This is a genomic window from Massilia terrae, assembly GCF_024753145.1.
Lineage (GTDB): Bacteria > Pseudomonadota > Gammaproteobacteria > Burkholderiales > Burkholderiaceae_D > Telluria > Telluria terrae.
The window spans coordinates 111,725-569,608 of the sequence record NZ_JANUGU010000001.1; the positions used below are offsets into that span (position 1 = coordinate 111,725).

Genomic DNA, 457,884 nt, shown 5'->3' on the forward strand with positions numbered 1-457,884 from the left:
GGCCTCGGGCTGGGGCTGGGCGGCGCGCGCCGCCTGGTCGACGAATTCGACATCGACAGCAGGCAAGGAGAAGGCACTGCGGTGTCGGTGGTGAAATGGAAGCGTTGATCAGTTCCTTGTCGCGCCAGCAGAGCGTGGCCATCGATCATGCCAGCGACGTCGCGGCCGCGCGTCGCGCCGGCATCAAGTTGGCGGGCGTGCTGGGTTTCGATGAAACCCGCACCGGCCAGCTGGCGATCATCATCACCGAGGCCGCCACCAATATCATCAAGCACGCCGGCCACGGCATGCTCTACATCGGTCCCGCGCAATCCGGCGCGGCGCCGGGCATCGACGTGGTCGCGCTCGACAGCGGACCCGGCATCGCCGACTTCGCATCCAGCCTGGTGGACGGCGTGTCCACCGCCGGCACCGCTGGCACCGGCCTGGGCGCGCTGCACCGGCTGTCGGACGAGATCGACGTTTATTCGCAGCGCGGCAAAGGCGCGGCCTTCTTCATGCGGCTGTGGCGCGATACGCCGGCTCCCGCCCCACGGCCGGTGGTGGTGGGCGCGCTGGCGCTGCCGATCCCTGGCGAGGAAGAGTGCGGCGACGGCTGGGCCTTCGGCTGCCACGAACACGGCGCCACGCTGCTCGCGGCCGATGGCCTGGGGCACGGCCCGGAGGCGGCGCGGGCGGCCGATGCCGCGATCGAGACCTTCGGCCGCGAGCGCGGGCTGCAACCGGCCGCGCTGATGCAGCGGGTGCACGAGGCGCTGCGCATCACGCGCGGCGCCGCGGTGGCGCTGGCCTACGTCGACTGCGGGCGCGACGAGGTGCGCTTCGCCGGCCTTGGCAACATCAGCGCCTGGGTGGTGCACGACGGCCGGCGCGCGCTGGTCTCGCACAACGGCATCGTCGGCCACAATATGCGCAAGGTGCAGGAGTTCAGCGCCGCCTTCCCGCCGGGGGCGCTGTGCATCATGCATTCCGACGGCCTGCAGACCCAGTGGGACCTGGACGCCTATCCCGGCCTGGCCGCGCGCCATCCGAGCCTGGTGGCGGCGATCCTGATGCGCGATTTCAGCCGCCGCCGCGACGACGCGATGGTGCTGGCGGTGCGGCGGCGGGAGCGCGCATGACACTGCAGCGGATCGTCGGCGTGGCGCTGGAAAGCGAGCAGGATGTCGTGCTGGTGCGCCAGCGCGCGCGCCAGGTGTCGGCGCTGCTCGGCTTTTCGCAACAGGACCAGGTGCGCATCGCCACCGCCGTGTCGGAGGTGGCGCGCGCCTGCCAGCAGCGCAGCAAGGGCCGCGCCGCCTTCAGCCTGGCGGACGAGGATGGCCGCCAGCAGCTGGAGGTGGCGATCAGCCTGGAGCCGCGTCCTGGCCGCGCACAGTCGCCACTGGGGGCCGCGGACGCGCCCGAGATGGCGCTGGTCAGCGCGCACCGCCTGATGGACACCTGCGTGGTCGCCGAGAGCACGGCCGCCACCACGGTCACCATGCGCAAGGTGCTGCCGCCGCAGTCGCGGCTCGGCGCCGCCGACCTGGCCGAACGCTCGCACAAGCTGGCCGCCGCGCCGGTCGCCAACTCCTACCACGAGGTGCAGGTGCAGAACCAGGAGCTGCTGGGCACCCTGGCCGAGCTGCGCGAACGGCAGGAGGACCTGCTGTCGCTGACCCGCGAGCTGGAGGACACCAACCGCGGCATCGTCGCGCTGTACGCCGAGATCGAGGACAAGGCCGAGCGCCTGCGCCGCGCCGACGAGATGAAGTCGCGCTTCCTGTCCAACACCAGCCACGAGCTGAGGACGCCCTTGTCGTCGATCCGCGCGCTGGCCAAGCTGCTGCTGGACCGCATGGACGGCGAGCTGACCGTCGAGCAGGAGCGCCAGGTGCAGTACATCGCCACCGCCGCCAACGACTTGTCGGAACTGGTCAACGACCTGCTCGACCTGGCCAAGATCGAGGCCGGCAAGGTCGAGGTGCAGGTGGCGCCGGTGGTGGTCGATAACATGTTCCGTGCGCTGAAGGGCATGCTGCGGCCGCTGGTCGATGCCGCCAATGTCGACCTGGTGTTCGACACCGGCGGCGTCAGCGAGCCCTTCGATTCGGACGAAAGCAAGATTTCCCAGATCTTGCGCAATTTCATCTCGAACGCCCTCAAGTTCACCGAGCATGGCGAAGTGCTCGTGCGCGCCGGTGTGGACGAGGAAACGGATACCATCGCATTTGCGGTGGCCGACACCGGAATCGGCATCAGTCCGGAGAACCTGCAGCTGATCTTCGAGGAGTTCAGCCAGATCGAGCATCCGCTGCAGCGCAAGAGCAAGGGCACGGGCCTGGGCCTGCCGCTCTGCCGCAAGCTGGCCGACCTGCTGGGCGGCCGCGTGGACGTCCGGAGCACACCCGGCCAGGGCTCGACCTTCACCCTGACGCTGCCGCGCCAGTACCCGCTGGGCGCCGCGCCAAGCACCGATGGAACGGAATCATGACAGCCAAGATTTTGATCGTAAATGTCGACGACAACGACGGCGCGCGCTACGCCAAGACCCGCATCCTGCAAAGCGCGGGCTTCCAGGTGATCGAGGCGGGCAACGGCACTGACGCGCTGGCGATGGTCAAGAGCGAGGAGCCGGCGCTGGTGCTGCTCGACGTGAAGCTCCCCGACATCAACGGCATCGAGGTCTGCCGCCGCATCAAGTCCGATCCGGCCACCGCCAGCGTGCTGGTGCTGCAGACTTCGGCCGCGCTGACCAGCCGCGACGACAAGATCCGCGGCCTCGAAGGCGGCGCCGACAACTACCTGGCGGCGCCGATCGAGGCCGACGAGCTGATCGCGAACGTCAACGCGCTGCTGCGCATGCGCCAGACCGAGTCGGCGCTGCGTGAGAGCGAGGAGCGGTTTCGCCAGCTGACCGATTCGATCGAGGACGTGTTCTGGATGTTCTGCGTGCCCGGGATCGCGCTGGCCTACGTCAGCCCGGCCTACGACACGCTGTGGGGCCGCAGCCGGGCCGCGCTGAACGAGCGCCACGACGACTGGCTGGAGGGCGTGCACCCCGATGACCGCGCCCACATCGCGGCGCGCTGGCAGGCGCTGGCCGCCGATCCCTCCTACGACGAGGAATACCGGCTGCTGCTCCCGGACGGAAAGGTGCGCTGGGTGCGCGACCGCCTGCGCCCGGTGCGCAACGCGAGCGACCAGGTCTACCGCGTGGCCCGCATCACCAGCGATATCTCGCGCCGCCGCGAAATGGAAGGGCTGCTGCGTGCGGCCGACAACAACAAGAACGAATTCCTGGCCACGCTGGCGCATGAGCTGCGCAACCCGCTGTCGCCGATCCGCAGCGCCGCCGCGCTGCTGGGCATGAGCGGTCCCGGCGCGGCCGACCTGCAGGCCAAGGCCAAGGACGTGATCACGCGCCAGGTCGACCACCTGGCGCACCTGGTCGACGACCTGCTCGACGTCGCCCGCATCTCGGAGGGCAAGATCGCGCTGCGCACGGAGGAGGTCAACCTCGGCGCCGTGATCGCGCAGGCCACCGAGACCGCCGGCCCGCTGATCGCCGCGCGCGGCCACCGGCTCGAGGTGACGCTGCCGGACGAACAGGTGTGGGTCAGCGGCGACCCGGTGCGGCTGGCGCAATCGATGGGCAACCTGTTGCACAACGCGGCCAAGTTCACGCCGCGCGACGGCCGGATCGCGATCAGCGCGAGCCTGGCCGACAACGGCATGGTGCGCATCGCGGTGCAGGACAACGGCATCGGCATCGACGAGGACAGCCTGCCGCGCATCTTCGGCATGTTCACGCAGGCCGCGGTGCCGCCGGACCGGGCGCCGGAAGGGCTGGGGATCGGGCTGTCGCTGGTGTCGCGTTTGCTGGAGATGCACGGCGGGCGGCTGTCCGCGTGCAGTCCCGGTATCGGCATGGGCAGCACCTTCACGGTCGAACTGCCGGTGCTGCGGGTCGAGTGCGCCGGCAGCAAGCCGGACCAGTCACGCAACGCGGCCCAGGGCAAGTCGGGCGGCCTGAAAGTGCTGCTGGTGGACGACAATGCGGACGCGATCGAGATGATGGGCTTCCTGCTGGCCGAGATGGGACACCAGGCCACCACCACCCAGGACGCACGGCGCATCGTGGCGCTGGCGCGCGAGCAGCATCCGGACGTGATCGTGCTCGACATCGGGCTGCCCGGGGTGGACGGCTACGAGCTGGCGCGCATGCTCAAGCGCGAGCCGGAGCTGGCGTCGATCCGGCTGGTGGCGCATACGGGCTATGGTTCGCCGGAGGATCGCAAGAAGGCGCTGGATGCGGGCTTCGATGCGCATCTGGTGAAGCCGGCGGAGATCGCGGATCTGGAAGCGGCGCTGCGCGGTTAGAGTTCGCCGCTGTGCATGCAAAATGGGGTTCCCGCTTCCGCGGGAACGACGGACTGTATATGGCACGGGGCGCCTTATACAATGTACCGTCGTTCCCGCGCAGGCGGGAACCCCATTTTGCGTGCAGCACCGCGCAATAAAAAACGCCCGCTGCGCAAGCGGGCGTTTACGCATCAAGCATCAGATCATTTGTCGCTCACCACAAACTCTCCAAACGGCTTGAGCTGCTCGCTCACCGCCGTCTTGTCGCCCACCACCACGATGGTCTGGCGCTCCGGTGCGAAGTACTTCCTGGCGACGGTACGCACCTGCTCCGGCGTGACCTTCTCGATCGCCGGCACGAACTGCCCGAGGAACTCGGCCGGCAGCCCGACCAGCCAGTTGTTGGCCAGCGTGCCCGCCACCGCGCGCTGCATCTGGTTGCTGATCAGGTAGCCGCCCGCGACGTAGCGCTTGTGCATCTTCAGCTCGTCCTCGGGCACGAGGTCGGCGCCGATGCGCTTGTACTCGTTCATGAATTCGGTCACCGACGGGCCGGTCACCGCATTGCGCACGTCGGCGCCGCCGACGATGCTGCCGCCTTCACGCGCCAGGCGCGCGCCGGCGTAGGCGCCGTAGGTATAGCCCTTTTCCTCGCGCAGGTTGATGTTCACCCGGCTCGAAAAGCCGCCGCCCAGCACCGTACTGGCAAGGCGCAGCGGGATCTGGTCGGCGGCGGTGGCGGCAATCCCCGGGCTGCCCAGGCGGACCGTCGACTGCACGCTGCCGCCGCGTTCGAGCAGCACGAAGGTCGGCTTGGCATCGGTCGGCGCTTCCGGCGGCAGCGGCTGCGCCTGGCCCTGCGCCTTCCAGTCGCCGAAGGCCTGCTGCGCCAGCTTGAGCGCGTCGGCTTCCTTGATGCGGCCGGTGATCACCAGCAGCGCGCGGTCCGGACGGAAGCGCTTCTCGTGCTCGGCGCGCAGCATCTGGTCGGTGACGCTGTTGATGGCGTCGGCGGTCGGGTCGGTGTGGCCGTATGGATGGTCGCCGTAGATCGCCGCGTTCAGCGCGCGGTCGGCGCGGAAGCCGGGACGGGTCTCGGCCACGCGCAGCGCCTGCAGCGCGTTGGCCTTGGCCAGCTGGACTTCCTTGGCCGGGAACGAGGGCTGGCGCACCACCTCGGCCAGCAGCGCCGCCATGTCGGCGGCGTGCGAGGCGAGGGCGTTGGCCGAGACCGACACGCCGTCGAGCGAGGCGCTGGCGCCCACTTCGCCGCCCATGCCCTGGGCCGCTTCGGCGATCGCACGCGAGTCGCGCTTGGCGGTGCCTTCGTTGAGCAGGCCGGCCATCAGGCTGGCGAAGCCCGGATGGGCCTTGTCGTCGGCCGAGTAGCCGGCGCCGCGCACGGCCAGCACGAAGTCGACGCGCGGCAGTCCTTCGCGTGGCACCACCCACACGGTCAGGCCGTTGGCCAGGGTCTTCTTGGCGATGTGCGGGACCGGCAGCGGCTTGTCCTTGGCGTAGGCCGGCATCGCGGCGGATTTGTCGGCTGGGGTGTCAGCCGCGAACGCGGCCGGGGCGAACAGGGTGGAGATCGCCAGTGTCAGCATCAGTTTTTTCATCGCGATGGCTCCTTATTTCTTGTCGGCGGCAGAGACGCTGGCCTGGGCCGGCGCGGCGGCGGCCGGTGCGGCCTTCGGCGCCGGCTTGCGGTCGATGACGGTGCGGTTCGAAGCGACCAGGTAGGTGCTCGCCGCGCGCTTGATGTCGTCCGAAGTCACGGCTTCGATCCAGCCCGGGATCTTGTTGGCGACATTGGCGTCGCCCCACAGGGTCTGCAGCTTGGCCAGGGTGTCGGCGCGGTTGATGAAGCTTTCCATCTTGTTGTTCCAGTCCGCCAGCATGCGGGTCTTCACGCGCTTGAGCGTGGCCGCATCGGCGCCGTTCCTGGCGACCTTGGCGATCTCTTCGTCCATCGCGCTGACCATGGCGTCGGCGCTGCTGTTCGGCTTGTACAGCGCGAAGATGGTCATCACGGTCGGGCCGCCGTATTCCCACGGGCCGGTGAGGCCGAACAGGGCGTTCATGTTGAGCGCGATCTCGCGGCCCTTCACCAGCCCCTGGTAGAACAGCGAGGCGTCGTCGCCCGCCAGCAGGTCGGCCAGCACCGCGATCGCGGCCTGGTCCTTGTGGCCGCGTGGCGGGATCTTCCACGCTACCGCCACCGCCGGCACCTGGGCCAGCGCGTCGGTCTGCTCGACCCGCTTCTCCTCGGTGTTCAGGCCTTCGGAGAAATCGGTGGCGGCCGGCGTCGGGCGCTTGGCGATGCCGCCGAAGTACTTCTGCGCCAGCGCGAAGCCCTGGGCCGGGGTCACGTCGCCGGCGATCGCCAGCACCGCGTTGTTCGGGCCGTAATAGTCGCGGTGGAAGGTGCGCACATCGTCCAGCGAGGCGTGTTCGAGGTCCTCGAAACTGCCGTAGCCGTCGTGGTTGTTCTCCCACTTCTTGAATGCGGCCTGGTTGATGTCGAGCCAGTAGAAGCCGCCGTAGGGCTGGTTCTTGACGTTGACGCGGATCTCTTCCTTGACCACGTCCTGCTGGTTCTTCAGCGTCTTGTCGTTGAAGTCGAGCGTCTTCATGCGGTCCGCTTCCAGCCACAGGATGGGTTCCAGCGCCGACACCGGCGCGGTCTCGATGTAGTTGGTGAAGTCGGGCCGGGTCGAGCCGTTGTTGCGGCCGCCGCCGCCGGTGATGGTCTTGTCGAACACGCCCTTGGGCGCATTCGGCGTGCCCTGGAACATCAGGTGCTCGAACAGGTGCGCGAAGCCGGTGCGGTTCTTCGGCTCCAGGCGCATGCCGACGTGGTAGACCACCGACACGCCGACGGTGGGCGAGGTGTGGTCTTCGGAGACGATGACGGTCAGGCCGTTGTCGAGTTTCTTGGTGTGGACCGGCAGGTTCCACTGGTCGCTGGTGGCCGCGAACGCGGACAGCGAGACAGTCAGGCCAGCCAGCAGCACTGGAAGGTGGCGCTTGCGCATAGGGATGCCCTCGCAAAGGTGGACGGTGGTTTCGGGAACGTGGCTCTGCGGCCGCGCGAGGGGCATCTTAACGCAATGACAAGCATTGATGTAAAGATATTTTTTACAACATCCCCGCCATTCCCGCGATCGTGTCGCCCAGTCCGGTTTTTATGCAGTTCGTCGCATTCACGGCGCATGGCGCAGGCCGCCGGGATAGAGTGCGGTCATCGCCGCTGGCTTTGAAATTACATTTGGTTAATAATTTTGTGGCAAGTCGCATTGCTTTGCTGCTACTGTATGCGCCGCTGTTGGCAGCGCACTTGAACAAGTATTGGAGATTCACGTGAACAAGTTCCTCAAGTTCGGTTTGATGGCCGCCGCTTTCTGTTGCTTCGTCGAGCCTGCCTCGGCGGCTTCGGACGTGGTCAGCGAAACCCGGCCGCTCGATCCGCACATCGTGCGCGTCAAGGTCGACGGCATCGTCGAGGTGGTGGTGCGGCAGGGCAGCCCGGCGGCGATGACGGTGCGCGGCGACCGCAACTGGATCGCGCGCACCAGCACCAGCCAGCGCGGCGACACCCTGAACATCGGCACCGAAGCGCGGGCCGGCGCCCTGCACGAACGCTTCATGATGCGCGAATCGTCCCAACTGCGGGTGGAACTGACGCTGCCGGCCCTGCGCGAGGTGTCGGCCGACAGCATCGGCACCACCACCGTGGTCGGCTTCGAGGGCGACGAGCTGGACCTGAGCCACGAGGGCGCCGGCCAGATGGTCGTGCAGTGCAACTACAAGCGGGTCTCGGCCAAGCTGGGCGGCATCGGCAGCATGGTGATCAAGGGCCTGAGCAGCGAAGGCGTCGATTTGGACGTGAGCGGCGCCGGCTCGGTCAGCCTGGTCGGCCGCAGCAAGTGGCTGCGCGCGGACCTTGGCGGCATCGGCGGCCTGAATGCCCAGCAGTTCGCAGTAGACAACGTCGACCTGGAGCTGTCGGGCCTGGGCAATGCGATCGTGACGGCGCACCAGAACGCCAACCTGAACCTGTCGGGCATGGGTTCGGTGACGGTGTACGGCAAGCCGGCCAACCGCAAGCTGGTGATCGAGGGTCTGGGCAAGGTCAACTGGAAATAAAAAGGGAACGCCGGACGCCGGCGTAGGGCAAGCGAAGAACCCGCATCCACACGAGACAATGAGAAAACTATTCGTTGCGATTGCATTCGCACTTGGACTGCATGCCAGCGCGCATGCGGGCCTGACAGAAGGGGCAGCGGCGTACAACGCGAAGAATTACGCGCTGGCGCTGAAAGAGATCGTCCCGCTGGCCAAGGCCGGCAACCCCGACGCCGAGCAGCTGCTCGGCTTGATGTATTACATGGGCCGCGGCGTCGCGCGCGACTACAAGCTGGCCTTCGAGTGGAGCCACAAGGCGGCGCAGCAGGGCAGGGCCGATGCGCAGTATGTGACCGGCGCCATGTACTACAAGGGAAACGCGGTCCCGGCCGACGAGAAGCAGGCCGTGTACTGGTTCCGCAAGGCGGCCGAGCAGGGGCACGCGGACGCGCAGTATGCGCTCGGGCTGCTGTACCGCTACCACGTGGCCGGCATGCCGCAGGATGTGGTGATCGCCTACATGCTGTGGAACCTGTCGGCCGCCAACGGCCACGCCAACGCCGCCAACCAGCGCGCGGCGGTGGCCAAGCAGATGAGCCAGGAGCAGATCGAGGAAGCGCAAGCCTTGTCGCGCAACTGGAAGGTGGGCACGCCGCTGCCGGGGCAGTCGAAGACCGGGGCGCAGTAACTCCACCCCAACATGGGGTCAGGTCGTCCAAACAATCAAAAGTGCGCGCAAGAACTCTTGTATCTTGCACGTTTTGACCCTGGAAGTGGCTGGACTGGAATTTTGATTCATTGGACGACCTGACCCCAGACGTTTTCTTAGTGTTTGGCGCCCGAAGCCGCCCCAAACAACTCCAGCGGCACCGCATTCCCCATCGTCTCGTATCCGTGGTCGTTCGGATGCAGGTGATCCCCGCTGTCGTATGCCGCCGCCATCCGCCCGGGATGCGCCGGGTCGCGCGTAACGAGGTCGAAGTCGATCACGCCATCGAACTCGCGGCCATTGCGGATCCATTCGTTGACCGCCGTGCGCACCGCTTCCTTCGCCGGTGAATAGTACTTGGCGCCCTCGAACGGCGTCAGCGTCGCGCCGTAGATGGCGATGCCTCTCTCGTGCGCGCGGCCGATCAGCTGGCGGTAGCCGGTGATCAGCTCCTGCGCGCTGATCGGCTCTTCGTTCGGACTGTTGCCGATATCGTTGATCCCCACCATCAGCGTCATGTAGCGCACGCCCGCCGTGGCCAGCACGTCGCGGTCGAAGCGTTCCAGCGCACTGCGGCCGGCGAGCGAACCTTCCGGCGGATTGCTGACCAGGCGGTTGCCGCTGATGCCGCGGTTGACCACACCCAGGTTCGCGCCTTGCAGGCGTTTGGCCAGCCAGTCCGGCCAGCGGTTGACGGTGTCGGGCGTGCTGCGGGTGCCGTCGGTGATCGAATCGCCGAGGGTGACGATGGCCGCGCCGCCGCTGTCGACATCGACCTCGGTCAGGAAGGGCCACGAGCCGATCTTGTGCTGCACCGGCAGCGTTTCCGCGGCGGCGAAATCGCCGGTCTCCGACACGTAGTTGGTCTGGCTGGCCGTGCTGTGGATAGTGGTCGCGCCGGCAACCTCCGGCAGGTACACGCTCACCGCGAGATCGGCGCGGGCCGCAAGGTCCAGGTCCACCGGATCGGACAGCGCTGGCGCGCCGGGCGGGATGACGATCGACGCCGCGCCGCCGAAGGTCAGCGCGCGGTCGCTGCCGGGCACGATGTCGGCGCCGGCCTTGCGCAGCGCGACGTGGGCGCCGCCGATGCGCAGCGGCGTGCCGCCCATCTCGTTCGAGAGCCGCACCCGCACGCGCTTGCCGCCGAGGCTGGTGTGCACGATCATGCGCAGCGTCTGGTTGCTGAAGGTCTTGGCGCCGGCCGGCAGGGGCGGGCCGCCCGCTCCCGCGCCCCAGGTCCCGGTCCAGTGTTCGGCGGTCCAGGACTGGGCCAGGGCGGGCTGCGGCGGGAAGGCCAGCGTGGCGGCCAGGGCTGCGCCGGCAAGCATGCCGGTGAACGGCAATTTCATGTTGTCTCCTCGGTCTGGTTGGTGGCAGCGTTGCGGGAAGTATGCATCAGTTGCCACAAGTGGTGCCCCTGCCGACCACGAATGCGCAAGCGATTGAGCGGCGGCCCGCTCCGGGCCCGCGGCGTATAATTGTGTTTTTCTCAACAGGAGCTTTCCCATGCGTGCCATCGAAATTACGCGCCCGGGACAGCCCGAGGTGCTGCAGCTGTGCGAGCGCCCGGTCCCGGAGCTCAAGAGCGGCGAAGTCCTGATCAAGGTGCATGCCGCCGGCATCAACCGGCCTGACGTGCTGCAGCGGCTCGGCCACTACCCGGTGCCGCCGGGCGCCTCCGACCTGCCGGGCCTGGAGGTGGCGGGCGAAATCGTCGGTGGCGACCTGTCCGGCAGCCCGTTCAAGCAGGGCGACATGGTGTGCGCGCTGGTACAGGGCGGGGGGTATGCCGAGTTTTGTGCGGCCCCGCTGGCGCAGTGCCTGCCGATGCCGGCCGGGCTGAGCGCGGTACAAGCAGCCTCGCTGCCGGAAACCTTCTTCACGGTGTGGAGCAATGTGTTCGACCGTTCCAACCTGTCCGAGGGCGAGACGCTGCTGGTGCAGGGCGGCACCTCGGGCATCGGCGTGACCGCGATCCAGATGGCGTCGGCGCTCGGCCACACGGTCTACGCGACCGCCGGCACCGACGACAAGTGCCGCGCCTGCGAATCGCTGGGCGCGGCGCGCGGCATCAATTACAAGACCGAGGACTTCGTGGCCGTGGTCAAGGAGCTGACCGGCGGGAAGGGCGTCGACGTGGTGCTGGACATGGTGGCCGGCCCCTACGTGGCGCGCGAGATTTCCTGCCTGGCCGACGACGGCCGCATCGCGCTGATCGCCTTGCTGGGCGGCGCCAAGGCCGAGGTCGACCTGGGCCAGGTGCTGCGCCGCCGCCTGTCGATCAGCGGCTCGACCCTGCGCCCGCGCCCGGTGGCCTTCAAGGGCCGCATCGCCCAGAGCCTGCGCGAGCGGGTGTGGCCGCTGATCGAGCAGGGCAGGATCAAGCCCGTGATCTACAAGACCTTCAGGCTGGACGAGGCCGCGCAGGCGCACGCGCTGATGGAGACCAGCACCCACGTCGGCAAGATCGTGCTCGAAGTCGTGTAATCGATACCTTCGTTTACAAGTTACCGTCGTTCTCGGCAGTGCCGGGAACGACGATGACGATATAGCGAACCCGAGCGAACAATCACCATCTTGCCCGCCCCTTGTTTGACCGTAACATCAACGACCGCTAAAATAGCGGGTTATTTGACTGTGGGGTTCTATGCGTCCCAAACTGGTCGTAGGCAACTGGAAAATGAACGGCAGCCTTGCCGCCAACGCTGATCTGCTCGCGGGCATCGTCGCGGGACTGGGCAATGCGAAGGCCGCTTGCGCCGTGTGCGCGCCCGCGCCATACCTGTTCCAGTGCCAACAGCTCCTGGCCGGCACGCCGGTCGCCTGGGGTGCCCAGGATGTGTCGGAACATGCGTCCGGCGCCTACACAGGCGAGGCCTCGGCCGCCATGCTGGCCGATTTCGCCTGCCGCTACGTCATCGTCGGCCACTCCGAGCGCCGCGCCTACCATGGCGAGAGCAACGAGCTGGTGGCCCGCAAGACCGTGGCCGCGCTCAAGGCCGGCCTGACCCCGATCGTCTGCGTCGGCGAAACCCTGGGGCAGCGCGAAGCGGGGCAGACCGCCGCCGTCGTCGGCGCCCAGCTGGCCGCCGTGCTGGAGCTGCTGGATGCCGCGCAGGCGAAGGGCATCGTGGTCGCCTACGAACCCGTGTGGGCGATCGGCACCGGCAAGACCGCGACCCCGGACATGGCCCAGGAAGTGCACGCCCAGCTGCGCGCCCAGCTCAAGGAGCGCATCGGCGGCGCGGCCGAGGAAATCAATATCCTGTACGGCGGCAGCATGAAGCCGGATAATGCCGCAGACCTCATGTCCCGCCAGGACATCGATGGCGGGCTGATCGGCGGCGCCTCCCTCAAGGCAGCCGATTTCCTCGCCATCATCAAGGCCGCCTGAATCGGCGGTCTGAAAAGAATTCGAAACCCCGTTAAACTTGGAATGGAATTGTAATGAGCACCTTGTTCAATCTGATTATCGTCGTACAGGTTCTCTCCGCCCTGGCCATCGTCGGCCTCGTGCTGATGCAGCATGGTAAGGGCGCGGACATGGGCGCGGCCTTCGGCTCGGGCGCGTCGGGCAGCCTGTTCGGCGCCACCGGTTCGTCGAACTTCCTGTCGAAGTCGACCGCGGTCGCGGCCGCCATTTTCTTTGCATGCACCCTGGCGCTGGCCCACTACGGCACCAGCGCACCGGCCGCCAGCGTCGACAATGGCGTGATGGGCCGTATCGCCGCCCCGGCGCCGGCCCCGGCCGCCCCGGCGGCTCCGGCCACCAACGCGGCAGCACCGGCCACCAACCCAGCTCCGGCAGCCTCCGCCGAAGCCCCGGCGGCCAGCGCGCCGGCGCCCGCGAACCCGGCGCCGAAGAAGTAAGCAGGCTTCTGTAAAGACTTAAAAATATTGAGAATTTGCGTATTTTTCCTCTCGCCAAGACAAATTGTGCATTGAAAAAAGGTGCTAAGGCAGGGTAAAATAGCAGTCTCACAGCCGACGTGGTGAAATTGGTAGACACGCTATCTTGAGGGGGTAGTGGCGCAAGCTGTGCGAGTTCGAGTCTCGCCGTCGGCACCAAGAATTCAGAAGCCAGCAAGGGCGCAAGAGCTTCGGCTCTGCCTAAGCTGGCTTTTTTGCGAGGATCAGTCGTTCGATCCTGGTGGCAGGGCACAAAGCCAGGATTGCGCGATACGGCGCTGCAGCTATGCAGCAGTTTCATCAACCGATCGTTCAAACAGGCTTCACAGTGAACCTCGAAAATTACTTCCCCGTTCTGCTCTTCATCCTCGTCGGTGCCGGTGTCGGCATCGCGCCGCAGGTGCTTGGCCGCCTGCTCGCGCCGCATCGTCCCGATGCCGCCAAACTGTCCCCGTATGAGTGCGGTTTCGAAGCCTTCGAAGACGCGCGCATGAAGTTCGACGTGCGCTACTACCTGGTGGCGATCCTGTTTATTTTGTTTGACCTGGAAACGGCATTCTTCTTCCCGTGGGGCGTCGCCATGCGCGACCTGGGTTGGCCGGCGTTCGTGACGATGCTGGTCTTCATCGCCGAATTCGTGGTCGGTTTTTGGTACATCTGGAAGAAAGGTGCCCTTGATTGGGAATGAGCCATGTCTATTGAAGGCGTATTAAACGAAGGGTTTGTCACCACCACCGCTGACAAGCTGATCAACTGGGCCCGTACCGGCTCGATGTGGCCGATGACCTTCGGCCTGGCCTGCTGCGCAGTCGAGATGATGCACGCGGGCGCCGCCCGTTACGACCTCGACCGCTTCGGCGTCGTGTTCCGCCCGTCCCCGCGCCAGTCCGACGTGATGATCGTGGCCGGCACCCTGTGCAACAAGATGGCCCCGGCCCTGCGCAAGGTGTACGACCAGATGGCCGAGCCGCGCTGGGTCATCTCGATGGGTTCCTGCGCCAACGGCGGCGGCTACTATCACTATTCCTACTCGGTGGTGCGCGGCTGCGACCGCATCGTCCCGGTCGACGTCTACGTCCCGGGCTGCCCGCCGACTGCGGAAGCCCTGCTGTACGGCATCATCCAGCTGCAGAACAAGATCAAGCGCACCAACACCATCGCGCGCTAACCAGCGATTTTCATCATGACGACAAAACTCGAAGTCCTTGAACTCGCCCTGAAGAAAGCGCTGGGCGAGGGCGCCGCCGTTTCCACGGCGCTGGGCGAAGTGACGGTGGTGGTCAAGGCCGCCGACTACCTGCAGGCGATGCAGACCCTGCGCGACGATCCACAGCTAGCTTTCGACGAACTGGTCGACCTGTGCGGCGTGGATTACTCGCAGTACGGCGAAGGCAGCTGGGATGGCCTGCGTTTCGCGGCCGTCTCGCACCTGCTCTCGATCGAGCACAACTGGCGCGTGCGCGTGCGCGTGTTCGCGCCAGACGACGACATGCCGGTGCTGCCGACCGTGACCGGCATCTGGCGCTCCGCCAACTGGTTCGAGCGCGAAGCGTTCGACCTGTTCGGCATCATGTTCGAGGGCCACGGCGACCTGCGCCGCATCCTGACCGACTACGGCTTCATCGGCCACCCGTTCCGCAAGGACTTCCCGATCTCGGGCTACGTCGAAATGCGCTACGACCCCGAGCAGAAGCGCGTGATCTACCAACCCGTGACGATCGAACCGCGTGAAAACATCCCGCGCGTGATCCGCGAAGAAAACTACGGGATCAAATAATGGCTGAGCTTAAGAATTACACCCTGAACTTTGGTCCGCAGCACCCGGCAGCGCACGGCGTGCTGCGCCTGGTGCTGGAACTGGACGGCGAGGTGATCCAGCGCGCCGACCCGCACATCGGCCTGCTGCACCGCGGCACCGAGAAGCTGGCCGAAACCCGCACCTACCTGCAGTCGGTGCCCTACATGGACCGCCTCGACTACGTGTCGATGATGTGCAACGAGCACGGCTATGTGCTGGCGATCGAGAAGCTGCTGGGCATCCAGGCGCCGGTGCGCGCCCAGTACATCCGCGTGATGTTCGACGAGATCACCCGCATCCTGAACCACCTGATGTGGCTGGGCGCGCACGCGCTCGACATCGGCGCCATGGGCCCCTTCCTGTATGCCTTCCGCGACCGTGAAGACCTGTTCGACGTCTACGAGGCGGTGTCGGGCGCGCGCATGCACGCGGCCTACTACCGCCCGGGCGGCGTGTACCGCGACCTGCCGGACGCGATGCCCAAGCACAAGGCCTCGATCCTGCGCAGCCAGAAGGCCATCGACGAACTGAACGAAACCCGCCAGGGCTCGGTGCTCGACTTCATCGAGCAGTTCACCAAGCGCTTCGACGGCTATGTCGACGAGTACGAGACCCTGCTGACCGACAACCGCATCTGGAAACAGCGTACCGTCGGCATCGGCGTGGTGTCGCCGGAGGACGCGAAGGCGATGGGCTTCTCGGGCGCCATGCTGCGCGGTTCGGGCGTGGCCTGGGACCTGCGCAAGAAGCAGCCCTATGCCGTGTACGACCAGCTCGACTTCGACATCCCGATCGGCACCAACGGCGACTCCTACGACCGCTACCTGGTCCGCATCGAAGAGCTGCGCCAGTCGAACCGCATCATCAAGCAGTGCATCGCCTGGCTGCGCGCGAACCCGGGTCCGGTCATGGTCGACAACCACAAGATCGCGCCGCCGTCGCGGGTCGACATGAAGACCAATATGGAATCGCTGATCCACCACTTCAAGCTGTTCTCCGAGGGCTTCCACGTCCCGGCCGGCGAGGCTTACGCGGCGGTGGAACACCCGAAGGGCGAATTCGGCATCTACATCGTGTCCGATGGCGCCAACAAGCCGTACCGCCTGAAGATCCGCACGCCGGACTATGTCCACCTGCAGAGCCTGGACGAAATGGCGCGCGGCCACATGATCGCGGACGCCGTGACCATCATCGGCACCCAGGACATCGTGTTCGGCAGTATCGACCGCTGAGAAGGTAAAAGATTATGTTATCCGAGCAGTGCTACAAGAAGATTGACCGCGAACTGGCCAAGTACCCGGCCGACCAGCGCCAGTCGGCCGTGATGGCCGCGCTGGCCCACGCGCAGGTCGAACTGGGCTGGCTGTCGCCCGCAACCTTGCAGGAAGTCGCCGACTACATCGGCATGCCGGCCATCGCCGTGCAGGAAGTGGCGACCTTCTACAACATGTACAACCTGAAGCCGGTCGGCAAGCACAAGATCACCGTGTGCACCAACCTGCCGTGCGCGCTGACCCGCGGCGAGCAGGCCGGCCAGTACCTGAAAGAGAAGCTGGGCATCGACTACCGCGAAACCACCGCCGACGGCATGTTCACGCTGCTGGAAGGCGAGTGCATGGGCGCCTGCGGCGATTCGCCGGTCATGCTGGTCAACAACCACCGCATGTGCTCGCACATGAGCAACGAGAAGATCGACGCCCTGCTGGAGGAGCTGAAGAAATGACCAGCCTGCACGACCGTCACATCAACCCGCTGATCCTGAAGGACCTGGACGGCGCCAACTGGCACCTGGCCGACTACGTCAAGCGCGGCGGCTACAGCGCCCTGCGCAAGATCCTGGAAGAGAAGATCCCGCAGGAACAGATCATCGCCGACCTGAAGGCCTCGGGCCTGCGCGGCCGCGGCGGCGCCGGTTTCCCGACCGGCCTCAAGTGGTCGTTCATGCCGCGCTCCTTCCCGGGCCAGAAATACCTCGTCTGCAACACCGACGAAGGCGAGCCGGGCACGTTCAAGGACCGCGACATCATCCGCTACAACCCGCACGCGCTGATCGAAGGCATGGCCATCGGCGCCTACGCGATGGGCATCACCGTGGGCTACAACTACATCCACGGCGAGATCTTCGCGGATTACCTGCTGTTCGAAGAAGCGCTGGAAGAAGCGCGCGCGGCCGGTTTCCTGGGCAATAACATCATGGGCAGCGAGTTCAGCTTCCAGCTGCACGCCCACCACGGCTACGGCGCCTACATCTGCGGCGAAGAAACCGCGCTGCTCGAATCGTTGGAAGGCAAGAAGGGCCAGCCGCGCTTCAAGCCGCCGTTCCCGGCCTCGTTCGGCCTGTACGGCAAGCCGACCACAATCAACAACACCGAGACCTTCGCGGCCGTCCCCTTCATCCTGAACATGGGCGCCGAGAACTACATGGCGCTGGGCAAGCCGAACAACGGCGGCACCAAGATCTTCTCGATCTCGGGCGACGTCGAGCGTCCGGGCAACTACGAAGTCCCGCTGGGCACCCCGTTCGCCAAGCTGCTCGAGCTGGCCGGCGGCATGCGCGGCGGTAAGAAGATCAAGGCCGTGATCCCGGGCGGTTCGTCGGCGCCGGTGGTGCGCGGCGACGTCATGATGGATACCGACCTCGACTACGATGCGATCGCCAAGGCCGGCTCGATGCTGGGCTCGGGCGCCGTGATCGTCATGGACGAGACCCGCTGCATGGTCAAGTCGCTGCTGCGCCTGTCCTACTTCTACTACGAGGAATCGTGCGGCCAGTGCACCCCGTGCCGCGAAGGCACCGGCTGGCTGTACCGCATGGTCCATCGCATCGAGCACGGCCAGGGCCGTCCGGAAGACATGGAAATGCTGCTGTCGGTCGCCGGCAATATCGCCGGCCGCACCATCTGCGCGCTGGGCGACGCCGCCGCGATGCCGGTGCAGGGCATGATGCGCAATTTCCGCGACGAATTCGAATACCACATCGAGCACAAGCATTGCCTCGTGCCCGCATACATCTAAACCAGGTCAGGTAACGATCAAATGGTTGAAATTGAAATAGACGGCAAGAAAGTCGAAGTCCCGCCAGGTTCCATGGTGATGGACGCCGCAAACAAAATCGGGACCTATATCCCGCACTTCTGCTATCACAAGAAATTGTCGATCGCAGCGAACTGCCGCATGTGCCTGGTCGAAGTGGAGAAGGCGCCCAAGCCGCTGCCGGCTTGCGCCACCCCGGTGACCCCGAACATGATCGTGCGCACCCACAGCGACAAGGCGGTGCAGGCGCAGAAGTCGGTGATGGAGTTCCTGCTGATTAACCACCCGCTGGATTGCCCGATCTGCGACCAGGGCGGCGAGTGCCAGCTGCAGGACCTGGCGGTCGGCTACGGCAAGAGCGAATCGCGCTACAAGGAAGAAAAGCGCGTGGTGGCGCCGAAGGAAGCCGGCCCGCTGATCTCGATGGAAGAGATGAGCCGCTGCATCCAGTGCACCCGCTGCGTGCGCTTCGGCCAGGAAGTGGCCGGCGTGATGGAATTCGGCATGATCGGCCGCGGCGAGCACTCGGAAATCTCGACCTTCGTCGGCAAGACCGTCGACTCGGAAGTGTCGGGCAATATGATCGACCTGTGCCCGGTCGGCGCGCTGACCTCCAAGCCTTTCCGCTACAGCGCCCGTCCGTGGGAACTGCAGCGCCGCCGCTCGGTGTCGCCGCACGACTCGCTGGGCTCGAACCTGATCGTCCAGGTCAAGGGCGGCAAGGTGATGCGTGTGCTGCCGCTGGAAAACGAAGCGATCAACGAATGCTGGCTGTCGGACCGCGACCGCTTCTCGTATGAGGCGCTGGACAATGCGGACCGCCTGGTCAACCCGATGATCAAGCAGGACGGCAAGTGGATCGACACCGACTGGCAGACCGCCCTCGAGTACGTCGCCCACGGCCTGCGCAACATCCGCCACGAGCACGGCGCCGACGCCATCGCGGCGGTGGGCACGGCCGGCGCGACGCTGGAAGAGCTGCACCTGCTGGCCAAGGTCGCGCGCGGCCTCGGCAGCGCCAACATCGACTACCGCCTGCGCCAGAGCGACTTCGCGCTGGACGAGGAAATCGTGCCGTGGCTGGGCATGCCGGTCAATGACATCTCCACGCTCAAGCGCGTGCTGGTGATCGGCTCCTTCCTGCGCAAGGACCATCCGCTGGTGGCGACCCGCCTGCGCGCCGCCGCCAAGTCGGGCGCCAAGCTGGCTATCATCAACGGCACCTCGGAAGAGAACCTGATCCCGACCGCCAAGAACATCACCGTGCTGCCGTCCGAGTGGCTGGCCGCGCTGTCGGAAATCGTCGCCGCCGTCGCCGCCGCCAAGGGTGTGGCCGCGCCGGCCGGCTTCGAGCACATCCAGGCCGGCGACGTCGCCAAAGCCATCGCGGCAACGCTGGTGGACATCGGCGCCGAGCTGCCGGGCGCCGTCCTGATGGGCATCGGCGCCGCGCAGCACCCGCAGGCCTCCAAGCTGCACGTGGCCGCCCAATGGATCGCCGAACAGACCGGCGCCAGGTTCGGCTACCTGCTGGACGGCGCCAACAGCGTCGGCGGCTACCTGGCCGGCGCGGTCGCCAAGCCGGCCTCGGCCTTCGCGTCGCCGAAGAAAGCGTTCCTCGTGCTGCACGCCGAGCCGGAACTGGACGCCGCCAACCCGCAGCAAGCCGTCGCCGCCCTGAACGCGGCCGAGATGGTGGTGCTGATGTCGCCGTTCAAGCACGGCCTCGACTACGCCGACGTGCTGCTGCCGGTGTCGCCGTGGACCGAGACCTCGGGCACCTTCGTCAACGCCGAAGGCCGCGCCCAGAGCTTCAACGGCAACGTGCGTCCGCTGGGCGAGACCCGTCCGGCCTGGAAAGTGCTGCGTGTGCTGGGCAACCTGCTCTCGCTGCAGGGCTTCGACTACGAGACCTCGGAAGCCGTGCGCGACGATGTGCTGGGCCAGGGCGTCACCGACGTCACCGCCAAGCTGAACAACATCGCCAGGGTGCCGGCCGTGGCCGCCACCTACGCCAATGCGGGCCAGCTGGAGCGCGTCACCAATGTGCCGGTGTACTTCACCGACGCCGTGGTGCGCCGCGCCGAGCCGCTGCAGCGCACCGCCGACGCCAACGCGCCGCTGGTCAGCCTGTCGAAGGCGCTGGCCGGGCAGCTGGGCGTGAAAGCGGGCGATGCCGTGAAGGTGAGCCAGGGCGCGGGCAGCGCCGTGCTGGTCGCCGACGTCGACCCGACGCTGCCGGCCAGCGCCGTGCGGGTGACCGCCGGCCATCCGGCCGTCGCCAGCCTGGGCGCCATGTTCGGCCCGATCAATGTTGAAAAAGCAGGGGAGGGCAAGTAATGGCAACGCCCGGTCTGATTGATAATATTTACGCCGGTGGCGCCGACCACCTCGGCGCGGCGTGGCCGCTGGTCTGGAACCTGATCAAGATCATCATCATCGTCGCCCCGCTGATGGGCGCGGTGGCCTACCTGACCCTGTGGGAGCGCAAGCTGATCGGCTGGATCCAGATCCGTATCGGCCCGAACCGCGTCGGTCCCACCGGCCTGCTCCAGCCGATCGCCGACGGCGTCAAGCTGCTGCTGAAAGAGATCGTGATCCCGTCCAAGGCCACCACCAGCCTGTTCGTGATCGGCCCGATCATGACCATCATGCCGGCGCTGGCCGCCTGGGTGGTGGTGCCGTTCGGCCCGGAAGCGGCGCTGGCCAACGTCAACGCCGGCCTGCTCCTGCTGCTGGCGATCACCTCGATGGAGGTGTACGGCATCATCATCGCCGGCTGGTCGTCGAACTCGAAGTACTCGTTCATGGGCGCGATGCGCGCCTCGGCCCAGATGATCTCCTACGAAATCCCGATGGGCTTCGTGATGGTCGTGGTGCTGATGGTGTCCGGTTCGCTGAACTTCTCCGACATCGTCGGCGGCCAGGCGCGCGGCTACTTCGTCGGCCACGGCATCAACCTCCTGTCGTGGAACTGGCTGCCGCTGCTGCCGCTGTTCGTGATCTACCTGACCTCGGCCCTGGCCGAGTGCAACCGCCATCCGTTCGACGTGGTGGAAGGCGAATCGGAAATCGTCGCCGGCCACATGGTCGAGTACTCGGGCATGTCGTACGCGATGTTCATGCTGGCCGAGTACGCCAACATGATCCTGGTCGCCTTCATCGGCTCGATCATGTTCCTGGGCGGCTGGGCCGCGCCGTTCTCCTTCCTGGAATTCGGCGGCGCCTTCGGCGGCTTCTTCTGGCTCGCGGTGAAAGCGTTCATGATCCTGTCGCTGTTCATCTGGGTGCGCGGCACCTTCCCGCGCTACCGCTACGACCAGATCATGCGCCTGGGCTGGAAAGTGTTCATTCCGCTGACCCTGGTCTGGCTGGTGCTGGTCGCCGGCGTGATGCAGTCGCCGTGGAACATCTGGAAGTAAGGAAGCACCACAAATGACTCGAATTAAAGACTTCGTCGGCAGCCTGATGCTGACCGAACTGATCAAGGGCCTGGCACTGACCGGTAAATATGCGCTGTCGCGCAAGATCACCGTCCAGTACCCGGAAGAGAAGACCCCGATGTCGCCGCGCTTCCGCGGCCTGCACGCGCTGCGCCGTTATCCCAACGGCGAAGAGCGCTGCATCGCCTGCAAGCTGTGCGAGGCGGTGTGCCCGGCGCTGGCGATCACGATCGAATCGGCGCAGCGCGAGGACGGCACCCGCCGCACCACGCGCTACGACATCGACCTGACCAAGTGCATCTTCTGCGGCTTCTGCGAGGAATCCTGCCCGGTGGACTCGATCGTCGAGACCCACGTGCTCGAATACCACGGCGAAAAGCGTGGCGATCTCTACTACACCAAAGAGATGCTGCTGGCCGTGGGCGACCGCTACGAGGCCGACATCGCCGCCGCGCGCGAAGCCGATGCGCCTTACCGCTAATAACAACAGGTCCCTGGGTTAGACATGGAATTCAAAACTTTTCTGTTCTACGCGTTCGCGGCCATCATGTCGCTGGCTGCGCTGCGCGTCATCACCGCCAGGAACCCGGTGCACGCCGCGCTGTTCCTGGTGCTCGCGTTCTTCAACGCGGCCGGCATCTGGATGCTGCTCAAGGCCGAGTTCCTCTCCATCGTGCTGGTGCTGGTCTACGTCGGCGCCGTGATGGTGCTGTTCCTGTTCGTCGTGATGATGCTCGACATTAATATCGACCGGATGCGCGAAGGCTTCTGGGGCTACCTGCCGGTAGCGTCCGGCATCGGCGCCCTGATCGTGCTGGAGATGGGCGCCGTCCTGTGGCGCGGCTTCCTGGGCGTGAACGACAACGCGGTGGCCAACGCCGGCAATATCGGCGGCACCAAGGAACTGGGCATGCTGATCTACACCCAGTACATCTACGGCTTCGAGATCGCCGCCGCGATCCTGCTGGTGGCGATCATCGCCGCCGTGGCCCTGACCCTGCGCAAGCGCAAGGACACCAAGGCCATCGACCCGGCGCTGGCCGTGCGCGTCAAGCGCAACGACCGCCTGAAGATCGTCAAGATGGACGCCGTGAAAGAGGCGCCCGCCGCCGCAGACAACAAGGAGACCGCACAATGACGCTCTCGCTCGCACACTACCTGGTCCTGGGCGCGATCCTGTTCGCGATCGCGGTGGTCGGCATCTTCCTGAACCGGAAGAACATCATCATCCTGCTGATGGCCATCGAACTGATGCTGCTGGCGGTGAACCTGAACTTCGTCGCCTTCTCGCACTACCTGGGCGACGCGGCCGGGCAGGTCTTCGTGTTCTTCATCCTGACCGTCGCGGCCGCCGAATCGGCGATCGGCCTGGCGATCCTGGTGGTCCTGTTCCGCAACCTGGACACGATCAACGTGGAAGACCTCGACAGCCTGAAGGGCTAAGCGGTAATCACTCATCCTCGACAAATAAACGACTAAGGTTCAACAATGGTGAGTAATTCTCTCGACGCTAACCTCCTTCTGGCGGTGCCGCTGGCGCCGCTCGCAGGCTCCGCGATCGCGGGCCTGCTCGGCACCAAATTCCTGGGCAATGTGGTCGGCCGCAAGGTCTCGCACAGCGCGACCATCCTCGGCGTGTTCATTGCGCTGGTGATCTCGCTGATGACGCTGAACGACGTGCTGCACGGCGCCACCTTCAACCAGGACATCTACACCTGGATGACCGTGGCCGGCCTGAAGCTGACCGTCGGCTTCCAGATCGATTCGCTGACCGCGATGATGATGTGCGTGGTGACCTTCGTGTCGCTGTGCGTGCACGTGTACACCATCGGCTACATGGCCGAGGACGAAGGCTACAACCGCTTCTTCTCGTACATCTCGCTGTTCACCTTCTCGATGCTGATGCTGGTGATGGCCAACAACTTCCTGCAGCTGTTCTTCGGCTGGGAAGCGGTGGGCCTGGTCTCCTACCTGCTGATCGGCTTCTGGTACACCCGCCCGACCGCGATCTTCGCCAACATGAAGGCCTTCCTGGTCAACCGCGTCGGCGACTTCGGCTTCATCCTCGGCATCGGCCTGCTGCTGGCCGCGTCGGGCTCGATGCACTACCAGGACGTGTTCGCCCAGCGCGAGGCGCTGGCCCAGATGACCGTGCCGTACACCGGCTGGCCGCTGATGACCGCCGCCTGCATCTGCCTGTTCATCGGCGCGATGGGTAAATCGGCCCAGTTCCCGCTGCACGTCTGGCTGCCGGACTCGATGGAAGGCCCGACCCCGATCTCGGCCCTGATCCACGCCGCGACCATGGTTACCGCCGGCATCTTCATGGTGTCGCGCATGTCGCCGCTGTTCGAGCTGTCCGACACCGCGCTGTCCTTCGTGCTGGTGATCGGCGCGATCACCGCGCTGTTCATGGGCTTCCTGGGCATCATCCAGAACGACATCAAGCGCGTGGTCGCCTACTCGACCCTGTCGCAGCTGGGCTACATGACCGTGGCGCTGGGCGCCTCGGCCTACAACATCGCCGTGTTCCACCTGATGACCCACGCCTTCTTCAAGGCCCTGCTGTTCCTCGGCGCCGGTTCGGTCATCATCGGCATGCACCACGACCAGGACATGCGCAATATGGGCGGCCTGCGCAAGTACATGCCGATCACCTGGATCACCTCGCTGATCGGTTCGCTGGCCCTGATCGCGACCCCGTTCTTCTCGGGCTTCTACTCGAAGGACTCGATCATCGAAGCCGTCGCGGCCTCGTCGATCCCGGGTTCCGGCTTCGCCTACTTCGCCGTGATGGCGGGCGTGTTCGTCACCGCCTTCTATTCCTTCCGCATGTACTTCCTGGTGTTCCACGGGGAAGAGCAGTGGAACCATCCGCACGCCGTGAGCCATGGCCACGACTCGGATGCCCACAATGAAGAGGAAGAGGAAGCGCATGACGGCGACCACCATCACCACGGCCTGCAGCCGGGCGACCAGCCGCACGAGTCGCCGTGGGTGGTGACCCTGCCGCTGGTCCTGCTGGCGATCCCGTCGGTCATCATCGGCTACTTCACGATCGAGCCGATGCTGTTCGGCGACTTCTTCAAGAACGTCATCGTCGTCGGCGAAAACCACAAGGCGATGGAAGAACTGGCGCACGAATTCCACGGCGCCGCCGCGATGGGCATGCACGCCTTCACCACGGTGCCGTTCTGGATCGCGCTGGCCGGCGTGGCGTCGGCCTGGTACTGCTACATGGTCAACCGCAAGGTGCCGCAGGCGGTGTACAACGCGCTGCGCCCGATCCACACCCTGCTGGACAACAAGTACTACATGGACAAGTTCAACGACATCGTGTTCGCCGGCGGCGCGCGCGCGGTCGGCGGCGGCCTGTGGAAAGTGGGCGACCGCGGCATCATCGACGGCCTGATCGTCAATGGCAGCGCCAAGCTGGTGGGCTGGTTCGCGTCGGTCGTGCGCACCTTCCAGACCGGCTACATCTACCACTACGCGTTCGTGATGATCGTCGGCGTGCTGGCAACGCTGCTGTATTTCTTCCCGTTCTGGCACGCTTAATCCAGGCATAGACAAAGACAATGAATCAGACACTTCCATACCTGAGCCTGTCGATCTGGCTTCCGATCCTGTTCGGCGTGCTGGTCCTGGCCGTTGGCCGCGACAAGAACGCCGGCTTCACCCGCGTGCTGTCGCTCGTGGGCGCGATCGTCAGCTTCCTGCCGACGGTCCCGCTGATCACCCAATTCAGCAATACCGCGCACGGTCCCCAGTTCGTCGAGAAGGCGGCCTGGATCGAGCGCTTCAACATCCAGTACTACCTCGGCATCGACGGCCTGTCGCTGTGGTTCGTGCCGCTGACCGCCTTCATCACCATCATCGTCGTGATCTCGGCCTGGGAAGTGATCCAGGAGCGCGTGGCGCAGTACATGGGTTCCTTCCTGCTGCTGTCGGGCCTGATGGTGGGCGTGTTCTGCGCGCTCGACGGCCTGCTGTTCTACTTCTTCTTTGAAGCGACCCTGATCCCGATGTTCATCATCATCGGCGTGTTCGGCGGCCCGAACCGCGTGTACGCGGCATTCAAGTTCTTCCTGTACACCTTCTTCGGCTCGCTGCTGACCCTGATCGCGATCATCTACCTGTACAACAAGGCCAACGGCTCCTTCGACATCCTGGCATGGCACCAGCTGCCGCTGAGCATGAAGGAACAGGTCCTGATCTTCCTGGCCTTCCTGATGGCCTTCGCGGTCAAGGTCCCGATGTGGCCGGTGCACACCTGGCTGCCCGACGCCCACGTCGAAGCGCCGACCGGCGGCTCGGTGGTGCTGGCCGCGATCATGCTGAAGCTGGGCGCCTACGGTTTCCTGCGCTTCTCGCTGCCGATCACCCCGGACGCCTCGCACTACATGGCCCCGTTCATCATCACCATCTCGCTGATCGCCGTGATCTACATCGGCCTGGTCGCACTGGTGCAGGCCGACATGAAGAAGCTGGTGGCTTACTCGTCGATCGCCCACATGGGCTTCGTCACCCTCGGCTTCTTCATCTTCAACGACATGGGCGTGCAGGGCGGCATCGTGCAGATGATCTCGCACGGCTTCGTGTCGGGCGCCATGTTCCTGTGCATCGGCGTGCTGTACGACCGCATGCACTCGCGCCAGATCGCCGACTACGGCGGCGTCGTCAACGTGATGCCGAAGTTCGCCATGTTCTCGGTGCTTTTCGCGATGGCAAACTGCGGCCTGCCGGCGACCTCCGGTTTCGTCGGCGAATTCATGGTGATCCTGGCCTCGGTCAAATACCACTTCTGGATCGGCTTCCTGGCCGCCACCGCCCTGATCCTGGGCGCGGCCTACTCGCTGTGGATGGTCAAGCGCGTGATCTTCGGCGGCATCGGCAACAAGCACGTGGCCGAGCTGACCGACCTGAACGGGCGCGAGTTCCTCATGTTCATCGTGCTGGCCGTGCTGACCATCTACATGGGCCTGTACCCGGCGCCGTTCACCGACACCATGCAGACTTCGGTGGCCGACCTGCTGTCGCACGTCGCCCAGTCCAAGCTGCCGCTGGCTCACTAATTGGCTATGACTCAAATGACAACCAACCTGATCCCGGTTTACGCCGAAATCTTCGTGCTGGTCGCGGCCTCCGCGATCCTGCTGATCGACATGTTCCTGTCGGAGTCGAAGCGGTCGGTCACCTATGTGCTGACGCTGCTGACGCTGGTTGGCGCGGCGGTGTTCTCGTTCGCCGACCTGAACACCGGCGCCACGGTCTTCACGTTCAACAATATGTTCGTGGCCGACCCGATGGCCAACCTGCTCAAGCTGTTCACCTACCTGACCGTCGGCGTCACCCTGGTCTATTCGCGCCAGTACGCGACCGAGCGCGGCATGATGTCCGGTAACCTGGGCGGCGAGTTCTACGTGCTGGCGCTGTTCGCGCTGCTGGGCCAGATGATCATGATCTCGGGTAACAGCATGCTGTCGCTGTACCTGGGCCTGGAACTGCAGTCGCTGGCGACCTACGCGCTGGTGGCGCTGCGCCGCGACCACGCGGCCTCGACCGAAGCGGCGATGAAGTATTTCGTGCTGGGTTCGCTGGCATCGGGCTTCCTGCTGTACGGTATCTCGATGGTCTACGGCGCCACCGGTTCGCTGCTGCTGACCGACATCACCGCGCACATCGCCACCCAGGGCGCCAACCACACCATCCTGGTGTTCGGCCTGGTGTTCATCGTGGCCGGCCTGGCCTTCAAGCTGGGCGTGGTGCCGTTCCACATGTGGGTGCCGGACGTCTACCAGGGCTCGCCGACCGCCGTGACCCTGCTGCTGGGTGGCGCGCCGAAACTGGCGGCCTTCGCCATGATGCTGCGCATCCTGGTCGAGGCGTTGCCGCAGATGGCGATCGACTGGCAGCAGATGCTGCTGGTGCTGGCCGTGCTGTCGCTGGCCGTGGGCAACCTGACCGCGATCGCGCAGACCAATATCAAGCGCATGCTGGCCTACTCGACCATCGCCCAGATGGGCTTCGTGATGCTCGGCATGCTGGCCGGTGTGGTCGTCGTCGGCGGCGAGCCGAACGCCGCCAACTCGGCGCCGGCCTACAGCTCGGCGATGTACTACGCGATCACCTATGTGCTGACCACGGTCGGCACCTTCGGCCTGATCATGATGCTGGCGCGCGCCGGGTTCGAGGCGGACGAACTGGTCGACTTCAAGGGCCTGTCCAAGCGCAGCCCGTGGTTCGCGGTGGTCATGACCGTGCTGATGTTCTCGCTGGCCGGCGTGCCGCCGATGATGGGCTTCATGGCCAAGTGGGCGGTGCTGCAGGCCGTGACCGCGACCGGCCAGATCTGGCTGGCCGTGCTGGCCGTGCTGTTCTCGCTGATCGGCGCCTTCTACTACCTGCGCGTGGTCAAGGTGATGTGGTTCGACGAGCCGGCCGACGCCACCGCGATCTCGACCCCGTTCGACATGCGCGTGGTGATGTCGATCAACGGCATCGCCGTGGTCCTGCTGGGCGTGATGCCGGGCGCGCTGCTGGGCGCCTGCCTGACCGCCATCAAGCAGACCCTGGCGACTTAAGCCTTGGACGCCGCGCTCGCAAGCTGGCTGGTCATCGCCGTCGCCCTGGCGGCGGCCAACCTGCCTTTCTTCAACGAGCGGGTGTTCGGCCTGGTCGCACTGCAGCCGGCGCCACGCACGAAACCCTTCGCCGTGCGCCTGCTTGAGTTGATTGTTTTATACTTCCTCGTCGGCCTGCTTGCACGCGGGCTGGAATCCCGGATCGGCACGCTGTTCCCGCAGGCCTGGGAGTTCTATGCGATCACAGCGTGCATGTTCGTCGTGCTGGCGTTTCCCGGGTTTGTACTGCGTTACCTGCGCAAACGCCGCTAGAACGTCGTTCCCGCGCAGGCGGGAATCCATGCTGAGATTGCGGCAACGCGGCTCGTGCATCTCCTGGATGCGGTCTATGGGTCCCCGCCTGCGCGGGGACGACGGTTTTCAGGACAACGCAGCCAACCAACCTACGCCCGCATGGACCACCTCAAAGAAACCCGCATCGACGGCGAGACCGCCTACAACGGCCGCTTCCTCAAGGTCGAGCGCGACCGCATCCGCCTGCCTGACGGCGCCGTCACCACCCGCGAATTCATCCGCCACCCCGGCGCCGTGGTGATCCTGCCGCTGCTCGACGACGGCCGCGTGCTGCTGGAACGCCAGTTCCGCTATCCGAACGACCGCGTCTTCATCGAATTCCCCGCCGGGAAGATCGACCCGGGCGAAGACCACCTGGCCTGCGCCAAGCGCGAGCTGGCAGAGGAAACCGGCTACACCGCCCGCGACTGGCAATTCGTCTGCACTATCCACAACGCGATCGCGTATTCCGACGAGCACCTCGAGCTCTTCCTGGCGCGCGGCCTGGTCGCCGGCCAAGCCAGGCTCGACGAGGGCGAGTTCCTCGAAACCTTCACCGTCACCGTGCCCGAGCTGCTCGACCTGGTGCGGCGCGGCGAGATCACCGACGTCAAGACCATCATCGGCAGCTTCTGGCTGGAGAAGATCCTCGCCGGCAGCTGGGCTCCCGCGGCCGTATGACGCGCGGGGCCGGCCTTAGCAAACTTCGCGCGGGTGATGTACAGTGAATCATTCGATTGACAAAGCTGCACCGCGCGACATGAACCAGCCAGCTCCACGTTATATTGCCCTCGTGCCCGCCGCCGGCGTCGGCGCGCGCATGGGAGCAAGCACGCCCAAGCAATACCTCACCATCGGCGGCAAGCCGATGCTGCGCCACACCCTCGACGCCTTCGTCAACTGCCCGCTGATCGCCCACACCTATGTCGTGGTCAGCGTGGACGATCCGATCATCGATACGGTGCTGCCGGCCAGCGGCGTCACCGTGCTGCGCTGCGGCGGCGCGTCCCGGCTTGAGTCGGTGCGCAATGGCTTGTGGGCACTGGAAAACCAGTTGCACGCGGGCGACTGGGTGCTGGTGCACGACGCCGCGCGCCCGGGACTGAACGGCGAACTGATCGAAAAACTGATCCGCGACACCGGCGAGCATCCGGTCGGCGGCCTGCTGGCCTTGCCGGTGGTGGATACCGTCAAGCGCGCCGTCAACGACGAGGTCGCGACGGTCTCGCGCGACGGCTTGTGGCTGGCCCAGACCCCGCAAATGTTCCGCTTCCGCCTGCTGGCCGACGCGCTCGAAGCGGCCACCGACCCGGCACAGATTACCGATGATGCCAGTGCGGTTGAAGCCTTGGGCCTCGCCCCCAAACTGGTGGTTGGACACCCCAGGAATTTGAAAGTGACGCTGCCGTCCGACATCAAGATCGTCGAGATGTACCTGGCAGCGCCTTAACCGACGACACGCACACGCATATGGCACTTGAATCCTATAATCCGACCCCTCCGTTTCGCATCGGCACTGGCTATGACTGCCACGCGCTGGTCGAGGGCCGCAAGCTGGTGGTCGGCGGCGTCACCATCCCGCACCGGATGGGCCTGATGGGCCATTCCGATGCCGACGTGCTGTTGCACGCCATCATCGATGCGCTGCTGGGCGCTGCGGCGCTGGGTGATATCGGCAAACATTTCCCCGACACCGACCCGATGTTTGCCGGCGCCGACTCGCGCACCCTGCTGCGCGAAGTGGCCAGCCGCGTCATCAACACCGGCTACACCATCGGCAACATCGACGCGACCATCATCGCCCAGGCGCCGAAGATGGCGCCGCACATTCCGCAGATGGTGTCGCGCATCGCCGAGGACGTGGGCGTATCGCCGCAGCAAGTCAACATCAAGGCCAAGACCAACGAGAAGCTGGGCTACCTCGGCCGCGAGGAAGGCATGGCGGCCGAAGCGGTCGCGCTGCTGATCAAGGCCGCCTGAGGCTCAGGGCACCACCGTCAGGAACAGGTAGACGGCGAAGATCACGAGGTGGATCGCGCCCTGCATCATCGTCGTGCGGCCGGTGCCGAGCGACAGCGTAGCCACGATGATCGACAGCATCAGCAGCACGGTCGACTTGCCGTCGATGCCGAGCAGCAGGGGCTGGCCGCCCGCCACCGCGACGATCGCGACGGCCGGAATGGTCAGGCCGATGCTGGCCAGCGCGGAACCCAGCGCGAGGTTCAGGCTGGTCTGCAGGCGGTTGGCGCGCGCCGCCTGGAAGGCCGCGATCGATTCCGGCAATAGCACCACGGCGGCAATGATCACGCCGACCAGGGCTTGCGGCGCGCCCATCGCCCGCACGCCCTGTTCCAGCGCCGGCGCCAGCGACTTGGCCAGCAGCACCACGCTGGCCAGGCACAGCATCAGCAGGCCGAGGCTGGTCCAGGCCATCGCCTTGCTCGGCGGCGCCGCATGTTCCTCCTCGCCACCGGCCGGCAGGAAATACGAGCGGTGGCGCACGGTCTGCATGAAAACGAATGCGCCGTAGAGCACGATCGACACCACCGCGATGAAGCCCAGCTGGCTCGCGCTGTAGGCCGGCCCCGGCGTGGTCGTGGTGTAGTTGGGCAGCACCATGGTCAGCACCGAGATCGCCACCAGCGTCGCCAGCGCGGCCGAGGTGCCGTGGCGGCCGAAGGATTGCTCGTGGTGGCGCTGGCCGCCGGCCAGCAGGCAGATGCCGACCATGCCGTTCAGGATGATCATCACCGCCGCGTAGACCGTGTCGCGCGCGAGGCCGGCCGCGGCCTCGCCGCCCGAGATCATCAGCGACACGATCAGCGCCACCTCGATCGCCGTCACCGCCACGGCCAGCACCAGGGTCCCGAACGGTTCGCCGACGCGGTGCGCGACCACTTCCGCATGGTGCACGGCGGCGAGCACGCCGGCGAACAGGGCCAGGGCAAGCAGGGCGGTGAAGAGGCCGCCGAGGTGAGGGCCCGCGCCCATGCCGGACGCGGCCAGCAGCAGCCAGGCCGCCACCGGCGCGGCGATGGTCCAGAGGGGAACCGACTTGTTTATTGTCACTGGGATCTCTTGAAAGTTAACAAACAGCTCGATTGTCGCTGGCGGGGTGTCGGTACGCAAGCGTAAGCTACGGAGGAAAGCGTGCCAGCATGTGGTCACAACAGGACTACAATGATGATTCTGGTGACTGATTTTAAGGATGAACCCCATGAGCTCTGCCGATACTTACGTCCGCGCTCGCATCGACACCGACACCAAGCAACGCGCGGCTGATGCGCTCGAAGCGATGGGGCTGACCATCTCCGATGCAATTCGCTTGCTGATGCTGCGCGTCGCCGAAGAACGCCGTTTGCCCTTCGACGTGAAGGTGCCAAACGCCACAACACGCGAGGCCATCGCCGAGCTCGAGGCCGGGAAAGGCAAGCGCTTTGACAGCGTTGACGATCTGATGGCTGACCTGCATGCGGACGATTGATCGCGCCGCTTCCCGTTGAACGAAGCTAAGGCACAACACGCATTGTTGTCGGTACAAATACGTGTATATGCACTATAATCCGCTGCAAGACATGTAATGAATGCTGCCATGACCGACCTTCCTGTCTCGCCCCTCGGCTGTTCCTGCTTCCGCATGCGGCGGCTGGCGCGGGCGATGTCACGGCTGTATGACCAGCACCTGGCCGCCGTCGATCTCAAGACCACGCAATATTCCGTGCTGGCCCACGCCGGCCGCGCCGCGCTGCCGGTGGCGGAGCTGGCCGATCGCCTCGGCACCGAACGCACCACGCTGACGCGCAACCTCAAGCCGCTGTGCGAGGCCGGCTGGATCGTGCTGGTGCCGGGCGCCGACAGCCGCCAGCGCATCGTCACCATCACCGATGCCGGCCGCGCCAAGCTCAAGCAAGCGTGGCCGTACTGGCGCGCCGCCCAGGACGCGTTCGAAAGCCGGCTCGGCGCCGGCGCCGTCCGCACACTGCACGACCAGCTCGACCACACCCTGGACCAACTCGCCCCATTGCTGGAGGAGACAAGCGATGAATGAACACCATGAACTGAGCCCGCGCGCCTCCTGGCTGCTGATCCTGGCCGCGTCCGCGACCCTGATGATCACCATGGGCGCGCGCCTGACCACCGGCCTGTTCCTCTCGCCGATCAACACCTCGACCGGCCTGGGCATCGCAACCATCAGCTTCGCGATGGCGATCGGCCAGTTCATGTGGGGCGCCTCGCAGCCGCTGTTCGGCGCCGTGGCGGACAAGTACGGCGCCGGCCGCGTGCTGTTGCTCGGCGCCCTGATGCTGGCGGCGGGTCTCGCGGCCACGCCCTTCGTCAGCTCGGAATGGGGACTGGTGTTCACGCTCGGCGTGCTGTCGGCGGCCGGGGCGGGCGCGGGCAGCTTCTCGATCCTGATCGGCGCCACGGCCCAACGCCTGCCCGCCGCGCGCCGTCCGTTCGCGTCCGGCTTCATCAACGCCGGCGGTTCCTTCGGCCAGTTCGTGTTCTCGCCGCTGATGGTGGCCATCATCGGCGCGGCGGGCTGGGTGCAGGCGATGCTGGTGATGGCGGCGGCGACGCTGGCCACCATCCCGCTGGCCTGGCCGCTGCGTGGCCGGCCGGCCACGTCGAACGTGGGCTCGGGCCCGCTCACGGCCGGCATCACGCTCACCGAACAACTGCGCCAGGCCCTGCGCGACCGCAGCTACCTGTACCTGCACGCGGGCTTCTTCACCTGCGGCTTCCACATCGCCTTCCTGGTCACCCACCTGCCGGGCGAAGTGGCGCTGTGCGGGCTGCCGGCCGGCGTGTCGGGCCGCGCGCTGGGACTAATCGGGCTGTTCAACATCGCCGGCAGCCTGGCCGCCGGCGCGCTCGCCACCCGCTACCGCATGAAGTCGCTGCTGGCCCTGATCTATGCGCTGCGCGCCGTGCTGATCGTGGCCTACCTGCTGGTGCCGAAGACCGCGCTGACCTTCTACCTGTTCGCGGGCGCGCTCGGCTTCACCTGGCTGGCCACGGTGCCGCCCACCGCCGGCCTGGTCGGCAAGCTGTTCGGCATGCGCTACCTCGCCACCTTGTTCGGCCTGACCTTGCTGTCGCACCAGATCGGCGGCTTCTTCGGCGCCTGGCTGGGCGGGCTGTCCTACGTCCACTTCGGCAACTACCAATGGATGTGGTACGCCGACATCGTGCTGGCGCTCGGCGCGGCCCTGATCAACCTGCCGATCCGCGAGGCGCGTGTCATCCCGGCGGCGCTGCCCGCGGCAAAGGCCTGAACATGGCGCGCGATACCTGGGCTTACCGCGACGTGGCGGTGGAATCGGTGGCGGACCCGGTCACGGGCCGCCTCGCGCTGCGGCCGATGGCGGGGCAGGCGTATGCGTCGACCCTGCGCGTGCAGTGTTCGCGCAAGCTGCTGGACCCGGCGCTGTATCCGGCCGGTAGCTGCTTCCTGTTGTCCGCCAAGCTCACCGACCGCCTCGGCGGCGAGCCTTTCCTGTACGCCTGGCACGGCGACCCGGTCACGGTCCTGAGCCGCGCGCAAGCCAAGAAATTCCTCGCCGAATATCGCCGCATCCGCATCTGAGCCCGGCCGTTTTGGCTTGCTGCGCACGCGATGCCGGGAAAATGGTTACCATTTGCTATCCCTATGCCTGAACGAAAGGAAGCAAATGGCAACAAGAAAAATCGCGGTGCTGGTTGGCAGCCTGCGCAAGGATTCCTACACCCGCAAGGTCGCCAAAACCCTGATGCTGCTGGCGCCGCCGGCGCTGGAACTGGACATCGTCGAGATCGGCCGTCTGCCGCTGTACAACCAGGATGACGAGACCGAGCACCCGCCCGCCTCCTTCACCGAATTCCGCGGCCGCATCAAAGACGTTGACGGCGTCCTGTTCTGCACCCCCGAATACAACCGCTCGATTCCCGCCGTGCTCAAGAACGCGATCGACGTCGGCTCGCGCCCCTATGGCCAGGCCGTGTGGAACGGCAAGCCGGCCGGCATCGTCAGCGTGTCGCCGGGCGCGATCGGCGGCTTCGGCGCCAACCACCACCTGCGCCAATGCCTGGTGTTCCTCGACATGCCGATCCTGCAGCAGCCGGAAGCCTATATCAACGGCATCGCCAACAAGGTCGACGCCGAGCATGTGACCGACGAGGCCACGCGCAAGTTCCTGCAGACCTATATCGACGCTTTCGCCGCCTGGGTCGAGCGCAATGCCGACTGATCAGGCCCATCCCATCGGCATCCGCCATCTCGACCACCTCGTGCTGCGGGTGCGCGACCTGGACGCGATGGTGGCCTGGTACGGCAAGGTGCTGGGCTGTCCGGTGGAAAGGCGGCAGGATGAGATCGGCCTGGTGCAATTGCGCGCCGGCAGCGCGATGGTCGACCTGGTGCCGGTCGACGGCAAGCTGGGCCGCGCCGGCGGCGCCGCGCCCGGGGTGGAAGGGCGCAACCTCGACCATTTCTGCTTCCGCGTCGAACCCTTCGACGAGGCCCGCATCCGCGCCCATCTGGCGGCCTGCGGCGTGACGGCCGGCCCGGTCGAGTCGCGCTTCGGCGCCGAGGGCGAGGGCCCGTCGATCTACGTGCAGGACCCCGAAGGCAACACGATCGAGCTGAAGGGGCCGCCGGCGTGAGCGAGGAAGCCGCGCCCTACGTGCCGCAAGCCGCCGCGTACGGCCGTCCCGCGGGCGGCGTGCGGGCCCGGCTGTACGACGTGATCTTCGAGTCGGACACGCCGGCCGGGCGCCGCTTTGATATCGCGCTGGTGTTCGCGATCTTGCTCAGCATCCTGGTGGTGGTGCTGGACAGCGTGCCCCACCTGCACCAGGCGTACGAGGGCACGCTCAATGCGCTGGAGTGGGCCTTCACGGGATTGTTCACCGCCGAATACCTCGCGCGGCTGTGGTGTGTGCGCCGCCCATGGCGCTACGCGAGCGGCTTCTTCGGCATCGTCGACTTGCTGTCGGTGCTGCCAACCTATTTTTCCCTGCTGGTGCCGGGCAGCGCCTTGCTGCTCGACATACGCATCCTGCGCCTGCTGCGCGTGTTCCGTATCTTCAAGCTCACTTTGTATGTCGCGGAATATATGCGCCTCGGCGAAGCCCTGTACGCGAGCCGCCGCAAGATCATGGTGTTCCTGTCGGCGGTCGTCATGGCCATCCTCGTGCTTGGCACGGTCATGTACGTGGTCGAGGGGCCGCGCAACGGTTTCACCAGCATTCCAGTGTCGATGTACTGGGCGACCGTGACCATGACCACCGTGGGCTATGGCGACATCACGCCGCACACCAATATCGGCAAGTTCATTGCTTCGTTCATGATGTTGCTGGGTTGGGGCACCTTGGCCGTGCCGACTGGCATCGTCACTGCGGAAATGACCTTGCGCGGGCGGGCCGCTTGGCCGCCCGCGCCTGACGGACGCGCTTGCCCAGGCTGTGGTTCCGGAGGCCACGCGGCGGATGCGCGTTTCTGCCAGGATTGCGGCGCGCGGCTCGGGGAGTAGCCAGCCACGGCTGGCCGCCGATTGCAATACCCGACCTTTAGCGCACATCAAGCGCGGCCTGCGTGCATGGCCTAGCCTTCTAGCTCGTGCTGGCGAGACGCCCTCAGGCTTTTCCTGAATGCCCGCCACCACCGACTATCCAAAGGAGGCGACCCCATGTACCCTTTTTCGCAGGCAGTTCCCCCGGCGGTGAAGACCCATCTCGATGCCCAGACCGCCTACATGAGCGACATGTCCAGGTCCATGTTCCGCTCCTTCCAGCGCATGTGCGAGCTGAACATCCAGCTGATGCAGGCGATGCTGGAAGAATCCACGCTGGCCGGCAAGCAAATGTTCAGTCCGCCGCATGATGCCGACACCATGTCCGCCACCGCGGCGCGCGCCCAGCCCGCCAGCGACAGGCTGCGCGCCTACCAGCACCACGTGTCGCGGCTGGCGGCCGATACCCAGGTCGAGCTGGCGCGGGTGACCGAGCAGCATGCGCAGAACACCACCCGTACCGCGCGCGCCATGGCCGATGAAGTCGCGCGCGGCGCGTCCGAGGCCGCGGAGCGTGGCATGCACGGCCAGCAGGAATCGGTGCGCCGCTTTGCCGATTCGGTCACGCGTGCGGGCGAGGCCGGCGCGGCGCAGTCGCCGCCACGGACCGAGCGCGGCCAGCCGGCCATGCAGGCCGCCATGCCGGCCAGCGCGGTCCAGGGCGAAGCCTGAACGGCCCTGTTTAGGCGGCCTCGGCCGTCGGCACGGAGGCCGGCGCGGCTGCGCGCTGCCGTGGCGTGCGGGCCAGTCCGAACAGCGGACGCAGCAAGGGAAGCCGGCGCACCACGTCGAAGATGCCGAAGCTGGCGGTGGCCGTCATTACAATCAGCAGCACAGCCTCCGTGCCCGGTGCGAGCTTGAGCGGCTTGAGGCTGTGCGCCAGCACGACGATCAGCGTCTGGTGCGCGATGTAGACGGGGAACACAGCCTCGGTCAGGTAGCGGCGTGCGGCGTTGTCGTGGTGCAGGTGGCGATGGGCGAATCCGCAGGCGGCGCCCATTGCGCACCATGCGAACAAGGCGATGTTGGCGCCCATCAGGGTACGCCACGCGGCCAACTGGCTGGCCGGGACCACAGCGTCGGGAAGCGCCCACCAGACCACGAACACGGCCCAGCCGGCGGCGGCGATGCCCAGGCACTCCCAGCGCAGCGCGTCCAGCCGCGGCCAGAAGGCGGGCGTGCGGGCCAGCAGCGCGCCAAGCACGAACAAGGAGAAGTAATTCGCGTGGTTGAACCAGTCGCCGATCACGGCATGGTTTTCGGGAAAGCGGACGGCAAGCAGGATCCGGATCGTGGCCAGCGCCGCGGCGGGGACCACGATGATCTTCCAGCCGGTCAGCAAGCCCGCCAGTTTCTGGGCAAGGAGGTCGAAGCGCTGGCCGAGGACGGTCACCAGGGCGGCCAGTCCCAGCGTGTAGATCCAGAGGTAGGCGACGAACCACAGGTGGTTCCAGGTCGGTATGGCGAGGCAGCCCGCGGGCCGGCAGAAGCCGCCGTATCCGATCAGGTACAGCCGCATGAAGTCGAGGTAGCTGCCAGGGTAGTTGACCCATTCAACGACTTCCAGGTAGGACTGGGGCGGCACCACGACCAACACGCCGAAGACCAGGGGCACCAGCAGCCGCACCGAGCGCCGTCCCAGGAAGGACACCATCTTGGTGCGCGCGAGCATCATGCTCGATGCGACGCCCGAGACGAGGAACAGCAGTCCCAGCCTCCACGGGGAGGACAGCAGCATGAAGGGTTCGGGACCATGGCTGGCCGCCGGGCTCTTGACGTGCCAGTACCAGCTCACATAGTACATGCCGACGTGGTAGAAGATCAGGATGAAGAAAGCGATGATGCGCACCCAGTCGAGAAAATACAGGCGCGCGGGCGGAGCGGTCTTGGGCAGATGCATGGTCGGCGATCCGTTCAGTGAATGACGGATCCCAGCTTACGAAGCGGCGCCGCTGCGCGCGAGTGGAATGTGGCGAACCGGGCGCTGGCCGGGGCCAAGCGGACGGCTACAGGCGTTCGAGCACGCTCGCGCGGAACTGCCGGCTGCACGGCACACGCGCACCGCCGCGCAGCACCAGCTCGCAGTCACCTTTGTCGAGCGGCACGACACGTTCGATCAGCGCAAGCTGCACCGCGGCGCGCCGGTGGCAGCGCACGAAGCGTTCGCCCAGCTGGCCGAGCAAATGGGCCAGCGTCTGCCGCAGCAGCGGTTGCCCCTTGCTGGTGTGCAGCACGACATAGTTATCGGCGGTCTCGATCCATTCGATCTCCACGACCGGCAGCACGCGTGTGCCGGACCGTTCCGGCACCAGCAGCTTGTCCAGTTGGTTCGATGCGCCCAGCGCGGGCAGCGCCGGCGCCGGTGCTCCCATCCGCAGGCGGTCGCGCAGCCGCTGCAGCGCGCGCTGCAGGCGCGCCGCATCGAAGGGCTTGAGCAGGTAATCGATGGCATTGCTGTCGAAGGCCTTGATCGCATACGCGTCGAAGGCGGTCACGAACACCACCAGCGGCGCCGGCTGCGGCAGCGAGGCGGCCAGCTCCAGCCCGCTCAGCTCCGGCATCTGGACGTCGAGGAACAGCGCGTCCGGCCGGAATGCCGGCAGGCGCTCCAGCGCTTCGATGCCATCGGCCGCCTCGTCGATGGCGCCGATGCCGGGCTCTTGCGACAGCATGCGGCGCAAGCGCTCGCGCGCCGGCTGCTCGTCGTCCACGATCAGCAGGCGCATGGCAGCAGCAGTTCGGCCCGCACGCCGGCCGGCGCGCGCTGGGTCAGCGTCAGACCCGCGCGTTCCCCGTGCAGGGAAGCGAGGCGTTCGCGCAGGTTGGACACGCCGATGCCGGGCGTGTCATGCGTATCGAGCGTACCGGAGTCGTCCTCGACCACGATGCGCAGGATGCCGTCGCTGGCCTCGGCCGACACCGCGATCGCGGTGGCCTGCCGGCGCCGCTCGACCGTGTGCTTGAACACGTTCTCCAGCAGCGGCTGCAGGCTCATGACCGGCACCGGACAGGGCAGGGCGGCATCGTCGATATGCCATTCGACGTGGACGCGGCCGGTGAAGCGTTCGGCCATGACGGCGGCGTAGCCGCGCGCGAGCCGCAGTTCCGCATCCAGCGTCGCCTCGTGGCTGGCGCCCATGTCCAGCGAGGTGCGCAGCAGCGTGGCGAGCTGGGTCAGGGTCGCCTCGGCCTTCTGCACGTCGGTGTGCATCAGCGAGGAGATGGTGTTGAGGGCGTTGAACAGGAAATGCGGCTGCATTTGCTGCGCCAGCCGCTGGAGCTGCGCCTGCTGCAGCAGGCCATTGGCGCGCTCGGCGCGCAGGCGCGCCTCCAGCATTTCGCGCCACGACAGGACCCCGAAGCGCGCCACCGCGAACAGGCCGATGAAGATCGAAATCTTCAGTGACTCATAGAAGAACACGTGCGGCCACGCGCCGTGGCCATAGGTTTCGCCGGCGAGTGAATAAATGCCGGTGCGGATGCCGAAGGCCAGTGGCACGAAGCAGATCCAGTACATCGGCAGCCACAAGGCCTGCAGCCCGAACCACTTCCACGGCTGCGAGACCAGGCCGTCGAAGCGCCGCGAACCGTAGCGCTGGACCAGCAGCAGGACGCTCACCGCCACCATCGACGAAGTCTCCCACAGCACCGGCTTCCACAGCGCCCCGTCGCTGTGGCTGCCCTGGTAGTCCTGGACGGCGACGGACGCCATCAGGCTCCAGAACAGGAGCCAGGACAGGACGATCACAAGCTTGCCGCGGTTCGAGTCCATCGTCGTCAGGTAGTGGGTAGGCGCGACGATGATCCCCCATTTTGCCCGGCCTTGTCAAAATGACCCCGTCCGGCTAGATTGACAGGCCAGGGGGAGGATCGCATGCCGGACCAGCACGACGACGAACAGCCGCTACGTTTTGCGCACCAGGCGCAATGGGCGCAGTGGCTGGCGCAGCACCATGCCAGCGCCAACGGGGCGTGGCTGATGCACGCCAAAAAGGGCAACCCGGATCCGACGGTGAGCTATGCGGAGGCGCTCGAAGTGGCCTTGTGCTTTGGCTGGATCGACAGCCGCAAGAAAGCCCACGACGAACAGCACTTCCTGCAGCGCTGGACGCCGCGTTCGCCGAAAAGCATCTGGTCCAAGGTGAATCGCGACCATGCGCTGCGCTACATCGAGCAGGGCAAGATGCAGCCGGCCGGCCTCGCGGAGGTCGAACGCGCAAGGAAGGATGGGCGCTGGGATGCCGCTTACGATCCGGTCAGCGCGGCGCCGGTGCCGCCGGACCTGCAGGCCGCGCTGGATGCGAATCCGGCAGCGGCGGCCATGTTTGGCAAGCTCAGTTCACAGAACCGGTTCGCGATCCTGTTCCGCTTGCAGGGCGCGAAAAAGCCCGAAACGCGGGCAGCTCGCCTGGAAAAATTCGTGGATATGCTCGCGCGCGGCGAAACCATTCATCCGCAGCGTGAGCGCCGAGCAGAGGGAAGGACCCACTGAAGTATGAACGTCATTCCCGCGAAGGCGGGAACCCATGCTGAGTATGCGGGCCTGCGGCGCTCAGCGATTCGACAAAACAGGTGGCCTATGGGTCCCCGCCTGCGCGGGGACGACGACTTCAAGGTGTTTCGCTTGTTTTAGCGGTAGTCGCTTTTTGGCTCAGAGCTGCCCGTCTTCCACCGGCTCCGTCACCGGCGTCATCATGTGCCCCAGCTTGGCGGCCTTGGTGTTGAGGTAGTTGTTGTTGAAGGCGTTGCGGTTGACCAGCAGCGGCACGCGCTCGCTGACTTCGATGCCCAGCTTGGTCAGGGCATCGATCTTGCGCGGGTTGTTGGTCATCAGGCGCAGCGAGCGCACACCGAACTGCTCCAGCATCGGCTTGCACAGCTCGTAGTTGCGGGCGTCCGCATGGAAGCCCAGTTGCAGGTTGGCCTCCACCGTGTCGGCGCCGGCTTCCTGCAGGCGGTAGGCGCGGATCTTGTTGACCAGGCCGATGCCGCGGCCTTCCTGGCGCAGGTACAGCAGCACGCCGCGGCCTTCCGTGGCGATTTTCTTCAGCGCGCCTTCGAGCTGCGCGCCGCAGTCGCAGCGCTGCGAGAACAACACGTCGCCGGTCAGGCACTCCGAATGCACGCGCGCCAGCACCGGCTCGCCGTCGCCGATATCGCCCAGCACCATCGCCAGGTGTTCCTTGCTGCCCGGGCCTTGGCCCGGGATGCTGTGCTCGACGAACGCGTGCAGCGTGAATTGCGCCCACGGGGTCGGCAGCGTGCACGACGTGACGTAATCTAGCGATGGCGCGGTGGCGTTGTCTTGCATGGCAGGTCCTGGATCGATTGCATTTATTGCTGTAAGCAGCAAGTTTACAGGAAATCGGCCATGGCCGTGTCGGGAGCCACGGAATAGCCAAGCTGTGCTAGGCTGGCGCACGTATTTCCGCCGCGAATCTTTCATGCCGAATCAGCCAATAAAACTGCGCAGCTTGCTGCCACACGCGCTCGGCGCCTGGCTGGCGCTGGCCTTCACTGTCTTGTCGATCGTGCTGACGCTGTTGCTGGTCACGGCGCTGGAGCACAAGGCGACCGAGCAGGTGCGTGAGCAGATCGGCCAGGCGCTGGCCGAACTGGCCAAGCAATCGTCGAACCGGCTGGAGCGCGGCATGTTCGAACGCTACCGCGAAGTCCGCCTGCTGGCCCAGCGCCGCGACCTGCGGCCGGACATGCCACTGGCGGAGCGCCGCCGGGCGCTCGACCAGGTGCAGGCCAGCTACGGCTACTACGGCTGGGTCGGCATGGCCGGGATGGACGGCAAAGTGCAGGTGGCGGCCAAGGGGCTGCTGGAGGGCATGGACGTGTCCGCGCGGCCTTGGTTCCACAATGCCCTGAACGGCATTTATGCGGACAACGTCCACGACGCGGTGCTGCTCGCGAAAATCCTGCCCAAACAGGCCGAGCCCTGGCGCTTCGTCGACGTCGCCTTTCCCTTCCTGGACGCGAACGGCAAGCCGCTGGGCGTGATGGGTGCGCACCTGTCGTGGCAATGGGCGCGCGACGTGCAGCGCTCGGTGATGGCCGGCGTCACCGCGCACCGCAAGGCCGACGCGCTGGTGGTCGATGACAGCCGCTACGTGCTGCTGGGGCCCGCGGACCTGCTCGGCAAGCAGATTGCACAGCGTTCCTTGCAGAAGGCGCGCGACAGCAAGGACGGCGGCTTCGCCGTGGAGCAGTGGCCGGACGGCCGCTCTTACCTGGTCGGCTACGCGCGCGGCCAAGGCTACGGCGAATATCCGGGACTGGGCTGGACCGTGCTGGTGCGGCAGGACCTGGACACGGCCTACGCGCCCGTGCGCCGGCTGCGCGAATACGGGCTCGCTGCCGGCGTGGTGCTGGCGGCGCTGTTCTCGATCGGCGGCATCGCGATCGCGCGCCGCATCACGCGGCCGCTGGGCGAACTGGCGGCCTCCGCGCGCCGCATCCGCCGCGGCGAGACCGTCCCGATCGCGGTCGGCAGCGGCAGCTACGAGGAAGTGCAGTCGCTGGCGGCGACCCTGAACGGCCTGGTGGCCGACCTCGTGAACCGGCGCCGCGACCTCGAGCAGCTCAACGCCACGCTGGAGGAGCGCGTCGAGCAGCGCACCCGCGAGCTGGAAGATGCGCTGGTGACGGTGCGCGCCAGCGAGCAGCGCATCGCCGCGATCATCGAGGCGGCGCAGGACGCTTTCGTCGGCGTCGACCTGCGCGGGAATATCTGCGACTGGAATTCGCGCGCCGGCCAGATGTTCGGCTGGAGCCGCGACGAGGCGATCGGGCACCCGGTGGCCGGCCTGCTGGTGCCGCCGCGCTTCGCCTCCAGCGTCGACAAGGCGATCGACATGTTCAAGCTCACCGGCCGCAGCGACTTTTTGGAGCGCCATTTCGAGCGCATGGTGGTGAACCGCCGCGGCGTCGAATTCCCGGTCGAGGTGACCGCCGGCCTGGCCGGGCGCGGCGACTCGGCCTTCTTCAGCGTGTTCATCCGCGATATCTCCGAGCGCAAGAAGGTCGAGCGCATGAAGAGCGAGTTCGTGTCGACCGTGTCGCACGAGCTGCGCACGCCCCTGACCTCGATCCGCGCCTCGCTGGCGATGCTGGCCGACGGCACCGCGGGCGAGCTGCCGGACGATGTGCGCGGCCTGGTCGACATCTCGTGCGAGAGCTGCGAGCGGCTGGTGCGGCTGGTGAACGACGTGCTCGACATCCAGAAGATCGAGTCGGGGCGAATGGAGTTCCACCTGCGCGAGCAGGCGCTGCTGCCGCTGGCCGAACACGCGCTGGAGGCCATGCAGGGCTATGCGCGCCAGCAGGGCGTCGCGCTGCGCGCCGATTTCGCGACCGATGCCGCCACGCTGCTCGCCAACGTCGACGGCGACCGCATCACGCAGGTGCTGACCAACCTGCTGTCGAACGCGGCCAAGTTCTCGCCGCGCGGCGAGCAGGTGGTGCTGCGCCTTGACGCATACGGCGACCGTGCCCGCATCGCGGTCGAGGATCACGGCTGCGGCATGCCGGCCGATTTCATGGACCGCGTGTTCCAGCCCTTTGCGCAGGCGGATGGCGCGGATTCGCGGCAGAAGGGCGGGACCGGCCTTGGACTGTCGATCTGCAAGAGCATCGTCGAGCAGCACGGCGGCACGATCCGCTTCACGACGGCCGAAGGCGCCGGCACGACCTTCATGGTGGAACTGCCGCTGGCGCAGGCTTGAGATGGCGCTTTAGCCGGCGGTGATCTGGCACACCAGCTGCTGCGCGGCGACCAGCCGCGGCGGCGGCGAGCAGTGGCAGATGCACAGGTCGTCGTGCAGGGCGACCTGCCTGCCCTTGACCCGTTCGCTCAGGCGCGGGCCGTCCGGCTTGATGACGCCAACCGAGTGGCATTTCGGGCATTTGACGTGGTCGTCTTCGAGCGCGACCGGCACGCCGTTGACCCGCCGGAAGTGGCTGGCCGAGATGACCTCGCCGCCATTGGTGGTGGCTGCACCCAAGGTAACGAGGTATCGCTTCAGCATGACGGCCCCCGCCGGGAATCCCGCCAATCCAATCTAGCGAGGGAAGGGGGCGGTATCTTTGCGACAGCGCAAATCAGCGCAGTCCGTGCACCGCCATGCCGCCAAACGAGGGCCAGGCCGAGAAGTCACGCTCCAGCGCCGGCAGCATCTCGCGCAGGCCCGGCATGTCGGCGCTGAAGGTGGTGGCGCTGCCGTCCAGTTCACGGCTGCCGCTCAAGCGGTAAGGCTGCGCGCCCACGCCGGGTTTGCGCAAAGTCACCAGCACCTGCTGCGGCCCCAGGCCGACCACCAGCAAATCGCCGGCGCCGCTGGTGCGCACATAGCGGCGCTGCGTCTGGGGCTCGATCGGGCCGGCTTCGAGCGCGATGCGCACCTGCTTGCCAGCGGCTTGCGCCCAGTCGAGGAAGGGCGCGGCGAAACGGTGGACCTGGCCGGGATCGGTGCGGTAGTCCATCACCGTCAGGCCATCCGCCGCGCGCGCCAGCCCGGCCAGCAGATCGTCGCGTCCGGCCCACCAGAACGGAACGACGAAATCGAGATGCAGCGGGCCGGCCGCCGCGCGCAGCGCCTGCGCCAGCGCCAGGTAGCGCTGGTTCCACGCGTCGGGCGCAAGATGGTATTGCCCGAGCAAATAGGGTTCGATGTCGAACTGGATGCCGTCGAGCCGCGCTGCCGCATCGGCCTTGCTGTTGTAGCTGGCGTAGGCCTGCGCCAGCCGCACGGCGGCGGCCTGCTCGGACGGCAGCACCATGTGCGGGTCGCCGTCCACGCTCCACACCGCGATGTGCTGGCGATGCGCACCTTGCACGAAGCTCGCCAGTTGCTCCGGCTCGCGCACGCCATCGGCGCTCGTCGGCACCGTGATGAACAGCAGGCCGATGCCCTGTTCGCGCGCCCACGAGAGCAGCGCGTCGCCGTCGTCCTGCCACTGCGCGGCGCGCCAGATCCAGGTCGCGCGCGGACCGGGCGCGCGTGCCTGCGGCTCGAGGGTGAGCGAGGCCACGGTCAGGCTGGCGTCTGCGTTGGGGCAGTTGATCACGAAGTGGCGCCATTGCGCGCCATCGAGGCCGGATGGCAGCGGGAGCGCGGTCGCACCGATCGTCCCCATCGGCACGGCGCTTTCGGCGCGTGCATGCGCGGTATCGGCCACTTGCAACTCGAAGCTGCCATGCGCGTTCGCCTGCGCGCGCAGCGCGGCGGGAGCGCGCGGCAGGTACCACGGTCCGGACAGCAGTACGCCAGCCGGGCGCTGGCCCGCACGGCAGCTCAGTTCCAGCGCCGTGCCGTTCAGGCGCGCCTGCACGCGTTCCTCCGCGCCGAAGGTACGCAGCGTCGATTGCGGCAGCAGGTTCGCGTGGAAGGGCATCGGTGCCGGCGGTTCCGGCAACGGCTTCGCGGGCGGCAGCGTGGGTTCGCTCACGTCGAAGCGGCCATCCTTGACGGAACCCAGCAGCAGGATCGTGTCTTCGGGCCGCGCGCCGGCCGGCAAGGGGTAGACCGTGTCGACCCGGGCGCTATCCACGCCGATTTGAGTGCTGACGCAAGCGGGCATCGACGGCTGGCCCGACACCACGATGCGCGCGGCGCGGCCGTCCGGCATCGTGGCCGCGCCATGCTCGTCCGGGCACAGGTGCAGCCAGGCGGCGCGCGCTGGACCGGTCACGGCAAGCAGCAGGATGAAGAGAAGACGCACCACAGCTTATTTCGCCTGGCCGCTCTGCCAGCTGCCCTTGCGCTTCATCGCGCCCCAGCTGGATTCCTTCTGCACCGCCCAGCGGTACAGGCCGATCAGGCGCCACGCCGTGTTGAGCTGGCGGTAGCCGAAGTTCTCCGCCAGCACCAGCAAGCCGAGCATGAGCAGCTGCCTGCCTTTCGGGTACATGTGGAAGGACATCTCCTCCAGCAGCAAGCCGGACGCCGACAGCAGCACGCCCAAGCCGATGGCGACGAACAGGAAGGAGCCGAATGCGCTCCACGAGATCGCGCCGGCCATGAAGGCGGCAATCATGAAGATGTAGCCGCCCAGTTCCAGCACGGGGCCGAGCCATTCGAAGGCCACCATGAAGGGGAAGGCCAGCCAGCCGGGCGGGCCGCCGTTCCGCGAGAACATCAGGCCCCAGTTGGCGTTCAGGCTCTCCGACAGGCCACGCTGCCAGCGGATGCGCTGGTTCTTGAGCGTCTTGAAGTCTTCCGGCGCCTCGGTCCAGCACACCGGGTTCGGCACGAACTCGACGCGGTAGGGCTGGCGCCGCGCGCGCAGCATGCGGTGCATGCGCGCGACCAGCTCCATGTCCTCGCCGATGGTGCCGACGCGGTAGCCGCCGGCCTCGATCACCACGTCCTTGCGGAATACGCCGAATGCGCCGGAGATGATCAGCATCGCGTCCATCGCGGACCAGCCGAGCCGCCCGAACAGGAAGGCGCGCAGGTACTCCACCACCTGGAACATCGCCCAGATATTCTTCGGCAGGCCGATCCGGGTCAGGAAGCCGCCCTCGACGACGCAGCCGTTCGCCACGCGCACCGTGCCGCCGGTGGCGACCACGGTGGGATCGCGCAGGAAGGGCTCGGTCACCTTGACCAGGCTGTCGCGCTGCAGGATCGAATCGGCGTCCACGCCGCAGTACAGCGGATAGCGCGAGGCGTTGATGCCGGCGTTGAGGGAGTCGGCCTTGCCGCCGTTGACCTTGTCGATCACGCGCAGGTTCGGGTGCGTGGTGGAGCGGTAGATGCCGCGCGTGTCCTTGGTCGGCAGCTTGCGGCGGTAGGCTTCGGGGAAGGGCAGCAGGGCGAATTCGCGCTTGAGCACGTCCAGCGTGCCGTCCCTCGAGCCGTCGTTGATGACGATGACCTCGAACTCCGAATACGTCAGCTGCAGCATCGAGCGCACCGAGGCCGCGATGGTCGCCTCCTCGTTATAGGCCGGGACCAGGATGCTGACCGGCGGTTCGAGGCCCGAGTAGGCGCGCGGCAGGTCGTCGAAGAAGGCTTCCTGCGCGCTGCGCCGCAACGCCTTCAGCGACATCAGGTTGAGCAGCAGGTAGCCGCCGTTCAGCGCGATGAAATAGCACAGCACGAACCAGGTGACGAATTCGATGACGGTGTGGTTCATGCCTGTCCTTTTTCGGCCATCACCTGGGCCAGCATGTCGGTGGCGAAGCGGTCGGACAGGCGCGCGCGCACGGCGCCGACCGGCTCGCCGTACAAGTTGGCCAGCTCCACCAGCGACTGGGCCGCGCGGTAGCGCACCCACCATTCCGGATCGGCCAGCAGCTGCGCGAGCGCTTCGATGTCGCCCGGTGCGCCGATGCGGCCGAGCGCGCGTGCGGCCTGCACCCGCACCTGCCAGTGCGCGTGGCCCAGCAGGCGGCGCACCGATTCCAGCGCATCCGGCAAGGCCACGCCGCGCAGGGCGGCCACCACCACGGCGATGTCTTCGCTGGCCAGCGCGCGCTCCAGCACCGCAGGCGGCAGCTGCATGCGCAGCGCTTCGGCCATGCGCAGGGCGCGCGGCAGCCGGGCATCGGGCAGGGCGGGCAGCAGGCGCGCCAGCACTTGCGCGGCCGGCGCGCTGGCTTCCTGCAGCATCCCCGCCACGTGCGGCAGCGCCCAATCTTCGTTATCCACGAACTGCGGCATGATGCGTTCGGCCGCCGCCTGCGGATCGATATGGATCAGTGCCCAGGCCGCGGTGAGCGCCAGCGCGCGGTCGGGCAGCTCGGACAGCGCCTGCAGCTGGGACCAGGCCTGCTGGTCGCGCAGGTAGCCGAGCGTGAGGGCGGCCAGCATCTGCTCCGTGCGCGGGCCACCGAGCATGGCTCGTGCCGAGCTGTCCATGCCCAGCTGGCGCGCGATGGCATTGAGGGCGTCGCGCGCTTCGCCGCGCAGTGAGCGCTGGAGGTGGACCCACAGCTTGAGGAAGGGCAGGCGTTCGCGCCTCGCCATGGCGGGCAGCGGCGGCTGTTCGCCGACGATGGCCGCATGCAGCACCGGGCGCCACTTGTCGATCGCGCCCTGTTCGATGCGCTCGCCGCGGCGCAGCGCCACGCGCAGGCGCACGATCTGCAGGCTCAGGACGAGCGTCAGCAGCAGGGCGGCGACGCCGGTCCAGAATGCGGCGGCGACGATCGGGTCGGGCAGGGTCGGCAAGACGCGGGGGCGGTCAGGCCGGCACGCGCAGGGCGCGGCGCACGCGCGCCAGCAGTTCGTTGGGCTGGAACGGCTTGGCGATAAAGTCGTCGGCGCCGGCGTCGAGCGCGCGCACCGTGTCCTGCTCCGCGTTCTTCGCGGTCAGCATCAGGATCGGCACGCCGGCCCAGGCGGCGCGGGCGCGGATCCGGCGCACGATCTCGAAACCATCCACGTAGGGCAGCATCACGTCCAGCAGCACGAGATCCGGTGCATCATGCGCGGCCACGTGCTCGGACGCGGCACGGCCGTCGGCCACGAGCGTCACGCGATAGCCCTGGCGCTCGAACATGAAGCTCAGGACTTTGGCGATGTGCTCGTCATCTTCCACAACGAGAATGGATTGGGCGGGCTGATCGTTCGGCATGATTGGGCTCGGCAATTAGATGGCGTCATTATAGCCAAGCCCAAGCTTCTTAAAATCAATAACTTGCGGTCGTTTTCCCGCCAAATCGGCCGTTTGTCGGCGCCTTGAAAGACAAGTGGATAACGCTTGTTGTGCTCCCATTATCGTTGCGTGACGATAAGACAAGCCCTGCGGTTAAGCTCAGCCTGGCAGATCAAACACCAGCACTTCGGCATCCACCGCATCGTTCAGCTTGACCGAGGTCTCCCGCGTGAGCTTGAGCGCATCGCCCGCATGCAGCTCCGCGCCGTTCACCCGCACCGTGCCGCGGATCACGTGCACATAGGCGCGGCGGCCGAAATCAAGCATGTGCTCGACATCTTCCTTGGCTTCCAGGATCGTGGCGTAGACGGCGGCATCCTGGTGGATCGTCACCGAGCCGTCGCGGCCGTCGCTGGACGCGATCAGGCGCAGGTGGCCGCGCTTGGATTCGGGCGAGAAGTGCTTTTCCTCGTAGCTGGGCGGGATGCCGAGTTCGTTCGGCTGGATCCAGATTTGCAGGAAGTGCACGGATTCCGTGCGCGAGCCATTGAATTCGCTGTGGCGCACGCCGGTGCCGGCGCTCATGCGCTGGACGTCGCCGTAATGCAGGACCGAGCCGGTGCCCATGCTGTCCTGGTGCTCCAGCGCGCCGGACAACACGTAGGAAATGATATCCATGTCGCGGTGGGCGTGGGCGCCGAAGCCCATGCCGGGCGCGACGCGGTCTTCGTTGATGACCAGCAGCGGACCGAAGCCGGTGTGGCGCGGATCATGGTAGGACGCGAAGGAAAAGCTGTGGTGCGAATCGAGCCAGCCGTGGTCGGCGTGGCCGCGTTCCTCGCTTCTGCGGACTTCAAGCATGATGTCTCCTCCTTTGTTGGGTTTTCTTGTTTCTGCTAGGATCGGCTACCCGATACCAGACACTCAATCATGATCCGATTCCTCGTCGCTTGCATCGCATCGCTGGCCGTTTCCGCGTCCGCGCTCGCGGCCGATGCGCACGGTTTCCACATCGAAGACCCGCAAGGCGCCTTGTCCGCCGACACCCAGGCTGCCCTGGACGCCCAGCTGCAGATCGTCGAATCCGTCGGCTTGCCGCAAATGGTGCTCGACAAGATGCGCCAGACGCCCATCGTCATCGACCCCAGCCTGCGCGGCCAGCCGGGCGTCTTCATGCCCCGCAACGGCGGCGTGGTGGTAGTGCGCCCGTTTGCCTTCCCGGCCAACAAACCCATCCTGCTGCACGAACTGCTGCATGCCTACGATTTCAAGGTGCTCGGCATGGCCGACCCGAAAGTCGCCGCCGCCTACCGCAACGCCAGGGCGAATCCCGCTTTCCCGGCGCAGTTCCAATCCTCCCACTTCCTGGCCAATGCCAAGGAATTCTTTGCCGTCACCGGCACGCTCTACCTGTTCGGCGACATCCAACAGCCGCCGTTCGGTTGCGCCAGCCTGTCCAAGCTGGGGCAGGACTACCTCGACTTCCTCGCCGCGCAGTTCGGCCCGCATTCCTGCAAGGGCTGAGCTAGCGTCCGCGCAGGGGATCGAGCAGGCCGCGCAGGGCGTTGTGGTCGATCTCGTACATCAGCTCCAGCAACTGGCCCAGCTCGCCGCGCGGGAAGCCCTCGCGCGCGAACCAGCCGAGGTAGTGGCCGGGCAGGTCGGCGAGCTTCCTGCCCTGGTATTTCCCGAAGGGCATCTCTCGCGTCAGCAGCAATTGCAGGTGTTCCGGTTTCATTACCTGACACTTTAGCAAACATCGGGGCCGGTGATGTAGCATGGACCGCCAGGAGGCTGGCATGGACACCGACTTCGATCTTGAACGTTTCGTCGCGGCGCAGGCCGACATCTACCCGCAGGTGGTGGCCGAACTGCGCGCCGGACGCAAGCAGAGCCACTGGATGTGGTTCATCTTCCCCCAGGTGGCCGGCCTGGGCCACAGCGCGATGGCGCAAAAGTATGCGATCCGCTCCGGCGACGAGGCCGCGGCCTACCTCGCGCATCCGGTGCTGGGGCCGCGGCTGCGCGAATGCGCGACCCTGGTCGCGGCCATCGAGGATAGGTCGGTCGAGGACATTTTCGGCAGTCCGGACGACCGCAAGTTCCAGTCCTCGATGACCCTGTTTGCCGATGTGGCGCCGCATGAGGCCGTCTTCCAGGCCTGCCTCGACCAGTTCTTCGACGGCCAGGCCGACAGCGCCACGCTCGACTTCCTGAGCCGCGAACACGGTTGACGCACGGGAGGAATGACGGTCTTGTAATGTTGTTGCGTATAATCGCCGGGTGGCAGCGTTTGCCCCTCACGAGAAAACAATATACATGGCTTCATCTTCAGACAATATCAGCATGGCGGTGTTCTGCGACTTTGAAAACGTCGCACTCGGCGTGCGCGACGCCAATTACGAGAAATTCGACATCCGGCCGGTGCTGGAACGGCTGCTGCTCAAGGGCAGCATCGTCGTCAAGAAGTCGTATTGCGACTGGGAGCGTTACAAGGGCTTCAAGGCCGGCATGCACGAAGCTAACTTCGAGCTGATCGAAATCCCGCACGTGCGCCAGAGCGGCAAGAATTCGGCCGACATCCGGCTGGTGGTCGACGCGCTCGACCTGTGCTACACCAAGTCGCACGTCAACACCTTCGTCATCATCTCGGGCGATTCGGACTTTTCGCCGCTGGTGTCCAAGCTGCGCGAGAACGCCAAGAAAGTGATCGGCGTGGGCGTCAAGCAGTCGACTTCCGACCTGCTGGTGGCCAACTGCGACGAATTCATTTTCTACGACGACCTGGTGCGCGAGAAGCAGCGCGCCGCCGCCAAGCGCGACGAGCGCAAGGCGCAGCCGCAGGCCAAGCGTCCGAGCGACGACCGCCGCAAGGAAGAACTGGAAGCGCGCCGCCTGCAGGCGCTGGAAATGGTGGTCGAGACCTTCGATGCACTGACCTCCGAACGGGGCGACACCGGCAAGATCTGGGCCTCGCTGCTGAAGGACACGCTCAAGCGCCGCCGTCCGGATTTTTCCGAGACCTACTACGGCTTCCGCACCTTCGGCAATCTGCTGGAAGAGGCGCAGGCGCGCGGCCTGTTCGAGTTTGGCCGCGACGAGAAATCGGGCACCTATGTCTACCGCAGCAGCACCGCCCAGGCCCCAAGCGAGCAGATTCCCGCGGAGCAGGCCCCGGCGCTGGCCGAGCAGGCGGAGCCAGCCGTAGAGGCGGGCGAGCAGGCCGAGGCGCAGCCGGAGGCGAAGGAATCGCGCCGCCGTGGCCGTGGCGGCCGCAAGCAGCGCGAGCAGGCGCTGCCGGTGGTGCAGGAAGAAGTGATGGCGGAGCCGGTGGTCGAGGCCCAGCCGGAGCCGGTGGCCGAGGAGCCGCTGGCCGAAGCCGAAGGCCTGTCCGAGCGTATTGAGGCGAGCGCGGCAGCATCGGAAGAAGCCGCCGCCGCGCCGAAGGGAGGCCGCCGCGCGCCCCGCAAGACGGCAGCGCGCAAGGCACCGGCAGTCGAGGTCCCTGCCGAAATCCAGGCAGTGCAAGCAGAGGCGGCCTTGATGATGGCGCCGGGGGACCTGGACGAGTCCGCGGACGGAACGGCGGAAGCAGGCGATGGCGCCACGCCGGCGCGCAAGAAGTCCGCGCGCGCCGCGCACAAGGCGCCGGTCCGCAAGAGCGCACCGCGCAGCCGCCGCCCGGCCAAGCCGAAGACGCCGCCCGAGAGCGCGTAAGCGCACGGCGGAACGGGGCGACGTGCGTCCCGTTCGCTCTGCTATAGTGATCCGCATGGCGCCCGTCCGCGGCGCTGCGCGTCGCTTGTGCGAGGGAAACGTCATGCGTAAGCTTACCGGACTGTTCTTGTTGGCCCTTGCCGGCCAGGTCGCACATGCCGCGGGGCCGCTGCCGGCGGCCAATCATCCACTGCTCGGCGTCTGGCGGCTGGAACTGCCGCAGATCGGCTGTTACGAGACCTACCATTTCCGCGCCGACGGCACCTCGCTCGTCACCAGCGCGGACGAGGTGTCCGAGAGCGAGTTCCATGTCATGGACAAGCCGAGCGCGGCGGGGTTCTACAAGCTTGAAGACCACATCGTCAAGGACAACGGCAAGAAGGACTGCGCCGGCGAGATCACCAAGCCCGGCGCCAAGGCCGTCAACTACCTGCGCTTTCACCCGTCCAACTCCTTGTTCCTGATGTGCGCGGATGAATCGATGAAGACCTGCATCGGCCCGTTCGAGCGGGTCGAAAGTCCGTCGATCTGAGCGGCCAGGCGCCATCGAAAGCAGAGCGAACGTCATTCCCTCGAACGAGGGAATCCCATTTTTTTACCTACCGCTTTGGCAAGCGATACTGGCTACGCCCGCAAGATGGGGGGCCCCGCTTTCGCGAGGACGACGATGTGGTGTATGCATGCGTAGCCATACACCCCCGTTGGAACTCCCCATTGCTTCCGTGTATATTGCTGGGCGATCCATATTCGCAACGGAATCCTATGTCCCCGGCACTTCTTTTCTGCATCCTGATCGGCTATTTCGCCCTGCTGATGGCCGTGGCCTGGGTGACTTCGCGGAACGCCAACAACGAAAGCTTCTTCATCGGTAACAAGAGCAGCAACTGGGTGCTGGTCGCGTTCGGCATGGTCGGCACCACCTTGTCCGGCGCCACCTTCATCAGCGTGCCCGGCGCCGTCGGCAACGACGGCTTCGGCTACGGCCAGGTCGTGATCGGCTACGTGTTCGGCTACATCGCCGTCGCCTATTTGCTGCTGCCCCTGTACTACCGCCTCAAGCTGACCTCGATCTACCACTACCTCGACGTGCGCCTCGGCCGCCGCGCCTACCAGAGCGGGGCAGGGTTCTTCATCCTGTCGCGCCTGCTCGGCGCCACCGCGCGCCTCTATCTGGTGGTGAATATCCTGCAGGCCATCATCCTCGACAGCCTGGGGGTGCCGTTCTGGCTGACCACATTCGTGGTGCTGGGCATGATCCTGCTGTACACCTACCAGGGCGGCGTGAAGACCATCGTCTGGACCGACACCCTGCAGACCAGCTGCATGCTGTTCGGCCTGTTCGCCTGCGTGGGCTTCATGCTGTCGCAGCTGCACCTGTCGATTCCCGACAGCCTGGCGCAGATGCACGCACACGGCCTGTCACGCGTGTTCAACATGGACGCCGACCATCCGCACTACTGGTTGAAGGACATCGTGGCCGGCGTCTTCATCGTCCTGACCATGACCGGCATGGACCAGGAGATGATGCAGAAAACCATCTCCGTGAAGACCGTGGGCGACTCGCAAAAGAACCTCTTGAGCCTGACCGTGGTGCTGGTGATCGTGCTCTCCGCCTTCCTGTTCCTCGGCGGCCTGCTGTACCTGTACGCCCCGGTGGCCGGCGTCGCCGCCACGGGCGACAAGATTTTCCCGGCGGTGGTGATGGGCCACCTGCCGGCCGCGGTGCAGATCATCTTCCTGATCGCGCTGATCTCGGCCCTGTTCCCCAGCGCCGACGGCGCCATCACCGCGCTCACCTCGACCTTCTGCATCGACATCCTCGGCATCAAGCGCCGCGTCGACCTCTCCGACGATGCCAAGGTGCGCCTGCGCCGCCACGTGCACCTCGGCTTCGCCTTCCTGTTCCTGGCAATGGTGCTGGTGTTCAAATGGGTGGACAATCCCAGCATGATCGGCGTGATCCTGCGCGTGGCCGGCTACACCTACGGTCCGCTGCTCGGCCTGTTCGCCTTCGGCATGATGACCCGCCGCACCCTGAACGACCGCCTCGTTCCGTTGGTAACCGTGGGTGCGCCGGTCCTTTGCGCTATCCTTGAGTTTAATCAGGACAAACTGTTCGGAAGTTACCGCTTCGGGCTTGAATTGCTTATCGTTAATGGCATATTTGTTTTCGCCGGCTTGTTTGCCATCTCGCGCCGCGAGAAGGCCGGCCCCGCAGTCGTGACCGCATAATCCACCCCTTTTTTGCCGGAGTCCCGATGTCCGATAAGCCGAAATCCTCCCTGCGCCGCGGTGTCGGCGCACTCTGGCGCGCCCTCGATGCGACCCGTCGCGGGGTGATGAACCTGCTGTTCCTGGTCGTGCTGATCGCGCTGCTGTGGGCGATCTTCGGCGGTGGCGGCGGCCCCCGCGCGCTCGGGCCCAAGACCGCGCTGGTGCTGGAATTGAAGGGCCAGCTGGTCGAGCAGACCAGCGGCAGCGTGGCCGAGACCCTGGCCGCGGGCCTGGGCGCCGGCGAAGTGCGCCGCACCATCCAGCTGCGCGACGTGCTGACGGTAATGGACGCGGCCGCCAAGGACCCGAACATCGGCAGCGTGCTGCTGTCGCTGGACGAGCTCGAAATCGGCGGCCTCGCGTCGATGCACGAGTTCGGCGCTGCGATCGACCGCGTCAAGGCCGCCGGCAAGCAGGTGGTGGCCTGGGGCGGCAGCTACGACCAGAAGCGCTACCTGGTGGCTTCGCACGCGAGCGAGGTCTACGTGCACCCGATGGGCATGGTGCTGATCCAGGGCTTCGGCCGCTACCGCAACTACTACCGCGACGCGCTCGACAAGCTGGGCGTGACCGTGAACCTGATGAAGGTCGGCACCTATAAGAGCTTCGCGGAACCGTATATCGGCAACGGCCCCTCGCAGGCTGCGGTCGAGGCCGATACCTACCTGTACAACGGGCTGTGGAACAGCTACACCGGCGAGGTCGAGAAGGACCGCAAGCTGGCCGCCGGCACGCTCAAGGCGAATATCGACCAGCTTCCGCAGCGCATGGAAGCGGCCGGCGGCGATGCCGCCAAGGTCGCGCTCGATGCGCACCTGGTGGATGGCATCAAGACCAAGGACGAAGTGCGCGCGCTGCTGATCAAGCGCGGCGTCTACGACGAGCACATCAAGTCCTTCCGCCAGATTTCCTTCGCCGACTACCTTTCGCGCCATCCGGACAAGATGCTGGGCGACGCGGTCGGCGTGATCGTGGCCGAGGGCGACATCACCGAAGGCAACGGCGGCCCGGGCTCGGTCGGCGGCATCTCCACCGCCAACCTGATCCGGCAGGCGCGCAACGACGACAGCATCAAGTCGGTGGTCCTGCGCGTCAATTCGCCGGGCGGCAGCGCCTACGGTTCCGAACTGATCCGGCGCGAGCTGGAACTGACCCGCCTCGCCGGCAAGCCGGTGGTGGTGTCGATGGGCGACGTGGCGGCCTCGGGCGGCTACTGGATCTCGATGGCGTCCGACGAAGTGATCGCCGATCCGGGCACCGTGACCGGATCGATCGGCGTGTTCGCGATCCTGCCGACCGCCGACAAGGTGGTCGACAAGCTCGGCATCCACACGGCCGGCGTGACCACCACCTGGCTGGCCGACGCCTACAACCCGCTGCGTCCGCTCGACCCGCGCTTCGGCCAGCTGGTCCAGCAAAGCATCAACCACATCTACCGCGAGTTCACCGGCAAGGCGGCCGCAGCGCGCAAGACCACGCCCGAGAAGATCGACGAAGTGGGGCAGGGCCGGGTCTGGACCGGCGGCCAGGCCAAGGAACGCGGGCTGGTCGACACCCTCGGCAGCTACCAGGATGCGCTCAATTCCGCGGCCCGCCGCGGCAAGCTCGGCAGCGACTACCGGGTCGCCTACATCGAGCGCCCGACTTCGGCCTTCGAACGCTTCATCGGCAAGTTCGGCGTGTCGGCCGACCAGCTGATCCACGTCCAGGTGAAGCTGGGCCTGCTGCCGGCGGGGATCGAGAACGCGCTGCCGCCGCAAGCGGTGTCCGGCGTGGCCCGGGAACTGGGCTGGCTGGGCGGGGTCGCGGACGGCAAGAAGCCGTTCGAGGCCGTGACCCATTGCATGTGTGCATTCCCCGCTATGTAAATATTTGTAACGCCAAGTATCAGCCAGAAGGGCGCGGTGTATGCCGCGCCCTTTTTATTTGCGAGAATCGCCCGTGGTCGCAGGGGAAACCGGCCGCTTTTGCCCGGCTGGGCTATGTACTATACGAAACATAATCCATCGTCTCTCCGTGCTAGAGTCGTTCATTCGAAAAATAGTTCGCGCGCAGTGGCCGAGCAAACAAGGAAGAGCATGGATTCGACCGTCACACCAGAAAAGCCAGTCACCCACCAACCCCGCAGCCGGCGCTCGCGCGTCATCGGGACCATCATCGCCATCCTGGCCATGGTCGGCCTCGGCGCGCTCGCCTGGCACCTGACGCACCAGGCGCCCGCACCGGGCGCGGGACAAGGCGGCGGCGGACGCGGGCGCGGCGCCGGCGGGCCGGGTGGCGGCGGCTTTGGTGGACGCGGCGGCATGCCGGCGACCACGGTGGGCGTGGCGACGGCGGAACGCGCCGACATCCCGGTCTACCTCGACTCGCTCGGCACCGTGACCGCGACCGCGACGACTACCGTGCGGGCCCAGGTCTCGGGCGTGCTCCAGAAGGTCAACTACAGCGAAGGCCAGCTGGTGCACGCCGGCCAGGTGCTCGCCACCATCGATCCGCGCTCGTTCCAGATCGCGCTGATGCAGGCCAGCGGCCAGCGCCAGCGCGACGAGGCCCAGCTCGACAGCGCCCGCGTCACCCTCGGCCGCTACCAGACCCTGCTCAAGGAAGATTCGATCGCGCGCCAGGATGTGGATACCCAGGCCGCGCTGGTCAAGCAGCTGGAAGGCACGGTGATGACCGACCGCGCCAACGAGAACATGGCCAAGCTCAATCTCAACTACTCCCAGGTGAAGGCGCCGATCAGCGGCCGCGTCGGCCTGCGCACGGTCGACGTCGGCAACCTGGTCGGCAGCAATGACGCCAACGGCGTGGCCGTGATCACCCAGCTGTCGCCGATCGACGTGCAGTTCACCGTGCCGCAAGACCAGCTGCCGCTGCTGCAGGCGCGCATCCGCCAGGCGGAGGCGCTGCCTGCCACCGCGCTCGACCGCACCCGCACCGACACCCTGGCCGCCGGCCGCTTCGTCGCGCTGGACAACCAGGTCGACGTCCAGACCGGCACCGTGAAGGCCAAGGCGCGCTTCGATAACAACGACAACAAGATGTTCCCCAGCCAGTTCGTCAACCTGCGCCTGAAGGTCGACACCATCAAGAACGCGGTGGTGGTGCCGGTGACCGCCGTGCGCCACGGCGCCGACGGCGACTACGTGTACGTGCTCAATGGCGCGCAGCGCACCGTCTCGCTGCGCCCGGTCACGCGCGGCCAGCAGACTGTCGACAAGATCGAGCTGCGTAGCGGCGTGCAGGCGGGCGAGCAGGTGATCACCGAGGGCGCCGACCGCCTCAAGGAAGGCGCCAAGGTGGTGCTGCCGGGTGACCGTCCGCAGATGGGCGGGCCGGGCGGCGGGCAGGGCGGCCGGCACGGGCGCGGCGGCCAGGGTGGCCAGGGTGGCCAAGGTGCACAAGGTGCGCAGGCGCCGCAGGCAGGCCAGGCAGCGCCGGGTGGCGCCGATGCCGCCGGCGGCCACCGCCGCTGGCAGAACGGCGCCGACGCCGGCCAGCCGGGCGCCCCGGACGGCCAGCGCCGCCACCGCCGCGACGGCCAGCAGCAAGGCCAGTCGCCCTCGCAATCGCAATAACGGAAGCGCAGCATGAGTCCATCCGGTCCATTCATTCGCCGGCCGGTCGCCACGGCATTGTTAATGCTGGCGATCGTGCTCGCCGGCCTGGTCGGCTATAAATTCCTGCCGCTGTCGGCCCTGCCGCAGGTCGATTTCCCGACCATCCAGGTGCAGACCCTGTATCCGGGCGGCAGCCCGGAGGTGATGGCGCGCACCGTCACCGCGCCGCTCGAGCGCAACTTCGGCCAGATGACCGGCCTGCAGCGCATGAGCTCCACCAGCGCCGCCGGCGTCTCCGTCATCACGCTGCAGTTCAGTCTGGGCGAGACGCTCGACGTCGCCGAGCAGGAAGTGCAGGCCGCGATCAACGCCAGCACCACGCTGCTGCCGACCGACCTGCCGGCGCCGCCGGTGTACGCCAAGGTCAACCCGGCCGACGCGCCGGTGCTGACGCTTGCGATCACCTCCAACACCATGCCGCTGACCGACGTGCAGAACCTGGTCAACACGCGCCTGGCGCTGAAGATCTCGCAGGTATCGGGCGTGGGCCTGGTCACGCTGCAGGGCGGCCAGCGGCCGGCGGTGCGGATCCAGGCCGACACCGGCCTGCTGGCATCGTACGGCCTGGGACTGGACACCCTGCGCAGCGCGATCACCGCCGCCAACGCCAACAGCGCCAAGGGCAGCTTCGATGGTCCGGCGCGCGCCTACACCATCAACGCCAACGACCAACTGCTCACTGTCCCCGACTACCAGAACCTGATCGTCGCCTACCGCAACGGCGCGCCGGTGCGCCTGTCGGACGTGGCCAAGGTAGTCAACAGCGCCGAGAACGTGAAGCTGGGCGCCTGGGCCAATATGCAGCCGGCGATCATCCTCAACGTGCAGCGCCAGCCGGGCGCCAACGTGATCCAGACCGTGGACGCGATCAAGCAGCGCCTGCCGGAACTGCAATCGAGCCTACCGCCGGGCCTGCAGGTGAGCGTGCTGTCCGATCGCACTGCCGGCATCCGCTCCTCGGTCGAGCACGTGCAGTTCGAGCTGGTGCTGGCCGTGGTGCTGGTGGTGCTGGTGATCTTCGCTTTCCTGCACAGCCTGCGCGCGACCGTGATCGCCAGCCTGGCCGTGCCGATCTCGCTGGTCGGCACCTTCGGCGTGATGTACCTGCTCGGCTACAGCCTGAACAACCTGTCGCTGATGGCGCTCACCATCGCCACCGGCTTCGTGGTCGACGACGCCATCGTCATGATCGAGAACATCTCGCGCTACCTGGAGGAAGGCGAGAAGCCGATGGCCGCCGCGATCAAGGGCGCCACCCAGATCGGCTTCACCATCATTTCGCTGACGGTGTCGCTGATCGCGGTGCTGATCCCGCTGCTGTTCATGGGTGACGTGGTGGGTCGCCTGTTCCGCGAGTTCGCCGTGACGCTGGCGATCACCATCCTGATCTCGGCGGTGGTGTCGCTGACCCTGGTGCCGATGATGTCGGCGCGCTGGCTGCGCAGCGGTTCGGAGGAGCACTCCAGCCGCTTCGCGAAGCGCTTCCAGGCCATGTTCGACCGCGTGATCCACCACTACGACTACATGCTCAACTGGGTGCTGGACCGCCAGGCGCTGACGCTGCTGGTGGCGCTGGGCACCCTGGTGCTGACCGCGCTCCTGTACATTTACATCCCGAAGGGCCTGTTCCCGACCCAGGACACCGGCCAGCTGCAAGCGCGCGTCCAGGCCCGCGACGGCATCTCGTACGAGAACATGGCGGCCCTGCAGCAGCAGGCGGCACAGGCGATCCTGGCCGACCCGGACGTGCAATCGCTCAGCTCCACAGTGGGCGTGGACGCCGCCAACAACACCATGCTCAACACCGGCAGCATGCTGATCAACCTGAAGGACGGCCACCGCGACCAGAAGGCCCTGATGGACGACCTGCGGCGCCGCGTCGGCCAGGTGGCAGGCCTGACGCTGTACGTGCAGCCGACCCAGGACCTGACCATCGACGCCGAGACCGGGCCGACCCAGTACCGCCTGTCGATCGAGGGCGCCGACACCGCCACCGTGACCAAGTGGGCCAATGCGCTGGCCCAGCGCATGCGCCAGCAGAAGCAGCTGCGCAACGTGGTCACCGACGCCGGCGCCACCGGGGCCGCGGCCTTCGTCAACATCGACCGCGACAGCGCCTCGCGCATGTCGGTCACCGCGTCCAGCATCGACGACGCGCTGTACAGCGCCTTCGGCCAGCGCATCGTGTCCACCATCTTCACCGAGACCAACCAGTACCGCGTGATCCTGGAGGCGACCCAGAGCGACCAGATGTCGGTCGACGCGCTCAAGCGCCTGCAGCTGCGCACCGGTTCGGGCCAGCCGACGCCGCTCGACGCGATCGCCAGCGTGCAGGAGCAACCGGCGCCGCTGCAGATCACCCACGTGGCCCAGTACCCGGCCACCACGGTCGGCTTCGACACCGCGACCGGCTACAAGCTGGGGCAGGCAGTGGAGGCGATCCACGAGGCCGCGGCCGACATCAAGCTGCCGCCGTCCGTGACCCTGACCTTCCTCGGCGCGTCTGGCGCCTACCAGGCCTCGCTCACCAACCAGCTGTGGCTGATCCTGGCGGCGGTGGTCTGCGTGTACATCGTGCTCGGCGTGCTGTACGAAAGCTACATCCACCCGCTGACCATCCTGTCGACGCTGCCGTCGGCCGGCGTGGGCGCGCTGCTGGCGCTGATGGTCACCGGGAAGGGCCTGGACGTGATCGGCATCATCGGCATCATCCTCCTGATCGGCATCGTCAAGAAGAACGCGATCATGATGATCGACTTCGCGATCGAGGCCGAGCGCGACGAAGGCAAGAGCCCACGCGTGGCGATCCACCAGGCCGCGATGCTGCGCTTCCGCCCGATCCTGATGACCACCCTGGCGGCGCTGTTCGCGGCGGTCCCGCTGATGCTCGGCTTCGGCCAGGGCGCCGAGCTGCGCCGGCCGCTGGGCCTGTCGATCTTCGGCGGCCTGATCGTCAGCCAGCTGCTCACGCTGTTCACCACCCCGGTGATCTACCTGGCCTTCGACCGCATGGCGCGCCGCTGGTCCGGCCGTGAACCGGCCAAGTCGCGCGAGGTCGGCGCATGAATTTGTCGCACTGGTTCGTCCGCCGGCCGATCGGCACGGTGCTGCTGACGCTCGGCCTGGCGCTGGCGGGCGTGGCGGCATTCTTCGTGCTGCCGGTGGCGCCCCTGCCCCAGGTCGACTACCCGGTGATCTCGGTCAGCGCGAACCTGCCGGGCGCCAGCCCCGACACCATGGCCACCTCGGTCGCGACACCGCTGGAGCGCCGCCTGGGCGTGATCGCCGGCGTCAACGAAATGACCTCGAACAGCGGCAACGGCTCGACCCGGGTGACGCTGCAGTTCGACCTGAACCGCAAGATCGATTCGGCCGCGCGCGAAGTGCAGGCCGCAATCAACGCCTCGCGCGCCGACTTGCCGTCCACGCTGCGCAGCAACCCGACCTATCGCAAGGCCAACCCGTCCGACGCGCCGGTGCTGATCCTGGCGCTGACCTCGCGCACCCGTACCCCGGGCCAGATCTACGACGAGGTGTCGAACCTGGTGCAGCAGCAGGTGGCGCAGGTGCAGGGCGTGGGCGACGTCGAGATCGGCGGCGGCTCGCTGCCGGCGGTGCGGGTCGACCTGAATCCCTACCTGCTCAACAAATACGGCGTGGCGGCCGAGGACGTGCGTTCCGCGCTCCAGGCCAGCAACCCGAACCGGCCCAAGGGCGCGGTCGAGGCGCATGGCACCCGGCTGCAGATCTACACCCAGGCCAACACGCCCACCGGCGGGCGCTACGCCGCCGACTATTCCGGCCTGATCGTCGCCTGGCGCAACGGCGCGCCGATCCGGCTGCAGGACATCGCCACCGTGTACGACGGCGTCGAGAACGTCAACACGCTGGGCCTCTTCAACGGCAAGCCCGCGATCATCGTGCTGATCACGCTGCAGCCGGGGGCCAACGTGATCCAGACCGTCGACGGCGTGCGCGCCTTGCTGCCGACGCTGCAGGCGCAGCTGCCCGGCGACGTGACCTTGCAGGTGGCGTCCGACCGCACCAGCTCGATCCGCGCCTCGCTGCATGAAGTCGAGCTGACGCTGATCATCTCGGTGCTGCTGGTGGTGCTGGTGGTGAGCGTGTTCCTGCGCTCGATCCGCGCGACCGTGGTGCCGGCCGTAGCCACCATCGTGTCGCTGCTGGGCACCTTTGGCGTGATGTACGCGCTCGGCTTCAGCCTGAATAACCTGTCGCTGATGGCGCTGACGGTGGCCACCGGCTTCGTGGTCGACGACGCCATCGTGGTGCTGGAGAACACCAGCCGCCACATCGAGCACGGCATGGACCGCATGAAGGCGGCCCTGCTGGGCGCGCGCGAAGTCGGCTTCACGGTGCTGTCGATCAGCCTGTCGCTGGTGGCGGTGTTCATCCCCTTGCTGTTCATGGGCGGGCAGGTGGGCCGGCTGTTCCGCGAATTCGCGGTCACGCTGTCGGCCGCGGTGCTGATCTCGCTGGTGATCTCGCTGACCACCACGCCGATGCTGTGCGCCTGGCTGCTCAAGCGGAACGTGACGCACAAGAAGCCGAACCGCTTTTCCGCCGCGGCCGAACGCGGCTTCGCGCGCGTGCTGCGCACCTACGAACACGCGCTCGACTGGGCGCTCGACAGCAAGCTGCTGGTGATGATCATCCTGCTGTTCGTGGTGTGCCTGAATGTGTTCCTGTTCGCCGCCGCGCCCAAGGGCTTTTTCCCGCAGCAGGACAGCGGCCAGATCAACGGCGGCATGCGCGCCGACCAGAGCATCTCCTTCCAGGCCATGCAGGGCAAGCTGCGCCAGCTGGTCAACATCATCAAGAGCGATCCGGCGGTCGACACCGTGGTCGGCTTCACCGGCGGTTCGCGCGCCGGCGGCGGCTTCATGTTCATGAACCTCAAGCCGGTCGGCGAGCGCAAGGACAGCGGCCAGGCCGTGATCGCGCGCCTGCGGCCCAAGCTGGCGCGGGTCACCGGCGTGCAGCTGTTCCTCAATCCCGTGCAGGACCTGCGCATGGGTGGCCGCTCCAGCAACTCGACCTACCAGTACACGCTCAAGGCCGACAACCGGGCCGACCTCAAGCTGTGGGCGACCAAGCTGGCCGATGCCATGAAGAGCCAGCCTGCGCTGACCGACGTCGACACCGACCAGGCCGACAACGGCGTGGAGACCTATGTCAGCATCGACAAGGAGAGCGCGGCGCGCCTGGGCATCAACACGCGCGACGTCGACAACGCCATGTACGACGCCTTCGGCCAGCGCCAGGTCGCCAACATCTATTCGGAGCTGAACCAGTACCACGTGATCATGGGCGTGGCGCAGCAGTACGCGCAGTCGCCGGTGGCGCTGACCGACGTGTACGTGCCCTCGTCCGGCAGCGCCAAACCCGCGGCCACCAGCACCACGCGCACTGCGACGACGTCGACGGCCAGCACCAACGGCGCGCCGGCCGCGCCCACCAACCTGACTGCGGCGCGCGACCCGGCCTCAGGCTCGGCGATCTCCAGCAAGCTCACCACCATGGTGCCGCTGTCGGCGATTTCGAAGTTCGCCGAACGCGCCACGCCGAGCTCCGTCAACCACCAGGACGGCGAGCTGGCCACCACGGTGTCGTTCAACCTCGCGGAAGGCTACAGCCTGTCGGACGGCCAGGCCGCCGTGCGCCAGGCCGAAGCCGACATCGGCATGCCGACCAATGTGCGCGGCAGCTTCGCCGGCACGGCGCAGGCGGCGCAGCAATCGAACCAGCAGCAGCCGCTCCTGATCGCGGCCGCGCTGGTGGTGATCTACATCGTGCTCGGCATTTTGTACGAGAGCCTGGTGCACCCGGTGACGGTGCTCAGCACCTTGCCATCGGCCGGCGTGGGCGCGGTGCTGGCGCTGCTGATGTTCAAGATGGAGTTCTCGATCATCGCGCTGATCGGCGTGTTCCTCCTGATCGGCATCGTGAAGAAGAACGCGATCCTGATCATCGACTTCGCGCTGGAAGCGGAACGCGCGCGCGGCCTGTCCGCCACCGAAGCGGTGCGCGAGGCCTGCCTGCTGCGCTTCCGCCCGATCCTGATGACCACCCTGGCCGCGGCGCTGGGCGCCTTGCCGCTCGCGATCGGCTTCGGCGAAGGCTATGAACTGCGCCAGCCGCTCGGCATCGCCATCATCGGCGGCCTGATCGCCAGCCAGCTGCTCACGCTCCTGACCACCCCGGTGGTGTACGTCCTGCTCGACAAGCTGCGCCGCCGCAGCGCGTCGGAGCACGAGCTCGTGCGCCACCCGCTCGAAGAAGCACAGTCCACCTGACCATGAGTACCCGTATGCGAACCAAACCGACCCACCGCCTGCATCTGCTGGCCTTGTCCGCCTCCCTGCTGGCCGGCTGCTCGGTGACGCCGGCCTACCACACGCCGTCCACGCCGCAGCCGCTCGCGTTCAAGGAAGCGCAAGGCTGGGTGCCGGCGGCGCCCGCCGACACGCTCGAACGCGGCCAGTGGTGGATGCTGTTCAACGACCCGGTGCTGACCGGGCTGGTGGAGAACGTGGACGTCTCGAACCAGACCGTGGCGGCGGCCGTCGCGGCCTACGACCAGGCGCGCGCGCTGGTGCAGCAGCAGCGTGCGTCGCTGTTCCCGAGCGTGTCGCTGAACACCAGCGCCAATCGCACGGGCGGCGGCGAGGCCGGGGCCGGCAACCGCTACAACCTCGACATCGGCGGCAGCTGGGAGCCGGACGTGTGGGGCCGCCTGCGCGCCAACGTCTCGGCCGCGCAGGCCAGCGCCCAGGCCAGCCAGGCCGACCTGGCCTCCGCGCGCCTGTCGGCGCAGGGCGAGCTGGCCGCCGACTACTTCTCGCTGCGCGCCAGCGACGCCACGCTGGCGCTGCTGAACACTACCATCGAAGGCTACCAGCGCGCGCTGCAGATCACCACCAACCGCTACAAGGCCGGCATCGCCGCGCATTCGGACGTGCTGCAGGCCCAGACCCAGCTCGCCAATGCGCAGGCCGACCAGCAGGCCGTGGTGCGCCAGCGCGCCCAGCTCGAACATGCGATCGCGGTCCTGGCCGGCAAGGCGCCGGCCGAATTTGCAATCGCGCCGACGGCCACCTGGCAGGTGGTGGTGCCGGAAGTGCCGGTGGGCGTGCCGTCGACGCTGCTGCAGCGCCGCCCGGACATCGCCGCTTCCGAGCGCCGTGTGGCCGCCGCCAACGCGCAGATCGGCGTGGCACGTTCCGCCTACTTCCCTAATATCGGCCTGACGGCCAGCTACGGCACCGGTTCGACGCATTCGTTTGCGGACCTGTTCAAGGTGTCGAACGCCGTGTGGTCCTTCGGGTTCTCGGCGGCGGAGACCTTGTTCAATGCGGGTGCCACCGGTGCTGCGGTGTCAGGTGCGGAAGCGGGCCAGCGCCAGGCTGCGGCGCGCTATCGGCAGACGGTGCTGGCGGCGTTCCAGAACGTCGAGGACCAGCTGTCCGCATCGCGCGTGCTGGCCAGCCAGCAGGACCTGCGGCGCCAGGCCTCCGAGGCCGCCGACCAGGTCGAGCAGCAGATGGTGAACCGCTACAAGGCGGGGCAGGTGAGCTACACCGACGTGATCAACGCCCAGGTGACCGCGCTGAACGCGCGCCGCAACCTGGTGCAGGTGCAGTCGGACCGGCAGTCGGCGGCGGTGTCGCTGATCCAGGCGCTGGGTGGCGGGTGGCACGAGCCGCAGTAATTGACGCCGTCGTCCCCGCGAAGGCGGGGACCCATAGGCAGTTTGCGACAATGGCTGAAGCAGCGTAACCGCACACTCAGCATGGGTCCCCGCCTTCGCGGGGACGACGGTTTTACGTTAGTTGGAGAGGAGTTCTTCCAGATACCGCTCCCACAACTTCGCCACCGTGTGGCTCCCATGCCCGCGCGTCTCCGGCGTCAGCGGCAGCACCACCGCCTTGCCGCGCTTGACGCGCATGATCTCTTTTTCGAGGATGCCCAGCTCCGGCGGATTGATCAGGTCATCCGCGGTGTTGACCGCGATGAGAGGCGCCTCGATCTTCTCCAGTCCCGGCTTCGGATCGTAATCCCACGATGCCTCGATCGCGTATAGCAGGTCGTTCGCATCCATCGATTTCATCGCGCCGTCGACGTAGTGGTCGAGCTCCTTGTCGGACGCCGCCAGCGTCGGCATCTGCTGCTGGCGCAGCACCGGGTTACTGCTCATGAAGAACAGCATCTCGGCTGCGGTGCGCAGGCTTTGCGGCTGCGTGCTGTAATCGCCGCCTTGCCAGGTCGGGTCGTGGCGGATGGCGTCGATCACCACCCGCCGCCAGGCGCGGTTGCGGCCCGAGATCTGGTCCGGCAGGCTCGCCAGCGGCATCAGCGCGTCCATGAAGCCGGGATAGCGCTCGCCCCACACCCAGGTTTGCATGCCGCCCATCGAGGTACCCATCACCAGCTTCAGGTGGTTCACGCCCAACCCTTCGGTCAGCAGCTTGTACTGGGCGTCGACCATGTCGCGGTAGCCGTAGTGCGGGAAGCGCGCACGCAGGCCGTCGCTCGGTTTGCTGGAGCCGCCGATGCCGATGCCGTCGGTGAGGATCACGTAGTAGCGCGCCACGTCCAGCGCGCCGCCCGGCCGGAACAACTCGCCCGCGAATTCGGGCCGCATGAACTGGGCGCCGGTGCCGCCGGTGCCGTGCGTGATCAGCACCGCGTTGGTCACCTTGCCGTGCGCGTCGCGTTGCGGCGCGCCGAGCGTGCGGTAGTGGATCTTCAGCTCGGGCAGCGATTCGCCGGACTGGAAGCGGAAGTCCTTGATGAAGAAATCGCGTTCCGCCGGCGCCGGATAGTCGGCGCCCTGCGCGGTAAAGGCGAGGGTGGACAGGAGCGTGGCGGCGAGAAGTCTCTTGGTCATGTGCGGCGTGCGGATGGACTGTCGGAGCGGCCACTATAAGTCGAGTTGGTCGACCATGCACGTTTGACAGTGGAAATTTTTCAATCGATACTTTGATGCGCATTTTGCCGAGTTCCGTCACTCGTATTGACGCCACCGAAGCCCAGCCAACGAGACATTTGCGTGAAACAGAAAACCATTGTCCTGGCCATGTTCGCCGCCGCCGCGGCGCAGGCCGCCACTCCGCCAAAGATCGACGCGCAGCGCATGCTGCAAGACGTGAAGGCGCTGTCTTCCGACGCATTCGAAGGGCGCGGCCCCAACACCGCGGGTGAAACGAAGACGGTCGATTATCTCGTCAGGCAGTTCAAGGCCGCGGGCCTGCAGCCGGGCGGCGACCTGGTGGGCGGCGAGCGCAGCTGGACGCAGGACGTGCCGCTCGGCCGCTTCGAGATCACGGGACCCGTCGCAGCCAGCATCAGCGACGGCAAGCAGACCGTCACGCTCACGCAGGGCCAGGAGATCGCGATCCGTCCGGCCGAAAACGGCCAGTCGCAGGTCGACATCGCGAACGCGCCGCTGGTCTTCGTCGGCTACGGCGTCACCGCGCCGGAACGCAACTGGGACGACTTCAAGGACCTGGACCTGAAGGGCAAGCTGGCGGTCGTGCTGATCAACGATCCGGATTTCGAGACCGGCGAGGGCGACTTCGGCGGAAAGGCGATGACCTTCTACGGCCGCTGGACCTACAAGTACGAAGAGATGGCGCGCCGGGGCGCGCTCGGCACGCTGATCGTGCACGAGAGCGCGCCGGCCTCGTATGGCTGGCCGACCGTGAAGAACTCGAACACCATCGTCCAGTACGACATCGTGCGCAAGGACGCCGCTAGCGAGCATGCGCCCATCGAATCGTGGATCCAGCGTGACCTGGCGGTGGACCTGTTCAAGCGCGCCGGGCTCGATTTCGAGCAGGCCAAGCTGGCCGCGCGAAGCCGCGACTTCAAGCCCATCGAACTCAAGGGCGTGACCATGAGCGCGCGCTTCGCGGTCGACGCCAAGGTGATCAAGTCGAAGAACGTGGTCGCGCTCAAGCGCGGCAGCAAGCGGCCGGAGGAATACGTGATGTACACGGCGCACTGGGACCACCTGGGCATCGGCCCGGCCAACGCCAAGGGCGACCGGATCTACAACGGCGCGCTGGACAACGCCAGCGGCAGCGCCGCGCTGATGGAGCTGGGCCGCGCCTACGGCAAGCAGCCGGCGCCGGCGCGCAGCGTGGTGTTCCTGGCGGTGACCGCGGAAGAGAAGGGCTTGCTCGGTTCCGAATACTACGCGGCCAATCCGCTGTACCCGTTGGCGAAAACGGCGGGCGTATTCAATATGGACGGCGTGGCGCCCAACGGTCCGGCGCGCGATTTCTCGATTTCGGGCGTGGCCAAGCTCGACCTGCTCGATCGCCTCAGCGCGCAGGCGGCGAAGCAGAACCGCAGGTATTCGCCAGATCCGAATCCGGAAGCCGGCTACTTCTACCGTTCCGACCACTTCTCGTTCGCCAAGCGCGGCGTGCCGGCGATCTCGTTCCGGGGCGGGCAGGATTGGGAGCAGGGTGGTCTCGCGGCGGGCAAGGCGAATGCGGAGGCGTACCGGGTCAACGACTACCACCAGCCGTCCGACGAATTCCGGCCGGAGTGGACCTTCGCGGGCGGGAAGCGCGACCTGGAGCTGTTGTATGCGACGGGTCGGCAGCTGGCCGATTCGGGCGACTGGCCGAACTGGTCGCAGGATAGCGAGTTCCGCGCCGCTCGTGATGCCAGCGTCGCGGAACGAAAGTAAGTTCAAGCGCCGTCGTCCCGGCGAAGGCCGGGACCCATAGACAGTGCGCTACATCGCACACTCAGCATGGGCCCCGGCCTCCGCCGGGGCGACGGTTTCAGGTTGCCGATTTTCGCCGCGCAAACCGCTGCGCCAGCACCGCACACACCATCAGCTGCAGCTGGTGAAACAGCATCAGCGGCAAAATGATCATGCCCAACGAGGTGGGCGCGAACAGCACCTTCGCCATCGGCACCCCGCTGGCCAGGCTCTTCTTCGAGCCGCAGAACACGATGGTGATCTCGTCTTCCTTCGAAAAGCCCAGCCTGCGGCTCACCAGCGTCGCGATGCCCAGCGCGAGCGCCAGCAGCAGCGCGCTGATCACCAGGATGCCCGCCAGCGTGCCCAGCGACACCTTGTGCCATAGCCCCTCGTTGACCGCATCGCTGAACGCCGTGTAGACCACCAGCAGGATCGAGCCCTGGTCGACGATCTTCAGCATCGGTTTGTGGCGGTCGACCCAGCGCCCGATCCACGGCCGCAGCAGCTGGCCCGCGATGAAGGGCAGCAGCAGCTGTTCGACGATGGACAGCACCGAGTCGAGCGACGATCCGCCCGCCGAGCTGGTGCGCGCCACCAGCAGGCCGACCAGCAGCGGCGTGATGAAGATGCCCACGAAGTTGGACGCCGAGGCGCTGCACACGGCGGCGGCCACGTTCCCGCGCGCCATCGAGGTGAACGCGATCGAGGACTGCACGGTCGACGGCAGCGCGCACAGGAACAGCACGCCCAGGTAGAGGTCCGGCGTGAGCATGGCCAGCGCCAGCGGCTTGATGAGCAGCCCCAGGATCGGGAACAGGACGAAGGTGCTGCACAGGACCAGCACGTGCAGGCGCCAGTGGGTGAGCCCTTCGACCAGCGCCTCGCGCGACAACTTGGCGCCGTGCAGGAAGAACAGCAGCCCGATGGCGATGGTGGTGACATGGCCGAACGCCACCGCCGTGGCGCCGCTGGCGGGGGCGATGCTCGCCAGCGTCACCACGATGAGCAGCATGATCGTGAACGAATCCACCGAGAAGCGCTGCATCTGGCGGGTGAAGGCGGCGTAAATACTTGGCATGCGGATGGCAGGGAAAGAACATGGGCCGGGCGGCCGTTCATTTTACCGGCGTCGCCTGCAGCCTGCTGGCGCCTCTCCGGAATTAACGGTGAAAACCGTTTCCACCGTTTCGCAACACGGCTATACTCGTTCATTGATTGTTAACATTCATCGACGCCGGTTGGCCACGAGCGGACCAGCGTCGGCGAATATATTTTTATCAGGGGTCCATTTTGTTCAAATCTTTTGTCCTCCCAGTCGCCTTGCTGGGCGCAGCGGCGGCCGCCCATGCCGACGAAGGCCAATGGCAGCCGCACCAGCTGCCGCAGCTGAAGTCCGAGCTGAAACGCATCGGCATCACCATTCCGGCGCAGCAGCTGGCCGACCTGTCGAAGCACCCGATGAGCGCCATCGTCTCGCTCGGCGGCTGCTCGGCTTCGTTCGTGTCGCCCGACGGCCTGGTGGTCACCAACCACCACTGCGGCTACTCGGCGATCCAGCGCAACTCGACCCCTGAACATAATTACATCGCCAACGGCTTCCTGGCCAAGACCCGCGCCGAAGAACTGCCGGGCGGCCCGAACACCCTGGTGTACGTGACCGAGAAGGTGGAGAACGTCACCGACCGCGTGCTCAAGGGCCTCGCGCCCAACCTGTCGGGCAAGGAGCGCCACGAGCAGGTCGAGAACCGCATCAAGCAGCTGATCGCCGAGTGCGAGACCGACAAGGCTTACCGCTGCTCGGTGCCGGCCTTCCACCGCGGCCTGGAGTACTACCGTATCAAGCAGCTGATGATCCGCGACGTGCGCCTGGTCTACGCGCCGTCCAACCACATCGGCGACTTCGGCGGCGACATCGACAACTACGAGTTCCCGCGCCACGTGGGCGACTTCTCCTTCCTGCGCGCCTACGTCAGCAAGGACGGCCGCCCGGCCGACCCGTCGCCCGACAACGTGCCGTACAAGTCGAAGGACTTCCTGGTGGTGTCGGCCGAAGGCCTGAAGAACGGCGACCCGATCCTGCTGGCCGGTTACCCGGGCCGCACCAGCCGCTACAAGCTGCCGTCGGAAATCCGCTTCGCGCGCGACGTCGACTATCCGGCCAAGGTCGACTCGATCACGGCCGACCTGTCGGTGATCGCCGCCGCGACCATGGGCAATGCCAATTACGACGTCCGCTACGCCAGCGTGGTCAAGAGCGCCAACAACGTGCTCAAGAAAACCAAGGGCCTGCTGGACGGCTTTGCGCGCAAGGACATCGCGGCGATCAAGGACACCCAGGACGCCGAGTTCCGCCGCTGGTACAAGCAGCACGGCAGCGGTTCGAAGACGCTGCTGGCGGACCTGGACGGCGTGATCGGCGCCGACATGGCCGCGTCGCGCGAGGAGTTCGCGCTGGGCGAAGCCACTCACAGCGACATGCTCAAGAGCGCGCGCACCCTGTACAAGCTGGCGCTGGAACGCCAGAAGCCGGACGCCCAGCGCGAGGCCGGCTACCAGGAGCGCGACCTCTCCTTCATCAAGGCGCGCCTGTCGCGCCTGGAGCAGTCCTTCGTGCCAAGCGTGGACCGTGCGCGCTATTCGGCCGCGCTGGCGCGCTATGCCAAGCTCGATCCGAAGACGCGCCCGCAGGGACTGGACGCGCTGCTGCCGGCGTCCTCCCAGCTGGAGGCGATGTACAAGTCGACCGAGCTGTCCGACACCGCCAAGCGCCTCGCGTGGATCGGCAAGGATCCCGAAGCATTCCGCAAATCGGATGACCCGTTCATCCAGCTCGCAGTGCGCATGTACGACGCCGCCAATGCGGTCGAAGAGCAGCGCAAGGAAGTGGACGGCAACCTGGAGCGCGTGATCCCGCAGTACATGGCCGCGGTCATCGAGTGGAAGAAGTCGCTCGGCAAGCCGGTCTACCCGGACGCCAACTCGACCCTGCGCGTGACCTACGGCACCGTGGCGCCGTATGTGCCGAAAGATGGCATCACCAAGGGGCCGTTCACGACGGTGGAAGGCATCATGGAGAAGGCGACCGGCCGTGAGCCCTTCGTGGCGCCGGCCAACCTGCAGGATGCGATCAAGGGCAAGCGCTACGACGTGTTCAAGGATCCGGTGCTGGGCACGGTGCCGGTGAACTTCCTGTCGACGGCTGATACGACCGGCGGCAATTCCGGTTCGGCGGTGATGAACAAGCGCGGCGAACTGATCGGGTTGAATTTCGATTCGACCTACGAATCGATCACCAAGGACTGGTACTTCGACAGCGCGATCACGCGTGCGATCCACGTCGATATCCGCTACATGCTGTGGGTGATGAAGCAGGTCGATCACGCGGATAACGTGATCAGGGAGATGACGGTCAAGTATCCGAAGAAGTAAGCGCCACAGGCTTTAGCAGTACTACGAACGTCGTTCCCGCGAAAGCGGGGAACCCCATTTTCTACGGTACGAGCTAGCGTTAAGCGATAGTGGCACGCGACTGAATGGGATTCCCGCTTTCGCGGGAATGACGGCTCGAATGGGAAGCCGCGCGGGTCGAGCACCGCGCGGCTTTTTTTGCGCCTATTTGCCGATGTTCCTGGCCAGGAAAGCTTCCAGCTTCTCGTAGAAAGCGGTACGGTTCGCGGTGTCGTAGAACCCGTGCCCCTCGTTCGGCGCCAGCAGCCACTCGGGCGCGTTGCCGGCCTTGGTCAGCGCCTCGCGCATCTCTTCGGCGTGCTGCACCGGCGCGCGCTTGTCCTTGCCGCCGTGGACCAGCAGCACCGGCGCCTTGATCTGCGCCGCCAGCGACACCGGCGAGTTGCGGTCCAGTTCCTGCTTGTCGGTGCCGATGTAGCGGGCGATGACGCTCTGCGCCGTCTTGTTGGCGCGGTATTCGTCGGAGGCGGCCAGCAGGTTCAGGTCGTACACGCCGGCATAGCCGATCGCGCATTTGAACATCGACGGCTCGCGCGCTGCCAGCATGAGCGCCGAGTAGCCGCCGAAGCTGACGCCGTACGAGCACACGCGGTTGCCGTCCACCTCGCCCTGGGCGATGGTCCACTTCAGGCCATCGACGATGTCGTCCTGGACTTTGCTGCCCCACTGGCGGTAACCGGATTCCATGAAGTTGACGCCACGTCCGCCTGAGCCGCGGTAGTTCACCTGCAGCACCGCGTAGCCGCGGCTGGCGAGGAATTGCGAATCGAGGTCGAAGTACCACTCGTCCGAGATGCCGTGCGGACCGCCATGTGGCATCACGACCAGCGGTACCTTGGTGCCAGCCGCATGCGCCGGCATCGTCAGGTAGCCGAACATATTGTGGCCGTCGCGCGTCTTGAAGCTGATCGGCCGGCGCTCGGCCATCTCGTCCGGATTGATTGCTTCCAGCCCCGAGAACAGCAGATCAGCCTTGCCGGAGCGGCGGTCGAACAGGTAGAACTCGCCGGGATCGCGGTCGCTCGCTACGCCGAACAGCAGCACGTTGCCGTCCTGCGTGAAGTCGATGAAGTGCACCACGCTGCCGGGGAACTGCGAAGAGAGCAGTTTGTGCAGCTTGACGTCGGCGTTGTTCTCGTCGAAGTAGCGCATGGCCGGCATGCCGACCGAAGACGAGGCCGCGATGGGAATGGCATGCGAGTCGAACTGGATGTTGGTGGGATCGGCGTTCGGATTCTCGTACAGCGTCGTGCGGCTGCCGTCGGCCAGGCTCTCGCGCACGATCAGGTCAGGGGCGCCTTTCGGCGAATAGCGCGCGTAGAAGGCCTTGTCGCCGGGTTCGAACACGAATGGCGCGTAGACGCGGCCGCGGTTGTCGGCCAGCTTGTCCCACGCGCCATTTGCATCGTTATGCCGGAACATGACAACCCAGCCGTCATCGCCACGGCCGTAGGCGAATCGCGGCGTGCCGTCGTTCTGGATGACGAAGTCGAGGTCCTGCATCGACAGGCTGGCCAGCAGCTTGCGCGTGGCGCCGGCGCTGTCGATGTCATACAACTGGCTGCTGCCGCCTTGCCAAAGATGCGAGCTTACGAACAGGTGATTGTTCGGTGTTGAAGGGATGGCCTGGATGGAGCCGAAGCCGTAGTCGTCGCCGTAACGGTCGCCGCGCCGCGACAGCTTGAACATCTGGTAGCCGTACAGGTACTCCTGCCTGGTGCCGTCCAGGTTCGCCGCCAGAAGTTCGCCGGTCGACACCGGACGCTCGCGCGATCCGAGCTCCTTGCCAGTGGCGATGACGATGCGTTCGTTGCTGACCCAGCGCACGTCGAGCGGCACGTCGAACGCAGGCATGCGGATCGCGCCGGTGATCTTCAGGTCAGGCAGCGAATATACGGTCACCACCGGCACCGTGCGGTCGCCCGACGGCATGCGCACGGTCACGGCGATGTGTTTGCCGTCCGGGGCCAGGCGCGGATGCGAGTAGGTGTCCTCGTGGACGAACGCGGCAAGCGGTACCTTGGATGCGCCGAACGACGGGATGTGCAGCGCGAGCAGCGTGGCGCAGACGGCGAGGGAACGCAAACGCATCGAGACTCCTCTGTAATAGTTATTGGAACGATCGTCGAGTATACGAGGCGGCGCCATGCTCCGGGAGCGTTTTCGGTGCTATTGTCGAGCCGGCGCAACGTTATTCAATATATTGCATAATCCCTGATGCCAAGCGCATAATGCACACCTGACCATGATTGCCGATACCCCCGAAGAAACCGCGATCCGCGACGCCCTCACGCAGGCGCTCGAGGCCTGGCTGCACGCCAGCGGCAAGACCCAGACCGAAGCTGCCGCCGTGCTGGGCACGACCCAGGCGCGCGTCTCCGAAATCAAGCATGGCAAGACGCACCAGTTCAGCCTCGACCTGCTGGTGCGCCTCGCCGCGCGCGCCGGCCTGCAGCCCGCCATCACCATCACCCCGCATCAATGAACGATACCTTGTCTTTTGCCGGTTTCAGCACGACGCCGCTGGAACTGATCTCCTTCGCGCTGGCGGTAGCGATGGTGCTGATGAATATCCGCCAGAACCACTGGGGCTGGCTGCTCGGGATCGTGTCCTCGGCCACCTACGGCATTGTGTTCTTCAACGCGCGCCTGTACGGGGACGCCTCGCTGCAGCTGGTGTTCATCGCCAGCGGGATCTGGGGGTGGTACCAGTGGCTGCGCGGCGCGGGTGAGAGCAAGCTGGCGGTCACGCGCCTCAATAACGCCGGCTGGCTGTGGTCGGGCGCTGGATGGGGCATCGGCTTCGTACTGCTGGCGTTGTTCCTGCGCGCGTACACCAACACCGACGTACCCAATGCGGACGGCTTCCTCACCGCCGGCAGCCTGCTCGGCACCGTGCTCCTGGCGCGCAAAAAGGTCGAGAACTGGCATGTCTGGATCGCGGTGGACGTGCTGTACGTTGGCCTGTACGTGTACAAGGGCCTGATGCTGACCGCGATCCTGTACGCGATCTTCGTCGCACTGGCCATCGGCGGCCTGCGCGCATGGTCGAACGTGGCAGCCGTGGGGGCGCGATGAGCGCTGTCGCTCGGGTTGCGATCCTGGGCGCCGAGTCGACCGGCAAGTCGACCCTGTCCGAGGCGCTGGCCATGTACTACGACACCGTGTGGGTGCCGGAATACCTGCGCGAATTCGTCGACACGCAAGGCCGCGTGCCGCGCGAGGAGGACCAGTACGTCATCGCGCTGGAGCAGCGTGTGCGCGAGGAGGCCGCCGTGTCGCAAGCCACGCGCTTCCTGTTCTGTGATACCACGCCGCTGATGACGGCGGTCTACAGCCTGCAATACTGGGGCCGCATCGACGCGCAGCTGGCGGCGCTGGCCGCCTCGCACGACTATGCTTTCACGCTGGTGTCGGCGCCGGACCTGCCATGGGAGCCGGATGGCCTGATGCGCGATTCGGACGCGGTGCGCCAGTCGGTGCACCGGATGCTGGTCGACACGCTGGAGAAACGGGATATACCGTTTATCCTGGTGCGGGGAGGGCTGGAGAGCCGGCTGCGGCAGGCCGAGGACGTGCTCGGCCCGCGCGCGATCTAGCCGGTCAGAAGTCGAACTGGGCCGACACGCGGAAGGTGCGCGGCGCGCCCGGGAACAGGTAGCCGCCCAGTTCCGGCGTCACGTCGCGCCAGTAGAAGCGGTCGAACACATTGTCCACGCGTGCACGCAGCGTTACCTTGGCCAGGCCGGTGCGCAGCGCGTACGAGGTGCCCAGGCCGAACACGTGGTAGCCCGGCACGAACACGCGGTTCTCGACGTCGAAGGCCTTCTTGCCGGTGTACGACCAGCTGCCGTCCACCTTCAGGCCCGCCACTTGCGGCACGCTGTACTCCATCCATGCCACCGACTTGAACGCCGGGACGTCGGCCACGCGCTTGCCGTCGATGGTGGCGTCGCCGCTGCCTTGCTGGCGGGTGTTCAGCGCCTGCAGCGACAGGCTGTAGGCCAGGTTGGCATCGAGCTTGCCGGACGCATCGAGTTCGATGCCGCGGTGGGTCTCTTCGCCATTGCGCACGAAGGTGTTGGCGGCGTTGGTGTATTCCAGGCCTTTGCGGATCTGGAACAGCGCGGCCGTCAGCGTCAGCGCCTCGCTCGACACGCCTTTCACGCCCAGCTCGGCCTGGTGCGAGCGGCTCGGGCCGAGCACCTGGTTCTGGTTGGTGGTCTGCATCGGCGCCACGCCGCCGTGTTCCATGCCCTGGCTGACGGAGCCATAGACGTTCCAGTTCGGCGTGAGCGCGTACACCAGCGCCACGTTCGGCAGCACGAAGGAGTCGTCGCTCTTCGCGAACGGCAGGCTGGCGTCGATGAACTGGTTGCGCTTGATGTTCACCCAGCGCGCGCCGGCGTGCAGGGTGGTTTTCGGCGCGACGTTGACGATGTCCTGCGCGTACAGCGCGCGTTCCTGGTCATGCAGGCGCTCGGACACCGGGCCGGTGACGCGGTCCGCGGCCACCGGCGGCACCGGCGCGTTGGTCCGGAAGTTGCTGGTGCCGACGAAGTCGTACACGTAGTCGCCGTAGGCGTTATGGCGCTCGTAGTACGAGGTGCCGAAGGTGACCGCGTGCGCGATTTGGCCGGTGGCGAACTTGCCCTGCACCTGGGCCTGCGCGCCCCACGGCGTCTTGCGCTCGCCGGTGCTGATGTAGTCGTAGATGTCCATGTCGCCATTGCTGCAGTAGCCGGGGTAGAAACCCTCGCCTTCGGTCGAGCAGCCGTACGGGAACGCGGTGAAGTCATCGCGCTTGAACCAGTGCTTGTTGGCGTCCACGCTGGCCAGCCAGCCCGCGCCCAGCTTGTATTCGAAGTGCAGGCCCAGGTTGGTGCTCTTGGTGTCCACCGGGCGCGCCCATGCCTGGTCACCCAGGAACATCTTCGGCGACACGCCGGTCGGCAGCACCTCGTTGCGGATCAGCTGGAATCCGGGCGCCGATTTCTGCGACTTGTGCTGGTAATCGAAGTCCAGCTGCAGCAGGGCGTCGGGGCTGATCTGCCAGTCGAAGGCGCCGGAGACGAATTGGCGCGAACCGTTGGCGCCGCGCACGTAGGGGTGGATGTCTTCGGCGGCGGCGTTGATGCGGTAGCCGAAGCGGCGGTCCTGGAAGCGGCCGCCCAGGTCGACGGCGCCGTACAGCGTGCCGCGCTCGCTCACCTCGACGGTGGCGCTGCGCAGGTCCTTGTTGGTCGGGCGCTTGGTCACGAAGTTGATGATGCCGCCCGGCGCGGTGACGCCGGCCTGCAGGCCCGACAGGCCCTTGAGCACTTCGATGCGTTCCTTGTTCTCGAGCGGGATCTGGGTATCGTTCGGGATCGCGATGCCGTTCTTGCGGTAGCTGGCGTCGTTATCGAGCGCGAAGCCGCGGATCGCGAATTGCTCCGCGTAGCCGACCGCGTTGTACGAGTCGCTGACGGAAGCGTCGTACTTCATCGCCTCGGTGGCCGAGCGGATCGACAGGTCCTGCATCTTCTGCGCGTCGATGGTGCTGATCGAGGCCGGGGTGTCGATCACCGCGCTGTTGCCGAAGCCCCCAACGCTGGCGATGCCGCCCGACTGCTTGGCGCCGGTGATGACCACTTCAGTGATCGGCTCGTTGCCGGTCTGGGTCTGGGCGTGCACGGCGAAGGCTTGCAGGATCGCGCAGGCGAGGAGGGACTGCTTGAAATTTTTATTCATTGGTTTGCTCGTTTTCGCGCGCCGCGGCGGCGCGCTGCTTTTTTTAAAAGCCGGAGCCAACGTGGGGGAAGGGCAAACTCGGTATGGAAAACTGCGTTGCGCTTTCCTTCGCTGGCATTATCCAGATCAGGTACGGAGGGTATCTCTCACCCGGAACCAATACCCTGGCCCAGGACCCCTAGCGAAGCCGGGAGTGTACCACGATCCCTTGCGGGCCGTGGTGCACACGACAATTGACAGTCAGCTCAGAGGCAAAGTTCCAACACCTTGCGGCTGACTTCGGGCGTGACGTCGCGCCGTTCGCCCAGTTTGACCATGCGGTGCGCTTCGAGCGCTTTCACCACCGGCCCGATGACTTCCGCGCCGAGCTGGTAGTCGGGCAGGCGGGTGCCCACGCCGACGCTGCGGAAGAAGGCTTCAGTGCGGTCGATGGCCTGGCTGATGCGCTCGTCCTCGCCGCCATCGACGATGTTCCACACGCGCTCGGCGTACTGCAGCAGCTTGGCGCGCTTGTCCTCGCGACGCACGCGCAGCATCGCCGGCAGCACCACGGCCAGCGTCTGCGCGTGGTCCAGGCCATACAGCGCGGTGAGCTCGTGGCCGACCATATGGGTGGCCCAGTCATGCGGCACGCCGGCGCCGATCAGGCCATTCAGGGCGAGGGTCGCGGTCCACATCAGGTTGGCGCGTACTTCGTAGTTGTGCGGTTCGGCCAGCGCCTTCGGGCCGTCCTCGACCAGCGTGGACAGCAGGCCCTCGGCGAAACGGTCCTGCACCTTGGCGCCGGCGGGGTAGGTCAGGTACTGTTCCATCACGTGCACGAAGGCGTCGACGATGCCGTTGCCGACCTGGCGCGCGGGCAAGGTGTAGGTCTTGGTAGGGTCGAGCACCGAGAACTGCGGGTAGACATGTCGCGAGCCGAAGGCGAACTTCTCCAGCGTGGCCTTGCGCGTGATGACGGCTCCGGCGTTCATTTCGGAGCCGGTGGCGGGCAGGGTGAGCACGGCGCCGAAGGGCAGCGCGGCCTTCACGTTCTTGGCGTGCTGTTCGAGGATGCTCCACGGGTCGCCGTCGACCAGCGCGCCGGCGGCGACGAACTTGCTGCCGTCGATGACCGAGCCGCCGCCGACCGCGAGCAGGAAGTCGATGCGCTCGGCCTTGACCAGGGCGATGGCTTCCATCAGGGTTTCGTAGGTGGGGTTGGGCTCGATGCCGCCGAATTCGAAGACGGTGTGCTGGGCCAGCGCGGCCTTCACTTCATCGTAGACGCCATTGGCGCGGATGCTGCCGCCGCCGAACAGCATGAGGACGCGCGCGCCCTGGGGCACGAGTTCGCGCAGCTTGGCGATCTGGCCTTCGCCGAAGACGATGCGGGTGGGGTTGTAGAAATCAAAGTTGAGCATGCGAGCCTCTTTTTGTGGTGCGGGCAAAAGAGGGATTATCGCGCAATGGTTGCAATCGCGTGCATGACCCAAATCGGTTTTAGTTGAGGGACCGTCATTCCCGCGAAGGCGGGAATCCCATTTTGCGTGGGCGGCCAAAAGGGCGGCCGTAGTGGCGCGCATACGAAATGGGGTTCCCGCCTGCGCGGGAACGACGGTAGCTGCTTCGGATAAGGAAAGGCTACTCAGGCCTCAGCCGGTTCGCGCACCGGCGCCGCATGCTCATGGTGCGCGCGCGCGTGCAGCAAGTGGCGCTGCAAGGTCGAACGCGCCGCGTCGCCGATGGCGCGCCAGAATTCGCGGCGCAGGGCTGCGCGCTTGCGGTGCTTTGACGGCATGTCGGCCAGCGGCTTGAGATAGAAGGGCAGCGCGATCCGCCAGACCGGGCCCGGCGTCTCCACCCCGCCCAGCACCTTCCAGAAATTGTCATAGGCGTTGGCGAACTGCTTGTCCTCGCTCGCCTCGTAGCTCACGTTGGCAGTGCACTTGACCGCGATGACCGTGTCCATGCCCACCGACTGCGCCACACCCTGCATCGCAGCGAAGCAGAAAAAGCTGGGCGAGTTGTTGGGAAAGGCGCGCTCGAAAGCTTCGAACGCCGCGCCGGAATCCGCCCAGCGGCCCTGGTTGCGGGCGACAAAAGGCACCATCGGCGCGCCAACGCCGGCCAGTGCGCCTTCCATCCAGCTGAAAGAAAGCTGGTGCAGGCAGCTGCCGTTGGCGATCAGTGAGATGGCCAGGTCGCCCTCGGCGTGGGCGCGCGGCGCCATATCGAGCCGGAGACTGAAGTGGTCGTCGCCGCTGGCGTGCTGCCACAGCAGCAGGCCGCCGTCGCGGTACACCGCCTGCTTGTAGGCGGCGTTGAAAGTGGTTTCCTCGAAATGGTAGTGCCCGAGCACGCACTGCACGCGCTGGCTCGGAGTCAGCCCCTTGAGCAGGTAGCCGCGGTGGCTGAGGTGGTGGAACAGGTCGCCCTGGGACAGATGGGCGACGTAGTTGCGGTAGACGTCGAGCTGGCACAGCGCCTGGTGGTCGCGATAAAACCACAGGACGCGCAGGCTGCGCCAGATGGACAGGAGCCGGGAACCCAGGCTGTCGTGGCCGCCGGCCAGCCACTGCTGTTTCAGGTAGGCGAATATCATCTCGCGCTCCGTGGTCACATTCGGGATCGGTCAGGTCTATCTTGTCTTAGCCACTGCCGGTCAAAAATGAGATTGCTCAAGGGTAATAAATTCTACACCTCAACTTTGTTTTCGTGTCGCATTCCACGCTCAGCCTTGCGCGGCAAGCCTAGCACGATTGCCGCGCCGTCCTGATGCGGCCCTGCCCGATAATTGCGCCATACCCAACGAGAGCGGAGGTTGCCCGTGGCATACGAACTTTTTTACTGGCCGACGATCCAAGGCCGCGGCGAGTTTGTCCGGCTCGCGTTGGAGGAGGCCGGCGCCGGTTACGTGGACGTGGCGCGCGAGCGCGGCGGCATGGACCGCCTGATGAAGCTGCTGAAGGAGGGCGCCCATCCTTCATTCGCGCCGCCGTTCCTGAAGGCGGGTGCGCTGACGATCGGGCAGACCGCCAACATCCTGCTGTTCCTCGGCCAGCACCACGGGCTGGCGCCGCTGGACGAGGCCAACGGCCTGTGGACCCACCAGCTGCAGCTGACCATCGCCGACCTGGTGGCGGAAGTGCACGACAGCCACCATCCGGTGTCGACCTCCCGGTACTACGAGGACCAGAAGCCCGAGGCCAAGCGGCGCGCGGCGAGTTTCGTCAAGGAACGCATCCCCAAGTACCTGGGCTATTTCGAGCGGGTGCTGGGCAAGCGCGAATGGCTGGTCGGCGAGCGGCTGACGTATGCCGACCTGTCGCTGTTCCAGGTGGTCGAGGGGCTGCGCTATGCCTTCCCGCGCGCGATGGGGACGATGGCGAAGGACTATCCGGGGCTGGCAAACCTGCGCGACCGCGTCGCCGCGCGGCCACGCATCGCGGCCTACCTGGAGTCGCCCAGAAGGCTGCCGTTCAGCGAGGAGGGCATCTTCCGTCATTACCCGGAGCTGGACCGGAGCTGAGCGGTATTGTTTTGGCAAGCGTGGTCGGGTAGCATCGCTGGAGTTCGTTCATATCATGTAGAGGACTCATGACCCAGCGCCGCCAGTTCCTGATCAACGCTCCCCTTGGCCTGTTGGCCGCCACCACCATCCGTCCCGATGCGCTGGCGCAGGACCAGCCGCCGCCTGGCGCGCCGCCCACCTTTGGCGCCACGCCCGCGGTGGGGCCTGACGTCGGCCCGGCCACTTTCGCCGAGGCCGAAAAGCTGATGCAGGTGCGGATGACGCCTGGGCAGCGCGACATGGCGGCCGCCAACTGGCGCATCTCGCTGGCGTCGACCATGGAGCGGCGCACCGGCCCGCGCAAGGTGGCGCTGGCGCCGGAACTCGCGCCGGCCACGGTCTGGCATCCGGCCACGGTCGGCCGCGCCGTCGCCGGGCATGGCCGCTTCGTGCGCAGCCGCGCCGACGGCGCGCCGCTGCCGGCCCGCGACGAGGACATCGCCTATGCGCCCGTGACCCAGCTGTCGCGCTGGATCGAGTCGCGCAAGCTGAGTTCCGAGCGGCTGACCCGTATCTACCTGGACCGCATCAAGCGCTACGACGGCAAGCTGCGCGCCGTGATCACGCTGGCCGAAGACCACGCGCTGGCGCAGGCGCGCCAGGCCGACCGCGAGATCGCCGCCGGCAAATACCGCGGACCGCTGCATGGCATCCCGTATGGCGTGAAGGACCTGCTCGACACCGCCGGCATCCGCACCACCTGGGGCGCCGAGTTTTACCGCGATCGCGTGCCGGCCAAGGATTCGGCGGTGGTCGCGCAGCTGAATGCGGCGGGCGCGGTGCTGCTCGCGAAACTGAGCCTGGGCGCGCTGGCGCTGAACGATATCTGGTTCGGCGGCCAGACCGTGAATCCCTGGCTGCTGGAGGAGGGCGCGTCCGGCTCGAGCGCGGGGCCGGGCGCGGCCACGGCGGCGGGGCTGGTCGCGTTCTCGGTCGGCAGCGAGACCGGCGGCAGCATCGTCAGTCCCTCGATGCGCTGCGGCGTGGCCGGGCTGCGGCCGACCTATGGCCGGGTCGGGCGCAGCGGCGCCATGACGCTGTGCTGGTCGCTCGACAAGCTGGGCCCGATGACGCGCAGCGTGGAGGATGCGATGCTGGTGCTGCATGCGATCTCCGGGCCGGACGCGGGCGACGTGGCGCAAGTGCCGTCGCGGCTGGACTTCGATGCCGGCGCCGGCGTGCGCGGGCTGAAGGTCGGCTACTTCGCCGGCTGGATGAACGAGGCGCCCGCCACCGATGTGGACCGCGCGGCGCTGGAGACGATCAGGAAGCTGGGCATGCAGGCGGTGCCGGTGGCGCTGCCGGACTGGCCCTATCAGTCGCTGAACACGGTGCTGTTCGCGGAAGCGGCGGCTGCGTTCGAAGAAATCACGCTGGACGGCCGCGTGGACCAGCTGCGCGAGCAGGTGCCGGACGCGTGGCCGAACCTGTTCCGCGAGTCGCGCTTCCTGTCGGCGGTGGACTTCGTGCAGGCCGACCGCCTGCGGCGCAAGGTGGCGCAGGAGATGGCGCGCATCATGGGCGAGGTGGACCTGCTGCTGGTGCCTTCGCTGCGCGACGAGATGCTGACGATCTCGAACTTCACGGGGCACCCGTCTCTGACGGTGCGGACCGGTTTCGTGCAGGTGTCGCAGGCGCGCAGCGACTGGGCGCCGAACCCGAAGCAGCCGCTGCCGACCTTTGAGCCGCCGCGGCGCGTGCCGCATGGGGTCACGCTGATCGGGCGCCTGTTCGACGAGGGGACGATCGGGCGCGTGGGGCTGGCGCTGGAGAAGGCGGCGGGTGTCGCGAAGGAGCGCCCGCCCGGGTTCTGAAACAAGCCCGTCGCCGGCGGGAGCTCATTCTTCCTCCAGCTCCGTGAACCGCATCGCAAGGTAGTCGATCAGCGCCCGCACGGAGGGAAGCAGTCCGCGCCGCGACGGGTACACGGCGTGCACGATGCCGCCCTTGGGCGCCCAATCGGGAACCAGCCGGGTCAGCAGCCCGTCGCGCAAGGCGTCGCTGACGATCATGGTGGGCAGGCAGACGACGCCGGCGCCCGCCACCGCCGCATTGAGAAGCACCGTCATATCGTCGGTCACCATGCGCGGCACGTGCCGGAATTCGACCTGCGCTCCTTTCGGGCCAGCCAGCTGCCACAGGTGTTGCGCCTGGGCCGGGCCGAGATCGAGCGTGGGCAGGCGTTCCAGCTCGGCCGGTGTCGTGATGGCGCCGTAAGAGGCGAGCAGCGCCGGGCTGGCGACCACGCACCACACGCGCTCGGTCAGCACGCGCATCGCCAGGTCGCTGTCCTGCAAAGGCGGCGGGCGCACCCGGATGGCGATGTCCACGCCCTCGCCAATGACGTCGACGCTGCGATTGCTTGCTTCCAGGTGCAAGATCACTTTCGGATGCTTGACCATGAAGTCCGCGACCATCTGGCCGATACGCGCGTGCAGCAGCGCGACCGGGCAGGTCATCCTGACCAGGCCACTGGGCTCCGCGCGCATCTCGTCGATTGCCGATTGCGCAGCCTCCGCTTCGGCCAGCATCGCCGCACAGTGGGCGTAGTAGTTCTGGCCCAAGGGCGTCACCGAGAAGCGCCGCGTCGAACGCTGGATCAGGCGCACACCCAGTTGTGCTTCCAGCAGTGCCACCCGCCGGCTCAGCTTTGACTTTGGAACGGCAAGCGCCCTTCCGGCAGGGGCGAAGCCCTGGTGTTCAACCACTTTCGCGAAATAGTAGAGGTCGTTGAGGTCGACGGGCATTCGGGCTCCTTCGTTCTACCGATAGAACGCTGAAGGCATATTTTGCCGTCTACCGGGCCACAGCGCCATCTCCTAATCTGGTGGACACCGGCGCATCGGCGACGGCTAAATTCCTGAAGGAGATAGATTATGAGCACCCCAGCCAACTTCAACGGCAAGCGACCGATTATCGACCCGAACGACAGCGCCATGCTGCTGATCGACCACCAGAGCGGTTTGTTCCAGACGGTCGGCGACATGCCCATGCCGGAACTGCGCTTGCGCGTGGCGGCCTTGGCCAAAATGGCGACGCTGGCCAATTTGCCGGTGATTACCACAGCCTCCGTGCCGCAGGGGCCGAACGGTCCCCTGATTCCCGAAATCCACGAAAACGCGCCGCATGCAAAGTACGTCGCGCGCAAAGGCGAAATCAATGCCTGGGACAACCCCGATTTCGTCGCCGCGGTCAAGGAAACCGGCCGCAAGACCCTGATCATCGCGGGCACCATCACCAGCGTGTGCATGGCGTTCCCGTCCATCGCCGCGGTTGCCGACGGCTACAGAGTGTTTGCCGTGGTCGACGCGTCCGGGACCTATTCGAAGATGGCCCAGGAAACGACCCTGGCGCGCATCGTGCAGGCAGGCGTTGTCCCGATGGATACCGCCGCGGTCGCGTCCGAACTGCAGCAGACCTGGAACCGCGCGGATGCGCAGCAGTGGGCCGATGTCTACACCAGGATTTTCCCCGCATACCAATTATTGATGGAAAGCTATGCGAAGGCGCGGGAAGTCCAGCAGAACAATGAAATGCTGGACTCGCAACGCAGCTGATTCGCCTCAAAAGCATTCGCTGCGCGGCCGTAACGCCCGATGATTTAGCCTACATTGGGCGTGCGCCGCTGGCGGTTCGCGCTACCGAATAATCCTGTCGTGGCTCGTGCTATGTCCATTACCGCAGAAAAAAATGGCACCGCGGCCGCGCTGGCCGGGATACTGTTGTGCGTCCTCGCAGCCGGCCCACCTGAGGCGACGGGAAGCGAAGTCGCGACAAGTACCGGAACCGCGCCGGCCCCCGCCTACAAACTGTTCCGTTACGATGAGGACTATCGCTACCTGAAGGACACCGCAAGCCGCGCGGATTCCTGGGATCCGATCAAGTACATCCCCATCGACGGCACGGAGAGTTTCGTCAGCCTTGGCGGAGAGGTCCGCGAACGTTTTGAAGACTATACAGCTGCGGATTTCGGCGTTCCGGGCCGGAGCGCCGACAGCTATTTGCTGCATCGCGTGCTCGTGCATGCAGACCTGCACCTGGACGAACATGCGCGGGCGTTTGTTCAGCTCGCAAGCCATCGGGCGTTCGGCAAGAACTCCGCTGCGCCGCCGTACAGCGATCGACTGGATGTGCAGCAGGCATTCTTCGACTGGCAATTTGACGGCGCCGGGGACAGCAAGGTCCCCTTCGTGCGGATCGGGCGGCAGGAAATGGCATTCGGCGCGCAGCGGCTGGTCGCGGTGCGGGACGCGCCCAACGTCCGCCGCGCGTTCGACGGCATTCGCTTCAGCGGGGCGGTCGATCAAACCCGTTACGATGTCTTCGCGACGCGCCCCGTTCTCTTGCAGGAGGGGAATTTCGACGACAAATCGAATAGCGCGCAAGAATTTTGGGGCGTCTACACGACCAGCCCCATCAGTCTCATACCCGATTCCGCGGTGGATATCTATTACCTTGGTTTCGACAACCGCCGCGCCGTGTACGCCATCGGAACAGGCAGTGAAAAACGACACTCGATCGGCGCACGCGTCTTCGGCCACGCCGGGAAATGGGATTGGGACTGGGAGGCGCTGGGCCAGGTTGGCACCTTCGCGCAGAAAGACATCCGGGCCTGGGGTTTTGCCTTGGATACCGGCTACACATTCCCGCACGCCCCCTGGACGACGCGGGGCGGTTTCAAAATTACCGTCGGCAGCGGAAACAGTGATCCGAACGGCGCCACGTTGCGCAGCTACGGCCCGCTATTTCCGAAGATTGCTTATTTCAACCAGGCTGGCCTGATCGGCGCCTCGAACGTGATCGACCTGCAGCCATCGCTGGTATTCAAGCCGGCCCCGGCCTTGACTGTCACGGCCGCGTGCGACTTCATCTGGCGGCAGACAATACGTGACGCGGTCTTCACATCCCCAGGGCCTCCCATACCCGGCACCGCAGGCCGCCATGGCCGGCACAGTGGTAACGAACCGTCGCTCGACGTCACCTGGCGCGCCAATCGCCACGTGTTGATCAATGGGGGTTTCGTGCACGTGACTGTCGCGCGGGTGCTGGCGGACCTCGGCGGACACGACACCGACTTCCTCTATCTTTCAGCCGCGTACAGTTATTAACGGGCGACGGCGACAAGCGCTCGATCAGGCTTCCAGCCCTCCGCTGCGCTCGAGGCGCTTGTAATACAGCAGCGAATACACCGCCGGCACCAGCGGCCCGGCCATCAGCAGCACTACCGCCACCAGCCTCAGGTTGGCCAGCGCCGCCACGATCGCCAGCGCACTGCAGCCCACCATCAGTTTGGCCGCCAGCCGGTGCGTCGCGTACCAGACCCGGTCATTGGCCAGCGTCCAAGGCGTGCGTACGCCGATCCAGAAATTGCGCCGCACCTTGCCCATCACATTGCCCAGCAGCGCCAGGAACAGGGCCGTCGTCGCCAGCAGCCAGCGTCCGGTGTCGAAGTCGTGATCGAGCGTGCCTGCCATGATCAAGCCGTGCAGGCAGCCCAGCAGGCCCTCGATCAGCAGCGCGCAGTACCAATAGGTGTCGCTGAACGCGTCCACCGAAAAGCGCTGCGGCGATACCTTGGGCAGCACCGCCAGCAGGGCCAGCATGAAGGCCATCATCCCCGGCATCATGAAGATGCTTCCGCGGCCGCCGTAGCGATCGATTTCGCCATGGGCGTTCCAGTGCAGCGGCACCTGTTCCGGCAGCTGGCCGTACAGGGCCAGGGTGGCGCCGAAGGAGGCCACGATCAGCAGCAGGGACAGGATCAGGTATCGGTTCTTCATTGTTGTTCTCCTTTGGCGCCGCGCGCCAGGTCCATGGTCCAGCTCAGGATGTCTTCCAGCACGGTCGTGTTGAGCGCGTACCAGATGGTCTGGCCCTCGCGCCGGCTGGTGACCAGCCCGGCGTCCCTGAGCACCGCAAAATGATGCGATAGGGTAGGCTTGCTCATGTCGAAGCGCGCGGCCAGCTCGCCCGCCGTCATTTCTTCCTTGCGCAGCAGGTGCAGGATCGCGCGCCGGGTCGGGTCGGCGAGCGCCTTGAAGGCGGAATTGCTGTCGTCCACGTTAGTTCAGTCTGCGTCTAATTAGATGATATTCGAAATACTAGGCCGGGCGCGCGGTAGTGTCAAGCGCCGCCGCCCCCGTTTTTCTGTCCGAAAGGAGATCGCCATGACGAGCAGTAGCGAAAAAACCGTCCCGGCAGGGATGCATACGATCACCCCGCATCTGGTGTGCGCCGGCGCCAGCGAGGCCATCGAGTTCTACAAAAATGCCTTCGGGGCCGAGGAAGTGATGCGGATACCCGGCCCGGACGGCAAGCTGGGCCACGCCATGCTGCGCATCGGCGACTCGGCGCTGATGCTGGCCGACGAGTTTCCGCAGTGGCATTCCTATGGCCCGCTGAAATTGAACGGTTCGCCGGTGACCCTGCATCTGGCGGTGGCCGACGTCGACCAGGCTTTCGCACGCGCTGTTGCCGCCGGCGCCACGGTGCGCATGCCGCTGGCCGACATGTTCTGGGGCGACCGCTACGGCATCGTCGAGGATCCGTTCGGGCACCGTTGGTCGATGGCGACCCATGTGCGCGACGTGTCGCCGGAGGAGATGGCCGCCGAGATGGCCAAGGCCATCTCCTGAGCGCCGCCCACGGTCCGCGTATCATGGCGGCTTCGCTCTTGTACAGGAAGGACAGACGTGGACCATGACGATATCCTGCGCATCGCCGCCTTTGCCGACGGCGGCGTGGGCGGCAATCCGGCCGGCGTGTGGCTGGGCGAGGCGCTGCCGCCGGCGGCGCTGATGCAGCGGCTGGCGGCCGAGGTCGGGTTCTCCGAGACCGTGTTCGCCGCGCCACAGGGGGAGGGCTGGCGCGCGCGCTATTTTTCGCCGGAGGCCGAGGTGCCGTTCTGCGGCCACGCGACCATCGCGCTGGGTGCGGCGCTGGCCCGGCGCTTCGGCGACGGCATCTATCCGCTCACCCTCAACCAGGCCAGCATCACGGTCGAAGGGCGGCGCGAGGGCGAGGGCGTGCAGGCCGCGCTGCAGTCGCCGCCGACCCGCAGCGCGCCCGCGCCGGAAGCGCTGGTGGACGCCGCGCTGTCGCTGTTCGGCTACACCCGCGCCGGCCTCGACCCGCGCATCCCGCCCGCGCTGGCGCACGCCGGCGCCGACCACATGGTGCTGGCGCTGGCCAGCCGCGAACTGCTCGCCGCCATGCGCTACGAGCTCGACGCCGGCCGCCGCCTGATGCATGCGCACGGCGTGGTGACGGTGGTGCTGGCGTGGGCCGAATCGCCGCATCGCTTCCACACCCGCAATCCCTTTGCCGCCGGCGGCGTCTACGAAGACCCGGCCACCGGCGCCGGGACCGCCGCGCTGGCAGGCTACCTGCGCGACCTCGGCTGGCCCCATGGCGGCCGCATCGAAGTGGTGCAGGGCGAGGACATGGGCATGCGCTCGCGCCTGTTCGCCGGGATTCCAGCCGCGCCGGGAAGCTCGATCCGGGTGTCCGGCGCCGCCCGCTTCATGGCCTGAAAGTATGCAAATAGGGGGGGAAAGGCTGCCTGCTCCTTAGATTGACGGAATTTTAAAGCTCGATAATGAATCGCCAAGTGTGTTTATTTTCGAACAGGAGTACCGTCTCATGCCGCCGCTTCCTTTCCGTTCCGCCGCCGCCCCAGCTTCCGACAATGCCTTGCCGACCGAGCGCCTGCCATTTACCGTCCGCCGCGCCGGCGATGGCGAAGCGCTGCGCAAGGCGGTGCAGATCCGCCACGCCGCCTACGCCCGCCACGTGCCCGAATTCGCGCGCAGCCTGGCGCTGCCCGAGGAGTCCGATTTCGACGACGACAGCGTGGTGCTGCTGGCCGAATCGCGGCTGGACGGCGAGCCGCTCGGCTCGGTGCGGATCCAGACCAATGCCCACCGCCCGCTCAACCTGGAAGACTCGATCGTGCTGCCGTCGTGGCTGCGCGGCCGGCGCCTGGCCGAAGTCACCCGCCTGGGCGTCGGCGAGGGCCGTGTCGGGCATCTGGTCAAGGTGGCGCTGATGAAGGCCATGTTCGAATACTGGCTGGAGCAGGACATCGACTGGGCGCTGGCCACCGGCCGGGTGCCGGTCGACCGCCAGTACGAGCAGTTGCTGTTCACCGACGTGTTCGAGGACAAGAGCATGGTGCCGCTGCGCCACGTGGGTGGCATTCCGCACCGGGTGATGGCCTTCGAAGTGGCCACCGCCGAGGAGCGCTGGACCGCCGCCGGCCACCCGCTGCTGAACTTCGTGCGCCGCACCCGCCACCCCGACATCGACATCAGCCGCCGCACCCCGGCCGCCCGTCCGCAGCCGGTGCGCGCCCCGGTGCAGCGCAGCATGCGCGGACTGGCTGTGGTCTAGATGATCTGTCTACAAAATATTGCATGACGGCATCATAACTAAGCTGTATGCTTGTGGAATCATTTACCGGCCGACCGGCCGGGATGACCCAAGTGATACAGTGTTATGTTCCAGCCGTCCCCCCCTAAAACCAGCGTGAATGCGATCCACCGGATGGTGGATGGCGCGCTGCGCCTGCTGTCGGTGTACGCGGTGCCCCTCGTGGTGGCGCTGCTGTCGGTGGTGGCGCTGGGCTGGTGGACCGACCGTTACGTCGACGGCAGCGGCCAGCAGCAGGTGCCGCTGCGCGTCGTGGCCGATCCCGGCGCGCGGCTCGATCCGCAGTCCGCGCTGCGCATGCTCGAAGGCGAGCAGCCGGTCGACTACTACGAAACCCATCTGTCCGAAGCGCCGGTGTGGTTCCTCGCCGCCACCCGCGGCGTGCCCGGCGACGCCGACTACGTTGAATTCCCGTCGCGCCATGCGCTGCATATCCAGTGCTGGGACCCGGCCAGCCTGCAGCCGCTGGGCGAAGCCACGCGCGCCAACGCCAGCGGTGCGCTCAGCGCGGTCAAGGCCGGCTTCGCGATCCGGCTGTGGAACACCCCGACCGCGGTGCTGTGCCGCGCCAGCTTCGCCGGACCCGCGCACCTGACCGCGGTCCAGTGGCCGGCCGAACAGCTGCTGCTGTCGACCCAGCACTTCCACCGCAATTCCGGCCTGCTCGATGGCGGCATGATCGTGCTGACCGTGTTCATCCTGGTCACCGCGCTGATCAACCGCCAGGTGCTGTACCTGCAGTTCGCTGCCTGGCTGGTGCTGAACCTGCGGGTCGGCTCGCTGTCGGCGGGCTGGGACGTGCAGTGGCTGGGCCAGACCGTGCCCGAAAGCTGGCTGCTGCCGGGCCGCGCGATCAGCATGGCCCTGTATGCGATCGCCACCGTCACCCTGTACATGACCCTGTTCGGCCCGGAGCTGCTGCGCACCCGCTTCAGCCCCGCGCTGCGCGTCACGCAGTGGCTGGCGCTGGCGCTGCTGCCGCTGGCGATCTTCCTGCCCTACGGGTCCTTCCTGCCGGTGATGTGGGTGTTCGTCGCGGTCGGCCTGGTGCTGCTGGGGATTGGCCTGGGCAGCGTGATCATGAGCGTGCAGTCGCGCGTGGCGCTGTGGTTCGGCGCCTCGTTCGGCGTCACGCTGGTGTCCAACTTCGCCGAGGTGGTGGCGGCGGCGCTCGGCGTGCACGACCTGGTCGGCATCGCCAACAGCGTCACCGCGGCGCTGGCCTCGAACCTGCTGGCCGCGCTCGCGATCGCCGAGCAGATGCGGCTGGAGACGGTCAAGCGGATCGCGGCCCAGGCCGAGCTGGAACACGCCTACGAGGCCATGCCGCTGGGCCTGTTCACGCTCGACCTGTACGGCCACTTCCAGTCGGCCAATCCGGCGCTGTGCGCGATGCTGGGTGCGGACGCCATCATCCCGGGCCGCACGCGCTGGCAGCAGTTCTTCGAGGACGCCACCCTCGGCCGCCTGCAGGACGGGGTGCACAGCCGCCACGACACCGAGCTGGAACTGCAGTCGCGCGACGGCGACCGCACCTTCCTGGCGCGCGCCACGCTGGCGCATGGCCGCATCGAAGGCGTGCTGGAAGATATCACCGAAAAGACCAAGGCCACCGAGCAGCTGCGCTTCATGGCCAACCACGATCCGCTGACCAAGGTGCACAACCGGCGCGGCATCGAGCAGATGTTCGAGGCGGCCGCGCTGTCTTTCGCCTCCGGCAAGCCGCTGGCGCTGGCCTACGTGGACCTCGACCGCTTCAAACTGATCAACGATTTATACGGCCACGCGGCCGGCGACGAAGTGCTCAAGCAGGTGTGCGCGCGGATGGCGATGATGCTGGGCGGCGAACAGCAGATCGGGCGCGTGGGCGGCGACGAATTCGTGATCGTGATGCCGGATACGCCGGTGCCGCTGGCATCGATGATCTGCCGCAGCATGGTCGAACGCCTCGGCCAGCAACCCTACCGGGTCGGCGACAAGGCCTTCCAGGTGCGCGGCTCGATCGGCCTGATCGAAGTGTCGCGCGGGATGGCGCTGAAGGACGCGGTATCTGCCGCCGACCGCGCCTGCCGCGAAGCCAAGCACGGCGCCGCCGATGGCCTGGTGGTGTACGAGCGCGGCTCGGCCGCCTTCCACGAGCGTGAGGCCGAACTCAAGCTGGTGGCGCGCCTGTCCGGGCCGAAGCCGACCGAGGACATGTTCATCGAGATGCAGCCGATCATGTCGCTCAAGCGGCCCAAGGAATCGCTCAATTTCGAAGTGCTGCTGCGCATGCGCGAGCCGGACGGCACGGTGGTCACCGCGGCGCCGGTGATCAGCGCCGCCGAGAAGAGCGGACGCGCCGGCGTGATCGACCGCTGGGTGCTGGCGTCCACGCTGGACTGGATCTCGGCCAACGCCGTGCGCCTGCCCAACACGCGCTTCGTGTGCATGAACCTGTCCGGCGCCTCGCTCAACGACGAGCGCTTCGTGCAGGACACGCTGGAGATCCTGGCCAGCCGCAGCGCCGTCACCGACCGCCTGTGCATCGAGATCACGGAAAGCGTGGCGCTGCATGACCTGGACAACACGCGGCGCTTCATCGAGCAGGTGCGGGCCCACGGGGTCAAGGTGGCGCTGGACGACTTCGGCGCCGGCTACACCTCGTTCTCCTACCTGAAGGAGCTGCCGGCGGACGTGCTCAAGATCGACGGCAACTTCATCGTCAACATCAACGCGCATCCGGCCAACGTCGCAATCGTGGAGGCGATCGTCAACCTGGCGGTCAACCTGGGCATGAAGACGATCGCGGAATGGGCCGAGGATGCGGCCACGGTGCGCACGCTGGCGGAGATCGGCGTGGACTATGTGCAGGGCTGGGCGGTGGCGCGCGCGCAGGCGCCGGAGCGGCTGCTGCAGATGAAATCGTCGGCCGACTTCATCGAGGACCCCGAGGTCAGCGACATCGTGCGCTGCCTGGCCAGCGAGCCGGGTCAGGTGCCGTATGAGCTGGTGGCGCGGGTGCACTGAGCTAATCGACAACCGTCGTCCCGGCGGAGGCCGGGACCCATAGACCGCTTGAGTAATCGAACCGTTGCGCCGTAGGCCCGCCAGCTCAGCATGGGTCCCGGCCTTCGCCGGGACGACGGCGTGGGCTAACAAGAGAGTTAGCTACTGCGCCGCCTGCCTCCCCATCTCATCATCGTTGATCAGCATGCGCATATGCGCCGCCCTGAGCGTGGCTTCGTCGCGCGACAGCGGCACGCGCTTGCCGGCCGGTGTCTTGTACTTGGAACGCGGCGGTGGCGGCATGCGCTCGACGCCCGGCGCCGGCACCGTCGTGGCGGGCGCGGTCACCTGCGGTTCATCGCCGCCCAAGCCGGTCGCCCCCGCGCTACCCGAACTGCCCACCTGCGCCGCGCCGCGCGCCGCCGGCAGCCGCTCCGGCGCCGCATCCGGGATCACCAGGGTCACGCGCGAGCCGGCGGGACAGGGCTGGTCGGTCAGCGTCACATGGCCCGCGCTGTCGACGCATTTGAGGATGTCCGGTCCGGCCAGCGCGCCGGGCGCCGCACTCGCGGCTAGCAATATCAGGCTCATCTGGCAGGCGGTGGTTCTCATGACGGCTCCTCGGCAAGGCATGCTGCTTATTGTGCGCCCCTGCTCGTGTGTTATCTGTACGCTAACGTACCGACGTCACCTTTGCTGCATCGGCATTGCCCCGCCTGCCAGCGAACCGCCGCGCATCCAGCCGCTCTAATGCTCCACTGGACGCAGCCATTTGACGTCCCGTTCCATCCGAAAAAAAACGCAGCGGAGAGAGGACGCAAATGGAAAAGCTGTCGCGAAGATCGTTCTTCAAGGCCGCCGGCGCAAGCGCCGCGGTCATCGCCGGGAAGGCCCACGCGCTCACGCACGACGACCCGGCCCATGCCCATGATTCTCCTCAGCAAATGGGGAGCGGCGCGGCGCCTGCCACGGCCTACACCTTCTTCCGGCCCGACGAGGCGCGCTTCATCGAGGCCGCGGTGGCGCGACTGATCCCGTCCGACGCCAACGGCCCTGGCGCCATCGAAGCCGGGGTGCCCAACTATATGGACAAGCAGCTCGGCGGCGCCTGGGGCGCGGGCGAGCGCCTGTACCGCAGCGGGCCGTGGCAGCAGGGTGTGCCGGGGCAGGGCTACCAGCTGCCGTTCACGCCGGCCGAGCTGTTTCACAATGCGCTGCGCGCCATCAACGATGACATCCAGCGGCGCCGCAATACCAGCTTCGACCGCCTGCCCGGCGAGGAACAGGATGCCTACCTGCAATCGCTGCAGACCGGCAAGCAAAGCCTGAACGGGGTGCCGGCCAATACCTTCTTCGAGTCGCTGCTGGGGCTGACCATCGAAGGCTTTTTCAGCGACCCCATCTACGGCGGCAACAAGGACATGGTGGCCTGGAAAATGATCGGCTTCCCCGGCGCCTACGCCAACTACTACGACCTGGTCGACCAGCACGGCATGCTGTTCACGCGCCCGCCGATGTCGATCGGCGAAAACGTGCGCGGCATGGTCATGGTCGACCCGGTCAGCCCGCCTGCCACCGCACCATCCGCCGAAGCCCCGCATGCGGGCCCGGCGAAGAAGAAGGGAGGGCACTGATGGCTACCCGGCTGAAAGAATGTGATGCCGTGCTGATCGGCGTCGGGCTGGTCGGCACCATGCTCGGGCGCGAGCTGACCAGGGCCGGACTCAGGGTGGTGGGCCTGGAGCGCGGCAATCCGCAATTCACGGTTCCCGATTTCCAGGGCCCGCAGATTCATGATGAGCTGCGCTATTCGGTGCGCAAGGCCTTCATGCAGGACAACACCAAGGAAGCGATGACCTTCCGGAACAACGGCAAGCAGGTCGCCTTGCCGATCCGCCGCTGGGAAAGCTTCCTGCCGGGCACCGGGCTCGGTGGCGCGGCCGTGCACTGGAACGGCCAGACCTACCGCTTCCAGGACAGCGAGCTGCAACTGCGTTCGCACCACGAGCAGCGCTACGGCAAGGACTTCATCGATCCCGAGCTGACGATCCAGGACTGGGGCGTCACCGCCGCCGAGCTGGAGCCGTATTACGACCGCTTCGAATACCTGCTGGGAACCAGCGGGCAGGCCGGCAATGTGCGCGGCCAGAAGTTCGATGGCGGCAACCCGTTCGAGGATCCCCGTTCGCGCGCCTACCCGACGCCGCCGATGAAGGAACCCTACGGCTCGGCCATCTTCCGCAAGGCCGCAACCAGCCTCGGCTACCATCCTTTCCCGCAGCCCTCGTCCAACCTGTCGCAGCCGTACACCAATCCGGAAGGCATGTCGATGGGCACCTGCATGTTCTGCGGCTATTGCGAGCGCTACGCCTGCGAGCACTTCGCCAAGTCCTCGCCGCAGACCATCTTGCTGCCGGTGCTGCTCAAGGACAAGAACTTCACGGTCAAGACGCAGTCGCAGGTCCTGCGCATCAACCTGTCCAAGGACAAGAAGCGCGCCACCGGCGTCACCTACATCGATGCCGCCGGGCGCGAGTTCGAGCAGCCGGCCAAGATGGTGATCCTGTGCTCGTTCGCGCTTAACAATGTGCGCATGCTGCTGCTGTCAGGCATCGGCGAGCCCTACGATTCCGCCACCGGGCGCGGCCAGGTCGGGCGCAACTATGCCTACCAGACCACCAGCGCGGTGCAGGTGTTCTTCGACGAGTCGGTTAACATCAATCCCTTCATGCGCTCCGGCGCGAACGGCATGGTGATGGCCGATTTCGTCGCCGACAACTTCGACCACGGCCCGCACAAGTTCGTCGGCGGCGCCTACCTGGGCGAGGTCATGACCAATGGCCGGCCGATCGAATTCCATCCCACGCCGCCGGGGACGCCGGCCTGGGGCGCGGCCTGGAAGGCGGCCGTGGTCAAGCACTACAACCACACCTCGGTGGTCAGTACCCACGGCACGTCGATGTCGAGCCGGAACAACTACCTGTCGCTGGACCCGACCTACAAGGATGCCTGGGGCCAGCCGCTGCTGCGCATCACTTTCGACTTCCCGGCCAATGACCTGCGCATGTCCGCCTTCGTCACGTCCAAGGCGATGGACATCGGGCGCGCGATGGGCGGTCGCATGGTGGCCGGCGGCCCGCGCAAGGGGCCGTATGTGGTGACCCAGTACCAGACCACCCACAACACCGGGGGCACCATCATGGGCATGAGTCCACAAGACAGCGTGGTCAACCGCTACCTGCAAAGCTGGGACGTGCCGAACCTGTTCGTGATCGGCGCCTCCAACTTCCCGCAGAACGCGAGCTACAACCCGACCGGTACGGTTGGCGCGCTGGCCTATTTCTCGGCCGAGGCGATCGTCCACCGCTACCTGAAGTCTCCCGGACCATTGGTGCAAGCATGAACACGACTACCAGGATATGCGCGGGACTGGCGACGCTGGCGCTGGTGGCCTGCGCGGGGCGCGGCACGGTCGAGGGCGGCGGCGGGGCGAACGCGGGTGGCGGCGCGCCGCAGGGCGCTGGCGCAATGACCCAAGGCGGCTCGACGCAAGGTAGCGCGTCCCAGACCGGCGGCGGACGGAGTGTCACCGCGGCGGAGCCTGGCGGCCAGCCGACCCAGGCCGCGATGATGCAGGAACAGCAGGCGCAGGGAGGGGCCGCGCTGGCGCTGGGGCAGCCGGGGGCATCAGCGGCCCCGCCGGCCGGGCCGGCGCAGCCGCAGGCGGGGGAGCAGATCGCCAGCAAGGGTACGCCCAACGGCGTGACCGCCTGCGTGGCTTGCCACGGCGCACAAGGCGAGGGCAACGCGGCCGGTGGCTTCCCGCGCATCGCCGGGCAAAGCGCCTGGTACATCGGCAAACAGCTAGCCGCCTATGCCAACGGGGCGCGCGTCAACCCGGTCATGGAGCCGGTCGCCAAAGGGCTGAGCGCGGAACAGATCCGCGATGTTGCCGCATATTACGCGTCGCTGGGCGGAGGCGCAGGTAGCGCCGCCAGTGCGGGCGCGAAGGCGGCGGGCGGTGCGGCGGCGCGTGGCCTGCTGCTTGCCACCAAGGGCGATGAAGTGCGGCGCGTGCAGGCCTGCGCCAACTGCCACGGCCCGGGCGGCGCTGGCGAGCCGCCGGCCAGTCCCTATCTGGCGGGCCAGCATGCCAACTACCTGAGCGCGGCGATGCAAGCGTGGAAGAGCGGGGCGCGCAAGACGGATCCCTCGGGGCAGATGGTGGAAATCGCGCGGGCATTGAACGATGCCGACGTCGCGGCCATCGCAGCTTTCTTCAGCGCGCAGCCGGCGCCGCCGCCGGCGGGCAAGCTGGTCAACGTCGCGACCGGCACCGCCGCGCATCCGGCAGTGGCGGCCGCGGCCGGGGCGCCGGGGCCGCGCGTGGGCGGTGCGACGGCCGCCGGCGTCACCGGCGGCGGTACCGAGCAAGGGGCGCCGCTCACGGGCGGCAGCCAGGGGCCGGGCGGTGGCGGCGGCACGCAAGGAACGATACCGCCGCAGCCGCCGCAAACGCCGCAGACGCAGCAAGCGCCGGTCCGGCGATGAGACAAGACCGTTCCAGCGCTCGCTCGTTCGCGGCAGGCTTAGCAAAGAGCGAGCGTCGTATCGGCGAAGGCCGGGACCGATAGATCGTCTGATTTGTCGAAAAGCCGGAGCTTGTCCACGAATCGCTGGTTCGCGACGGTCACTCCGCCGCGAGAAGGGAAAGAAATGAGTACGTCGTTCCCGCGCACGCGGGAACCCCATTTCTCATCCGGAGTCGCCAGCGTCAAGGTAGGCGGGTCGCAAGCAAGGGGGGGGCCCGCCTCCGCGGGAACGATGTTCTCTATAACAGCACGTTTAGGAACCCAAACGCAAATCAGTTCCGGGTCGGATCATGCGGACGACGGTCCATGTCGTTCGGCACGCCATCATGGTCGGCGTCACCGTGGGCCCAGCGGCCCGGACGCATCATCCACTGGCCGTCGCGCTGTTCCCAGGCCGGGGCGTTGTAGCGGTAGCCGTGGCGTTCGCGCATCCACGAGCCGCGCACCCAGACGTAGCGGTGGTGGCGATATTCCCAGTGACCCGGCGCCCACACGTAGCCGTGGCGCGGGCCCGGCACCACTTCGTCACGCGGCGGCGGCGGGGCCTCGCGCACGATGATGGTCTGGGCTTGGGCTGTGCCATGAAGGGCGCCAAAGGAACCGGCGAGCAGGGCGGCGATGATCAGTTTTTTCATGACTTCCTCCTTTAACCTGTGGTCATGCCAAGGTACGCTTAGCTCGGTAGGAAATCGGTGCGCTGCCCCGCTTTGGCTTGTAAAAATTGTTACGCGGACTGACAAGCCTCAGGCGCCGGGACGCTGCGCCACGAGTTGAACTTCGACCATGAATCCGTAATGCAAGCCCGGCACCGGCACGACGGCGCGGGCCGGCTTGTGTGTGCCGAACACATTTGCATACAGCGCATTAAACGCGGGCCAGTTTTCCACGCCAACAATGTAGGCCGTGCACTGGACCACGTCCGCAAAGCCGCAGCCCGCTGCGCACAATACTTTTTCGCACTGCTCGAACACGGAGCCGCACTGCGCCTCGAAGCCCGCCGTGGCAGGATCGACTGCGCCCGCCGCCGGCAAGATTCCGGACAAGAACACCAGCCCGCCCGCCGCCACCGCCTGCGAATAATGGCCCGCAGGCGCGGGCAGTTCCGGCGACTGGATCAGCTCCATCAGCCCGCCACCAGCTGGGCGAAGCGCGCCAGGTCGACGTTGCCGCCGCTGATCAGGATGCCGACTTTCTTGCCCTCGACCGGATACACGCCATGCAGCGCGGCAGCCGCCGCCAGGCAGCCGGTCGGCTCCACCACGATCTTCATGCGTTCGGCAAAGAAGCGCATGGTGGCCTTCAGCTGTTCGTCGCTGACGGTGACGATGTCGTCCACGAAGCGCTGGATCACCGCGAAATTATGGTGGCCCAGGTGGCTGGTCTGGGCGCCGTCCGCGATGGTCTGCGGCACCGGGATGTCGACGATCTCGCCGCGCCGCAGCGACTGCTGGCCGTCGTTGCCGGCTTCCGGCTCGACCCCGATCACCTTGCACGAAGGCGACAGCGTGGCCGCCGCCAGCGCGCAGCCGGCCAGCAGGCCGCCACCGCCCAGCGGCACCAGCAACACGTCGAGCTGGCCGGCGTCTTCGATCAATTCCTTGGCCGCCGTGCCCTGGCCGCAGATCACGTCCGGATGGTCGTAGGGCGGGATCAGCGTCATGCCGCGCTCTTGCGCCAGGCGTACGCCGATTTCCTCGCGGTTTTCCTTGTAGCGGTCGTAGGTGATGACCTCGCCACCGTAGCCGCGCGTCGCCCGCACTTTCAGCTCCGGCGCGTCCAGCGGCATGATGATGGCCGATTTGATGCCCATCAGGCTGGCCGACAGGGCGATAGCCTGCGCGTGGTTACCCGACGAGAAAGTGAGCACGCCGGCGCGCTTCTGCCCGTCGGAGAAGCGCGAGATCGCGTTGTACGCGCCGCGGAACTTGAACGCACCCATGCGCTGCAGGTTCTCGCATTTGAAGTACAGCTCGGCGCCGGCCATCGCGTTGGCGGTGCGCGAGGTCATCACCGGCGTGCGGTGCGCCGCGCCCTTGATGCGGGCCGCGGCGGCTTCGATATCGCTGTACTGGAGTTGGACGTTGTCGGTCATGGTCTCGTGCGGTGAAAGTGAAAATGAATTCAGCGCGCCAGCGGCAGCGTGATCTGGATGCGCAAGCCGCCGCCGGGGCGGTTCTGCAGCGTCAGTTCGGCGTTGTGGCGCGACAGCACGCGCTCGACGATCGCCAGGCCCAGCCCGGCGCCGTTGGCCTGGCCGCGCGCCGTGTCCAGCCGCGTGAACGGTTTCAGCAACTGCGCGATCTGGTCCTCCGGCACACCCGGCCCGTGGTCCTGCAAGGTGATCACCGCGCGCCGGCCATGCCCGGTGGCCTTGACCTGGCAATCGATCTCGATGTCGGTGACATCCTCACCGGGCGTGCGCGCGTAGCGGCGCGCGTTCTCGACCAGGTTGTTGAGCACGCGGCGCAGGTCGGTCGAGTTGCCCATCACGTGGATATCCGGTTCGATCGACGCCTTCACCCGCATATTCGGGATGCGTTCGGCGGTATGCGCCACATCGCCCAGCATGCCGGACAGGTCGACCGGCGTGAAGGTGGCCGCTTCGGTCGGCTTGGCGTAGTCGAGGAACTGGCCGATGATCGCGTCCATCTGGGCGATGTCCGACTGCATGCCTTCGCGCGCCTCGGTCGACAGGCGCGCCATTTCGACCTCCAGCTGCATGCGCGCCAGCGGCGTGCGCAGGTCGTGCGAGATGCCGGCCAGGATCACCGCGCGGTCTTTTTCCAGCTGCGCCAGGTCGTCGACCATCTGGTTGAAACTGCGGTTGGCCTCGATGATCTCCTTCGAGCCCTTTTCCGGCAGCGCGGCGGGGCGCTGGCCTTGCGCGATCGAACGCGCGGCCGCCGTCAGGCGCGCCAGCGGCAGGTTGATCAGGCTGGAAATGAGGGCCGCGCCCAGCACCGACAGCGCGCCCACCACGCTGGCCCAGCCGATCCACTGCACCCGCGTCAGGCCGGCCAGGCGGTCGCGCTCCAGCATCAGCCAGTATTTGTCGCCATCGATGTTAAAGCTGATCCAGAAGCCGGGAACGTCGTTGACGCGGCGCGAGAAGCGCGTGTCGGGTCCGAGCTTGTCGCGCACCACGGCCGCGATCTCCGGCATCATCGCCGTGGTCGACGGTGGCTCGACGCGGTCGGTCGGCTCCAGCGGCAGGATGCGGATGCCTTCGTTCGACACCAGCTCGAACAGCAGCTCGCGCCGCAATTCGGGCGCCGAGTGCGTGAGCGCGGCCTTGGTGATGGTCACCACCGAGACCACCAGTTCGGCGGTCTGCTGCACCTGCGGTCCGCGCTGGACCAGGTTGACGATGCCGATCCACGAGCCCATCGACAGCGTGGTCAGCACCGACAGCAGGAAGAAAGTGCGCCAGAACAGCCCGCTCCTGATCCAGCCGAAGCGCGCCACGCGCGGGAAGAAAGCGGTCACTAGCGCGGTTGGCCTTCAGGGATGAACACGTAGCCCAGGCCCCACACGGTCTGGATGTAGAGCGGGCTGGAAGGATCCGGCTCGATCAGCTTGCGCAGGCGCGAGATCTGCACGTCCAGCGAGCGGTCGAACACCTCGTATTCGCGGCCGCGCGCCAGTTCCATCAGCTTCTCGCGCGACAGCGGCTGGCGCGCGTGGCGCGCGAACACCTTCAGCACCGAGAATTCGCCGGTGGTCAGGGGCACGGTCTCGCCGTTTTTCTTGAGCGTGCGGGTGCCCAGGTCGAGCACGAAATCACCGAACTCGAAGCTCTGCGGCGTCTCCGACGGCGCGCCTGGGATTTCGTCCGGGCCTTTGCGCCGCAGCACCGCGCCGATGCGCGCCACCAGCTCGCGCGGGTTGAAGGGTTTGGGCAGGTAGTCGTCCGCGCCCATTTCCAGGCCGACGATGCGGTCCACGTCTTCGCCCTTGGCGGTCAGCATGATGATCGGGGTCTGGTCGCCGGCGCCGCGCAGGCGGCGGCAGATCGACAGCCCGTCTTCGCCCGGCAGCATCAGGTCCAGCACCAGCAGGTCGTAGCGCTCGCGCAGCCACAGCTTGTTCATCGCCGTCGCATTCTCCGCGGTGACCACGGTGAAGCCCTGTTCGGTGAGGTAGCGGCGCAACAGGTCGCGCAGGCGAACGTCGTCGTCCACGACCATGATCTTGGCCGAATGGCCGCCCGCGTTGGGGCTGGAAGGAGTGTTAGAGGGAGTTGTCATCTTTACTCTGCGTTTGTCAGAACCATATCGCTATGGTAACTTCTTAGGCTGGACTGTGCGCCTGTTCATAACCCGGCATTACATTGTGTTACAAACTTTACCCAATTGGCCTTATACCCGTCAGGGATTATGCATACACTGGGTACGAGTCGATTGGAAGCTTATCTGTTTATCTGGCATCGCGACAAGAGGAACACCATGAACTACGCGCCCACTCCAACCCAAGCATCGTGCCCCGCCATTGGCGGCCGTTTGCTGGCGCGTGCGCTGCGTGTAGGCGCGGCGGCCTGTGTGGCCGCGGCCGTGGTCTGCGCGCCCGCGTTCGCCCAGCGGAATGGCGACTCCCGCAACCAGGATCCCCAGCATGCGCAAGACGGGCGCATGCCGCAGCGTGTCCCGGACCAGCCGCAACCGCGCTTCGATCCGCGCTCGTTCGACAGCCGCGAGTTTACCCCGCGCCAGGATCCGCGCGCGCAAGACCCGGCCGCCCGCGGCCAGGACCAGCACCATCCCGCCCCGGCCACCAGCCGCATGACGCCGGACGAACGGCGCGACCTGCGCCGCCAGATCAACGAAGCGGGCATGGACCTGTACACCCGTCCGCAGCCACGGCGCTGACTGTGGCGCGCTTGCCCATGCGGCAGGCATATATTTGTTGCCTAAGATTTATTTTGTGTTAGCGACGTGTTACGCTAGCCAGGTCAGCTGTAGCCTTTGACGGCCACGGCAATGCAACCGACCCGGAGCGTGACCTTGCCGACTGATCCCGCCGCAGCAAAAACCGAGACGCCGCCGCCCGGTCCGGATGCCGCCATGCCCGAGTACGGCGTGGTGCAGCGTGCCGACGGCGTCTATCTCGATCCTTCGCTGCAGCGCCCGGCGCTGATGATGGCGGTCGACAGCATCCTGTCCAACGATAACTACTTCACCGGGCTCGCCTATCCGGTGCTGATGCGCGCCCTGTATGGCGTCGGCCCCAAGGCCGTGCCGGGCGAGGATGGGTGGCTGCGTTTCGCCTCCGGCATCGCGCCGTTCACGCCGGCGCGGCGCGAGCTGTACCGCGCGGTCCGCATCGACAAGGGCGCGGCCGAATACTACTTCGAGCCGGTGTACCTGGCCGACCCCGACGACCCGGATGGCGTGGGCGAACCGGCCCTGCTCAATATCGACGAATTCGTGGCTGACATGTGGGGCAAGGGCATCCGCTTCGGCATCGACATCGGCCTGGTGCGCGCCGCGATCAAGGCCGGCGGCTCGGAGCGCGCGGTGATCGCGCGCCGCCTCGAGCCGGTCCAGGGCGCCGATGCGCGCATCGTCGAAGTCACCGACGACATCCACCGCAGCGACGCGCCGCGCCAGCTGGCCAACGGCATGCTCGACCTGAACTCGTTCCAGAACCGCTTTCCGCAGATCCGCAAGGACGTGCGCCTGCTGCAGAAGATCCCGCGCGTGGCCGGCACCGTCGGCTTCGAGCTGTCCGGTATCCAGATCGAGCCGGCGGTGCCCAAGGACGTGGACCTGCAGGCCTACTGCGGCCTCGGCACCGCGGTCGAGCGCACGCCGGACGGCGAATTCCTGGTCGCGAAGCAGTCCGGCTTCCTGATGGTCGACAGCCGCAGCAACCAGATTTCGGTGGGCAGCAAGATCGTCAGCCACGAGGGCGTCAGCGCCAAGACCACCGGCAACCTGGAACTGACCGGCGACTACGAGGAATTCGGCGAAGTCCAGGAAAAGCGCGTCATCGAAGGCGACAGCATCACCGTCCATGCCGACGTGTACGGCAAGATCGTCTCGCGCGGCGGCACCATCGCGCTCAACCACAACCTGATCGGCGGCGCCGCCGTCAACAAGCTGGGCGACATCCGCGTGCGCGGCATGGTCTCCAACGCGACAGTACAGGCCAGCAACGGCGAAGTGGTGCTGGAGCGCGCCGAGAACTCCGTCATCTCCGGCACCCGCATCCGCATCGACCATGCCGTCAACTGCGAGATCCTGGGCCAGGACGTCACCGTGGCCAAGGCCGAGGGCTGCGCCATCGGCGGCCGCAACATCGCGATCGAAGCGGCCGGGCCGCGGCGCCAGTCCGAGATGGTGGTCGTGGTGCAGGTGCCGGACCCGAAGAACGTCGACGCCGTGATCGCCGCCACGGCGGAACGGGTCGCGCAGCTGGCCGCGGCAGTGCAGAAGCAGAAGGCGGTGCTGGAGACCCTGACCAGCCAGCCCGAGGTGCTGAAATACCTGCGCCTGGCGACCGGCGTGCGCAAGAACGAGATCACCCTGACGCCCGAGCAGATGCCGATGTTCCAGCGCCTGGCGCAGTCGGTCGGGCCGGCGCTCAAGGACATCGGCAAGGTGTCGGCGGCGATCAGGGCCGGCGAGGCCGAGTGCGTGGTGGGGCAGGAGCTGGCGGCCAAGCTGCGCGCCCAGCGCGACGAGGCCGGCGCATCGCAACTGTCGATCGCACAGGTATCGGGCGAGACCAGGGTGCGCATGATCCACTTCGACCCGGACGGCAGCACCACCTACGACCTCCCGGTGCGCGAGATCAAGGCCCGGCTGCGCGGCATCGCCAGCTCGCAAATCCTGTTCGCCGGCAGCAGCGGCAGCTTCAACTGGCACAGCGGCACCGACGACAGCTGAGAAATATTGACAGCAGTCAACAGCCGTCATCCCATGCGCCTTTACGATAGAGGCGCTCAACCACGGGGACGGCCATGCATAGCGAATCCAGAGACAAGGGGCGCACACGCAAATTCCTGAGCTTCTCGCTCGGCGGACTGGAATACGGGCTCGATTTCGACAAGGTGCAGGAACTGCGTGTGCTCAAGTCGCTGGAGCGTTTCGCGGCGGACGGCGCGATCATCAGCGGGGTGGCGGTCTCGCGCGGGGTGATCATGCCGATCGTCGACATGCGCGCCGCCTTCGAGGGCAAGCCGGCGCAGGCCAATCCGCTGACCGATGTGATCATCCTCAAGCTGAGCAGATGCGTGATGGGGATGGTGGTGGATGGCGTGACCGGCGTGGTCAGCTTGCGGGCGGACCAGATCGTGCCGATTCCGTGCCAAGGCGCGCAGCAGGTCGATTACCTGCTCGGGCTGGGGCAGCTCGAAGGCCGCCGTCTGATTTTGGTCGATATCGACCGCCTGATGTCGATTCAGCGGGACAGGCCGGCGTTGACGCGTGTGGTCGCCTGACCACATGAAACTGCAAAAATGAGAACGTCGTCCCCGCGAAAGCGGGAACGACGTTCTTTCTGTATCAGGCTGACGCGGTGATGCCTTCCAACTGCTCCTGCAACTCCAGCCACTCCCCCTCTAGCTGCTCCAGGTCGCGGGTGCAGAAGGCCTGGTCCGCCACCAGGTTCTTGAGCTCTTCCTTCTTGCCCGCTTCGTAAATCGCCGGATCGAGCAGCTTCGCATCCACCTCGGCCTTCTTCGCATTCAGCTTGGCCATCTGCTCCTCCAGCCGCTTGATGCGCGACTCGATCGGCTTCTTCAGCGCGGACAGGCGCTGGCGCTCCTCCGCCTCCAGGCGCTTCTGCTCGCGACGGTCCACCGCGGGCGCCGGCGCGGCGGTGGCCTTCGATTCCGCCACCGGCAGCGGCGCCGGCTCCGAACCCTTGCCCAGCTTGGTCTGGAACAGCCACTCCTTGTAGTCGTCCAGGTCGCCGTCGAAGGGCTGCAGCTTGCCGTCGGCGACGATCAGGAACTGCTCGGTGGTCGCGCGCAGCAAGTGGCGGTCGTGCGACACCAGCACCAGCGTGCCCTCGAACTGCGCCAGCGCCAGCGTCAGCGCCTCGCGCGTTTCGAGGTCGAGGTGGTTGGTCGGTTCGTCCAGCAGCAGCAGGTTAGGGCGCTGCCACACGATCAGGGCCAGCGCCAGGCGCGCCTTCTCGCCGCCGGAGAAGGGCGCGATCGGGCTGGTCACCATCTCGCCCGGGAAGTTGAAGCCGCCCAGGAAGTTGCGCAGCTCCTGCTCGCGCGTGGTCGGCGCGATCTTCGCCAGGTGCCACAGCGGCGATTCGTCATGCCGCAGCATCTCCACCTGGTGCTGCGCGAAGTAGCCGATCGACAGGCCCTTGCCCAGCGTCGCCGTGCCGTCCAGCGGCGCCAGCTCACCCGCGATCGTCTTAATCAGGGTCGACTTGCCGGCGCCGTTCACACCCAGCAGGCCAATGCGCTGCCCGATCTGCAGCGAGAAGTTCACGCGGTGGACGATGGCCTTGCCGTCGACTTTGTCGCCGTGCGCGTCCAGCAGCGGGTAGCCCGCTTCCACGTCCTCCATCACCAGCAGCGGATTCGGCGCCGACAGCGGCTCGCGGAATTCGAACGAGAACTCGGCCGCCGCGCGCAGCGGCGCCAGCTCCTCCATCTTGGCCAGCGCCTTCATGCGGCTCTGGGCCTGGCGCGCCTTGGTGGCCTTGGCCTTGAAGCGGGTGATGAAGGATTCGAGGTGGGCCTTGGTGCGCTGCTGCTTCTCGTAGGCGGCTTGCGCCAGCACCAGGTTGGCGGCGCGCTGGCGTTCGAAGTCGCTGTAGTTGCCGGAGTAGCGCTTCAGCCGCTTCTCGTCGATGTGCACGATGACGTTGACGATCCCGTCGAGGAAATCGCGGTCGTGCGAGATGATGATGAGCGTGCCCGGATAGCGCTTGAGCCAGTCCTCCAGCCAGATGATCGCGTCCAGGTCCAGGTGGTTGGTCGGCTCGTCCAGCAGCAGCAGGTCGGAAGGGCACATCAGCGCCTGCGCCAGGTTCAGGCGCATGCGCCAGCCGCCCGAGAAGCTGGCCACCGGCTGCTGCATCTGCTCCAGCGAGAAGCCCAGGCCCAGCAGCAGCTGCTCGGCGCGCGACTGCACCGTGTAGGCGTCGTGGTCCGCCAGTGCGCTGTGCACCTCGCCCATCGCGATGCCGTTCTCGGTGGTGTGCGGCGCCGCTTCCAGCCGTTCGAGTTCGGCCTGCAGCTTGCGGAGCGTGACGTCGCCGTCGATCGCATAATCGAGCGCCGCGCGCGGCAGCGGCGGCGTCTCCTGCGCCACGTAGGCCATGCGCCACTTGGACGGGAAATCGATCTCGCCCTGGTCGGGATGCAGCTCGTTGCGCAGCATCGCGAACAGGCTGGATTTGCCGGCGCCGTTCGCGCCGACCAGGCCGATCTTGTCGCCGGGGTTGAGCGTGAGGTCGGCGTTCTCAAGCAGCGGCTTGGTGCCGCGCATCAGGCTGACGTTCTGGAAGCGGATCATCGGCTTACTTCAATTGGTCGGCGGTCAGCAGGAACACCTGCTCGTCGCCGGCGCTGGTGGTCAGCCAGGTCAGGCCCAGGTCGCCGAATGCGGCTTCCGCGAACTCGCGCTCGTTGCCGATTTCGACCACCAGGATGCCTTCCGGCGTCAGGCGCTTGGCCGCGCCGGCCAAGATCTTGCGCACCAGGTCCATGCCGTCGGCGCCGCCGGCCAGCGCGATCTGCGGCTCGCGCAGGTACTCGGGCGGCAGCGTCTTCATCGACTCCGCATTCACGTAGGGCGGGTTGGTGACGATCAGGTCGTACTGCTTGAACGGGACGTTCTGGTACAGGTCCGACTCGATCGGGTTCACGCGGCCTTCCAGCTTGTAGTCGCGGATGTTGCGCTCGGCGACCGCCAGCGCGTCCTTCGAGATGTCGACCGCATCCACCACCGCGTTCGGGAAGGCGTCGGCCATCATGATCGCCAGGCAGCCGGAGCCCGTGCACAGCTCCAGCACATTCTCGACCGCGAAGGGATCGTCGACCCACGGCGCGAACTGCTGCGGGATCAGCTCCGCGATGAAGGAGCGCGGCACCAGCACGCGCTCGTCGACGTAGAAGTTGTAGCTGCCCAGCCAGGCCTCGTTGGTGATGTAGGCCGCCGGCACGCGCTCGGTGACGCGGCGCTCGATCACCGCCAGCACCTGCAGCACTTCCTCGTGCAGCAGGCGCGCGTCGAGGAAGGGATCGAGCTTGTCGAGCGGGAGCCTGAGGGTGTGCAGGACCAGGTAGGCCGCCTCGTCGAAGGCTTCGGCGCTGCCATGGCCGAAGAACAGCTTGGCGGCGTTGAAGCGGGTGACGGCGTAGCGCAGCAGGTCGCGCGGGGTGCGGAAGGAGTCGGTGTTCATGGCGATGTTCTCGTGTCAGCCGGCCAGCAGGCGTTCCAGCGTGCGGCGGTAGATGTTCTTGAGGGGATCGATGGAGCGCAGTTCGATGTGCTCGTCGATTTTGTGGATGCTGGCATTCGTGGGCCCGAATTCTATCACCTGGGGGCAGATGCGGGCGATGAAGCGGCCGTCGGAAGTGCCGCCGGTGGTCGACAATTCGGTCTTGACGCCGGTCTCCGCGAGGATCGCTTCGCAGATCGCGGTGGACAGGGTGCCGTGCGGTGTCAGGAAGGGCAGTCCCGACAGGGTCCAGTCCAGCTCATATTCGAGCTGGTGGTGGTCGAGGATGGCGTGCACGCGGGCCTGCAGCGACTCGGCCGTGCTGGCGGTCGAGAAGCGGAAGTTGAAGTCGACCGTCAGCGTGCCGGGGATGACGTTGTTGGCGCCGGTGCCGGCGTGGATGTTCGAGGCCTGCCACGAAGTCGGCAGGTAGTACTCGTTGCCTTCGTCCCAGACTTCGGCCGCCAGTGCGGCCAGCGCCGGTGCGGCCAGGTGGATCGGGTTGCGCGCGAACTGAGGGTAGGCGATGTGGCCCTGCACACCCTTGACCACCAGCCGGCCCGACAGCGAGCCGCGGCGGCCGTTCTTGATCATGTCGCCGAGGACGTGGCTCGACGTCGGTTCGCCGACCACGCAGTAGTCGGGCTTCTCGCCGCGGTCATCCAGCATCTCGACGACCAGTTTGGTGCCATCGGTGGCCGGGCCTTCCTCGTCGCTGGTGATCAAAAACGCGATCGAGCCCTTGTGCTGCGGATACGCGGCCACGAACTCCTCGGTGGCCACCACCATCGCCGCCAGCGAGGTTTTCATGTCGGCGGCGCCGCGTCCGTACAGCTTGTCGTCGCGCCGGGTCGGCACGAAGGGATCGGAATGCCATTGCTCGCGCGGGCCGGTCGGCACCACGTCGGTGTGGCCGGCGAACACGAACAGGGGCGCTTCGCTGCCCTTGCGCGCCCACAGGTTGGTGGTGCCGTTCGACTCGATGGTCTCGCAGCGAAAGCCGAGCGGCTGCAGCAGTCCGGCGAGCTGGCGCTGGCAGCCGGCATCGTCGGGCGACACCGAGGGGCGGGCGATCAGCTCCTCGGTCAGCTGCAGCGTGCGCGACGGCTTCATGCGAACAGGGCGCGGTACTGGTCGGCCGAGAATCCGACCGAGAATTTGCCGCCGCGGTCGAGCACCGGGCGCTTGATCACGGACGGGTTGGACAGCATCAGGTCCAGCGCGCTGGTCTTGTCGGTGACGGCGGCCTTCTGCTCGTCCGTCAGGTTCCGCCAGGTCATGCCCTTGCGGTTGACCAGCACTTCCCAGTCGAGCTGTTCGAGCCATTTGGCGACGGTGGCGCGGTCCAGGCCCTGCTTCTTGAAGTCGTGGAAGGTGAACTCGTGGCCGTTGTCGGCGAGCCAGGTGCGCGCTTTCTTGACCGTGTCACAGTTGGGGATGCCGTAGAGGGTTCGTTTCATGATGATCGCGGAAATGGCTGGGCTGGCGCGCGGGCGCCGCCGGATTGGTATGCGGGGAAGCTGCGAGGATAGCACAGCTGCCATCCTGGCAAGCGATTGGCCGCGCGGGATGTCATACAGCAGACACATGGCTGGCATAATGTTGAGCTTTCAGCCACTGCCGTTTCTATATGAACCGTTTCGCTTCGCTCACCCGGCTGCTCGCGATCACCGCGCTGGCCGGCGCCGCCGCCCTGTCCGCGCACGCCGCCTCGGCCCCGGGCAAGGACCAGTCTCCCAAACTCGTGGTCGTGATGGTCATCGACGGCCTGCCCAACGAGCAGGTGCTGCGCTACCGCGACCAGTTCGCGAAGGACGGTGGCCTGCGCCGGCTGCTGGAGCAGGGCGCCGCGTTCAGCAACGCGCACCAGGCACACGGCGTCACCGTCACCGCGGTCGGCCACTCGGCGGTGCTGAGCGGCGCCTATCCCTACCGCCACGGCATCATCGGGAACAACTGGCTGGATGCCGACGGCAAGACCGTCTACTGCACCGAAGACCAGCGCTACCACTACATCGACGAGGAGACCGGCGCCCACGACGGCACCTCGCCGCACAAGCTGCGCGTCGACACGCTCGGTGACCAGCTGCGCTACGCCACCGGCGACCGCGCCAAAGTGGTGACGGTGTCCGGCAAGGACCGTGGCGCGATCCTGTTGGCGGGGAAGACCGGCACCGCCTACATGTACATGGATAAAACGGGCGACTTCGCGACCAGCACCTTCTACATGCAGTCGTATCCCGAGTGGGTGCAGCGCTTCCGCGCGGCGCGCCCGCAGGACCGCTTCTACGGCAAATCGTGGAACCGGCTGCTGCCCGATGCCGCCTACGCCGGCGACGCTCCGTACCCGGAACCGACCACCACCAACCCGAACCGCTTCCCCTTCATCTACCACAGCGAAAGCGGCGCGCCGGATGCGAAGTACTACGAGCGCCTGAAAGTTGGCCCGGCTGTCGACCAACTCACGCTGGAGTTCGCACGTGCGGCAGTGGAGGGCGAGAACCTGGGCCGCAATCCGGCCGGCGTGCCTGACCTCTTGGGCATCAGCCTGTCGGGCCACGACTACGTCAACCACGCCTACGGACCGGAAAGCGTGATGTCGCACGACCACCTGCAGCAGCTGGACCGCATGATCGGCAGCTTCTTCGGCTATCTCGACAAGCGCATCGGGCTCGATAACGTGCTGGTGGTGCTGACCGCGGACCACGGCTTCGCCAATTCGCCCGAATTCAGCCAGGCGCGCCACATCGACGCGCTGCGCATTAATCCGGGAACACTGGTGGACGCGCTCAACGCCGATCTGGAGCAAAGCTATGGCGTGGCCAAGCTCGTCAAGCGCGCGATGCTGCCGGAGGTCTACCTGGACTACGAGGCCATCGACAAGCGTGGCCTGTCGCGCTCCGAAGTGGAGAACCGTGCTGCGCGCTTCCTGCTGGCGCAGCCGGGCATCGCTCAGGTGTTCACGCGCACGCAGTTCGAGAACGGCGGCGTGCAGACCACGCGCCTGGGGGTGTTGATGCAGCGCGCCTGGAACCGCCAGCTGTCGGGCGACCTGATGGTGGTGCCGACCGCGTATTCGATCTACAGCAGCGGCACCAGCGGCGCGACCCACGGCAATCCCTATGACTACGACACCAATGTGCCGGTCATGATCATGGGTGGCCGCTGGATCAAGCCGGGCGCTTACGGCAACTACACCGAAGTGGTCGACATCGCGCCGACGCTGGCGCACCTGCTGCGTGTGCGGCCACCCGCGGCCGCCGAAGGGCGTGTGCTGACTGAAGCGCTGCGCTAGTTCGGTCGGACTAAACGAAAACGTCGTTCACGCGGAAGCGGAACGACGTTTTGTTTTTGGTGCGGCGGCAAACGCAAAAAAAAGAGAACGTCGTTCCCGCCTGCCTGCGCGGGAACGACGTTCTCTTCATGCCTTAATTATTGAGCGTGAACTCGGTGAACGACGCGCTCGGCGGCTCGTCGTCCGGCTTGCTCTCTTCGGCCTGGCCCTTCGGTCCGTTGTTGAGCAACCAAAGCAGGTTGGTGGCCGAATCGGCGTTGGCCAGCGCCTCTTCCTGCGAGACCTTGCCTTCCTTGACCAGGTTGTACAGCGCGGTCTCGAAGGTCTGCGAGCCCGGCGACAGGCTCTTGTCCATCGCTTCCTTGATCTGGCCGATTTCGCCTTTTTCGATCAGGTCCGAGATGTAGCGCGTGTTGACCATCACCTCGACCGCCGCATTGCGCGGGCCGCCGTTGGCCGAACGCACCAGGCGCTGCGACACGATCGCCTTCACCGCCGAGGACAGGTCCTGCAGCAGCGCGAAGCGGTTCTCGATCGGGTAGAAGCTGATGATGCGGTTCAGCGCGTTGTAGCTGTTGTTGGCGTGGAGCGTCGCCAGCACCAGGTGGCCCGACTGCGCATACGCCAGCGCGGCCGCCATGGTTTCCTTGTCGCGGATCTCCCCGATCAGGATGCAGTCCGGCGCCTGGCGCATCGAGTTCTTCAGCGCCGTGTGGAAGCTGAGGGCGTCGCTGCCGATTTCGCGCTGGTTGACGATCGACTTCTTGTTCCGGAACAGGAATTCGATCGGGTCTTCCAGCGTGAGGATGTGGCCGGACTTGAGCTCGTTGCGGTAGTCCAGCATGGCCGCGATCGAGGTCGACTTGCCCGAACCGGTGGCGCCCACCAGCAGCAGCAGGCCGCGCTTTTCCATGATCAGTTCCGACAGCACCGAGGGCAGGCCCAGCTCCGACAGCGCCGGGATATTCGCCGGCACGAAGCGGAACACCGCCGAGATGGTGCCGCGCTGGCGGAACGCCGACATGCGGAAGCGTCCCAGGTTGGGCACCGACACGCCCATATTGAGCTCATGCTCGCGTTCGAGTTCTTCCATCTGCTCGGGCGAGCAGACCTCGGACAGGAGGGAGAGGATATTGTCCGGGAAAAGCTTGTTCTGGTTGATCGGGATGAGAATCCCGTTGATCTTGATTTGCACCGGCGAGTTCACCGCGAAGAACATGTCCGACGCGTTTTTCTCTTTCATGAGCTGGAACAGTCGCTCCATTGCCATGGTGTTCTCTCCCTCGTTTTGTTCGAATTCTTGTTGATACTACGCGCGGATCATATCAGGATCCGCGCGTGGCGCGTCATCAGAAGCCGCGCAGCAGTTCGTTGATGCCGGTTTTGGCGCGGGTCTTGGCGTCCACCTGCTTGACGATCACGGCGCAGTACAGGCTGTACTTGCCGTCGGCCGAGGGCAGGCTGCCCGACACCACCACCGAGCCGGCCGGCACGCGGCCGTAGCTCACTTCGCCGGTTTCGCGGTTGTAGATCTTGGTCGACTGGCCGATGTACACGCCCATCGAGATCACCGAGTTCTCCTCGACGATCACGCCTTCCACGATCTCCGAACGCGCGCCGATGAAGCAGTTGTCCTCGATGATGGTGGGGTTGGCCTGCATCGGTTCCAGCACGCCGCCGATGCCGACGCCGCCCGACAGGTGCACGTTCTTGCCGATCTGGGCGCAGGAACCGACCGTGGCCCAGGTGTCGACCATGGTGCCTTCGTCGACGTAGGCGCCGATGTTCACGTAGGACGGCATCAGCACCACGTTCTTGCCGATGAAGCTGCCGCGGCGGGCCACGGCCGGCGGCACCACGCGGAAGCCGCCCTTGGCGAAATCGTCGGCCGTGTAGTCGGCGAACTTGGTCGGGACCTTGTCGTAGAACTGCATGTCGCCGCCGGCCACCGGCACGTTGTTCTCGAGGCGGAACGAGAGCAGCACGGCCTTCTTGATCCACTGGTTGACGGTCCAGCCGCCGGCGTCTTTCCGGGCGACGCGCAGGCTGCCGTTGTCAAGGCCGGCCAGCACGTGGGCCACGGCGTCGCGCAGCTCGGCGCTGGCGGAGGTGGCGGAGATTTCGGCGCGCTGTTCCCAGGCGGTGTCGATGAGGGTCTGGAGTTGTTGGGTCATGATGGATCGTTGATTGGGTTTTCCGTTGGTAGTGCTTATGCGCCGATCGATTTGCAGAACTGGACGATGCGGTTGGCCGCTTCCAGTCCTTCATCCACGCCGGCCACGAGGGCCATGCGGATGCGATCGCGGCCCGGGTTCACGCCGTGCGCGTCGCGCGCGAGGTAGCTCCCTGGCAGGACCGTGACATTATATTCGGCGTACAGCCTGCGTGCGAATTCCGTGTCCGCCAGCCCGGTGCGGCGCACGTCGGCCCACAGGTAGAAGCCGGCGTCCGGCAGCTCGACATCCATCACCTGCTTGAGCAGCGGGGTGATGAGGTTGAACTTCTCGCGGTACAGCGCGCGGTTTTCCATCACGTGCGACTCGTCGTTCCAGGCCGCGATCGAGGCTGCCTGCACCGGCGGCGACATGGCGCCGCCGCAGTAGGTGCGGTACAGCAGGAACTGCTTGAGGATGGCCGGGTCGCCGGCGACGAAGCCGGAGCGCATGCCGGGCACGTTGGAGCGCTTGGACAGGCTGGAGAACACGACCAGCTTGCGGTACGGATGGATCCCGCCGCTGCGGCCGGCCTCGTGCGCCGCTTCGAGCGCGCCGATCGGCGGCATGGCGCCGTGGTAGATCTCGGAATAGCATTCGTCGGACGCGATCACGAAGCCGTGGCGGTCGGACAGCTCGAACAGGGTGTTCCAGTCAGCCTGCGACAGCACGGCGCCGGTCGGATTGCCGGGCGAGCAGACGAACAGCAGCTGCACCCGCGCCCACACTTCGGCCGGCACGCTGGCGTAGTCGCAGCCGAAATTGCGGGCTGGCTCGGAGTTGACGAAGTAGGGCTCGGCGCCGGCGAGATAGGCCGCGCCTTCATAGATCTGGTAGAACGGGTTGGGGCAGACCACCAGCGAACCCGGGCGCGAGGCGTCGACCACGGCCTGGGCGAAGGCGAACAGCGCTTCGCGCGAGCCGTTCACCGGCAGCACCATGGTCGCCGGGTCGAAGGCCGGCACGCCGTAGCGGCGCTCGATCCAGCCGGCGATCGCGGCGCGCAGCGGCTCGCCGCCGAGGGTGCTCGGATAGTGCGCCAGCCCGTCCAGGCTGTGCGTCATGGCTTTCTGGATGAAGGCCGGGGTGGGGTGCTTGGGCTCGCCGATGCCGAGGCTGATCGGGCTGTAGCCGGGGTTGGGCACCACGCCGGCAAACAGTTGGCGCAGCTTTTCGAAGGGGTAGGGGTGCAGTCTTTCGAGGTTTGGATTCACGACGGTACCAGGGCTATGCATACGAATGATTTTCCCATTATAGCGCTGATAAGTTCTGCCCCGATGCCCCTCGTTGCAGTGTATTTGCAGTAAGATCATCATCTTCAGGGATCCAGCCCGCCCAACCAGCCGATCGCCGTGCCGATTAATTACGCAAGAAGCCTGACCGGACACCGCCGCACCGTCAGTGCCAACCGCCAGCTCGGGTTCACCCTGGCCTTCGTGGCCGGGGCCACCAACGCCGGCGGCTTCCTGGCGGTGCACCAGTACACCTCGCACATGACCGGCGTGGTCTCGGCCATGGCCGACAACCTGGCCCTGGCCAGCTACGACCTGGTGCTGGACGGGGCCGGCGCCGTGGTCTCCTTCCTGCTGGGCGCGGCCTGCACCGCGCTGATCGTCAATTACGTGCGGCGCCGGCGGATGTATAGCGAATACGCGCTGCCGCTGCTGCTCGAGGCCGTGCTGCTGCTGGTGTTCGGCGTGCTCGGTGCCCAGTTGCAGGCGGTGCCCGGGCTGTTCATCCCGGTGACGGTCATGCTCCTGTGCTTCATCATGGGGCTGCAGAACGCGCTCGTCACCAAGCTCTCGCATGCCGAGATCCGCACTACCCACATGACCGGCATCGTCACCGACATCGGCATCGAACTTGGCAAGAGCCTGTACTGGAACAGGACCCGCAGCCTGCCGCATGTCGGCGCCAACCGCGAGCGCCTGGGGATGTTGGCGACTTTGCTGTTCTGCTTTGTCTCTGGCGGCGTGGCGGGCGCGATCGGGTTCAAGCACTTCGGCTTCATCTCCACGGTGCCGCTGGCGGCTGCCCTGTGCCTGATAGCGATCGTGCCGACGGTGGACGACATCGTGCGCATCGCCGTGCGCCTGCGGCGCAAGCGTCCTTGATGCGGCCGGCGATCCTCGCCATCGACAACGGCACGCAGAGCGTGCGCGCCTTGCTGTTCGATGCGCGCGGCGAGCCGCTGGCCAAGTCGCAGGTGCCGCTGGAAGCCTACTTTTCGTCGCAGCCCGGCTGGGCCGAGCACGACGTGGAGGAGTACTGGCAGGCGGTCTGCCGCGCGTGCCAGGGACTGTGGGCGCAGCCGGGCGTATCGGCCGCGGCGGTGGCCGGGGTGGCGGTGACCACGCAGCGCGGCACCGTGGTCAACCTGGGCGCCGACGGGCAGCCGCTGCGGCCTGCGATCACCTGGCTCGACCAGCGCCGCGCCGACAGCGTGCCGCCCATCAGCCCGTTCTGGCAGGCGGCGTTCAAGCTGGCGCGGGTGGACGGCACCATCGATTTCCTGCGCGGCGAGGCCGAGATCAACTGGATTCGCCAGCACCAGCCGGAGGTGTACGCGGCCACCGCCAAATTCCTGCTGCTGTCCGGCTACCTGAATTACCGCCTGTGCGGACGCTATGTCGATTCGGCCGGCTCGCAGGTGGGCTATGTGCCCTTCGACTACCGGCGCCACCGCTGGGCGCGGGCCTGGGACTGGAAATGGCAGGCGCTGGCCGTGGAGCAGCGCATGCTGCCGGAACTGGCCGCGCCGGGCGAGCGGCTGGGTGCGATCAGTGCGGAGGCGGCGGCGGGCACCGGTATCCCGGCCGGCACGCCACTGTTCGCGGCGGCCGCCGACAAGGCCTGCGAAGTGATCGGCGCCGGCTGCAGCGAGCCGCATGTGGGCTGCCTGTCCTACGGCACCACCGCGACCATCAACACCACTAGCCGCCGCTATGTCGAGGTGACGCCGTTCGTGCCGCCGTATCCGGCCGCGATTCCAGGCGCGTACAGCACCGAGGTGCAGGTGTACCGCGGCTACTGGATGGTCAATTGGTTCAAGGAGCAGTTCGGCCACCAGGAGCAGTTGCGGGCGCTGGCCGAGGACGTGGCGCCGGAGGCGCTGTTCGACCGCCTGGCCAGCTCGGTGCCGCCGGGCGCGATGGGACTGATGCTGCAGCCTTACTGGACGCCGGGCCTGCGCGTGCCGGGGCGCGAGGCCAAGGGCGCGATCATCGGCTTCGGCGACGTGCACACGCGGGCGCACGTGTACCGCGCGATCCTGGAAGGGCTGGCGTATGCGCTGCGCGAAGGGAAGGAGCGGATCGAGAAGCGCAGCGGGGTGCCGATCACGGAGCTGCGGGTGTCGGGGGGAGGCTCGCAGAGCGACGCGGCGATGCAGCTCACGGCGGACATTTTCGGACTGCCGACGGCGCGGCCGCATGTCTACGAGACGTCAGGACTGGGCGCGGCGATCGATGCCGCGGTGGGACTGGGGATGCATGCGGACTTTGCGGCCGCGGTGAGGGAGATGACGCGGGTGGGAAGGGTGTTCGAGCCGATCGCACAGAACCGGGCGGTGTACGACAAGCTGTATCGGCGCGTGTACAAGCGGATGTACCGGCAGCTAAGGCCGATGTATCGCGAGATTGCGGATATCACCGGCTATCCGAGCCAGCTCTAAATCCGGCCACCTGCCTTAAACGTCGTCCCCGTGAAGGCGGGGACCCCATGGACAAGCCGCCTGTCGAAAATCCAAACGCCGCAGGCCCGTTAGCTCAGCATGGATCCCCGCCTGCGCGGGGACGACGGTGTTACGTGTAGAGGTGCGGTAGCTGCGCTTACAGCATATCCTTGATCAGCTTGCCCAGCACCGCCACGCCTTCGCGGATGCGCTCCGGCGGCACGGTGACGAAGGACAGGCGCAGGGTGTTGGTTTCCGGCTCGTTGGCGTAGAACGGCGAACCAGGCACGAAGGCCACGCGCGCGGCGATCGCCTGGTCGAGCAGCTTGAGCGCGTCGATCTGCTTCGGCAGCGTCACCCAGATGAACATGCCGCCTTCCGGCGTGGTCCAGGTGGCATCGGCCGGGAAGTGCTCGGCCAGCGCGTCCAGCATCACCTGGCACTGGTTGCCGTACAGGGTGCGGATGGTCGGGATGTGGCGATCCAGGAAGCCGTCCTTGACCACCTCGTGCACCACCATCTGGGTCAGCTGCGCGGTGTGCAGGTCGGCGGCCTGCTTGGCCAGCTCGAGGCGGCGCACCAGCGGCAGCGGGGCGCACACATAGCCCAGGCGGATGCCCGGCGTGAGCACCTTCGAGAACGAACCCATGTAGATCACGCCGTCCGGGTTCATCGCCAGCATGCGCGGCTTCGGCTCGCCCTTGTACGACAGCGCGCCGTAAGGATCGTCCTCGATCAGCGGCAGGCCGAGGCGGGCGCAGGTCTCGACCAGCTCGAGGCGGCGTTCGATCGACAGCGAGCGGCCGGTCGGATTCTGGAAGTTCGGCAGCGAATACAGCAGGCGCGCGCCTTGCGCCACCGCGTCGATCGACGAGGGCACCAGGCCGTGCTCGTCGGTGTCGACGGATTTGAATTCGGGACGGTACACCGAGAACGCTTGCAGCGCGCCCAGGTAGCTCGGGGTTTCGACCAGCACGCGGCTGCCTTCGTCGATCAGCACCTTGCCCAGCAGGTCGAGCGCCTGCTGCGAGCCCGAGACCATCAGGATCTGCTCGGGAACGATCTTGGACCCATCGGTGGAGAGGTAGTCGGCAATCCACTCACGCAGCGGGGCGTAGCCATCGGTCGGGCCGTATTGCAGGGCGACGCGGCCGCTGTCGGTCAGGACCTTGTCGAACGCCTCTTTCATGCGCTCCACCGGGAAGGTGGCGGGCGAGGGCAGGCCGCCGGCAAACGAAATGATTTCCGGGCGTTGGGTGATCTTCAGGATCTCACGAATGAAGGAAGCCTGGAGTTGCTGCGCACGATCGGAAAAGTGCCACTGGATGGGGTTGGGATTCTCGATTTTCATACTCATCTCACAGAAGGGACCGCGGGTGGTGCCGGGTCATTATAAGCCACGCCGGGTAGGCAGGCTCGACAGAGGGCCAGTTCCTGGTGGGAGCGGGCCCGGGATTTGCAGCTAAATTCTAGCGTTACGCCACTTCGACGATCATTTCGATTTCGACGCAGGTGCCGCGCGGCAGCGAGGCCACGCCGAAGGCCGAGCGCGCGTGCTTGCCGGCGTCGCCGAACACTTCGCCCAGCAGTTCCGAGCAGCCGTTGGTGACGAGGTGCTGTTCGTTGTACTCGGGCGTCGATGCCACCAGGCTCATCACTTTGACGATGCGCTTGACGCGCTTCAGGTCGCCGCCGCAGGCATCCTGCAGGGTGCCGATCAGGTCGATCGCCACCGAACGGGCCGCTTGCTGGCCCTGTTCCGTGGTCTTGTCCTTGCCCAGCAGGCCGGTGTTCGGCGAGCCGTCCACGTTCTTGGCGATGTGGCCGGAAATGAAGACCAGGTTGCCGGTCTGTACATACATGACGTAGGCAGCGGCCGGGGTGGCCGGCGAGGCCAAGGTAATGTTCAGTTCTTTCAGCTTGTCGTAGACGGACATGTACTCTTCCTGTTGGGTTGGGGCGATGAAAAGCCGATATTGTACCCGCGCTCGTGCGCCGCGGATGGGACGGATCGGTAAGATTGCATCGCCCCGTCATGGCCGGGCAAGCAGGACGGCAGCGATACCGCGCCGAAAGGAACGGTCATGCGTCCTTGTCGGGTGGAGGGGGCGATCCGAACAGGGCATTGAGCGCGTCGAGATTGCTCTTGCGCTCGGCCTTGCCGGTGCGGCCCGCATACTCTTCCTCGATATTGTCGCGGTAGTAGCTCCACGCCGAGCCCGTGGTCGACAGCGTGCGCCAGACGTAGTCCCCGACGCCCGAGTAGTCGATCGCGCTGCCATCTTCGAATTCGACGCGCAGGATGCGCTCGCGCGAGTCATAGCCGATAGCGCGCAGCTTCCCGGAGTGGATTCTTTTCATTTCCATCGTAAGCTCACTGGTTGCGGGTCTCCCTTTCACTGTCGACGTTTCGGGTCCGATAGTCAAGTGTTCCGAATCCGGCCGGACCGGCCTATTTCTGCTCAGCACTACCGGCCTGGACCGCCTTTTCGAGCGCGCGGATGCGGTCGCGGTAGGACGACAGCCTGCGCAAGATGGCGGCGTTGCGTTCCCACTCGGCATTCGGCGCGATCGGGTAGTAGCCCGTGTAGCGCCCCGGCGCCGTGATCGATGCCGCGACCAGGGTGCCGGCCGTAATGTGGACGTTGTCCACGATCTCGATGTGGCCGTTGACCATGGCCGCGCCGCCGAAGGTGCAGTGGCGGCCGACCCGGGTACTGCCGGCCACGCCGACGCACCCCGCCATGGCCGTGTGGGCGCCGATGTGGCAGTTGTGGCCGATCTGGATCTGGTTGTCGAGCTTGACCCCGTCCTCGATCACGGTGTCGTCCATGGCGCCGCGGTCGATGGTGGTGTTGGAGCCGATGTCGACGTCGTCGCCTAGTACCACGCGCCCGGTTTGCGGCATCTTGATATAGCGCCCGTCTTCCAGCGCGAAGCCGAAACCGTCCCCGCCGATCACCGCGCCGGAGTGGATGATGCCGCGGGCGCCGATGACGCAGCGCGCATGGAAGGTGACCTTGGGGAAGAAATGCGTGCCTGCGCCGACCACCGCCCCGGGGCCGATGTAGCAGGCGGCCTCGATGATGGCGCCGGCCTTGATCACGGCGCCGGCCTCGATGGTGACGAGCGGGCCGATCTGGGCGCCTGGGTCGACCCGTGCGCTTTCGTGCACGACGGCGCCGGGGTGGATGCCGGGCACTGCCACCCAATGCGCCTGCAGCAGTTGCGCCGCCCTGGCGAAATAGGCGCTGGGATTGCTTGTAACGATGAGTGCGCCGGAATAGCCCGCCGAAACGGCCTCCTCGTCCGCCGGTGCAAGAATCATGGCCGCCGCCCGGCTCTGCGTGGCCCGGGCCCGCAACCTGCTGTTGCCCAGGAAGCTGAGCTCCGCCGCCTCCGCGCGCTCGAGCGGCGCAACGCCGTCGACACGCACGTCCGGATCGCCCACCAACCGCCCGCCAAACAGCTCGACCAGCTCGCCAAGTCGCGTGCCCATGCGCCACCTTTCAGTTTGTTGTTGATGGTACTCCCGTTATCGCTTGCCGGGATTGGACAGCAGGGCTCGCAGCAGGTTCCCCAGTCCGGGATGATAGCTCTTGAAAAACGTTTTGCCGTCCCCATATCCCCGCAGTCCGTTTAACCAACTTACCGAGGAAAACATGGCTGTTGCCGAAAAAGAAACTCTTGGCTTTCAAGCTGAAGTTAAACAACTGCTGCATCTGATGATTCACTCCTTGTATTCGAACAAGGAGATTTTCCTGCGCGAGCTGATTTCGAATGCGTCCGACGCGGCCGACAAGCTGCGCTTCGAGGCGATCAACAATGACGCCCTGTACGGCAACGACCACGAGCTGAAGATCAAGGTCAGCTTCGACAAGGCCGCGCGCACCGTCACCATTTCCGACAACGGCATCGGCCTGTCGCGCGAGGAAGCGATCGCGCACCTGGGCACCATCGCCAAGTCGGGCACCAAGGAATTCTTCAGCAAGCTGTCTGGCGACCAGCAGGCCGACGCGGCCCTGATCGGCCAGTTCGGCGTCGGCTTCTACTCGGGCTTCATCGTGGCCGACCGCATCACGGTCGAGAGCCGCCGCGCCGGGCTGGATGCGGCGCAGGGCGTGCGCTGGGAGTCGGCCGGCGAGGGCGACTACAGCGTCGAGCAGATCGACAAGCCGAATCGCGGCACCGATGTGATCCTGCACCTGCGCGAGGGCGAGGACGAACTGCTCTCCGCGTGGAAGCTCAAGTCCATCATCCGCAAGTACTCCGATCACATCTCGATCCCGATCGTGATGCAGAAGGAGGAATGGGACCAGGAAAAGCAGGAATCGGTGCTCAAGGACGAACTGGAGACCGTCAACCAGGCCAGCGCGCTCTGGGCCCGTTCCAAGTCGGACATCACCAAGGAGCAGTACGAGGAGTTCTACAAGCACGTCTCGCACGACTTCCAGCCACCGCTGGCGTACACCCACAACCGCGTCGAGGGCCGCAGCGAATACACCCAGCTGCTGTACGTCCCGAGCCACGCGCCGTTCGACCTTTGGGACCGCAACAAGCGCGGCGGCATCAAGCTGTACGTGAAGCGCGTGTTCATCATGGACGACGCCGAGCAACTGATGCCGACCTATCTCCGCTTCGTCAAGGGCGTGATCGATTCGGCCGACCTGCCCTTGAACGTCTCGCGCGAGATCCTGCAGGAGTCGCGTGACGTGCGCGTGATCCGCGAGGGCTCGACCAAACGCGTGCTGGGCATGCTGGAAGAAATGGCAAACGCGGACGAGCAGGAACTGAAGGAGAAGTACACCACCTTCTGGCGCGAGTTCGGCCAGGTGCTCAAGGAGGGCATCGGCGAAGACGCGACCAACAAGGACCGCATCGCCAAGCTGCTGCGCTTCGCCTCGACCAACGAGGACAGCGACGAGCAGAAGGTCTCGTTCGCGGACTACGCCGGCCGCATGAAGGAGGGTCAGGACAAGATCTACTACGTCACGGCCGAAAGCTTCGTCGCCGCGAAGAATAGCCCGCACCTGGAGATTTTCCGCAAGAAGGGCGTGGAAGTGCTGCTGATGACCGACCGCGTGGACGAGTGGATGCTGTCCTTCCTGGGCGAGTTCGAAGGCAAGGAGCTGGTGTCGGTGGCCAAGGGCGGCCTGGACCTGGGCAAGCTGGAGGACGAGGCCGAGAAGAAGGAACACGAGGAGACCGAGACCCAGTACAAGGACCTGGTCGAGAAGATGAAGGTTGCGCTGGGCGACAAGGCCAAGGACGTGCGCGTGACCTTCCGCCTGACCGATTCTCCGGCCTGCCTGGTCGCGGACGAGAACGAATTGTCGGGTAACCTGGTGCGCATGCTGAAGGCGGCGGGGCAGACTGCGCCGGACAGCAAGCCTATCCTGGAGATCAATCCGAACCATCCGCTGGTGACGCGCCTGAAGGACGAGGACGCGGCGAGCCCGCGCTTTGCGGACTGGTCGCATATCCTGTTTGATCAGGCGATGCTGGCCGAAGGTGGCACGCTGGCGGATCCGGCGGCGTTTGTGAAGCGCTTGAACGAGATGCTGCTGGCGAAGTAAGCCGCAGTCACCAAAACCGTCGTCCCCGCGCAGGCGGGGACCCATGCTGAGTGTGCAGGTAAGCGGCCAATGTGCGGACCCGCTGCTTACCTATGGGTTCCCGCCTTCGCGGGAACGACGGTTTTTAAGCTAACTATGCGCGCAGCTGGTCGCAAAAATCGAGCAGCATCCGTTCGCCCTCCGGCCAATCGCCGTAGCCGCTGGCGCCGTTGATGTGGCCCGCATCCCCAATCTCCACCAGCTTGCTGCCCCACGCCTGCGCAAACGCGCGCGCTCGCTCGATGCTGACGTATTCATCGTTCGCGCTCGCCACCACAATGCTCGGAAACGGCAGCTTCTGCATCGGCATCGGCGCAAACCCGACCGCCTCCTTCGGATAGTTCGGCGCCTCCGTGTCGCTGGGCGCCACCAGGAAGGCCCCGGCAATCTTCAGGTGCGGCGCCGACTGCGCCCAATGCGCCACCAGCGCGCACGACAGGCTGTGCGCCGCCAAAATCGGCGTCCCGCGCGATGCCGCGATCGCGCCATCCAGCTCCGCCATCCATTCCTCCAGCTGCGGATGGTTCCAGTCGCGGTGCTGGATGCGGCGAAAGCCCGCGTGCCTGCGCTCCCACAGCGTCTGCCAGTGCTGCGGCCCGGAGTTCCACAGGCCGGGGAGGGTGATGACTTCGCAGATCATGTGAATCTTCCTTTCAAAGCGCCGTGCGCAGCGCGAACAATTCGGGGAACAGCACCACGTCGAGCATCTTGCGCAGATAGCTCACGCCCGCGGTGCCGCCGGTGCCGGTCTTGAAGCCGATGATGCGCTCGACCGTGGTCACGTGGCGGAAGCGCCAGAAGCGGAACGAGGTCTCCAGGTCGACCAGCTTTTCGGCCAGCTCGTACAGCGCCCAGTGGTGCTCGGGATCCTTGTACACCTCGAGCCACGCGGCCTTGACCGATTCGTCGCAGCGCGTCGGCTGCGTGAAGCCGCCCTCGATGCGCTCGGGCGCGATCGCGAAGCCGCTGCGCGCCAACAGCATCACCGCTTCGTCGTACACCGACGGCGCATGCAGCTCGCGTTCGAGGATCGCGTGCAACTCCGGCCGCTTCTCGTGCACCGGCAGCATGTTGGCGTTCTTGTTCCCGAGGATGAATTCCAGCTCGCGGTACTGGTAGGACTGGAAGCCCGACGAGGCGCCGAGGTAGGGCCGGATCGCGGTGTATTCGGGCGGGGTCATCGTCGCCAGCACGTCCCAGGCATGCACCAGCTGGTCCATGATGCGCGCCACGCGGGCCAGCATCTTGAAGGCCGGCGGCAGCTCGCCCGCGCGGATCTGCGCGCGCACCGCCTGCATCTCGTGCAGCATCAGCTTCAGCCACAGCTCGCTGGTCTGGTGCTGGACGATGAAGAGCATCTCGTTGTGGTTGGGCGAGAGCGGGTGCTGGGCCGACAGGATCTGGTCCAGGCCGAGGTAGTCGCCATAGCTCATCGATCCCGCAAAATCCAGTTTGGCGCCGTGCCATTCGGCCGGTTTGTTGTCCTTGCTGTCCATTGTGTCCCTTCAGGTGACGGCGCCGCGTTCGGCGTCGATCCGGTAGTCGCCGCGGTCGAGGATGTCGCGCAGCTGCTCGACCGCGTCCCAGACGTCGGCGTAGCTGGTGTACAGCGGCGTGAAGCCGAAGCGCATGATGTGCGGCTCGCGGTAGTCGCCGATCACGCCGCGCTCGATCAATGACTGCATGACGCCGAAGCCGTGCGGATGGGTGAAGCTGACCTGGCTGCCGCGCCGTGCGTGCTCGCGCGGCGTGACCAGGCCGAGCGGATGGCCGCCGCAGCGGCTCTCGACCAGCTCGATGAACAGGTCGGTGAGGGCCAGCGATTTGGTGCGCAGGGCCTGCATGCTGGTCTCCTCGAAGATCTCCAGCCCGCATTCAACCAGGGCCAGCGACAGCACCGGCTGGGTGCCGCACAGCGCGCGCACGATGCCGTCGGCGGGGCTGAAGGCGGGCGCCATGTCGAATGGCCGGGCGTGGCCCCACCAGCCGGACAGCGGATGCGCGAACGCGGCCTGGTGCTGCTGCGGGACCCAGATGAAGGCCGGCGCGCCGGGACCGCCGTTGAGGTATTTGTAGGTGCAGCCGACCGCGAAGTCGGCCTGCGCCGCGTGCAGGTCGACCGGCACCGCGCCGGCGGAATGGGCGAGGTCCCACAGCGCCAGCGCGCCGTGTTGGTGCGCCAGCGCGGTGACGGCGGCCATGTCGTGCTGGTAGCCCGTGCGGTAGTTGACGTGGGTGAGCATCAGCACCGCGCAGTCGCTATTGACTGCTTCATCCAGCTCGTCCGGGTTGTCGACCAGGTGCAGGCGCCAGCCGCGGTCGAGCCAGCGCGTCAGCCCTTCGGCCATGTAGATATCGGTGGGGAAGTTGGAGCGCTCGGTGACGATCACGCGGCGCGCGGGGTCGCGCTGTTCCTGCATCGCCAGCGCGCCGGCCAGCGCCTTGAACAGGTTGAGCGAGGTGGTGTCGGTGACCACGACTTCGCCGTCGCGGGCGCCGATCAGTGGGGCGATGCGGTCGCCGAGGCGGCCCGGCAGCGCGAACCAGCCGGCCGTGTTCCAGCTGCGGATCAGGCCCTGGCCCCATTCCTGCGCCACCACCTGTTGCGCGCGTTCGAGCGCGGCGCGGGGGCGGGCGCCGAGCGAATTCCCGTCGAGGTAGATGACGCCTTGCGGCAGGTCGAAGCGCTCGCGCAGGCGGGCCAGCGGGTCGTCGGCGTCGCGCGCGCGGCAGTCGTCGCGGGTGATCTGGTGAGCCATGCGTCAGTCCTTTCGCGCCAGCGGGCGCAGGATCGCGCGCACCGGGCTCGCGTCCATGCCTGCAAGTTTCAGGGGCAGGGCGATCAGTTCGTAGTCGCCTTCCGCGATCTCGTCGAGCACCACGCCTTCGAGGATGGCCATGCCGTGCCGGCGCACCGCGTGGTGGGCCTCGAGGGTCTTCGAGTCTTGCGGGTCGAGCGAGGCGGTGTCGGTGCCGATGAGGAGCGCGCCGCGCGCGGCCAGCAGCTCGATGGTCTCGGGCGCGACGGCGGCGAACTGCGCGTCCCATTGCGCCTGCGGGGCCTTGTCGTAAGTGCGCAGCAGCACGCGCGGCGGCAGGCCGTCGAGGTGCGCTTCCACGTGCGCGGGCAGCACGCGGGCCGCGCCGATGCAGTGGATCACGCGGCACGGACCGATATAGGGCGCGAGGCCGACGGCGTCGATGCTGGCGCCGGCCGGGTCGTAATGGGAGGGCGCGTCGGTATGCGCGCCGAGATGGGTGGTCATGGTCATCCGGCTGACGTGGACCGGGCAACCGTTGCCGATCTCCCAGGTGGCGCTGGCGTCGAACCGGGTATCGCCGGGCCAGACCGGGAGATCGGCCGAGATGGTCGGGCTGATGTCCCAAAGTGGAGGAGTGTGCATGCAGGACCTTTGTGTGGGCTTGCTTTAAGCCTCAAGTATTGGCTTGGGAGATGCAAGTGTAGCAAGGAATCGGCCTCTGTCGACAGGCGCTTGCGCTAAGTCCTTGAAATCAAAGAAACAAATTTTTTTAAAATTTTTTCGAAAAAACCCTAAAGTTCCCGAAATCGGTGCCGTTAATCATTCCAGATACGCGGAAATGCGCGTGCCTGCCCCCGGGGTTTGAAAAAAAACTTGCACGAGACCCTAAAGTTTTCCGGGAGGCGGCCGTTACCTGAGATACGACTGTTGTTTTAAAGCAGCGAAAAAAATTTTGGTTTGACCCTAAAGTTCAGCCAAGAATTGTCGTAAATCAAAAAAGTTGTAGATCGCATCAGAGCTGTTTCTTTCTAGCGTAGGACATCACCTACAAAGCTAAGTCCCTGTTTTGGCAGGGAATCTCCCCGATTCGCAAGGGTTTGTCAGACAAAACCCTACGGATCGTCTTCGTCTTTGCCGGACGAAAAATCCAGCGTCCTCCCTATATCCGAAAAGTTTCCCCACGGTCAGAATGTGTCCACCTGGAAACGAAAAAGAAGTCCAGGATTCAATCGGATAACGGAGAAGAAAATGACTGCGAACGACATGATGGCTGAAATTCGGGATGCCAACCTGAGCTACCTGATGCTTGCCCAACAAATGATCCGCGCCGATAAAGTCACCGCGATCTTCCGTCTCGGTATCTCCGCCGACATTGCCGACCTGATCGAGGGCATGAGCAACGCCCAGATCCTGAAACTGGCAGGCGGCAACATGATGCTGGCCCGCTTCCGCTTCGACGACGCGGCCATCCTGTCGATGCTCACCAATTACAACAAGGACCGTTCGCTGGCGCAGTCGCATGCGGCGATCCTGATGGCCGGCCAGCCGGTCGAAGAAATCGCTTAAGTAACCGCTTAACTAATCCGGAGCGGAACATGAGCAAGAAAAGCGTGGTGACGGAAGCCCAGGAAATCCAGCTTGCCATCGAGCTGATCCAGCTGGGCGCGCGGCTGCAACTGCTGGAAAACGAAGTGTCGCTGTCGCGCGAGCGGCTGCTCAAGCTGTACAAGGAACTGAAGGGCGTGTCGCCGCCGAAGGGCATGCTGCCGTTCTCGACCGACTGGTTCCTGACCTGGCAACCGAATATCCATTCCTCGCTGTTCATCAATATCCACAAATTCCTGGTCGAGTACGCCGGGGCCAGCGGCATCCAGGCCGTGATGAAGGCCTACAAGCTCTATCTCGAACAGATGCCGCCGGACGGGGGCGAGGAGCCGCTGCTGTCGCTGACGCGCGCCTGGACGCTGGTGCGCTTCTTCCAGAGCGACATGCTGACGCTGGCGCCGTGCAGCTGCTGCCAGGGCAAGTTCGTCGTCAATGCGCTCGACCTGAACCGCGGCTACCAGTGCGGCCTGTGCCACATGCCTTCGCGCGCCGGCAAGACCCGCAAATCGAAGGAAGCCGCTGCACTGCAGGCTGCGTGATTTCCCGTCATCCGATTCCCGAAGGGCGCCGCGCGAGCAGCGCCCTTCGTCGCTTTGGCGCCATCCCGGCCGTGCGCGCGCTGCTGATCCAGTGCGCCAGCCTGGCGCCCACCCTCGCCATCATCTATCTCGCCGCCCGCTTCGGCGCCGCGCCCGGCTACCTGCAGGTGGCGCTGGTGCAGGGGGCGGTGGCAGCGCTGTTGTCGGCCCGCCTGGGACTGGCGCGCTGGTGGTGCGCGATCCAGTTCGCGTTTCCGCTGGCGGTGCTGGGCGCGCAGCTCCTTGATCTGCCGCCGGCCGTCTTCCTCGGCGCCTTCCTCGTCTTCCTCGTGCTGTTCTGGTCGACCTTCCGCACCCAGGTGCCTTACTACCCATCGGGACGCAAGGTGCGCGCCGCAGTGGCGGAGCTTTTGCCGCAGGGCGGGGCGCCGCGCGCGATCGATATCGGCAGCGGCTTCGGCGGGCTGGCGCTCGACCTGGCGCGCCGCCGTCCGGATGCGCGCATCGAAGGGATCGAGCTGGCGCCGCTGCCCTGGCTTGTCAGCCGCCTCCGGGCCACGCTCGCGCGCAGCCCGGCGCGCTTCGTCCGCGGCGATTATGAAGACCTCGATTTCGGTAACTACGATCTGGTATTCGCCTACCTGTCGCCCGCCGCGATGGGTTCGCTATGGCGCAAGGCCAGGGCCGAGATGCGGCCCGGCAGCGCGCTGGCCAGTTACGAGTTCGACATTCCCGGCCATCCGCCCGACGAGGTGCTGGCGCCGGAAGGAAGCGGCCGCAACTTATACATATGGCGCTTCTAACTCAGAGAGCACGTTTGTTCCTCTGTAAATCAGCTCAGCTTGAGCCCTGTCAAGAACGCTGTTTTAAAAGCCGTTTCACTGCCACTTTTAGACGACATTTCCGCAGATTTACTTGCCCGAAGGGGCGTTCTCACGCTATCTTAGTTCCCCAGAGTAAATATTTTTTAGTTTCAATACATTTTGTCCTGGCAATGTACCGGGACGGACTAGGGAGCAGGGTTTGTTAGTCATTATCGGATACGTGGTCGTCTGCGCTGCCGTGTTCGGCGGGTTCGCGATGGAAGGCGGCCATCTCGCGGCACTGTTCCAGCCACTCGAACTCGTGATGATCGCCGGCGCCGCCCTCGGCGCCTTCTTTGTCGGTAACAACAGCAAGACGGTCAAGGCCACGCTGAAGGCGCTGCCGACCGTGTTCAAGGGCTCGCGCTACACGCGCGAACTGTACATGGAGCTGATGGCGCTGCTGTTCGACGTGCTGTCCAAGGTGCGCAAGGAAGGCCTGATGTCGATCGAAGGCGATATCGAGGCGCCGGCCGAAAGCCCGCTGTTCTCCAAGTATCCGGCCGTGCTGGCCGACCACCACGTGGTCGAGTTCATGACCGACTACCTGCGCCTGATGGTCTCGGGGAATATGGACGCGTTCCAGATCGAAAACCTGATGGACAATGAAATCGAGACCCATCACCAGGAAGCCTCGGTGCCGGCCCATGCGATCGCCAAGGTCGGCGACGGCCTGCCGGCCTTCGGTATCGTGGCTGCCGTGATGGGCGTGGTGCACACGATGGAGTCGGTCGGCATCCCGCCGGCCGAACTGGGCATCCTGATCGCCAAGGCGCTGGTCGGCACCTTCCTCGGCATCCTGCTGGCCTACGGCTTCATCGGCCCGCTGGCCACGCTGCTGGAGCAGAAGCTGGAAGAGTCGAGCAAGATGATCCAGTGCGTGAAGGTGACGCTGCTGGCGAGCCTGAACGGCTACGCGCCGGCGCTGGCGGTGGAATTCGGCCGCAAGGTGCTGTACTCGACCGAGCGCCCGACCTTCGCCGAGCTGGAAGAGCACATCAAGAAGGCCAAGGCCAAGTAAGGACCAGCGTTGAACCACGAGCATATGAGCCTGCGGAGGGCATATGGCCGATGAAGGCCAGCGGCCAATCGTCGTCAAGAAAGTGAAGAAGGGCCACGGCGGTGGCCACGGCGGCGCGTGGAAGATCGCGTATGCCGACTTCGTCACGGCCATGATGGCGTTCTTCCTGCTCATGTGGCTGCTCGGCTCGACCACCAAGGGCGACCTGCAAGGCATCGCGGAATACTTCAAGACCCCGCTCAAGGTCGCCATGTCGGGCGGCTCGGGCAGCGGCGACTCGGCGTCGGTGCTGCAGGGCGGCGGCAAGGACCTGACCAAGCGCGACGGCCAGGTCAAGCGCGGCGAGGTCCCGGCCGACAAGAAGACCTACGACCTGTCGGCGGCCAAGGCCGCGCTCGAGAAGGAAGAGCAGGGCCGCCTGCAGAACCTGAAGGCGCGCATCGAGGCGACCATCGAGAGCGACCCGAACCTGCGCAAGTTCAAGAACCAGCTGCTGCTCGATATTACCAGCGAGGGCCTGCGGATCCAGATCGTCGACGAGAAGAACCGGCCGATGTTCCAGCTGGCGAAGGCCGAGCTGGAGCCGTACACGCGCGAGATCCTGCGCACCATCGGCGCCGTGCTGAACGACGTGCCGAACCGGATCGGCCTGTCCGGCCACACCGACGCCACGCCCTATATGAGCGACGCCGGCTACAGCAACTGGGAACTGTCGGCCGACCGTGCCAATGCCTCGCGGCGCGAGCTGGTCATCGGCGGCATGCATGACGAGAAGGTGATGCGGGTGGTGGGCCTGGCTTCGGCCGCGCCCCTCAACCGCAATGACCCGTTCGATCCGATCAACCGGCGCATCAGCATCATCGTGCTGAACAAGCGCACGGAAGAAGCGATCCGGCGCGATGCCGGCAAGCTCGAAGTGCCGGCGCAAGACGCGAACGGCGTAGTGACCGCCGCGGCGGCAGGAACGGCGGCGCCAGCGGCGCCGGCGCCCGCACCCGCGGTGGCCAGGTAAGGCGGCGAAGGAGGAGCCAAGATGACCCGCAAAAAAATACTGGGTTCGCACGTGAAGCGCCTGATGTCCGGCGTGTCCGAGCACGGCCGCCGGCACCTGGCCGAGGTCGAGACGGATCTCGTGCAGACCGAACTGCTGCTGCAGGAAGCGATCGACAAGCTGACCGCCAGCTTCCTGGCGATCCACGGCGCGATCGCGGCGCGCCAGCCGCTGGTGGACCGCCTGCTGGCGGGCGAGCCGCTGCTTGAGGAGGAGCGCCAGGCGCTGGCCCGCATGTCCGATGAAATCGGCCAGCACGTCAACCTGGCGGTGACCAGCATGCAGTTCCAGGACATGACCGGGCAGCTGATCGACCGCAGCGTCAAGCGTGTCACCGGCCTGTCCGAATTCCTCGGTACGCTGGGGGCGCACGGCGCCGGCATCGTGCCCGAAAGCGGGCAGGAAGAAATCGTGGACCGCCTCGGCAAGGTCCACATGGCGCTGGCAATCCAGTCGCTGGAGTTGAAGAGCGTGCTGCGCAGGTCGGTCGAGCAGAAGCACATGGAAAGCGGCGACATCGAGCTGTTCTAACAACAGGCGCAACCAAATCAAGATTTAAAAAGGCAGGAGCAAACATGGCAAAAACAATTCTCGCAGTCGACGATTCCAGTTCGCTGCGCCAGATGGTGGCGTTCTCGCTGAAAGCCGCGGGCTACCAGGTGGTGGAGGCGGTCGACGGCCAGGACGGTCTGGACAAGGCCAAGCAGCAGGCGGTCGACCTGGTGCTGACCGACCAGAACATGCCGCGCATGGACGGCCTGTCGCTGATCAAGATGCTGCGCGCGCTGCCGGCCTACCAGAAGGTGCCGATCCTGATGCTGACCACCGAATCGTCGGACGAGATGAAGTCCAAGGGCCGCGCGGCCGGCGCCAACGGTTGGCTGGTCAAGCCGTTCGACCCGCAGCGCCTGATCGAGGTGGTCAAGAAAGTCATCGGCTAAGCGCCGCGGCGTAATCACGGAAGCGACATGACCATCGACATCAGCCAGTTTTACCAGGTCTTTTTCGACGAAGCGGAAGAACTGCTCGCCGAAATGGAGCGTTTGCTGCTGGGCGTCGATGTGGCGGCCCCGGATGCGGAAGACCTGAACGCGGTCTTCCGCACCGCGCACTCGGTCAAGGGCGGCGCCGCCACCTTCGGCCTGAACGACATGAGCGAAGTGACCCACGTGCTGGAGTCGCTGCTGGACCGCATCCGCAAGGGCGAGATGGCGCTGACCGGGCAGCACGTGGACGCCTTCCTGGCGGCCAAGGACATCCTCAAGATGCAGCTGGACGGCCACAAGCACGGGGCCGAGGTCGACCAGGAAGCGGTCGGCAATGTGCGCATGGTGTTGCACGACCTGGCCGATGGCCTGGTGCCCGGCTCCCAGCAGCAGGCGCTGCCGTCCTTCCTGCATGGCGGCGACGCCGGCGAGGGCGAGCATCCGGTCGAGGGCGCGCGCCGCTTCAAGATCGAGCTGCCGCAGGTGCCGCAGCGCGACGTCAACGCGCTGGTCGACGAACTGGGCCTGCTGGGCCGGATCTCGGTGGCGCCGATCGAGGGCGGGCGCAGCGCGATCATCATCACCACCCGCGAAAGCCTGGAAGACATCATCGCGATCTGCTCCTTCGTGCTGGAGCCGGAAGACCTGAAGGTGTTCGAGGCGCCGCCGCTCACGCCCGAGCAGCGCCGCATCGAGCGCGAAGAGCGCGCCCGCATCGAGGCCGACCAGGGCTACGGCTTCTTCGACATGAACGAGGAACCGGCCGAGGCCGAGCCGGAGCTGTCCGACGACGAGCGCGGCTACGGCTTCTTCCAGCCGATCGATGTGATCCGGGCCCAGGCCGGGATCAAGGCCGAGCAGCCCAAGGCGCAACTGGCGACGGGGCCGGAGCCCCTCGAAATCTCCGAGGTCGCGGCCGAGAAAAAGGCCGCCTCCAGGAACGACAAGACGGCCCATTCGCATGCCGAATCGTCCTCGATCCGGGTGTCGGTGGAGAAGGTCGACCAGCTGATCAACCTGGTGGGCGAGCTGGTGATCACCCAGGCCATGATCGAGCAGCGCACCAGCGACCTCGATCCGATGCTGCACGAGCGCCTGCTGTCATCGGTCGGCCAGCTGACCCGCAACACGCGCGACCTGCAGGAAGCGGTGATGTCGATCCGGATGATGCCGATGGACTTCGTGTTCTCGCGCTTCCCGCGCATGGTGCGCGACCTCGCCAGCAAGCTTGGCAAGAAGGTCGACTTCATCACCCACGGTTCGGCCACGGAGCTGGACAAGGGCCTGATCGAGCGCATCGTCGATCCGCTCACCCACCTGGTCCGCAACAGCATCGACCACGGCATCGAGATGCCGGCGGCGCGCCGCGCGGCCGGCAAGACCGAGGCCGGGCGCCTGTTCCTGTCGGCCGGCCAGCAGGGCGGCAATATCGTGATCGAAGTGGCCGACGACGGCGGTGGCCTGAACCGCGAACGGATCCTGGCCAAGGCGCGCCAGAACGGCCTCGATGCGCCGGAAGGCATGAGCGACGCCGACGTCTGGCAGCTGATTTTCGCGCCCGGCTTCTCGACCGCCGAAGTGGTCACCGACGTCTCCGGCCGCGGGGTCGGCATGGATGTCGTCAAGCGCAACATCACGGCGATGGGCGGGGTGGTCGACATCCGCTCGGCCAAGGGCTTCGGCACCACCATCTCGATCTCGCTGCCGCTGACGCTGGCGATCCTGGACGGCATGTCGATCCGCTGCGGCCCGGAGATCTATATCCTGCCGCTCGGCTTCGTGGTCGAGTCGCTGCAGCCGGCGCGCGAGGACATCAAGGAGATCGCCGGCCAGGGCCGCGTGCTCAAGGTGCGCGGCGAATTCCTGCCGCTGATCCCGCTGCACCAGATGTTCGGCATCGAGCCGCGCTATACCGATCCGTCCGAGGCGATCGTCGTCATCCTCGAGACCGAGGGGCGCAAGGCGGCGCTGTTCATCGACGAGCTGGTGGGCCAGCAGCAGGTCGTGGTCAAGAACCTGGAATCGAATTACCGCAAGGTGGCCGGGATCTCCGGCGCCACCATCCTCGGCGATGGCGGCGTGGCGCTGATCCTGGACGTCGCGGCGCTGCTGCGCTCTTCGCGCCAGCTGGCCGACGACACCGTTGTTTCATAAATCCCTGTTTTGCCAACGAAGGAAAAACCCATGTCCACAGTCACCAACAGCAACGCAGCCGAAACGCGCGACGGCGCCGGCAGCGAGTTCCTCGCCTTCACCCTCGGCTCCGAGGAATATGGCATCGACATCCTCAAGGTGCAGGAGATCCGCGGCTACGAGGCGGTGACCCGCATCGCCAACGCGCCGGAATTCATCAAGGGCGTGATCAACCTGCGCGGCATCATCATCCCGGTGGTCGACATGCGCATCAAATTCAAGCTGGGCACCCCGGTGTACGACCAGTTCACGGTGGTGATCATCCTGAACATCAGCGGCCGCATCATGGGCATGGTGGTCGACAGCGTGTCGGACGTGACCACCCTGTCGCCGGACCAGATCAAGCCGGCCCCGGAGATGGGCACCGCCTTCAACACCGACTACCTGACGGGGCTGGGCACGGTGGACGAGCGCATGCTGATCCTGATCGACATCGACAAGCTGATGTCGTCGGGCGAGATGGGATTGATCGACAAGCTGGCAGCGTAAAGGCAAGGCAGGCACTGTATGCCCTGGCCGGCCTGCCAGGGCCGGGGCTGGTACCCGCACGAAAGACGAAGGTAAGGCAAAGTGCCGCACACCCCAGACACCGCCAAGGAATTCGAGTTCACGCGCCGCGACTTCGAGCGCGTGCGCGCGCTGATCTATCGGCGCGCCGGGATTTCGCTGGCCGACAGCAAGCAGGAGATGGTGTACAGCCGTCTCGCGCGGCGCCTGCGCGCCACCGGCATCGCCGTGTTCGCGAACTATCTCGACGAACTGGAGGCGGGCCGCATGGACCACGAGTGGGAGTCGTTCACCAACGCGCTCACCACCAACCTGACTTCGTTCTTCCGCGAGGCGCACCACTTCCCGCTGCTGGCCGACCATGCGGTGGCCGCGCGCGCGCGCCACGGCGGCCAGCTGAATATCTGGTGTTCGGCCAGCTCCACCGGCGAGGAACCGTATTCGATCGCGATGACGATGTGCGAAGCCTTTGGCACGCTGCGTCCGCCGGTGAACATCGTCGCGACCGACATCGACACCAATGTGCTGGCCACCGCGGCCGAGGGCATCTACGGCATGGAGCGGGTCGACAAGCTGGAGCCGGAACGCCTGCGCAAATTCTTTTTGCGGGGGAAGGGCAGCCAGGCCGGCATGGCGCGGGTGCGCCCGGAGCTGCGCAACCTGGTCAGCTTCCGCCAGCTCAACCTGCAGGACGCCGACTGGCGCCTGTCCGGCAGCTTCGACGCCATCTTCTGCCGCAACGTGATGATCTACTTTGACAAGGAAACGCAGCGCAAGATCCTGGCCCGCTTCGTGCCGCTGATGAAGCCGGACGCCCTGCTGTTTGCGGGCCATTCCGAGAATTTTTTGTACGTGTCCGATGCGCTGCGCCTGCGCGGCAAGACGGTGTACGAGCTTAACCACGCCTAGCGCACACCCGACATGAACGCCCATTTCGCCACCAACGTCTACTACGACCGAACGTTCGACTGCGACGCCGCCAAGATCCTGCCGGGCGAGTACTACTACACGCCGAAGAACATGCTGATCGTGACCGTGCTCGGCTCCTGCGTGGCCGCCTGCATCCGCGACCGCGTGACGGGGCTGGGCGGCATGAACCACTTCATGCTGCCGGACGGGGGCGACAGCGGCCCGGTGTCGGCCTCGATGCGCTACGGGACCTACGCGATGGAGGTCCTGATCAACGACCTGCTGAAGGCCGGCGCGCGGCGCGAGAGCCTGGAAGCCAAGGTGTTCGGCGGCGGCGCGGTGCTGCGCGGTTTCACGGCCATGAATGTGGGCGAGCGTAACGCGGCCTTCGTGACCAACTTCCTCAAGACCGAGCGCATCCCGATCCTGGCCGAAGACCTGAACGACATCTACCCGCGCAAGGTTTACTTCTTCCCGCACAACGGCAAGGTGCTGGTCAAGAAGCTGATGCAAACCCATAACGATACGCTGGCGCGGCGCGAGCTCGATTACGCCAGCCGCCTCAAGGTCGAGCCGGTCGCCGGCGACATCGACCTGTTCTGATTTAAAAGGGCCAAGCAATGACAATCAAGGTGTTGATCGTCGACGACTCCGCGCTGATCCGCAGCGTGATGAGCGAGATCGTCAACTCGCAGGACGACATGGAAGTGGTGGGTGTGGCGCCCGACCCGCTGGTCGCGCGCGACCTGATCAAGCGCACCAACCCCGACGTGCTCACGCTCGACGTCGAGATGCCCAAGATGGATGGCCTGGACTTCCTCGAAAAGCTGATGCGGCTGCGCCCGATGCCGGTGCTGATGGTGTCCTCGCTGACCGAGCGCGGCTCCGAGATCACCATGCGCGCGCTGGAACTGGGCGCGGTCGATTTCGTCACCAAGCCGAAGATCTCGATCCAGAGCGGGATGCGCGAATACACCGACATGATCTGCGATAAGATCCGGGCCGCCGCGCGCGCCCGCATCCGCCCGCGGCCGGTGCACGCGGTCGCGCCGGCGCCGGTGCTGCCGGCCCTGCGCAGCCCGCTGACGTCGTCGGAAAAGCTGATCATCATCGGCGCGTCCACCGGCGGCACCGAGGCGATCCGCGAATTCCTGATGCAGATGCCGTCCGACTGCCCCGGCATCCTGATCACCCAGCATATGCCGGAAGGCTTCACCACCTCCTTCGCCAGGCGCCTCGATTCACTGTGCAAGATCAGCGTGACCGAGGCCGCCGGCAACGAGCGCGTGCTGCCCGGCCACGCCTACATCGCGCCCGGCCATTCGCACCTGATGCTGGTGCGCTCGGGCGCCAACTACATGACCCGCATCGAGCAGAGCGCGCCGGTGAACCGGCACCGTCCCTCGGTCGACGTGCTGTTCCGCTCGGCGGCGCAGGCAGCCGGCAAGAACGCGGTCGGCGTCATCCTCACCGGCATGGGCCGCGACGGCGCCGCCGGCATGCTGGAAATGAAAGAGGCGGGCGCCTTCAACTTCGCCCAGGACGAGGCCTCGTGCGTGGTGTTCGGCATGCCGCGCGAGGCGATCGCCGTCGGCGCCACCCACGAAATCGGGCCCTTGTCGGCGCTGCCGGGCATGGTGCTCGGCCACCTCGCCGCGCACGGCGGAAGGGCGTTGCGTGTTTGATCCGCGTGCTGTCGTTTCCATGCCCGTTTATGGCCTGTGGGCAACAAAAAATGCTATCCTGTAGCCTTGCCCGTCGCACGGCCGAAGTCCCCACCCAACCCGAGTAAAAGAATCAACGGAGTAATACATGGCTGATCCCAAATTGCGTTTCCTGGTCGTTGACGATTTCTCGACGATGCGCCGCATCGTCAAGAATCTGCTCAAAGAACTGGGATATGCCAATGTCGACGAGGCCGAAGACGGCGTCCAGGCGCTGGCCAAGCTGCGCAGCGAGCCGTTCGACTTTGTCGTATCGGACTGGAACATGCCGAACATGGACGGCCTGACCATGCTGCAAAACATCCGCGCCGATCCCGCGCTGGCCAAGCTGCCGGTGCTGATGGTGACCGCGGAAGCGAAGAAGGAAAACATCATCGCGGCCGCCCAGGCCGGCGCCAACGGCTATGTGGTCAAGCCGTTCACGGCGGCGACCCTGGACGAGAAGCTGAACAAGATTTTCGAGAAGCTCGAAAAGGCGGCGTAAATGAGCGAGCAGACTGGCGCCGCGGCCTCGCATGACGAGGTCCTGAGCCGCATCGGGCACCTGACCCGCACGCTGCACGACAGCCTGCGCGCGCTCGGCCTGGACAAGCTGATCGAGCGCGCCGCCTGCGACATTCCGGACGCGCGCGACCGCCTCGACTACGTGGCGCGGCTGTCGGAACAGGCGGCGCAGAAAGTGCTGAACGCGACCGACGCCGCCAACCCGATGCAGGACGCGATCGACCAGCGCAGCGGCGACATCGCGGCGCGCTGGCAGGCGCTGCTCGACGGCGGCCAGGAAGGGGACTGGCGCGCGCTGGCCGCAGCCAGCATCGCGCAGCTGCAGGCCAACCAGCGCGACGCCGCCGCCACCCGGCAGCACCTGATGGACATCATGATGGCCCAGGACTTCCAGGACCTGACCGGGCAGGTGATCAGCCGGGTCACGGCGCTGGCCCAGAACCTGGAGACGCAGCTGGTCGAGCTGCTGGTCGATTTCGCGCCGGCCGAGGTCAAGCGCGAGTACGACAACGGGCTGATGAACGGCCCCCAGATCAACCCGGAAGCCAATGCCGACGTGGTGGCCAACCAGGGCCAGGTCGACGACCTGCTGGAGAGCCTCGGCTTCTGACACCGCCACCGGCGGCACCCGCGATTCACTATGCACCAGACTAATTTCATCGTCCGCGAACCGCTGCTCGATCCGAAGCAGAAGGTGATCGGCTACGAGCTGTCGTGGCAGCGCTTCGGCCAGCGGGTCGAGGCTGCTCACCTCGAATCGCTGATCACTTTTGTCGCCGCACACATGGTCGACGAGGACGGCGACTGGCTCCTGCGCGACAAGCTCTTGTTCATCGACGCCGTGGCCGAGATGCTGTCGACCGACGCGCTGCATGCCTTGCCGGCGGCGCGCACCGTGCTGACCATCCAGGGACGCGAACTGGGCGACCGCGACACGCTGGCCGCGATGCAGGCGCTGCGCGCGGGCGGGGTCGGCATTTCGATCGGCGGCGCCGACGCCAACCTGCTGTCCAAGAACCTGTCGCGCGTGGCGTCCTACGCCGAAGTGCGCTTCACCGGCATCGACGTCGGCGCGCAGGCGCGCGCCTACGCGTCGGCCAAGGCCTCGGCGGTGCGGCTGGTGGGCCGTCCGGTCACCACCTGGCAGGACTTCGACGCCTGCGCCGCGCTGGGGCTGGACGCCTTCGTCGGCAAGCTGCATCTCACGCCGCGCCCGGGCGGCGACGTCAAGGGCATGAACCCGGCGCAGACCATCATCCTGCAGCTGATGAAGATGGTGCAGTCGAACGACGACATTCCCAAGCTGGAAGCGGTGCTCAAGCGCGATCCGGCGCTGATCTACAAGCTGCTTCGCTTCATCAACTCGGCCGGCTTCGGCGCGGGGCGCGAGGTGCAGTCGCTGCGCCAGGCCATCACGCTGATGGGCTATGCGCCGCTGTACCGCTGGCTGACGCTGCTGCTGGCGACGGCTAGCACCAGCGGCTATTCGCCGGTGCTGATGGAAACCGCGGTGGTGCGCGCGCGCCTGTGCGAACTGCTGGGCCAGAAGTTCCTGGCGCGCGGCGAGGGCGAGAACCTGTTCGTGGCGGGCATGTTCTCGCTGCTGGACCGGCTGCTCGGCCTGCCGATGAAGGAAGTGCTCGATACGGTCGGGCTGCCGGACGAGGTGGTGCGGGCGCTGCTGACGCGCGAAGGGATGTACGGGCCTTACCTGGCGCTGGCCGAGGCGTGCGAGCTCAATTCGAACCTGGTGGCGTCGCTGGCGCAATCGCTGGGGATCACGCCGGAGGATGTCAACAAGGCGCACTTGTCGGCGCTGGCGTGGGCGCAGAACGTCACCACCGGTTGAACTTCACCCGATAACATCCGCACGTCGTCCCGGCGCAGGCCGGGACCCATAGACCGCGTGCGCCGTCGAAGAGCGTCATGGGTCGCAGGCCCGTCCCACTCAGCACGGGTCCCGGCCTGCGCCGGGACGACGGTTTTGAGGGTAACTCAGATTTCGAGGTTATCGATGAGGCGGGTGTTCCCCAGCTTCGCCGCCGCCAAGACCACCAGCGGCGTCCCCTGCGCCAGATCTCCCGCCGACGGCGGCTGCAGGTCGATGCGCTTGCGGATCGAGACATAATCCGGCTTCCACTGGCGCTTGGCCAGGTCCTCCATCGCGCGCTTCTCCAGCTGCGACACATCCAGGTGCCCGCTGCGCATTTCATTGGCGACGAAGTTCAGCGCCTGGAACAGGAACGGCGCCTCCGCGCGCTCCGCCTCCGACAGATAGCCATTGCGCGACGACAGTGCCAGGCCGTCATCCGCGCGATACGTCTCGGCGCCGATGATCTCGGTCGGCAGCGCGAACTGGCGCGCCATGTTCCGCACGATCATCAGCTGCTGGTAGTCCTTCTTGCCGAACACCGCCACCCGCGGCTGCACGCACGAGAACAGCTTCATCACCACCGTGGTCACGCCGGTGAAGAAGCCCGGCCGGAACTCGCCTTCCAGCGTGTTGCCCAGGCCGTCCGGCGGCTGCACGCGGTATTCCTGCGGCTCCGGGTACATGTCCTTCTCGGTCGGCGCGAACAGCACGTACACGCCTTCCTTCTCCAGCTTCTCGACGTCTGCCTGGAAGGTGCGCGGGTATTTTTCGAAGTCCTCGTTCGGCCCGAACTGCAGGCGGTTCACGAAGATCGACGCGACCACCGGATCGCCGTGCTTGCGCGCGAGGCGCATCAGCGACAGGTGACCTTCGTGCAGATTGCCCATGGTCGGAACGAATGCGGTGCGCAGCTGGCCGCGCAGTTGGTCGCGCAGCTCCTCAATGGTGGAAATGATTTTCATGGTTTTCGGTGAGACGGTGAACGCGGCGCCCAGCCTCAGGCGGGCGAGTAGGCGAGCCGCACGTAGATCGGCGCGAACGGTTCGGCCTGGGTGATCTCGATCAGGGTTTCCTTGGCCAGTTCGAGCATGGCCACGAAGTGCACCACGACCACCGGCACGCTGGCCTGGCCGTTGAACAGCTCCGTGAATTCGATGAAGCGCGACGACTGCAGCGTGCGCAGGATGGCCGACATGTGCTCGCGCACCGATAGTTCCTGCCGGCTGATCTTGTGGTGCTGGGTGAGCTTGGCGCGCCGCATCACGTCCATCCAGGCGCGCTGCAGGTCCCAGGGATCGACGTCCGGGAACGCGGGACCCGCGCCCTGTTCGATCAACAGCGTGGGGCGCCAGAAGTCGCGCCCTTCCTGCGGCACGCTGGCCAGTTCCTGCGCGGCCAGCTTCATCTGCTCGTAGTCCAGCAGGCGTCGCACCAGTTCGGCGCGCGGGTCGCCCACCTCCTCGACCAGGTCGTCGTGGCGCTTGGGCAGCAGCATGCGCGACTTGATCTCGATGAGCATGGCGGCCATCAGCAGGTACTCCGCGGCCAGCTCGAGGTTGGTCTGCCGGATCTGCTCGACGTATTCCAGATACTGCAGGGTCACCTGCGCCATCGGGATGTCGAGGATGTTGAAGTTCTGCCTGCGGATCAGGTACAGCAGCAGGTCAAGCGGACCTTCGAAGGCGTCGAGGAAGACCTCGAGCGCGTCGGGCGGGATGTACAGGTCGTTGGGGAGCTGCAGCACCGGCTCGCCGTACAGGCGCGCGATGGCCGCGTCGGCCTGCGCGCCGGCGGAGGCGTCAGGCGCATCGGGTGCGCCTGCTTCCAGCGCGGGGTCGGCCAGCGCTTCCGCCGCAGCCTGCTCGGGCAGCATGCTCCCTCCGGACTCAGACCTTGGTCTGGTAGGGGTAGGCTTGCTGGCGCAGGCGCGATTCGGCGATGCGGCGCTGCTCGTCCAGCGTGATCGGGGCCTTGTCCCACAGCAGGGCGCGGCCGGCTTGCTGGCGCTCGTCCATGCCAGGGGTCTTTTCCTTGAGCTCCTTGATGAACTTGGTGTGCTCGGATTCGTACATGCTGTGTTGGTTGAAGAGGCTCATGGATCGTTAAAAAGCAAAGTCAAATGGGATCCCCGCCTGCGCGGGGATGACGTTCATACTTCCGTACGAACGTTACTTGTGGAGTTCGTTGAGCTGGCGGGCGATGATGTCGTGGTTCAGCCAGAGCACCGGGGCGATCTTTTCGGAGGCGCCGTGGAACATCAGCGGGCCGGCGCTTTCCAGCACCAGGGCCGACAGGTGGTCGGTGATCAGCGCCTTCTTGTCGGTGTGCAGGGCGGTGACGGCTTCCGAGGTGCCGATCATGACGTCGGCCAGTTCCGGCGTGTTATCCATCGGCCAGGCCGGGAAGTTGCGGAAGTGGCCGCTGGTCCCGGTCTGGTTGTACTGTTCGATGGTGTCGAGCACCGACTGCAGCGAGGTGCCTTCGCCCAGCAGGCTTTGGCAGATGTCCCACTGCTGCTGGGCCCAGGCGCCGCCGCCTTCCTTCTTTAGCGCGGCCAGCAGGGGGAACAGCGACAGCTCGACGCCGACAAAAATGTCGGACGAGTTGGTGCGGATCTCCGGGCAGTTGAACACGGTGGCGTTGACGCCCTGTGCCCACGCGGCCTGCGCGATCGACTCCAGGCGCATCTTGGCGTAGCCCTGGGTGTAGTTGGTATAGGTCTGCCAGGTGTACTGGCCGCCGATCAGGATCTCGGTGCCGTGGTAGCCGTAGGCGGTGTAGCGCACTTCGCCGCCGGCCGCTTTCACGCGCTCGCGGATCGGCGCCGAGGCGTCGATCAGGTGCTTGAGCGTGTTGGCGGTGACTTCGTCGAAGTTCATCAGGATCAGCTTGCCCAGGTCGCTGTCGAGCAGGGCGCGCGAGGACATGAAGCGCTCGCCGCGGCCCTTGTAGATGCGGTTGGCGATGGCGAGGAAGGCTTTGATCTTGGGGATGCCGCCGGCCATGGTGTGGGCGAAGAAGACGTTGGCGCCTTGCGGGATCAGCTTGTCGATCTCGGCCATCGCCTGCCTGGCGGACTCGGTGAAGCGGCGCACGCCGGCTTCGTGGCAGCGCTCGATGCGCGACCAGTCCAGCTTGTCTTCCTGCCAGGACTTCAGGGTAATCCCGGACAGCATTTCGGTCGGGTTCTGTTCACCCTCGGGGGCGTCCATGTCGAAGCCGGCCATGAGCGGGATGTTGATGATGCGGCCGCCGAGCTTGGCTTCGGCTTCGGCATGTTCCTCGGCGGTGAGCGCGCGCAGGGTGCCGTTCTCGTCGCGGCGGCCGACGGTGATGCCGATGATCGTCATGCCGGTCTTGCGCGCCTCGTCGATGAGGCCGTTCACATAGCCGCGGCCGAACAGTTCGCCGAACAGGACGAACACGTCGCCTTTGCGGAAAACGTTCGCGGTCGGGATGTGGCGCAGGGAGGTCAATTCGGTCATTTTTATTTTGCTACCAATCAAAAAGGTTGGAAGGCGCGCACGGGCGCGAGTTTCTTCATAAACATGCCATTATAGCGCCGCGCTTGCAAGCGGCGTTGATATGGCGGGGATGCCTGCAAGGCCAAAATGTGCTTTAGCAGCCAAGCTTGAAACCGTCGTCCCGGCGCAGGCCGCGACCCATAGAACGCATGCATGGCCGCGCGTTGACGCCGCAGGCCCCTCACACTCAGCATGGGTCCCGGCCTGCGCCGGGACGACGTGCCAGTTTTAGTGGTTGAGATCAGCGGATCCGCATCCCTGGTTTCGCGCCTTCGATCGGCTCCAGTACATACAGCCCCGGATCAGCCTTCTCGTCCGCCGCCGAGGCGCACAGCACCATGCCTTCCGATACGCCGAACTTCATCTTGCGCGGCGCCAGGTTGGCGACCATGACGGTCAGCTTCCCGATCAGGTCTTCCGGCTTGTACGCCGACTTGATGCCCGAGAAGACGTTGCGGGTGCGGCCTTCGCCCACGTCCAGCGTCAGGCGCAGCAGCTTGCCGGCGCCTTCCACGTGTTCGCAGTTGACGATCCTGGCCACGCGCAGGTCGACCTTGGAGAAATCGTCGATCGAGATCTCGGGCGCGATCGGCTCGATGCCGGCGGCTTCGTTTTCGGCCGCCGCGGGCGCCGCTTCCGCCGGCGCGGCCGGCTTGTCGAACAGGTTCTCGATCATCTTCGGGTCAACTCGCTGCATCAGGTGGCTGTAGGCGCCGATGGTCCGGCCCAGCATGGTTTCGTACACGGCGCCGCCCTTGGTATCGTTCCAGGCCAGCTTGGCGTCGCCGAGGAATTCGGCCACGCGGCCCGCCACGCTCGGCAGCACCGGCGCCAGCATGATGGTCAGCTGGCGGAACAGGATCAGGGCCGTGGTGCACACTTCGTGCAGCTCGGCGGTCTTTTCCGGATCCTTGGCCAGCACCCAGGGCTTGTACTCGTCGACATACTGGTTGGTGACGTCGGCAATCTCCATCACTTCGCGCAGGGCCTTGCCGAATTCGCGCGCCTCGAACAGGGCGGCGATGCTGGCCTGGCGCTCGGCGCCGTCGGCGGTCAGGGCGCGCGCGATCCACTGCTTGGCGTTGTCCGACAGCGAGGACGCCAGCTTGCCGTCGAAGCGCTTGGCGATGAAGCCTGCGCAGCGGCTGGCGATGTTGACGTATTTGCCGATCAGGTCCGAGTTCACGCGGGCGACGAAGTCCTCGCCGTTGAAGTCCAGGTCCTCGACCTTGGAATTGAGCTTGAACGCCAGGTAGTAGCGCAGCCACTCCGGGTTCATGTCCAGTTCCAGGTAACGCAGCGGCGAGATGCCGGTGCCGCGCGACTTGGACATCTTCTCGTTGTTGACGGTCAGGTGGCCGTGCACCGCGACCTTCAGCTTCTCGATGATCGGATGGTTCGAGAACTTCAGCATCGCGGGCCAGAACAGCAGGTGGAAGGAGACGATGTCCTTGCCGATGAAGTGCACCTGCTCGGCCGCCGGATCCTTGAGGAAGGCTTCGTAGTCGCCGCCGTTCTTGCTGAAGTAGTTCTTCAGGCTGGCCAGGTAGCCGACCGGTGCGTCCAGCCAGACGTAGAAGAATTTGCCCGGCGCGTCCGGGATCGGGATGCCGAAGTAGGGCGCGTCGCGCGAGATGTCCCAGTCGGCCAGCTTTTCGCCGTGCTCGCCCAGCCACTCGGACACCTTGTTGACCATCTCCGGCTGCAGGCGGCCCGGCGTGTTCAGCCAGTCCTTCAGGAAGTGGAAGCAGCGCGGGTCGGACAGCTTGAAGAAGTACTGTTCCGAAGGCTTGAGCACCGGGGTCGCGTTGGTGAACACCGAGTACGGGTTGAGCAGCTCGGTCGGCTCGTAGGCCGCGCCGCAGACTTCGCAGTTGTCGCCATACTGGTCCTTGGCGCCGCACTTCGGGCACTCGCCCTTGATGTTGCGGTCGGCCAGGAACATGCCCTTGACCGGGTCGAAGAAGCGGTCGACCGTGCGGGTCTCGATCAGGCCGTTGTCGCGCAGCTTGCGATAGATGGACTGCGACAGCTCGACGTTTTCCGGCGAGTCGGTCGAGTACCAGTTGTCGAAGGCGATGTGGAAGCCGTCCAGGTACTGCGCGCGGCCGGCGGCGATCTTCGCCACGAACTCTTGCGGCGTGATGCCTTCCTTCTCGGCGGCGATCATGATCGGCGTGCCGTGCGTGTCGTCGGCGCCCACGAAGTGCACTTCGCAGCCCTGCATTCGCATGAACCGCACCCAGATATCAGCCTGGATGTACTCCATCACGTGGCCGATGTGGAACGGGCCGTTGGCGTAGGGGAGAGCGGTGGTGACGAACAGCTTGCGGGTCATGGTCGAGACGCTTCTTTGGTGGAGGGAAACGGACATTTTACCAGCGGATGGCCCTTTTCGCGCAGGGGGCATCGGCCGATTTTGCCATTCCGTCAAGGGCGGCGGCGCCGAATTGCGCTACACTTCGCGACAATATCACCCGGAGAATTTCATGAGCATCACTGTTGAAGACGTCAAGGCTGCGCTGTCGTCGGTCGTCGACCCGAACACGGACAAGGATTTCGTGTCGTCCAAGGAAGTCAAGAACATCAAGATCGAGGGCGGCACGGTCTCGCTCGATATCGAGCTGGGCTATCCGGCCAAGAGCCAGCATCCGGCGATCCGCACCCTGGTCAGCGCCGCGCTCAGCAAGCTGCCGGGCGTGGCCGAGGTCAGCGTCAAGGTGTCGAGCAATATCCTGTCGCACACGGTGCAGCGCGGCCTGAAGGTGATGCCCAACGTGAAGAACATCATCGCCGTGGCCTCGGGCAAGGGTGGCGTGGGCAAGTCGACCACGGCCGTGAACCTGGCGCTGGCTTTGGCGAGCGAAGGCGCCAGCGTCGGCATCCTCGACGCGGATATTTACGGGCCCTCGCAGCCGATGATGCTGGGCATTACCGGCCGTCCGGAGACCACCGACGGCAAGACCATGGAGCCGTTGGAGAACCACGGCATCCAGGCGACCTCGATCGGCTTCCTGATCGACCCGGACGAGCCGATGGTGTGGCGCGGCCCGATGGTCACCCAGGCCCTGCAGCAGCTGCTGGACCAGACCAACTGGCGCAATCTCGACTACCTCGTGGTCGACATGCCGCCGGGGACGGGCGACATCCAGCTGACCCTGTCGCAGAAGGTGCCGGTGACCGGCGCGGTGATCGTCACCACCCCCCAGGACATCGCCCTGCTGGACGCGCGCAAGGGCCTGAAGATGTTCGAGAAGGTCGGCATCCCGATCCTCGGCGTGGTCGAGAACATGAGCACCCATATCTGCTCGAACTGCGGCCATACCGAAGCGATCTTCGGCGAAGGCGGCGGCGAGAAGATGTGCCACGACTTCGGCGTCGACTTCCTTGGCAAGCTGCCGCTGACCATGTCGATCCGCGAGCAGACCGATTCCGGCCGTCCGACCGTGGTGGCCGATCCGGATGGTCCGGTGGCTGCGGTCTACAAGCAGATCGCGCGCAAGGTGGCGATCAAGGTGGCCGAGAAGGCCAAGGACATGAGCAGCAAGTTCCCCACCATCGTCGTCAAGAACGACTAGGCAGCGGTGCAGATACAGGCGATACGCGAGCGCCTCCTGGGACTGGGGGCGCAGCCGGAACACGCCCAGCGCGTGCTGCGCGACTGGATCCAGTGCGCGCCACACGACCGCGGGCGGCGCCGGCCGGACGACTATCTTCCCAAGCCGGTCCGCGAGGCGCTGCCGGCGCTCGACCTTGAACTCGATGGCCTGGCGCGCGTGCTGTCCGAGCATCCCGGCGCGGATGGTTCGGCGCGGCTGCTGGTCGGGCTGGTCGATGGCCAGACGGTGGAAAGCGTGCTGCTGCCGCGCGAAGGCGTGTGCGTATCGTCGCAGGTCGGCTGCGCGGTGGGCTGCCGCTTCTGTATGACGGGGCAGGGCGGCCTGCTGCGGCAGGTCACCAGCGGCGAGATCGTCGCGCAGGTGGTGCTGGCGCGGCGCCGTCGGCCCGTGAAGAAGGTCGTCTTCATGGGCATGGGCGAGCCGGCGCACAACCTCGACAACGTGATGGAAGCGATCGAGCTGCTCGGGGTCGAGGCGGGCATCTCGCACAAGAACCTGGTGTTCTCCACCGTGGGCGATGCGCGCGTGTTCGAGCGGCTGCCGGCGGGACGCGTGAAGCCGGCGCTGGCGTTGTCGCTGCATACCACGAAACCGGAGCTGCGCGCCGAGCTGCTGCCGCGCGCGCCGCGCATCGATCCGCGCGAGCTGGTGGAGGAGGGCGAGCGTTATGCGCGGCTGACCTGTTATCCGATCCAGTACCAGTGGACGCTGCTGGAGGGCGTCAACGACGGGGCGGACGAGATGGATGCGGTGGTCGAGCTCCTGCGCGGGAAGTACGCGGTGCTGAACATCATTCCTTACAACGCCAACGACGGGCTGCCGTTCACGCGGCCGTCGTGGGACAAGGCGCGCGCGCTGGCGGCGGATTTGCAGCGGCGCGGTGTGCTGACCAAGCTGCGCGATTCGGCGGGGCAGGATGTGGATGGTGGTTGCGGTCAGCTGCGGGCGCGGGCGCTGGATGGCGGGACGCGGCCGATCAATATTCGCAGCCGTCGTCCCCGCGAAGGCGGGGAGCCATAGACCGCGTCCGTGATCGAAACCGCAGGCCGAAGGCCTGCAAACTCAGCATGGATCTCCGCCTTCGCAGGGACGACGGTTCTTGTGGCGACTAATCAAGGCTGATGCGCAACACCGTCCCACCCGATGCAAACGGCCCTGACCGCATCGGCTCCGGCACGATGCCGTTATTGGTCACATACGCCGCATTGTCATCCCCGATAAGCGGACCAAGCCCGCGTCGGCGACGATCTTGAGGCGGCGATCCGCAAGCTGAAGGCGGAGCATGAGGGCGAGATCGAAGTCGCCGGCCCGGAGCTGGCGCACAGCCTCACCCGGCTAGGCCTGATCGACGAGTACCGGATCTGCCTGCACCCGGTCGTGCTTGGCAGCGGCAAGCCCTGTTTCGCGGGGCCGTGTCCGCCGCTGCACCTGGTGGCGCATGACCGGATGGCCGGCGATGTGATCCGCCTGACCTACGTTCCAGCTTAGACTCGCGCCACCGAAGCGGTAAAATAGGCGTTTTACCAATTCGTCCCACGCCATGACCGTCCGCACCCGTTTCGCTCCCAGCCCGACCGGCTATCTCCACCTCGGCGGCGCCCGCACCGCGCTGTATGCGTGGGCCTACGCCCGCCACTTCGGCGGCCAGTTCATCCTGCGCATCGAAGATACCGACCTGGAGCGCTCGACTCCCGAAGCCGTGCAGGCGATCCTGGACGGCATGCACTGGCTCGGCCTGGATTACGACGAGGGCCCGTTCTACCAGATGAAGCGGATGGACCGCTACCGCGAAGTCATCCTGACCATGCTGGAAGCCGGCACCGCCTACCTGTGCTACTGCTCGCCGGAACAAGTGGAAGCGATGCGCGAGCGCATGCGCGCCGCCGGCGAAAAGCCGCGCTACGACGGCACCTGGCGTCCGGAACCGGGCAAGGAGTTGCCGCCGGTGCCGGCCGGCATCAAGCCCGTGGTGCGCTTCAAGAACCCGCTGGATGGCGAGGTGACCTGGAACGATGTGGTCAAGGGCCAGATCACGATCGGCAACAAGGAGCTCGATGACCTGGTCATTGCGCGTCCGGACGGCACGCCGACCTATAACTTCTGCGTCGCGGTCGACGACTGGGACATGGGCATCACCCACGTGCTGCGCGGGGACGACCACGTCAACAACACGCCGCGCCAGATCAATATCCTGGCCGCCCTCGGCGCGCCGCTGCCGCAGTACGGCCACCTGCCGATGATCCTGGGCGCCGACGGCGAGAAGCTGTCCAAGCGCCACGGCGCCGTCAGCGTGATGGAATACCCGGCCCAGGGCTACCTGCCGGAAGCGCTGCTGAACTACCTCGCGCGCCTTGGCTGGAGCCATGGCAACGACGAGATCTTCTCGATGGAGCAGTTCACCGAGTGGTTCAACCTGGATCACCTGACCGCCTCGGCGGCCCAGTTCAACGACGAGAAGCTGGCCTGGCTGAACAACCACTACATCAAGCAGGCCGACAACGCCCGCCTGGCCGCGCTGGCGCAGCCGGTGCTGGAGCGCGACGGCGCCCGCCTGGCGTCCGGCCCGGACCTGCAGGCAGTGATCGGCCTGATGAAGGAGCGCGCCCACACGGTCAACGAACTGGCCGACGCCGCCATGCTGTTCTACCGCGAGCCGAAGGCCGACCCGGCGCTGGTGGCCCAGCACCTGACCGAGGCGGTGCGCCCGGCGCTGGCCCAGTTCGCCGAGCGCTGCAAGGCAGTGGAGTGGAACAAGGCCGCGCTGTCGGCGCTGCTCAAGGAAGTACTGGCCGCGCACGGCCTGAAGATGCCGCAACTGGCGATGCCGCTGCGCCTGGCCCTGACCGGCCAGTTGCAAACGCCTGCCATCGACGCCGTGCTGGAGCTGTTCGGACGCGCTGTCGTCGTAAATCGTATTGAAAAATTCATCTGAACACGACGATTCGCTATTTGCAGAATGCAAGAAGCACGCTATAATTTTGCTTCTTCACCGGACGGGGGTATAGCTCAGCTGGGAGAGCGCTTGCATGGCATGCAAGAGGTCAGCGGTTCGATCCCGCTTACCTCCACCACGTTGAAGAGGCAGTTTTAGCAGTCCAGGGTCCCCATCGTCTAGAGGCCTAGGACATCACCCTTTCACGGTGAGTACCGGGGTTCGAATCCCCGTGGGGACGCCAAGAATTGGCAGTAAGGCAGGTCCAGCAGTAATTGGGGGGTATAGCTCAGCTGGGAGAGCGCTTGCATGGCATGCAAGAGGTCAGCGGTTCGATCCCGCTTACCTCCACCAAGTTTTAGGTCCCCATCGTCTAGAGGCCTAGGACATCACCCTTTCACGGTGAGTACCGGGGTTCGAATCCCCGTGGGGACGCCAGGTTTTGGCAAGCAGTAGCAGAAGAAGTAAAATCCAGACAGTTTTAGGTCCCCATCGTCTAGAGGCCTAGGACATCACCCTTTCACGGTGAGTACCGGGGTTCGAATCCCCGTGGGGACGCCAGCTTAAAACCGGAGCAGACCACCGCGAACGCGCGGATAGGTGCTCCGGTTTTTCTATTGGCACGCGATTTCCATGACCCACAGCACACGCACCCTCGCCATTTTCTGCAAAGTCGTCGACAACTACGGCGATATCGGCATCTGCTGGCGCCTCGGACGCCAGATCGCGCACGAGCATGGCGTCGAGGTGACGCTGTGGGTCGACGACCTGAAAAGCTTCCAGCGCATCTGCCCGGAAGTGGTGGTGGACGCGCCGCGCCAGCTGGTGCAGGGCGTCACCGTGCTGCACTGGCAGGGCAAGGACGGCAGTTTCGCGCCGCAGGATATCCCCGACGTCGTGATCGAGTTCTTCGGCGTCGACCTGCCGCCGGCCTATGTCGAGGCGATGGCGGCGCGCGAGCCGCGTCCGGTGTGGATCAATTACGAAGGGCTGTCGGCGGAGGAGTGGGTCGAAGGCTGCCACCGGATGCCGTCGATGCATCCGCGCCTGCCGATCACCAAGTATTTCTTCTTTCCCGGCTTCACGGGCAAGACCGGCGGCTTGCTGCACGAGGCCAGGTTGCTGGCTGAGCGCGCCCGTTTCCAGCCGGCGCCTTTCCTTGCATCGCTGGGCTTGTCGCGAAACGAGATCGATGCGTTCAAGGTGTCGCTGTTCTGCTACCCGCATGCGCCTGTTGCCGAGCTGTTCGATGCCTGGGCGCAGGGTGGGCAGCCCGTAGCCTGCCTGGTGCCGGAAGGTGTCGCCGCCGGCACGGTGCGTGGCTTCCTCGGCAAGGAGCCGGTGGCCGGCGCCAGCGCCGCGCGCGGCATGCTGACCGTGCGCGTGCTGCCCTTCGTGCCGCAGCCCGACTACGACAAGCTGCTGTGGTCCTGCGACTTCAACATCGTGCGCGGCGAGGACTCGTGGGTGCGCGCGCAGTGGGCCGCCAAGCCATTCATCTGGCACATCTATCCGCAGGACGAAAACCTGCACCACAAGAAATTGCGCGCCTTCCTGCAGCGTTATGCGGACGGCATCGGGAGCCTGGAGCGCGTCGCCCTGGGCTTCAACGGCGCCTGCACGGAAGCCGATTGGCCGGGCGCCTGGCAGGCTTTGCTGGATGACTTCCCGGGCCTCGTTTCGCGCGCCAAAACCTGGGAACGCGAGATGTTGGAAAACGGCGACCTGGTCAGCAATTTGCTCTCTTTCGCGGGGTCTCTCCGGTAGGCTGCCTGCGAAAAACATGGTATGATGCCCGGTTACTGCAACCTTCTCTTAAAGACGCATACACCCTATGAAACCCGCAAAAGAAATTCGTGTTGGCAACATCATTATGGTTGACGCCAAGCCCTTCATCGTGCTGCGTTCCGACGTCAATGGTTCGAGCCGCACGGGCTTCACGTACAAGTGGAAGATGAAGAATCTCCTGACCAACGCACCGCTGGAAAACGTGTTCCGCGGCGATGACAAGTTCGACGTCGTGGTCCTGGACAAGAAGCCGGTGACCTACTCGTACTTCGCCGACCCGCTGTACGTCTTCATGGACGAAGAGTACAACCAGTACGAAATCGAAGAAGAAAACCTGGGTGACGCGCTGCACTACCTGAAAGACGGCATGGAGTGCGAGGCAGTGTTCTACGACGGCAAGGCGATCTCGGTCGAACTGCCGACCATCATCGCGCGCCAGGTGGTCTACACCGAGCCGGCCGTGAAGGGCAACACCTCGGGCAACGTGCTCAAGGACGCCAAGATCGAAAACGCGATCGAAGCCAACGCCCACATCGTGCAAGTGCCGCTGTTCGTCAGCAACGACGACGTCATCGAAATCGACACCCGTACCAACGAGTACAAGCGCGTCGTGCGCGGCTGATTTGCTGCGACTTGCCGGCTTCGCGCCGGCGACAAACGAAAAGCACGCCAGGTTAGCCTCGCGTGCTTTTTTGTTAGCTCTAATGCTCAAAGGGAACGACGGACAGGGAATTCCGAACGGAATCATTTTGCTGTTATCCTGTCGCCTTCCAACTGAGGGAGGACCGCAATGGATCGCAGGGATTTCGTTCGAATCGGACTGGCAGCGGGCGCCATGGCAAATGTGGCGCAGGCGGGCGCGGCCAGCGTGCCAGCCTCTGCCGGCGGCTTGCTGGATGCCGGCGTCGCTGAACAACAGGCCGCCCTGCGCGCCGGCAAGCTGACCTCGCGGACCCTGGTGTCGCAATACCTGGCCCGCATCGCCGCGCTCGACAAGGCCGGCCCGAAGCTGCATTCCGTCATCGAGCTCAACCCCGACGCGCTCGCCATCGCCAGCGAGCTGGACCGCGAACGCGCGGCCGGCAAGCTGCGCGGGCCGCTGCACGGCATTCCCGTGCTCATCAAGGACAATATCGCCACCGCCGATCGCATGTGCACCACGGCCGGTTCGCTGGCGCTGGAAGGCGTGCGCGCCAGCCGCGACGCCCATGTGGCCGAGAAGCTGCGCGCGGCCGGCGCCGTCATCCTCGGCAAGACCAACCTGTCCGAGTGGGCCAATATGCGCTCGACCCATTCCGTCAGCGGCTGGAGCGGCCGCGGCGGGCTGACCAGGAATCCCTATGCCCTCGACCGCAACACCAGCGGATCGAGCTCCGGCTCGGCATCGGCGATGGCGGCCGGCCTGGCCACGCTCGCGATCGGCACCGAGACCGACGGCTCGATCGTGTCGCCGTCCTCTACCTGCGGCATCGTCGGCATCAAGCCCACGCTCGGGCTGGTCAGCCGCAGCGGCATCATCCCGATCGCCCATTCGCAGGACACGGCCGGCCCGATGACGCGCAGCGTGGCCGATGCCGCATTGCTGCTGGCCGCGATCGCCGGCAGCGACGCCGGCGACCCCGCGACCCAGGACGCACGCGCCGCCGACTACGCCGCCGCGTTGCGCAAGGATGGGCTACATGGGAAGCGCATCGGCGTCGCGCGCAACTTCTTCGGCAGCAATGACGCGGTGGACGCGATCATCGACAAGGAGCTGGCCGTGCTGCAGGCGCAGGGCGCGGTGCTGGTGGACGTGGAAGTGCCGAACATCGACAAGTACAACGACACCGAAACCACGGTGCTGCTGTACGAATTCAAGCCGGACCTCGCGGCCTGGCTGGACAATTACGCGCCGCACGCGCCGGTCAAGAACATGAGCGACCTGATCGCCTTCAACAAGCAGCACGCCGCCAGCGAGATGCCGCATTTCGGGCAGGAGCACCTGGTGGCCGCGGAAGGCAAGGGCGGGCTGGACAGCAGCGAATACAAGGAAGCGCTGGCCAACAACCTGCGCTTCTCGCGCGAGGAAGGCATCGACAAGGTGCTGCGCGAGCACAGCCTGGATGCGCTGGTCGCGCCGACCGGCGGCCCGGCCTGGCTCACCGACTATATCAACGGCGACCATTACGGCGGCAGCTTCTCGTCGCCGGCCGCGGTGGCGGGCTATCCGCACATCACGGTCCCGGCCGGCTACACGCATGGACTGCCGGTGGGCATCTCCTTTGTCGGCGGGGCATGGAGCGAGGCGACGCTGATCGCCATGGCTTACGCCTACGAGCAGGCAACCCTGCACCGGCGCGCGCCGACCTTCCCGGCAACGGTGAACCTGAGGCTGGCCTAGCCGGCGCGGGCCTTGGCCTTGGCGAACACGGGACTCCACAGCGGGTGGCCGCGTTCGCCCGGCGCCAGGTCGAAGTTCGGGTCGAGCTTCAGCGCTTTCTCGAAGGCTTGCTGGCATTGCGCCGCACGGTTGGTGAGGCAATAGCTGAAGGCCGTGTACTTGAGCGCGGTGACGCGCATGCGCAGCGGGCCGTTGGCGACTTCGGGCGACGACAGCCGGCGGATGGCGGCGTTGTAGTCGCCGTTTTCATACAGGCGGATGCCTTCGCGCAGGGCTTGGGTGTCGCCGGCCGGGGGCGGGTAAGCCGGGGCCGCGCTTGGCGCGGGTGTTGGCGCGGGCGCCGGGGGCGGCGCTTTTGCGAGCACCGCTTCGGCGCGCGGGTGTGGCTTCGCGGGCGTGCTGGCGAAGTAGGGCGACAGGTCGGCACAGCCGGCCAGCAGGCTCAGGCAGCAAGCAAAGCGCAGGGCAAGTTTCACGTTCATCCGGCCATCTTCCTCATTCCGTGAAGTCCACTTCGATCTGCCCGGTACCGTGGTTGATCGAATGGACCTTGACGATGCGTGCGCCAAGTTCCGGGTTGACCACGCGCACCGTATGATTCCCTGGGGGCAGGGTCAGGACCTTGAGCGGCGGACTGACGCCGCGTTCGCTGCCGTTGACGTAGACCCTGCCCCAGGGCTTGATGAACAGCTTGTAACTGGTGGTGCCGGGCTTGGCGACGCGCTCCCGCGCGGGCGCCGCCACAGCGGCCTGGGGCGGCGCGGGTGGCGCCTCGGATGCGGCCTTCGGCGCCGCGGACTGCGCGATGATCGCGGGCTGCCCGGCGGATGTTTGCGGCGTCGGCACTGCCTCTGGCTTGCTGGACGGCGGCGCCGGTTCCGGCGCGGCGCCGGGCAGCGTGAGCACGATGTTTTCCTCGCTCGAGGTATCGCGCAACATCATCCAGTATGCCGACGCGGCGCCCATCAGCACGACGGCGGCAAGCCCGATCAGCGTCCAGCGCATGCCCTTGCCCATGCTCGCCAGTTTACCGGGACGCGGCAGGTTGGCCGCTTGCATGTAGACAGGATTAATTGCCGGAGTACCAAGCGCGGGACCGAGGGCGACAATGCCGAGCAGGTTGCGCAGGTCGGCAATGGTTTGCGGCCGTTCGGCCGGGTCGGCAGCGGCGCACTGGTCGACCGCGGTGACGAGCGAGTCGCTATAGCCCGGCAGGCCGCGCTTGCGCAGCGACATGGACGGGACTTCCTCTTGCGTGATGGCGTAGTGGATGAGCTGGCCCAGCGCCTGCACGTCGGCCGCTTCGCCGGGTTCAGGTGCGCCGGGCGCGGCCGGGGCCAGCGCGGGGTCGTTGTGCTCGTCGAGGAAGACCGTGTCCGCCGAGATGGGCGCATGGCCGCGCTGCAGCGCGTGCGCGCGTTCCAGCTCCTGCAGGACCTGGCGGAAGATTTTGCGGCACCAGACTTCGCTCACGACGTCTGGCTGCTGCGACACCACATCGCGCACCGGGCGCGCCAGCGCGGGAACCGCATTTGTGCTTGGACTGGTCATCATTGCAAAGGCCCCTTAGTCCTTGCAAATAATGCCAGATTCAGTCCCGCTGCGTCTGTGAGTTACTCAACCGTGCGTGCCTAAGCGGCGAGCAGCCGCATGCGGAAATGGCGTCCCTTGATGGCGCCGAATTCGCCGCCGAGCGGGGCGTTTTTCGACAGGCGTTCGAGTGCCTGTCCGGCCACCTCGCGCGCGACCGCGACGTAGCTGGTGAACTGCGTGATGTTGATCTTGCCGACCTGTTCGCGCGTGAGGCCCGCGTCGCCGGTCAGCGCGCCGAGCAGGTCGGCGGGGCGCAGCTTGTCCTTCTTGCCGCCGGCGATGCACAGCGTGAGCATCGGCGCCGGCGCGGGCGGCGTGTCCACGGGTGGCGGCAAGGGCTGCCAGTCGGCCGTTTCGCCGCTGGCGTTTTCCAGCTGCGCCACCCACTTCTTGTCGCGGCTGGTGCACAGGGTCAGCGCGAGGCCGGTGGCGCCGGCGCGGCCGGTGCGGCCGATGCGGTGCACGTAGACTTCGGGATCGGGCGTCATGCCGGCGTTGATGACGACATCGAGGTCCGCGATATCGAGGCCGCGCGCGGCGACGTCGGTGGCGACCAGCACCGATACGGTGCGGTTCGAGAACAGCAGCAGGATCTCGTCGCGCTCGCGCTGTTCGAGTTCGCCGTACAGCGCGCGCACCGCGAAGCCGCGCTCGTGCAGCAGGTCGGCCAGTTCCTGGCAATGTACGCGCGTGTTGCAGAACACGATGGCGGATCCCGGCGGCTGGTTGCCCAGCAGCGTGGCCACGGCGTCATCGCGCGACTCGAACGGCACTTCGTGGAAACGCTGCTCGATGCGCGGCCTGGTGGGCGCGGCATCGACCACGATCTCGACCGGGTCGCGCAGCAGTTCGCTGGTGGCGGCGCGGATGTCGTCCGGATAGGTCGCCGAGAACAGCAAAGTCTGGCGCCACTGGGGGCAGTCGCGCGCGACGGCGGCGATGTCGTCGTAGAAGCCCATGTCGGTCATGCGGTCCGCTTCGTCCAGCACCAGCACCTGCACGCGCTTGAGATCGAGCGTGCGGCGCGCCAGGTGGTCGCGCACGCGGCCCGGCGTGCCGACCACGATGTGGGCGCCGTGTTCGAGCGAGGCCGCCTGCGGGCGCAGCGCGACGCCGCCGGTGAGCGTGAGGATCTTGATGTTGCCGACGCCGCGCGCGAGGCGGCGCAGCTCCTGCGCGACCTGGTCGGCCAGTTCGCGGGTGGGGCACAACACCAGTCCCTGCACCGCGAACAGCGTCGGGTTCAGGCGGTTCAGCATGCCGATGCCGAAGGCCGCGGTCTTGCCGCTGCCGGTGTGCGCCTGCACGATCAGGTCGCGGCCTTCGAGCGCGGGCGGCAGGCTTGCGGCCTGCACCGGCGTCATCGACTTGTAGCCGAGCGTGTCGAGGTTGGCGAGGAAGCGCGCGTCGAGCGCGAGTGCGGAAAAGGGAGTGGTCATGGGCTGGCCTTTCAGGCCGGGGCCCAGACGGGCAGGCCGGTCAAATCGAGATTGTCGTCACGCTTCCACACGGGCAGGCCGGTGGCATCGGTTTCGTCGAGCAGTTCGAGCTGCTCCTGCTTGAGCGCGGCCCGGCGCGGACGCGGCGCGAGCTTCTTCGGCTCGGCCGGCAGCGGTGGCGGCGCAAAGGCCTCCTCGAAGCCCGGCAAGTCGATCGTCGCGTTGTCTTTCTTGTCTCTCATGCGCTGGGCCAGAAAACAAAAGCCCGGCTGCAGGAGTCGGGCTTGTTCCGTAAATCTGGTTGCGGGGACAGGATTTGAACCTGTGACCTTCGGGTTATGAGCCCGACGAGCTGCCAGACTGCTCCACCCCGCGTCTGATGCATGGATTGTATCGCGTCCGGGCTGCCGGCGCAAATCGGATTGGCTCTACGCCGCCGCGCGCAGCCGCCACAGCGACGTCACTTCGCGCGAACGCGCCGCGTGCAGTGGATCGCCGGCGTCGAGCACCTTGCCGTGCACCGGACGCGTGTCGTGGCGCGCCGCCACGTCGAGCCCCGCGTCCGCGATCCATCCGAGCAGCTGCTCGCGCGTGCGCAGGCCAAGGTGCTCGGCGAGATCCGACAGGATCAGCCAGCCTTCGCCCTGCGGCTCCAGGTGCGCGCCCAAACCGTTGAGGAAGGACTTGAGCATGCGGCTATCCGGGTCGTAGATCGCACATTCGATCGAGGAACTGGGTTTGCCCGGCAACCAGGGCGGATTGCAGAGCACCAGCGGTGCGCGGCCTTCCGGAAACAGGTCGGCCTTCACCGGCTCGACCTGCCCGGTGAGCCCGAGCCGCGCGATGTTCTCGCGTGCGCAGCCGAGCGCGCGCTCGTCCATGTCGGTGGCAATCACGCGTTGCACGCCGCGCCGCGCCAGCAGGGCCGCGAGCACGCCGGTGCCGGTGCCGACATCGAAAGCGAGCTTGCCGGCGCCGGCCGGCAGGGGAGCTTGCGCGACCAGTTCGACGTATTCGCCGCGCACCGGCGAGAACACGCCGTACCACGGATGGATGCGCGCATCCAGCGCGGGAATGGGCACACCCTTGCGGCGCCATTCGTGCGCGCCGATCACGCCCAGCAGTTCGCGTAGCGAGACCACCATCGGCAATTCGGCCTGGTCGCCGTAGGCTTCAAGGCAGGCTTCGCGCACATCGGGCGCGCGCCGCAGCGGGATCGTGCAGCCGGCGTCGATCGGGATCAGCAGCATCGCCAGCGTTCTTGCGCGCTGCAGCTGCGCCAGGCGATGGCGGTGGAACTGTTCGGTGGGCGTGGCGGGCGCCTTCGGCTTTTTGTGCTTGCCGCGTTTGTTCTCGATGCGGCGCACCAGCGCCTGCAGCAGCTGGCGCGCGTTCTGGTAATCGCCGCGCCACAGGAGGCCGGTGCCGTCCAGCGCGTGGCGGTAGGCCACGTCCGCCGGCATGGTGTCGTCGGCCAGCACCACGTTCTTCGGAACCGGCCAGCCGCTTTCGGAATGCCATGCGGCCGAGCGTTCCTCGCCGTGCTCGATCCAGTGGATGGGCGCGTTCATGTCAGTGATGGTGGTGCCAGTCGATGCCGCCGGAGGCGAGGAAGGACTGGACCGCGGCCGGTTCGCCGGTGGCGTGCAGCTTGACCTCGCCGCAGTCGCACACGCCGAAGTAGGGCTGGATGTGCGAGCAGGCGGACACTTTCTGCAGCTGGACCTTGACGGGCTTGGCGCACTTGGCGCACTTGAAGGTCAGGAAGCGGGCGGGTTTATTCATGATAGGCGGGCGGGATGCGGCAAAGCCGCGATTGTAGCACCCGCTACTGCACCGAGATGGCGCTGGCCCCGCCGCCCGCCGGCCGCACCACGATCTTGGCCGCGATCCGCTCGGTCATCTCGTGCACATGCGAGATCACGCCGACCTTGCGGCCCTGCGCCTGCAGCGCGTCCAGCGCTTCCATCGCCACGCCCAGCGTGTCGCTATCCAGGCTGCCGAAGCCCTCGTCGATGAACAGCGACTCGACCTTGACGCGATTGGACGACAGCGAGGCCAGGCCCAGCGCGAGCGCCAGCGACACCAGGAAGCTCTCGCCGCCGGACAGCGAATTGACCGGGCGGACCTCGCCGCCCATGTCCTGGTCGCGCACCATCAGCGCGAGCGACGGCCCGGTGGGGTGGACCACGCGCTCCAGCCGGTAGCGGCGCGCCAGCTGCGAGAGGTGGCGGTTGGCGTAACCGAGCAGCACGTCGAGCGTGAACTGCTGGGCGTAGTTGCGGAACTTCTTGCCGTCGCTGGATCCGATCAGTTCGGACAGCCTGGCCCACTTGCGTTCGATCGCTTGCTGCTGTTCGATCCCGGCCAACAGCGCCTGGCCCTGCACGCGCCGTTCGTCGTCCTGGGCGGCTTGCAGGCGCAGCGCGGCGGCCTGCTCATGCTGGCCGGCGCGTTCGCGCTCGACGGTTTCGAGCGCCGCGCCGACTTGTTCGGCGTCCGGGTAGCCGCCGGCCGGTGCGCTGGCGGCGTGCAGGTCGCGCTGGGCGCTGCGTTCGGCGAGCACGGTGGCGGCGGCAGCAAGCTGGGTCTCCAGCTGCTGCAGCGCCTCGCGTTCGCGCGCGAGCTCTTCGTGGCTGACGGACAGCAGCTTGGCCAGCGCAGCGCGGTCGGGGATGGGATCGAGGTCGTCGCCGCTGTGGGTGTACTTGTCGAGCCAGGCGGCCAACTTGTCGTCGATCTGTTCGGTGTCCGAGCGCAGGGTGGTGCAGCGGGCGTCGGTTTGCTGCAGCGATGCCTGCACCGCCGCTTCGCGCTGGGCCGCTTCGGCGTTCGCCTGCTGGCGGGCGGCAAGCGCGGCGCGCGCCTGTTCGACCGCGTTGGCGAGGGCCTGCTCGACCTGCTGCACCTTCATGCCTTCCCACAGCGTGGCGCGCTCGCGCTGCTTGTCCTTCACCTGTAGGTCGGCGCGAGTGAACTCGGCGCGCGCCGTTGCGGCGGCGCGCGCGGCATGGGCGGCATGCTCGGTCGCGGCGGACACTTGGACGTCGAGTGTCGCGATGTGTGCCGCGAGACTCACCAGCCGTTCCGATTGGACACGCCATGCGCTGGCATGGGCGGCGCATGCGCGGCGGTATGCTGCCGGGTCCTCGCGCCAGTTGGACTGCCAGCCGTCGCCGTCGGCCTGCGACAGCGGCTCGTCCAGCTCCTCCAGTAGCGCAGCCAGGGCGCCGGCGGCGGCTTCACGCCGGGCTTGCAGCGCCGTGCTGTCGGCATGCAGGCGCGCGGCCTGGTCGGCTTCCGTTTGCGCCAGCTGCAGCAGGCGTGCGTGTTCGGCGCGTGCGGCGTCGCAGGCTTGCTGGGCTGCGTCGCGCGCCTTGGCCGCCGCATGTGCGGCCTGCTCGCGGATGTCGAGGGAGGCGGCCTGCTCCTTGATTTCGCGCGACTGCTCTTCCAACCATGCTTCGCGATTGTCGGCTGCCGGGGCGTTCCGGTCCCAGGCCTGCGCGAGTTCGGCCACAGCGGCCGCGAGGTCGCTGCGTTCGGCGTCGAGCGCGGCCAGGCGCTGCGTGGCGCTGTCGGCGGCCTGGCGCTGCGCTGCCTGTGTCGACAGGTTGGCCTGCAATGCGCCGCGCGTGCGATCGACTTCGGCACGCAAGCCGTCCAGCAGCGCGTGCAGGCGTGGATCGGTGTGGCGGTAGGGATGGTCGGCGCCGCCGCACACGGGGCAGGGCGCATCGTCGCTCAATTGGGCGCGCAGTTGTTCGACGCTGTCGGCGCAAGCCAGTTCGGCGCCTGCCAGCATCCGTTCGGCCTGCGCCGCCGCTGCGGCAAGGCTGTCGTGATCCCGTGCGGCGGCGGTGAGCGCCTTTGCCGCTTCGTCCCGCGCCGAACTCGTGGCCGCATGCTGGACGTTGGCCTGTTCGAGGCGGCGCGCGGCCTCGGACCACCGCGCCCACAGTTTTTCCAGCGCGGTCACTTGTTCGCGGCGCTGGTCGATTTGCTGGCGTTCGGCGCGCAGGGCCGCCAGATCAAAGGCGCCAAGTGAATCGGCTGCCTGCTGGAGGCTGGATTCATGATCGCGCAGCGTCGCCTGTGCCGCTTGTGTCGCCTGCGCGGATTGCTGCGACCGTGCCGCCGCGCCGCGCGAGGCCGCATCGGCGGCGCGCAGCGAGACGTCGAGAGCAGCGTCATCGTGCGCGGCCTGCACTGCCTGCGACAGCAGCCGCTCCCAGCGGTCCCAATGCATGGCCAGCTGCTCGTGGCGCGCGTGCGCAGCCAGCCAGTTTCCGCTGTCCTGGTGTGCGTTGCGCGCCTCGTCGAGCTGGGTGCGCCGTGCCGACAGGGCCTCTTCGGCTTGCACCGAGGCGTTGGTGGCGGCATCCAGCGCGGTCGCCGACTGGTCGCGCGCCGGCAGCAGGGCGGCAATCGCGGCGTCGAGCTCCTTGGCCTTGTCGATCGCGGGCGCCGCATCGCGCTGCGCTGCCTGCGCTTCGGCGAGCGCGCGTCCCGCCTGTTCAAGCGCGGCCTCAAGGTGCCGGCGTCCGGCGAGCAGCGCGTCGAATTCCTGCTGCAGCTTGGCGCGCGCGTGCACGGCCTGCGCCAGTTCGCGCGCCAGGCGGTCGCTTTCCGCGAGCAGCGGGCGGGCCGGCTGCACCGCTTCCAGCGTCGCGAGGCGGCGCCGGCGCTCGCCAGCGGCATCGAGCAGCGCGCGATGGGATGCCAGCGCCTCCTCGGCCTGCTTCACATTGCGCCGCAGCTTGGCCAGCTCCTCGTGCCAGCGCCGCTGTTGTTCGAGCAGCGCGCGGCGCGCATCGACCTCGGCCAGCGCCAGTTCGGCCTGCGCCTTTTGCGCATCGAGTTCAGCGCGCGCCTCGGCCGGCAGCGGAGCCTGCATGGCCAGCTTATCGGTCAGCATCCGCAGCGCGTCCTGCTCGCGCCTGGCGCGTTCGAAAGCGCGGCGCGACATGTCGCTGTAGACCACGCTGCCGGTCAGCGTTTCCAGCAGTTCGCCGCGCTCGTTCTCGTCAGTCTTGAGGAAAGCCGAGAACTCGTTCTGCGCCAACAGCACGGCGCGCGTGAACTGTTCGAAGGAGAGCCCCACGCGCTGCGCAATTTCGGCGGCGGCCTCCGAATTGGTGCGGCCCACCTGGGCCATCTCCGGCAGCTGGTGCAGCGTGACCGAGGCCGGCTGCAGCGGCCCGCCCGGCTTGTTGCGCGAGCGCCGCACGGCCCAGCGCGCGCGGTAGCGCAAGCCATCGCTGCCGGCGAAATCGACTTCGGCATAGCCCTCGGCGGTGCCGCGCCGCAGCAGGTTGCGCGGGTCGACCGTGGATACCGGTTCACCGTTCACGTCCGGCAGGGAGCTGGCGCGCGGCCCGGTCTTGGGCAGGCGCGGGGTGGTGCCGTAAAGCGCGAGGCATAGTGCATCGAGCAGGGTGCTCTTACCGGCGCCGGTCGGCCCGCTGATCGCGAACAGGCCGCTCGAGGCCAGCGGTTCGGACTCGAAATCGACGCTGAATTCGCCCGCCAGCGAGGCCAGGTTGCGGCCCGCGATGCGCAGGATCCTCATGCCTGTGCGTCCTCCAGCATCAGCTCGGCGAAAGCCTCGACCTGCTCCTGCGGCGCTTCCTCGCCGTAGCGCTGTGCGTACAGGCGCCGGAAGATATCGTCCGGCTTGAGCTGCGCGAGCTGGTCGAGCGTCAGCGCGTCGTCGGCCGGCGCGGCGGTCGTGATCCGGCGGGTCGGCTCGATTTTCGCGAGGCGCACCGGCTTGCCCGCGAGCGCCGCTTCGACCTGCGCGCGCAGGCCGGGCTCGGGGCCGTCCAGCATCACCCGCACTTCAAGATAGGGCCGGGCGTGCTGCGGCTGTTCGGGCAGTTCGAGCGCCTCCAGCTGCGCCAGCACTTCGGACAACGGCGCCGGCGCCTCCGGCACGCGCAGCAGTTCGACGGCGCGCGGCACGGGAATCGGCGTCACCGCCGCCGCGCGGGCGCCATCGAGGTCGATGCGCAGGACCTGGTGCTTGTAGTTCACCTCGGAGAACGACAGTGGCAGCGGGCTGCCGCAGTAGCGCAGGTGCTCCTGTCCGCCTACGCGCTGCGCCAGGTGCAGGTGGCCGAGCGCGGCGTAGGCCAGCGCGGCGTCGAACATCGAAGCCGGCAGCGCGTCGGCGCCGCCGATGACGATGCGGCGCTCCGAATCCTGCGAGGGCTCGCCGCCGACCATGTGGCAGTGGCCCATCGCGATGATCGCCTGGCCCTCGGCGCAGCGCCCGCGCGCGATGTCGAAGGCCTGGCGGTACAGCGCCGCAATGCCGTTCAAGTAAGGATCGCCGTCGCCCTCGATGCGCGGCACGTCGCCCGGACGCAGGAAGGGCACCGCCATGCACCAGGCCTTGACCGCGCCATCGCGGCCGGTGAGCGGGACCAGCAGCCGCCCGGCGTCGATCTCGCCGTCCGGCTTGCGCGCCACGCTGCCGACGACCGTCGCGCCGTGCACCTGCAGCAGCGGCGAGGGCGCTTCCAGCCGGCCTGGCGAATCGTGGTTGCCGGCGATGATCACCACTTGCAGCCAGGGCGCGCGCTCGCGCGCCTGCTGCAGGAAGCGGTAAAGCTGCCGCTGCGACTGCGCCGACGGATTGGCGTTGTCGAACACATCGCCCGCGACCAGCAGCACGTCGGCCTGTTCGGCGACGATGGTCTCGACCAGCCAGTCGAGGAAGCACTGGTGCTCCCAGGAGCGGTCGTAGTTGTGCAGGGTCTGGCCGAGGTGCCAGTCGGAGGTGTGCAGCAGGCGCATGGAAATCGTGGCTCGATGTGGGCGGCGCTACTATAGCTCAGCCGTTCCCCATGCGCCGAGAAAAATCGCCGGGGATTGATCGAACGTCATTAGAATGCTGGCATGAGCGAACTGACCCTTTCGATGAGCGCCGCGCGCGCCCTCCACCTGCAGGCACAGCGCATGCTGCGGCCACCGCGCCGCAAGGCCACCAAGGCCGATGTGCTGGACACGATCCGGCACATGGGCATGCTGCAGATCGATACCATCCACGTGGTCGCGCGCAGTCCCTACCTCGTGCTGTGGAGCCGTCTGGGCGACTACCGGCCCGAATGGCTGGACCAGCACCTGGCCGAGGGCAGCTTGTTCGAATACTGGGCGCACGAGGCCTGCTTCCTGCCGATCGAGGACTATGGCCTGTACCGCCACCGCATGCTCGATCCGTCCGCGATGGGCTGGAAGTATTCGGAGACCTGGATGCGCGAGCGCGCCGCCGACGTCAAGCGCGTGATGGACCACATCCGCACGCACGGCCCGGCGCGCTCCTCGGATTTCGAGCGCACCGACGGGCAGGGCGGCGGCTGGTGGGAGTGGAAGCCGGAGAAGCGCTCGCTCGAAGTGCTGTTCACGGCGGGCGCGCTGATGATCGCGCGGCGCCACAACTTCCAACGCATCTATGACCTGGCCGAGCGCGTGCATCCGACGTGGCACGACAGCCAGATGCCGGCGCTGGACGAGGTGCGCCGCCAGTTCGTGCTGCGCACGGTGCGCGCGCTCGGGCTGGCGCGCGCGGCCTGGATCCCCGACTACCACCGCACCAAGCGCCCGCATCCCGATCCGGCCGCGCTGGCGGCGCGCGGCGAGCTGCTGTGCGCGCGGGTCGAGGGCTGGGATGATCCGGTCTACCTCCATCCTGAGCTGGAAGACGCCGCGCACCAGGCAGCGCGCGGCGAACTGGCGCCCACCCTGACCACGCTGCTGTCGCCCTTCGACCCGATTGTGTGGGACCGCAGGCGCGCACTCGACCTGTTCGGCTTCGATTACCGGTTGGAGTGCTACACGCCGGCCGAAAAGCGGCGCTACGGCTACTTCACGCTGCCGCTGCTGCGGCGCGGCGCGCTTGTCGGCCGCATCGACGCCAAGGCGCACCGGCGCGAGGGCGTGTTCGAACTGAAGGCGGCGATGCTGGAGCCGGGCGTGCGCGCGAGCGAGCGTTTCGCCAGCGACATCGCGGGCGCCCTGGTCCGCTGCGCCCGTTGGCATGGCTGCGAGCAGGTCGCGGTCGGCCCCGCCGAGCCGGCCGCGTTCGCCATCCAGCTGCAGGGCGCGCTGGGGGATGCTTCCATGCCGAAAGGAAAGTTCGCCGCCTGATAGTTTTGTCGCTTGGCAATCCTGTTGTGCCCGCCCCACACTGTCACAAGTGCGGCACGATTGATAAGAAATGTGCCACACTGGCCGTCCGCCTTTGCGTTAAATCAAACACAACGGTGGGAGGCTCTTTAAACTGTTAGTTCCCAGGGGCCGATGACAAGAATAAAATTCTCACAGGCCTGTTCAAAACGACATTCCCAGCCAGGTATCTCCCGCACGTCGGGGCGGTGCTTGCGTTGGCGAAACGATTCTGAGAGGAGACACGATGTTAACTGCGACATACACGCTGGTGGCACTGTCGGTCGAACAAACGAGTGTCCGAACCAGCCTGCAAGCCCTCCAGAAATTGCTCCAAACAAATTTCCGAGAGCAAACGAAGCTGTCGCAGATGCAAATCGACGTGGCCTGCGACACCATCCGTGGCTTGTACGACAGCTGCCATTGGCGCAAGCTCGACAAATTCCTCATTCCCGCCGTGCGCCGCGCCGGCGATGGCGCTGACGGCTTGCTCGACCAGCTCGACGCGCTCAGCCAGGCCGCCGCGGACGCCATGGCCGCGGCCCTGCGCATTGTCGAGACCGCCGAGCCCGACGGCGGAGGCGTGGCCCAGTTCTGTGGCGCCCTCGAACTATTTTGCGCCGCCTTGCTCGAACGGCTGGAGCGCGAGGAGCGCGAGCTCTTTCCCGTGGCCGGCAGCGTGATCTCGGGCGAGGACTGGTTCGCGATCGCCAACCAGATGCTGGCCCACGACGCCTACCAGCAGGAAAGCCGCAACGGCGAAGGGCCGCCGCGCACCGGCCGTGGCGTCGTGCCCCGCGCCGAGCGCAGCCATCGCGTCGGGCCGCGGGTCAGCTACGCGCACTGAGCCGCAGCCGGCCCGCGCACGCCGCCGGCCGGCCCGCCAAGGCCCCGCATCGTTCTTTGTTATGATGGGGGTTTTGGAAGTGCGACTCCATCATGTTCGAGTTTCTGTTCAAGCGTCCGGGAGAAAACAAGCCCGGCGACGAGCCCGCCGCGCAGTCTGGGCAGGCCGAGCAGCAAACGGCCGCACCCGCAACTCCCCAGCGTGCGCTGCAGGCCGACAAGCTTCGGCAAATCAATGGCGACGAAACGGCCGCCGCCGACTTCATTCTTCAATGCGAATTCTCCGAACTGCGGCTGGCCGCCGCCGAGTTCGTCCATACGCCGGCGCAGCTCGAACGCGTGCGCGCCGCGATGCGCAATACCGACCGCCGCGTGGCCAAGCTGATGCAGGCCCGGCTCGAAGCGATCCGCCACGACGAATCCGAACAGCGCCGCGCGCAGGCCGCCATCGAGCAGGCCAGGGCGCTGCTGCAGGACGAGCTGCTCACGCCCAACCATGTCGCTGAGCTGGACCGCAACTGGTCGGTGATCGCCGCACCCCAGCTGGCCGGCGAATTCGAGACCATCCGCGCCCAGCTCGGCCAGCGGCTGGAAGCGCAGGTCACGCTGCAGCGCGCGATGCGCGACCGGCTGGCGGCGCTGCGTGCGCTGGAGTCGGGCGGCCTGCCCGCCGACGAGCTGCGCGCGCGCCTTGCGCAACTGGGACAGGAGCAGGAGACCGCGCTCGCCGCGGGCGAGCAGGCAGCGCTGCCGCGCGCGCTGACGTCGGAATTCGCCAACGAGCACGCGCGCATCGCGGCCGGCCTCGCGACCCTGGAAGAAGGGCAATCCGCACTGGCGGCGCGCGACAAGCAGCTGCAAGAATGGCAGGCCGCCGCGCCCGCCACGCTGGATGCCGACGCGCTGCGCAAGGCCTGGCACAAGCTTCCGGCGGCGCCGCGCGCTGCCCAGGCGGACGAGCAGCAGCAACGCTTCGAGGCGCTGCTGGCCGGCCTGCCGCAAGCCGAGCGCAAGCCGAAGGAGCCGCAGCCGCAAGCGCAGCCGGCCGCCGCACCGAAACCGCGCAAGGGCGCCGACCAGCATTTCCTCGGCACGGTCGATGCGCTGGAAGCGGCGTTGCTGGCCGGCTCGCTGGGCACCGCCGCGGAGCTGGACAAGCAGCTGCGCGAAAGCCGCGACAAGGGCATGCGCCTGACGCAGCCGCAGGCCGACCGCCTGGCGCACGTGCGCGCTGAGCTGAAGCGCCTGTCCGACTGGGCGCGCTGGGGCGGCAACGTCTCGCGCGAAGAACTGATCAAGGCCGCCGAGACCCTGCGGGCGCAGCAGCTGCCGATGAGCGACCTGGCCAGGAAGGTGGGCAGCCTGCGCGAACGCTGGAAGGCGCTCGACGGCAGTTCCGGCGCGGCGCCGCGCAGCCTGTGGGAGCGTTTCGACGCCGCCTGCAGCGCCGCCTACGCGCCGGCCGCGGCCCACTTCCGGCACCAGGCCGACGAACGCCACGCCAACGCCGCGCGCGGCCAGGCCCTGCTCGACGAGGCGCGCGCCGAAATTGGCAAGCTGGAATCGGGCGAAACCGACTGGCGCCACGTGGCCGGCACCGTGCAGCGCCTGCGCGCCGCGTGGAGCCACCTCGGCGCCATTGACCGCAAGGAGAAGAAGCGCCTCGACCACGAATTCGCCGATGTGCTCAACACCCTGCAAGGCCCGCTGGGCGAGCAGCGCCGTGCCGAGATGGCGCGCCGCGAGGAGCTGATCGATGAAGTGACGGCGCTCGATCCGCACAACCGCCATGTGGTCGACACGCTGCGCGAGATCCAGCACCGCTGGCAGGAGCATGCGCGCGCGCTGCCGCTCGAACGCAAGGACGAGCAGGCGCTGTGGCAGCGCTTCCGCGCCGCCTGCGACGCGCTGTTCAACAGCCGCAAGGAGAGCGCGCACGCGCTCGACGTCGAACGCCGCGAGCACGAATCGGCCAAGGCCGCGATCTGCACCCGGCTGGAGGCGGCCGCCGCCGACGCGACCCCGGCCAGCGCCAGCAAGCTGCTGCGCGATGCCGCCGCCGAGTGGCATGCGGCCGGCCCGGTGCCGCGCGCGCACGAAGCGCGGCTCGAAAAGCGCTACCACGACGCGATCGCCCTGGTGCAGCACCATGCCGACACCGCGCGCCGCGCCGCCGGCATGGCCCAGGCCAGCGCGCTGCGCGACCGCCTGCGCCTGGTGCACGAGCTGGAAGCGGCCATCGCCGCCCCGGCCATCGATGCATCGGCCACCGACTGGCAGGCGCCGTGGGACGCGCTGCCACCGGTCGCCGCCGATGACGAGCGGGTGCTGCGCGAACGCTTTGGCGCCGCGCTGGCCGCCACGGCCGGCCCGGAACGCGAAGCCTACGCCCGCCTGCTGGAGCAGAATCGGCCCCGCCTGTTGCAAGATTTGCTCCGTCTTGAGATCATTGCCGGCGTCGACAGCGGACCCGAGTTCGCGCGCGAGCGGCTCAAGCTGCAGGTGGAAGTGCTGCAGTCCTCGCTCAAGTCTGGCCACCGGCCGGCCACCACGGCCGCCGAATTGCGCCAGCTGTGCGCGCTCCCGGCGCTGGCCGACGCGCGGACCGCATCGCGCATCGAGCATTTGCTCATGCGGTTGGCCAAGGAGGGTAGATGATCGAAGTGAGGGTGCAGGCAGGGGATTTCGACCTCGGCCACGAGCTCGCGCGCCTGCGCGAGGGCGACGCGCGGATCGGCGCGGTGGTGAGCTTCGTCGGCACCGTGCGCGACATGAACGACGGCGCGGCGGTGTCCGCGATGGAGCTTGAACACTACCCCGGCATGACCGAGCGCGCGCTGCAGGACATCGTCGAGCAGGCGCAGGCACGCTGGCCGCTGATGGGCGCGATCGTCATCCACCGCGTCGGCCCGCTCAAGCCGCGCGACCAGATCGTGCTGGTGGCGGTGGCCTGCGCGCACCGCGGCGAAGCCTTCGACGCCTGCGAATTCATCATCGACTACCTCAAGACCGACGCCCCGTTCTGGAAGAAGGAAGACACCGCGGACGGCGCGCGCTGGGTCGACGCCCGGATCACGGACGACAGCGCCAAGGCCAAGTGGGTGGCGCATTGAGCTGGCTGGCGGTGGGCCTGGGCGCGGCCATCGGCGCGTGGCTGCGCTGGGGGCTGTCGGTCTGGCTGTCGGACGTGCACTCGCACGTGCAGGGCGGGACGCTGGCGGCCAATCTGCTCGGCGGCTACCTGATCGGGCTGGCGCTGGGCTTCTTCTCGGCCAATTCGGGGCTGCCGCCGGAGTGGCGGCTGTTCGCGGTCACCGGCTTCCTCGGCGGGCTGACCACGTTCTCGACCTTTTCGGGCGAGTCGATGCTGCTGCTGCAGCGCGGGCAGTATGGCTGGGCGCTGGCGCATGCGGGCTTGCACCTTGTCGGTTCAATTGCGTTCTGCATCGCTGGGTTTGCGAGTTACCGCGCGCTGTCCGCTCACTAGCCAGAATCCGTCGTTCCGGCGCAGGCCGGAACCCATAGACCGCTTGAGCCGTCGAAATCTGCCGCCGCAGGCCAATTAGCTCAGCATGGGTCCCGGCCTCCGCCGGGACGACGGCAATCCATAACTTACGGGTTATGTAATGTCGTCTTGAAAACGCCGTCCAGCACCCCACATGCTCCCCAGTTAAAGAACACTCACTGGGAGCATTACCATGCGGCAAGACAAACTGACGACCAAGCTCCAGGAAGCGCTCGCGGACGCGCAATCGCTGGCGGTCGGCAACGACAACCCCTATATCGAACCTGCTCACCTGCTGGTCGCCCTGCTCAACCAGGACGACGGCGGCGCGCGCTCGCTCCTGCAGCGCGCCGGCGTCAACGTGGGCGCGCTCACCAATAACCTGCGCGGCGCCCTCGAACGCCTGCCGAAGGTGTCCGGCACCGGCGGCGAGATCCAGGTCGGGCGCGAGCTGATGTCGCTCCTGAACCTGGCCGACCGCGAATCGCAGAAGCGCGGCGACCAGTTCCTGTCCTCCGAAATGGTGCTGCTGGCGCTCGCCGAAGACAAGTCCGACGCCGGCCGCCTGGCACGCGAGGCAGGCCTTGGCCGCAAGGCGCTGGAATCGGCCATCTCGGCCGTGCGCGGCGGCGAATCGGTCAATTCGGCCGAGGCGGAAGGCAACCGCGAGGCGCTCAAGAAGTACACCCTCGACCTGACCGAGCGCGCCCGCATCGGCAAGCTCGATCCCGTGATCGGCCGCGACGACGAGATCCGCCGCGCGATCCAGGTGCTGCAGCGCCGGACCAAGAACAACCCGGTGCTGATCGGCGAGCCGGGCGTCGGCAAGACCGCGATCGTGGAAGGCCTGGCGCAGCGCATCGTCAACGGCGAGGTGCCCGATTCGCTCAAGGGCAAGCGCGTGCTGTCGCTCGACCTCGCGGCCCTGCTGGCCGGCGCCAAGTACCGCGGCGAGTTCGAGGAGCGCCTGAAGTCCGTGCTCAAGGAACTGGCCCATGACGAGGGCATGACCATCGTCTTCATCGACGAGATCCACACCATGGTCGGCGCCGGCAAGGCCGAGGGCGCGATGGACGCCGGGAACATGCTCAAGCCGGCGCTGGCGCGCGGCGAGCTGCACTGCATTGGCGCGACCACGCTCGACGAGTACCGCAAGTACATCGAGAAGGATGCCGCGCTGGAGCGCCGCTTCCAGAAGATCATGGTGGACGAGCCGAGCGTGGAGGCGACCATCGCCATCCTGCGCGGCCTGCAGGAGAAGTACGAGCTGCACCACAAGGTCGAGATCACCGACCCGGCCATCATCGCCGCGGCCGAGCTGTCGCACCGCTACATCACCGACCGCTTCCTGCCCGACAAGGCAATCGACCTGATCGACGAGGCGGCCTCGAAGATCAAGATCGAGATCGATTCCAAGCCGGAGGTGATGGACAAGCTCGATCGCCGCCTGATCCAGTTGAAGATCGAGCGCGAGGCGGTGAAGAAGGAAACCGACGAGGCTTCGGTGCGCCGGCTCGACCTGCTGGACGAGGAAATCGCGCGCCTGGAGCGCGAGTACAACGACTACGACGAAGTGCTCAAGTCCGAGAAGGCGATGGTGCAGGGCACCACCCACATCAAGGAAGAGATCGAGCGCATCCGCCAGCAGATGGACGAGGCCAAGCGCCAGAGCAACTGGCAGAAGGTCTCGGAGCTGCAGTACGGCCGCCTGCCGGAACTGGAGCGCCAGCTGAAGGAGGCCGAGCAGGTCACGGCACGCACCGAAAGCACGCATCCGAAACTGCTGCGCACCCAGGTCGGCGCCGAGGAGATCGCGGAAGTGGTCTCGCGCGCGACCGGCATCCCGGTGGCGCGCATGATGCAGGGCGAGCGCGACAAGCTGCTGCATATCGAGGGCAAGCTGCATGAGCGCGTGGTCGGCCAGGACGAGGCGATCACCGCGGTGTCCGACGCGATCCGCCGTTCGCGCGCGGGCCTGGCGGACCCGAACCGGCCGTATGGCTCGTTCATGTTCCTCGGCCCGACCGGCGTCGGCAAGACGGAGCTGTGCAAGGCGCTGGCGTCCTTCCTGTTCGATACCGAGGACGCGCTGATCCGCATCGACATGAGCGAATTCATGGAGAAGCATTCGGTGGCCCGCCTGATCGGCGCGCCGCCGGGTTATGTCGGCTACGAAGAGGGCGGCTACCTGACCGAGGCGGTGCGGCGCAAGCCGTACAGCGTGATCCTGCTCGACGAGATCGAGAAGGCGCACCCGGACGTGTTCAACGTGCTGCTGCAGGCGCTCGACGATGGCCGCATGACGGACGGGCAGGGACGCACGGTGGACTTCAAGAACACGGTGATCGTGATGACCTCGAACCTGGGTTCGCACAAGATCCAGGCGATGGACAGCGACGACCCGGCGGTGGTGAAGTTGGCCGTGATGGCCGAGGTGCGTGGCCACTTCCGGCCGGAGTTCATCAACCGGATCGACGAGATCGTGGTGTTCCATGCGCTCGACGAGAAGAACATCGGTGCGATTGCCAAGATCCAGCTGCACAACCTGGAAGGCCGGCTCGAGAAGATGGAAATGCACCTCGACGTGTCGGAAGACGCCCTGCAGAAGATCGCGGAAGCGGGCTTCGACCCGGTGTATGGCGCGCGTCCGCTCAAGCGCGCGATCCAGCAGCAGATCGAAAATCCGCTGTCGAAGGAGATCCTGGCCGGTCGTTTCGGTCCGAAGGATACGATCCACGTCGGCGTGCGCGATGGGATGCTGTCGTTCGAGAAGGAGCCTGCGGTCGAGCTGGCGAAGTAAGGCCGACATGCTGAACTAAGAAGAACGCCGTTCGCGCGGAGGCGGGAACGACGTTCTCTTTTTTTGCGCTCTGTTTTTCGTCTGCTTCGCGCTCTTATTTAGCGCGCTTCTTGCGCCGCCGCGCCCAGCGCCACGTGCGCGCCCGAGAAGCACGCTCCCATGCCCGGGTGCGCGCCGACCGAGCAGCCATTGGCATTGAGTTCATTCGCCGGCAGCGTCCAGTTGGCGGCATCGCCGGGCGCCGCGCCCAGGCTGACGCTGTCGAAACTGCCGACATCCTTCAGCTGCAGCGCGTCCAGCGTGGTGGCGCCAGCCCAGTCGCCGGTCGGGTGGGCGGCGTCGACTTGCAGCGTGAGCACGTTCCCGGTCCAGGACGTGGTGAAGGTGACGCCCTGGTAGTCCAGCGTGCCTGCGCCGGCCGAGGCCGGGGCGGCAAGCCCGGCGGCAAGCAGGGCGGATACCGCAACGTTGCGTAATGTGTTTTTCATTGTGCTTCTCCTCAATGAAAGGTGGCCGGCCTTCGCGTCCTGCGAACGGCCGGCCGGGCGCGAACTCGTGATGAGTCCGCTAGACGCAGGCTAAGCCGTGTGGGGTCCTGGCTCTGTTGGGTCGCTAACGCTGCCCTGTGCACCGTCGTCCCGGCCTTCACCGGGACGATGGTTCAGCTTGCGAAGGCTTATACATACGTCATGCATACCCTTAGGAAACATCTGGCACATCTCGCGCGGAGCGCATAGAATGCGTTCATCCTTCGAACTGATATATCTGTGCAACGTTCATTCGTCCATATCCTGCTCTCGCTCCTGCTGCTGTTATCGCAGCAGGTGGGGACGATGCACGGCTATACGCACGCGAATGAGTTCCAGCGCGGCGGTACCGAAAGGATCGCGGCCCAGGCTGACACCCGTGGGGGCAAGCCCGCCAAGGGCGCCCTGGTCGACCTGTGCGTGCAGTGCGCGGCCAGCGCCCAGATGGCGTTCGCGCTGCCCACGGTGGTGCGGCTGTTCCTGCCGGTCGACGTTGCGTTCAACCTGCAGCCTGCCCCGCGCATTCCCACGCTGTGCCTGCTGACGCGCTGCGTCTTCGATTCCCGCGCACCCCCCGCGGCCTGGTAACGATCCATCCCTCATCCGCACTGCCGCGGCCGTCATGGCCGGGCGGTGTCGTTCGTTATCAGTTTGCTCAGAGGTTTCCAATGAAGTACAAGCAACGCACCGCGCTCGCCGGCGCGATCCTGCTCGCTTTCGGCGCTCCCGCATTTGCCGGGACCCCCGACGGCGACATCCAGAAGGTCGTCATCACCGGTTCCGCCATCAAGGGTTCCGAGTCCGACCAGATCCTCAACCCCGCCAAGGTGCTGTCCGGCGACGAACTGCTCGACAAGGTCGGCAGCTCGCTGGGCGAAACCCTGTCCAATGAACTGGGTGTGTCGGCGTCGGCCTTCGGCGCCGGCGCCTCGCGCCCGATCATCCGCGGCATGGAAGGCTCGCGCGTGAAGATGCTGGAAAACGGCATGGCCACGTCCGACGTCTCCGGCCTGTCCAACGACCACGCGGTCGCCTCGGAAGGCGCGACCGCCAAGCAGATCGAAATCCTGCGCGGCCCGGCGGCCTTGCTGTACGGCTCGGGCGCGATCGGCGGCCTGGTGAACGTGGTCAACGAGCGCATCCCGACCGAGCTGGCGCCGCAGCCGACCGGCGAAGCCGCGTCGCGCTATAGCACGGTCGACAATGGCAAGGATGTGTCCGGCTCGGTCGATGGATCGGTCGGCAAGCTTGCCCTGCATGCCGACGGCAACTGGCGCGATACCCTGGATTACAAGATCCCCGGCAACCGCATCAAGGGTGACCCGACGTCGGCGTCCGGCCACCTGCCGCATTCTGATACGGAAAGCAAGAGCGTGGGCGTCGGCGGTTCGTACATCGAGGACTGGGGCTATGTCGGCCTGTCGGCGTCGCACCTGAGCAATGTGTACGGGATCCCGAGCGCGGAAGGTTCGCGCATCGACCAGAAGCAGAACCGCTACGATGTCGACAGCCTGGTCAAGGCGCCGTTCAGCGGCTTCGAGAACCTCAAGCTGAAGGCGGGCTACACCGACTACCACCACGCGGAACTGGATGAGCAGGGCAATCCGGCCACGCTGTTCTCGAACCGCTCGCTGGAAACCCGCGCCGAGATGGAGCACAAGCCGGTGGCCGGCATGCACGGCACCTTCGGCTTCCAGACCGAAAACACCAACTTCTCCGCCCTCAGCGCGGCCGGTGGCCCGGACACGGTGCCGCCCACCCACTCGACGTCGGCGGCCACCTTCCTGGTCGAGGAAGCCAACGCGGGACCGCTGCGCCTGTCCGCCGGCGTGCGCTATGAAACCGTCAAGCGCCAGCCGATCAATAACAAGGAGCGCCAGTTCAACCTGGGCTCGACCTCCTTCGGCGTGTCCTGGCCGTTCGCGGATGGCTACAGCGCCGGCGTCACGCTGTCGTACGCCCAGCGCGCGCCGTCCATCGACGAGCTGTATTCGAGCGGCCCGCACGATGCGACCCTGACCTTCGACGTCGGCAACCCCGACCTGGTCAAGGAGACCTCGCGCAACGTCGAGCTGTCGCTGCAGAAGACCAGCGGCCTGGTGCGCTGGCGCGCCAACCTGTTCCGCAACAACGTCAGCAACTTCATCTACGGGAACATCACCGGCCTGACGCTGGATGATGAGGGCAAGCCGGGCGGTGACTTCCGCCAGCGCCTGTTCCAGCAGGCCGATGCCCACGTGCAGGGCGGGGAAGGGGAAGTGACCTACAACCAGACCGGCGCCGGCTGGTCGGGCCGCGTGTTCGCCGACACCTCGCGCGGCTACCTGAATCGTGGCGGCAGCCTGCCGCTGCAGCCGGCCGACCGCTTCGGCACCGAAGTCGGCTACCGCCGCGACAACTGGCGTGGCGGCGTCTCGCTGACGCATGCGTTCGGGCAGGACCGCCTGGCCATGTCGGAGCACACGCCGACGCCGGCCTACAACCTGCTCGACGCGCACATCGAGTACACCCAGCACGTGGGCAATAACGACGTGACCTGGTTCGTGCTGGCCAAGAACCTGCTGAACGAAGACATCCGCATGTCCACCTCGCTGCTGAAGGATATTTCCCCGCTGCCGGGACGGAACTTCGTGTTCGGCGTGCGTACGCGCTTCTGATGCGGCGCTGCTGCCTGCGCACCATGCGCAGGCAGCACGGAAACAATCCAGAAACATTTCCCTTTGCTGTTTGTCATCGGCACGTCACGTGCCGTGGCGATACTGTGTCGCGAGGATCCCGCCCCCCGCAACCAACACAGCAAAAGGATAGCTATGTCCCGCCTTCGCACCACTTTGCGTTCCGAAGCGTTCGCCCTGACCGCGCTGGCCGCCGCCGCGGCCCTGCTGACTGCCTGCAGCAGCGATTCGAATAAGGCCACAGGCTCCGGCGCCGGCTCGGTCACGCAAAAAGTGACCATGGCCGGCGTCGTCGTCGCCAGCGGCTACACGGCCGGCAGCACCACCGATCCCAACCTGTCCGGCGGCTACTATCAGGGCGCCGTGGTCTGCATCGACGCCAACAACAACGGCAAGTGCGACAGCGGCGAGACCCAGGCCACCACCGACAGCAAGGGCGCGTTCTCGATCAGCGCCGACAGCGCCGGCGCCCTGATCGCCGACATCGGCAGCGCCGCCACCAACACCGCCACCGGCGCCAAGGTCGCCACGCGCAACGTGCTGCGCGCCGCGGCCGACCAGGTCACGGAGCAGGGCGGCGCGATCGTGATCAGCGCGCTGTCGTCGGAAGTCGTGCGCCAGATGGAAGCGAATGGCAGCACCTACGCCGCCGAGAAGGCCAACCTGGCCACGCGCCTGGGCGCCACGGCCGACAAGGTGCTGGCCGACGTCAACGGCGTGGCCGATGCCACCGTGAAGGCCGCCATGCTGGCCGACATGAACGCGCTCGCCAACCGCTTCGAATACGCGATCACCAAGCTTGACCGCGGCGACCTCTACCCGGACGCGCTCGCCAACCCGGGCGGCGACCCCGAACTGGCCAGCCTGGCCGGCGTCAGCGCCGCCACCAACAAGGCCACCGAAACCCGCAAGCCGATCACCTTCCAGCAAGCCCAGCAAGCCGCGTTCGCGATCGAGGGCATTCCGCGTTACGACGAGATCTTCATCGTCATGCTGGAAAACAAGGGCACCAACAAGATCCTGAATTCGCCGTATGCGCCGAAAATCAACGCCTACATGAAAGAAGGCAACCAGTTCACCAGCTACTACGCGACCGGCAACCCGAGCGAGCCGAACTACACCGCACTGGGCGGCGCCGACGACTTCGGCATCACCGACGACAGCCAGTGGAACTGCGACGCCACCGGCGCCAACGCGCCCAAGGACCTGCCGCTGCCGGACAACACGCAGCCGGGCCTGGCCAACTCGCCGTTCGCCGCCACCTGCACCCAGGCCGCCGGCGTCAACCACAACATCACCGCGCCCAACCTGTTCAACGCGCTGACCGCCAAGGGCATGACCTGGCGCACCTACAACGAATCGATGAACCCGGGCCAGGACCTGCGCACCGACAGCATCGCCGACAGCGCCGTGGTCGCCGGCGACAATGTGTACCAGCCGGGCACCGTGGGCGGCAACACCGCCGTGCTGGGCGACGCCACCCTGAAGCTGCCGCTGCCGGCCGGCCTGTACAAGACCAAGCACCACCCGGGCATGGCTTACCAGAACGTGCGCAGTGCGCCGGAGTTCGCGTACAGCAACCGCACCATGGGCGGCGGCCAGTGGGATGGACAGCTGCTCAAGACCAGCAAGTACACGGTCCCGGCCGGCTATAACCTCGACCAGTTCAGCACCGACCTCGCGGCCGGCAAGGTCGGCAACCTGAACTTCGTGATCCCGGACCAGTGCGACGACATGCACGGCATCACCGTCAACGGCACCGCTGGCGACGGCACGACCAAGGTCGCCAGCGATTGCGCCGGCAGCGCCATCATCACGCGTGGCGACAATTACGTCGACTGGGTGATCAAGAAGATCCGCGCGTCGAAAGACTGGACCAATCCGCAGAAGCGGGTCGCGATCGTGGTCATGTTCGACGAGGGCAGCGCGACCTCGGGCTTCAACTCCTGCTGCGGCTGGAACCCGGACAAGAGCAGCACCAACACCACGCCGCTCAAGCGCAACGCCGACGGCAGCTGGAGCCGCGACACCACGGTCGCCAACTACGGCAAGGGCAACCGTGGCCACGGCGAGAGCATCTTCTTCATGCTGACCAACCAGGCTGGTGCGCCGAAGGGCGTGGCCGACAGCGACGCCTACAGCCATTTCTCGCTGGTGCGCACGCTGCAGGACATGTTCCAGCTGGCCGACCCCAAGGTCGATGCCTCGTACATGAACCGCTCCAAGTACACCGAGCGCTTCATCGCGCAGAACATCCTGAACCTGCCGGAGTACGCGGGTAGCGCCGACACCCACTTCGATGCGGTGCGTCCGATGAATCACGCCTTCGTGATCCCGGCCGGCTACACGCAGAAGCAGTCGACCGACATCGATCCGTCGATCCCGGCGCAGGTCGGCGCGGATGCGTCGCAGGCCAACCTGTGGGCATTGAAGAAGTAAAGGCTCGGCGCGGCCCGGGCCGCGCGCCCGGGCCACGCAACCGACACGCATGATGAGAACGACTCTACGATACGCGCTGGCGGCCGTGCTGCTGGCGCTGGCCGGCTGCGGCGGCTCCGGCAAGGCCGGCGGCCAGCAATCCGCGAGCGCGCCCGATACCACGGCCACCGCGCCGGCGGTGTCCGCGTCCACGCTCAGCCTGGCCGCACAGGTCGGGCAGAAGATGTTCTTCGACCAGACGCTGTCCGGTTCGGGCAAGCAGTCGTGCGCGAGCTGCCACGATCCCAACTACGCCTACGGCCCGCCGAACAAGCTGGCGGTGCAGCTGGGCGGCCCGGACCTGGCCGCGCAGGGCCAGCGCGCGGCGCCTTCGCTGCGCTATATCCAGGACACGCCGGCCTACGCCGACCAGCTCGACAACCCGGACGGCATCAGCGCGCCCGGCCCGGGCGGCGGCTTCACCTGGGACGGCCGCGCCAGGAGCCTGGCCGACCAGGCGAAAATCCCGCTGCTGGCGCCGAACGAGATGGCCAACGCCGGCGCCGCCGACGTGGTCGCGAAGCTGCGCAGCGCCGCGTATGCGGACCTGTTTCGCAAGGCCTTTGGCAGCGCCTCGCTCGATGCCACCGACAGCGCATTCAATTTCGCGCTGGCTGCGTTGCAGGCCTTCCAGATGGAAGACCCGAGCTTCCACCCTTACACCAGCAAGTTCGATCTCTACGCGGGCAACAAGATCGGCGGCGCACTGACCGCAGCCGAAACGCGCGGCATGCGCCTGTTCACCGACCCGAATGGCGCCAACTGCGCATCCTGCCATTACCAGGGCGCGGGCCTGAACGGAAGCTCGGCGCTGTTCACCGATTTCTCGTACGAGGCGATCGGCGTACCGCGCAATATGGCGATCGCGGCCAACCAGGATCCGAAGTATTTCGACCTCGGCCTGTGCGGCCCGAACCGCAGCGACCACCCGGACGCGGCGGACGGCAGCAACCCGTTCTGCGGCATGTTCAAGGCGCCCAGCCTGCGCAACGTCGCCACCCGCAGCACCTTCTTCCACAATGGCGTGATCCATTCGCTGGAGCAGGCGATCCGCTTCTACAACACGCGCGACACCAATCCCGAGATCTGGTATCCGACGGTCGGCGGCACGCCCAAGGCCAAGCCCGATCCAGGCTTCCCGACCTACGGCCTGATCACCACGCAGTACACCGGCGGCACGGTCCGGAAATTCAATGACCTGCCGGCGGCCTGGCGCGCCAACATCGACACCCAGCTCCCGCTCGACGGCCGCGCGCCCGGCGGCAAGCCGCCGATGAGCGATGCGCAGATCGCCGACCTGCTGTGCTTCCTGAAGACCCTGACCGACGGCTATCAAGCTGCCACGCAGTCCGTGTCGGGTCCCTGCGTTGATTGATCATGCGAGATATGATGAAACGAGTCCTTTGCATCCTGAGCGTGAGCCTGCTGGCCGCATGCACCCACGACCCGCGCGCGTTGAACGAAGCGAACCTGACGCAGGCGCTGAACGAGTACCTGGCCAAGCGCGGCGACCTGTGCCTCGCCAAGAGCGCCTGGCCGGTCGACGTCAGCGCGGCCGAGCGCCAGGCCGGTTCGCGCAACGCGCTGCAGATGCCGGTGCTCGAACGCCTCGGCCTGGCCGAAGGTACCGAGGTCGCGGACGGACGGCGCTACCAGCTGACCAGCACCGGCAAGGCCTACTTCCTGGCGCGGCCCGCGCACAAGCGCGCGACCGGCAACCGCTTCAGCGAGGCGCCGGCCGACCTGTGCGCCGCGCACCTGTCGCTCGACCGCCTGGCCGGGTGGGAGACGCCGGCGGCGGGACATGCGGTTGCGACCTACACCTACAAGGTCAAGCCGGCGGCGTGGACCGTCGACCCGGAGGTGCGCGCGGTGTTCCCGATGGTCGACCGCATCATCCGCGGCGCCGGCACGCTCCAGCTCAAGGAGGAGTTCGTGCTTGGCGCGGGCGGCTGGGAGGCGCTGGACCTGTGAGCGGCATCGACCTGAGGTTCACGGAGCAGCTGCGCGACTGGGCGCTGCACAATATCGATCGCGGCATTCCGCCGGCGCCGCTGGCGCGCGCCATGGTCGCGCAAGGCTTCGACGCGCGCCTGGCCGCTGCGCTGGCGGATACCTTCTGGTCCATGCGCGCGCGCGGCGCCGGGATTCCGGCTTCCGGTTTTTCGAGCGAACAGCTGGCCGATGCGGCCTACCGCCACGAGACGCCGTGCTTCGCCGGCCCGAACCTGCGCGCGGTGGATGGCCGCACCGTGCGCGTGGCAGCGCGGCTGGCGCAGCCGGCGACGGCGGTACTGGACAATGTGCTCGATCCGGACGAGTGCGAGCAGCTGGTCGCGCTGGCGCGGCCACGGTTGGCGCCGTCCACGATCGTCGATCCCGCCAGCGGCAAGGACACCATGAGCATGAACCGCAACAGCGAGGGCATGTTCTTCCGGCTCGAGGAAAATGCGCTGGTGGCGCGCATCGACCGACGCCTGTCCACGCTGATGCGGCTGCCGGTGGAGCAGGGCGAAGGCTTGCAGGTGCTGCGCTATGCAGTGGGCGCAGCCAGCGCGCCGCACTTCGATTTCCTGATGCCGGTGAATGAGGCCAACCGCCAGTCGATCGCGCGCAGCGGGCAGCGCGTGGCTACCATGGTCATCTACCTGAACGATGTGGACGAGGGCGGTGAGACCGTGTTCCCGGAGGCCGGTTTCGCGTCGGCGCCGCGCAAGGGCAGCGCGGTCTACTTCGAGTACTGCAACCGCGACGGCCAGCTGGATCCGCTGTCCTTGCACGCGGGCGCGGCGCCGGCCAGCGGCGAAAAATGGGTGCTCACCAAATGGATGCGGCAACGCCGCTTCGTGCCAGGCTGACTTGAAGCGGCGTGACGCGAAGACGCTTCAAGCCTTGGGCGCGCGGCGCCGGGCAAGGACGGCCACCAGGGCGCCGCCCCCGAGCAGCGCCAGCGATCCGGGTTCCGGCACGTAGCCTGGCGGCGGATCGTTCGGCGTCGTCAGGTCGGCCGTAATGGTGCTGTTGAACTGACTGCCGATCCGGCTGCCCGTCGCGTCGATGAAATTGAGTTTCACCTTCGGGCTGCTCAGGTCGAATGCGGTGCCGGTAAAAGTGTAGGTGATCAGCATATTGTTGGCCAGCGCGACCGGGGTGCCGTCGATGCACACAGTACTGTTCGCCTGTATGCCCCCGCCGCAACCGTTGTTATTCAGTTGCGCGCCGCTCTCAGTCCACGCCGCCAGCCCCGGGATATTCGAGGTGAACGATACGCCGGTAAAGGTGCCGATGCTTTCGATCTGGAGGGCGGCGATATCAACGGCGGTGCTCCAGTTGCCGCTCGGGCTGCCCGCGTCGATCTTCAGCATCAACTGGGTGGCCGTCCGGGTGGCGGTGAAGGTCACGCCCTGGTATGTGATCGCTCCCGCACTTGCCGCACCGCACGCTGCTGCCAGCAAGGCAGTGATCGCGGCCTTTTGTAATAGTTTTGTACGCATGTTGTTTCCTCTTTTTTCAGATTTGTCAAGGGTTTTCGCCTTCGGGTGTTGGCGTCACGACAATACAACTTTTTTTAAGCAAGCATTCCATTTGGAAACCAATCGTGCGCGCGAAACCGATAGTTACTGTTGAGCTTTGACGGCGCCTTGCTTGCTGATCGTTGCCTACCGTCAATTTCAGCTGCGCGGGAGGCCGTAAGATGGTCTGGACAGCCATCCAGGACGGTATTTTTCAGATTGCGGTTGACCCATTGCGCATTGCGAAATATCCCCAGGAGGAAGACGTTCCTACGGTCCCGTTTGGAGAAACGGCATGTCGTATCATGAAATATTGATTATAGGTGTTTGATTTTTATGCGAAAAATTTTAATGCGCTGTCTTATATAAGAGTGATTGTGCTGTGCACAATCGGCCTATCATTTCCAGTAACGGATCCGGTTTTTTCAACTCACCATCCTTTCAGGAGATAAATCATGGCAACTCGCGAACAGCAACAATCGGCCCTGCAACAAGATTGGGACAGTAATCCCCGCTGGAAAGGCGTGCAGCGCGCCTACACGGCGGCGGATGCGGTGCGCCTGCGCGGCTCGGTCCAGATCGAGCACAGCCTGGCGCGCCGGGGCGCCGAGAAGCTGTGGGACCTGCTCAACAATGAAGACTACGTCAACGCCCTGGGCGCCCTGACCGGCAACCAGGCGATGCAGCAGGTGAAAGCCGGCCTGAAAGCAATCTACCTGTCCGGCTGGCAGGTCGCGGGCGATGCCAACCTGGCCGGCGAGATGTATCCCGACCAGTCGCTGTATCCGGCCAACTCGGTGCCGGCGGTGGTGCGCCGCATCAACAATACCTTCCAGCGCGCCGACCAGATCCAGTGGTCCGAAGGCAAGGACGACGTCGATTATTTCGCCCCCATCGTGGCCGACGCGGAAGCCGGCTTCGGCGGCGTGCTCAATGCGTTCGAGCTGATGAAGTCGATGATCGAGGCGGGCGCCGCCGGCGTGCACTTCGAGGACCAGCTCGCTTCGGTGAAGAAATGCGGCCACATGGGAGGCAAGGTGCTGGTGCCGACCCGCGAAGCCATCGACAAGCTGACCGCCGCACGCCTGGCCGCCGACGTGATGGGCGTGCCGACCCTGCTGGTGGCGCGCACCGATGCCGAGGCCGCTGACCTGCTGACCTCCGACGTCGATGACAACGACCGCCCGTTCTGCACCGGCGAGCGCACCGTCGAAGGTTTCTACCGCACCCGCCCGGGCCTGCAGCAGGCGATCTCGCGCGGCCTGGCCTACGCGCCCTATGCCGACCTGGTCTGGTGCGAGACCGGCAAGCCCGACCTGGCCTACGCCAAGGCTTTCGCCGAGGCGATCCACGCCAAATTCCCGGGCAAGATGCTGGCCTACAACTGCTCGCCTTCCTTTAACTGGAAGAAGAACCTGGACGACGCCACCATCGCCAAGTTCCAGCGCGAGCTGGGCGCGATGGGCTACAAGTTCCAGTTCATCACGCTGGCCGGCTTCCATGCGCTCAACTACAGCATGTTCAACCTGGCTCACGGCTACGCGCGCACCGGCATGTCGGCCTTCGTCGAGATGCAGGAAGCCGAATTCGCCGCCGCCGAGAAGGGCTTCACCGCGGTCAAGCACCAGCGTGAAGTCGGCACCGGCTACTTCGATGCGGTGACCCAGGCGATCCAGCAGAACCAGAGCTCGACCACCGCCTTGCACGGCTCGACCGAGGACGAGCAGTTCTTCGACGAGAAGAAAGTCGCCTGAGCCGTCGTAATACCTCGTGGTGTTCGCCGCAGGAGGCTCGCGCCCCTGCGGCGTTTTTTCGTCCCGTTTGGGCCGGGCCCGGATTCTGGGCGATAATGCGTGGTTACGCCAAGGGAATCACCATGCTCAGCTATCGCCACGCCTTCCATGCCGGCAACCACGCCGACGTCCTCAAGCACTTCGTGCAGGTGCAATTGCACAAGTACATGAACCAGAAGGACGCGGCCTACACCTATATCGACACCCATTCGGGCGCCGGCGTGTATGCGCTCGACAGCAATTACGCGTCCAAGAACGCCGAGTACGAGTCGGGCATCGCGCCGCTGTGGGAATGCCGCGACCTGCCGCCGCCGCTGGCCGAGTATGTGGACGTGGTGCGGGCGATGAACCCGAGCGGCAAGCTGCGCTACTACCCCGGTTCGCCCTACGTCGCCGACCAGATGTCGCGTGAGCAGGACCGCTTGCGCCTGTTCGAGCTGCATCCCGCGGACAACAAGATCCTGGCGGAGAATTTCCGCAAGCTGGAGGCGCACAAGGCCGAGCAGGGCGAGCGCGCGCGCGGCCGCCGCGTGATGATCGAGCGCGGCGACGGCTTCCTCAGCCTGAAGGCGCTGCTGCCGCCGCCGTCGCGCCGCGCGCTGGTGCTGATCGATCCGCCGTACGAGGTGAAGGATGACTACCGCCGCGTGAAGGATGCGCTGGAGGAGGCGCTCGGCCGCTTCCCCTCGGGCACCTACGCGGTCTGGTATCCGGTGCTGCAGCGCATGGAATCGCGCCAGTTCGCCGACAAGCTCAAGCGCCTGCCGGCCAAGGAATGGCTCAACGTGACCCTGACCGTGTCGACCCCGACCCCGGACGGCGTCGGCCTGCACACCAGCGGCATGTTCCTGCTGAATCCGCCGTACACGCTGGAACCGATGCTGCGCCAGGTGATGCCTTACCTGGTGCGCGTGCTGGGCAAGGATGCCGCGGCCACCTTTACCATCGAGAAGGGCACCCAGGTAACGGGCGCCGCTGTCACGCGCACCGGCGGCCAGCCGCGCCAGCCGGTGGGCAATGCGCGCCGTGCCAGCCCGCTGTCGGGCGGCGGCAGCCTGCGCCTGCCGGGGCAGAAGTTCGGCGAGGGCCGCGGGGCAGCCGAAGGCAGCCGTGAGGGCAAGCCGGGTCGTGCGTCCGGTGAGAAAGCGCGACCGGACCAAACTCCCCAGCGCGAGGGGGCCGAGCGGCCGCCCGCGCGTAATCCGCGCAACGGCCGGCGCGGCTAGGCCATACGTTTCGATGTCGAAATGCTAAGGTCCTTGGTTTTTGTAGTATATTCGCTATTGGGCCGGCGCAGATGATCGGTCTGCGCGACCTTCCGGGTCGCAATGTTTCCCGGAGCCATACATAATGCATGCTGAAGCTGCGGCCGTGAAGGCGCTGCCTGCCGACGAATTTTTCCTTGCGCGCCAACCCATCCTCGGCCGCGATCAGCATCTGGTGGCATTTGAATTGCTGTTTCGCGCCGCGGGCGAGCACGACGACGCCCAGATGACCACCGGCGCGGCCGCCACCGCCGCCGTGATTTCGCACGCCTCGCAACTGGGCATGGAGCAGGTGGTCGGCGACCAGCTTGCCTTCGTGAATGCCGACGAAGACGTGCTGATGAGCGACTTCGTGCGTTTCCTGCCACCCCACAAAGTTATCCTCGAAATCCTCGAAACGGTCAAGCCGACCGAGCAGCTGCGCGCCCGCGTTGCCGAGCTCAAGCAGCTTGGTTTCAAGTTCGCGCTGGACGACGTGGTGGCGTGCTCGGCCGACGTCAAGCAACTGATCGACCTGGTCGATGTGGTGAAGGTCGACCTGCAGGGTATCGATCCGGAACGCCTGCCCGAGCTGACCGCCTCGCTCAAGGGCCTGACCAAAAAGCTGCTGGCCGAAAAAGTCGAGACGCTGGAAGAATTCCATCGCTGCCTGGAGCTGGGCTTCGACTATTTCCAGGGCTATTATTTTGCGCGCCCGGCCATCCTGTCGGGCAAGACTATCGCACCGTCGGAGCTGGCGGTGCTGCATCTGCTGGACCTGATCAACTCGCACGCGGACGACCGCGCGATCGAAACCGCGGTCAAGCGCGACGCCCTGATCAGCCTGAGCCTGCTGCGTCTGGTCAACAGCCGGGCCGCCGGGCCGGGGCACCGCATCGAATCGGTGTCGCACGCGCTGGCCGGGCTGGGGCGCGCGCAGCTGCAGCGCTGGCTGCAGATCCTGCTGTATGCCTCGCCGGGCGGGCGCGTCGAATTCAACTCGCCGCTGCTGCAGATGGCGACCACGCGCGGCAAGCTGCTGGAGCTGATGACGCGGCGGCTGTGGCCGATCGATGCCGACAGCGCCGACCGCGCGTTCACGGTCGGCATCATGTCGCTGGCGGATGCCTTGTTTGCCGTGCCGATGGAAGACATCCTCAATCGCGTCGAAGTGGCGGACGAGGTGCGCGAGGCGCTGCTGCGCCGCGAGGGGCAATTCGGCACGATGCTGAAAGTGGTCGAGATGCTGGAGGCCGCAGAGTGCGGGAAGGCGTTCGCTGCGCTGATCAAGAAGCTTGGACTGACTGCCAAGGAAGTGCGCGATATCGAGCTGGCGGCGTTTGATTGGGTGCAGGGTTTGGCGTACGAAGTGCACTGAGCCGCCGCTCGACAGATACCGTTCGCTTGACAGATACCGTCGTTCCCGCGCCAGCGGGAACCGCGATCACTGGCCGAGCAGTAAGAACACCGTCGGCTTCTTGTGAAAATCCGGCCCCTTGCCGCCGGCCAGGGCCGTCTTCCACTTGGCCGCCGTCAGCGTCCGCACCGTCTCGCTCGGCAGCGACAGATCCGTCGCCACGCACACCAGCGTCCCCGGCTGGCAATTCGACACCAGCGCCTCCAGCATCGCCGCGTTGCGGTACGGCGTCTCGATGAACAGCTGCGTCTGCTTTTCCTTGCGCGAACGCTGCTCCAGCTCCTTGATGCGCCTGGCGCGCTGCTCGGCGTCGGTCGGCAGGTAGCCGTTGAAGGCGAAGCTTTGGCCGTTCAGGCCGCTAGCCATCACGGCCAGCAGCAGCGACGACGGCCCGACCAGCGGCCGCACCATGATCCCGTGCTGGTGCGCGAGCCGCACCAGGTCCGCACCCGGATCGGCCACGGCCGGCACGCCCGCTTCCGACACCAGCCCGGCGTCGCGCCCGGCCAGCAGGGGCTGGAGCAGGGCGGTCAAGGCCTGCGCCGGGGTGTTGACGTTCAGTTCGGCGATGTCGATTTCCTGCAGCGGCTTGGCCAGCGGGTGCCTGAGGCCAACCAGTTTCAGGAAGGCGCGCGCGGTTTTCGCGTTTTCGGCGACGAAGTAATCGAGGCGGGCGGCGACGGCCTGCACCTGGTCGGGGAGGATGTGCGACAGCGCGTCGGGTTCAGGAGCGGTCGGGCCGAGGGTGTTGGGGATCAGGTAGAGAGTGCCAGTCATACGATACGGTTTGATTTATCTCGCTTCGGCGTTCCCGCGCAGACGGGAACGACGGTCAGGTTTCTAATGACGGAAGAAGGCAACGCCCGCACGCCGCAGCATCGAGGTCAGCGCGATCAAGGGCAAGCCCGTCAGCGCCGTCGGATCGCTGTTATCGATCCGCTCCAACAGCGCGATGCCCAGCCCCTCGTTCTTGGCGCTGCCCGCGCAGTCATATGGCGCTTCGATGCGCAGGTAAGCGTCCAGTTCCGCATCCGGCAGGTCGCGAAATGCCACCGTCACCCGCACGTCTTCCACCTGCGCCGCCGCCTCCGGCGCGGCGATCCGCCCATCCCACAGGCACAGCGCCGTATGAAACACCACCTCGCGCCCACGCATTTTCTGGAGCTGGGCCAGCGCCGCCGCGTGGCTGCCCGGCTTGCCGATCTGTTCGCCATCCAGCGTCGCCACCTGGTCCGACCCGATCACCAGCGCCCCCGGCGCCCGTGCCGCCACCGCGGCCGCCTTCGCGCGCGCCAGCCGCAGCGCGGTCGCGGTCGGCGTCTCGCCCGCCAGCGGGGTCTCGTCGATGTCCGGCGCGATCGCCTCGAACGGCAGCCGCAGCCGTGCCAGCAACGCGCGCCGGTAAGCCGAGCTCGAGGCAAGGATCAGGCGTGGGGCTGGGGAACTTGCTATCATGTCGAGCGCTCTTAGGTATATTCAGAAGAAAGGCCAATGAATGGGGCTTTCCGTGAAGCAAATCCGATGAATGGCTCAGCCTGTTGCATCATCGATTGTCGCGCGCCAAAAAAACGCGCAAGTCTTTGACTCCACGGGGATAAGCCTGTTATTATCGCAGGTTTTCCGGGTCCAATTTCTCAAATGAGCGCTTTTGTCATCGACGCTTTCGAATTTTGTCGAAACAACGGCTACCGCGAAGGGGGCACTCCCGTCGCTGAAATGACCCGGCTGGCGGCCGACTGCGCCGATCCGTCCGGCGAGATTCGCTGGTCGATCCAGGGCGGCAGCACGCCCCAGGGCTACCCGGCGTTGACGCTGTCGGTGGCCGGCCCGGTGCACCTGGTGTGCCAGCGCTGCCTGCAGCCCATGCCTTACGAAATCGACTCGACCACCATGCTGGTGCTCGGGCGCGACGACGAGGACGCCGACGAGATCGAGGAAGTCCTCGGCGACGAAAGCATCGACGTGATCGTCGGCAGCACCAGCTGCGACATCCGCGACCTGCTGGAAGACGAAGCGCTGCTGGCCTTGCCGCAGTCGCCGAAACACGAGGTCTGTCCGGACACGAGTCTGCTGGACAAGCTCAAAACCGAAAAGGTCTCGCCCTTCGCCGGCTTGAAGAACCTGAAATCCGAATAAGCAGTAAGCAGTGAACGTGTCAAACGCGTGTAGTCGAGTAGGTCGGTAGGCAGTGTGCGTTTCAAACGTATCGGCAACGGAGTTTGCCGGTGGGATACTCGATAAGCATGTATTTGCGAAATCGAATGTGTTAGAATTTTAGAACTTATGTATTAGGAGTCATCATGGCAGTTCAGCAGAATAAGAAGTCCCCGTCGAAGCGCGGCATGCACCGTTCGCACGACCACCTCACCGCGCCGAACCTGGCTGTCGAGCCGACCACCGGTGAGACCCACCTGCGCCACCACATCAGCCCGAACGGCTTCTACCGTGGTCGCAAAGTGCTCAAGACCAAGAACGACGAGTAATCGACGTTTGTCGTAATATGAAAGCGGTGCAACGTACCTTGTTGGCGTGGCGCCGCTTTTTGTTTGTCTTCGGCTGCAATCCACGTTTGCACACCGTCATTTTGAATTCCGCCGATCCTGGCTGGCCACGAGCCATGCGCAGGCGGCCTGTTGCCGTCCGCTGTGTCTGACTTGCGGCACGTCCCCGACAAATGACAATTAAAATTTCCATCGACTGCATGGGAGGCGATCATGGCCCCTCGGTCACGATCCCTGCAGCCATTTCCTTCCTCAAGCAAGAGCCGCAAGCCGAACTGATTCTGGTCGGCCGCGAGGAGGAACTGCGCGCCGAACTCAAGAAATGCCACGCGGAGAACAATCCGCGCCTGGCCGTGAAAAATGCCACCGAAGTGGTGGCGATGGACGATCCGGTCGAAGTGGCGCTGCGCCGCAAGAAGGATTCGTCGATGCGCGTGGCGATCGAGCTGGTCAAGGAAGGCGCGGCCCATGTCTGCGTCTCGGCCGGCAACACCGGCGCCCTGATGGCCGTGTCGCGCTACGTGCTCAAGACCATGCCCGGCGTCGACCGCCCGGCGATCTGCTCGATGCTGCCCAACGAACAGGGCAAGCCGACCTATATGCTCGACCTCGGCGCCAACGTCGACTGCGAGCCGCACCACCTGCACCAGTTCGCGATCATGGGCTCGGTGCTGTGCTCGGCGATGGAAGGCATCGCGCGGCCAACCATCGGCCTGCTCAACGTCGGCCACGAGGAAATCAAGGGCAATGAAGTGGTCAAGGCCACGGCCGCGCTGCTGCGCGCCGACCATGAACGCGGCGTCCTGAATTTCCACGGCAACGTCGAGGGCAACGATATCTTCAAGGGCACCACCGACGTCGTCGTCTGCGACGGCTTCGTCGGCAACGTCACGCTCAAGGCAGTCGAGGGCGTGGCGCACTTCTTCAAATCGGCATTCCGCGACAACCTGCTGGCCACGCTGGGCGGGCTGTTCGCCTACAGGTCGCTCAAGAAGCTCAATCCGAAGAGCTACAACGGCGGCAGCTTCCTGGGCCTGAAGGGCCTGGTAATCAAGAGCCATGGCGGGGCCGACGCGTTTTCCTTCGAGTGGGCCTTGCGCCGCGCGTTCGATGCCGCCCACAACAATGTGCAGGAACAGCTTTCGCGGATGATCGCCGAGATCATGCCGGCCGCGCCGGGCGCCGTACCTGCCGAAACGACCGGCTCCCCCATCAAGCAGAGTTAAGCAATGACCGTGTACAGCAAAATCATCGGCACCGGCAGCTATCTGCCGGGCCAACGCGTGACCAACGACGACCTGGCCGCGCAACTGGCCGCCAAGGGCATCGAGACCTCGGACGAGTGGATCGTCACGCGCAGCGGCATTTCCGCCCGCCATTACGCGGCGCCGGAGCAGAACGCGTCCGACCTCGCGGTCGAAGCGGCCAGGAAGGCGCTCGAGATGGCCGCCAAGGACGTCAGCGAGATCGACCTGGTCATCGTCGCCAGCTCGACCCCCGACTTCCACGGCAGCTTCCCGAGCACCGCCTGCATCGTCCAGAACAAGCTCGGCATGAAGGGCGGCGGCGCTGCCTTCGACGTCCAGGCCGTCTGCAGCGGCTTCGTCTACGCGGTGTCCGTGGCCGACGCCTTCATCAAGTCCGGTGCCCACAAGAACGTGCTGGTGATCGGCGCCGAAGTGTTCTCGCGCATCCTGAATTTCGAAGACCGCACCACCTGCGTGCTGTTCGGCGACGGGGCCGGCGCCGTGGTGATGACCGCCTCCAGCGAGCCGGGCATCCTCGCCACCAAGCTGCACGCCGACGGCAGCCACTCCGACATCCTGTCGATCCCCGGCAACCTGGCCGGCGGCGCGCTGGCCGGCAGCGGCTACCTGCACATGGACGGCCCGGCGGTGTTCAAGCTGGCCGTCTCGGTGCTGGAAGAAGTCGCCACCGAGACGCTGGAAGCGGCCAAGATGACGCCGTCCGACGTCGACTGGCTGATCCCGCACCAGGCCAATATCCGCATCATGAAGGGCACCGCGCGCAAGCTGAAGATGCCCGAAGAAAAAATGGTGGTGACCGTCGACCAGCACGGCAACACCTCCGCCGCCTCGATCCCGCTGGCGCTCGACCTCGCCGTGCGCGACGGTCGCGTGAAGCCTGGCCACAATGTCCTGATGGAAGGCGTGGGCGGCGGCTTTACCTGGGGCGCGATCCTCGCGCGCATGTGACGGCGGGCGGGCCGCGCCCGCCTGACCCCTGATAACAAGAAGATTGGAACACAGACCATGAGCAAATTCGCATTCCTCTTTACTGGCCAGGGCGCCCAGGCCGTCGGCATGCTGAACGGCTTCGCCGGCAACCAGGTGGTCGCCGACACCGTGGCCGAAGCCTCCGACGCGCTGGGCATGGACCTCGGCCGCCTGATCGCCGTAGGCCCCAAGGAAAGCCTGGACCTGACCACCAACACCCAGCCGGTGATGCTGACCGCGGCGGTGGCCGTGTACCGCGCCTGGATCGCGGCCGGCGGCAAGACCCCGGCCGTGATGGCCGGCCATAGCCTGGGCGAATATTCGGCCCTGGTCGCGGCCGGCGTGATCCCGTTCAAGGACGCGGTGCCGCTGGTGCGCTTCCGCGCCCAGTCGATGCAGGACGCAGTGCCGGTCGGGCAGGGCGGCATGGCCGTCGTGCTGGGCCTGTCCGCCGACGACGTGCGCGCCGTCTGCGCCGAAGCCCAGGCCGCCGTGCCGGGCGAAGTGGTCGAGGCCGTCAACTTCAACGAGCCGACCCAGATCGTCATCGCCGGCCACAACGGCGCCGTCGACAAGGCCTGCGAACTGGCCAAGGCCAAGGGCGCCAAGCGCGCCATGAAGCTGGCGGTGTCGGCGCCGTTCCACTCCTCGCTGCTGAAACCCGCCTCGGACCGCCTGCGCGACTACATGGCCAAGCTGGCGTTCAATACGCCGCAAGTGGACGTCATCAACAACGTCGACGTCGCCGTCAACAAGGATCCGGAACTGATCAAGGACGCGCTGGTGCGCCAGGCTGCCGGCCCGGTGCGCTGGGTCGAGACCATGCAGGCGATGGCGGCTGCCGGCGTCACCCAGGTGATCGAGTGCGCGCCGTCCAAGACCCTGATCGGCATGGCCAAGCGCATCGATCCGGTGCTGGTGGGCGAGGCGCTGGTCGACCAGGAATCGCTGGAGCGCGTCTTGAGTGCGCTCAAGCAGGCCTGATGGCCCGCCGTAGTATCGTTCACGTCGTTTAAAGAGGACACAATGAATCTGCAAAACCAAGTCGCTCTCGTCACCGGCGCCTCGCGCGGCATCGGCAAGGCCATCGCGCTGGAACTCGCCAAACAGGGCGCCACGGTGGTCGGCACGGCCACCACCGCAGCGGGCGCGGAGGCGATCGGCGCCTACCTGGCCGAAGTCGGCGGCAAGGGCATGGTCCTGAACGTGACCAACGCCGAACAGTGCGCCGCCGTGACGGATGACATCGCCAAGAACATCGGCGCCATCACCATCCTGGTCAACAACGCCGGCATTACCCAGGACCAGTTGGCCATGCGCATGAAGGACGAGGAGTGGGACAGCGTCATCGCCACGAACCTCACCGCCGTCGGCCGCCTGTCGCGCGCCGTACTGCGCGGGATGATGAAAGCGAAACATGGGCGTATCATTAATATCACTTCGGTGGTCGGCGCGGCCGGCAATCCGGGCCAGATGAATTACGCGGCAGCCAAGGCCGGCGTGGCCGGCATGAGCCGCGCGCTGGCGCGCGAGATCGGCAGCCGCAACATCACGGTCAACTGCGTCGCCCCCGGCTTCATCGATACCGACATGACCAAGGCACTGGGCGAGGGCCAGCACGAAGCGCTGCTGACCCAGATTCCGCTGGGCCGCCTGGGCAGCCCCGAGGACATCGCGCACGCCGTGGCCTTCCTGGCCGGCCCGCAAGCCGCCTACATCACGGGCACCGAGCTGCACGTGAACGGCGGTATGTATATGAACTGACGCCGGGCGCGTCCGATTCGATTGAATGGACGCGTTTTAAGCTTGTTTGAAGTTTTTTGCTTGTAGATTCGGCTGAATTAGCGGCAGTAGCCGAAAATAGTTTTTCACCGCGCAAACCTGCTAAAATGCGCGCACTTTCCGCAACACATACCTAAATGGAGCCATAACATGTCGGATATCGAACAACGCGTTAAAAAAATCGTCGCTGAGCAACTGGGCGTTGCCGAAGCGGACATCAAAATCGATTCCTCCTTCGTTGACGATCTCGGCGCTGATTCCCTCGATACCGTGGAACTGGTGATGGCACTCGAAGACGAATTCGAAATGGAAATCCCGGACGAGCAAGCCGAGAAGATCACCACCGTGCGTCAAGCCATCGAGTACGCACAGGCGCACGTCAAGGCCTAAGCTTCAGTTTTTCCAGGAGAATCGCTTGAGTTCACGCAACCGTCGTGTCGTCGTGACCGGCCTCGGCTGCGTCTCCCCGATCGGCAACACCATTGCCGAGACGTGGAGCGCGGCGCTGGCCGGCACGTCCGGCATCGCGAACATCACCAAGTTCGACGCATCGGCGTTTTCGACCCGTTTCGCCGGCGAGGTGAAGAACTTTAACATCGAGGATTACCTGCCGGGCAAGGAAGGCCGCCACATGGATACCTTTATCCATTTCGGCATGGCCGCAGGCATCCAGGCGCTGCAGGATTGCGGCATCGAAGTCACCGACGCCAACGCCGACCGCATCGGCGTGATGATCGGTTCCGGCATCGGCGGTTTGCCGATGATCGAAGCCACCAAGGAAGAATACGACAGCCGCGGCCCGCGCCGCATCTCGCCGTTCTTCGTGCCGGCCTCGATCATCAACATGATCTCGGGCGATCTCTCGATCAAGTTCGGCCTGCGCGGCCCGAACCTGGCCATCGTCACCGCCTGCACCACCGGCCTGCACTGCATCGGCGCGGCGGCCCGCCTCATCGAGTACGGCGATGCCGACATGATGATCGCCGGCGGCGCCGAGTCCACCGTGTCGCCGCTGGGCCTGGGCGGTTTCGCCTCGGCGCGCGCACTGTCGGCCCGCAACGATGACCCGGCAACGGCGTCGCGTCCCTGGGACAAGGACCGCGACGGCTTCGTGCTGGGCGAGGGCGCCGGCGTGATGGTGCTGGAAGAATACGAACACGCCAAGGCGCGTGGCGCCAAGATCTACGCCGAGGTGATCGGCTTCGGCATGAGCGCCGACGCCAACCACATCACCGCCCCGGTGGAAGATGGCAGCGGCGCCTCGCGCTGCATGGTGTCGGCCCTGAACTATGCCGGCATCAACCGCGACCAGGTCAGCTACGTCAACGCGCACGGCACCTCGACCCCGGCGGGCGACGTGGCGGAAGTGCAGGGCATCAAGCGCACCTTCGGCGAGCACGCGAAAAAACTGGTGGTCAACTCGACCAAGTCGATGACCGGCCACCTGCTGGGTGGCGCCGGCGGCCTGGAATCGGTGTTCACGGTGCTGGCGATCCACAACCAGGTTTCGCCGCCGACCATCAATATCTTCAACCAGGACCCGGAATGCGATCTGGATTTCTGCGCCAACGCCGCGCGTGAAATGAAGATCGATTACGCGGTCAAGAACTCGTTCGGCTTCGGCGGTACCAACGGTACCCTCGTGTTCGCAAAAGTCTGAACTTAATCCGTTCGCCTCGTTCTAACGAGGTGGGCTGATCCGTCCGGCCGCCTCGTGCGGCCGGCGCTTCTTTTACTTCCCCTTTTTTCTGCTGCCAGCCATGTCGATCGCGGTGTCCGCCGTCGTCGTGCCCTCGCGCCGCCTGCGCGCGCTCGTCTTTTTCTTTGGCGGGTGCAACGCTGCGGCGGGGCTCGCGCTCGCCTTTTCGCCCGGCGCGCGCTTCCAGTGCGCGCCCCTGTGCAGCGCATTGTTCCTCGTCGCAGCGGCATTCCTGCTGCACGCCGCGGCCCGCCGCACAAAGACGCGCCGGATTGATATTTCTGGACTTGGCCAGCTACGGCTGGCGGTACAACAAGGCGTGGGGCAGGGCGGGGCGCAGGACGCGGCCGTGCCGGTCACCGTGGCGCCGGGGTCGACAGTGTGGCCGCAGCTGCTGCTCTTGCTGCTGCGTGCGCCGGACGGCGGACTGACCGTGCTGCCCGTGCTGCGCGACAGCGTCACACCGCAGCAGTTCCGCGCGCTGGCGGTCGCGGTGCGGGCGGCGGATGCGGGCAGCGGGGATGCCGCCGGCCGCGGGTTTGCACAGTGATGCAAAAAATACTTTGAACTTATTGCAGCGGGCCAACTCTTATGTAAGGAGAGCACCGCGGCAGCCAATGGGGCCATGGGCTGTGACGACAGAACGCGAGTGTGATCAATTGCTGGTCGAGCGCGTCCAGGCTGGCGACCGGCAGGCGTTCGACCTGCTGGTGGCCAAGTATCAGCGCAGGCTGATGCGCCTGGTGTCGCGGCTGGTGCACGACCCTGCGGAGGCGGAAGACGTGGTGCAGGAAACCTTCATCAAGGCGTTCCGGGCGCTGCGCCATTTCCGCGGCGACTCGGCTTTTTATACGTGGTTGTACCGGATCGGAATCAACACTGCTAAAAATTTTCTCGTCACACAGGGCCGGCGCGCCCCGACCTCCACCGAGGCCGACGCCGAGCGCGCCGAAGCGTTTGACGATGCGGACAGCCTGCGGGACATCAACACGCCGGAATCGGTGTTGGCCAGCAAGCAGATCGCCTACACGGTCAATGCCGCGATGGAAGCCTTGCCGCTCGAATTGCGAACGGCAATCGTCCTGCGCGAAATTGAGGGGCTAAGCTACGAGGAAATCTCCGAAGTCATGGCTTGCCCGATCGGGACGGTGCGCAGCCGCATCTTCCGGGCGCGCGAGGTCATCGCCGAGAAGCTCAAGCCCCTGCTCGACTTCCCGGTTGACAAGCGGCGCTAGGTAGCGATGATCGATCGAAACAGCAGTGATATTTTTGACCCCACGGCACGGACACGATGGATACCAACAAAAAAATCCGCGAGCACATCTCCGCCCTCTGCGATGGCGAACTGTCTGCAGGCGACCTCGAACTGGCCTTTGCCGGCCTGCAGACGCCTGAAGGCAAGCAGGCCTGGGATGTCTACCACCACATCGGCGACGTGCTGAGGGCGCGGGCCTCGGCCGACCTGTCGCCGGGCTTTGCGGGCAAGCTGGCGGCGCGCCTGGACGCTGAACCCATGCCAATCCGGCGACGGGCCGAGGCGCTGGGCGAGGTGGATGTCGTGCCGGCGGTCGTGGTCGCGCCGCGGTCCTGACCAGCCCGCCCCAGTGATACCGTCGTGCCCGGCGCTGCCGAGCCCGACTTCCCGCGCAGGCGGGAGCCCCACTCGTAGCGCGCCACTGACGTTGAACGTGGCTGCTGGCGCGAGCAAAATGGGGTTCCCGCCTGCGCGGGAACGACGTTCTTTTTGTATCGAAGGTCTCGAAGCATTCGCCGCCAGCCGAGAGCAGCCGAGCCGCCCGCTCCCCCAGTCGGTGGCGACAGACGCAGGCATTTTCGCTTACCATTGCGTCAACTCTCCAACAGCGGATGAATGATCCCATGACCAGCAAATCTGCACGCACTGCCTTGTCGGCCTTGCTCCTGTCCTGCGCCGGCCTGTTCTTCCTTCCATCGTCCCAGGCTGCGGCCCCGGTCGTCGTCACGCCAGTCGTCGGCCTGCCCGATTTCGCCGACCTGGTCGAGAAGGTCGGCCCGGCGGTGGTGAACATCCGCACCACCGAGCGGATCAAGATGGGGCAGGGCGATGCGGAGATGCAGGAATTCCTGCGCCGCTTCTTCGGCCAGGCCGTGCCGCGCGGCCGCCGTGGCGGCAATGGCGGCGGCAATGCGGTGCCGGAGGAGGTCCAGCGCGGCGTCGGTTCCGGCTTCATCATCTCGGCCGACGGCTACGTGCTGACCAATGCCCACGTGGTCGAGGGCGCGGACGAAGTGACGGTCACGCTGACCGACCGCCGCGAGTTCACGGCCAAGGTGCTCGGTTCGGACGAGCGCTCCGACGTGGCCGTGCTCAAGGTCGAGGCCGCCAACCTGCCGGTCCTGCGCATCGGCGACTCCAACAAGATCCGGGTCGGCGAATGGGTGATCGCGATCGGCTCCCCGTTCAACCTCGAAAACACGGTCACGGCCGGCATCATCTCGGCCAAGGCGCGCGACACCGGCGAATACCTGCCGCTGATCCAGAGCGATGTCGCGGTCAATCCCGGCAACTCGGGCGGCCCGCTGATCAATATGCGCGGCGAAGTGATCGGCATTACCTCCCAGATCGCGACCCTGTCCGGCGCCTACAACGGCATTTCCTTCGCGGTGCCGATCCAGGAAGCGATGCGGGTGGCCGAACAGCTCAAGAAGACCGGCCACGTCACCCGCGGCCGCCTGGGCGTGCAGATCGGCGAAGTCACGCGCGACGTGGCGCAGGCCCTGGGCCTGGAGCGCGCCCGCGGCGCCGAGGTCGCGATGGTCGAACCGGGCGGGCCGGCGGACAAGGCCGGGATCAAGGTCGGCGACATCATCCTCAAATTCAATGGCCTGCCGATCGAGAAGACGGCCGACCTGCCGCGCCTGGTCGGCGCATCGAAGATCGGCAGCCAGGCCAATGTGACGGTATGGCGTCGTGGCAAGCAGCAGGATATCGGCGTCACCATCGTCGAGCTGCAGGACGAAAAGACGGCATCCAGCGGCAAGGCCCAGCCCAAGAAAGGCGCGCCGGCCGAGACCAATGCCCTGGGACTGCACGTGAGCGACCTGTCGGCGGCCCAGAAGCGCGAGCTGAAGACCGAGGCCGGCGTGCTGGTCGAATCGGTGCAGGGCAGGGCGGCCACGGCCGGGGTGCAGCAGGGCGACGTGATCCTGCAGGTCGACAACACCGAGATCCATAGCGCATCGCAATTCAATGGCATCGTGGCGAAGCTCGATCCGAAGAAGCCGGTGGCGGTGCTGGTGCGGCGCGACACCGTGACCCAGTACCTCGTGATCAAGCCGCGCGAATGACGGCCCGGTTCACGCTCTACTCGCGCAGCTGGTGCCACCTGTGCGAGGACATGCTGGCCGCGCTGCAGCAACTGGCCCCGCCGGGAGCGCCGTTCGAGGTCGACGTGATCGACGTCGACGCCGACCCGGCGCTGGTGGCGCGCTTCGATGAGCTGGTGCCGGTGCTGTATGGACGGCTGGAGGAGCCGGAGCTGTGTCATTACTTCCTGGATGAGGCGGCGGTCCGGGCTTACCTCGATCGCACAGCCACCCAGCCCACTCCCGCCTGATTTTCCCCGCATCACCAGCCGTCGTCCCGGCGCAGGCGGATCAATGCCCCCGGCATTGATCCCCCATAGACCGTTTTCGTCGTCGAAATGGCGCGTCGCAGCCCCGCAAACTCAGCATGGGTCCCGGCCTCCGCCGGGACGACGATGAAGGTTAATGGTGGCTTCACGCCATTTTCCCTCTCCGCTGCAGCCGTAATCCGGGCTTTCTGCCCTGAAATCCGGTAAAATGCCAAGTCCGGAAAAGCTTCTGTCCACAGCACATCAGCTTCTCGCGTTTGATAAGGCGCTCGCCAGGGGATTGCCAATCCCTTAACGAAGCGCTTTTTTCGTATTGCGACGGTCCAGCAAGCCGCCCCGCCCACATTCGGTTTTGAGCTTTTAATGAAGAACATACGTAACTTTTCCATCATCGCCCACATCGATCACGGCAAGTCGACGCTGGCCGACCGCATCATCCAGCTGTGCGGCGGCCTGTCCGACCGCGAAATGGACGAGCAGGTGCTCGATTCGATGGACCTGGAGCGCGAGCGCGGCATCACCATCAAGGCCCAGACCGCGGCGCTGCAGTACAAGGCGCGCGACGGCCAGACCTATAACCTGAACCTGATCGATACCCCGGGCCACGTCGACTTCAGCTACGAAGTGTCGCGCTCGCTGTCGGCCTGCGAAGGCGCGCTGCTGGTGGTCGACGCCTCCCAGGGCGTGGAAGCCCAGACCGTGGCCAACTGCTACACCGCGCTCGACCTGGGCGTGGAAGTGGTGCCGATCCTGAACAAGATCGACCTGCCGCACGCGGATCCCGACAACGCCAAGAAGGAAATCGAGGACGTGATCGGCATCGACGCGTCCGACGCCACCACCTGCTCGGCCAAGACCGGCCTCGGCGTGGAGGACGTGCTGGAAGCCCTGATCGCGAAAGTGCCGCCGCCCAAGGGCGACGCCGATGCACCGCTGCAGGCCCTGATCATCGACTCCTGGTACGACAGCTACGTCGGCGTCGTCATGCTGGTGCGCGTGGTCAACGGCACCCTGCGCCCGAAGGACAAGATCCTGCTGATGGCCACCGGCTCCCAGCAGCTGGTCGAGCAGGTCGGCATCTTCTCGCCGCGCTCGGTGCAGCTGCCGGAACTGGCGGCCGGCCAGGTGGGCTTCGTCATCGCCGGCATCAAGGAACTGCACGCCGCCAAGGTGGGCGACACCATCACCCTGGCGCAAAAGCCGGCGCCGGCACCGCTGCCGGGCTTCAAGGAAGTCCAGCCGCAGGTGTTCGCCGGCCTGTTCCCGGTCGAAGCCAACCAGTACGACGCGCTGCGCGATTCGCTGGAAAAGCTGAAGCTGAACGACGCCGCCCTGATGTACGAGCCGGAAGTGTCGCAGGCGCTGGGCTTCGGCTTCCGCTGCGGCTTCCTCGGCCTCCTGCACATGGAGATCGTGCAGGAACGCCTGGAGCGCGAATTCGACATGGACCTGATCACCACGGCCCCGACCGTGGTGTACGAGGTCGCGATGCGCGACGGCACCGAGATCAAGGTCGACAACCCGTCCAAGATGCCCGAGCCGTCCAAAATGGCCGAGGTGCGCGAGCCGATCGTCAACGTCAACCTGTACATGCCGCAGGAATATGTCGGCTCGGTCATGACGCTGTGTAATTCGAAGCGCGGCGTGCAGATCGACATGAGCTACCACGGCCGCCAGGTCAAGTTGCGTTACGAGATCCCGATGGCCGAGATCGTGCTCGACTTCTTCGACCGCCTGAAGTCGACCTCGCGCGGCTATGCCTCGATGGACTACGAGTTCAAGGAATACCGGGCCTCCGACGTGGTCAAGGTCGACATGCTGATCAACGGCGACAAGGTCGACGCCCTGGCCATCATCGTGCACCGCGCCAACGCCGCCTACCGCGGGCGCCAGGTCGCGGCCAAGATGCGCGAGCTGATCCCGCGCCAGATGTTCGACGTCGCCATCCAGGCCGCGATCGGCGCCACCATCATCTCGCGCGAGAACGTGAAGGCGATGCGCAAGAACGTGCTGGCCAAGTGCTACGGCGGCGACATCACCCGCAAGAAGAAACTGCTCGAGAAACAGAAGGCTGGTAAAAAGCGCATGAAACAAGTGGGCTCGGTCGAGATCCCGCAAGAAGCCTTCCTGGCCATCCTCCAAGTGGAAGAAAAATGAACCTGCAAACCATCCTCGGCAACTTCGCCCTGATCCTGTTCGTGGCCATGGTGGTCACCGGGGTGATCTGGTGCCTCGACGTGTTCTACCTGGCCAAGAAGCGCCGCGCCGCGGCCGACGCCGCGCTGGCCGCCTACGATGCCCGCAACGCCAAGGCGACCGCCGACGGCATCAAGCTGGACAACGGCAACCGCGCCGCCATCGAGGCCGCCATGCTGCGCCAGCCGACCTGGATCGAGTACTCGGGCAGCTTCTTCCCGGTGATCGCGCTGGTGTTCGTGCTGCGCTCCTTCCTGTGGGAGCCGTTCAAGATCCCGTCCTCGTCGATGGTGCCGACCCTGCTGGTGGGCGACCTGATCCTGGTGAACAAGTACGCCTACGGCATCCGCCTGCCGATCGTGAACAAGAAGATCATCGAAGTCGGCAACCCGCAGCGCGGCGACGTGATGGTGTTCAAGTACCCGAAGGACCCGAGCCAGGACTACATCAAGCGCGTCATCGGGGTGCCGGGTGATAAAATCACCTACGAAAACAAGCGCTTGACGGTGAACGGCAAGCCGGTCGAGTACCAGCCGATGGACGACTACCTCGACGACGAGCGCCCTGTTTATCACAAGCAATACATGGAAATGTTGCCGAATGTGAAACACCGCATCCTGACCATGGAAGGGCGGCGCACCATCGACCTCGGCTCCGTGGACAATTTCCCGCATCGTGAAAACTGCGACTATTCGTACGACAAATTTACCTGTATCGTACCGGAGGGCAATTATTTTATGATGGGGGACAACCGCGATAACTCTGCTGACAGCCGGTACTGGGGCTTCGTGCCGGACCAGAACATCGTCGGCAAAGCGATCCTGATCTGGATGAACTTCGGTAACCTGAAGCGGATCGGCGGTATCCACTAAGTTCGAGGAGTTCGCAGATGCAGGGACGTAAGCAATATTTCTTCAACGCCGAGCGCGGTTTTTCGCTGTCCGGACTGATCTTCGTGCTGGCGATTTTGGGCGTGCTGCTCATCTTCGCTGCCAAGGTGTTCCCGACCTATATGGAATATCGCGCGGTGCAGGACGGTATCGCCCGGGCCAAGGCCACGGGCGGCAGCGTGGCGGAGATGCAGCGTTCCTTCGATAAAGCGGCCGAAATCAACAGCATCAACTCGATCAACGGCCACGACCTGGTCATTACCAAGGAAAATGGCGAACAGGAGATCAGCTTCGCCTACGAGAAACGGATTCCGCTGGCGGGCAACGTCAGCCTGTTGATCAATTACGCGGGCACCACCGACAAGACCGGTGCGGTGGCCGCACAAACCGCGGCCAGCGCCGGGCAGTAAGCGGCGAGGCAGATAATATTGACGATGAATCTTCAGTTATTGCAAACACGCCTGAGCTACACGTTCCAGGATGCTGGCCTGCTGCAGCAAGCCCTGACGCACCGTAGCCACAGCAGTCTGCATAACGAACGGCTTGAATTCCTCGGCGACTCGATCCTCAACTGCGTGGTCGCCTCCGTGCTGTACGAGCGTTTCAACACCCTTGACGAAGGCGACCTGTCGCGCCTGCGCGCCAACCTCGTCAAGCAGCAGTCGCTGTACGAAATCGCGCAGAAGCTGGAACTGTCGCAGTTCCTGCGCCTGGGCGAGGGCGAGTTGAAGTCGGGCGGTTTCCGCCGTCCCTCGATCCTGGCCGACACCCTGGAAGCCTTGCTGGGCGCCATCTTCCTCGATTCCGGATTCAACGCGGCGCGCGACGTGATCCGCGCCTTCTACATCCCGATCCTGGAAACGGTCGACCCGCGCACCCTCGGCAAGGACGCCAAGACCCTGCTGCAGGAATTCCTGCAGTCCAAAAAAATCTCGCTGCCGACCTATAATGTAGTGGCCACCCACGGCGCCGCGCACAGCCAGGAATTCGAAGTCGAGTGCCTGGTACCCAAGCTGGGCATCCAGGTCTATGGCCGCGGCGGCAGCCGCCGCGCCGGCGAACAGGCCGCCGCCCGGCTGGCGCTGGAAGCCGCCGAGAAGGCCCTGGTCAAGACCCCGTCCGCCACCCGCAAGGCGCGCCCGCGCGCCGCGCAGCTGAAACTGGCCGGGATCGCGACCATCCAGCCGGACGCCCCGCTGGCCGACACCGCCGCCGCCCCGGCGCCCGAGACCGTGGCGCCCGAGCCCGAAACCAAACCTGTCGCCGAGTCGAAAGCGCAGAAACAAGCAGGAAGCAAGTCAGCATGAACGACGGCAGTACCACCAATCCGGATTTTCGCTGCGGTTACATCGCGATCGTCGGCCGCCCCAACGTCGGCAAGTCGACCTTGATGAACGTGCTGATCGGCGCCAAGGTGTCGATCACCTCGCGCAAGGCCCAGACCACGCGCCACCGCATCACCGGCATCCAGACCAGCGAAGACGCCCAGTTCATCTACGTCGACACGCCGGGCTTCCAGACCCGCCACGCCAACGCGCTCAACAAGACGCTGAACAAGACCGTGTCGAACACGCTGACGGCGGCCGACGTGGTGCTGTTCATCGTCGAGGCCGGCGTGTTCGGCGCCGCCGACCAGCAAGTGATGGACCTGCTGCCGAAGAACGTGCCGGCCATTCTCGTCATCAACAAGGCCGACCGCATGAAGGACAAGGCCCAGCTGATGCCTTTCGCGCAGAAAGTGGCGGCGCTGCATCCCTTCGCCGCCGTGGTGCCGGTCTCGGCCAAGATGCGCTTCCAGGTCGATTCGCTGGAAAAGGAAATTCGCAACTGGCTGCCGCGCAACGAACCGATCTTCGGGCCGGACGACATCACCGACCGCAGCGAGAAATTCCTCGCCGCCGAGATCGTCCGCGAAAAGGTGTTCCGCAACAGCGGCGACGAGCTGCCCTACACCAGCACCGTGCTGGTCGAAAAATTCGAGCAGGAAGGCAACCTGCGCCGCGTGTTCGCCGCCATCCTCGTCGAGCGCGACAGCCACAAGGCCATGATCATCGGCGCCAAGGGCGCGCGCCTGAAGGAAATCTCCACCGCTGCGCGTCTGGACATGGAGAAGCTGTTCGGCGGCCCGGTCTACCTGGAAATCTGGGTCAAGGTCAAGTCCGGCTGGGCCGACAACGAAGCGGGCCTGCGCGCCTACGGATACGAGTAAGCGCGAAAGGCAGCCGCCACCGGGCATGTCCATCCTCGACGCCGACCTCCACGCTCCCGCGCAGGACAGCCCCGCGCCGGCGCCGCGGCGCGGCCGTGCCAGCAGCGGTCGGGACCACCGGGTCACCGGCCAGCCGGCCTTCGTGCTGCACAGCTATCCCTACAAGGAAACCAGCCTCATCATCGATCTGTTTACCCGCGACCATGGCCGGGTGGCAGTCGTAGCCAAGGGCGCCAAGCGGCCCCTGTCGAAGCTGCGCGGCGTGCTGCAGACCTTCCAGCCGCTCTCGACCGGCTGGAGCGGCAAATCCGAGCTGCGCACCCTGATCGACGCCGAATGGGTCGGCGGCATGTTGCCAATCGAAAAGACGGCCTTGCTGTGCGGCTTCTACCTGAACGAACTCCTGGTCAAGCTGCTGGCCCGCGACGACCCCCATCCCGTGCTGTTCGACAAATACGTTGCTACACTGAACGAGCTGGCGCACGGCGAACCCGCACAAATCGTCTTGCGAAAGTTCGAACGTGCCTTACTTAAGGAAACAGGCGTGGCTGCCGAGCTTGGCCGGTCCACGACCACGCGCCAGCCGGTGGTGCCGGAAGAAGACTATGTCGTGGACCCGGAAAAGGGCCCGCGCGAACTGCGCATGGACGATAGCTGGCCGGTCGTCTCCGGCCGCACCCTGCTCGACATGGAGCGCGGCGACTACGCCGACCCCGTCACGCAGGCGCAGAGCAAACAACTGATGCGCTTTCTGCTAGCGTATCACCTGGGCGGCGCGCCGCTGAACACGCGCCAGATTTTGATCGACCTAATGCAGTTATAAGAACACCATGAGCTTCCTGCACCCTGCCGGTTCCGTCATCGACCTGGGCGTGAACATCGACCACGTCGCCACCGTGCGCAACGCGCGCGGCACCGTCTATCCCGACCCGCTGCGCGCGGCGCTGCTTGCCGAGCAGGCCGGCGCCGACCTGATCACGCTGCACCTGCGCGAGGACCGCCGCCACATCAAGGACGCCGACGTGCTGGCGATCCGCCCCGAGCTGCACACCCGCATGAACCTGGAAGCGGCGGTGACGCAGGAGATGATCGACTTCGCCTGCCGAGTCAGGCCGCAGGACGTGTGCCTGGTGCCGGAGCGGCGCGAGGAAGTCACCACCGAGGGTGGCCTGGATGTGGTGCGCTACTACAGCCAGGTCGAAACGGCGATCAAGCAGCTGGCCGGCGAGGGCATCCGCGTGTCGCTGTTCATCGATGCCGACGAAGCCCAGATCGAAGCCGCGGCGGCGGTCGGGGCGCCGGTGATCGAGCTGCACACCGGCCGTTACGCGGAAGCGGACGACGAGGTGGAGATCGCGGCCGAACTGGAACGCATCAAGCAGGGCGTGCGCGCCGGCGTGCGCCGTGGCCTGCGCGTCAATGCCGGCCACGGCCTGCACTACACGAACGTGCAGCCGATCGCCGCGATCCCGGAGATCCAGGAGCTCAACATCGGCCACGCGATCGTCGCGCACGCACTGTTCGTCGGCTGGGAGCACGCGGTGCGCGAGATGAAGTCGATCATGGTCGACGCGCGGCTGGGCGTCTCGCTGGGCGAGTGATGATCTACGGGATCGGCACCGACATCGTCCAGATCTCGCGCGTGCAGGCTGCGCTCGATCGCAGCGGCGAACGCTTCGCGGAAAAGATCCTCGGTCCCCAGGAACTGGCCAAATACCACGCCCGCAAGGCCAAGAACGAGCTGCGCGGGCTGCGCTTCCTGGCCACGCGCTTCTCGGCCAAAGAAGCGTTCTCGAAAGCCGTCGGCCTCGGCATGCGCATGCCGATGACCTGGCGCAGCGCGCAGATGCTCAACGCGCCGAGCGGCAAGCCGGTGATCGTGTGCAGCGGCGCGCTGGAAGAATTCATGCGCGCGAACAGACTCAGTGCCCAGGTCACGATCAGCGACGAAGCAGACTACGGCGTCGCCTTCGTGATCGTGACCCAGGAGCCGGAAGGCAGCAACGAGAGAAGTAAATGAGTGAAGTGACGGAAGTGGAGAGCCCGGACGCGCAGCCCGACGCCCGTGCGCAGGTGCTGGCGACGGTCGCCAAACTGCCCGAACTGCCGGGCGTGTACCGCTATTTCGACGCCAACGACGCGGTGCTCTACGTCGGCAAGGCGCGCAAGCTGAAGCAGCGCGTCTCCAGCTACTTCCAGAAGAACCTGTCCAGCCCCCGCATCGCGATGATGGTCGAGAAGATCGCGCGGCTGGAGACCACGGTGACCAACAGCGAAGCGGAAGCGCTGATCCTTGAGAATAACCTGATCAAGACGCTCAAGCCGCGCTACAACATCCTGTTCAGGGACGACAAGTCCTATCCCTACCTGAAGATCAGCGGCGGCGACGTGCCGCGCATGGCCTACTACCGCGGCGCGCTGGACAAGAAGAACCAGTACTTCGGCCCGTTCCCCAGCGCTTGGGCGGTGAAGGAGTCGATGCAGATCCTGCAGAAGGTCTTCATGATCCGTACCTGCGAGGACAGCGTGTACTCGAACCGCACGCGCCCCTGCCTGCTGCACCAGATCGGCCGCTGCAGCGCGCCCTGCGTGGGCGCGATCGCGGTCGAGGAATACAAGCTCGACGTCGACAACGCCGCCAAATTCCTGCGCGGGCGCCAGGGCGAGGTGATGGAAGACCTCGAACACAAGATGCACGCCTACGCGGCGGAGCTCAAGTTCGAGCAGGCCGCCAGCGTGCGCAACCAGATCCAGTCGCTGTCCAAGGTGCTGCACCAGCAATCGATGGAGACCACCGGCGACGCCGACGTCGACGTCATCGCCGTGGTGGTGCAGGGCGGGCGCGCCTGCGTCAACCTGGCCATGGTGCGCGGCGGCAGGCACCTGGGCGACCGCGCCTACTTCCCGCAGCACGTGGGCGAAGCGCTGGGCGAAGCGCCGATCGAGGTCGAGGTGCTGGCGGCCTTCATGGCCCAGCACTACGCGGACAAATTCATCCCCGGCACCCTGATCCTCAACATCGAGTTCGACCAGCCCGAGCTGATCATGGCGCTGACCGAGCAGTGCGGCCACCGCATCAACCTGATCTTCCAGCCGCAGGGGCAGCGCCGGCAATGGCTGGAGCTGGCGCAGAAGGGCGCCGAGATCGCGCTGGCGCGGCTCCTGTCGGAGCAGGGCTCCCAGCAGTCGCGCACGCGCGCGCTGGCCGAGGTGCTGGGCCTGGACAGCGAGGAGCTGGACAGCATCCGCATCGAATGCTTCGACATCAGCCACACGGCGGGCGAGGCGACGCAGGCATCGTGCGTGGTGTTCCACCATCACGAAATGCAGAACAGCGAGTACCGCCGCTTCAACATCAACGGCATCACGCCGGGCGACGACTACGCCGCGATGCGCCAGGTGCTCACGCGCCGCTACGAGAAGGTAGCCAATGGCGATGGCGTGATGCCGGACGTGGTGCTGGTCGACGGCGGCAAGGGCCAGGTCGAGATGGCGCGCCAGGTATTCGAGGAGCTGGGGCTGTCGATCAGCCTGATCGTCGGCGTGGCGAAAGGCGAGGGCAGGCGCGTGGGCCTGGAGACGTTGATCTTCGCCGACGGCCGCCCGCCGCAGGAGCTGGGCAAGGAATCGGCCGCGCTGATGCTGGTGGCGCTGATCCGCGACGAGGCGCACCGTTTCGCCATCACCGGCATGCGCGCCAAGCGCGCCAAGGCGCGGCAGGCCTCGCGGCTGGAAGAAATCGAAGGCATCGGCGCCAAGCGCCGCCAGAAGCTGCTGGCCCGCTTCGGCGGCCTGCGCGGCGTGATGAATGCCAGCGTCGAAGACCTGATGACCGTCGAAGGCATCAGCAGCACCCTGGCCGAAGAAATCTACCGCCAGCTGCACTGAAAAAAGAGAACGTCGTCCTCGCGAAAGCGGGGACCCCATTTTGTGCGCGGGCCAGAGCGCTCACCGAAGCGGCACGCACGGGAAATGGGGGTTCCCGCTTCCGCGGGAACGACGTTCGATTTTACGCCCGCAGTACGTACAGCCGCACCATCAGCCCAACTGGTTTAAAAGGCAATAGCAAGGTAGACTATCGCCGCAAAACCCCCACAGTTATCGCAGCTTCCTATGCCCTTCAACATCCCGATCCTCCTGACCTGGTTACGCGTCGCACTCATTCCACTGGTGGTCGGGGTGTACTACCTGCCGCTGAACTGGCGCCCGCACGCGGACCTGTTCGCGACCCTGGTCTTCATCATCGCCGCCATCACCGACTGGTTCGACGGCTACCTCGCGCGGCGCTGGAACGAATCAACCGCCTTCGGCGCCTTCCTCGACCCCGTGGCGGACAAGCTGATGGTGGCCGGCGCCTTGCTGGTGCTGGTCTGGCTGGGCCGCGTGAACGCCGTGCTGGCCTTCATCATCATCGGCCGCGAAATCACCATCTCCGCGCTGCGCGAATGGATGGCCGAAATCGGCGCGCGCAAGTCGGTCGCCGTCAGCTCGCTCGGCAAGATCAAGACGGCCGCCCAGATGGTCGCCATCCCCTTGCTGCTGTTCGACGGCACCCTGTTCGGCATGATCGACACCTCGCTGCTGGGCGGCCCGCTGCTGTGGTTCGCGGGCGTGCTGACGGTGTGGTCGATGTTCTATTACCTGCGCCGCGCCTGGCCTTTAATGAAAGAAAAGTCCGGTGTCATGTAAGAATTGTTTTGGGTCATCCTTGACAGTGAGCATAGAACCTCTATAATGCCTGCCTGTTGCGAACGATGCAGCACAGCAGCAAGACGAAGCGGGAGTAGCTCAGTTGGTAGAGCGCAACCTTGCCAAGGTTGAGGTCGAGAGTTCGAGACTCTTCTCCCGCTCCAAAACTTGCAAAGTGTTCGGTTCAAAACGGTTATCACAGAGGGCAGGATTTTCTGCGATAATTGCTGTTCTGTAGTGCGGGAGTAGCTCAGTTGGTAGAGCGCAACCTTGCCAAGGTTGAGGTCGAGAGTTCGAGACTCTTCTCCCGCTCCAGCTTCTTGCTGGAGTAGTATGACAATTTGGCTCCATGCGGGAGTAGCTCAGTTGGTAGAGCGCAACCTTGCCAAGGTTGAGGTCGAGAGTTCGAGACTCTTCTCCCGCTCCAGAATATACGAGGGAAGCCTGGCTTCCCTTTTTGTTGATATAGCCCACAGTCGGGTTTGTCGACAAGCGTTACGATCAAATCTGGCGAGGTAGCAAAGAGGTTATGCAGCGGCCTGCAAAGCCGTCTAGACGGGTTCGATTCCCGTCCTCGCCTCCAGATTCTCCCTATGACGGGCCCCTTTGGGGCCCGTTTCATTTTGGGTTCTCCACCTCACGAAAATTGAGGTGCACCTCACCCTGATACGGCCAATTTGCCGCGGGCCGTTGACGTGCGCCGTTGACACGCCGCCGTCACGGCCTATGATGAACGCATCATGGGAACGCTTTACACGCGGCCGTATGGCTTCCAGATCCGCGTGACCCACAAGCTCCTGCCGAAGGATTTGTGGGCCACCTTCGACACGCGCTACGCGGCCGAAGCGTACATGCATCAGCTCGAGGGCCTGTTGGCACAAGGCATCGTGCCGCAGGCGCTGCTCGAGCGCGCCAGCCCGAAACAGGAGATCTGGACGGTGCGGCGCTGTGTGCTCGAATACTTGAAGCACAACCCCGTCCCACTGTCCGACCAAAAACTGCTCGACACCGCCCTGCCTGGCGTGGCGACGCTGGCGACCTCGGCGCTCAACTACGAATGGGCAGAGGCGTGGATCGTTGAGATGAAACGGGTCCAGCGATTGGCGCCGTCGACGATCCGGCACCGCCACGGTGCACTAGCGCGTTGCTTTGACTGGATGCTGCGCAAGCATCCCGAGATCATGGCGCAGAATCCACTACGCCTCCTGAAGCGCGGGTTTGCGACCTACACGGACGCTGATGCCGAAGCGCTCTCCAAGAGCGGGCTGGAGGTTCGCGTCGACGAGGAGCGTGACCGCCGGCTATTTCCGGATGAAGAAGCGCGGATCCTATCGCGGCTTGGCGATACGCTCGACGAACGTGTGTTCTTTGAACTCGCTCGCGATACCGCGATGCGCATGCGCGAGTGTTACACGCTAGACATTGGCCAGGTCATCCTCGCGCAACGGACCATCCACCTAGACCGAACAAAGAATGGCGACAGACGCCAAGTGCCGTTGCCGAGTCCGACAGTCGGATTGCTGGCAGATTATATCGAGTCGCAGAAAGCGGCGATCGCGGCGCGGGAAGGGCGATTGTTCCCGTTCTGGTGCGGCGACAGGAACGAGGCTATTCTCGACCAGGTCACGCGCGACCTGTCGCGGGCCTACGCCCAAATCTTCGAGGCTGCCGGCGTGGCGGACTTTCGCTTCCACGACCTACGGCACGAGGCGACGTGCAGGCTGTTCCAGCGGACGACGTTACGCGACACCGAAATCGCGAAGATCACGGGGCACAAGGATCCGCGTCAGCTAAAGCGCTACGCGAGCTTGCGCGGCAGCGACCTCGCGTCGCAGTTATGGTGACGTCGTGTGTGAAGTTATCGCGGGCAGCGCTGGAAGTTCGGTGCGTCGCCGACGCGGCCGGTGATCGAGCAAAACTCCGACGGGCTTTTGCTTGGCTGGCGAACCGTCCTGTTCCGTTGCGCGATCAGTCTTGGCGTGCGCGGCCCGCCGAACGGCGGTGTCCCGCGCGATCCGCTGGCGCAGGAAGGCCAACGCGTCCTCCCTGAGAAATATCCACCCCTTGCCGATGCGTGTGCCCGGCAGTTCGCCCGTGCGCGCATACTGGGCAACCGTCTCCGGTTCCGCGCCGAACAGAGCGGCGACGCCGTCCAGGTCTAGCGTTTCCCCTGCGTTGCTCACCGATCCCCCTCGTCAACGTTGACATGTCAACATTGCCATCTTTGCACGTCGTTCGCTTCGCGAAAGCGCAAAAGGCTCGCCCGTCTTAGCCCAGCGCTGACGCGCTCGGCTCCCGCCAGGCCACAGCACGCCCAGCACGGCATTCCTCCGCGCTGCTCCGACCCGGCATGCTGCTCGCTAGGCGGCCGCCGCGTTGCGGCGCGGTTGCGGTGCGTCGCGTTAGTGTTTTCACGTAGCCTAGATATGGAAACAAACCATGCACGGAGCCTCAGTGGAAAACGCACCACCAGAGCCGCTGTTTGATTTCGAGGATAACGGGGGGCGTATTTGCGCCACGTACAATCAATGAACTGCTGGGTTGGATAAATACCGAGGTCTCGTTCTCGTCACGGCTCCAAGGAACGCCAAGCAATGTGGCTCGTTCACGGATAGACCAAGGCCTGGCTCCTCTACGTCAAGTGGCTGACGCCGCAACCGAAGCGAAAAACTTGGTGAACAGCAACCCTAACGATTCACGTGCTCGAATTAGCGAGGCCCGCAGCTTGCTTGAGACCGTATTTCGCGACAAGCACCTGCGTAGTTCGGCTCGCCGACGCCGGAGTCGGCGGAGCACTTCGCGGAGTTCGCGTAAGTCTCCTGTCGGACAGCAGAAGCGAAGGGGAATTTTTGTGAGCGCACGCCCACGAAAACGTGGATACCCCGGGCCACGGCTCGCCCAGCACGGCGTGCATGTGCTGCGCTCCAGCCCGCCATGCTCGGCTGACGGCACGGCGGTTGCCGCGGCAGGGGAGGGGGCTCGCGCTGCGCACTCGCCCGCGCGAGCCAACCTAACGACGCCCACTGGCCGGGTACGAATTTAGCGATGTTCGGCGAGCGCTACTTTACCAAGTGCGGTAAGTCGGCGTCTGACCAGGATGGGCCAATGATTTTGGCAGGAGAATGACCGAGCTCTGGATAAATTGAATAAATTACGTCTAGGTCTGCATTGCTGATATTTCGGTTCTGTGAGCCGAGAAGATAGTACTCGATTGAGGCCGGATCATTGTTAGTGCCGAGTCCGAGAATATGGCCGATCTCGTGCATTGCGACTTGTTTTAGTGTCGCATCAGTACCGTTGTAGGAAAAATTACCGTCTCCGGTTGGGGTCAGCAACACATCCGAAGGTTTATCGAGCTGGATCAATGCGCCTGCCTTCATCCTTCCATTTTCAGCATTAAAACTCGTTGCCCCAAGCAAATTTGTATCCCGATTGTTAAGGTTAGAGAATTCAATCGAAACATCCGCAAAGCTGCCATCTTTTACCTGTTGAAAGTGGATGCCGGTTGCTTGCGTCCATGCATTAAAGGCGTCAATGATTGCGGCTTGGTACTTTGGACTAACCTTGTTTTCGCCGTTTCCAGGAGGCAAGTCGAATGACCACGTAATCGTTGTGCTATCCCATCGCGTACCGGTTACGGTTGTATGGGCATCGGTATTGATAATATACTGCAATTGCTTTAGCGCGACGGCCGCCGCGTTGCTGTCGAGCGGATTCGCTGATTCTTTCATTAAGTCAATTACGGGAGAGTCGCCGGATTTGATCTTTTCCGTTACCGACTTGCTGTTCCCTCCGAAGCCCCAGAAATAATAGTAATTCTCTGCGGGCGCCCCGCCTTGGCTGCTTGTTGAATAGGTGATATAGACCGTTGAGGTTGAGTCGTAAATCCACACATATTGATACTGCCCCTGGGCATAGACGTTGGCGTGGGGCGCGTAATCGTTCACCTTGTTGCCAGTTCCGCTGCTATACACTACATCGCCGGTATCTCGTATGTTTACCAAGTTGTTTGTGCCGTTCTGGTATATCGTACTATTGTAATCCCACATGTCCAGTTGACTATGATCCCCGTTCATATAGTATTTTTCGTTGGCAGAATTGTCCGTCCAAACATATGAGTTTGACTGAATGTAAACAGCCCTCGACGACACTGTTGGGCTGATCCCATAGTCACCGTTGCTTATGTTGACACTGCTATTATCCAGTACTGTAATCGTACCAATTTCATTGGAGATTGTTATATCGCCGCCGGATGAGGTATTTCCGCCAATTGTCGAAGTTCCGTTCGTTCCCGCCCATACATTTGATCCTGAAGAGATATTGTGCTCATGATACTCGACGCTGTGACCCAAGATGCCTACGTTATCGCCCCCCCATGAGTCCACGTGAGTAACTCCACCAATTCCCTGACCAATAATGTTGAGGCGGCTGTCGTTGAGCAATTTGACGTTGGCTCCGTACGAGTTGACGGTGATGAGTTGGGAGTCAGGTGAAACCTGACCATTTGCCCCGACCCAAAGAGTCGACCCCTGCCCAGCGTTCACGGTAAATCCACCACCTTCCAAAGTGGCGGTTATACCGTTGGCAACATATACAGTAGTGTTCGGATTCGAAATGTACATGCTGCAATCACGGTCAACCGTAATCACATCGCTGCCGTCCGCGTTGTGGACAATACACTCCTCGTAATGCCCATCTTTATCCATGTCCATTAAGTCGACACTTGACGACGCTGGGGCGGGCTTCGCGCCGGGGTGGTTTGCGACATTCTGGGCGTAATAAAAATCCCAATAGTTGCCTTTGCCACCACTAACAGTCGCGGTTCCTTGTAAGTTCCCAGCCATGCCGGAAAGATAAACCTTGCGTTGATCCGGGGTTAGCGTGGGATACTGTGCGTCTTCAGCGTACATTCCTACGACTACCGCGCTCGTCGCGCGAACGCCAGAATCAATTCCGCCGTTAGAAATTAGCTCTTTCCTCACCAGAAAATTATTATATGTGGCCTCCCCTTCTCCATATAGCTGGAGGGCCGTCAAGCTTGTGAGGTACCCAGGATCGGTGGGATGAAGGGCGTTTTCCATAGCGAGGTCGTTCGGAGCATTTTCGTAATGCCCCAATTCGTGCGACATCACTGCTGCGAACTCCCCTTCCGGAGCAATATAGTCTCCGCCTCCACTTTGATTCGCGGAATAAGTAGTCTTTCCATTGGCCCAGTTTTCATTTAAATCTAACCATATATGAACTTTGCCACCTGCGAACTGTGTGTACGTGCCATTGCCTGAGCTATCACTGAGCGGCAATGCCTTATTTTGCAAAACATCGTTATTATAATCAACGAATTGTTGGGCCAATAGTGGGGATTTGTTAACATTATCAATCATCCCCTGCGTGATTTTAGAACTTATTTCGGCGAAATCTGGCCGGCGTAACTGAGGATGCTCACGCCGAGGCCGATACCGCCGGACTGCGGAACCCAAAACATTTGGCGTGCTATGCGTTGCCCGGCCAGATAGCGTGCCTGGTCCGCACCGTGCACATTGGTCACGATGATGCTTGCGTTGGCTGCGAGCGTCTCCAGCAAGCGTTCCTTCAGGGATTCCGATGCAAGGCCCATCGCGGCCAGGATGCCCAAGGCGACGAGAGGCTGTTGTGACCGTTTCAGATCGGACATGCGGCGCTTGACCTCGGCGACCCGTTGAACCGGATTCTCGATGCCGACCGGGAGGTCGAGAAACACCATGCCGAACCTGTTCCCCAAGTCGTGGACCGGGCCCGGCGGCCGGAGATTGACGGGTACCAAGGCGCGCAGCTCGAGACCATCGACCTGCTCGCCACGATCCTGCAACCACGCGCGAAGCACGCCTGCAAGACAAGCGACAAGGAGGTCGTTCACGCTGCATCCAAATACACGGCATACCGCTTTGACCTCGTCGAGCGCCAAGGGGGCGGCCCAGGCCACGCGCTTAGTCACGCCGAGTTCGCCCTTGAGACTGGTGTTTGCGTCAGGCATCATGGCCGCGATCACGCCTGCCTGGTACAGCAGGTCAACGGCGCTTGCCGCGGCCGCAGCGGTACGGCGTGGCGAGGCCAGCAGGGCAGAACCCGTGTCGGCCAAGTCGAGCGTGGCACGTAAGGCATCGCCCGCAGTTTCGGCGACAACGCCAAGAATGCGCTCCCATGAGGTACGCCTTGGTGCCGGAACGAGGTCGCCCTGCGCCGCATGCGGGTGTGCCGGATCCAGGTCCGTTATCGCGTCGACAACATGGAGCAGGGCGAAACCGTCGCCATAGCAGTGGTGGATTCGCAGGATCAGGGCACTGGCGTTTGCCCTCTGCGCCAAATGGAATTGCCACATTGGCTTATGAGGATCGAGGGCAGTGCTGACCAGATCGCCCAACAGTTCTTCCAGCGCGTCGCGGCCAGGGCGCAGGGCGACGAGCTGCACGTGCCAATCGAGTTCGAAATGGGGGTCTGGTTCCCAGCAAGGGGACTCGGCCGGGCCGCCGACGCGCTGGAGGAAGCGGTGAAAGCAGAGCATGCGCGCAGCGATCACATCGCGCAGCCGGTCGATGTCGACACGGTGCTCGAACATCATCATTCCGCATATCATCATCAGGTTGGTCGGGCGATCCATGCGCAGCCACGCGATGTCAACGACCGACATCGACTCCCGTGGCGCGCGGGCTTGTGACATCACAGGTGTACTCCCCGCAGCAGGTGTTGGATTGCGCGCAGCTCGGCCGATACGGCAGGTTGACCGTCGTGCGCAAGGCCCTCGGACTCTGACGACATGCGGTAGGCGGCGTTCATGATGATCTGTGCTACGCGCGGCGCAGCTAGCTGAACGCCTATGCCGGCCAGGCCGACATCGGTTGCGATGCGTGCCGGACGGTCGACGATGGCCTGAACCACAAGGTCGGCGGCGGCTTCGGGAGCGAGTGCCGGGACATCCCGGTATGCCTCGGTTGGTGCAATCATTGGGGTCCGCACCAGCGGCATGTTAATCGTGGTGAACGCAATGTCCAAGTCCGCGTATTCGGCGGCGGCGCAATAGGACCACGCTTCCAGCGCCGCCTTGGACGCAACGTAAGCCGCAAAGCGGGGTGGATTGGTCAGCACGCCGATTGAGGAAATGTTGATGATGTGACCGGCACCTTGCGCCACCATGGCGGGCAAGAGTCCGAGAGCCATTCGAAGCGCACCGAAGTAGTTGACCTGTATCATGCGTTCGAAGTCATGCAGGCGGTCGTAACTTTGGTCGATCGAACGTCGAATGGAACGTCCGGCATTGTTGATCAACACGTCCACGCGACCATGTTCTGACAACAGCAGCTCGATGAACCGCTGGCTGTCAGCGGTGTCTGCGAGGTCGGCCCGATAGGGAAGCACGTCAAAGCCCCGGGCCTGGACCTGGGAGCGAGCGGCCTCCAGCTTGGCCTCGTCTCGTCCGCAGATCAGCGTGGTGGCGCCAGCGGCCGCCAGCCGGTGTGCGGTGGCGAGACCTATTCCCGAAGAGCCTCCGGTCACGAGGACCACTTTGCCGACCAGGCGGGCACGCAGTCTCTGCTCGATGTGTAAGGACGGATCCAGGTGGCGTTCCCAGTAGTCCCAGACTGGCGCTGCATACTGCTCCAGCGGCGGACACACGATGCTGCTGTCCCGCAGTGCTTCGACTGCCTCGCGGTTGTCAAAACGAGTCGGCCAGTTGAGCAGCTGCAGGATGTCGTCCGGCAGATCAAATTCCGCCATCAGCGCCCGGTGCAGCTGGTGCATCGGCTGGAGCGTGCCCACTGCATTGCGCAACCAAGCGGGAAGAAGGCCAAGCAAGGCTGCATTGACACGTAGGCGCAGTGGAGGCGCATGGGCCGCTCGCGCGAACAGATCAAGTACCTGGCCCACGCGATGGGAAACTGGATTGGTTAAGTGAAAGCAGCGTCCGTCGAGGCCCGGCTTGTGCGCGATCCAAACGAGCGCAGCGACAACGTAGTCGACCGGAACGATATTGATGTGTCCGCCCTCGATACCGATGGCCGGCATCCATGGCGGTAATAGGGCGCGCAGCCGTTGGATCAACTTAAAGAAATAGTACGGGCCATCGGCCTTGTCAGTTTCCCCGGTGCGCGAATCGCCGACGACCAGGCCTGGACGATAGACGCGCCAGGATACGGCGCGACACTGGCGCACAATTTTCTCCCCCGCGTGTTTCGTGGCGAAATAGGGATGCCAGAGGGCCCCGGCCTCGTCGAACATGTCTTCCCGAAACGTCCCGTCGTACATGCCGGCTGCTGCGACTGAGCTCATGTGATGGAAGCATCGCGCATCGAGGGCGACGGCCAACTCCACCGCGTTCCTGGTTCCATCGACATTGGCGGCTACCTGCTGTGCGGCATCGGCGCGCAGGTCATAGACAGCCGCGAGATGAAAGACGTGATCTATCTGCTTGCGCAGCAAAGTGCGGTCGCTCTCCGACACGCCCAGCAAGGGTTGGAGCAAGTCCCCGAAAACTGGCGTGGCGCGCGCCGCGCTGACGCCCCAATATCGCCGGGCCGCTGCCAAGGTGTCGGGGCTAGACGCGCGCACGAGGAACCATACTTCGTTTTCCGGATCTTCGAGCAGCTTGAGCACCAGCCGTTTTCCGATAAAACCAGTAGCACCAGTGACGAAATAGCGCATGAATGTATTACTCCTCGCTCAGAATTTGGGGGCGGACACAGGCGCGTTGCGCGTCAATCGCGCCCGCGTTGAGAGGACCAGGTCAGCGCCTCTTTCAGCAATCATCATTGTTGGTGCGTTGGTGTTTCCACCTATTAGCGTGGGCATGACGGAGGCGTCGATGACGCGCAAGCCGTCGACACCGTGGACCCTGAGGTGTTTGTCGACGACGGACATCGGGTCGCATCCCATCTTGCAAGTGCCAACCGGGTGGTAGATGGTCTCAGCCTTGCGTCGGATGAACCCTTCTACGTCAACGTCCGCCTGGACGTGTGCACCGGGAAAAATCTCGACTCCGCGGTATGGATCAAACGCTTTTGCGGCAAGGACGCGGCGGGCGACACGCACACATTCGATCATCGCTCGCATATCAGACGACGCCGCGAGATAATTGGGGTCTATCAGCGCCGGCGCGACCGGATCGGCGCTGCGCAGCGTGATGCGGCCGCGGCTGGCGGGACGCAGCGGGCAGGCGTGCAACGCGTACCCGTGCCCCCACAAAGTGAAGAAGGCGCTGCGCCACGTGCGGGCATGGTTGTCAAGACGCGCAGGCGTGAAGTGAAATTGCATGTCGGGCAAGCCGACGTCCGGCCCGCTTCTGATGAAACCGCCCGCCTCAGCTGAATTGCTGGTTAGCGCGCCGGACCGGTAAATGCCATATTCGTAGACACGCGCGAGTTGTGCCGGCAGCGTGGCGAACGACAGCCCGAGTGACACCGGCTGGCGACAACTGTGCACTACCAGGATGTCCAAGTGGTCCTGCAGGTTGTGGCCGACTCCCGGCAGCGCGTGGCGGAGCGGGATGCCGTGGTGCGCCAAGTGCTGCGGATCGCCGATCCCGGACAGCATTAGCAGCTGCGGCGAGTTGACGGCGCCAGCGGCAAGCAGCACTTCGCAACGCGCGAAGATATCAATGCTGGCCCTTCCGCGCCGGTAGGACACGCCGACGGCGCGTATGCCGTCGAACAGCACGCGCTCGGCGAGCGCCCCTGTCACCACTGTCAGGTTTGGACGACCCAAGGCCGGTTGCAGGAACGCGCGCGCAGCGCTCCAGCGCTCACCGTTTTTCTGGGTGACTTCGTAAAGGTTGACTCCTTCCTGTACCGGCCCATTAAAATCTTCGTTAAACGGAAAGCCCGCCTCGACGGCGGCGGCAACAAAAGCACGCGACAGCACGTTCGGTGAACAGAGGGGCGTCACGTGAAGCGTTCCGTCGTGGCCGTGGAAGGCCGAACGGCCACCGTCGTGGTGCTCAGCCCGCAAGAAGTACGGCAGCACCTCAGCATAGCTCCAGCCGGCATTTCCAAGCGCCGCCCAATGATCGTAATCCGCACGATTGCCGCGCGTGTAGATCATGGCATTGGTGGAGCTACTTCCCCCCAGCACCTTTCCGCGTGGCCAAAACAGGCAACGGCCATCCAGCTCTTGTTGAGGTTGAGTGAAATACTGCCAGTTCAGCTTTTTGCTCATCATTAAATGAACGATGCCGAGCGGGATCTTGATGAAGGGATTCGAGTCATACGGACCGGCTTCGATGACGCAGACAGTCGAACCGGGATCGGCCGACAGGCGGGCGGCAAGTACACAGCCCGCTGATCCGCCTCCGACAATAATGTAGTCATATACACGCGGCCCCGGGCTGGTGCTCCCAGATCGCTGCAGTCTTGCAACAGCACGGCCCACGTTTTGCTCCTTCTGCCGTCGAGATGCCGAATTGACACCGTTGGGATTTGACGTCAGCCCAGATCTCAAAGTATAGCCTTCGATTTCGAGCATTCAACAGGCGGCGCTTGGCGGGCACGTATGCGCGACCTGAATTGAGCGCACGCGACATTTCTGCGATTTGATATGGATCAAACTTGCAGTGCGGCGCGCAACTACTATGAATTTGGTTTGGCTTGTCCATTACAACCGCGGGACGGTGATCATGCAAATCCAAGAAATTGCTCGATTCGCTTACTATGGACGAGTGCTTTCGCCTGGGGACATCGTTAAAGGCGGCTTGAGCAATCCTCAGTTGCAGCCTCTGCAAAAGGCACTCAGTCGCGCGCCGACCCCTGGCAGCTAGGTGTGTCGTGTCACGTCCGCCCATTATTCGCAAGCAAATCCGCCCGAACCAGCAAACGCCTAACTGGTCGGATTACGACGGACTCCGCGCGACTTTTTCTTGGTCGTCCGCACGGCGCGAATTGACAGGCTTGCCGCACGGCGGACTGAACATCGCTTACGAGGCGGTCGACCGCCACGCAACCGGTGCCAATCGCGACAAAGTCGCGTTTCGGTTTCTCGGCGACGAGCACAGTCACGAGATCACTTTCTCCCAATTGTCATTGTTGACCAATCGGTTCGCCAACACATTGCGGGCCTTAGGGGTCCAACAAGGCGAACGTGTCTTCATATTGGCCGATCGCATTCCAGAACTTTATGTCGCCGTGTTGGGCACCTTAAAGAACGGCAATGTGGCGTGCCCGTTGTTCTCTGCATTTGGTTCGAGCCCGATCGCGACCCGGCTTTCAATCGGTGACGCGTGCGTGCTCGTCACGACAGAAGGACTGTATCGGCGAAAGATCATTCCAATCCGAGCAATGCTTCCGGGCCTGCACCATTTGCTGCTCGTGCGGGATGATGCTGGCGCTCAGCCGATCGCTGGTACGGAAGACCTGGCACAACTGCTGCGAACCGCATCCGACCAGTTCGATATTGTCCACACGGTTCCCGAGGACCTCGCACTCCTGCATTTCACCAGCGGCACCACCGGCACGCCGAAAGGCGCCATGCATGTGCACGATGCGGTCGTTACCCATTGGGTCAGCGGAAAATACGCGCTCGACCTGCACCCGGACGACATCTTCTGGTGCACTGCCGATCCCGGCTGGGTCACAGGCACCTCGTATGGGATCATCGCGCCGCTGCTGCACGGTGTCACGTCGATCATCGACGCCGCCGACTTCGATGCGGACCGCTGGTACAGTATCCTTGAGAGCCAGCAAGTCAGCGTTTGGTACACCGCGCCCACCGCGATAAGGATGTTGATGAAGGCGGGAGCTGCCGTCGCACACAAGCATTCGTTTCCCGACCTGCGCTTTATCGCCAGCGTTGGTGAGCCGCTGAATCCAGAAGCTGTCTGGTGGGGAAAGGAAGTGCTGGGCCTGCCGATCCATGACAACTGGTGGCAGACCGAAACGGGCGGCATCATGATCGCGAATACGCCAGGCTTTGACATCAAACCCGGGTCTATGGGACGACCACTCCCAGGCGTCGACGCATGTATTACCCGTCGTGCCCCCGGAGGCAAAATCGAGATTGTTTCCCAACCCGGCATCGATGGCGAACTCGCCTTGCAGCGAGGCTGGCCAGGCATGATGCGCGGTTATCTGAATAACGAGGAACGCTACCGACAATGCTTTTCGGACGATCTCTACTTGACCGGCGACTTGGCGCGACGCGATGCCGACGGCTATTTCTGGTTCGTTGGCCGCAGCGATGACGTGATCAAGTCGGCGGGACACCTGATTGGCCCCTTCGAAGTCGAAAACGCCCTGATCGAACATCGAGCGGTCGCGGAAGCCGGCGTCATCGGCAAGCCCGACCCGACCATCGGTGAAGTGGTGAAAGCCTTCGTGTCGCTTCGCGCCGGGTTCACGGACTCGGAACAGTTGCGCAAGGATTTGCTTGGTCATGCCCGGTCCCGGCTGGGCGCCGTGATGGCGCCAAAGGAGATCGAAGTTGTCGCTTCGTTGCCGCGTACGCGTAGCGGGAAAATCATGCGGCGCCTGCTCAAGGCCCGCGAGCTGGGCTTGCCGGAAGGTGATCTCTCTACCCTCGAAACCGGACCATGAATCCCGCAGAAGTTGCCCTTTCGACCGCCTGGCCCGCTAGCCCACCGCAGGAGCGCGAGCTTTGCCATGTGCTGCTTGGCAATATGCAGCGAATCCGCCGCATGGAAGAGAAATCGGCAGAGTTGTACGGTGCCGGCAAGATCCGCGGCTTCTTGCACCTGTACGTCGGCGAGGAGGCAGTCGCCGTTGGCGCGCTGCATGCGCTGGCGCCGGAAGACAATATTATCGCGACCTATCGTGAGCATGGCCATGCATTGGCGCGCGGCGTGCCCATGACTGCGATCATGGCAGAAATGTTCGGCAAGCTCGCTGGATGCTCGCATGGGCGTGGCGGCTCGATGCATCTGTTCGACCGTGCCAGCCATTTCTATGGCGGCAATGCCATTGTCGGAAGCGGAATTGCCCTCGCAGTCGGCCTGGCGTTGGCCGATAAAATGCAAAGGGTACCGCGCGTGAGCGCATGCTTTTTCGGGGAAGGGGCGATGGCCGAGGGCGTCTTCCACGAAGCGGCCAATCTCGCTGCTTTATGGAAACTCCCGCTGATGCTCATTTGCGAAAACAATTTTTACGCCATGGGGACGGCACTGGCGCGCTCGGAATCGCAGACCGACCTCTGCACCAAGGCTGCCAGCTATAACATGGCCTCCAGCAGGGTTGACGGTATGGATGTGCTTGCTGTCCGGCAAGCCGTTGCGCTCGCATCTGCCCAGGTGCGTGCGGGGGAGGGGCCGTATTTCCTTGAATGCCAGACTTACCGGTTTCGTGCGCACTCGATGTTCGACCCCGACCTTTATCGGTCGCCGGACGAGGTCGAGGCCTGGAAAAAGCGTGATCCAATCAATCTGTTCGTGGCGCGCCTACAAAATGAGGGAAAGCTGACTGAAGAAGAATTCCTGGCGCTTGATGCTAGCGCGAAGCGCGAGATCGACGCTGCAGTTGCGTTTGCCGACGCGGCGGCCGTGGAGCCGGTCGAAGACCTCACAAAAGACCTGCTCGGCGAGGGAAATGCGCCATGAAGATGAGCTACCGAGAGGCGATGCGCCAGTCCTTACGGGAAGCCTTGCTTGCTGACCCACGTGTTTTCCTGATGGGAGAAGATGTAGGGAAATATGGCGGCTCGTACGCGGTGTCGAAAGGCTTCCTCGATGAGTTCGGTCCCGAACGGATTCGCGACACGCCCCTGTCCGAACTCGGTTTTGTCGGGGCTGGGATCGGTGCGGCGCTAGGCGGTATGCGTCCGATTGTCGAAATCATGACGATCAACTTCAGCCTGCTGGCATTGGACCAGATCGTTAACACGGCGGCGGCGATGCGCCACATGTCGGGCGGCCAGTTTGGCGTTCCGCTGGTCATCCGGATGGCGACCGGCGCTGGGCGCCAGTTGGGGGCGCAGCATTCGCACAGCCTGGAAGGATGGTACGCGCACATTCCGGGCATTCGTGTGCTGGCCCCGGCCACCGTGGCCGACGCGCGCGGCATGTTGATGCCATCGCTGGCCGACCCGGATCCAGTGATCATCTTTGAACATGCGCAGCTGTACAACATGGAGGAGGACGTCGGCGATACCATGCCGGCGCCGGTTTGCGATATTACCGGCGCAGCCGTTCGCCGCCACGGACATGATGTCACCTTAATTGCCTATGGTGGCTGTGTGCCGAAAGCCTTGGAAGCCGCTGAGCAACTGGCGAGCGGAGGTATCGAATCCGAGGTGATCGATTTACGTGTGCTGCGGCCTCTGGACGCGGCGACGATCGTCGGCTCAGTGCGGCGGACAAGGCGCGCCGTGGTCATCGATGAGGCCTGGTGCAGTGGCAGCCTGGCGGCGGAGATCGTCGCTCGTATCATGGAAGACGCATTCTACGACCTCGATGCGCCGGTCGCTCGCGTGTGCAGTGCCGAAGTCCCCGTACCCTACGCGCGCCACCTGGAGCTGGCGGCCTTGCCGCAAGTCGACGGCATTGTGACTGCGGCACGTGGTCTTTTGGGACAGGCATGATTGAATTCACGCTTCCTTCCCTTGGCTCGGATATGGACCAGGGAAAGCTTCTCGCCTGGCATGTCAAGCCGGGAGACCCTGTCAGGAGCGGCCAGGTGATCGCTGTGGTCGATACTTCGAAGGCGGCAGTCGACGTCGAGGTATGGAAGGATGGCACGGTATTTGAACTATTGGTACGGCCGGGTGAGACGGTACCGGTGGGCGCGGTGCTTGCCACGTTCTTGGAACCAGGCGAAACGGCCGAACATGCGCGCCATGCGCAACACATTCGCGCCACACCACGCGCGCCAGTACCCGCGCCAGAGCCGGCGGCGCCGCTCACCAACGCACTGTCATCGGGCGCGACGCCTGCCGGCAGGCGTCCGGTATCGCCAGCGGCGCGCAAACATGCCGCGGAGCTCCAAATCGACATCGACACAGTTGCGGGAAGCGGGGCTGGCGGAGCGGTTACTCTGCAGGACGTCGAACGGGCGCGTCAAACCGCGCCGTGCGCGCTTGCACCGACAGAGCGCCTGAGCGAGACGCGCAAGTCGATCGCTGCGGCGATGAGCCGTTCCAAGCGCGAGATACCCCACTATTATCTAAGCGAGGCGGTGCCGATGCGCAACGCCGAACAATGGCTAACGGAGCTCAATGCTCAGCGATCCGTCACCGAACGCATACTGATGGCTGCGCTACAGTTGAAGGCGGTCGCGCTCACCCTGGAGAGATTTCCTGAGCTGAACGGCTTCTTTCGGGATGGACTCCATCAGCCCTCTTCGCAAGTTCACGTCGGCGTCGCCATCGCGCTTCGTCAGGGTGGCCTGATCGCGCCTGCCTTGCACGACGTCGCCTCGAAGCCGCTAGAGCAGATCATGCGGGAGCTGCTCGACCTGGTGCGTCGCGCACGTGCAGGGTCATTGCGCAGTTCCGAAATGGCGGAACCGACAGTCACTGTGACCAATCTTGGTGACCAGGGCGCCGATGCTGTTTTTGGCATCATCTACCCGCCGCAGGTGGCTTTGATTGGATTTGGCCGGATCGAGCAGCGCCCATGGGCGAGCGAGGGCGTACTGTCTGCCATGCCGCTGAGCATCGCCAGCTTGGCAGCTGACCATCGGGTGTCCGATGGTCATCGCGGTGCACAGTTCCTGACTGAACTGCGGGAGCGATTGCAGCGTCCTGCTGAGCTCTGAAAAGGGAGGCACCATGGACGAACAGGATATCTTGACCGGGGTGATCGCTGAGCTCACGTCGATAGCACCAGAGTTGAACCCCGCCAAGCTGGAGCACGCCAAACGATTGCGCGAGCAGGTCGATCTCGACTCGATGGATTGGCTCAACCTTCTGCTTGGCCTACACCGTCGCTTTAAAGTCGACATCCCTGAGGCCGACTACGCAAGGCTTCGTTCGCTTGACGATCTAATCGCCTACTTGCGTGTCAAGTTGACTTGAATCGCGGATTGGAGGAAATACGATGAATACATTGACTAAGCTGGCACTCGGGAAAATGGGGAAACTGCGGCCGAAACCGGCATTGGGATCGACAGGCTCAGGAATCGCGCTGCTCGCACCGGAGACTCGGGGAGGGATGCCGTTGATGGAAGCGCTGTCGACTCGTCATTCCTCTCGTGAGTTCTCGCCTCGTGAGCTGCCGCTGTCGCTGCTTTCGACGCTGCTATGGGCGGCGTGCGGCGTGAACCGGCCTGGCGGCTATCGCACCGCCCCGTCTGCGATGAACGCGCAGGAGATCGACATATTCGTTGCGCTTTCGAGTGGTGCCTACCGCTATGACGCGGCGATGCAACGGCTCGATTTGGTTGCACACGGCGATCTGCGCCGTGTAACGGGTTACCAAGACTTTGTCGACGATGCAGCGATGGATTTAGTCTATGTAGCCAACTATAAGCACTCGCATTTGATCCCCGTTGAGAAGCGTGCGCCCTATGCGTATGTAGCCGCTGGCGCGGTGGCGCAAAATGTGTATCTATTTGCGGCAGCAAACCGCCTCGCCACCGTTATTCGTGCCTGGATTGACCGCGACGCGATTGCGGACGCCCTCGGTCTTACTCATGATCAAGAAGTACTGCTTTCGCAAACAGTCGGTTATCACAAATGAAGCGTATCCCTTCAGTCAGCGGGGCAAGGGACTTATCCCATCTGCGCGCGAACACATCTGTCAATCGATGAAGCCCCCAAGGGTTCGGTAAGTGCTTAGTGCGAGCGAGTGAAGCAGCGTTCATGTCTTGATGGCCTGGATCAGATCTTGGACAGCGACCGCGAGCGGACCCACTACGCTGATGCCATTAGAGGCATGCAATACAGTGTCGCAGCTAAGTACCCTCAGCGGGGCCGCCGTGAGTAGCGCACTGTACGCATCGGTGGAAAAAAGTGCATGAACGCAGATGCACACAGGCGCCGGCAAACCGACTTGGCGAAGGCTGGCGATCGCGCGGATCATTGTTTGCGCGCTCGCGACAATGTCGTCGATAAGCACCGGTTGACGACCGGCTACGATTGAGCGGTCGGGCAGGCTCACCTCGACGTTCAAGTCGCCATGGCGAATCTTCCGTAAAACCGTGTAAGGTGCATTTGCGCCCCGCGCGACTTCGCGCACCCATTGCTCGCTTTCCGCGTCTGGTCCGATCAGCACCGGACGAACCACATTGGCCACGACCCAGGCGGCGACGGCTGACGCTGACTGTGCGACGGCGGTAGGTATCCCGTATATCTCGCCGAGCGAATGATAGCGGTGCAGATGGGGGTCGACGGTGGCGATGCCGTCGAACAGAGATGACAAAAGCGCGGCAAAGGTGCGGGATGTGATCGCTTCACCGGCGTTGAAGCGGCGGTCTTGACGCAGATAGGCCAGATAGGGGGCCACTAGCAGCACGCGCGCGGCACCGAGGTCGCGTGCGGCATCAGCTGCGAATAGCAAAGGGAGCGCCTTGATGTCGGGCTGCGCAAGGCTCGCCAGAAGCACGACAATGCGGCCTGTCACGTCGGCATCGAGCCGCACCAGCGATTCGCCATCCGGAAACTGGTGCAGTTGCAGGCGCCCCACATCAGCACCTAACGCGCGGACCAGACCCGCGGCGAAAACTTCGTCGCCTGGAAGATGAAAGACAAGTGGCTTCATGCGCTCTCCGAGATCTGAAAGATCGGCGGGCGGGAGCGAACGAACTCCAGCGCATACTCCAGCTCGCCCGGCGCTTCGGCATGCAGCGTGAATAGTGCTTGCCCGACGTCGACGCGGTCCCCCAGACGCACGTGCACATCAATGCCGGCTCCCGGCGCGGTAGGCGCGCCTGCCAGCTTGGCGGTCCGTGCGAGCAGTCGGTTGTCGACCCGCGTGATGCGACCCGAGGCCAGCGCTTCAATTGTGCGGGTGAAACGCGCCGTAGGTGGGATGCGCATGCCGCCTTGCTCCGCGCAGATCTCCTGGAATTTCGCCCAAGCCCGGCCGTCGGAAAGCACATCGTTGGCTAGCCCCAGACCATCGCCAACCAGCGTTGCACCGCCCATCTCGAGGATGTCGGCCGCCACCCTGAGCGAGCGTTCGCGCAAATCTGCCGGAGCCTCGGGCAAACCCTTCAAGACAGCTAGTACGTCGCGTGCCTCTAGTGCGGGGCCGATTCCCCGGCCGACCGGCTGCTCACCATCGGTGACTCGCAGGGACACCTGCAGGCCGATGGCGCTGCCGACGTTCCGGAGGCGGAAGGCTAGCGATGCAGCGGCCTGCGTGGTGCGTACCTTTGCGGTGGCGCCGACCGGCACGTCGATCAGCACATGGGTCGAGCCGGCCGCAGCCTTTTTGGACAATACCGAAGCCACCAGTTGACCTTCGCTGTCGAGATCGAGCGGACGCTCGACGCGGATGAGGATGTCGTCGGCGGGGCTGAGTCTAACGGCGCCGCCCCACACGATGCAGCCGCCGGTGCGCTCGACGACACGCCGCATTCTCGCAACGTCAAGGTCGACCGGCGCCAGCACCTCCATTGTATCGACCGTCCCGGCCGGGGAGGTGATGGCGCGCGACGATGTTTTCGGCATCGTGAGTCCGCAGGCGGCAACGATGGGCACTGCTATGAGGGTGGTTCGGTTCCCAGGCAAGCCGCCGACGCAGTGCTTGTCCACGACCACCGAGCGGCCCCAATCAATGCGGTCGCCGACGGCAATCATGGCCTTGGTGAGCGAAACCGTCTCCTCTAGCTTCATCCGATCACCCGCGCAGGCGGTAATGAACGCCGCAATCTGCAGGTCTGAATAGCGGCCGGCGGCAATGTCGGAGATCACCGCACCGTATTCGCTGTCGCCGAGGCTGTGCCCATAGACCTTGGCTCGAACATGGCTGAGCGAATCCAGCGGCGGCGCATGGGTTACCGCGACAAGCTGGCCAGCCTGGGGAGCCAGAGCTTGCCAGGCAGACTCTGATAGGCCTGCGACGTTCTCGGCAAGCCAGGCACTGTCGACGACACTTAGCGTCGCCACGATGCTTCGATTTCCGGCAGTCAGCTGCACGCGGGCTTGAGTCGTAAATCCCTCCGATCGACATATTGGGCACTCCCGGCGCATGTAGACGACCGGTTCCTGATAGGTGTCGATGCCGGCTCGCCACGGCTTCAGCATGTTGCCGGTTTCCGTTGCCATGCAGGGTATTGGCTTCTTTGTCATGTTAGCTCCGCGGTCTGCAGCGAGGTACCGTGACCGACCAGCCGTACTTGTGGTCGATTCCGTGAACGTTCGCCAGTGGATAGGCGCGTCGGTCGCATCTCGCAAGATCGACGTACCGCAGGTACCTTCCGCCTGATAGCTGACGAACAGTTGCGCCGATTGGGTGAGAAGGCTTTTCAAATGGTGGGTTGCCCGGTCACCAGTGGTCATGCCACTTGCCGAAATGGATCCCCATCGGGACGCGCGCAACCTGAGTGCTTTTGGACTGTCAGCGCGTCCTCGTTGGTGGAACTAGTAAGTAGCATACATCGAGTTTGGGGCGGCCAACTGCGAATACCCGGAAGTTGTTTTTGCTGGCGGCGCCCCCTAGGCGCTTTAGCCCGAAGCGAGGTGCCTGGCTTCAGTGTTGATTGATTTCGTGTCAGGTGCGTAATTGCGGCATACAGAGAAACGATGGCGTCAACGTCTGCCGATTTGGGCGAAATATATTGATCTAAATTCAAATCAGAATCGGGGAAAACTTTCCGGCATCGCGGACACTTTCTCCGAGTCATGCAGTGGATGCATTCGGTCGCAAAGTGGTCCACGGCGATGCCATCAGCGCGGCGCTGGCTCGGCGCGTGATAAGCGGGCGTTTGGACGTGCGGATGATCCTCGATTCGAACGGCACATCCTCATCACCAGAAATCCTTTAGCAGGCATGGCGGCAGGCTAGCCCTTGGTTGGAGCAGATCGCACCTGCGGGGTGCCGGCAGCAAGGTTTTTGAAGTTACTGATACTTTTGATTCCAGACGGCCTTCCTTTCGGCTTGGCGTGCGCGAAGGTGGAAGCGGCCGCGGCAGCTGCGAAGGCAAAGGCGGTCGCCGCCAGAACGTGCTTGATGGATATGCGGACTCCTGATGTGGTTGTTGTGGTTAAGCGAAATGGATCGAAAAGTGGGGTTCAGCTGGCGGACAACGTATGCCTCAAGGAAACCGACACAGGCCCGCGGCCTGCCGCTGCGCTCCAGCCGCTGGGGATGGATCGCCCACACATTCGCCTCCCGGGTCTCGCCCCCAGCCCAAGGAAGTCCAGCATCAGGGCGGCGGACCCGATCATCGCGATCGGATGAGCGGTGTTCTTGTCGTAGATGTCGGGCGCCGAGCCATGGACCGGTTCGAACAGCGAGAGAAAGCGGCGCTCCGGGCTCCGGGTGAAGATCGCCTTCTGGAGCACGAGTTCGCGTTCGGGGCCTTCCAACCTCGGGTCGCCGACCGACGAATATTAGCGGTCAGCCGATACCGTCGGACTGCATGGCAGACCGGCCAGGCGCCGGCGGGCGCCCGTTACATGCGGCCTGTCGGCGTTAACTGCTGCGGCCCTTGCGAGCTACGCGTGATGTACCAGACGGTGGAAATGCACGTGGGCGAGCGCGTCATGTACAAGCGTATAGCATGCGCCGATTGCGAAAGACCATAGCATCATCACGGCCAAGGCATAAACAAACTGGCGCCATGGGTGGAGTTCGGATGCCTGCAGGAGGCGGAAGTTCATTCCATGGAACAGGGCGTTCATGAACCCGAGGAATTGCGCAGGCCACAGCACCTCGACGAGAGTACAGAGCGAATAGAATACAGCCACGGTCACTGACAGTGCGACGCCATTTTGTAACGGTTTCATTTTCATTCACCTCTTTAAAGAGACGGCGCGAACGAAGGCAGTTGGCGTTCCTTTGCTGCTTGATCTAACGCGCCAGGAGCGCGCATCTGGTTCATCGTGCCGCTACTGACACTGCTTGCGCATCATCTCCATATGCTGTTGGCGCATTTCGGGTGACATACCTTGCATGTTCCGCTCCATCATCGCTTGCCTGTCCTGTTCGGTCGGCGCATTTTGCATGGCGCGATACATTGCGCACATCGATTCCTTGTTCATATGCTGAGGCTCCCCCTTGGCGCTGGGTCCGCAGGGCATCATCCCACAACCAGCATTGCCCCCCATCATACTTCCGCCTTCCATTTGGTCTGCCGGCATCGATGTGCCTGGGCTTGGACCATTTGTCCTGTCGGCAGTCTGTGCTGGGTGATGTTGCTCATGATCTTGGTCGCCTCGAGGATTGGCACAAGCAGCGAGGCCGAAAATCATCAGCAGGCTAGCCAGGCTGACGATCGAGCGAGTTGAAATTGTCCGCATTTCCTAGTTCCTTTTGGTTGAGGTTGGGGCCCGCAGGAAGTTGGCGCCGCCGGGCCGGCGATGTTATCCGTGCCGTTCACGGCCAACTTTGTCGGGCGAACCCGATAAGTGCCTGAAACGCGGGAAGAATGAGGGTACTTCCTTCACGTACCGCCGATAGGTATCGCCAAACGCCGCGATCGACTCGTGTTCCTCCACACGTGCCAAATGCACGTACATTCCGACGAGAATTGGAAAGAGAATCAATGTCACGATCGTGGGCCACTGCAATAGAAAGCCGAACATGATGATCACAAATCCTACGTATTGAGGATGGCGTACCTTGGCGTAAGGACCGGCGGTCGCGAGGGTATGCGCGCGCTGGGCCTTATAGAGCCCGTCCCATGCCGAAGCCAACAACATAAACCCGAGAACGATCAACAGGTCGCTTGCAATATGAAGGGCACCGAAGTGTGGATTGACCTGAATCCCCGTCACCGTTTCGAAAAGGTGTCCAGCATCGTGCGACAGAAAATCCACTCCGGGAAAATGCCGGGTCAGCCAAGGAAGCAGGAGATAGATCGTCAGGGGGAAGCCATACATTTCAGTGAACAGCGCGACGAGAAAGGCCGAGAAAGCGCTAAACGAACGCCAATCCCTGCGAGTTTGTGGACGGGCAAAGCTGAAGGCGAAGATGATGAATACCAAGGAATTGACGACGACCAAGCCCCACAAGCCATATGCCGGTGCATTGTCAGGAGTCATGGGCAGCTCCCACTGAAGTATCTTGTACGGTGCCCGACGGGTGTTGGCGATGTCGTCCGTGGTGGTGAAACAAATGCATCAACGGACATGCCAACACCAATAGATAGGGCAAAATGCCAAACACGTGCGCACTGTGTCCTGTAATCAGGAAAAAGAGGGCAATCGCCACAAAACCTGCCAGAACCCATCTTGTCCGGCGGCCCATCTCGCTGTGGTCTTGCTGAAACATGGCAGTTCCGTGTGTGGCACCGCGCTACAACGTAAGTACATTTTTATTTCGCATTTCGAGGAAGTCAAGCAAGGTGAATGCGGAAGCGGAACGTTAGCCGGGCAAAGTGCAATGTGCTGCTCCCGGTGGGGCTGCTTCGCGGCATGTCTGGGAGAGTTGATCAACATCAAGGAATTAACTGATGAGCGTCAAAAGCATCAGGCTAAGCGATGAAAAATTTGCCAACGACCGACCACGATCACTACTCTCACCAACACCTGCATGTGGATGCGACGCCGGCATCCGTGGGCGCCGGCGAGCACGGCATCACGGAGCAGGCGGCCGGAACCATCTATACCTGCCCCATGCACCCCCAGATCCGGCAGCCGGCGCCCGGAAACTGTCCGATCTGCGGCATGACCCTGGAACCGGTGCTGCCCTCGCTGGAGGAGGGGCCCAATCCTGAACTGGTGGACTTCCAGCGCCGCTTCTGGTGGACCCTGCCGCTGACGATCATCGTGACTGTGCTGGCGATGGCGGCCGATCGTTTGTTGGTTGGCGGATTCGAAGGACAAAGTTACGCCGAGTTCTTGCTCGGCACGCCGGTAGTGCTGTGGGCCGGCTGGCCGTTCCTGCGGCGCGCGGCCGAGTCGCTGGTCAAGCGCAGTCCCAATATGTGGACCTTGATCGGGACCGGCGTCAGTTCCGCCTACGGCTACAGCGTGGCGGCGACCTTTGCTCCGCATCTCTTCCCGGAATCTTTCATGATGCATGGGCGGGTCGCCGTGTACTTCGAGGCGGCGGCGGTCATCATTTCGCTCACGCTGCTTGGGCAGATCCTCGAGCTCAGGGCCCGCTCCGAGACCTCGGCCGCAATCAAGGCGCTGCTCGGGCTCGCGCCCAAGACCGCGCGCCGCATCCGCGCCGACGGCAGCGAGGAAGACGTGCTGCTGGCGCATGTGCAGATCGGCGACACCCTGCGCATCCGGCCGGGTGAGAAGGTGCCGGTCGACGGCGTCGTTCTGGATGGTGAGAGCTCGCTGAACGAATCGATGCTAACCGGCGAGCCCGTTCCCGTGACCAAGCGGCCCGGCGACAAGGTGATCGGCGCGACCATCAACGCCAGCGGCAGCCTCATCATTCAGGCCGAGAAGGTCGGCGGGCAGACGGTGCTGTCGCAGATCGTGCAAATGGTGGCGCAGGCGCAGCGCTCGCGCGCGCCGATGCAGCGCCTGGCCGACCTGGTGGCCGGCTATTTCGTGGTCGTTGTGGTCGGGCTGGCCGTGCTGACCCTGCTTGGGTGGGGCCTGTTCGGTCCGCAGCCGAGCTGGGTGTACGGATTGGTGAATGCGGTGTCCGTGCTGATCATTGCCTGCCCGTGCGCGCTTGGCCTGGCTACGCCGATGTCGATCATGGCGGCGACGGGCCAGGCAGCGACCAGAGGCGTGCTGTTCCGCGACGCGGCCGCCATCGAAGCGCTGCGTGAGGTTGACACACTGATCGTCGACAAGACCGGCACCCTGACCGAAGGAAAGCCGGCGTTTTCGGCGGTGGTCGGCGCGGCTGGCTGGAACGAGGACCAGGTGCTGGCGCTGGCGGCAAGCCTCGACCAGGGCAGTGAACATCCGCTCGCCCATGCAATCGTCGCTGAAGCTCGGCGCCGCGCGCTTCAATTGCTTAGGCCAGAAAACTTCGAGTCGTCCAGCGGTATCGGCGTGCGCGGCACGGTTGCCGGCGTCAAGGTCGTACTCGGCAACACGGTGCTGATGGACAGCACCGGTGTCGACTGGCAGCCCTTGCGCGATGAGGCCGAGCGCTTGCGGCACGACGGCGCCAGCGTGATGTACCTGGCGCGCGATGGCCGGCTCGCCGGCCTGCTGGCTGTGGCCGACCCCGTAAAAGTGACCACCGCCGAGGCGCTGGCCGACCTGCGCGCCACCGGCTTGTCGGTCGTGATGGCAACCGGCGATGGCGTCACGACCGCGCGCTCCGTCGGCGCGCGGCTCGGCATCGACGAGGTCTACGGCGAGGTCAGGCCGCAAGACAAGCTGGCGCTGGTCGAGCGCTACCAGCAGCAGGGCAGGTTGGTGGCGATGGCTGGCGACGGGATCAACGACGCGCCGGCGCTGGCCAAGGCCAACGTCGGCATCGCGATGGGTACCGGGACGGATGTGGCGATCAACAGCGCACACGTCACCCTGGTCAAGGGCGATTTGCGGGCGATTGGCACGGCGCGCGCGATTTCGGTCGCTACGGTACGCAATATGCACCAGAATCTCGGCTTCGCCTTTGTCTACAACGCGCTGGGGATGCCGGTCGCGGCGGGGCTGCTGTACCCGCTAACGGGCCAGTTGCTTTCTCCGATGATCGCGGCGCTCGCCATGAGCCTGAGCTCGGTGTCGGTGGTACTGAACGCGCTCCGGCTGCGTGGTTCCGGCGCGCCGCGGCCTTGACGCTGCGGCGGCTTGCCACCCCGTGACGACCTTGTGATGGCGGCCACGCCAGTCTCTTTCCTCAACAGGCTGTAGAATCGAGCTTATCGTTAAGCAAACTGCCACGCGTGCTTCGCCGGATTGCTGTCCGGGCACGTCATGGCCGTGGGATCTATTGGGAGGGGAACGCGCGTGATGATCGATCGTTTCAGTTTGAGCCATGCGCAACGCGTGCCGCTGGCCGCGGAAATCCATTCGCGTCCGTTTCTTCGTCTGCTGGGACCGGAGGCCATCACCCACCTGGCGGTGTGCCGCAGCGGCGACACCGGGCCTCCAAACGGAAACAACTCCGAGCAGCACGCGCTGCTGGCGGAACTCTGCACGCACTTCGGCGTCGCGCCGCCAAGCGCCGGCGCCAGCCACTTCTACCATGACTTCGGGCGTTTCCGCCTCAAATGGGAATGCCACACCGAGTTCGCGACCTATACGCTTGCCGAGCGCGTCGACGACGGCCTGGCCGTCGAGCAGCTGTTCGCGAAGCTGCCGCTGGCGCATTTGCCCGAGGCCTGGCTGCTAGCGCTGGCCGGGCGCGTGATCGCGGCCGTGCACGTGTCGCTCCAGGGAGGAGCAGCCGATGCCTTCGCACTCGGCGGCGCCTTTGGCGGCAACCTGCTGGTGGGCGCCCGCGTGATGCAGGGCGGCGAGCTGTGGACCGATTTCGCGATCCAGGCCGATGGCTTCAGCCGCTTCGTCCTGCGCGACGTGGACATGCGCGCGCAGCAGGCCGGACGCCTCGTGCAGCGCACCCTGGAGATCGAAACCTACCGGATGATGGCGCTGCTGGGCCTGCCCGCCGCGCGCCAGGTGGCGTCCGAGCTGGACGACATCGAGGCCAAGCTGGCCGCGCTGGCGACGGCCATGGTGGCCACCAGCGAAACGCCCGGTGGCGAACAGGACCTGCTCGAACAGATCACGCGCCTGGCGGTGCGGCTCGAGAAGCTCACGCTGGATAACGGTTATCGCTTTTCGGCCTCGAAGGCCTACTATCGCCTGGTGAACGCACGCATCGACGAACTGCGCGAATCGCGAATCGAGGGCGTGCCCACGGTCGAGGAGTTCATGGAGCGCCGCCTGGCCCCGGCGATGAGCACCTGCGAGGCGATCGCCGAACGCCAGGAGGCGCTGGTCCGCCGCATCGCCAACACCAATGACCTGCTGCGTACGCGCGTGGGCATCGTGCAGGAAATGCAGAACCGGCAAATCCTGCAGTCGATGGACCGGCGCGCCGCCCAGCAACTGCGGCTCCAGCAAGCGGTCGAGGGCCTGTCGGTGGCGGCCATCTCATATTACGTGGTGGGCCTGCTCGGTTATTCCGGCAAGGCCGCCAAGGGGCTGGGCTTGCCGATCAATCCGGAGGTGGCGACCGGCCTGCTGGTGCCGGTGGTCGCGTGCGTGGTGTGGCTGGGCCTGCGCCGCATGCACAAGCGCTTCAGCCACGGTTGATGGAGCGAGCATTGGTCAGCATGATGTAGATCAAAAAACGCTTCAATTTTTCTTGCTCTTGGCGGTCTCCGGTGCGCCATGGCCTTGCTGATGGCCTATGCTGTTTGTGTTCCGTCGCGTAATCTTGGACGAGGCGGGCCAGGAGCAAATCATGCAAATTCAATTTTTGGGCGCAACCGGTACCGTCACCGGTTCCAAGTACCTGCTGACATGCGATGGGCAGCGCATCCTGGTGGACTGTGGCTTGTTCCAGGGCTACAAACAGTTGCGCTTGCGCAATTGGAACGCGCTGCCGGTGGCGCCGGACGACATCGACGCCGTGGTCCTGACCCACGCGCACCTGGATCATAGCGGCTACCTTCCGGTGCTGGTCAGGGACGGTTTTCGCGGCAAGATATTGTGCAGCGAAGCGACCTATGAACTCTGCAAGATATTGCTGCCCGACAGCGGCCGCTTGCTGGAAGAGGAAGCGACCCACGCCAACCGGAAGGGCTACTCGAAACACGCGCCCGCGCTGCCGCTCTACACGGAGGCCGATGCGGTGCGGGCGCTGTCCCGTTTTGCGCCTGTGCCTTTCGACAAGCCATTTGCTGTTTGCGGAAAACTGACGGGCCGCCTGGCCCTCGCTGGCCACATCCTGGGCGCGGCCATGGTCACCATCAGCAGCGGCGCCAGGACCGTGACCTTCTCCGGCGACCTGGGGCGCGAGCATGATTCGATCATGGTGGCGCCGGACCACATCGCCGCCAGCGATTATCTGGTCGTCGAATCCACCTATGGCGACCGGCTGCACGACCCGGTCGATCCGGCGCTTCAGCTGGGGGAGACCATCCGCAAGACCGCGGCGCGTGGTGGGGTGACCGTGATACCGGCGTTTGCGGTCGGACGTGCACAATCGATTCTGTATGCCATCCATCAGCTCAAGGAGCAGGGCCAGATCCCGGCGGCGCTGCCGGTCTACCTGAACAGCCCGATGGCGACGGATGCCACCGCGCTCTATCAGAAATACCACGCGCTGCACCGCCTGAGCCGCCATGAATGCGAAGCCATGTGCCGCACCGCGCACATCGTCAACAGCGTGGAGGAATCGATCGCGTTGAACCAGCGCCGGGTTCCGATGGTGATCATCGCCGCCAGCGGCATGGCGACCGGGGGCAGGGTGCTGCACCACCTGAAGGCCTTCGCCGGCGATCCTCGCAATTCGATCGAGTTCGTCGGCTTCCAGGCCGGCGGCACGCGGGGAGCGGCCATGGTGGCCGGCGCGACGGCAATCAAGATCTTTGGCGAGTATGTACCGGTGCGCGCCCACGTCGGCCACATCGACAATCTGTCGGCCCATGCCGACGCCGATGAGATCATGCGCTGGCTCGGCCATTTCCTGCGGCCGCCGGCATGTACCTTCGTCACGCACGGCGAGCCTGCCGCGGCCGATGCGCTGCGCCACCGCATCGAAGAGGAGCTGCACTGGAATTGCCGGGTGCCGGAATACCTCGAATCGCAGGAGCTGGCATGATCGCCCTGGACGCCAACAGAACTGTCCCGCTGTCTGAAAATCGCTAACCAAGGAAACCACCATGGCATCCAGCCCAACCATCCGATATGGCGCCCTGGCCCAGACGTTTCACTGGCTCACCGCGGTCCTGGTCGTCACCGCCTTCATCCTTGGCCCTGAGGGATCCGAGGACGAGGTCTTTCGCGGCGCCGACCTCGGCCGGCAAGCGCACGAAACGCTGGGGCTGGCTGTCTTCGTCCTGACGGCTGCGCGCCTGCTCTGGCGCCTGGCCGACCGGCGGCCGGATCCGCCGGATGTCGCGCGCTGGATGGACATCGCGTCCAAGGCCGTGCAAGGCGCGCTGTACCTGCTGTTGTGCGCGGTGCCGCTGAGCGCGGTGATCGGCACCTGGCTTGAGGGCCACCCGGTGACGCTGCTGGCGGGCATCGAGGTGGCGCCGATGATCGCCGCGTCCCATTCCCTGGGAGAGCGCGTATCGGAGCTGCACGGATTGCTGGGGGATACGCTGATCTGGATCGCCGGCCTGCACGCGGCCGCCGCGTTGTTCCATCACTACTTCCTGAAGGACACGGTCCTCGTCACCATGCTGCCGCGCTGGCTGAAGAAATAGCCTGGCCGCCAGCGAGCCTAATGCGCGAGCAGCGCCGGCACAGTCATGCGTTGCAACACGGCGCGGCTTGCCCCACCCAGCAGCACTTCGCGGAAGCGCGCATGGCCGTAGCACCCCATCACCAGCAGGTCGGCGCCTTGTTCGCTGGCCAGCGACAGCAGGGACTCGCCCGCATCATCGCCATATTCCTGCCGCAGGTCGACCGTCACGCCATGCCGTGACAGGAACAGCGCAATCTCATTGCCGCTCCCGGCCGGGCCCGGATAGCCGTTGAGCCGTTCGACGAGCGCGACCGTGACTTCCTTTGCCTGGACGAGGAAGGGAAGCGCCATGCGCACGGCGCGCGCCGACTCGGGACTGGCGTTCCAGCCGATCAGGATGCGCTCGAACGAAGGCGCGTGCGCGCCGGCATACGGCAGCACCATCACCGGACAAGGGCTGTTCATCGCGACATATTCCGGCACCGACGGCCCCTCCGGCTGATCGCGCCCCTGCGGATCGGCCTGTCCGACGATGACAAGGTCGGCATACATGGCCTGGGTCGCCAGGGCGTTGGCCGGATCCTCGTCGCCGATCCGGTGCTCGAAGGACGTGATGCCGGCCTGCTGCGCGAGCGCGTCGAACTGGCGCGAACTGGCTTCGCATTTCTCGCGCAGCTCCTCGAACAGGGGCGACAGCGCCGACAGGTCGACGAGCGCCGGCATGGCGGCGCGGTAAACAAGCCGTGCTATCCCGGTCTGCACAATGCCGACCAGGTGCGCTTCCTGCTGCGCCGCGAGCTGGGCGGCAAAGGCAATGCGGTCCGGCGCGCTGTCGGACGCGTCGACGTGCACCATGATCGTCTTGTAGTTCATGATTGGGCTCCCCGAGCTGCTCGTCCATGGCGGCGCGCGAACGCGGCCGCCAGCTTCAATGTAGGTCGCGGCGCGCCGCACCGCAACGTCTGGTTGCGCGGGCCACGCTCGCCTTCCGTCACCCGGCTTCACGCGGGCCGATGCCGAGGCCGCGCTCGACCTCGACCAGGTTGCGCACGGTTTTTACCACCGAATCCGGATTCAGGCTGATCGAATCGATGCCCTGTTCCACCAGGTAGCGGGCCACTTCCGGATAGTCCGATGGCGCCTGGCCGCAAATGCCGATGTGGCGGCCATTGCGGTGGGCCCCGGCGATGGCCTGGCGCAACATCTCGAGCACGCCGGGGTCGCGTTCGTCGAAGTCGAAGGCCACGATGTCGGAGTCGCGGTCGACCCCGAGCACCAGCTGGGTGAGGTCGTTCGAACCGATCGAGAAGCCGTCGAACAGGGCGGCGAAGGCGTCCACCTGGATCACATTGTTGGGAATCTCGCACATGACATACACTTCGAGCCCGTTTTTGCCGCGCTCCAGGCCATGCCGGGCCATCGCCGCAAGCACATCCTGGGCTTCCTTGACGCGGCGGCAAAACGGGATCATCAGCAGCAGGTTCGACAGGCCCATGTCCTCGCGCACGCGCCGCATTGCCCTGCACTCGAGTTCGAAGCCGGCCGCGTAGGCCGGATGCGCGTAGCGCGCCGCGCCCCGGAAACCCAGCATGGGATTGGCTTCGCTTGGTTCGAAGAACGATCCACCCAGCAAGCTGGCATATTCGTTGGTCTTGAAATCGGACATGCGCACGATCACCGGCTTCGGATAGAAGGCGGCGGCGATCGTTGCCACCCCCTCCGCCAGCTCGCGCACGAAGTATTCGGCCGGGGACGGGGCGTTGCGGGTCAGCTGCTCGATCTGCTCGCGTACCGCGGGGTCGGCGACGCGGGCCGGATCGACCAGCGCCATCGGGTGGATGCGGATGTGTTCGGCGACGATGAATTCCATGCGCGCCAGTCCCACCCCGTCGTTCGGCAGGAAGCGGGTCTGGAAGGCGGTGTCCGGATTGCCGATGTTGATCATGACCTTGGTACGCGGCATGGCCAGCCCGGCCAGGTCGATGCTGGTCCGGTGAAACGGAATGGCGCCGGCATAGACATGGCCGAGGTCGCCTTCGGCGCAGGACACGGTCACCATGTCGCCGGTCCGGATCGCCGCCGTCGCGCTGCCGCAGCCGACCAGCGCCGGCACGCCGATTTCGCGCGCCACGATCGCCGCGTGGCAGGTGCGGCCGCCGCGATCGGTGACCACGCCGGCGGCGCTTTTCATCACTGTGCCCCAGTCCGGCATGGTGGCTTCCGCGACCAGGATTTCGCCAGCCTGGAACTCAGCCAGTTGGGCGGCCGCAGTGATGACGCGGGCCCTGCCGGAAGCAATCGTGCTGCCGACCGCGCGGCCGGACACCAGGGCCCGGCCCTGTTCATCCAGCCGGTATTCGTCCAGCCGGGTGGCGCACTTGCGCGCCGCCACCGTTTCCGGCCTGGCCTGGACGATGTAGAGCTTGCCGTCGAGGCCATCCCGCGCCCACTCGATGTCCATCGGCACCTCGTGCCCGGCCTTGGCGCTGTAATGCTCCTCGATGAGCAGCGCGGCGTCGGCCAGTTCGAGCACCCCGGCGTCGTCGAGGCAATAGCGGGCGCGCGCATCGGACGGCGTGGCGATGTTGCGGGTGGTGGTGCGGCCGCCGCCCGTGGCATACACCATCTGTATTTCCTTGCCGCCGAGGCTGCGGCGCAGCACCGCGCGCTTGCCCGCGCGCAGCGTCGGCTTGAAGACATAGAACTCGTCGGGGTCGACGGTTCCCTGCACCACGTTTTCGCCGAGACCATAGGCGCCGGTCACGAACACGACGTCGCGGAAGCCGGTTTCCGTATCGAGGCTGAACATGACGCCGGAACAGGCCAGGTCCGAGCGCACCATCTTCATGACGCCGACCGACAGATAGACACGGTAATGGTCGAACCGGTGCTCGATTCGGTAGACGATCGCCCGGTCCATGAACAGGCTCGCGAAGCAGTGGCGCACGCTGTCGAGCAGCCGGGCCTCGCCGGCCACGTTGAGATAGGTTTCGTGCTGGCCGGCGAAACTTGCGCCCGGCAAGTCTTCCGCGGTGGCCGAGCTGCGCACCGCGACGGTCAGCCCATCGCCATATTCCTGGCGCAGGGTGCGCCATGCGCGCAGGATGGCGTCCTCGAGTTCGGCAGGCAAGGGGGCGCCGTAGACGATGGCGCGCGCCGCCGCCGCGCGGCGGGCGAGGTCGGCCACGTCGGCCGGGTCCAGGCCGTCGAGCGCGGCGTGCAGGGGCTTCCACGCGCCGGCGCGGTCCAGCGTGGCCTTGTAGGCGGCGGCGGTGATCGCAAAGCCGTTCGGCACCCGCACGCCGCGGCCGCCGAGCTCGCGATACATCTCGCCCAGCGAGGCGTTCTTGCCGCCCACCAAAGGAATTTGTCCGATGCCCAGATCGGAGAACCAGCGGATGAAGTTGTCGTGGTCGCCCATGGCAGCCTCCCTGTCAGGGTGCTTCAAACCATGTTAGCAGATGGCGGCGCCGGCGACGAGGCGGTTTGACGCCGGCCGAAGCGAACACGGCGTGTGACGCGCAAACGACGCAATCGACGAGCTCTCGGGATTACTATAGCGAGGGGTTGCCTGTTTTGGTCACTGACACCGTAAGGAGTGCCATGAACCCGTTCTGGCTGCGCCGCCTCGGCCTTGCCTTGCTGCTTGTGCTGATCGTCCTGGGCGGCTTGCACTTGTGGCGCCGCACCGCGGCGACCGCGCCGCCTGCCGGCTTCGTGAGCGGCAACGGGCGCATCGAGGCCATCGAGATCGATATTGCCACCAAAGAAGCAGGGCGGATCGCCGAGATCCTGGTCGATGAGGGCGACCTGGTTTCCGCCGGCCAGGTCGTGGCGCGGATGGATTTGCGTTCCTTGCAGGCCCAGCGCAACGAAGCGGCGGCCCGCGCGCAGCAGGCGCGCGACGGGGTCGCGGGCGTGCAGGCCCAGCTGGCGATGCGCCGCAGCGAGGAGCTGGCCGCGGCCGCGCTCGTGGCGCAGCGCCAGAGCGAACAGGAAGCGGCCGAGCGCCGCCTCGCGCGTTCGATCCCGCTGGCGACGGCAGGCGCCACCACGGCCCAGGAACTGGACGACGACCGTGCCCGCGTGCGCGGCGCGCTGGCCGCAGTCAAGGCGGCCCAGGCCCAGCAGGCGGCGGCCCGGGCGGCGGCGGAAGCGGCGCAGGCCGAGGTGGTCGGCGCGGGTTCGGCGGTGGCCGCGGCCGTTGCCACCATCGCCCGCCTGGACGCCCAACTGCAGGACGGGATCCTGGTCGCGCCACGCGGCGGGCGCATCCAGTACCGGCTGGTCCAGCCGGGCGAGGTGGTGCCGGCCGGCGGCAAGGTGCTGAACCTGATCGACCTCACCGACGTGTACATGAGCATTTTCGTCCCGGAGACCGCGGCCGGGCGCATTGCCCTCGGCGCCCAGGTGCGTATCCGGCTCGACAGCGCGCCCGATTTCATCGTCCCGGCCAAGGTGAGCTATGTGGCCAGCGTGGCCCAGTTCACCCCGAAATCGGTGGAAACCGCCAGCGAGCGCGAGAAGCTGATGTTCCGCGTGAAAGCCAAGGTCGACCGCGACGTGCTTGAGCGCTACCCCAGCCATGTGAAGGCCGGGGTGCCGGGTGTCGCCTGGGTGCGGTTGGATTCCAGGCAACCGTGGCCGCCGGCGCTGGCGCTGCGGAGCGCGCCGTGAACGGGAGCCCGGTGACAGTGCGCTGCCGCGACCTGGGCCTGCGCTACCAGCGGGTCCAGGCGCTGGCCGGCATCAACCTGGAAGTGAGGGCCGGCAGCATCACCGGTGTGATCGGGCCGGACGGGGTCGGCAAATCGAGCCTGCTCGCCGTCATGGCCGGCGCGCGCCGCGTGCAGCAGGGCAGCGTCGAGGTGCTCGGCGGCGACATGCGGCAAGCCCGCTTTCGCGCGCGGATCTGTCCCCGCATCGCCTACCTGCCGCAAGGCTTGGGCCGCAACCTGTATCCCAGCCTGTCGATCGACGAAAACCTGGAATTCTTCGCCCGCCTGTTCGGGGTGGCGCCGGCGGCGCGGCGCGCCCGGATCGACCTCCTGGCGCGCAGCACCGGCTTGCATCCTTTCCTCGATCGGGCTGCCGGCCAATTGTCTGGCGGCATGCGGCAGAAACTCGGCCTGTGCTGTGCCTTGATTCACGATCCTGACCTGTTGATCCTGGACGAGCCGACCACCGGCGTGGACCCGCTGGCGCGTGCGCAGTTCTGGGAGCTGGTCGCGGCCATCCGGCACTTCCGGCCAGCCCTGACCATCGTCGTCGCGACCGCCTACATGGAGGAGGCCAGCGGCTTCGACCGCCTGGTGGCGCTGGCCGCCGGCCGCGTGCTGGCCGATGGGACCGCGGAACAGCTGCTGGCGCGTACCGGCACGCGCAGCCTGGAGCAGGCCTTTACGGTCCTCCTGGGGGGCGCCGCGCCTGCTGCCGCGGCCACCGCCGCGGCGTCGTCCGCGCCATCGAACGCCGGCCCGCCCGCGGTCGAGGCGCACGCGCTGCGCCGCTGCTTCGGCACCTTTGTGGCGGTCGACGATGTGAGCTTCAGTATCGCGCGCGGCGAGATCTTCGGCTTCATTGGCTCGAACGGCTGCGGCAAGTCGACCACGATGAAGATGCTCACCGGTCTGCTGGCGCCCAGCAGCGGCGAAGTGCGCCTGTTCGGCAAGCCCCTGCGGCCTGGCGACCAGGCGACCCGGCGCCGCGTCGGCTATATGTCGCAGGGCTTTTCGCTCTACCAGGAGCTGACGGTGCGCCAGAACCTGTTGCTGCATGCGCGGCTGTTCGACATGCCGGATGCGCGCGGCCGCGAGCGCTGCGCGATCCTGGCGCGGCGCTTCGGGCTGGAACCGGTGCTCGATGCCTTGCCGTCCGCGCTGCCGCTGGGGATGCGGCAGCGCCTGTCGCTGGCGGTGGCGATGGTGCATGAGCCGGAATTGCTGATCCTGGACGAGCCGACCTCGGGAGTCGACCCGATCGCGCGCGACCAGTTCTGGGACCAGATGCTCCACTTGTCGCGCGAGGACGGGGTGACCATCTTCATTTCGACCCACTTCATGAACGAAGCCGAGCGCTGCGACCGCGTCGCGCTGATGCATGAAGGCCGGGTACTGGCTACCGGCGCGCCGGAGGCGCTGTGTCGTGAGCGCGCGGCCTCCAGCCTGGAACAGGCGTTCATCTCCTGGCTGGGCGAGGCGCAGGACGGCGCGCGCCAGCCGCCGCGCTTTCCGGCGCCGGCCCCGGCGCAGGCGGGCTGGTTCGGGCGCGCCGCAAGTTGTTGTTGGCGCGAATCGCTGGAACTGCTGCGCGATCCGGTGCGCGCCATCCTGGCCATGTTCGGTTCGCTTTTGCTGATGATCGTGATCAGCTATGGGCTGAACATGGACGTGGAAAACCTGCGTTATGCCGTGCTGGACCGCGACAACACCAGTCTCAGCCGCGATTACGCCCTGAACCTGGCCGGTTCGCGCTATTTCGTGGAACGCGCGCCCCTCGCCAGCTACGAGGAAATCGATCGGCGGATGCGCTCGGGCGAGCTGGCGCTGGCGCTGGAAATCCCGCCCGGCTTCGCGCGTGCGGTCGAGCGCGGACGCCAGGCCCAGGTGGGGGCCTGGGTCGACGGCGCCAACCCGGTCCGGGCCGAAACGGTAGATGGCTATCTGCAGGGCGCGCACCAGCAGTGGGTGGAACACCTGGCCCCCGCGCGAAGCGGTGCGGCGCCGGTCGACATCGAGACCCGGTTCCGCTACAACCCGGACGTACGCAGCTTGCCTGCCATGGTGCCCGCCATCATCGCCATCCTGCTGTTGAACCTGCCGGCGATGCAGGCCGCCCTGGCCGTCGTGCGCGAGAAGGAAATGGGCTCGATCGTCAATTTGTACGTCACCCCACTGCGGCGTAGCGAATTCCTGCTCGGCAAACAAGCGCCGTATGTGCTGCTCTCGATGGTGAATGCCGTCCTGATGACGGTGCTGGCCGTCGTTGCGCTCGGTGTGCCGCTGAAGGGCAGCCTGCCGGCCCTGATGCTGGCCGTGCTGCTGTTCTGCGTGTGTTCCACCGGCATGGGCTTGCTGGCCTCGAGTTTCACCCGCAGCCAGATTGGGGCGCTGTTCTTCACCATGATCGGCACCATGCTTCCGGCGATCCAGTTCGCCGGCCTGATCAACCCGGTCACCGCGCTGCAGGGAGCCGGGCGAATGATCGGCGAAGCCTACCCCGCCTCGCACATGCTGGCCATTGCCCGCGGGGTGTTCAACAAGGCGCTGGGATTTCCAGAGCTAATCCCGGATTTCATGGCCTTGCTGCTGGCGGCGCCGGTCATCGTCCTGCTGGCCATCATGGCGCTGCCAAAACAGGAGCGCTGAGATGCCTGGCTTTTCCTGGCGCAAGGTCTGGTATCTGGGCCTCAAGGAGCTGTGGAGCTTGCTGCGCGATCCGGTCATGCTGGGGCTGATCGTCTACAGCTTTTCGGCCGGCGTGTACACGGCGGCGACAGCACAGCCCGATACGCTCAGCCGCGCCGCGCTCGCCATTGTCGACGAGGACCAGTCGCCGCTGTCGCTGCGGATCCGCGAAGCCTTTTCACCGCCGCAGTTCATGCCGCCCGAGCTGATCTCTCTGGACGAGGCCGACACGCGGCTGGACCGCGGGCGCGCCACTTTCGTGCTGGTGATTCCGGCCGGCTTCCAGCGCCGTGTGCTGGCCGGGCGCGCGGCCGCCTTGCAGCTGAATGTCGACGCGACGCGCATGAGCCAGGCATTCACCGGCAGCGCCTACGTGCGCCAGATCGCCCTCGGCGAGGTCGCCACCTTCATGCAGAAGATCCGGAGCGAGCCGGCGCCCACGGTCGAGCTTTCGCTGCGCGCCCGCTTCAATCCCTCGCTGGCGCCGTCCTGGTTTGGCGGGCTGATGGAGACCGTAAATAGCATGACCATGCTGTCGATCATCCTGGCGGGGGCGGCGCTGATCCGCGAGCGCGAGCACGGGACCATCGAGCACCTGCTGGTGATGCCGGTGGCGCCGGCGGAAATCATGCTGGCCAAGCTATGGTCGATGTCGGCGGTGGTGCTGCTGGCGGCGCTGGCGGCGCTGCTGGTGGTCCTGCGGACCTTGCTTCACGTGGGCATCGAGGGATCGATCCCCTTGTTCATGGGCGGCGCCGCGCTGCACATGTTTGCTACTGCATCGCTGGGCATCCTGATGGCCACTTTTGCCCGCAGCATGCCGCAATTCGGCCTGCTCGTGATTCTGTTGCTCATGCCGCTGGAAATGCTCTCGGGCGCCAATACGCCGCGAGAAAGCATTCCGGTGCCTCTACGCGAACTGATGCTGCTGGCGCCGACCACCCACTTCGTCGAACTCAGCCAGGCTATCCTGTTCAGGGGCGCGGGTATCGACATCGTGTGGCGTCCCTTCCTGGCGCTGCTGGCGATCGGCGCGGCCCTGTTCGGCGTGGCCCTGGCGCGCTTCGGGCGGACCATGCGCCAAGGGTAGCCTCGCTTGCGCTTAGCGAAGCGCCGGGTCCACGGTTCCGCTGCGGCGGGAAGGGCGTAAAGTTTGCCGACAGTAGCGATGGACGACTCAACTCGTGAGTGGGGTGTCTTCCTTCTTCAAGGTCCGCAGCACAAAGCTTGATTTGCTGTGGCGTATGCCGGGAATCTTGTAGAGCTTCTCGCGCAATAGCCGCTCATAGTCGCGCGTGTCTTTCACCGCGATCTTGATGAAGTAATCGTAGTCGCCCGAAATCAGGGATGCTTCCAGCACTTCGGGAATCGATTTTAGCGCTCGCCCGAATTCATCCAGCGTCTCTTCGCTATGGCTTTCCAGCGTCACCTGGACGATGACGGTGTCGTGGTAGCCGATCTTGGGTAGGTCGACTTTGATCGTATAGCCATCGATGGCGCCGGAGTCGGTCATCCGCTTGATCCGATTCCAGCAGGAGGTGGTGGAAAGGCCCACGGCCTTTCCAATCTCCTGTAGGGACGCGCGGGAATCCGCCAGCAGCAGGCGCAAGATCGCCAGGTCCTGCTTGTCGAAAGATTTTCCTTCAGTCGCTGGATTATCCATAAAATTTTCCGTATTGGCTGCGAATTTGCTTGAATTATGAAGCACTTTCACCGGCTTCGCCGTTAAAATTTTTTTCCATGGATGACTCGCTGAAAAATTTCGACCGCGACGTCCCGACAGACATCGTTCTGACCGGCGCGCAATTACTCTTGGCCACGTTGATCGATCATGGCGTCGACACGATCTTCGGCTATCCGGGCGGGGCAGTGCTGCCGCTGTACGATGCGCTGTACAAGGAGCCGCGTTTGCGCCACGTGCTGGTTCGGCATGAACAAGCCGCAGTACACGCTGCGGAAGGCTATGCGCGATCAACCGGCAAGCTTGGCGTGGTCTTCGTCACTTCCGGGCCAGGCGTTGCGAACACGACTTCGGGCCTGCTTGACGCGCTGTCCGATTCCGTTCCCGTTCTTTGCGTGAGCGGCCAGGTGGCTACCGCTTCAATCGGCACCAGCGCGTTTCAGGAATGCGACGCCTTGGGTATTTCACGCACGGTCACGAAATGGAACAGGCAGATCCGAACGGTCAGCGAAATTCCGCATGCGGTCAGTGAGGCTGTTTGGCAGGCTACCCAAGGCCGTCCCGGTCCGGTCCTGATCGACCTGCCCAAAGACGTACAGGCACAGATGACCGTCGAGCCTCACGCATGCCTGCGATCTCCAATCCAGGCGCCTCAAACAGCGACTGGCTCCGGCCTTCAAGAAGCCGCAAAGCTGATCGCGCGTTCGCAGCGCCCAATCTTTTACGGTGGAGGAGGGCTGATCAATTCAGGCGAACAGGCATGCGCAAAATTCGCTGAGCTGGTGCGTTGGAAGAACGCGCCTTGCACGCTGACGTTAATGGGACTCGGCGCATTTCCATCCGCCGCTCCGCAATGGCTCGGCATGTTGGGAATGCATGGAACGTTGGAGGCCAATCTCGCGATGCACGAGTCGGATTTGGTTATCTGCGTGGGCGCGCGTTTCGATGACCGCGTAACGGGAAAGCTCGAACATTTCTGTCCGCACGCGCGCATCATCCATGTCGATATCGATTCGACGCAAATTGGCCGGGTCGTTAAAACGGACGTGGCCCTGGTCGGTGATTGCGAGCCAATGTTGACGGCGCTGCAGAACGAGCTCCACCATTTAGAATCGGAACGCGTCCCGACGGATCAATGGTGGCAACGCATCGAGACGTGGCGCGCGGCGCAATGTCTGGAATTCGTTTCGCCATCGCCGCATATCGCGCCGCAGGGATTGATGAAGGCCCTCGCAGCGCAAATCTCTGGCAAGAACGCCATCGTTTCCACCGACGTGGGTCAGCATCAAATGTGGGCGGCACAGTACCTGCCGATCGACAGGCCGCGGCGTTGGCTGACGTCAGGAGGCGCGGGAACAATGGGCTACGGGCTTCCAGCCGCAATCGGAGCCCAGATCGCGCATCCGGATAAACTGGTGGTGTGTGTCAGCGGCGACGCTTCGATCCTGATGAATATCCAGGAGCTCGCCACCGCAGTCCAGCATCGCTGTCCGATCAAGCTGATCTTGTCGAACAACCGGTGCATGGGAATGGTGCGCCAATGGCAGGAGCTGCATCACGGCGGGCGTTACAGCCATAGCTATAGCGAGGCGCTGCCGGACTTTGTCGCGCTGGCGCAGGCATTCGGATGGGCTGCGCGCAGGGTCAGCAATGCTGATGAACTTGATGCCGCGATTGCTGAATGCCTTGCCGCACCCGGCCCATTCCTGCTCGACGTCGGCGTCGAGCAAACCGAAAACTGCTTTCCGATGATCCCCGCTGGCCGCGCGCACAACGAAATCATGTTGTCGAAAGATCGGTTTTACGAGCCGTCGTGATTGTATCGTCCTCCATGCGAGGAGGCTGGGCCAGGACCCACATGAAATAAAGCTCCTTCGCTGCCTTGGCGCGGGTCACGCCGGCCTTGGGTTCCAGGTCGCGGCCGTTGATCATGCGTCCGCGCGCGATTCCTTGCTCGGAACGGATCAGGCCCAGTTCATAGGCGTCCTTGACCTTGGCCGCGTACGCCGGCGCGATCGCAGCGGTGTCGCTCAGCTTCGTCCAGTCGACCAGCGGGTAGTACATGGCGCCTTTCGCCCCAGTGTCGAGATTCGGATCGTAGCCGGGCATGCCGGGCACGACGGATTTGCCGTTGTAGTCGGTCATGTACTTCGGCTTTTGCGAAAAATTGGTGTGATAAGCGTCCGCGACGATGGCGCCCATGACTTCGCGCGTCAGCGGACCGTCGGCGTAGCCAGCCAGCGCGCCGTCCGGCAATTGCATCAGCATGGCCAGCGCGGCGATGAATTCACGCGTCTGCATCGGCCGCTCCGGATTGAAATTCCCTTGCGCGTCCTTGTGCAAGGCGCCGAGCTGGATCAGCTTTTCGATCTGATTCCGGTAATACGCGCCGCTGCCGCTGCGGATGTCGTTGGCGATCTCCGGATAAATCGCGGACCAGTCATTTGCCGCAATCGCCGCCTTCACGTCGCTGCGCAATTCGCCCGCAAGCTCGCTGGCCACCGGATCGCCTTGTTTGGCGAGGCGCGCCAGTTCGGTGGCGACGATCCGCGCGAACTGCTTGGCGAGCGCTTCCTTGTAATGGGTGCCGTCGATCTTGTTGGCCGGATGGCCGTTCGCGTAGCTGCCATCGTTGGTCTTGCCCGGCGTTTCACCGGCTTCGAGCGACATCACCATCGCCGTCATCGCAGGGATGCCGGTCTGGTTATAAAACTCGACGCTGCGCGCATTCAGGTCGACCACCGTGATGCCAAGTTCGGCGCCGATTTTTTTCATCAGCTCCGGAAAGTGCCGCTTCTTGAACGAATTGGCATACGGTTCGCCGGCTTTCTGGTTGCCGTTCACGCGCGACATCGGCGTGACTAACACCGGGACCATGCCGCGCGCGCGAATCGCCGGCAGATAGACATTCCTGATCATCGACTCGTACATGGCCTCGGTGGCGCCGCGGCCGAAGCGACGCATTTCGTCCTCGCTTTCGTCGTTGTGCCCGAACTGCACCATGACGATATCGCCGGGGTAGCCGGCCAGCAGCAGGTCATTGAAGCGGCCTTCCGCATACGCATTGCGGAAAGAGCGGCCGCCGTTCGAATAGTTGACGACCCTGACTTTCTTCAGGTCGAACAGATTGTCGAACACCTGGCCCCATCCGCTCATCGGCGCTTCGTCGAAGGTATAGGATTTGACGGTCGAATCGCCGAGTGTGAATACGGTCGGCAGCACGCCTGAGGGCCGAGGCTGCGTCGGGATTGGCGTGATCGTGATTTCCGCGATGCCGACCGGCGTATTGATTTTGTTCGGCTCAACTTCGATATCGATGAACTGCTCGCCATTCACGTACCGATAGTTCAACTCGCGGCCTTGCACCACCATCGGCGACTTATTCGGCAGCAGGCCGGCGGCATCCCAGGTCACGTTTCCGGTGAGGCGACTGGTCTGCATGCCTGAAATGGAAACCGTGGCATCCGCCGCATCCGAAGTAGTACGGACCTTGATCGCGTACGCGCCTGGCGCTGCCTTGACCCGAAACGCCATGCCGAAATGGTTGTAGTTCAGGCTTTCGAAATTCTTCTCGGTCTCGAAAGCAGGTTCGCTGATCACGGCGCCGCTGGCTTCGCTACGGATGCCCGCCGTATGGACGGTACGCGCGGGCAGGGCGACGGTCTGGTTCACGAAACCGTAACCGCGTGCGTCGTCATACAGCGGCGCGCCATTCACCGTTGTCATCCCGTGCCTGGCTTGATTCGAGAAGTTGAATCCGAACGTACCTTCAGCGCAATGCGCGGCAGGCAGTGCAAGGAGGGAAGCGGCGGCGCAGCAGGTAAATACAATCGCTCGACGGTGAATGTTGATGTTCATTTGTGACTGGCCTTTCGCGGGAGGGGCGCCGAGGATGCTAGCAGTTCGAACGATTCACGACGGTCGATTTGCAAAAATCGGAATGGGGTTTGGTGGATTTTGAAATCGAAACGCAGCCAGCGGAGGGATTTCAATGCTGGGATAGAATGGCGGAATGCATGCCGAACTGAGAATTCATCTCGACGCTTTTGTGGCCTCCGCCGAGGAGTCCAGTTTCTCGGCCGGCGCGCGCAAACTGGGTTTGACGCCTGCAGCGGTCAGCAAGAGCGTGGCGAGGCTGGAGGCCGGATTGGGCGTGCGCCTTTTTCAGCGCAGCACGCGCAGCCTGAGCCTGACCGCAGAGGGCGAGCGCCTCTACCGTGAAGTGCGCCTTGCGTGGACCGAAATCAGCGAAGCTTTGACGGGATTGAAGCAGGGCGCGGGCAAGCCAGCAGGTACGCTCAAGGTCTCGATGGCGCTTGCCGTCGGCCGCAATTATTTTGTGCCGATGCTCGATGAATTCCTGCGGCGCTATCCGGATATCGTGCCCGACCTGTACTTCGACAACCGCCAGGTCGACCTGATCGCTGAAGGCTTCGACGTGGCCATCGGTGGCGGCATCGACCTGACCGAAGGGCTGATCGCGCGTGAGCTCGCACGCGTGCGCGTGGTCCTCGCCGCGTCGCCCGCTTACCTCGAACAGCACCCCAAGCCCAAGTCGCCCACGGACCTGTCGCGGCACCGCTGCCTGCTGCGCCGTTCGCTCAGCACCGGCCGCCTTGTGCCCTGGACGCTGCGTAACGATGCCGGCCGCGAGATCACCGCGAGCGTTCGGCCAGTCATGGTGCTCGATGACCCCGAAGCCATCGCGCGGGCGGCAGCGTGTGGGATGGGCGTGGCGATGCTGCCGATGCCGCACGCAGCGCCCCTTCTCGAATCCGGCGAATTGCAGCGTGTGCTGCCGGACTGGTACGCCGAGACCAAACCCCTGTCGATCTACTATTCGAGCCGAAAGCTGGTGCCGGCCAAGACCAAGGTCTTCGTCGACTACATCGTCGAAGCCTTCCGCGCCAGCGGACATGCCGCCCGCTTCTGGTCCTAGGCCGCGAAACCGCCATCGATCAGCAGGTCCGCCCCGGTCACGAACGCGGACTCCGGCCCGGCCAGGTAGGCCACCATGCCGGCAATCTCGTCGGCGCGTCCGTGGCGCGGGATCGCCATCAGCCCATGCAGCGCGGTGGCGAAATCACCGGACTCCGGGTTCATGTCGGTATCGACCGGCCCCGGGCTGACATTGTTGACCGTGATGCCCTTCGGACCGAGGTCGCGCGCCATGCCTTTGACCAGGCCGGTGAGGGCGGCCTTGCTCATCGCGTAGGCGGCGCCGCCCGCGAAGGGCACGCGTTGCGCGTTGGTGCTGCCGATATTGATGATGCGCCCGCCATCGCCCATGTGCGCGACAGCCGCTTTCGCCGCGACGAACACCGAGCGCACGTTCACCGCCACGGTCTGGTCGAAATCGTCCAGCGAGAACTGGTCGACAGGCCCCATTCGCAGCACGCCCGCGCTGTTGACCAGGATGTCGAGGCGGCCGAAGCGTTTGGCCACGCTGTCGATGGCTTGGGTGAGCGCGGCGGCGTCCGTGGCGTCTGCGTGGATGGCGAATGCTTCACCGCCGGCGGCGCGGATTTCTTCGGCCAGCGCGTGCGCCGCTTGCTCCGAGCTTTGATAACCGATGGCCACCGTGGCGCCATCCTGCGCCAGGCGTCGGGCGGTGGCGGCGCCGATGCCACGCGAACCGCCGTTGATGAATGCGACTTTGCCGTTCAGGGTGGTGCTCATGATGTTCTCCTCGATGCAGTGGGTGTTGGAGAACCCAGTATCGGCGCTGCGGGGTGTTAGCGGTAGTCAGCAATCTGCAGAAAGATTTTCAACCATCAGTATCAAATGGCGGGCGCGATCGAAGCCCCCTGGATACCGTGGCGCCGCAATGCCGCGGCGACGAAACCGCTCGCTTTCATGTGCTCGACAAACTGCGCCAGAAACGCGGCCGCTTCGCTGCCACGGCTCTTGGGCGTTCCCATCGCCTGCTGGATGACCATGAACCGTCCGTCGAGCAGGCGCAGGCCGCCGATGCGCCGCACATCCGCTTCCAGCTGTTGCTTGACTCCGGCCGCGACATCCGCGCGCTGTTCAAGGAAGATGTCCACCACGGTGGGCGAGGTTGGGGCGCGCAGGATCTGCGCATGCTTGAGCGAGCGGGTGAGGAACAGGTCGTAGGCGCTGCCCTTACCGACCACCACGCGGTGCGCGGCCCGGTCGACTTCTTCGTTGGCGCGGATCGGCGAAGCTTCCTTCACCAGGTAGCATCCCTCGATCAGCACATACGCGGCGCTGAAGGCGATGTTCGCGCCGCGTACCGGATCGATCGCGAAGAAGCCGATGTCCGCCTGCTCCGACGCGACCACGTCGACCGATTTGCCGGCCGCGTCCACCAGCACCAGTTCCAGCTCCGCCCCGAGCAGCCGGGCAAACTCGCCCGCCAGGTCGACTGAGACGCCGCGCACGCCGCCTTCGCTGTCGCGGCAGGCGAGGATCGGGTTGCCGAGGTTGATACATGCGCGCAGTTCGCCGGACGGTGTGAAGGCGGCGAGGACGGAGGAGGAGGGCGTCATATGTTCCTGTTCGGTGAGTCTCCATTTTGACCCCGGCCCGGCTCCGATGTGTTGTTCCTGCGACACGTCCAACGCATCTGTAAATAAACGGGTGACTTTTATACTAACTGGTTAGTACAATCAATCCAGAACTGCACCAGGTTAAGAATCTGTAACGGAAGAGCCCCGAAACAAATGGTTTTGAACTAACTAGTTAGTGTAGAGTGTGCTCATAATCAGAAGCAACCATAAAAATGGAGGAGGCAAAATGAAGCGCAAGAATGTCTGGATAGGTCTGTCGAAGCCGCTGGCATGCGGCACGGCGCTGGGATTGTCGGCGATGCTGGGCGCCCATGCGCAGGAAGCGCCGGTGCCAGCCCCGGCCGCGACCAGTGCCACGTCGGCCGAGCCGATCCAGTCCGTCGTCATCACCGGCTCGAAGATCGCGCGCCGCGACTATTCCTCGCCGAGCCCGATCGTGACCACGTCCAAGGACGTGCTGCAGGAGGGCGGGGCGGTCACGCTGGAGGCGGCGCTGAACCAGTTGCCGCAATTCACGCCGTCGGGTACCGATTCGACCGGCACCCAGGGCACCGGTGCGCGCGCGACGCTGGACCTGCGCGGCCTGGGCGATAACCGCAACCTGGTGCTGCTGGATGGCCGCCGGCTTCCGCTGTCCAGCGCCTTCGGCCAGGTCGACATCAACATCCTGCCGCCCGCCATCATCGACGGCGTCGAAACGATTACAGGCGGCGCCTCCGCGGTCTACGGGTCGGACGCGATGTCGGGCGTGGTCAACTTCAAGACCATGCGCAAGTTCGAAGGCGTGATGCTCGACGTCCAGTACGGCAATTCGCAAAAGCGCGACCTGGCCCGCAAGAGCCCGTCGCTTGCGGCCGGCGCCAGGTTCGCCGACGGCCGCGGCTATGCGCTGCTGTCGCTCAGCTATGATGAGCGCCAGGAACTGCGCGGCACCTCGCGTCCGTTCTTCGCTCTAGGCGTGCCGTCCAGCTATATCGGCACCAGCACCTATGTGCCGGCCGCCAGCAACCTGCCCTCGCAGGCCGCGATCAACAGCGTGTTCTCGTCCTACGGCATCACGGCCACGGTGCCGCGCACCAACAACCTCGGCTTCAACGACAACGGCAGCCTGTTCAGCCAGACCGGCGCGGTCAATTACAAGGGCCCCCTCAACGGCAACTACGTCCTCATCGGCGGCAACGTGCGCATGCCGGTGCTGCCGCAAAGCGACCTGCTGCACGCGCTGCGCCGCGAGAACCTGTTCAACAAGCTCGAATTCCGCTTCACGCCGGACGTGACCGGCTACACGCAGTTGCTGCACACTCACTCGGTGGCCAATACCAGCAGCGGCGGCAGCCTGACCCAGTTCGGCCTCGGCGCGAACACCACCGTGCCGCTGTCCAACCCGTTCATCCCGAATGACCTGCGCACCATCCTGGCCTCGCGTCCGGACCCGAACGCGCCCTTCCTGTGGAACACCCGCTTTGTCGGCATTCCAGCCAAGAACTGGGATGAAGGCTACACCACCGACCAGCTCATCGTTGGCGTGCGCGGCAATATCCCATACAAGGACTGGACCTTCGACGCCTACGTCGAGACCGACCGCTCGGTGCACGACCAGACCATGAACAACGCCGTGCTCAGCTCGCGCGTGCAGCAGCTGCTCAATGCGGCGGACGGCGGCCGTTCGGTGTGCGCCGGCGGCTTCAACCCCTTCGGCATCGCCAATTCGCTGAGCCTGTCGGATTCCTGCCGCAACTACCTGTCGACCTCGACGCTCAGCAAGGAAGAGCTGACCCAGCGCATGGCCGAAGCGTCGGTGCAGGGCACGCTGTTCGAGGCGCCGGCCGGCGACGTGCAGTTCTCGGCCTCGGCCAACTACCGCAAGAACACCTACAACTACCTGCCTGATTCCGAACTGGCGGCCCAGAACATCGAGGCCGTCATCGCGTCGCAGCGCTCGTCCGGCCAGACCGCGGTCAAGGAAGTGGCGGTGGAACTGCGCGTGCCGCTGCTCAAGGATGTACCGTTCGCACGCACCCTCGCACTGTCGCCTGGGGCGCGCCTGTCGGATTACGACATCTCGGGCGTGACCAAGACCCACAAGATCGAACTGGAATGGTCGCCGCTGAGCAATACCCTGGTACGCGGCGGCCTGCAGCATGCCATCCGCGCACCGAATATCGGCGAGCTGTTCAGCGCCGCGACCGGCGCCCAGGTCCAGTTCGGCAGCCCGCCGAACGGCGGCGAGCCCTGCGACGTGCGCACCACCGCGCGCAGCGGCGCCAACGCGGCGGCCATGCGCGCGCTGTGCATCGCGACCGGCGTCCCGGCGAACGTGGTCGACAGCTACACCTTCCCGACCGTCGCGACCTCGACCGTCAGCAGCGGCAACCGCGACCTGAAGCCGGAGACCGCCGACACCAAGACGCTTGGCCTCGTGCTCACGCCGCAGTTCGACAATCCGCTGTTCTCGCAAGTGTCGGCCTCGGTGGACGTGTACGACATCAAGATCAAGGACACGATCTCGGCGGTGCCGGCGGCATCGGCCTTGAACAAATGCTACAACCTGGACGGCAGCAATCCCTCGTATTCGCCGACCAATCCGTTCTGCCAGCTGATCTCGCGCGATGCCAACGGCCTGCTGACCCAGGTTGCGGCCCCGTACCTGAACCTGGGCTTGCTGAAAACTTCGGGCGTGGACGTGCAACTGGACTGGCACTTCAAGCTTGCCGCGCTCGGGTTGCCGGCGAACTGGGGCAGCTTCGGCGTGAACACGGGCGCCAACTTCCTCCACTCCTACCAGTCGCAAGCCCTGCCGGGCGATGCGATCCAGGAGTTCAAGGGCACGGTCAGTACCGTGGTCCGCCCGAGCTGGCAGGCCACCACGACCTTCCGTTACGAGCTCGGCGGCCTTTCGGCGATGCTGCGCTGGCGCCATCTGCCGGCGATGAAAGACATCACCTCCGTGACCCGTCCCGCGAGCCCGACCGCCGGCGTCGCCAAGTACGATATCGCCGACCTGACCTTGAACTATGCGGTGTCGAAGAACACCACGCTGCGCGGCGGCATCACCAACCTGTTCAACCGCGATCCTGCTTCGGTGCCGGGAAACCAGAACCTGACCGTGGCGTCGACCTATGACATCGTTGGCCGCGCGTTCTTCGTTGGCGTGCGCACCAAGTTCTGACCAAGGAGACAGAGATGGCTTTACGAATCAAACGCGGCGCCGCCGCGGTGATTTCGGCGCTGTTCGGCTTCGGGGCCTCAGCCGCGTTCGCGCAGGTCACCACCATCGATGCGGAAGGGACCGCCCACATCAATGGCGGGGCGATCCCGCTGTCGAGCATCCTCAGCCCTGAATCGCAGGCGATCGTCAAGCGCACCCGGCCGACGGAAGGGCCGGGCGCGGCCAAGCCGCCCGAGACCACCGACATGGTCGAACTGCGCGCCAGCATGAACAAGGCCCTGCAGCCGAATGTGGACCACATGCGCGCCTTGTATCCGGTCGATATCCAGGAGACCGAGATCGATGGCATCCAGGTCGCGATCATCACGCCCAAGGCGGGTGTCCCGGCGCGCAACAAGAACCGGGTGATGATCAATGCGCCCGGCGGCGGCTTCCGTACCGGCATCCGGGCCAACTCGCTGTTGATCAGCATCCCGGTGGCTGCCGTTGGCCAGTTTAAAGTGGTCAGCCTGCTGTACCGGCAGGGGCCGGAATATAAGTTCCCGGCCGCCACCGAGGATTTCACCAAGGTCTACAAGGCGATGCTCAAGCAGTACAGGCCAGCCAATATCGGCCTGGTGGGATGTTCGGCGGGCGGGGCGCTGGTGGCTGAGAGCGTGGCCTATTTCCAGAAAGCGGGGCTGCCGCGTCCGGGCGCGATCGGCCTGTACTGCGCGGGCGCCGGGGCGAAGTTCATGGAGGGCGATGCGCCGGTGTTCGCCGGACTGGCGACTGGCAACCTGCCGAAGAATCCTCCCGGCCCGAACTACCTGGACAGCGTCAACCTGGACGATCCGCTGGTGACGCCGGCGAGCGACCTGAACGTGCTGGCCAAGTTCCCGCCGACCTTATTTGCGACCGGCACGCGGGACTTTGCGATGAGCGCGGCGGCATATGGCCATCGCCGCCTGGTCAAGGCGGGCGTGGAATCGGATCTGCTGATTTACGATGGGCTTGGGCACGGGTTCATGACCAATCCGGACTATCCCGAGTCGCAGGATCTGTACGAGATCGCCGCCAAGTTCTACGACCGGCATCTGGGGCATTAAACCGACATCCCGGGTACCAGACCGGCATCTCGGGCATTAGAGAGAACGTCGTTACCGCTTCCGCGAGAACGACGTACTCTTTTTTGCTATTCGCCCGGTATTCCGGCGTGCGGCTGTTCGTCAGTTAATTTTGTAGACACGGATCGAAACCGCCTGGCGCGCAGGCATCAATGCTTGTAGCGTACCGACAAACACCAGCCGGTTCAGCCACCCATACTTGCCCTCCGGCGCGCTGATCTCCACCGTGGAGAACGCATAGCGGCGCCCACCGACTGGATCGTCGATCAACACCTTGTTGTGAATCGTGAGTATGACCCCGTCGTCGGTCTTCATCTCGTACAACGCGTCGAGCTGGCGCGCGCCATCCTTGCGCACCAGCTGGCGGTCGGCGCCGCCGGGCAGTACGGTGCCGCGCAGGCCGGGGCCTTCGAAGGTGCCGCCGGTGATCGGCACCAGGCGGCGCACGCCCAGCGGCGAATCGCCGACCGTTACCATCGGGCCGATGTCGACCACGGCTTCGTAGACCAATTCCGACCGGGGCGCATCCGGCGCTGGCGCGGCGCGCCCTGGTCCGGATAATACTGCCGCCAGGGCGGGCAGGCCGGCCAGCAGTTTGCGGCGTGATAGATCAGGCATGTCGTCTCCTTTCATCCGGCCGCGCCAAGCGCCGCCATCGTGCTGCGCAGTACGCCAACGGGGATCTGTCCGGGAGCCGATACGCGGTGCCCGACACCAAAGGTCACGCTCGAACCGTACTGCCATCCACAGGTGCGGCTGAGCGCACCCATCGCTCCCATCGACATGGTGATGACCGGGATTTGCAGGGCCGTGTGGGCTTGCAGCGTGGCCTCCAGCAGGCGCAGCACGTCGGAAGGGTCGCGCGGCATGACCGCCAGCTTGGCGATGTCCGCGCCTTCGCGTTCCGCCCGCGCCAGCGTTTCCAGCATGTCGACCGAGGCCGGCGTGCGATCGAAATCATGGCAGGACACGATCAACGCCACGCCATGCGCCTGCGATACGGCACGCACGCGGCGGCGGTGATGCTCGGACTGGCTAAGCTCGTAGTCCACGAAATCGACGTCGCCGCTGGCACAGATCGCGGCATACAGTTCGACGACGCTGTCCTCGTCCATCGCGAGCGGCTCGCCGCCCTCGTGGCTGGCGCGGCGCGTGAAGATGAGCGGCACGCTGCCGGCCAGTTGGCGCAACTGGCTGGCGGCGGCCAGCACTTGCCGCTGGTCGGCGATGGCGTCGAAGAAGTCCGCGCGCCACTCGATCAGGTCCGGCGACTGCGGCAGGATGGAGGCCAGCTCGGCCAGCAGCGCCCTGGTGCTGCGCCCGACCAGCGGCGTACACACGAGGGCGCGGCCGTTGCCGCCGAGGCGGCGGCCGCAAAATTCCAGTGGTTTCGGCGTGCTTGTCATCTTCAGTCCCTGGTCAGCCGCGGGATCGCGGCGCCGGCCGGTACGAAGTGCGCCGGCACGTTTTGAAATTCGAGCTGGGCGCTGTTTTCGCGTTCGACCCCGACCTGGTTGCCGAAGTCCACGTAGCGCGGTTCGGCGGCGCGCCATGCCGGCCACTGCGTCGCTGGCGTGGCCGGGTTGCCGGTGCGGGCAAAGGCAAGCAGGCTGTCCATCATGCGCGCCGACAGCGCGCGGTCCGGTTCACCCCAGATGCGGGTCGGCCGGAACAGGTTGAGCGCATCCTGGGTCTGGAACCAGTAGGGCACGTCCGAGGTGTGATAGGCGCCGGTTGGCGAATCGAAGGGCTTGGCGGCGGGGTTGAACGGCTGCACCCGCGAGAACAGGAACATGTAGAAGGGCGTCTTGCCGGTGGCATTGTGGGCGCGGCCCAGCGCGTAAGTGGCCTTTTCCATCATCGCGTGGCGCGCCGACAGACGGCCCATGGCAGCGGCCTCCTCATCGGTGCTGGCCGGGTACAGCTGCAGGAAGCGTTCGCCGTTGTCGCCGTACACCTGGCGCGCCTTGTCGCGATAGTCCACCAGCGTGTGCACGAGGCGCAGCGGGCTGGGACTGATGTCGTCGGCGGTGAAGCCGGCCACGGTCGGCACGTCGTTCTGCTTGCCGGCCGCATAGATGGCGGGCACGCTGGCAGGCAGGAAGTAGCCGTCGACATTGGGCTTGACGGTGACCGAGCCCGATTCGCCGAACTGGAAGTCGCGCTGGACTACGAAAATGCGGTCGGCCGGCAGCTGGCGCATCTCGTCCAGCGATTTCGCGCCGACCGCCCCTTGCACTTGCAGGCCGGTCTGCTCGGATTCGGCCAGCGAGGGCGCATCGTTCAGGGCAGGGCCGCTCTGGATGAAGGCGCGCTGGAACAGGCCTTTCGCCAGCGGGCTCGCGGTCAGCGCCAGCACCGAGGCGCCGCCGGCGGACTGGCCGCTGATCGTGACCTTGGCCGGATCGCCGCCAAAGCGCGCGATATTCCGCTGGATCCACTGTAGCGCCACCACCTGGTCGAGGAAGCCGTAGTTGCCCGAGGCATGATGAGGCGACTCGGCGGTGAGTTCCGGATGCGCCATGAAACCGAGGATGCCGAGCCGGTAGTTGAAGTTGACGAACACAGCGCCGCGCGCCGCCACGCTGGCGCCGCCGTACAGCGCCATGCCGCTGGAGCCGACCGTGAAGCCGCCGCCATGGATGAACACCACCACCGGCAGCTTCGCGCCCGGGTGTGCGTTGCGCGGTGCCCACACATTCATGTACAGGCAGTCTTCGCTGGTCGCTTCCTCGCCGAAGTAGTGGTTGATGTCCTTGCGCCGCAGCAGCTGGATGCATTCGGGGCCGGTGCGGTCGGCGTGCCAGACGCCATCCCAATGCGGCGCCGGCTGCGGTTCGCGCCAGCGCAGTTCGCGCACCGGGGGCGCCGCGTAGGGAATGCCGAGGTAGGCCTGAACCCCGGAAGCGAGCTGCTTGCCCTCGATGCGGCCGCTGTCGATGGTGGTGGAAGGGGCGGCCGCGGCGGCGCAGCCGGCCGCGCCAACGAATGCCAGGCCAAGTACTGCCTGTTGCAGGTTCTTGTTCATGGATCGGTCTCCTGTTGTCTCCTGATGGACACAGTCGAGTATATCGTACTAACTGGTTAGTGCAATAATCGCCAGCGAAGAAATTTTGATTGAGCCACGGCATGGCCCGATCGTTTAGAATTGACTTTATGACTACCAAAGCACGCAAACCAAAAGCCGCGATCGCCAAAGCGGAGGAAGACGGCACCCGGGACAAAATCCTGAATGTCGCGATCCAGGAGTTCTCCCGGTACGGCCTGAGCGGCGCGCGCATCGATGCCATCGCGGCCGAAAGCGGCGCCAACAAGGGCATGATCTACTACTACTTCGGCGGCAAGGACGACCTGTACGTGGCCGCGCTGGAGGAGAGTTACCGCCGCTTCCGCCAGATCGAGAGCGAATTCCACATCGACGACCTGCCGCCCGTGCCGGCCCTGCGCCGCCTGGTCAGCGCTACCTTCGACTACCACGCCGTGCACCCGGAGTTCATCCGCATGGTGATGAGCGAGAACATCAACCAGGGCGAGTACATCCGCAAGATCCCCGAGCTGCAGGCGATCAACCGGCCGGCCATCGGTCTGCTCGACAACCTGTGCCAGCGCGGCATTGCCGAAGGCGTGTTTCGCGCCGACCTCGATCCGGTCGACCTGCACATGTCGATCAGCGCGCTGTCGTTCTACAACGTCTCGAACCGCTACACCTTCAGCTATATCTTCGACCGCGACCTCGCCAGCAAGAAAGTGCACGAGGCGCGGCGCGAATCCGTCATCGACATGATCCTGCGCTACGTGCGCGCTCCCTGAACAAGCTCGCCGGCCACAACATGGGCCTGATTTCTGTTGCGACTAACTAAATAGTTAGTATATGATGGGCTCAATAAGGAGTTTCATCATGCCACTGACGAGCAAACGACGAATCCTGCTGGGCCTGATCGGCGCCGGCATCCAGCGCTCCCTCACTCCCGCCATGCACGAGCGGGAGGGCGACCAGCAGGGGCTGCGCTGCCTGTACCAGATCATCGACCTCGACCGCCTCGGCCTCGGCCTCGACGGGCTTCCCGGGCTGCTCGACGCGGCCGAGGCGATGGGCTTCGCCGGCCTGAACATCACCTATCCTGCCAAGCAGGCCGTGATCCCGCTGCTGGATGAACTGTGCGAGGACGCGCGCGCGATCGGCGCGGTGAACACGGTGGTGTTCAAGGACGGCAAGCGGATCGGCCACAACACCGACTGGTGGGGCTATGCCGAAGGCTTTCGGCGCAGCCTGCCGGGCGTCGCGCTGGGTCACGTGGTCCAGCTGGGCGCGGGCGGGGCCGGGGCCGCGACCGCGCATGCCGCGCTCGCGATGGGCGTGCGGCGGCTCGACCTGTTCGATGCCGATCCGGCGCGCGCCGCCGTGCTGGCCGCCGCGCTGTGCGAGCGCTTCGGCGCCGGCCGAGCCGCGGCGCCGGGCGACCTGGGCGCCGCGATGGCGTCCAGCGATGGCCTGATCCACGCGACGCCCACTGGCATGGCCAAGCATCCGGGCCTGCCGCTGCCGGCGCACATGCTGCGCCCTACGCACTGGGTCAGCGAGATCGTCTATTTCCCGATCCAGACCGCGCTGCTGCAGCAAGCCGCGCGCATCGGCTGCCGCGTGTCCACCGGCGGCGGCATGGCGGTGTTCCAGGCCGTGAAAGCCTTCGAGCTATTCACCGGCATCAGCCCGGACGCGGAACGGATGCAGCAGCATTTCCAGGACCTGCAGCAGGCCGCAGGCGAATGAGAGCAGCAGGAGGAGACATGAAGACACGGGAAAACAATCCGGAACCCAGCAATCCGCTTGGCCTCGACGGCATCGAGTTCATCGAATACATCACGGCGGAACCGCTGGCGCTGGGCGGCGTCCTTGAGCAGATGGGCTTTGTGCAGGTCGGGCGGCACCGTTCGCGCGAAGTGCTGCTGTTTCGCCAGGGCGGCATGAACGTGGTGGTCAACGCCGATCCCGGCGCGCGCTCCGGCGTGCAGGACGAACCGGGCGGGACCTCGCTGTCGGCGATCGCATTCCGGGTGCGTGACGCGGCGCTGGCCTACGAGCAGGCGCTGGCGCGCGGCGCGTGGGCGATCCCGACCCGCGCCGGCGCGATGGAACTGAACATCCCGGGCGTCTACGGTCCCGGTGGCGCGGTGCTCTATTTTGTCGACCGCTGCCAGGACTTCTCGATCTACGACGTCGACTTCAAGCCCGCCGCCGCGACGGACGTGGCGCCGGCGGCCATCGCCGGCCTGCACTTCTTCGGCGTGGTGCAGTCGATCGGCGCCGGCCGCAGCGCGGAGTGGGTCGACTTCTACCAGCACCTGATGAATTTCCGCGTGCTGCCGGAAGAGACCCGCTTCGGCATTCTGCCCAAGGGGACGCTGCTGCAAAGCCCGTGCGAGGACTTCTACCTGCAGCTGGTCGAACCGCCGCCGGGCAGCGAGGATGTGCACTGGGACGAGGAGCTGATCCGGATCGGCTTCGGCACGCCGGACGTGGGCGCGGCGGTGCGTGCGCTGGAGCAGCGCGGCGTGGCCTTCGTCGACCGCGAGCCGGTCAAGCCGAACGGGAAGGGCGCGCTGACCCAGCTGTTCAAGGGCGGCGTGAGCTTCGAGCTGGTGCACGACACGCTGGAGGCGCGCCATGCAGCTTAGCCAGTTTGGCATGGACACGATCACGCTCGCGGGCGATCTTGGCGCCAAGCTGGAAGCCTCGCGCGCGGCCGGCTTCACCCAGCTGATGCTGTGGGCGAAGGACATGGTCAATTTTCCGGGCGGTGTCGAGGCGGCTGCGAAGCTGGTGCGCGCGAGCGGCATCCGCGTCACCGGCATCCAGGTGATGCGCGACTACGAGGGCCTGGAAGGCACGCTGCACGACTATAAGGTCGACATGGCCAAGAGCATGCTGCAGATCTGCCATGCGGTCGGCGCGCCGCTGCTGATGGTGTGCTCGTCCACCTCGAAGCACGCCAGCGCGGATACCGGCAAGATCGCGGACGACCTTGCCAAGCTGGCCAACCTGGCGGTGCCGCTCAAGGTGCGGGTCGGCTTCGAGGCCCTGTCCTGGGGCCGAAACATCAGCGAATGCCGCCAAGCATGGGAGGTGGTGGCGCTGGCCGACCATGCCAACCTGGGTGTCGTTGTCGACTCCTATCATATGCTGGCCAACCGCTCGCCCTTCGACACCATTGACGAGATCCCGTGGAACAAGATCGCGATGGTGCAGCTGTCCGACTTCATGTGGCGCGAAATCCGCTCGTCCGAAGAGCGGCTGGAAACGGCGCGCCACCTGCGCGTGTTCCCGGGCGAAGGCGAGCACTCGCGCGAATTGGCGGACCTGGTGCGGCGCCTGCACTTCGGCGGCTACCGCGGCGACTACAGCTTCGAAGTATTCAATGACGACTACCTGCAGATGCCGCCCGCGATGGTCGCGCAGCGCGCGCGCAACTCGGCGCGCTGGGTGGCCGACCAGGTCTTGCGGCGGGGCCGGGCGCACGCTAAGGTGAAGGACGAAGTGGCGGCACACTGAGCATCCCGTCGAAGGATGCGCCGCACACCGGTAGAAAAAGACGGAGACATTATGGAAGTGGATAGCGGATCGGCTGCGCTGCGCGCAGCCGCGCCGGCCGGGAAGATGGCGGCCAAGGGCAAGCTGCGCTGGGCGATGCTGGCGCTGGTGTTCGGCGCCACCACCCTGAACTACATCGACCGCGCCGCGCTGGGCATCATGCAGCCGGTGCTGGCCAGGGCGATGCAGTGGACGGCGCAGGACTACGCCAACATCAATTTCTGGTTCCAGGTCGGCTACGCGATCGGCTATGCGCTGCAGGGCCGGCTGATGGACAGCCTCGGCGTGCGGCGCGGCTTCGCGCTGGCGGTGCTGGTCTGGAGCCTGGCCGCCGCGGCCCACGGTTTCGCGGCCGGCGTGGCCGGGTTCATGGTGTGCCGCTTCGTGCTGGGCTTCGCCGAAGCCGGCAACTACCCCGGCTGCGTGAAGACCACGCGGCTGTGGTTCCCGGTGTCGGAGCGCGCGCTGGCGGTGGGTATCTTCAACGCCGGCACCAATGTCGGCGCCATGCTCACGCCGATCATGATCCCCTTCATCCTCGCAGTGTGGGGCTGGCAGCCGGTGTTCTTCGTCATTGGCGCGCTCGGCATTGCCTGGCTGGCCGCGTGGTGGAAGCACTACCACGACCCGGACGCGCACCCGCGCATGAGCGCCGGCGAACTGGCCCACATCCGCAGCACCGTGGAGCCGGCGGCGGCACGCGTGCCGTACCGCCAGGTGCTGCGCATGCGCGCCCTGTGGACCTTCGCGATCGGCCACATGCTGACGGCGCCGGTATTCTGGTTCTACCTGTACTGGCTGCCGCCCTACCTGAACCAGCAGTTCCATCTTGGGATCAGCGTCGCCGAACTGGGCGCGCCCCTGATCGTGATCTACCTGATGGCCGATGTCGGCAGCATCATTGGCGGCGCGCTGTCGTCCTTCATGGTCAAGCGCGGCATGGATGCGGTCCGTGCGCGGCTGCTGTCGATGCTGCTGTGCGCGCTGTGCCTGCTGCCGGTGGTGTTCGTCTCGTCCGCCAGCGGCGTGTGGCTGGCGACCGCCTACATCTCGATCGCGATCGCCGCGCACCAGGCATGGACGGCGAACATCTGGAGCCTGGCGATCGACATGACGCCGAAGGAGGCGGTGGCCTCGGTGTTCGGGCTGGGCGGCATGTGCTCGGCGATCGGCGGCATGTTCATGACCCAGCTCGTGGGCTGGGTGCTGACCCGCAGCGGCAATAACTACACGCTGCTGTTCACCATGATCCCGGCGGCTTATTTCATCGCCCTGGCCTGGATGTTTGCGATGTACCCGCGCCGGAGCTGACGAGGATTACAACGCGCGCGTTCCCGCGGCCACCAGCTCGGCGGGATAGTATTGACGGTAGGCGTTGAGCAGCGCGTGGTTGCGGTTCGCGGCCAGGATAGCCTTTTCAAGGATGGCCTGGTCGGCTTGCGACAAGCGCCGCGACAGGTACATCCCGCCGAGATGCCAGGGCAGCTCCCCGAGCGGCTCGATCCGGAGCCTGGTCGTGATGTCGCTGACCCGCTTGTCGACGACCGCCGCGCCATACAGTGCGCTCGCCGGCATGATGGTCGCGTCGACCATTTTTGCCTTGAGCATGCGCGCGATTTCCAGCGGGTCCTTTTCGAGGAAGAGCCTGTGCTGCCGGCTCAGTTGCTCGACCGCGTTCTGGTACGCGGGGCCGTAGTCGAAGCCGCGCACCACGGCTACGCGCAGGCCTGGAGTGGCGATCAGTTCGGCCAGCGAGTGGATCGCAGGGCGGCTGCCGTTCAGCGACACCATCACGGCGCGGCTTTGCACGAGAGGGATGAAACGGCCGGACTGGTCACGTTTTTCCGACCGCGTCGCCGCCAAAATCACGTCCGCTCCGCCATTCTCGAACATGAATTCGAGGCGCGCCCGCGGAACCGGATGCATGCGAAGCTCGCAGCCGGCGCTGGCCGCGACCTGCTCGATGAAGTTCACGAAGACGCCGCTGGCCTTGTCGCCGTCAAGGATGATCGAGAAGCCGAGGGGAGCGAGCGGCACTTCCAGCGGACGCGAACAGCCTGCACGCGCTGCTGGCGAAGCCGCCGACAGGAGCAGAACGGTCAACAAGGGCAAAATCGTCCGCATGGTGCACGAAGGTGTCGAGGTTGTTTGCAATATGCGATCAATCGTTGCGCAGGTCAAGCGTTGGCGTGATTGTGCAGGCAAGCGGCCAGGTAGGGCGCGGTGCGGCTGCCTGTGTACGCCGCGACCTTGTCAGGTGGTCCGGTTGCCACCACGCTGCCGCCGGCCTCGCCCGCGCCGGTCCAGTTGCGCCACCAGGCGGTCGGTGTCGAGCGGATGCAGGCCGGTGGTTGGCTCGTCCAGTACGTACAGCGCGCCGCCGCGTGTCGCGCGCTGCAGTTCGGTGGCGAGCTTGATGCGCTGCGCCTCGCCGCCCGACAGCTCGTCCAGCACGTAGACCACGCCGAACAGGCTTGATCGCACCGCGGTCGCCAGGCGCAGGCGCTGCAGCTCGCCCGGCGCCAAGGTCGGCGTGCTTCGTTCCAGCGCGAGATAGCCCAGGCCGAGCGCCAGCATCGTCTCCAGCCGCGCGCACAGGTCGGCGGCGATGCGGCGCGTGACGATGAGCTGCTCTGCGGGTTTGTCCTTTGGCGAAGGCTTGCTGCCGTCCGCGTAGGGCTTCAGCAGGCGCGCAAGGCATTCGAGCGGAAGCCGCGAAAGCGTCATGATGTCCATGCCGGCGAAGGTGACCGACAGCGCTTCGCGGGCCGGCGGCCAGGCGGCGACGGCGCGTTCGCGGATGGTCAGGCTGTCGTCGGGGACCATCGAGGCCTCGGTCGCTTCGTAAACCCGTCCAAGACCGGAGCACTGCGGACACGCCCCTTCGGCCGTATTCGGCGAAAACGATTCGGCGTACAGGAGCGCCTGGCCGGGCGGATAGTCGCCGGGGCGTGGGTGGGGGCAGTCTGGTTCCTGCTTGCGGTGCATCGGCGCTCCGTGCGGTCGGGTCGGATCGCGCTATTTGAACGCATCGGGCCGCCGCTTGCCGTAGCTGCCGCACCCAGCCCGGTTCGCTAGTGCTTGCGCGTCCCGTACATACGGCACTCTGCCGCCAGAGCCAGCAGGTTGGGGTCGCGTTCGCGCGAGCGCAACAGCAGCAGCGTGATCGCCTGTTGCGAGCTGTAGCGCGCATCCAGTGGAATCAGGTCGATGCGTCCGCTGAACCCGGCCACGCGCCCCGGCAACAGGCTGTAGCCCATGCCGCTGCCGACCAGGTTCATCAGCGAAAAGATGTCGCCGACCCGCATGATGGTCTCGGGCACGTAGCCGGCCTGTTCGAACGCATGGTCGAAACTGGCCGAAGTGACGAAACCGCCGGCCAGGGTAATGAATTTTTCGCTGCGCAGCTCGCGCAGGTCGACATGCTCACGCCCGGCGTAGGGCGAGCCGAGCGGCGCCGCCAGCCGCACCTCGTCCTGGAACAGGGGGACGGCAAGCAGCTGCGGGTCATCGAGCGGCGCCTGCAAGCCGACCACGATGGCGTCCAGCCGGCCTTCCTTCAGGCTGAGCAGTAACTCCTGGTTCGAGCCCAGCACCAGGTCGATCTGCAGCTCGGGACGGCGCAGTTTCACGCCCATGATCAGCTGCGGAATGCAGCCCAAGGTCAGCGAATACAGCGAGCCGATCTTCATCTTGGCGCTGCCCACGCCGGCCATCTCGCGCGCCTTGCGGATGCCTTCCTCGGTTTCCTCGACCGCGCGCTGGGCGTGCTTGGCGAAGACGAAGGCGGCCGGCAGCGCGGCCAGGCTGCGGCCCTCGCGCCGGAACAGGGGACAGTGCAATCCTTCCTCCAGCGTGTGCAGGGCGCGGTGCACGCTGACCGTGCTCTGGCCCAGCTCCTCCGCCACCTTGGTCAGGTTGTGCAGGCGCATGAAGGCCAGGAAGACCTGCAGCTTTTTCAGCGTGATTTCTTCATTGATCATGAGGTCAATTATTAACTTGAGAGTAAAGAAACGCAAATCATGTTGATTGAATCGCCCGGTCGCCCTTTCTATGCTGGCATCAAACGCTGTTGACAATAGGAGACTCCATGGGAAGCACAAGCCCCATCCCGCGCCAGTGGGACACCCGGCGCCGCGAGAAGCAGCGCCGCCTGGACGCGGTGCGCCACCTGGCCGACGGCCCGGTGCTGCGCAGCGACCGCCTGGTGGAAGCGCTCGAACACCTGGTCGTCAGCGGCGACCGGGTAGTGCTGGAAGGTAACAACCAGAAGCAGGCCGACTACCTCGCCCGCGCCCTGGTGCAGCTCGACCCTGACCGCGTCCAGCGGCTGCACATGATCATGCCCAGCGTCAGCCTACCGGAACACCTCGACCTGTTCGAGCGCGGCATCGCGAGCAAGCTGGACTTCGCTTTCGCCGGCCCCCAGAGCCTGCGCATCTCGCAGTTGCTGCAGGAGGGGACGCTGCAGGTGGGCGCGCTGCACACCTACATCGAGCTGTACAGCCGACTGTACGTGGACCTGGCGCCGAACGTGGTCCTGATCGCCGGCTACAAGGCCGACCGCGCCGGCAACCTGTACACCGGTCCCAGCACCGAGGACACGCCGGCCCTGGTGGAAGCGGGCGCTTTCCGCGACGGCATCGTGATCGCGCAGGTTAATGAGATCGTCGACGATCCCAAGGACCTGCCACGCGTGGACGTGCCGGGATCGTGGATCGACTTCGTGGTGCAGTCGGACAAACCGTTCTATATCGAGCCGCTGTTCACGCGCGACCCGCGCCTCATCAAGCCGGTGCACATCCTGATGGCGATGATGGCGATCCGCGGCGTGTACGAGCGCCACCAGGTGCAGTCGCTGAACCACGGCATCGGCTTCAACACGGCCGCCATCGAACTGCTGCTGCCGACCTACGCCGAGCAGCTTGGACTGAAGGGCAAGATCTGCCGCAACTGGACGCTGAACCCGCACCCGACGCTGATCCCCGCGATCGAGTCGGGCTGGGTCGAGAGCGTGCATTGCTTCGGCGCGGAGCTGGGCATGGAAGCTTACACCGCGGCGCGGCCGGACGTGTTCTTCACCGGCCGTGACGGCTCGATGCGATCGAACCGTGCTTTCTGCCAGCTGGCCGGCCAGTACGCGGTCGACCTGTTCATCGGCTCCACGCTGCAGATGGACGGCGCCGGCAACTCGTCCACCGTGACGCACGGCCGCCTGACCGGCTTCGGCGGAGCGCCCAACATGGGCCACGATCCGCATGGCCGCCGTCACCCGACGCCGGCCTGGCTCGATCTGGTCGAGACCGACGATCCGCTCGCGCGCGGCAAGAAGCTGGTGGTGCAGATGGTCGAGACCTTCCAGGATGGCACCGCGCCGACCATCGTCGAAACGCTCGATGCGGTCGAAGTCGGCAAGGCCTCCGGTATGCCGCTGGCGCCGGTCATGATCTACGGCGACGACGTCACCCATGTGCTGACCGAGGAGGGCATCGCCTACCTGTACAAGGCGCGCTCGCTGGAAGAGCGCAAGGCGATGCTGGCGGCGGTGGCGGGCGTGACGCCGATCGGACTGCGCCACGATCCGAAGCAGACCGCGCGCATGCGGGAGCAAGGGCTGATCGCGCTGCCGGAGGATATGGGCGTGCAGCGCGCGCAGGCTACGCGCTCGCTGCTGGCGGCCAAGAGCATCGCGGAGCTGGTCGACTGGTCCGGCGGCCTGTACGACCCACCGGCCAAGTTCAGGAGCTGGTGATGACGGCGTTGAACTCACTCACCCAGCGCCCCAGCGGCCTGGCACAAGCCGAAGCGTTGGCGAACCTGGCGGTCCACGCGCTGCTGGACGAAGCCATGCTGACGCCGAAGCCCGGCCTGGTCGACATGCGCGGCAACGGCGCCCACCACGATTTGAGCTGGTTGCTGATGTGCCGCTCGGCCTGCGCGCTGCGTCCGGCCTTTCAGCAGATGGCGGAGGCTGGCGCGACGGTTCGTGACCCGGGCCTGCTGCGCCGCCGCATCGGCGCCATCGGCCGCGAAGGCGAGGCCGCGATGATGGAAGCGACCGGCGGCGTCAACACGCATCGCGGCGCGATCTGGGCGCTCGGCCTGCTGGTGACGGCTGCCGCGCGCCATGCCGAGACCACGGACTCCACGGCGATTGCCAGCACCGCCGGCATGCTGGCCCGCATCGACGATCCCGATGCGCCCGCGCAGACTGGCAACAAGGGCGAGCAAGCCTGCCGCGAACATGGGGTGGGCGGCGCGCGCGGCCAGGCCCGGGCCGGATTCCCGGCCGTGGTCGGACAGGCCCTGCCCATGCTGTGCCTGTCGCGCTCCCGTGGCGACACCGAGCCACAGGCCCGCGTCAACGCGCTGCTGGCCGTGATGGCGGGACTGGACGACACCTGCCTGCTGGTGCGCGGCGGACGTCGCGCGCTCCAGTCGACGCAGGAAGGTGCGCGCCGCGTGCTGGCACTGGGCGGAATCGCCACGCCGAACGGACGCAGGGCGCTGCACGCGCTCGAAGCGCGGATGCGGGCGCTGCATGTCTCGCCCGGCGGCGCGGCCGACCTGCTGGCCGCCAGCTTGCTACTGGACCGCATCGAACGCGGACACGAATAAAGGAGACGGAACAATCATGGAAAGACTGGACTTCGAGTTCGGCGCAGGCCAGCCGGCACAAGGGCGCACGGTGACCGGCGTGGTCGCCTCGGGCGACCTGGAAGTGCTGCTGGAACCTGCCGCCGCCGGCAAGACGACCGTCGCGGTGCAGACCTCGGTGGATGGCTACGGCGCCACCTGGAAGGCGCTGCTGGAGCGCGTGTTCGGGCAGGGCAGCCTGCCGGCCGCGCGCATCGAGATCAATGACAACGGCGCGACGCCCGGCGTGGTGCGCATGCGCATCGAGCAGGCCTTCGAAGAGGCGCAACAGAAAGGGAGCGCGCCATGAGCGTCGAACAATTCCTGAAGCGCGACAGCTTCATCGAACGCGGCGCGCGTAGCCGCGCCACTGCGCTGCTGGACGCGGGCACCATGCGCGAACTGGCCGGTCCCTTCGAGCGCCTGCATTCGCCATGGCTCGCGAAGCAGCATCTGGTGACGCAGGCCGATGACGGCGTGGTCGTCGCCAAGGGCAAGCTGGACGGCCACCCGACTGTGGTGCTGGCCATCGAAGGCGTCTTCCAGGGCGGCAGCATGGGTGAAATCGGCGGCGCCAAGATCGCCGGTGCGCTGGAACTGGCGGCGCGCGACAACCGACGTGGCGTGCCGACGCGCGCCGTGATCGTGTTCGAAACTGGCGGCGTGCGGCTGCAGGAGGCCAACCTCGGGCTGGCCGCCATCGCCGAGATCCAGTCCGCCATCGTCGACCTGCGCCGTTACCAGCCGGTGATCGGCGTCAGCGCCGGCACCGTCGGCTGCTATGGCGGCATGTCGATCGCGGCCGGGCTGTGTTCGTACCTGGTGATGACGCGCGAGGCGCGCCTCGGCCTGAACGGTCCGCAGGTGATCGAGCAGGAAGCCGGCATCGCCGAATTCGATTCGCGCCAGCGCGCCCTGATCTGGGGCCTGACCGGCGGCGAGCAGCGCTACGCCAGCGGCCTGGTGGACGCCTGCGTGGCTGACGACACCGATGAGATCAAGGCGACGATATTGCGCCTGTTCGCGCAGGGCTTGCCGGCGCGCCACCGCAGCGACTGCGCAAGCGACTATCTGGCGCGGCTGGCGCGCGTCGATACCGCCGCGCAGCCGACGCCGGCGGACGTGCGCGCGATCTACGCCCAAGGAGACGCATGATGGAACAGGAAGCCAAGAACCGCGGCGCCATGTGGCTGCGCCTGCTCACCGGCGGCGCGAGTCCCGTGCATGACTGGCGCGCCGTCCAGGTCTGCGATGCGATGCTGGCCGGGCAGGCCGCGCGCTACATCGCCGTGGTGCCCGATCCCGACAACCGCTTCCCGCGTGCGCGCGGCGGCGAAGTCGGGCTGGTCGAGGGCTGGCAGTTGGCGCGCGCCGTGCAGGAGGTGGTCGAACTGGATCGCCATGCGCCGGTCAAGCGCCCGATCGTCGCCGTGATCGATGTGCCCAGCCAAGCCTATGGCCGGCGCGAGGAAGCCTTCGGCATCCACTTGGCGCTGGCTGGCGCCGCTGGCGCCTATGCCGAGGCGCGCATCGCCGGCCATCCTGTGATCGGCCTGATCGTCGGCCTGGCGATGTCCGGCGCCTTCCTCGCCCACGGCTACCAGGCCAACCGCCTGATCGCATTGGACGACGCCGGGGTGCAGGTACACGCGATGGGCAAGGCGTCCGCCGCCCGCGTCACCCTGCGTTCGGTCGACGCGCTTGAAAAGCTGGCCGCCAGCGTGCCGCCGATGGCCTACGACATCGCGAGCTATGCCACGCTCGGCATCTTGTGGAAGCTGCTGCGGGTCGAGGACGCATCGCTGCCGGGCGAGGGCGATATCGCGCAGGTCCGAAACACGCTGGAGGCCGCGCTGGCCGACATCCTGGAGGACCGCGAACGTGATCTCGCTGGACGGCTGAACGGGGAGCTCCGCCAGGCATCGCGCCGCGTGCGCGAACTGCTGCGGACAGAATGGGAGGCCGCCGACTGACGACCATCCGTTGACCCGACTGCGCCAGGCCGTAAACAATAAATCAGGCCGCCGCTATTTTTCTTGCTGATTGAAGCTAGAGGAGACAAACATGATTATCTATGGAACCGCATTGCTGGCCGTGTGCCACCTGCTCGGCATCTTCCTGGGCGACCTGCTCGGGACCCTGTTGGGTGTGAAGACCAACGTCGGCGGGGTCGGCATCGCCATGATCCTGCTGATCTGCGCCCGCCTGTACATGCACAAGCGCGGCCTGATGCCGCAGCCGACCGAAATGGGTGTGAGCTTCTGGGGGGCGATGTACATCCCGGTGGTGGTGGCCATGGCCGCCCAGCAGAACGTGGTGTCGGCCCTGCGCGGCGGCCCGGTGGCCTTGCTAGCGGCTTTCGCTACCGTGGTGGCCTGCGCCGGCTGCATCGCGCTGATCAACAGCACCGAGCGCACCACCCACGAGGCCGAATTCGACAGCAAGGATGCCGACGCTGACGCCGAACCCACCATCAGCGCTCGCCGCGCCTGAGGAGAGCAAGATGATCGAACTGCTGGAAAAAACCGTCAAGCATAATGGCCTGGTGATGGCCTTCGCCCTGGTCGGGCTGGTGATGGTGGTGTCGATGCAGATGTCGCGCCGCCTGACGATGGGCCGCGTGCATGGCTCGGCCATCGCGATCCTGATCGGTCTTGGCCTCGCATACTGGGGCGGCATCGCCACTGGCGGCAAGGCCGGTCTGGCCGACGTCTCCGTGTTCGCCGGCGTCGGGCTGATGGGAGGCGCCATGCTGCGCGACTTCGCCATCGTGGCCACCGCGTTTGAAGTGCAGGTCGTCGAGGCGCGCAAGGCCGGACTAGTAGGCGCCGCCGCGCTGCTGCTGGGGACCGTGCTGCCCTTCATCGTGGGCGCCTGCGTGGCCTGGAGCTTCGGCTATCGCGACGCGGTCAGCCTGACCACCATCGGCGCCGGCGCAGTCACCTACATCGTCGGCCCGGTGACCGGCGCGGCGATCGGCGCCAGCTCCGAGATCATGGCGCTGAGTATCGCGACAGGTCTGGTGAAAGCGATCATGGTCATGGTCGGCACGCCGATGGCGGCGCGCTTCCTGCGCCTGAAGACGCCGCGTTCGGCGATGGTGTTCGGCGGCCTGGCGGGCACCGTCAGCGGCGTGTCCGCGGGCCTGGCCGCCACCGACCGCCGTCTGGTGCCGTACGGCGCGCTGGTCGCGACCTTCCACACCGGCCTCGGTTGCCTGCTTGGGCCGTCGCTGCTGTACTTCGCCACGCGCTCGCTGGTGGGCTGAGATGCCTTTCCGTCCGCACGACTTGCTGTGGCTGCGGCCCGGATCGTTCGAGCCGGCGGCTGAGCTGCCCGCTTGGCTGGACGATGCGGCGCCGGTGGTGGTGCGGAGGGACGTCGTGGCCGGAGATCGGATACCCGCCGGTGCGCGCGGGCTGCAGCGTAACCAGCGCTGCGCTGGCTACGTCCATGCCGACGCGGTTGTTCGCTGCGTCTCGCCCGAGATGCTGTCTGAACCAATCGAACCTTGCGACTGGCCCTGTGTCGCGGCCCTGTTGTCGCTCAAGCCGCAGCTCGATGCGCTGGGCCTGGACTGGGGGCCGGTGGGCGGGGCGGGCTTTTGGCTCGCGACTGGCCTGCCGGTGCTGCGGCCGGACAGCGACCTCGATCTGCTGGTGCGCGCGCCGGCGCGCCTTGAAACGGCGGTCATCGCCGCGCTGTGCGCACTGCGGGACAGCGCGGCGTGCCGCCTCGATATCCAGATCGACACCGGCGCCGGCGGATTCGCCTTGTCGGAATATGCGCGCGGCGCGGGCAGGGTGCTGCTCAAGACCGCGCATGGCCCGATGCTGGTGGCCGACCCGTGGGAAGCGCTGGAGCCGGGATGAGCGTGCTGTTCACCTTCCCCGGCCAAGGCGCGCAGAAGAGCGGCATGTTGCACACGCTGCCGCCGCATCCCGAGACCACGCGCACGCTGGAAGAAGCCAGCACCACGCTTGGCTACGACGTCGGCGCGCTCGACACCGATTCTGCGCTGCGCTCCACCGTCGCGGTGCAGCTTTGCCTTCTCGTCGCCGGCGTAGCGATGGCGCGCGTCCTCGCGACGCATGGTGCGCGTCCATCGATGGTGGCGGGACTATCGATTGGCGCGTGGCCTGCGGCGGTGGTGGCAAACGTGCTGGATTTCGGTGACGCCGTGCGGCTGGTCGAAAAGCGCGCGCGCCTGATGGAGGACGCATACCCAAGCGCCTACGGCATGACCGCGATCAGTGGACTGACCGCGCGCCAGCTGGAACCGCTCATCGCCAGCGTGCATGGACCGGCCAGCCCGGTGTACCTCGCCAACTTGAACGCGGAACGCCAACTGGTGGTGTCCGGGGCCGATGCGGCGATGGCGGAAGTGGCCGCGCTCGCGTTAAAAAATGGCGCGCTGCGCGCTGAACGATTGGCGGTGCCGGTGCCGTCGCACTGCGAACTGCTTGCCACGCAGGCGCGCCAACTCGCCGCAGCAACCGAAGGCATAACGCTTGGTCGGCCGTCGATCACGTACATCAGCAGCAGCACCGCGCGAGCACTGTTCGGCGGTCGCGCCATCATCGATGATCTGGCCGCGAACATGGCGCGTCCCGTGCTGTGGGCCGATACGGCGCGCCATGCATGGGAGCGGGGAGCGCGTCTGGCTGTGGAGATGCCCAGCGGTTCGGTGCTGAGCCGTTTGGTCGACCCGATTTTCGAAGGGGGAAGAGCGATGTGCTGCGATGGCAATCGTCTCGATAGCGTGATCTCCGCTGTGCAGCTTGAGAACAGCTAGGTACTAAAATAAACCGTCGTTCCCGCGCAGGCGGGAACCCATGCTGAGTGTGAATCTACGCGGCGTTGTCGTTGGCCGCGGGCCTCGTTGCTCAGCATGGGTTCCGGCCTTCGCCGGAACGACGGTGCTTTTCGAGGGATCGCTTAATCGTTCTTCGGATCCCGATACAAGAACGGATCCGTCGCCGTCGGCTGCGAGGGCAGCACATTGCGCGGCAGCGGCTGGTCGCTGTCGGCGGCCTGCAGCAGCACCGTGGCCAGGATTACAGCCGCCTGGCGCAGGTCTTCGGTGCGCAGGTGGTCGAAGGTGTCGAGGTTGGTGTGGTGGACCTGCGAGCCGTAGTCGAGCGGATCCTGGATGAACTGGAAGGCCGGCAGGCCGAGGCGCGTCATCATCACGTGGTCGGTGCTGCCGGTCGGCGCAGCGACGACCTTGCTCGCACCGAGGCTGTCGAAAGGCGCCAGCCAGTTGCGCAGCACCGGCACCGCCGCGAAATTGCCCTCCGCGTAGATGCCGCGGATCTTGCCCGAGCCGTTGTCCAGGTTGAAGTAAGCCGCCATGTCATTGAAGCCGGGCAGGGGCATGATCGGGTAGGTGTCCCAATAATAGGACGGCATCTTGGCCAGCACCGGATCGGTCGACACCGGGCGCTTGGCCAGGTAGTGCGCCACGTAGGCGCTTGATCCGATCAGGCCTTGTTCCTCGCCCGACCACAGCGCGAAGCGGATCGCGCGCTTCGGCTTCACATGCAGGGCCGACAGGATGCGCGCCGCTTCCATCACGACCACCGAGCCGGCGCCATTATCGGCCGCGCCGTCGCCCGCCACCCAGCTGTCGAGGTGGGCGCCGGCCATCACGTAGCCGGCCTTCGGATCGCGGCCCGGGATGTCGGCGAGGATGTTATAGCCATTGGTGTCCCGGTCATCGAAATGCACGCGGCTGTCGATTTCGAGCTTCACCGGGCCGGTCTTGGCCAGTCGCGCCAGGCGGCGGTAATCCTCGGCGGCCATTTCGATTTCGGGCAGCGCCGGGGTCTCGCCGACCTTGTAGAAGCGGCCTTCGCCATGCACCAGCCCGTTATTCCCGCGCGACATCTTGACTAGCGCGAGCGCACCCTCGGCTGCCATGTAGCGGTTCAGTTCCTTGCCCAGTTCAAGGTAGCGCTTGAGCATTTCTGGCCGCTCCGGATCGTAGGACGGCTGGCGGTACGCATTCAACTTGCCGATCTCGGCGTCGTCGAGGCGCTTGAACGCGGGCCCGAGGTCATCTTTCGGCGGCTCGGGATAGCTGACCAGGACGATCTTCCCTTTCAGCTTGCCCTTCCAACTCGCCAGGTCGCGCACATTGCGGATCGGCGCGACGACGATGTCGGCCGCGACCGGGCCTTTGGTGGCCGGGGTCCACGCGACGGGGATCGAGTGCAGTTCAAGCGGGCGCGGCGAGACCATGCGGCTGTGCGCCGATTCGATCCACCAGCCGCGTCCGAATTCGAAGGCGTCGGTGCGCACGTCGAGTCCCCACGAACGGAACATCGACTGGCTCCATTTTTCCGCTTCGCGCATCGCGGGGGAATTGGTCATGCGGCCGCCGATGCGGTCGGTCAGGTATTCCGCCAGATTGACCACCTGGCCGCGGTTGTAGCCTTCGTCGGCGATCCGGTTGATCGTGTTCGCATCCACGCTCATCTGGGCGTGGGCACTATTCATCGAGGCGAAAGCAAACGCCAACAGCCAAATTGATCGAAGCAATTTCATCGTCTCCCCTTTTGTATTGACGCCGAGCGGCGCTTGATTAGGAATTGCGAATATGCAATTAATCAATGCTTGGGTCAAGCCTGCGCAGATGCGCGGAGGGAGGACTTCAGTGTGCGAGCAGCACGGGAATGGTGGTGTCGGCCAGCACGGTGCGGCTGGCGCCGCCCATATAGAGTTCGCGCATGCGGCTATGGCCGTAGCAGCCCATCACCAGCAAGCCCGCGTTCAACTCGGCGGCCAGGTCCAGCAGTTGCCGGCCAGTGTCGCCCCTCAGGTCCCGGATGTGGAAGCCGGGGCTGATTTCGTGCCGGCGTAGAAAATCGAGCAGCGCCGGTTGCTGGTCGCGGAATTCTTGCACTTCCTCGTCCCTTGCGGCCAGCGCGACCACGTTCACTTCTGACGCGCCGCGCAGCAGGGGCAGGGCTCCGCTCATCGCGTACGACGCCTCCTTACTGCCGTCCCATGCGAGCAGGACGCTCGAAATGCGATCGGGCTTGGGATCGGTGCGCGGCACCAGCAGGACCGGCCGGGCGCCATTCATGATCAGGTATTCGGGCAGCTGCACCGCCATGTCCGGCATCGATTCTTCCGGATCGTCCTGGCTGATGACGACCAGGTCGGCGAAGCGCGCATGCCGCGTGAGCCCGTTGTCCGCCTCGTCGGACACGAAGCGCTCTTCGTACGGAATGTTCCACTCGCCAACGATGGCCTCGAAGTTTTCCAGTGCTCGTTTCGCATTGTTTGCCAGCGGCTCGAAACAGCTGGCGGCGAGGGTGCCGGGTTTGCAATCGTATCCGTTCGGGAAGACAGCACGTGATACGCCGACCATGGCGGCGCCGACCAGGCAAGCGTTGTGCGCCTGTGCGAGGGCGCAGGCGAAGCGGATGCGCGCCGGTGCGTGGACGGAGAGGTCGACATGAACCAGGATGGTCTTGAACATGATGATTACCTCCGACTCCACATTAGGCGCTCTTGGGGCATCAGTCAACGTTCGTACACGAGGCAGGGTCGTGCAGGAGAATTCCGTTTCAGCAAATGTCGGTATAGCGGCGATGGAAACGGCCGCCTAGCCGGGTCAGCACTTCATAGCCAATGGTGCCAGCCTGCGTCGCGACCTCGTCCACATGCTGGTGTGCGCCCAGCAGCTCGACCGACTGCCCGGGGGCGATGCGCGGCTCCGGCAAGCCGGTGACATCCAGCGTGATGCTGTCCATCGATACGGTGCCGGCAAACGGCACCCGCACCCCGTCGATCCAGGCGTAGCCCTGACCGGTGAGCGCGCGCAGCCAGCCGTCGGCATAGCCAATCGAGATGGTTGCGATGCGGCGCGGACCCGAGGCCGTGTAGCGGGCACCATAGCCGACCGCATCGCCCGCGGCGATTGTGCGCACCTGGACGATGCGGGCGTCCAGCGACACAGCTTGGCGCAAGGGATTCGGGCTGCCCGGTTGCGGGTTGATGCCGTACAGGGCCGCGCCAGGGCGCACCAGGTCGTAGTGAAATTCGGGCCCGAGGAAAACCGCTGAGGAATTTGCGAGGCTGGCGGGCAGTCGAGGGAAGCGTGTATGTAGTGTTTCAAAACGCTGCCGCTGGCTCGTGTTCATTGGATGCTCTGGATCGTCCGCACAGGCCAGGTGGCTCATCAGCAGCTGTACATCGATGCCCTCCAGCCAGCGTGCCGGTTTGCCCAGCCCTTGCAGGTCGGCTTCCGATATGCCCATGCGCGACATGCCCGTGTCGACCTGCAGCGCAGCTGGAAGCGGCCGCCCCAGTGCGTGCGCGCACTGGACCCATTCGTGTACCTGGCCTGGATCGTTCAGCACGGGCATCAGGTCGTTCTCGACGAAATCACGCGCAGTCTTCGGCATGGGGCCGTGCAGGACATAGATGCGGCTGTCCGCCGGCACCAGGCCCCGCAGGCGAATGCCTTCTTCGAGGTGCGCGGTAAAGAATACGCGGCAGCCTTCACGTGCCAGGGCCGGGGCGACATGCGCCATCCCAAGCCCGTAGGCATCGGCCTTCAACACCCCGGCTACCACGGCGCCGTTCGCGCGTGCCCTTAGCAGGCGGTAGTTGGCGCGGACCGCCGCCAGGTCGATCGTCAGCAGCGCACCCGCCCGCGTTGGCGGCACCGACGGGACAAGCGCGGATTCCAGGAGTGCTTCCAAAACGGTCTCCCCTCAGGCGCCCGCGAGGGCCGGGCGGGCGGTCGTGGGGGCGGTGCCGGCGTAGCGGAACACCGCCAGGTCGCTGGCATCGATGGCGGGGGACTTGTTGCTCACGAGGTCGGCGATCACGCTGGCGGACCCGCAAGCCATCGTCCAGCCGAGCGTGCCGTGGCCGGTGTTGAGGAACAGGTTGCGCAGCGGCGTCGCGCCCACGATCGGGGTGCTGTCCGGGGTCATCGGGCGCAGGCCGGTCCAGAAAGTGGCCTGCTTGACGTCGCCGCCTTCCGGGAACAGGTCGTTCACCACCAACTCCAGCGTTTCGCGGCGGGCCGGGTTGAGGGTTTTGCTGTAGCCCGAGATCTCGGCCATGCCGCCGACGCGGATCCGGTCGTCAAAGCGGGTGACAGCTACCTTGTAGGTTTCGTCCAGAATGGTCGATGCCGGCGCCATCTCCGCATTCGTGATCGGCACCGTGATCGAATAGCCCTTGAGCGGGTAAACGGGAACCGGGAACTGGTCCTTCAGCAGCAGGCGCGAATAGCTGCCCAGTGCGAGCACATAGCGGTCGGCCGTGAAGGAGCCCTTGTCGGTGCAGACGCTGGTGACTTCGCCGTTGTCGATGTCCAGCCGGCGAATCTCCGTGTCGAACACGAAGCGCACCCCGAGTTCCTTCGCCATCTGCGCGAGGCGGGTGGTGAACAGCTGGCAGTCGCCGGTTTCGTCGTTGGGCAGGCGCAGGCCGCCGACCAGTTTGTCCTTCACCTTGGCCAGCGCCGGCTCGGCCTGGGACAGCTGTTCGCGCGTCAGCAGTTCATATGCCACGCCGGCCTGCTTGAGCACCTCGATGTCCTTGGCTGCGCTATCGAACTGCTGGCGGGTGCGGAACAGCTGCAAGGTGCCTTGCTGGCGGCCTTCGTAGGCGATGCCGGTTTCCTGGCGCAGCTGGCGGATGCAGTCGCGGCTGTACTCGGCGAGGCGCACCATGCGCTCCTTGTTGATGGCATAGCGCTCACCCGAGCAGTTGCGGTACATCTCCCACATCCACTGCAGCTGGAACAGCGAGCCATCCGGGCGGATGGCCAGCGGGGCGTGGCGCTGGAACAGCCACTTGAAGGCCTTCAGCGGTACGCCCGGAGCCGCCCAGGGCGAGGCGTAGCCGGGGGAGATCTGGCCGGCGTTGGCAAAGCTCGTTTCAAGGGCCGGACCGGGTTGACGGTCGATGACCGTGACCTGGTGGCCTGCCTTCGCCAGATAGTAGGCGGTCGTCACGCCGACCACGCCGCTGCCCAGCACCAAAACCCGTTTTGCGCCCATCGCTGTCCCCGTTCTGTATTTGTTCGGTAAAGATTGCTATATTATCGGCATCTGATCAGTAATTGATGCTGTTATTGACTTCATTTTTGGTGAAAATTAATGCGCACTCAAAAAGAGTCGAGCCGGGTGCTCGACAAGATCGACCTGCATATCCTCTCGATACTGCAGAGCGATGGACGAATCGTCATGAAGGACCTGGCCGAGCAGGTCGGATTGACGCTGACGCCGTGCATCGAGCGCGTCAAACGGATGGAGCGCGATGGCGTCATCAGCGGCTATCACGCGCGTGTCGCGCCACAGGCGCTGGGCCTGCAGATCCTCGTGTTCGTCGAAATCACGCTGCATCAGAAGTCCGAGAAGGCGTTCGAACGCTTCCGGCGCGCCATGCTGGCGATTCCGGAAGTGATGGAATGCCACCTGGTGTCCGGCGATTTCGACTACCTGATCAAGGCGCGAATCCCGGAGATGACGGAGTATCGGCGCCTGCTGGGCGAGATCCTGCACGTGGCGGACGGCGGCCAGTCCAAGAGTTATGTTGTGATGGAGGAAGTAAAGGAAACGCTGGCGCTGTCGGTCGAGCGTTAGCTCCCGGGCCAAATGACGCGAATGATCATTTGCCCGATACCGCGAGTTGCACCGCCAGCAGCAGCAAGCCGATGAACATGGCCACCCCGACCAAGGCCGCAAGCAGCATGTGGACCGGATCGATGGCGCCCTCGGCGTCGACGTCGAAGTCCTTCTTGCGCCGCAGCCCGATGAAGGACCAGCCGACCGCCTTCAGCGTTTCGAAAAATGAACGTTTGCTTTCCATGGCACGCTCCTTTGCTCGTGTGGATTTATGCGAGGGTTGCATGCATACTAGGCGCAAGCAAGATCCATACATCGACATAGAATGGCCCAGACAAGATCCATACAGAATGCGGATTTGAGTCATGCATGGCTGGCCGGCCTGGAGCATCGAACAGGCCCGCGCTACCTGCTGATCGCCGATGCACTTGAACGCGCGATGTTCGAGGGTCAGCTCAATCCGGGCGACCGCCTGCCGCCGCAGCGAGAGCTGGCGGCGAGGCTCAAGGTCGACCTGACCACCATCACGCGCGCCTACGACGAGGCCAAGCGGCGCAATCTGGTGGAAGGCCGCGGCGCGCGCGGGACGTATGTGTCGGTGCCGAAGGTCGAGCTGGCGCAGGTGCTGGACCTGAGCATGAACATTCCGCCGCCGCCCGCCGGCGTCGCTTTCGATGACCTGTTGAAGCAGGGCGTCTCGCAAGTGCTGCTCCGCGCCGACAACGAGCAGCTGATGACCTACCACCTTGGTGGCGGCAGCGAGGCCGAACGAACCGCGGGCGCCAAGTGGCTCGAACCGATGTTCGGCCGGGTCGACCCGGAGCACATCGTGGTGTGCCCCGGCGCGCAGGCCGCGCTGGCGGCGCTGGTCCTGGCGCACTCGGCGCCGGGCGACGTGGTGCTGGCCGAGCCGACCATTTACCCGGGCCTGCGGGCGGCAGTGGAGCAGTTCGGGCGGCAGCTGGTGTGCGTCGAGACGGATGCCTCCGGCATGCGGCCGGACGCGCTGGCAAAGGCGTGCGCCAAATACCGGGCGCGCCTCATCTACTTGAATCCGACCTTGCAGAACCCGACCACCGCGACGATGCCGCTGGAACGGCGCAGGGAGATCGCGGCGGTCGCGGTGAAGCACGGCGCGCGCATCATCGAGGACGATCCGTATTGGCTGTTTGCCGATTCGGCCCCGCCGCCGCTGAGCAGGCTCGCGCCGGACCATGCGTATTACGTGGCGACGCTGTCGAAGTGCCTGACGCCCGGCCTGCGCGTCGCTTACGTCGTGCTGAAGGATACGCATGAGCGCCAGCGCTTCATCTCTGCGTTGCGTTCATTCGCCCTGATGTCCGCGCCGCTGACGACCGCGCTGGCGACCCAGTGGATTTTCGACGGCTCGGCGCAACAGCTGTTCGCCGGGGTCAGGAAAGAGGCCGAAGCACGGCATGGACTGGCCAGCGACATCTTGGCCGGGCGGCCCGATGTGGCCGGGAACGGCCTGCATATCTGGCTGCCGTTGCCCAGCCACTGGACCTCATCGGAACTGGCGCGTACCGCCGGCGCGGAAGGCCTGGCGGTGACGCCGGCCGAGGTCTTCAGCGACTCGCCTCACCGTCCCAACGCAATCCGCATTTCGCTGGGCAGCATCCAGGACCGCAAGCGCCTGGCCGCCGGCCTGCGCCGCCTGTCGCAACTGCTCGCGCAGATGCCGCGTTCGATCAGTGGCCCCGTAATCTGAATCAGCCACGTCGGTCCCGAGCAGCGTCTGCGCGGCTGCGGATTTCAATCAAGGATATGCTCAGATGAGTGCAACAGGGGCGGTTTCGTGCTACCGTGCCAAATGGTTACTTTGACTGCTTCACTTCGTTTGTTCCCCACATGATCATCTCGTCCGCCACCGATTTCCGCGAGGCCGCGCGCCGCAAACTTCCTCCCTTCCTGTTCCATTACCTGGATGGCGGCGCCGGCGCCGAAGAGACGCTGCGCGCGAACGTGAGCGACCTGCAGGGGATCAAGCTGCGCCAGCGCGTGCTGCGCGGCTCCGAGGACCTGGACTTGTCGACCGAATGGTTCGGCCAGAGCTATGGTTTGCCGATCGCCCTGGCGCCGGTCGGCCTGGCCGGCATGTACGCACGGCGCGGCGAGGTACAGGCGGCGCGCGCGGCGTCCAAGCGCAACATCCCCTTCATCCAGTCGACGGTGTCGGTCTGCCCGCTGTCCGAAGTCGCGGCTCAGATACCGAACCCGATTTGGTTCCAGCTGTACGTGCTCAAGGACCGCGAATTCATGCGCGACGTGATGCGTCGCGCGCGCGAGCTGGGCGCGACGACTCTGGTCTTCACGGTCGACATGCCGGTGCCGGGCGCGCGCTACCGTGATGCGCATAGCGGCATGAGCGGCCCGAATGGTCCTGCGCGGCGCGTGCTGCAGGCGATGACGCATCCGCGCTGGGCGCTGGACGTCGGCCTCCTCGGCCGCCCGCACGACCTGGGGAACATCTCGGCGTATCGCGGCCATGCGACAGGTCTGGCCGACTACATCGGCTGGCTGGGCAACAACTTCGACCCGGCGATCGCCTGGAACGACCTGCAGTGGATCCGCGACGAGTGGAAAGGGAAGCTGGTCATCAAGGGCATCCTCGATCCGGGCGACGCGCTCGACGCACTGGCGTTCGGCGCTGACGGCATCGTGGTTTCGAATCATGGCGGGCGCCAGCTGGACGGTGCGCTCTCGACGGCGCAGGCGCTGCCCGCGATTGCCAAGGCAGTGCAAGGCAAGATGACCATCTTCGCCGATGGCGGCGTGCGCACCGGCACCGACGTGTTCCGCATGCTGGCGCTGGGCGCCGATGGCGTGCTGCTCGGCCGCGCCTTCATCTACGCGCTGGCGGTCGCAGGGCAGGCGGGCGTCGAGAAGCTGCTGGCGATCATGGAGAAGGACATCCGCACCAATATGGTCCTGACTGGCGTGAAGTCGATCCGCGAAGTTGGGCCGGAGGTGCTGGCGATGTAAGCCGCCGGACGCGGGGCCGGCGGCGTAACTTTCGCTGTCAGCCCTTGCGTCCGACCGGGCGCGAGCCCCACAGGGCGTAGAACAGTACGTACACGTCGCAGGCGACGGTGAGCAGGAATGAGGACTGCAGGCCAAAGCTGTCGGCCAGCCAGCCCTGCACGATCACCAGCGCGCCGCCGGCGATCGACATGATCAGCAGGCCCGAGCCTTCTTCCGTCAATGCGCCAAGACCGCGGATGCCGAGCGTGAAAATGGTCGGGAACATGATCGAGTGGAAGAGGCCGACCGAGATCAGCGCCCACATCGCCACCGGCCCGGTTGTGGTGGCCGCCGCCAGCATCACCATCCCGGCGCCCAGGCTGGCGCCCGCCAGTACCGCCTCGACCGGCATCCTGCGCATCAGGAAGCTGCCGATGAAACGTCCAACCATCATCCCACCCCACAGCAGGAAGAGGTAGTGCGAAGCCTGTTCGTGGTTCAGGTTGCCGATTTCCGGCTGCGAGACGAAATTGATGAACAGGTTGGCGACGCCGATTTCGGCGATCAGGTAAATGAAGATCGCCGGGACGCCGAACACCAGGTTCCGGTAGCGCCACAGCGAGTGCTTCGAGCGTTCGAGCTTGGCCATCCTCGTATTCCCCGCGCCAATCGCGGGAAGCGGGAAGCGCGCGATGACGATCGCGAGGACCACCAGCACGCCAGCGACGATCAGGTAGGGCAGCTGGACCGCCTGCGCATCGGCGAGGCGCTCTGCTTGCGTGAGCACATGGCCCGCCTGCGCGGTGCCGGAACTGGACCGGCCCAGGATCAGGTAGCCGCCGAACAGCGGCGCGAGCGTCGTCCCCAGCGAGTTAAACGCCTGGACAAGGTTCAGGCGCGCCGATGCCGTCTCCGGCGTGCCAACCAGCGCGACGTAGGGATTGGCCGCGACCTGGAGCAGGGTGATTCCGCTGGCGATCGTGAACAGGGCGAGCAGCGTGACTCCGTAGGACGGCATGCGCGCGGCGGGAATCATCACCAGCGAGCCCAGGGCCATGATGCACAGGCCGATGACGATCGAGCCCTTGTACCCCACGCGTTCGATCAGTTTGGCGGACGGTATCGACGCGACGAAATAGGCAATGAACCAGACCGATTCGATCAGCGTCGTCTCGGTATAACTCAAGGAGAATACGCTGCGCAAATGCGGTAGCAGCGTGTTGTTGATGACCGTGATGAAGCCCCAGGTGAAGAACAGGCTCGATAACAGCGAGATCGCGGACTTGTAGCTCGCGGCCTCGAAGGACTCGGTTTGGCCTTCGAGGCTTGCATTGATCACTGGTGTTGGCAAGGTGGCTCCTGTCAATTTGCAGCGGCGCGCAGGGTGACAGGCCCGATCAGGCCCGATGGACGCAGCGGCGCGTCAGCCTTGTAAGTCGGGGCGGCGGTGAAGGTGACCTTCGTCGCACCTGGCTGCGCGTCACCCACCAGGCGGTTGATCCACAGGTTGGCGACCCTGACTTCGACGGTATTGGCGCCTGCGCGGACGAGCGAGCCGATGTCGACCTGGTAGGGCGGCTTCCACGCGATGCCCGCGTCCTTACCGTTGACCAGCACCTGCGCGACGTCGCCGACCTGGCCGAGGTCCAGCTTGAGCGGGGCGCCAGGCTTCACGCCTGCGGGCAGGGTGAAACTGCTCTGGTAGATCGTCGTGCCGGAGAAGTACTTGACCAGCGGGTCGTCGCTGCTGGCCAGGGAACCCGGGCGAGCATCAGCGACAGGCGATGGCGCCGCCAGGCCGTCGAAGCGCATCTTCCAGCCGCCGTCCAGCGTGGCGACCTGCTTCCATGCCGGAGCCTGAACGGTCACCGCGCTTGCCTTGGCCGGTTTGCGGAACACGACGAAGACCGATTCGTTCGCGTCCAGCGCCAGCGGCACGAAGGTTCCGTCCTTGTCGCTGCGATAGCTGGCCGCTTCGCTGCGTCCGGTATCGGCGTGCCAGAATTCGGCCGACTTTCCATGCACATTGAAGCGGGCCTCGGTATTCAGGGCCTTGCCGGCGCGGTTGGTCACGAAATAGACGTCGCCGTCGCTCAGGCGGCGGTGGACGAACAACACATCGCCATCGCTGCTGAAATCGGGTGCCTGGCCGAGCTGCGCGAGTGCGCTTTCCACATCGCGGCTGGCCACCACGCGGCCTTTGCCGACATGGGTGACCAGCGCGCCGCTCCACATGCGCTTGGCCAGTGTGGCGAAGGTGGATGCATCATCGGCCAGCCCCGGCGCGGCGACCGGCGCCTGCCCGACAATGGTTGCTCCCTGTTCGGCCAGCGCATGCAGCCGGCGCAGCATGGACAGCGTCATGCGCTGGGTCGATCCGCCGAGGTACAGCACCCGATAGCGCGCGCCGCTGGCCGCAAGCACATCGCCGCCCTTGACGGAGAGCTTGTCCAGCACCGCGTCCGCGCTCACGAAATCGTAGGCGTAGCGGCGCGGGGCATCGGCCGGCGGCGCGTGCTTGTACAGCGCAACCAGCGGCGCTTCCTCGCCGTAGAAGTAGGCGACGTCGGCGTAGAAGCGGCCCTGCTGCAGCAGGTAGCTGCTGCGTGCGATGTAATCCACCCACGGGCGTGCCATGCCGGCCCAGGTCTCGTTGCGGTTGAAGTACTGGCCGAAGATCGCCAGCGACAGGCCTGGCTTCTTGTCTTCGCCCAGCGGCTGGTGCACCGACGTGTGGATCACCGGCAGGTTCACGCCGCTGGCGAATTCCATGTCGATCATCGGCCGCAGGTCGGAAGGCGCGAAGGCCCACGGCGACATCGCGCTGGTCATGGACTCGGCCGCGACGAAGTTCTGGCCATAGATGTGCGCCACCGACGCAGCGCCGCGCATGTCGGCGATGGCGGTCGGGTTGGAGCCGAACTCCGGCCGGTAGGCCCACATCGCCGCCATCGGGACGTCCGTGTGGCTACGCATCGTCATGTCGTCGCCGAGCGTGACACGTGCGCTTTCCAGCGCTTCGCCATACACGCGCATGCCGTGTTCGTGCGCGACGGTGGCCACGGTCCCGTAGTGTTCACTCGACATGAGGTCAGCCAGCGTGCGGCGGAAATCGTAGAGGAAGGCGTCGGTGCGTGCGCGGTCGCCGATGACGACGCCGGTCAGGGCAGGCAGCCATGGCCGCGCGTCGTAGCCGCGCAGGCGCTTGAACTGTTCGAGCAGGCGCGGGGTCCAGTTGGATGCGCCGACCTCGGTGCTGTCGGTGACGATGGCGTGCACGCCCTTGGCCCCGACCCTGTCCTTTCCGGCAGCCTGCTGGTACTTGGACAGGTAGGTCTCCAGGTAGGTGCGCACGGCCTGGCCGTCGTACTTGTCGACTTCCAGCCCGGTCGCCTCCGCCGTGGCGGGGTGGTTTTCAGTGCCGGTCAGCGAATAGCCGATGCGGACGATCTTCCAGTTGCCGGCCGGCGGCGTCCAGCGGAGCTTGCCGTCCGCGTCCACCTTGCCGCTCAATTCGACGATGGCGGACGGCGCGACGCCGGATTCCTTCGGATCGATGCCCGCGTCGAGCGCATAGTAATCGTCGGCCGTCGCAAAGCCGGCCTTGGTTTCGAACTGGTTGACCTTGGGTTCGCCCGACAAGCTCAGATGGCTCAGGCGAAGAGGCTTTGGTGCACCGATCGCGCCGAACGGCCCGGTGTCGGCGCCCGGGACCGGCATGAAGGCGGGATTCGGCGCCGCCGGTTTCGCCTTGATGACCACGCGGAAGTGGGCCGCTGTCACCGGCGCGAATCCGGCGCTGCTGGGGACGAGGGCCAGCGGCAGGTCCGCGACCTTGCGCCAGGTGGCGCCGTCGTCGCTGGCCTCCAGCACCGGCTGCATGCCGGCGCCGTCAAACAAGGTGGCGGAGCCGGGGACGAAGATGCTGGCCGAGCGCACCGTTTGCGGCGAGGGGTAATCGAGCGTGATGATGGCCGGCTTGTCGGGCGTCGGGGAGGGGACCTCCGCAACGGCATCCTCGGTCATGCGGGCCAGCTTGTCCGCGTCGAGCGTCTTGCCGTCGGTGCGCACGGCTGGCACAGGCAGGGCGGGCGCCGCGAAGGGGTAGGCGAATACCGCGATGTCCGCGCCGTAGCGGGCGATCTTGTCGGGGCTCGGCCGCTCGCCCATGATGTTCGGCTGGACGAACAGGTCCTGGAACGGGCCGGTCGTGCGCGGCGCCGGTGGCAACTTCACGCTGAGCGGCCGGCCGCCGCTCACGGTGGTCTCGCTCCACACCAGCTTCTTCATGCCGTCTTCAGGCCGCACCCACGGGCCGCCGGTCTCGCTCCAGCCCGGCGACGCGGCGATGCCGAATTCCAGCTTGCGCTGTTCGGCCAGCTGCACCGCAAATTTGAAAGCTTCCGACCAGCCGGGACTCATGTAGGGCAGGCGGGTGGGGACCAGCTGCGGGGTCATCATCTCGGCGTCGAAGTTCTGCAGGCCGCCAAGCCCGGAGCGCGCCATCCAGTCCAGGTCCTTCTGGATGCCTTCCTTCGTGATATTCCCGTTCAGCCAGTGCCACCACACGCGCGGTCGCGCGCCTTGCGGAGGATTCTCGAATCCGGCGCCCAGTTGGTCGTTTGCGAAGGCCGGCGCGAACAGGCAGGCGATGACAGCCGCCAGCGCGGCACGGCGAAAGGAATGGTGTTGTACTGGCATAGGGTCTTCCGATTGAATTTACGAGCGCCGCGCGTGCAGCCGCAGCAAGGCGATGAAATCGGCGAAATTCAGCCGTGGATCGAGTGAATGGAACATGCGTACCCGGCGGCCGGCGATCTCGTCGCCATTGCGGCAATCGTCCAGGATCCGGCGCGCGGTGCGGACCGTGTAGGGATTGGCGGCGGTGTCGAACGCCGTCAGCGATACCAGCGGGCTGTCGCCGAATGTGATCGTGCCGCCCAGCTGGACGAAGGGCGGCAGGTGCCGGTACTGGTCGTAGAGCCATTGCGAGACGGGAGATAGCGAACAGAAGATGTCCGTCAGCTCTGCGACCGACACCTGGAAGCGCCGGTATTCCTCGGCCGGGACCTGCCAGACCGGCAGCTGGGATTCCTCGAACACGTAGCGCGCGGCGGCCAGGTCGGTCGCCAGGTTGTATTCGGCCCCGCCTTCGCTGGCCGACGATCCGCCGATCCAGACGAGGGTCATCCGGCGCGCGATTTCCGGATTGAGCTTCAGCGCGGCGGCGACATTGGTCAGCGGTCCGCCACAGGTAAGGAACAAGGGCAGGGGATCGTCGCGCATCGCTTCTGCGACGATCGCCCGTGCGGCAGCCTGGTCTTCCCCGCCTGCGGCAACTGCCGGCGCATGCCGCAGGGCCAGGCGCCGCAGCAGCTCTCGCGCCAGCCGCGCACCGGCGGCCGCCGACTGGCCCGGGTCGAGCCCCGCCATGCCCGCCAGCTTGGGATCGAGCGCGGACGTGGTGACCAGCAGCGTGTGCGCTTTCGGCGACAGCGCCTGGTGCGCCAGCGCCACCAGCCCGTCCGGATCGCCGGCGAAATCGTTATCGACGATGACGCGGGCGGAGGCGCGCTGGTCGATCCATCCGGCCGGTGCGCCAAGGGCCGGGGCAAGCGGCAGCGCTGCGACGCTGCCCAAAAAACCTCGTCTCTTCATGCGTCCCCTTCAAGGAACAGGCCCGGCCGGGGCGGGCCTGCGCGTGGTTAGAAGCGATAGTCTGCCATGAGCCCGATGCGGCGGAACGAGTTCTCACCCAGGCTATAGGCAAAGCCCGAACCGGCGCCCTTGCCCGGCAGCGGATAGATGATCGCGTTCGGCACCCGCTTGTCGCCCAGGTTGCGGCCGTACAGTTCGAGGCCCCACTTGTCGTCCGGCGAACGCAAGGCCAGGCGCAACGACGCCACCGAGTGGCCGCCGAAGCTGCACTCCGGGTCCAGCGAATTGCAGTAGCGGACGGTGCTCTTGTAAATCAGGTCGCCGCCCAGCTTGAGCTCATAGTCGCCCGGCAGGTCCCAGCTGTAGTCCGCGTTCAGCGTGGCCTTGTTACGCGGCGAGTACATCAGGCGGTGGCCGCCGACGTTGTTGTTATCGAAGATGAAGCCGGCCGGGTAGGCCGTGTCGAGGATGACGGCCAGGCTCATGCCGAGCTGCAGTTGCGGAACTGGACGCGCGCGGATGTCGGCTTCGACGCCTTTGCTGGTCACGTTGGGCACGTTCAGCGGGATGCAGCTCAGCGCGCCGATCGGGGTCAGCGTGCAGTTCTGCTCCTGGAAGTCCTTGATCTTGGTGTGGAAGGCGGCCAGATCGACATCCAGGCGACGCTGCAGGAAGGACAGCTTGGTGCCCAGTTCGAGGCTGGTCGGCAGTTCCGGCTTGACGATATTGCCCTGGTAGGCGCCGGCCGTCTGGGCCGCGCCGATCGGGGTATCGGTGTCGATCTGCGGTCCCTTGTAGCCGCGGCTGAACGTCGCGTACAGGTTGGCCTCTTTCGACAGCGTGTGCTGGATGCCCGCCTTGCCGGACACGTTCGACTGGTCGGCGGTGCCACTCGCGCTCTTGACTGTGGTGGGCAGGGTGAAGCCCTGGAAGGCGACCACGCTCGACTGCGACTGGTCGGCCTTGACGGAGTCGCGGGTGTAACGCAGGCCGCCGATCAGGGCGGTGGCGTCGGTCAGGTGCCAGGTCGCCTGGCCGAACAGGGCTTTGGTGGTCAGGTTGGCGTGCTGGATCGCGTCGGTCGCGATCGAGCGCGGCACCGGCGGCGAGGGCAGGAAGGTGGCCGGCAGGACGGTGGTGGTGGAGTCCTTGAAGTTGGTGGCGTCGGCGTAGAACAGGCCGGCCACATATTCCAGCGGCTGTTTGAGCGGCGAGGCGATGCGCAGCTCCTGCGAGAACTGGCGCGCGTCCTGGTGCGGATTGAAGTTGTAGATCTTGTCGTAGGTGTTCGACATGCCGATGTTGACGTAGTCGGGCCCCTGCTTGCGGGTCCGGTAGGCCGTGATCGAGGTCAGGCTGTCGCCACTCGGCATGGTCCAGTCGACCTGGCCGGACACCCCGCGGACCTTGGTATGCTGCTGCTCCGGACCGTCCGAGCAGACTTCGTTGTTGGTCTTCGAGACGGTCACGCCGCAGGAGGCGAATTCCGCTGCCGGATGATGGTCGCCCGCCGTGTTGGTCGCATACGCCACCGACGGCGCAAAGAACACCGCATTCTGGTTGTGCTGGTTGGAGGCTTCGCCGATCAGGTTGATGCTCAGGTCGCGGCTCGGCTTGAGCAGGTAGCGCAGGCGCGCGCCGCCGTTGTCGGTAACGCTGTCCTTACCGGTCAGGTCATTGTGGTACACGCCCTTGTTGCGCTCCGCGATGCCCGAGATGCGCAGCGCCGAGATGTCGTTCAGCGGCACGTTGCCGGTGGCGCGCACGGCGTCGCCATGCTTGCCCTTGAATTCGAACTGCACATTGCCGCTGCGGTCGCCGATGATCGGCTCCTGCGTCGCCATGTTCAGCACACCGGCCGACGCGTTCTTCCCGAACAGGGTGCCCTGCGGGCCGCGCAGCACCTCGACGCGCGCCAGGTCCAGCATCAGGCCACTGGCGGTGGCGCCCTGCGGCACGCCATCCACCACCACGCCGACCGAGCTCTCGGCCGATTGCGTGAACACCGCCGTGCCGATGCCGCGGATCGAGGCGCTGCCGCCAGGGCCGCCGGCCGACTGGTCGCCGAATTCGAGCGAGGCCGCGGTCTTGGCCAGGTCGCCGATGTCCTTGACACCGGCGCGTTCGAGCTGCGCCGCGTTGACGACGGTGATCGCGACCGGGACTTCCTTGAGGCTCTGGCTGCGTTTTTGCGCCGTGACGACGACCGTCTCGATGCCTTTGTCGGCTTTGGCGCTGGCCTCGGGGCTTGCGCCGCTGTCGCCGCTCTGGGCGTGGGCCGGGCTCCAGATCGCCGCGAGGCTCATGGACAGGACGGTCAGCGAGATCGCCGACGGGGTGCGTGATGCAGGCATATTGTCTCCTTTTGGGGCCGGTCCGTTGGCCGGCCTGTTTTGATCAGGTCTGCGTTGCGCCCGGCGCGGTATGTACGCCAGGACAGGCGAATCGAGTATAGGACCGCTGCTCAGGCATGAGGAAGCCGTAATTCCCGATACCTGCTATCGACGATCGAGGGTGATGATCAATCGCCTGATTGATCGGAAAACCTGATACGTCCTATCGAAACTCTGGCGTTCGGCTGGGCCGGACGCGCTGCTATCTTTGCCGGGCAAGCAAAACAAGCGACAACGGAGACACCCATGCACGCCACACTTGCGAGCCGAGGCCCGGACGGCGGCCGCGGACGCGCCACACTCATGCTTTGCCATTTCGTCGGCATGGTCGACCTGGTCGCCCTGCCGGTCTGGGTCGGCACGCTCGTCCAGCATTACGGTTTCGACCTCGAATACGCCGGCATGATCGTCACCGCCTTCCTGCTCGGCGCGGTGGCTGCCAGTCTGTTTGCCGCGCCCTTGTACAACCGCTTGCCGCGCCGCGCCTGCGCCGCCGGCGGTTATGGGGTGGCGGCGCTGGCCTTCCTGGCGGCGTCGCAGGCGCACGGCCTCGGCGCGCTGCTGGCGCTGCATCTCGTGGCCGGCCTTGCCACCGGCGCCGGGCTGTCGGTCGTCCACGGCACCATCGGCCGCAGCGCCAACCCGCACCGGCTGTTCGCGCTGGCCGGCACCGCGCTGGGAATCGGCGCCGTCGGCTTCTATGCTGCGGTGCCGCCTGCGGTGGCTGCGCTTGGCGGCGCTGTACTGTTCAAGGCGTTCGCCGGGCTGATGGCGCTGGCCGCGCTGGCCTGCGCATTCGGTTTTCCACAGGTGGCGGGGGACGGCGGCCAGCGCGCCGCAGCCGGCCGTCTGCCGCGCGCGGCATGGTTCGCCATCCTCGGCGTGAGCTGCATGGCGCTGAACCAGGCGCTCACCTTCAGCATGCTGGACCGGATCGGCGCGCTGCGTGGCTTCGGCCAGGAGCGCGTCAACATCGTATTGATCGTCTGCGGGCTGGTGAACCTGCTGCCGGCCGCCATCGCCGCGCTGCTGCAAAGGCGCCTGAATCCGGTGCGCGTTGCGCTGGTAGCGGCGCCGCTGCAGGTTGCGCTGGCGCTCACGGTGACCCTGTCCGGCGACTTTTTCCCTTACGCGCTGGCCGGCAGCGTCTATCCGGCGGTGCTGATCTTTACCCATACCTTCCTGTTTGGCCTGATCGCCAGCCTGGACCCGAGCGGCCGCGCGCTGGCCTCGACGCCCGCGATGATGATGACCGGCTCTGCGATCGGCCCGGCGCTGGCCGGCTCGGTGGCGATGCGTGCCGGCTTCGCGGGACAAGCCGTGCTGGCGGTCGCTGTCGGCTGCGCCGCCTTGCTGTTCTTTGCGCTGGTGGCGCGCCGTGCCGCCCGCCCGCTGGCCGTGGGCCCTAATGTTTAATGATAGATGATTATGATTGATAAGCTTTCTCTTGCCCAGGCAAATATGATCCTTGGCGCCGCCCTGGCCGCCGCGCGCGCCGACGGGCTACCACCTGTAGCGGTGGTCGTGCTCGACGCCGCCGGCAATCCGGTCGCGCTGCAGCGCGAAGATGGCGCGTCCATGCTGCGGGTCGATATCGCGCAGGGCAAGGCGTTTGCGGCAGCCGGCATGGGCGTGGCCAGCGGCGTGCTGCACCAGCGTGCGCAAGACAACCCGGTATTCTTCAACGCGCTGGCTTCGTCGGGCCAGGGCCGTTTCATCCCGCAGACGGGCGCGGTGGCGATCCGCAGCGCGGACGGCACACTTCTCGGCGCCGTGGGCGCCAGCGGCGGCACCGGCGCACAGGACGAGGCGATCTGCGCGGCCGGCGTGCGCGTGGCAGGGCTGGTGGCGGCGTGAGCATGCACCACCATGCCTGCGCCTGCGGCATCGACGTGCACGCCCACGTCGTTCCGCATGACCTGCCGCGCTACGTCGGCAGCAGGCTTCCGGCCGACTGGCCGTCCATGGCGGCTGCGCGGGACTGCCACCGCCACGTCATGATCGCCGGGAAGGTCTATCGCACCGTGTCCGAGCGTACCTGGAGCGCCACGCGCCGGATCGAGGATATGGACCTGATGGGCCTCGCGGTGCAGGCCATCTCGCCGATGCCGGAGCTGCTGTCCTACTGGATGGAGCCGCTGGCGGCCAGTCAGCTGCTTCGCTACATGAACGAGCAGGTGGCCTCGATGGCGGCGCAGTCGGGCGGACGGCTGGTGGGCATGGGCGCGGTACCCTTGCAGGATCTCGACCTGGCGCTGGCCGAACTCGATTACCTCACCGGCAAGCTGGGATTCAAATCGATCGAAGTGGGCAGCAACATCAACGGCAAGGCGGTTGGCGCGCCCGAGTTCGAGCCATTCTTCGCCGCCTGCGCGGAGAGGGGCGTGTCGGTATTCGTGCACGCGCTCAAGCCGGCCGGGAAAGAGCGCCTGGTCGGGCCGGAGAAGCTGCTGCCCGCACTGGCCTATCCGACCGACGTCGGCCTGGCCGCCGCATCGGTGCTGACCTCGAACCTGGTTGGACGCCATCCGTCGCTGAAGATGGCCTTTAGCCACGGCGGCGGCACGCTGGCCTCGCTGCTGCCCCGGCTTGAACAGGCGCGCCAGGTTTTCCCGGCGCTGCGTGATGCGATGCCCGACAGCCCGTCGGAGCAGGCGCGCCGCCTGTTCTACGACACCCTCGTGTTCGACCCGGCGACGCTCAGGCACCTGCTGGACCGTTTCGGCGCCAGCCAGCTGATGATCGGCACCGATTATCCCTTTGCCTTCCACGACGCGCGCCCGGTCGACAGCATCGCCGCGGTGGTGGCCGACCGCCACGTGCGCGCGCAACTCGTCACCCTCAACGCGGCGCGCTTCCTCGGCATCGAAGCCTCCGCCGCGGTTCACAACTAAGGAGTTCCCATGCCCGCATCACCCGCCGGCCAGCTGCGCAGCATCGCCATCGGCGTCACCGACCTCGAAGCCGCGGAGCGCTTCTACACCGGCACCTGGAACCTGCAGGCCGCGGCGCGCACCGATGACGCGGTCTACCTGCGCGGCGGCGGCAGCTTCCACCACATCCTCGCGCTGCACCGCAGCGAGCGGCCCGACGTACGCGACGTCACCTTCAGCACCGCAAGCCGCGCCGATCTCGACGTTATCGCGCTGCGTACGGCCGCAGCCGGCGGCCGCGTCCTGTCGGGGCCTGCGCCGGTCGAGGAGCCGGGCGGCGGCGTGGCGGTGACGATCGCCGATCCGCAGGGCCGCATCCTGCGCTTCGTGCACGGCGACCAGCGCTGGACCGAACAGACCCACAGCGATGCGCCAAGCTGCATCACCCACGTCGTGTTCAACAGCGCCGACGTCGCCGTGGCCCAGCGCTTCTTCGCCGAGGCGCTTGGCTTCCGGCTGTCGGATCGCACCAGGATCATGGCCTTCATGCGCTGCAACAGCGACCACCACAGCATCGCGCTGGCCGACAGCGACGCCAACACGCTGAACCACATTGCCTTCGTGATGCCGGACCTGGACGCCGTGATGCGCGGCGCCGGCCGCATGAGCGACGCCGGCTGGCCGATCGAATGGGGCGTAGGCCGCCACGGTCCCGGCAACAACGTGTTCGCCTACTTCGTCGGGCCGGACGATTTTGTCATCGAATACACGGCCGACGTGCTGCAGGTCGACGACAGCTACAAGGTCGGCGGCCCGGCCGACTGGACCTGGCCGCCGGGCCGCTTCGACCAGTGGGGCGTGTCCAAGCCGCCGTCCGACCGCATCAAGCAGGCGCAGAAAAAAATCCGTTTCATCGAACAATAAGCATCACCGAAGGAGAAACTCTTGAAATTCGCAAGCTACCGCGTGGGCAATGAAGCCCGCCTGGCCGTCGTCGACGGCGATCATCTCATCGACCTGAACAAGGTCATCCCCGAAGTGCCGTCCGACGTGCGGCAGGCACTGCTCGCGGGCGTCGACCTGCTGGCCGCCGGCCGCCGCGCCATCGAAGTGGCCGGCCCGTTCGCGCGGCAGCCGCTGGCCGGTGTGGCGCTGGCCCCGGTGGTGCCGGAACCGGGCAAGACTGTCTGCCTGGGCCTGAACTACTACGACCACGCGGCCGAGAGCGGACGCGAGAAGCCGGTTTATCCGTGGTTCTTCCTGCGCTCCACGACCTCGCTCCTGGCGCATGGCGAAGCTTCGCCGCGTCCGCGTGTCTCCGAAACATTCGACTACGAGGCAGAACTGGCCGTCGTCATCGGCAAGCGCGCGCGCCATGTCAAGCGGGAGGACGCGCTCGACTACGTGTTCGGCTACGCCTGCTTCAACGATATCTCGGTGCGCGACTACCAGAAGCGCACGCCGCAGTGGACCATCGGGAAGAACTTCGACCGTACCGGCGCGCTTGGCCCGGTGCTGGTCAGCGCCGACGAACTGCCGGCGGGCGGCGCAGGCCTGCGCATCCAGTCGCGCCTGAACGGGCAGGTGATGCAGGACGCGAACACGCGCGACATGATCTGGGACGTGGCCGAGACCATCGCGCTGCTGACCGAATGCGTGACGCTGGAGCCGGGCGACGTGATCGCGATGGGCACGCCGGCCGGCGTCGGCCAGTCGCGCACGCCGCCGGTGTGGATGAAGCACGGCGACACCATCGAGATCGAGATCGAAGGCGTCGGCCTGCTGGTCAACACGGTCGAAGACGAGCAGCCATGAACAAGCTGCGCGACAAGGCCGGCTATGACGTCGTCGTGGTCGGTTTCGGCCCGTCCGGCGCTGTGGCGGCCGCGCTGCTGGGCCAGTCCGGCATCCGTACGCTGGTGGTGGACCGCAGCCATGAGGTCTATCCGAAGCCGCGCGCCATCGCGCTGGACCACGAGATCATGCGGGTGTTCCAGAACCTCGGCCTGGCCGACGCCATCGCGCCGCACTGCGAGCCGTTCACTCCGTCCGAGTACTACGGCGTCGACGGCCAGCTGATCAAGCGCCTGGCGACGGTCGAACCGCCATACCCGCTCGGGCACACGCCGTCGATGGTGTTCAGCCAGCCGCCGGTGGAAGCGGCGCTGCGCCGCCACGTCGAGTCGCTGCCGGCGGTGACGGTGGCGCTGGGCTGGCGTTTCACCGGCGTCGAGCAGGACGGCGACGGCGCCACCGTACGGATGGAGAACAGCGAGGGCACGGCGCTGTCCGTGCGCGCCCGCTACGTGATCGGCTGCGATGGCGCTTCGAGCTCGGTACGTGAAGCCGCCGGCATCACGCTGGAGGACCTGGAGTTCGACGAACCCTGGCTGGTGGTCGACGTGCAGGTCAATGAACGCGGGCTGGCCAAACTGCCGACGACCAGCGTCCAGTACTGCGAGCCCGGGCGTCCCTGCACCTATGTGATCGGACCGGGCAACCACCGCCGCTGGGAGATCTCGCTGCTGCCGGGCGAGGACCCGGCGTACATGGCGACCGAAGAGGGCGCCTGGAGTGTGCTGCGGCGCTGGATCGGCCCAGAGGATGCCACGCTGTGGCGGCAGGCCAGCTACCGCTTCCACGCGCTGGTCGCCAGCGAATGGCGCAATGGGCGCGTATTCATCGCCGGCGACGCCGCGCACCAGCAGCCGCCCTTCCTGGGGCAGGGCATGTGCCAGGGCGTGCGCGACGCGGCCAACCTCGCGTGGAAACTGCGCACCGTGCTGGCGGGCGATGCCACCGGCCCCGCGGCTGAGGCACTGCTCGATACCTACAGGGTGGAGCGGCGCGAACACGTGCGCCGCCTGACCACCCGCATCAAGGAAATCGGCGCGGTCATCTGCGAGCGCGATCCCGCGGCGGCCCGCGCGCGCGACGCCGCGCTGATCGATGCAGCCGGCGGCGCGATCAAGACCGTGCCGCGCCAGGACATCATCCCGCCACTGTCCGGCGGCCTGCTGGCGCGCGGCGGCGGGAGCGGCACCGGCAAGTTGTTCCCGCAACCGCGCGTCAGCGGTCCCACCGGACCGCTGCTGCTGGACGAACTGGCGGGCAGCGGCTGGCGCATTGTCACCAACCGGCGAATCGCGCATCTGCCCGAGGAAATCCTGGCGCTGGCGGAGCATGTCGGCATCGTCGTCAGCATCCCGCCGGAGGAGGTCGCATTCTCCAGTGGTCCGTACTGGATGCAGGCCCGGGAGCTGGACGGCGTGCTGGCAGGCTGGTTCGCACGCCACGGTTGCTGTGCGGCGCTGGTCCGGCCCGACCATTACGTGTACGGTGTGGCCAACAGCGGCCAGGCGCTGCGCGATCTCGTCGCCGGGCTGGGAGACACCCTGGACCTGCGGATTCCATAAATACAAAGAGGAGACAAACATGGCACGACAAGACAAAGAACTCGACGCCAGCCGCCGTACGCTGCTTGGCCTGGGCACTGCATTGGCCGGCGCCACGCTGCTGCCGTCGGCGCCCGCCGGCGCGGCCAAGGCCAACGGCCCATTCCCCAAGGGCTTCCTGTGGGGGGCGGCCATCGCCGGCCACCAGGCCGAAGGCGATAACGTCGCCAGCGACGCCTGGCTGCTGGAGAACATCCAGCCGACCGAATTCAAGGAGCCGTCCGGTGCCGCCGTCGACCACTACCGCCTGTACGACCAGGACATCGCGATCCTCGCTGGCCTGGGACTGAATACCTTCCGCTTCTCGATCGAGTGGGCGCGAGTGGAGCCGGTCGAGGGCATGTTCTCGGTGGCCGCGCTGGAGCATTACCGCGACGTGCTGCTGTCGTGCCGCAGCCACGGCGTCAAGTCGATGGTCAGCTTCAACCACTTCGTCACGCCGGCCTGGTTCGCCGCACGCGGCGGCTGGGAGGCCGAGGGATCGCCGCAGCTGTACGCGCGCTACTGCGACAAGGTGGCGCGCCACCTCGGTGACCTGATCGACTACGTCACCACCTTCAACGAGCCGAACCTGCCGCGCCTGTTGTTCGGCATACCCGGCCCGCTGTCCGGCATGGCCGACAATCCGCGCATGCGCCAGATGCTCGCCAGGGCAGGGCAGCTAGCCGGCACCGGGAAATGGTCGTCATGGATTTTTGGCGACTTCGCGAAGATCGAAGCCGGGCTGCTGCAAGGCCATGCCGCCGGCTTCCAGGCGATCAAGACGGTGCGGCCGCAGTTGCCGGTCGGCCTGTCGTTCGCGATCGCCGACGACCAGGCCGTCGACGGCGGCGAAGCGATGGTCGCGCGCAAACGCGCCATCGCGTACGAGCCGTGGTTCAAGGCGATCTCCGAACATGGCGATTTCATTGGTGTGCAGACCTACACACGTGAACTGATCGGCCCGGACGGCGTTCGTCCGCCGCCGAAAGACGCCAGGTTCACGTCCGCTCACATGGAGTACTACCCGCAGGCGCTGGAAGCCACTATCCGCTACACGGCGCAGCACGTGAAGGTGCCGATCTTCGTCACCGAGAACGGCGTGTCGACGGACGACGATGCGGTGCGCAGCGCCTATATCCGCACCGCGGTCGGCGGCGTCGCCAAATGCCTGAAAGACGGTATTCCAGTGAAGGGCTACGTGCACTGGTCGCTGCTCGATAACTTCGAATGGATTTTCGGATTCGGACCGCACTACGGCCTGATCGCGGTCGACCGCACGACCATGAAGCGGACCGTCAAGCCGAGCGCGCGAACGCTGGGCCAGATCGCGAAGGCCAACGGCATCGCCGCGTGAGCGATAGCAGGTATCGCCAAAATGGGCTTTGGCTGGCCAGCCGGTCTGGCTAAGCTGAAGCCTGATGTGATGTAAAAATAGGAGACACAAGTGGGCGGCATTATTTTTGAAAACGTACGCATCTTCGACGGCAGCCAGATGCGCGCGGGGACCGGCGCGGTGCGCGTCGAAGGCAACCGCATCGCGGAGGTAAGCGACGGCGCCGGCATTGCGCACCACGACGCCGACCGCGTCATCGACGGCCAGGGCGGCACGCTGATGCCGGGCCTCGTCGAAGCCCATGCGCACCTGTCCTGGCCAAGTTCGGTCGAGCGCTTCGTGCCCGGCATGGCGCTGCCGCCGGAAGACCTGGTGCTGACCACCGCGCGCAACGCGCGCATCCTGCTCGACCACGGCTTCACGAGCGCCTATTCGGCAGGCTCGCTGAGCAAATCGGTCGAGGTGGTGCTGAACACCTTCATCACCAGCGGCGGCATGCCGGGCCCACGCCTGGTCGCCTCGTCGATCGAGCGCGAGCCGCCGTCGGTGGAGGAGCTCGACCCGGGCCGCGTCGCCGAACATGGCAGCGGCCCTGATGCGGTGCGCGCCTTCGTGAAGGAATGCGCGGCGATCGGCGCCAAGTCGGTCAAGTTCCTGCTGTCCGGCGAGGATGCGCTGATGCCGGGCGCCTCGCAGAAGCTGATGTACACGCAGGAGGAGGCCGACGCCGCCGGCGAGCAGGCGCGCGAGTCCGGCGTCTGGCTGGCCTGCCACGCGCAGGCATCGGATGCGGTCAAGATGGGCCTGCGCGCGGGCTTTCGGGTGCTGTACCACTGCACCTATGCCGACGAGGAGGCGCTCGATATGCTGGAGGCCAAGCGCGGCGAGATCTTCATCGCGCCGGCCATCGGCATCATCCAGGCCACGCTCGATGCGGCCCCTCCGCCGCACTTCGACATGAGCCACATGAAGCGCAGCGCCGCCGAAGTGCTGGAACTGCAGAAGAAGCTGGTGCCCGAACTGCGCCGCCGCGGCCTGCGCGTGCTGCCGGGGGGCGACTACGGTTTTCCCTTCAACCCGAACGGGCGCAACGCGCGCGATCTCGAGCTGTTCGTCAAGCTGTTCGGCTACACGCCGCAGGAAGCCCTGTCGGCGGCCACGCTGCTGGGCGGTGAGCTGATGGGCATGGGGGACGAGCTGGGTCAGGTCAAGCAGGGCTTCCTGGCCGACCTGCTGCTGGTCGATGGCGATCCAACCGCCGATGTGGCGATCCTGCAGGACCGCAAGCGCCTGCGTGCGATCATGAAGGACGGCCGCTTCCACAAGGATCCAGCGTTGGCGGCGCTGTGATGACGCTTCCGGAAATCGAACGAGCGATCCGCGCGGCGGGCCCGGTGATCGACCCGTCCGCCGCCAAGGCGCTGTATGCGCCGCTGCTGGCCGGTATGCCTCGCGGCGGGGAAGTGGTCACGGATATCGCCTATGGCAGCGATGAGCGGCATCGGCTCGATGTCTACCGGCCTGTCGGCGCACGCGAACCCGCGCCGGTGGTGGTGTTCCTGCACGGCGGAGGCTTCATCCGCGGCGACAAGGGCGACCGCGCCGCGGTCGGCCATTACTTCTCGCGTCACGGCGTGCTCGCGGTTCTGCCAAACTACCGCCTCGGACCGCGCCACCGCTGGCCAGCCGGGGCCGAGGACGCAGCCTCCGTGTTGGCGTGGGCACGCGCCCATGTCGCGTCGTACGGCGGGAATCCTGAACACATCGTGATGGCAGGTGAATCGGCGGGCGCGGCCCATGTCGCGGCGGCAATTCTGGTCAAGCGCTTCCATCCCACCGAGGGCCTGGAGATCGCGGGCGCCTTCCTCGCGTCCGGCGTCTACAACGCGCAGCTCGAACTGCTGGCGCGCCGCCAGCTCGGTATCGCCACGCCGGACCCGCGCAACGAAGCGTATTTTGGCCCGGATTTCGACGCCTATCCGCGCATGTCCACGGTCGAACTAGTGGACGCTGCGCCGTTCCCGCTTGCGATCACCTACGCCGAGCTGGATCCCGTGCAGATGCAGGCGCAGGCAGGTGAACTGTTCGCACGCCTCGTCACCTGTCACGGCTTCCAGCCGCGCATCGCGATGATCCGCAATCACAACCACCTTAGCCAGGTGTACTCGATCAACAGCGGCGACGAATCGCTGTCAGGCCCGCTGCTCGACTTCGTGCGCACCCCCCGGGTCTAGCCCCAAAGCCGCCATGAACCGCTCCGCGCCGCGTGCGGAGCCGGTCTATTTATGGTGACAGCCACTAAAAAAGAAAATAAAGTAAGGATAAAAAGGGCGGAAGCCTTACGATAACTTGGAGACAACGGATGCGATTCAACCGTCTGGACTTGAATCTGCTGCTGGCGCTCGATGCTTTGCTCGACGAGCAGAACATCACGCGGGCGGCGGCGCGCGTGAACGTGAGCCAGTCCGCGATGAGCGGCATGCTGGCGCGCCTGCGCGAATTTTTCGAGGACGACCTGCTGGCCGCGGTCGGCCGCAACATGGAACTGACGGTGCTCGGCCGCCAGCTGGCGGGGCCGGTGCACGACCTGATCCTGCACGTGCACGCCACGGTGGGCATCCGCGTCAACTTCGATCCGGCGCGCGAGACGCGCACGATGAAGATCATGGTATCGGATTACGCTACTGAAGTCTTCCTGAACCAGGTGGTGGCGCGGGTGCTGCGCGACGCGCCAAATATGACGCTGGAGCTGGTGCCGCTGGCCGACGACGCCGCCGAAAAGCTGCGCCGTGGCGAGAACGATTTCCTGATCATTCCGCGCCACTTCCTCGATACCGAGCATCCGCAGCGGCAGCTGTTCGAGGACCACTACTGCGCCGTGCTCTGGGAGGGCAATACCCAGGTGGGCGACGTGCTCGATGCCGCGACCTACGAGCGCATGGCCCACATCGCGCCGATGCTGGGCCGACCGCGCTCGCCGACGATGGAAGAATTGCTGCTGCGGGCGCGCGACGTCAAGCGCAATATCCGCGTCATCACTTGCGATTTTTCGAGCATGGCCACCGCGCTGGTTGGCACCGACCTCGTGGCGACCATGCACACGCGGCTCGCTCTGGCTTGCGCGCGGCGGCTGCCGATCCGTGTGCTGCCGCTGCCGTACAACCTTCCGCCGCTGGCGGAATGCCTGCAATGGCACCGGTTCCAGGAGAACGACCCCTGCCACATCTGGCTGCGCGGGATCATGCTGGAAATCGCGCGTGGATTGCCGTCGAATGAAGAACTGCCGATGGCGCCGCTGAGTGCCAATGCCATCAATACCGGACGGTCGGTGGCTGGCGTCACGATGCGATAAGAACGAAAGAGAGAACGTCGTTCCCGCGCAGGCGGGAACGACGGTTTGAGGCTAAGGGTTTACGCAGTGGCGTCCTGCGCCTCGACCATCACCGGACAGCCACGCGCCGCCAGGCGATTGATCGCATTCACCACAGCCAGCACCGACGCGGTGACGATGTTGGTGCTGATCCCCGCGCCGAAAGCGGAGCCGGCGATCCCCGGCCACGCCGCCTCGACGATCGCCAGCGCCTGTGCCTGCGCGCCCGCGCTGGTCGCACGTTCCTCGTAGTGATCGATACGGATCGGCAGTCCGAGCGCGTCGACGACAGCGGCGATCGGCCCGTTGCCGTTACCGGACAAACGATGATGCTGGCCACGGAAGGAGACATCGAGCTCGATGCTCTGGCCATCGTCGTCCAGGCGGTGGCCGTAATACACCAGGGTCGCGCCCTCGCTTTGCGTCTGCAGATAGGTGTCGGAGAAAATCGTCCACAACTGCTGGCCGCTGATTTCGCTCTCGCTGGCGTCGGCATGCTGCTGTACCACCGAACTGAATTCGACCTGCATCCGGCGCGGCATCTGGATGCCGCGTTCGCGTTCGAGCAAGTAGGTGATGCCACCTTTGCCGGACTGGCTGTTCACGCGGATCAGGCTATCGTAGGTTCGCCCGATATCGGCCGGATCGATCGGCAGGTAGGGCACTTCCCAGACACCGTTCGGATCGCGCGCCGCGAAGCCTTTCTTGATCGCGTCCTGGTGCGAACCGGAGAACGCGGTAAAGACAAGGTCGCCCACATAAGGATGGCGCGGATGGATCGGCAAGCCGGTGCATTCCTCTGCGATGCGGGCGATGCCGTTGATGTCCGAGAAGTCCAGCTTGGGATGGACGCCTTGCGTGTAGAGGTTGAGCGCCAGGGTGACGATGTCCACGTTGCCACTGCGCTCGCCGTTCCCGAACAGGCAGCCCTCGACCCGCTGCGCGCCGGCCATCATCGCCAGTTCGGCGGCGGCCACGCCGGTGCCACGGTCATTGTGCGGATGCACGCAGAGGATGACGTGCTCGCGCGGCGTGAGGTGACGGTGCATCCACTCGATCTGGTCCGCGAACACATTCGGCGTCGCGTTTTCGACGGTGGTCGGAAGGTTGATGATGATGTCGCGTCCCGGACCGGTGCCCCATGCCTCGATCGCGGCCTGGCAGGCCTGCAGCGACACGTCCAGCTCCGTCATGCTGAAGCATTCCGGCGAATACTGCAGGGTCCAGCGCGTCTCAGGCCGCGCATCCGTCAGCTCTTTTACGTAACGGACGTGGCGGTCGATAAAGGCCACCATTTCGGGCACCGTCATGCCGAACACCACTTCGCGCCACACCGGCGCGGTCGCGTTATAGATGTGGACGATGGCGCTGTGCGCTCCCTTCACGGCGTCGACCGTCTTTTCGATCAGGTCGGTGCGCGACTGGGTGATGACCATCAGCGTCACGTCGTCCGGCACGAGGTCCTCGTCGATCAGGCGGCGCACGAAGTCGTAGTCGATCTGCGAAGCGGAGGGGAAACCGACCTCGATTTCCTTGAAGCCGATCCGCACCAGCTCCTGGAACATGCGCACCTTGCGTTCGACGTTCATCGGCTCGAACAGGGCCTGGTTGCCGTCGCGCAGATCGGTGGACAGCCAGGTCGGCGGCGACGAAATGACCTTGGACGGCCATTGGCGGTCTTCGAGCCGGACAGGGGAAATGGGACGGTACTTGCGGGACGGTTCTTGAATCATCTGGAGCTCCACGTTCGGTGCCGGCGCTCTGGCGCCAGCCGGTTAAAACACACTTGGGCTCCCCCTTCTCGCGCTGCGGCAGGGCAGGCGCGGGTACGTGGGCCGGGATCAGGGGGGAGTTGGGTGCGTTACCGCGGTAGCAACGGATGGGTGGCAAACGCGAACAGACCCCGGCCAAGTGTCAGACTTAGCAGTAGGTCTAGCTTTAGCAGTTGCGTTTGGTTTGCCATGTGCGATGAATATAACACAGGTGTTGGCGTTAAGTGTTGAAATTGGCACGTCATTCCCGCGGAATCGGGAATCCCATTTTGCGAGCGTGCTGCTTTGGTCGAATGATGTGGCGCGCATCGAAAATGGGGTTCCCGCTTTCGCGGGAACGACGGTATCTAGACTTAAGCTGGCTGGTACACGGCTCCAATGCCGCCGGAAGTGAAGGTGGTGGCGCTGACCAGCCGCAGGTCTGCCGGCTTATGCAGGCCGGCGAAAAGCCCTTTGCCCTGGCCCAGCACGACCGGATGAATCGCCAACCGGTATTCGTCAATGAGTCCGGCCGCGGCGAGGCTTTGCGCGAACAGCGCGCCGCCGTGGGCAAGGAGGTAGTTCCCCGGCTGTTCCTTCAGGCTGCGGATCTCATCGGCCAGCTCGCCGCTTGCTATCGTGGGATCGGCCCAGGACAGCAGGACTTCTTCCGTCGGCGTGACGCCGCGCTGCTGCCCACGGTCCGCCTTTGCATCGGCCAGCGCGCGGGTGACGCCTGCGACGTGCGCGCCGTCCTTGCCATTCCTCGAAAAGACGATCTTCGGAATGTCGTTCATCGCCGCCGTGAACGGTGTGTCTGAAAACGGCCAGAACGCCGCCATGTCGGCATAGGTCCGGCTTCCCATCAGGTGCGCATCGGCTTCGCGCAGGATGTTGACGACCCACGCCCTCGAATCGTCGGACGAGGTCCTGAATATCCAATCGATCTCGTTGTTCGGTCCGCACACAAAGCCGTCCAGCGAGACGGACATTTTCAATACCAGTTTTCTCATTTCTTCCCTCCGTGGTTTGCCGGTAAACGATACCAGTTTGCTGGCGTCTACCGGTAGACGAACGGGGGGAGGCTAATTCGACATTTCGGCCAAAAAAATATTCACAGTCCGTCGTTCCCGCAGATTAGTCCAGGGTCACGCCCATCAGCCCGATCACCACGTCGTTGGCCAGCGCGCGCACGGTCAGGCTCTTGAGCGTGCGTGACGAATCCAGTGGCAGCTCCAGCACGCTGGCCGCGCCGCCGTCGATGTGGCCACGTCCGGCGCCCTTGAACGTGGCCGGATCCGGCACATGCACCCGGGCAGTCTTCAGGTCGACGCGCACCGGCAGCTTGCCGCACAACGGGAACTGGAAGTCATCGACGAAGTAGTCCTGCTCGATCGGCCACCAGTTGTCCGGATTGCGCAACGCGAGTCGCGACTGGCTGCCATCGGTATAAGTCACCATCACCTCGCCATTGTCGAAGCGGCTCTGCATGAAGTTGGTCGAACCGGCCATCAGCAGGAAGGCGCGGCCGGCTTGTCCGCTGAGCGGCAGCGTGACTTCGCGCGGGTAGTTGTCCCACTGCGAGGTGAAGACGACGTTCTGCGCCCAGCTTCCGGATGGCGTCGCGAAGCTCAGGCCATTCGGCAGCGACAGCGTGCCGCCCAGCGCGCGCAGGCCGGCATCGTCGATGGAAGGCAGTTCGTCGACGTGGCCCGCCCATGCGCCGATGCCCTGGCTGGGCAGGGACAGCGTCACCTTGGGCGGGCGCGGCGACAGGTATTTGCCCTGCTTGAAGATCGCGCTCACGCGGTCGTTGAACCAGGGCTGCAGGTCGACCTGGCGCGAGCCGATCGGCGCACCTTTGGTCCAGTCCGGGCCTTCGAGCTTGCAGGAAGCCTGAACCGGCTCCTGTGGCGCAAGCTCCCACCAGCGAAAGTCGCCTTGGTGGACCATGCGGAACCCCGGATGCCCGGCCGCGCTTTCGACCGATGAAGCATTCGCTCCGATCGCCGCGCCACGCCACGTGATCTCGATGTCGGCCTGCCGCGCGAACGGCAGGTCGAGATGCAGGCGCGGTGCGCCGACCGCATCGTCGTCGGCCTTCCACTTCACCGGTTTGCCATCGACCAGCACGCTGTCGACCTGCGCCTGGCGTGCCGGCAGGTCCAGCACCAGCCGCGTGAAGCGCGCGCTTTGCTGGGCGACGGTCCAGCGCTCGCGCATGCCGTCGCGCCGGTACGCGATGTTCAGGTCCGGGTGGGAGAGGCTCGCATGATCCCAGTCGGGCGGCAGGCCAGGCCGGATTGCCAGCACGCCCGCCAGCGCATCCGGACGCACGCCGAACAAGCCTTCGACCAGCGCGCGGGCCATCACGCCCGAACCGTCCGCGAAATCGCGCTGGGCCTCGCGCCGGTACACGTCCAGGTAGTTCATCGTGCCGATATTGCCCGGGCTGATGCCCATGTAGAGGCTGGCCAGCAGCGCACCCTTGGCCAGGTCGTATGCGGTCTCCGCGCGTCCGGCCTTCCAGTAGGCCAGGGCCGTGTGCAGGTTCTCGTCCATGACCACGTTGTTGATCGACCAGGAGTAGGGCATCCAGTCGCTCGATGGCAGGACATGATAGGGCCTGTCGGCGGGCACGCCGGGGCCGCGCACCGGGATCGGGCGCAGGTGCCGGTCCAGGTCGGACGCCATGCGCGCAGCCTCGAATGCCGTCGGGACGCCGGAATCGATGGTCTGGTAGAAGGTCCACAACGCGTAGCTCGGGTGCAGCGACTGCTTGCCGAGCAGGTCGCGGTATTCGGCGAAGGCGCCGGTTTGCGGCATCCACAGCTGCTCGTGCATGCCGCGCCGGATCGCGTCGGCCTCGGCCTGGTAGGGCGCGGGATCCTTGCCGATCATGCGTGCGATCCGCGCCGCCATCTCGTTCTGCCAGGCGTTGTAGGCCGAGGTGTGGGCGACGCCGCCGCCGTTGTAGTACAGGTCGTCGCTGGCCCAGATCGCCGCGTAGGCGTCGTACAGCGGCAAGCGGCCTGGCCCAAACTCGCGCCGGAACAGGCGCCGTTCCCATGCCAGGTGACGCTCCAGCACCGGCCAGACCGCCATCGCATACGCCTTGTCGCCGGTCCATAGCAGGTGGCGCAGCAAGGCGTCGATGAACACGAGGTTCATGTCGTAGTGCGAATTGCTCAGGTCCCCGTTCGAATGCAGCCCCGCCTCGTTGCGGGCCAGGTTGGACTTGGCGTCGGCGGACGGAGCCCGGGCCGGGATTGCGGAAGTATTCTGGCGCCCGGTCCAGGCGTCGAAGTTGCGGCGCGCGCGGTCGTGCCAGCCGAGCGCGTCGAGCGCGTACGGGCCGCGCCAGCCGAGCAGCTTGGTGCGCCAGGCGACCGCGCCGTGCATGATCGCGCCCTGGTCGTCGTCCCATACCGCATCGGCGGCGACGTTGAGCGCGCCCATTGCCGCGTTCAGCCAGGGATCGGGCGTGTCGATGCGCACGCGCTGGCGCAGCTGCTCGAAATGATCGCGTGCTTCGGCGTAGCGCTGGGCGAGTTCGGATGGTGCGAAGCGCGGCAGCAGCTTCGCGGGGACCGCGCTGGTTTGCGCGCCGGCTTCGCGATAGACGGCCAGCTCGCCTGCCTGGCCGCGCGCCATCACTTGCAGCGCGAGATGCACCGGCCGGTCTGATAGCGGCAGCCGCCCCACGACCACGTTCGTGCGGCTGCTCTCATCAGCAGCCAAAAGCGCAGCCAGCTCATTCCAGCGGTCGGCGTCGGCGCGCTGCCACGCCACCGGCGCATCCGCGGTCGCGCTGATGGTCGCGTGCTTGCCCGCCGCGAGGAATCCGTGGTCGACTAGCTCGATGCGCGTATCGCGTGCGAAGTCCGGCGTGAACTGGAAGTACTCGCCGATGGGCACCCGTTCGGTGCCGATGTCGCCGCCGCGCTTGCCGCGTTCTCCATTGCCCGGGCCGAAAGCGAACACCAGTTCGGTCGCGGGCGGCAGTTGCGTGCCGCGCACCTCCAGCTCCAGGCCTTCGGTGGCGGCGAGCGCAATGGCGGCGACTTCGATCCGTCCCTGTGGCCCCAGCAGCGGGTCGGCGATCTCGTAATGCATTTCGCCCGGACGATAGCGCGTCACCACCGTGCGCGCCGCATGCAGCCAGGTGACGCCGGCCGGTGTGCGCAGGCCGAGCCGCAGGTTGCCGCCTCGCCCCGGCAGATAGAGCGAGAACTCCGGCTTGTCTCCGGCGTCGACGCGGAAGGCCGTGTTGCCACCGTAGAGCGGCCGGTTGAAGAACTCGGCGCCGTTCTCGATCACGAAGTCCGCGCCCTCGGGCCGGTAGCGCAGCGGACGGTCGATATTGCCCTGCAGGTTGGGGCGCAGCGCCGAGGCCTCCAGCTTTACGGTTTCCGCCGCCTGGGCAAACGTGCCGGGGCCGAATTGGAAGAGGAGAGCGATGAGAAACGGAATTCGTCGGAGCATTTGGAGCTGGGCAATTTTTGCAACAAGGCACGCTAGCGCAAAAACAAGCCGTCGTCCACGCCGCTGTAAAAAACGGTCATTGGCGTGATTAATGCGTCCGTCGGTCGCGGATTTTTGTCCGTTGTTCGTCTCCGGCAACGCTGGCTGGGCTCAATTTGGGGTGCTGTTTCCAGGCGCTAAACTGCGCCTGCGTTCGTCGACGCGCTCCGGCTGGGCGGCCCGCAATCCCTGCGGACAGCGCGCAGCGAAGCTTTCGATGAGGTGGGCCTGCACTCCGCTCAGCCTGAGGTAATTGGTGGCCGCGTGCAGGTCGAAGGCGCGTGCTGTCAGCGCGGCAAGGTCCACGCGCTCGGCGGTTGCGCGGTCGGACCGGCGTTGATGTTGCTGGCGGTGATCGTCTTTGAATTTCATGCGCCCCAGTTTCGAGCAGATCCCAATGCCAGTCCGTGTGGGCGCGAACGTAGCGCGATACGCGGCGACGTTCGGACATGTTTATCGCTAGTATGGGGACCGCTTTTTCGCAGAAGGAGTGTTCCCATGGATACTGCCAATCCGCAAATTGAACAGTACGACACCGCGGCGATCATGGGCGGGCTGTATGGCGACGGCATCATTGGCCTGAAGGGCGCTTTCACGCGCGGCTTTGTTGCGCAGCTGCGCGAGGATATCGATGTGCTGTTCGATGAGGCGCGGCGCCAGCCGGGCGGGGCGCTGGCGCGTGGGCCGAATCGCTACTATGTCGAGATTCATCCCGAACGGTTGCGCGGCTTCCTCGACATTATTTCGCATCCCTGGGTGGTCGCGGTGTGCAGGGCGGTGCTGGGACCGGACTACAAGATTGTCGAGGCAGGCTTTGATGTGCCGGGGCCGGGCGCGATGAATCAGCCCTGGCACCGGGACTTCCCCGCGCCGCCCGCCACGCTCGTCGGGCGCCGGCTCGATTCGCTTGCCTTCAATATCACGACGGTGGATGTGACCGAGGACATCGGCCCGTTCGAGATCGCTACCGGCACGCAGTGGGATACGCTGGAGGGCGGCGACCCGATGTTCCCGGCGCGCGAGTTATGGCCGCGCTACGCCGCGCGCGCCCAGCGCAAGTATCCGCAGATGGGCGATATTTCGACACGTTCGGCGCTGACGATTCATCGTGGTACGGCCAACCATTCGGACAAGTCGCGGCCGGTATTCGTGCTGGGCGTGGATGCGCCGGACGGCACCAACGCGGACAAGCACGATTTGCAGCTGACCCGCGCGTATTACGACAGCCTACCGGAAGAGCAGCGGCGCCATATCACCTGCCGGGTGGTCGACAGCCTGACGCCGATCGTGCAGGCGCATGCGATCGAGGGGTTGAAGATGGGGATGGAGTGAGCGCCTGGCGCTCACCTTGATCGTCGTTCCCGCGCACGCGGGAACGACGGCCTCATGGAGCTTATTGATGCTCGCCGTAGTTCGGCAGCTGGTCCGCCGGCATGTAGTGGTAGGTGCGCAGTTTGTACTGGACCTTGACGTGGGGGTTGGTCAGCAGGCGGATCATCTCGGCGCCGGCCAGCAGGGTCGGTCCGTAGCCGTGCAGCGCGTCGGCGCTGGTCGGGCGGGCGTAGTAGTAGGCCTGGTCGGACGCAAACGTGGTGCCCACGCAAGTGCCTTCCACCTGGCCGCGCGCGTTGATGCGGGTGGTCAGGCCCTGCCAACCGGCCTGCGCGATTGAACCATAGGTCGTCGGGCTGATCCAGCCTTCATTGATCGCGTGCGCGAACACGTACACATAGATCGCGCTGGCCGAGGTCTCCAGGTAGGAGTCCGAACGGTCCAGCATCTGGTGCCACAGCCCGGCGCCGGACTGCAGTTCGGCGATGCCTTTCAGCGTCTTGCGCAGCTGCGCCAGCACCAGCGGATAGCCGGGATGGTCCTTCGGCAGCACGTCCAGCAGGTCCGACATCGACAGCACCGCCCAGCCATTGGCGCGCGCCCAGTAGAAGCGCGGCGCGTCCGGGTTGTTGGCGTTCCAGCCGTGGGTGTAGATGCCGAGCTTGTCGTTGTACAGGTACTTGGTGAAGTTCAGGACGTTGTTGACGGCGTCGTCGAAGTACTTGCGCTCGCCCGTCAGGTGTCCGGTCTCGGCCAGCGCCGGGATCCCCATGTACATGTCGTCGGCCCACAGCGACCACGCGGCCGGGCGGTTGCGCGCCAGCGTGCCGTCCTGCAGGCGCACCTGCTTGTTGGCGACCCAGTCGCTGCAGGTGGTGATGACCGGCGAGAGGTCCGGGCCGATCTTCGCGAAGCGGGCGCGGATCATGGCCGCGCACATCGAGCCGGAATCGTCCAGCGAGGCCGGCGCCAGCAGGCGCGAGAAGCTGTTGGCTTTTTCGAGACCGAACTGCGCCTGCTGGGCCTTGAAGTAGGGACGCATGCGGCCGATGAAGTCGAAGTGACGCTCGGTCATCGCGGTGAAGCGCGCATCGCCGGTGATTTGTCGCGCCTTGATCAGGCCCGCGTGCACCACGCCCATTTCGTAGGAAGTGAAGCTGAAGTCGCCCTTGGCCGGCGAGACGACGGCGTCCGCCACCGGTTTTTCGAGGTTGGCGATGGGCTGGCCGGTCTTCGAGCTGATCACGCGGGTCGGCGTGGCCTGGTCGAGGTAATCGCGCACGCGCATCAGCGAGTCGGTGATTTCGGCCACCGTCGGCATCTTGTACGGGATCGGGTAAGTGCCCTCGCCGACGTCGCGCGGGTTCTTGTTGTCGGGGTTCCGGTAGGGGCCATCCGCAAAGGCGGCATTGGCGGCTAGGGCCAGCGCGGCGGCGGCAATTGGCAATATGAATCGGCGGCTCAAAGGAGTCCTCTGCGGTCAGGTTGGAGTGGGTCGAGCTTGAATGATGCCTCAACCCGGCGGCGCCGGGTTGTCAAAACGGTGAGCAAAACGGGCCCGCGCGGGGCCCGTCATGCATGTCATCGCGCTTCGGCCACCGCCAGCGCCGTCATGTTGACGATGCGCCGCACCGTCGCGCTCGGGCTCAGGATGTGCACCGATTTCGCCGCGCCCAGCAGGATCGGGCCGACCGTCACGCCCTTGCCCGACGAGACCTTGAGCACGTTGAAGGTGATGTTGGCCGCGTCCAGCGAGGGCATCACCAGCAGGTTGGCGTTGCCGCCGAAGCCGCCGTTGTGCTGGTAGATGGCGCGGATGTCCTCCGACAGCGCGGCATCGCCCTGGATTTCACCGATCACCTGCAGCTCCGGCGCCGTTTGCTGGAGCAGGGCGTGCGCCGCGCGCATGCGCTGGGCCGACGGCCGGCTGGACGAACCGAAGATCGAATGCGATAGCAGCGCCGCCTTCGGCTCCAGGCCGAAGTGGCGGATCTCGGTCGCGGCCAGCCTGGTGATCGCCGCCAGCTCCTCGGCGCTCGGCGTGTCGTTGACGTAGGTGTCGGTGATGAACAGGGTCATCTTGTCCAGCACCAGCGCGTTCATCGCGGCCAGCGCGCCGGCGCCGGGCGCCATGCCGATTTCCTTCTTCACGTGCTCCAGGTGGTCGTCGTAACTGCCGGTCATGCCGCAGATGAGGGTGTCCACTTCGCCCGCGTTGAGCATGCGCGTGCCCTGCAGGGTGGTGTCCAGCTCCGCCTCGACCAGGGTGTAGTCGGTGCCGCGCTTCAGGCGCAGGCCGGACTGGCGGATCGCGGCCTCGATTTCCGCCGCGTGGCCGATCAGCACCGGCTTGGCGATGCCTTCGTCGACCACGGTCTGCACTGCGCGCAGCACACGCTGGTTGCTGCCGTCGGTGTAGGCCACGCGCTTGGGATTGGCCTTGGCCTTGGCGAACACGGGCTTCATGAAAAAGCCGGTGTGGTAGACCATTTCGCCCAGCTTGTCGCGGTAGGCGGCCATGTCGGCGATCGGGCGCGTGGCGACACCGGAGTCGGCCGCCGCTTGCGCCACCGCCGGCGCGATCGTGGCCATCAGGCGCGGGTCGAACGGTTTCGGGATGATGTAGTCGGGGCCGAAGCTCAGGTCCTGGCCGGCGTAGGCCGCGGCCACGGCGTCGTTGGCTTCCGCTTCGGCCAGCGCGGCGATCGCACTCACGCAGGCCAGTTTCATCTCCTCGGTGATGCGGGTCGCGCCGCAATCGAGGGCGCCGCGGAAGATGTAGGGGAAGCACAGCACGTTGTTGACCTGGTTCGGATAGTCCGAACGGCCGGTGGCGACGATGCAGTCCGGGCGCGCGGCCTTCGCCACTTCCGGGCGGATTTCCGGTTCCGGGTTGGCCAGCGCCAGGATCACCGGACGCTCGGCCATGGTCTGCACCATCGGACCGGTCAGCACGCCTGCGGTGGAGCAGCCGAGGAAGACGTCGGCGCCCTTGACGATGTCGGCCAGGGTGCGGGCATCGGTCTGCTGCGCGTAGCGGGCCTTGTTGGCTTCCATCTTGGCGTCGCGGCCCTGCCAGATCACGCCCTTCGAATCGGCGACGTAGACGTTCTTCTGGTTGACGCCCAGGCTCACCATCATGTCGAGGCAGGCGATGGCCGCCGCACCGGCGCCGGAGGCGACCAGCTTCACCTGGCCGATGTCCTTGCCCACCACCTTGAGCGCGTTGATCAGCGCGGCGCTGGAAATGATGGCGGTGCCGTGCTGGTCGTCGTGGAAGACGGGGATGTTCATGCGCTCGCGCAGCTGCTTCTCGATGTAGAAGCACTCGGGCGCCTTGATGTCTTCGAGGTTGATGCCGCCCACCGTCGGTTCCAGCATCGCGATGGCCTCGACCAGCTTGTCCGGATCGTTCTCGGCCAGTTCGAGGTCGAACACGTCGACGCCGGCGAATTTCTTGAACAGGCAGCCCTTGCCCTCCATCACCGGCTTCGATGCCAGCGGACCGATATTGCCCAGGCCCAGCACGGCGGTGCCGTTGCTGATCACCGCGACCAGGTTGCCGCGCGAAGTGTATTCGGCGGCGGTGGCGGGATCGGCGGCGATTTCCTCGCAGGCGTAGGCCACGCCCGGCGAATAGGCCAGCGACAGGTCGCGCTGGTTCGACAGGGGCTTGGTGGCGACCACTTCGATCTTGCCGCGCACGGGGCTGCGGTGGTATTCCAGCGCGTCGGCGCGCAGCTGGGTGTCTTTTGCTTCGTTCAGGTTGCTTTCGGTGCTCATGGGTCCTCCGGCCATTGGTGGCGATAGGAAAGCCGCCGCGCGGCCTGCGCGGGCGGCGTATGGTTGTGCTGGATGGGATGCGATGATCCCGCGATTATGCGGCGGCCGGCGTGAGCGGCGCGCCCCGGATGCGTTCGCACGCGGGGCGGCGGCAAGCAGGCCGCCAGTGGTTTCTCAGCCGGTCAGCTTCTCGTTATGCAGCTTGCCGCCGATCTTCACATTGCACAGCGTGATGTCGCTCGCGTTGTGGATGAACCATGGCGCCTCGCCATTGACCGGCGTGCCGAAATCGCAGTCGGTGATCGTCACATCGGTGACGGGGAGGACCTTGGCGCCCGCCGGACCGTTGTAGCTTGTGGCCACGGGTCCGACGACAACGAATGCTTGGTAGCAGGAGTAGCTGCCCTTGCTGGTCTTGACGTCGCTGACCTTGACGTCGGAAATATGGATGTTCGACACCTCCGGTGGCCGGCTGCGCACCAGGTCGAATGCGGGGCTGTAGTCGCAGTCGAAGGTGATGACGGCGCCGCCGCCGGTGGAGGCCGTGTTGGCCGGCACCGGGCCGCCCGGCAGGGGCTTGTAGAAGCCGGGCTTGAGGCGCACGCCGTTGGGCAGCTTCAAGTCGCGCACGTAGAAGTGGCGCAGGAAACCGCCGCGGTTCATGTTCGTCTTCAGGCGGATCGCCGTATTGACGGGATCGGTGGCCCAGTGGGCGTTGCGCACTTCGAGGTGCTGGGCGTACACGTGCTCGATGCCGGCCGACATTTCGCTGCCCAGGGTCACGGCGCCGTGGCCGCTGTTCATGATGCAGTTCTGGATCACGACGTTGCGGGTTGGACCGTATTGCGTGTCCTTGTTCTTGCCGGCCTTGATTGCGATGCAGTCGTCGCCGGTGTTGAACAGGCAGCCTTCCAGCAGCAGGGTATCGCAGGATTCAGGGTCGAAGCCGTCCGTGTTGGGGCCGACGCTTTCCATGCGCACCTTGTTGCAATGGACGCGGCGCGAATTGATCGGGTGGTGGATCCAGCACGGCGTGCTGATCACCTGGTAGCCCTGCATCAACGCGTCTTCGCAGTCGACGAAGGAAATCATCGACGGGCGCAGGTAATGGCCGAGGCCGAAAGCGCGCTTCTGCACCGGCACGCCGGCTTCGGACAGCGCGGGCAGGAACTTCTCGTCGCTGCGCCAGTTCGCCTGGTTGCCCTGGATGCGGGCGAGGGCGGCAGCGTCCAGGTTCGGCGCCAGCGCGGCCAGCGATTCCGGATTGGCCGGGTTGGTCACGCCCTGGTGCATGGCGCCAGGCTGGGCGCCTTTCGGATTCATGCCCCACCAGCAGCCGCCGCTGCCGTCTTCGAAGGGCACGCCGGCCTGGCCGTTGAGCACACTGGTCCAGTCCTCGCCGGTGATGGCGATGTTCTTCTGGCCGCGGGCGTACACCATCGGGCAGAAGTTCAGGCAGTCGTTGCCCTGCCAGCGCGCCAGCACCAGCTTGCCGTTGGGGCCGCAGTCGACATCGCCGTCGCGGGCGAAATCCTTGGGGTTGGCGCTGAACAGCACCTGCGCGCCGGCCGCCAGGTGCACGTGCACGTTCGACAGCAGCACGATCGGGCCCTTGCAGTACCAGTTTCCGGCCGGGATGACGACGCGCCCGCCGCCGGCCTTGCTGGCGGCGGCGATGGCGGCGCGGATCGCCGGATAGCTGTCGTGTGAGCCGGGCACCGGCGTATCGACTTCACCTTTTTCTTCGATGGTCACGAAGCCCTTCACCTTGTGCAGTTCGCAGGGCTTGGCGCCGAATTCTGTAATGACAAAGTCGCGCTTTGGGAACGCCAGCGGCTTGGCGAAGCCGTCGATGATCTGCTGGGCGCGGGCCCAAGGATCGGAGTTCTGGGCAAAGGAAAACATCGGCAAACCGCTGGCGGTGAGCGCCGCGCCGGCCTTGAGCAAGGAGCGGCGGCGCGGGGAATGGAAGGTGGTCATCTGCTGTTTTTCTGTGTTGCGTGGATTGGTATACAGACATTTATACAGCGAAATGAAGATGTAGGAATCCTACAGTGAGAGAAAATGCCTGACCACCGGCTTGCCCGGCCCGCGGTGAAAGCGCGCCACCTGCTCCTGCACGTCGGCGTCCGCCAGCGAGACGCGCTGGTGCTGGCGCAGATGCTCGGCCCACGATTCGACCATGAACCATTCCAGCAGGCGCTCGGGATCGCTGCTGTCCTCGACCACGCCCCAGGTGTAGGCGCCGTCGCGCAGGCGTTCCAGCGACAGGCGCTTGATCGCTTCCAGGAAGGCCGCGCGGTCTTCCTGCCGGACGCAATACTCGACCTGCACCATCACCGGGCCGCGGTCATGCGCGACCGGCTCCGCGAGCTGGGGCTCGGGCCAGTGGCGCGAGGCTTGCAGGTCGGCTTCGCCGGCGGGCAGGCGCGCGCGGTGGAAGAGCAGGGCGACGACGGCCAGGCCGAGGGCGCTCGCCGCCAGCGTGTCGGGCACGCCGATCTGCTTGGCGACCAGGCCCCAGCCGAAGCTGCCGGCGGCCATCGCGCCATTGAATACGGTGAGGTAGACCGCCAGGCCGCGCCCGCGCACCCAGTTCGGCAGGATGGACTGGGCCACGCTGTTGAAAGTGGTCAGCGCCATGATCCAGCCGATGCCCAGCACCAGCAGCAAGGCCACCGCCAGCAATTTGGAGGGCGTAAAAACAAGCGCGGCCATGACGGCGGCGCTGAGCAGGGAGGCCAGCAGCACCAGGCCATCCGCGTTCATCCGTTGGCGCAGGCGCGGCATCGCCAGCGCCCCGGCCACCGCGCCGACGCCGACGGCGCCCAGCAGCACGCCATAGAAGCCCGCGGTCCCGCCGAGCATCTTGCGCGCCACCAGCGGCAACAGGGACCAGAGCGCGCTCGCGAACAGGAAGAACACGGCGGCGCGCAGCAGTACCCGGTGCATGTCGGTGCTGGCCCGGGTATAGCGCAGCCCGGCGCGGAAGGCACCGAGGAAGCTCTCCGACAGTCCGGTATCGGGCGTGGCCGGCCGCTTCCACCACAGTACGGCGGCGATCACGACGGCGTAGGTCAGCACATTGATGCCATAGCTGACGGCGGCGCCGAAGCTGGCGAGGATGACGCCGCCTGCGGCCGGGCCGATGGCGCGCGAAATATTGATGCCCAGGGAATTGAGCGCCACCGCGCCCTTGAGATCCTCGCGCGGCACCAGTTCCGGCACGATGGCCTGCCAGGTCGGCCCCGTCAGCGCGGCGCCGACGCCGCCGACGAAGGTCAGGGCGATCAGGTAGTCGACGGTCAGGGCATGGGTGGCCGACAGCAGCAGGAGGATGGCGCTCACTGCCGCCAGCTCAGCTGCACGAACACGAGGAAGCGCCGGCGGTCGAGAATGTCCGACAGCACGCCGGCGGGAATCGCCAGCAGGAAGATCGGCAGCGAGGCCGCGGTCTGGACCAGGGCCACTGCGGCCGGGCTGGCCGACAGGTCGGTCACCAGCCAGGCGCTGGCGACGTCGCGCATGAAGATGCCGATGTTGCCGAGCACGGCGGCGCCCCACAGCACGGCGAACGCCTGCTGGCGCAGCGGCGCGAAACTGCTGGCGGTGGAAGCGGTGCTGGATCCAGCCATGAATTCTCCCAGGTGTTGCCGGCTGACTGTACCAGCCGCTTTGGATCAGCGTCGCCGCCGTCAACCGCGGGAAGCGGAGGCGGCGGCGATGATGCGGCTTACCAGGGCAGCTCGTGCGGCTGCAGGTCGAAGACCAGCACTTCGGCCTTCTCGCCGTGATCGAAGCGCAGGCTGCCGGCGTTGCGGATGCGCGCGCCATCGCCTTCGGACAGGCGCTCGCCATTGACCTCGACGCTGCCGCGCGCCACGTGGACGTAGGCATGGCGTTCGGTCCCGACGTCCAGTGTCGCCGACTCGTCGCCGTCGAACAGGCCGGCGTAGACGCGGGCATCCTGGCGCACCGCCAGCGCACCGCCTTCGCCCTCCGGCGCGATGATCAGGCGCAGGCGGCCGCGCTTTTCGGCCTCTTCGAAGTGCACTTGCTGGTAGCGCGGTGCGGCGCCTTGCACGTTCGGCACGATCCAGATCTGCAGGAAGTGCACCCCTTCCTCCTTCGAGTGGTTGAATTCGCTGTGCTGCACGCCTTTGCCTGCGCTCATCATCTGCACATCGCCCGGAACGATCACCGAGCCGGTGCCCATCGAGTCCTTGTGCGCCAGCGCGCCTTCGAGCACGTAGGAGAAAATCTCCATGTCGCGGTGGCCGTGGGTGCCGAAGCCCTGGCCCGGCGCGACGCGGTCGTCATTGATGACCAGCAGGTCCGAGAAACCCTGCTGCTTCGGGTCGTGGTAATGGCCGAACGAGAAGGTGTGACGCGATTTCAGCCAGCCATGGTTGGCGTTGCCACGATGTTCGGCTTTGCGGATCTCAAGCATTTGTTTCTCCATATAGTTCGTTGCGATGGAAGAATTTTCGCGCGGATCAATGGGCGGTAGCTTGAATAGTTTGCCGCCATATCAGCGATAATTTCGAATATTCATTCAAGAGGATGCTTCGCCCGTGCTCAAACTCTCGCTGGAAGCCATCGAAATCGTCGACGCCATCGCGCGCCAGGGCTCGTTCGCCGCGGCGGCCGAGCGGCTGCACAAGGTGCCGTCGACCATTTCCTACGCCGTTGCCAAGCTCGAAGAACAGCTGGGCTTCGCGCTGTTCGTGCGCAACGGTCCGCGCGTCGTATTGACGCCGGCAGGGCAGGAAATGCTCAAGGAAGGGCGCTGGCTGCTGACCGCGGCCAGGCAGCTGGAGTCGCGCATGCGCAAGGTCGCCACCGGCTACGAGGCCGAATTGCGGCTGGTGCACGATTCGCTGATCCCGACCAGCGCCTTCAACGAAGACATCCGTGCCTTCGAAGAGCTCCGCTGCGGCACCCGCCTGCGCATCGGCACCGAGGCCATGACCGGCACCTGGGAAGTGCTGCGCGAGGGCCGTGCCGACCTGATCGTGGCGGCCGGCGAACCACCGCCCGGCGGCGGTTACAAGGCGGTGCCGGTGGGTAGCCTGGACTTCGTGTTCTGCGTGACGGCCTCGCATCCGCTGGTGCGGGTCGGGCGCACGCTCACGCGCGACGACCTGCTGGAGCACACCGCGATCGTGGTCGGCGACGGCGCGCGCTCGTCCACCGACCGTACCGTGGGCCTGCTGGACGGGCAGCACTGCATCACGGTGCCGGACATGCAGGCCAAGATCGCCTGCCAGACGGCCGGACTGGGCCACGGCTTCCTGCCGCGCGCCTGCGTGCGCGTGGAGCTGGAGCAGGGCGTGCTGGTGGAATTGCAGGTCGAGACCCCGCGCCCGCCCGAAACCTTCTGGCTGGCCTGGCGCACCGAGGCCATGGGCTCGGCGCTCAAGTGGTGGAGCGAGCGCCTGAACCGGCCGCTGCTGCCGGGGATCCTGCCGTATTGAAGTGCGCCTTCGTGATTTCGAGGAAGGCCTTGGTCAGCCGGCTCGGCTCGGACAGGGCCGAGGTCACGAATGAATACTCGTTGGTCAGCGTCGGCTCGAAGGGCAGCACGATGCCGCCCGCGCGCAGGTAGGGCGTGGCCAGCATCTCGTTGACCAGGGCGACGCCCAGCCCGCGCTCGGCCAGCGCGCAGGCCGAACCTACCGTGTGCGTTTCCAGCCGTACCTCGGGCCGCACGCCGGCGCGCGCGAACTCTGCTTCGATCTGGGCGCGCGAAGTTCGCCCCAGGCCAAGCAGGATCAGTGGATGGCCGCGCAGTTTTTGCGGCGTCAGCACGCGCTGGCTGCGCAGCGGGTGGCCGGCCGACAGCACGCACACGGTGGCGCTGGAGACGATGTGCTCGAAGTGGAGGTCGGTGCGGCCCAGCGGCAGCTTGACGAAGCCGCAGTCCGCCGCGCGGGTGGCGATCATCGCCTTGGAAGTCTCGATGCTGCGCGAATCGATCGACAGGTGCACGCGCGGAAAGCGCTCCAGGAAGGCGCTGACGATGTCCGGCAGCACGCCCTCGGAGAAGCTGGGCGGCGCCACCACTTTCAGCTGGCCGACGCGGTAGTCGCCGATGTCGCGGATCAGCGTGTAGACCCGCTCCACGCTGCCCATCGACTGGTCGACCTCGTCGAACAGCAGGATGCCATCCTGGGTCGGCACCAGCCTCCCGTGGTCGCGGAAGAACAGCTCGAAGCCGATCTGCTGCTCCAGCTGGGCCAGCATGCGGCTGACCGCCGGCTGGCTCATGCCCATGCGCCGCGCCGCTTCCGTGACCGAGCCGCTGGTGACGATCTCGTGGAAGGCGCGCAGGGACTTGAAGCTGATCTCGTCCCTCAGCTCGCCCACGCGCCCTCCTCAGGGAATGACCGGCAGGAGGATGGCCGACGGCCGCCCGTGTCCAACGAAAAGGCGATTGTGCGCGACCACCGGCTCCGACACTGTGCCCGCCGGCGCGCCGGTGTTGGGATTGACGTCGAAATGGGGGAAATTGCTGCTCGAGATGTCAATCCGGATGCGATGGCCCGCCGCGAACAGGTTACTGGTCGGGTAGGTCGGGATCTCGATCTGGTAGACGGCATCGGGTTCCAGCAGGGTCGGGTGTTCGAAGGAGTCGCGAAAGCGCATCCGCAGTATGCCATGCGTTAAATTTATGGCGCAACCTTCGGGGTAGTCCGCGCTCGGCGGGTAGACGTCCAGCAGCTTGATGGTGAAGTCGGTGTCGAGCGCGGACGAGGACACCCACAGCCGGGCCACGAGCTGGCCGGTGACCTCGACCGCTTCAGCCAAGGGTGCGGTCTGGAACACCAGCACGTCGGGACGGTCCGCCAGCGGGCCGAATGGCGCCTTGGCGCCGAAGATGGCGGGCGTGGTGCGCTGGTCGTAAGCGCCGGCGAACATCACAGGCGCGCCGGAGGCGATGGCGCCGCCGATGGTGGGCACCGGGTCGCGCGGATCGAAATCGTATTCCAGCGCCTCGCACTCGGCTTGCGGCAGCAGCGCGGCCAGGCTGCCGTCGCCGTGCAGGTGCATCACCGTATGCGTGGTGGAGGGAGGCGGCCAGTCCGCCTCGTCGCGCCAATGCCCGCCGTGCTGCAGGCGGCCATTGGCATCCTTGCGGCCGCTGCCGCCGCCCATGACGAAGATCTTCACGGGCTGCGGCAGGTAGTCGGGCGCGCTGTCGTCGCCGCGCAGGTGGCGGTCGAACCAGGCCTGGCGGAGGGCGGTGTAGTCGGGCGCGATATTGTCGTCGAGGGTGGCGGCGGGGCCGAAGTCGACGTCGCCGGCGAAGGTGACGGAACGCTGGCCGTGGGTCCACGGTCCAAGCACCAGCTTCACCGGCGAACGCTTCAGGCGCGCCAGGCCGGCATAGTTCTCGACCGCGGTCAGCGCGTAGGGATCGAACCAGCTGGACATATGCACCATCGGCACGTCGGCCCACTCGGCATAGTGGGCGCGGGCGCACAGGGCGGGGCTTTTCCAGCATTCGTCGAACACCTCGCTGCGCCACTGCTGCAGCACGTACTGCTCATATTCCGGCGCGGCCGCAAGCGGGGAATGGCCTTCGGACCATGGCGTCACGCCGATCCAGTCGCGGATATCCTGCGCGTCCAGCGCCGCCTTGCGCGCCGGGTCGGCGGCTGTGGCCCGCGCCAGCCGGGCGTGCTTGACCGCCCAGGTCAGCTGCTTGAGCTCGAAGGCGCCGCCCTGGCGGATGCCGCTGTGGAAGGCGCTGGAAAAGCCGCCCGAGTCGAGGAACATGGCGGACAGTCCGCGCGGCGCCAGTGCGGCCATCGCGCTTTGCACGTGGGCGCCGTAGGACAGGCCGAAGCTGCCGATGCGGCCGTTGCACCAGGGCTGGCGCATCAGCCAGTCGATGGTGTCGGCGCCGTCTTCGCTTTCGTTGACGTATTTGGTGAAGCCGCCTTCGGAGGCGTAGCGGCCGCGGCAATCCTGGACCACCACCACGTAGCCGGCACGCGCGAACATGGCCGCGATCTCCGGCTTGGAGCGTGCGGCGGGATCGGCCTTGCTGCGGTCGCCATGGTTGGTGCCCAGCTTGTTGTAGGGCGTGCGTTCGAGCAGTACCGGATGGCAGCCGCTGCCGTCGTCCGGAAGGTAGACGTCGGCCGCGAGGCGGCAGCCGTCGCGCATCGGCACGGCGACGTCGTGTAAAACGAAGTGATTCATACTCAATACCCGATCAGCACGGCAATCATCACCGCCGCGGCCGACAGCACCGTGAACAGGCAGAACAGTGGCAGCACGAAGCGGAACCAGGTGCTGTAGGGAATGTTGGCGGTCGCCAGGTAGGCCAGCAGCATGCCCGAAGTCGGCGCGAACATATTCACCAAGCCGTTGCCCAGCAAGAAAGCGAGCACCGTGGTCTGGCCGCTGACGCCGACGCTATGCGCGATCGGCGCCAGGATCGGGATGCTCAGGGCCGCCTTGGCCGAGGTCGACGGGATCAGCAGGGTCAGGAACATCTCGAACAGCATCACCAGCGGCGCCACGATGACCGGGGGCAGGGCGGCCACGTGGTGCGAGGCGAAGGCGATGATCGTGTCGAGGATCATGCCGTCGCGCAGCACCAGTTCGACGCCGCGCGCCATGCCGACCAGCAGCGCGGCCAGCATCATCGACTTCATGCCGTCCACGAAAGCGTGGGCGCCCTGGCGCGGCGTCATGCCGGCGGCGATGCCGACCAGCGCGGCGCTGACCACGAACAGCGAGGCGAACTGGGCGTCGCGCCAGCCAAATTCGGCCGAACCCAGCACCAGCAGCGCCACCGTCGCGCCGATCACCAGCAGCACGGCCAGATGGCGCTTCGACAGCGGCTGGTGGTCGCAGTGCACGGTCGTGTGCTGGTCCTGGCGGCCGACGCCCAGCACCACGGCGATCGCGATCGCGAGGAACACGGCCCAGATCGCCAACCGCAGGCCGGCGCCGCTGAAGGCCGGCGCGCCGACGATGGGCTGGGCGATCAGCAGCGCGACCGGGTTGGTGACCGAGGCCAGGTAGCCGACCTTGGCCGCCAGCGTCAGCATCGCGAAGCCGAACAGGCGGCTGCGGCCCATCCGTTCGGCCAGCGCGATGACGATGGGGATGATCAGCAGGTATTCCGAGATCAGGCCGAGGAAGGTGCTGCCCGCCGACACCGCCAGCATCACCACCGGCACCACGACGCCGGCGCGGCCGCCGGTCAGCGACAGCAGCCGCTCGATGCCGGCGTCCAGCGCGCCCGAGGTGCGCAGCACGCCGAACATGCCGCCCAGCAGCAGGATCATGAAGATCAGGCTGGACGACCTGGCCAGCCCTTCCGGTATCGCCGTCACCAGCGCCGCGGGCGAGACCGGGCGCGCGACCGTGGCGGGCGCGATTTTCGGCTCCTTGGCGCCTTCCTCGGATTTTTTCCCGGCTGGCGGCAGCAGGGCCGCCGCGTCCAGCGCCTTGGGCAGTTCGCGATAAGTGCCGGGGATCACCAGCGCGTTCTGCGAGCCGCCCTTGCGCTCGTACTGGCCGGACGGGATGGTCCAGGTCAGCGCGATCGCGACGGCGAGCGCCGCGAACATCATCATGACCGGGTCCAGCGCCCAGCGCTTGCTGCCGTGTTGCGTTGCGTGGCTCATCGGTGCTTAGAACTTGCTCGATACCTTGGCGTACATGTAGCGGCCGCGCACGTCGTAGGTATAGATGTCGAAGTTGATCGGATTGTTGGCGGCCGACAGCGGCGGCTGTTTGTCGAACAGGTTGTCGACGCCGAAGGCCAGGGTCACCTTGCCGCTCGGCAGGGTGTAGCCCAACTGCAGGTCATGATACGTGACGGCACTGACGGTGCCGCCATTGACGGCGTTACCCGGCAGGTCGGCGCTGTGGCCGATGTAGCGCGCCTTCCAGCTTGCGGTCCAGCTCGGGGCGAGGTAGCGCAGCGATGCCTGGCCCTTCAGGCGCGGGAAGGTCGAGCGCGGCTGGTCGGCCTTGCCGGCGCGGTCGTCGATCACCACCGAGCCGTCGGCCTGCGGCACATAGGAGCGGTAGCGTTCCAAGTAGGACAGGTCGAGCGCGGTATCGATCTTGCCGCCTGCCACCGGCACCACGTAGCGCGCGGTGGCGTCGATGCCGGCCACCTCGATGCGCGACAGGTTGACCACGGCCTGCGTCAGCTGCTGCACTTCGCCGGACGGCGCGCGCACCACGAGTTCGCAGAAATTGCCGGTAGTCGCGCAGGACTGCAGGATCTGGGTCGCGGTCTGCGCGGCGATCGCGTCCTTCACCTTGATCAGGAACTTGTCCGCGGTCAGGCTGAAACCTTTCAGCGACTCCGGCGTCCAGGCCAGGCCAAGGCTGTAGGTGTCGGCCGTTTCCGGCTTCAGGAAGCGGTTGCCGGCGGTGATGCCCCGGGTCAGGCCGCCGTTGTACTGGCTCTGGTTGTAGCTGGACGGAACGCCGGCGCAGCCCGGCAGGCCGGCGCCGCCGCCGTTGCACGGGTCGACGGTCGGGAAGTTGGTCTGTCGCTGGCCTTGGTACAGTTCCAGGATCGACGGAGCGCGGAAGCCTTGCGACCAGGTGCCGCGGGCCAGCAGCGATTTCACCGGGCGGTACAGGATGCCGAGCTTGCTGGTGGCCTTGCCGCCGACGGTGGAGTAGCGCGAATAGCGCACCGCGCCATCCAGCTCCAGCTTGTCGATGCCGGGCAGGCCGGCAAGGATCGGCGCGCTCAGTTCGGCATACGCTTCGTTCAGGCTGTAGCTGCCGCGCGTCACGTCGCGGCCCGATGCGGTGGTCGGCGACTGCGCCACGCCATTCACGAGCGGCAGCACGGACGAGGGTGCGCTGGCGAAGGAATCCGGCAGATCTTCGGCGCCTTCCTTGCGGTATTCGTAGCCGGTCGCCAGGCCCAGCGGGCCGCCCGGCAGCTCCATCAGGGTGCGGGTGGCGTTGAAGGCGAGGTCGGTCTGGGTGGTGCTGTTTTCGTCGTGGCCCTTGAAGCGGATGTAGTCGGCCATCGCCGGCGTGATGGTGCCGAAGATGTTCAGCGGCACGCAGCTGCCGGTGCAGTTCGCGCCCAATCCGCGATACACATTCTCCAGGTTGATCTGGTTGTAGGCGTCGAAGGTGGCCTTGGTCTTCGAATGCGACAGGGTGAAGTCCCAGTCCCAGTGGCCCCACAGCTCGGTGCTGCCATCGAGGCCGACCAGCAGGCGCGAGGTGGCGACGTGCTGGACGTTGTCGCGGTTGCCCACTTCCACCGGCACGCGCTGGATGCGGAAGGTCGAACCGGAGAAGCCCAGTGCGTTGGTGGCCGGCACGCCGTTGGCGGTGCCGAAGGGGTTGTAGGCCTGGTCGGCCGGGATGCTGAAGCCATTGCTGCCGCGAATGTCCAGCGAGAACGGTGCGAACAGCTGGCTGGACCGGCGCGTGGAATACATGGCCTCGACATGGGCGGCGACATCGTCGTTGATGCGGTAGCTCAGGCGGCCGAACAGGCCGTTGGTCTTGCTGGGGCCGGTCGCGTAGATGCCCTGGGTTTGCGTGTTGTAGTAGTCGTCCGGGAGCGCGGCGCGGTGGAAGCTGTCGTCCGCGCCGGCGCCGCTGCCGATCGTGGTCACGCCCGTGTTGCGGGTGATGGCGTTGGCGGCGTTGGAAGCGAAACCGGCCGGCGTACCGAAGTATTTGTTGTTCGACAGGCCGGGCAGCACGTACAGGCCTTGCGGGCTGGTCGGTGGCGCGGTCAGCGGCGCCAGCGCCGTGCGGGTGACGTCGCGGTCGGCGGTCAGGATGGGCCTGGTCTCGTTGAAGCTGGCCGACAGGAACACCGAGGCGGCGTCGAGCTTTTTGCCCCAGTTGATGAAACCGTTGTAATTGCGGTTGTCGCCGCGTGAGGTTTCGCCCACGCGCAGGTCGGTCTGGAAGCCGTCGAGGCGGCGTTTGGTGTGGATGTTGACCACGCCGGCAATCGCATCGGCGCCGTAGATGGCGGAGGCGCCGTCCTTCAGCACTTCGATATTGTCGATGATGCCCAGCGGGATCGAGTTGAGGTCGACGAAATCGCGGAAGCCGCGGCCGCCGGCGGCGCTGGGCCAGCGGTGGCCGTCGACCAGCACCAGCGTGCGGTTGCCGCTGCCTTCGGCGCTGCCGAGATAGCGCAGGTTGATCGAGCTGACGCCGAAGGAAGTGCCCTGGGTGCCGTTGGAGTTCAGGCTGACACCCGTGTTGGGCAGGCTCTGCAGCATGTCGCCGACGGAAGTGGGCGCGGCGAACTTGATGTCGTCGCTGGTCATCGTGATCATCGGGCCGACGGTGTCGGCGTCGCGGCGCGCGATGCGGGTGCCGGTCACCTTGATGACCTCGACCGGGGCGGCGGCCGGCGCCTGCGCGCGGTCCTGCGCCGGATCGGCCGCCTGCGCGCCCGCGTTTCCGGCCACCGTTACCCCCAGCACGGTTGCCGCACAAACTGACCAGTGACTTCTTGGTTTCATTGCGATGTCTCCACTGTTTTCTCACTCCGCCGGATTATTGTCCAGCACCAAGTTTGAAGAGTAGGGAGAAGTCGCTAAGCCATCAACCTTATGGCGAGATTCTATGAGGTTATGCGAATTTGGTATGGGGGCGGTTGAACGTCAGCGGATCACGGGTCCGCCGTCTTCACGATCAGGATGGAATCCCCTTCGTCAGGGGGCAAAGGCCTTTTCCACGCGAATGACGAAGGCGTGGTATTCGTTCATGTAATTGGTCAGGAACTTCTTGGTCGACTCGTTGGTCACCTCGCCGTCATCGGTGAACAGGCCGGGCGTGTAGTGGATATAGGCCTCGACGGTGTTCATCAGCGGCGAGTTGCAGAAGCACAGGACGCCGCGCAGGCTGGCCTGGGCAATGGCGGTGCCGATCGCGCCGGGCGAGGTGCCGATGATGCCGGACGGCTTGCCGGTGAAGGAATTCTTCCCGTACGGACGGCTGGCCCAGTCGATCGCATTCTTCAGGCCGCCGGGAATCGAGCGGTTGTATTCCGGCGTAACGAACAAGAGCGCATCCACGTCCGCGATCGCCTGCTTGAAGTCCTTGGCGACCTGTGGGAAGTCGGCGTCGTAGTCGTAGCTGTATAGCGGGAGGTCCTTGAACGGGATCTCCGTCAGGCTCAGGTCCGGCGGCGCCAGCTTGACCAGCGCGTGCGCCAGTTTTCGGTTGATCGACTCTTTCGCAAGACTGCCAACGAAGTAACCCACTTTGTACGTAGTAGCCATGTTGAACTCCCTTGTTGGATGCCGCCCGGACTAGCTCGGTGAATCCCGAGTATTCCACTGGGGTCGGGGACAGTCAACGACAGCACGATTCGGTCGAGTGTGTTACTGCATGAATCGATGTAGTAAAAAGCGTTTGGGGTCAGGTCGTCCAATGAATCAGAATTCCTGTACCGCAAACTTGATTCTTTGGACGACCTGACCCTGGATGGACGGTTGTGCTGGTGGTATCGCCTCAAACGCGCAGCAGCAAGGCGGCCAGTACCAGCATGGTCAAGCCGGTGAAGGCTTCGATCGAGCGCCACACCGCGGGCCGTCCGAGCACGGATGAGCAGCGGCGCGCCAGCAGGCCAAGGCCGGTGAACCACAGCAGCGAGGCCAGCATCGCCCCGGCCGCGAACGAGGGACGGTGGCTGGCGGCCAGGCTGCTGCCTACCGCGCCCAGCAGCACCACGGTGTCCATGTAGACATGGGGATTGAGCAGCGACATCGCCAGCACCGTGCCCAGCGCCTGGTGCGCGCCGCCGTTGGGCTGGCCGGACAGGTTCGGCGCATCGCCGCCGCGCCAGCTGCTGACCAGGCAGCGCAGGCCGTACCACAGCAGGAATAGGGCGCCGCCGTAGCGGCTCAAGGCCATGAGCAGCGGCGACGATTCGATCAGCGCGCCGAAGCCCGCCATCCCGAGTGCGATCAGGCTGACGTCGATCAGCACACAAGTGGCCACCGTCAGCGCCACGTGCCTGCCGCGGATGCCGGTGCGGATCACGTGCGCGTTTTGGGCGCCGATCGGCATGATCAGGCTGGCGCCCATTCCCAAACCCTGCATGAAAATCTGTTGCGAAAACATCGCCTTGCTCCCTTGGTTTTTTCGACAGGATGAAGGACAAGGTTCAGTTCATCAATTATATTAATGAAAATTAAAGTTAGGTAAGCAGGGCTAATGTTATGAAGATCGATCCGCGCCGCAGTGAAGCCTTCCTCGCCGCCGTCGACACGGGCAGCCTGGAGCAGGCCGCGCTCCAATTGCGCATCACCCCGTCGGCGGTGTCGCAGCGGATTTCGGCGCTGGAGCAGGAGATGGGTACGCCACTGCTGGTGCGCACGCGGCCTTGCCGCCCGACCGCGCCGGGCACGCGGCTGCTGCAGTTCCTGCGCCGCCGCGCGCTGCTTGAAGCGGAATTCGTGGCCGATACGGAGAACGATGCCGGGCCGGTGCGCGTCACGCTGGCGGTGAACAACGACACGCTGGCGACCTGGCTGCTGCCGGTGCTGGCGCCGGTGCTGATCGAGGAAAAGCTGCTGGTCGAATTTGTGCTCGACAACCAGGGCCACACCTTCGCGCTGCTGGAGCACGGCCAGGCCGTGGCTTGCATCTCGGGCGAGAACGAACCGATGCGGGGCTGCGCCGTGAGCGCGCTTGGCCTGATGCGCTATCTTCTCGTGGCCGCCCCGGCGTTCGCGCGGCGCTGGTTCCCAGACGGGATCAACCGCGAGGCGGCGCGCCATGCGCCGGTGATGGTCTTCGACCGCAAGGACACGCTGCAGACCAATTTCCTGCTGCAGCATTTCGGGCTGCCCGAGGGCGCCTATCCCTTCCACTACGTGCCGGCCAGCGATCCGTACGTGCAGGCGATCCGCCTCGGCCTGGGCTACGGGATGCTGCCGCTGGAGCAGTGCGCGGCGATGCTGGAATCCGGCGCGCTGGTCGACCTGACGCCGAAGCTGCATGTCGACGTGCCGCTGTACTGGCACGCGTGGCGCATCCAGCCGGCGCGGCTGGAGCGCATGGGCGCGGCGCTGGTGAAGGCGGCGCGCGAAGTGCTGCTGCAGCAGCCTTGACGCAAGATGTGCTCCGTCGTTCCCGCCTGCGCGGGACGTTCTATCTTACGGTGACGGCGGCAGTTTTGGGTGCTTAGGCCGCGACGCTCGCGGCGCTTGATGCCGCCGGAAGCTCGATCACCACCTGCAGGCCCTTGGCCGCGCCGCTGCGCGCGCGGATGCGCCCGCCGTGCAGCGTGACGATGCTGCGGCAGATCGCCAGTCCCAGCCCATTGCCGCGGTCATCGGCATCCGGCTGCTTGACGCGCACGAAGCGTTCGAAGATGCGTTCGTGCTCGTGGTCCGGCAGGCCGGGGCCTTCGTCCTCCATCACCAACGTCCAGGTGCCGTCCTCCAGCACCGAGCGCAGCGTGATGTGGGCGCCGGGCGGCGACACCTTGATCGCATTCGTGAGCACGTTCAGGAGCACCTGGCGCACGCGCTTGCGGTCGAAGCTGACACGGCCCTCGCCATCGTGGGTCTGGGCGAAACGCAGGCTGTGGTGCTCGCACAGCACCTGCGCGTCCTGCGCGAACCATTGCAGGAAGGCGGCCGGATTCGCTTCTTCGGACTGCAACGAAATCGCATTCGCCTCGGCGCGCGACAGGAACAGCAGCTCCTCGATGATCTGGTCGAGCCGCGCGATCTCCTCCAGCTGGACGATCAGCGCTTCCTCGTGCTGCGGCGAGACGCCTTCGCGCAGCATCTTCTCGGCGTGCAGGCGGATCAGCGACAGCGGCGTCTTCAGCTCGTGCGACGCCTCCGCCGAAAAACGCCGCACCTCGTTGAACGAGGCCTGCAGCCGGTCGAACATCTGGTTCAGCATGCGTGCCAGCGTCGACACTTCATCGTTCACCACCCCCACCGGAATCCGTTCGTCGAGATTGTCCGAGCCGATGCGGTTGGCGGTCTCGCTGATCAGGCGGATCGGCTTGAGCGCGGCGCGGCTCAGGACAATGCCGATGCCAAGGCTGGCGGCCACCATCGCCACCATCAGCGCGGCGCACATGCGCAGGTAGTCGCGCAGCTGCGCGCGCGCGCCCTGCATCGGCGTGGCGACCGTGATCACCAGCGGCGCCAGGCGGAACACGCCGGCCCGCAGTTCGCCCGCCTGCGGCAGCACGATGTTGTAGGCGTCGTGGCGCGGATTGGCCGGCAGCTGCACGTCGCCCAGGTTGGACGAGCGGAAGTCGGATTCGTTGCGCGTGTCTTCGATGGCGACGTAGAACAGGGCGTGGGCGCGCTCCACCGGCTTGCGCAGCCGGGTCTCCACGAAAGCCGGATCGTCTGGTTTGTAGTCGCGCATCAGGTGCGCGCGCAGCTCGCCGAATTCGGACGTATTGAGCTGGTCCAGGCCATGCACCAGCTGCGCTTCGAGGATGAAGTAGCCGGCCGCGAACAGGCAGAACAGGGTCGCGCTCGCGGCCGCGGCGTACCAGACGGCGAGGCGGGTGCTGATCGACTGGCGCCAGAGCATGGTGTCAGACCAGCTGGTAGCCGACGCCGCGCACCGTCTTGAACAGCGGCTTGCCCGGTTCGCAGTCGAGCTTCGCGCGCAGGCGGCTCATGTAGACGTCGAGCAGGTTGGTGTCGATGTCGTAGGCGGCGGCCCAGATCTTCTCGGCGATGAGGGTGCGCGGCAGGATGCGGCCGACGTTCTGCATGAAGATTTCGAGCAGCGCGAATTCGCGGCTGGTCAGGTCGACCGGCTGGCCGTTGAAGGTCACTGCGTGCGCGAGCAGGTCGAGGCGGATGCCGCGGTGCTCGAGCACGGTCTCCTTCGCGGTCGAATGGCGCCGCAGGAGCGAGCGGATGCGCGCCTGCAGTTCCTCAAGGCTGAAGGGCTTGGGCAGGTAATCGTCGGCGCCGATGTCCAGGCCGCGGATGCGGTCTTCCACGGTGTCGCGCGCGGACAGGATCAGCACCGGTTCGTTGAAGCCGCTGCGGCGCCACTCGCGCAGCAGGTCGAGGCCATCGCCGTCGGGCAGCCCGAGGTCAAGCACGATCGCGTCGTAGTGGGTGTCGCAGAGTGCGTCGCGCGCCTGGGCGCAGGAGTGGGCGAGGCCGACCGTGTACGAGTGCTCGACCATGCCCTGTTTGAGAAATTGGCCGAGACGGACTTCGTCTTCGACGATTAAGACTTTCATATCACTGGCTTTCAGGTTCGGTTCAGGTTCGCGCCGCACTATCGGCATCAAGCTGGCCCGACAACGGCGCAAGCATATACCGAATTTCGGGTTCTGCAAGAAAAAAATAGTGGACCGGCGGCGTGCGTACCGGCGGCCCGAACACATGGAGACAACGCATGAAACGCCACCTCTATCGCGGCATCCTGCCGCTGCATCGCTGGGCCGGACTGACGGTCGGCATCGTCATCTTGTGGATCGCCGTGACCGGCGCCACGCTCGCATTCCGGCCACAGCTCGAACCCATGGAAAGCCGCGACCTGTTGACCGTGCCGGCCTGCGACGGCCATGCCTCGATCGACCAGCTGGCGGCGAATGCGGCCGCACTGCACAGCGGTGGCACGCTCGACTACGTGCGCCTGCTGGCGCCGAAAGCGGAAGGCGGCCGCATCCCGTCCGCGATGGTGCGCTTCACCGACCAGACCTTCGTCTACCTCGACCCCTGCAGCGGCGAGGTGCTGGGCCAGCGCCACCGCTACGCCGGCCTGTTCGGCACGCTGGAACAGCTGCACCGCTTCCGTTTCATGGACAACGGCAGCATCGTCACCGGCACGTCGGTGCTGGCGTTCGTGGCACTGCTGGTCGCCGGCGGCATCTTCCTGTGGTGGCCGGCCAGCGCCGCCGGCTGGCGCGGCGCGCTCAAGCTCGACCCCGCGCTGCGCGGACGCGCCCGCAACATCAACCGCCACAAGGTGTTCGGCCTGGTCGCGATGCCCATTGTGCTGGTGAGCGCCTTGAGCGGCTTGCCGCAGGCGCTGGACTGGTACCGCCAGGGCATCTACACCATCACCGGCTCGCCGCCGCCGGCCAAGCTGCCCAAGTCGGCCAAGCCGGCCGAAGGCGCCGCGCGCCTGCCGATGGAAGCGCTGTGGCAGCGTGCGCAGTCGATCGTGCCGGAGCCGCAGGACGTGCTGATGCATATTCCGCACAAGCCGCGCGCGCCGGTCGACATGTACCTGATCGAGCGCGACGCGCCGCACCCGAACGCGCGCACCTACCTGAACTTCGACGCCTACACCGGCGAGGTGCTGAGCTACACGCCGTACGCCTCCAACAGCGCGGGGCACAAGCTGTATTTCTGGCTGCTGTCGCTGCACACCGGCCACGTGGGCGGCGTGGTGGCCCAGCTGCTGCTGATGCTTGGCGCGCTGTGCGTGCCGGTGCTGGCGTGGACCGGCATCGGCAGCTGGCTGGGACGGCGCCGGCAGATGGCGGCGGCGCGCGCGGCGCAAGCAATGACGGCCTGACCGCTAGAGTGGAGCAGCAATGAACAAAGTCCTTTCGCAATTCACGATGCTGCGGGTGCATCGCTGGACCGGGCTCACCGCGGGACTGGTGCTGATGATGCTGGCGGTGACCGGCGCGTCGATGCTGTTCCGGCCGCAGATCGAGCCACGGCTCGACCGCGACCTGCTGACCGTGCCGGCCTGCCTGGGCCGGGCGCCGATCGACGAACTGACGGCGGCGGCGCGCGCAGCCTACCCGAAGGGCAAGCTGGACTTCATCCGGCTGGAAAGCGCCGCGCCCACGACCGAACATGTACCGGCCGCGTACGTGCGATTCAAGGACAAGAACACGGTCTACCTGAACCCGTGCACCGCCCAGGTGCTGGGGCAGCGCAACCGCTACGCCGGCCTGTTCGGCAGCATCGAGGGCCTGCACCGGATGCGCTTCATCGAAGAGGGCGAGGAGGTGGCCGGCACCACGGCGCTGCTGACCGTGCTGGTGCTGCTCGGCGGCGGCTACTACCTGTGGTGGCCGTCCACCCGGCGCGGCATGCGCAGCGCGATGCGCTACGACTCCTCGCTGCGCGGCCCCGCCCGCACCCTGAGCCTGCACCGTACGGTCGGCCTGTACGTCGGGCTGGTGGTGATGGCCAGCGCGCTCACCGGCCTGCCGCAGGCGTTCAAGTGGTACAAGCAGGGGCTGTACGCGGTCACCGCTTCACCGAGGCCCGCCAAGCCGCCGAAATCGGCACCGGGCGACGCGCGCGCCACGCTGGAACAGGCCTGGCTGGTTGGCCAGCAGACCGTTCCCGGGGCCGTGGTTAGCCAGTTGCGCTATCCGGAAAAGGCCAAGGATGCGATCGAAATGTTCTTCATCGAGCGCGACGCGCCGCATCCGAACGCGCGGACCTACCTCTACCTGGATGCCGGCACGGCCGCGCCGCTGCGCTTCGAACCTTACGCGAAGAGCAGCACCGGCAACCGCCTCTACTTCTGGATGCTGTCCCTGCACAATGGCCTGATCGGCGGGCTGGCGGGCAAATGCGTGATGCTGTTTGGCCTGCTCGGCGTGCCGCTGCTCGGCTACACGGGCATCTCCAGCTTCCTGCGCCGCTCGCTGCGCCGCGCGCCGGCCGGCCGGCTGAGCGTGCGCGTCGCCGCGCGCACCGTCGAAGCGGACGACATCGTGCGCTTCGAGCTGGTGGCCGCCGACGGTGGCGTTCTTCCGCCATTCACGCCGGGCGCGCACATCGAGGTCTACCTGAAGCGCGGCCTGGTGCGCCGCTACTCGCTCTGCAACAACCCGTGTGAATTCCACCGCTACGTGATCGCCGTGCTGCGCGATCCCAAGTCGCGCGGCGGGTCGGAGTTGCTGCACACGCAGGTGCGCGAGGGCGACCTGCTGGAGATCAGCGCGCCACGCAACCACTTCCCGCTGGCCGAAACCACAGGCGAAACGCTGCTGCTTGCGGGCGGCATCGGCATCACGCCGCTGCTGTCGATGGCCGAACACCTGGCCGACCAGGGTGCGCGTTTCCGCCTGCATTACCGGGCCCGTTCACGCTCGGCGATGGCCTTTGCCGGCTACATCGAGTCGCGCTTCGCCGACAGCACCGCGCTGCACCTCAGCGACGGCGCTCCGGAGCAGCTGCTGGACCTGAACACGCTGCTGGTTGATCCGTCGCCCGCACGCCACCTGTACGTGTGCGGCCCCAAGGGCTTCATGGACGCGGTGCTGGAGACGGCTGCGCGCCTGGGCTGGGACAAGGCCAACCTGCACCGCGAATACTTTGCCGGCGAGGTGGTGGCCAGCAGCGCCGACCAGCCCTTCGAGGTGCGCGCGGCGCGCAGCAACAAGGTGATCACGATCGCCAGCGGCCAGTCGCTGCTGCAGGGACTGGCCAAGGCAGGGATCGACGTGCCGCGTTCGTGCGAGCAGGGCGTGTGCGGCACCTGCATGACCACCGTGCTGGAAGGCGAGCCCGATCACCGCGACCTGTACCTGAGCGACGAACAGCGCGCCAGCAAGCGCTGCATCCTGCCGTGCTGCTCGCGTTCGCGCACGCCGCTGCTGGTTCTGGATATCTGAACGCAAACCTGAACAGGATTTCAGGATCAATTCAGAAGCGGTTAATACAGCATTATTAGCATGACCATGTCGACTGGAGCTTTCGGCCAGGACGGCAAACAGACATAATTCTAACGAACAGGCATCCGGCCCAAATGCTCCAAAGAGCGGTGACCAGGGTGCCGAAGGAGACAGATTTTGGAATTCCAGCGTGCCCGCATCCCGGCAGCGCTTTGCGCAGCCTTTGGCCTGGCCAGTGTCCTGGCCACCCCTTCCACCTTTGCGCAGGCCGCCACCGACGAAGCGCCAAAGGCCGTCACCGTCGACACCCAGTCGATGATGACGAAGAACGTCGTGAGCCGCGCCGCGATGGACGCGATGGACACCCAGGACGGCTACGCCGACGCGATCAAGAACGTGGCCGGTGTCTCCAGCAGCAACGCCAAGGGCAGCGCCAACGACGCGGTGCGCATCCGCGGCATCCAGCTGAACCTGTTCACCGACTATCGCCTCAACGGCGGCCTCCCGATCACCGGCGTGATGTCGTTCCCGACCGAAGACAAGGAGCGGATCGAGGCGCTGAAGGGCGCGAACGCGCTGATGTTCGGTATCGCCAGCCCGGCCGGCATCATCGACCTGGTGACCAAGCGCGCCGGCGCCCGTGACGTCACCAGCGCTTCGCTGTCGGGCAACGCATTCGGCCAGGCCAACGTCGGCGCCGACATCGGCCGCCGTTTCGGCGACAACAAGCAGTTCGGCATCCGCGTCAACGTCTCGCGCGCCCATCTCGAAAATGGCATCGAGGACGCCTCCGGCACCGGCAGTTTTGCGAGCGCCGCGCTGGACTGGCGCGTGAACCGCGCGCTGACCCTGTTGCTGGACGTGGAAAACTACCGCAAGGACGTGGTGGAGCAGGCCAGCGTGAGCCTGTCGCCGGTTGACCCGAAGACCGGAAAGATTCCGGTGCCGCGTGTGCCGGATCCACGTAATCTGCTGTCGGGCACCTGGGACGTCTACCATCCGCGCACCACCAACGAGCAGCTGCGCGCGCTCTACACCATCGCCCCGGGCTGGCGCGCCACCTTCGAGGTGTCGCGTTCGGATTCGGACCGCACCCGCATCCAGGACCGCATCGACATCGGTACCAATCTCGATTCGGGCATTGGCAACAACAACGTCACTTACATCGCCAACAAGTACGTGACCAAATTCAGCCGCGCCGAGGTGGCCGGCCACTTCGACACCTTCGGGCTGGACAACGAGCTGACCATGGGCGTGTCGCGCACCGACCGCCTGACCCGCACCTCGACCAATCCGAACGTGCAGCCGGCCGGCCAGAAACAGAACATCTATGCGCCAATGGTGCTGGCGGCGCCGATCCTGCCGGCCGGGCCGCTGGTGTTCGCCGATTCCACCAGCCTGAATACCGGCGTGTACGTCTATGACACCGTGCACGTGGACGACAAGTGGAAGCTGCTGCTCGGCCTGCGCCAGACCCGTTTCGACTTCCGCAACGCCAAGGGCGTCACGGCGGGCACCACGTCCTCGCCCGCGTTCGGCGTGCTGTACGACGTGACCAAGGCCACCACCATCTACACCAGCTACATGAAGGGCCTGGAGGAGGGCGCAGTGGCGCCCACCAACAAGCAGACCCTGAACGCAGGCGAGATCCTGCCGCCGGCAGTGGCCACCCAGTCGGAGTTCGGCATCCGCACTGCCTACTTCAAGGGCATCAACGCGAGCCTGGCCTACTTCGACATCAAACGCCCGAACGCGATCACCGAGCCGTCGACCGGCATCTTCGCCAACGTCGGCATCAACCGCTTCAAGGGCGTCGAGACCACCATCAACGCCGAACTGACGCGCCAGCTCAGCCTCGATGTATCCGGCCAGCTGATGAATTCCGTGCAGGTGTCCGACACCGACATCAACGGCAAGCGGCCGGAGAACACGCCGCATTTGGTGGTCAGCACCGGCCTGAATTACAAGGTGCAGGCAGTGCCGGGACTGCGCCTGCGCGCCGGCGCCTCGTACGTGGGCGAGCGCAACATCAACCCGCAGAACCAGGGGATGATCCCGTCGGTGCTGCTGTACTCGGCCGGCATCGGCTACTCCACCAAGATCGCCGGGCACGGCCTGTCGCTGCAGCTGAACGTCGACAACCTGGCCAACCGCCGCTACTGGAACGCGGTCGCCACCGGCACCTACGGCGCAGGCATGGACCGCAGCTACAAGTTCAGCGCGAAGATCGATTACTAAAGGAAGACAGACATGGCACTGAAATTGATCGCGGCCGCACTGGCCCTGGCATGCGCCACCGCCCATGCGGCCCCGCCGCGCGGCTACCCGGCCGACTACCAGCACATCGTCGACGCCGCGCGCACCGAGGGCAAGCTGGTGGTGAAGAGCGTGTTGAGTAACAAGGCGGCGGCCCCGCTGGTGCAGGACTTCATGCGCATGTACCCGGGCATCGAGGTCGATTACGACGGCGAGCTGGGTTCCAACGAGATGGATGCCTGGGTCCGCGAGCACGATGGCAAGGCGGAGGGCGCGGACGTGGTGTGGAGTTCGTCGATGGACCTGCAGATGGAGCTGGTCAAGGAAGGCTACGCGCAGGCCTGGCATTCGCCGCAGGCCGACAAGGTGCCGGCGTGGGCCAATTATCGCGACCTCGCGTACGGCACCACCTTCGAGCCGGTGGCGATTGTCTACAACAAGGACCTGGTGCAGGGCGACCAGGTGCCGCGCGACCACGCCAGCTTTGCCCGCGTCATTCGCGACCCGCGCTTCAAGGGCAAGGTGACGGCCTTCGATATCGAGAAGAGCGGGGTCGGCTTCATGTTCGCGGCGCAGGACCTCCAGCACTACAAGGAGATGCCGGCGCTGTTGCGCAGCATGGGTGCGGCGGCTTACCAGCCCTCGCCGGGCACCGGCAACATGCTCACCAAGATCAACTCGGGCGAATACCTGATCGGCTACAACGTGATGGGTGCGTATGCGATGAGCCGTTCGCAGGCCGACCTGCCGCACCTTGGCGTGGTGCTGCCGAAGGACTTCACGATGGTGCTGACGCGCGTCACCTTCATCGCCGCCCATGCGCGCCATCCGAATGCGGCGCGCTTGTGGACGGACTTCCTGCTGTCCGCCCACGGCCAGAAGGTGCTGGGCGACGCGGTCAAGCTTGCGCCGATCCGCGCCGATGTCGATGCCGAGGTGTCGCAGGCCAGGCTGCTGCGCGAGATTAATGGCCATGTGCGGCCGATCGCGGTGAATCTCGACCTGACCGGGCCGATCCAGCCGCAGCGCCATGAAGAATTGCTCCACTCCTGGAAGCAGGCCGTGGCCGAAGGCGGGAACTGAGCCGCCCGCCATAGGTACACGTTTAAACCGCGCCGAGGCGCGGTTTTTTTTCGTCCCCGCGCCGAACATGAACGAACTTTCAGGGAAGGTTCAGGTTGATTCAAGGATGGCGCTTTACGCTGCATGCATCAATAAACAAAAGGAGACACCATGCAGTTGCAGTTTCGCGCCGCGCGCGCGCTGTCGCCGTTGATGCTGGCGGTGGCAGCGATGCTGGCCATGCCCTCGGCCTACGCCTACCGCCCCTTCGACGGCACCGATGCCGCCGTCGCCGAGAAGGGCATGTTCGAGCTAGAACTGGGCGGCGGCTACCTGCGCCAGACCGGCGGCCGGATGCGCACGCTCCCCGGCGCCGTATTCAACTTCGGCATCATCGACGATACCGAACTGGTGATCGAGGGCCGCCTGAACACCGCCATCGACCGCACCGACGCACCGTACCGCACCGGCCTGAACGACACCCAGGTCTCGATCAAGCACGTGCTGCGCCACGGCAGCCTGCAGGACGGAGGCAGCGGCATCAGCGTCGCCGTGGAGTGCGCGGCGCTGCTGCCTGGCTATCACGGTGAACAGGGCAGCGGCGGCAGCTGCGCAGCCATCGCATCGCAGCGCTTCAATTGGGGAACGGTGCACGTGAACGTGGCCAGCGAGCGCGATCGCGCCCACCACTGGGGCCAGTTCCACGGCGTGATCCTCGAAGGTCCGGAGGACTGGAAGGTACGCCCGGTGCTGGAGCTGACGCACGAGCATACCGCCGGAGAGCCGCGTTCGCGCGGGGCGCTTGTCGGCGCTATCTGGAATGTCGGCGAGGAGCTCGCGCTCGACGCCGGCGTGCGCCGCGTGCGCAGCGACGGCGCCCGCATCACCGAGGCGCGCTTCGGCCTCACCTGGGGCTTCAAGATGGGCCGCTAAATCAAATAAACAAAGGAGACATTGATGAACAAAATTCACCGCACCCTGATCGCCGCCGCCGCGCTGCTGGCCTGCTGCGCCGCCGGCGCCGCCGAACAGCAGGGTTACCACCTGGAGAAGGTGGTCACCATCAAGAGCAGCGACACCGGCTGGGACTACAACGTACTGGACGCCAAGCGCGGCCACCTGTTCATCGCCCACCGCGCCGATGGCCTTCATGTGTACGACACCCGCGCGGGCAAGATGATCAAGACGCTCGACAGGAGCGAGGGCACCAACACCTCGGCGCTCGCGCCCGAGTTTGATCTCGGCATCGCCGGCACCACCGAGGGCGACGTCATTCTGTTCCACCCTTCGACGCTAAAGACCATCAGCCGTGCCAAGAGCAGCACCGACGGCTTCGACGGCGCCACCTACGACGCCGTGACCCAGCGCTTCGCAATGGTCGGTGAGGCCGACGAGCATGCCGGCACCACGCCGGTGCTGTTCTTCGACGGCCGCACCGGCAAGGAGATCGGCAGCGTGGTCCTGAAGAGCATCAAGGTGGACGCACCGCGTCCGGACGGAAAGGGCAACATCTTCCTGCCGCTGCGCGACCGCGCGCTGGTGTCGCGCATCGACGCACGCGCGCTGAAGGAAACCGGCAGCTTCGCGCTGGGCGAGTGCAAGCAGCCATCTTCGCTGGACCTGGACCTGACCCACCAGCGCGTGTTCGTCGGCTGCCGAGGCAAGGGCGCTGCCGGCCCGCAGCTCGCGGTGCTGGATGCGCAGGACGGCCGCCAGATCGCGAGCCTGCCGATCGGCCGAGGTGTCGACGAGGTGATGTATGACGCGAAGAAGGCTGCCATCCTCACCGCCAACGGCCAGGACGCCACCATGACCGTGATCGCGCAGGCAAGCGCCGACCAGTACCGCGTCGCGCAGACCATCGGCACCCGCCCGATGGCGCGCACCGGCGTGCTGGACGAGGCGACTGGCAAGGTCTTCCTGGTCAACGCCCAATACGTCGAGACCTACGGCGACGATGGAAAGGGCACCACGCGCTTCCTGCCCAATACCTTCAGCGTGCTGACCTTCTCGCGCTGATCCTGCCACAACAACGATGATGGAGACCGAAGTGAAACCTCTTGACCTGCCTTCCGCCGCAATGGCGGCGACGCCGGCGGCCGATGCCGCGCCGGCCTGGCGCGCCGCCTGGTGGCGCCTGATGGATACCCGCGTCGGCGTGCTGCCGCTGCCGATTTATGTCCTGCTGCTCGCGCTGATCGGCGGCTTCGTCGCCCTGGGCAAGGTGCCCACCGATATCTCGGTATCGATGGCGATCCTGTGCGTGGGCGGCTTCACCTGTGCCGAAATCGGCAAGCGCCTGCCCGTGCTGCGCCACATCGGCGCCGCAGCCATCTTCGCCACCTTCGTGCCCTCGCTGCTGGTGTACCTGCATGCGATCCCGCCGGTCCTGCTGGATAACGTGGTCAAGTTCACCAAGGTCACCAACTTCCTCTACCTGTTCATCGCGTCGATCATCGTCGGCAGCATCTTCAGCATGGACCGCACGGTGCTGGTGAAGGGCTTCCTGAAGATATTCGTACCGCTCGCGGCGGGCACCGTGATCGCGGCGATTGTCGGCACCGCGGTCGGCACCGGCCTCGGGCTGGGCTGGAAGCACACCCTGTTCTTCATCGTCGTGCCGATCATGGCGGGCGGCGTGGGCGAGGGTGCGATCCCGCTGTCGGTCGGCTACGCGTCCATCCTCGGCCTGGCCCAGGGCGACCTGTTCGCGGAAGTACTGCCGCCGGTGATGCTGGGCAGCCTGAGCGCGATCCTGATGTCCGGTACTCTCAATTTCGTCGGCAAGCGTTATCCCCACCTGACCGGCGAGGGCCGCCTGCAGCCGGGCGTGGAAGAGGAGCTGCCGACGGCCAGCCTGCAGCCGGCTGCCGCGGTCGAAGACGTCGGTGGCGTGGCTGCTGCGGGCATCACCGCAATCACGCTGTACATGGTGGGCCTGATGTGCTTCCGTCTGTTCGACTTCCCGGCGCCGGTCGCGATGCTGTTCATCGCCGTGATGTTCAAGCTCTGGCGCGTCGTGTCGCCGCAGCTGCAGCAGGGCTCGCACGTGGTCTATAAATTTTTCTCGACGGCTGTCACGTACCCGCTGCTGTTCGCCATCGGCGCGGCGATGACGCCGTGGGAGAAACTGATCGCCTCGTTCACCGTAGCGAACCTGATCACCATCGTGGCCACCGTGGCCACGCTGATGGCGACCGGCTTCGTGGTCGGGCGCCGCATGGGCATGTACCCGATCGAGACCGCTATCGTCAACGCCTGCCACAGTGGCCAGGGCGGAACCGGCGACGTGGCCATCCTGACCGCGGCCAACCGCATGCAGATGATGCCGTTCGCGCAGATCGCCACCCGTATCGGCGGCGCCATCGTGGTGACGCTCGCGCTGTTCTTCATCTCCCGCATCGGCTGATCAAACCGAAAGGACTTCAATGAAGCGAATTGTTTTCATGGCCGCGCTGGCGGCCGCGTTCTGCACCACGGCGAGCGCCGAGCCGAAGCTCGCCCCGGCGACCACGCCGGTCGAGGTGTCGAATCGCGTGGTGCTGCTGGTCGACGAGATCCGCGCGATCCGCAATTTCCCGGTGCTGGTGGCCGAGCGGCTGGGCTACCTGCGCGAAGGCGCGATGGCGGTCACGGTGGTCAATACCCGCAACGAGATGTGGCACGGCGACCAGCTGCGCGACGGCCGCATCGACGCCGTGCTGGCCTACTACCACCACAACATCGCCAACCAGGCGCAGGGCTTCAAGAGCGAGGCCATCGTCACGCTCGGCCTGACGCCCGGCATGCAGGTGCTGGTGTCGAACCGCGCCAAGGAGCGCTTGCACACACCGGCCGACCTGAAGGGCGCGCGGATCATCTCGGGCGGCGCCGGCTCGTCCAAGACGACCGTCGCCAACAGCCTGGTGCTGGCGGGCGGCCTGAAGCTGAGCGACTACGTCCGCCTCGGCACCGACGGCAAGGAGAAGAACGCCGCCGCGCTGGCTGACGGCAGCGCCGACCTGGTGGTGGCGCCTGTCCCGGACGGCGACTACTACCTGGAGCGCGGCGTGGCCAGCGTGTTCGCGGACCTGACCACGGTCGCCGGCACCCGGGCGGCGCTGGGGACCACCTTCCCGAGCAGTACCGTGTACATGGCCAGCGACCGCATCAAGGCCCATCCGGAGATCGCGCGGCTGCTGGCGCGCGCCTTCGTGCGCACGCTCCGCTACATCAATACTCACACGCCGGAGGAGATCGCGGCGCTGATCCCCGCCGACGTAAAGGGCAAGGACGAAGCGGCCTACCTCAAGGTGCTGCGCGAGCAGATCGGCATGTTCGCCAGCGATGGCCGCATGCCGGAGGACGCCGCACGGCAGGAGTGGCGCGTATTGTCCGCGTTCGAGCCGGAGTACGCCAAGGTGAAGGTCGAGGATACCTTCACCAACCGCTTCGTGGACGAAGCCAGGGGCCAGTAAGGTGCTGACGGCCGTCCAGCCGCAGGGCCGCTCCGCCGCGATCGTGCCGGCGCGGCGGCCCTTGCTTCATCTGGTCTACCTTGGCGCAATCGACCTGCGCATATGCCTGCTGGTCTCGTCCGGCGGCTTCGACATGCGGCCGGTGTCGAAGGTCGATGCCTTCCTCGCGGGCCGGGGCGGGCAGGGCGCGGTGGTGCTGGTCGATGCCGGCCATGCGCATGACTATGCTGTGCGGCTGGTGAGCCGGCTCGTCGTCGCTTGCCCCGGCGCCCGCGTGGTGCTGGTCAGCGAAAAGGGATCGGTTGGATTTTTCCGCGAGGGATTCCGGGCCGGCGCCATCGATGTGCTGGACAAATCCTTCGATGATGCGCGGATTCGCGAGGCGCTCGCGCAGATCGCCGTCAGCTCGGCGCCGCAATATCCCCAATGTGGCCTGCGCCAGGCGCGCGAGGGACGCTTCGCACGCTTGACCCAGCGCGAAAAGGAGGTCTTCGATTGCCTGCTCGCCGGGCACACCAACCGCGAGACAGGCGAACTGCTCGGCCTGTCGCCGCGCACGGTCGAACTGCACCGCGCCCGCGTGCACGACAAGCTCCAGGTGCGCAATGTCGCCCAGATGGCGCGCGAATACGGCTTCCTTTATCGGCTTGCAGGCGACCCGGTTTAGCTTGCCTCCAAAAAAGTTTCCACGCCCGGTCGAGAACCATCATTCCGCGACAGGGAATTAACGGATAAGAGTGTCCGTGTGGCAGGCTTGGAGGCATTGCGATGAAAATCGATACCAACACGCAGGCGAAATTCGCGTTCGCGGCATTCCTGCTGCTTGCCCTTGTCGCCTCGGCTTTCTGGTATCTCGTTTCCGTTGGCAACTACCTGATTTATCAGATATCGACTGAGGAATCGGTGTCCGGCCTGATTGTCGACGCGCCGGTGGAATTCCACGGCGTCGATGTGGGGAAGGTGAAAAGCGTCAAGCTGCTCAATCCGCACACCGTACGTATCCTGTTGAGTATCGATAAGACTGCGCCGATCACTTCCGCCAGCGTCGCGACGCTTACCTCGCGCGGCCTCGCGTCGCGCGGTTTTACCGGCTATGTCTACATTGCGATCGAAGATGCCGGCATGAGTTCGGGTCCTTTGACCAGGCGGCCGGGCGAGGCTTACCCGACAATACCGACCGCTCCGTCGAAATCGATGACGCTCGATACGACCTTGAACCAGGCGACGGCGAATGTGCAAGCATTGACAGACCTGCTGCAATCGACGCTCGACAAGAAGACCGTTGTGGCGCTGAAGCAGTCGGCGGAAAGCCTGCAGCAGGTGACCAAGGTTCTGGCGGCGAATTCCAAAAGGATGAATACGATCGTCGCCAATACCGAAAGCGCGAGTCGTCGTCTTGCGCCTCTGCTGGACTCAAGCCACGACTCGGTGACAACGCTCCAGACGCAGATTCTGCCTCAAGCTCGTTCCGTCCTGGATTCGAGCCACGATACGGTGAGAGCGCTGCAGACGCAAATCCTGCCGGAAGCTCACAAAGCGCTGACCGATCTGGACGATTTGTCCGGTTCCACGACTGCCGTGACGAACCAGATCAATCGAAATCCGTCGATCCTGATTCGCGGCACGGCGCCGCCGGCGCCGGGGCCAGGGGAAAGAAAATGACAGCCAATATCGCCAGGACGGTTTTGGTCGCATTCTATGTGGCGCCGTTTGTCGGCTGCACCGCGCTCTCGCCGGTGGATGTAAGCACTCAGAAATATGTGCTGAATCGTGTCCCTGTTGACCTGCCTATCGAACAGACTCACGCAACGTCTTTGTTTGTGCTGGCCCCTGAGTCCGACCGTGTCTATGGCACGACGCAAATGGCCTATACGACCCAAGCGTATCAAATTGCGTATTTCAGCCAAAACGAATGGGCGGAAACTCCTTCGAAGATGATGCTGCCGTTGATAGTCGCGACGATGTCGAACACCCACTATTTCAGCGAGGTGTTTGCGGCGCCCGATTTCGGCCGTCACACGTTCGCGCTGCGCACTGAAATCCTGGAGCTTAAGCAGGACTTCACGGCACAGCCGCCGATGCTGAAGTTGACGATGCGCTTCTATTTGAGTCGCGAGGCGACGAACGAGATCATCGCGAGCAAGGAGGTATCCATGCGCGAAACGATGGGGGAAAAGAACCCCTATGCCGGCGTCGTGGCGGCCAACGAGGCGACGGAAAAAGCATTGCGTGAACTTGCCGCCTTCGTGGTCGAGAAAGCGCGCTAAGGCAGCATTTTGCGCACGGTGTCGTCCTTGAAGAGGAAATGATGCCGCAGCGCCGCGCCCACGTGAACAAAGATGAGCAGGATCAGCCCGTAGGCGAACCATTTGTGGATGCCGATCAGCCTCTGGAACAGATACTCATCATGAGGAAGGAAATCGGGCAGCAGGAACAGGCCAAAGAACGATACCGGAATGCCGGCCGCGGACGACATCAGCCAACCAGACACCGGCAATGCGAACATCAAGGCGTAAAAGCAGAGATGAACAAATCGCGCGGCGACTTTCTGCCAATCGGGCAGGTGTGCAACCAGTTGTGGCAGGATCTGCGTGATACGCCAGGCCAGGCGGACTGCAAACAAGAGGAGCACTAACAGGCCAAATTCTTTGTGGAGGAGGATCAGCGTGATTTTCTTCGTGTCGAAACCGACATCGGGAAGCCTGACCATATACAGTCCCAATGCCACGAGTCCGATCATGAGGAAAGCCATCAGCCAGTGGAGCAGGATCGCGACCGATCCATAACGGTCTTCGGTGTTCCGGATTGGTGCCATCGCTTGGGTCTCCGGGGAGGAGATTGAAAGTCTCGCGCTGGCTGATGGGGCGCGGCTATCAGAAAGTCGAGCAGTTAAAGAAGCCGCGATGGCCGAAGCAGGTCGTTGTCGTCGGTGCAGTCCGCCAGCGCTCGATGGCGTTCTTGGTATCCATCTTGAGGATGCAATCGCGCCACTGCTCGGTGTCTGCCTGATAGCCCAGCTTTTGGCATGCAGGTCCGTAGACCGCGATCATTTCGTCCACCTCGCGTTGCTGTTCCGCTGCGCGGTCCGCCTGGGTTGCGCAGCCGCCCAGCAGCAGGGCCAGCGTGAGTGCCATTGAAGTACGCATGATAATTCCCCTTCTCGGTAACCCGCGCACCTACGGGCGGCGCGACGGCGAACAGCGACTGTTCAACCGTTTATTCCCGTGCGGTGGTGCAAGGTTCAAGGGAAGGGTGGCGCTGGTGCTCGCCAGGATCACTTGTAATACTCGGGTGCCAATTTCAGCGTGTCGCGCTGTGCCTTGTCGTGATTGATCCAGAGCTGAGCCTTTTCCTTCGCTAGCACATCGGCGATGCGCTGCATTGAAGCCAGTGTTTGGTCCTTGTCGAAATTAATGGAAGGTACGCGGCGATTGTTCCAATTGCTCTTGAAGTGGGCCGCATCGCCTGACAGCACGATTGCACCGGTTTTCGGCAGCTTGACCAGCAAGGACTGATGGCCGGGCGTGTGACCGGGTGTCGAAAGGATGGTGACGCTGCCATCGCCGAAGACATCCTTGTCGCCTTCAAGCTTGGTGACTGGATGCGCGGGATTGAAGCGTGGTGCATTGTTGGCGCCGGGCCAATCGTATTCGGCTTTCTGCACCAGCAGCATCGACTGTGGGAACATCTCGACATTTCCGATGTGGTCCGGGTGGCTGTGCGAGATCGCGACGTATTTGATGTCCGCTGGCTTGACACCAAGTGCTTCCAATTGGTTTGCCAGCGTTTTCGGCCGGCGCCAGTGGATCGCCCTTGGATCAGCCGGAGCCTCGCCGTCGGGTAGCGCGGCGATGGAGTCCTTCACGCCGGTATCCCACAGCATCCAGTCCTGGTCATGCTTGATCAGGTAACAGTTGTCGGCGAATGCCATGGATTGGCCCACGTTCACACCCGGCGACCAGCGCGAGATATCGCCCGCTACACCTTCGCCGCAATTGAGAATGTAGAGGCGTGCGACGCTGTTATTCTGATGTGCAGGCAAGCCACTGCACCCGGCGATAATGGCAAGCGAGGCGATGACGAGTTTGGCGGCGATGAACGGAGATTTCAGCATGGCAGAGATTCACGGCAGCAGATTGTGAACCTCGAACGCCGTTTCCTGTGGTGGCGCGGTAAACCCGCCGTTGATACCATGCGACATTTTCGGTATTAGGATTCCTTCGCGAAACTGTTCCCAACTTTCCTTGGAATCGTGGATTGCTACTATGATCCAACCGCCGGCCGTTGGGCCAGCCGCATGGTAGATTTGGCCCTTCGGCAGCTTTTCTCTGCTTGGATGCACGGCCGCAATTGTCGCTTCGTATTGTTCCTGCGTACCACCAGGAAAGAAATGTGTAATACCGTAAGCCATCATAGTTCTCCTGTCGGGTTGATGGGACCTTGCCAAAGCCTTTGAAGCTTAGCTTGCATAATGAGAACGTCAAGCAATCCTGGAAAGTTTCTTAGCCAAATGCCGCGTCATCGTTGCCTCAGCGTACAGGGGCTACTATCAGTGACAAACCTGAGCATTTCGTTGGAGCCTTCAATGAGGACCCGCCGAAGCCAGCGCGACGTATTCGTCTTCGATCGGCCGTTCCGTAAGGTCTGTGCCATTCAGCAGATCGCCGCTGACTTCAAGCCTTTCAAGTTCGAAGCCTGCGTCGGCCAGGAAGCTCGCGAGACCGGGGCGCGCCATGCTCGACAGGAATGGCTCGCCCCGCCATCGCAACCAGACATCGATCAGGCGGCTGCCCTGCCGGAACCCGGGATGTCCGTTTGCCAGTGGCTGCAGCCACGTGAACGCCACGTGGCAATGCGGCGCTGCCGTGGCCATTTGCTCGAACAGTGCGCGCACCGCATTGAGCGGCATATACATCAGCAGTCCTTCCGCAACGAACAGCGTCGACGCCGCCCGATGAAACGCCGGATGCGTCGCCAGAACCGAGCTTAGGTCCTGCCGCGCCAGATCGGCGGCGATGAAGGCGATGCCATCGCCGCCTGCCGCAGCGCGCTTTACGGCTTGCGTCGCAGGGTGATCGATCTCGATACAGCAAACATCCGGGCGTGCCGCTTTCAGTTCCGCGCACAAGGTATCGAACCCGGCGCCGACCACGATCACTTGCGTACAGCCGGCGGCCAGCGCGGCTTGCGCATGCCGGCGCAGGATCTGCTTGCGGAGCGCAAAGTGCATGCAAATCCCCGGCAGGGTGGCGGCCTCGACCAGACCGCACAGGCGTTGAAACCATGCCTTGCGCAGCAGGTAGGCCAGGCGTGGATAAGCGCGCCGCAGCAACTGTTCGCCGAGGCGAAGCGCGTCGACAGGCAGCACAGCGGCAGGCAATGAGGCTCGCGCGCCCGCCAGCTGCAGTCCGCCCGCGACGATCAGCGCGGTCCTGCTGGGCTTGTCCGGTTTCATGCCACCAGATTAGCAGGTGCGCATCCAAACAGCGCCGCGTAATGGCGGTACCAGTTGCTCTGGAAGCGTCCTTGCGGATCGAAGCGGCGTTTCGCGTCCAGGAATTGTTCGAAGCGCGGATAGCAGGCGCTAAGCTGGGCTGCACTGGCAGCTCTCGAGTAAGTCAGGTAGAAGCTGCCGTCGCGCGCAATCGCCATGTCGATCAGGCGGCGGAAGGCGCGGTTTGTCGCATCGATGCCGTCGGCCGTATGCGGCGTGTGCAGATTGAAGATGACGCAGGCGTGGTCCTCGCGCGCCCACGGCAGGAAGCTTTCCGTGTCGCGTTCGATCAGTCGGACGGTCCCGTAAATGAGGTCGACGCCATGCTGCCTGAAATCGGCGGCTGCCGCGCGCATGAAGTCCACAAGCCGTTCGCGTGGCACATAGATTTCCCCGATCACTTCGGAGCCACAATGGCCCAGAGTGCGGTCGATGTCGCAATGGTAGCCGTCCAGATAAGTGCTCTGCTGCAGCCGGTCGCTCCAGTAATGCTGGCCGTTGGTCGACAGATAGTGGCGCGCGTAGTGTTCGAAAGCGGCGGTTTTGTCGGTGTGCGCAAGATGCAGCAGGTCGCGCCAATCCTGTTCGGACAACTCCCTTGTCGCGGCATCTAGCGGGGTGGCGTCGTCGACCGGCAGGTAGCACGAGAAGACGCCGCGCTGCATGAAGTCACGGCTGTCCGGGTCAATGGCGAACTGAAAGTCGCCGAAGACATAGCCGGCTGCGATGCGCTGCGAGAATGCCGGCATCAGTTCTTCCAGTTGAAGCAGCGTCACATCGCGCCTCATCCTCTGGCGTGGCGCAAGGCGAAGCATCACGCTGGCGATGACGCCGAACAGTCCATAGCCGCCGATCGCCAGCGAGAACAGCTCATGGTTGCTGCTCCGGCTGCAGTGCTTCACCTGGCCTTGTGCGTCGACCAGCGTGAAGGCTTCCACGTCGCCGATGAAGGGGCGCATCCGGAGGCCGCGTCCGTGAATGTTCGCGGACAGGCAGCCGCCCAGCGACAGCCGGTCCGCGCCGGTCTGCTTCTGGCGGATGCTCCAGCGGATGCCTTCCGGGTCTGGAGCGCTGTTGAGATGCTCGATCAGTTCCGGCCACTCGATGCCGGCTTCGACTTCGATCAGGCCGGCGGCCGTGTCGAAGGCCAGCACGCGGCGCATCTTCCGCATATCGAGCAGCACGGCATCGGCGGCAAATTGCTGCCCGCCCATCGCATGCCGCCCGCCACAGACCGCGACGGGCAAGCCCTGCCGTCCCGCCGCCGTGATGATGTGACGGATATCGTCAATGCTGCGCGGTTCGTAAATGCGCGCAACCCGTGTTGGATTGAGCGCGGAATGGATGTCGTTGACGACAGCGGGGCGATGATGTGGGTGCATGGCGCGCTTCCGAAACGGGGAGTGCAACCATTATTGGCAGGCTTGTTTGTTGGCGTTGGCGCTTTCTGCCAAGCGGTACGTGACGGTACTTCTGGTACCGCCGTTCGAGCGGTGCGCCATCAACGGTCAAGTTTTCCCAGGAAGTGAATTGCCTCGGCTTTGGTCTTCCTTCCAGCCACCGCCGAGCGCCTTGTACAAGGACACCGTCGCCTGCAGACGCTTGAGTTTCAATATCCCCATATCGTTCTGCACATTGGATAAAGCGCGCTGGGTATCGAGCACCGTCATCAAATCTTCGGCGCCGACCTTATATCGGATTTCCGACAGGTCGTACGCCTCGCGCGCCTGCTCCAATTCGGTCGTCTTCAAGCGACGCTGCTCATCCAGGCTGCGAATCTGGCCCAACGCCGTGTCCACTTCCGAGAAGGCGGAAATCACGGTCGCGCGATATACCTGGACCAGTTCCTGTTTGCGGGCGACGGCGAGGTCGCGTTCCCGCTTCAGCCGGCCGCCATCGAAAATCGGCGCCATCAGCGAGGCACTGACATTGACGAGCAGATTCGGTGCATTAAGCAGCGACAGCAAGGCGCTGCTTTGCGCACCCAGCGCTCCGGTGAGGTTAATGCTGGGGAACAGGTTCGCCCGAGCGACGGCGACGTTGGCGTCGGCGGCGGCCAGGTTGGCCTCGGCGCGACGAATATCGGGCCGGCGCGACAGGAGCTCGGATGGCAAGCCTGGGGACACCTCCGGCAAGGTGATCGTGTCCAGTCCTTCCTTACCAATGGAGAATGTCTGTGGCGTTTTGCCGAGCAGGATTGCCAGCGCCGACTGCGCTTCGCGCTCCTGCTGCATCAAATCCGGTATTTCCGATTTCTGCTGAGCCAGGGCAGACCGCTGGCGCGCAAGGTCGAGGGGTGAGGCTGCGCCTGCGCTCTTCTGTGCCTCGACCAATTTCAGGACATGCTCGGCATTCGCAACATGTTCGCGGGCGACGGCAAGCCGGTCATGCAGCGACAACACTTGCAGATAGGTCGACACGATACCGCTGGTGACCGTCAACGCCACGGTTTGGCGGTCGAAACGGTTGGCCTCCAGCGACGCTTCCGCAGACGCCACGCCCGCCTTGTTTTTGCCCCAGAAATCGACTTCGTAGGAAACCTGCAAGGAATTAGCGGCTGAGGTGCTTGCGCTGCCGCTTCCAATGGGTACGGCGCGGTTCGCGCCGCTGTAAAAATTCGCAGTGGGCAGTAACGACACGCCGGCAATGCGTGCCTCTGCTTCTGCCTGCCTCACGCGCGCAAGTGCGCCCGCGAGCTCCAGATTACTGGATTGGCCTTCAGCGACCAAATGCGTCAGGGCAGGGCTGCCAAACCGCTGCCACCAATTCTTGTCAGGCCACTCCTCGTGGTTCGAATTGCCAGCGACCGTCCAACCGGCAGGCAAGTCGACCTTGGGCGGCGGCTCCGCAATTGGGGCATGGCTGGCGCACCCCGCCAGAACGGCGCAAGCCAGACCAAACAGAATGGACGATGCTGCTGGAGTGCGGGGCAATGTCAGCTTTAAAGCGCGGTGCGTCATTGGCAATCCTCAAGAGCTTGATGCTGCCGCAGCGGGCGTCGGAAGCACATTGGGCGCCGGGCCGACCAGCACCTTGTCGCCTGCGGCCAATCCGGAAAGGATCTGTGCCTGTTGCGAATTGTGCAGTCCAATCTTCACCTTGCGGGCGCTGACGCGTTGGCCGGCGTCGAGCACGTTGACGTTGTAAAGGCCGTCCTCGTCCGGCGCACCAAGGCCGTTAGCCGGCAGCAGCAGCGCATCGCGCGCCTGCGCGACGACGAACTGCACCTGCGCACTCATACCGCTCATCAGTTCGTGATCTGGATTCTTGACCTCGAACAGGACAATATAAAAGGCCTGCTTGCCCTGTTCGCCCGTGCCGTCGACCGGGATGGGAATGACCTGGCGCAGCTTTCCCGACCAGCGCTTTCCGGGATAGCCCGGGGTCGTGAAACTCGCCGCCATGCCTGGCCGCAAGCGCGTCACATCGTTCTCCGCGACGCGCGCGGCTACGGTCATCTCCGACAGGTCGGCAATCCGGAGCAGCGGTGCGGCAGGTTGTGCGGCAGCGACCATTTGTCCCGTGCGCGCGGTGAGTGACACCACGGTACCGGCAATCGGCGACCTTACGATCGTTTTCTGGCGCGCTTCCTCATCGATTTTCGATGTCGCTTCGAGTTCGTGGATTTGCGCCGTGATCGCATCGACCCGCGCGCTTGCCGATGACGCGTTCATCCGCGCCGATTCGAAGGCGTCCTCGCGGGTCGCGTTCTGCGCTTTCAGCTGGGTCTGGCGCTTGAACTGGAGCTGGGCAAAATCAAGCTGTCCACGCTGGTCGGCAAGATCTGCCTGCAGCCGGGCCATCTGCGCGCGATTGCTTGCGGCTTTGGCCGGTTGTTGGGCCGGGGTGATGTCGACCAGGGCCTGGTCGGCCTGGATCGTGTCACCGACGGCGACCAGCACGTCTTTCACCTCTCCGGCGATTTGGGCGTAGGTGTCGACCCATTTGTGGAGCTGGAGCTTTCCGGGCGCGTCGACCGTTTGTTGGATGTCGCCGCGGCGCACGGTGACGGTGTCGAACTTGGCTGGCGCGGCGGAGGCCGGCGGCGCTGACAGCTTGGTCACTTGCGCCAACACGGGACTGGTGCCCAGCACAGCAGCTAGCGAAAGGAGGGCCACTGCCAGGTCGCGGTACGAGGCGCGGCACGCGCGACTGGCCAACGGGGATGTATTGTCTTGTTGATCAGAAGTCATGGGACAACAGCAGAAATATGCCGAGTATACACAGAATGTGAACTCGGCTGAGCACTTTGCAAGATCAAACGCCTGATTTGGCGCTTTTCAGGCGGCGGCCTGTTCGCGTGCCGCGGCGGACGCCATCGGAAAGCGCATCTCAAAGGTGGCGCCCTGGCCCGGTGCGCTGCGCACTTCGACCGTGCCGCCGTGCAGTTCCGCGATCGAGCGCACCACGGCCAGGCCAAGGCCGGTGCTGTCGGTTGAGCTGCGGGCAGGATCGGCGCGGTAGAAGCGGTCGAACAGGTGCGGCAGGTGTTCGGCGGCGATGCCGCAGCCGTTGTCGCTGACCGAGATGACGCAGGCATTGCCCTCGGCCGCCGCTTTCAGCACGACGGCGCCGCCGCGCGGCGTGTAGCGCAACGCGTTGGCCAGCAGGTTGGACAGGGCGCGCCGCAGCAGGAGCGGGTCGGCCATCAGCGTGCATTCGCCCTCGGTGCGCAGGCTGATGCCCTGTTCCTCGGCCATGATCTCGAAGAATTCGATCAGCCGGGCGAATTCCTCACCGACGGCGAGCCGCTCGCGCTTGACGGTCTGCTGCGCGTTGTCGGCGCGCGCCAGGAACAGCATGCTCGACACCATGCGCGATAGCCGGTTGCCTTCCTCGACCATCACTTCCAGCGTGTTCTGGTACTCGGCGACGTCGCGTGCGCGGCCGAGCGTGACGCTGGCGGCGGCCACCAGGTTGTTGATCGGCGAGCGGAACTCGTGCGCCAGGTCGGACGAGAAGCGCGACAGCTGCTCGAACGAGCGCTCCAGCCGCGCCAGCATGTCGTCGAAGGTGAGGGCGAGCTGGCGCAGGTCGGATGGCCAGGCCTCGTTGGCGATGCGCGCGTGCAGGCGCTGCGCGTTGATGCGGCCGATCGCTGCGCTGATCGCGCGCACCGGCGCCAGTCCGCGCCACACCAGCAGCCAGCCCAGCGCAGCGGCAACGAAGGTCGCCGCCGCCACCACCAGCGCCAGTTTGCGCAGGTAGCGGCGCAGGACCTTCTCGTCCTGGCTGACGTCGAGCGCACCGCGCAGGCGCATGCCTGGTCCCGTCGCTTCGGCCCGAACGCTGGACATCAGCAGGTAGCGGGTCTTGTCGCCGCTGCTGTCTGTCGTCCGGTCGTCGTCGTGGAGGTCGGGCCGCGCGAACCCTGCGGCGAATGCGCCGGCGTTGTCGGAGGCCAGCTTGACTGTACCGTCGGGTGCGATGAGCTGCCAGCCGAAGCGCTTGTTTTCTTCCTGCTGCTCGCTCCACTCGTGCTGCCACTGGGTCGGGTTCTGCTGCTTGGACAGGTGCTTGAACACTTCGTTCTGGATGCGCAGGTTGTCGCGGATTTCCAGCTCTTCCTTCTCGCGCAGCTGGTGCACCAGTTCCGCATACATCATCGCCGACACGCCCAGCACGATGGCGGCGATGGCCGCGCCAAAGAAGGCGCCCAGGCGCGCCGTCAGCGACCAGCGCCGCACGTCCAGCTCAATCGCGAATTTCGAGGACATAGCCGACTCCGCGCACCGTGTGCAGCAGCTTGACCGGGTAGGGATCGTCCAGCTTGGCCCGCAGGCGCCGGATCGCCACTTCGACGACGTTGGTGTCGGAGTCGAAGTTCATGTCCCAGACCTGGTCGGCGATCACGGCGCGCGGCTGGACCTCGCCGGTGCGCTTGATCAGCAGTGCCAGCAGCGCGAACTCCTTGGGTGTCAGGTCGAGCCGGTCGGCGCCGCGCGTGGCGCGGTGCTTGAGCAGGTCGAGCGCAAGGTCGGCCAGTTCGTAGCGGGTCGGTTCCTTGAAGTTGGCGCCGGCGTCGCCGCGGCGCAGGATCACCCGCACCCGCGCCAGCAGCTCGCTGAATGCGAAGGGCTTGACGAGGTAGTCCTCGGCGCCCAGTTCGAGGCCGCGCACGCGGTCTTCGACGTCGTCGCGCGCGGTGAGGAACAGCACCGGCGTCGGCGATGCGGCGCGGCGCGCGGTGTCGAGGATGGTCCAGCCGTCCAGCCCGGGCAGCATCACGTCCAGGATCGCGAGCGCGTAATGCTCGGTCAGCAGGCGGTGCAGGCCGTCCGGGCCATTGCTGGCGACGTCCACCGTCATTCCTGCCTCGCGCAGGCCCTGCGACAAATAGGCCGCCGCGGTAGCTTGGTCTTCGACCAGGAGAATTTTGGTCAAGGCGTATGGTCCGAAAAAATGGTCAGGCGGCCGCGCGCAGGGCAGGCACCGCGGTTGTCCGCCGCGCGGCCAGCCGGTCAAATACCAGGTACAGCACCGGCGTGATGAACAGCGTGATCAGCTGCGACAACAACAATCCGCCGACGATCGCCACGCCGAGCGGCTGGCGCAGCTCCGCGCCCGCGCCGAGGCCCAGCGCGATCGGCAGCGCGCCCATGATAGCGCACAACGTGGTCATCATGATGGGCCGGAAGCGCAGGATGCAGGCCTGGCGCACCGCCACCTGCGGCGCCAAGCCGTGGCTGCGCTGGGCGTCGAGCGCGAAGTCGATGATCATGATCGCATTCTTCTTCACCACGCCAACCAGCAGCAGGATGCCGACCATCGCCACGAAGCTCAGGTCAAGCCCGGTCATGCGCAGCGCCAGCAGCGCGCCCACCGCCGCCGACGGGATGCCGAGCAGGATGGTCACCGGATGGATCAGGCTTTCGTACAGCATGCCGAGGATGACGTAGATGACGGCGACCGCGATCGCGATCAGCCACAGCTGGCTGGTCTGCGACTGCTGGAACAGCGAAGCCTCGCCGGCGAACGATCCGAGGATGGTCGACGGCATGCCGATCGCGATCTTGGCCGCCTCGATCGCGGCGGCGGCGTCGGACAGCGACTTGCCGTTGGCGAGGTCGAAGGAGATCGTCACCGCCGGCAGCTGGCCCTGGTGGTTGACGGCCAGCGTGGCCGGCCCGCGGCCGATCCGGGCGAAGGCGCTCAGTGGCACCAGCGTGCTGCCGGTGCCGTGCACGTAGACCTTGGACAGGCTGGTTTCGTCGCGGCGGAAGTTATCGGACAGTTCCATGATCACCTGGTAGCTGTCCTCCGGCGCATAGATGGTCGACACCTGGCGCGTGCCGAACGCTTCCGACAGCGTGGTGCGCAGGCTGTCCATATTGACGCCCAGCTGCGCCGCCTTGTCGCGGTCCACCTCGACGCGCGCTTCCAGGCCATTGCGCTCGCTGTCGGTGGCCAGGCCGACGAAGACCGGCGACTTGCCCAGCTCCTCGACCAGCTTGCCCGCCCAGTTCTCGACCGAGCCGGGAGTGACCGCCTGCAGCGTGTACTGGAAGGTGCTCTTCGAGCTGCGCCCGCCCAGCTTCAGGTTCTGCACGGGGCTGAAGAACACCTTCACGCTTGGCAGGAAGGCGGTTTCGGCGCGCAGCTGCTTGAGCACCAGCGGCATCGCCGGTCGCTGTCCGCGCGCCTTGAGCGTGAGGTAAAGCGCGGTGGTGTCGTGGTCGACCTTGGAGGCCAGGTCGGCCACGTTCGGATCCTTCATCAGCACCGCTTCGATCTGCTTGAGGACCGCGAGCCGGCCTTCGTACGACATATCCTGTGGGGTGTCGACGGTGGCGTTGATCTGGCCGGTGTCCTCCTGCGGGAAGAAGCTCTTGGGCGAGGCGACGTAGAGCCAGGCCGTCAGCGCGAAGGTGGACAGTGCGGCGATCATCACGGTCTTGCTGTGCGCGAGCGCCCAGTCGAGCGTGCGGCCGTACACGGCGAGCAGGCGCTCGAAGCCGCGTTCGAAGGCGAGGCTCCATGCCGGCGGCGCGCGGTGCGCTGCTTCCGGCTTGACGAGCAGCGCGACCAGCAGCGGCACCAGGGTCAGCGAGGCCGCCGCCGACACCAGGATCGCCAGCGTCACCACCAACGCGAACTCGTGGAACAACAGCCCGATGGTGCCCGGCATGAACAGCACCGGGATGAACACCGCCACCAGCGACACCGAGATCGAGACCACGGTGAAGGCCACCTCGGAGGCGCCACGCAGCGCAGCCTGGCGCGGCGCCATGCCTTCCTCGATATGGCGCATGATATTTTCGAGCACCACGATGGCGTCGTCGACCACCAGGCCAACCGCGATGGTCAGGCCCATCAGCGAGATATTGTCCAGGCTCGTGCCGAAGGCCAGCATCAGGCCGAAGGTGCCGAGCAGGGAAACGGGCAGGGTGATCGAGGGGATCAGCGTTGCCGCGAGGCGGCGCAGGAACAGCAGGATCACCAGCACCACCAGCGCGATCGTCAGCAGCATGGTCAGGTTGACGTCGTGGACCGCGTCGCGGATCGAGATCGAGCGGTCGTTCAGCACCGTCACCTTGACCGATGCCGGCAGCTGGCCGGTCAGGCGCGGCAGCGCGGCGCGGATGGCGTCGATGGTGGCGACCGTGTTGGCGCCGGGCTGGCGCTGCACCTGCAGCAGGATCGAGCTCTCGCCATTGATGCCGCTGGTGTTCTGGTTGTTCTCGACGCTGTCGAGCACCTTGGCCACTTCGTCCAGCCGCACCGCGCGGCCGTTGACGGTGGCGACCACGATGCGGGCGAAGTCGGCGGCTTTCATCAGGCCCGTCGTCATCTGGATGCTCATCATCTGGCGATGCGTGTCGAGCTGGCCCAGCGGCGCGTTGGAATTGGCCGCCTTCAGCGCGGCCGCGATGTCGGGCAGGCCAAGGCCGAGCGCGGCCAGCTTGTCGGGATCGATCTCGACCCGCACCGCGTAGCGGCTCTGGCCCGACACGTTGACCTGGGCCACGCCGCTGATGGTGGACAGCGCCGGCACCAGCACGTTGTCGGAGAACGCGTTCAGGTCGGACAGGCGCAGCGAGGGCGAGGACAGGCCGACCAGCAGGATGGGCGCATCGGCCGGGTTGACCTTGCGGTAGGACGGCGGCGTGGTCATCTCGGCCGGCAGCGAGCGCGAAGCACGGAACAGCGCGGCCTGCACGTCGGCCGCGGCGGCGTCGATATTGCGGCTGGCTTCAAATTCCAGCGTGATCTGTGTCTCACCCTGGATGCTGGTCGAGGTGGTGTTGATCAGGCCAGGGATGGCCGAGAACTGCTTCTCCAGCGGCGTGGCGACCGAGGTGGCCATGGTCTCCGGGCTGGCCCCGGGAAGGTGCGCCCCGACCTGGATCGTTGGTGTATCGTAGGTGGGCAGGGCGGCCACCGGCAGTTTCAGCCAGCAGGCGAATCCGGCCACCACCACGCTCAGCCACAGCAGCAGGGTCGCGATCGGACGCTGCAGGCACAGTCCGGCGAACTTCATTGGCCCACCATCGCGACCGTTGCAGGGTTGGACGCGGCCACGCGCACCTTGGCGCCGCTGCGCAGGTTCTGGCCGCCTTCGAGCACCACCGGTACACCGGCCGGCAAGCCGCCGATCACCGCCATGCCGCCCTGGATGCGCAGCAGCTCGACCGGCCGCGTGGCGACCTTGCCGTCGTCCGTGGTCAGGAACACGAAGCGGCCGGCCGGCCCTTCCTGCACGGCCTGCGGCGGCAGCACCACGGCGCCGTGGTTGACGCCGGCGTGCACCACCACGCGCACGAAGCCGCCCGGCCACAGGGTGTGGCGCGGATTCGGGAAGCTCGCCTTCAGGTCGATCGATGCGCTGTCCTGGTTGATGGTGTTGTTCACGAAGGTCAGCTCGCCGTCCGCGGCGTCGCCGTCGATCGATACGTGGACCGCACCGGCGGCGCGCGCGGCCAGCAGCGCCGGCATGTCCTTCTCCGGCAGGGTGAACTCGACGCCCACCGGCGAGAACTGCGCGACCGTCACCAGCGGTGCGCTGCCGCCGGCCTGCGCCAGGCTGCCCGGGTGCACGCTGACGGCGCTGGCCTTGCCGGCGATCGGCGAATAGATGCGGGTGTGGGCCAGCGTGGTGCGCGCGGCGCTGATCTCGGCCGCGGCGGAGTTGGCCTGCGCGACCAGCGCATCGACCTTGCTGGCAGCGGTGTCGACGCTGCTCGCCGCGATGAACCTGGACGCCACCAGGGCCTGCGCGCGCTGGTAGTCGCGCCGTGCATCGGCCAGCTGCGCGGCGATCATCGCTGCCTGCGCCTGGGCCTTGCCCAGCTGGGCGCGGGCGTCGCTGTCGTCGAGCGTGAACAGCAGCTGGCCCGGCTTGACGTCGTCGCCCTCGCGGAAGTTCACGGCGAGGATGGTGCCGGTCAGCTGCGGCCGCACCTCGACGAAGTTGAGCGGGACGATGTGGCCTTGCGCCGACAGTTCGATCGGGATGTCGAGCGCGCGGGTGCGGGTCACGCTGACCAGCGGCGGTTTCTTGTCTTCGGTGGCGGGGGCCTTGGCGCAGCCGGCCAGGACGAGGGCGGCGGCCAGCAGGAAAGTGGTGCGGTGTGCGTGCATGTCGGGACCTGTTGAATGACATGCCATTGTGCCTTCCGGTACCTGACGGAAAGAGGAGCGAAAGATTACATTTCCGTTATCTGAAACGCGCGCCCGATTTATGCACCACGCGTTGCGCCTTTCCTGCAAGCATTGTAGATTCTGAAATAAGATAGCAAAACCACTATCAAGCGCTAAGCTGATGACCGACGACCACGCCACCCCTTCCTCGACTTGCGCCTTCCCCGGCGCGGGCGAGATGGTGCGCGCGGTGAACGAAAAGGACTGGAGCCAAACCATCCTCGGTCCGCTTGAGCGCTGGCCCGAAGCGATCCGTTCCGCCGTCAGGCTGAGCCTCGCCTCGCAGTTCCAGATGGCGGTGCTGGTCGGCCCCGACCTCGTGTATGTATATAACGACCAGTGCGCGCAGATTTTCGGCGACAAGCATCCGTGGGCGCTCGGGCGGCCGGTGCGCGAAGTGTGGCCGGAGGCGTGGGACAGCCTGGAGCCGCTGCTGACCGACGTGCTGGAGACCGGCCGGCCGTGCCGCCGCGACGACCTCCTGCTGGTGCTGCATCGCGCCGGCTTCACCGAGGAATGCTACTTCACGGTCTCGTACAGCGCGATCTACGACGCCGGCCATGCGATCGCGGGCGTTCTTGTCAATACCATCGAGACGACCCAGCGCGTGCTGGCCGAACGGCGCCAGCGCTGGCTTGGCGAGCTGGCGATCCAGGTGGCCCAGCGCCGCGGCGCGGACGGCGCGCTCGACCTGCTGCGCGACGCGATGGCCACCAATCCCTTCGACCTGCCGCTGGTCGCGCTGTACCTGGCCGAGGGCGAATCGGCGCGGCGCGTGTTTTGCAGCGGCCTGCGTTCCGGCGGCGCGCGGATTCCAACGAGCCTGCCGTGGCCTGCGCCGGGCGCGGCCGCGCCGGCGCATCCGTTTGCGGCGCTGGCCCTGACCGGGGCGTCGCAGTTGTTCGAGGCCGCCGCCATGCTCGACGAGGGTGACCGCTGCGGCGCCTGGGACGAGCCGGTGCGCCAGCTGCTGGCGGTGCCGCTGGCGTTGGCGGGGCCGGGCCAGGCGCGCGGCCTGATGGTGGTCGCGCTCAATCCGCTGGTGCGTTGCGACGACAATTACCTGCGCTTCGTGCACACCACGGTCGGCCTGGTGGCGACCGCGATCGCCGGCGCCGACGCGCTCGAAGCCGAGCGGCGCCGCGCCGAGACGCTGGCCGAACTTGACCTGTCGCGCTCGCGCTTCTCGGCTTTGAACCGCGAAGTGGCAGCGATCCGCGACGACCTGACCAAGGTGATCGAAGGGGCCAGCGACGCCATCGTCAGCTATGACCACGAGTTGAAAATCCGCTCGCTCAACGCGGCGGCGGCGCGTTCGTTCGACCGCGAGGTGCACCAGCTGGCCGGCCGCCAGCTGCTGGACGTGGCGCCGGAGGTCGCCGGCACCGCGCTGCTGGAAGCCTTGCGCGCGGTGGCCGCCGGCGGCAGGCCGGAAGCGGTCGAACATTACCACCCGGCCGGAAGGCGCTGGTACGAGGTGCGGATCCTGCCGGCGCCGTACGGCGTACTGGCTTTCGGCGCCGACATCAGCGCGCGCAAGGCGGCCGAACAGGCCATGCGCGATGCCAATGCGATCCTGGAGCGGCGCGTCCACGAGCGCACCGGCGAGCTGCGCGAGGCGCACCAGCTGCTGGCGGCGGTGTTCGACCGGGCGCCGGGCGCGGTGGCGATCACCTCGATCGAAGGCGATTACCTGCGGGTCAACCAGGCCTACCTGGCGATGCTCGGCTGCGACGAGAAATGGCTGGCGCGGCGCAGCCTGTCGCAGCTGGTCGAGCCGGCCGATTTCGATGCGGCGGCGCCGTGGGTGGCGCGCCTGCTGGCGGGCGAGGTCGCGTCCTGCCGTACCGAGATGCGGTTCCGGCGCGCCGGCGGCGAGATGGTCTGGGTGCTCAGCTTCCTGTCGCTGATCGAGGATGGCGATGGACGGCCGCGCTACCTGGTCCACATGGCCAAGGACGTGACCAAGCGCCGCCAGCGCGAGGCCGAACGCCGCGCCGCGCAGGAGGAACTGAAGTCGCTGTACCGGCGGCTCGAAACGGTGCGCGAGATGGAGCGCGCGGCGCTGGCGCGCGAGGTGCATGACCAGCTGGGCCAGGTCCTGTCGGCGGCCAAGATCGACATCCGGCTGCTGGAGGACCACATCCTGGCGCTCGACGGCGACCACGAACCGGAAGAGGTGGCGCGCGAGCTGCGCGGCGCCAGCGGCACGCTCGATCGCGCGCTGCAGATCGTGCGCGACATCGCGACCGAGCTGCGCGCGCCGGAACTGGACGGGCAGGGGCTGTACGCGGCGCTGGAATGGCACGCCCGCGATTTCGAGCAGCGCACCCGCATCCGCACCAGCGTCGAAGTGGAGGCCGGGCTGCCGCAGCCGGCGCGCCCGGCGGCCGAGGCGCTGCTGCGCATTTTCCAGGAGGCGCTGACCAACGTGCTGCGCCATGCCCACGCCGGCGAGGTGCGGGTCACGCTGGAGCGGCGCGGCCAAAACCTGCTGCTGCGTGTGCGCGACGACGGCCGCGGCATCGGGCGCGGCGGCCGGGCCCGCGCCGGCGCCCTCGGCCTGAAGGGCATGCGCGAGCGCGCGGCCCTGGTGCGGGGCCGCCTGCTGGTCGGGCCGCTGGCCCCGCGCGGCACGCTGGTGTCGGCGCTGGTGCCGGTCGACGGCGGACTGGCCGGCGCTGTTCAAGACATATGAAAGACGAAACAAGATGATCAGGATTGCGATTGCGGACGACCATGAACTGATACGCGAAGGCGTAAAGAAGATCGTGCGTTCGCACCCGGACCTGCGCATCGTCGGCGAGGCGGCCGACCTGGCCGGGACCCTGGCCCTGGTGCGCCAGCATGCGCCGGACGTGGTGGTCCTTGACATCAACCTGCCGGACTTCGACGGCCTCGAAGGACTGGCCGAGCTGCGCCGCCATCATCCCGAACAACGTGTGGTCCTGCTCAGCATGTACGGCGAGGACAAGTACGCGGTCAACGCCTTGCGCGCGGGCGCCAGCGGCTACGTCACCAAGGCCATGGCCGCGGACGAGCTGGTGCGCGCGGTGCGGCAGGTGGCGGCCGGCGCGACCTATATCGGGCCACGCCTGGCCGAGCAGATGGCGCGCCAGATGCTGGAGGGAGCCGAAGCGCCGGCGCACGAACGCCTGACCGCGCGCGAAAGCGAGATCGTGGCCCTGATCGGGGCCGGCCTGCAGGTCAAGCAGGTGGCCGCCGAGCTGGGGATCAGCGTCAGCTCCGTCAATACTTACCGCAACCGCATTTTCCGCAAGCTGGGCCTGCATTCGAATGCGGCCCTGATCCGCTACGCATTGAAGCACGGCTTGGTCGTTTAGCAGCAATTGTTAATAATGCGCAACAATGTGACATGATTTGCTGTCGTTAAAATTACGACAGGCGCGCTGCAGTTTTGCGACAGGAAGCGCGCGTGCGCACCACGGTGGTGCGCGAAATGGCAACAAGTTCGGGTTATTTGCGCGCTATAGGGCGCTAGCGGCCGCAATGCCGCTGCGCGACGCACGCACGACGGACCTGTGCGCCAGGGCAGCCGGACGTTAGCATCGGGACCAGGGGTGTTGATTCGCCTTTAACAATCTCCGTAACGTTTTGAGAAGCCATCGATATGAACGAGCAAGCTTCCGCGACCTCGATGTTGCGGCGACCAGGCGGCGCCGGGGCTGGCGCTGTCCAACAGGGGCCGCAGGACGCACTCCAGGTGCTGGAGTTCGCCTGCGGCGGGCGGCGCTTTGCGGTACCGCTGGCCTGCGTCCGCCGCGCCGTGCTGAGCGCCCAGCCGGACCCGCTGCCGGGTGCTTCGGACATCGCGCTGGGCGTGCTCGACATCGGCGGCGAGACCGTGACCGTGCTCGATTTCTCGCGCCGCGCCGGCTGCGGCCCGACCGTCATCCACCCCGGGCAGCAGTTCCTGATCGTGGAGCTGGGCGGTTTCCTGTGCGCGTTCGTGGTCGACGCCATCACCGGTCCGGGCGTGGCCATGCGCGGCGCCGATGGCTGGCCGGGCGAAGTGGGCGCGGCCGGTTTCGTCGACTGCGCAGTGCACCTGCCCGACGGCCTGTGCCTGGTGGTCGATCCGGCGCGCTTCCTGTTCGACGAAGAGCAGGCGCAGTTGGCGCTGGCGCTCGAGGAGCTGTCCGATGAACGGCATTGAACAGGCGAGGCTGGCCGACGCCGCGCTGGACCTGGCGGCGCAGCGGGTCGAGGCCGAGACCGGCCTGCGCTTCGCCGGCGCGCGGCGACGCCAGTTCCACGCGGCGCTGGGGCGGATGGCCAGTGCGCTCGGCCACGCGCACGTGCCGGCCTGCGCGGCCTGGCTGGCCGACGGGCCGTGGGACGATGCGCGCGGCGCCGCCTGCGCGCGCTTCCTGACGATCGGCGAGACCTATTTCTTCCGCGAGCCGCGTGCCCTGGACCTGGTGTGCGAGCAGGCGCGCGCCCACCTGGCGCGCGGCGAACAGCGGCCGCTGCGCATCTGGAGCGCCGGCTGCTGCACCGGCGAGGAGCCGTATTCGATCGCGATCGCGCTGCGCCGGCGCGTGCCGCAAATGGCGCCGGCAATGGCGTCGATCCTGGCCACCGACCTGAACGAGGCCTTCCTCGACTTCGCGCGCGCCGGCGTCTACCGCCGCTGGTCGTTCCGCAACACCGATCCAGCCGACCACGCGGCCTGGTTCCGGCCGGTCGACGAGGGCCGCTTCGAGATCGATCCCGCGCTGCGCGCGCAGGTCCGCTTCGACTGCCTGAACCTGGCCGGCGCGAGCTATCCCTCGGCCGCCAGCGGCACGCTGGCGATGGATGTCATCTTCTGCCGCAATGTGCTGATGTACTTCGGCCCGCAGCAGGCGCGCGACACGGTGGCGCGGCTGCGAGCTTGCCTGGTTGACGGCGGCTGGCTGGTGGTGAATGCCAGTGAAGCGTCGCCTGAGCTGTTTGCCGGCTTCACGCCGGTATTCCACGCGGACGCGGTGTTCTTCCGCAAGGACTCGCAGCCGCAGCCAGCCGAGCTGCCGCCGGCCGAACCATCGCTGCCCGACTTGCCGCAGCCTGCCGCCGCGCCACGCGCACGGGGCCGCGTCGCGGCCGCGCCGGCGCCGCGCCGCGCCGAAACCCCGCCCCGTCCGGACCTGATGGCGCGCGCCCGCGAGTTGATGGAGCAGGGCAGCCGCGACGAGGCGCTGCAGTGCCTGCGCCGCGCCGTCGAGGCCGACCCGCTGTCGCTGCCGTTGCAGCAAAGCGCCGCGCTGTTCGCGTTGGAGCACGGCGAGCGCGCACTGGCGCGCGAGGGCGTCAAGCGCCTGCTGTACCTGGATCCGGACAGCGCCCTCGGCCACTACCTGGCCGCGCTGATCGAAGACGCGGAAGGCCGCCGCGCGCGCGCGCTGCGCCTGCTGCACGATTGCCGGCGGCTGGCCGGCGCCGACCGCGATCTCGACGGCGCCGCCGCGCGCTGGCTGGAGCGATTGCAATGAGCGGCCCGGCATTTGACTGGGAGGCGATGGTGCGCCGGCTCGAGGCCAGCGCCGCCGCGCTCGCTGCGCAGGACCAGGACGATCCGGCGCGGCAGGCGCGACTGCTCAGGGAACGGGCGGAGGCGCTGGCCCACCCCTCGGTTCCGGCGGACGGCGCGCCTGCCGGCGGCATCGAGGCGCTGGCCTTCCGTTGCGCCGGCGAGCGCTATGCCTTCGAGGCGGCGCTGGTCGCGCGCGTGCTGGCCTGGCAGCCGCTGACCGCCATCCCGGGCGTGCCCGCCTGGGTCGCCGGCGTCACCATGTCCGAGGGCGAGGTGCTGGCGGTGGTCGACCTGCGGGTGCTGCTGGCGCTGCCGCTGGCCGAACTGTCCGACCCTTCGGCGCTGATTGTGCTCAAGGGCGAGGACAACTGCTTCGCGGTGCTGGCCGACGCGATCGACGGCGCGCGCCGCTTCGCACAAACGGACCTGGGCCACTGCCTGCCCGCGCTGGCCGATCTGGCCAACACCTGCCTGCTCGGGGTCGCCCCCGACCGCACCGCGCTGCTTGACGCGCGGCGCCTGCTTGCCGATTCCACCCTGGTCGTCGATGCCGACCGCTGAAAGGAGATTGAGATGCCCATTTTTGCCGACATGACCACCCGCGCCAAGCTGACGCTCGGCTTCGGCCTGCTGGTCGCGACGATGGTGGTGGCAAGCGCGATGTCCTACCAGGCCCTGACCAAGCTGCGCGCCTCGCAGCAGACGCTGTTCACCGACGACCTGGGAATCGCCCTCAAGATGGTCGAGCTGCGCAACGCCATCAACCGCGAGCGCGTGGCGCTGCTGTCGTCCCTGGTGACCCAGGGCGGGGCGCAGGTATCCTTCAACCGCCAGCTCGACATCGAGGAGGCGACGATTCGCGGCCTGATCGCGGAGCTGGAGCCGTACAAGGACGTCGACGAGGAGTTCGGGCGCGGCTATGCGCGCCTGCTGACGGCGCACGATGAATACGCGGCGATACGCGACGGCGAGGTGGTCGCGCCGCTGAAGGCCGGTGAGCGCAATGTCGCGGTATCGGCCGTCACCGGCAACCTGCAGCGCAAGTTCGATCAGCTCAAGTCAGTCGCCGACGAGATGGGCAAGGAGCAGCTGAGCCAGGCGCGCCAGCGCATGCGCGACAGCGACGCGCTCGTGCAGCGCGCCGGCGCCGCCCTGTTCGCAATCGGCGCGGGGGCGGCCGCGGTCGCGTTCCTGATGGGCTGGTGGCTGAACCGCTCGATCGCCGCGCCGCTGCGCGAGGCCACGACGCTGGCCGCGCGCATCGCCACCGGCGACCTGCGCGCGCACGTGCCGCCGCCGGCCGGCCGCGACGAGGTCGGGCAGCTGATGGAGGCGCTCGGTGAAATGGTGCACTCGTGGCGCGCCCTGGCCACCGAAACCAACACCGGCGTGGCGACGCTGACCGCGGCCGCCGGCGAGATCCTGGCCAGCACCGCGCAGGGCGCCGCCAGTTCCACCGAGACCGCCGCCGCCGTCAGCGAGACCACTGCTACGGTGGAGGAGGTCAAGCAGACTTCGCTGCTGTCGAGCGAAAAGTCGCGCGCGGTGTCCGACTCGGCCCAGGAGGCCGCGCGCACCGCCGCCGACGGCCGTCGCGCGCTCGAGGAGAGCATCGAAGGCATGCAGACCATCCAGGAAAAGATGGAGGCGATCGCCGGCACCGTGGTGCGCCTGTCGGAGCGCAGCCATGCGATCGGCGAGATCACGGCCAGCGTCGCCAGCCTGGCCGAGCAATCGAACCTGCTGGCGGTGAACGCCGCGATCGAGGCCGCCAAGGCGGGCGAGCACGGCAAGGGTTTCGCTGTGGTGGCGCAGGAGGTCAAGAGCCTGGCCGAGCAGTCGCGCCAGGCCACGCGCCAGGTGCGCGAGATCCTGGGCGAGATCCAGAAGAGCGTGGGCGCCGCCGTGATGATCACCGAGCAGGGCGCCAAGACCGTGGCGCAGGGCGTCGAGCAGACCGCCCGCGCCGGCCAGGCGATCCGCGAGCTGGCCGAGAACATCGCAGACGCCGCGCAGGCGGCGGTGCAGATTGCAGCCTCCAGCCAGCAGCAGCTGGCCGGGATGGACCAGGTGGCGCTGGCGATGGAAAACATCCAGCAGGCCAGCGCCGAGACCGCGGCCGGCTCGCGCCAGGCCGAAGCCTCGGCGCGCGACCTGCACGCGCTGGGCCAGTCGCTGCGCCGGGTGGTCGAACGTTTCCAGGTGTGAGCATACGATGACCGATCCGCAGTTCCGCCAGCGCCTGCGCGCCATTTTCAGCGAGGAAGCACGCGAGCACCTGACCCAGATTGACGCCGGGCTGGTGGCGCTGGAGCAGGCCGCCGGCGCGGAGCGCGTGGCGGCGGTCGAGCGGATCCTGAAGGCGCTGCACACGCTCAAAGGCGCGGCGCGCACCGTCGACGAGCTCGATCTGGAGCGCCTGTGCCATGCGCTGGAAGGTGCGCTGGCGGTGCTGCGCGACGCCGCGGCGCCGGCCAGCGCCGAACAGTTCGACCGCCTGCACCAGGCCGCCGGCGCGGCGCGCCAGGTCATCGACGCGCCCGGGCTGCGCAGCCGCAAGCGCGCCTCGCTGCTGGCCACGCAGCTGGACATGCCCGTGCGCCGCCCGGCGCCGGCGGCTGACAGCGCCGCGCCCGCGGCGCCGGACGAGGTCCCGGAGGAGGCCGCCGCTCCGGCGCCGGCGCCGGCGGCCGCTCCCGGCGCGGCTGAACGCATCCGGGTCGACAGCCGCAGCATCGATGCCATCCGCGTGCACGCCGAGGCGCTGCTGCCGGTGGAGCTCAAGCTGCGCCACCACGTGGCCGAGCTGCGCGCGCTGGCCAACGCCGTGCGCGGCCAGGACGGCGCCGCCGCCGAACTGGCCTGCGCCCGCCTGGCCGGCGGGCTGGAACGGGTGCAGGAGGAGCTGCATGCGGTGCGCGGGCGGCTGCACGACGCCACCCTGGAGACTTCGCTGGTGCCGTCCGCCGCAGCGCTCGACGAACTGCCGGCGCTGGTGCGCAACCTGGCGCGCGGACACCAGAAGCAGGTGCGGCTGGACACCAGCGGCGCCGGGGTGGCGATCGACCGCCGCGTGCTGGGCGTGGTGCGCGAAGCCCTGATCCACCTCGTCACCAACGCCGTCGACCACGCGATCGAGGCGCCGGATGTGCGCACCGCGCGCGGCAAGGACGCCACCGGCCGCATCGCGATCGCGGTGGCCCAGCGCGACGCGCGGACGGTGGCGCTGCGCGTCAGCGACGACGGCGCCGGCATCGACACCGACGCGGTGGCGGAGGCGGCCCAGCGGCGCCTTGGCCTCGATCCGGAGGCGGTGGCGCAGATGAACCGCCAGCAGCGCCTGCAGCTGGCCCTGGGCGCGGGCGTGTCGACCCGCTCCGAGGTGACCCAGGTGTCCGGGCGCGGCATGGGCCTGGCGATCGTGGCCGACAAGGTGGCGGCGGCCGGCGGCCAGCTGCTGGTCGAAACCGAGGCCGGCGCCGGCACCGTGTTCGAGCTGCTGCTGCCGGTCGGCGTGGCCAGCATGCGTGCGCTGGTGGTCGAGGTCGGGGGCGCGCGCTTCGCCCTGCCGTTGGCCGGACTGGAATCGGTGTGCCGTGTGGCGCAGGCGGAAATCCGCACCGTGGCCGGCAGCGAGACGGTGCTGGCCGGCGGACGCGTGTTGCCGCTGGTGCGCCTGGGCGCGCTGTTCGGCCTGGGCCCGGACGCGCAAGAGGCGGCAGGCGTGGTGATCGTCGCGCGCGCCGGAGCCCAGGCTTTCGCCATGCTGGCCGACGCCATCGTCGCCGAACAGGACGTGCTGCCCAAGCGCCTCGGCCCCTTGCTGCGCCGGGTGCGCTTCTTCAGCGGGGCGGCGCAGCTTGGGGACGGCGCGCTGGCGCCCGTCGTCGCGCTGGAGGACATCGCCAGCCACGGCCTGGCCGGCGCCCGCGGCGCGCCCGCCGTGCCACAGCAAGCGGCGCCGGGCACGCGCGTGCTGGTGGTCGAAGACTCGGTCACCTCGCGCCTGCTGCTCAAGCACATCCTCGAAGGCGCCGGCTGCAGTGTCGACACCGCCGCCGACGGCCTTGAGGCACTGGAGAAGCTGCGCGGCCCGCGCTACGACGCCGTGGTCAGCGACATCGAGATGCCGAATATGGACGGGCTGGCGCTCACCGCCAGCATCCGCGCCAATGCCGCCACCGCCGAGCTGCCGGTGATCCTGGTGACCTCGCTCCAGACCCCGGAGCAGCGCGCCGCCGGCTTGCGCGCCGGCGCCGATGCTTATTTCACCAAGGGCGCTTTCGACCAGGACCGCCTGCTGGCGACCGTGCGCCGGGTTGCAGGGATGGAGGCGCAATGACGACCGTGCTGGTGGTGGACGATTCGAGCTCGGTGCGCGCGCTGCTCGTGCATATCCTTGGCGAAGCGCCGGGCCTGCAGGTGATCGGCGTCGCAAACGACGGCGAGGAGGCGGTGCGCATGGCGCACGAGCTCGCGCCGGACGTGATCACCATGGACCTGCACATGCCGCGCATGGACGGCTACGAGGCGATCCGCCGCATCATGCAGTCGTGCCCGACCCGCATCGTCGTGGTCAGCGGGGGCGAGGACCGCGCCGAGGTGGACGCCAGCTTCCGCGCGATCGAGGCCGGCGCGCTGGTGCTGGTGCGCCGTCCCTATGGTCCCGGCAATCCGGCTCACGAGTCGACCGCCGCCGCGCTGGTGCGCACGGTGCGCGCGATGGCCGAGGTGCGGGTGGTGCGTCGCTGGGCCGACACGCGCCGTCCGGAAGCGCGCAAGCTGGGCGCGCAGCGGCGCCTGGTGGCGATCGGCGCGTCCACCGGCGGCCCGACCGTGCTGCGCGACATCTTGGCCGAGCTGCCGCCGGGTTTTCCGCTGCCGGTGGTGATCGTCCAGCACCTCGCGCCCGGCTTCACCCAGGGCCTGGCCGACTGGCTGTCCGGCGCCAGCGGCTATCCGGTCGAGGTGCTGCAGGAGGGCACGCCGCTGGCGGCTGGGCGCGCCTACGTTGTTCCGGACGGGCGCCAGCCGGCGCTCGGTCCGGGGCCGAGCTGCAAGCTGCTGCACGCACCGCCGGAACACGGCATGTGCCCTTCGGTGTCACACCTGTTCCGCGCCATCGATCCCGAGCTGCGCGCGGCCACCGCCGCGGTCCTGCTGACCGGCATGGGCAAGGACGGCGCGGCGGAGCTCAAGCAGCTGCGCGAGCAGGGCGCGCTGACGATCGCCCAGGATCGCGCCAGTTCCGTCATCTACGGCATGCCCGGCGAGGCGGTGCGCCTCGATGCCGCGATGCTGGTGCTGCAGCCGTCCGAGATCGGCAAGCTGCTGGCGCGGCTGCCCACGGAACCATTTCCATCTCCCGTTTCCCAAATTTGACAAGAACATAGCAATGACCCCACAAAGCGAAACCACGCCGATCGAAATCCTGGTGGTGGAAGACAGCGCCACCCAGGCCCGCCAGCTGGCGCGGCTACTGCAGGGCGACGGCGGCTACCGGGTCCGGATCGCCGTCGACGGACTGGCTGGCCTGACCGAGGCGCGCCGCTCGGCGCCGACCCTGATCGTCGCCGACATCTCGATGCCGAACATGGACGGCTTCGAGATGTGCAAGGAGATCAAGAAGGATCCGGCCCTGTGCGACATCCCGGTGATCCTGCTGACGTCCCTCACCAGCCTGTACGACGTGATCAAGGGCCTGGACTGCGGCGCCGACAACTTCATCCGCAAGCCCTACGAGCCGGACTACCTGCTGGGCCGCATCCGCTTCATCCTGGCCAACCGCGCGCTGCGCAGCAACGAGCGGGTGCAGCTGGGGATGCAGGTCAACCTCGGCGGCCACACCCACTTCATCACGGCCGAGCGCCAGCAGATCTTCGACCTGCTGATCTCGACCTACGAAGAAGCGATCCACATGACGGAGCAGCTGCGCGAGCAGCAGGAGCGCATCGCCCACTCCTACCAGTCGCTGGAGGGCCTGTACCGGGTGGCCGAGGCGCTCAACCCGGTGCTGCCGGAACGGAAGGTGGCGGAGCTGGCGCTCGACCGCGTGCTCGACCTGCCGGGAGTGAGAGCGGCATCCATCACGCTGTTCGACCATGAGGGCGGCCCGCGTTTCGCGGTGGCGGCAGACGCCGCCGGCGATCCGGTCGCGCCCTGCGCCTGCGTGGCCGGCAACTCGCCGGCGCTGGAGACCGGGCCGCAGACCGGCGACTGGGACGGTCGGCCATGTGTGCGTATCCCGCTTGCGGCCGGTGGCCATTGCCGCGGCATGATGTGCCTGCTCGTTGGGGACGGCGAACCGGGCGACGACGACCGCCAGGTGATGGAAACGGTCGGCAGCCAGATCGCGGTCGCAGTCGAGCGCGCCCACCTGTACGGGCATATGGAGGGCCTGGTCGAGGAACGCACCGCGGCGCTCGAATCGGAGCGCGCGCTGCTGTCGGCGGTGGTGAACACCAGCGGCGCGCTGGTCTGCGTGCTGGATGGCCAGGGCATCATCAAGCTGTTCAACCCGGCCGCCGAGCAGCGCTCCGGCTGGCGCGCGGAAGAGGTGCTGGGACGCGAGTTCCGCGAATTCTTCCGGCGCGCCGACAACGGCCCGATCCTGGCCGAGCGCGCGCCCGGCGATTCGCGGCCGGTGCAGCAAAGCGGCGAATGGCTGGCGCGCGACGGCAGCGTGCGCAAGGTGATCTGGTCCACCACCTGGCTGCGCCAGCCAGACGGCACGGTTCAATACGTGGTCACCACCGGCATGGACGTGACCGACTTGCACCGCGCCGAGGAGCGCCTGAGCTACCTGAACAACTTCGACCAGGAGACTGGCCTGCCCAACCAGGTCCTGCTGCGCGACCGCGTACGCCAGATGCAGGCGCGGGTGGTGGAAGGGCGGCAGGTGCTGGGCTTCATGCTGCTCAGCCTCTCGCGGCTGGTGGTGATCAAGGCCAGCCTCGGGCTGGAGGCCGAGCAGGAACTGCTGCGCCAGGCGGCCGGGCGCCTGACCGGGCTGGTGGAGGGCGACCTCACCGTGGCGCGAGCCGGCGAACGCACCTTCGCGATCGCGGCGCTGCGTTCCAACGAGGCCGAACTGGCCACGCTGGCGCACCAGGTGCTGGAGGCGATGGACCAGCCCTTCGATTACCACGGCGAGCAGCTGCACCTCGACCCCTATCTCGGCATCGCCCTATACCCTAACGACGGCAACGACTACGACGGCATCGCCCAGGGCGCCGAAGCGGCCCTGCAGCGCGTCCAGGAACGCCGCGCCGAACGCTACGCCTTCTACCGGCCCGACCTGAACGAGGGCATGTACGAGCGCTTCCGCATCGAGAGCGCGCTGCGGCGCGCGCTCGAGCGCGATGAGCTGGTGGTGTACTACCAGCCGCAGGCCAGCCTGTCGACCGGCGCCATCGTCGGCTTCGAGGCGCTGCTGCGCTGGCAGCATCCGGAGCATGGCCTGATCGGGCCGGGCCGCTTCATCGGACTGGCCGAGGAGACCGGCCTGATCCTGCCGATCGGCGAATGGGTGCTGCGCCAGGCCTGCGAACAGAGCTGCGCCTGGCAGCGCGCTGGCCTGTCGGCGGTGCCGGTGTCGGTCAACCTGTCGGCGCGCCAGTTCTCCGAGCAGATCGTCGACACCGTCGGCCGCATCCTGGCCGAGACCGGCCTCGACCCGACCCTGCTCGAGCTGGAGCTGACCGAGAGCGCGTCGATGGAGGATCCGCAAAAGACCTTCGACATCCTGCGCAAGCTGAAGGACATGGGGGTGCGCCTCGCGATCGACGATTTCGGCACCGGCTACTCGAACCTGAACTACCTGAAGCGCTTCCCGGTGGACCGCCTCAAGCTCGACCAGTCCTTCGTGCGCGACATCATCTCCGACCCCGACGACCTGGCGATCTCGCGCGCCGTGATCGCGATGGCGCATGGGCTGCGCCTGGACGTGATCGCGGAAGGCGTCGAGACCGAAGGGCAACTGGCCCTGCTGGCGCAGAACGGCTGCGACGAGATCCAGGGCTACCTGTTCGGCCGGCCGGTGGCGGCGGACGCCTGCGCGCGCATGCTGCGCGAGGAGAAATCGCTGGCGCTGGACAAGCTGATGCCGCAGCCGTACCAGCGCACGCTGCTATACGTCGACGACGAGGTCAACCTGCTGGCGGCGGTGCGGCGCGCGCTGCGCCACACCGGCTACCGGGTGCTGGTGGCCAACGGCGCCGACAAGGCCTTCGAGATCCTGGCCACCACCGAGGCCGGCGTGATCCTGTGCGACCAGCGCATGCGCGGCCTGAGCGGCACCGAGTTCCTGGCGCGGGTCAAGCAGATGTACCCGGACGCGGTGCGCATCGTGCTGTCCGGTTACACCGACCTGCAGTCGGTCACCGAGGCCGTGAACCGCGGCGCGATCTTCAAGTTCCTGACCAAGCCCTGGATGGAGGAGGAGCTGGCGACGGCGGTGCGTGACGCGTTCGCCGAATTCGAGTCGAAACGGCCGGCGCCCGCCGCTGCGCTCGCATAGTGAAGATGGTTCACGCGGCACGGGAAGCGCTGCGCCGCCTGGGCGCGCGGCTGGGCCAGGGGCCGGCGGTGATCACGCTGGTCGCGGGCCTGGCGGTGACGGTCGGCCTGACCGTGGCGATCCGCTCGCTCGAGCAGCAGCGCATCCGCAATGAGTTCGAGCGCGAGGCGTCGATCCGCATCGGCGAGGTGCGCGAAGGACTGGATGACGTGATGGGCGAACTGGCCGGCATCAGCCGCCTGGTGGAGGCGGTGCCGCAGTTACAGCGCGCCCAGTTCGACGCCTACGCCAGGCCGGTGCTGGACGCGATGCCGCAGGTCGCGCTGCTGGCCTGGCAGCCCGTCCCGGCCGGGGACGGGGCCGACTACGCGGTGGCGCGCGCCGGCGTTGTTCACCTGGCGGGGCTGGATGGCGCCGCGCGCGCCGACCAGGACCAGGCCGCGCGCCAGGCCTGTGCGAGCGGCAAGGCGGTGATGACCGGCCGCCAGCAGGTGCGGCTTGGGACGCGCGAGCGGCCCGGCTTCCTGGTGTTCAGGCCCGTGTACCGCGACGCCGCCGCGCCGCTCCATCCGTCCTGCGAACAGGTCGAGGGCTACACCGTGGCCGCGGTCGATGCCGCCAAACTGGTGGAACAGGCGCTCGCCGAGCTGCGGCTGGGGGCCGATTCGGGCCTGGATGTCGAGGTCTACCAGGACCGGGACGCCAACCCGGCGGCGCTGGTGTACGGGCGCCGCGATCCGCCGCGGGAGGCGCCGCTGGCCGGCGTGTGGGGCGTGCAGGCGCGCCACATGGCGTCCTCGTTCGAGGTGGGCGGGCGGCCGTGGCATGTGGTGGTGCGGGGCGCGCCCGAGCCGCTGCTGGCGCACAGCCTCGGTTCCTTCCTGATGTTCCTGCTGGGGAGCGGCGGCAGCCTGCTGGCGGCCGCCAGCGTCGGCTCGCTCAGCGTGCGCGAGCGCGGGGTGGCGCGCCTGGTGCGCGAGCGCACTGCCGCGCTGACCCAGGCCAACGCCTCGCTGCAGCTGCAGCGGCAGGCGATCGAGGCTTGCATCAACGGCATCGTCATCGCCCGCGCCGAGGGCGGCGGCGTGATCGAATACGTGAACCCTGCATTCGAGCGCCTGACCGGCTATGGCCACGCCGAAGTGCTGGGACGCGGCCTGGACGTGCTGTGCGGCGGCGACGCCGGCGCGCCCGGCGCCGCCGAGCTGCAGGAGCTGGTGCGCGAACAGCGCGAAGGCAATGTGGTGCTGCGCACACGCCGCAAGGACGGCGCCGAGCTCTGGTTCTCCGCCCATATAGCGCCATGCCGCGACGCTGCCGGCGCGGTGCGCCATTTCGTGGTGGCCCATTACGACGTGACCGACAAGCGCGGCTACGAGGCCGAGCTGCACCACCAGGCCACCCACGACACCCTGACCGGGCTGGCCAACCGCGCGCTGCTGGCCGAACGCCTGCGCCAGGAGGTGGCGGCGGCCGCGCGCCACGGCTACGCCTTGTGGGTGCTGTTCGTGGACCTCGACCGCTTCAAGCAGGTCAACGACAGCCTCGGCCACCAGGCCGGCGACGAGCTGCTGCGCACGGTGGCGCAGCGCCTGTCGGCGGCGGTGCGGCCGGAAGACACGGTGGCGCGGCCGGGCGGCGACGAGTTCGTGCTGGTGCTGGCCGAGCGCGGCGACGGCCACCTGTCGGTCGGCATGGTCGGACGTATCATGGACGCGGTCGCGCGCCCGGTGGCGGTGCAGGGCAACGAGTGCTTCATCAACGCCAGCATCGGCATCGCCTGCTTCCCGCAGGACGGCGGCGATCCGGAAGCGCTGATCGCCTGCGCCGACATGGCCATGTACCGCGCCAAGGAGCTTGGCCGCAACAACTACCAGTTCTTCCTGCCGGAGATGAACGACGAGGCGCAGCAGCGGCTGCGCACCGAGCGCGCGCTGCGCCACGCGATCGAGCGCGGCGAGTTCGAACTCTACTACCAGGCCCAGCTCGACCTCCAGACCGGGCGCGTGGCCGGGGCCGAGGCGCTGCTGCGCTGGCGCCATCCGGAACTGGGCCTGCTGGAGTCGGAGCGCTTCATGCCGGTGGCGGAGGACACCGGGCTGGCCCTGCCGATCGGCGCCTGGGCCATGCGCGCCGCCTGCGCCCAGGTGTGCGCCTGGCAGCAGGCCGGACACGCAGAACTGCGGCTTGCGCTCGACATCGGCGCTCGCCAGTTCAAGGAGCCGGACCTGCTGGCGCATGTCACCCGGGTGCTGGACGAGACCGGGCTGGCGCCGGCCCGGCTCGAGTTGGAGCTCACCGAACGGATGGTGATGCCCGACGCCGAACGCGCGGTGGCGGTGCTGGACGGCCTGCGCGCGCTGGGCGTCTCCATCGCGCTGGACGAATTCGGCACCGGCTATTCCAGCCTTGCCCAGCTGCGCCGCTTCCCGCTGGACGCGCTCAAGATTGCCCCATCCTTCGTGAGCGCCCTGTCGCAGCAGGGCAACGGGGCGGCCATCCCGGACGCGATCATCGCGCTGGCGCACAACCTGGGGATGCGGGTGGTGGCCGAAGGGGTCGACACCGAGGCCCAGTGCGTGCAGCTGGCGTCCGGCATGTGCGACGAGGTCCAGGGCGCGGTCTACAGCCAAGCGCTCGACGCCGCGGCCTTCGGCGAGCTGCTGGCCGGCGGGCGCGCCTTGCCCGGGCACCTGCTGCGCATGCAGAAGCGCGAGCGCACGCTGCTGCTGGTGGACGACGAGCCGAACATCCTGGCCGCGCTCAAGCGCCAGTTGCGCGGCGCCGGCCTGCGCATCCTGACCGCGCCGGGTGGCAAGGAAGGCCTGGAACTGCTGGCGGCCGAGCAGGTGGACGTGATCGTGTCCGACCAGCGCATGCCGGGCATGACCGGGGTCGAGTTCCTGCGCGCGGTGAAGCACTCGCATCCCGACACGGTGCGCATGGTGCTGTCCGGCTTCACCGAGCTGCAGTCGGTGACGGACGCCGTCAACGAGGGCGCGATCTACAAATTCCTGACCAAGCCCTGGGACGACACCCAGATGCGGGCCCATATCCTGGAGGCCTTCCGGCAAAAGGAGATGGCCGACGAGAACCGCCGCCTCGACCTCGAGGTGCGCACCGCCAACCAGCACCTGGCCCAGGCCAACCGCCAGCTCGAGGAGGTGCTGCGCCAGCAGCAGGAGCAGATCAGCCACACCGGCACCTCGCTGGCGATCGTGCGCGAGGCGCTGCAGCACGTGCCGTTGCCGATCCTCGGGCTGGACGAGGAGCAGGCGGTGGCTTTCGCCAACCTGGCGGCGCAGGCGCTGTTCCGCGACGCCGGCGAACTGCTCGGCAGTCCCGCCGAATGGGTCATGCCGGAGCTGCTCTCAATCGAGGAGGGCAGCCCGCGCCTGCTGGAGGTCGGCGGCGCGCGCTTCCGGATCGCGGCCCACGGCATGGGCCGTGGCACCAGTGCCCGCGGCACCCTCATGATTTTCAATCCGGCAGGGCCGGACCAACAACAAGGAACATCGCCATGATTGGCAAGTACAAGCAGGTCGCGATCGACGACGCCGGCGCCGGGATGGTGCTGGCCGACGAAGTCTGCGACCACCAAGGGAAGGTGCTGCTGGCAAAGGGCGCCACGTTGTCGGACACCTTGCTGGTGGCGTTGCGGCGGCGCGGCGTGGAGAGCGTGCGGATCGAGGACGGCGGCATCTCCGCGGAAGAGCTGGAGGCCGAACGCGAGCGCGTCGCCGCGCGCCTGGCGCAGCTGTTTCGCAAGCCGCACGGCGGCGCCGCCGACGCGCTGCTGCGCGCGCAGGTCGAGGCCTACCGCGCGGGGCAGCTTCAATGAACACGCTCACGCTCGAACAGGTGGTGGCCAAGGTGCGCGACCTGCCCTCGCTGCCCTCGGTGGTGGTGCAGCTGATCCGCACCTTCGGCCAGGCCGACGTTGCCGTGGCCGAGCTGTCCGCGCAGATCGCGAAGGACCAGGCCTTGGCTGCCAAGACCCTGAGGCTGGCAAATTCCTCGTTCTACGGCCTGCAAAGCCGGGTGCGCACGATCGACCAGGCGATCACTGTGCTCGGTTTCGACAGCGTGCGCGCGCTGGTGACGTCGGCCGGCATCGTCGGCCAGTTCGGCGCCGGTTCGCACGGCGGACTCGATTTCACCGCCTTCTGGCGCCACGCGGTCGGCACCGCGCTGTGCGCCAAGAGTGTGGCGCGGCTGGCCGGTAGCAGCCAGGAGTATGCCTTCGTGTCCGGCCTGCTGCACGATATCGGCCGGCTGGTGCTGGCCACCCGCTTCCCGGACGAATACGCGGCGGCGCTGGCCTTGCAAGGCGAGGAAGACTGCGAGCCGTCGCACGCGGAGCGCCAGGTGCTGGGCCTGGATCACGCCGTGGTCGGGCGCGCGCTGGCCCAGCACTGGAAGTTCCCGGAACTGATCCAGCGCGCGATCGGCAACCATCACGCGCCGATGCGCGACGATCTCGGCGGGATCGCGAGCGTGGTCCACGTGGCGAACGTGATCGTGCATGCGCTCGACCTGGATGGCGACCCGGACGAGCTGGTGCCGCCGTTGGCGCAGGATGCCTGGGACAGCCTGGGCATCGAGGCGGCGGCCCTGCAGCGCGTGTTCGCCGAGACCGAAGCGGAATTCGAGCAAGCCTGCCAGATACTGACCGCGGGCGAATAGGAGGGTGCAATGGACGATCGATCGGATGTGGGCAACCCCACCAAGGAACTGGAACTGGCGCTGCAGCGGCTGGAGGACGATATCCGCAGGCGCGAGGCCGCCGAGGCCGAACTCACGCGCCGCAACAACGAGCTGACCGAGTTGAACCTGCGCCTGTCGATGGCACAGGAGCAGCTGGTGCAGTCCGAGAAGCTTGCTTCGATCGGCCAGCTGGCGGCCGGCGTGGCGCACGAGATCAACAACCCGATCGGCTACGTGTTCTCGAATTTCGAGACGCTCGGCACGTATATCGCGCGCCTGCTGTCGATGCTGGAGGCCTACCAGCAGGCCGAATCCGGGATCGGCGACCGCGCCCTGCTTGAGAAGCTGCGAAAGCAGCGCGAGGAGATGGACATCGACTTCCTGATCGAGGATATCCCGCTGATGATGGACGAATCGCGCGAGGGCATCACCCGGGTGCGCAAGATCGTGCAGGACCTGAAGGACTTCTCGCGGGTGGACGCCAACCAGGAGTGGCAGTGGGCCGACCTGCATGCGGGGATCGACTCCACCCTCAACATCGTCAGCAACGAGGTCAAGTACAAGGCCGACGTGGTCAAGGAATACGGCGACATCCCGGAAATCGAGTGCCAGCCCTCGCACATCAACCAGGTCATCATGAACATCGTGGTCAACGGCGCGCATGCGATTAACGCCGAACGCGGCATGATCACGATCCGTACCGGGCGCCAGGGCGAGGACCAGGTCTGGATCGAGATCTCGGACAACGGCGCCGGGATCCCCAAGGAGATCCAGTCGCGCATTTTCGATCCCTTCTTCACCACCAAGCCGATCGGCAGCGGCACCGGGCTCGGGCTGTCGCTGTCGTACGGGATCATCCAGAAGCACAACGGCCAGATCGAGGTGCAGAGCGAGCCGGGGCAGGGCACCACCTTCCGGATCACGCTGCCGGTGCGCCAGCAGGAAGGCGCCGCCGAGGAGCGGGCATGAGCGCGGCCGCGGACGGCGTGGCGCGAGCGACGGTACTGTGCGTCGACGACGAGAAGAACATCCTGGCCGCGCTGCGTCGCCTGTTCCGCGCTCACGGCTACGAGGTGCTGACCGAGGAGAGCGCGCAAGCCGGGCTCGCGCTGCTCGACACGCGCAAGGTGGACGTGGTGATCTCGGACATGCGCATGCCGGAGATGGATGGCGTCGAGTTCCTCGAGCAGGTGCGCCTGCGTTCGCCCGGCAGCATGCGCCTGCTGTTGACCGGTAATGCCGACGTACGCCTGATCCTGGATGCCGTCAACCGCGGCGAGATCTACCGCTACGTCACCAAGCCGTGGGACGACCACGAGATGCTGCTGGTGGTGCGCCATGCGCTGGAGCGCAAGGCGATGGCCGACGAGCAGCAGCGGCTGGAAGCGCTGGCGCATCGCCAGAACGAGCAGCTGCGCGAGTTGAATCATGGCCTGGAGGCGAAGGTCGCGGAGCGCACCGCGGAGCTGGAGGCATCCAACGAAAAACTGAAGCGCAACTTCCTGACCTCGATCCAGGTTTTCTCCAGCATCATCGAGCTGCGCGGCGCCAAGCTGGCCGGCCACTCGCGCCGCGTGGCCGACCTCGCGCGGCGGCTGGCACGCCGGCTCGACGTCGATCATCGCGAGTCCCAGCAGATTTTCGTCGCCGGCCTGCTGCACAATATCGGCAAGGTCGGCTTTTCCGACGCCATGCTGGAGATGCCGGTGTCGCGCATGCACGGCGACATGCTCGGCCTGTACCGGCGCTATCCGGAGCGCGGCGAACAGCTGCTGATGCCGCTGGAGGAGCTGCGCGAGGCGGCCGCGCTGGTGCGCGCGCACCAGGAACGCTTCGACGGCGAGGGCTTCCCGGACCGCCTGTCTGGACTCGATATCCCGCTGGGTGCGCGCATCCTGGCGCTGGCCAGCGACTACGACAACCTGCAGGTCGGCGTGCTGGCCGAGCAGAGCCTGCGCCCGGAGCAGGCGGCCAAGATCGTGATCGACAGCCGCGGCAAGCGCTACGACCCGACGGTGGTGGCGGCGTTCGAAGAGGTGTTGTCCGGCCGCGTGCCGGTCGAGCCGACCCAGGACCGCGCGCTGCTCGTGCACGAGCTGCGCCCGGGGATGCGCACCACGCGCGACCTGGTGCGGCGCGACGGGTCTCTGTTGCTGTCGGCCGAGCATGTGCTCACCGAGCGCATGATCCGCCAGCTGGCCGACCTCGAACGGATGGCCGGCGCCACGTTCTCGGTGTACGTGAAAATGGAAGGGGAAGCGCGATGAGGCGGGTGCTGCTGGTCGACGACGAGGCGCTGGTGCTGCGCGCCCTGTACCGCACGATGCGGCCGCTGTTCCAGGACGGGCTGGTGCAGCTGGAGATGTTTTCCGATCCCGAGGCGGCGCTGGTGCGCTGCGGCGAGGTGTCCTTCGACGCCGTGTTCTCGGACTACCGCATGCCGGGCATTAACGGCGCCGAGTTCCTGGAATTCGTCAAGCGGCTGCAGCCGGATGCAGTGCGCATCGTACTCAGCGCCTCGACCGATTTTGCGGAAGTGAGCAACGCGATCAGCCGCGGCGAGGTGTTCCGCTACGTGGCCAAACCCTGGGAGGCGGACGACCTCAAATCCATCCTGCAGCTGGCCTTCGACCGCTACGACCAGGCCTGCGAGACGCGCCGCAAGCTCGATGCCGCCGCCGCGCCGCGCATCTCGTCCGAGGAGCTGGAGCTGCGCCGGCTGGAGCAGGAAGAGCCGGGCATCACGGTCGTGCACCGCGATCCGGACGGTTCCGTGTACCTCGATCCGGAAGAGGGGGAGCCCGATACACGGGGCTAAGCCGGGCGGCGCATGGGCAATCCCGATATACTTCAAGCCATGCGCATTCAGCTTTTCTCGGACCTGCATCTCGAAACCGATCCCGATTTCACGCCCATCGTCGCCGACGGCACCGACGTCGTGGTGCTGGCGGGCGATATCGGCTCCTACCAGCCCGGCTCGCGCCTGCAAGGCGATGACTTTGGCCTCGGACGCTTCGCGCCGGGGCGGCTGGGGACTGCCTGCAAGGTTCTCTACATCCCGGGCAACCACGAATTCGACTCCTTCGAGTACGACGAGGCCTATGCCCGCCTGCGCGGTATTTGCGAACAGCTCGACATCATCTGGCTGGAGCGCGAGGTGCTCGTCATCGATGGCGTGCGCTTCGTCGGCAGTACGCTATGGAGCGATTTCGACGCGCTGGCCAATAACGAGCGCAGCCTGGAAGCGCAGCTGCGGGCGCGTACCAAGGCCTTCCGCGCCGCGAACTTCTACCTCAGCCGCAACACGACCCTGAAGGCCGGCGTGCCGGTATTGGCCGAAGAGATCCGCGAGATGGCGCTGGAAAGCCAGGCCTGGCTGCGCGATGCGCTCGCCACTCCCTTCGACGGCGCCACCGTCGCCGTCACCCATTTCGCGCCAAGCCTGCGCAGCGCCGACCCGCGCTACGGCCTCACACCCGGCACCGCGGGCTTCTGCAATGCGCTGGACGAGCTGTTCCCGCTCGCCGACGTGTGGATGCACGGGCACCTGCACTGCATGAACGATTATGTGGCGGAAGGCGTCGAGGACGGCCGCCCGTGGTCGTGCCGCGTGGTCGCCAACCCGCTCGGCTACGCGCGCAAGGGCGAGCGCGAGGCCTTCCGCGAAGACCTCGTGATCACGGTTTGAATTATTCGATCGTCAGCTTCAGGTCACGGCCAGCTGTCGCGACATTGCCCGCGTAATCCGCGGCATAAATCCGCAGCACGTAATCGCCCGGCGCCATTGCATCGATGCGCCAGCCGCCCGCAGCCGCCTGGCCGTCGTGCAGGGTGTTGGTCACGCCGTACACGAAGCGCGTGCTCTTGCTGCCGTAGACCGTGATGCCGCTGGCGGGCGCATACACGACCTTGACGGCCTCGCGGTCGCGCGGCAGGCGGTTGTAGACCTGGGTGATCAGGGGCTGTTCGAAGCCGGGCAGGGGGCTGCCGTCCGCGCGCAGCACCTGGTAGCCCACCTTGTACAGGCCGAGGCGGCGGCGCGCGAGGTTGCCGTCCATCTGGTCCCAGGCGTCGGCCACGATGTGCACCGTGCCGAGCGTGCGTGCCGCCAGCAGCGGCTTGCCGCGTTTTGCAGGCCGCAGCGGTTTGCCGGCGTCGTCGTACAGCGCCACCTTGTCGATATGCGGCGGAATGTGGTCGGCGACGCCGGTGAAGGGCAGGGCCAGCGGATTGGCTTTCGGCCCGCCGGGGAAGTATTCGAGGTGGACGTGGGACATCGCGTTGACGGTGCCCAGTTCGTCGCCGATGGCGAAGCGGGTGCCGCGCCGCACCCGCACGCGGTCCGGCTTGCCCTTCTCGCCCAGCAGCAGCTCGAAGCGCGGGTCGACCGCGTGGCCCTTGCGGTCGCGGCCCACGCGCATGTGGATGTATGACAGCGCGCCGACGCTGATGCCTTCGCCCAGCTGGCCGAAACCCCAATTGGGGAAAGGGTCGGTAACCTTGGCCGGCGCCACCGCCAGCACCGGCTGGCCGACGTCGGCGCGGATGTCCAGGCCGCCGTGGAAGTGGTCGCGGCTCTCGCCGTCATAACTGCCGCGCACCTCGCCCATCAGGCCCACCACTTCGTGCTCGCCGAACTGCGGGCTGACCGGCCACGGCATCGGGTCCTTGCGCAGCGCTTGCGGTTGCGGCGCTTTTGGCTGGGCGCCGCCGGCCCGCTGGTCCGCCAGCCGCAGTACGCGCATGGCTTGCGCGTCGGCCGCGATCAGGCTGCCGTCGCGCTCCAGGGCCAGGCCGCGCGGCCCGTACAGGCGCACGTCGGCATCCGCGGCTGCCGGATCGGCATCCAGCAGGGCGTGATAGCTGCCGTCCGGGGCGAACTGCAGGATGCGGCCGCCGGTGGCGCAAGCCACGTACAGGTAGCCGTCACGGGCCAGCGCCAGTCCCACCGGTTCATGCAGGATCGGGCGCCGCTCGTCTTCGGGCGCGGTGGCGAAAGTGCTCACCAGGCCATCCTTGCCGATCTTGCGGATTGCGTTGTTGCCGGTGTCGGCCACGTAGATCGTGCCGTCGGCGGCGACCGCGAGCGCGGTGGGGGTGTCGAAGCCGGCGCTGGCGGCGGGACCATCGGCGTTGTCCGGCGCGCCGGCGCCAGCGACCGTGCTGACCGTGCCGTCCGGTGCGATGCGGCGGATGCGGTCGTTGTAGGTATCGGCCACGTAGACGATGCCCGCGCGGTCCACCGCCACCCCGACCGGACCATTGAATTGAGCGGCGGCCCCTTTGCCATCCGCGAAGCCGGGCCTGCCGTTGCCCGCAATCGTGCTCACGGTGCCATCATGCGCGATGCGCCGGACGACGTGGTTGCCGGTATCGGCGACGTACAGGTTGCCGTTGCCGTCCAGCGCCAGGCCCGATGGCGTGTCGAAGGCTGCGCTGACTGCCGGGCCGTCGGCGTAGCCTTCGCGTCCGCCCGCGAGCGTGGACACGGTGCCGTCCGGTGCGATGCGGCGGATGCGGTTGCTGTCGCCGCCATCGGCCACGTACACCGTGCCATCGCGCGCGATGGCGACACCGTAGGGATCGCTGAAGCGGCTCGTGGCCGCCGCGCCATCGGCCGTGCCGGCCAGGCCGTCGCCGGCGACGGTGGACACCCAGGCCCGCCAGTCAGGCTTGGTGTGCTGGCCAAAGGGCCGCAGGACCGCTTGCGGCAGCCCGTGCGGGCGCAGTTCCGGATTGCGTGCGAGGTAGACGCCGATGCCGGAGAGGAGGGCTGCCGCGATTGCGGCGATGGCGATGATGCGGTGCTTTTTCAATGGCGTGGATTCTGTCTGCTTGAACCCGCCAAGCTTACCCGAGCACGCCGCGGGCCGCTAGCGCGCTCCGCTCACCGGTGCGCCTAGTGCCTGGAACAGCGCCGCGCTGTCCAGCAGGCGCTGGGCCTGCGCGCGGGTGCGGTCGAGCGAGGCTTGCAATTCCTGCCGCTCCGCCTCGAGCGCAGCCAGCTCGCTGATCCCGCCGGCCTCGAAACGCTTGCGCGCGATGCCGGATGCCGACGCCGCATCGCGTCTGGCCTGCTCGCGCGCCGCCAGCTCCTCGGCGTCCAGTTCCAGCGCGCGCAGCGCATCGGCGACCTGCTGCAGGCCCTCCAGCACGGTCTGGCGGTAGGCCCAGAACGTGGCGCTGTGCGCCGCTTCGGCTGCGCGCCGCTTCGCCTGCAGCTCGCCGCCGTGGAACAGCGGCTGTGTGAGCCCCGCGCCGAGTGCCCATACCGACGCCATTTCGCTGACCTTCGTCCCCTCGGCGCCGGCGCTGCCGGTGAGGGTAATCTGCGGGAACAGGTTGGCCGTCGCGACGCCGAGATTGGCGTCGGCCTGGTACATCAGCGCCGCCGCTGCGCGGATGTCCGGGCGCCGGCCTGCCAGCCTGGCTGGAATGCTCACCGGGAGTTCGGATGGCAGGGCGATGGCGTCCAGTGCCGGCGTGTCGGGCGCATTTGCCGGCGTGCGGTCGAGCAGCACCGCCAGCAGGTGGCTGGCCTGCGCCAGCTGGGTGCGCAGCGCGGGGATGCTGCTACGCGATTGCTGCAGAAGGATGCGCTGCGCGAGCAGGTCCGATTCCGCGATGCCGCCCGCCGCCAGCCGGCCCTGCGCAATCCGCAGCTGCCGTTCGCGGATCGCCACCATGCGCTCTGACAGGTCGATCTGCGCGGCCAGCGCTGCGTGGCGGATGACGGTGGTGACCACATTGCCGGCCAGCGTGAGCCGGGCTGCTTCCAGCTCGAAGCGCTGGTACTCGGCCTGCTCGGCCAACGCCTGCCGCGCCGCACGGTTGGCGCCGAACAGGTCGAGCGAATACGACACGTTGACCCGTGCGTCGTAGAGTGAGAACGGCGGGATGGTGCGGCTTCCGAGGAAGGAGCCGCCCGCGATCGCGGCAGAGCTGATCTTCTGGCGGCTTGCGTCCAGCGCCAGGTCGGCTCTTGGCCATTCGGTGGCGCCGGCCAGCGCGTTGTAGTTCTCGCGGGCCTGGGCCAAGCGCGCATTGGCCTGCTTCAGCGTCGGGCTGGAACGCAGTGCCTGCTCGACCAGGGCGTCGAGCGCGGGCGAACGGAAAGACTGCCACCACGCTCCGCCCACCGGATCGGCCGCGGTAACGACCTGCGCCGCACCACCAGGACCGCCTGCCTCGACGGTGCGCGATGGCTGCGGCGCCGGCGTGTAGCTTCTGTCTTCGACATGCGCCACGATCTTTGGCCCGGTGAAGGTGAGGCCGCAGCCGCCCAGCGCAAGCATCCCGGCCACCAGCACTATTCGCCTCATCGTTTTCATCCTCAATCCAGCGTGCGCCGGTAGACCCGCACCGCCACCAGCATCACCACCGCCATGAACAGCAGCATCGGCCAGATGCTGGGCCACAGGTCGGCCCAGCCGGCGCCTTTGAGCAGGATGGCGCGTACCAGCCGGTTGAAATGGGTGAGCGGCAGCGTCTCGCCGATCCAGCGCGCCCAGCGCGGCATGCCGGCAAACGGGAACATGAAGCCGGACAGCAGGATGTTCGGCAAAAAGTAGAAGAAGGTGAGCTGCACGCCCTGCAGCTGGTTCTGCGCCAGCGAGGACAGCATGATCCCCACCGCCAGGCTGGCCGCGATGAACAGCAGCGCCGACAGGTATAGCGCGAGCACGCTGCCCACAAACGGCACGCCGAACACGAAGTGCGCGGCCAGCACGATGATGGTGGCCTGCAGCAGGCCAATGGCGACATAGGGCACGATCTTCCCGCTGGTGACTTCCAGCGGCAGCACCGGCGTCGCCAGCAGGTTCTCCATGGTGCCGCGTTCGCGCTCGCGCGTGATCGCGAGGCCCGTCATCATCACCATCGTCATGGTCAGGATCACGCCCATCAGGCCGGGCACCACGTTGTACTGGGTGACCGACTCCGGGTTGTACTGCTTGTGGACCTGGACGTCGAAGGCCGGCGCCGGGGGCGCCGCCATGCCGCCCAGCGGGCCGCGCATATCCTTCTGCAGCACGCCCTGCACCAGCCCGGGCAGGGCCGACAGCGCCGCGCCGACGGCGATCGAATCGGTGGCGTCGGCATCGATCCGCAGCGATGGCCGCTGGCCCTTTACCAGTTCGCGCGTGAAATCGGCGGGAATGTCGAGCACGAACAGCACGTCGCCGCGCGTGAGCGCACGCCGGCCTTCCTCCTGGGACGGCAGGGTCGCCACGATCTCGAAGTAGCCGGAATTGCGCATCGCGGCCACGAAACTGCGCGTGAACTCGCTCTGGTCGGCCGCGATCACGGCGGTGGGCAGGTGCCTGGGGTCGGTATTGATCGCGAAGCCGAACAGCGCCATCTGGATGATCGGGATGCCGATGATCATGGCGAAGGTAATGCGGTCGCGCCGCAGCTGCAGGAATTCCTTCAGCACGATGGCCCACCAGCGCGTGACGGAGAAGCCGTTACGCATGCCCGTTCTCCTTTGGCGCGCGCTTCATCAGGTAGATGAAGGCGTGTTCCAGCGAGGTGCGGATCGGCTCGACCTTCAGCCCGCGCTCCGCCGCCACGCGCTCCAGGGTGGCCTTGAGCGCATCGGCATCGGTGCCGCTGACGTGCACGGCGCTGCCGAAGGCGACGGTCTGCTCGACGCCCGGCTGGCCTAGCAGCTTGTCGGCCAAGCCAGCCAGGCCGGGGCCGGTGAGGCAGAAGGTGGCCAGCTTGAGCGAATTGGTGATCTCGTCCGCCGTGCCCTGCGCCAGCAGCGATCCGGAGGCGATGTAGGCCAGCCGGTGGCAGCGCTCCGCCTCGTCCATGTAGTGGGTGCTGACCAGCACCGAGATGCCGCGCGCCGCCAGCCGGTGCAGCTCTTCCCAGAAGTCGCGCCGCGCGCCGGGATCGACGCCGGCGGTCGGCTCGTCCAGCAGCAGCAATTGCGGTTCGTGCAGCAGGCAGGCGGCCAGGGCGAGGCGCTGCTTCCAGCCGCCGGACAGGGTACCGGCCAGCTGGTCGGCGCGCTGTGCCAGGCCCAGGTCTTCCAGCGATTTCGTGACCACCTGTTCGCGCTCGCGCACCTGGTAGAGACGCGCGACGAAATCGAGGTTTTCGCGGATCGACAGGTCGTCCCAGTACGAAAAGCGCTGCGTCATGTAGCCGACTTCGCGCTTGATCTGCTCGCTCTCGCGCAGGATATCGAAGCCGAGACAGGTGCCGCTGCCGGAATCGGGCGTGAGCAGGCCGCACAACATGCGGATGGTGGTGGTCTTGCCGCTGCCGTTGGGGCCGAGGAAGCCGAAGATCTCGCCGCGCTTGACCTGCAGCGCGACGTCGCGCACCACGTGCTTGTCGCCGAAGTGCTTGTTCAGGCCTCGCACGTCGATCGCCAGCGCGGCCGCCTCCCGGTCGCTCATTGCAGCACCGCCTCCACCGGCTGGCCGGGACGCAGTTTCGGCGCGTCTTCGGGAGCAGGCCGTGCCTCCACCATGAACACCAGCTTGGATCGGGTCGCGTTACTGTAGATGACGGGCGGCGTGTATTCGGACTGGTTCGAGACGAAGCTGATCGTGGCCGGCACCGCGGCCGCGCAGCCGTCGCATCGCACCTGCAGCTTGCGTCCGGGCGCCAGCGCGCCCACCGCTGTTTCGGGCACGAAGAAACGCACCTTGACGTTCGCGGGAGGGAGCATGCGCACCACCGGGCTGCCGGCCGGCACCCACTCGCCGCTGCGGTACAGGGTGTCGTAGACCAGGCCCGCGTCCAGCGCATGCACCTGCTTCTGCGCGAGCTTCCACTGCGCCTGTCCCAGCGCCGCCCTGGCCGCGTCGACCTGGGCCTGCTGCGCGCGCATCTGCTGTTCGCGGCCGGGCAGGCGGGCCACCTGCACCTGCGCCTCCAGCTCGCGCACCCGCGCCTGCGCCGCGCTGGCGGCGGTGCGGGTGTCGTCGAGCTGCGCGCGCGCGATCCCGCCGGCGCGGTACTGGGCTTCGTCGCGCTGGCGCTGGAGCCCGAGGCGTTCGGCCTCGGCGCGCGCCTGCTGGAGCTGGGCCTGGGTCACGTTCACTTCCTGGGGACGGCGGCCGGTGGCCAGGTCTGCGCGCTGGGCCTGCGCGGCCTGCAGCTGCTGCTGGGCCTGGCGCACGGCATCGGCCTCGTTGGCCGATTCGAGTTCGAACAGCAGCGCGTTGGCCGACACCGTCTGCCCGCGCGCCACCGCCAACTTGACCAGCTGGCCCGGCTGGGACGAGGCCATGTAGACGAACTCGCCTTCGACGTAGCCCTGGTAAGTGTTGGCCGGCTCCTTCGCGCATCCCGCCACCAGCAGGATCGCCAGCCAGGCCGCCCGCATCCGCATCTGCCGCCCCTTTCTTGTCATTCTTGCCCAGCGATGGTCGGCCCAATCGCGGGATTAGTCAATCGATAAGTTCTTTTGGGCAGCGTGCGCCAGAAGGCGCCAAGCCGCGCGACAATGGAGCTTGATCACCATTACCGCAGAGGTCACGCGTGGACGACCGGATCGTCTTTACAATCGGCCATTCCAACCGCCCGATCGAGGAATTCATCGGCTTGCTGAAGGAAAACCAGGTCGGCCTGCTGCTGGATATCCGCACCGTGCCGCGCTCGCGCCACAACCCGCAGTTCAACCGCGACACCTTGCCCGATGCGCTGGCCGTCTACGGCATCGCGTACCGCCACATGGCCGGCCTGGGCGGCCTGCGCCACCCGAAGCATGACTCCGCCAACGCCGGCTGGCGCAACACGTCCTTTCGCGGCTACGCGGACTATATGCAAACGCCGGAGTTCGCGGCCAATGTGGACGAGCTCGCGCGGCTGGCGGGCACGGTGCAGTGCGTGCTGATGTGCGCCGAGTCCGTGCCGTGGCGTTGCCACCGCTCAATGGTCGCGGACGCGCTGGTGGTGCGCGGCATCCCTGTCGAGCACATCATGGGGCAGGGCAAGCGCAAGCCGCACACCTTGACGCCCTTTGCCCACGTCGAGGGCCGCCATATCACCTATCCGGCGCCCGCCGAGACGGCGGACAGCGGCCCGGCGGCCCTGTTTTGAGGGGCGGCACGCGGTCGCGCTGGGCGATCAGGAAGCGTCCGAGCAGGCCCAGCGCCTCGCGCGCAAGCGCGGCGTCGCCATCATCGATGCGGTTGGCGGCCTGGTGCAAGGCGGACAGGGCCCGCGCATGGCCTTCCTGCTGCTCGCGCAGGCGATCCTGGTCGATCGCTTCTGTGACCAGTTCCTCCGCGCGGAAGGCGTGCTCGACAGCGGCGACGAGCTGGTTGTAGCAGCCCGGCACGCGCTCGTCGGCGGCATTCGCGAGCGAGGAAATGGTGCGCGCCAGCTCACGCCGGGTGGCGTGCACGGCGGCAAAGGCAAAGCCCAACTGCTGTGATGGTTCGTGCGTTCCCATATCTGACTCCGATCTGGCAACACCTGTACGACATCGGTGCGCAACGCGAGTTCCGTGAATCTCCTTGCCGGTGCTCAGCCCGGCGTCTTCAGCTTGCCAGTGTCCCGGCGCGGCCGCAAGACCATCACCGGAATCGACGAGTAGGCCAGCACATTCTGCGTGACGCTGCCGGCCAGCAGCTTGGACAGGCCGCGCCGGCCGTGCGATGCCATGAAGATCAGGTCGCATCCTTGTTCATTGGCGGTGCGAATGATTTCCTCGTGCGGCACCACGGAGAACACCGTCAGCGCGGTGCAGTTGAGCCCGGCGGCGCGGGCATCGGCCGCCACTTTGTCGGCGTTCTCGCGCGCCATGCCCAGCAGCGTGTCGGCCTCGAAGCCGGTGTCGACCACCATGGCGCCTTCGGCCGCCGGCATCAGCGGGTAGGGCTCGGCGACGGACAGCGCGACGATGTCGGCATGGCAGAGCTTGGCGAAATTGATCGCGGCGGCGGCGGCCTCGTCGGACAGTTCCGAGCCGTCAGTGGGTACCAGAATTTTCTTGTACATAGCTTGCTCCTCGTAAAGCCGCATCCAGTGTGTGCGCGCGAAAACGTAAAGTCTTTGATGCATCTCAAATGCAGCAGTAGCACAAGACACGTGGCATACTATCCAAACCGGGTACGCGTCCCGGTGGACGCGTCCGTTGACCGACAAGGAGACCGACATGGCCAATAAATTGTCCCGTTACGACCCGTTCGGGACCATCACACGCATGGCGCCCATGCGCGCCCTCGACGACTGGTTTCACGAGATGACCCCGCGCTCCCTGCGCGACCTGACGGCCGAACCGATGATCGGCCTGGACATCGCCGAATCGGAACAGGCTTATACGGTGCGCGCGGAAATCCCGGGTGTCAAGAAGGAAGATATCAAGGTCGAGGTGCAGGGCAACCGCGTCACCATTGCGGCCGAGTCGCGCCGCGAATCCGAACAGAAGGAAGGCGAGCGCATCGTACGCAGCGAGCTTTTCTACGGGGAGCAGCACCGCAGCTTCACCCTGGACCAGGACATCGACGAATCCAAGGCCAGCGCCAAATACGTCGATGGCGTGCTTGAACTTAATTTACCGAAGAAGGCTGGCGGTAGCGCCAGCAAGTTGCAAATCAGCTGAACGCTGAACGCGTCGCGCACGCCTGCGCCAGCGCAAACGGCGGCGCGGCGTGCGGCCGATCATGGGGCTGGCGCGGGCGGCTCAGTCCGACGAGCGTTTCTTGTCCGCGTCGGGCAGGGCGTTCTCGCTGCCGCCATTGCGGTCGGCAACGACATTACCTTCGCTGATCTCGCAGCGCGCCGGCTTGTCGTCGGCGCGTTCGGGCCGCGCGCCTTGCTCCAGGCTGGCCTGGCAGGCTTCCGCGCGGGCCTGGGTGGTATTGTTTTCCGCAGATTTCTCGCGTGCGGCTTGCTCGCGCTGCTGGATCAGGACTTTGGACGCGAACGGCGCCGTCAGCACGCCGAGGGGAGACGCGACCGCGCTGGAGCACAGCGGCAGCATGAGCAGGCACGCGGCAGCGGCGAAGCGGACGGTCATGACTTCTCCAAAGGAAATATTGAGTCTTGGATACTACCCCAAAAAAACGAAAAGGGAAGGGGCAACGCGCAAAAAGTGTCAGTGCGCTGCCACACCGAGCACATCAGCGCGCGGATAATCCCAAGGCGGCACGTTGAAGCTGCAGCGCTTCACGGAAGATAGTTGCAATGTTGAAAAATTCGGCGCGCCCGGCGGCCCGAAGCGGAGGTCGGTCGCCCGCTCGCCCTGGAGTGAGGGCGCGCGCGCAAAGCGCAGCCAGGCGTCCACCGCGCAGTCCTGCTGGTGCAGGCTACGCAGGCGCGCCAGCGGCACGGACTGTGTCCATTGCCACGCGATCCCTTCCGATGGGGCGGCGCGGCTGGTCGTGCCGCCGATGGGAGATGGGCAGGCATAGGCCGGCACCAGGCCCGGTAGCAGGCTCAGCAGTCCTCGCCGCAGCACCATTTGCTGTCCGTCATCATCTTGTGCCACCGTGACAAGTGACCAGCAGACCGGATTGGCGGGAAATGCCGACAGCGCCACATCCAGCAAGCGGCCGTCGCCGGCCTGCTGCATGACGAGCGCGCGCGCCTCCCGCTCCGCGACTAGTTGGCCGCCGAGAAACACACCGAGCAGCGCCCATCCTGCGGCCAGTCCGCGCCGGCTGCGCCCGGTCGCCCACGCCTGGACCACGGCCAGCAGCAGTCCTCCCGCCGCCAGCCCCGCCAGCGACCACCACTCGAGGTAGTCGCGCAGCATGAAGCCGGCCAGCACCAGCGCCAGCAAGCCCAGCCACAGCCAGCGCGCGCGCCGCCCGGCAAGCATGGCCAGCGGCACCCCGAACGCAACCCAGAACGCGGGCTCGACGATGAACACGAGGTCGCCATACACCCAGCGGTTGTCGAACGGATAGAAGGGGTGGACGCCGTAGACATTCAGGTAGTCCATGCCAATATGCAAGAGCAAGCCGCCGGCGACGGCCGCCAGCAAGCCGCCGCGCGTCACCGGGCTCGAACGCAACAGCGTCCGCGCGGCCGGCCACAGCAGCCAGATGGCGGCCAGCAGCAGGACGGCCTGGGGCAGGAGCCCGACCAGGGTATGCGTGTGTCCGCGATGCTGCAACAGGTAGCCGAGCGGACGTGGCGCCAGCGGCGTCAGGAGCAGGTCCAGATCGGGGAAATTGCTCGCGGCCCAACACGACACCAGCAGCAAGCGATGCCGCACGCGCGCCCGCAGCGGATCGGTGTCGGCGGGAAGGCTTCGTTCGACGAGTTCGCCGAGCGCGAGCCCGGCCAGGGAATGGCTGATGTTATCCATGCCGCAATCTTACCTGCAGAGCAAGATTGCGGGCCGACGATCAGCTTGCGCCGCCTTCCGGTCCGCGCAGCGCATAGGCCGCGACGACGCCGAAAAAACCCTCCGGCAAAGACAGCGTGTGACAGCGCGCCGGCAGCGCCAGCCCGCTCCATTCGGACAGCTGGCGGCCATGGCATTTGAGGCGCGCCTCCTGCTCGGTCCAGGCGCGCGCCAGCAGCATGGGGCGCTGAGCCGGCGCCGCCATTTCCAGCTGGTCGCGCACATGCGGCGGCAGGTAATCGCGGGCGATGGCGCGCCAGTCCGGCACCTCCTGCACCCGCATCAGGTCGACACCGACCAGGCCGTGCCGGTGGATCGCCGCCACCGACAGCTTGCCATCGTGGCTGATCGAGATGCCCGGCGCGACCAATTGCGGCATGCCCGAAAACGACACTGCCGGCGCACGCCCGGCCGAGAAGTGGACCATGATCTGGGCCACGTCCAGCCCGTACAGCTGCGCGATGGCCTCGCACAGCGCCAGCCGCGTGCGCCGCCGCGCCAGCTGGCGCTCGCCATTGCCCTCGACCCCGATCACGTACAGGCCATCGTCGCGCGGGGCCAGCCGCCCCGGCCACCAGCATACGTCCACAGCATCCATCAGCCCTTCGCCAGTGCGGCCGGCAGCCCGGCCCAGCTGGTCGCTCCAGGAATATGCTCGCCTTTCATCACCAGCGTCAGCGGGCCGAGGCGGGCATTGTCGCCGACCCGAGCGCTGTACAGCACCGCGCTGCGCGGACCAAGGTATACCTTCGCGCCGATCTCGACATGATCGATTTTCATCACGCGGTCCTCGAACAAGTGCGTCTGCGGGCACGACAGCGCCGACAGTTCGCTGTCGTCGCCGATGTTCACGCAGTCGAATTCGGTGATGTCGGTCGTATCCATATAGACTCCGCGTCCGATGCGGCAGCCGAGCAGGCGGAACGCCAGCGGCAGCCACGGCGTGCCGCGCAGGTAGCGCATGAAGTTCGGCACCGCGATCCCTTCATACAGATTGGTCACGCCCTCCGAAAGCCACACGAACGGCGTCCACATCGGCTCCGCGCGCTTGCGGTAGCGGCCCACCAGCAGCCACTTGAGCAGCGCCACCATCAGGTAGTTGCCGATCCCGTAAGCCACCCCGACCAGCGCCAGGTCGCCCACCACCTGCGCCCAGCGGCCGGCGCCGGCCAGCGGCATCAGGTCCAGCACCACGGTATAGCCTACCGCGATCACGACCGCATGGGGTGTCACGATACGACAGGCCTCGACCAGCGCGCGTCCGATCCGGCGCAGCGGCGAGGGCTTGTAGGTCAGGTGTTCCGGATAGCCGCTGACCTGCTCGCGCGCCGGCAGGTGGATCGGCGGCGATCCGAGCCAGGTGTCGCCGCTCTTCATCGCGCCATTGTCCGGCGCATGCGTGTGCACGCCCACCAGCACATGCTCCGGCAGCACCGTGCCGTCCGGGATGTAGCTGCCGTTGCCGACAAAGCTGCGGTGCGAGACCACGGTCGGCTGCATCGTCATCCAGCCGCCGTCGATCTGCTCGTCGCCCAGCATCACCGCGTCCGCGATGAAGGTCTCGTCGCCCAAGGTCAGCATGTCCGGCACCACGCCCAGCGCGGTCGAGATCTCGGCATCGCGCCCGACCTTCGCGCCCAGCAGGCGATACCAGAACGGCGCGAACACGGTCGCGTAGATGCCATGCAGGACATTCAGGCTCGATTCCTGGATATGGCTGACCAGCCACTTGGCGCAATAGGTCTGGCTGTGCACCGGCGAGCGGCCCGGCTCCAGCCGCGGCAGCACGCCCCAGCGGATCGCGGCCGACACCAGCGCCGTCAATACGATCAGCACCGCGCTCGCCGGGAAGGCCAGCAGGAAGTAGCGCGCCAGCTGGTTCGACACCGTCGTCCCCGGCAGCCAGGGCAGCTTGTCCTGGTCGTCAAACCAGTCGATCAGCACGAAGCTGGGGAACACCGGCATGAAGAACAGCGTGGCCACCAGCAGCATGCCGGCGCCGAAGAACAGCGCTTCGTTCACCAGCCGCGCTGTCGATACCCGCGGCCGCGGCGGCAGGCTGGCCGGATCCCATGCGCCGGTGTCGCGCGCGGGCGAGCCGGCCCACACGCGCCCGTCGGGCACTTGCGCACCGTCCGGCAGCGCGGACTGGCCTTCCAGGTGGCCGCCGCGGCCGACCCGCGTGTTGCCTTCCAAAATCGCGTACGAGGCCACGCAGGCTTCGTCGTCGAGCCGGATCGGACCCAGGATCAGGCGACCGCGTTCGACCCGCGCGTTCTCGAAGTTGACCGCATTGCCGACGCTGACGTTGTCGCCGATCGACAGCAGCTCCGGCGCGCGCAGCGTCAGCGAGCCGATCACCACGTCGCGCCCGACCTTGGCGCCCAGCGCGCGCAGCCACCAGTTGTTGAGCGAGGAGCCATTCAGCAGGTAGCTCGGCGCCGACTCGACCAGCCGGTCCGCCAGCCACCAGCGGTAGTACGTCACGCCCCACAGCGGATACGAGCCCGGTTTCAGGCGTCCCGCGATCAGCCACTTGCCCGCGATCGCGACCGCGAATTCCAGCAGCGTCGCCAGCAGGAACACGGCGATCGAGGCCGCGATCGCGCGCTGCACCGAATCGCCCGGGTCGCCGGTCAGGAAGTGATAGGTGAAGAAGGGCGCCAGCCATTGGGCCATGCGCAGCACCACCAGGCCCGGCACCGCGGCCAGTTGGGCCAGGCCGCACAGCCAGCGCCTGCTGGCCGGCGGCGGCGTCCATTCTTCCTGCACGCTGGCGCTGCCAGCCGTTTCGTTGAGCGTGGCCGCGATCAGGCCGATCTTGCGTTGCTGGTAGATGTCGCGCACCGTGATGTGCGCAAAGCGCGGATCGGTGCGCAGGCGCGACGCCAGCCGCGCCGCGAAAAAGGAGTGGCCACCGAGGTCGCTGAAGAAGTCGGCCTCGCGCCGCACCGGCTGGCCCGGGAACAGTTCGGCCAGCGCCGCGAACAGCGCTTCTTCCGCCGGCGTCTCCGGCACATCCGATTCGGCGGCATCGAGCAGCGAGGGCGCCGACAGCGGCATCGCCTTGAGCGCCTTGCGGTCGATCTTCCCGGAAGTCAGGCGCGGCATTTCGGCCAGCTGCTCGAAGCGGCTCGGCACCATATAGGGCGGCAGGCGTTCGGCCAGCGCGTGGCGCAGCGTCGCGGCGGCCAGTTCCTCGTCCCTTGCGCCGGCCTTCGGCACCAGGTAGGCCACCAGCCGGTCGATGCCGTCGTCGCGCCGCAGCAGCACCGCGGTGGTGCCGACGCCGGCCTGCTGCGCCAGCACCGCCTCGATCTCGCCCAGCTCCACGCGAAAGCCGCGGATCTTGACCTGGTCGTCGGTGCGGCCCAGGCACACCACTTCGCCGTCATCGAGGATGCGCGCGAGGTCGCCGGTGCGGTACAGGCGCGCGTCGTGCTCGCCGCTGGCCCAGGGATTGGGCAGGAATTTTTCGGCGGTGAGGTCGGGCCGGCCGAGGTAGCCGGCGGCCAGTCCCGGCCCGGTGATGCACAGCTCACCAGTTTCGCCCAGCGGCAGCAGCGTGAGCTGGCCCGCTTCGCCGCCGGCCGCGATCACCAGCAGGCCGTAGTTCGGCAGCGGCCGGCCGATCGTCACCGGCCGCCCCGGCACCAGGCGCGCCAGGCTGGCCGACACCGTCGCCTCAGTCGGCCCGTAAGTGTTGAACATCTGGCGGCCGGGCTTGGAGTAGCGTTCGACCAGGCTCTCCGGGCACATCTCGCCGCCCAGGTTAATCAGGCGCAGCGAGGGCACGTCCTGCGCGAACAGGGCCAGCAGGGTCGGCACCGCATGCAGCACCGTGACCCGGTTCTCGTCGAGCAGGCGTGGCAGCGCTTCCGGGTCGCCGGCCGCCTCGCGCGGGCCGATCCACAAGGTGGCGCCGACCAGGTAGGAGATCCAGATCTCCTCGAAGGACATGTCGAAGGCCACTGAGAAGCCCTGGTAGACGCGGTCCTGCCGGCGCACGCCCAGCACTTCGTTTTCGCTGCGGAGGAAGTGGCAGATGCTGCCCTGACTGATCAGGATGCCCTTCGGCTTGCCGGTCGAGCCGGAAGTGTAGATGACGTAGGCCGCCGCATCGGGCGGCACGTGGCCGCGCCGGCGCGGGGCGGCCCCTGCGGGCAGCGGATCGAGCATGTCCTCCGCCTTGAACATGGGCTGGGCGATGCCTTGCAGTTGCGGCGCCAGCCCGGCGCTGGTCACCACGCCCTTGGCCTGCGCGTCGTCCATACAGACCAGCAGGCGCTCGACCGGCGTGTCGGCATCCACCGGCAGCCATGCCGCGCCTGCCTTGGCGATCGCGGCCTGCATGACCAGCAGGTCGATCCCGCGCGGCATCCACAGGCCGACGATGTCGTTCGGCCCGATGCCGGCATCGAGCAGGCGCGCGGCGCCCAGGCTGGCGAGGCGGTCCAGTTCCGCGTAGCTCACCTGGCGCTCGGCTTCGACCAGGGCCAGCTGGTCCGGGAAGCGGGCGGCGGTCGCCTCCAGCAGGTCAGCGAGGATTTCGTCGCGCAGCAGTTCGGGTTGGTCGGGGCCGTACAGGATGTCGGCGTGCCGCGCTTGAATGGAAAAATCGTTCATCGGCGGCGAGGGAAACGTTGAGACAGACACATCCGTGGAAGGGTACAACATTTCGTCCTGGGAAACGGGACGGGCACGGACTTTTTCATCAATTAACATTATTCGGGGGCAAGGACGGGCAGGACAGGCCCCAGAACGTTTCTGACCCGGAAGAGGTGCACCGGTCCCGTCAAAAAAAGACGATACCGTCGCGTTGTTGCCAAATTGATCTCGAATAAGGGCCTGTCACGATTCTGTCAGTTTTGATGCAGGTCAAGGATTTTGCTGACCCGCATCAATAGACTGGGTGCATTAAGTTGAGCCGCGCTTTGCGGCCCTCAACCACCGGAGTCTCCAGAACATGCGCTCAAACGTCATCCCGCTCACCCCCGCCGCGCCGCCGCCGGCGGCGACGCAATCGGTCGAATTCGACGCCGAGCTGCTCGGCCGCCTGGCCAAGTCCGGGCCACGCTACACCTCGTACCCGACCGCCGACCGCTTCACCGATTCCTTCGCCTACCGCGACTACCTGCAGGCGGTGGCCGCCGTGCGCACCCGCGGCGCGGCCAAGCCGCTGTCGCTCTACCTGCACATCCCGTTTTGCGACGTGGTCTGCTACTACTGCGCCTGCAACAAGATCGTCACCAAGAACCGCGAGAAGGCCGCCACCTACCTCGGCTACCTGAAGCGCGAGGTCGGCATGCAGGGCCTGCTTTTCTCGGGCATCAACGAGGTCGAGCAGCTGCACTTCGGCGGCGGCACGCCGACCTACCTGTCGGATGAGCAGATGGGCGAGCTGATGGACCACCTGCACCGCGTGTTCCGCTTCGCGCCCGACAGCGCCGGCGAATATTCGATCGAAGTCGATCCGCGCACGGTGTCGCCGGAGCGCATCCACACCTTGCGCCGCCAGGGCTTCAACCGCATCAGCCTCGGGGTGCAGGACTTCGACCCGGACGTGCAGAAGGCGGTCAACCGCATCCAGCCCGAGGCCGAGACCCGCGCCATCATCGATGCCTCGCGCGCGGCCGGCTTCCGCTCGGTCAGCGTGGACCTGATCTACGGCCTGCCGCTGCAGACCGCGACGACCATGGCGCAGACCCTCGACAAGGTCATCGCGGCCAACCCGGACCGCATCGCGGTCTACCACTACGCGCACATGCCGCACCTGTTCAAGCCGCAGCGCCGCATCAACGAGGCCGACCTGCCCAGCAGCGACACCAAGCTGGCCATGCTCTCGCTGTGCATCGAGCGCCTGGCCGGCGCCGGCTACGTCTACATCGGCATGGACCATTTCGCCAAGCCGACCGACGACCTCGCGGTGGCGCAGCAGCAGGGCCGCCTGCACCGCAACTTCCAGGGCTATTCGACCCACGCCGACACCGACCTGGTGTCCTGCGGCGTGTCGGCCATCAGCGCGGTCGGCGCCACCTACAGCCAGAACGTCAAGACGCTCGACGCCTACTACGATGCGCTCGACCGCAACGAGCTGCCGGTGTCGCGCGGCATCCGCCTGTCGATGGACGACGCGCTGCGCCGCTCGCTGATCCAGAAGCTGATGTGCCAGTTCGAAGTGTCGATCCCCGCGCTCGAACAGGCTTTCCCCATCGTGTTCAGCAAATACTTCGCCTCCGAGCTGGAGCAGTTGCGCGAGATGGAAGCCGACGGACTGGTCACCATCAGCCCGGAATGGATCTCGGTGTCGATGAAGGGCCGCCTCCTGATCCGCAACGTGGCCATGGTGTTCGACCGCTACCTCGCTGCGCGCGCCGCCGGCCCGCGCCATTCGCAGACCATCTGATGCTCGCCGCCGGCCTGTTCCCGCTGTTCGTGGTCGGCCTGCTCGGCAGCGTCCACTGCGCCGCCATGTGCGGCGGGATCGTGAGCGCGCTCTCGCTGGCGCCCGCGCGCGCCAGCGCGTTCCCGGTGCCGGTGCGCACCGTCACCGCGCCGCCGGCGGTCCTGTCCAGCGTCATCGCCTATAACGCCGGGCGCATCGGCAGCTACACGCTGGCCGGCGCGCTTGCCGGTGGCGCGGCCGCCGGCGCGCGCAGCCTGGCCGGGCTGCCGGCGCTGCAGGCCGGCGGCTACTGGATGGCCAACCTGATGCTGGTCGCGCTCGGCCTCTACCTGATGGACGCATGGCGCGGCCTGGCCTGGCTGGAGCAGGGCGGCCGCGGCCTGTGGCGCCACGTGCAGCCGCTGCTGCGCCGCGTCGGCCCGCCCGACACGCCGGCCAAGATGGCCAGTGCCGGTTTCCTGTGGGGCTGGCTGCCGTGCGGGATGGTCTACAGCGCGCTGGTCACCGCGATGCTGAGCGGTTCGGCGGCATCGGGTGCGGCCCTGATGCTGGCCTTCGGCCTTGGCACGTTGCCGATGCTGCTCACGCTTGGCGTGGCCGGCGCCCAGCTGCGCGCGTTCACGGCGCGGCGTCCGGTGCGCATCGGCGCCGGCCTGCTGGTGCTTGGCTTCGGCCTGCTCGGCATCGCGCGCGCTGCCGGCGGCCTGCCGCAAAGCTGGCTGCACACGCTGTGCATCGGAGGATCGGCATGAACGCGGTGCCGCAGCCTGCCGCCTGTTTCCATTGCGGACTGCCAGTCCCGCCGGGCAGCCGCTGGGACGCGCATATCGGCGGCGCCGTGCGCCCGATGTGCTGCCCCGGCTGCGCCGCCGCCGCCCAGGCCATCGCCGATGGCGGCCTCGCCGATTACTACAGCACCCGCACCGAATATGCTCCGCGCGCCGACGATGCCGGCGCCGATGCGCCCGAGCTGGCGCTGTACGACCAGGATCCGGACGTGGGCGACGGCGTGTTCTCGGTCGAGGGCATCCGCTGCGCGGCCTGCGTCTGGCTGATCGAACGCCGGCTGGAGCGCCTGCCCGGCGTGCGCGAGGCTGCGCTGAACGTCGCCACCGAGCGCCTGCGCGTGAGCTGGGAGCCCGGACAGTGCCGCCCCAGCGACATCGTGCGCACCTTGCGCGCCATCGGCTACGGGGCCTTTCCCTACGACGCGCAGCAGCACGGCGAGCAGCTCGATCGCGCCCGCAAGAAGCTGTTCCGCCAGCTCTTCATCGCCGGCCTGGCGATGATGCAGGTGATGATGTACGCCTTCCCGGTCTACATCGCGACCGACGGCACGATGGATGACCATATGCGCGCGCTGATGCACTGGGCCTCGCTGGCGCTGACCGTGCCGGCGGTGCTGTACTCGGCGCAGCCCTTCTTCCGCGGCGCCTGGGCTGACCTCAAGCGCGGCATGCCAGGCATGGACGTGCCGGTGGCGCTGGGCATCGGCGCCGCCTTCATCGGCAGCGTGGCGTCGCTGCTGCGCGGAACGGGCGAGGTGTATTTCGACTCGATCACGATGTTCATCTTCCTGCTGCTGGCCAGCCGCTACTACGAGCTGGGCGCGCGCCGCAAGGCCGCACGCGGACTGGAAGGCTTGCAGCGCGCGCTGCCCGCGGCGAGCCAGCGCATGCCAGGCTATCCATCCAGTCGTGCGACGGAACTGGTCGCGGTGGCGGCGCTGCGGCCCGGCGACCACGTGCTGGTCGCGCCGGGCCAGGCGGTGCCGGCCGATGGCGTGATCGTCGAAGGCGCGACCGAAGCCGACCTGTCGCTGCTCACCGGCGAGACCCGCACCCAGCGCCGCGCGGTGGGCGACGAGCTGCCCGGCGGCGCCGTCAATGCGGCGCAGGCTGTGATCCTGCGGGTGACGGCCGCTTCGCGCGACAGCACGCTGGCGTTGCTGGTGCGCCTGGTCGAACGGGCGGGGCAGGGCAAGCCGGCGCTGGCGCTGTGGGCCGACCGCATCGCGGCGTGGTTCGTGGCCGGGCTGCTGGTGCTCACCGTTGCCGTGTTCCTGGCCTGGCATGTCATCGATCCCTCGCGCGCGTGGTCGGCGGCGATTGCGGTGCTGGTGGTGTCCTGCCCTTGCGCGCTGTCGCTGGCTACGCCGACGGCGCTGGCTGCGGCCACCGATCGCCTGCTGCGCCGGGGCGCGCTCGCGGTGCAGCCGCATGTGCTGGAGACGCTGGCGCGGGCGACGCATATTGTGTTCGATAAGACCGGCACGCTGACCATGGGGAGGCCGCAGCTGCGCGCCGCCACGGCGCTGGACGGTGTCGACGAGCAGGAGTGCCTGCGGATCGCGGCGGCGCTGGAGGCGGCGAATGAGCATCCGATTGCGCTGGCGCTGCGGGCGGCGGCGCCCGTGCATGCGGTCGCCCATGACTTGCGTTACGTTGTGGGTGAAGGGATCGAGGGCGTCGTAGACGGCATTAAGTATCGGCTCGGCAGTGAACATTTCGTCACCGCTGTCGCTGGTTCCACCGTCGTTCCCGCGCAGGCGGGAACCCATAGACCGCGTGACGGGATGCTCAGCATGGGTCCCCGCCTGCGCGGGGACGACGGGGTGAGTTGTGTTTGGCTTGGTTCGCAGTGCGGCTGGCTGGCGCGCTTTGAACTCGCTGACAGCGCACGCCCCGAGGCGCACGATATCATCGGGCGCTTCAAGGAAGCCGGCAAGACAGTCGTACTGTTAAGCGGGGACGAACCCCAGGCCGTGCAGGCCATCGCCCGCGAACTCGGCATCGACGAAGCCCTGGGTGGCCAGCTCCCGCAGGACAAGCTGGATTACGTGCGCAAGCTGCAAGCGCAAGGCGCCGTGGTCGCCATGGTCGGCGACGGCATCAACGACGCCGCCGTCCTGCGCGGCGCCGATGTCTCGTTCGCGATGGGGGGCGGCGCCGCGCTGGCCCAGCTCAATGCCGATTGCGTGCTGCTCGGCGACGGCCTCGCTCCGCTGGCCGATGCCGCCGACACCGCGCTCCGCACCCTGAAGGTGATCCGCCAGAACCTGGGCTGGGCCACCGTGTACAACCTGGCTGCGATCCCCGCCGCGGCCTTCGGCCTGCTCAATCCCTGGCTGTCCGGCGTCGGCATGGCCGCCAGTTCTGCGCTGGTGGTCGCCAACGCCCTGCGGCTCAGGAAGGGAAATTGAAATGGAATCGCTTTACCTGCTCATCCCGCTCAGCCTGATCATGGTCGGCGTGGCGATCTGGATCTTCTTCGGCGCGGCCGACAGCGGCCAGTTCGACGACCTTGAAGGCCCCGCACTGCGCATCCTGCGCGACGACGACAAGGCGCCCTGAGCGATCAGATTTGCGGTGGCGGCCCGTTCACGCGGCGCTGCTCGCGCTCCAGCATCTCCTGGCACGGGATGCAGGTCTGCACGGTCGGCGTGGCCATCAAGCGCTCAGGTGCGATCTCGCGCCCGCATTCGACGCAGATGCCGTAGCCGCCGGTTTCCAGCCGCCCGAGCGCGCCGTCGATCTCGTGCAGCAGCGTGGTCTCGTGGTCGGCGTAGTGTTCCTCGTTATGGCTGATCATCTCGGCCTGCGGCATGTCTTCGTTCTGCGCCGTGTGCGTGGCCGGCGCGATCGATGGCGCCTCGCCGCCGATGCGGTCGGCCACAGCATCCATCACGTCCTTGCGGCTTTGCCTGAGGCGCTGCTCGATCTCTGCGTGCTGCTGGGAGGATATGGGCATGGAAGTCTTCCTGTGATCTTAGGGACCGTTGTCACGATCCTTGTAACCCAAGGGATGTCCTAGATTTTGATTCACATCAAGGATTTTTAGGGTCCGGAAAACTACTCTCTTGATAGTCATCAATGGATCTTTTCAGGAGAGCATCTTGGACAGCAGTCTAAACTATAACTACAAGATCGTGCGCCAGTTTGCGATCGCCACCGTGTTCTGGGGCGTGGTCGGCATGCTGGTGGGCGTCTTCATCGCGGCGCAGCTGGCCTGGCCCGCGCTGAACTTCGATACCCCGTGGCTCACCTACGGCCGCCTGCGCCCGCTGCACACCAATGCGGTGATTTTCGCGTTCGGCATCTGCGGCCTGATGGCCACCTCGTTCTGGGTCGTGCAGCGCACCTGCCAGGTCCGCCTGTTCTCCGACAAACTGTCCTCCTTCGTGTTCTGGGGCTGGCAGCTGGTGATCGTCAGCGCCGCCATCTCGCTGCCGATGGGTTTCACGCGCGGCAAGGAATATGCCGAACTCGAATGGCCGATCGCGCTGCTGATCGCCGTGGTCTGGGTCACCTACGCGGTGGTCTTCTTCGGCACCATCATGAAGCGCAAGGTGCAGCACATCTACGTCGCCAACTGGTTCTTCGGCGGCTTCATCCTGGCCGTCGCCATCCTCCACATCGTCAACGGCATGGTGATGCCGGCATCGTGGATGAAGTCGTACTCGATGTACGCCGGCGTGCAGGATGCGATGGTCCAGTGGTGGTACGGCCATAACGCGGTCGGCTTCATCCTCACCGCCGGCTACCTCGGCATGGTCTACTACTTCATCCCGAAACAGGCCGAGCGCCCGGTGTACTCGTACCGCCTGTCGATCGTGCACTTCTGGGCCCTGATCTTCACCTATATGTGGGCCGGCCCGCACCACCTGCACTACACCGCGCTGCCCGACTGGACCCAGTCGATCGGCATGGTGTTCTCGCTGATCCTGCTGGCGCCGTCGTGGGGCGGCATGATCAACGGGATCATGACCCTGTCGGGCGCATGGTACAAGCTGCGCTCCGACCCGATCCTGAAGTTCCTGATCGTCTCGCTGTCGTTCTACGGCATGGCCACCTTCGAAGGCCCGATGATGTCGATCAAGACCATCAACTCGCTGTCGCACTACACCGACTGGACCATCGCCCACGTCCACGCCGGCGCCCTGGGCTGGGTCGGCTTCATCACGATGGGCTCGATCTACTACCTGATCCCGCGCCTGTCGGGCAAGAAGGAGATGTATTCGGTCGCGCTGATCGACACCCACTTCTGGCTGGCCACCATCGGCATCGTGCTGTACATCGCCTCGATGTGGATTGCCGGCGTGATGCAGGGCCTGATGTGGCGCGCGGTGAACCCGGACGGCACCCTGACCTACACCTTCGTCGAAGGCGTGAAAGCCACCTTCCCGTACTACGTGATCCGTGTCACCGGCGGCGCGATGTACCTGACCGGCATGTGCATCATGGCCTTCAACACCTTCATGACGATGCGCGGCACCGTTTCGGTCGACCAGCCGATCCCGGTCGGCACCGGCCACGCGAAGGCCGCCAATGACGCCGCCGTCGCCAACGCCGCATAAGCAGGAGAGAACAATGAAATTTACCCATGAGTGGATCGAGAAGAACGTCGCCCTGCTGATCGGCATGACGGTGCTGGTGGTGTCGTTCGGCGGCCTGGTCGAGATCGTGCCGCTGTTCTTCCAGCATTCGACCACCGAGCCGGTGGCCGGCCTGAAACCGTATTCGCCGCTGCGCCTGGCCGGCCGCGACATCTACATCCGCGAAGGCTGCTACAACTGCCACTCGCAGATGATCCGCCCGATGCGCGCCGAGACCGAGCGCTATGGCCACTACTCGGTGGCCGGCGAGTTCGTGTACGACCATCCCTTCCAGTGGGGCTCCAAGCGCACCGGCCCGGACCTGGCCCGCGTCGGCGCGCGCTACTCGGACGAGTGGCACAAGACCCACCTGAACAACCCGCGCGACGTGGTGCCGGAATCGAATATGCCGGCCTATCCGTGGCTGTCGCAGAACAAGCTCAATCCGCAGGAGATCGTGCCCAAGATGCGCGCGATGCAGCGCCTGAACGTGCCCTACACCGAGGAAGACGTGAAGAACGCGCCCGCCGAACTGGCGGACAAGACCGAGCAGGACGCGCTGATCGCCTACCTGCAGGGCCTGGGCACCCAGATCAAGACGAGGAACTGACATGGCAATCCAACACATCTTCGACACCGCGAGCAGCGTGATGACGGTGGTCTCCTTCATCACCTTCATCGGCATCATGTGGTGGGCGTTCACGCCCAAGAACCGCAGCAGCTTCGAGCAGGCGGCCAGCCTGCCATTCGCCGACGACGAACAGGCAGGGGAGGACAAGCATGTCTGACTTCATCAACGAATTCTGGAACTGGTACGTCGCGCTGATCACCATCGCGGGCATCGCCGGCTGCGGTATCCTGCTGTGGTCGCAGTCGCGCTTCAAGGTCAAGCTGGACGAAAACGGCAAGCCGCTCGCCACCACCGGCCACGTGTGGGACGAGGACCTGACCGAGCTGAATACGCCGATGCCGGCATGGTGGATGGGCCTGTTCTGGATCACCATCTTCTTCGCGGTCGGCTACCTGATCCTGTTCCCGGGCCTTGGTAGCTATCCCGGCAAACTGGGATGGAAGTCGACCACGCAGTACCAGGCGGAGCTGAAAAAGGCCGACGCCGAATACGGCCCGCTGTTCGCCAAGTACGCGAACATGGACATCAAGGCGGTCGCCGCCGACCCGCAAGCGCACGCCATCGGCGAGCGCCTGTTCCTGACCTACTGCTCGCAGTGCCATGGCTCCGACGCGCGCGGTAACAAAGGCTTCCCGAACCTGACCGACAAGGACTGGCTGTACGGTGGCACGCCGGAGATCATCAAGGAGACCATCATGCACGGCCGCCACGGGCAGATGCCGTCGATGGCCGCGGCGCTCGGCTCGGACAGCGACGTCGAGAACGTCGCCCACTACGTGCGCAGCCTGTCGGGCCTGGCCGCGGATCCGGTCAAGGTCGCCTTCGGCAAGCCGAAGTTCGCCGCCTGCGCCGCCTGCCACGGCATGGACGCCCACGGCAACCAGATGATCGGCGCGCCCAACCTGACCGACAAGGTCTGGCTGTACGGCGGCAGCGCCGAGACCATCATGGAAACCATCCGCAAGGGCCGCAACAACACCATGCCGGCCTGGGGCGAGTTCCTCGGCGAGCAGAAGGTGCACGTGTTGGCCGCCTACGTGTGGAGCCTGTCGAACAACCCGGCAGAGCGAGCGACAACGGCCGCGGTGAATTGAAATGAATGCGCCAAAAGAAGCGGTCATCAAGATGTACGCCTCGCGCGAGGAGATCTACCCGCGCGAAGTGAAGGGCCGCTACGCAACACTGCGTTGGCTGTGTGTCTGGCTGACGCAGGCAGTTTTCTACGGGCTGCCCTGGCTGCAATGGAACGGCCGCCAGGCCGTGCTGTTCGACCTCGGCGCCCGCAAGTTCTACCTGTTCGGAATGGTGCTGTGGCCGCAGGACTTCATCTACTTAGCAAGCCTGCTCATCGTCTGTGCCTACGGGCTGTTCCTGGTGACGGCCGTCGCCGGCCGCGTGTGGTGCGGTTTCGCCTGCCCGCAAACGGTTTATACCGAAATCTTCCTGTGGATCGAGCAGAAGATCGAGGGCGCGCGCAGCGCCCGCATCCGCCTGGACCGCCAGCCCTGGACCGTCGAGAAGATCGCGCGCAAGGGCGCCAAGCACGCCGCATGGGGCGTGGTCTCGCTGTGGACCGGCTTCACCTTCGTCGCCTACTTCACGCCGCTCAAGTCGCTGGTGCATGAGACGCTCGGCCTGACGCTGGGCGCGTGGGAAGGCTTCTGGATCGTGTTCTACGCCTTCGCTACCTACGGCAACGCCGGCTGGATGCGCGAGCAGGTGTGCAAGTACATGTGCCCGTACGCGCGCTTCCAGAGCTCGATGTTCGACCACGACACGCTGATCATCAGCTACGACGCCAAGCGCGGCGAGCCGCGCAGCCCGGGCGGCAAGCTTGGCGGCGACTGCATCGACTGCAGCATGTGCGTGCAGGTCTGCCCGACTGGCATCGACATCCGCAACGGCCTGCAGTACGAGTGCATCAGCTGCGCGGCCTGCGTCGACGCCTGCAATATCGTGATGGACAAGGTGGGCAAGCCGCGTGGCCTGATCCGCTACGCCACCGAGAACGCGCTGGTCAACAAGCTCACCAACAAGCAGGCGCGCAAGCGCGTGTTCCGGCCGCGCGTGCTGATCTACACCGGCCTGCTCGGCGTGCTGGTGGCAGTCATGTTCGGCACGCTGGCGATGCGCACGCCGCTCAAGCTGGACGTGATCCGCGACCGCGGCTCGATGGGGCGCGAGGTCGAGGACGACCAGATCGAGAACGTGTACCGCCTGCAGATCATGAATACCGGCGAGACCGCGCACCGCTACAAGCTGACGGTGGAGGGCATCCCGGGCGCCAAGGTGGTCGACAACGCGGTCATCGACGTCGCCGGCGCCACCACGCGCGCGGTGCCGGTACGGGTGCGCGTGCCCGGGGGCGCGGGCAGCCGCGGCTCGAACAAGATCAAGTTCGAGCTGAACGCAGTGGACGATCCCTCGCTGCACGTGCAGGAAAAAGCGGTCTTCATCGTGCCGCACTAACAAGGAGTTCGTATGAATACTCATTCACATGTCTTGGGCAGCGCGCCGCAGCCGCCGTGGTATGCGCAGCGCTGGCCGTGGCTCCTGATGCTCGGGCCGGCAGCGGTGGTGGTGGCGGGCGCCGTCACCACCTGGCTGGCGGTCACGCGCGAGGATGCGCTGGTGGTGGGCGACTACTACAAGCAGGGCAAGGCGATCAACCAGGACCTGCGGCGCGACCGCGTGGCCAGCGCGCTGCACCTGTCGGCGCAGCTGCGCTTCGATGAGCGGGCGGGGCGTCTGGTGGGGCGAATGACCAGTTTCGGACGGCCGTTCAACGGCATGTTCCAGGTGATGCTGGCGCATCCGACCCTGCCGGAAAAAGACCTGACGCTGCTCGCGCGCACCGATGCCGACGGGCGCTTCAGCGTGGTGCTGCCGGCGTTGGAGCATACGCACTGGCAGGTGGTGGTCGAGGGCGAGCAGAAGGACTGGCGGCTGGCGCGGAGTTGGGATTATCCGAAGCATGGGGAGCTGGATATCACGGCGGATCCGCTGTAATCGGCTTCGTTTGAAGAAATGGGGTTCCCGCCTGCGCGGGAACGACGGTAGCTCTTAACGAAAAGAGATCGTCGTTCCCGAGCAGGCGGGAACCCCATTTTGTATGCGCTGGTGGAATCGTCAATACAGCCGCGCGTGCATTTACGTGATAGATTCCAAGCAGCAACCACGACTTGCGTACAACCACAACAAAAGAGAGACCACAATGCAGACCATCCATCCACGCGCGATGCGCATCGCCGTTGCCGCCGCACTTTCCATCCCCCTGCTCATCGGCACCACGCTGCCGAACGCCGCCCACGCCGCGCCCGCCGCAGCAGTCAGCGCGGTCAAGGAAAACGCCGCCTTCAATACCTGGGCCGAGACATTCGCCCAGGACTGGGTACGCCAGAACCCGCAGATGGCCACCTCCACCCAGTACTTCGAGGGCGCCGAGCAGAACGCGCTGGACCGCCAGCTCACGCCCCTGACCGACGCCCGCCGCAAGCAGATGATCGCGCTGGCGAAGAAGGGCATTGCGCAGCTCGACAAATACATGGCCGGCCCGCTGTCGGAAGACCAGCGCATTTCGGCCGCGACCATGCGCTGGTCGCTGTCCAAGACCGTCGAGGGCGAGCCGTTCGAGGGCTATAACTTCGTGTTCTCGCAGCACGGCGGCGTGCAGGTCGGCCTGGTCAACTTCATGACCCAGACCCACCCGATCCGCAACGCCAACGATGTCGCCAACTACCTGGCGCGCCTGGAGCAGGTCTCGACCCGGATCGACGAAGCGCTGGTCCGCGCCCGCCGCGACGCCGCGCGCAAGCTGATCCCGCCGCGCGTGATCCTCGAGCGCGCCCAGTACCAGGTCGACAAATTCCTGGAGCCGGCCGCCGCGCAGAACGTGCTGGTCACCTCGCTCGACAAGCGCAGCGCCGCGCTCAAGGACCTGAGCCCGGAAGCGCGCGCCGACGCCATCGCCAAGGCGACCCATATCGTGCAGGAGAAGGTCATTCCCGCCTACGGCCGCGTGAAGGCCTTCATGGTCGAACTCTATCCGCGCACCGGCAACGTGGTCGGCATCTCGCGCCTGCCGGATGGCGCGGCGGCCTACGCGCACTACCTGTCAAACTTCACGAGCACCAAGCTGTCGGCGGAAGAAATCCATGCGATCGGCCTGCGCGAAGTCGCCCGGATCGAAGGCGAGATGGACAAGCACCTGCGCGAGCTGGGCCTGGCCGAAGGTTCGGTCGCGGAGCGCATGAAGCAGCTCGACGAGCGCTTCCAGCCGAAGACCGAGGGCGACCCGCGTCCCGAACTGCTGGCACGCTACGCCGACTACGTCACGGACGCGCAGGTGCGCAGCAAGGCGATTTTCAACCTGATGCCGCGCGCGCCGGTGGACGTGCGCCGCGAGCCACCGATCACGGAAGCGTCGGCGTCGGCCCACTATTCGCTGCCCGCGCCTGACGGCAGCCGTCCGGGCACCTTCTGGGTGCCGCTGCGTGGGCCGAAGTTCGACATGATCCGCATGCGCAGCCTGGCCTACCACGAGGCGGTGCCCGGCCACCACTTCCAGCTCGCGATCCAGCAGGAGCAGACCGGCCTGCCGAAGTACCGCGCCAACCGCATCTTCGGCGGCGGCAGCGCGCACAGCGAGGGCTGGGGCCTGTACGCGGAGCGCTTGGCGGTGGAGCAGGGCTGGTACAAGGACGACGTGCCGGGGCTGCTCGGCGCGCTCGGCTCGGAGCTGTTCCGCGCGCGGCGGCTGGTGGTGGACACCGGCATGCACGCCAAGGGCTGGACCCGCGAGCAGTCGATCGACTACGGCATCAACAAGGAAGAGATCGAGCGCTACATCGCGTGGCCGGGGCAGGCCAATGCCTACATGGTGGGCATGCTGCGCATCCTGGAGCTGCGCGAGAAGGCGAAGAACGAGCTGGGGCCGAAGTTCTCGCTGCCGGCTTTCCATGACGTGGTGCTACGCACCGGGTCGGTGCCGCTGGATGTGCTGGGCGAGGTGGTGGATCGCTGGATTGCCCAGCAAAAGAAGATCTGACCACTAAAGCAAGCTTCGTCGTCCCCGCGCAGGCGGGGACCCATAGACCATGCGCGTCGTCGAAAGGTGGCGCCGCAGGCCCGCAAACTCAGCATGGGTTCCCGCCTGCGCGGGAACGACGGTTCTGATAACAGTGGTTAAACGAGCAGCACAGTCGGCGCTCGATCACTGCATCGGACTGCATTCCTCCGTCCCCGCCGCAATCGCCTTGATGCGCGCCGGATCCAGCAGCGTGACTTCGCGCTTGTCCACCTGCAGCCAACCCTGCTTCTTGAAGCGCGACAGCAGCCGGCTGACGCTTTCGATGGTCAGCCCCAGGTAGTTGCCGATATCCTCGCGCGACATGCGCAGCTGGAAGGTATTCGGCGAATAGCCGCGCGCCGCATAGCGTGCCGACAGGTTCACCAAAAACACCGCAAACCGCTGCTCCGCCCGCATATTCCCCAGCAGGAGCATGACGTTCTGCTCGCGCGTAATTTCCTGGCTCATGATGCGGTGGAAGTGGCGCAGCAGGGCCGGCACTTCGGAGAACAGTTCCTCCAGCCGCGAGAACGGGATCTCGCACACCTCGCTGTCTTCCAGCGCCACCGCGTCGCAGTAGTGGTGGTCGCCGCTGATCGCGTCCATGCCCAGCAGCTCGCCCGCCATCTGGAAGCCCGTGATCTGCGCTTCCCCCGCGGCGTTGATGTGGTAGGTCTTGAAGTGGCCGAAGCGCACCGCGTACAGGTTGCGGAAGGGCTCGTTGATCTTGTACAGGTGCTCGTCGCGCTCGAGGCGACGGCGCCGGCCGATGATCTGGTCAAGCCGGTTGATGTCCGAGTCCTCCAGCCCCATCGGCAGGCACAGCTGATGCATGCTGCATGCGGCGCAGCTTTTCTTCAGTGCCTGGACGTTGAGCGCCGCGGGATCCGCGGAAAATGTCAGGGGCTTGGGCATACGGGCATTAGAAAATTATTCGACGACAAGAATTATAGACCGCCTTGGGACCGCTAGTCCGGAATACTGGCCGACCCTTTGAATACCTGACAAGAACGTGTGGTAATAAAGCGGCACCTGCGCAAGCGTGCGCGCCACGGCCACATGGTAGATTTCGAACAGGTCGTGACAAACGGAGGTCATGGTGGACTTGACGGCGGTGGACCTGGCGCGCTTCCAGTTCGCGTTCACGATGGCTTTCCACATCCTGTTCCCGGCCATCACCATCGGCCTGGCCAGCTACCTGGCCGTCCTCGAACTGTGCTGGCTGCGCACCGGCCGCCAGGTCTTCGTCGACCTCTACCATTTCTGGAGCAAGATTTTCGCCGTCAACTTCGGCATGGGCGTGGTGTCGGGCATCGTGATGGCCTACCAGTTCGGCACCAACTGGAGCTTCTTCTCGGAATTCGCGGGCGGCGTCACCGGGCCGCTGCTCAGTTACGAGGTGCTGACCGCCTTTTTCCTCGAAGCCGGTTTCCTCGGCGTTATGCTGTTCGGGTGGAACCGCGTCGGCCCCGGCCTGCATTTCCTCGCCACCTGCCTGGTCGCGCTGGGCACCTTGATCTCGGCCACCTGGATCCTCGGCGCCAACAGCTGGATGCAGACTCCGCAGGGCTTCGAGGTCGTGGCCGGCAGGGCGGTGCCGGTTGATTGGGTGGCCGTCATCTTCAACCCGTCCTTCCCTTACCGCCTGATGCACATGGCGGTGGCGGCCTTCCTGTCCACGGCCCTGTTCGTGGGCGCGTCCGGGGCCTGGCATCTGCTCAAGGGCAATGACAGCCCGGCGGTGCGCACCATGCTGTCGATGGCGATGTGGATGATGACCATCGTCGCGCCGATCCAGGCCGTGCTGGGCGATGCCCACGGCCTGAACACGCTGGCGTACCAGCCGGCCAAGGTCGCCGCGCTGGAAGGGCACTGGGAAAACCGCGGCACGCAGGCCTTGCCGCTGCTGCTGTTCGGCATCCCGGACATGCAGGAGGAACGCACCAGGTTCGCGGTCGAGGTGCCGCACCTGGGCGCAGTCATCCTCACCCACACGTGGAATGGCCAGATCAAGGGACTGAAGGAATTCCCGCGCGACCAGCGGCCCAATTCGCTGATCGTCTTCTGGAGCTTCCGCCTGATGGTCGGGCTGGGCCTGTTGATGATCGTGCTCGGCCTGTGGAGCCTGTGGCTGCGGCGGGGCGGCGCGCTGTACCGCTCGCGCGCCTTCCAGCAGGCGGCGGTGGCGATGGGCCCGGCGGGCCTGCTGGCCTTGCTGGCGGGCTGGGTCACGACCGAGGTCGGGCGCCAGCCCTGGCTGGTGTATGGCGTGATGCGCACCGCCGACGGCGCTTCGGCCCACGGCGCGGCGCCGGTGGCGTTGACCCTGGCCATTTTTGTGGTGAGTTATTTCTTCGTGTTCGGCGTCGGCTTCGCCTACGTGCTGCGGCTGGTGCGCAAGGGCCCGCAGACCTTCGATGCCAGCCGCCCGCCGCAGGGCGGTCCGGGGCAGGAGCATACGCCGATGCGGCCGCTGTCCGCGGCAGAGGAAGGGGGCTGAGATGGGCGTCGATACCTCCTCGATCTGGATCGTGATCATTTTCTTCGCTGTCTTCATGTACGTGATCATGGACGGCTTCGACCTCGGCATCGGCATGCTGTTTCCCTTTGTGAAGGCGAAGCAAGACCGCGACGTGATGATGAATACGGTGGCGCCGGTGTGGGACGGCAACGAGACCTGGCTGGTGATGGGCGGCACCAGCCTGCTGGCCGCCTTCCCGGTCGCCTACGCGATCATCCTGTCGGCGCTGTACCTGCCGCTGGTGTTCATGCTGGTCGGGCTGATCTTCCGCGGCGTCGCCTTCGAGTTCCGCTTCAAGGCGCGCGAGCACGAGCGCCATATCTGGGACAAGGCCTTCATCGGCGGCTCGGTGACGGCGGCTTTCTTCCAGGGCGTGTCGCTCGGCACCTTCCTCGAAGGAATCGAGGTTTCCGGCCGCAGCTATGCCGGCAACGTGCTGGACTGGCTGGCGCCATTCCCGCTGGCGGCCGGGTTCGGGGTCATGATCGCCTACACCTTGCTCGGCAGCGCCTGGCTGATCATGAAAACCGAGGGCCCATTGCGCGAGCGGATGATCGAGGTGGCGCGGCCCTTCGCCTGGCTGCTGCTGGCCGCCATCGCCGCCGTCAGCATCTACACGCCGCTGCGCCATGCGGAAGTGGCCGAGCGCTGGTTCAGCTTCCCCAACATCATCCTGCTGGCGCCGGTGCCGCTGCTGGTGCTGGCCGCCATCGTCGTGCTGCTGCGCGCGCTGCGCGCCGATCCGCACCGGCTGCCTTTCGTGATGGCGCTGGCCCTGGTTTTTCTAGGCTACAGCGGCATGGCGATCAGCATCTGGCCGCACATCGTGCCGCCCAGCATCACGATCTGGGAAGCGGCCTCGTCGGCGTCGAGCCAGGGCTTCCTGCTGGTGGGCACGCTGTTCATCATCCCTTTCATCCTGATGTACACGATGTGGTCGTACTGGGTGTTCCGCGGCAAGGTGCGGCACGGGGAGGGCTACCACTGATGCGGTCTCAAACACGGCTGTGGCTGGGCCGGCTCGGCTGGATGGCGGCGCTCTGGGCCGGCGGTGTTTGCGCGCTCGGCGCGGTTGCCCTGCTGCTACATATCGCCATGCGCGCGGCCGGGATGCGTTAGCGCCCATTCGTGCGCTGCTCGCACAAAGTAGTAGATAAACTGCCTATATACCTTTGCTAACAGGAGAGTCGCCTGTGCAAGTGCACGCCACGCGATCGATGGAGGCCGCACCCGGCCCGGCGACAGCCCCGTTGCCGCTGTCTGGTGAAGACCAGGCCAGGGCCGACCTGTACGCCTTGCTGGCGCGCCTGCTGCTGGCCGCGCCCGACGCGGCGCTGTTGGCCAGCCTCGCCGAGGCCGACCCGATCTGCGGCGGCGAGGGTGGCCATCCACTGGAACAGGCTTGGTACAAGCTGACCATTGCCGCCGCCATCACGGAGGCCGATGCGGTGGCGGAAGAGTTCGCCGAGCTGTTCGTCAGCGTCGGCACGCCGCGCCACAATCCCTACGAGTCGCGCTACCTGTCCGGCTTCCTCAATGACATTCCGCTGTCCGTGCTGCGCGCCGACCTGGCCGAGCTGCACCTGGCCCGCGCCGCCGGCGCCGGCGATTTCGAAGACCACCTGGGCGCGCTGTGCGAAACCATGCGCCTGCTGGTCGCCGGCGGTCCCGGCCTGCCGCGCCAGCCGCTCGCCATCCAGAAATGGTTCTTCGAGCGCCACATCGCGCCCTGGAGCGCGCGCTGCCTGGCCGACATCGCCAATGACCCGCAAGCCAGCTTCTACCGCCTGGTGGCCGGCTTCGCCCAGGCCTTCTTCGCCATCGAGGCGGAGGCCTTTGCATTTGAGGAGAGCATCGATGACTGAGCATGCACCGCGCGCGGCGCCCGATCCGGCGCGCCGCAGATTCCTGAAGGCCGTGCCGGCAGGCGCCCTGGCGGTGGTGGCCGCCCGCGCTCCCGCCGCCGAGGCCGCTCCGGTGGCGCAGGCAGCCGAGGCCCCGGCTGCCTCCGGCTATCACGAAACCGAACATATTCGTCGTTATTACAGCACCGCCGCCTACTGGTGAGCGGTACGCAAGGAGTGCCCCATGTCCCTGGTGAAGATCACGCGCGAGGGTGGCCTCAAGCGCAGGAAGTTCCTGGTGGGTGCCGGCATCACGGCCGGCGCCGGCGCGCTGGCGCGCCATTTGCCGCTGCAGATGATCGAGCCGGTGCAGGCCGCCGATCCGGCGCCGCCGCCGGCCGGCGCCAACACCGTCATCAAGCACACCGTGTGCAGCCACTGCTCGGTCGGCTGCTCGGTGGAGGCGGTGGTCACCAACGGCGTCTGGGTGCGCCAGGAGCCGGCCTTCGATTCGCCCTTCAATATGGGCGCGCACTGCGCCAAGGGCGCCTCGGTGCGCGAGCACGCGTTCAGCGAAAAGCGCCTGCGCTACCCGATGAAACTGGTGAACGGCAAGTACCAGCGCATCAGCTGGGACCAGGCCATCAACGAGATCGGCGACAAGCTCCTGCAGCTGTACAAGCAGTCGGGGCCGGATGCGCTGATGGTCATCGGCAGCTCCAAGCACAATAACGAGCAGTCCTACCTGCTGCGCAAATGGTGCTCGCTGTGGGGCTCGAACAACTGCGACCACCAGGCGCGCATCTGCCACTCGACCACGGTCGCGGGCGTGGCCCAGACTTTCGGCTACGGCGCGATGACCAACTCCTTCAACGACCTGCACTACAGCAAGGCCGTGATGTTCATCGGCTCCAATCCGGCCGAGGCGCACCCGATCTCGATGCTGCACTTCCTGCACGCCAAGGAACTGGGCGCCAAGATGATCGTGGTCGACCCGCGCTTTACCCGCACCGCGCGTTTCGCCCACCATTACGTGCGGGTCCGTCCCGGCACCGACATCCCGCTGGTGTGGGGCATCCTGTGGCACATCTTCAATAACGGCTGGGAAGACAAGGAATTCATCGCGGCCCGCACCTGGGGCATGGACGATGTGCGCAAGGAAGTCGCCAAGTGGACGCCGGACAAGGTCTCGGACGTCACCGGCGTGCCCGAGGCCAGCGTACGCATGGCCGCCGAGATGCTGGCCAAGAACCGGCCTTCGTCCGTGGTCTGGTGCATGGGCATCACCCAGCACCACGTCGGCACCGCCAATGTGCGCGCGCTGTGCATCCTGCAACTGGCGCTGGGCAATATCGGCGTGCAGGGCGGCGGCGCCAACATCTACCGCGGCCACGACAATGTGCAGGGCGCCACCGACATCGGCCCGAATGGCGACACCTTGCCCGGCTACTACGGCCTGGCCGAAGGAGCCTGGAAGCACTTCGCCGCCGTCTGGGGCGTCGACTACGACTGGATCCTCAAGCGCTTCGGCTCCAAGGAGCTGATGGAAAAGCCGGGCATCACGGTGTCGCGCTGGTTCGACGCGGTCAACGAGGAAAACAAATATGTCGACCAGCCGACCAACCTGAAGGCCGTGTTCTACTGGGGCCACGCGCCGAACAGCCAGACCCGCCTGCCGGACATGAAGGCGGCCATGCAAAAGCTCGACATGCTCGTCGTGATCGACCCCTATCCGAGCATGACGGCGGCGATGCATGGGCGCGAGAACGGCGTCTACCTGCTGCCGGCCGCGTCCCAGTTCGAGACGCAAGGTTCGGTGACCGCATCCAACCGCAGCCTGCAATGGCGCGAACGCGTGATCCAGCCCGTGTTCGAGTGCAAGACCGATCACGAGATCATGTACCTGTTCGCCAAGAAGCTCGGCTTCGCGGACGAGCTGGTCAAGAACATCAAGGTGGTCAACAACGAGCCGGTGATCGAAGACATCCTGCGCGAAATTAACCGCTCCTGCTGGACCATCGGCTATACCGGCTGCTCGCCGGAACGGCTCAAGCTGCACATGGAGAACAAGCACACCTTCAACCCGACCACTTTGCTGGCCGAGTACGGGCCGTGCAAGGGCGATTACTACGGCTTGCCCTGGCCGTGCTGGGGCACGCCGGAAATGAAACACCCGGGCACGCCGATCCTGTATGACCTGCACAAGCCGGCGATGGGCGGCGGCATGCCCTTCCGCGCCAACTGGGGCGTGGAGCACAACGGCGTTTCGCTGCTTGCGGCCGATGGCTCGACCACCAAGGACAGCGAGATCGACACCGGCTACCCGGAATTCGACCACGTCTTCCTCAAAAAGCTGGGCTGGTGGCAGGAGCTCACCCCCGAGGAGCAGGCCCGGGCCGAGGGCAAGAACTGGAAGACCGACCTGTCGGGCGGCATCATCCGCGTCGTGTTCAGCCACGGCTGCGTCCCTTACGGCAATGCCCGCGCCCGCGCCAATGTGTGGAACTTCCCGGACCCGGTGCCGGTGCACCGCGAGCCGCTGGTCACGCCGCGCCGCGACCTGGTGGCCAAGTACCCGACCTACGACGACAAGGCCAATTTCTGGCGCCTGCCGACCTTGTACAAATCGGTGCAGGACGTCGATTTCTCCAAGGACTATCCGCTGATCATGACCTCCGGCCGCCTGGTCGAATACGAGGGCGGCGGCGAGGAAACGCGCTCCAATCCCTGGCTGGCCGAGCTGCAGCAGCACATGTTCGTCGAGATCAATCCCGACGACGCGGCCCAGATCGGCGCGCACCTGGGCGATTACGTGTGGGTGGAGACGCCGACCGGCGCCCAGCTGAAGGTGCAGGCCATGGTGACCCAGCGCGTGCCGAGCGGCATCGTGTGGATGCCTTTCCACTTCGGCGGCTGGTTCATGGGCGACGACCTCGAGAAACACTATCCGGAGGGCGCCGCGCCGTATGTGCGAGGCGAGGCGACCAATACCGGCTGGACCTACGGCTACGACGCCGTGACGATGATGCAGGAAACCAAGGTGTCGCTGTGCCGCGTGCGGCGCGCCTGACGAGGAGGGGATCATGGCCGCAAGGATGAAGTTCATTTGCGACACCGAGCGCTGCATCGACTGCAACGGCTGCGTGACCGCATGCAAGAACGAGAACGAAACACCGTGGGGCGTCAACCGCCGCCGCGTGGTGACCATCAACGACGGCGTTCCCGGCGAGCGCTCGATTTCCATGGCCTGCATGCATTGCACCGACGCACCTTGCCTCGCGGTGTGCCCGACCAATTGCATCTACCACACCGAGGACGGCATCGTCTTGCACAGCAAGGACCAGTGCATCGGCTGCGGCTACTGCTATTACGCCTGCCCGTTCGGCGCGCCGCAGTTCCCCGAGACCGGCCTGTTCAACCACCGCGGCAAGATGGACAAGTGCACCTTCTGCGCCGGCGGCCCGGAACCGGATACGTCCGAGGCCGAGTTCAAGAAATACGGCCGCAACCGCATCGCGGAAGGCAAGCTGCCGCTATGCGCTGAAATGTGCGGCACCAAGGCCTTGCTCGCGGGCGACGCCAATGTCATCGCCGACATCTACCGCCAACGGGTGGAAACGCGCGGCTACGGCCCTGAACTGTGGGGCTGGAAGATCAGCTACGGCCGGCCCAAGAACGGCGGCACGATCAAGGCCACCGGGGAGGGCCCGCGCGAGAACCAGAACCAGAGCGATGCGCAGAACGATGCGGGGAGGTTCCCGACATGAAGCGATTCAAGTTATTGGCCGTGCTGCTGCTGCCGATCCTGCTGTCCGGCTGCCTCGAAGTGCAGCAGCATCCGGCCTGGCGCGACGGCAAGTACGCGGGCAAGGCGGATGACCGCCAGTTCCAGCGGCTGTTCCACAACGACAAGCTCGCCTGGTTCGCGGCGGTGCAGGACCGCATGCTGAACCAGAACGAATACAACCGGGCCAACCCGTGAGGAGGCATTGATGAGACCGATGGACTATCTCACGCGCGCGCTGCTGGCATTGATGCTGGCCCTGCTGCTGCCCGCGGCCTGGGCCGGCGTGCCGAACAATCGCGCTGAACCGGCCTACGCCGAAGAGCAGACCATATTGCAGGCCCAGCAGGATTCGCGGGCACCGGAGCCCGCGCTGGACAATGCAGCCTCCGGCAAGGCGCACATCGACCGCCACTACATTGGCCAGTACGGCGCCCGCGAAGGCGACGTCATCATCCAGCGTGGCGGCAACCTGTGGCGTACCTGGCGCAATGGCTGGATCTCGTCCACCAGCGGCATCCTGATCATCCTCGCCATCATCGGCATCGCGCTGTTTTATTTTGTGATCGGTCCGTTTGCCCGGCCGCGCGAGAGCGGGCGCAGGATCCTGCGCTACACCGACTTCGAACGCCTGATCCACTGGAGCACCGCGATCAGCTTCCTGCTGCTGGCCTTTACCGGGCTCATCATTTTCTTCGGCAAGGTCATCCTGATGCCGTGGATGGGCCACGGCGTGTTTTCGGGACTGGCCTTCATTTCCAAATACATCCACAACATCTTCGGGCCGATCTTCATCATCTGCTCGCTGATCATGTTCTTCACCTTCATCCACCGGAATGTGTTCACGCGCGTCGACAGGGCCTGGCTGCGGCGCGGCGGCGGCCTGGCCACCCACGAGCATGTGCCGGCCGGCTTCTTCAACGCGGGCGAAAAACTGTGGTTCTGGCTCGGCCTGACGGTGCTCGGCCTGGTGATGACCTTCAGCGGACTGATCCTGGACTTCACCAACTTCAACCAGTCGCGCTATGTGATCCAGGTCGCCAACTACCTGCACCTGGCCGGCGCCACGTTCTACATCATGGCGGCCATGGGCCACATCTACATCGGCACGATCGGCACCCCCGGCACCTATGAGGGCATGCGCCACGGCACGGTCGACGAGGAATGGGCGCGCCAGCACCACGAGCTGTGGTACGAGCAGGTCAAATCCGGCGAAGCGCCGATGGCGCCGCCGCCGGAGCCGCCACGCGTGCCGCCGCGTCCACGGCCGGGGCCGGCGACATGAGGGCGGCCATGAAAACATCAATCATGTATGTGCTCGCCTGCGGGCTGCTGCTGGCCGGCGCCGGCTGCCACCGCGAAGCGACCGATGCGGCCACCGGCGTGCGCCAGACCAAGTTTCCCGGCATGGTGACGGCCGGCGGCGGCACCAGTGGCCAGATTCTCACCAAGAATGCCAAGCCCGTGACCGACGGCACCTACGCGGGCGGCACGCCTGGCCACGCCGGCGGCGCCGGCGGGAACGCCGGCGGCACGGCGATGGGCGGCCAGGTGCAGGAATCGGGGCAGGGACCGTCCAGCGGTACCTCGCAGCCGTCCTCGGCCGGACGCCCCGGCGCCAACCTGCCGCCGGGCGACATGGGCACGCCGGCCGCACCGCCGCCTGGCGCGGCCGCGAGCGCCCCGGCGGTCAACCGCGATCCCGCGCATTCGGCCGCGCCGGGCAAGTGAGGAGCACGCCATGAGATTGCGCCATTACCTGAAACCAATTGCCACGCTGGCCCTGCTGACAGCGAGCGGACTGGCCGGCGCCACCTTGCCGCCGCCATCGCCGGCCGCCGCGCAAGCCGCCGCCGCCAAGAAGGCCGCCGCCGACGCCCAGGCCGCCAAGGACAAGCAGGCGCTGCTGGCCACCATGGATACCATCACCTCGCGCTGGCGTTCGCGCGCCTCGGCGCAGGGCTGGCACACCAATCCGGCCGTGGCGGTGGCCACGCCGCCCCAGCCGCCGGCCGGCGCCACCGCGCCCAAGCCGGGCGTCACGCCGCCAGCGGCAGCGCAGCCGCCGTCCAAACCGGCTGCCGCCCCGCCGCCGATGCCGATCAAGAGCGAAAAGCTGGGCACCGCGCCACCCAGCGAAGACGTGAAGAAGAAACCCTGAAAACGAGACAACCTGGAGAGACCACCGTGAAAATGGCAAGCATGCCAATCGCCGTGATGATGCAGCGCCGCGCCATCAAGCACCGCTGGGCCAACGACGCCTGGGCGGCCGTGGGCGTGGTCCCGAACCGCGGCAACCTGCCGCCGCTGCATGTGCTCAGCGAGAGCGCGGAGCGCGACTACTACCTCGTCTCCGGCCTCAACCTGGAGCTGTACACCGACGAAAACGAAGGCTACTACGAGAACGCCATGGCGCCCGAATCCAAGGTGTTCGTGTTGTGGCGCATGGAAGGCGGCCGTGCGATGCCGGTGCGCTGCTCGGTCAGCTACCTGGAGGGCACGCGCATGTTCGATTCCGGCGAAACCGCCGACGGCGTGCTGATGCCCGCCGAAATCCACGGCTGGCTGTCGGCCTACCTGCGCGAGCACTACCAGCCGCGCCCGCGCCGCGGCCGCGAACACGGATAGGCGGCCATGTCCAACGAAAGCTTCCTGCGCCGCTGGTCGCGGCTCAAGTCGCAGGGCGGCGATGCGCACGCACCCGAGGCGCCGGCTGGCGCATCGATGCAGTACGCCGGCGACAACCCCGAGCCGGCCCCGCCGGCGGAAATGCAAACGCATCCGCCGGTCGCGCCGGTGCCGCCGGCCGCTGCGCCGCGCCAGCAGCCCACGATCGAGGATGTCGCCGCGCTCGGTCCGGATTCCGACTTCTCCGCCTTCGTCAGCCAGGGCGTGGACAAGACCGTGCAGCGGCTCGCGATGAAGAAGCTGTTCTCCGACCCGCACTTCAACATCATGGACGGCCTGGACGTCTACATCGACGACTACAACAAGCCCGACCCGATCCCGGCCGCGATGATGGCATCGCTGAACCACGCCAGGAGCGTGTTCGCGCACATGCTCGACGAGAAACCGGTCGCGAACGGCGGCCAGCCCGAACCACCACCACGACAAGACGACGCATGAACATACGCTTCATCGAACCGGCCGCACCCGATCCGCTGCAGGAGCAGCGCAACGCGCTCGCCCGCGGCGCCGCCCTGGCCGCGATGCAGGCGCTGCCCGAACCGGACGACGCGGCCACGGTGCAGTATCACTCGAAGGGCAGGGTGCTCGTGGTCGGTAACACGGCCCATGCGCTGGCGCGCGCCGACCGGCTGGCCCAGGCCCTGCCGGTCACGCTGCTGCTGACCGACGCCGAACCGGACCTGCTTCCCGCGCGCGCGTACGCCATCCATGCCCCGCGCGCCGTCGCCGTCGCCGGTTGGCTGGGGGCCTTCGAAGCGCGCTGGCAGGCCACCGGACAGGCCGCGCAGCAGTCCAGCTTCGACCTCGTGCTCGACCTCTCGGCCAGCCCGCTGATCGCCACCCACCAGCACCCGCACGGCTACTACGCGCCAGGCCAGGACGAAGCCGCGCGCGACGCCGCCGTGGCCGAACTGCTGGAGATGACCGGCGACTTCGAGAAGCCAAAATACTTCAGCTACAAGGAAAAGCTGTGCGCCCACAGCCGCAACGAGCGCACCGGCTGCAACGCCTGCATCGACATCTGTTCGGCCAAGGCGATTGCGGGCGCGGGTGAGCGCATCAAGGTCAATCCTTACCTGTGCGCCGGCTGCGGCGCCTGCACCACCGTGTGCCCGACCGGCGCGATCAGCTACGCCTACCCCAGCGCGCCGTACAACGGCTCACGCATCAAGTCCGCACTGCGCGCCTACCGCGAAGCGGGCGGCGAACAAGCCTTGCTGCTCCTGCACAGTCAGGACCACGGCGCAGCGCTCCTGGAGCAGGCCGGCGCGGAAGGGCTGCAACTGCCGGCCCGCGCGATCCCGCTTGCGCTGCACCACGCCGCATCCACTGGCATTGATCTCTGGCTGGCCGCGCTGGCCTATGGCGCTTCCGGCGTGACGGTGCTGCTGACCGGCGCCGAAGCTCCCCAATACGCCGCCGCGCTCGACCAGCAGATGGCGATCGCGCAGACCGTGATGGACGCCCTGGGCTACCAGGGCCCGCACTTCCAGCTGGCGCGCGCCGCCACGCCATCCGAACTGGCCACCGCCCTGCGTCATGCGCCGCGTGGCGCGACCTGCGAACAGCCAGCCCTGTTCAACGTCGCCGCCGACAAGCGCAACACCCTCGACTACGCGCTCGACCACTTGTACCGCAACGCGCCGGTGCAGCCCGAGTCGGTGCCGCTGCCGGCAGGGAGTCCGTTCGGCGCCATCGACGTCAACCGCCAGAAGTGCAGCCTGTGCATGGCCTGCGTCGGCGCCTGTCCGGCGTCCGCGCTGATGGATGGCCAGAACCTGCCGCAGCTGCGCTTCGTCGAGCAGAACTGCGTCCAGTGCGGCCTGTGCGCCGACACCTGCCCGGAAGACGCCATCACCCTGGTGCCGCGCCTGTCCTTCGCGGAGACCCGCAGGCAGCCGGTGCTCATGGCCGAAACCCAGCCCTTCAACTGCATCCGCTGCGGCCAGCCCTTCGGCACCCTGCAGATGATCGAGAACATGCTCGGCAAGCTGTCGAGCCATCCCGCCTTCGAAGGCCACCTCGACCGCATACGCATGTGCGGCGATTGCCGGGTGCGCGACATGATGCAGCCCGGCGGCGAGCTGTCGGTCGAGCTGCGGCGGCCCCAGTAAGCCGGGTGTAAGCCTCGCTCGCCATGATGCGCCACGCAATGTACGATAGCGTACAAGGCCGGGGCGCATCCGTCTCCCCAGCCTGCATAGAACGCGGAGGAGACACCGACATGACGCCATACCAGCGCTTCCAGCAGGCGCGCGATTTCCTGCAGCGCCACCGCACCGACTACGACACCGCCTGGCGCGACTACCAGGCGCCCCGGCTCGACACCTTCAACTGGGCGCTCGACTTCTTCGACACCGAAGCGAAGGACAACCACAACACCGCGCTATGGGTGGTGGAAGAAGACGGCAGCGAACAAAAGATCTCGTTCGCCGACATGTCCTCGCGCTCGCACCAGGTGGCCGAATACCTGCACGACTGCGGCGTGCGGCGCGGCGACCGGGTCCTGCTGATGCTGCCCAACCGCGTCGAGCTATGGGAGATCATGCTGGCCGGGATCAAGCTCGGCGCCGTGCTGGTGCCGACCACGATGCTGGTGTCCACTGCCGACCTGCAGGACCGCATCGACCGCGGCGTGATCCGCCACGTGATCGCGCAAGCGTCCGAGGCGGCCAAGTTCGAGGGCCTGCAAGGCAGCTTCACCCGCATCGCCGTCGGCGGCAGGCCGGAAGGCTGGCGCGACTTCGACGACAGCCGCTACGTCACCACCGTGTTCAAGCCCGAGGGCGACACCCGCGCCGACGACCCGCTGCTGCTGTACTTCACCTCCGGCACCACCGCCAAGCCCAAGCTCGTCCTGCACAGCCACCAGAGCTACCCGGTCGGCCACCTGTCGACCATGTACTGGATCGGCCTGCAGCGCGGCGACGTCCACTGGAACATCAGCTCACCCGGCTGGGCCAAGCATGCGTGGAGCTGCTTCTTCGCGCCCTGGAATGCCGGCGCCACCATCTTCGTCTACAACTACGAGCGCTTCAACGCCAAATCGGTGCTCGACGTGATCCAGCGCTGCGGCGTGACCTCGCTGTGCGCGCCGCCGACCGTGTGGCGCCTGATGATCCAGGAGGACCTCACGCAATGGAAGCCGCCGCTGCGCGAACTGGTCGGCGCCGGCGAGCCGCTGAATCCCGAAGTGATCGACCAGGTCGAGCGCGCATGGGGCATCCGCATCCGCGACGGCTTCGGCCAGTCCGAGACCAGCGCCCAGGTCGGCAACCCGCCCGGCCAGCGCGTCAAGCCCGGCTCGATGGGCCGTCCTCTGCCCGGATTCAAGATCGCGCTGCTCGACATCGACGACCAGCCGGCGCAGGAAGGCGAGATCTGCGTCGCGCTCGACCCGCGCCCGCTCGGCCTGATGCTTGGCTATGAGGGCGACGACGCCAAGATGGCCGAGGTCCTGCGCGCCGGCTACTACCACACCGGCGACACCGCCACCATCGACGAAGACGGCTACTACTTCTACGTCGGCCGCAATGACGACGTGTTCAAGTCGTCCGACTATCGCATCAGCCCCTTCGAGCTCGAAAGCGTGCTGGTCGAGCATGACGACGTGCTGGAAGCGGCGATCGTGCCGAGCCCCGACCCGGTGCGCCTGTCCGTGCCCAAGGCCTTCATCACCCTGCGCGCCGGCGTCGAGCCGGGCCCCGAAGTGGCGCGCGCCATCTTCGCCTTCGCGCGTGAGCGGCTGGCGCCGTACAAGCGCATCCGCCGCATCGAGTTCCGCGAACTGCCCAAGACCATCTCCGGCAAGATCCGGCGCGTCGAGCTGCGCAAGCAGGAGGCTGCAGGAACGAGCGGTGTCGAATATCGCGAAGAAGATTGCTGAAGGAGGAACAGATGTCCACGATTTCACCGCGCATTGCCCCGTGCCTGTGGTTCGCCGGCCAGGCGGAAGAAGCCGCGCGCTACTACACCGGCATCTTCCCCAACTCGCGCATCGTCAGCATCTCGCACTATCCGGAGTATGGGCAGGAGGTCCACGGCCAGGCGCCCGGCACGGTGCTCACGGCGGTGTTCGAGCTGGATGGGCAATCGTTCACGGCGCTGAACGGGCCGCCGCTGTTCCAATTCACCGAGGCCCTGTCGCTGCAGGTGTTCTGCGACACGCAGCAGGAGATCGACTTCTACTGGAACCGCCTGGGCGAGGGCGGGGACGAAGCGGCGCGCCAATGCGGCTGGCTGAAGGACCGCTACGGCGTGTCGTGGCAGATCGTGCCGCGCGTGATGGAGCAGTGGATGACCGACCCGGACAAGAGCCGGATCAACCGCATCTTCGCCGCGATGATGGCGATGAAAAAGCTCGACCTGGCCGAACTCCAGCGTGCCTACAACGGCTGAACTCATCGTTAAAAACGCGAACCACCATCCTACTGGGGTCAGGTCGTCCAATGAACCAAAGTTCCAACCCAACCATTTAAATCGGCCTCCAAAACAGTTCCTGTGTCGCAATGTTGGTTCTTTGGACGACCTGACCCCAGGTGGTGACGGTCTAAGGGGGAGTGGGGCGCAGATGCAAGCTCGCCGCTTGTCGCACAAATTCCATAATCTCTTCCTTCAGCGCCGTCGGCTCCACCACATACGACCGGTGCGCCTCCGCCTGCAGCATCCTCACCAGCTGCAGCGAATACATCACCGTCGCCTGTAGCTCCAGGCTCCCGTCCGTGCGCTTGACGATGCGCTGGTCCGCCGCCATCGGCGTCTCCCGATAGCTGTCGCACAGCGCCATACCCTCGGCGGTATCGGCAAACCGCAGCCTGAGCCCCACCGGCCCCTTGTCGAAGAACTGCAGCTGCCCATTGCCCAGCGCTGCCTCCAGGCTCGGCAAGCCGCGTGCCACCGGCTCCTGCAGCCGCCGCGCCACACGCCGGATCCGGTCGATCCGAAACGTCTGCACCGGCCCCGGGGCGCGCTTGTGTGTGTTCTCTTCCTTCACCGCCAGCAGGTAGAAGAACAGCCCCTGCTTGACCAGTCCCACCGGATGCAGCCGGTACGCCGTCTCCGCGCTGCTGCGCGCCGTCCGGTAGCCCAGCTCCAGCTGCTCGCCATTCAGCAGCGCCTCGTTAATCTCGTGCAGGTGCGGCATGTTCAGCTCGGGCGGGCGCAGCGCCGGCCCGTCCGCGATTACCCGCACCCGGTCGCGGAACTGGCGCTGGTTCGCATGCAGCGATAGCACCCGGTTCGACACTTTCAGGTAATGCATCAGCGATTCATACGCAGATGCCGGCATGAAGAACTTGAGCTCCTGCTCCACCAGCGACAGCAGCAGCGCATCCTCGTTCGACAGCGTGCGGAACAGCAGCGCCTTGCTGTTGGCCGTGTGGCTCCAGCGCGGCACCCGGCCGTCGTCCTCGTCCAGGCCCTGCTGCAGGTCGACGCCGATCGTGCGCCACACCGAGCCGACTGCGTCGATCGCCTCCAGGTCGCGCTCCACCGTGCGGCGCCCGCAATCGAAGCCGCTCGCGTTCAGGAAGCCGGTCAGTTCGCCCACCGTGCGCCCGGCCGCCGGCGTATGCCCGACCGGCAGCCGGTCAAGCAGGGCGATGCGCCGCGCCAGCGTCTGTTCGCTCGCCTGTTTACCTTTTTCGCCCATCTTTTTTATGCGTCACATATTGTCGTATATCGAGCATACCATGACTTCATCAGGCAAACACAAGAGGAGATGAACATGAGCCAGCATACCGTTACCGAAGTCCGCCGTTCCCTGCTGCGTGGCGCGTTTGCGCTGTTCGGCCTTGCCGCCAGCGGCGCCGCCGATGCCCGCGTCTCGCCGCGCCGCCGCAGCCGCGACGAGCAACTGTACGAGCGGGCCTTGGCGCTCGTGCAGTCGCACTTCGACCAGCACGGCGATGTGATCGCCGGACCGGTCTCGCTGCTGCAGCGCCAGTTCGGCCTCGGCTACGGCCAGGCGCTCGACCTCGCCGAACAGCTGGAGCAGGCGCAGGTGTGGATCGTGTTCCGCGACGCCGGCGGGATGCGCTGCGCGCGCCGCCAGATCCGCATCTGAGCGGCAAGCGCTAAGCGTGCGCGCTGGCGCGGGCGAAAACCTCGATAATACGTAGCACTCCAACTACGTCGATCGCACCAAGGTGTTCATGTCCACATCAGAAAGGGCCGGCGCACGCAAAGCCCCGCCGGCATACGAGGTCCGGGTCTCCCAGGTTCATGGCAATGGCGTGTTCGCGCGCCGCGAAATCCATGCGGGCGAGCGCATTATCGAATACAAGGGCGAGCGCATCTCGTGGCCCGAGGCCATCGATCGCGCCGCGGCGCGCGGCGGCCCGATCAACCACACCTTCTATTTCAGCCTGCACGACGGCCGCGTCATCGATGGCGGCAGCCACGGCAACGACGCGCGCTTCATCAACCACGCCTGCTCGCCCAACTGCGAAGCCTACGAGGATGACGGCCGCGTTTTCATCCACGCGCTCTACGACATCGAGCCCGGCGAAGAACTGAACTACAATTACGCCTTGATATACGACGAGCGCCACACGCCGGCGCTGAAACGCCTGTTCGAATGCCGTTGCGGCACCGAGGGCTGCACCGGCACCATGCTCGCGCCCAAGCGCCGCCGGAAGAGAGCGACGTAACCCAAGCCACCGGAGCTCATGAAACACGTCGTCCGCAGCCTGCTCGAAACCGATCTTTACAAGTTCACGATGTGGCAGGCGCTGCTGCACCGGCATCCCAACGCGCACGGCGAATACGAATTCAAGTGCCGCAATGAGCCCGAATTCCCGCTGGCCGAGCTGAAGGAGGACGTCGAGCGCGAGCTCGATCACCTCTGCTCGCTGATGTTCACCGACGAGGAAGTGGCCTACCTGCGCGGCCTGCGCTTCATCAAGAGCGACTTCGCCGACTTCCTCACCGTCTTCCGCTTCCAGCGCAAGTTCATCAAGGTCGAAACCGATGGCCCGCACCTGCGCATCAGCGCCGTCGGACCGGTGGTGCACGTGATGGGATTCGAGATCTACGTGCTCTACATCGTCAACGAGCTGTACTTCCGCCGCTTCGACCAGGACAAGGCGCTGGCCGAGGCGCGCGTCCGCCTGAAGGCCAAGATCGACGAGCTGCATGCCTTCGACCGCGAACCGCACCGCGCCAATCCCTTTGAGTTCTTCGACTTCGGCGTGCGGCGCCGCTTCTCGGGCGAGTGGCACGACGAGGTGGTGCGCACGCTGGCGCGCGAGGCGCCGCGCTATTTCAAGGGCACGTCGAATGTGCACCTGGCGCGCAAATACAACCTCGTGCCGATCGGGACCATGGCGCACGAGTACATGCAGGCTTTCCAGTCATTCGGCGTGCGCCTGCGCGACTTCCAGAAGGCCGCGCTGGAGGACTGGGTGCAGGAATACCGCGGCGACCTTGGCACGGCGCTGACCGATGTGGTGGGCATGGACGCCTTCCTCGACGACTTCGACCTGTATTTCGCCAAGCTGTTCGACGGCCTGCGCCACGATTCGGGCGACCCGGTGGCGTGGGGCGAGAAAGCGCTCGCGCATTATGCAAGATTGCGCATAGATTCGCGCACCAAGCGGCTGGTGTTCTCGGACAGCCTGTCGATACCGCTCGCCTTGTCGCTGTACCGCCACTTTGCCGACCGCGTGATGACCGGCTTCGGCATCGGCACCAAGCTGACCAACGACACCGGGATCCCGCCGCTGAACATCGTGATGAAGCTGGTGCGCTGCAATGGCCAGGCCGTGGCCAAGCTGTCGGACACGCCGGGCAAGTCGCAGTGTACGGATGAGACCTTCCTCGCGTATTTGCGGCAGGTGTTCAAGCACTACGTTTAAAAAATCCCCGTCGTCCCGGCGCAGGCCGGGAACGACGGTTTTGGGGTAGGTGGTAGAGTGATACCGGCAAACCGAAAGGAGACCTGCATGAATCACCGCATCTGGCTCGCCGCCCTGGCTCTCGCAGCCACTTTCGCCCATGCCCAGGACAACAGCGCCCAGGAAGCCAACGTCGGCCCGGCCGCTGCCGCCGCCGAACGCTTCCTCGCCGCCGTCGACAAGGGCGACGTCACCGGCTCGTACAACGAGATGGCCGGCGCCTCAAGGCTGATGGTCACGCTGCAGCAGTGGGATGGCGCCATGAAGACCGTGCGCGCGCCGCTTGGCAGGCTGGAATCGCGCCGAATGGTGACCGCGGTCCCAACCCGCAACCTGCCCGGCGCGCCGGAAGGCGATTACGTCGTCATCCAGTACAACACGCGCTTCAGCAAACTGCCGGACGACCAGATGGCCATCGAGACCGTCACGCCGATGCTGGACCGGGACGGCAACTGGCACGTGTCGGGCTACTACGTCAAGCAGGTGCCGCACCGGGAGTTGAAGGACTGATCGTCTTGGGCGTCGCTATTTGCAGTTGACCGCGATATTGATGAAGTTGGTGCTGGACGTCGCACGCCCCGATGAATTCGTGAGCGCGCAGCTTTGTCCGGCCGGGTTGTTCTGGACCGTGACCTTGTAGCCCGCGACCTGCCCGCCATAAACCGACTGGACGAAATAATCGGTAGCGAAGACGAAGAGCCCGTTTTCCTTCACCGTCAACGTGTCCGCGCCATTGTTCGAGAAGGTGACCGAGCCCCCCGGCAGCAAACCGGAGACCGTCACGCCAACCACAAATGGATAGAGGGCGATCGCTCCGTTGCCCGTACACGTGACCGGGACGCTGATACTGGCCGTCCCGTGCGCGACCGACCCTGATGCGTTCGACACTTTGCATACCAGGCCGGCTGGAGCGCCGCGCAGAGTCACATTGTAGTTTGCGCCCTCTGTTACCGGCTTTGAAAACTGGAAGCTCCCGCTTGAGGTGAGGGCGAGCGTTTCGCCGGCGTTCTGCAGGAGGACGGTTCCAACCACGCCGTCGATGGCGCCGCCGATGGTGGCGCTGGTCAGGGTGGGGATGGGCTGGTCAGGGGAAGAACCGCCGCCTCCGCAGCCGCCAATCGCGACTGACGCAGCGGCCACCAGGAAAAAAGCGACACTGCGCATTTTTATCTCCAAAAAAATCAAAACTCAACACGAAGGCTATTCATACCGCAGCGCCTCGATCGGATCCAGCCGCGCCGCCTGGCTGGCCGGCACCACGCCGAACACCACGCCGACCGAGCCCGAAAACAGCATCGCTAATGCCACCGCCCACCAAGGCACCACCGCCGGCGGGAAGTCCGGGATCATGCCGGCAATGACCACGCCCAGCACATAGCCGATCGCCAGTCCCAGCACGCCGCCCAGCAGCGACAGGGTCACCGCCTCGATCAGGAACTGCATCAGGATGTCGCGGCTGCGCGCGCCGATCGCCTTGCAGATGCCGATCTCGCGGGTGCGCTCCTTCACCGACACCAGCATGATGTTCATGATGCCGATCCCGCCCACCAGCAGCGCAATGCCGACGATGCCGCTCATGACCAGCGTGACCGTGGTGCTGATCTTGTCGAAGGTCTTCGCGATCTGGTCGGCCGAGTCGATTTCGAAGTCGTCCTTCTCCTCGGGCTTGAGCCGGTGCGCGTTGCGCATCACCGTGCGCAGGTGCTGGCGCGTTTCGTCCAGGCGCGTCAGGTCGCGCACCGCGAGCGTGATCTGCATCTGCGGCCGCGTATTGTTGCCGATGATGCTCTGGCCGGTCTTGTACGGGATGATCATGTAGGTGTCCTGCGACATGCCGAACACCTCGCCGCGCTTTTCCATCACGCCGACGATCTTGAACCATTCGTTCGCGTACAGGACGAAGGATCCGACCGGGTTGTCCGGCAGGTGCAGGTCGTCGATCAGCTTCTCGCCGATGACGGCCACGCGCCGTGCGCCGGCGTCGTCGGAATCGCTGATGAAGCGCCCCAGCCGGGCGTAGCGCTGGTTGACCTCCTGGTAGCTGGCCGAGGTGGCGACCACCTGCGCGGTGGCCGACAGGCCGGTGTAGCGCACTTCCGAAAACCCCGGCGAGAACACCGGCGACAGTTCGCTCACTTCATCCATGTGCACGCGCAGGTGCTCGACGTCGTCGAAGCGCAGGTAATTGACCTTGCCGCGCATGACGTCCTTGAATTCATTGTGCGCCTTCACCGTGAGGCCATTGCCGCCCAGACCGGAGAACTGGTCGCTGACGCTCTTCGACAGGCCCTGGATCAGCGACACCACCGTGATCACGGACGCCACGCCGATCACGATGCCCAGCGAGGTGAGGAAGCTGCGCAGCCGGTGCGCGCGGATCGACGCCAGCGCCGAGCGCAGGCTTTCGAGGAACAGGGTCATGCCGCCGCTCCCGAGGTGGAGGCGTCCGACATCACCTGGCCGTCGCGCAGGCGCACCACGCGTTCGCACTGGCCGGCGATCTCGGGTTCGTGCGTCACGATGACCACGGTCTGGCCGCCGGCGTGCAGTTCGCGAATCAGTCCCATGATCTCCTCGCTGGTGGACGAGTCGAGATTGCCGGTCGGTTCGTCAGCCAGCAGGATCGAGGGATTGCCGACCAGCGCACGGGCGATCGCCACGCGCTGCCGCTGGCCGCCGGACAGCTCGTTCGGACGGTGGTGTTTGCGCTCGCCTAGTCCCACGCGCTCCAGCGCCCGCGCGGCCAGCGCCAGCCGCTCGCGCAGCGGAATGCCGCGGTAGATCAGCGGCTGCGCCACGTTGTCCAGCGCGCTCGCGCGCGGCAGCAGGTGGAAGCTCTGGAAGATGAAGCCGATCTCCTGGTTGCGCACGCGCGCCAGTTCGTCGCCGTTCATGGCGGCTACCGCGCGCCCGTTGAGCCAGTATTCGCCGCTGCTCGGCCGGTCCAGGCAGCCGATGATGTTCATCATGGTCGACTTGCCGGAGCCGGAAGCGCCGATGAAGGCCACCATCTCGTTGCGCTGGATCTCCAGGTCGATGCCGCGCAGCGCGTGCACGGTCTGGTCGCCCATCTGGTATTCCTTGACGATTCCCTGCAGCCGGATCACTTGCCGGCTCCGGCGACCTTGAGTTCCGCCTTCTTCGCCACCACCAGGTCGCCATCGTGCAGTTCGCGCAGCACGCGCGCGGGGCCAACGGCGATCGTGTCGCCGACCGCGAGACCTTTGATGATCTCCTGGTTGGCGTCGTCCGACAGGCCCAGTTCCACCAGCTGTTTTTTCGCCTTGCCGTCGACGACCGTGAACACGTAGCTGACGTTCTTGCTGCGTTCCTTGGCGCCGCCGGATTCCTCGGACAGCACGGCTTGCAGCGGCACGGCAGGACGCGCGGCGCTGCTGCCGACCACGATCTCGACGCGGCAGGTCATGCCCGAGCGCAGCGCAAGTTTCGCATCGTCCAGGTGCAACTTGACCACATAGCTCTTGCCTTGCGAGGCCGCGGCGCCCAGCGTCGGCCCCTTCGGCGCCATCGCCACGCTTTCCACCGTGCCGGTCACCGGCTGGTTGGGAAAGGCGGCGGGGAAGACCTTGGCCTGCTGGCCTTTCGCCACGCGCGCGATGTCGGCTTCGTCCACGTTCACCTCGGCCATGATCGATCCTACGTCGGCGATGGTCATCAGTGAGGAGCCGGCGATGCCGGTTGCGCTGGCGACCGCGGTCTCGCCGATCTTGATCGGCACCGCCGTCACCGTGCCGTCGATCGGCGCGCGCACTTCGGTCTTGGCCAGATGCTCCTTGGCCTGCGCCAGCTGGGCGGAGGCCTGCTCCAGCGTCTCGCGGCTGGCGCGCAGCTCCACTTTGGCCAGGTCGACCTGGTGCACTGCGTCGTCGTACCTGGAGATGTCGATGAACTTGTCCTGGTACAGGCGCTGGGTGCGTTCCAGGTTGCGCTGCTGGGTGTCGAGGTTGATCTGGGCGCGCTCGATCGCGATCGCGGCGTTGCGCCGGCTCGCTTCCTGCTGCTTCACTTCTGCCACGTACACGGTCGGGTCGAGCCGCAACAGCGGCTGGGCGCGCTCGACGCGGTCGCCTTCCTTCACCAGCACCGCCGCCACCTTGCCGATCACTTCGGCCGACAGCTGCACCTCCTGCCGGAACACGAGGTTGCCGGTCGCGAGGATCGATGGACGGATCTCCTGCCTGGCCACGTTCGCCAGCTCGGCTTCGTGTTTGGGCTTCCCGCCGCCGAATTTGACGGCGACAGGGACGATCAGGAACGCGGCGACGGCGGCGCCGAGAATCAGCTTGCGTGCCATGCCGCTCAGCCCACGAACGCGAGCTTGGCGGCCCACAGGCCGTACACGGCCACGTAGGGCAGGGCGGCAATGGTGAGGCAGGTGGCGGTCGGGCGGCCGGTCCAGGCCTTCAGGCCGACGGTGGCCAGCGCCACGGTCCAGAAGGTGGCAAGGTCAAGGCTGTTCACCAGCGAGGCCCAGGGATGGGACATCGGCAGGTGGAAGATCAGGTAGTTCAGCGAGACCATGTTCAGGTCTTCCGGCGCCAGCTGGCCGTGCGAGGTCGCCACCTGCAGCGCCATCAGCGGCACCACCAGCAGGCGCGGGACGCTGGCCCAGGCCACGAAGGCGAACCATTTCCCGTAGCCGATCTCGCTTCCGATGGCGCGCGCGGCGATCAGGAAATAGCCGGCGGTCAGCGAGATCAGGACCAGGGTGCCAATGACGGCGCCGCCGGCGGAGGTGAGCATCATCCGGCCGGGCGTGAGGAACTTCGCCAGCGCTTCCTGCGCTTCCGGTTTCATGTCGGGGTGCGAGGCGATCATGTGCTCGCGCAGCCAGGCGTAGTCCTCGGTCGAGGTCCACCAGTACATCAGGGCGACCGACAGCAGGATCGACACCAGCAGCGGCAGCCAGCCGTTCGGCTTGTCCTTCAGCCGCGCGAAGGTCGGCGTGGGTTCGATGATGACGCGTCCCAGATCGGGCAGGGCTTGGGCAACCATGGACACTCCTCTTGTGTGAATCCGGAGGAGTGTAGGGCATTACCAAGATGCCAATTCTCACCTATTGTCACTATTTCATTACGGTTACGAAATATGCAATTTATTGCATACCCCGTCGTCCCGGCGGAGGCCGGGGCCCGGCGCCGGGACGACGTTGATGCGTTGAGGGGAAGTGTAGAGGGGCCGGTAGTTCAGGCAGCGAGCTTGCGGCGCGGGCGGCTTGGCTTTTTTGCGGGCGCCACAGGCCGCTCGGCCTCGCGCGCCAATCGCTCCTGGAGCATCGCCAGCACGGCCGCTTCCTCCGGCTGCAGCTCGCCCTCCAACGCCTCTTCGGCGCGTTCACGCAGCACCTCGACGGTCGCGCCTTCGAGGTAAGCGTCCAGCACCGCCGGATGCACATAGCATTTGCGGCACACCGACGCTGTATTGCCCAGCTTTTCGGCCACCGCTTCGATCGCGCGCACCACGTTCTTCTTGGCCTGCGCCTGCGAATCGAACTTCTCGAACTCCTGCAGCGCCATCGCCGCCAGCACCGTGCCGGCCCAGGTGCGGAAGTCCTTGGCGGTGTAATCCTCGCCGCTGATCTGGCGCAGGTAGTCGTTCACGTCCGACGAATCCACCGTGCGCGTCTCGCCATCGTCGTCGATGTATTCGAACAGTTCCTGCCCCGGCAGGTCGCGCGAGCGCCGCACGATGCGCGCCAGCCGCCGGTCGAGCACCTTCACCTGGTGGTACACGCCGCTCTTGCCGCGGAAGCGGAATTCGATCTCGCTGCCGTCGATGCGCACATGGCGCCGCTGCAGCGTGGTCAGCCCGAAGGACTTGTTGGTGCGCGCATACTCCTCGTTGCCGACCCGGATCATGGTGGTCTCGAGCAGGTAGACGATGGTCGCCAGCACCTTCTCGCGCGGCAGGCCGGGCAGGTCGAGCGCGCGGTTCACTTCGGCCCGGATCGCCGGCAGCGCCTGGCCGAACTTGATCATGCGCCCGTACTTGACCTCGTCTCGCACCTCGCGCCATTTCGGATGGTAGCGGTACTGCTTGCGGCCGCGCGCGTCGCGCCCGGTGGCCTGCAGGTGGCCATTCTCCTGCGGGCAGATCCAGACGTCGGTCCAGGCCGGCGGAATCGCCAGCGACTTGATGCGCCGGAGCGTGTCGAGATCCTCGATCCGCTCGCCCTTGGCGTCGACGTAGCGGAACCCGTCCGCCGCCGGTTCGCGCCGGATGCCGGGCTTGCTGTCGTTCACGTAGCGCAGGCCCGCGGCCTTGGCGGCGGCGGGCGGGTCGGTGTTTTCCACCGGGCTGGCGATGGCCAGGTCTTCGCTCTTCATCCGTGCCATGCTACGCGCCGGCGGCGCCGCGCACCGTTCGCGAAATAACTTAGCGGCGCGCCGTCAGCGGTAGCGCGCTTCGACCAGGTCGATTTCGCGCAGCAGCTTGCGCGCGGTCTCGTCCGAGATGCGCTCGTGCCGCGCTAGCCCAAGGATGGCTTCACGCTCGGCTGCGAGGGCGGCCAGGCGGAAGTTGCGCTCGGCCTCGTCCGCCATGCGCAGCCGGGCCGGGTCCAGCGTGTCGCCGCTGCCCAGCCGGTGGCGGTAGATGCCCATCACGCGTTCGATCGCGCTGGCCTGGATCTCGGGATCGACGTGCAGTTGCTCGTGGCTGGCCTGCTCGACCGCCTTGAGCGCCGCCACCGCCGCTTCGTGCCGGGCCAGGTCTTCCTGCGCGGCGCCGGCCGGTTCCTCCGGCAGGGTCAGTGAGCGCAGCAGTGGCGGCAGGGCGATGCTGGCCAGGACCAGCGACACCAGGATCACGCCGGCCGCGAGGAAGATCGCCAGGTGGCGCCCCGGCAGCGGCGCGCCGCCCGGCATGAACAGCGGCAGGGTCAGGATGCCGGCCATCGTGATCGCGCCGCGCACGCCGGCCAGCGAGGTCACGAGCACCAACTTGAAGCGGGTCACCTTGGTCTGCTGATCCTGCCGGCCGGTCCTGAGCAGGGTCAGGCGCAGCGAGACCCACACCCAGACGAAGCGCAGCACGGTCAGGCCGAGGCTGACGGCGAGCGCGAGCAGCAGCAGGCGCAGCACGCCTTTCTCTCCGCCCGCCGCTTCGGCGGCGTCGGCCGCGCGGCTGATAATGTCTGGCAGCTGCTCGCCCAGCAGGACGAACATCACGCCATTGAAGGAGAACTGGACCGCGTCCCACACAGCCGCGCGCCGCACGCGGGTGCTGGCGCCGGCGCGGCCGGACAGCTCGACATAGCTCATGGTGACACCGGCCGCCACCGCACCGAGGATGCCGGACGCGTTCAGGTGCTCGGCCGCGAGGTAGGCGCCGAAGGGCGTGAGCAGGTTGATCAGGATCGGCGAGCCGCTTTCCTCGCCCACCTTGCGCGACAGGTAGCGCTGGGCTGCCGAGATCCCGAGCGTGACCGCGACCCCGCAAGCCAGGCCAGCCAGCACCACCCACACGAAGGTGGTCGCGGCCGAGGCCAGCGAGAAGTGGCCGGTGACGGCGGCGGTCACGGCGAAGCGGAAGCACACCAGGCCGCTGGCGTCGTTGAGCAGGGCCTCGCCTTCCAGGATGTGCATCAGGCGCGGCGGAATCGGCACCCGGCTGGCGATCGAGGACACCGCAACCGGATCGGTGGGCGCCACGATGGCCGCCAGCGCGAACGCCACAGGCAGCGGCATGCCCGGCACCAGCCAGTGGATGAAGAAGCCGGCGCCGAGCACCGTGAATACCACCAGGCCGAAGGCCAGTTCGATGATGGTGCCCTTGTCGCGGAACAGGCCGACCTTGGGGATGCGCCAGCCGTCCAGGAACAGCAGCGGCGGGAGGAACAGCAGGAAGAAGATGTCCGGTTCGAGCGTCACGCCGTGCCCGAACACGCCCTCGATCACCGCGCCCAGCGCGATCTGCACCAGCGGCAGCGGCAGCGGAAACGGCAGCATGCGCACCACGTAGCCACTCGCAATCACGGCCAGCAGCATCGCCAGCACCAATTCAACCGAACCCATTCATTCCTCCATTCATCCGCGATGATAGAGCAACGGGCGAGCTTGCGCCGGGCGATGCGCTCAGGATTGCGCGCTGGCGGGGCGCACCGTGGCCAGGATCTGGGCCAGCTGCGTGGTGCTGACCGGCTTGACGAGATAGTGGTCGAAGCCGGCGGCGAGGGCGGCATCGCGGTCTTGCGGGCGGCCGTAGCCGGTCATTGCGATCAGGGTCGCGCCGGAAGTCAGGGGATCGGCGCGCAGGCGCCGCGCCAGCTCCTTGCCGTCGAAGTCGGGCAGGCCGATGTCGAGCAGGCAGGCGTCGGGCCGGAACATGCGCGCCGCGTCCAGCGCCTCGCCGGCGCGGAAGGCCGCTTCCACCACGTGGCCGGCGGCCTGCAGGAACAGCTGCAGCGTCGCGACCGCGTCCTGGTTGTCGTCGACCAGCAGGATGCGCAGCGGCTCGCCGTGCGCGCCGCGCCGTTCGGCGGCCGGGGGCGCCGGGACCGTGCCGGCCAGCGGCTCTTCGAAGCGCGGCAGGCGCACTGTGAAGGTGCTGCCTTCGCCCAGCCCCGCGCTGTAGGCGCTGACGCTGCCGCCGTGCAGTTCGACCAGGCTGCGCGCCAGCGGCAGGCCCAGTCCCAGGCCGCCTTGCGAGCGGTCCGGCGTGCGTTCGGCCTGGGTGAACAGGTCGAACACGCGCGCCACCAGTGCCGGGTCCATGCCGATGCCGTCGTCCACGATGGTGACCACGAACTGCCCGTCCTCGGGCGCCAGCCGCAGCGTGACGTGGCCGCCCTCGGGCGTGTATTTGGCCGCATTGCCGAGCAGGTTGGCGATCACCTGCACCAGCCGCTTGTGGTCGCCCTTGACGATGGCGGGGCCGGGCGGCAGGTCGAGCACCACGCGGTGGCGGCGCGTCGTGAACAGCGGGCGCACCTGTTCGGCCGCGTCCTCGACCACCCGGCGCAGGTCGAGCGCCTGGGTCGACAGCGACACCAGCCCGCGCGTGACGCGCGAGACGTCCAGCAGGTCGTCCACCAGGCTGGTCATGTGCTCGACCTGGCGCGCGATGATGGCGCAGGTCTGGGTGATCTGGGCGTCGTCCGAATGCAGCAGCTTGAGCAAATGCGCGCCGGTGCTGATCGGCGCCAGCGGGTTGCGCAGCTCGTGCGCCAGCATCGCCAGGAATTCGTCCTTGCGCTGGTCGGCCGCGCGCAGCTCGCGTTCGGCCAGGCTGCGCGCGGTTTCCTTCTTCTGCAGCGCGGCGGCCATCTCGTCGAGCGCCTTGGCCAGGTTGCCGATCTCCTCGCGGCCGTATTCGATGCCGCTGCGCGCTTCCAGTTTGCCCGCGGTGATGTCCGCGGCGGTGTGCATCAGCTTGCGCACGCGCTGCACGATCAGGACGTCGCCGGCAAGCCAGGCCGCCAGCAGCGCCAGGAAGGTGGTGGAGGCGAGCGCCATCAGCGACATCATCTGGTCGCGCCGCGCGGCGCTGGTGATGGATTCGACCGGCACGCCGATCGAGACCGTGTAGTCGGTCAGCTGCGGCGGCCCGACGCGGGCGAAGGCGTGCAGGCGTTCCACGCCGTCGTCGCCGCGCACCAGCAGCGACGGTCCGCCCGGCTTGCTCATCCCGGCGCGCATCACCGCCGGCACGCTGGTGCCGAGCCAGCGCTCGGGGTCGGGCCGGCGCGAGATGAGCTGGCCGCGGCCGTCGGCGGTAGCCAGCACGGAGCCCGGCGGCAGGCTGATCTCGTTGATGTAGGTGTCCAGCTCCGCCAGGTCGAGGGCCGCGAACACGACGGCGCGCACTGCGCCCTGGCGGTCGATCACCGGATAGGTCAGGTTGATGGTGTGCTTGCGGATCACGCGCCCGAACACATAGTCGCCGGCGATGAAGCGGCGCTCGCTGACGGCGCGCTGGAAGTGGGTGCGGTCGCCCAGGTTGACCGGGCGCGTCAGCGGCACGCCGCTGCAAGTGACTTCGCCGTTGGGCTGGATCAGGCCGAAGTTGACGTAGCCTTCGTTGCGCTCGAGGACGTCCGCCAGCAGCGCGCTGCAGCGTTCCTTCGGCCCGAGCAGCTCGGGCACGCTCGCCAGGTCCACCAGGATCTGGCGCGCGCCCTCGATCGATTGGGCTTCGTTGGCGGCGGCCAGGCGCGTCAGGCGCAGCAGGTTTTCTTCGGACACGCGGATCGCGTGGTCGCGCTCGCGGATCCCGTTAATCACGGTCATGGCCGCCAGCGGCATGATCGCGAGCGCCACCAGCAGCATCAGGCGGCTGCGCAGGCTAATCAGGCGAAACTTGGTCAGGGGGTCTGGCATGGTGGCGGCTTGTTCTTTTTCCGGCGAGCCCAAGTAGAAGCCGATTGTACTCACATTCATCGCGCCGCCCGATTGGAAGGGCTGAATTATTTGACACGTCAAGTATTTATCCCTGTAATATTCGCGCATGTGTGACAGCTGACAGGGGCAGGCTATGAATATCGTGTGCGTCGGCGGCGGCCCGGCCGGCCTGTATGCCGCGCTGCTGTTGAAGAAGCAGGACCCGGCGCACGAGGTCACCGTCATCGAGCGCAACCGGCCTTACGATACTTTCGGCTGGGGCGTGGTGTTCTCCGACCAGACCCTGGGCAAGCTGGTCGCCGCGGACGAGGAGACGGCGCGCGCGATCCTCGGCGCCTTCAACCACTGGGACGACATCGACGTCCATTTCAAGGGGCGCACCGTGACCTCGGGCGGCCACGGCTTCTGCGGCATCGGCCGCAAGCGCCTGCTGAACATCCTGCAGCGGCGCTGCGAGGAGCTGGGCGTGCGGCTGGTGTTCGAGACCGACGTGGCCGACGAGCAGGCGGTGGCGGAAGCCTACGGCGCCGACCTCGTGATCGCCTGCGACGGCATCAACAGCCGCATCCGCACGCGTCACACCGCGATCTACCAGCCCGACATCGACAGCCGCCACTGCCGCTTCGTGTGGCTCGGCACCACCAGGAAATTCGACGCCTTCACCTTCGCCTTCGCGGAGACGGAGCACGGCTGGTTCCAGGCGCACGCTTACCAATACGACGGCGAGACCTCGACCTTCATCATCGAGACGCCGGAGGAGGTGTGGCGCGCCGCGGGACTGGACAGCATGCCGCAGGAGGAGGCGATCGCTTTCTGCGAGCGCCTGTTCGCACGCCACCTCGATGGCCACAGGCTGATGTCGAACGCCTCCCACTTGCGCGGTTCGGCGATGTGGATCAGCTTTCCGCGCATCGTCTGCCGCGAATGGGTGCACTGGATCGATGCCGGCGAACGGCGCGTGCCGGTGGTGTTGATGGGCGACGCCGCGCACACCGCGCATTTCTCGATCGGCTCGGGCACCAAGCTGGCGCTGGAAGACGCGATCGAGCTGGCGCGCAGCCTCGGCGGCGGCGTTCCGGTCGAGCAGGCGCTGGCGGCCTACCAGGCGGCGCGCTCGGTCGAGGTGCTCAAGCTGCAGAGCGCGGCGCGCAATTCGATGGAGTGGTTCGAGAACGTGCGCCGCTACACGGCGATGGAGGCCGAGCAGTTCGCGTATTCGCTGCTGACGCGCAGCCAGCGCCTGTCGCACGAGAACCTGCGCCTGCGCGACCCGGTGTACGTCGAGCGGCTGGAGCGTTGGCTAGCCGAGCGCGCGTACGCTCAGGCCGGCCTGCCGCTGCCTTCTACCGCCCGCAGCATCCCGCCCATGTTCACGCCGCTGCGGGTGCGCGACGTGGTGCTCAAGAACCGGATCGTGGTGTCGCCGATGGCGCAGTATTCGGCGGTGGACGGCGTGGCCGGCGACTATCACCTGATGCATCTCGGCGCACGTGCCTTCGGCGGCGCGGCGCTGGTGATGGCGGAGATGACCTGCGTGTCGGCCGACGCGCGCATCACGCCGGGCTGCCCGGGCATGTACACGCCGGAGCACACGCAGGCCTGGCGCCGCATCGTCGGCTACGTGCATGCCAACACCGACGCCAAAATCGGCATCCAGCTCGGCCACGCCGGCGCCAAGGGTTCGACCCGGCCCATGTGGGACGGCATCGACCTGCCGCTGGACGAGGGCAACTGGCCGCTGGTGTCGGCCTCCGAACAGCAGTACATCGAGGGCGTGTCGCAGATGGCGCGGGCGGCCACGGCGGACGACCTGGAGCGCATCAAGGCCGACTTCGTGCGCGCCGCGCTTGCATGCGCCGAAGCCGGTTTCGACTGGCTGGAACTGCACTGTGCGCACGGCTACCTGCTGTCGAGTTTCATCTCGCCGCTGACAAACCGCCGCACCGACGCGTATGGCGGCTCGCTGGAAAACCGCTGCCGCTATCCGCTCGAGGTATTCGCGGCGGTGCGCGCCGTGTGGCCGGAGCAGCTGCCGATCAGCGTGCGGGTGTCAGCCCACGACTGGGTCGAAGGCGGGATCACGCCCTCGGATGCGGTGGAAGTGGCGCGCCTGTTCAAGGAGGCCGGCGCCGACATGATCGACTGCTCGTCGGGCCAGGTGTCGAAGCTGGAGAAGCCGGTGTTCGGGCGCATGTTCCAGGCGCCGTTCGCCGACCGCATCCGCAACGAGGCAGGCATCCCGACCATCGCGGTCGGTTCGATCTATGAAGCGGACCACGCCAACGGTATCATCGCGTCCGGCCGTGCCGACTTGTGCGCGGTCGCGCGGCCGCACCTGGCCAACCCGGCGTGGACGCTTGCCGAGGCGGCGAAGATCGGCTTCACCGACATCGCGTGGCCGAAGCAGTACCGCGCCGGCAAACTGCAACTCGAACGCAATCTGGAACGCGAGCGCCAGCTTGCGGCCTCCGCCGGCGGACTGTCGCCGCAGCAGGTGGCCGCGCGGCTGCTTGAAGGATGACTTTTTCAGGAGACCGTATGCGCTACCTGCACGGCGAACCCCATCAACTGCCCGGCAACCGCACCAGCCTGGCGGGCTACAGCGCGCGTCACTTCGTGTTCGGCGTGGCGGACGGCGTGGCCACCCTCACACTCAACCGGCCGGAGCGCAAGAATCCGCTGACCTTCGATTCCTACGCCGAGCTGCGCGACCTGTTCCGCGAGCTGGCGTTCGCGGACGACGTCAAGGCCGTGGTGCTGACCGGCGCGGGCGAGAATTTCTGTTCGGGCGGGGACGTCCACGACATCATCGGCCCGCTGACCCGGCTCGACATGCCGGGCCTGCTGGCGTTCACGCGCATGACGGGCGACGTGGTCAAGGCCATGCGCGCCTGCCCGCAGCCGGTGGTCGCGGCGATCGACGGCGTGTGCGCCGGCGCCGGCTCGATGCTGGCGCTGGGTTCGGATATCCGCTTCGGCACCGCGCGCAGCAAGACCGCCTTCCTGTTCACGCGGGTGGGCCTGGCCGGCTGCGACATGGGCGCCTGCGCCCTGCTGCCGCGCGTGATCGGGCAGGGCCGCGCGGCCGAGCTGCTGTACACCGGCCGCAGCATGGCGGGCGAGGAGGGCGAGCGCTGGGGCTTCTTCAATCGCCTGTGCGCGCCGGAAGAACTGCTGGCCGAGGCGCAGTCTTTCGCCGCGGCGTTGGCGAGCGGGCCGACCTTCGCGCACGGCATGACCAAGAAGATGCTGCAGCAGGAGTGGAATATGGGCGTGGACGAGGCCATCGAAGCCGAGGCGCAGGCGCAGGCCATCTGCATGGCCACCAACGACTTCCACCGCGCCTACCATGCCTTCGTGGCCAAGGAAAAACCGCACTTCGAGGGCGACTGATGGCCGATACCGCATACCTGGACTGGCCTTTTTTCGAGCCGCGCCACGCTGAACTGGCGCGTGCGCTGGATGCTTGGGCTTCCACGAACGTGGCGAATGCGCATGGCGCTGACGTCGATGGCGCCTGCCGCGCGCTGGTTGCCAGTCTCGGCGATGCCGGCTGGTTGCGGCATGCCGTCGGCGGCGATGGACGGGCCATCGACACCCGCGCCATCTGCCTGATCCGCGAGACGCTGGCGCGGCATGCGGGCCTCGCGGACTTCGCGTTTGCGATGCAGGGCTTGGGCAGCGGCGCGATCTCGCTGTTCGGCACCGAGGAGCAGCACGCCGAGTACCTGCCGCGCGTCGTCGAGGGCAAGGCGATTGCCGCGTTTGCACTGTCGGAGCCGGAGGCGGGATCCGACGTGGCGGCGATGCAGTGCGCGGCTCGACGCGAGGGCGACAGCTATGTGCTCGACGGCGAAAAGACCTGGATCTCGAACGGCGGCATCGCCGATTTCTACGTCGTGTTCGCACGCACCGGCGAGCAGCCGGGCGCGCGCGGCATTTCCGCCTTCATCGTCGATGCGGGCATCGCCGGCTTCGAGATCGCCGAGCGCATCGACGTGATGGCGCCGCACCCGCTTGCGCGCCTGCGCTTCGACGGCTGCCGCGTGCCGGCATCGAAGCGCATCGGCGAGGCCGGGCAGGGCTTCAAGGTGGCGATGGCGACGCTCGACGTGTTCCGCACTTCGGTGGCGGCGGCGGCGCTGGGATTCGCGCGTCGCGCGCTGGATGAAGCGCTGGAACGCGCGACTTCGCGCAAGATGTTCGGCAAGACGCTGGCCGACTTCCAGCTCACCCAGGCCAAGCTGGCGCAGATGGCGGCCGGCGTGGATGCCGCGGCGCTGCTGACCTACCGCGCCGCGTGGCTGCGCGACCAGGGCCGGCGCGTGACCAAGGAAGCGGCAATGGCCAAGCTGACCGCGACCGAAACGGCGCAGCAGGTGATCGACAGCGCGTTGCAGATGTTCGGCGGCCTGGGCGTGGTGAGCGGGCAGGCAGTCGAAAGCTTGTACCGCGAGATCCGCGCGCTGCGCATCTACGAAGGCGCAAGCGAGGTGCAGCAGCTGATCATCGCACGCGAACTGTTGGCGGAACGCGGCATCAAGCCGGCTTAAAGGATTACTGATGGAGATTCTTCACCCGCCCGGCTGGCCGCGCGCCAGGGGCTATTCGAACGGCGTGGCGGCGCGCGGGCGCATCGTGTCGGTGAGCGGCATGATCGGCTGGGATGCTCAGGGCCAGTTCCAGACCGACGATTTTGTCGGGCAGGCGCGCCAGGCGCTGGAAAACATCGTGGCCGTGCTGCGCGAGGCGAACGCGGGGCCGGAGCACATCGTGCGCATGACCTGGTATGTGGTGGACAAGCGCGAATACCTGGCCGCGTCGGCCGAGCTGGGGGCGGCCTACCGCGAGGCCATCGGCCGCCACTATCCGGCGATGAGCGCGGTGCAGGTGGCGGGACTGATGGAAGACCGCGCGCGGGTCGAGATCGAAGCGACGGCCGTGGTCCCGGACTGAGCGCCGCCGGGGCGCCGATTCTGGTACGGTGGCTTCATTCAATGATGGATGGAGCGGCCATGGAAATCGTACGCATTTTCGACAACTACGACGCGGCCCAGCAGGCGCGCAACGCGCTGCTGGCGGCTGGGTTCAGCGACGCCAGCGTGCGGCTCAAGACCATGATCGACGAGGCGGGGCCGGGCCAATCCAATTTCACGGTCGGGAATGATCCGGACGTGGTGGGCGGGCAGGCGTATTCGCGGACCTTCGAGCCGGAGCATCAGCAAGGTCTGTTCCTGATGAGGGTGGTGGCGAGTGAGCCGGGTCAGGCGGAGCAGGCGGCGCAGATCTGCATGCGCTACGGAGCCCGCAGCGGCGATCCGGGTGATCATCCACCCGGGGCCGCGTGAACAGCCGATCTGCGCAACTTCTTCGTTACCCACCAACCGTCGTCCCCGCGCAGGCGGGAACCATGCTGAGTTTGCAGGCACGCGATGGAAGTTGGACCTCAGCTCCAGCTCAAATCTGTCTTGCTAAGCGGCAGCTCCCGCACCCGCTTCCCGGTCGCCGCAAAAATCGCATTGCACACGGCCGGCGCCAGCGGCGGGAAGGCGGGTTCGCCCAGCCCCGTCACCGGGTAGTTCGTCTTGAGGAAATGCACCTCGATCCTGGGCGGCGTGTCCGGCATGCGCAGCAGCGGGTACTCGTGGAAATTGCTCTGAACCACGCGACCGTGCTCGATGTTCAGTTCCGGATACATCAGCGTCGACAAGCCGTCGATCACCGCGCCCTGCACCTGGTTCTCGGCCCCGGACAGGTTGACGATCTGCGCGCCGATATCGGTGACCACCACCACCCGGTCGACCTTGAGCTTGCCGTCGCGCGACACCGTCACCTCCGCGACTTGCGCCACATAGCCGCGATGGCTGAAGTGGAAGGCGACGCCCGCACCTTGTCCGCGCGCGAAGCTGCGCTTGCCCCACCCGGACTTCTCGGCCAGTTCCTGCAGGACGTGGCGCATGCGCGAGACGTCGTACGCCACGCCGCGCTCGCCGCTGCCCGGAACGACATCCTTGTTGCCTAGCAGCTCAAGCCTGAATTCAATCGGATCGCGGCCGGCTGCATGCGCCAGCTCGTCGATGAAGCTGTGGAATACCCAGGCGAACACATTGCTGCCCGGCGCGCGCCACGGCCCCATCGGGATGCTGCATTCCAGCGCGGTCTGTTCCAGCAGGCAGTTGGCGACCCAGCGGCCCGGGAACTCGTCGCCCGACAGGCTGCCGCCGCTGCCCGGCTGCAGCACGCTCTTGCCCTCGCGTTCGACGCGGTTGGCGAAGGTCACGAAATGGTTGTGCCAGCCGACCAGCTTGCCTTGCGCATCGAGGCCGCCGCGCAGGAAGTGGAAACCGCCCGCGCGGAAATGGTCGTGCTGCATATCGTCTTCGCGCATCCAGGTCAGCTTGACCGGACCCGCAACTTTCTGCGCGATCGCGGCGGCCTCAACGGCGTAGTCGGACGACAGGCGCCGCCCGAAACCGCCGCCGCTGCGCATGATGTGCAGCACGATCTTTTCTTTCGGGATGCCGAAGGTGGCCGCGATCAGGTTCTGGTTGGCGGCCGGATTCTGGGTCGGCGACCACAGCTCGAGCGTGCCGCTGTCCGGCTTGAACCACGCCGTGCAGTTCTGCGGCTCCATGCTCGCGTGCGAGATGAAGGGATAGGTGTAGGCTGCCTCGACCTGCCTGGCCGCGCCCGCGATCGCCTGTTCGGCGTCGCCATCCTTGCGCATCACGGTCTCGCCCGGCTGTTTGGCGGCCTGCCTGGCGGCCGCCGCGAAGCCGGCCCAGCTGTGGGCGGCGCTGGCGCCTTCGTCCCAGTCGACCTTTAGTTGCTTGCGGGCGCGGAACGCGGCCCAGGTCGAGCTTGCGATGATGGCCACGCCCGGCATCAGGCCGTTCAGGTTGCCGGTGCCCTCGATGATGAAGGCGTCTTTCACGCCCGGCATGGCCTTGATGTCGGCCACGTTGAAACTCTTCGGCTTGCCGCCGAACACGGGGCACTTGGCGTAGACGGCGTACAGCATGCCCGGCAGTTGCACGTCGATGCCGAACAAGGGCTTGCCGGACACCACAGCCACGTTGTCGACGCCGCCGACGCGGGTGCCGAGCAGTTTGTAGCTGGCCGGATCCTTGAGCTTGACCTGGGCCGCGTCCGGCACCGGCAGTTTCGACGCCGCGGCGACCAGCTGGCCATAGCCGAGGCGGCGCTTGCTGGCGGGGTGCAGCACCGCGCTGTTTTCGGCGTGGCACTGGTCTACTGGAACGCCCCAGCTTTGGGCGGCGGCCTGGACCAGCATCGTGCGCGCGGTCGCGCCGAGCTTGTGGAACTCGTTGTAGTTGGTCGGTGTCGAAGTCGAGCCACCTGCGCCCTGGCTGCCGTAGGCCGGGTCGAGGTCGCCCTGCACGATGCGCACTTCGCGCCACGGCACGTCCAGTTCTTCCGCGATCACCATCGGCAGCGAGGTCTTGATGCCCTGGCCAATCTCCGGTTGCTTGGACACCAGGGTCACCACGCCATCACTGTCGATCCGGATGAAGGCGTTCGGCGCAAACCTTGCGCCACTGCCGCCGGCGTCGGTGACGGCGGCCAGCAGGCCGTCCGCATGCAGGCCGATGACGAGGGCGGCGCCGCCGAGTGCGCCCTGGCGCAAAAAGTTGCGGCGCGATGGGGAGTCGATGTGCGGGCTCATTTCTTGCCCTTTCCATGTGCCGCGATCTCGGCCGCGCGGTGGATGCCGGCGCGGATCCGGGTGTAGGTCGCACAGCGGCACAGGTTGCCGGCCATGGCGCCGTCGATCTGGGCATCGGTGGGCTTCGGATGCTGCTTGAGCAGGGCGCTGGCCGTCATGATCTGGCCGGCCTGGCAGTAGCCGCATTGCGGCACGTCCAGTTCCTGCCATGCCTGCTGCAGCGGATGCATCGCGTACGCATCGAGGCCTTCGATGGTGGTGATCTTCTTGCTGCCGACGCTGGACACCGGCGTCAGGCACGAGCGGGCCGGGGCGCCGTCGATGTGCACGGTGCAGGCGCCGCATTGGCCGACGCCGCAGCCGTACTTGGTGCCGACCAGGCCGGCGGCATCGCGCAGGGCCCACAGCAGCGGCGTGTCGGGCTCGACCTCGACCGTGCGCGGCTTGCCGTTGATGTTCAGGGTGTATGTGCTCATGGTTGACCTTGCCTGACTTGGACTGTCGCACATGCTAGCGAATTCGGGGCAGGGTGACTAGATCATATGGCTGACTCGCCGGAAATATTGCATTTGCTGGCCGTTTTGATACTCGTCAATACAGTGGCGGATACTCCGAACTTCTTCTCGCCATGCTCCTAAGCTTGAGCCGTAGTTTTTGCCCGGTGCGGCGAGCGCGCCCGTTCCGGACCGACCATTCGACAGAAGGGAGCTCACCATGAAGACTCATGTGCTTGCCGGCGTACCGTTGCTCGGACTGATACTGCTCGGCGCCGCACCCAGCAATGCGGAAGAGAAAGCGCTCGTCATTACCAACCAGAACGCGAAATCGATCACCGAATACTGGACGGCGGAGCGCTTCCGCGCCGCCAAGCCGATGCCGATGCCCCATGTCGCGCCGGACGCGACCCTGCGCGCGGAACCTCCCGCCGCCCCCGGCGCCAAGGGCGAAAGCGGCGCCGCCAGGGCGCCCACGGCCCAGCTGCGCAGCGCGCCGCTCAAGCTGTTCGCCCCGGGCGCCGCCCAGCAGGGCGTGGAGCGCGAAGTGCTGACGCCCGGCGCGGTCGGCACCTTCGGCGCGCAGTACACCAGCTCGCGCGTGTTTCCGATGTTCGCAGGCAGCGCCGCCCCGTTTTCCGCGGACCGCGCCTATCCCTACATCACCATCGGCAAGCTGTTCTTCACGATCGGCGGCGATCCCTTCGTCTGCTCGGCCTCGGTCATCCAGCACCGCATCGTCGCCACGGCCGGCCACTGCGTGCACAGCGGCACCTCGGCCGGCTTCCACGACAACTGGGTGTTCGTGCCGGCCTTCCGCGACGGCACCGCGCCGCTGCTGGCGTGGAACTGGCGCGCCGCCACCGTCACCGGCACCTGGGCCTTCGGCGGCGGCAGCGTGCCGAATGCCGCGGACTACGCGATGATCATGTTCGGCGACCAGAGCGTCAGCGGCCGCATCTTTGCGCTGGGCGACGTCACCGGCTGGCTCGGCTGGCAGACGCTCAGCCTGGCGGCCAACCACACGTCCAAGCTCGGCTACCCTTGCAACCTGGATCGCTGCCAGAAGATGCAGGACATCACCAGCGGGGCCTTCCGCACGGTGGCGCCGAACAATGTGGAATATGGCTCGGATGCGACGGGCGGCTCCAGCGGCGGGCCGTGGGTCCAGAACTTCCAGCTGCTGCAGGCGGGTGGCGGCACCGGTTCCAACACGGGCTCGAACCGGGTGGTCGGCGTGACCTCGTACATCTACGTGCCGGACGACCCGAAAGTGCAGGGCGCCTCGATTCCGGACGGCCGCTGGGTCAACCTGCTCAATACCCTGTGCGGGCTGCAGGCCGGTAATTGCCTGTGATGAAGACAGGGGCGCGCGCCCCTGTTCCTCACAGCCCTTCCGGGAAAGTCTCCGGCGGCTCGCCGCTGTGCCAGCCGCTGGTCGGGTCGAGCGGCCGCACGGCGCTGGTGCGGTCGATGTGGATGATGCCGTCGTACTGTTTCGGCAGTTCGGCCATGAAGTAGTGGCTCTGGCGTTCGGTGCGCGGGATGTAGAGCACGCCGATCGCGCGGCCCAGGCGCCGCTCCGACAAGCCGGCCACGGCGTCGCTGTGCGGGCGCAGCGGCAGGAAGTAGCGCGGGATGCCGGCCTGGTGCAGCACGTCCTCGTAGCTTTCCGCCAGGCCCGGCCGCACGCGCTTGCGTTCCGCCGGACCGTCCCATTCGGAAGCGGCCGTCACCCAGCCGTCGTAAGTGGAAAAGCCGATCAGGCAAGTGTCGCCGGGATAGTGGCGGCGCGCCAGCTGGCCCACGTTCCACTCGCCCATCCGGCCCATCTCGGTGGCGCTGGCGTCGCCGATGTGGGAGTTGTGTTCCCACACGACGATCTTGGCCTTGGTCCCGCCGCGCGACAGGTGGCGCGACAGGGCGTCCAGCGTCTCGGCCATGTGGCTGTCACGCAGGTTCCATGAGGACACGCGGCCGCGGAACATGGTGCGGTAGTACTCTTCGGCGTTCTTGACCAGGCGCGCATTCTGCTGGGCATAGAAGTAGGCGTCCTCGGCATTGCCGCCGTCGGCCTGCACGTAGTCGAAGGCGCGCTGCTGCATGTCGCGCAGCTGGGCCAGCACGCCCTGTTCGCACGATTCGGACAGGCCGATCCCGGTGGCGTAGCCGTAGTGCTGGCTGTCTTCGCCGTAGTGCTCGAAGCAGGCATAGCGGCGCCGCGCCTCGGCGGCGGCGACCGGATCGACCTTGTCCAGGTAGGCCAGCACCTCCTGGATCGAGGTGAACATGCTGTACAGGTCGAGCCCGTAGAAGCCGGCCCGCCGCGCCGGCTCCACCGCCAGATTGTGGGCGCGCAGCCATTCGGCGAACTGGGCCACGTCGGTGTTACGCCACATCCAGCTCGGGAAGCGCTGGAAGCCGCCCAGCGCCTGCACCGCGTCGCCGTCCTTGCCGCTGCCGCGGGCGTAGCAGTTGACGCGGTAGGCGTCCGGCCAGTCGGCCTCGACCGCGACGGCGGTGAAGCCTTTCTCGCGGATCAGGCGCTGGGTGATGCGCGCCCGTTCCGCATAGAACTCGTGGGTGCCGTGGGTGGCTTCGCCCAGCAGCACGTAGTGGGCGTCGCCCACCAGGTCGAGCAGGCTGTCGTAGTCGGACTGGGCCCCCGTCAGCGGCTGGGCGGCCGCGGCGATGGCGCGCGCCAGGATCGAGGACGCGGCGGTGACCATCTCGGCATCCTCAATGCAGGTAGCGGCTGCTGGACTTGCCGTGCCGCGCCGCATCCGGCGGCAGCGCGCCGCGCTCGATGAAGGCCTTCATGCGCGCCAGGTCGTCGTCCATCTGGCGCTTGGGATCGGCCCCCAGCAGGGTGGCGATGCCGTGGCCGATCGCGCCGGCCGGCGGCTGGTAGGACATGCGCACCGTCACCCGCGTGCCGCCGCGCGCCGGCTCGAACTGCACGGAGCCGTTCTGGCCGATCTCGGCGCCCGGCTCGGTGCGCCAGGCCAGGCGGTGCGGCCGCGACTGCTCGGTCAGGCGCGAGTCCCACTCGAACTCGCTGCCGGCCGGCCCGCGCACCACCCAGTGCGAGCGGCCGCGGCCGAGGTCGCGCACTTCGACCACGTGCGACATGAAGCGCGGGAAATTCTCGTAATCGGTCCACATCTCGTACACCTCTTCGGGCGAGGCGTCGATCAGGATGCTCTTTTCGAGGTCGATGGTCTGGCCCAGCCCGCGTCCGGCCAGCATGCCGGTGAGCGGCTGGTTGACGGCGCCGCGCGCCAGCATCGCCAGGCCGGCCACGCCCAGCGCCATGCTGAGCGGGGAGCGGCGCATCAGGGCGTACATGCCGAGCAGGCCGCCGCCCACCATGGCCGAGCCGCGCAGGGCCGGCGTCCATTGCTCGCCACTGGCGCCCAGCATGCGCTGCACGCGGCCGCCGCCGAGGCCGAGCGCTTCGCCGGCCCGCTGGGCCACGCGCGACATGGTATCGGTGGCGGATCCGGCGGCGCCATCGGGCCTGGCGGCTTCGGCCATGCGCTGCGCGCCTTCGCTGGCGCGGCCGGCGAGGCGGCTGGCGCTGTCGCTGGCCCGTTCGGCCAGTTCGCCGGCGGCGTCGGACGCGCATTCGGCGGCGCTGGAAAAGCGGCTGGCGATGCCTTCCCAGATATTGCCGAGCTTGTTGCCGCTTTGCTTGCCGACGTCGCGCAGGGCGCCGGCGGAGCGGGCCCGGCGGGCGCTGCCGCGGTCGGGATCGAGCAGGTACATCAGCAGCGCGCCGGCGGCTGCGCCGGCCAGCCATTTTCCGAGTTCAAGTCCGGTGTCGGTCGTCTGGTTCATGTCTGGTCCTCTGGTTTGGTTGATCGATGGCGCCGGCGCCCTGGCCGGCCTGGCCGCGCCAGGCGCGCGCCAGCAGGTCCTGCACTTCCTCGTCGCTGGTCTGGTCGAAGCGGCGGTACCACTGGCCCACAGCGCGGAACGCCATGGGCGTGGCCACCGCGACGAACTGGTCGACCTCGGCCGCCATGCGCGCCGCGGTGTCCGGCGGCGCCACCGGCACCGCCACCACCACTTTGCCGGCGCCCAGTTGCCGGGCCACCTGCACCGCGACCAGCATGCTGGAGCCGGTGGCGATGCCGTCGTCCACCAGCACGACCGTGCGCCCGCGCAGGTCGGCCGGCGGATGGCTGCCGCGGTAGAGCCGCTCGCGCCGCTCCAGCTCGGCCTGCTCGCGCACGGCCACCGCCTCGACCTGCTGCGCGGTCACGCCCATCAGTCCCGGAAAACCGGGCTGCATCACGCGCACGCCGCCGCTGCCCAGCGCGCCCATCGCGTATTCCTCCTGGCCGGGCATGCCCAGCTTGCGCACCAGCAGGATGTCGAGTTCCACCCCGAGCGCGTCGGCCACCGCGTAGGCCACCGGCACGCCGCCGCGCGGCAGGGCCAGCACGACGACGTCGCCCCGGTGCGCATAGGTGGTCAATTGCTTGGCGAGCAGCTTGCCCGCTTCGCTTCGGTTCTTGAACGGTATATCGTCAGGCATCGCATGCTCCCGGGCACGCGGGGAAAGCCTGCTGGACCGTAGTCCGCAGCGAAGCGCTGCGCAGGACATGCGTGCCGGAGGCCAGAATACACACCTCGCCGCGCGCGCGCCGTTCGTTTGCCGGGCAGAATTCCGGCATCGCCGCAGGGTGCGCACGGCGTCATTGTTTCCTTTGCGATTCTGTCGGTTTGATACGGAACAGGAAGCGTGCCGGCCGCTGGAATTCGCCGCCGCGCTTGCCGGTCAGACGCTGCAGAAGGAGGACGTCAAGTGAACGAGACCCTGTTGCGATCGTGGTGGATGCCGGCCCTGCGCGGGCTGGTGACGGTGGGCTTCGGCGGGCTGGCCCTGCTGTGCCCGGGGCGGACGGTGCTGTGGCTGGTGGCGCTGTTCGCGGCCTACGCGCTGCTGGGCGGCGCCGTGTGGGTGGCGGGCGCGCTCCACAACCGCCGCGCGGACGCGCGCTGGCGCATGCCCTTCATGTTCGGGCTGATGGGCATCGGCGCCGGCCTGCTGGCGCTGGCGCATCCCGCGCCCACGGCGCTGGTACTGGTCCTGCTCATCGCCGCGCATGCGCTGGCCTGCGGCCTGCTCGACCTGGTGGCGGCGCTGCGGCTGCGCAAGTTCATCCAGGGCGAGCGCCTGTTTGCGCTGTCGGCGCTGGCGTCCATCGCCTTCGGCCTGGCGGTATCCATCGCGCCGGACGTGGGGGCGCTCGCCTTCGGCCCGGTGGTCGGGCTGTACGCGCTCAGCAGCGGCATCGGCCTGCTGGCGCTGGCGTTGCGGGTGCGCGCCTGGGCGGTGCTGCACCTGCGGGCGCCTCCGCTGGCGGCGCCGGCCTGAGCCGCACCGCCGCTGGCGGCCCGCTCAGCCCAGCTGCCGCCCGTGAAAGCGGATGTGGTGCTCGATGCAGGTCGAGATGAAGTAATAGCCGTGGTCGTAGCCGGGGTGGTAATTGAGCTCGAGCGGCTGGCCGGCCTGGCGGCAGGCGGCCTCGAAGGCTCCCGGGTTCAGCTGCTCGGCCAGGAACTTGTCGTGCAGGCCCTGGTCGATCAGGATGCCGCCGGGGAAGGGCGTCTTCATCAACAGCATCAGCTCGGTCGCATCGTAGGCGCGCCAGGCTTCGCGGTCGGCGCCGAGGTAGCCGGTGAAGGCTTTCTCGCCCCAGGGGCTGCTGCTGGGCGCGGCGATCGGCGCGAATGCGGACACCGACTTGAACAGGTCCTGGTTCCGCAGCGCCATCACCAGCGCGCCATGGCCGCCCATCGAGTGGCCGAAGATGCCGCAGCGGAGCGCGTCGCCCATGAACTCGTCGAGCACCAGCTCGCGCAGTTCCAGCAGGTAGCTGTACATGCGGTAGTTGCGCGACCACGGCTCCTCGGTCGCATCGACGTAGAAGCCGGCGCCGACGCCGAAGTCCCAGCTGTCCGTTTCGCCGGGCACGCCGGCGCCGCGCGGGCTGGTGTCCGGCGCGACCAGGATCAGGCCTTCCTGCGCCGCGAAGCGCTGGGCGCCGGCCTTGATCATGAAGGTCTCTTCGGTGCAGGTCAGGCCGGCGAGGTAGAACAGCACCCGCAGGCGCTCGCCTCCGGCTTGCGGCGGCAGGTACACGGAAAAGCGCATCGGCAGGCCGGTTGCGGCCGAATCGTGGCGGTAGACGCGTTGCGATCCGCCGAAGCACATGTGTTCGCTGATGAGTTCGAGCATGGTGGTCCCAGGTGTGGTCGATGCCGCAAGTATGCCCGCCCGCCGCGCGGCCTGCCAAGCGCGGTGCGCGTGCTTACACGAGATGCAGCGCGCCCAGCACCGCGCCGGCGCCGAGCAGCCACAGGATGTGCACGCGGGTGCGCCAGACCACCAGCATGCTGGCCAGCGACAGCAGCCACAGCGGCCAGTCCGCGCGCCCGGTGCCGGTGCTGCCGAGGATCCAGGCGGTGGACAGCAGCAGCGCCACCACGATCGGCGCCATCCCTTGCTTGAACGCGCGCACCGCGCGCAGGTCGCGGTTGCGGTGGCCCCATTGCGCGGCGGTATAGGTGAGCACGGTCGACGGCACCATGATGCCGACCATGGTGGTGGCCACGCCGAGGACGGCGAGCACGGTGCTGCCCGCGTTCATGCCCACGTGCCAGCCCATCAGCGCCACGAACAGCACGTTCGGGCCCGGCGCGGCCTGCGCGATGGCGATGGCGTCGTTGAACTGGGTCTGGGTCAGCCAGTGCTGCTGCTCGACGAGGAAGCGGTGCATCTCCGACGTGGTCGAAATGGCGCCGCCCACCGACATCAGCGACAGCAGCATGAAATGTCCGAGCAGCGCGAGCCAGTCGTGCCAGTCCAGCACCAGGTGCAGTGGCGCGCTCATGTGAGCTTGCGCCAGGCGATCAGGCAGCCCAGGCCGCCAAGCACCAGCAGTACTGCCAGCAGCGGCTGGTGCAGCAAGGCCACCAGCACGAAGCCGGCGATACAGATCGCCGCGCCCCAGGCCCGGGGAATCGGTCCGTGCGCCAGCGCCGCCGTCAGCTTCAGGCCGGCGCCCGCGATCAGTCCGGCCGACACCGCCGCCAGTCCGCGCAAGGCGCCGACGACGGCCGGGCTGTCGGCGAAGCGGTCGTGCAGCACACCGACCACCAGCACGATCAAGAGCGGCAAGGCGAGCAGGCCGGCCAGCGCCGTCATCGCGCCCGCGAAGCCGAAGTGGCGCGCGCCGATCATCAGCGACAGATTGACCACGTTCGGGCCGGGCATGATTTGCGCGACGGCCCAGTCTTCCAGGAATTCCTCCTGCGTCAGCCACTGCTTGCGTTCGACCAGTTCGCGCTGGACGACGCCGAGCACCCCGCCAAAGCCTTGCAGGGCGAGCAGGGTGAAGGAAATGAACAGGTCGGCGAGGGACTGCGGGCGGCGTGGTGCGGGCGGGGGCGGGCTTACTGCGGAGGAATTCATCCCCGCATTATCGCGTCCGCCCCGGCCGCTGTCCAACCATCAGCCGCCGCCGATGCCCTCGACGATGCGCCCGGTGCCGCCACAGGAAGGGCAAGAACGGCCATCGGCCAGCTTGCCGCTGCCCTGGCAAGCGGGGCAGATATCTTCGCCGGTGCCGGGCGTACCGGCCTCGGCGTCGTCGCCGGGATTCGGGCTTGATTCTGTACTATTACTCATCAACAACCTCGCTGGCGATTCGGGGAAAAGCGGCTGATTGTAGGCCGCCTCCGCGAAGCATGGCGCGCCGCTGCGCGAAGGTAAAAATTGGTAGAAAAATATGCGTTCGATAAAAGCTTGATATTGACTTTATTCGCCACGGATGAATACTCCTTAGGACCGCGCTAGCACGCACAAATGCGAAGGAGTCGCGATGGATCAAACTTCGGCACCAAATAATGGCGGCCTTGCGATTGCGGAGGCGACTGATTTGCGGTCGGACCGCGTCCAGCGCGAGATCGTCGAGCACGGCATCCTGATGCGCGAGCATGGCCAGACGATGTCGGCCATCGAATACCTTCGCGCACGCGACGTGGCGGCCCACGTGATTTGCCGCGTGTTGCTGGAACCACATCGGCGGCGCGCGCGTCCCTGAAAAAAGTTTCCTGAAAGGCGAGAAAATAGATGCAAAAAATGCACCGTTTCCACGTCGCTTCAGACGCTTTTTCCACCTGTGTTATACACAATTATTTCCGTTTTTTAACACTCCTTCTTTTTTCCAAAACAGCGCGCCGGGCCTTTCCAAGTCACTGATTTTACTGGCCTGGACATCTGCACGCGCAACAGGCAATTTGTTGAAACGCGCGCCAGATGTGGCTTCGCGGCTGTCAAGAGGGGTATTTTCCACATCGTTATCCACAGTCTTTGTGGATATCCGAAAAAAGCCTTTAAAACCGCATACTTGGCGATCCCGGCCGGTCCGCACAATGTGCGCTGACGCACGGACAACCGAAAGTATTTTTGAGCGAAAACAGGAAGTGATTTCGCAATTTATGCTTGCGTCGGCACACTGTATAACTGTACAGTCGCGTTACCCGTTCCAACCCACCAGTCCATGCACACGCCGACCGTCGACGATCCCTTTGCCGCCCTTAATCCGCAACAGCGCGCGGCTGTCGAGCACGATGTCGGCAGTGCCGAGCCACGCCCGTTGCTGGTGGTGGCCGGCGCCGGCTCGGGCAAGACCAACACCCTGGCGCACCGTGTCGCGCGCCTGATCGGCGGCGGCGCCGACCCGCAGCGCATCCTGCTGCTGACCTTCTCGCGCCGCGCCGCCAACGAGATGACCCAGCGCGCCGGCGGCGTGCTTCAGAAGACCATGGGCCTGGCGTTGTCGCACGCGCCCACCACGCTGCCTTGGGCCGGCACCTTCCACGCAATCGGCGCGCGCCTGCTGCGCGAGTACGCCGGCCGCATCGGCCTGGACGAATCCTTCACCATCCACGACCGCAGCGATTCCGAAGACCTGATGGGCCTCGTGCGCCATGAGATCGGCCTTACGCAAGGGCAGAAGCGCTTCCCGCTGAAGGGCACCTGCCTGTCGATCTATTCGCGCGCCGTGAACAGCCGCGATCCGCTCGAGCTTGTCCTCAAGACGACCTTCCCCTGGTGCGCCGAGTGGGAGGCCCAGCTCAAGACCCTGTTCGGCGCCTACGTCGACGCCAAGCAGGAGCAGAACGTGCTCGATTACGACGACCTGCTGCTGTTCTGGGCCGAGATGGCGGCCGATCCCGAGCTCGGGCCCGAGATCGGCGCGCGCTTCGATCACGTGCTGGTGGACGAGTACCAGGACACCAACCGCCTGCAGGCCGCGATCATCCAGGGCATGAAGCCGGACGGGCGCGGCGTGATGGTGGTGGGCGACGACGCCCAGTCGATCTATTCCTTCCGCGGCGCCACGGTGCGCAACATCCTCGACTTCCCGCAGCAGTTCTCGCGCCCGGCCGAGGTGATCACGCTCGACCGCAACTACCGCTCGACCCAGCCCATCCTCGACGCTTCCAACGCCATGATCGAGCAGGCGGTGGAACGCCACGCCAAGCAGCTGTGGACCGACAAGCACTCGTCCAGCAAGCCGCAGCTGGTGCTGATTCCGGACGAAGCGGAGCAGGCGCGCTGGGTCTGCAACCGCATCCTCGAACACCGCGAGGCCGGCATCCCGCTGACCCAGCAGGCGGTGCTGTTCCGCGCCGCCAGCCACAGCGCTGCGCTGGAGCTGGAACTCATGCGCCGCAATATCCCCTTCGTGAAGTTCGGTGGCCTCAAATTCCTGGAAGCGGCCCACATCAAGGACGTGCTGGCGGTGCTGCGATTCGCCCAGAACCCGAGCGGGCGCATGGCCGGCTTTCGCGTGGCCCAGATGATTCCGGGGATCGGCCCGGCCACCGCCACCCGCCTGCTCGACATCGTCAGCGAAGCCGCCGACCCGTCCGGCGCGGTGGAAGCCTTCGAGCCGCCGGCGCGCTGCAAGGAGGACTGGCAGCAGTTCGTCGCCCTTTACCGCGCGCTGCGGGCGCCGGGCCTGCGCTGGCCGGGCGACATCGAGCTGGTGAAGAACTGGTACCTGCCGCACCTGGAGCGCATGCACGATGATCCGCAGGTGCGCGCCGCCGACGTCGGGCAGCTGGCCGCGCTGGCCGGCGGCTACGGCTCGCGCGAGAGCTTCCTGGCCGAGATCACGCTCGATCCGCCGGAAGCGACCAGTGACCGCGCCGGGCCGCCGCTGCTGGACGAGGATTACCTGATCCTGTCCACCATCCATTCGTCGAAGGGGCAGGAGTGGCGCTCGGTGCACGTGCTGAACGTGGTCGACGGTTGCATTCCGTCCGACATGGCGACCGGCAGCATGGAGGAAATCGAGGAGGAGCGCCGCCTGTTGTACGTGGCGATGACCCGCGCCCGCGAGCACCTGCAGCTGGTGGTGCCGAACAAATTCTTCATCAAGCAGCAGGCCCAGATGGGCGACCGCCACGTGTATGCGCAGCGCACCCGCTTCATCAGCCCGGCCATGCTCAAGCACTTCGAGGAGTGCGCCTGGCTCGACGCGCAGACCGCCCACAGCCGCCAACCGATGCCGGAAGCGGTGCGCATGCTGGTGCGCGAGCGGGCCCGCAACGCCTGGAAGTGAACATCGCTCACGCGGGAGTTTTGCTGACTTATCCCCCGCTGTAGGAATTTGTAGGAATCTGCTGAGTAGCTTTCTAGGACCAGGCCTCATGGCCTTTCTAAGTCCTTGATTTATAAGGCTGCGATTTTTGCCTTCGGAATGGGCAAACTATCGGAAGCCGCATGAAATCTGGGCTTCTGGCTTGTCAATAGCCTCTTTTCCACACATTTATCCACAGCTTTTGTGGATATCAAGAAATATCCAATCAAATCAGCAGCTTGGCTGAATTATCTTGCAAATTGGATACGTTTCTGTAGTTCGCTAAGTTGCTCAAGAAAACGCTCCGCCGCCAGCGCGGGCGGCCACGGTTCCCACGGCGTGCCGCCGTACAGCGCGGCCAGCGGATCTTCGGCCAGCACCGGCGACTGGATTTTCAGCGTGCGCCGCACTTCCTGCTCCGACCAGCCGGCCACGTGCACCGCCTCGCTGGCGGCGGCGATGCGGTCGGCCTGCTTGTGGCGGCGGTGCTCCTGCGGCGTCCACGAGGGCAGGCCGTAGCGCAGGAACACCGCGTGCTCCAGGCGCCGGGTCAGGGCGCGGAAACCGTCGCCGAGGAAGGGTTTGATCACCGAGATCGCGTCGAAGCCGAGCAGGCCTTCCTCGGCGTCGTGCAGCAGCTCGCGCAGCGCGAATTCGGGCGACAGGGCGGGCGCTTCGGCCTGCCGCAGCAGCATCACCATGATCGAGTGCTGGGCCACCGACAGCGGCAGCGGCCAGGCGGAGTGCCCGCCCCAGCGGTAGGTGCGGGCCAGCCCAAGCGCCAGGTCGGCGTCGTCCCAGTCGAAGGGCGTGGGATCGAGCAGGTCGAGGCGCTTGCCCGACGGCATGCGCACCCAGGCGCGCACCGGTGCGGTCATCGGACAGCGTGGAAGTTCATCGTCATGCCTGAATTCTACACAGCGTCACGCAAGCAAGCAGCAAGCTTGATGTAGGCAAACATCGGTCTAGATCGGCAACAATACACTGGCCTGAGCGCAATTGTCCGGGAGAGAAGAATGGCACAGGTCCAGAAGATCGCTGTTCTCGGCGGCGGCGCCGGCGCGCTGGCGGCCGCGTTCTACCTGAGTGCGCAGCCGGGCTGGCGCGAGCGTATCGACATTACCGTCTACCAGCAGGGCTGGCGCCTCGGCGGCAAGGGCGCGAGCGGGCGCAACGCAGATCTCGGCCGGCGCATCGAGGAGCACGGCCTGCACATCTGGTTCGGCCACTACGCCAACGCCTTCGCGATGATGCGCGCGGCCTACACGGAGCTCGGGCGCGCGCCGGGCGCGCCGCTGGCGACCTGGGACGCCGCCTTCCAGCCACAGGACTACATCGCGCTGGCCGAACAGGACGGCGCCGCCTGGCGCCCGTGGAACCTGGTGCTGCCGCGCCGGCCGGGCGCGCCGGGCACCGGCAGCGATCCGCTCACGCCGTGGGCGCTGGCGCTGGAAGTCATCCGCTGGTTGCCGCGCTGGCAGGGCAATCTGCGCGCCGGTGCCGCCGACCGCTTGCTGGCGCTGGCCGAAAGCCTGCCGCGTGATGCGCGCGCCCACCGCAGCGAACACCGCGCGGCGCTGGCGGCGGCGCTGGACCAGCTGGGCGAAGAAGCGCAGGGAGCCGCATTCAGCGCGGGCCAGCTGCAACACACGCTGGTCGGCATTGCCATCGCGCGCACGGCGCTGAAGGGGATGCTGGCCGACGGCGTGTTCACGCAGGGCTTTGACGCGATCAACAACGAGGACTTGCGCGCCTGGCTGCGGCGCCACGGCGGCGACCCCGGGCTGTGCGTCGACAGCACGCCGGTGCGCGCGCTGTATGAGCTGCTGTTCGCCTACGACGACGGCGACCCGGCGCGGCCCAACGTGGAAGCGGGGACCGCGCTGCGCTGCATGCTGCGCATCGGCTTCGCCTACCGCGGCAGCGTCATGTGGCGCATGACGGCGGGCATGGGCGACGCCGTGTTCGCGCCGCTCTACCAGGTGCTGGCGGCGCGCGGCGT

The 457,884-nt window shown here is 66.2% G+C and carries 402 protein-coding genes, 11 tRNA genes, 4 pseudogenes and 1 riboswitch (2 of these 418 only partly in view); of the genes and pseudogenes, 258 read left to right on the forward strand and 159 right to left on the reverse strand.

Annotated features, from left to right (window positions below):
• The 4 genes in view from NX778_RS00580 to NX778_RS00595 are tightly spaced (each overlapping or abutting the next) and all read left to right on the forward strand, a layout consistent with a single transcriptional unit that may run on beyond the window.
• Positions 1-108 carry the 3' portion of an anti-sigma regulatory factor gene (locus NX778_RS00580; protein WP_258809747.1) on the forward strand. The gene continues 357 nt to the left of window position 1, outside the view, so only the last 108 of its 465 coding nucleotides appear in the window; its start codon lies beyond the left edge, outside the window; the stop codon is at positions 106-108.
• Positions 96-1,121, forward strand: coding sequence for a SpoIIE family protein phosphatase (locus NX778_RS00585; protein WP_258809748.1), 1,026 nt, complete (start codon positions 96-98; stop codon positions 1,119-1,121). Before NX778_RS00580 ends, NX778_RS00585 begins: the two co-directional genes overlap by 13 nt.
• Positions 1,118-2,476 carry a sensor histidine kinase gene (locus NX778_RS00590; RefSeq protein WP_258809749.1) on the forward strand — a complete coding sequence of 453 codons (1,359 nt, stop codon included), beginning with the start codon at positions 1,118-1,120 and terminating at the stop codon, positions 2,474-2,476. Before NX778_RS00585 ends, NX778_RS00590 begins: the two co-directional genes overlap by 4 nt.
• Positions 2,473-4,365 carry a hybrid sensor histidine kinase/response regulator gene (locus tag NX778_RS00595; protein ID WP_258809750.1) on the forward strand — a complete coding sequence of 631 codons (1,893 nt, stop codon included), beginning with the start codon at positions 2,473-2,475 and terminating at the stop codon, positions 4,363-4,365. Before NX778_RS00590 ends, NX778_RS00595 begins: the two co-directional genes overlap by 4 nt.
• A 185-nt stretch (positions 4,366-4,550) precedes the next feature.
• Here the strand turns inward: NX778_RS00595 and NX778_RS00600 are convergent, their stop codons facing one another.
• Together NX778_RS00600 and NX778_RS00605 are read right to left on the reverse strand one after the other, a co-directional pair.
• Entirely contained in the window at positions 4,551-5,966 is a 1,416-nt protein-coding gene (locus tag NX778_RS00600) for a M16 family metallopeptidase (protein WP_258809751.1), read from the reverse strand.
• Between the two features lie 12 nt (positions 5,967-5,978).
• Entirely contained in the window at positions 5,979-7,385 is a 1,407-nt protein-coding gene (locus NX778_RS00605) for a M16 family metallopeptidase (protein WP_258809752.1), read from the reverse strand.
• A gap of 325 nt (positions 7,386-7,710) precedes the next feature.
• On the opposite strand from NX778_RS00605, the gene NX778_RS00610 reads away from it, so the two are divergent.
• Together NX778_RS00610 and NX778_RS00615 are read left to right on the forward strand one after the other, a co-directional pair.
• Positions 7,711-8,496, forward strand: coding sequence for a GIN domain-containing protein (locus NX778_RS00610; protein WP_258809753.1), 786 nt, complete (start codon positions 7,711-7,713; stop codon positions 8,494-8,496).
• A 58-nt stretch (positions 8,497-8,554) separates the two neighbouring features.
• Positions 8,555-9,163, forward strand: a complete 609-nt coding sequence (locus NX778_RS00615) for a tetratricopeptide repeat protein (RefSeq protein ID WP_258809754.1) — start codon at positions 8,555-8,557, stop codon at positions 9,161-9,163.
• A gap of 137 nt (positions 9,164-9,300) precedes the next feature.
• Here the strand turns inward: NX778_RS00615 and NX778_RS00620 are convergent, their stop codons facing one another.
• Entirely contained in the window at positions 9,301-10,536 is a 1,236-nt protein-coding gene (locus NX778_RS00620) for an SGNH/GDSL hydrolase family protein (protein WP_258809755.1), read from the reverse strand.
• Positions 10,537-10,693: 157 nt separating this feature from the next.
• On the opposite strand from NX778_RS00620, the gene NX778_RS00625 reads away from it, so the two are divergent.
• The 22 genes from NX778_RS00625 (at position 10,694) to ispF (ending at position 30,267) form a co-directional block, all read left to right on the forward strand.
• On the forward strand, positions 10,694-11,674 hold the full coding sequence (locus NX778_RS00625; protein ID WP_258809756.1) for an NAD(P)H-quinone oxidoreductase: 981 nt from the start codon (positions 10,694-10,696) through the stop codon (positions 11,672-11,674).
• Positions 11,675-11,834: 160 nt separating this feature from the next.
• Positions 11,835-12,581, forward strand: a complete 747-nt coding sequence (gene tpiA, locus NX778_RS00630; RefSeq protein ID WP_258809757.1) for a triose-phosphate isomerase — start codon at positions 11,835-11,837, stop codon at positions 12,579-12,581.
• A gap of 53 nt (positions 12,582-12,634) precedes the next feature.
• Positions 12,635-13,057, forward strand: a complete 423-nt coding sequence (secG, locus tag NX778_RS00635) for a preprotein translocase subunit SecG (RefSeq protein ID WP_258809758.1) — start codon at positions 12,635-12,637, stop codon at positions 13,055-13,057.
• Between the two features lie 113 nt (positions 13,058-13,170).
• Positions 13,171-13,255, forward strand: a tRNA-Leu gene (locus NX778_RS00640).
• A gap of 169 nt (positions 13,256-13,424) precedes the next feature.
• Entirely contained in the window at positions 13,425-13,784 is a 360-nt protein-coding gene (locus NX778_RS00645) for an NADH-quinone oxidoreductase subunit A (protein WP_258811012.1), read from the forward strand.
• A gap of 3 nt (positions 13,785-13,787) precedes the next feature.
• Complete coding sequence (locus NX778_RS00650; RefSeq protein ID WP_047826277.1) at positions 13,788-14,264, forward strand: NuoB/complex I 20 kDa subunit family protein; 477 nt, start codon at positions 13,788-13,790, stop codon at positions 14,262-14,264.
• A gap of 15 nt (positions 14,265-14,279) precedes the next feature.
• Entirely contained in the window at positions 14,280-14,873 is a 594-nt protein-coding gene (locus NX778_RS00655) for an NADH-quinone oxidoreductase subunit C (RefSeq protein WP_258809759.1), read from the forward strand.
• Positions 14,873-16,126, forward strand: a complete 1,254-nt coding sequence (locus NX778_RS00660) for an NADH-quinone oxidoreductase subunit D (protein ID WP_258809760.1) — start codon at positions 14,873-14,875, stop codon at positions 16,124-16,126. The genes NX778_RS00655 and NX778_RS00660 overlap by 1 nt, the downstream gene beginning before the upstream one ends.
• 14 nt (positions 16,127-16,140) lie before the next feature.
• Positions 16,141-16,617, forward strand: coding sequence for an NADH-quinone oxidoreductase subunit NuoE (nuoE, locus tag NX778_RS00665; protein ID WP_258809761.1), 477 nt, complete (start codon positions 16,141-16,143; stop codon positions 16,615-16,617).
• The gene (gene nuoF, locus NX778_RS00670) at positions 16,614-17,909 is read left to right on the forward strand and encodes an NADH-quinone oxidoreductase subunit NuoF (protein WP_258809762.1); all 1,296 of its coding nucleotides are present in this window, start codon (positions 16,614-16,616) and stop codon (positions 17,907-17,909) included. The genes nuoE and nuoF overlap by 4 nt, the downstream gene beginning before the upstream one ends.
• Before the next feature lie 21 nt (positions 17,910-17,930).
• Complete coding sequence (gene nuoG, locus NX778_RS00675; protein ID WP_258809763.1) at positions 17,931-20,267, forward strand: NADH-quinone oxidoreductase subunit NuoG; 2,337 nt, start codon at positions 17,931-17,933, stop codon at positions 20,265-20,267.
• The gene (gene nuoH / locus NX778_RS00680) at positions 20,267-21,349 is read left to right on the forward strand and encodes an NADH-quinone oxidoreductase subunit NuoH (RefSeq protein ID WP_258809764.1); all 1,083 of its coding nucleotides are present in this window, start codon (positions 20,267-20,269) and stop codon (positions 21,347-21,349) included. The genes nuoG and nuoH overlap by 1 nt, the downstream gene beginning before the upstream one ends.
• Positions 21,350-21,362: 13 nt before the next feature.
• On the forward strand, positions 21,363-21,851 hold the full coding sequence (gene nuoI / locus NX778_RS00685; RefSeq protein ID WP_258809765.1) for an NADH-quinone oxidoreductase subunit NuoI: 489 nt from the start codon (positions 21,363-21,365) through the stop codon (positions 21,849-21,851).
• Between the two features lie 24 nt (positions 21,852-21,875).
• Positions 21,876-22,508, forward strand: coding sequence for an NADH-quinone oxidoreductase subunit J (locus tag NX778_RS00690; protein ID WP_258809766.1), 633 nt, complete (start codon positions 21,876-21,878; stop codon positions 22,506-22,508).
• Positions 22,505-22,813, forward strand: a complete 309-nt coding sequence (gene nuoK, locus NX778_RS00695; protein WP_258809767.1) for an NADH-quinone oxidoreductase subunit NuoK — start codon at positions 22,505-22,507, stop codon at positions 22,811-22,813. Before NX778_RS00690 ends, nuoK begins: the two co-directional genes overlap by 4 nt.
• Positions 22,814-22,858: 45 nt before the next feature.
• Positions 22,859-24,928, forward strand: coding sequence for an NADH-quinone oxidoreductase subunit L (gene nuoL / locus NX778_RS00700; protein ID WP_307727884.1), 2,070 nt, complete (start codon positions 22,859-22,861; stop codon positions 24,926-24,928).
• Between the two features lie 20 nt (positions 24,929-24,948).
• A complete protein-coding gene (locus tag NX778_RS00705; protein ID WP_258809768.1) occupies positions 24,949-26,445 on the forward strand; it encodes an NADH-quinone oxidoreductase subunit M in 1,497 nt (498 codons plus the stop codon).
• Positions 26,446-26,460: 15 nt separating this feature from the next.
• Positions 26,461-27,954, forward strand: coding sequence for an NADH-quinone oxidoreductase subunit NuoN (gene nuoN, locus NX778_RS00710; protein WP_370661295.1), 1,494 nt, complete (start codon positions 26,461-26,463; stop codon positions 27,952-27,954).
• Positions 27,955-27,957: 3 nt separating this feature from the next.
• Entirely contained in the window at positions 27,958-28,266 is a 309-nt protein-coding gene (locus NX778_RS00715; RefSeq protein ID WP_258809770.1) for a DUF2818 family protein, read from the forward strand.
• A 141-nt stretch (positions 28,267-28,407) separates the two neighbouring features.
• The gene (locus tag NX778_RS00720; protein ID WP_258809771.1) at positions 28,408-28,968 is read left to right on the forward strand and encodes an NUDIX domain-containing protein; all 561 of its coding nucleotides are present in this window, start codon (positions 28,408-28,410) and stop codon (positions 28,966-28,968) included.
• 79 nt (positions 28,969-29,047) lie between these two features.
• A complete protein-coding gene (gene ispD, locus NX778_RS00725) occupies positions 29,048-29,737 on the forward strand; it encodes a 2-C-methyl-D-erythritol 4-phosphate cytidylyltransferase (RefSeq protein WP_258809772.1) in 690 nt (229 codons plus the stop codon).
• A gap of 20 nt (positions 29,738-29,757) precedes the next feature.
• Entirely contained in the window at positions 29,758-30,267 is a 510-nt protein-coding gene (gene ispF, locus NX778_RS00730; RefSeq protein ID WP_258809773.1) for a 2-C-methyl-D-erythritol 2,4-cyclodiphosphate synthase, read from the forward strand.
• A 3-nt stretch (positions 30,268-30,270) separates the two neighbouring features.
• Here ispF and NX778_RS00735 read toward each other — a convergent pair whose 3' ends face one another.
• Positions 30,271-31,356: a calcium:cation antiporter gene (locus tag NX778_RS00735; protein WP_258809774.1), complete on the reverse strand. Its 1,086-nt coding sequence runs from the start codon at positions 31,354-31,356 to the stop codon at positions 30,271-30,273.
• Positions 31,357-31,504: 148 nt separating this feature from the next.
• On the opposite strand from NX778_RS00735, the gene NX778_RS00740 reads away from it, so the two are divergent.
• The 8 genes from NX778_RS00740 to phaP all read left to right on the forward strand — a co-directional run bounded on the left by NX778_RS00740 (position 31,505) and on the right by phaP (position 36,512).
• Positions 31,505-31,771, forward strand: coding sequence for a type II toxin-antitoxin system RelB/DinJ family antitoxin (locus tag NX778_RS00740; RefSeq protein WP_258809775.1), 267 nt, complete (start codon positions 31,505-31,507; stop codon positions 31,769-31,771).
• Positions 31,772-31,879: 108 nt separating this feature from the next.
• A complete protein-coding gene (locus NX778_RS00745; protein ID WP_258809776.1) occupies positions 31,880-32,335 on the forward strand; it encodes a MarR family winged helix-turn-helix transcriptional regulator in 456 nt (151 codons plus the stop codon).
• Complete coding sequence (locus NX778_RS00750; RefSeq protein ID WP_258809777.1) at positions 32,328-33,566, forward strand: MFS transporter; 1,239 nt, start codon at positions 32,328-32,330, stop codon at positions 33,564-33,566. Before NX778_RS00745 ends, NX778_RS00750 begins: the two co-directional genes overlap by 8 nt.
• A 2-nt stretch (positions 33,567-33,568) precedes the next feature.
• On the forward strand, positions 33,569-33,877 hold the full coding sequence (locus NX778_RS00755) for a hypothetical protein (protein ID WP_258809778.1): 309 nt from the start codon (positions 33,569-33,571) through the stop codon (positions 33,875-33,877).
• Positions 33,878-33,962: 85 nt separating this feature from the next.
• Positions 33,963-34,517 (forward strand): NADPH-dependent FMN reductase, encoded by a 555-nt coding sequence (locus tag NX778_RS00760; protein ID WP_258809779.1) that lies wholly within the window; start codon positions 33,963-33,965, stop codon positions 34,515-34,517.
• The gene (locus NX778_RS00765; protein WP_258809780.1) at positions 34,507-34,932 is read left to right on the forward strand and encodes a VOC family protein; all 426 of its coding nucleotides are present in this window, start codon (positions 34,507-34,509) and stop codon (positions 34,930-34,932) included. The genes NX778_RS00760 and NX778_RS00765 overlap by 11 nt, the downstream gene beginning before the upstream one ends.
• A complete protein-coding gene (locus NX778_RS00770) occupies positions 34,929-35,801 on the forward strand; it encodes an ion transporter (RefSeq protein WP_258809781.1) in 873 nt (290 codons plus the stop codon). Before NX778_RS00765 ends, NX778_RS00770 begins: the two co-directional genes overlap by 4 nt.
• Before the next feature lie 156 nt (positions 35,802-35,957).
• Complete coding sequence (gene phaP / locus NX778_RS00775; RefSeq protein WP_258809782.1) at positions 35,958-36,512, forward strand: TIGR01841 family phasin; 555 nt, start codon at positions 35,958-35,960, stop codon at positions 36,510-36,512.
• A gap of 10 nt (positions 36,513-36,522) precedes the next feature.
• On the opposite strand, the gene NX778_RS00780 is transcribed toward phaP, so the two are convergent.
• The 3 genes from NX778_RS00780 to NX778_RS00790 form a co-directional block, all read right to left on the reverse strand.
• The gene (locus NX778_RS00780) at positions 36,523-37,740 is read right to left on the reverse strand and encodes an acyltransferase family protein (protein WP_258809783.1); all 1,218 of its coding nucleotides are present in this window, start codon (positions 37,738-37,740) and stop codon (positions 36,523-36,525) included.
• 106 nt (positions 37,741-37,846) lie between these two features.
• On the reverse strand, positions 37,847-38,566 hold the full coding sequence (locus NX778_RS00785) for a LytR/AlgR family response regulator transcription factor (protein ID WP_258809784.1): 720 nt from the start codon (positions 38,564-38,566) through the stop codon (positions 37,847-37,849).
• On the reverse strand, positions 38,554-39,612 hold the full coding sequence (locus NX778_RS00790) for a sensor histidine kinase (RefSeq protein ID WP_258809785.1): 1,059 nt from the start codon (positions 39,610-39,612) through the stop codon (positions 38,554-38,556). Before NX778_RS00790 ends, NX778_RS00785 begins: the two co-directional genes overlap by 13 nt.
• 102 nt (positions 39,613-39,714) lie before the next feature.
• On the opposite strand from NX778_RS00790, the gene NX778_RS00795 reads away from it, so the two are divergent.
• Positions 39,715-40,332: a YdeI/OmpD-associated family protein gene (locus NX778_RS00795; RefSeq protein ID WP_258809786.1), complete on the forward strand. Its 618-nt coding sequence runs from the start codon at positions 39,715-39,717 to the stop codon at positions 40,330-40,332.
• Positions 40,333-40,491: 159 nt separating this feature from the next.
• Here the strand turns inward: NX778_RS00795 and ribA are convergent, their stop codons facing one another.
• A complete protein-coding gene (gene ribA / locus NX778_RS00800) occupies positions 40,492-41,151 on the reverse strand; it encodes a GTP cyclohydrolase II (protein WP_258809787.1) in 660 nt (219 codons plus the stop codon).
• 133 nt (positions 41,152-41,284) lie between these two features.
• Here ribA and NX778_RS00805 point away from each other — a divergent pair, with 133 nt between their 5' ends.
• Positions 41,285-43,573, forward strand: a complete 2,289-nt coding sequence (locus NX778_RS00805; RefSeq protein ID WP_258809788.1) for an ATP-binding protein — start codon at positions 41,285-41,287, stop codon at positions 43,571-43,573.
• A 9-nt stretch (positions 43,574-43,582) separates the two neighbouring features.
• Here NX778_RS00805 and NX778_RS00810 read toward each other — a convergent pair whose 3' ends face one another.
• From NX778_RS00810 to NX778_RS00835, 6 genes are all read right to left on the reverse strand, one after another.
• Positions 43,583-43,876: a PAAR domain-containing protein gene (locus NX778_RS00810; protein ID WP_258809789.1), complete on the reverse strand. Its 294-nt coding sequence runs from the start codon at positions 43,874-43,876 to the stop codon at positions 43,583-43,585.
• A gap of 73 nt (positions 43,877-43,949) precedes the next feature.
• Positions 43,950-45,572: a hypothetical protein gene (locus NX778_RS00815; RefSeq protein WP_258809790.1), complete on the reverse strand. Its 1,623-nt coding sequence runs from the start codon at positions 45,570-45,572 to the stop codon at positions 43,950-43,952.
• Positions 45,573-45,575: 3 nt separating this feature from the next.
• Entirely contained in the window at positions 45,576-46,988 is a 1,413-nt protein-coding gene (locus NX778_RS00820) for a glycosyltransferase family 2 protein (protein WP_258809791.1), read from the reverse strand.
• Positions 46,985-48,025: a HEAT repeat domain-containing protein gene (locus NX778_RS00825; RefSeq protein WP_258809792.1), complete on the reverse strand. Its 1,041-nt coding sequence runs from the start codon at positions 48,023-48,025 to the stop codon at positions 46,985-46,987. Before NX778_RS00825 ends, NX778_RS00820 begins: the two co-directional genes overlap by 4 nt.
• Positions 48,026-48,038: 13 nt before the next feature.
• Positions 48,039-48,431, reverse strand: coding sequence for a response regulator transcription factor (locus tag NX778_RS00830; protein WP_258809793.1), 393 nt, complete (start codon positions 48,429-48,431; stop codon positions 48,039-48,041).
• A 180-nt stretch (positions 48,432-48,611) separates the two neighbouring features.
• Positions 48,612-49,313, reverse strand: coding sequence for a pirin family protein (locus NX778_RS00835; RefSeq protein ID WP_258809794.1), 702 nt, complete (start codon positions 49,311-49,313; stop codon positions 48,612-48,614).
• Positions 49,314-49,382: 69 nt separating this feature from the next.
• Here NX778_RS00835 and NX778_RS00840 point away from each other — a divergent pair, with 69 nt between their 5' ends.
• Positions 49,383-49,976, forward strand: coding sequence for a hypothetical protein (locus tag NX778_RS00840; protein ID WP_258809795.1), 594 nt, complete (start codon positions 49,383-49,385; stop codon positions 49,974-49,976).
• Position 49,977: 1 nt separating this feature from the next.
• On the opposite strand, the gene NX778_RS00845 is transcribed toward NX778_RS00840, so the two are convergent.
• Positions 49,978-50,190, reverse strand: coding sequence for a DUF3820 family protein (locus NX778_RS00845; protein WP_258809796.1), 213 nt, complete (start codon positions 50,188-50,190; stop codon positions 49,978-49,980).
• Positions 50,191-50,251: 61 nt separating this feature from the next.
• Here NX778_RS00845 and NX778_RS00850 point away from each other — a divergent pair, with 61 nt between their 5' ends.
• The 9 genes from NX778_RS00850 to NX778_RS00890 all read left to right on the forward strand — a co-directional run bounded on the left by NX778_RS00850 (position 50,252) and on the right by NX778_RS00890 (position 65,795).
• Positions 50,252-50,686 carry a DUF1810 domain-containing protein gene (locus NX778_RS00850; RefSeq protein ID WP_258809797.1) on the forward strand — a complete coding sequence of 145 codons (435 nt, stop codon included), beginning with the start codon at positions 50,252-50,254 and terminating at the stop codon, positions 50,684-50,686.
• 85 nt (positions 50,687-50,771) lie between these two features.
• The gene (locus NX778_RS00855) at positions 50,772-52,169 is read left to right on the forward strand and encodes an NYN domain-containing protein (RefSeq protein WP_258809798.1); all 1,398 of its coding nucleotides are present in this window, start codon (positions 50,772-50,774) and stop codon (positions 52,167-52,169) included.
• Positions 52,170-52,272: 103 nt separating this feature from the next.
• A complete protein-coding gene (locus NX778_RS00860; protein ID WP_258809799.1) occupies positions 52,273-52,701 on the forward strand; it encodes a hypothetical protein in 429 nt (142 codons plus the stop codon).
• Positions 52,702-52,931: 230 nt separating this feature from the next.
• The gene (locus NX778_RS00865) at positions 52,932-54,401 is read left to right on the forward strand and encodes a sodium:solute symporter (protein WP_258809800.1); all 1,470 of its coding nucleotides are present in this window, start codon (positions 52,932-52,934) and stop codon (positions 54,399-54,401) included.
• A gap of 26 nt (positions 54,402-54,427) precedes the next feature.
• A complete protein-coding gene (gene sppA, locus NX778_RS00870) occupies positions 54,428-56,311 on the forward strand; it encodes a signal peptide peptidase SppA (RefSeq protein WP_258809801.1) in 1,884 nt (627 codons plus the stop codon).
• A gap of 210 nt (positions 56,312-56,521) precedes the next feature.
• Complete coding sequence (locus NX778_RS00875; protein ID WP_258809802.1) at positions 56,522-58,021, forward strand: MdtA/MuxA family multidrug efflux RND transporter periplasmic adaptor subunit; 1,500 nt, start codon at positions 56,522-56,524, stop codon at positions 58,019-58,021.
• Positions 58,022-58,033: 12 nt separating this feature from the next.
• A complete protein-coding gene (locus NX778_RS00880; protein ID WP_258809803.1) occupies positions 58,034-61,129 on the forward strand; it encodes an efflux RND transporter permease subunit in 3,096 nt (1,031 codons plus the stop codon).
• Positions 61,126-64,380 (forward strand): efflux RND transporter permease subunit, encoded by a 3,255-nt coding sequence (locus NX778_RS00885; protein WP_258809804.1) that lies wholly within the window; start codon positions 61,126-61,128, stop codon positions 64,378-64,380. The genes NX778_RS00880 and NX778_RS00885 overlap by 4 nt, the downstream gene beginning before the upstream one ends.
• 14 nt (positions 64,381-64,394) lie before the next feature.
• The gene (locus NX778_RS00890) at positions 64,395-65,795 is read left to right on the forward strand and encodes an efflux transporter outer membrane subunit (RefSeq protein ID WP_258809805.1); all 1,401 of its coding nucleotides are present in this window, start codon (positions 64,395-64,397) and stop codon (positions 65,793-65,795) included.
• A gap of 117 nt (positions 65,796-65,912) precedes the next feature.
• On the opposite strand, the gene NX778_RS00895 is transcribed toward NX778_RS00890, so the two are convergent.
• Complete coding sequence (locus tag NX778_RS00895; protein WP_258809806.1) at positions 65,913-66,974, reverse strand: alpha/beta fold hydrolase; 1,062 nt, start codon at positions 66,972-66,974, stop codon at positions 65,913-65,915.
• A 162-nt stretch (positions 66,975-67,136) separates the two neighbouring features.
• On the opposite strand from NX778_RS00895, the gene NX778_RS00900 reads away from it, so the two are divergent.
• Positions 67,137-68,786 carry a M28 family metallopeptidase gene (locus tag NX778_RS00900; protein WP_370661296.1) on the forward strand — a complete coding sequence of 550 codons (1,650 nt, stop codon included), beginning with the start codon at positions 67,137-67,139 and terminating at the stop codon, positions 68,784-68,786.
• 97 nt (positions 68,787-68,883) lie between these two features.
• On the opposite strand, the gene NX778_RS00905 is transcribed toward NX778_RS00900, so the two are convergent.
• Complete coding sequence (locus NX778_RS00905; protein WP_258809807.1) at positions 68,884-69,885, reverse strand: bile acid:sodium symporter family protein; 1,002 nt, start codon at positions 69,883-69,885, stop codon at positions 68,884-68,886.
• Positions 69,886-70,097: 212 nt separating this feature from the next.
• Here NX778_RS00905 and NX778_RS00910 point away from each other — a divergent pair, with 212 nt between their 5' ends.
• Positions 70,098-72,236 carry a S46 family peptidase gene (locus tag NX778_RS00910; protein WP_258809808.1) on the forward strand — a complete coding sequence of 713 codons (2,139 nt, stop codon included), beginning with the start codon at positions 70,098-70,100 and terminating at the stop codon, positions 72,234-72,236.
• Between the two features lie 183 nt (positions 72,237-72,419).
• On the opposite strand, the gene NX778_RS00915 is transcribed toward NX778_RS00910, so the two are convergent.
• On the reverse strand, positions 72,420-74,366 hold the full coding sequence (locus NX778_RS00915) for an alpha/beta hydrolase family protein (RefSeq protein WP_258809809.1): 1,947 nt from the start codon (positions 74,364-74,366) through the stop codon (positions 72,420-72,422).
• A 154-nt stretch (positions 74,367-74,520) separates the two neighbouring features.
• Here NX778_RS00915 and NX778_RS00920 point away from each other — a divergent pair, with 154 nt between their 5' ends.
• The 3 genes from NX778_RS00920 to NX778_RS00930 are packed head-to-tail and all read left to right on the forward strand — an operon-like array spanning position 74,521 to position 75,874.
• A complete protein-coding gene (locus NX778_RS00920) occupies positions 74,521-74,760 on the forward strand; it encodes a helix-turn-helix domain-containing protein (protein ID WP_258809810.1) in 240 nt (79 codons plus the stop codon).
• Entirely contained in the window at positions 74,757-75,353 is a 597-nt protein-coding gene (pnuC, locus tag NX778_RS00925) for a nicotinamide riboside transporter PnuC (RefSeq protein ID WP_258809811.1), read from the forward strand. The genes NX778_RS00920 and pnuC overlap by 4 nt, the downstream gene beginning before the upstream one ends.
• Complete coding sequence (locus NX778_RS00930; protein WP_258809812.1) at positions 75,350-75,874, forward strand: AAA family ATPase; 525 nt, start codon at positions 75,350-75,352, stop codon at positions 75,872-75,874. The genes pnuC and NX778_RS00930 overlap by 4 nt, the downstream gene beginning before the upstream one ends.
• Before the next feature lie 4 nt (positions 75,875-75,878).
• Here NX778_RS00930 and NX778_RS00935 read toward each other — a convergent pair whose 3' ends face one another.
• The 3 genes from NX778_RS00935 to NX778_RS00945 form a co-directional block, all read right to left on the reverse strand.
• The gene (locus tag NX778_RS00935) at positions 75,879-78,008 is read right to left on the reverse strand and encodes a TonB-dependent siderophore receptor (RefSeq protein WP_258809813.1); all 2,130 of its coding nucleotides are present in this window, start codon (positions 78,006-78,008) and stop codon (positions 75,879-75,881) included.
• 86 nt (positions 78,009-78,094) lie between these two features.
• Positions 78,095-78,198: riboswitch (TPP riboswitch) on the reverse strand.
• Positions 78,199-78,253: 55 nt separating this feature from the next.
• A complete protein-coding gene (locus NX778_RS00940) occupies positions 78,254-79,411 on the reverse strand; it encodes an iron-containing alcohol dehydrogenase (RefSeq protein ID WP_258809814.1) in 1,158 nt (385 codons plus the stop codon).
• Between the two features lie 224 nt (positions 79,412-79,635).
• Positions 79,636-80,592: a DUF535 family protein gene (locus NX778_RS00945; RefSeq protein WP_258809815.1), complete on the reverse strand. Its 957-nt coding sequence runs from the start codon at positions 80,590-80,592 to the stop codon at positions 79,636-79,638.
• Positions 80,593-80,817: 225 nt separating this feature from the next.
• Between NX778_RS00945 and NX778_RS00950 the strand changes: the two genes are divergently transcribed.
• Positions 80,818-81,519: a glutathione S-transferase gene (locus NX778_RS00950; RefSeq protein ID WP_258809816.1), complete on the forward strand. Its 702-nt coding sequence runs from the start codon at positions 80,818-80,820 to the stop codon at positions 81,517-81,519.
• A gap of 68 nt (positions 81,520-81,587) precedes the next feature.
• Entirely contained in the window at positions 81,588-83,375 is a 1,788-nt protein-coding gene (locus tag NX778_RS00955; protein WP_258809817.1) for an amidase, read from the forward strand.
• Positions 83,376-83,399: 24 nt separating this feature from the next.
• Here the strand turns inward: NX778_RS00955 and NX778_RS00960 are convergent, their stop codons facing one another.
• A complete protein-coding gene (locus NX778_RS00960) occupies positions 83,400-84,308 on the reverse strand; it encodes a LysR family transcriptional regulator (protein ID WP_258809818.1) in 909 nt (302 codons plus the stop codon).
• Positions 84,309-84,437: 129 nt separating this feature from the next.
• On the opposite strand from NX778_RS00960, the gene NX778_RS00965 reads away from it, so the two are divergent.
• Both NX778_RS00965 and NX778_RS00970 read left to right on the forward strand, forming a co-directional pair.
• Complete coding sequence (locus tag NX778_RS00965) at positions 84,438-85,118, forward strand: hydrolase (protein WP_258809819.1); 681 nt, start codon at positions 84,438-84,440, stop codon at positions 85,116-85,118.
• Positions 85,119-85,229: 111 nt separating this feature from the next.
• Positions 85,230-86,669, forward strand: a complete 1,440-nt coding sequence (locus tag NX778_RS00970; protein WP_258809820.1) for an alginate export family protein — start codon at positions 85,230-85,232, stop codon at positions 86,667-86,669.
• 24 nt (positions 86,670-86,693) lie between these two features.
• Here NX778_RS00970 and NX778_RS00975 read toward each other — a convergent pair whose 3' ends face one another.
• Together NX778_RS00975 and NX778_RS00980 are read right to left on the reverse strand one after the other, a co-directional pair.
• A complete protein-coding gene (locus tag NX778_RS00975) occupies positions 86,694-87,341 on the reverse strand; it encodes an SdpI family protein (protein ID WP_258809821.1) in 648 nt (215 codons plus the stop codon).
• Positions 87,338-87,622, reverse strand: a complete 285-nt coding sequence (locus NX778_RS00980) for an autorepressor SdpR family transcription factor (RefSeq protein ID WP_258809822.1) — start codon at positions 87,620-87,622, stop codon at positions 87,338-87,340. The genes NX778_RS00975 and NX778_RS00980 overlap by 4 nt, the downstream gene beginning before the upstream one ends.
• A 106-nt stretch (positions 87,623-87,728) precedes the next feature.
• Here NX778_RS00980 and NX778_RS00985 point away from each other — a divergent pair, with 106 nt between their 5' ends.
• The 4 genes from NX778_RS00985 to NX778_RS01000 all read left to right on the forward strand — a co-directional run bounded on the left by NX778_RS00985 (position 87,729) and on the right by NX778_RS01000 (position 93,000).
• A complete protein-coding gene (locus tag NX778_RS00985; protein WP_258809823.1) occupies positions 87,729-88,196 on the forward strand; it encodes a VOC family protein in 468 nt (155 codons plus the stop codon).
• A 57-nt stretch (positions 88,197-88,253) separates the two neighbouring features.
• Positions 88,254-89,093 carry a PhzF family phenazine biosynthesis protein gene (locus tag NX778_RS00990; protein WP_258809824.1) on the forward strand — a complete coding sequence of 280 codons (840 nt, stop codon included), beginning with the start codon at positions 88,254-88,256 and terminating at the stop codon, positions 89,091-89,093.
• Between the two features lie 109 nt (positions 89,094-89,202).
• Positions 89,203-89,952, forward strand: coding sequence for an N-acyl amino acid synthase FeeM domain-containing protein (locus NX778_RS00995; protein WP_258809825.1), 750 nt, complete (start codon positions 89,203-89,205; stop codon positions 89,950-89,952).
• A gap of 135 nt (positions 89,953-90,087) precedes the next feature.
• Complete coding sequence (locus NX778_RS01000; RefSeq protein ID WP_258809826.1) at positions 90,088-93,000, forward strand: putative bifunctional diguanylate cyclase/phosphodiesterase; 2,913 nt, start codon at positions 90,088-90,090, stop codon at positions 92,998-93,000.
• A gap of 141 nt (positions 93,001-93,141) precedes the next feature.
• Here NX778_RS01000 and NX778_RS01005 read toward each other — a convergent pair whose 3' ends face one another.
• Positions 93,142-93,591 (reverse strand): DUF4124 domain-containing protein, encoded by a 450-nt coding sequence (locus NX778_RS01005; RefSeq protein WP_258809827.1) that lies wholly within the window; start codon positions 93,589-93,591, stop codon positions 93,142-93,144.
• A gap of 209 nt (positions 93,592-93,800) precedes the next feature.
• Here NX778_RS01005 and NX778_RS01010 point away from each other — a divergent pair, with 209 nt between their 5' ends.
• Genes NX778_RS01010 through NX778_RS01020 form a run of 3 tightly spaced genes read left to right on the forward strand, consistent with a single transcriptional unit; the run spans position 93,801 to position 97,530 of the window.
• Entirely contained in the window at positions 93,801-94,613 is an 813-nt protein-coding gene (locus NX778_RS01010; protein ID WP_258809828.1) for a gluconate 2-dehydrogenase subunit 3 family protein, read from the forward strand.
• A complete protein-coding gene (locus tag NX778_RS01015; protein ID WP_258809829.1) occupies positions 94,613-96,382 on the forward strand; it encodes a GMC family oxidoreductase in 1,770 nt (589 codons plus the stop codon). Before NX778_RS01010 ends, NX778_RS01015 begins: the two co-directional genes overlap by 1 nt.
• Entirely contained in the window at positions 96,379-97,530 is a 1,152-nt protein-coding gene (locus NX778_RS01020) for a c-type cytochrome (RefSeq protein ID WP_258809830.1), read from the forward strand. Before NX778_RS01015 ends, NX778_RS01020 begins: the two co-directional genes overlap by 4 nt.
• 313 nt (positions 97,531-97,843) lie before the next feature.
• Here the strand turns inward: NX778_RS01020 and NX778_RS01025 are convergent, their stop codons facing one another.
• The 5 genes from NX778_RS01025 to ompR form a co-directional block, all read right to left on the reverse strand.
• Positions 97,844-98,206 (reverse strand): YXWGXW repeat-containing protein, encoded by a 363-nt coding sequence (locus NX778_RS01025; RefSeq protein WP_258809831.1) that lies wholly within the window; start codon positions 98,204-98,206, stop codon positions 97,844-97,846.
• Positions 98,207-98,314: 108 nt separating this feature from the next.
• Positions 98,315-98,695, reverse strand: a complete 381-nt coding sequence (locus NX778_RS01030; protein ID WP_258809832.1) for a RidA family protein — start codon at positions 98,693-98,695, stop codon at positions 98,315-98,317.
• Positions 98,695-99,663 (reverse strand): threo-3-hydroxy-L-aspartate ammonia-lyase, encoded by a 969-nt coding sequence (locus NX778_RS01035; RefSeq protein WP_258809833.1) that lies wholly within the window; start codon positions 99,661-99,663, stop codon positions 98,695-98,697. Before NX778_RS01035 ends, NX778_RS01030 begins: the two co-directional genes overlap by 1 nt.
• Before the next feature lie 29 nt (positions 99,664-99,692).
• Positions 99,693-101,057: a sensor histidine kinase family protein gene (locus NX778_RS01040; RefSeq protein WP_258809834.1), complete on the reverse strand. Its 1,365-nt coding sequence runs from the start codon at positions 101,055-101,057 to the stop codon at positions 99,693-99,695.
• Positions 101,057-101,818 carry an osmolarity response regulator transcription factor OmpR gene (gene ompR / locus NX778_RS01045; protein WP_258809835.1) on the reverse strand — a complete coding sequence of 254 codons (762 nt, stop codon included), beginning with the start codon at positions 101,816-101,818 and terminating at the stop codon, positions 101,057-101,059. Before ompR ends, NX778_RS01040 begins: the two co-directional genes overlap by 1 nt.
• Positions 101,819-102,016: 198 nt before the next feature.
• Between ompR and NX778_RS01050 the strand changes: the two genes are divergently transcribed.
• The 3 genes from NX778_RS01050 (at position 102,017) to NX778_RS01060 (ending at position 105,012) form a co-directional block, all read left to right on the forward strand.
• Positions 102,017-102,436, forward strand: a complete 420-nt coding sequence (locus NX778_RS01050) for a hypothetical protein (protein WP_258809836.1) — start codon at positions 102,017-102,019, stop codon at positions 102,434-102,436.
• Positions 102,437-102,571: 135 nt separating this feature from the next.
• On the forward strand, positions 102,572-104,458 hold the full coding sequence (locus NX778_RS01055; protein WP_258809837.1) for a flagellar assembly protein A: 1,887 nt from the start codon (positions 102,572-102,574) through the stop codon (positions 104,456-104,458).
• Between the two features lie 74 nt (positions 104,459-104,532).
• On the forward strand, positions 104,533-105,012 hold the full coding sequence (locus NX778_RS01060) for a chemotaxis protein CheW (protein ID WP_258809838.1): 480 nt from the start codon (positions 104,533-104,535) through the stop codon (positions 105,010-105,012).
• Between the two features lie 64 nt (positions 105,013-105,076).
• Here the strand turns inward: NX778_RS01060 and NX778_RS01065 are convergent, their stop codons facing one another.
• The 4 genes from NX778_RS01065 to NX778_RS01080 are packed head-to-tail and all read right to left on the reverse strand — an operon-like array spanning position 105,077 to position 109,444.
• On the reverse strand, positions 105,077-107,056 hold the full coding sequence (locus NX778_RS01065; RefSeq protein ID WP_258809839.1) for an ATP-binding cassette domain-containing protein: 1,980 nt from the start codon (positions 107,054-107,056) through the stop codon (positions 105,077-105,079).
• 4 nt (positions 107,057-107,060) lie between these two features.
• The gene (gene prmB / locus NX778_RS01070) at positions 107,061-107,945 is read right to left on the reverse strand and encodes a 50S ribosomal protein L3 N(5)-glutamine methyltransferase (RefSeq protein WP_258809840.1); all 885 of its coding nucleotides are present in this window, start codon (positions 107,943-107,945) and stop codon (positions 107,061-107,063) included.
• A 15-nt stretch (positions 107,946-107,960) separates the two neighbouring features.
• Positions 107,961-109,097 (reverse strand): succinyl-diaminopimelate desuccinylase, encoded by a 1,137-nt coding sequence (dapE, locus tag NX778_RS01075; RefSeq protein ID WP_258809841.1) that lies wholly within the window; start codon positions 109,095-109,097, stop codon positions 107,961-107,963.
• Positions 109,094-109,444 (reverse strand): ArsC family reductase, encoded by a 351-nt coding sequence (locus NX778_RS01080; RefSeq protein ID WP_258809842.1) that lies wholly within the window; start codon positions 109,442-109,444, stop codon positions 109,094-109,096. The genes dapE and NX778_RS01080 overlap by 4 nt, the downstream gene beginning before the upstream one ends.
• Positions 109,445-109,614: 170 nt before the next feature.
• Here NX778_RS01080 and NX778_RS01085 point away from each other — a divergent pair, with 170 nt between their 5' ends.
• Positions 109,615-111,279: an alkaline phosphatase family protein gene (locus tag NX778_RS01085; RefSeq protein WP_258809843.1), complete on the forward strand. Its 1,665-nt coding sequence runs from the start codon at positions 109,615-109,617 to the stop codon at positions 111,277-111,279.
• Positions 111,280-111,412: 133 nt separating this feature from the next.
• Here NX778_RS01085 and NX778_RS01090 read toward each other — a convergent pair whose 3' ends face one another.
• From NX778_RS01090 to dapC, 3 genes are all read right to left on the reverse strand, one after another.
• Positions 111,413-112,549, reverse strand: a complete 1,137-nt coding sequence (locus tag NX778_RS01090) for a PilT/PilU family type 4a pilus ATPase (RefSeq protein WP_258809844.1) — start codon at positions 112,547-112,549, stop codon at positions 111,413-111,415.
• 79 nt (positions 112,550-112,628) lie between these two features.
• Entirely contained in the window at positions 112,629-113,453 is an 825-nt protein-coding gene (dapD, locus tag NX778_RS01095; protein ID WP_258809845.1) for a 2,3,4,5-tetrahydropyridine-2,6-dicarboxylate N-succinyltransferase, read from the reverse strand.
• Positions 113,454-113,488: 35 nt separating this feature from the next.
• On the reverse strand, positions 113,489-114,706 hold the full coding sequence (dapC, locus tag NX778_RS01100) for a succinyldiaminopimelate transaminase (RefSeq protein ID WP_258809846.1): 1,218 nt from the start codon (positions 114,704-114,706) through the stop codon (positions 113,489-113,491).
• A gap of 138 nt (positions 114,707-114,844) precedes the next feature.
• On the opposite strand from dapC, the gene NX778_RS01105 reads away from it, so the two are divergent.
• Together NX778_RS01105 and NX778_RS01110 are read left to right on the forward strand one after the other, a co-directional pair.
• Positions 114,845-115,606 carry a YoaK family protein gene (locus NX778_RS01105; protein WP_258809847.1) on the forward strand — a complete coding sequence of 254 codons (762 nt, stop codon included), beginning with the start codon at positions 114,845-114,847 and terminating at the stop codon, positions 115,604-115,606.
• A complete protein-coding gene (locus tag NX778_RS01110) occupies positions 115,606-117,165 on the forward strand; it encodes an FGGY-family carbohydrate kinase (protein ID WP_258809848.1) in 1,560 nt (519 codons plus the stop codon). Before NX778_RS01105 ends, NX778_RS01110 begins: the two co-directional genes overlap by 1 nt.
• 157 nt (positions 117,166-117,322) lie before the next feature.
• On the opposite strand, the gene NX778_RS01115 is transcribed toward NX778_RS01110, so the two are convergent.
• The 4 genes from NX778_RS01115 to lpxD form a co-directional block, all read right to left on the reverse strand.
• Positions 117,323-118,516 (reverse strand): aminotransferase-like domain-containing protein, encoded by a 1,194-nt coding sequence (locus tag NX778_RS01115; RefSeq protein ID WP_258809849.1) that lies wholly within the window; start codon positions 118,514-118,516, stop codon positions 117,323-117,325.
• A 124-nt stretch (positions 118,517-118,640) separates the two neighbouring features.
• Positions 118,641-119,102 (reverse strand): RidA family protein, encoded by a 462-nt coding sequence (locus NX778_RS01120; protein ID WP_258809850.1) that lies wholly within the window; start codon positions 119,100-119,102, stop codon positions 118,641-118,643.
• A gap of 145 nt (positions 119,103-119,247) precedes the next feature.
• Positions 119,248-119,526, reverse strand: a complete 279-nt coding sequence (locus tag NX778_RS01125) for a KTSC domain-containing protein (protein ID WP_258809851.1) — start codon at positions 119,524-119,526, stop codon at positions 119,248-119,250.
• A 91-nt stretch (positions 119,527-119,617) separates the two neighbouring features.
• Positions 119,618-120,664: a UDP-3-O-(3-hydroxymyristoyl)glucosamine N-acyltransferase gene (gene lpxD, locus NX778_RS01130; RefSeq protein WP_258809852.1), complete on the reverse strand. Its 1,047-nt coding sequence runs from the start codon at positions 120,662-120,664 to the stop codon at positions 119,618-119,620.
• Positions 120,665-120,827: 163 nt separating this feature from the next.
• On the opposite strand from lpxD, the gene htpG reads away from it, so the two are divergent.
• A complete protein-coding gene (htpG, locus tag NX778_RS01135) occupies positions 120,828-122,741 on the forward strand; it encodes a molecular chaperone HtpG (protein WP_258809853.1) in 1,914 nt (637 codons plus the stop codon).
• A gap of 133 nt (positions 122,742-122,874) precedes the next feature.
• Here htpG and NX778_RS01140 read toward each other — a convergent pair whose 3' ends face one another.
• Genes NX778_RS01140 through kynB form a run of 4 tightly spaced genes read right to left on the reverse strand, consistent with a single transcriptional unit; the run spans position 122,875 to position 126,184 of the window.
• Positions 122,875-123,420 carry an RBBP9/YdeN family alpha/beta hydrolase gene (locus tag NX778_RS01140; RefSeq protein WP_258809854.1) on the reverse strand — a complete coding sequence of 182 codons (546 nt, stop codon included), beginning with the start codon at positions 123,418-123,420 and terminating at the stop codon, positions 122,875-122,877.
• A 13-nt stretch (positions 123,421-123,433) separates the two neighbouring features.
• A complete protein-coding gene (gene kynA / locus NX778_RS01145) occupies positions 123,434-124,276 on the reverse strand; it encodes a tryptophan 2,3-dioxygenase (RefSeq protein ID WP_258809855.1) in 843 nt (280 codons plus the stop codon).
• Between the two features lie 9 nt (positions 124,277-124,285).
• The gene (gene kynU, locus NX778_RS01150) at positions 124,286-125,539 is read right to left on the reverse strand and encodes a kynureninase (protein ID WP_258809856.1); all 1,254 of its coding nucleotides are present in this window, start codon (positions 125,537-125,539) and stop codon (positions 124,286-124,288) included.
• Between the two features lie 3 nt (positions 125,540-125,542).
• Positions 125,543-126,184, reverse strand: a complete 642-nt coding sequence (gene kynB, locus NX778_RS01155) for an arylformamidase (RefSeq protein ID WP_258809857.1) — start codon at positions 126,182-126,184, stop codon at positions 125,543-125,545.
• Positions 126,185-126,790: 606 nt separating this feature from the next.
• Here kynB and flhD point away from each other — a divergent pair.
• The 15 genes from flhD to NX778_RS01230 all read left to right on the forward strand — a co-directional run bounded on the left by flhD (position 126,791) and on the right by NX778_RS01230 (position 139,293).
• On the forward strand, positions 126,791-127,108 hold the full coding sequence (gene flhD, locus NX778_RS01160) for a flagellar transcriptional regulator FlhD (RefSeq protein ID WP_258809858.1): 318 nt from the start codon (positions 126,791-126,793) through the stop codon (positions 127,106-127,108).
• Between the two features lie 29 nt (positions 127,109-127,137).
• The gene (gene flhC, locus NX778_RS01165; protein ID WP_258809859.1) at positions 127,138-127,686 is read left to right on the forward strand and encodes a flagellar transcriptional regulator FlhC; all 549 of its coding nucleotides are present in this window, start codon (positions 127,138-127,140) and stop codon (positions 127,684-127,686) included.
• On the forward strand, positions 127,683-128,489 hold the full coding sequence (locus NX778_RS01170) for a class I SAM-dependent methyltransferase (protein WP_370661297.1): 807 nt from the start codon (positions 127,683-127,685) through the stop codon (positions 128,487-128,489). The genes flhC and NX778_RS01170 overlap by 4 nt, the downstream gene beginning before the upstream one ends.
• Positions 128,490-128,709: 220 nt before the next feature.
• Positions 128,710-129,570, forward strand: coding sequence for a flagellar motor stator protein MotA (motA, locus tag NX778_RS01175; protein ID WP_258809860.1), 861 nt, complete (start codon positions 128,710-128,712; stop codon positions 129,568-129,570).
• Between the two features lie 43 nt (positions 129,571-129,613).
• Complete coding sequence (motB, locus tag NX778_RS01180; RefSeq protein ID WP_258809861.1) at positions 129,614-130,582, forward strand: flagellar motor protein MotB; 969 nt, start codon at positions 129,614-129,616, stop codon at positions 130,580-130,582.
• A gap of 21 nt (positions 130,583-130,603) precedes the next feature.
• Positions 130,604-131,152 carry a chemotaxis protein gene (locus NX778_RS01185; RefSeq protein ID WP_258809862.1) on the forward strand — a complete coding sequence of 183 codons (549 nt, stop codon included), beginning with the start codon at positions 130,604-130,606 and terminating at the stop codon, positions 131,150-131,152.
• A 44-nt stretch (positions 131,153-131,196) separates the two neighbouring features.
• Positions 131,197-131,562 carry a response regulator gene (locus NX778_RS01190; protein ID WP_258809863.1) on the forward strand — a complete coding sequence of 122 codons (366 nt, stop codon included), beginning with the start codon at positions 131,197-131,199 and terminating at the stop codon, positions 131,560-131,562.
• A 27-nt stretch (positions 131,563-131,589) separates the two neighbouring features.
• Positions 131,590-133,761 (forward strand): chemotaxis protein CheA, encoded by a 2,172-nt coding sequence (gene cheA, locus NX778_RS01195; RefSeq protein WP_258809864.1) that lies wholly within the window; start codon positions 131,590-131,592, stop codon positions 133,759-133,761.
• Between the two features lie 30 nt (positions 133,762-133,791).
• On the forward strand, positions 133,792-134,289 hold the full coding sequence (locus NX778_RS01200) for a chemotaxis protein CheW (RefSeq protein ID WP_258809865.1): 498 nt from the start codon (positions 133,792-133,794) through the stop codon (positions 134,287-134,289).
• Positions 134,290-134,370: 81 nt separating this feature from the next.
• Complete coding sequence (locus NX778_RS01205; RefSeq protein ID WP_258809866.1) at positions 134,371-135,216, forward strand: CheR family methyltransferase; 846 nt, start codon at positions 134,371-134,373, stop codon at positions 135,214-135,216.
• 12 nt (positions 135,217-135,228) lie between these two features.
• Positions 135,229-135,819, forward strand: coding sequence for a chemoreceptor glutamine deamidase CheD (gene cheD / locus NX778_RS01210; protein ID WP_258809867.1), 591 nt, complete (start codon positions 135,229-135,231; stop codon positions 135,817-135,819).
• Positions 135,820-135,836: 17 nt separating this feature from the next.
• The gene (locus NX778_RS01215; protein WP_258809868.1) at positions 135,837-136,901 is read left to right on the forward strand and encodes a protein-glutamate methylesterase/protein-glutamine glutaminase; all 1,065 of its coding nucleotides are present in this window, start codon (positions 135,837-135,839) and stop codon (positions 136,899-136,901) included.
• A 127-nt stretch (positions 136,902-137,028) separates the two neighbouring features.
• Complete coding sequence (gene cheY / locus NX778_RS01220; RefSeq protein WP_258809869.1) at positions 137,029-137,424, forward strand: chemotaxis response regulator CheY; 396 nt, start codon at positions 137,029-137,031, stop codon at positions 137,422-137,424.
• Positions 137,425-138,054, forward strand: coding sequence for a protein phosphatase CheZ (cheZ, locus tag NX778_RS01225; protein ID WP_258809870.1), 630 nt, complete (start codon positions 137,425-137,427; stop codon positions 138,052-138,054).
• Positions 138,055-138,084: 30 nt separating this feature from the next.
• Positions 138,085-139,293, forward strand: a complete 1,209-nt coding sequence (locus tag NX778_RS01230) for an EAL and HDOD domain-containing protein (RefSeq protein ID WP_258809871.1) — start codon at positions 138,085-138,087, stop codon at positions 139,291-139,293.
• Positions 139,294-139,439: 146 nt separating this feature from the next.
• Here the strand turns inward: NX778_RS01230 and panC are convergent, their stop codons facing one another.
• From panC to metG, 5 genes are all read right to left on the reverse strand, one after another.
• Positions 139,440-140,279 (reverse strand): pantoate--beta-alanine ligase, encoded by an 840-nt coding sequence (gene panC / locus NX778_RS01235; RefSeq protein WP_258809872.1) that lies wholly within the window; start codon positions 140,277-140,279, stop codon positions 139,440-139,442.
• 35 nt (positions 140,280-140,314) lie between these two features.
• A complete protein-coding gene (locus tag NX778_RS01240; protein ID WP_258809873.1) occupies positions 140,315-141,190 on the reverse strand; it encodes a segregation and condensation protein A in 876 nt (291 codons plus the stop codon).
• A 13-nt stretch (positions 141,191-141,203) separates the two neighbouring features.
• Positions 141,204-141,413, reverse strand: coding sequence for a DUF3460 family protein (locus NX778_RS01245; protein ID WP_258809874.1), 210 nt, complete (start codon positions 141,411-141,413; stop codon positions 141,204-141,206).
• A gap of 72 nt (positions 141,414-141,485) precedes the next feature.
• The gene (locus NX778_RS01250) at positions 141,486-142,802 is read right to left on the reverse strand and encodes an enoyl ACP reductase FabMG family protein (RefSeq protein WP_258809875.1); all 1,317 of its coding nucleotides are present in this window, start codon (positions 142,800-142,802) and stop codon (positions 141,486-141,488) included.
• Positions 142,803-143,082: 280 nt separating this feature from the next.
• Positions 143,083-145,179, reverse strand: a complete 2,097-nt coding sequence (metG, locus tag NX778_RS01255) for a methionine--tRNA ligase (protein WP_258809876.1) — start codon at positions 145,177-145,179, stop codon at positions 143,083-143,085.
• 151 nt (positions 145,180-145,330) lie between these two features.
• On the opposite strand from metG, the gene apbC reads away from it, so the two are divergent.
• From apbC to NX778_RS01310, 12 genes and pseudogenes are all read left to right on the forward strand, one after another.
• Entirely contained in the window at positions 145,331-146,419 is a 1,089-nt protein-coding gene (gene apbC / locus NX778_RS01260) for an iron-sulfur cluster carrier protein ApbC (protein WP_258809877.1), read from the forward strand.
• Between the two features lie 6 nt (positions 146,420-146,425).
• Positions 146,426-147,481: an RNA methyltransferase gene (locus NX778_RS01265; protein WP_258809878.1), complete on the forward strand. Its 1,056-nt coding sequence runs from the start codon at positions 146,426-146,428 to the stop codon at positions 147,479-147,481.
• A gap of 237 nt (positions 147,482-147,718) precedes the next feature.
• Positions 147,719-147,949, forward strand: a pseudogene (locus NX778_RS24635) (dihydrofolate reductase family protein); the annotation flags it as partial.
• A 52-nt stretch (positions 147,950-148,001) separates the two neighbouring features.
• Positions 148,002-149,393, forward strand: a complete 1,392-nt coding sequence (gltX, locus tag NX778_RS01270) for a glutamate--tRNA ligase (protein WP_258809879.1) — start codon at positions 148,002-148,004, stop codon at positions 149,391-149,393.
• A 63-nt stretch (positions 149,394-149,456) separates the two neighbouring features.
• A tRNA-Ala gene (locus NX778_RS01275) sits at positions 149,457-149,532 on the forward strand.
• Between the two features lie 29 nt (positions 149,533-149,561).
• Positions 149,562-149,637: transfer RNA gene (locus NX778_RS01280), tRNA-Glu, on the forward strand.
• A gap of 34 nt (positions 149,638-149,671) precedes the next feature.
• Positions 149,672-149,747: transfer RNA gene (locus NX778_RS01285), tRNA-Ala, on the forward strand.
• Positions 149,748-149,755: 8 nt separating this feature from the next.
• A tRNA-Glu gene (locus tag NX778_RS01290) sits at positions 149,756-149,831 on the forward strand.
• A gap of 47 nt (positions 149,832-149,878) precedes the next feature.
• Positions 149,879-149,954 (forward strand) — tRNA-Glu (locus NX778_RS01295).
• A gap of 72 nt (positions 149,955-150,026) precedes the next feature.
• Complete coding sequence (gene earP / locus NX778_RS01300) at positions 150,027-151,160, forward strand: elongation factor P maturation arginine rhamnosyltransferase EarP (RefSeq protein WP_258809880.1); 1,134 nt, start codon at positions 150,027-150,029, stop codon at positions 151,158-151,160.
• 67 nt (positions 151,161-151,227) lie between these two features.
• Complete coding sequence (locus NX778_RS01305; RefSeq protein WP_258809881.1) at positions 151,228-151,803, forward strand: elongation factor P; 576 nt, start codon at positions 151,228-151,230, stop codon at positions 151,801-151,803.
• A gap of 168 nt (positions 151,804-151,971) precedes the next feature.
• A complete protein-coding gene (locus tag NX778_RS01310; RefSeq protein ID WP_258809882.1) occupies positions 151,972-153,561 on the forward strand; it encodes an amidase in 1,590 nt (529 codons plus the stop codon).
• Here the strand turns inward: NX778_RS01310 and NX778_RS01315 are convergent.
• From NX778_RS01315 to NX778_RS01355, 9 genes are all read right to left on the reverse strand, one after another.
• Positions 153,558-154,043 carry a TssQ family T6SS-associated lipoprotein gene (locus NX778_RS01315; protein WP_258809883.1) on the reverse strand — a complete coding sequence of 162 codons (486 nt, stop codon included), beginning with the start codon at positions 154,041-154,043 and terminating at the stop codon, positions 153,558-153,560. The genes NX778_RS01310 and NX778_RS01315 overlap by 4 nt on opposite strands.
• Before the next feature lie 13 nt (positions 154,044-154,056).
• Positions 154,057-155,115, reverse strand: a complete 1,059-nt coding sequence (locus NX778_RS01320; RefSeq protein WP_258809884.1) for a serine/threonine-protein kinase — start codon at positions 155,113-155,115, stop codon at positions 154,057-154,059.
• A gap of 77 nt (positions 155,116-155,192) precedes the next feature.
• A complete protein-coding gene (gene dbpA / locus NX778_RS01325; RefSeq protein ID WP_258809885.1) occupies positions 155,193-156,593 on the reverse strand; it encodes an ATP-dependent RNA helicase DbpA in 1,401 nt (466 codons plus the stop codon).
• Between the two features lie 11 nt (positions 156,594-156,604).
• Positions 156,605-156,835 (reverse strand): hypothetical protein, encoded by a 231-nt coding sequence (locus NX778_RS01330; protein ID WP_258809886.1) that lies wholly within the window; start codon positions 156,833-156,835, stop codon positions 156,605-156,607.
• Between the two features lie 56 nt (positions 156,836-156,891).
• Positions 156,892-156,968, reverse strand: a tRNA-Met gene (locus tag NX778_RS01335).
• Between the two features lie 53 nt (positions 156,969-157,021).
• A complete protein-coding gene (locus NX778_RS01340) occupies positions 157,022-158,164 on the reverse strand; it encodes a methyltransferase (RefSeq protein ID WP_258809887.1) in 1,143 nt (380 codons plus the stop codon).
• Between the two features lies 1 nt (position 158,165).
• Positions 158,166-158,378 carry a hypothetical protein gene (locus NX778_RS01345; protein ID WP_258809888.1) on the reverse strand — a complete coding sequence of 71 codons (213 nt, stop codon included), beginning with the start codon at positions 158,376-158,378 and terminating at the stop codon, positions 158,166-158,168.
• 43 nt (positions 158,379-158,421) lie between these two features.
• A complete protein-coding gene (locus tag NX778_RS01350; protein ID WP_258809889.1) occupies positions 158,422-162,165 on the reverse strand; it encodes an AAA family ATPase in 3,744 nt (1,247 codons plus the stop codon).
• Positions 162,162-163,394: an exonuclease SbcCD subunit D C-terminal domain-containing protein gene (locus NX778_RS01355; RefSeq protein WP_258809890.1), complete on the reverse strand. Its 1,233-nt coding sequence runs from the start codon at positions 163,392-163,394 to the stop codon at positions 162,162-162,164. The genes NX778_RS01350 and NX778_RS01355 overlap by 4 nt, the downstream gene beginning before the upstream one ends.
• 102 nt (positions 163,395-163,496) lie before the next feature.
• On the opposite strand from NX778_RS01355, the gene NX778_RS01360 reads away from it, so the two are divergent.
• From NX778_RS01360 to clpB, 6 genes are all read left to right on the forward strand, one after another.
• Positions 163,497-164,744, forward strand: coding sequence for a winged helix-turn-helix domain-containing protein (locus tag NX778_RS01360; RefSeq protein WP_258809891.1), 1,248 nt, complete (start codon positions 163,497-163,499; stop codon positions 164,742-164,744).
• A gap of 388 nt (positions 164,745-165,132) precedes the next feature.
• A complete protein-coding gene (locus NX778_RS01365) occupies positions 165,133-165,609 on the forward strand; it encodes a hemerythrin domain-containing protein (protein WP_258809892.1) in 477 nt (158 codons plus the stop codon).
• A 92-nt stretch (positions 165,610-165,701) separates the two neighbouring features.
• On the forward strand, positions 165,702-168,266 hold the full coding sequence (locus NX778_RS01370; protein ID WP_258809893.1) for a DUF349 domain-containing protein: 2,565 nt from the start codon (positions 165,702-165,704) through the stop codon (positions 168,264-168,266).
• Positions 168,263-168,721 (forward strand): molybdopterin synthase catalytic subunit MoaE, encoded by a 459-nt coding sequence (gene moaE, locus NX778_RS01375; RefSeq protein WP_258809894.1) that lies wholly within the window; start codon positions 168,263-168,265, stop codon positions 168,719-168,721. The genes NX778_RS01370 and moaE overlap by 4 nt, the downstream gene beginning before the upstream one ends.
• Positions 168,718-169,095 carry a fluoride efflux transporter CrcB gene (gene crcB / locus NX778_RS01380; RefSeq protein ID WP_307727929.1) on the forward strand — a complete coding sequence of 126 codons (378 nt, stop codon included), beginning with the start codon at positions 168,718-168,720 and terminating at the stop codon, positions 169,093-169,095. Before moaE ends, crcB begins: the two co-directional genes overlap by 4 nt.
• Positions 169,096-169,306: 211 nt before the next feature.
• Positions 169,307-171,913: an ATP-dependent chaperone ClpB gene (clpB, locus tag NX778_RS01385; protein WP_258809896.1), complete on the forward strand. Its 2,607-nt coding sequence runs from the start codon at positions 169,307-169,309 to the stop codon at positions 171,911-171,913.
• Between the two features lie 98 nt (positions 171,914-172,011).
• Here clpB and NX778_RS01390 read toward each other — a convergent pair whose 3' ends face one another.
• A complete protein-coding gene (locus NX778_RS01390) occupies positions 172,012-172,401 on the reverse strand; it encodes a hypothetical protein (protein ID WP_258809897.1) in 390 nt (129 codons plus the stop codon).
• 279 nt (positions 172,402-172,680) lie between these two features.
• On the opposite strand from NX778_RS01390, the gene NX778_RS01395 reads away from it, so the two are divergent.
• The 6 genes from NX778_RS01395 to NX778_RS01420 all read left to right on the forward strand — a co-directional run bounded on the left by NX778_RS01395 (position 172,681) and on the right by NX778_RS01420 (position 180,451).
• A complete protein-coding gene (locus NX778_RS01395; RefSeq protein ID WP_258809898.1) occupies positions 172,681-173,028 on the forward strand; it encodes a hypothetical protein in 348 nt (115 codons plus the stop codon).
• Positions 173,029-173,108: 80 nt separating this feature from the next.
• On the forward strand, positions 173,109-175,097 hold the full coding sequence (locus NX778_RS01400; protein ID WP_258809899.1) for a TonB-dependent receptor: 1,989 nt from the start codon (positions 173,109-173,111) through the stop codon (positions 175,095-175,097).
• 153 nt (positions 175,098-175,250) lie between these two features.
• Complete coding sequence (locus tag NX778_RS01405; RefSeq protein ID WP_258809900.1) at positions 175,251-177,554, forward strand: alkaline phosphatase family protein; 2,304 nt, start codon at positions 175,251-175,253, stop codon at positions 177,552-177,554.
• Positions 177,555-177,606: 52 nt separating this feature from the next.
• Positions 177,607-178,968 carry a cytochrome-c peroxidase gene (locus NX778_RS01410; protein WP_258811016.1) on the forward strand — a complete coding sequence of 454 codons (1,362 nt, stop codon included), beginning with the start codon at positions 177,607-177,609 and terminating at the stop codon, positions 178,966-178,968.
• Positions 178,969-178,982: 14 nt separating this feature from the next.
• Positions 178,983-179,567, forward strand: coding sequence for an SEN1982 family lipoprotein (locus tag NX778_RS01415; protein ID WP_258809901.1), 585 nt, complete (start codon positions 178,983-178,985; stop codon positions 179,565-179,567).
• A complete protein-coding gene (locus NX778_RS01420; RefSeq protein WP_258809902.1) occupies positions 179,564-180,451 on the forward strand; it encodes a 2OG-Fe(II) oxygenase in 888 nt (295 codons plus the stop codon). The genes NX778_RS01415 and NX778_RS01420 overlap by 4 nt, the downstream gene beginning before the upstream one ends.
• Before the next feature lie 27 nt (positions 180,452-180,478).
• Here NX778_RS01420 and NX778_RS01425 read toward each other — a convergent pair whose 3' ends face one another.
• Positions 180,479-181,087: a PEP-CTERM sorting domain-containing protein gene (locus NX778_RS01425; protein WP_258809903.1), complete on the reverse strand. Its 609-nt coding sequence runs from the start codon at positions 181,085-181,087 to the stop codon at positions 180,479-180,481.
• Positions 181,088-181,560: 473 nt separating this feature from the next.
• Here NX778_RS01425 and aceA point away from each other — a divergent pair, with 473 nt between their 5' ends.
• The 3 genes from aceA (at position 181,561) to NX778_RS01440 (ending at position 185,520) form a co-directional block, all read left to right on the forward strand.
• On the forward strand, positions 181,561-182,859 hold the full coding sequence (gene aceA, locus NX778_RS01430; RefSeq protein WP_258809904.1) for an isocitrate lyase: 1,299 nt from the start codon (positions 181,561-181,563) through the stop codon (positions 182,857-182,859).
• A gap of 122 nt (positions 182,860-182,981) precedes the next feature.
• Complete coding sequence (locus NX778_RS01435) at positions 182,982-184,124, forward strand: 23S rRNA (adenine(2030)-N(6))-methyltransferase RlmJ (RefSeq protein WP_258809905.1); 1,143 nt, start codon at positions 182,982-182,984, stop codon at positions 184,122-184,124.
• A gap of 124 nt (positions 184,125-184,248) precedes the next feature.
• The gene (locus tag NX778_RS01440) at positions 184,249-185,520 is read left to right on the forward strand and encodes an EAL and HDOD domain-containing protein (protein ID WP_258809906.1); all 1,272 of its coding nucleotides are present in this window, start codon (positions 184,249-184,251) and stop codon (positions 185,518-185,520) included.
• Positions 185,521-185,586: 66 nt separating this feature from the next.
• On the opposite strand, the gene NX778_RS01445 is transcribed toward NX778_RS01440, so the two are convergent.
• Together NX778_RS01445 and NX778_RS01450 are read right to left on the reverse strand one after the other, a co-directional pair.
• Positions 185,587-186,336 carry an SAM-dependent methyltransferase gene (locus NX778_RS01445; RefSeq protein WP_258809907.1) on the reverse strand — a complete coding sequence of 250 codons (750 nt, stop codon included), beginning with the start codon at positions 186,334-186,336 and terminating at the stop codon, positions 185,587-185,589.
• A gap of 63 nt (positions 186,337-186,399) precedes the next feature.
• Positions 186,400-187,014 (reverse strand): Maf family nucleotide pyrophosphatase, encoded by a 615-nt coding sequence (locus tag NX778_RS01450; RefSeq protein WP_258809908.1) that lies wholly within the window; start codon positions 187,012-187,014, stop codon positions 186,400-186,402.
• Between the two features lie 183 nt (positions 187,015-187,197).
• On the opposite strand from NX778_RS01450, the gene NX778_RS01455 reads away from it, so the two are divergent.
• From NX778_RS01455 to NX778_RS01515, 13 genes are all read left to right on the forward strand, one after another.
• Positions 187,198-187,695: a YceD family protein gene (locus NX778_RS01455; RefSeq protein ID WP_258809909.1), complete on the forward strand. Its 498-nt coding sequence runs from the start codon at positions 187,198-187,200 to the stop codon at positions 187,693-187,695.
• A gap of 164 nt (positions 187,696-187,859) precedes the next feature.
• Complete coding sequence (rpmF, locus tag NX778_RS01460; RefSeq protein WP_258809910.1) at positions 187,860-188,042, forward strand: 50S ribosomal protein L32; 183 nt, start codon at positions 187,860-187,862, stop codon at positions 188,040-188,042.
• Positions 188,043-188,233: 191 nt separating this feature from the next.
• Positions 188,234-189,286, forward strand: coding sequence for a phosphate acyltransferase PlsX (plsX, locus tag NX778_RS01465; RefSeq protein WP_258809911.1), 1,053 nt, complete (start codon positions 188,234-188,236; stop codon positions 189,284-189,286).
• A 3-nt stretch (positions 189,287-189,289) separates the two neighbouring features.
• On the forward strand, positions 189,290-190,276 hold the full coding sequence (locus tag NX778_RS01470; protein ID WP_307727886.1) for a beta-ketoacyl-ACP synthase III: 987 nt from the start codon (positions 189,290-189,292) through the stop codon (positions 190,274-190,276).
• Between the two features lie 57 nt (positions 190,277-190,333).
• Positions 190,334-191,281, forward strand: coding sequence for an ACP S-malonyltransferase (gene fabD, locus NX778_RS01475; protein WP_258809913.1), 948 nt, complete (start codon positions 190,334-190,336; stop codon positions 191,279-191,281).
• 42 nt (positions 191,282-191,323) lie between these two features.
• A complete protein-coding gene (fabG, locus tag NX778_RS01480) occupies positions 191,324-192,061 on the forward strand; it encodes a 3-oxoacyl-ACP reductase FabG (protein ID WP_258809914.1) in 738 nt (245 codons plus the stop codon).
• Positions 192,062-192,229: 168 nt separating this feature from the next.
• Entirely contained in the window at positions 192,230-192,469 is a 240-nt protein-coding gene (gene acpP, locus NX778_RS01485) for an acyl carrier protein (RefSeq protein ID WP_036168404.1), read from the forward strand.
• Between the two features lie 25 nt (positions 192,470-192,494).
• The gene (gene fabF, locus NX778_RS01490; RefSeq protein ID WP_258809915.1) at positions 192,495-193,739 is read left to right on the forward strand and encodes a beta-ketoacyl-ACP synthase II; all 1,245 of its coding nucleotides are present in this window, start codon (positions 192,495-192,497) and stop codon (positions 193,737-193,739) included.
• A 100-nt stretch (positions 193,740-193,839) separates the two neighbouring features.
• Positions 193,840-194,328: a protein YgfX gene (locus tag NX778_RS01495; protein WP_258809916.1), complete on the forward strand. Its 489-nt coding sequence runs from the start codon at positions 193,840-193,842 to the stop codon at positions 194,326-194,328.
• An 82-nt stretch (positions 194,329-194,410) separates the two neighbouring features.
• Entirely contained in the window at positions 194,411-195,013 is a 603-nt protein-coding gene (gene rpoE, locus NX778_RS01500) for an RNA polymerase sigma factor RpoE (protein ID WP_258809917.1), read from the forward strand.
• A gap of 56 nt (positions 195,014-195,069) precedes the next feature.
• Positions 195,070-195,369, forward strand: a complete 300-nt coding sequence (locus NX778_RS01505; protein WP_258809918.1) for a sigma-E factor negative regulatory protein — start codon at positions 195,070-195,072, stop codon at positions 195,367-195,369.
• Positions 195,370-195,656: 287 nt separating this feature from the next.
• Complete coding sequence (locus NX778_RS01510; RefSeq protein WP_258809919.1) at positions 195,657-197,105, forward strand: DegQ family serine endoprotease; 1,449 nt, start codon at positions 195,657-195,659, stop codon at positions 197,103-197,105.
• Positions 197,102-197,374 (forward strand): glutaredoxin family protein, encoded by a 273-nt coding sequence (locus NX778_RS01515; RefSeq protein WP_258809920.1) that lies wholly within the window; start codon positions 197,102-197,104, stop codon positions 197,372-197,374. The genes NX778_RS01510 and NX778_RS01515 overlap by 4 nt, the downstream gene beginning before the upstream one ends.
• 11 nt (positions 197,375-197,385) lie before the next feature.
• Here the strand turns inward: NX778_RS01515 and NX778_RS01520 are convergent, their stop codons facing one another.
• Positions 197,386-197,766, reverse strand: a complete 381-nt coding sequence (locus NX778_RS01520) for a hypothetical protein (RefSeq protein WP_258809921.1) — start codon at positions 197,764-197,766, stop codon at positions 197,386-197,388.
• On the opposite strand from NX778_RS01520, the gene lepA reads away from it, so the two are divergent.
• From lepA to NX778_RS01595, 15 genes are all read left to right on the forward strand, one after another.
• On the forward strand, positions 197,756-199,549 hold the full coding sequence (gene lepA, locus NX778_RS01525) for a translation elongation factor 4 (RefSeq protein ID WP_258809922.1): 1,794 nt from the start codon (positions 197,756-197,758) through the stop codon (positions 199,547-199,549). The two genes, NX778_RS01520 and lepA, sit on opposite strands and share 11 nt — an antisense overlap.
• Positions 199,546-200,460 (forward strand): signal peptidase I, encoded by a 915-nt coding sequence (lepB, locus tag NX778_RS01530; protein ID WP_258809923.1) that lies wholly within the window; start codon positions 199,546-199,548, stop codon positions 200,458-200,460. Before lepA ends, lepB begins: the two co-directional genes overlap by 4 nt.
• Before the next feature lie 17 nt (positions 200,461-200,477).
• On the forward strand, positions 200,478-200,888 hold the full coding sequence (locus NX778_RS01535; RefSeq protein ID WP_258809924.1) for a DUF4845 domain-containing protein: 411 nt from the start codon (positions 200,478-200,480) through the stop codon (positions 200,886-200,888).
• 24 nt (positions 200,889-200,912) lie between these two features.
• Positions 200,913-201,785, forward strand: coding sequence for a ribonuclease III (gene rnc, locus NX778_RS01540; protein WP_258809925.1), 873 nt, complete (start codon positions 200,913-200,915; stop codon positions 201,783-201,785).
• Positions 201,782-202,687, forward strand: coding sequence for a GTPase Era (era, locus tag NX778_RS01545; protein WP_258809926.1), 906 nt, complete (start codon positions 201,782-201,784; stop codon positions 202,685-202,687). The genes rnc and era overlap by 4 nt, the downstream gene beginning before the upstream one ends.
• A gap of 25 nt (positions 202,688-202,712) precedes the next feature.
• Entirely contained in the window at positions 202,713-203,510 is a 798-nt protein-coding gene (recO, locus tag NX778_RS01550; protein WP_258809927.1) for a DNA repair protein RecO, read from the forward strand.
• A gap of 7 nt (positions 203,511-203,517) precedes the next feature.
• Positions 203,518-204,288, forward strand: coding sequence for a pyridoxine 5'-phosphate synthase (gene pdxJ / locus NX778_RS01555; protein WP_258809928.1), 771 nt, complete (start codon positions 203,518-203,520; stop codon positions 204,286-204,288).
• Positions 204,288-204,707 carry a holo-ACP synthase gene (gene acpS, locus NX778_RS01560; RefSeq protein ID WP_258809929.1) on the forward strand — a complete coding sequence of 140 codons (420 nt, stop codon included), beginning with the start codon at positions 204,288-204,290 and terminating at the stop codon, positions 204,705-204,707. Before pdxJ ends, acpS begins: the two co-directional genes overlap by 1 nt.
• Positions 204,704-206,575 (forward strand): excinuclease ABC subunit UvrC, encoded by a 1,872-nt coding sequence (gene uvrC, locus NX778_RS01565; protein WP_258809930.1) that lies wholly within the window; start codon positions 204,704-204,706, stop codon positions 206,573-206,575. The genes acpS and uvrC overlap by 4 nt, the downstream gene beginning before the upstream one ends.
• A gap of 225 nt (positions 206,576-206,800) precedes the next feature.
• Positions 206,801-207,376, forward strand: a complete 576-nt coding sequence (gene pgsA, locus NX778_RS01570; protein ID WP_258809931.1) for a CDP-diacylglycerol--glycerol-3-phosphate 3-phosphatidyltransferase — start codon at positions 206,801-206,803, stop codon at positions 207,374-207,376.
• An 88-nt stretch (positions 207,377-207,464) separates the two neighbouring features.
• Positions 207,465-207,540 (forward strand) — tRNA-Gly (locus NX778_RS01575).
• Positions 207,541-207,615: 75 nt separating this feature from the next.
• Positions 207,616-207,691, forward strand: a tRNA-Gly gene (locus tag NX778_RS01580).
• Between the two features lie 36 nt (positions 207,692-207,727).
• A tRNA-Gly gene (locus NX778_RS01585) sits at positions 207,728-207,803 on the forward strand.
• Between the two features lie 82 nt (positions 207,804-207,885).
• Positions 207,886-207,959 (forward strand) — tRNA-Cys (locus NX778_RS01590).
• A 157-nt stretch (positions 207,960-208,116) separates the two neighbouring features.
• On the forward strand, positions 208,117-209,220 hold the full coding sequence (locus NX778_RS01595; RefSeq protein WP_258809932.1) for a site-specific integrase: 1,104 nt from the start codon (positions 208,117-208,119) through the stop codon (positions 209,218-209,220).
• Here the strand turns inward: NX778_RS01595 and NX778_RS01600 are convergent.
• The 5 genes from NX778_RS01600 to NX778_RS01620 form a co-directional block, all read right to left on the reverse strand.
• Positions 209,212-209,559 carry a helix-turn-helix domain-containing protein gene (locus NX778_RS01600; protein WP_258809933.1) on the reverse strand — a complete coding sequence of 116 codons (348 nt, stop codon included), beginning with the start codon at positions 209,557-209,559 and terminating at the stop codon, positions 209,212-209,214. The genes NX778_RS01595 and NX778_RS01600 overlap by 9 nt on opposite strands.
• An 876-nt stretch (positions 209,560-210,435) precedes the next feature.
• Positions 210,436-212,757 carry a matrixin family metalloprotease gene (locus tag NX778_RS01605; RefSeq protein ID WP_258809934.1) on the reverse strand — a complete coding sequence of 774 codons (2,322 nt, stop codon included), beginning with the start codon at positions 212,755-212,757 and terminating at the stop codon, positions 210,436-210,438.
• A 20-nt stretch (positions 212,758-212,777) separates the two neighbouring features.
• Complete coding sequence (locus tag NX778_RS01610; protein WP_258809935.1) at positions 212,778-214,040, reverse strand: WSD1 family O-acyltransferase; 1,263 nt, start codon at positions 214,038-214,040, stop codon at positions 212,778-212,780.
• 29 nt (positions 214,041-214,069) lie between these two features.
• Positions 214,070-216,049 (reverse strand): SDR family oxidoreductase, encoded by a 1,980-nt coding sequence (locus tag NX778_RS01615; protein ID WP_258809936.1) that lies wholly within the window; start codon positions 216,047-216,049, stop codon positions 214,070-214,072.
• 18 nt (positions 216,050-216,067) lie between these two features.
• Positions 216,068-217,864, reverse strand: a complete 1,797-nt coding sequence (locus tag NX778_RS01620; protein WP_258809937.1) for a GMC family oxidoreductase — start codon at positions 217,862-217,864, stop codon at positions 216,068-216,070.
• 299 nt (positions 217,865-218,163) lie between these two features.
• On the opposite strand from NX778_RS01620, the gene acsA reads away from it, so the two are divergent.
• The 6 genes from acsA to NX778_RS01650 are packed head-to-tail and all read left to right on the forward strand — an operon-like array spanning position 218,164 to position 224,021.
• Positions 218,164-219,927, forward strand: a complete 1,764-nt coding sequence (gene acsA / locus NX778_RS01625; RefSeq protein ID WP_258809938.1) for an acetate--CoA ligase — start codon at positions 218,164-218,166, stop codon at positions 219,925-219,927.
• On the forward strand, positions 219,924-220,943 hold the full coding sequence (gene pdhA, locus NX778_RS01630; RefSeq protein WP_258809939.1) for a pyruvate dehydrogenase (acetyl-transferring) E1 component subunit alpha: 1,020 nt from the start codon (positions 219,924-219,926) through the stop codon (positions 220,941-220,943). Before acsA ends, pdhA begins: the two co-directional genes overlap by 4 nt.
• On the forward strand, positions 220,940-221,923 hold the full coding sequence (locus NX778_RS01635) for an alpha-ketoacid dehydrogenase subunit beta (RefSeq protein WP_258809940.1): 984 nt from the start codon (positions 220,940-220,942) through the stop codon (positions 221,921-221,923). Before pdhA ends, NX778_RS01635 begins: the two co-directional genes overlap by 4 nt.
• Entirely contained in the window at positions 221,920-223,098 is a 1,179-nt protein-coding gene (locus tag NX778_RS01640) for a dihydrolipoamide acetyltransferase family protein (RefSeq protein ID WP_258809941.1), read from the forward strand. The genes NX778_RS01635 and NX778_RS01640 overlap by 4 nt, the downstream gene beginning before the upstream one ends.
• Before the next feature lie 13 nt (positions 223,099-223,111).
• Positions 223,112-223,357: an acyl carrier protein gene (locus NX778_RS01645; RefSeq protein ID WP_258809942.1), complete on the forward strand. Its 246-nt coding sequence runs from the start codon at positions 223,112-223,114 to the stop codon at positions 223,355-223,357.
• 22 nt (positions 223,358-223,379) lie between these two features.
• A complete protein-coding gene (locus tag NX778_RS01650; RefSeq protein WP_258809943.1) occupies positions 223,380-224,021 on the forward strand; it encodes a nitroreductase family protein in 642 nt (213 codons plus the stop codon).
• 120 nt (positions 224,022-224,141) lie between these two features.
• Here the strand turns inward: NX778_RS01650 and NX778_RS01655 are convergent, their stop codons facing one another.
• The 7 genes and pseudogenes from NX778_RS01655 to NX778_RS01685 form a co-directional block, all read right to left on the reverse strand.
• Positions 224,142-225,041, reverse strand: coding sequence for a ribose-phosphate pyrophosphokinase (locus NX778_RS01655; protein WP_258809944.1), 900 nt, complete (start codon positions 225,039-225,041; stop codon positions 224,142-224,144).
• The gene (locus NX778_RS01660) at positions 225,038-226,576 is read right to left on the reverse strand and encodes a thymidine phosphorylase family protein (RefSeq protein ID WP_258811017.1); all 1,539 of its coding nucleotides are present in this window, start codon (positions 226,574-226,576) and stop codon (positions 225,038-225,040) included. The genes NX778_RS01655 and NX778_RS01660 overlap by 4 nt, the downstream gene beginning before the upstream one ends.
• Before the next feature lie 1,038 nt (positions 226,577-227,614).
• Positions 227,615-227,764, reverse strand: a pseudogene (locus tag NX778_RS01665) (isocitrate/isopropylmalate family dehydrogenase); the annotation flags it as partial.
• Positions 227,765-227,944: 180 nt separating this feature from the next.
• The gene (locus NX778_RS01670) at positions 227,945-228,241 is read right to left on the reverse strand and encodes a DUF5676 family membrane protein (protein ID WP_258809945.1); all 297 of its coding nucleotides are present in this window, start codon (positions 228,239-228,241) and stop codon (positions 227,945-227,947) included.
• Between the two features lie 96 nt (positions 228,242-228,337).
• Positions 228,338-228,748, reverse strand: coding sequence for a hypothetical protein (locus tag NX778_RS01675; protein WP_258809946.1), 411 nt, complete (start codon positions 228,746-228,748; stop codon positions 228,338-228,340).
• 63 nt (positions 228,749-228,811) lie between these two features.
• Positions 228,812-229,492, reverse strand: a complete 681-nt coding sequence (locus NX778_RS01680) for a methyltransferase family protein (RefSeq protein ID WP_258809947.1) — start codon at positions 229,490-229,492, stop codon at positions 228,812-228,814.
• The gene (locus NX778_RS01685; protein ID WP_370661298.1) at positions 229,482-229,721 is read right to left on the reverse strand and encodes a DUF2933 domain-containing protein; all 240 of its coding nucleotides are present in this window, start codon (positions 229,719-229,721) and stop codon (positions 229,482-229,484) included. The genes NX778_RS01680 and NX778_RS01685 overlap by 11 nt, the downstream gene beginning before the upstream one ends.
• 209 nt (positions 229,722-229,930) lie before the next feature.
• Here NX778_RS01685 and NX778_RS01690 point away from each other — a divergent pair, with 209 nt between their 5' ends.
• The 4 genes from NX778_RS01690 to NX778_RS01705 all read left to right on the forward strand — a co-directional run bounded on the left by NX778_RS01690 (position 229,931) and on the right by NX778_RS01705 (position 235,758).
• Positions 229,931-232,153 (forward strand): copper-transporting P-type ATPase, encoded by a 2,223-nt coding sequence (locus NX778_RS01690; RefSeq protein WP_258809948.1) that lies wholly within the window; start codon positions 229,931-229,933, stop codon positions 232,151-232,153.
• Positions 232,154-232,327: 174 nt separating this feature from the next.
• Positions 232,328-233,635, forward strand: a complete 1,308-nt coding sequence (locus tag NX778_RS01695; RefSeq protein WP_258809949.1) for a DUF3422 family protein — start codon at positions 232,328-232,330, stop codon at positions 233,633-233,635.
• 151 nt (positions 233,636-233,786) lie between these two features.
• The gene (locus tag NX778_RS01700) at positions 233,787-235,148 is read left to right on the forward strand and encodes an MBL fold metallo-hydrolase RNA specificity domain-containing protein (RefSeq protein WP_258809950.1); all 1,362 of its coding nucleotides are present in this window, start codon (positions 233,787-233,789) and stop codon (positions 235,146-235,148) included.
• 61 nt (positions 235,149-235,209) lie between these two features.
• A complete protein-coding gene (locus NX778_RS01705) occupies positions 235,210-235,758 on the forward strand; it encodes a cytochrome b (protein WP_258809951.1) in 549 nt (182 codons plus the stop codon).
• 17 nt (positions 235,759-235,775) lie between these two features.
• On the opposite strand, the gene NX778_RS01710 is transcribed toward NX778_RS01705, so the two are convergent.
• Both NX778_RS01710 and ppsA read right to left on the reverse strand, forming a co-directional pair.
• Positions 235,776-236,612 (reverse strand): universal stress protein, encoded by an 837-nt coding sequence (locus tag NX778_RS01710; protein ID WP_258809952.1) that lies wholly within the window; start codon positions 236,610-236,612, stop codon positions 235,776-235,778.
• A gap of 118 nt (positions 236,613-236,730) precedes the next feature.
• Positions 236,731-239,160, reverse strand: coding sequence for a phosphoenolpyruvate synthase (gene ppsA, locus NX778_RS01715; RefSeq protein ID WP_258809953.1), 2,430 nt, complete (start codon positions 239,158-239,160; stop codon positions 236,731-236,733).
• A 182-nt stretch (positions 239,161-239,342) separates the two neighbouring features.
• Between ppsA and NX778_RS01720 the strand changes: the two genes are divergently transcribed.
• Genes NX778_RS01720 through NX778_RS01730 form a run of 3 tightly spaced genes read left to right on the forward strand, consistent with a single transcriptional unit; the run spans position 239,343 to position 244,235 of the window.
• Positions 239,343-240,416 carry an HlyD family secretion protein gene (locus tag NX778_RS01720; RefSeq protein ID WP_258809954.1) on the forward strand — a complete coding sequence of 358 codons (1,074 nt, stop codon included), beginning with the start codon at positions 239,343-239,345 and terminating at the stop codon, positions 240,414-240,416.
• Positions 240,413-243,106: a ribosome-associated ATPase/putative transporter RbbA gene (rbbA, locus tag NX778_RS01725; protein ID WP_258809955.1), complete on the forward strand. Its 2,694-nt coding sequence runs from the start codon at positions 240,413-240,415 to the stop codon at positions 243,104-243,106. The genes NX778_RS01720 and rbbA overlap by 4 nt, the downstream gene beginning before the upstream one ends.
• 1 nt (position 243,107) lies before the next feature.
• A complete protein-coding gene (locus NX778_RS01730) occupies positions 243,108-244,235 on the forward strand; it encodes an ABC transporter permease (protein WP_258809956.1) in 1,128 nt (375 codons plus the stop codon).
• Positions 244,236-244,322: 87 nt separating this feature from the next.
• Here NX778_RS01730 and NX778_RS01735 read toward each other — a convergent pair whose 3' ends face one another.
• On the reverse strand, positions 244,323-244,808 hold the full coding sequence (locus NX778_RS01735; RefSeq protein WP_258809957.1) for an Lrp/AsnC family transcriptional regulator: 486 nt from the start codon (positions 244,806-244,808) through the stop codon (positions 244,323-244,325).
• A gap of 77 nt (positions 244,809-244,885) precedes the next feature.
• On the opposite strand from NX778_RS01735, the gene ilvB reads away from it, so the two are divergent.
• Positions 244,886-246,643 (forward strand): biosynthetic-type acetolactate synthase large subunit, encoded by a 1,758-nt coding sequence (ilvB, locus tag NX778_RS01740; RefSeq protein ID WP_258809958.1) that lies wholly within the window; start codon positions 244,886-244,888, stop codon positions 246,641-246,643.
• Here the strand turns inward: ilvB and NX778_RS01745 are convergent.
• Positions 246,606-248,552 (reverse strand): GDSL-type esterase/lipase family protein, encoded by a 1,947-nt coding sequence (locus NX778_RS01745; RefSeq protein WP_258809959.1) that lies wholly within the window; start codon positions 248,550-248,552, stop codon positions 246,606-246,608. The genes ilvB and NX778_RS01745 overlap by 38 nt on opposite strands.
• Before the next feature lie 286 nt (positions 248,553-248,838).
• Here NX778_RS01745 and NX778_RS01750 point away from each other — a divergent pair, with 286 nt between their 5' ends.
• Positions 248,839-249,765: a LysR family transcriptional regulator gene (locus NX778_RS01750; RefSeq protein WP_258809960.1), complete on the forward strand. Its 927-nt coding sequence runs from the start codon at positions 248,839-248,841 to the stop codon at positions 249,763-249,765.
• Here NX778_RS01750 and NX778_RS01755 read toward each other — a convergent pair.
• Positions 249,762-250,505: an SDR family oxidoreductase gene (locus NX778_RS01755; protein ID WP_258809961.1), complete on the reverse strand. Its 744-nt coding sequence runs from the start codon at positions 250,503-250,505 to the stop codon at positions 249,762-249,764. The genes NX778_RS01750 and NX778_RS01755 overlap by 4 nt on opposite strands.
• A 101-nt stretch (positions 250,506-250,606) precedes the next feature.
• A complete protein-coding gene (locus NX778_RS01760) occupies positions 250,607-251,338 on the reverse strand; it encodes an ABC transporter substrate-binding protein (protein ID WP_258809962.1) in 732 nt (243 codons plus the stop codon).
• 247 nt (positions 251,339-251,585) lie between these two features.
• Between NX778_RS01760 and NX778_RS01765 the strand changes: the two genes are divergently transcribed.
• Entirely contained in the window at positions 251,586-254,528 is a 2,943-nt protein-coding gene (locus NX778_RS01765) for a TonB-dependent receptor domain-containing protein (protein ID WP_258809963.1), read from the forward strand.
• Positions 254,529-254,542: 14 nt separating this feature from the next.
• On the forward strand, positions 254,543-255,616 hold the full coding sequence (locus NX778_RS01770; RefSeq protein ID WP_258809964.1) for an alpha/beta hydrolase: 1,074 nt from the start codon (positions 254,543-254,545) through the stop codon (positions 255,614-255,616).
• Positions 255,617-255,736: 120 nt separating this feature from the next.
• Here NX778_RS01770 and NX778_RS01775 read toward each other — a convergent pair whose 3' ends face one another.
• The 3 genes from NX778_RS01775 to NX778_RS01785 are packed head-to-tail and all read right to left on the reverse strand — an operon-like array spanning position 255,737 to position 258,662.
• On the reverse strand, positions 255,737-256,252 hold the full coding sequence (locus tag NX778_RS01775; protein ID WP_258809965.1) for a DUF3237 domain-containing protein: 516 nt from the start codon (positions 256,250-256,252) through the stop codon (positions 255,737-255,739).
• A gap of 11 nt (positions 256,253-256,263) precedes the next feature.
• Entirely contained in the window at positions 256,264-257,040 is a 777-nt protein-coding gene (gene aroD / locus NX778_RS01780) for a type I 3-dehydroquinate dehydratase (protein WP_258809966.1), read from the reverse strand.
• Between the two features lie 2 nt (positions 257,041-257,042).
• Positions 257,043-258,662 (reverse strand): carboxylesterase/lipase family protein, encoded by a 1,620-nt coding sequence (locus NX778_RS01785; protein ID WP_258809967.1) that lies wholly within the window; start codon positions 258,660-258,662, stop codon positions 257,043-257,045.
• Between the two features lie 128 nt (positions 258,663-258,790).
• Between NX778_RS01785 and NX778_RS01790 the strand changes: the two genes are divergently transcribed.
• From NX778_RS01790 to NX778_RS01810, 5 genes are all read left to right on the forward strand, one after another.
• Positions 258,791-259,444 carry a TetR family transcriptional regulator gene (locus NX778_RS01790; RefSeq protein ID WP_258809968.1) on the forward strand — a complete coding sequence of 218 codons (654 nt, stop codon included), beginning with the start codon at positions 258,791-258,793 and terminating at the stop codon, positions 259,442-259,444.
• Between the two features lie 88 nt (positions 259,445-259,532).
• Entirely contained in the window at positions 259,533-260,405 is an 873-nt protein-coding gene (locus NX778_RS01795) for a shikimate dehydrogenase (protein ID WP_258809969.1), read from the forward strand.
• A gap of 17 nt (positions 260,406-260,422) precedes the next feature.
• Positions 260,423-261,310: a VOC family protein gene (locus NX778_RS01800; RefSeq protein ID WP_258809970.1), complete on the forward strand. Its 888-nt coding sequence runs from the start codon at positions 260,423-260,425 to the stop codon at positions 261,308-261,310.
• Positions 261,300-262,184 (forward strand): sugar phosphate isomerase/epimerase family protein, encoded by an 885-nt coding sequence (locus NX778_RS01805; protein WP_258809971.1) that lies wholly within the window; start codon positions 261,300-261,302, stop codon positions 262,182-262,184. Before NX778_RS01800 ends, NX778_RS01805 begins: the two co-directional genes overlap by 11 nt.
• Positions 262,185-262,235: 51 nt before the next feature.
• Positions 262,236-263,534: an MFS transporter gene (locus NX778_RS01810; protein ID WP_370661299.1), complete on the forward strand. Its 1,299-nt coding sequence runs from the start codon at positions 262,236-262,238 to the stop codon at positions 263,532-263,534.
• 6 nt (positions 263,535-263,540) lie between these two features.
• Here the strand turns inward: NX778_RS01810 and NX778_RS01815 are convergent, their stop codons facing one another.
• The 3 genes and pseudogenes from NX778_RS01815 to NX778_RS01825 all read right to left on the reverse strand — a co-directional run bounded on the left by NX778_RS01815 (position 263,541) and on the right by NX778_RS01825 (position 266,206).
• The gene (locus NX778_RS01815) at positions 263,541-264,329 is read right to left on the reverse strand and encodes a substrate-binding periplasmic protein (protein ID WP_258809972.1); all 789 of its coding nucleotides are present in this window, start codon (positions 264,327-264,329) and stop codon (positions 263,541-263,543) included.
• A 71-nt stretch (positions 264,330-264,400) separates the two neighbouring features.
• A pseudogene (locus tag NX778_RS01820) lies at positions 264,401-265,181 on the reverse strand (hypothetical protein); the annotation flags it as partial.
• Positions 265,182-265,297: 116 nt separating this feature from the next.
• Positions 265,298-266,206, reverse strand: coding sequence for a LysR family transcriptional regulator (locus NX778_RS01825; protein ID WP_258809973.1), 909 nt, complete (start codon positions 266,204-266,206; stop codon positions 265,298-265,300).
• A gap of 107 nt (positions 266,207-266,313) precedes the next feature.
• On the opposite strand from NX778_RS01825, the gene mdcA reads away from it, so the two are divergent.
• From mdcA to mdcH, 9 genes are all read left to right on the forward strand, one after another.
• Positions 266,314-267,975: a malonate decarboxylase subunit alpha gene (gene mdcA / locus NX778_RS01830; protein ID WP_258809974.1), complete on the forward strand. Its 1,662-nt coding sequence runs from the start codon at positions 266,314-266,316 to the stop codon at positions 267,973-267,975.
• Entirely contained in the window at positions 267,975-268,841 is an 867-nt protein-coding gene (locus NX778_RS01835; RefSeq protein WP_258809975.1) for a triphosphoribosyl-dephospho-CoA synthase, read from the forward strand. Before mdcA ends, NX778_RS01835 begins: the two co-directional genes overlap by 1 nt.
• A gap of 16 nt (positions 268,842-268,857) precedes the next feature.
• Positions 268,858-269,169: a malonate decarboxylase subunit delta gene (locus NX778_RS01840; protein WP_258809976.1), complete on the forward strand. Its 312-nt coding sequence runs from the start codon at positions 268,858-268,860 to the stop codon at positions 269,167-269,169.
• Entirely contained in the window at positions 269,166-270,014 is an 849-nt protein-coding gene (locus NX778_RS01845) for a biotin-independent malonate decarboxylase subunit beta (RefSeq protein WP_258809977.1), read from the forward strand. The genes NX778_RS01840 and NX778_RS01845 overlap by 4 nt, the downstream gene beginning before the upstream one ends.
• Entirely contained in the window at positions 270,011-270,832 is an 822-nt protein-coding gene (mdcE, locus tag NX778_RS01850) for a biotin-independent malonate decarboxylase subunit gamma (protein WP_258809978.1), read from the forward strand. Before NX778_RS01845 ends, mdcE begins: the two co-directional genes overlap by 4 nt.
• Before the next feature lie 91 nt (positions 270,833-270,923).
• Positions 270,924-271,352 (forward strand): malonate transporter subunit MadL, encoded by a 429-nt coding sequence (gene madL, locus NX778_RS01855; protein ID WP_258809979.1) that lies wholly within the window; start codon positions 270,924-270,926, stop codon positions 271,350-271,352.
• Positions 271,353-271,362: 10 nt separating this feature from the next.
• A complete protein-coding gene (gene madM, locus NX778_RS01860) occupies positions 271,363-272,127 on the forward strand; it encodes a malonate transporter subunit MadM (RefSeq protein ID WP_258809980.1) in 765 nt (254 codons plus the stop codon).
• A 1-nt stretch (position 272,128) separates the two neighbouring features.
• Positions 272,129-272,731 (forward strand): malonate decarboxylase holo-ACP synthase, encoded by a 603-nt coding sequence (locus tag NX778_RS01865; RefSeq protein ID WP_258809981.1) that lies wholly within the window; start codon positions 272,129-272,131, stop codon positions 272,729-272,731.
• The gene (gene mdcH / locus NX778_RS01870; RefSeq protein ID WP_258809982.1) at positions 272,728-273,654 is read left to right on the forward strand and encodes a malonate decarboxylase subunit epsilon; all 927 of its coding nucleotides are present in this window, start codon (positions 272,728-272,730) and stop codon (positions 273,652-273,654) included. The genes NX778_RS01865 and mdcH overlap by 4 nt, the downstream gene beginning before the upstream one ends.
• A gap of 143 nt (positions 273,655-273,797) precedes the next feature.
• Here mdcH and NX778_RS01875 read toward each other — a convergent pair whose 3' ends face one another.
• From NX778_RS01875 to NX778_RS01890, 4 genes are all read right to left on the reverse strand, one after another.
• Positions 273,798-275,360 (reverse strand): M20/M25/M40 family metallo-hydrolase, encoded by a 1,563-nt coding sequence (locus tag NX778_RS01875; RefSeq protein ID WP_258809983.1) that lies wholly within the window; start codon positions 275,358-275,360, stop codon positions 273,798-273,800.
• 154 nt (positions 275,361-275,514) lie between these two features.
• Complete coding sequence (locus NX778_RS01880; protein ID WP_258809984.1) at positions 275,515-276,348, reverse strand: universal stress protein; 834 nt, start codon at positions 276,346-276,348, stop codon at positions 275,515-275,517.
• A gap of 88 nt (positions 276,349-276,436) precedes the next feature.
• Positions 276,437-277,576 carry an alanine racemase gene (gene alr, locus NX778_RS01885; protein WP_258809985.1) on the reverse strand — a complete coding sequence of 380 codons (1,140 nt, stop codon included), beginning with the start codon at positions 277,574-277,576 and terminating at the stop codon, positions 276,437-276,439.
• Between the two features lie 12 nt (positions 277,577-277,588).
• Positions 277,589-278,890: a D-amino acid dehydrogenase gene (locus tag NX778_RS01890; RefSeq protein ID WP_258809986.1), complete on the reverse strand. Its 1,302-nt coding sequence runs from the start codon at positions 278,888-278,890 to the stop codon at positions 277,589-277,591.
• A 99-nt stretch (positions 278,891-278,989) separates the two neighbouring features.
• On the opposite strand from NX778_RS01890, the gene NX778_RS01895 reads away from it, so the two are divergent.
• Entirely contained in the window at positions 278,990-279,475 is a 486-nt protein-coding gene (locus tag NX778_RS01895) for an Lrp/AsnC ligand binding domain-containing protein (protein WP_258809987.1), read from the forward strand.
• Between the two features lie 25 nt (positions 279,476-279,500).
• Here the strand turns inward: NX778_RS01895 and NX778_RS01900 are convergent, their stop codons facing one another.
• A complete protein-coding gene (locus NX778_RS01900) occupies positions 279,501-279,701 on the reverse strand; it encodes a DUF2970 domain-containing protein (RefSeq protein ID WP_258809988.1) in 201 nt (66 codons plus the stop codon).
• An 81-nt stretch (positions 279,702-279,782) separates the two neighbouring features.
• On the opposite strand from NX778_RS01900, the gene NX778_RS01905 reads away from it, so the two are divergent.
• Together NX778_RS01905 and lldD are read left to right on the forward strand one after the other, a co-directional pair.
• On the forward strand, positions 279,783-281,186 hold the full coding sequence (locus NX778_RS01905) for an aminotransferase-like domain-containing protein (protein WP_258809989.1): 1,404 nt from the start codon (positions 279,783-279,785) through the stop codon (positions 281,184-281,186).
• Between the two features lie 140 nt (positions 281,187-281,326).
• Positions 281,327-282,460 carry an FMN-dependent L-lactate dehydrogenase LldD gene (lldD, locus tag NX778_RS01910; RefSeq protein ID WP_258809990.1) on the forward strand — a complete coding sequence of 378 codons (1,134 nt, stop codon included), beginning with the start codon at positions 281,327-281,329 and terminating at the stop codon, positions 282,458-282,460.
• A gap of 37 nt (positions 282,461-282,497) precedes the next feature.
• Here lldD and NX778_RS01915 read toward each other — a convergent pair whose 3' ends face one another.
• Genes NX778_RS01915 through NX778_RS01930 form a run of 4 tightly spaced genes read right to left on the reverse strand, consistent with a single transcriptional unit; the run spans position 282,498 to position 290,451 of the window.
• Positions 282,498-283,790, reverse strand: coding sequence for a sugar MFS transporter (locus tag NX778_RS01915; RefSeq protein WP_258809991.1), 1,293 nt, complete (start codon positions 283,788-283,790; stop codon positions 282,498-282,500).
• A gap of 11 nt (positions 283,791-283,801) precedes the next feature.
• Complete coding sequence (locus NX778_RS01920) at positions 283,802-287,140, reverse strand: glycosyl hydrolase (RefSeq protein ID WP_258809992.1); 3,339 nt, start codon at positions 287,138-287,140, stop codon at positions 283,802-283,804.
• Between the two features lie 18 nt (positions 287,141-287,158).
• Entirely contained in the window at positions 287,159-288,097 is a 939-nt protein-coding gene (locus NX778_RS01925) for a nucleoside hydrolase (protein WP_258809993.1), read from the reverse strand.
• A gap of 47 nt (positions 288,098-288,144) precedes the next feature.
• On the reverse strand, positions 288,145-290,451 hold the full coding sequence (locus tag NX778_RS01930; protein ID WP_258809994.1) for a TonB-dependent receptor: 2,307 nt from the start codon (positions 290,449-290,451) through the stop codon (positions 288,145-288,147).
• A gap of 285 nt (positions 290,452-290,736) precedes the next feature.
• On the opposite strand from NX778_RS01930, the gene NX778_RS01935 reads away from it, so the two are divergent.
• The 10 genes from NX778_RS01935 (at position 290,737) to NX778_RS01980 (ending at position 301,485) form a co-directional block, all read left to right on the forward strand.
• Positions 290,737-291,906 carry an MFS transporter gene (locus NX778_RS01935; protein ID WP_258809995.1) on the forward strand — a complete coding sequence of 390 codons (1,170 nt, stop codon included), beginning with the start codon at positions 290,737-290,739 and terminating at the stop codon, positions 291,904-291,906.
• Positions 291,907-291,918: 12 nt separating this feature from the next.
• Positions 291,919-292,347 (forward strand): GlcG/HbpS family heme-binding protein, encoded by a 429-nt coding sequence (locus tag NX778_RS01940; RefSeq protein ID WP_307727889.1) that lies wholly within the window; start codon positions 291,919-291,921, stop codon positions 292,345-292,347.
• A 2-nt stretch (positions 292,348-292,349) separates the two neighbouring features.
• The gene (locus tag NX778_RS01945) at positions 292,350-293,384 is read left to right on the forward strand and encodes an amidohydrolase family protein (protein ID WP_258809996.1); all 1,035 of its coding nucleotides are present in this window, start codon (positions 292,350-292,352) and stop codon (positions 293,382-293,384) included.
• Between the two features lie 9 nt (positions 293,385-293,393).
• Positions 293,394-294,287 carry a VOC family protein gene (locus tag NX778_RS01950; protein WP_258809997.1) on the forward strand — a complete coding sequence of 298 codons (894 nt, stop codon included), beginning with the start codon at positions 293,394-293,396 and terminating at the stop codon, positions 294,285-294,287.
• Positions 294,288-294,308: 21 nt separating this feature from the next.
• Entirely contained in the window at positions 294,309-295,178 is an 870-nt protein-coding gene (locus NX778_RS01955; protein WP_258809998.1) for a fumarylacetoacetate hydrolase family protein, read from the forward strand.
• On the forward strand, positions 295,175-296,779 hold the full coding sequence (locus NX778_RS01960; RefSeq protein WP_258809999.1) for a bifunctional 3-(3-hydroxy-phenyl)propionate/3-hydroxycinnamic acid hydroxylase: 1,605 nt from the start codon (positions 295,175-295,177) through the stop codon (positions 296,777-296,779). The genes NX778_RS01955 and NX778_RS01960 overlap by 4 nt, the downstream gene beginning before the upstream one ends.
• Positions 296,780-296,798: 19 nt before the next feature.
• On the forward strand, positions 296,799-298,154 hold the full coding sequence (locus tag NX778_RS01965) for a glycoside hydrolase family 1 protein (protein WP_258810000.1): 1,356 nt from the start codon (positions 296,799-296,801) through the stop codon (positions 298,152-298,154).
• A gap of 90 nt (positions 298,155-298,244) precedes the next feature.
• Positions 298,245-299,483 (forward strand): amidohydrolase family protein, encoded by a 1,239-nt coding sequence (locus NX778_RS01970; RefSeq protein WP_258810001.1) that lies wholly within the window; start codon positions 298,245-298,247, stop codon positions 299,481-299,483.
• The gene (locus NX778_RS01975) at positions 299,483-300,367 is read left to right on the forward strand and encodes an alpha/beta hydrolase fold domain-containing protein (RefSeq protein ID WP_258810002.1); all 885 of its coding nucleotides are present in this window, start codon (positions 299,483-299,485) and stop codon (positions 300,365-300,367) included. Before NX778_RS01970 ends, NX778_RS01975 begins: the two co-directional genes overlap by 1 nt.
• Positions 300,368-300,495: 128 nt before the next feature.
• Positions 300,496-301,485 (forward strand): LysR family transcriptional regulator, encoded by a 990-nt coding sequence (locus NX778_RS01980; protein WP_258810003.1) that lies wholly within the window; start codon positions 300,496-300,498, stop codon positions 301,483-301,485.
• A 59-nt stretch (positions 301,486-301,544) separates the two neighbouring features.
• Here NX778_RS01980 and leuA read toward each other — a convergent pair whose 3' ends face one another.
• From leuA to NX778_RS02000, 4 genes are all read right to left on the reverse strand, one after another.
• Positions 301,545-303,236: a 2-isopropylmalate synthase gene (leuA, locus tag NX778_RS01985; protein WP_258810004.1), complete on the reverse strand. Its 1,692-nt coding sequence runs from the start codon at positions 303,234-303,236 to the stop codon at positions 301,545-301,547.
• 392 nt (positions 303,237-303,628) lie between these two features.
• The gene (locus NX778_RS01990) at positions 303,629-304,267 is read right to left on the reverse strand and encodes a dihydrofolate reductase family protein (protein ID WP_258810005.1); all 639 of its coding nucleotides are present in this window, start codon (positions 304,265-304,267) and stop codon (positions 303,629-303,631) included.
• 124 nt (positions 304,268-304,391) lie between these two features.
• Complete coding sequence (locus NX778_RS01995; protein WP_258810006.1) at positions 304,392-307,739, reverse strand: DUF4450 domain-containing protein; 3,348 nt, start codon at positions 307,737-307,739, stop codon at positions 304,392-304,394.
• A gap of 150 nt (positions 307,740-307,889) precedes the next feature.
• Complete coding sequence (locus tag NX778_RS02000) at positions 307,890-308,150, reverse strand: hypothetical protein (protein WP_258810007.1); 261 nt, start codon at positions 308,148-308,150, stop codon at positions 307,890-307,892.
• Positions 308,151-308,276: 126 nt separating this feature from the next.
• On the opposite strand from NX778_RS02000, the gene NX778_RS02005 reads away from it, so the two are divergent.
• Entirely contained in the window at positions 308,277-309,110 is an 834-nt protein-coding gene (locus tag NX778_RS02005; RefSeq protein WP_258810008.1) for a phytanoyl-CoA dioxygenase family protein, read from the forward strand.
• 61 nt (positions 309,111-309,171) lie between these two features.
• Here the strand turns inward: NX778_RS02005 and NX778_RS02010 are convergent, their stop codons facing one another.
• The 5 genes and pseudogenes from NX778_RS02010 to NX778_RS02030 form a co-directional block, all read right to left on the reverse strand.
• The gene (locus NX778_RS02010; protein WP_258810009.1) at positions 309,172-310,557 is read right to left on the reverse strand and encodes a glycoside hydrolase family 88/105 protein; all 1,386 of its coding nucleotides are present in this window, start codon (positions 310,555-310,557) and stop codon (positions 309,172-309,174) included.
• Positions 310,558-310,691: 134 nt separating this feature from the next.
• A complete protein-coding gene (locus NX778_RS02015; RefSeq protein ID WP_258810010.1) occupies positions 310,692-312,893 on the reverse strand; it encodes an NADP-dependent malic enzyme in 2,202 nt (733 codons plus the stop codon).
• Between the two features lie 174 nt (positions 312,894-313,067).
• On the reverse strand, positions 313,068-314,873 hold the full coding sequence (locus NX778_RS02020; RefSeq protein WP_258810011.1) for a glycoside hydrolase family 28 protein: 1,806 nt from the start codon (positions 314,871-314,873) through the stop codon (positions 313,068-313,070).
• A gap of 69 nt (positions 314,874-314,942) precedes the next feature.
• Positions 314,943-316,528: pseudogene (locus NX778_RS02025) on the reverse strand (MFS transporter).
• 98 nt (positions 316,529-316,626) lie between these two features.
• Positions 316,627-317,343 carry a pirin family protein gene (locus NX778_RS02030; protein ID WP_258810012.1) on the reverse strand — a complete coding sequence of 239 codons (717 nt, stop codon included), beginning with the start codon at positions 317,341-317,343 and terminating at the stop codon, positions 316,627-316,629.
• A 124-nt stretch (positions 317,344-317,467) separates the two neighbouring features.
• Here NX778_RS02030 and NX778_RS02035 point away from each other — a divergent pair, with 124 nt between their 5' ends.
• Positions 317,468-318,370: a LysR family transcriptional regulator gene (locus NX778_RS02035; RefSeq protein WP_258810013.1), complete on the forward strand. Its 903-nt coding sequence runs from the start codon at positions 317,468-317,470 to the stop codon at positions 318,368-318,370.
• On the opposite strand, the gene NX778_RS02040 is transcribed toward NX778_RS02035, so the two are convergent.
• The 6 genes from NX778_RS02040 to NX778_RS02065 all read right to left on the reverse strand — a co-directional run bounded on the left by NX778_RS02040 (position 318,312) and on the right by NX778_RS02065 (position 326,978).
• Positions 318,312-319,262 (reverse strand): LysR substrate-binding domain-containing protein, encoded by a 951-nt coding sequence (locus NX778_RS02040; RefSeq protein ID WP_258810014.1) that lies wholly within the window; start codon positions 319,260-319,262, stop codon positions 318,312-318,314. The genes NX778_RS02035 and NX778_RS02040 overlap by 59 nt on opposite strands.
• A 9-nt stretch (positions 319,263-319,271) precedes the next feature.
• Positions 319,272-321,104, reverse strand: a complete 1,833-nt coding sequence (locus NX778_RS02045) for a CocE/NonD family hydrolase (RefSeq protein ID WP_258810015.1) — start codon at positions 321,102-321,104, stop codon at positions 319,272-319,274.
• Between the two features lie 2 nt (positions 321,105-321,106).
• Positions 321,107-322,543, reverse strand: a complete 1,437-nt coding sequence (locus tag NX778_RS02050; protein ID WP_258810016.1) for a YfcC family protein — start codon at positions 322,541-322,543, stop codon at positions 321,107-321,109.
• 6 nt (positions 322,544-322,549) lie between these two features.
• Positions 322,550-325,393 carry a TonB-dependent receptor gene (locus NX778_RS02055; protein WP_258810017.1) on the reverse strand — a complete coding sequence of 948 codons (2,844 nt, stop codon included), beginning with the start codon at positions 325,391-325,393 and terminating at the stop codon, positions 322,550-322,552.
• Positions 325,394-325,585: 192 nt separating this feature from the next.
• Positions 325,586-326,155 carry an NADPH-dependent FMN reductase gene (locus NX778_RS02060; protein WP_258810018.1) on the reverse strand — a complete coding sequence of 190 codons (570 nt, stop codon included), beginning with the start codon at positions 326,153-326,155 and terminating at the stop codon, positions 325,586-325,588.
• Between the two features lie 232 nt (positions 326,156-326,387).
• A complete protein-coding gene (locus tag NX778_RS02065) occupies positions 326,388-326,978 on the reverse strand; it encodes a LysE/ArgO family amino acid transporter (protein ID WP_258810019.1) in 591 nt (196 codons plus the stop codon).
• 119 nt (positions 326,979-327,097) lie between these two features.
• Here NX778_RS02065 and NX778_RS02070 point away from each other — a divergent pair, with 119 nt between their 5' ends.
• Positions 327,098-327,991 carry a LysR family transcriptional regulator ArgP gene (locus NX778_RS02070; protein ID WP_258810020.1) on the forward strand — a complete coding sequence of 298 codons (894 nt, stop codon included), beginning with the start codon at positions 327,098-327,100 and terminating at the stop codon, positions 327,989-327,991.
• A gap of 73 nt (positions 327,992-328,064) precedes the next feature.
• Here NX778_RS02070 and NX778_RS02075 read toward each other — a convergent pair whose 3' ends face one another.
• Together NX778_RS02075 and NX778_RS02080 are read right to left on the reverse strand one after the other, a co-directional pair.
• Complete coding sequence (locus NX778_RS02075; RefSeq protein ID WP_258810021.1) at positions 328,065-329,447, reverse strand: sensor histidine kinase; 1,383 nt, start codon at positions 329,445-329,447, stop codon at positions 328,065-328,067.
• A gap of 4 nt (positions 329,448-329,451) precedes the next feature.
• Positions 329,452-330,117 (reverse strand): response regulator, encoded by a 666-nt coding sequence (locus tag NX778_RS02080; protein WP_258810022.1) that lies wholly within the window; start codon positions 330,115-330,117, stop codon positions 329,452-329,454.
• A gap of 158 nt (positions 330,118-330,275) precedes the next feature.
• Between NX778_RS02080 and NX778_RS02085 the strand changes: the two genes are divergently transcribed.
• The 11 genes from NX778_RS02085 (at position 330,276) to NX778_RS02140 (ending at position 343,513) form a co-directional block, all read left to right on the forward strand.
• Positions 330,276-331,403, forward strand: coding sequence for a PepSY-associated TM helix domain-containing protein (locus NX778_RS02085; protein ID WP_258810023.1), 1,128 nt, complete (start codon positions 330,276-330,278; stop codon positions 331,401-331,403).
• Between the two features lie 19 nt (positions 331,404-331,422).
• The gene (locus NX778_RS24555; RefSeq protein ID WP_307727890.1) at positions 331,423-333,471 is read left to right on the forward strand and encodes a PepSY domain-containing protein; all 2,049 of its coding nucleotides are present in this window, start codon (positions 331,423-331,425) and stop codon (positions 333,469-333,471) included.
• 177 nt (positions 333,472-333,648) lie between these two features.
• Positions 333,649-335,709, forward strand: a complete 2,061-nt coding sequence (locus tag NX778_RS02100; RefSeq protein ID WP_258810024.1) for a TonB-dependent siderophore receptor — start codon at positions 333,649-333,651, stop codon at positions 335,707-335,709.
• A gap of 12 nt (positions 335,710-335,721) precedes the next feature.
• Entirely contained in the window at positions 335,722-336,810 is a 1,089-nt protein-coding gene (locus tag NX778_RS02105; RefSeq protein ID WP_258810025.1) for an ABC transporter substrate-binding protein, read from the forward strand.
• A gap of 150 nt (positions 336,811-336,960) precedes the next feature.
• The gene (locus tag NX778_RS02110) at positions 336,961-337,722 is read left to right on the forward strand and encodes a hypothetical protein (RefSeq protein ID WP_258810026.1); all 762 of its coding nucleotides are present in this window, start codon (positions 336,961-336,963) and stop codon (positions 337,720-337,722) included.
• Positions 337,723-337,746: 24 nt separating this feature from the next.
• Positions 337,747-338,808 (forward strand): YncE family protein, encoded by a 1,062-nt coding sequence (locus tag NX778_RS02115; protein ID WP_258810027.1) that lies wholly within the window; start codon positions 337,747-337,749, stop codon positions 338,806-338,808.
• A gap of 19 nt (positions 338,809-338,827) precedes the next feature.
• Entirely contained in the window at positions 338,828-340,198 is a 1,371-nt protein-coding gene (locus NX778_RS02120) for a 2-hydroxycarboxylate transporter family protein (RefSeq protein ID WP_370661314.1), read from the forward strand.
• A 19-nt stretch (positions 340,199-340,217) separates the two neighbouring features.
• Positions 340,218-341,246 carry an ABC transporter substrate-binding protein gene (locus NX778_RS02125; protein WP_258810028.1) on the forward strand — a complete coding sequence of 343 codons (1,029 nt, stop codon included), beginning with the start codon at positions 340,218-340,220 and terminating at the stop codon, positions 341,244-341,246.
• A 1-nt stretch (position 341,247) separates the two neighbouring features.
• Positions 341,248-341,913, forward strand: coding sequence for a response regulator transcription factor (locus NX778_RS02130; RefSeq protein WP_258810029.1), 666 nt, complete (start codon positions 341,248-341,250; stop codon positions 341,911-341,913).
• Between the two features lie 101 nt (positions 341,914-342,014).
• Positions 342,015-342,908, forward strand: coding sequence for an MlaD family protein (locus tag NX778_RS02135; RefSeq protein WP_258810030.1), 894 nt, complete (start codon positions 342,015-342,017; stop codon positions 342,906-342,908).
• Positions 342,905-343,513 carry an ABC-type transport auxiliary lipoprotein family protein gene (locus NX778_RS02140; protein WP_258810031.1) on the forward strand — a complete coding sequence of 203 codons (609 nt, stop codon included), beginning with the start codon at positions 342,905-342,907 and terminating at the stop codon, positions 343,511-343,513. The genes NX778_RS02135 and NX778_RS02140 overlap by 4 nt, the downstream gene beginning before the upstream one ends.
• Here NX778_RS02140 and NX778_RS02145 read toward each other — a convergent pair.
• The 12 genes from NX778_RS02145 to NX778_RS02200 form a co-directional block, all read right to left on the reverse strand.
• Positions 343,510-344,061, reverse strand: a complete 552-nt coding sequence (locus NX778_RS02145; protein WP_258810032.1) for a cytochrome b — start codon at positions 344,059-344,061, stop codon at positions 343,510-343,512. The genes NX778_RS02140 and NX778_RS02145 overlap by 4 nt on opposite strands.
• Positions 344,062-344,119: 58 nt before the next feature.
• Positions 344,120-344,392, reverse strand: a complete 273-nt coding sequence (locus tag NX778_RS02150) for a hypothetical protein (protein WP_258810033.1) — start codon at positions 344,390-344,392, stop codon at positions 344,120-344,122.
• Positions 344,393-344,520: 128 nt separating this feature from the next.
• Positions 344,521-345,360 carry an N-acyl homoserine lactonase family protein gene (locus tag NX778_RS02155; protein WP_258810034.1) on the reverse strand — a complete coding sequence of 280 codons (840 nt, stop codon included), beginning with the start codon at positions 345,358-345,360 and terminating at the stop codon, positions 344,521-344,523.
• Positions 345,361-345,369: 9 nt separating this feature from the next.
• Positions 345,370-345,657 carry a hypothetical protein gene (locus NX778_RS02160; protein WP_258810035.1) on the reverse strand — a complete coding sequence of 96 codons (288 nt, stop codon included), beginning with the start codon at positions 345,655-345,657 and terminating at the stop codon, positions 345,370-345,372.
• A gap of 171 nt (positions 345,658-345,828) precedes the next feature.
• The gene (locus tag NX778_RS02165) at positions 345,829-346,701 is read right to left on the reverse strand and encodes a class I SAM-dependent methyltransferase (RefSeq protein WP_258810036.1); all 873 of its coding nucleotides are present in this window, start codon (positions 346,699-346,701) and stop codon (positions 345,829-345,831) included.
• Positions 346,698-348,149, reverse strand: coding sequence for an FAD-binding oxidoreductase (locus tag NX778_RS02170; RefSeq protein WP_258810037.1), 1,452 nt, complete (start codon positions 348,147-348,149; stop codon positions 346,698-346,700). The genes NX778_RS02165 and NX778_RS02170 overlap by 4 nt, the downstream gene beginning before the upstream one ends.
• Before the next feature lie 99 nt (positions 348,150-348,248).
• Positions 348,249-349,700, reverse strand: coding sequence for an efflux transporter outer membrane subunit (locus tag NX778_RS02175; protein WP_258810038.1), 1,452 nt, complete (start codon positions 349,698-349,700; stop codon positions 348,249-348,251).
• 9 nt (positions 349,701-349,709) lie between these two features.
• Positions 349,710-350,816: an efflux RND transporter periplasmic adaptor subunit gene (locus NX778_RS02180; protein WP_258811023.1), complete on the reverse strand. Its 1,107-nt coding sequence runs from the start codon at positions 350,814-350,816 to the stop codon at positions 349,710-349,712.
• Between the two features lie 204 nt (positions 350,817-351,020).
• Complete coding sequence (locus NX778_RS02185) at positions 351,021-352,457, reverse strand: heavy metal sensor histidine kinase (protein WP_258810039.1); 1,437 nt, start codon at positions 352,455-352,457, stop codon at positions 351,021-351,023.
• Entirely contained in the window at positions 352,435-353,124 is a 690-nt protein-coding gene (locus NX778_RS02190; RefSeq protein ID WP_258810040.1) for a heavy metal response regulator transcription factor, read from the reverse strand. Before NX778_RS02190 ends, NX778_RS02185 begins: the two co-directional genes overlap by 23 nt.
• Before the next feature lie 22 nt (positions 353,125-353,146).
• Complete coding sequence (locus NX778_RS02195) at positions 353,147-356,221, reverse strand: efflux RND transporter permease subunit (RefSeq protein ID WP_258810041.1); 3,075 nt, start codon at positions 356,219-356,221, stop codon at positions 353,147-353,149.
• Complete coding sequence (locus tag NX778_RS02200; RefSeq protein WP_258810042.1) at positions 356,218-357,321, reverse strand: efflux RND transporter periplasmic adaptor subunit; 1,104 nt, start codon at positions 357,319-357,321, stop codon at positions 356,218-356,220. The genes NX778_RS02195 and NX778_RS02200 overlap by 4 nt, the downstream gene beginning before the upstream one ends.
• Before the next feature lie 181 nt (positions 357,322-357,502).
• Between NX778_RS02200 and NX778_RS02205 the strand changes: the two genes are divergently transcribed.
• The 16 genes from NX778_RS02205 (at position 357,503) to NX778_RS02290 (ending at position 379,830) form a co-directional block, all read left to right on the forward strand.
• On the forward strand, positions 357,503-360,079 hold the full coding sequence (locus NX778_RS02205; RefSeq protein ID WP_258810043.1) for a PAS domain-containing sensor histidine kinase: 2,577 nt from the start codon (positions 357,503-357,505) through the stop codon (positions 360,077-360,079).
• Positions 360,080-360,092: 13 nt separating this feature from the next.
• Positions 360,093-360,725 (forward strand): response regulator, encoded by a 633-nt coding sequence (locus NX778_RS02210; protein WP_258810044.1) that lies wholly within the window; start codon positions 360,093-360,095, stop codon positions 360,723-360,725.
• A gap of 287 nt (positions 360,726-361,012) precedes the next feature.
• Positions 361,013-361,558, forward strand: a complete 546-nt coding sequence (locus NX778_RS02215) for a chemotaxis protein CheW (RefSeq protein WP_258810045.1) — start codon at positions 361,013-361,015, stop codon at positions 361,556-361,558.
• The gene (locus NX778_RS02220) at positions 361,545-362,876 is read left to right on the forward strand and encodes a CheR family methyltransferase (protein WP_258810046.1); all 1,332 of its coding nucleotides are present in this window, start codon (positions 361,545-361,547) and stop codon (positions 362,874-362,876) included. Before NX778_RS02215 ends, NX778_RS02220 begins: the two co-directional genes overlap by 14 nt.
• A complete protein-coding gene (locus NX778_RS02225; protein WP_258810047.1) occupies positions 362,873-363,478 on the forward strand; it encodes a chemotaxis protein CheW in 606 nt (201 codons plus the stop codon). Before NX778_RS02220 ends, NX778_RS02225 begins: the two co-directional genes overlap by 4 nt.
• Positions 363,479-363,490: 12 nt before the next feature.
• Complete coding sequence (locus tag NX778_RS02230; RefSeq protein ID WP_258810048.1) at positions 363,491-365,125, forward strand: methyl-accepting chemotaxis protein; 1,635 nt, start codon at positions 363,491-363,493, stop codon at positions 365,123-365,125.
• A 7-nt stretch (positions 365,126-365,132) separates the two neighbouring features.
• Complete coding sequence (locus tag NX778_RS02235; RefSeq protein WP_258810049.1) at positions 365,133-367,259, forward strand: hybrid sensor histidine kinase/response regulator; 2,127 nt, start codon at positions 365,133-365,135, stop codon at positions 367,257-367,259.
• Positions 367,256-368,299: a chemotaxis protein CheB gene (locus NX778_RS02240; RefSeq protein ID WP_258810050.1), complete on the forward strand. Its 1,044-nt coding sequence runs from the start codon at positions 367,256-367,258 to the stop codon at positions 368,297-368,299. Before NX778_RS02235 ends, NX778_RS02240 begins: the two co-directional genes overlap by 4 nt.
• Positions 368,300-368,312: 13 nt before the next feature.
• Positions 368,313-371,435 (forward strand): EAL domain-containing protein, encoded by a 3,123-nt coding sequence (locus NX778_RS02245; protein ID WP_258810051.1) that lies wholly within the window; start codon positions 368,313-368,315, stop codon positions 371,433-371,435.
• A gap of 5 nt (positions 371,436-371,440) precedes the next feature.
• Positions 371,441-374,959 carry an EAL domain-containing protein gene (locus tag NX778_RS02260; protein WP_307727892.1) on the forward strand — a complete coding sequence of 1,173 codons (3,519 nt, stop codon included), beginning with the start codon at positions 371,441-371,443 and terminating at the stop codon, positions 374,957-374,959.
• The gene (locus NX778_RS02265; RefSeq protein WP_258810052.1) at positions 374,956-375,276 is read left to right on the forward strand and encodes a hypothetical protein; all 321 of its coding nucleotides are present in this window, start codon (positions 374,956-374,958) and stop codon (positions 375,274-375,276) included. Before NX778_RS02260 ends, NX778_RS02265 begins: the two co-directional genes overlap by 4 nt.
• Positions 375,273-376,121, forward strand: coding sequence for an HDOD domain-containing protein (locus NX778_RS02270; protein ID WP_258810053.1), 849 nt, complete (start codon positions 375,273-375,275; stop codon positions 376,119-376,121). The genes NX778_RS02265 and NX778_RS02270 overlap by 4 nt, the downstream gene beginning before the upstream one ends.
• Positions 376,122-376,130: 9 nt before the next feature.
• Positions 376,131-377,111: an ATP-binding protein gene (locus NX778_RS02275; RefSeq protein WP_258810054.1), complete on the forward strand. Its 981-nt coding sequence runs from the start codon at positions 376,131-376,133 to the stop codon at positions 377,109-377,111.
• Positions 377,108-378,409 carry a response regulator c-di-GMP phosphodiesterase, NosR family gene (nosR, locus tag NX778_RS02280; RefSeq protein ID WP_258810055.1) on the forward strand — a complete coding sequence of 434 codons (1,302 nt, stop codon included), beginning with the start codon at positions 377,108-377,110 and terminating at the stop codon, positions 378,407-378,409. The genes NX778_RS02275 and nosR overlap by 4 nt, the downstream gene beginning before the upstream one ends.
• Positions 378,406-378,960: a response regulator gene (locus NX778_RS02285; RefSeq protein ID WP_258810056.1), complete on the forward strand. Its 555-nt coding sequence runs from the start codon at positions 378,406-378,408 to the stop codon at positions 378,958-378,960. The genes nosR and NX778_RS02285 overlap by 4 nt, the downstream gene beginning before the upstream one ends.
• A 39-nt stretch (positions 378,961-378,999) precedes the next feature.
• On the forward strand, positions 379,000-379,830 hold the full coding sequence (locus NX778_RS02290) for a metallophosphoesterase (RefSeq protein ID WP_258810057.1): 831 nt from the start codon (positions 379,000-379,002) through the stop codon (positions 379,828-379,830).
• A gap of 1 nt (position 379,831) precedes the next feature.
• Here NX778_RS02290 and NX778_RS02295 read toward each other — a convergent pair whose 3' ends face one another.
• From NX778_RS02295 to NX778_RS02315, 5 genes are read right to left on the reverse strand one after another with little or no spacing between them, the layout of a single operon-like run.
• Positions 379,832-381,958: a gluconolaconase gene (locus NX778_RS02295; RefSeq protein ID WP_258810058.1), complete on the reverse strand. Its 2,127-nt coding sequence runs from the start codon at positions 381,956-381,958 to the stop codon at positions 379,832-379,834.
• A gap of 57 nt (positions 381,959-382,015) precedes the next feature.
• On the reverse strand, positions 382,016-383,464 hold the full coding sequence (locus NX778_RS02300) for an efflux transporter outer membrane subunit (RefSeq protein ID WP_258810059.1): 1,449 nt from the start codon (positions 383,462-383,464) through the stop codon (positions 382,016-382,018).
• Positions 383,465-383,475: 11 nt separating this feature from the next.
• Positions 383,476-384,615, reverse strand: a complete 1,140-nt coding sequence (locus tag NX778_RS02305; protein ID WP_258810060.1) for an ABC transporter permease — start codon at positions 384,613-384,615, stop codon at positions 383,476-383,478.
• On the reverse strand, positions 384,608-385,552 hold the full coding sequence (locus NX778_RS02310) for an ABC transporter ATP-binding protein (RefSeq protein ID WP_258810061.1): 945 nt from the start codon (positions 385,550-385,552) through the stop codon (positions 384,608-384,610). The genes NX778_RS02305 and NX778_RS02310 overlap by 8 nt, the downstream gene beginning before the upstream one ends.
• Positions 385,549-386,493 carry an HlyD family secretion protein gene (locus NX778_RS02315; protein ID WP_370661300.1) on the reverse strand — a complete coding sequence of 315 codons (945 nt, stop codon included), beginning with the start codon at positions 386,491-386,493 and terminating at the stop codon, positions 385,549-385,551. Before NX778_RS02315 ends, NX778_RS02310 begins: the two co-directional genes overlap by 4 nt.
• Before the next feature lie 149 nt (positions 386,494-386,642).
• On the opposite strand from NX778_RS02315, the gene NX778_RS02320 reads away from it, so the two are divergent.
• The gene (locus tag NX778_RS02320) at positions 386,643-387,203 is read left to right on the forward strand and encodes a DUF488 domain-containing protein (protein ID WP_258810062.1); all 561 of its coding nucleotides are present in this window, start codon (positions 386,643-386,645) and stop codon (positions 387,201-387,203) included.
• On the opposite strand, the gene NX778_RS02325 is transcribed toward NX778_RS02320, so the two are convergent.
• Together NX778_RS02325 and NX778_RS02330 are read right to left on the reverse strand one after the other, a co-directional pair.
• Positions 387,148-387,558 carry a hemerythrin domain-containing protein gene (locus NX778_RS02325; RefSeq protein WP_258810063.1) on the reverse strand — a complete coding sequence of 137 codons (411 nt, stop codon included), beginning with the start codon at positions 387,556-387,558 and terminating at the stop codon, positions 387,148-387,150. The genes NX778_RS02320 and NX778_RS02325 overlap by 56 nt on opposite strands.
• Positions 387,559-387,632: 74 nt before the next feature.
• Entirely contained in the window at positions 387,633-388,106 is a 474-nt protein-coding gene (locus tag NX778_RS02330; RefSeq protein WP_258810064.1) for a universal stress protein, read from the reverse strand.
• Positions 388,107-388,263: 157 nt separating this feature from the next.
• Here NX778_RS02330 and NX778_RS02335 point away from each other — a divergent pair, with 157 nt between their 5' ends.
• The gene (locus tag NX778_RS02335) at positions 388,264-388,710 is read left to right on the forward strand and encodes an Hsp20/alpha crystallin family protein (protein WP_258810065.1); all 447 of its coding nucleotides are present in this window, start codon (positions 388,264-388,266) and stop codon (positions 388,708-388,710) included.
• Between the two features lie 81 nt (positions 388,711-388,791).
• Here NX778_RS02335 and NX778_RS02340 read toward each other — a convergent pair whose 3' ends face one another.
• The 4 genes from NX778_RS02340 to NX778_RS02355 all read right to left on the reverse strand — a co-directional run bounded on the left by NX778_RS02340 (position 388,792) and on the right by NX778_RS02355 (position 395,088).
• A complete protein-coding gene (locus NX778_RS02340; RefSeq protein WP_258810066.1) occupies positions 388,792-389,127 on the reverse strand; it encodes a hypothetical protein in 336 nt (111 codons plus the stop codon).
• Between the two features lie 78 nt (positions 389,128-389,205).
• Complete coding sequence (locus tag NX778_RS02345) at positions 389,206-390,423, reverse strand: metal-dependent hydrolase (protein ID WP_258810067.1); 1,218 nt, start codon at positions 390,421-390,423, stop codon at positions 389,206-389,208.
• A 40-nt stretch (positions 390,424-390,463) separates the two neighbouring features.
• Positions 390,464-391,060 carry a 4'-phosphopantetheinyl transferase family protein gene (locus tag NX778_RS02350; RefSeq protein WP_258810068.1) on the reverse strand — a complete coding sequence of 199 codons (597 nt, stop codon included), beginning with the start codon at positions 391,058-391,060 and terminating at the stop codon, positions 390,464-390,466.
• Complete coding sequence (locus tag NX778_RS02355; RefSeq protein WP_258810069.1) at positions 391,060-395,088, reverse strand: Pls/PosA family non-ribosomal peptide synthetase; 4,029 nt, start codon at positions 395,086-395,088, stop codon at positions 391,060-391,062. Before NX778_RS02355 ends, NX778_RS02350 begins: the two co-directional genes overlap by 1 nt.
• Before the next feature lie 340 nt (positions 395,089-395,428).
• Between NX778_RS02355 and hemN the strand changes: the two genes are divergently transcribed.
• Genes hemN through ccoS form a run of 4 tightly spaced genes read left to right on the forward strand, consistent with a single transcriptional unit; the run spans position 395,429 to position 400,221 of the window.
• Positions 395,429-396,868, forward strand: a complete 1,440-nt coding sequence (gene hemN / locus NX778_RS02360) for an oxygen-independent coproporphyrinogen III oxidase (protein ID WP_258810070.1) — start codon at positions 395,429-395,431, stop codon at positions 396,866-396,868.
• On the forward strand, positions 396,868-397,620 hold the full coding sequence (locus tag NX778_RS02365) for a sulfite exporter TauE/SafE family protein (RefSeq protein WP_258810071.1): 753 nt from the start codon (positions 396,868-396,870) through the stop codon (positions 397,618-397,620). The genes hemN and NX778_RS02365 overlap by 1 nt, the downstream gene beginning before the upstream one ends.
• On the forward strand, positions 397,617-400,070 hold the full coding sequence (locus NX778_RS02370) for a heavy metal translocating P-type ATPase (protein ID WP_258810072.1): 2,454 nt from the start codon (positions 397,617-397,619) through the stop codon (positions 400,068-400,070). Before NX778_RS02365 ends, NX778_RS02370 begins: the two co-directional genes overlap by 4 nt.
• A 1-nt stretch (position 400,071) precedes the next feature.
• Positions 400,072-400,221 carry a cbb3-type cytochrome oxidase assembly protein CcoS gene (gene ccoS / locus NX778_RS02375; RefSeq protein WP_258810073.1) on the forward strand — a complete coding sequence of 50 codons (150 nt, stop codon included), beginning with the start codon at positions 400,072-400,074 and terminating at the stop codon, positions 400,219-400,221.
• 4 nt (positions 400,222-400,225) lie between these two features.
• Here ccoS and NX778_RS02380 read toward each other — a convergent pair whose 3' ends face one another.
• Positions 400,226-400,618: a TraR/DksA family transcriptional regulator gene (locus NX778_RS02380; RefSeq protein ID WP_258810074.1), complete on the reverse strand. Its 393-nt coding sequence runs from the start codon at positions 400,616-400,618 to the stop codon at positions 400,226-400,228.
• 145 nt (positions 400,619-400,763) lie between these two features.
• Here NX778_RS02380 and ccoN point away from each other — a divergent pair, with 145 nt between their 5' ends.
• The 7 genes from ccoN (at position 400,764) to NX778_RS02415 (ending at position 407,920) form a co-directional block, all read left to right on the forward strand.
• On the forward strand, positions 400,764-402,224 hold the full coding sequence (gene ccoN, locus NX778_RS02385) for a cytochrome-c oxidase, cbb3-type subunit I (protein ID WP_258810075.1): 1,461 nt from the start codon (positions 400,764-400,766) through the stop codon (positions 402,222-402,224).
• A gap of 13 nt (positions 402,225-402,237) precedes the next feature.
• Entirely contained in the window at positions 402,238-402,852 is a 615-nt protein-coding gene (gene ccoO / locus NX778_RS02390; RefSeq protein ID WP_258810076.1) for a cytochrome-c oxidase, cbb3-type subunit II, read from the forward strand.
• A 1-nt stretch (position 402,853) separates the two neighbouring features.
• Positions 402,854-403,030 carry a cbb3-type cytochrome oxidase subunit 3 gene (locus NX778_RS02395; RefSeq protein ID WP_258810077.1) on the forward strand — a complete coding sequence of 59 codons (177 nt, stop codon included), beginning with the start codon at positions 402,854-402,856 and terminating at the stop codon, positions 403,028-403,030.
• A complete protein-coding gene (ccoP, locus tag NX778_RS02400; protein WP_258810078.1) occupies positions 403,023-403,967 on the forward strand; it encodes a cytochrome-c oxidase, cbb3-type subunit III in 945 nt (314 codons plus the stop codon). The genes NX778_RS02395 and ccoP overlap by 8 nt, the downstream gene beginning before the upstream one ends.
• Before the next feature lies 1 nt (position 403,968).
• Positions 403,969-405,342, forward strand: a complete 1,374-nt coding sequence (gene ccoG / locus NX778_RS02405) for a cytochrome c oxidase accessory protein CcoG (protein ID WP_258810079.1) — start codon at positions 403,969-403,971, stop codon at positions 405,340-405,342.
• Between the two features lie 12 nt (positions 405,343-405,354).
• Positions 405,355-405,882: a FixH family protein gene (locus NX778_RS02410; RefSeq protein ID WP_258810080.1), complete on the forward strand. Its 528-nt coding sequence runs from the start codon at positions 405,355-405,357 to the stop codon at positions 405,880-405,882.
• A 205-nt stretch (positions 405,883-406,087) separates the two neighbouring features.
• Positions 406,088-407,920: a DUF885 domain-containing protein gene (locus NX778_RS02415; protein WP_258810081.1), complete on the forward strand. Its 1,833-nt coding sequence runs from the start codon at positions 406,088-406,090 to the stop codon at positions 407,918-407,920.
• Positions 407,921-408,085: 165 nt separating this feature from the next.
• On the opposite strand, the gene fnr is transcribed toward NX778_RS02415, so the two are convergent.
• Positions 408,086-408,856 carry a fumarate/nitrate reduction transcriptional regulator Fnr gene (gene fnr, locus NX778_RS02420; RefSeq protein WP_258810082.1) on the reverse strand — a complete coding sequence of 257 codons (771 nt, stop codon included), beginning with the start codon at positions 408,854-408,856 and terminating at the stop codon, positions 408,086-408,088.
• Between the two features lie 181 nt (positions 408,857-409,037).
• Between fnr and NX778_RS02425 the strand changes: the two genes are divergently transcribed.
• The 16 genes from NX778_RS02425 (at position 409,038) to NX778_RS02500 (ending at position 423,176) form a co-directional block, all read left to right on the forward strand.
• On the forward strand, positions 409,038-410,441 hold the full coding sequence (locus NX778_RS02425) for a cytochrome ubiquinol oxidase subunit I (RefSeq protein WP_258810083.1): 1,404 nt from the start codon (positions 409,038-409,040) through the stop codon (positions 410,439-410,441).
• Position 410,442: 1 nt separating this feature from the next.
• On the forward strand, positions 410,443-411,450 hold the full coding sequence (gene cydB, locus NX778_RS02430; RefSeq protein ID WP_258810084.1) for a cytochrome d ubiquinol oxidase subunit II: 1,008 nt from the start codon (positions 410,443-410,445) through the stop codon (positions 411,448-411,450).
• Positions 411,450-411,581, forward strand: a complete 132-nt coding sequence (locus NX778_RS02435; protein ID WP_258810085.1) for a DUF2474 domain-containing protein — start codon at positions 411,450-411,452, stop codon at positions 411,579-411,581. The genes cydB and NX778_RS02435 overlap by 1 nt, the downstream gene beginning before the upstream one ends.
• A 74-nt stretch (positions 411,582-411,655) precedes the next feature.
• Entirely contained in the window at positions 411,656-412,327 is a 672-nt protein-coding gene (locus NX778_RS02440; RefSeq protein WP_258810086.1) for a TorD/DmsD family molecular chaperone, read from the forward strand.
• Entirely contained in the window at positions 412,320-412,529 is a 210-nt protein-coding gene (locus NX778_RS02445) for a formate dehydrogenase (protein ID WP_258810087.1), read from the forward strand. The genes NX778_RS02440 and NX778_RS02445 overlap by 8 nt, the downstream gene beginning before the upstream one ends.
• A 21-nt stretch (positions 412,530-412,550) precedes the next feature.
• Positions 412,551-415,376: a formate dehydrogenase subunit alpha gene (locus NX778_RS02450; RefSeq protein WP_258810088.1), complete on the forward strand. Its 2,826-nt coding sequence runs from the start codon at positions 412,551-412,553 to the stop codon at positions 415,374-415,376.
• Positions 415,377-415,389: 13 nt separating this feature from the next.
• Positions 415,390-416,073 carry a formate dehydrogenase FDH3 subunit beta gene (gene fdh3B, locus NX778_RS02455; protein WP_258810089.1) on the forward strand — a complete coding sequence of 228 codons (684 nt, stop codon included), beginning with the start codon at positions 415,390-415,392 and terminating at the stop codon, positions 416,071-416,073.
• On the forward strand, positions 416,070-416,288 hold the full coding sequence (locus tag NX778_RS02460; RefSeq protein WP_258810090.1) for a hypothetical protein: 219 nt from the start codon (positions 416,070-416,072) through the stop codon (positions 416,286-416,288). Before fdh3B ends, NX778_RS02460 begins: the two co-directional genes overlap by 4 nt.
• Positions 416,289-416,298: 10 nt before the next feature.
• Positions 416,299-417,375, forward strand: a complete 1,077-nt coding sequence (locus tag NX778_RS02465) for a formate dehydrogenase subunit gamma (protein ID WP_258810091.1) — start codon at positions 416,299-416,301, stop codon at positions 417,373-417,375.
• Between the two features lie 8 nt (positions 417,376-417,383).
• Entirely contained in the window at positions 417,384-417,821 is a 438-nt protein-coding gene (locus NX778_RS02470; RefSeq protein WP_258810092.1) for a hypothetical protein, read from the forward strand.
• A 10-nt stretch (positions 417,822-417,831) separates the two neighbouring features.
• Complete coding sequence (locus NX778_RS02475; RefSeq protein WP_258810093.1) at positions 417,832-418,251, forward strand: hypothetical protein; 420 nt, start codon at positions 417,832-417,834, stop codon at positions 418,249-418,251.
• 32 nt (positions 418,252-418,283) lie between these two features.
• Entirely contained in the window at positions 418,284-418,718 is a 435-nt protein-coding gene (locus NX778_RS02480; RefSeq protein ID WP_258810094.1) for a DUF3305 domain-containing protein, read from the forward strand.
• A gap of 6 nt (positions 418,719-418,724) precedes the next feature.
• Entirely contained in the window at positions 418,725-419,216 is a 492-nt protein-coding gene (locus NX778_RS02485) for a DUF3306 domain-containing protein (protein ID WP_258810095.1), read from the forward strand.
• Positions 419,213-420,892 carry a 4Fe-4S binding protein gene (locus tag NX778_RS02490; RefSeq protein ID WP_258810096.1) on the forward strand — a complete coding sequence of 560 codons (1,680 nt, stop codon included), beginning with the start codon at positions 419,213-419,215 and terminating at the stop codon, positions 420,890-420,892. Before NX778_RS02485 ends, NX778_RS02490 begins: the two co-directional genes overlap by 4 nt.
• 110 nt (positions 420,893-421,002) lie before the next feature.
• A complete protein-coding gene (locus tag NX778_RS02495) occupies positions 421,003-422,664 on the forward strand; it encodes an AMP-binding protein (protein ID WP_258810097.1) in 1,662 nt (553 codons plus the stop codon).
• Positions 422,665-422,675: 11 nt separating this feature from the next.
• On the forward strand, positions 422,676-423,176 hold the full coding sequence (locus tag NX778_RS02500) for a VOC family protein (RefSeq protein WP_258810098.1): 501 nt from the start codon (positions 422,676-422,678) through the stop codon (positions 423,174-423,176).
• A gap of 151 nt (positions 423,177-423,327) precedes the next feature.
• Here NX778_RS02500 and NX778_RS02505 read toward each other — a convergent pair whose 3' ends face one another.
• Complete coding sequence (locus NX778_RS02505; protein ID WP_258810099.1) at positions 423,328-424,428, reverse strand: helix-turn-helix transcriptional regulator; 1,101 nt, start codon at positions 424,426-424,428, stop codon at positions 423,328-423,330.
• Between the two features lie 75 nt (positions 424,429-424,503).
• Here NX778_RS02505 and NX778_RS02510 point away from each other — a divergent pair, with 75 nt between their 5' ends.
• From NX778_RS02510 to NX778_RS02525, 4 genes are all read left to right on the forward strand, one after another.
• Complete coding sequence (locus tag NX778_RS02510; RefSeq protein ID WP_258810100.1) at positions 424,504-424,842, forward strand: hypothetical protein; 339 nt, start codon at positions 424,504-424,506, stop codon at positions 424,840-424,842.
• Between the two features lie 88 nt (positions 424,843-424,930).
• Entirely contained in the window at positions 424,931-425,428 is a 498-nt protein-coding gene (locus tag NX778_RS02515; protein WP_258810101.1) for an SET domain-containing protein, read from the forward strand.
• 18 nt (positions 425,429-425,446) lie between these two features.
• Positions 425,447-426,634, forward strand: coding sequence for a nicotinate phosphoribosyltransferase (pncB, locus tag NX778_RS02520; RefSeq protein ID WP_258810102.1), 1,188 nt, complete (start codon positions 425,447-425,449; stop codon positions 426,632-426,634).
• An 87-nt stretch (positions 426,635-426,721) separates the two neighbouring features.
• Positions 426,722-427,183, forward strand: coding sequence for a DUF4019 domain-containing protein (locus NX778_RS02525; protein ID WP_258810103.1), 462 nt, complete (start codon positions 426,722-426,724; stop codon positions 427,181-427,183).
• Between the two features lie 15 nt (positions 427,184-427,198).
• On the opposite strand, the gene NX778_RS02530 is transcribed toward NX778_RS02525, so the two are convergent.
• The 8 genes from NX778_RS02530 to NX778_RS02565 all read right to left on the reverse strand — a co-directional run bounded on the left by NX778_RS02530 (position 427,199) and on the right by NX778_RS02565 (position 437,013).
• Positions 427,199-427,837, reverse strand: coding sequence for a hypothetical protein (locus tag NX778_RS02530; RefSeq protein ID WP_258810104.1), 639 nt, complete (start codon positions 427,835-427,837; stop codon positions 427,199-427,201).
• A gap of 36 nt (positions 427,838-427,873) precedes the next feature.
• Positions 427,874-429,094: an ABC transporter permease gene (locus NX778_RS02535; RefSeq protein ID WP_258810105.1), complete on the reverse strand. Its 1,221-nt coding sequence runs from the start codon at positions 429,092-429,094 to the stop codon at positions 427,874-427,876.
• Positions 429,091-429,780, reverse strand: coding sequence for an ABC transporter ATP-binding protein (locus NX778_RS02540; RefSeq protein WP_258810106.1), 690 nt, complete (start codon positions 429,778-429,780; stop codon positions 429,091-429,093). Before NX778_RS02540 ends, NX778_RS02535 begins: the two co-directional genes overlap by 4 nt.
• The gene (locus NX778_RS02545; protein WP_258810107.1) at positions 429,777-430,988 is read right to left on the reverse strand and encodes an efflux RND transporter periplasmic adaptor subunit; all 1,212 of its coding nucleotides are present in this window, start codon (positions 430,986-430,988) and stop codon (positions 429,777-429,779) included. Before NX778_RS02545 ends, NX778_RS02540 begins: the two co-directional genes overlap by 4 nt.
• Positions 430,989-430,993: 5 nt before the next feature.
• Positions 430,994-431,689, reverse strand: coding sequence for a YIP1 family protein (locus NX778_RS02550; protein WP_258810108.1), 696 nt, complete (start codon positions 431,687-431,689; stop codon positions 430,994-430,996).
• Positions 431,690-431,880: 191 nt separating this feature from the next.
• Positions 431,881-433,020 (reverse strand): DNA topoisomerase IB, encoded by a 1,140-nt coding sequence (locus NX778_RS02555; RefSeq protein ID WP_258811026.1) that lies wholly within the window; start codon positions 433,018-433,020, stop codon positions 431,881-431,883.
• A 63-nt stretch (positions 433,021-433,083) separates the two neighbouring features.
• Positions 433,084-434,709 carry a Na+/H+ antiporter gene (locus NX778_RS02560; RefSeq protein WP_258810109.1) on the reverse strand — a complete coding sequence of 542 codons (1,626 nt, stop codon included), beginning with the start codon at positions 434,707-434,709 and terminating at the stop codon, positions 433,084-433,086.
• Between the two features lie 60 nt (positions 434,710-434,769).
• Positions 434,770-437,013 carry a hybrid sensor histidine kinase/response regulator gene (locus tag NX778_RS02565; RefSeq protein ID WP_258810110.1) on the reverse strand — a complete coding sequence of 748 codons (2,244 nt, stop codon included), beginning with the start codon at positions 437,011-437,013 and terminating at the stop codon, positions 434,770-434,772.
• Between the two features lie 154 nt (positions 437,014-437,167).
• Between NX778_RS02565 and NX778_RS02570 the strand changes: the two genes are divergently transcribed.
• Genes NX778_RS02570 through NX778_RS02590 form a run of 5 tightly spaced genes read left to right on the forward strand, consistent with a single transcriptional unit; the run spans position 437,168 to position 442,382 of the window.
• Entirely contained in the window at positions 437,168-439,555 is a 2,388-nt protein-coding gene (locus tag NX778_RS02570; RefSeq protein WP_258810111.1) for a bifunctional salicylyl-CoA 5-hydroxylase/oxidoreductase, read from the forward strand.
• A 17-nt stretch (positions 439,556-439,572) separates the two neighbouring features.
• Positions 439,573-440,427: an enoyl-CoA hydratase family protein gene (locus tag NX778_RS02575; RefSeq protein WP_258810112.1), complete on the forward strand. Its 855-nt coding sequence runs from the start codon at positions 439,573-439,575 to the stop codon at positions 440,425-440,427.
• Positions 440,427-441,587: an acyl-CoA dehydrogenase family protein gene (locus tag NX778_RS02580; RefSeq protein ID WP_258810113.1), complete on the forward strand. Its 1,161-nt coding sequence runs from the start codon at positions 440,427-440,429 to the stop codon at positions 441,585-441,587. Before NX778_RS02575 ends, NX778_RS02580 begins: the two co-directional genes overlap by 1 nt.
• Positions 441,588-441,597: 10 nt before the next feature.
• Complete coding sequence (locus tag NX778_RS02585) at positions 441,598-441,990, forward strand: RidA family protein (RefSeq protein ID WP_258810114.1); 393 nt, start codon at positions 441,598-441,600, stop codon at positions 441,988-441,990.
• Positions 441,991-442,049: 59 nt separating this feature from the next.
• Complete coding sequence (locus NX778_RS02590; protein WP_258810115.1) at positions 442,050-442,382, forward strand: hypothetical protein; 333 nt, start codon at positions 442,050-442,052, stop codon at positions 442,380-442,382.
• A 98-nt stretch (positions 442,383-442,480) separates the two neighbouring features.
• Here the strand turns inward: NX778_RS02590 and NX778_RS02595 are convergent, their stop codons facing one another.
• Positions 442,481-444,721: a xanthine dehydrogenase family protein molybdopterin-binding subunit gene (locus NX778_RS02595; protein ID WP_258810116.1), complete on the reverse strand. Its 2,241-nt coding sequence runs from the start codon at positions 444,719-444,721 to the stop codon at positions 442,481-442,483.
• Positions 444,718-445,197, reverse strand: coding sequence for a (2Fe-2S)-binding protein (locus NX778_RS02600; RefSeq protein ID WP_258810117.1), 480 nt, complete (start codon positions 445,195-445,197; stop codon positions 444,718-444,720). The genes NX778_RS02595 and NX778_RS02600 overlap by 4 nt, the downstream gene beginning before the upstream one ends.
• A 238-nt stretch (positions 445,198-445,435) precedes the next feature.
• Here NX778_RS02600 and NX778_RS02605 point away from each other — a divergent pair, with 238 nt between their 5' ends.
• Positions 445,436-446,572, forward strand: a complete 1,137-nt coding sequence (locus tag NX778_RS02605; protein WP_258810118.1) for a trypsin-like serine peptidase — start codon at positions 445,436-445,438, stop codon at positions 446,570-446,572.
• A gap of 28 nt (positions 446,573-446,600) precedes the next feature.
• Here the strand turns inward: NX778_RS02605 and NX778_RS02610 are convergent, their stop codons facing one another.
• From NX778_RS02610 to NX778_RS02620, 3 genes are read right to left on the reverse strand one after another with little or no spacing between them, the layout of a single operon-like run.
• Positions 446,601-447,944: an erythromycin esterase family protein gene (locus NX778_RS02610; RefSeq protein WP_258810119.1), complete on the reverse strand. Its 1,344-nt coding sequence runs from the start codon at positions 447,942-447,944 to the stop codon at positions 446,601-446,603.
• 10 nt (positions 447,945-447,954) lie between these two features.
• Complete coding sequence (locus NX778_RS02615) at positions 447,955-449,055, reverse strand: SRPBCC family protein (RefSeq protein WP_258810120.1); 1,101 nt, start codon at positions 449,053-449,055, stop codon at positions 447,955-447,957.
• On the reverse strand, positions 449,027-449,758 hold the full coding sequence (locus NX778_RS02620) for a phosphoribosyltransferase (RefSeq protein WP_258810121.1): 732 nt from the start codon (positions 449,756-449,758) through the stop codon (positions 449,027-449,029). The genes NX778_RS02615 and NX778_RS02620 overlap by 29 nt, the downstream gene beginning before the upstream one ends.
• 270 nt (positions 449,759-450,028) lie before the next feature.
• Here NX778_RS02620 and NX778_RS02625 point away from each other — a divergent pair, with 270 nt between their 5' ends.
• Positions 450,029-450,601 (forward strand): HdeD family acid-resistance protein, encoded by a 573-nt coding sequence (locus NX778_RS02625; protein ID WP_258810122.1) that lies wholly within the window; start codon positions 450,029-450,031, stop codon positions 450,599-450,601.
• Positions 450,602-450,625: 24 nt separating this feature from the next.
• Here NX778_RS02625 and fghA read toward each other — a convergent pair whose 3' ends face one another.
• From fghA to NX778_RS02645, 4 genes are all read right to left on the reverse strand, one after another.
• Entirely contained in the window at positions 450,626-451,465 is an 840-nt protein-coding gene (fghA, locus tag NX778_RS02630) for an S-formylglutathione hydrolase (protein WP_258810123.1), read from the reverse strand.
• Positions 451,466-451,538: 73 nt separating this feature from the next.
• Positions 451,539-452,120, reverse strand: coding sequence for a chromate transporter (locus tag NX778_RS02635; RefSeq protein ID WP_258810124.1), 582 nt, complete (start codon positions 452,118-452,120; stop codon positions 451,539-451,541).
• Complete coding sequence (locus NX778_RS02640) at positions 452,117-452,701, reverse strand: chromate transporter (RefSeq protein WP_258810125.1); 585 nt, start codon at positions 452,699-452,701, stop codon at positions 452,117-452,119. The genes NX778_RS02635 and NX778_RS02640 overlap by 4 nt, the downstream gene beginning before the upstream one ends.
• Positions 452,702-452,740: 39 nt before the next feature.
• Positions 452,741-452,917: a hypothetical protein gene (locus tag NX778_RS02645; RefSeq protein WP_258810126.1), complete on the reverse strand. Its 177-nt coding sequence runs from the start codon at positions 452,915-452,917 to the stop codon at positions 452,741-452,743.
• A 193-nt stretch (positions 452,918-453,110) separates the two neighbouring features.
• Here NX778_RS02645 and NX778_RS02650 point away from each other — a divergent pair, with 193 nt between their 5' ends.
• Complete coding sequence (locus tag NX778_RS02650; RefSeq protein ID WP_258810127.1) at positions 453,111-453,332, forward strand: hypothetical protein; 222 nt, start codon at positions 453,111-453,113, stop codon at positions 453,330-453,332.
• Positions 453,333-453,413: 81 nt separating this feature from the next.
• Here NX778_RS02650 and NX778_RS02655 read toward each other — a convergent pair whose 3' ends face one another.
• Positions 453,414-453,584, reverse strand: coding sequence for a hypothetical protein (locus tag NX778_RS02655; RefSeq protein WP_258810128.1), 171 nt, complete (start codon positions 453,582-453,584; stop codon positions 453,414-453,416).
• Between the two features lie 207 nt (positions 453,585-453,791).
• Here NX778_RS02655 and NX778_RS02660 point away from each other — a divergent pair, with 207 nt between their 5' ends.
• Complete coding sequence (locus NX778_RS02660; RefSeq protein WP_258810129.1) at positions 453,792-455,864, forward strand: ATP-dependent helicase; 2,073 nt, start codon at positions 453,792-453,794, stop codon at positions 455,862-455,864.
• 266 nt (positions 455,865-456,130) lie between these two features.
• Here the strand turns inward: NX778_RS02660 and NX778_RS02665 are convergent, their stop codons facing one another.
• On the reverse strand, positions 456,131-456,760 hold the full coding sequence (locus NX778_RS02665; protein WP_258810130.1) for a phosphohydrolase: 630 nt from the start codon (positions 456,758-456,760) through the stop codon (positions 456,131-456,133).
• A gap of 138 nt (positions 456,761-456,898) precedes the next feature.
• On the opposite strand from NX778_RS02665, the gene NX778_RS02670 reads away from it, so the two are divergent.
• Positions 456,899-457,884, forward strand: the beginning of a protein-coding gene (locus NX778_RS02670; RefSeq protein ID WP_258810131.1) for an NAD(P)-binding protein. 1,051 nt of this gene lie beyond the right edge of the window; 986 of the gene's 2,037 nt are visible here — the first part of the coding sequence; its start codon is at positions 456,899-456,901; its stop codon lies beyond the right edge, outside the window.

What these genes read in the sequence shown, in the direction of transcription:
- NX778_RS00585 (WP_258809748.1), top strand. Translation starts at nt 96, where the DNA reads ATGGAAGCGTTGATCAGTTCCTTGTCGCGCCAGCAGAGCGTGGCCATC.
- NX778_RS00590 (WP_258809749.1), top strand. Translation starts at nt 1,118, where the DNA reads ATGACACTGCAGCGGATCGTCGGCGTGGCGCTGGAAAGCGAGCAGGAT.
- NX778_RS00595 (WP_258809750.1), top strand. Translation starts at nt 2,473, where the DNA reads ATGACAGCCAAGATTTTGATCGTAAATGTCGACGACAACGACGGCGCG.
- NX778_RS00600 (WP_258809751.1), bottom strand. Translation starts at nt 5,966, where the DNA reads ATGAAAAAACTGATGCTGACACTGGCGATCTCCACCCTGTTCGCCCCG.
- NX778_RS00605 (WP_258809752.1), bottom strand. Translation starts at nt 7,385, where the DNA reads ATGCGCAAGCGCCACCTTCCAGTGCTGCTGGCTGGCCTGACTGTCTCG.
- NX778_RS00615 (WP_258809754.1), top strand. Translation starts at nt 8,555, where the DNA reads ATGAGAAAACTATTCGTTGCGATTGCATTCGCACTTGGACTGCATGCC.
- NX778_RS00620 (WP_258809755.1), bottom strand. Translation starts at nt 10,536, where the DNA reads ATGAAATTGCCGTTCACCGGCATGCTTGCCGGCGCAGCCCTGGCCGCC.
- NX778_RS00625 (WP_258809756.1), top strand. Translation starts at nt 10,694, where the DNA reads ATGCGTGCCATCGAAATTACGCGCCCGGGACAGCCCGAGGTGCTGCAG.
- tpiA (WP_258809757.1), top strand. Translation starts at nt 11,835, where the DNA reads ATGCGTCCCAAACTGGTCGTAGGCAACTGGAAAATGAACGGCAGCCTT.
- secG (WP_258809758.1), top strand. Translation starts at nt 12,635, where the DNA reads ATGAGCACCTTGTTCAATCTGATTATCGTCGTACAGGTTCTCTCCGCC.
- NX778_RS00650 (WP_047826277.1), top strand. Translation starts at nt 13,788, where the DNA reads ATGTCTATTGAAGGCGTATTAAACGAAGGGTTTGTCACCACCACCGCT.
- NX778_RS00655 (WP_258809759.1), top strand. Translation starts at nt 14,280, where the DNA reads ATGACGACAAAACTCGAAGTCCTTGAACTCGCCCTGAAGAAAGCGCTG.
- NX778_RS00660 (WP_258809760.1), top strand. Translation starts at nt 14,873, where the DNA reads ATGGCTGAGCTTAAGAATTACACCCTGAACTTTGGTCCGCAGCACCCG.
- nuoE (WP_258809761.1), top strand. Translation starts at nt 16,141, where the DNA reads ATGTTATCCGAGCAGTGCTACAAGAAGATTGACCGCGAACTGGCCAAG.
- nuoF (WP_258809762.1), top strand. Translation starts at nt 16,614, where the DNA reads ATGACCAGCCTGCACGACCGTCACATCAACCCGCTGATCCTGAAGGAC.
- nuoG (WP_258809763.1), top strand. Translation starts at nt 17,931, where the DNA reads ATGGTTGAAATTGAAATAGACGGCAAGAAAGTCGAAGTCCCGCCAGGT.
- nuoH (WP_258809764.1), top strand. Translation starts at nt 20,267, where the DNA reads ATGGCAACGCCCGGTCTGATTGATAATATTTACGCCGGTGGCGCCGAC.
- nuoI (WP_258809765.1), top strand. Translation starts at nt 21,363, where the DNA reads ATGACTCGAATTAAAGACTTCGTCGGCAGCCTGATGCTGACCGAACTG.
- NX778_RS00690 (WP_258809766.1), top strand. Translation starts at nt 21,876, where the DNA reads ATGGAATTCAAAACTTTTCTGTTCTACGCGTTCGCGGCCATCATGTCG.
- nuoK (WP_258809767.1), top strand. Translation starts at nt 22,505, where the DNA reads ATGACGCTCTCGCTCGCACACTACCTGGTCCTGGGCGCGATCCTGTTC.
- nuoL (WP_307727884.1), top strand. Translation starts at nt 22,859, where the DNA reads ATGGTGAGTAATTCTCTCGACGCTAACCTCCTTCTGGCGGTGCCGCTG.
- NX778_RS00705 (WP_258809768.1), top strand. Translation starts at nt 24,949, where the DNA reads ATGAATCAGACACTTCCATACCTGAGCCTGTCGATCTGGCTTCCGATC.
- nuoN (WP_370661295.1), top strand. Translation starts at nt 26,461, where the DNA reads ATGACAACCAACCTGATCCCGGTTTACGCCGAAATCTTCGTGCTGGTC.
- NX778_RS00720 (WP_258809771.1), top strand. Translation starts at nt 28,408, where the DNA reads ATGGACCACCTCAAAGAAACCCGCATCGACGGCGAGACCGCCTACAAC.
- ispD (WP_258809772.1), top strand. Translation starts at nt 29,048, where the DNA reads ATGAACCAGCCAGCTCCACGTTATATTGCCCTCGTGCCCGCCGCCGGC.
- ispF (WP_258809773.1), top strand. Translation starts at nt 29,758, where the DNA reads ATGGCACTTGAATCCTATAATCCGACCCCTCCGTTTCGCATCGGCACT.
- NX778_RS00740 (WP_258809775.1), top strand. Translation starts at nt 31,505, where the DNA reads ATGAGCTCTGCCGATACTTACGTCCGCGCTCGCATCGACACCGACACC.
- NX778_RS00745 (WP_258809776.1), top strand. Translation starts at nt 31,880, where the DNA reads ATGACCGACCTTCCTGTCTCGCCCCTCGGCTGTTCCTGCTTCCGCATG.
- NX778_RS00750 (WP_258809777.1), top strand. Translation starts at nt 32,328, where the DNA reads ATGAATGAACACCATGAACTGAGCCCGCGCGCCTCCTGGCTGCTGATC.
- NX778_RS00755 (WP_258809778.1), top strand. Translation starts at nt 33,569, where the DNA reads ATGGCGCGCGATACCTGGGCTTACCGCGACGTGGCGGTGGAATCGGTG.
- NX778_RS00760 (WP_258809779.1), top strand. Translation starts at nt 33,963, where the DNA reads ATGGCAACAAGAAAAATCGCGGTGCTGGTTGGCAGCCTGCGCAAGGAT.
- NX778_RS00765 (WP_258809780.1), top strand. Translation starts at nt 34,507, where the DNA reads ATGCCGACTGATCAGGCCCATCCCATCGGCATCCGCCATCTCGACCAC.
- phaP (WP_258809782.1), top strand. Translation starts at nt 35,958, where the DNA reads ATGTACCCTTTTTCGCAGGCAGTTCCCCCGGCGGTGAAGACCCATCTC.
- NX778_RS00780 (WP_258809783.1), bottom strand. Translation starts at nt 37,740, where the DNA reads ATGCATCTGCCCAAGACCGCTCCGCCCGCGCGCCTGTATTTTCTCGAC.
- NX778_RS00785 (WP_258809784.1), bottom strand. Translation starts at nt 38,566, where the DNA reads ATGCGCCTGCTGATCGTGGACGACGAGCAGCCGGCGCGCGAGCGCTTG.
- NX778_RS00790 (WP_258809785.1), bottom strand. Translation starts at nt 39,612, where the DNA reads ATGGACTCGAACCGCGGCAAGCTTGTGATCGTCCTGTCCTGGCTCCTG.
- NX778_RS00795 (WP_258809786.1), top strand. Translation starts at nt 39,715, where the DNA reads ATGCCGGACCAGCACGACGACGAACAGCCGCTACGTTTTGCGCACCAG.
- ribA (WP_258809787.1), bottom strand. Translation starts at nt 41,151, where the DNA reads ATGCAAGACAACGCCACCGCGCCATCGCTAGATTACGTCACGTCGTGC.
- NX778_RS00805 (WP_258809788.1), top strand. Translation starts at nt 41,285, where the DNA reads ATGCCGAATCAGCCAATAAAACTGCGCAGCTTGCTGCCACACGCGCTC.
- NX778_RS00810 (WP_258809789.1), bottom strand. Translation starts at nt 43,876, where the DNA reads ATGCTGAAGCGATACCTCGTTACCTTGGGTGCAGCCACCACCAATGGC.
- NX778_RS00820 (WP_258809791.1), bottom strand. Translation starts at nt 46,988, where the DNA reads ATGAACCACACCGTCATCGAATTCGTCACCTGGTTCGTGCTGTGCTAT.
- NX778_RS00830 (WP_258809793.1), bottom strand. Translation starts at nt 48,431, where the DNA reads ATGCCGAACGATCAGCCCGCCCAATCCATTCTCGTTGTGGAAGATGAC.
- NX778_RS00835 (WP_258809794.1), bottom strand. Translation starts at nt 49,313, where the DNA reads ATGCTTGAAGTCCGCAGAAGCGAGGAACGCGGCCACGCCGACCACGGC.
- NX778_RS00840 (WP_258809795.1), top strand. Translation starts at nt 49,383, where the DNA reads ATGATCCGATTCCTCGTCGCTTGCATCGCATCGCTGGCCGTTTCCGCG.
- NX778_RS00845 (WP_258809796.1), bottom strand. Translation starts at nt 50,190, where the DNA reads ATGAAACCGGAACACCTGCAATTGCTGCTGACGCGAGAGATGCCCTTC.
- NX778_RS00850 (WP_258809797.1), top strand. Translation starts at nt 50,252, where the DNA reads ATGGACACCGACTTCGATCTTGAACGTTTCGTCGCGGCGCAGGCCGAC.
- NX778_RS00855 (WP_258809798.1), top strand. Translation starts at nt 50,772, where the DNA reads ATGGCTTCATCTTCAGACAATATCAGCATGGCGGTGTTCTGCGACTTT.
- NX778_RS00860 (WP_258809799.1), top strand. Translation starts at nt 52,273, where the DNA reads ATGCGTAAGCTTACCGGACTGTTCTTGTTGGCCCTTGCCGGCCAGGTC.
- NX778_RS00865 (WP_258809800.1), top strand. Translation starts at nt 52,932, where the DNA reads ATGTCCCCGGCACTTCTTTTCTGCATCCTGATCGGCTATTTCGCCCTG.
- sppA (WP_258809801.1), top strand. Translation starts at nt 54,428, where the DNA reads ATGTCCGATAAGCCGAAATCCTCCCTGCGCCGCGGTGTCGGCGCACTC.
- NX778_RS00875 (WP_258809802.1), top strand. Translation starts at nt 56,522, where the DNA reads ATGGATTCGACCGTCACACCAGAAAAGCCAGTCACCCACCAACCCCGC.
- NX778_RS00880 (WP_258809803.1), top strand. Translation starts at nt 58,034, where the DNA reads ATGAGTCCATCCGGTCCATTCATTCGCCGGCCGGTCGCCACGGCATTG.
- NX778_RS00885 (WP_258809804.1), top strand. Translation starts at nt 61,126, where the DNA reads ATGAATTTGTCGCACTGGTTCGTCCGCCGGCCGATCGGCACGGTGCTG.
- NX778_RS00890 (WP_258809805.1), top strand. Translation starts at nt 64,395, where the DNA reads ATGCGAACCAAACCGACCCACCGCCTGCATCTGCTGGCCTTGTCCGCC.
- NX778_RS00895 (WP_258809806.1), bottom strand. Translation starts at nt 66,974, where the DNA reads ATGACCAAGAGACTTCTCGCCGCCACGCTCCTGTCCACCCTCGCCTTT.
- NX778_RS00905 (WP_258809807.1), bottom strand. Translation starts at nt 69,885, where the DNA reads ATGCCAAGTATTTACGCCGCCTTCACCCGCCAGATGCAGCGCTTCTCG.
- NX778_RS00915 (WP_258809809.1), bottom strand. Translation starts at nt 74,366, where the DNA reads ATGCGTTTGCGTTCCCTCGCCGTCTGCGCCACGCTGCTCGCGCTGCAC.
- NX778_RS00920 (WP_258809810.1), top strand. Translation starts at nt 74,521, where the DNA reads ATGATTGCCGATACCCCCGAAGAAACCGCGATCCGCGACGCCCTCACG.
- pnuC (WP_258809811.1), top strand. Translation starts at nt 74,757, where the DNA reads ATGAACGATACCTTGTCTTTTGCCGGTTTCAGCACGACGCCGCTGGAA.
- NX778_RS00930 (WP_258809812.1), top strand. Translation starts at nt 75,350, where the DNA reads ATGAGCGCTGTCGCTCGGGTTGCGATCCTGGGCGCCGAGTCGACCGGC.
- NX778_RS00935 (WP_258809813.1), bottom strand. Translation starts at nt 78,008, where the DNA reads ATGAATAAAAATTTCAAGCAGTCCCTCCTCGCCTGCGCGATCCTGCAA.
- NX778_RS00940 (WP_258809814.1), bottom strand. Translation starts at nt 79,411, where the DNA reads ATGCTCAACTTTGATTTCTACAACCCCACCCGCATCGTCTTCGGCGAA.
- NX778_RS00945 (WP_258809815.1), bottom strand. Translation starts at nt 80,592, where the DNA reads ATGATATTCGCCTACCTGAAACAGCAGTGGCTGGCCGGCGGCCACGAC.
- NX778_RS00955 (WP_258809817.1), top strand. Translation starts at nt 81,588, where the DNA reads ATGACCCAGCGCCGCCAGTTCCTGATCAACGCTCCCCTTGGCCTGTTG.
- NX778_RS00960 (WP_258809818.1), bottom strand. Translation starts at nt 84,308, where the DNA reads ATGCCCGTCGACCTCAACGACCTCTACTATTTCGCGAAAGTGGTTGAA.
- NX778_RS00965 (WP_258809819.1), top strand. Translation starts at nt 84,438, where the DNA reads ATGAGCACCCCAGCCAACTTCAACGGCAAGCGACCGATTATCGACCCG.
- NX778_RS00970 (WP_258809820.1), top strand. Translation starts at nt 85,230, where the DNA reads ATGTCCATTACCGCAGAAAAAAATGGCACCGCGGCCGCGCTGGCCGGG.
- NX778_RS00975 (WP_258809821.1), bottom strand. Translation starts at nt 87,341, where the DNA reads ATGAAGAACCGATACCTGATCCTGTCCCTGCTGCTGATCGTGGCCTCC.
- NX778_RS00985 (WP_258809823.1), top strand. Translation starts at nt 87,729, where the DNA reads ATGACGAGCAGTAGCGAAAAAACCGTCCCGGCAGGGATGCATACGATC.
- NX778_RS00995 (WP_258809825.1), top strand. Translation starts at nt 89,203, where the DNA reads ATGCCGCCGCTTCCTTTCCGTTCCGCCGCCGCCCCAGCTTCCGACAAT.
- NX778_RS01005 (WP_258809827.1), bottom strand. Translation starts at nt 93,591, where the DNA reads ATGAGAACCACCGCCTGCCAGATGAGCCTGATATTGCTAGCCGCGAGT.
- NX778_RS01010 (WP_258809828.1), top strand. Translation starts at nt 93,801, where the DNA reads ATGGAAAAGCTGTCGCGAAGATCGTTCTTCAAGGCCGCCGGCGCAAGC.
- NX778_RS01015 (WP_258809829.1), top strand. Translation starts at nt 94,613, where the DNA reads ATGGCTACCCGGCTGAAAGAATGTGATGCCGTGCTGATCGGCGTCGGG.
- NX778_RS01020 (WP_258809830.1), top strand. Translation starts at nt 96,379, where the DNA reads ATGAACACGACTACCAGGATATGCGCGGGACTGGCGACGCTGGCGCTG.
- NX778_RS01025 (WP_258809831.1), bottom strand. Translation starts at nt 98,206, where the DNA reads ATGAAAAAACTGATCATCGCCGCCCTGCTCGCCGGTTCCTTTGGCGCC.
- NX778_RS01030 (WP_258809832.1), bottom strand. Translation starts at nt 98,695, where the DNA reads ATGGAGCTGATCCAGTCGCCGGAACTGCCCGCGCCTGCGGGCCATTAT.
- NX778_RS01035 (WP_258809833.1), bottom strand. Translation starts at nt 99,663, where the DNA reads ATGACCGACAACGTCCAACTCCAGTACAGCGATATCGAAGCCGCCGCG.
- ompR (WP_258809835.1), bottom strand. Translation starts at nt 101,818, where the DNA reads ATGACAACTCCCTCTAACACTCCTTCCAGCCCCAACGCGGGCGGCCAT.
- NX778_RS01050 (WP_258809836.1), top strand. Translation starts at nt 102,017, where the DNA reads ATGAACTACGCGCCCACTCCAACCCAAGCATCGTGCCCCGCCATTGGC.
- NX778_RS01060 (WP_258809838.1), top strand. Translation starts at nt 104,533, where the DNA reads ATGCATAGCGAATCCAGAGACAAGGGGCGCACACGCAAATTCCTGAGC.
- NX778_RS01065 (WP_258809839.1), bottom strand. Translation starts at nt 107,056, where the DNA reads ATGATCCGCTTCCAGAACGTCAGCCTGATGCGCGGCACCAAGCCGCTG.
- prmB (WP_258809840.1), bottom strand. Translation starts at nt 107,945, where the DNA reads ATGAACACCGACTCCTTCCGCACCCCGCGCGACCTGCTGCGCTACGCC.
- dapE (WP_258809841.1), bottom strand. Translation starts at nt 109,097, where the DNA reads ATGAAGCCGTCGCGCACGCTGCAGCTGACCGAGGAGCTGATCGCCCGC.
- NX778_RS01080 (WP_258809842.1), bottom strand. Translation starts at nt 109,444, where the DNA reads ATGAAACGAACCCTCTACGGCATCCCCAACTGTGACACGGTCAAGAAA.
- NX778_RS01085 (WP_258809843.1), top strand. Translation starts at nt 109,615, where the DNA reads ATGAACCGTTTCGCTTCGCTCACCCGGCTGCTCGCGATCACCGCGCTG.
- NX778_RS01090 (WP_258809844.1), bottom strand. Translation starts at nt 112,549, where the DNA reads ATGGCAATGGAGCGACTGTTCCAGCTCATGAAAGAGAAAAACGCGTCG.
- dapD (WP_258809845.1), bottom strand. Translation starts at nt 113,453, where the DNA reads ATGACCCAACAACTCCAGACCCTCATCGACACCGCCTGGGAACAGCGC.
- NX778_RS01110 (WP_258809848.1), top strand. Translation starts at nt 115,606, where the DNA reads ATGCGGCCGGCGATCCTCGCCATCGACAACGGCACGCAGAGCGTGCGC.
- NX778_RS01115 (WP_258809849.1), bottom strand. Translation starts at nt 118,516, where the DNA reads ATGAAAATCGAGAATCCCAACCCCATCCAGTGGCACTTTTCCGATCGT.
- NX778_RS01120 (WP_258809850.1), bottom strand. Translation starts at nt 119,102, where the DNA reads ATGTCCGTCTACGACAAGCTGAAAGAACTGAACATTACCTTGGCCTCG.
- NX778_RS01125 (WP_258809851.1), bottom strand. Translation starts at nt 119,526, where the DNA reads ATGAAAAGAATCCACTCCGGGAAGCTGCGCGCTATCGGCTATGACTCG.
- lpxD (WP_258809852.1), bottom strand. Translation starts at nt 120,664, where the DNA reads ATGGGCACGCGACTTGGCGAGCTGGTCGAGCTGTTTGGCGGGCGGTTG.
- htpG (WP_258809853.1), top strand. Translation starts at nt 120,828, where the DNA reads ATGGCTGTTGCCGAAAAAGAAACTCTTGGCTTTCAAGCTGAAGTTAAA.
- NX778_RS01140 (WP_258809854.1), bottom strand. Translation starts at nt 123,420, where the DNA reads ATGATCTGCGAAGTCATCACCCTCCCCGGCCTGTGGAACTCCGGGCCG.
- kynA (WP_258809855.1), bottom strand. Translation starts at nt 124,276, where the DNA reads ATGGACAGCAAGGACAACAAACCGGCCGAATGGCACGGCGCCAAACTG.
- kynU (WP_258809856.1), bottom strand. Translation starts at nt 125,539, where the DNA reads ATGGCTCACCAGATCACCCGCGACGACTGCCGCGCGCGCGACGCCGAC.
- kynB (WP_258809857.1), bottom strand. Translation starts at nt 126,184, where the DNA reads ATGCACACTCCTCCACTTTGGGACATCAGCCCGACCATCTCGGCCGAT.
- flhD (WP_258809858.1), top strand. Translation starts at nt 126,791, where the DNA reads ATGACTGCGAACGACATGATGGCTGAAATTCGGGATGCCAACCTGAGC.
- flhC (WP_258809859.1), top strand. Translation starts at nt 127,138, where the DNA reads ATGAGCAAGAAAAGCGTGGTGACGGAAGCCCAGGAAATCCAGCTTGCC.
- motB (WP_258809861.1), top strand. Translation starts at nt 129,614, where the DNA reads ATGGCCGATGAAGGCCAGCGGCCAATCGTCGTCAAGAAAGTGAAGAAG.
- NX778_RS01185 (WP_258809862.1), top strand. Translation starts at nt 130,604, where the DNA reads ATGACCCGCAAAAAAATACTGGGTTCGCACGTGAAGCGCCTGATGTCC.
- NX778_RS01190 (WP_258809863.1), top strand. Translation starts at nt 131,197, where the DNA reads ATGGCAAAAACAATTCTCGCAGTCGACGATTCCAGTTCGCTGCGCCAG.
- cheA (WP_258809864.1), top strand. Translation starts at nt 131,590, where the DNA reads ATGACCATCGACATCAGCCAGTTTTACCAGGTCTTTTTCGACGAAGCG.
- NX778_RS01200 (WP_258809865.1), top strand. Translation starts at nt 133,792, where the DNA reads ATGTCCACAGTCACCAACAGCAACGCAGCCGAAACGCGCGACGGCGCC.
- cheD (WP_258809867.1), top strand. Translation starts at nt 135,229, where the DNA reads ATGAACGCCCATTTCGCCACCAACGTCTACTACGACCGAACGTTCGAC.
- NX778_RS01215 (WP_258809868.1), top strand. Translation starts at nt 135,837, where the DNA reads ATGACAATCAAGGTGTTGATCGTCGACGACTCCGCGCTGATCCGCAGC.
- cheY (WP_258809869.1), top strand. Translation starts at nt 137,029, where the DNA reads ATGGCTGATCCCAAATTGCGTTTCCTGGTCGTTGACGATTTCTCGACG.
- cheZ (WP_258809870.1), top strand. Translation starts at nt 137,425, where the DNA reads ATGAGCGAGCAGACTGGCGCCGCGGCCTCGCATGACGAGGTCCTGAGC.
- NX778_RS01230 (WP_258809871.1), top strand. Translation starts at nt 138,085, where the DNA reads ATGCACCAGACTAATTTCATCGTCCGCGAACCGCTGCTCGATCCGAAG.
- panC (WP_258809872.1), bottom strand. Translation starts at nt 140,279, where the DNA reads ATGAAAATCATTTCCACCATTGAGGAGCTGCGCGACCAACTGCGCGGC.
- NX778_RS01240 (WP_258809873.1), bottom strand. Translation starts at nt 141,190, where the DNA reads ATGCTGCCCGAGCAGGCTGCGGCGGAAGCGCTGGCCGACCCCGCGCTG.
- NX778_RS01245 (WP_258809874.1), bottom strand. Translation starts at nt 141,413, where the DNA reads ATGAGCCTCTTCAACCAACACAGCATGTACGAATCCGAGCACACCAAG.
- NX778_RS01250 (WP_258809875.1), bottom strand. Translation starts at nt 142,802, where the DNA reads ATGACCGAATTGACCTCCCTGCGCCACATCCCGACCGCGAACGTTTTC.
- metG (WP_258809876.1), bottom strand. Translation starts at nt 145,179, where the DNA reads ATGACCCGCAAGCTGTTCGTCACCACCGCTCTCCCCTACGCCAACGGC.
- apbC (WP_258809877.1), top strand. Translation starts at nt 145,331, where the DNA reads ATGAGCATCACTGTTGAAGACGTCAAGGCTGCGCTGTCGTCGGTCGTC.
- gltX (WP_258809879.1), top strand. Translation starts at nt 148,002, where the DNA reads ATGACCGTCCGCACCCGTTTCGCTCCCAGCCCGACCGGCTATCTCCAC.
- earP (WP_258809880.1), top strand. Translation starts at nt 150,027, where the DNA reads ATGACCCACAGCACACGCACCCTCGCCATTTTCTGCAAAGTCGTCGAC.
- NX778_RS01305 (WP_258809881.1), top strand. Translation starts at nt 151,228, where the DNA reads ATGAAACCCGCAAAAGAAATTCGTGTTGGCAACATCATTATGGTTGAC.
- NX778_RS01310 (WP_258809882.1), top strand. Translation starts at nt 151,972, where the DNA reads ATGGATCGCAGGGATTTCGTTCGAATCGGACTGGCAGCGGGCGCCATG.
- NX778_RS01315 (WP_258809883.1), bottom strand. Translation starts at nt 154,043, where the DNA reads ATGAACGTGAAACTTGCCCTGCGCTTTGCTTGCTGCCTGAGCCTGCTG.
- NX778_RS01320 (WP_258809884.1), bottom strand. Translation starts at nt 155,115, where the DNA reads ATGATGACCAGTCCAAGCACAAATGCGGTTCCCGCGCTGGCGCGCCCG.
- dbpA (WP_258809885.1), bottom strand. Translation starts at nt 156,593, where the DNA reads ATGACCACTCCCTTTTCCGCACTCGCGCTCGACGCGCGCTTCCTCGCC.
- NX778_RS01330 (WP_258809886.1), bottom strand. Translation starts at nt 156,835, where the DNA reads ATGAGAGACAAGAAAGACAACGCGACGATCGACTTGCCGGGCTTCGAG.
- NX778_RS01340 (WP_258809887.1), bottom strand. Translation starts at nt 158,164, where the DNA reads ATGAACGCGCCCATCCACTGGATCGAGCACGGCGAGGAACGCTCGGCC.
- NX778_RS01345 (WP_258809888.1), bottom strand. Translation starts at nt 158,378, where the DNA reads ATGAATAAACCCGCCCGCTTCCTGACCTTCAAGTGCGCCAAGTGCGCC.
- NX778_RS01350 (WP_258809889.1), bottom strand. Translation starts at nt 162,165, where the DNA reads ATGAGGATCCTGCGCATCGCGGGCCGCAACCTGGCCTCGCTGGCGGGC.
- NX778_RS01355 (WP_258809890.1), bottom strand. Translation starts at nt 163,394, where the DNA reads ATGCGCCTGCTGCACACCTCCGACTGGCACCTCGGCCAGACCCTGCAC.
- NX778_RS01360 (WP_258809891.1), top strand. Translation starts at nt 163,497, where the DNA reads ATGAGCGAACTGACCCTTTCGATGAGCGCCGCGCGCGCCCTCCACCTG.
- NX778_RS01365 (WP_258809892.1), top strand. Translation starts at nt 165,133, where the DNA reads ATGCAAATCGACGTGGCCTGCGACACCATCCGTGGCTTGTACGACAGC.
- NX778_RS01370 (WP_258809893.1), top strand. Translation starts at nt 165,702, where the DNA reads ATGTTCGAGTTTCTGTTCAAGCGTCCGGGAGAAAACAAGCCCGGCGAC.
- moaE (WP_258809894.1), top strand. Translation starts at nt 168,263, where the DNA reads ATGATCGAAGTGAGGGTGCAGGCAGGGGATTTCGACCTCGGCCACGAG.
- clpB (WP_258809896.1), top strand. Translation starts at nt 169,307, where the DNA reads ATGCGGCAAGACAAACTGACGACCAAGCTCCAGGAAGCGCTCGCGGAC.
- NX778_RS01390 (WP_258809897.1), bottom strand. Translation starts at nt 172,401, where the DNA reads ATGAAAAACACATTACGCAACGTTGCGGTATCCGCCCTGCTTGCCGCC.
- NX778_RS01400 (WP_258809899.1), top strand. Translation starts at nt 173,109, where the DNA reads ATGAAGTACAAGCAACGCACCGCGCTCGCCGGCGCGATCCTGCTCGCT.
- NX778_RS01405 (WP_258809900.1), top strand. Translation starts at nt 175,251, where the DNA reads ATGTCCCGCCTTCGCACCACTTTGCGTTCCGAAGCGTTCGCCCTGACC.
- NX778_RS01410 (WP_258811016.1), top strand. Translation starts at nt 177,607, where the DNA reads ATGAGAACGACTCTACGATACGCGCTGGCGGCCGTGCTGCTGGCGCTG.
- NX778_RS01415 (WP_258809901.1), top strand. Translation starts at nt 178,983, where the DNA reads ATGAAACGAGTCCTTTGCATCCTGAGCGTGAGCCTGCTGGCCGCATGC.
- NX778_RS01425 (WP_258809903.1), bottom strand. Translation starts at nt 181,087, where the DNA reads ATGCGTACAAAACTATTACAAAAGGCCGCGATCACTGCCTTGCTGGCA.
- aceA (WP_258809904.1), top strand. Translation starts at nt 181,561, where the DNA reads ATGGCAACTCGCGAACAGCAACAATCGGCCCTGCAACAAGATTGGGAC.
- NX778_RS01435 (WP_258809905.1), top strand. Translation starts at nt 182,982, where the DNA reads ATGCTCAGCTATCGCCACGCCTTCCATGCCGGCAACCACGCCGACGTC.
- NX778_RS01440 (WP_258809906.1), top strand. Translation starts at nt 184,249, where the DNA reads ATGCATGCTGAAGCTGCGGCCGTGAAGGCGCTGCCTGCCGACGAATTT.
- NX778_RS01445 (WP_258809907.1), bottom strand. Translation starts at nt 186,336, where the DNA reads ATGACTGGCACTCTCTACCTGATCCCCAACACCCTCGGCCCGACCGCT.
- NX778_RS01450 (WP_258809908.1), bottom strand. Translation starts at nt 187,014, where the DNA reads ATGATAGCAAGTTCCCCAGCCCCACGCCTGATCCTTGCCTCGAGCTCG.
- NX778_RS01455 (WP_258809909.1), top strand. Translation starts at nt 187,198, where the DNA reads ATGAGCGCTTTTGTCATCGACGCTTTCGAATTTTGTCGAAACAACGGC.
- rpmF (WP_258809910.1), top strand. Translation starts at nt 187,860, where the DNA reads ATGGCAGTTCAGCAGAATAAGAAGTCCCCGTCGAAGCGCGGCATGCAC.
- plsX (WP_258809911.1), top strand. Translation starts at nt 188,234, where the DNA reads ATGACAATTAAAATTTCCATCGACTGCATGGGAGGCGATCATGGCCCC.
- NX778_RS01470 (WP_307727886.1), top strand. Translation starts at nt 189,290, where the DNA reads ATGACCGTGTACAGCAAAATCATCGGCACCGGCAGCTATCTGCCGGGC.
- fabD (WP_258809913.1), top strand. Translation starts at nt 190,334, where the DNA reads ATGAGCAAATTCGCATTCCTCTTTACTGGCCAGGGCGCCCAGGCCGTC.
- fabG (WP_258809914.1), top strand. Translation starts at nt 191,324, where the DNA reads ATGAATCTGCAAAACCAAGTCGCTCTCGTCACCGGCGCCTCGCGCGGC.
- acpP (WP_036168404.1), top strand. Translation starts at nt 192,230, where the DNA reads ATGTCGGATATCGAACAACGCGTTAAAAAAATCGTCGCTGAGCAACTG.
- NX778_RS01495 (WP_258809916.1), top strand. Translation starts at nt 193,840, where the DNA reads ATGTCGATCGCGGTGTCCGCCGTCGTCGTGCCCTCGCGCCGCCTGCGC.
- NX778_RS01505 (WP_258809918.1), top strand. Translation starts at nt 195,070, where the DNA reads ATGGATACCAACAAAAAAATCCGCGAGCACATCTCCGCCCTCTGCGAT.
- NX778_RS01510 (WP_258809919.1), top strand. Translation starts at nt 195,657, where the DNA reads ATGACCAGCAAATCTGCACGCACTGCCTTGTCGGCCTTGCTCCTGTCC.
- NX778_RS01515 (WP_258809920.1), top strand. Translation starts at nt 197,102, where the DNA reads ATGACGGCCCGGTTCACGCTCTACTCGCGCAGCTGGTGCCACCTGTGC.
- lepA (WP_258809922.1), top strand. Translation starts at nt 197,756, where the DNA reads ATGAAGAACATACGTAACTTTTCCATCATCGCCCACATCGATCACGGC.
- NX778_RS01520 (WP_258809921.1), bottom strand. Translation starts at nt 197,766, where the DNA reads ATGTTCTTCATTAAAAGCTCAAAACCGAATGTGGGCGGGGCGGCTTGC.
- lepB (WP_258809923.1), top strand. Translation starts at nt 199,546, where the DNA reads ATGAACCTGCAAACCATCCTCGGCAACTTCGCCCTGATCCTGTTCGTG.
- NX778_RS01535 (WP_258809924.1), top strand. Translation starts at nt 200,478, where the DNA reads ATGCAGGGACGTAAGCAATATTTCTTCAACGCCGAGCGCGGTTTTTCG.
- rnc (WP_258809925.1), top strand. Translation starts at nt 200,913, where the DNA reads ATGAATCTTCAGTTATTGCAAACACGCCTGAGCTACACGTTCCAGGAT.
- era (WP_258809926.1), top strand. Translation starts at nt 201,782, where the DNA reads ATGAACGACGGCAGTACCACCAATCCGGATTTTCGCTGCGGTTACATC.
- recO (WP_258809927.1), top strand. Translation starts at nt 202,713, where the DNA reads ATGTCCATCCTCGACGCCGACCTCCACGCTCCCGCGCAGGACAGCCCC.
- pdxJ (WP_258809928.1), top strand. Translation starts at nt 203,518, where the DNA reads ATGAGCTTCCTGCACCCTGCCGGTTCCGTCATCGACCTGGGCGTGAAC.
- acpS (WP_258809929.1), top strand. Translation starts at nt 204,288, where the DNA reads ATGATCTACGGGATCGGCACCGACATCGTCCAGATCTCGCGCGTGCAG.
- uvrC (WP_258809930.1), top strand. Translation starts at nt 204,704, where the DNA reads ATGAGTGAAGTGACGGAAGTGGAGAGCCCGGACGCGCAGCCCGACGCC.
- pgsA (WP_258809931.1), top strand. Translation starts at nt 206,801, where the DNA reads ATGCCCTTCAACATCCCGATCCTCCTGACCTGGTTACGCGTCGCACTC.
- NX778_RS01595 (WP_258809932.1), top strand. Translation starts at nt 208,117, where the DNA reads ATGGGAACGCTTTACACGCGGCCGTATGGCTTCCAGATCCGCGTGACC.
- NX778_RS01605 (WP_258809934.1), bottom strand. Translation starts at nt 212,757, where the DNA reads ATGATTGATAATGTTAACAAATCCCCACTATTGGCCCAACAATTCGTT.
- NX778_RS01610 (WP_258809935.1), bottom strand. Translation starts at nt 214,040, where the DNA reads ATGTCGGTCGTTGACATCGCGTGGCTGCGCATGGATCGCCCGACCAAC.
- NX778_RS01615 (WP_258809936.1), bottom strand. Translation starts at nt 216,049, where the DNA reads ATGCGCTATTTCGTCACTGGTGCTACTGGTTTTATCGGAAAACGGCTG.
- NX778_RS01620 (WP_258809937.1), bottom strand. Translation starts at nt 217,864, where the DNA reads ATGCTCGAAATCGAAGGCTATACTTTGAGATCTGGGCTGACGTCAAAT.
- pdhA (WP_258809939.1), top strand. Translation starts at nt 219,924, where the DNA reads ATGAATCCCGCAGAAGTTGCCCTTTCGACCGCCTGGCCCGCTAGCCCA.
- NX778_RS01635 (WP_258809940.1), top strand. Translation starts at nt 220,940, where the DNA reads ATGAAGATGAGCTACCGAGAGGCGATGCGCCAGTCCTTACGGGAAGCC.
- NX778_RS01640 (WP_258809941.1), top strand. Translation starts at nt 221,920, where the DNA reads ATGATTGAATTCACGCTTCCTTCCCTTGGCTCGGATATGGACCAGGGA.
- NX778_RS01645 (WP_258809942.1), top strand. Translation starts at nt 223,112, where the DNA reads ATGGACGAACAGGATATCTTGACCGGGGTGATCGCTGAGCTCACGTCG.
- NX778_RS01650 (WP_258809943.1), top strand. Translation starts at nt 223,380, where the DNA reads ATGAATACATTGACTAAGCTGGCACTCGGGAAAATGGGGAAACTGCGG.
- NX778_RS01655 (WP_258809944.1), bottom strand. Translation starts at nt 225,041, where the DNA reads ATGAAGCCACTTGTCTTTCATCTTCCAGGCGACGAAGTTTTCGCCGCG.
- NX778_RS01660 (WP_258811017.1), bottom strand. Translation starts at nt 226,576, where the DNA reads ATGACAAAGAAGCCAATACCCTGCATGGCAACGGAAACCGGCAACATG.
- NX778_RS01670 (WP_258809945.1), bottom strand. Translation starts at nt 228,241, where the DNA reads ATGAAAATGAAACCGTTACAAAATGGCGTCGCACTGTCAGTGACCGTG.
- NX778_RS01675 (WP_258809946.1), bottom strand. Translation starts at nt 228,748, where the DNA reads ATGCGGACAATTTCAACTCGCTCGATCGTCAGCCTGGCTAGCCTGCTG.
- NX778_RS01680 (WP_258809947.1), bottom strand. Translation starts at nt 229,492, where the DNA reads ATGACTCCTGACAATGCACCGGCATATGGCTTGTGGGGCTTGGTCGTC.
- NX778_RS01685 (WP_370661298.1), bottom strand. Translation starts at nt 229,721, where the DNA reads ATGTTTCAGCAAGACCACAGCGAGATGGGCCGCCGGACAAGATGGGTT.
- NX778_RS01690 (WP_258809948.1), top strand. Translation starts at nt 229,931, where the DNA reads ATGAAAAATTTGCCAACGACCGACCACGATCACTACTCTCACCAACAC.
- NX778_RS01695 (WP_258809949.1), top strand. Translation starts at nt 232,328, where the DNA reads ATGATCGATCGTTTCAGTTTGAGCCATGCGCAACGCGTGCCGCTGGCC.
- NX778_RS01700 (WP_258809950.1), top strand. Translation starts at nt 233,787, where the DNA reads ATGCAAATTCAATTTTTGGGCGCAACCGGTACCGTCACCGGTTCCAAG.
- NX778_RS01705 (WP_258809951.1), top strand. Translation starts at nt 235,210, where the DNA reads ATGGCATCCAGCCCAACCATCCGATATGGCGCCCTGGCCCAGACGTTT.
- NX778_RS01710 (WP_258809952.1), bottom strand. Translation starts at nt 236,612, where the DNA reads ATGAACTACAAGACGATCATGGTGCACGTCGACGCGTCCGACAGCGCG.
- ppsA (WP_258809953.1), bottom strand. Translation starts at nt 239,160, where the DNA reads ATGGGCGACCACGACAACTTCATCCGCTGGTTCTCCGATCTGGGCATC.
- NX778_RS01720 (WP_258809954.1), top strand. Translation starts at nt 239,343, where the DNA reads ATGAACCCGTTCTGGCTGCGCCGCCTCGGCCTTGCCTTGCTGCTTGTG.
- NX778_RS01730 (WP_258809956.1), top strand. Translation starts at nt 243,108, where the DNA reads ATGCCTGGCTTTTCCTGGCGCAAGGTCTGGTATCTGGGCCTCAAGGAG.
- NX778_RS01735 (WP_258809957.1), bottom strand. Translation starts at nt 244,808, where the DNA reads ATGGATAATCCAGCGACTGAAGGAAAATCTTTCGACAAGCAGGACCTG.
- ilvB (WP_258809958.1), top strand. Translation starts at nt 244,886, where the DNA reads ATGGATGACTCGCTGAAAAATTTCGACCGCGACGTCCCGACAGACATC.
- NX778_RS01745 (WP_258809959.1), bottom strand. Translation starts at nt 248,552, where the DNA reads ATGACAACGGTGAATGGCGCGCCGCTGTATGACGACGCACGCGGTTAC.
- NX778_RS01750 (WP_258809960.1), top strand. Translation starts at nt 248,839, where the DNA reads ATGCATGCCGAACTGAGAATTCATCTCGACGCTTTTGTGGCCTCCGCC.
- NX778_RS01755 (WP_258809961.1), bottom strand. Translation starts at nt 250,505, where the DNA reads ATGAGCACCACCCTGAACGGCAAAGTCGCATTCATCAACGGCGGTTCG.
- NX778_RS01760 (WP_258809962.1), bottom strand. Translation starts at nt 251,338, where the DNA reads ATGACGCCCTCCTCCTCCGTCCTCGCCGCCTTCACACCGTCCGGCGAA.
- NX778_RS01765 (WP_258809963.1), top strand. Translation starts at nt 251,586, where the DNA reads ATGAAGCGCAAGAATGTCTGGATAGGTCTGTCGAAGCCGCTGGCATGC.
- NX778_RS01770 (WP_258809964.1), top strand. Translation starts at nt 254,543, where the DNA reads ATGGCTTTACGAATCAAACGCGGCGCCGCCGCGGTGATTTCGGCGCTG.
- NX778_RS01775 (WP_258809965.1), bottom strand. Translation starts at nt 256,252, where the DNA reads ATGCCTGATCTATCACGCCGCAAACTGCTGGCCGGCCTGCCCGCCCTG.
- aroD (WP_258809966.1), bottom strand. Translation starts at nt 257,040, where the DNA reads ATGACAAGCACGCCGAAACCACTGGAATTTTGCGGCCGCCGCCTCGGC.
- NX778_RS01785 (WP_258809967.1), bottom strand. Translation starts at nt 258,662, where the DNA reads ATGAACAAGAACCTGCAACAGGCAGTACTTGGCCTGGCATTCGTTGGC.
- NX778_RS01790 (WP_258809968.1), top strand. Translation starts at nt 258,791, where the DNA reads ATGACTACCAAAGCACGCAAACCAAAAGCCGCGATCGCCAAAGCGGAG.
- NX778_RS01795 (WP_258809969.1), top strand. Translation starts at nt 259,533, where the DNA reads ATGCCACTGACGAGCAAACGACGAATCCTGCTGGGCCTGATCGGCGCC.
- NX778_RS01800 (WP_258809970.1), top strand. Translation starts at nt 260,423, where the DNA reads ATGAAGACACGGGAAAACAATCCGGAACCCAGCAATCCGCTTGGCCTC.
- NX778_RS01805 (WP_258809971.1), top strand. Translation starts at nt 261,300, where the DNA reads ATGCAGCTTAGCCAGTTTGGCATGGACACGATCACGCTCGCGGGCGAT.
- NX778_RS01810 (WP_370661299.1), top strand. Translation starts at nt 262,236, where the DNA reads ATGGAAGTGGATAGCGGATCGGCTGCGCTGCGCGCAGCCGCGCCGGCC.
- NX778_RS01825 (WP_258809973.1), bottom strand. Translation starts at nt 266,206, where the DNA reads ATGATCAATGAAGAAATCACGCTGAAAAAGCTGCAGGTCTTCCTGGCC.
- mdcA (WP_258809974.1), top strand. Translation starts at nt 266,314, where the DNA reads ATGGGAAGCACAAGCCCCATCCCGCGCCAGTGGGACACCCGGCGCCGC.
- NX778_RS01835 (WP_258809975.1), top strand. Translation starts at nt 267,975, where the DNA reads ATGACGGCGTTGAACTCACTCACCCAGCGCCCCAGCGGCCTGGCACAA.
- NX778_RS01840 (WP_258809976.1), top strand. Translation starts at nt 268,858, where the DNA reads ATGGAAAGACTGGACTTCGAGTTCGGCGCAGGCCAGCCGGCACAAGGG.
- NX778_RS01845 (WP_258809977.1), top strand. Translation starts at nt 269,166, where the DNA reads ATGAGCGTCGAACAATTCCTGAAGCGCGACAGCTTCATCGAACGCGGC.
- mdcE (WP_258809978.1), top strand. Translation starts at nt 270,011, where the DNA reads ATGATGGAACAGGAAGCCAAGAACCGCGGCGCCATGTGGCTGCGCCTG.
- madL (WP_258809979.1), top strand. Translation starts at nt 270,924, where the DNA reads ATGATTATCTATGGAACCGCATTGCTGGCCGTGTGCCACCTGCTCGGC.
- madM (WP_258809980.1), top strand. Translation starts at nt 271,363, where the DNA reads ATGATCGAACTGCTGGAAAAAACCGTCAAGCATAATGGCCTGGTGATG.
- NX778_RS01865 (WP_258809981.1), top strand. Translation starts at nt 272,129, where the DNA reads ATGCCTTTCCGTCCGCACGACTTGCTGTGGCTGCGGCCCGGATCGTTC.
- mdcH (WP_258809982.1), top strand. Translation starts at nt 272,728, where the DNA reads ATGAGCGTGCTGTTCACCTTCCCCGGCCAAGGCGCGCAGAAGAGCGGC.
- NX778_RS01875 (WP_258809983.1), bottom strand. Translation starts at nt 275,360, where the DNA reads ATGAATAGTGCCCACGCCCAGATGAGCGTGGATGCGAACACGATCAAC.
- NX778_RS01880 (WP_258809984.1), bottom strand. Translation starts at nt 276,348, where the DNA reads ATGTTCAAGACCATCCTGGTTCATGTCGACCTCTCCGTCCACGCACCG.
- NX778_RS01890 (WP_258809986.1), bottom strand. Translation starts at nt 278,890, where the DNA reads ATGGGCGCAAAACGGGTTTTGGTGCTGGGCAGCGGCGTGGTCGGCGTG.
- NX778_RS01895 (WP_258809987.1), top strand. Translation starts at nt 278,990, where the DNA reads ATGCGCACTCAAAAAGAGTCGAGCCGGGTGCTCGACAAGATCGACCTG.
- NX778_RS01900 (WP_258809988.1), bottom strand. Translation starts at nt 279,701, where the DNA reads ATGGAAAGCAAACGTTCATTTTTCGAAACGCTGAAGGCGGTCGGCTGG.
- NX778_RS01905 (WP_258809989.1), top strand. Translation starts at nt 279,783, where the DNA reads ATGGCCCAGACAAGATCCATACAGAATGCGGATTTGAGTCATGCATGG.
- lldD (WP_258809990.1), top strand. Translation starts at nt 281,327, where the DNA reads ATGATCATCTCGTCCGCCACCGATTTCCGCGAGGCCGCGCGCCGCAAA.
- NX778_RS01920 (WP_258809992.1), bottom strand. Translation starts at nt 287,140, where the DNA reads ATGCCAGTACAACACCATTCCTTTCGCCGTGCCGCGCTGGCGGCTGTC.
- NX778_RS01925 (WP_258809993.1), bottom strand. Translation starts at nt 288,097, where the DNA reads ATGAAGAGACGAGGTTTTTTGGGCAGCGTCGCAGCGCTGCCGCTTGCC.
- NX778_RS01930 (WP_258809994.1), bottom strand. Translation starts at nt 290,451, where the DNA reads ATGCCTGCATCACGCACCCCGTCGGCGATCTCGCTGACCGTCCTGTCC.
- NX778_RS01935 (WP_258809995.1), top strand. Translation starts at nt 290,737, where the DNA reads ATGCACGCCACACTTGCGAGCCGAGGCCCGGACGGCGGCCGCGGACGC.
- NX778_RS01940 (WP_307727889.1), top strand. Translation starts at nt 291,919, where the DNA reads ATGATTGATAAGCTTTCTCTTGCCCAGGCAAATATGATCCTTGGCGCC.
- NX778_RS01945 (WP_258809996.1), top strand. Translation starts at nt 292,350, where the DNA reads ATGCACCACCATGCCTGCGCCTGCGGCATCGACGTGCACGCCCACGTC.
- NX778_RS01950 (WP_258809997.1), top strand. Translation starts at nt 293,394, where the DNA reads ATGCCCGCATCACCCGCCGGCCAGCTGCGCAGCATCGCCATCGGCGTC.
- NX778_RS01960 (WP_258809999.1), top strand. Translation starts at nt 295,175, where the DNA reads ATGAACAAGCTGCGCGACAAGGCCGGCTATGACGTCGTCGTGGTCGGT.
- NX778_RS01965 (WP_258810000.1), top strand. Translation starts at nt 296,799, where the DNA reads ATGGCACGACAAGACAAAGAACTCGACGCCAGCCGCCGTACGCTGCTT.
- NX778_RS01975 (WP_258810002.1), top strand. Translation starts at nt 299,483, where the DNA reads ATGACGCTTCCGGAAATCGAACGAGCGATCCGCGCGGCGGGCCCGGTG.
- NX778_RS01980 (WP_258810003.1), top strand. Translation starts at nt 300,496, where the DNA reads ATGCGATTCAACCGTCTGGACTTGAATCTGCTGCTGGCGCTCGATGCT.
- leuA (WP_258810004.1), bottom strand. Translation starts at nt 303,236, where the DNA reads ATGATTCAAGAACCGTCCCGCAAGTACCGTCCCATTTCCCCTGTCCGG.
- NX778_RS01990 (WP_258810005.1), bottom strand. Translation starts at nt 304,267, where the DNA reads ATGAGAAAACTGGTATTGAAAATGTCCGTCTCGCTGGACGGCTTTGTG.
- NX778_RS01995 (WP_258810006.1), bottom strand. Translation starts at nt 307,739, where the DNA reads ATGCTCCGACGAATTCCGTTTCTCATCGCTCTCCTCTTCCAATTCGGC.
- NX778_RS02000 (WP_258810007.1), bottom strand. Translation starts at nt 308,150, where the DNA reads ATGAAATTCAAAGACGATCACCGCCAGCAACATCAACGCCGGTCCGAC.
- NX778_RS02005 (WP_258810008.1), top strand. Translation starts at nt 308,277, where the DNA reads ATGGATACTGCCAATCCGCAAATTGAACAGTACGACACCGCGGCGATC.
- NX778_RS02015 (WP_258810010.1), bottom strand. Translation starts at nt 312,893, where the DNA reads ATGAGCACCGAAAGCAACCTGAACGAAGCAAAAGACACCCAGCTGCGC.
- NX778_RS02020 (WP_258810011.1), bottom strand. Translation starts at nt 314,873, where the DNA reads ATGACCACCTTCCATTCCCCGCGCCGCCGCTCCTTGCTCAAGGCCGGC.
- NX778_RS02030 (WP_258810012.1), bottom strand. Translation starts at nt 317,343, where the DNA reads ATGCTTGAGATCCGCAAAGCCGAACATCGTGGCAACGCCAACCATGGC.
- NX778_RS02045 (WP_258810015.1), bottom strand. Translation starts at nt 321,104, where the DNA reads ATGAATCACTTCGTTTTACACGACGTCGCCGTGCCGATGCGCGACGGC.
- NX778_RS02050 (WP_258810016.1), bottom strand. Translation starts at nt 322,543, where the DNA reads ATGAGCCACGCAACGCAACACGGCAGCAAGCGCTGGGCGCTGGACCCG.
- NX778_RS02055 (WP_258810017.1), bottom strand. Translation starts at nt 325,393, where the DNA reads ATGAAACCAAGAAGTCACTGGTCAGTTTGTGCGGCAACCGTGCTGGGG.
- NX778_RS02060 (WP_258810018.1), bottom strand. Translation starts at nt 326,155, where the DNA reads ATGGCTACTACGTACAAAGTGGGTTACTTCGTTGGCAGTCTTGCGAAA.
- NX778_RS02065 (WP_258810019.1), bottom strand. Translation starts at nt 326,978, where the DNA reads ATGCAGGGTTTGGGAATGGGCGCCAGCCTGATCATGCCGATCGGCGCC.
- NX778_RS02070 (WP_258810020.1), top strand. Translation starts at nt 327,098, where the DNA reads ATGAAGATCGATCCGCGCCGCAGTGAAGCCTTCCTCGCCGCCGTCGAC.
- NX778_RS02075 (WP_258810021.1), bottom strand. Translation starts at nt 329,447, where the DNA reads ATGCTCTGGCGCCAGTCGATCAGCACCCGCCTCGCCGTCTGGTACGCC.
- NX778_RS02080 (WP_258810022.1), bottom strand. Translation starts at nt 330,117, where the DNA reads ATGAAAGTCTTAATCGTCGAAGACGAAGTCCGTCTCGGCCAATTTCTC.
- NX778_RS02085 (WP_258810023.1), top strand. Translation starts at nt 330,276, where the DNA reads ATGAAACGCCACCTCTATCGCGGCATCCTGCCGCTGCATCGCTGGGCC.
- NX778_RS24555 (WP_307727890.1), top strand. Translation starts at nt 331,423, where the DNA reads ATGAACAAAGTCCTTTCGCAATTCACGATGCTGCGGGTGCATCGCTGG.
- NX778_RS02105 (WP_258810025.1), top strand. Translation starts at nt 335,722, where the DNA reads ATGGCACTGAAATTGATCGCGGCCGCACTGGCCCTGGCATGCGCCACC.
- NX778_RS02110 (WP_258810026.1), top strand. Translation starts at nt 336,961, where the DNA reads ATGCAGTTGCAGTTTCGCGCCGCGCGCGCGCTGTCGCCGTTGATGCTG.
- NX778_RS02115 (WP_258810027.1), top strand. Translation starts at nt 337,747, where the DNA reads ATGAACAAAATTCACCGCACCCTGATCGCCGCCGCCGCGCTGCTGGCC.
- NX778_RS02120 (WP_370661314.1), top strand. Translation starts at nt 338,828, where the DNA reads ATGGAGACCGAAGTGAAACCTCTTGACCTGCCTTCCGCCGCAATGGCG.
- NX778_RS02125 (WP_258810028.1), top strand. Translation starts at nt 340,218, where the DNA reads ATGAAGCGAATTGTTTTCATGGCCGCGCTGGCGGCCGCGTTCTGCACC.
- NX778_RS02135 (WP_258810030.1), top strand. Translation starts at nt 342,015, where the DNA reads ATGAAAATCGATACCAACACGCAGGCGAAATTCGCGTTCGCGGCATTC.
- NX778_RS02140 (WP_258810031.1), top strand. Translation starts at nt 342,905, where the DNA reads ATGACAGCCAATATCGCCAGGACGGTTTTGGTCGCATTCTATGTGGCG.
- NX778_RS02145 (WP_258810032.1), bottom strand. Translation starts at nt 344,061, where the DNA reads ATGGCACCAATCCGGAACACCGAAGACCGTTATGGATCGGTCGCGATC.
- NX778_RS02150 (WP_258810033.1), bottom strand. Translation starts at nt 344,392, where the DNA reads ATGCGTACTTCAATGGCACTCACGCTGGCCCTGCTGCTGGGCGGCTGC.
- NX778_RS02155 (WP_258810034.1), bottom strand. Translation starts at nt 345,360, where the DNA reads ATGCTGAAATCTCCGTTCATCGCCGCCAAACTCGTCATCGCCTCGCTT.
- NX778_RS02160 (WP_258810035.1), bottom strand. Translation starts at nt 345,657, where the DNA reads ATGGCTTACGGTATTACACATTTCTTTCCTGGTGGTACGCAGGAACAA.
- NX778_RS02165 (WP_258810036.1), bottom strand. Translation starts at nt 346,701, where the DNA reads ATGAAACCGGACAAGCCCAGCAGGACCGCGCTGATCGTCGCGGGCGGA.
- NX778_RS02175 (WP_258810038.1), bottom strand. Translation starts at nt 349,700, where the DNA reads ATGACGCACCGCGCTTTAAAGCTGACATTGCCCCGCACTCCAGCAGCA.
- NX778_RS02185 (WP_258810039.1), bottom strand. Translation starts at nt 352,457, where the DNA reads ATGTCCTCGAAATTCGCGATTGAGCTGGACGTGCGGCGCTGGTCGCTG.
- NX778_RS02195 (WP_258810041.1), bottom strand. Translation starts at nt 356,221, where the DNA reads ATGAAGTTCGCCGGACTGTGCCTGCAGCGTCCGATCGCGACCCTGCTG.
- NX778_RS02200 (WP_258810042.1), bottom strand. Translation starts at nt 357,321, where the DNA reads ATGCACGCACACCGCACCACTTTCCTGCTGGCCGCCGCCCTCGTCCTG.
- NX778_RS02205 (WP_258810043.1), top strand. Translation starts at nt 357,503, where the DNA reads ATGACCGACGACCACGCCACCCCTTCCTCGACTTGCGCCTTCCCCGGC.
- NX778_RS02210 (WP_258810044.1), top strand. Translation starts at nt 360,093, where the DNA reads ATGATCAGGATTGCGATTGCGGACGACCATGAACTGATACGCGAAGGC.
- NX778_RS02215 (WP_258810045.1), top strand. Translation starts at nt 361,013, where the DNA reads ATGAACGAGCAAGCTTCCGCGACCTCGATGTTGCGGCGACCAGGCGGC.
- NX778_RS02220 (WP_258810046.1), top strand. Translation starts at nt 361,545, where the DNA reads ATGAACGGCATTGAACAGGCGAGGCTGGCCGACGCCGCGCTGGACCTG.
- NX778_RS02225 (WP_258810047.1), top strand. Translation starts at nt 362,873, where the DNA reads ATGAGCGGCCCGGCATTTGACTGGGAGGCGATGGTGCGCCGGCTCGAG.
- NX778_RS02230 (WP_258810048.1), top strand. Translation starts at nt 363,491, where the DNA reads ATGCCCATTTTTGCCGACATGACCACCCGCGCCAAGCTGACGCTCGGC.
- NX778_RS02235 (WP_258810049.1), top strand. Translation starts at nt 365,133, where the DNA reads ATGACCGATCCGCAGTTCCGCCAGCGCCTGCGCGCCATTTTCAGCGAG.
- NX778_RS02240 (WP_258810050.1), top strand. Translation starts at nt 367,256, where the DNA reads ATGACGACCGTGCTGGTGGTGGACGATTCGAGCTCGGTGCGCGCGCTG.
- NX778_RS02245 (WP_258810051.1), top strand. Translation starts at nt 368,313, where the DNA reads ATGACCCCACAAAGCGAAACCACGCCGATCGAAATCCTGGTGGTGGAA.
- NX778_RS02260 (WP_307727892.1), top strand. Translation starts at nt 371,441, where the DNA reads ATGGTTCACGCGGCACGGGAAGCGCTGCGCCGCCTGGGCGCGCGGCTG.
- NX778_RS02265 (WP_258810052.1), top strand. Translation starts at nt 374,956, where the DNA reads ATGATTGGCAAGTACAAGCAGGTCGCGATCGACGACGCCGGCGCCGGG.
- NX778_RS02270 (WP_258810053.1), top strand. Translation starts at nt 375,273, where the DNA reads ATGAACACGCTCACGCTCGAACAGGTGGTGGCCAAGGTGCGCGACCTG.
- NX778_RS02275 (WP_258810054.1), top strand. Translation starts at nt 376,131, where the DNA reads ATGGACGATCGATCGGATGTGGGCAACCCCACCAAGGAACTGGAACTG.
- nosR (WP_258810055.1), top strand. Translation starts at nt 377,108, where the DNA reads ATGAGCGCGGCCGCGGACGGCGTGGCGCGAGCGACGGTACTGTGCGTC.
- NX778_RS02285 (WP_258810056.1), top strand. Translation starts at nt 378,406, where the DNA reads ATGAGGCGGGTGCTGCTGGTCGACGACGAGGCGCTGGTGCTGCGCGCC.
- NX778_RS02290 (WP_258810057.1), top strand. Translation starts at nt 379,000, where the DNA reads ATGCGCATTCAGCTTTTCTCGGACCTGCATCTCGAAACCGATCCCGAT.
- NX778_RS02300 (WP_258810059.1), bottom strand. Translation starts at nt 383,464, where the DNA reads ATGAGGCGAATAGTGCTGGTGGCCGGGATGCTTGCGCTGGGCGGCTGC.
- NX778_RS02305 (WP_258810060.1), bottom strand. Translation starts at nt 384,615, where the DNA reads ATGCGTAACGGCTTCTCCGTCACGCGCTGGTGGGCCATCGTGCTGAAG.
- NX778_RS02310 (WP_258810061.1), bottom strand. Translation starts at nt 385,552, where the DNA reads ATGAGCGACCGGGAGGCGGCCGCGCTGGCGATCGACGTGCGAGGCCTG.
- NX778_RS02315 (WP_370661300.1), bottom strand. Translation starts at nt 386,493, where the DNA reads ATGCGGATGCGGGCGGCCTGGCTGGCGATCCTGCTGGTGGCGGGATGC.
- NX778_RS02325 (WP_258810063.1), bottom strand. Translation starts at nt 387,558, where the DNA reads ATGGGAACGCACGAACCATCACAGCAGTTGGGCTTTGCCTTTGCCGCC.
- NX778_RS02330 (WP_258810064.1), bottom strand. Translation starts at nt 388,106, where the DNA reads ATGTACAAGAAAATTCTGGTACCCACTGACGGCTCGGAACTGTCCGAC.
- NX778_RS02335 (WP_258810065.1), top strand. Translation starts at nt 388,264, where the DNA reads ATGGCCAATAAATTGTCCCGTTACGACCCGTTCGGGACCATCACACGC.
- NX778_RS02340 (WP_258810066.1), bottom strand. Translation starts at nt 389,127, where the DNA reads ATGACCGTCCGCTTCGCCGCTGCCGCGTGCCTGCTCATGCTGCCGCTG.
- NX778_RS02345 (WP_258810067.1), bottom strand. Translation starts at nt 390,423, where the DNA reads ATGGATAACATCAGCCATTCCCTGGCCGGGCTCGCGCTCGGCGAACTC.
- NX778_RS02350 (WP_258810068.1), bottom strand. Translation starts at nt 391,060, where the DNA reads ATGGATGCTGTGGACGTATGCTGGTGGCCGGGGCGGCTGGCCCCGCGC.
- NX778_RS02355 (WP_258810069.1), bottom strand. Translation starts at nt 395,088, where the DNA reads ATGAACGATTTTTCCATTCAAGCGCGGCACGCCGACATCCTGTACGGC.
- hemN (WP_258810070.1), top strand. Translation starts at nt 395,429, where the DNA reads ATGCGCTCAAACGTCATCCCGCTCACCCCCGCCGCGCCGCCGCCGGCG.
- NX778_RS02365 (WP_258810071.1), top strand. Translation starts at nt 396,868, where the DNA reads ATGCTCGCCGCCGGCCTGTTCCCGCTGTTCGTGGTCGGCCTGCTCGGC.
- NX778_RS02370 (WP_258810072.1), top strand. Translation starts at nt 397,617, where the DNA reads ATGAACGCGGTGCCGCAGCCTGCCGCCTGTTTCCATTGCGGACTGCCA.
- ccoS (WP_258810073.1), top strand. Translation starts at nt 400,072, where the DNA reads ATGGAATCGCTTTACCTGCTCATCCCGCTCAGCCTGATCATGGTCGGC.
- NX778_RS02380 (WP_258810074.1), bottom strand. Translation starts at nt 400,618, where the DNA reads ATGCCCATATCCTCCCAGCAGCACGCAGAGATCGAGCAGCGCCTCAGG.
- ccoO (WP_258810076.1), top strand. Translation starts at nt 402,238, where the DNA reads ATGAAATTTACCCATGAGTGGATCGAGAAGAACGTCGCCCTGCTGATC.
- NX778_RS02395 (WP_258810077.1), top strand. Translation starts at nt 402,854, where the DNA reads ATGGCAATCCAACACATCTTCGACACCGCGAGCAGCGTGATGACGGTG.
- ccoP (WP_258810078.1), top strand. Translation starts at nt 403,023, where the DNA reads ATGTCTGACTTCATCAACGAATTCTGGAACTGGTACGTCGCGCTGATC.
- ccoG (WP_258810079.1), top strand. Translation starts at nt 403,969, where the DNA reads ATGAATGCGCCAAAAGAAGCGGTCATCAAGATGTACGCCTCGCGCGAG.
- NX778_RS02410 (WP_258810080.1), top strand. Translation starts at nt 405,355, where the DNA reads ATGAATACTCATTCACATGTCTTGGGCAGCGCGCCGCAGCCGCCGTGG.
- NX778_RS02415 (WP_258810081.1), top strand. Translation starts at nt 406,088, where the DNA reads ATGCAGACCATCCATCCACGCGCGATGCGCATCGCCGTTGCCGCCGCA.
- fnr (WP_258810082.1), bottom strand. Translation starts at nt 408,856, where the DNA reads ATGCCCAAGCCCCTGACATTTTCCGCGGATCCCGCGGCGCTCAACGTC.
- NX778_RS02425 (WP_258810083.1), top strand. Translation starts at nt 409,038, where the DNA reads ATGGTGGACTTGACGGCGGTGGACCTGGCGCGCTTCCAGTTCGCGTTC.
- cydB (WP_258810084.1), top strand. Translation starts at nt 410,443, where the DNA reads ATGGGCGTCGATACCTCCTCGATCTGGATCGTGATCATTTTCTTCGCT.
- NX778_RS02435 (WP_258810085.1), top strand. Translation starts at nt 411,450, where the DNA reads ATGCGGTCTCAAACACGGCTGTGGCTGGGCCGGCTCGGCTGGATGGCG.
- NX778_RS02445 (WP_258810087.1), top strand. Translation starts at nt 412,320, where the DNA reads ATGACTGAGCATGCACCGCGCGCGGCGCCCGATCCGGCGCGCCGCAGA.
- NX778_RS02450 (WP_258810088.1), top strand. Translation starts at nt 412,551, where the DNA reads ATGTCCCTGGTGAAGATCACGCGCGAGGGTGGCCTCAAGCGCAGGAAG.
- fdh3B (WP_258810089.1), top strand. Translation starts at nt 415,390, where the DNA reads ATGGCCGCAAGGATGAAGTTCATTTGCGACACCGAGCGCTGCATCGAC.
- NX778_RS02460 (WP_258810090.1), top strand. Translation starts at nt 416,070, where the DNA reads ATGAAGCGATTCAAGTTATTGGCCGTGCTGCTGCTGCCGATCCTGCTG.
- NX778_RS02465 (WP_258810091.1), top strand. Translation starts at nt 416,299, where the DNA reads ATGAGACCGATGGACTATCTCACGCGCGCGCTGCTGGCATTGATGCTG.
- NX778_RS02470 (WP_258810092.1), top strand. Translation starts at nt 417,384, where the DNA reads ATGAAAACATCAATCATGTATGTGCTCGCCTGCGGGCTGCTGCTGGCC.
- NX778_RS02475 (WP_258810093.1), top strand. Translation starts at nt 417,832, where the DNA reads ATGAGATTGCGCCATTACCTGAAACCAATTGCCACGCTGGCCCTGCTG.
- NX778_RS02480 (WP_258810094.1), top strand. Translation starts at nt 418,284, where the DNA reads ATGGCAAGCATGCCAATCGCCGTGATGATGCAGCGCCGCGCCATCAAG.
- NX778_RS02485 (WP_258810095.1), top strand. Translation starts at nt 418,725, where the DNA reads ATGTCCAACGAAAGCTTCCTGCGCCGCTGGTCGCGGCTCAAGTCGCAG.
- NX778_RS02490 (WP_258810096.1), top strand. Translation starts at nt 419,213, where the DNA reads ATGAACATACGCTTCATCGAACCGGCCGCACCCGATCCGCTGCAGGAG.
- NX778_RS02495 (WP_258810097.1), top strand. Translation starts at nt 421,003, where the DNA reads ATGACGCCATACCAGCGCTTCCAGCAGGCGCGCGATTTCCTGCAGCGC.
- NX778_RS02500 (WP_258810098.1), top strand. Translation starts at nt 422,676, where the DNA reads ATGTCCACGATTTCACCGCGCATTGCCCCGTGCCTGTGGTTCGCCGGC.
- NX778_RS02505 (WP_258810099.1), bottom strand. Translation starts at nt 424,428, where the DNA reads ATGGGCGAAAAAGGTAAACAGGCGAGCGAACAGACGCTGGCGCGGCGC.
- NX778_RS02510 (WP_258810100.1), top strand. Translation starts at nt 424,504, where the DNA reads ATGAGCCAGCATACCGTTACCGAAGTCCGCCGTTCCCTGCTGCGTGGC.
- NX778_RS02515 (WP_258810101.1), top strand. Translation starts at nt 424,931, where the DNA reads ATGTCCACATCAGAAAGGGCCGGCGCACGCAAAGCCCCGCCGGCATAC.
- pncB (WP_258810102.1), top strand. Translation starts at nt 425,447, where the DNA reads ATGAAACACGTCGTCCGCAGCCTGCTCGAAACCGATCTTTACAAGTTC.
- NX778_RS02525 (WP_258810103.1), top strand. Translation starts at nt 426,722, where the DNA reads ATGAATCACCGCATCTGGCTCGCCGCCCTGGCTCTCGCAGCCACTTTC.
- NX778_RS02530 (WP_258810104.1), bottom strand. Translation starts at nt 427,837, where the DNA reads ATGCGCAGTGTCGCTTTTTTCCTGGTGGCCGCTGCGTCAGTCGCGATT.
- NX778_RS02535 (WP_258810105.1), bottom strand. Translation starts at nt 429,094, where the DNA reads ATGACCCTGTTCCTCGAAAGCCTGCGCTCGGCGCTGGCGTCGATCCGC.
- NX778_RS02545 (WP_258810107.1), bottom strand. Translation starts at nt 430,988, where the DNA reads ATGGCACGCAAGCTGATTCTCGGCGCCGCCGTCGCCGCGTTCCTGATC.
- NX778_RS02550 (WP_258810108.1), bottom strand. Translation starts at nt 431,689, where the DNA reads ATGGTTGCCCAAGCCCTGCCCGATCTGGGACGCGTCATCATCGAACCC.
- NX778_RS02555 (WP_258811026.1), bottom strand. Translation starts at nt 433,020, where the DNA reads ATGAAGAGCGAAGACCTGGCCATCGCCAGCCCGGTGGAAAACACCGAC.
- NX778_RS02560 (WP_258810109.1), bottom strand. Translation starts at nt 434,709, where the DNA reads ATGGGTTCGGTTGAATTGGTGCTGGCGATGCTGCTGGCCGTGATTGCG.
- NX778_RS02565 (WP_258810110.1), bottom strand. Translation starts at nt 437,013, where the DNA reads ATGCCAGACCCCCTGACCAAGTTTCGCCTGATTAGCCTGCGCAGCCGC.
- NX778_RS02570 (WP_258810111.1), top strand. Translation starts at nt 437,168, where the DNA reads ATGAATATCGTGTGCGTCGGCGGCGGCCCGGCCGGCCTGTATGCCGCG.
- NX778_RS02575 (WP_258810112.1), top strand. Translation starts at nt 439,573, where the DNA reads ATGCGCTACCTGCACGGCGAACCCCATCAACTGCCCGGCAACCGCACC.
- NX778_RS02580 (WP_258810113.1), top strand. Translation starts at nt 440,427, where the DNA reads ATGGCCGATACCGCATACCTGGACTGGCCTTTTTTCGAGCCGCGCCAC.
- NX778_RS02585 (WP_258810114.1), top strand. Translation starts at nt 441,598, where the DNA reads ATGGAGATTCTTCACCCGCCCGGCTGGCCGCGCGCCAGGGGCTATTCG.
- NX778_RS02590 (WP_258810115.1), top strand. Translation starts at nt 442,050, where the DNA reads ATGGAAATCGTACGCATTTTCGACAACTACGACGCGGCCCAGCAGGCG.
- NX778_RS02595 (WP_258810116.1), bottom strand. Translation starts at nt 444,721, where the DNA reads ATGAGCCCGCACATCGACTCCCCATCGCGCCGCAACTTTTTGCGCCAG.
- NX778_RS02600 (WP_258810117.1), bottom strand. Translation starts at nt 445,197, where the DNA reads ATGAGCACATACACCCTGAACATCAACGGCAAGCCGCGCACGGTCGAG.
- NX778_RS02605 (WP_258810118.1), top strand. Translation starts at nt 445,436, where the DNA reads ATGAAGACTCATGTGCTTGCCGGCGTACCGTTGCTCGGACTGATACTG.
- NX778_RS02610 (WP_258810119.1), bottom strand. Translation starts at nt 447,944, where the DNA reads ATGGTCACCGCCGCGTCCTCGATCCTGGCGCGCGCCATCGCCGCGGCC.
- NX778_RS02615 (WP_258810120.1), bottom strand. Translation starts at nt 449,055, where the DNA reads ATGAACCAGACGACCGACACCGGACTTGAACTCGGAAAATGGCTGGCC.
- NX778_RS02620 (WP_258810121.1), bottom strand. Translation starts at nt 449,758, where the DNA reads ATGCCTGACGATATACCGTTCAAGAACCGAAGCGAAGCGGGCAAGCTG.
- fghA (WP_258810123.1), bottom strand. Translation starts at nt 451,465, where the DNA reads ATGCTCGAACTCATCAGCGAACACATGTGCTTCGGCGGATCGCAACGC.
- NX778_RS02635 (WP_258810124.1), bottom strand. Translation starts at nt 452,120, where the DNA reads ATGAGCGCGCCACTGCACCTGGTGCTGGACTGGCACGACTGGCTCGCG.
- NX778_RS02640 (WP_258810125.1), bottom strand. Translation starts at nt 452,701, where the DNA reads ATGAATTCCTCCGCAGTAAGCCCGCCCCCGCCCGCACCACGCCGCCCG.
- NX778_RS02645 (WP_258810126.1), bottom strand. Translation starts at nt 452,917, where the DNA reads ATGAGTAATAGTACAGAATCAAGCCCGAATCCCGGCGACGACGCCGAG.
- NX778_RS02650 (WP_258810127.1), top strand. Translation starts at nt 453,111, where the DNA reads ATGGATCAAACTTCGGCACCAAATAATGGCGGCCTTGCGATTGCGGAG.
- NX778_RS02660 (WP_258810129.1), top strand. Translation starts at nt 453,792, where the DNA reads ATGCACACGCCGACCGTCGACGATCCCTTTGCCGCCCTTAATCCGCAA.
- NX778_RS02665 (WP_258810130.1), bottom strand. Translation starts at nt 456,760, where the DNA reads ATGACCGCACCGGTGCGCGCCTGGGTGCGCATGCCGTCGGGCAAGCGC.